The 461,373-nt window shown below is 36.0% G+C and carries 376 protein-coding genes, 14 tRNA genes, 6 rRNA genes, 1 other RNA gene and 9 pseudogenes (2 of these 406 cut by a window edge); 142 read left to right on the top strand and 264 right to left on the bottom strand.

Annotation, left to right across the window (positions count from 1 at the left end; genetic code table 11):
* The 4 genes from M2306_RS08655 to M2306_RS08670 all read right to left on the bottom strand — a co-directional run.
* On the bottom strand, nucleotides 1–67 hold the 5' portion of the coding sequence (locus tag M2306_RS08655) for a DUF8464 domain-containing protein (RefSeq protein ID WP_259190698.1). 800 nt of this gene lie to the left of the window's left edge; 67 of the gene's 867 nt are visible here — the first part of the coding sequence; its start codon is at nucleotides 65–67; its stop codon lies off the left edge, out of view.
* Nucleotides 68–285: 218 nt separating this feature from the next.
* Nucleotides 286–1,518 (bottom strand): primase-helicase family protein, encoded by a 1,233-nt coding sequence (locus tag M2306_RS08660; protein ID WP_259190696.1) that lies wholly within the window; start codon nucleotides 1,516–1,518, stop codon nucleotides 286–288.
* Nucleotides 1,519–1,584: 66 nt separating this feature from the next.
* Nucleotides 1,585–1,884: a DUF3853 family protein gene (locus tag M2306_RS08665; protein WP_259190695.1), complete on the bottom strand. Its 300-nt coding sequence runs from the start codon at nucleotides 1,882–1,884 to the stop codon at nucleotides 1,585–1,587.
* A 325-nt stretch (nucleotides 1,885–2,209) separates the two neighbouring features.
* On the bottom strand, nucleotides 2,210–3,850 hold the full coding sequence (locus tag M2306_RS08670) for a reverse transcriptase domain-containing protein (protein ID WP_259190694.1): 1,641 nt from the start codon (nucleotides 3,848–3,850) through the stop codon (nucleotides 2,210–2,212).
* Nucleotides 3,851–4,309: 459 nt separating this feature from the next.
* Here M2306_RS08670 and M2306_RS08675 point away from each other — a divergent pair, with 459 nt between their 5' ends.
* The gene (locus M2306_RS08675) at nucleotides 4,310–5,707 is read left to right on the top strand and encodes a hypothetical protein (protein ID WP_259190693.1); all 1,398 of its coding nucleotides are present in this window, start codon (nucleotides 4,310–4,312) and stop codon (nucleotides 5,705–5,707) included.
* A 68-nt stretch (nucleotides 5,708–5,775) separates the two neighbouring features.
* Here M2306_RS08675 and M2306_RS08680 read toward each other — a convergent pair whose 3' ends face one another.
* Both M2306_RS08680 and M2306_RS08685 read right to left on the bottom strand, forming a co-directional pair.
* Nucleotides 5,776–6,660, bottom strand: a complete 885-nt coding sequence (locus M2306_RS08680) for a hypothetical protein (protein WP_259190692.1) — start codon at nucleotides 6,658–6,660, stop codon at nucleotides 5,776–5,778.
* Nucleotides 6,657–7,928 carry a site-specific integrase gene (locus M2306_RS08685; RefSeq protein WP_259190691.1) on the bottom strand — a complete coding sequence of 424 codons (1,272 nt, stop codon included), beginning with the start codon at nucleotides 7,926–7,928 and terminating at the stop codon, nucleotides 6,657–6,659. The genes M2306_RS08680 and M2306_RS08685 overlap by 4 nt, the downstream gene beginning before the upstream one ends.
* A gap of 278 nt (nucleotides 7,929–8,206) precedes the next feature.
* Between M2306_RS08685 and M2306_RS08690 the strand changes: the two genes are divergently transcribed.
* The 4 genes from M2306_RS08690 to M2306_RS08705 all read left to right on the top strand — a co-directional run bounded on the left by M2306_RS08690 (nucleotide 8,207) and on the right by M2306_RS08705 (nucleotide 12,836).
* Nucleotides 8,207–9,118, top strand: a complete 912-nt coding sequence (locus M2306_RS08690; RefSeq protein WP_259190690.1) for a DUF4238 domain-containing protein — start codon at nucleotides 8,207–8,209, stop codon at nucleotides 9,116–9,118.
* Between the two features lie 211 nt (nucleotides 9,119–9,329).
* Nucleotides 9,330–9,896 (top strand): hypothetical protein, encoded by a 567-nt coding sequence (locus tag M2306_RS08695; protein ID WP_259190689.1) that lies wholly within the window; start codon nucleotides 9,330–9,332, stop codon nucleotides 9,894–9,896.
* 246 nt (nucleotides 9,897–10,142) lie between these two features.
* The gene (locus M2306_RS08700; protein WP_259190687.1) at nucleotides 10,143–11,231 is read left to right on the top strand and encodes a DUF6236 family protein; all 1,089 of its coding nucleotides are present in this window, start codon (nucleotides 10,143–10,145) and stop codon (nucleotides 11,229–11,231) included.
* A 213-nt stretch (nucleotides 11,232–11,444) separates the two neighbouring features.
* The gene (locus M2306_RS08705) at nucleotides 11,445–12,836 is read left to right on the top strand and encodes a hypothetical protein (RefSeq protein ID WP_259190686.1); all 1,392 of its coding nucleotides are present in this window, start codon (nucleotides 11,445–11,447) and stop codon (nucleotides 12,834–12,836) included.
* 281 nt (nucleotides 12,837–13,117) lie between these two features.
* Here the strand turns inward: M2306_RS08705 and M2306_RS08710 are convergent, their stop codons facing one another.
* Both M2306_RS08710 and M2306_RS08715 read right to left on the bottom strand, forming a co-directional pair.
* Nucleotides 13,118–13,435, bottom strand: a complete 318-nt coding sequence (locus M2306_RS08710; RefSeq protein WP_259190685.1) for a hypothetical protein — start codon at nucleotides 13,433–13,435, stop codon at nucleotides 13,118–13,120.
* A gap of 21 nt (nucleotides 13,436–13,456) precedes the next feature.
* On the bottom strand, nucleotides 13,457–13,774 hold the full coding sequence (locus tag M2306_RS08715; protein ID WP_259190684.1) for a hypothetical protein: 318 nt from the start codon (nucleotides 13,772–13,774) through the stop codon (nucleotides 13,457–13,459).
* Between the two features lie 997 nt (nucleotides 13,775–14,771).
* Here M2306_RS08715 and M2306_RS08720 point away from each other — a divergent pair.
* The 3 genes from M2306_RS08720 (at nucleotide 14,772) to M2306_RS08730 (ending at nucleotide 17,712) form a co-directional block, all read left to right on the top strand.
* Nucleotides 14,772–16,214: a hypothetical protein gene (locus M2306_RS08720; RefSeq protein ID WP_259190683.1), complete on the top strand. Its 1,443-nt coding sequence runs from the start codon at nucleotides 14,772–14,774 to the stop codon at nucleotides 16,212–16,214.
* A gap of 385 nt (nucleotides 16,215–16,599) precedes the next feature.
* Entirely contained in the window at nucleotides 16,600–17,127 is a 528-nt protein-coding gene (locus M2306_RS08725) for a GNAT family N-acetyltransferase (RefSeq protein WP_259190681.1), read from the top strand.
* A 246-nt stretch (nucleotides 17,128–17,373) separates the two neighbouring features.
* Entirely contained in the window at nucleotides 17,374–17,712 is a 339-nt protein-coding gene (locus tag M2306_RS08730) for a hypothetical protein (protein ID WP_259190677.1), read from the top strand.
* A 366-nt stretch (nucleotides 17,713–18,078) separates the two neighbouring features.
* Here M2306_RS08730 and M2306_RS08735 read toward each other — a convergent pair whose 3' ends face one another.
* Nucleotides 18,079–18,549 carry a hypothetical protein gene (locus tag M2306_RS08735; protein ID WP_259190676.1) on the bottom strand — a complete coding sequence of 157 codons (471 nt, stop codon included), beginning with the start codon at nucleotides 18,547–18,549 and terminating at the stop codon, nucleotides 18,079–18,081.
* Nucleotides 18,550–19,369: 820 nt separating this feature from the next.
* Between M2306_RS08735 and M2306_RS08740 the strand changes: the two genes are divergently transcribed.
* From M2306_RS08740 to M2306_RS08765, 6 genes are all read left to right on the top strand, one after another.
* Nucleotides 19,370–19,942, top strand: a complete 573-nt coding sequence (locus tag M2306_RS08740) for a helix-turn-helix domain-containing protein (RefSeq protein ID WP_259190673.1) — start codon at nucleotides 19,370–19,372, stop codon at nucleotides 19,940–19,942.
* Nucleotides 19,943–20,028: 86 nt separating this feature from the next.
* Nucleotides 20,029–21,507 (top strand): serine hydrolase domain-containing protein, encoded by a 1,479-nt coding sequence (locus M2306_RS08745; RefSeq protein WP_259190672.1) that lies wholly within the window; start codon nucleotides 20,029–20,031, stop codon nucleotides 21,505–21,507.
* Between the two features lie 368 nt (nucleotides 21,508–21,875).
* A complete protein-coding gene (locus M2306_RS08750; protein WP_259190669.1) occupies nucleotides 21,876–22,346 on the top strand; it encodes a lipocalin family protein in 471 nt (156 codons plus the stop codon).
* A 280-nt stretch (nucleotides 22,347–22,626) separates the two neighbouring features.
* Entirely contained in the window at nucleotides 22,627–23,001 is a 375-nt protein-coding gene (locus tag M2306_RS08755; RefSeq protein WP_259190667.1) for a hypothetical protein, read from the top strand.
* 30 nt (nucleotides 23,002–23,031) lie between these two features.
* On the top strand, nucleotides 23,032–23,421 hold the full coding sequence (locus tag M2306_RS08760; protein ID WP_259190665.1) for a hypothetical protein: 390 nt from the start codon (nucleotides 23,032–23,034) through the stop codon (nucleotides 23,419–23,421).
* Between the two features lie 103 nt (nucleotides 23,422–23,524).
* On the top strand, nucleotides 23,525–24,091 hold the full coding sequence (locus tag M2306_RS08765) for a hypothetical protein (RefSeq protein ID WP_259190663.1): 567 nt from the start codon (nucleotides 23,525–23,527) through the stop codon (nucleotides 24,089–24,091).
* Between the two features lie 60 nt (nucleotides 24,092–24,151).
* On the opposite strand, the gene M2306_RS08770 is transcribed toward M2306_RS08765, so the two are convergent.
* Nucleotides 24,152–25,252, bottom strand: a complete 1,101-nt coding sequence (locus tag M2306_RS08770; protein WP_259190662.1) for a WG repeat-containing protein — start codon at nucleotides 25,250–25,252, stop codon at nucleotides 24,152–24,154.
* 304 nt (nucleotides 25,253–25,556) lie between these two features.
* Between M2306_RS08770 and M2306_RS08775 the strand changes: the two genes are divergently transcribed.
* The 6 genes from M2306_RS08775 to pstB all read left to right on the top strand — a co-directional run bounded on the left by M2306_RS08775 (nucleotide 25,557) and on the right by pstB (nucleotide 30,528).
* Nucleotides 25,557–26,156, top strand: a complete 600-nt coding sequence (locus tag M2306_RS08775; RefSeq protein WP_259190661.1) for a hypothetical protein — start codon at nucleotides 25,557–25,559, stop codon at nucleotides 26,154–26,156.
* A 1-nt stretch (nucleotide 26,157) separates the two neighbouring features.
* Entirely contained in the window at nucleotides 26,158–26,979 is an 822-nt protein-coding gene (locus M2306_RS08780; RefSeq protein WP_259190659.1) for a hypothetical protein, read from the top strand.
* Between the two features lie 303 nt (nucleotides 26,980–27,282).
* Entirely contained in the window at nucleotides 27,283–28,065 is a 783-nt protein-coding gene (locus tag M2306_RS08785) for a substrate-binding domain-containing protein (RefSeq protein ID WP_230848109.1), read from the top strand.
* Nucleotides 28,055–28,945, top strand: coding sequence for a phosphate ABC transporter permease subunit PstC (pstC, locus tag M2306_RS08790; protein ID WP_259190658.1), 891 nt, complete (start codon nucleotides 28,055–28,057; stop codon nucleotides 28,943–28,945). The genes M2306_RS08785 and pstC overlap by 11 nt, the downstream gene beginning before the upstream one ends.
* The gene (gene pstA / locus M2306_RS08795; protein WP_115089784.1) at nucleotides 28,935–29,792 is read left to right on the top strand and encodes a phosphate ABC transporter permease PstA; all 858 of its coding nucleotides are present in this window, start codon (nucleotides 28,935–28,937) and stop codon (nucleotides 29,790–29,792) included. Before pstC ends, pstA begins: the two co-directional genes overlap by 11 nt.
* Entirely contained in the window at nucleotides 29,782–30,528 is a 747-nt protein-coding gene (gene pstB, locus M2306_RS08800) for a phosphate ABC transporter ATP-binding protein PstB (RefSeq protein WP_002991260.1), read from the top strand. Before pstA ends, pstB begins: the two co-directional genes overlap by 11 nt.
* A 110-nt stretch (nucleotides 30,529–30,638) precedes the next feature.
* Here the strand turns inward: pstB and M2306_RS08805 are convergent, their stop codons facing one another.
* Nucleotides 30,639–32,408, bottom strand: coding sequence for an RCC1 domain-containing protein (locus M2306_RS08805; RefSeq protein ID WP_259190656.1), 1,770 nt, complete (start codon nucleotides 32,406–32,408; stop codon nucleotides 30,639–30,641).
* A gap of 92 nt (nucleotides 32,409–32,500) precedes the next feature.
* Nucleotides 32,501–35,443, bottom strand: coding sequence for a phage tail-like protein (locus M2306_RS08810; protein WP_259190655.1), 2,943 nt, complete (start codon nucleotides 35,441–35,443; stop codon nucleotides 32,501–32,503).
* A 465-nt stretch (nucleotides 35,444–35,908) separates the two neighbouring features.
* Between M2306_RS08810 and M2306_RS08815 the strand changes: the two genes are divergently transcribed.
* Nucleotides 35,909–36,382 carry an OsmC family protein gene (locus M2306_RS08815; RefSeq protein WP_259190654.1) on the top strand — a complete coding sequence of 158 codons (474 nt, stop codon included), beginning with the start codon at nucleotides 35,909–35,911 and terminating at the stop codon, nucleotides 36,380–36,382.
* Between the two features lie 370 nt (nucleotides 36,383–36,752).
* Here the strand turns inward: M2306_RS08815 and M2306_RS08820 are convergent, their stop codons facing one another.
* Entirely contained in the window at nucleotides 36,753–38,447 is a 1,695-nt protein-coding gene (locus tag M2306_RS08820; protein ID WP_259190653.1) for an alpha/beta hydrolase-fold protein, read from the bottom strand.
* 206 nt (nucleotides 38,448–38,653) lie between these two features.
* On the opposite strand from M2306_RS08820, the gene M2306_RS08825 reads away from it, so the two are divergent.
* A complete protein-coding gene (locus M2306_RS08825; RefSeq protein ID WP_259190652.1) occupies nucleotides 38,654–39,001 on the top strand; it encodes a hypothetical protein in 348 nt (115 codons plus the stop codon).
* Nucleotides 39,002–39,168: 167 nt separating this feature from the next.
* On the opposite strand, the gene M2306_RS08830 is transcribed toward M2306_RS08825, so the two are convergent.
* Nucleotides 39,169–40,050 (bottom strand): hypothetical protein, encoded by an 882-nt coding sequence (locus tag M2306_RS08830; protein WP_259190651.1) that lies wholly within the window; start codon nucleotides 40,048–40,050, stop codon nucleotides 39,169–39,171.
* 435 nt (nucleotides 40,051–40,485) lie between these two features.
* Between M2306_RS08830 and M2306_RS08835 the strand changes: the two genes are divergently transcribed.
* The 5 genes from M2306_RS08835 to M2306_RS08855 all read left to right on the top strand — a co-directional run bounded on the left by M2306_RS08835 (nucleotide 40,486) and on the right by M2306_RS08855 (nucleotide 43,619).
* The gene (locus M2306_RS08835) at nucleotides 40,486–40,701 is read left to right on the top strand and encodes a hypothetical protein (RefSeq protein WP_115089780.1); all 216 of its coding nucleotides are present in this window, start codon (nucleotides 40,486–40,488) and stop codon (nucleotides 40,699–40,701) included.
* Between the two features lie 407 nt (nucleotides 40,702–41,108).
* Nucleotides 41,109–41,306, top strand: a complete 198-nt coding sequence (locus tag M2306_RS08840; RefSeq protein ID WP_115089779.1) for a hypothetical protein — start codon at nucleotides 41,109–41,111, stop codon at nucleotides 41,304–41,306.
* A 216-nt stretch (nucleotides 41,307–41,522) separates the two neighbouring features.
* Nucleotides 41,523–42,113: a DUF5819 family protein gene (locus tag M2306_RS08845; protein WP_236594040.1), complete on the top strand. Its 591-nt coding sequence runs from the start codon at nucleotides 41,523–41,525 to the stop codon at nucleotides 42,111–42,113.
* Complete coding sequence (locus tag M2306_RS08850; protein ID WP_259190650.1) at nucleotides 42,113–42,985, top strand: HTTM domain-containing protein; 873 nt, start codon at nucleotides 42,113–42,115, stop codon at nucleotides 42,983–42,985. The genes M2306_RS08845 and M2306_RS08850 overlap by 1 nt, the downstream gene beginning before the upstream one ends.
* Nucleotides 42,986–43,148: 163 nt before the next feature.
* Nucleotides 43,149–43,619, top strand: coding sequence for a DUF7832 domain-containing protein (locus M2306_RS08855; RefSeq protein WP_259190649.1), 471 nt, complete (start codon nucleotides 43,149–43,151; stop codon nucleotides 43,617–43,619).
* A gap of 64 nt (nucleotides 43,620–43,683) precedes the next feature.
* On the opposite strand, the gene M2306_RS08860 is transcribed toward M2306_RS08855, so the two are convergent.
* The 24 genes and pseudogenes from M2306_RS08860 to M2306_RS08975 all read right to left on the bottom strand — a co-directional run bounded on the left by M2306_RS08860 (nucleotide 43,684) and on the right by M2306_RS08975 (nucleotide 68,669).
* A complete protein-coding gene (locus M2306_RS08860) occupies nucleotides 43,684–43,887 on the bottom strand; it encodes a YoaP domain-containing protein (RefSeq protein ID WP_498882821.1) in 204 nt (67 codons plus the stop codon).
* A gap of 85 nt (nucleotides 43,888–43,972) precedes the next feature.
* A complete protein-coding gene (locus tag M2306_RS08865; RefSeq protein ID WP_498882822.1) occupies nucleotides 43,973–44,458 on the bottom strand; it encodes a GNAT family N-acetyltransferase in 486 nt (161 codons plus the stop codon).
* Nucleotides 44,459–44,606: 148 nt separating this feature from the next.
* The gene (locus M2306_RS08870) at nucleotides 44,607–45,197 is read right to left on the bottom strand and encodes a hypothetical protein (protein ID WP_115089774.1); all 591 of its coding nucleotides are present in this window, start codon (nucleotides 45,195–45,197) and stop codon (nucleotides 44,607–44,609) included.
* A gap of 313 nt (nucleotides 45,198–45,510) precedes the next feature.
* Nucleotides 45,511–46,107, bottom strand: a complete 597-nt coding sequence (locus tag M2306_RS08875; RefSeq protein WP_259190647.1) for a YiiX/YebB-like N1pC/P60 family cysteine hydrolase — start codon at nucleotides 46,105–46,107, stop codon at nucleotides 45,511–45,513.
* A complete protein-coding gene (locus M2306_RS08880; protein ID WP_002991229.1) occupies nucleotides 46,077–46,415 on the bottom strand; it encodes a DUF4878 domain-containing protein in 339 nt (112 codons plus the stop codon). The genes M2306_RS08875 and M2306_RS08880 overlap by 31 nt, the downstream gene beginning before the upstream one ends.
* Before the next feature lie 190 nt (nucleotides 46,416–46,605).
* Nucleotides 46,606–47,565 (bottom strand): helix-turn-helix domain-containing protein, encoded by a 960-nt coding sequence (locus tag M2306_RS08885; protein WP_259190646.1) that lies wholly within the window; start codon nucleotides 47,563–47,565, stop codon nucleotides 46,606–46,608.
* A gap of 69 nt (nucleotides 47,566–47,634) precedes the next feature.
* Nucleotides 47,635–48,138 (bottom strand): DUF2938 domain-containing protein, encoded by a 504-nt coding sequence (locus tag M2306_RS08890; protein WP_259190645.1) that lies wholly within the window; start codon nucleotides 48,136–48,138, stop codon nucleotides 47,635–47,637.
* A gap of 172 nt (nucleotides 48,139–48,310) precedes the next feature.
* Entirely contained in the window at nucleotides 48,311–48,886 is a 576-nt protein-coding gene (locus tag M2306_RS08895) for a helix-turn-helix domain-containing protein (protein ID WP_259190644.1), read from the bottom strand.
* A 46-nt stretch (nucleotides 48,887–48,932) separates the two neighbouring features.
* The gene (locus M2306_RS08900) at nucleotides 48,933–49,397 is read right to left on the bottom strand and encodes a hypothetical protein (RefSeq protein ID WP_259190643.1); all 465 of its coding nucleotides are present in this window, start codon (nucleotides 49,395–49,397) and stop codon (nucleotides 48,933–48,935) included.
* 4 nt (nucleotides 49,398–49,401) lie between these two features.
* On the bottom strand, nucleotides 49,402–50,493 hold the full coding sequence (locus M2306_RS08905) for an efflux RND transporter periplasmic adaptor subunit (RefSeq protein WP_259190642.1): 1,092 nt from the start codon (nucleotides 50,491–50,493) through the stop codon (nucleotides 49,402–49,404).
* 5 nt (nucleotides 50,494–50,498) lie between these two features.
* Nucleotides 50,499–53,657, bottom strand: a complete 3,159-nt coding sequence (locus tag M2306_RS08910; protein ID WP_259190641.1) for an efflux RND transporter permease subunit — start codon at nucleotides 53,655–53,657, stop codon at nucleotides 50,499–50,501.
* Between the two features lie 6 nt (nucleotides 53,658–53,663).
* Complete coding sequence (locus tag M2306_RS08915; protein ID WP_498882823.1) at nucleotides 53,664–54,455, bottom strand: TolC family protein; 792 nt, start codon at nucleotides 54,453–54,455, stop codon at nucleotides 53,664–53,666.
* Between the two features lie 7 nt (nucleotides 54,456–54,462).
* Nucleotides 54,463–55,053: a TolC family protein gene (locus M2306_RS08920; protein WP_498882824.1), complete on the bottom strand. Its 591-nt coding sequence runs from the start codon at nucleotides 55,051–55,053 to the stop codon at nucleotides 54,463–54,465.
* An 81-nt stretch (nucleotides 55,054–55,134) separates the two neighbouring features.
* Nucleotides 55,135–55,548 (bottom strand): HYC_CC_PP family protein, encoded by a 414-nt coding sequence (locus M2306_RS08925; RefSeq protein WP_115089767.1) that lies wholly within the window; start codon nucleotides 55,546–55,548, stop codon nucleotides 55,135–55,137.
* A 98-nt stretch (nucleotides 55,549–55,646) separates the two neighbouring features.
* Nucleotides 55,647–56,783: an efflux RND transporter periplasmic adaptor subunit gene (locus M2306_RS08930; protein WP_259190639.1), complete on the bottom strand. Its 1,137-nt coding sequence runs from the start codon at nucleotides 56,781–56,783 to the stop codon at nucleotides 55,647–55,649.
* 171 nt (nucleotides 56,784–56,954) lie between these two features.
* Entirely contained in the window at nucleotides 56,955–58,346 is a 1,392-nt protein-coding gene (locus tag M2306_RS08935) for an efflux transporter outer membrane subunit (protein WP_259190638.1), read from the bottom strand.
* Nucleotides 58,347–58,359: 13 nt separating this feature from the next.
* A pseudogene (locus tag M2306_RS08940) lies at nucleotides 58,360–61,516 on the bottom strand (efflux RND transporter permease subunit).
* Between the two features lie 56 nt (nucleotides 61,517–61,572).
* Entirely contained in the window at nucleotides 61,573–62,766 is a 1,194-nt protein-coding gene (locus M2306_RS08945; RefSeq protein WP_259190636.1) for an efflux RND transporter periplasmic adaptor subunit, read from the bottom strand.
* Between the two features lie 144 nt (nucleotides 62,767–62,910).
* Entirely contained in the window at nucleotides 62,911–63,666 is a 756-nt protein-coding gene (locus M2306_RS08950; RefSeq protein ID WP_115089762.1) for a LytR/AlgR family response regulator transcription factor, read from the bottom strand.
* Nucleotides 63,667–63,677: 11 nt separating this feature from the next.
* Entirely contained in the window at nucleotides 63,678–64,808 is a 1,131-nt protein-coding gene (locus tag M2306_RS08955) for a sensor histidine kinase (RefSeq protein ID WP_115089761.1), read from the bottom strand.
* 176 nt (nucleotides 64,809–64,984) lie between these two features.
* The gene (locus M2306_RS08960) at nucleotides 64,985–65,632 is read right to left on the bottom strand and encodes an RDD family protein (protein WP_259190635.1); all 648 of its coding nucleotides are present in this window, start codon (nucleotides 65,630–65,632) and stop codon (nucleotides 64,985–64,987) included.
* A gap of 64 nt (nucleotides 65,633–65,696) precedes the next feature.
* Nucleotides 65,697–66,143: a hypothetical protein gene (locus M2306_RS08965; RefSeq protein ID WP_002991197.1), complete on the bottom strand. Its 447-nt coding sequence runs from the start codon at nucleotides 66,141–66,143 to the stop codon at nucleotides 65,697–65,699.
* A 612-nt stretch (nucleotides 66,144–66,755) separates the two neighbouring features.
* Nucleotides 66,756–67,741, bottom strand: a pseudogene (gene bioB / locus M2306_RS08970) (biotin synthase BioB).
* 568 nt (nucleotides 67,742–68,309) lie between these two features.
* The gene (locus M2306_RS08975) at nucleotides 68,310–68,669 is read right to left on the bottom strand and encodes a four helix bundle protein (RefSeq protein ID WP_259190036.1); all 360 of its coding nucleotides are present in this window, start codon (nucleotides 68,667–68,669) and stop codon (nucleotides 68,310–68,312) included.
* A gap of 796 nt (nucleotides 68,670–69,465) precedes the next feature.
* On the opposite strand from M2306_RS08975, the gene M2306_RS08980 reads away from it, so the two are divergent.
* A complete protein-coding gene (locus tag M2306_RS08980) occupies nucleotides 69,466–69,876 on the top strand; it encodes a Crp/Fnr family transcriptional regulator (RefSeq protein WP_498882825.1) in 411 nt (136 codons plus the stop codon).
* A gap of 71 nt (nucleotides 69,877–69,947) precedes the next feature.
* On the opposite strand, the gene M2306_RS08985 is transcribed toward M2306_RS08980, so the two are convergent.
* The 5 genes from M2306_RS08985 to M2306_RS09005 form a co-directional block, all read right to left on the bottom strand.
* Nucleotides 69,948–71,426, bottom strand: coding sequence for a catalase (locus M2306_RS08985; protein ID WP_259190035.1), 1,479 nt, complete (start codon nucleotides 71,424–71,426; stop codon nucleotides 69,948–69,950).
* A 539-nt stretch (nucleotides 71,427–71,965) separates the two neighbouring features.
* On the bottom strand, nucleotides 71,966–73,462 hold the full coding sequence (locus M2306_RS08990; RefSeq protein ID WP_115089756.1) for a malate:quinone oxidoreductase: 1,497 nt from the start codon (nucleotides 73,460–73,462) through the stop codon (nucleotides 71,966–71,968).
* Between the two features lie 87 nt (nucleotides 73,463–73,549).
* On the bottom strand, nucleotides 73,550–73,966 hold the full coding sequence (gene ruvX, locus M2306_RS08995) for a Holliday junction resolvase RuvX (RefSeq protein ID WP_115089755.1): 417 nt from the start codon (nucleotides 73,964–73,966) through the stop codon (nucleotides 73,550–73,552).
* 1 nt (nucleotide 73,967) lies between these two features.
* Nucleotides 73,968–75,140, bottom strand: a complete 1,173-nt coding sequence (locus tag M2306_RS09000; RefSeq protein WP_115089754.1) for an AIR synthase related protein — start codon at nucleotides 75,138–75,140, stop codon at nucleotides 73,968–73,970.
* 149 nt (nucleotides 75,141–75,289) lie between these two features.
* Nucleotides 75,290–76,414, bottom strand: coding sequence for a cysteine desulfurase family protein (locus M2306_RS09005; RefSeq protein WP_115089753.1), 1,125 nt, complete (start codon nucleotides 76,412–76,414; stop codon nucleotides 75,290–75,292).
* Between the two features lie 202 nt (nucleotides 76,415–76,616).
* On the opposite strand from M2306_RS09005, the pseudogene M2306_RS09010 reads away from it, so the two are divergent.
* Both M2306_RS09010 and M2306_RS09015 read left to right on the top strand, forming a co-directional pair.
* A pseudogene (locus M2306_RS09010) lies at nucleotides 76,617–77,154 on the top strand (Crp/Fnr family transcriptional regulator).
* 52 nt (nucleotides 77,155–77,206) lie between these two features.
* On the top strand, nucleotides 77,207–77,767 hold the full coding sequence (locus tag M2306_RS09015) for a DinB family protein (protein ID WP_259190033.1): 561 nt from the start codon (nucleotides 77,207–77,209) through the stop codon (nucleotides 77,765–77,767).
* Between the two features lie 430 nt (nucleotides 77,768–78,197).
* On the opposite strand, the gene M2306_RS09020 is transcribed toward M2306_RS09015, so the two are convergent.
* Nucleotides 78,198–79,952, bottom strand: coding sequence for an MFS transporter (locus M2306_RS09020; protein WP_259190032.1), 1,755 nt, complete (start codon nucleotides 79,950–79,952; stop codon nucleotides 78,198–78,200).
* A gap of 132 nt (nucleotides 79,953–80,084) precedes the next feature.
* Between M2306_RS09020 and M2306_RS09025 the strand changes: the two genes are divergently transcribed.
* From M2306_RS09025 to M2306_RS09035, 3 genes are all read left to right on the top strand, one after another.
* Nucleotides 80,085–80,990, top strand: a complete 906-nt coding sequence (locus M2306_RS09025; protein ID WP_498882826.1) for a hypothetical protein — start codon at nucleotides 80,085–80,087, stop codon at nucleotides 80,988–80,990.
* Nucleotides 80,991–81,202: 212 nt separating this feature from the next.
* Nucleotides 81,203–81,577: a hypothetical protein gene (locus M2306_RS09030; protein WP_259190024.1), complete on the top strand. Its 375-nt coding sequence runs from the start codon at nucleotides 81,203–81,205 to the stop codon at nucleotides 81,575–81,577.
* Between the two features lie 13 nt (nucleotides 81,578–81,590).
* Nucleotides 81,591–82,247: a hypothetical protein gene (locus M2306_RS09035; protein WP_115089747.1), complete on the top strand. Its 657-nt coding sequence runs from the start codon at nucleotides 81,591–81,593 to the stop codon at nucleotides 82,245–82,247.
* Between the two features lie 43 nt (nucleotides 82,248–82,290).
* On the opposite strand, the gene M2306_RS09040 is transcribed toward M2306_RS09035, so the two are convergent.
* From M2306_RS09040 to pyrR, 8 genes are all read right to left on the bottom strand, one after another.
* On the bottom strand, nucleotides 82,291–82,851 hold the full coding sequence (locus tag M2306_RS09040) for a DUF8465 domain-containing protein (protein WP_259190014.1): 561 nt from the start codon (nucleotides 82,849–82,851) through the stop codon (nucleotides 82,291–82,293).
* On the bottom strand, nucleotides 82,841–83,122 hold the full coding sequence (locus M2306_RS09045; protein ID WP_259190012.1) for a hypothetical protein: 282 nt from the start codon (nucleotides 83,120–83,122) through the stop codon (nucleotides 82,841–82,843). The genes M2306_RS09040 and M2306_RS09045 overlap by 11 nt, the downstream gene beginning before the upstream one ends.
* 13 nt (nucleotides 83,123–83,135) lie before the next feature.
* Nucleotides 83,136–83,783: a pyridoxamine 5'-phosphate oxidase gene (gene pdxH, locus M2306_RS09050; RefSeq protein WP_259190011.1), complete on the bottom strand. Its 648-nt coding sequence runs from the start codon at nucleotides 83,781–83,783 to the stop codon at nucleotides 83,136–83,138.
* A 9-nt stretch (nucleotides 83,784–83,792) separates the two neighbouring features.
* Nucleotides 83,793–84,707, bottom strand: coding sequence for a ribonuclease Z (locus tag M2306_RS09055; RefSeq protein WP_115089744.1), 915 nt, complete (start codon nucleotides 84,705–84,707; stop codon nucleotides 83,793–83,795).
* A 94-nt stretch (nucleotides 84,708–84,801) separates the two neighbouring features.
* Nucleotides 84,802–84,972 (bottom strand): hypothetical protein, encoded by a 171-nt coding sequence (locus M2306_RS09060; protein ID WP_498882827.1) that lies wholly within the window; start codon nucleotides 84,970–84,972, stop codon nucleotides 84,802–84,804.
* Complete coding sequence (locus M2306_RS09065) at nucleotides 84,953–85,144, bottom strand: hypothetical protein (RefSeq protein WP_498882828.1); 192 nt, start codon at nucleotides 85,142–85,144, stop codon at nucleotides 84,953–84,955. Before M2306_RS09065 ends, M2306_RS09060 begins: the two co-directional genes overlap by 20 nt.
* Before the next feature lie 30 nt (nucleotides 85,145–85,174).
* Nucleotides 85,175–86,101, bottom strand: coding sequence for an aspartate carbamoyltransferase catalytic subunit (locus tag M2306_RS09070; protein WP_259190009.1), 927 nt, complete (start codon nucleotides 86,099–86,101; stop codon nucleotides 85,175–85,177).
* A gap of 21 nt (nucleotides 86,102–86,122) precedes the next feature.
* The gene (gene pyrR, locus M2306_RS09075; RefSeq protein WP_115089742.1) at nucleotides 86,123–86,671 is read right to left on the bottom strand and encodes a bifunctional pyr operon transcriptional regulator/uracil phosphoribosyltransferase PyrR; all 549 of its coding nucleotides are present in this window, start codon (nucleotides 86,669–86,671) and stop codon (nucleotides 86,123–86,125) included.
* A 217-nt stretch (nucleotides 86,672–86,888) separates the two neighbouring features.
* Here pyrR and M2306_RS09080 point away from each other — a divergent pair, with 217 nt between their 5' ends.
* The 3 genes from M2306_RS09080 (at nucleotide 86,889) to M2306_RS09090 (ending at nucleotide 88,402) form a co-directional block, all read left to right on the top strand.
* Entirely contained in the window at nucleotides 86,889–87,686 is a 798-nt protein-coding gene (locus tag M2306_RS09080) for an META domain-containing protein (protein ID WP_115089741.1), read from the top strand.
* Between the two features lie 85 nt (nucleotides 87,687–87,771).
* Nucleotides 87,772–88,314, top strand: a complete 543-nt coding sequence (locus M2306_RS09085) for an NADPH-dependent FMN reductase (protein WP_002991157.1) — start codon at nucleotides 87,772–87,774, stop codon at nucleotides 88,312–88,314.
* A 14-nt stretch (nucleotides 88,315–88,328) separates the two neighbouring features.
* Nucleotides 88,329–88,402, top strand: a tRNA-Ala gene (locus tag M2306_RS09090).
* Between the two features lie 201 nt (nucleotides 88,403–88,603).
* Here M2306_RS09090 and M2306_RS09095 read toward each other — a convergent pair.
* Both M2306_RS09095 and M2306_RS09100 read right to left on the bottom strand, forming a co-directional pair.
* Nucleotides 88,604–89,461: a hypothetical protein gene (locus tag M2306_RS09095; RefSeq protein WP_259190005.1), complete on the bottom strand. Its 858-nt coding sequence runs from the start codon at nucleotides 89,459–89,461 to the stop codon at nucleotides 88,604–88,606.
* 646 nt (nucleotides 89,462–90,107) lie between these two features.
* A complete protein-coding gene (locus M2306_RS09100; protein WP_259190002.1) occupies nucleotides 90,108–90,965 on the bottom strand; it encodes a hypothetical protein in 858 nt (285 codons plus the stop codon).
* 481 nt (nucleotides 90,966–91,446) lie between these two features.
* Here M2306_RS09100 and M2306_RS09105 point away from each other — a divergent pair, with 481 nt between their 5' ends.
* The 3 genes from M2306_RS09105 to M2306_RS09115 all read left to right on the top strand — a co-directional run bounded on the left by M2306_RS09105 (nucleotide 91,447) and on the right by M2306_RS09115 (nucleotide 94,185).
* Nucleotides 91,447–92,094, top strand: coding sequence for a hypothetical protein (locus M2306_RS09105; RefSeq protein ID WP_259190001.1), 648 nt, complete (start codon nucleotides 91,447–91,449; stop codon nucleotides 92,092–92,094).
* A 6-nt stretch (nucleotides 92,095–92,100) separates the two neighbouring features.
* A complete protein-coding gene (locus M2306_RS09110; RefSeq protein ID WP_259190000.1) occupies nucleotides 92,101–92,706 on the top strand; it encodes an outer membrane beta-barrel protein in 606 nt (201 codons plus the stop codon).
* A 141-nt stretch (nucleotides 92,707–92,847) separates the two neighbouring features.
* Nucleotides 92,848–94,185 carry a serine hydrolase domain-containing protein gene (locus tag M2306_RS09115; RefSeq protein WP_259189999.1) on the top strand — a complete coding sequence of 446 codons (1,338 nt, stop codon included), beginning with the start codon at nucleotides 92,848–92,850 and terminating at the stop codon, nucleotides 94,183–94,185.
* A 24-nt stretch (nucleotides 94,186–94,209) separates the two neighbouring features.
* On the opposite strand, the gene M2306_RS09120 is transcribed toward M2306_RS09115, so the two are convergent.
* Entirely contained in the window at nucleotides 94,210–96,129 is a 1,920-nt protein-coding gene (locus M2306_RS09120; RefSeq protein ID WP_259189998.1) for an OmpA family protein, read from the bottom strand.
* Nucleotides 96,130–96,537: 408 nt separating this feature from the next.
* On the opposite strand from M2306_RS09120, the gene M2306_RS09125 reads away from it, so the two are divergent.
* From M2306_RS09125 to M2306_RS09135, 3 genes are all read left to right on the top strand, one after another.
* The gene (locus M2306_RS09125) at nucleotides 96,538–97,128 is read left to right on the top strand and encodes a glutathione peroxidase (RefSeq protein WP_002991140.1); all 591 of its coding nucleotides are present in this window, start codon (nucleotides 96,538–96,540) and stop codon (nucleotides 97,126–97,128) included.
* A gap of 57 nt (nucleotides 97,129–97,185) precedes the next feature.
* Nucleotides 97,186–98,838, top strand: a complete 1,653-nt coding sequence (gene menD, locus M2306_RS09130) for a 2-succinyl-5-enolpyruvyl-6-hydroxy-3-cyclohexene-1-carboxylic-acid synthase (RefSeq protein WP_259189996.1) — start codon at nucleotides 97,186–97,188, stop codon at nucleotides 98,836–98,838.
* Between the two features lie 61 nt (nucleotides 98,839–98,899).
* Nucleotides 98,900–99,244 carry a DUF2853 family protein gene (locus M2306_RS09135; RefSeq protein ID WP_002991138.1) on the top strand — a complete coding sequence of 115 codons (345 nt, stop codon included), beginning with the start codon at nucleotides 98,900–98,902 and terminating at the stop codon, nucleotides 99,242–99,244.
* 79 nt (nucleotides 99,245–99,323) lie between these two features.
* On the opposite strand, the gene M2306_RS09140 is transcribed toward M2306_RS09135, so the two are convergent.
* The 10 genes and pseudogenes from M2306_RS09140 to M2306_RS09185 all read right to left on the bottom strand — a co-directional run bounded on the left by M2306_RS09140 (nucleotide 99,324) and on the right by M2306_RS09185 (nucleotide 111,809).
* Nucleotides 99,324–100,661 carry an amidohydrolase gene (locus M2306_RS09140; RefSeq protein ID WP_259189994.1) on the bottom strand — a complete coding sequence of 446 codons (1,338 nt, stop codon included), beginning with the start codon at nucleotides 100,659–100,661 and terminating at the stop codon, nucleotides 99,324–99,326.
* 10 nt (nucleotides 100,662–100,671) lie between these two features.
* Complete coding sequence (locus M2306_RS09145; protein WP_259189990.1) at nucleotides 100,672–101,388, bottom strand: ankyrin repeat domain-containing protein; 717 nt, start codon at nucleotides 101,386–101,388, stop codon at nucleotides 100,672–100,674.
* A 68-nt stretch (nucleotides 101,389–101,456) separates the two neighbouring features.
* A complete protein-coding gene (locus M2306_RS09150) occupies nucleotides 101,457–102,329 on the bottom strand; it encodes a helix-turn-helix domain-containing protein (protein WP_259189988.1) in 873 nt (290 codons plus the stop codon).
* A 102-nt stretch (nucleotides 102,330–102,431) separates the two neighbouring features.
* Nucleotides 102,432–103,568, bottom strand: a complete 1,137-nt coding sequence (gene bshA, locus M2306_RS09155) for an N-acetyl-alpha-D-glucosaminyl L-malate synthase BshA (RefSeq protein ID WP_115089730.1) — start codon at nucleotides 103,566–103,568, stop codon at nucleotides 102,432–102,434.
* A 108-nt stretch (nucleotides 103,569–103,676) separates the two neighbouring features.
* Nucleotides 103,677–106,572 (bottom strand): annotated as a pseudogene (locus M2306_RS09160) (serine hydrolase domain-containing protein).
* Nucleotides 106,573–106,949: 377 nt separating this feature from the next.
* Nucleotides 106,950–107,435, bottom strand: coding sequence for an ABC transporter ATPase (locus M2306_RS09165; RefSeq protein ID WP_259189979.1), 486 nt, complete (start codon nucleotides 107,433–107,435; stop codon nucleotides 106,950–106,952).
* A gap of 2 nt (nucleotides 107,436–107,437) precedes the next feature.
* Entirely contained in the window at nucleotides 107,438–108,229 is a 792-nt protein-coding gene (locus tag M2306_RS09170; protein WP_060873194.1) for a (Fe-S)-binding protein, read from the bottom strand.
* Nucleotides 108,230–108,286: 57 nt separating this feature from the next.
* Nucleotides 108,287–109,612: a 4Fe-4S dicluster domain-containing protein gene (locus M2306_RS09175; RefSeq protein ID WP_259189976.1), complete on the bottom strand. Its 1,326-nt coding sequence runs from the start codon at nucleotides 109,610–109,612 to the stop codon at nucleotides 108,287–108,289.
* Between the two features lie 64 nt (nucleotides 109,613–109,676).
* Entirely contained in the window at nucleotides 109,677–110,606 is a 930-nt protein-coding gene (locus tag M2306_RS09180; protein WP_259189971.1) for an MlaD family protein, read from the bottom strand.
* 60 nt (nucleotides 110,607–110,666) lie between these two features.
* Nucleotides 110,667–111,809 carry an N-acetylmuramoyl-L-alanine amidase gene (locus M2306_RS09185; RefSeq protein WP_259189966.1) on the bottom strand — a complete coding sequence of 381 codons (1,143 nt, stop codon included), beginning with the start codon at nucleotides 111,807–111,809 and terminating at the stop codon, nucleotides 110,667–110,669.
* Nucleotides 111,810–111,932: 123 nt separating this feature from the next.
* On the opposite strand from M2306_RS09185, the gene M2306_RS09190 reads away from it, so the two are divergent.
* Both M2306_RS09190 and M2306_RS09195 read left to right on the top strand, forming a co-directional pair.
* A complete protein-coding gene (locus M2306_RS09190; RefSeq protein WP_259189963.1) occupies nucleotides 111,933–114,626 on the top strand; it encodes a putative LPS assembly protein LptD in 2,694 nt (897 codons plus the stop codon).
* Between the two features lie 12 nt (nucleotides 114,627–114,638).
* Nucleotides 114,639–115,022 (top strand): Rid family detoxifying hydrolase, encoded by a 384-nt coding sequence (locus tag M2306_RS09195; RefSeq protein ID WP_002991120.1) that lies wholly within the window; start codon nucleotides 114,639–114,641, stop codon nucleotides 115,020–115,022.
* A gap of 137 nt (nucleotides 115,023–115,159) precedes the next feature.
* Here the strand turns inward: M2306_RS09195 and M2306_RS09200 are convergent, their stop codons facing one another.
* Genes M2306_RS09200 through pfkA form a run of 4 tightly spaced genes read right to left on the bottom strand, consistent with a single transcriptional unit; the run spans nucleotide 115,160 to nucleotide 118,405 of the window.
* Nucleotides 115,160–115,525, bottom strand: coding sequence for a methylglyoxal synthase (locus tag M2306_RS09200; protein ID WP_002991118.1), 366 nt, complete (start codon nucleotides 115,523–115,525; stop codon nucleotides 115,160–115,162).
* Nucleotides 115,526–115,531: 6 nt separating this feature from the next.
* On the bottom strand, nucleotides 115,532–116,377 hold the full coding sequence (locus tag M2306_RS09205; protein ID WP_259189960.1) for a BadF/BadG/BcrA/BcrD ATPase family protein: 846 nt from the start codon (nucleotides 116,375–116,377) through the stop codon (nucleotides 115,532–115,534).
* Between the two features lie 13 nt (nucleotides 116,378–116,390).
* Nucleotides 116,391–117,392 (bottom strand): type I glyceraldehyde-3-phosphate dehydrogenase, encoded by a 1,002-nt coding sequence (gene gap, locus M2306_RS09210; RefSeq protein WP_259189957.1) that lies wholly within the window; start codon nucleotides 117,390–117,392, stop codon nucleotides 116,391–116,393.
* Between the two features lie 26 nt (nucleotides 117,393–117,418).
* Nucleotides 117,419–118,405 carry a 6-phosphofructokinase gene (pfkA, locus tag M2306_RS09215; protein WP_115089721.1) on the bottom strand — a complete coding sequence of 329 codons (987 nt, stop codon included), beginning with the start codon at nucleotides 118,403–118,405 and terminating at the stop codon, nucleotides 117,419–117,421.
* 422 nt (nucleotides 118,406–118,827) lie between these two features.
* Here pfkA and rlmD point away from each other — a divergent pair, with 422 nt between their 5' ends.
* Entirely contained in the window at nucleotides 118,828–120,240 is a 1,413-nt protein-coding gene (rlmD, locus tag M2306_RS09220; protein ID WP_259189956.1) for a 23S rRNA (uracil(1939)-C(5))-methyltransferase RlmD, read from the top strand.
* Between the two features lie 75 nt (nucleotides 120,241–120,315).
* Here rlmD and M2306_RS09225 read toward each other — a convergent pair whose 3' ends face one another.
* Nucleotides 120,316–121,038: an LOG family protein gene (locus tag M2306_RS09225; RefSeq protein WP_002991103.1), complete on the bottom strand. Its 723-nt coding sequence runs from the start codon at nucleotides 121,036–121,038 to the stop codon at nucleotides 120,316–120,318.
* A 7-nt stretch (nucleotides 121,039–121,045) separates the two neighbouring features.
* Nucleotides 121,046–123,880 (bottom strand): excinuclease ABC subunit UvrA, encoded by a 2,835-nt coding sequence (gene uvrA / locus M2306_RS09230; protein WP_259189952.1) that lies wholly within the window; start codon nucleotides 123,878–123,880, stop codon nucleotides 121,046–121,048.
* 177 nt (nucleotides 123,881–124,057) lie between these two features.
* Here uvrA and M2306_RS09235 point away from each other — a divergent pair, with 177 nt between their 5' ends.
* Nucleotides 124,058–125,050 carry a quinone oxidoreductase family protein gene (locus tag M2306_RS09235; RefSeq protein ID WP_259189951.1) on the top strand — a complete coding sequence of 331 codons (993 nt, stop codon included), beginning with the start codon at nucleotides 124,058–124,060 and terminating at the stop codon, nucleotides 125,048–125,050.
* A 79-nt stretch (nucleotides 125,051–125,129) separates the two neighbouring features.
* Nucleotides 125,130–126,461 carry an NCS2 family permease gene (locus tag M2306_RS09240; RefSeq protein ID WP_259189949.1) on the top strand — a complete coding sequence of 444 codons (1,332 nt, stop codon included), beginning with the start codon at nucleotides 125,130–125,132 and terminating at the stop codon, nucleotides 126,459–126,461.
* Between the two features lie 58 nt (nucleotides 126,462–126,519).
* Here the strand turns inward: M2306_RS09240 and M2306_RS09245 are convergent, their stop codons facing one another.
* The 10 genes from M2306_RS09245 to M2306_RS09290 form a co-directional block, all read right to left on the bottom strand.
* Entirely contained in the window at nucleotides 126,520–127,209 is a 690-nt protein-coding gene (locus tag M2306_RS09245; protein WP_259189948.1) for a DUF4369 domain-containing protein, read from the bottom strand.
* A gap of 43 nt (nucleotides 127,210–127,252) precedes the next feature.
* Nucleotides 127,253–127,636 carry a DUF423 domain-containing protein gene (locus M2306_RS09250; RefSeq protein ID WP_002991086.1) on the bottom strand — a complete coding sequence of 128 codons (384 nt, stop codon included), beginning with the start codon at nucleotides 127,634–127,636 and terminating at the stop codon, nucleotides 127,253–127,255.
* 20 nt (nucleotides 127,637–127,656) lie between these two features.
* Nucleotides 127,657–128,598: a transglutaminase domain-containing protein gene (locus tag M2306_RS09255; protein WP_002991083.1), complete on the bottom strand. Its 942-nt coding sequence runs from the start codon at nucleotides 128,596–128,598 to the stop codon at nucleotides 127,657–127,659.
* Nucleotides 128,599–128,615: 17 nt separating this feature from the next.
* Nucleotides 128,616–129,461, bottom strand: a complete 846-nt coding sequence (locus tag M2306_RS09260) for a substrate-binding domain-containing protein (RefSeq protein WP_259189946.1) — start codon at nucleotides 129,459–129,461, stop codon at nucleotides 128,616–128,618.
* Nucleotides 129,462–129,574: 113 nt separating this feature from the next.
* The gene (gene scpC, locus M2306_RS09265; protein ID WP_115089712.1) at nucleotides 129,575–131,080 is read right to left on the bottom strand and encodes a succinyl-CoA:acetate CoA-transferase ScpC; all 1,506 of its coding nucleotides are present in this window, start codon (nucleotides 131,078–131,080) and stop codon (nucleotides 129,575–129,577) included.
* Nucleotides 131,081–131,496: 416 nt separating this feature from the next.
* Nucleotides 131,497–132,645: a TlpA disulfide reductase family protein gene (locus M2306_RS09270; protein WP_259189944.1), complete on the bottom strand. Its 1,149-nt coding sequence runs from the start codon at nucleotides 132,643–132,645 to the stop codon at nucleotides 131,497–131,499.
* A gap of 148 nt (nucleotides 132,646–132,793) precedes the next feature.
* Nucleotides 132,794–133,555, bottom strand: a complete 762-nt coding sequence (locus M2306_RS09275; RefSeq protein ID WP_115089710.1) for a LytR/AlgR family response regulator transcription factor — start codon at nucleotides 133,553–133,555, stop codon at nucleotides 132,794–132,796.
* Nucleotides 133,527–133,913, bottom strand: a complete 387-nt coding sequence (locus tag M2306_RS09280) for a hypothetical protein (RefSeq protein WP_115089709.1) — start codon at nucleotides 133,911–133,913, stop codon at nucleotides 133,527–133,529. The genes M2306_RS09275 and M2306_RS09280 overlap by 29 nt, the downstream gene beginning before the upstream one ends.
* 8 nt (nucleotides 133,914–133,921) lie before the next feature.
* Entirely contained in the window at nucleotides 133,922–135,265 is a 1,344-nt protein-coding gene (locus tag M2306_RS09285; protein WP_259189939.1) for a 2TM domain-containing protein, read from the bottom strand.
* Nucleotides 135,255–135,437 carry a hypothetical protein gene (locus tag M2306_RS09290; RefSeq protein WP_236594042.1) on the bottom strand — a complete coding sequence of 61 codons (183 nt, stop codon included), beginning with the start codon at nucleotides 135,435–135,437 and terminating at the stop codon, nucleotides 135,255–135,257. The genes M2306_RS09285 and M2306_RS09290 overlap by 11 nt, the downstream gene beginning before the upstream one ends.
* Nucleotides 135,438–135,662: 225 nt before the next feature.
* On the opposite strand from M2306_RS09290, the gene M2306_RS09295 reads away from it, so the two are divergent.
* A complete protein-coding gene (locus tag M2306_RS09295; protein WP_002991058.1) occupies nucleotides 135,663–136,205 on the top strand; it encodes an IS1096 element passenger TnpR family protein in 543 nt (180 codons plus the stop codon).
* Nucleotides 136,206–136,262: 57 nt separating this feature from the next.
* Complete coding sequence (locus M2306_RS09300) at nucleotides 136,263–137,327, top strand: nucleoid-associated protein (RefSeq protein WP_002991055.1); 1,065 nt, start codon at nucleotides 136,263–136,265, stop codon at nucleotides 137,325–137,327.
* A 50-nt stretch (nucleotides 137,328–137,377) separates the two neighbouring features.
* Here M2306_RS09300 and M2306_RS09305 read toward each other — a convergent pair whose 3' ends face one another.
* Entirely contained in the window at nucleotides 137,378–139,369 is a 1,992-nt protein-coding gene (locus M2306_RS09305; protein WP_259189933.1) for a M4 family metallopeptidase, read from the bottom strand.
* Between the two features lie 129 nt (nucleotides 139,370–139,498).
* On the bottom strand, nucleotides 139,499–141,496 hold the full coding sequence (locus M2306_RS09310; RefSeq protein ID WP_115089705.1) for a M4 family metallopeptidase: 1,998 nt from the start codon (nucleotides 141,494–141,496) through the stop codon (nucleotides 139,499–139,501).
* 295 nt (nucleotides 141,497–141,791) lie between these two features.
* Between M2306_RS09310 and M2306_RS09315 the strand changes: the two genes are divergently transcribed.
* Both M2306_RS09315 and M2306_RS09320 read left to right on the top strand, forming a co-directional pair.
* Complete coding sequence (locus tag M2306_RS09315) at nucleotides 141,792–142,757, top strand: GNAT family N-acetyltransferase (protein WP_259189930.1); 966 nt, start codon at nucleotides 141,792–141,794, stop codon at nucleotides 142,755–142,757.
* Between the two features lie 44 nt (nucleotides 142,758–142,801).
* Nucleotides 142,802–144,058, top strand: coding sequence for an aminotransferase-like domain-containing protein (locus M2306_RS09320; protein WP_498882829.1), 1,257 nt, complete (start codon nucleotides 142,802–142,804; stop codon nucleotides 144,056–144,058).
* A gap of 327 nt (nucleotides 144,059–144,385) precedes the next feature.
* Here the strand turns inward: M2306_RS09320 and dnaK are convergent, their stop codons facing one another.
* A complete protein-coding gene (dnaK, locus tag M2306_RS09325) occupies nucleotides 144,386–146,296 on the bottom strand; it encodes a molecular chaperone DnaK (RefSeq protein ID WP_115089703.1) in 1,911 nt (636 codons plus the stop codon).
* A 405-nt stretch (nucleotides 146,297–146,701) separates the two neighbouring features.
* Between dnaK and M2306_RS09330 the strand changes: the two genes are divergently transcribed.
* Nucleotides 146,702–148,126 (top strand): L-serine ammonia-lyase, encoded by a 1,425-nt coding sequence (locus M2306_RS09330; protein ID WP_115089702.1) that lies wholly within the window; start codon nucleotides 146,702–146,704, stop codon nucleotides 148,124–148,126.
* Nucleotides 148,127–148,280: 154 nt separating this feature from the next.
* Here the strand turns inward: M2306_RS09330 and M2306_RS09335 are convergent, their stop codons facing one another.
* From M2306_RS09335 to M2306_RS09370, 8 genes are all read right to left on the bottom strand, one after another.
* Nucleotides 148,281–148,427, bottom strand: a complete 147-nt coding sequence (locus M2306_RS09335; protein ID WP_498882830.1) for a hypothetical protein — start codon at nucleotides 148,425–148,427, stop codon at nucleotides 148,281–148,283.
* A gap of 389 nt (nucleotides 148,428–148,816) precedes the next feature.
* Nucleotides 148,817–148,966, bottom strand: coding sequence for a hypothetical protein (locus tag M2306_RS09340; RefSeq protein ID WP_498882832.1), 150 nt, complete (start codon nucleotides 148,964–148,966; stop codon nucleotides 148,817–148,819).
* A 163-nt stretch (nucleotides 148,967–149,129) separates the two neighbouring features.
* Nucleotides 149,130–149,606, bottom strand: coding sequence for a hypothetical protein (locus tag M2306_RS09345; RefSeq protein WP_259189908.1), 477 nt, complete (start codon nucleotides 149,604–149,606; stop codon nucleotides 149,130–149,132).
* A 147-nt stretch (nucleotides 149,607–149,753) separates the two neighbouring features.
* A complete protein-coding gene (locus M2306_RS09350) occupies nucleotides 149,754–150,062 on the bottom strand; it encodes an immunity 53 family protein (RefSeq protein ID WP_498882833.1) in 309 nt (102 codons plus the stop codon).
* 29 nt (nucleotides 150,063–150,091) lie between these two features.
* A complete protein-coding gene (locus M2306_RS09355) occupies nucleotides 150,092–151,021 on the bottom strand; it encodes an RHS repeat-associated core domain-containing protein (protein WP_498882916.1) in 930 nt (309 codons plus the stop codon).
* Nucleotides 151,022–151,552: 531 nt separating this feature from the next.
* Complete coding sequence (locus M2306_RS09360) at nucleotides 151,553–155,332, bottom strand: DUF6443 domain-containing protein (RefSeq protein ID WP_259189905.1); 3,780 nt, start codon at nucleotides 155,330–155,332, stop codon at nucleotides 151,553–151,555.
* A 7-nt stretch (nucleotides 155,333–155,339) separates the two neighbouring features.
* Nucleotides 155,340–158,588, bottom strand: coding sequence for a hypothetical protein (locus tag M2306_RS09365; RefSeq protein ID WP_259189902.1), 3,249 nt, complete (start codon nucleotides 158,586–158,588; stop codon nucleotides 155,340–155,342).
* Nucleotides 158,589–158,590: 2 nt separating this feature from the next.
* Nucleotides 158,591–160,141, bottom strand: a complete 1,551-nt coding sequence (locus tag M2306_RS09370) for a T9SS type A sorting domain-containing protein (RefSeq protein WP_259189891.1) — start codon at nucleotides 160,139–160,141, stop codon at nucleotides 158,591–158,593.
* Nucleotides 160,142–160,599: 458 nt separating this feature from the next.
* On the opposite strand from M2306_RS09370, the gene M2306_RS09375 reads away from it, so the two are divergent.
* The 3 genes from M2306_RS09375 to M2306_RS09385 all read left to right on the top strand — a co-directional run bounded on the left by M2306_RS09375 (nucleotide 160,600) and on the right by M2306_RS09385 (nucleotide 163,428).
* Nucleotides 160,600–161,778, top strand: coding sequence for an SH3 domain-containing protein (locus M2306_RS09375; RefSeq protein WP_259189889.1), 1,179 nt, complete (start codon nucleotides 160,600–160,602; stop codon nucleotides 161,776–161,778).
* A 58-nt stretch (nucleotides 161,779–161,836) separates the two neighbouring features.
* A complete protein-coding gene (gene panB, locus M2306_RS09380; protein WP_002991009.1) occupies nucleotides 161,837–162,655 on the top strand; it encodes a 3-methyl-2-oxobutanoate hydroxymethyltransferase in 819 nt (272 codons plus the stop codon).
* A 77-nt stretch (nucleotides 162,656–162,732) separates the two neighbouring features.
* Nucleotides 162,733–163,428 (top strand): RluA family pseudouridine synthase, encoded by a 696-nt coding sequence (locus M2306_RS09385; RefSeq protein WP_002991007.1) that lies wholly within the window; start codon nucleotides 162,733–162,735, stop codon nucleotides 163,426–163,428.
* A gap of 404 nt (nucleotides 163,429–163,832) precedes the next feature.
* Here the strand turns inward: M2306_RS09385 and M2306_RS09390 are convergent, their stop codons facing one another.
* Nucleotides 163,833–164,543 carry a YebC/PmpR family DNA-binding transcriptional regulator gene (locus M2306_RS09390; RefSeq protein WP_115089694.1) on the bottom strand — a complete coding sequence of 237 codons (711 nt, stop codon included), beginning with the start codon at nucleotides 164,541–164,543 and terminating at the stop codon, nucleotides 163,833–163,835.
* 99 nt (nucleotides 164,544–164,642) lie between these two features.
* Nucleotides 164,643–165,725 (bottom strand): glycine cleavage system aminomethyltransferase GcvT, encoded by a 1,083-nt coding sequence (gene gcvT, locus M2306_RS09395; protein WP_002991000.1) that lies wholly within the window; start codon nucleotides 165,723–165,725, stop codon nucleotides 164,643–164,645.
* A gap of 241 nt (nucleotides 165,726–165,966) precedes the next feature.
* On the opposite strand from gcvT, the gene M2306_RS09400 reads away from it, so the two are divergent.
* The 3 genes from M2306_RS09400 to M2306_RS09410 all read left to right on the top strand — a co-directional run bounded on the left by M2306_RS09400 (nucleotide 165,967) and on the right by M2306_RS09410 (nucleotide 169,365).
* Nucleotides 165,967–166,272: a DUF6804 family protein gene (locus M2306_RS09400; protein WP_002990997.1), complete on the top strand. Its 306-nt coding sequence runs from the start codon at nucleotides 165,967–165,969 to the stop codon at nucleotides 166,270–166,272.
* Between the two features lie 1,432 nt (nucleotides 166,273–167,704).
* Entirely contained in the window at nucleotides 167,705–168,562 is an 858-nt protein-coding gene (ypfJ, locus tag M2306_RS09405; protein WP_259189880.1) for a KPN_02809 family neutral zinc metallopeptidase, read from the top strand.
* Nucleotides 168,563–168,582: 20 nt separating this feature from the next.
* The gene (locus tag M2306_RS09410) at nucleotides 168,583–169,365 is read left to right on the top strand and encodes a DUF2189 domain-containing protein (protein WP_259189877.1); all 783 of its coding nucleotides are present in this window, start codon (nucleotides 168,583–168,585) and stop codon (nucleotides 169,363–169,365) included.
* 117 nt (nucleotides 169,366–169,482) lie between these two features.
* Here the strand turns inward: M2306_RS09410 and M2306_RS09415 are convergent, their stop codons facing one another.
* Nucleotides 169,483–170,991, bottom strand: coding sequence for a YifB family Mg chelatase-like AAA ATPase (locus M2306_RS09415; RefSeq protein WP_259189875.1), 1,509 nt, complete (start codon nucleotides 170,989–170,991; stop codon nucleotides 169,483–169,485).
* 308 nt (nucleotides 170,992–171,299) lie between these two features.
* Between M2306_RS09415 and M2306_RS09420 the strand changes: the two genes are divergently transcribed.
* Genes M2306_RS09420 through M2306_RS09430 form a run of 3 tightly spaced genes read left to right on the top strand, consistent with a single transcriptional unit; the run spans nucleotide 171,300 to nucleotide 177,139 of the window.
* Nucleotides 171,300–172,457, top strand: coding sequence for an efflux RND transporter periplasmic adaptor subunit (locus tag M2306_RS09420; RefSeq protein WP_115089688.1), 1,158 nt, complete (start codon nucleotides 171,300–171,302; stop codon nucleotides 172,455–172,457).
* Between the two features lie 48 nt (nucleotides 172,458–172,505).
* Entirely contained in the window at nucleotides 172,506–175,655 is a 3,150-nt protein-coding gene (locus M2306_RS09425; protein WP_259189873.1) for an efflux RND transporter permease subunit, read from the top strand.
* Nucleotides 175,656–175,666: 11 nt separating this feature from the next.
* On the top strand, nucleotides 175,667–177,139 hold the full coding sequence (locus M2306_RS09430; RefSeq protein ID WP_002990961.1) for an efflux transporter outer membrane subunit: 1,473 nt from the start codon (nucleotides 175,667–175,669) through the stop codon (nucleotides 177,137–177,139).
* Nucleotides 177,140–177,215: 76 nt separating this feature from the next.
* On the opposite strand, the gene M2306_RS09435 is transcribed toward M2306_RS09430, so the two are convergent.
* Nucleotides 177,216–178,253, bottom strand: a complete 1,038-nt coding sequence (locus M2306_RS09435; RefSeq protein ID WP_259189867.1) for a tetratricopeptide repeat protein — start codon at nucleotides 178,251–178,253, stop codon at nucleotides 177,216–177,218.
* A gap of 184 nt (nucleotides 178,254–178,437) precedes the next feature.
* Between M2306_RS09435 and M2306_RS09440 the strand changes: the two genes are divergently transcribed.
* Nucleotides 178,438–178,908 (top strand): DUF4265 domain-containing protein, encoded by a 471-nt coding sequence (locus tag M2306_RS09440; RefSeq protein ID WP_115089684.1) that lies wholly within the window; start codon nucleotides 178,438–178,440, stop codon nucleotides 178,906–178,908.
* 51 nt (nucleotides 178,909–178,959) lie between these two features.
* On the opposite strand, the gene M2306_RS09445 is transcribed toward M2306_RS09440, so the two are convergent.
* From M2306_RS09445 to M2306_RS09510, 14 genes and pseudogenes are all read right to left on the bottom strand, one after another.
* Nucleotides 178,960–180,621, bottom strand: coding sequence for an MBOAT family O-acyltransferase (locus M2306_RS09445; protein ID WP_259189864.1), 1,662 nt, complete (start codon nucleotides 180,619–180,621; stop codon nucleotides 178,960–178,962).
* Nucleotides 180,608–182,053 carry a LysM peptidoglycan-binding domain-containing protein gene (locus M2306_RS09450; RefSeq protein ID WP_259189859.1) on the bottom strand — a complete coding sequence of 482 codons (1,446 nt, stop codon included), beginning with the start codon at nucleotides 182,051–182,053 and terminating at the stop codon, nucleotides 180,608–180,610. Before M2306_RS09450 ends, M2306_RS09445 begins: the two co-directional genes overlap by 14 nt.
* Nucleotides 182,037–183,523 (bottom strand): annotated as a pseudogene (locus tag M2306_RS09455) (SGNH/GDSL hydrolase family protein). The gene M2306_RS09450 and the pseudogene M2306_RS09455 overlap by 17 nt, the downstream one beginning before the upstream one ends.
* 32 nt (nucleotides 183,524–183,555) lie before the next feature.
* Nucleotides 183,556–185,331, bottom strand: a complete 1,776-nt coding sequence (argS, locus tag M2306_RS09460) for an arginine--tRNA ligase (protein ID WP_259189857.1) — start codon at nucleotides 185,329–185,331, stop codon at nucleotides 183,556–183,558.
* A 534-nt stretch (nucleotides 185,332–185,865) separates the two neighbouring features.
* Nucleotides 185,866–186,756, bottom strand: a complete 891-nt coding sequence (locus tag M2306_RS09465; RefSeq protein ID WP_115089679.1) for a phage tail-like protein — start codon at nucleotides 186,754–186,756, stop codon at nucleotides 185,866–185,868.
* A 47-nt stretch (nucleotides 186,757–186,803) separates the two neighbouring features.
* On the bottom strand, nucleotides 186,804–186,956 hold the full coding sequence (locus M2306_RS09470) for a hypothetical protein (RefSeq protein ID WP_498882835.1): 153 nt from the start codon (nucleotides 186,954–186,956) through the stop codon (nucleotides 186,804–186,806).
* A gap of 13 nt (nucleotides 186,957–186,969) precedes the next feature.
* On the bottom strand, nucleotides 186,970–190,623 hold the full coding sequence (locus tag M2306_RS09475; protein WP_498882836.1) for a phage tail-like protein: 3,654 nt from the start codon (nucleotides 190,621–190,623) through the stop codon (nucleotides 186,970–186,972).
* Nucleotides 190,624–191,096: 473 nt separating this feature from the next.
* A tRNA-Val gene (locus M2306_RS09480) sits at nucleotides 191,097–191,171 on the bottom strand.
* A gap of 30 nt (nucleotides 191,172–191,201) precedes the next feature.
* Nucleotides 191,202–191,276: transfer RNA gene (locus tag M2306_RS09485), tRNA-Val, on the bottom strand.
* A gap of 30 nt (nucleotides 191,277–191,306) precedes the next feature.
* A tRNA-Val gene (locus tag M2306_RS09490) sits at nucleotides 191,307–191,381 on the bottom strand.
* A 26-nt stretch (nucleotides 191,382–191,407) separates the two neighbouring features.
* Nucleotides 191,408–191,482, bottom strand: a tRNA-Val gene (locus M2306_RS09495).
* A 47-nt stretch (nucleotides 191,483–191,529) separates the two neighbouring features.
* A tRNA-Val gene (locus M2306_RS09500) sits at nucleotides 191,530–191,607 on the bottom strand.
* A gap of 87 nt (nucleotides 191,608–191,694) precedes the next feature.
* The gene (locus M2306_RS09505; protein WP_259190633.1) at nucleotides 191,695–192,912 is read right to left on the bottom strand and encodes a bifunctional folylpolyglutamate synthase/dihydrofolate synthase; all 1,218 of its coding nucleotides are present in this window, start codon (nucleotides 192,910–192,912) and stop codon (nucleotides 191,695–191,697) included.
* Nucleotides 192,913–193,088: 176 nt separating this feature from the next.
* Entirely contained in the window at nucleotides 193,089–194,177 is a 1,089-nt protein-coding gene (locus M2306_RS09510; protein WP_259190632.1) for an anhydro-N-acetylmuramic acid kinase, read from the bottom strand.
* A 98-nt stretch (nucleotides 194,178–194,275) separates the two neighbouring features.
* On the opposite strand from M2306_RS09510, the gene M2306_RS09515 reads away from it, so the two are divergent.
* Entirely contained in the window at nucleotides 194,276–195,418 is a 1,143-nt protein-coding gene (locus M2306_RS09515; RefSeq protein WP_002990915.1) for an acyl-CoA dehydrogenase family protein, read from the top strand.
* A gap of 80 nt (nucleotides 195,419–195,498) precedes the next feature.
* Here M2306_RS09515 and M2306_RS09520 read toward each other — a convergent pair whose 3' ends face one another.
* Complete coding sequence (locus M2306_RS09520; protein WP_115089676.1) at nucleotides 195,499–196,374, bottom strand: energy transducer TonB; 876 nt, start codon at nucleotides 196,372–196,374, stop codon at nucleotides 195,499–195,501.
* 296 nt (nucleotides 196,375–196,670) lie between these two features.
* Here M2306_RS09520 and M2306_RS09525 point away from each other — a divergent pair, with 296 nt between their 5' ends.
* Nucleotides 196,671–199,112 (top strand): hybrid sensor histidine kinase/response regulator, encoded by a 2,442-nt coding sequence (locus tag M2306_RS09525; protein ID WP_259190631.1) that lies wholly within the window; start codon nucleotides 196,671–196,673, stop codon nucleotides 199,110–199,112.
* A gap of 1,143 nt (nucleotides 199,113–200,255) precedes the next feature.
* Here the strand turns inward: M2306_RS09525 and fabV are convergent.
* From fabV to M2306_RS09555, 6 genes and pseudogenes are all read right to left on the bottom strand, one after another.
* Nucleotides 200,256–201,453 (bottom strand): annotated as a pseudogene (fabV, locus tag M2306_RS09530) (enoyl-ACP reductase FabV).
* A 258-nt stretch (nucleotides 201,454–201,711) separates the two neighbouring features.
* On the bottom strand, nucleotides 201,712–202,821 hold the full coding sequence (locus M2306_RS09535; protein WP_259190629.1) for a helix-turn-helix domain-containing protein: 1,110 nt from the start codon (nucleotides 202,819–202,821) through the stop codon (nucleotides 201,712–201,714).
* Nucleotides 202,822–202,831: 10 nt separating this feature from the next.
* Nucleotides 202,832–203,782, bottom strand: coding sequence for a helix-turn-helix domain-containing protein (locus M2306_RS09540; protein WP_259190628.1), 951 nt, complete (start codon nucleotides 203,780–203,782; stop codon nucleotides 202,832–202,834).
* Between the two features lie 984 nt (nucleotides 203,783–204,766).
* Nucleotides 204,767–205,549 carry a hypothetical protein gene (locus M2306_RS09545; protein ID WP_002990899.1) on the bottom strand — a complete coding sequence of 261 codons (783 nt, stop codon included), beginning with the start codon at nucleotides 205,547–205,549 and terminating at the stop codon, nucleotides 204,767–204,769.
* Between the two features lie 56 nt (nucleotides 205,550–205,605).
* Nucleotides 205,606–208,122: a TonB-dependent receptor gene (locus M2306_RS09550; protein WP_259190627.1), complete on the bottom strand. Its 2,517-nt coding sequence runs from the start codon at nucleotides 208,120–208,122 to the stop codon at nucleotides 205,606–205,608.
* Nucleotides 208,123–208,125: 3 nt separating this feature from the next.
* Nucleotides 208,126–209,832: a M23 family metallopeptidase gene (locus tag M2306_RS09555; RefSeq protein ID WP_259190626.1), complete on the bottom strand. Its 1,707-nt coding sequence runs from the start codon at nucleotides 209,830–209,832 to the stop codon at nucleotides 208,126–208,128.
* Between the two features lie 552 nt (nucleotides 209,833–210,384).
* On the opposite strand from M2306_RS09555, the gene M2306_RS09560 reads away from it, so the two are divergent.
* The 4 genes from M2306_RS09560 to rny all read left to right on the top strand — a co-directional run bounded on the left by M2306_RS09560 (nucleotide 210,385) and on the right by rny (nucleotide 212,768).
* Nucleotides 210,385–210,675, top strand: coding sequence for a coiled-coil domain-containing protein (locus M2306_RS09560; RefSeq protein WP_002990888.1), 291 nt, complete (start codon nucleotides 210,385–210,387; stop codon nucleotides 210,673–210,675).
* An 8-nt stretch (nucleotides 210,676–210,683) separates the two neighbouring features.
* Nucleotides 210,684–210,983: a cell division protein ZapA gene (locus M2306_RS09565; RefSeq protein WP_115089666.1), complete on the top strand. Its 300-nt coding sequence runs from the start codon at nucleotides 210,684–210,686 to the stop codon at nucleotides 210,981–210,983.
* A 64-nt stretch (nucleotides 210,984–211,047) separates the two neighbouring features.
* Nucleotides 211,048–211,156: non-coding RNA, 6S RNA (ssrS, locus tag M2306_RS09570), on the top strand.
* Nucleotides 211,157–211,205: 49 nt separating this feature from the next.
* Nucleotides 211,206–212,768, top strand: a complete 1,563-nt coding sequence (rny, locus tag M2306_RS09575) for a ribonuclease Y (protein ID WP_002990884.1) — start codon at nucleotides 211,206–211,208, stop codon at nucleotides 212,766–212,768.
* A 222-nt stretch (nucleotides 212,769–212,990) separates the two neighbouring features.
* Here rny and xerD read toward each other — a convergent pair whose 3' ends face one another.
* Together xerD and M2306_RS09585 are read right to left on the bottom strand one after the other, a co-directional pair.
* On the bottom strand, nucleotides 212,991–213,902 hold the full coding sequence (xerD, locus tag M2306_RS09580) for a site-specific tyrosine recombinase XerD (RefSeq protein ID WP_259190620.1): 912 nt from the start codon (nucleotides 213,900–213,902) through the stop codon (nucleotides 212,991–212,993).
* A gap of 88 nt (nucleotides 213,903–213,990) precedes the next feature.
* A complete protein-coding gene (locus tag M2306_RS09585; protein WP_259190617.1) occupies nucleotides 213,991–214,632 on the bottom strand; it encodes an outer membrane beta-barrel protein in 642 nt (213 codons plus the stop codon).
* A gap of 329 nt (nucleotides 214,633–214,961) precedes the next feature.
* Between M2306_RS09585 and aroQ the strand changes: the two genes are divergently transcribed.
* Complete coding sequence (gene aroQ, locus M2306_RS09590) at nucleotides 214,962–215,378, top strand: type II 3-dehydroquinate dehydratase (RefSeq protein WP_115089664.1); 417 nt, start codon at nucleotides 214,962–214,964, stop codon at nucleotides 215,376–215,378.
* Between the two features lie 102 nt (nucleotides 215,379–215,480).
* Complete coding sequence (locus M2306_RS09595; RefSeq protein WP_498882837.1) at nucleotides 215,481–217,859, top strand: DUF5686 family protein; 2,379 nt, start codon at nucleotides 215,481–215,483, stop codon at nucleotides 217,857–217,859.
* Nucleotides 217,860–218,027: 168 nt separating this feature from the next.
* Here the strand turns inward: M2306_RS09595 and M2306_RS09600 are convergent, their stop codons facing one another.
* From M2306_RS09600 to M2306_RS09675, 16 genes are all read right to left on the bottom strand, one after another.
* Nucleotides 218,028–218,990 carry an ABC transporter ATP-binding protein gene (locus M2306_RS09600; RefSeq protein WP_259190613.1) on the bottom strand — a complete coding sequence of 321 codons (963 nt, stop codon included), beginning with the start codon at nucleotides 218,988–218,990 and terminating at the stop codon, nucleotides 218,028–218,030.
* Between the two features lie 182 nt (nucleotides 218,991–219,172).
* The gene (gene trxB, locus M2306_RS09605) at nucleotides 219,173–220,117 is read right to left on the bottom strand and encodes a thioredoxin-disulfide reductase (RefSeq protein WP_115089661.1); all 945 of its coding nucleotides are present in this window, start codon (nucleotides 220,115–220,117) and stop codon (nucleotides 219,173–219,175) included.
* 293 nt (nucleotides 220,118–220,410) lie between these two features.
* Nucleotides 220,411–221,688, bottom strand: a complete 1,278-nt coding sequence (locus tag M2306_RS09610) for a T9SS type B sorting domain-containing protein (protein ID WP_259190612.1) — start codon at nucleotides 221,686–221,688, stop codon at nucleotides 220,411–220,413.
* Nucleotides 221,689–221,821: 133 nt separating this feature from the next.
* On the bottom strand, nucleotides 221,822–222,943 hold the full coding sequence (locus tag M2306_RS09615) for a hypothetical protein (RefSeq protein WP_259190607.1): 1,122 nt from the start codon (nucleotides 222,941–222,943) through the stop codon (nucleotides 221,822–221,824).
* 10 nt (nucleotides 222,944–222,953) lie between these two features.
* Nucleotides 222,954–223,775 (bottom strand): AraC family transcriptional regulator, encoded by an 822-nt coding sequence (locus M2306_RS09620; protein WP_259190606.1) that lies wholly within the window; start codon nucleotides 223,773–223,775, stop codon nucleotides 222,954–222,956.
* 399 nt (nucleotides 223,776–224,174) lie between these two features.
* Nucleotides 224,175–224,819, bottom strand: coding sequence for a helix-turn-helix domain-containing protein (locus M2306_RS09625; protein WP_259190602.1), 645 nt, complete (start codon nucleotides 224,817–224,819; stop codon nucleotides 224,175–224,177).
* 106 nt (nucleotides 224,820–224,925) lie between these two features.
* The gene (locus M2306_RS09630) at nucleotides 224,926–226,167 is read right to left on the bottom strand and encodes a phage tail-like protein (RefSeq protein ID WP_259190596.1); all 1,242 of its coding nucleotides are present in this window, start codon (nucleotides 226,165–226,167) and stop codon (nucleotides 224,926–224,928) included.
* Between the two features lie 546 nt (nucleotides 226,168–226,713).
* Nucleotides 226,714–227,355 carry a helix-turn-helix domain-containing protein gene (locus M2306_RS09635; RefSeq protein WP_259190595.1) on the bottom strand — a complete coding sequence of 214 codons (642 nt, stop codon included), beginning with the start codon at nucleotides 227,353–227,355 and terminating at the stop codon, nucleotides 226,714–226,716.
* Nucleotides 227,356–227,711: 356 nt separating this feature from the next.
* Entirely contained in the window at nucleotides 227,712–228,644 is a 933-nt protein-coding gene (locus tag M2306_RS09640; RefSeq protein WP_374759774.1) for a PorP/SprF family type IX secretion system membrane protein, read from the bottom strand.
* Between the two features lie 1,059 nt (nucleotides 228,645–229,703).
* Entirely contained in the window at nucleotides 229,704–231,665 is a 1,962-nt protein-coding gene (locus M2306_RS09645) for an OmpA family protein (RefSeq protein WP_259190593.1), read from the bottom strand.
* A gap of 9 nt (nucleotides 231,666–231,674) precedes the next feature.
* Nucleotides 231,675–232,589, bottom strand: coding sequence for a PorP/SprF family type IX secretion system membrane protein (locus M2306_RS09650; protein WP_236594200.1), 915 nt, complete (start codon nucleotides 232,587–232,589; stop codon nucleotides 231,675–231,677).
* Between the two features lie 28 nt (nucleotides 232,590–232,617).
* Entirely contained in the window at nucleotides 232,618–233,886 is a 1,269-nt protein-coding gene (locus M2306_RS09655; protein WP_259190590.1) for a T9SS type B sorting domain-containing protein, read from the bottom strand.
* A 4-nt stretch (nucleotides 233,887–233,890) separates the two neighbouring features.
* Complete coding sequence (locus M2306_RS09660; RefSeq protein ID WP_259190583.1) at nucleotides 233,891–236,674, bottom strand: phage tail-like protein; 2,784 nt, start codon at nucleotides 236,672–236,674, stop codon at nucleotides 233,891–233,893.
* Nucleotides 236,675–237,544: 870 nt separating this feature from the next.
* Nucleotides 237,545–239,005: a phage tail-like protein gene (locus M2306_RS09665; RefSeq protein WP_259190581.1), complete on the bottom strand. Its 1,461-nt coding sequence runs from the start codon at nucleotides 239,003–239,005 to the stop codon at nucleotides 237,545–237,547.
* A gap of 300 nt (nucleotides 239,006–239,305) precedes the next feature.
* Complete coding sequence (locus M2306_RS09670; RefSeq protein WP_259190580.1) at nucleotides 239,306–240,436, bottom strand: helix-turn-helix domain-containing protein; 1,131 nt, start codon at nucleotides 240,434–240,436, stop codon at nucleotides 239,306–239,308.
* A 478-nt stretch (nucleotides 240,437–240,914) separates the two neighbouring features.
* Entirely contained in the window at nucleotides 240,915–241,577 is a 663-nt protein-coding gene (locus M2306_RS09675; RefSeq protein WP_115089652.1) for a helix-turn-helix domain-containing protein, read from the bottom strand.
* A gap of 278 nt (nucleotides 241,578–241,855) precedes the next feature.
* Between M2306_RS09675 and M2306_RS09680 the strand changes: the two genes are divergently transcribed.
* Both M2306_RS09680 and M2306_RS09685 read left to right on the top strand, forming a co-directional pair.
* Nucleotides 241,856–242,440, top strand: a complete 585-nt coding sequence (locus tag M2306_RS09680; RefSeq protein WP_259190577.1) for a Crp/Fnr family transcriptional regulator — start codon at nucleotides 241,856–241,858, stop codon at nucleotides 242,438–242,440.
* A 63-nt stretch (nucleotides 242,441–242,503) separates the two neighbouring features.
* The gene (locus M2306_RS09685) at nucleotides 242,504–242,941 is read left to right on the top strand and encodes a carboxymuconolactone decarboxylase family protein (RefSeq protein WP_115089650.1); all 438 of its coding nucleotides are present in this window, start codon (nucleotides 242,504–242,506) and stop codon (nucleotides 242,939–242,941) included.
* A gap of 182 nt (nucleotides 242,942–243,123) precedes the next feature.
* Here the strand turns inward: M2306_RS09685 and M2306_RS09690 are convergent, their stop codons facing one another.
* Both M2306_RS09690 and M2306_RS09695 read right to left on the bottom strand, forming a co-directional pair.
* Entirely contained in the window at nucleotides 243,124–243,948 is an 825-nt protein-coding gene (locus tag M2306_RS09690; protein ID WP_259190576.1) for a hypothetical protein, read from the bottom strand.
* Between the two features lies 1 nt (nucleotide 243,949).
* Nucleotides 243,950–250,024, bottom strand: coding sequence for a GEVED domain-containing protein (locus M2306_RS09695; protein ID WP_259190570.1), 6,075 nt, complete (start codon nucleotides 250,022–250,024; stop codon nucleotides 243,950–243,952).
* Between the two features lie 460 nt (nucleotides 250,025–250,484).
* Between M2306_RS09695 and M2306_RS09700 the strand changes: the two genes are divergently transcribed.
* From M2306_RS09700 to M2306_RS09720, 5 genes are all read left to right on the top strand, one after another.
* Nucleotides 250,485–251,369 (top strand): helix-turn-helix domain-containing protein, encoded by an 885-nt coding sequence (locus tag M2306_RS09700; protein ID WP_259190564.1) that lies wholly within the window; start codon nucleotides 250,485–250,487, stop codon nucleotides 251,367–251,369.
* A gap of 188 nt (nucleotides 251,370–251,557) precedes the next feature.
* Complete coding sequence (locus M2306_RS09705) at nucleotides 251,558–251,866, top strand: hypothetical protein (protein WP_259190556.1); 309 nt, start codon at nucleotides 251,558–251,560, stop codon at nucleotides 251,864–251,866.
* Nucleotides 251,867–251,890: 24 nt separating this feature from the next.
* A complete protein-coding gene (locus M2306_RS09710) occupies nucleotides 251,891–252,259 on the top strand; it encodes a hypothetical protein (protein WP_259190553.1) in 369 nt (122 codons plus the stop codon).
* A 375-nt stretch (nucleotides 252,260–252,634) separates the two neighbouring features.
* Nucleotides 252,635–253,609, top strand: coding sequence for a 3-oxoacyl-ACP synthase III family protein (locus M2306_RS09715; RefSeq protein ID WP_115089644.1), 975 nt, complete (start codon nucleotides 252,635–252,637; stop codon nucleotides 253,607–253,609).
* Between the two features lie 563 nt (nucleotides 253,610–254,172).
* Complete coding sequence (locus M2306_RS09720) at nucleotides 254,173–259,059, top strand: PKD domain-containing protein (protein WP_259190551.1); 4,887 nt, start codon at nucleotides 254,173–254,175, stop codon at nucleotides 259,057–259,059.
* Between the two features lie 80 nt (nucleotides 259,060–259,139).
* Here M2306_RS09720 and M2306_RS09725 read toward each other — a convergent pair whose 3' ends face one another.
* From M2306_RS09725 to tpx, 7 genes and pseudogenes are all read right to left on the bottom strand, one after another.
* Nucleotides 259,140–259,865: a hypothetical protein gene (locus tag M2306_RS09725; RefSeq protein ID WP_498882838.1), complete on the bottom strand. Its 726-nt coding sequence runs from the start codon at nucleotides 259,863–259,865 to the stop codon at nucleotides 259,140–259,142.
* A gap of 880 nt (nucleotides 259,866–260,745) precedes the next feature.
* Nucleotides 260,746–260,830, bottom strand: a tRNA-Ser gene (locus M2306_RS09730).
* 126 nt (nucleotides 260,831–260,956) lie between these two features.
* Nucleotides 260,957–262,093 (bottom strand): 3,4-dihydroxy-2-butanone-4-phosphate synthase, encoded by a 1,137-nt coding sequence (gene ribB / locus M2306_RS09735; RefSeq protein ID WP_259190549.1) that lies wholly within the window; start codon nucleotides 262,091–262,093, stop codon nucleotides 260,957–260,959.
* A gap of 23 nt (nucleotides 262,094–262,116) precedes the next feature.
* Nucleotides 262,117–263,625 carry an LptF/LptG family permease gene (locus M2306_RS09740; protein ID WP_115089641.1) on the bottom strand — a complete coding sequence of 503 codons (1,509 nt, stop codon included), beginning with the start codon at nucleotides 263,623–263,625 and terminating at the stop codon, nucleotides 262,117–262,119.
* A gap of 9 nt (nucleotides 263,626–263,634) precedes the next feature.
* Nucleotides 263,635–264,279 carry an outer membrane lipoprotein periplasmic chaperone LolA1 gene (lolA1, locus tag M2306_RS09745; RefSeq protein WP_259190546.1) on the bottom strand — a complete coding sequence of 215 codons (645 nt, stop codon included), beginning with the start codon at nucleotides 264,277–264,279 and terminating at the stop codon, nucleotides 263,635–263,637.
* A 17-nt stretch (nucleotides 264,280–264,296) separates the two neighbouring features.
* Nucleotides 264,297–266,820 (bottom strand): annotated as a pseudogene (locus tag M2306_RS09750) (FtsK/SpoIIIE family DNA translocase).
* Between the two features lie 152 nt (nucleotides 266,821–266,972).
* Nucleotides 266,973–267,470: a thiol peroxidase gene (tpx, locus tag M2306_RS09755; RefSeq protein ID WP_259190543.1), complete on the bottom strand. Its 498-nt coding sequence runs from the start codon at nucleotides 267,468–267,470 to the stop codon at nucleotides 266,973–266,975.
* A gap of 244 nt (nucleotides 267,471–267,714) precedes the next feature.
* Here tpx and M2306_RS09760 point away from each other — a divergent pair, with 244 nt between their 5' ends.
* Nucleotides 267,715–268,779, top strand: coding sequence for a 2,3-butanediol dehydrogenase (locus tag M2306_RS09760; protein ID WP_259190542.1), 1,065 nt, complete (start codon nucleotides 267,715–267,717; stop codon nucleotides 268,777–268,779).
* A gap of 79 nt (nucleotides 268,780–268,858) precedes the next feature.
* Here the strand turns inward: M2306_RS09760 and M2306_RS09765 are convergent, their stop codons facing one another.
* Entirely contained in the window at nucleotides 268,859–270,310 is a 1,452-nt protein-coding gene (locus M2306_RS09765) for an aminotransferase-like domain-containing protein (RefSeq protein ID WP_115089637.1), read from the bottom strand.
* Between the two features lie 83 nt (nucleotides 270,311–270,393).
* Here M2306_RS09765 and M2306_RS09770 point away from each other — a divergent pair, with 83 nt between their 5' ends.
* The 3 genes from M2306_RS09770 (at nucleotide 270,394) to M2306_RS09780 (ending at nucleotide 272,315) form a co-directional block, all read left to right on the top strand.
* Nucleotides 270,394–270,840, top strand: coding sequence for a GNAT family N-acetyltransferase (locus tag M2306_RS09770; RefSeq protein ID WP_259190540.1), 447 nt, complete (start codon nucleotides 270,394–270,396; stop codon nucleotides 270,838–270,840).
* Between the two features lie 61 nt (nucleotides 270,841–270,901).
* Entirely contained in the window at nucleotides 270,902–271,630 is a 729-nt protein-coding gene (locus M2306_RS09775; RefSeq protein ID WP_259190538.1) for a YggS family pyridoxal phosphate-dependent enzyme, read from the top strand.
* Nucleotides 271,631–271,685: 55 nt separating this feature from the next.
* A complete protein-coding gene (locus tag M2306_RS09780) occupies nucleotides 271,686–272,315 on the top strand; it encodes a hypothetical protein (protein ID WP_259190536.1) in 630 nt (209 codons plus the stop codon).
* A 38-nt stretch (nucleotides 272,316–272,353) separates the two neighbouring features.
* Here M2306_RS09780 and M2306_RS09785 read toward each other — a convergent pair whose 3' ends face one another.
* The 9 genes from M2306_RS09785 to M2306_RS09825 form a co-directional block, all read right to left on the bottom strand.
* Nucleotides 272,354–274,273: a polysaccharide biosynthesis protein gene (locus tag M2306_RS09785; protein ID WP_259190534.1), complete on the bottom strand. Its 1,920-nt coding sequence runs from the start codon at nucleotides 274,271–274,273 to the stop codon at nucleotides 272,354–272,356.
* 900 nt (nucleotides 274,274–275,173) lie between these two features.
* Nucleotides 275,174–275,283 (bottom strand): 5S ribosomal RNA (gene rrf, locus M2306_RS09790).
* Nucleotides 275,284–275,399: 116 nt separating this feature from the next.
* Nucleotides 275,400–278,278: ribosomal RNA gene (locus M2306_RS09795) — 23S ribosomal RNA — on the bottom strand.
* A 122-nt stretch (nucleotides 278,279–278,400) separates the two neighbouring features.
* A tRNA-Ala gene (locus tag M2306_RS09800) sits at nucleotides 278,401–278,474 on the bottom strand.
* 87 nt (nucleotides 278,475–278,561) lie between these two features.
* A tRNA-Ile gene (locus M2306_RS09805) sits at nucleotides 278,562–278,635 on the bottom strand.
* A gap of 71 nt (nucleotides 278,636–278,706) precedes the next feature.
* Nucleotides 278,707–280,224: ribosomal RNA gene (locus M2306_RS09810) — 16S ribosomal RNA — on the bottom strand.
* The 16S, 23S and 5S rRNA genes sit together here with 2 tRNA genes alongside, the layout of an rRNA operon.
* Before the next feature lie 1,388 nt (nucleotides 280,225–281,612).
* Nucleotides 281,613–283,631 (bottom strand): S8 family serine peptidase, encoded by a 2,019-nt coding sequence (locus M2306_RS09815; protein ID WP_236594055.1) that lies wholly within the window; start codon nucleotides 283,629–283,631, stop codon nucleotides 281,613–281,615.
* Between the two features lie 125 nt (nucleotides 283,632–283,756).
* Entirely contained in the window at nucleotides 283,757–284,926 is a 1,170-nt protein-coding gene (locus M2306_RS09820; protein WP_259189447.1) for a porin, read from the bottom strand.
* A gap of 216 nt (nucleotides 284,927–285,142) precedes the next feature.
* Complete coding sequence (locus M2306_RS09825; RefSeq protein ID WP_310503492.1) at nucleotides 285,143–287,143, bottom strand: S8 family serine peptidase; 2,001 nt, start codon at nucleotides 287,141–287,143, stop codon at nucleotides 285,143–285,145.
* A gap of 139 nt (nucleotides 287,144–287,282) precedes the next feature.
* On the opposite strand from M2306_RS09825, the gene M2306_RS09830 reads away from it, so the two are divergent.
* Together M2306_RS09830 and rlmH are read left to right on the top strand one after the other, a co-directional pair.
* On the top strand, nucleotides 287,283–289,379 hold the full coding sequence (locus tag M2306_RS09830) for a M3 family metallopeptidase (RefSeq protein WP_259189449.1): 2,097 nt from the start codon (nucleotides 287,283–287,285) through the stop codon (nucleotides 289,377–289,379).
* 118 nt (nucleotides 289,380–289,497) lie between these two features.
* On the top strand, nucleotides 289,498–289,971 hold the full coding sequence (gene rlmH, locus M2306_RS09835; RefSeq protein WP_002990723.1) for a 23S rRNA (pseudouridine(1915)-N(3))-methyltransferase RlmH: 474 nt from the start codon (nucleotides 289,498–289,500) through the stop codon (nucleotides 289,969–289,971).
* 1 nt (nucleotide 289,972) lies between these two features.
* Here rlmH and M2306_RS09840 read toward each other — a convergent pair whose 3' ends face one another.
* Nucleotides 289,973–290,581 carry a hypothetical protein gene (locus M2306_RS09840; protein WP_259189464.1) on the bottom strand — a complete coding sequence of 203 codons (609 nt, stop codon included), beginning with the start codon at nucleotides 290,579–290,581 and terminating at the stop codon, nucleotides 289,973–289,975.
* The gene (gene folP, locus M2306_RS09845; RefSeq protein WP_115092769.1) at nucleotides 290,578–291,402 is read right to left on the bottom strand and encodes a dihydropteroate synthase; all 825 of its coding nucleotides are present in this window, start codon (nucleotides 291,400–291,402) and stop codon (nucleotides 290,578–290,580) included. The genes M2306_RS09840 and folP overlap by 4 nt, the downstream gene beginning before the upstream one ends.
* Nucleotides 291,403–291,528: 126 nt before the next feature.
* Here folP and M2306_RS09850 point away from each other — a divergent pair, with 126 nt between their 5' ends.
* From M2306_RS09850 to M2306_RS09875, 6 genes are all read left to right on the top strand, one after another.
* Entirely contained in the window at nucleotides 291,529–292,074 is a 546-nt protein-coding gene (locus M2306_RS09850) for a DUF1599 domain-containing protein (RefSeq protein WP_259189466.1), read from the top strand.
* A 20-nt stretch (nucleotides 292,075–292,094) separates the two neighbouring features.
* Complete coding sequence (locus M2306_RS09855) at nucleotides 292,095–293,195, top strand: BT_3928 family protein (protein ID WP_259189467.1); 1,101 nt, start codon at nucleotides 292,095–292,097, stop codon at nucleotides 293,193–293,195.
* A 7-nt stretch (nucleotides 293,196–293,202) separates the two neighbouring features.
* A complete protein-coding gene (locus tag M2306_RS09860; protein WP_259189469.1) occupies nucleotides 293,203–294,282 on the top strand; it encodes an ABC transporter permease in 1,080 nt (359 codons plus the stop codon).
* Nucleotides 294,283–294,294: 12 nt separating this feature from the next.
* Nucleotides 294,295–294,870 (top strand): TlpA family protein disulfide reductase, encoded by a 576-nt coding sequence (locus M2306_RS09865; protein WP_259189470.1) that lies wholly within the window; start codon nucleotides 294,295–294,297, stop codon nucleotides 294,868–294,870.
* A gap of 2 nt (nucleotides 294,871–294,872) precedes the next feature.
* Nucleotides 294,873–295,625 carry a triose-phosphate isomerase gene (gene tpiA / locus M2306_RS09870; protein ID WP_002990704.1) on the top strand — a complete coding sequence of 251 codons (753 nt, stop codon included), beginning with the start codon at nucleotides 294,873–294,875 and terminating at the stop codon, nucleotides 295,623–295,625.
* A 128-nt stretch (nucleotides 295,626–295,753) separates the two neighbouring features.
* Nucleotides 295,754–296,620: a helix-turn-helix domain-containing protein gene (locus tag M2306_RS09875; protein WP_259189472.1), complete on the top strand. Its 867-nt coding sequence runs from the start codon at nucleotides 295,754–295,756 to the stop codon at nucleotides 296,618–296,620.
* 3 nt (nucleotides 296,621–296,623) lie between these two features.
* Here M2306_RS09875 and M2306_RS09880 read toward each other — a convergent pair whose 3' ends face one another.
* The 6 genes from M2306_RS09880 to M2306_RS09905 all read right to left on the bottom strand — a co-directional run bounded on the left by M2306_RS09880 (nucleotide 296,624) and on the right by M2306_RS09905 (nucleotide 302,273).
* Complete coding sequence (locus tag M2306_RS09880) at nucleotides 296,624–297,148, bottom strand: DUF4269 domain-containing protein (RefSeq protein ID WP_259189477.1); 525 nt, start codon at nucleotides 297,146–297,148, stop codon at nucleotides 296,624–296,626.
* On the bottom strand, nucleotides 297,149–297,481 hold the full coding sequence (locus M2306_RS09885; protein WP_115092762.1) for a DMT family transporter: 333 nt from the start codon (nucleotides 297,479–297,481) through the stop codon (nucleotides 297,149–297,151).
* A gap of 90 nt (nucleotides 297,482–297,571) precedes the next feature.
* Nucleotides 297,572–298,087: a GNAT family N-acetyltransferase gene (locus M2306_RS09890; protein ID WP_002990694.1), complete on the bottom strand. Its 516-nt coding sequence runs from the start codon at nucleotides 298,085–298,087 to the stop codon at nucleotides 297,572–297,574.
* A 353-nt stretch (nucleotides 298,088–298,440) separates the two neighbouring features.
* On the bottom strand, nucleotides 298,441–299,688 hold the full coding sequence (gene fabF / locus M2306_RS09895; RefSeq protein ID WP_259189483.1) for a beta-ketoacyl-ACP synthase II: 1,248 nt from the start codon (nucleotides 299,686–299,688) through the stop codon (nucleotides 298,441–298,443).
* A gap of 83 nt (nucleotides 299,689–299,771) precedes the next feature.
* Nucleotides 299,772–300,329, bottom strand: a complete 558-nt coding sequence (locus tag M2306_RS09900; RefSeq protein WP_115092760.1) for a TetR/AcrR family transcriptional regulator — start codon at nucleotides 300,327–300,329, stop codon at nucleotides 299,772–299,774.
* Between the two features lie 318 nt (nucleotides 300,330–300,647).
* Entirely contained in the window at nucleotides 300,648–302,273 is a 1,626-nt protein-coding gene (locus M2306_RS09905) for a mechanosensitive ion channel family protein (protein ID WP_259189486.1), read from the bottom strand.
* Nucleotides 302,274–302,524: 251 nt separating this feature from the next.
* Here M2306_RS09905 and M2306_RS09910 point away from each other — a divergent pair, with 251 nt between their 5' ends.
* A complete protein-coding gene (locus M2306_RS09910) occupies nucleotides 302,525–303,982 on the top strand; it encodes a hypothetical protein (protein WP_259189487.1) in 1,458 nt (485 codons plus the stop codon).
* Between the two features lie 71 nt (nucleotides 303,983–304,053).
* Here the strand turns inward: M2306_RS09910 and M2306_RS09915 are convergent, their stop codons facing one another.
* From M2306_RS09915 to M2306_RS09940, 6 genes are all read right to left on the bottom strand, one after another.
* Nucleotides 304,054–305,385: a DUF4374 domain-containing protein gene (locus M2306_RS09915; RefSeq protein WP_115092757.1), complete on the bottom strand. Its 1,332-nt coding sequence runs from the start codon at nucleotides 305,383–305,385 to the stop codon at nucleotides 304,054–304,056.
* 37 nt (nucleotides 305,386–305,422) lie between these two features.
* Nucleotides 305,423–307,759: a TonB-dependent receptor gene (locus M2306_RS09920; RefSeq protein ID WP_259189488.1), complete on the bottom strand. Its 2,337-nt coding sequence runs from the start codon at nucleotides 307,757–307,759 to the stop codon at nucleotides 305,423–305,425.
* A gap of 233 nt (nucleotides 307,760–307,992) precedes the next feature.
* The gene (rluF, locus tag M2306_RS09925; RefSeq protein WP_115092755.1) at nucleotides 307,993–308,886 is read right to left on the bottom strand and encodes a 23S rRNA pseudouridine(2604) synthase RluF; all 894 of its coding nucleotides are present in this window, start codon (nucleotides 308,884–308,886) and stop codon (nucleotides 307,993–307,995) included.
* An 86-nt stretch (nucleotides 308,887–308,972) separates the two neighbouring features.
* Nucleotides 308,973–309,764, bottom strand: coding sequence for an alpha/beta hydrolase (locus M2306_RS09930; RefSeq protein ID WP_498882840.1), 792 nt, complete (start codon nucleotides 309,762–309,764; stop codon nucleotides 308,973–308,975).
* A gap of 37 nt (nucleotides 309,765–309,801) precedes the next feature.
* A complete protein-coding gene (locus M2306_RS09935) occupies nucleotides 309,802–310,584 on the bottom strand; it encodes a zinc ribbon domain-containing protein (RefSeq protein ID WP_115092753.1) in 783 nt (260 codons plus the stop codon).
* Between the two features lie 2 nt (nucleotides 310,585–310,586).
* Nucleotides 310,587–311,681 (bottom strand): Nif3-like dinuclear metal center hexameric protein, encoded by a 1,095-nt coding sequence (locus tag M2306_RS09940; protein WP_115092752.1) that lies wholly within the window; start codon nucleotides 311,679–311,681, stop codon nucleotides 310,587–310,589.
* Between the two features lie 266 nt (nucleotides 311,682–311,947).
* Here M2306_RS09940 and lpxK point away from each other — a divergent pair, with 266 nt between their 5' ends.
* Complete coding sequence (gene lpxK / locus M2306_RS09945) at nucleotides 311,948–312,985, top strand: tetraacyldisaccharide 4'-kinase (protein WP_259189490.1); 1,038 nt, start codon at nucleotides 311,948–311,950, stop codon at nucleotides 312,983–312,985.
* Nucleotides 312,945–313,757 carry a purine-nucleoside phosphorylase gene (locus M2306_RS09950; RefSeq protein ID WP_002990660.1) on the top strand — a complete coding sequence of 271 codons (813 nt, stop codon included), beginning with the start codon at nucleotides 312,945–312,947 and terminating at the stop codon, nucleotides 313,755–313,757. The genes lpxK and M2306_RS09950 overlap by 41 nt, the downstream gene beginning before the upstream one ends.
* A 223-nt stretch (nucleotides 313,758–313,980) precedes the next feature.
* Here M2306_RS09950 and M2306_RS09955 read toward each other — a convergent pair whose 3' ends face one another.
* A complete protein-coding gene (locus tag M2306_RS09955) occupies nucleotides 313,981–315,759 on the bottom strand; it encodes a MutS-related protein (RefSeq protein WP_115092749.1) in 1,779 nt (592 codons plus the stop codon).
* Nucleotides 315,760–315,916: 157 nt separating this feature from the next.
* On the opposite strand from M2306_RS09955, the gene M2306_RS09960 reads away from it, so the two are divergent.
* On the top strand, nucleotides 315,917–316,657 hold the full coding sequence (locus M2306_RS09960) for a phytanoyl-CoA dioxygenase family protein (protein ID WP_259189491.1): 741 nt from the start codon (nucleotides 315,917–315,919) through the stop codon (nucleotides 316,655–316,657).
* Between the two features lie 29 nt (nucleotides 316,658–316,686).
* Here M2306_RS09960 and M2306_RS09965 read toward each other — a convergent pair whose 3' ends face one another.
* The 10 genes from M2306_RS09965 to M2306_RS10010 all read right to left on the bottom strand — a co-directional run bounded on the left by M2306_RS09965 (nucleotide 316,687) and on the right by M2306_RS10010 (nucleotide 325,686).
* On the bottom strand, nucleotides 316,687–317,088 hold the full coding sequence (locus M2306_RS09965) for a DoxX family protein (protein ID WP_259189637.1): 402 nt from the start codon (nucleotides 317,086–317,088) through the stop codon (nucleotides 316,687–316,689).
* A 12-nt stretch (nucleotides 317,089–317,100) separates the two neighbouring features.
* Nucleotides 317,101–317,745 (bottom strand): hypothetical protein, encoded by a 645-nt coding sequence (locus tag M2306_RS09970; protein WP_259189492.1) that lies wholly within the window; start codon nucleotides 317,743–317,745, stop codon nucleotides 317,101–317,103.
* A gap of 62 nt (nucleotides 317,746–317,807) precedes the next feature.
* On the bottom strand, nucleotides 317,808–318,398 hold the full coding sequence (locus tag M2306_RS09975; RefSeq protein WP_002990645.1) for a Crp/Fnr family transcriptional regulator: 591 nt from the start codon (nucleotides 318,396–318,398) through the stop codon (nucleotides 317,808–317,810).
* A 23-nt stretch (nucleotides 318,399–318,421) separates the two neighbouring features.
* The gene (locus M2306_RS09980) at nucleotides 318,422–319,699 is read right to left on the bottom strand and encodes a YncE family protein (protein ID WP_259189493.1); all 1,278 of its coding nucleotides are present in this window, start codon (nucleotides 319,697–319,699) and stop codon (nucleotides 318,422–318,424) included.
* Between the two features lie 112 nt (nucleotides 319,700–319,811).
* Nucleotides 319,812–321,071, bottom strand: a complete 1,260-nt coding sequence (locus tag M2306_RS09985) for an NAD(P)/FAD-dependent oxidoreductase (RefSeq protein WP_259189494.1) — start codon at nucleotides 321,069–321,071, stop codon at nucleotides 319,812–319,814.
* 155 nt (nucleotides 321,072–321,226) lie between these two features.
* Entirely contained in the window at nucleotides 321,227–321,952 is a 726-nt protein-coding gene (locus tag M2306_RS09990; protein WP_259189495.1) for an MBL fold metallo-hydrolase, read from the bottom strand.
* A gap of 157 nt (nucleotides 321,953–322,109) precedes the next feature.
* Complete coding sequence (locus M2306_RS09995; RefSeq protein WP_259189496.1) at nucleotides 322,110–322,550, bottom strand: bleomycin resistance protein; 441 nt, start codon at nucleotides 322,548–322,550, stop codon at nucleotides 322,110–322,112.
* 85 nt (nucleotides 322,551–322,635) lie between these two features.
* Entirely contained in the window at nucleotides 322,636–323,523 is an 888-nt protein-coding gene (locus tag M2306_RS10000; protein ID WP_036462904.1) for a bifunctional 5,10-methylenetetrahydrofolate dehydrogenase/5,10-methenyltetrahydrofolate cyclohydrolase, read from the bottom strand.
* An 84-nt stretch (nucleotides 323,524–323,607) separates the two neighbouring features.
* The gene (ffh, locus tag M2306_RS10005; protein WP_115092742.1) at nucleotides 323,608–324,945 is read right to left on the bottom strand and encodes a signal recognition particle protein; all 1,338 of its coding nucleotides are present in this window, start codon (nucleotides 324,943–324,945) and stop codon (nucleotides 323,608–323,610) included.
* A gap of 168 nt (nucleotides 324,946–325,113) precedes the next feature.
* A complete protein-coding gene (locus M2306_RS10010; RefSeq protein WP_259189497.1) occupies nucleotides 325,114–325,686 on the bottom strand; it encodes a hypothetical protein in 573 nt (190 codons plus the stop codon).
* Between the two features lie 176 nt (nucleotides 325,687–325,862).
* Here M2306_RS10010 and M2306_RS10015 point away from each other — a divergent pair, with 176 nt between their 5' ends.
* From M2306_RS10015 to M2306_RS10050, 8 genes are all read left to right on the top strand, one after another.
* The gene (locus M2306_RS10015) at nucleotides 325,863–326,438 is read left to right on the top strand and encodes a sigma-70 family RNA polymerase sigma factor (RefSeq protein ID WP_259189498.1); all 576 of its coding nucleotides are present in this window, start codon (nucleotides 325,863–325,865) and stop codon (nucleotides 326,436–326,438) included.
* 79 nt (nucleotides 326,439–326,517) lie between these two features.
* On the top strand, nucleotides 326,518–327,447 hold the full coding sequence (locus M2306_RS10020) for a FecR family protein (RefSeq protein ID WP_259189499.1): 930 nt from the start codon (nucleotides 326,518–326,520) through the stop codon (nucleotides 327,445–327,447).
* Nucleotides 327,431–330,778: a SusC/RagA family TonB-linked outer membrane protein gene (locus M2306_RS10025; protein WP_259189500.1), complete on the top strand. Its 3,348-nt coding sequence runs from the start codon at nucleotides 327,431–327,433 to the stop codon at nucleotides 330,776–330,778. The genes M2306_RS10020 and M2306_RS10025 overlap by 17 nt, the downstream gene beginning before the upstream one ends.
* 12 nt (nucleotides 330,779–330,790) lie before the next feature.
* Complete coding sequence (locus tag M2306_RS10030; RefSeq protein WP_259189501.1) at nucleotides 330,791–332,053, top strand: RagB/SusD family nutrient uptake outer membrane protein; 1,263 nt, start codon at nucleotides 330,791–330,793, stop codon at nucleotides 332,051–332,053.
* Nucleotides 332,053–332,973 (top strand): phosphodiester glycosidase family protein, encoded by a 921-nt coding sequence (locus M2306_RS10035; RefSeq protein ID WP_259189502.1) that lies wholly within the window; start codon nucleotides 332,053–332,055, stop codon nucleotides 332,971–332,973. The genes M2306_RS10030 and M2306_RS10035 overlap by 1 nt, the downstream gene beginning before the upstream one ends.
* A 2-nt stretch (nucleotides 332,974–332,975) precedes the next feature.
* Nucleotides 332,976–334,670: a BACON domain-containing protein gene (locus tag M2306_RS10040; protein WP_259189503.1), complete on the top strand. Its 1,695-nt coding sequence runs from the start codon at nucleotides 332,976–332,978 to the stop codon at nucleotides 334,668–334,670.
* A 209-nt stretch (nucleotides 334,671–334,879) separates the two neighbouring features.
* A complete protein-coding gene (locus tag M2306_RS10045; RefSeq protein WP_259189504.1) occupies nucleotides 334,880–336,562 on the top strand; it encodes an RluA family pseudouridine synthase in 1,683 nt (560 codons plus the stop codon).
* Nucleotides 336,563–336,985: 423 nt separating this feature from the next.
* Nucleotides 336,986–338,218, top strand: a complete 1,233-nt coding sequence (locus M2306_RS10050; RefSeq protein WP_259189505.1) for a DUF445 domain-containing protein — start codon at nucleotides 336,986–336,988, stop codon at nucleotides 338,216–338,218.
* Here M2306_RS10050 and M2306_RS10055 read toward each other — a convergent pair.
* The 23 genes from M2306_RS10055 to M2306_RS10165 form a co-directional block, all read right to left on the bottom strand.
* Nucleotides 338,201–338,695: a hypothetical protein gene (locus M2306_RS10055; protein ID WP_115092732.1), complete on the bottom strand. Its 495-nt coding sequence runs from the start codon at nucleotides 338,693–338,695 to the stop codon at nucleotides 338,201–338,203. The two genes, M2306_RS10050 and M2306_RS10055, sit on opposite strands and share 18 nt — an antisense overlap.
* Nucleotides 338,696–338,918: 223 nt before the next feature.
* Nucleotides 338,919–339,956, bottom strand: a complete 1,038-nt coding sequence (locus tag M2306_RS10060; protein ID WP_259189506.1) for a hypothetical protein — start codon at nucleotides 339,954–339,956, stop codon at nucleotides 338,919–338,921.
* Between the two features lie 5 nt (nucleotides 339,957–339,961).
* On the bottom strand, nucleotides 339,962–342,496 hold the full coding sequence (locus M2306_RS10065) for a hypothetical protein (protein WP_259189507.1): 2,535 nt from the start codon (nucleotides 342,494–342,496) through the stop codon (nucleotides 339,962–339,964).
* A 3-nt stretch (nucleotides 342,497–342,499) separates the two neighbouring features.
* Nucleotides 342,500–343,219, bottom strand: coding sequence for a hypothetical protein (locus M2306_RS10070; protein ID WP_259189508.1), 720 nt, complete (start codon nucleotides 343,217–343,219; stop codon nucleotides 342,500–342,502).
* A gap of 455 nt (nucleotides 343,220–343,674) precedes the next feature.
* The gene (locus M2306_RS10075) at nucleotides 343,675–344,565 is read right to left on the bottom strand and encodes a hypothetical protein (RefSeq protein WP_259189510.1); all 891 of its coding nucleotides are present in this window, start codon (nucleotides 344,563–344,565) and stop codon (nucleotides 343,675–343,677) included.
* A 2-nt stretch (nucleotides 344,566–344,567) separates the two neighbouring features.
* Entirely contained in the window at nucleotides 344,568–344,834 is a 267-nt protein-coding gene (locus tag M2306_RS10080) for a hypothetical protein (RefSeq protein ID WP_259189512.1), read from the bottom strand.
* The gene (locus M2306_RS10085; protein WP_259189513.1) at nucleotides 344,815–345,159 is read right to left on the bottom strand and encodes a hypothetical protein; all 345 of its coding nucleotides are present in this window, start codon (nucleotides 345,157–345,159) and stop codon (nucleotides 344,815–344,817) included. Before M2306_RS10085 ends, M2306_RS10080 begins: the two co-directional genes overlap by 20 nt.
* The gene (locus M2306_RS10090; protein ID WP_259189514.1) at nucleotides 345,156–345,365 is read right to left on the bottom strand and encodes a hypothetical protein; all 210 of its coding nucleotides are present in this window, start codon (nucleotides 345,363–345,365) and stop codon (nucleotides 345,156–345,158) included. The genes M2306_RS10085 and M2306_RS10090 overlap by 4 nt, the downstream gene beginning before the upstream one ends.
* Nucleotides 345,366–345,381: 16 nt before the next feature.
* Nucleotides 345,382–345,873, bottom strand: coding sequence for a hypothetical protein (locus M2306_RS10095; protein WP_259189515.1), 492 nt, complete (start codon nucleotides 345,871–345,873; stop codon nucleotides 345,382–345,384).
* Nucleotides 345,874–346,896 (bottom strand): hypothetical protein, encoded by a 1,023-nt coding sequence (locus M2306_RS10100; protein ID WP_230848061.1) that lies wholly within the window; start codon nucleotides 346,894–346,896, stop codon nucleotides 345,874–345,876.
* Nucleotides 346,850–347,446, bottom strand: a complete 597-nt coding sequence (locus tag M2306_RS10105; protein WP_259189517.1) for a DUF6046 domain-containing protein — start codon at nucleotides 347,444–347,446, stop codon at nucleotides 346,850–346,852. The genes M2306_RS10100 and M2306_RS10105 overlap by 47 nt, the downstream gene beginning before the upstream one ends.
* A gap of 1 nt (nucleotide 347,447) precedes the next feature.
* Nucleotides 347,448–348,482 carry a hypothetical protein gene (locus M2306_RS10110; protein WP_498882841.1) on the bottom strand — a complete coding sequence of 345 codons (1,035 nt, stop codon included), beginning with the start codon at nucleotides 348,480–348,482 and terminating at the stop codon, nucleotides 347,448–347,450.
* On the bottom strand, nucleotides 348,475–349,362 hold the full coding sequence (locus M2306_RS10115) for a tape measure protein (RefSeq protein WP_498882842.1): 888 nt from the start codon (nucleotides 349,360–349,362) through the stop codon (nucleotides 348,475–348,477). The genes M2306_RS10110 and M2306_RS10115 overlap by 8 nt, the downstream gene beginning before the upstream one ends.
* Nucleotides 349,355–349,576, bottom strand: a complete 222-nt coding sequence (locus M2306_RS10120; protein ID WP_002990554.1) for a hypothetical protein — start codon at nucleotides 349,574–349,576, stop codon at nucleotides 349,355–349,357. The genes M2306_RS10115 and M2306_RS10120 overlap by 8 nt, the downstream gene beginning before the upstream one ends.
* 23 nt (nucleotides 349,577–349,599) lie before the next feature.
* Nucleotides 349,600–349,914 carry a hypothetical protein gene (locus M2306_RS10125; protein ID WP_259189520.1) on the bottom strand — a complete coding sequence of 105 codons (315 nt, stop codon included), beginning with the start codon at nucleotides 349,912–349,914 and terminating at the stop codon, nucleotides 349,600–349,602.
* Between the two features lie 66 nt (nucleotides 349,915–349,980).
* Nucleotides 349,981–350,400, bottom strand: coding sequence for a hypothetical protein (locus M2306_RS10130; RefSeq protein ID WP_259189521.1), 420 nt, complete (start codon nucleotides 350,398–350,400; stop codon nucleotides 349,981–349,983).
* A 1-nt stretch (nucleotide 350,401) separates the two neighbouring features.
* Nucleotides 350,402–351,607, bottom strand: coding sequence for a DUF2586 family protein (locus tag M2306_RS10135; RefSeq protein WP_259189522.1), 1,206 nt, complete (start codon nucleotides 351,605–351,607; stop codon nucleotides 350,402–350,404).
* 151 nt (nucleotides 351,608–351,758) lie between these two features.
* Nucleotides 351,759–352,268, bottom strand: coding sequence for a hypothetical protein (locus M2306_RS10140; RefSeq protein ID WP_259189528.1), 510 nt, complete (start codon nucleotides 352,266–352,268; stop codon nucleotides 351,759–351,761).
* 15 nt (nucleotides 352,269–352,283) lie between these two features.
* Nucleotides 352,284–352,742, bottom strand: a complete 459-nt coding sequence (locus M2306_RS10145) for a CHAP domain-containing protein (protein ID WP_259189532.1) — start codon at nucleotides 352,740–352,742, stop codon at nucleotides 352,284–352,286.
* On the bottom strand, nucleotides 352,739–353,089 hold the full coding sequence (locus M2306_RS10150; protein ID WP_002990540.1) for a hypothetical protein: 351 nt from the start codon (nucleotides 353,087–353,089) through the stop codon (nucleotides 352,739–352,741). Before M2306_RS10150 ends, M2306_RS10145 begins: the two co-directional genes overlap by 4 nt.
* 598 nt (nucleotides 353,090–353,687) lie before the next feature.
* On the bottom strand, nucleotides 353,688–353,921 hold the full coding sequence (locus M2306_RS10155; RefSeq protein WP_036462901.1) for a hypothetical protein: 234 nt from the start codon (nucleotides 353,919–353,921) through the stop codon (nucleotides 353,688–353,690).
* 266 nt (nucleotides 353,922–354,187) lie between these two features.
* The gene (locus M2306_RS10160; RefSeq protein WP_002990537.1) at nucleotides 354,188–354,388 is read right to left on the bottom strand and encodes a hypothetical protein; all 201 of its coding nucleotides are present in this window, start codon (nucleotides 354,386–354,388) and stop codon (nucleotides 354,188–354,190) included.
* A complete protein-coding gene (locus M2306_RS10165) occupies nucleotides 354,351–354,521 on the bottom strand; it encodes a hypothetical protein (RefSeq protein WP_259189533.1) in 171 nt (56 codons plus the stop codon). Before M2306_RS10165 ends, M2306_RS10160 begins: the two co-directional genes overlap by 38 nt.
* Before the next feature lie 250 nt (nucleotides 354,522–354,771).
* Between M2306_RS10165 and M2306_RS10170 the strand changes: the two genes are divergently transcribed.
* Complete coding sequence (locus tag M2306_RS10170) at nucleotides 354,772–355,491, top strand: S24 family peptidase (RefSeq protein ID WP_002990531.1); 720 nt, start codon at nucleotides 354,772–354,774, stop codon at nucleotides 355,489–355,491.
* A gap of 71 nt (nucleotides 355,492–355,562) precedes the next feature.
* Here the strand turns inward: M2306_RS10170 and hisS are convergent, their stop codons facing one another.
* The gene (gene hisS / locus M2306_RS10175) at nucleotides 355,563–356,933 is read right to left on the bottom strand and encodes a histidine--tRNA ligase (protein ID WP_259189534.1); all 1,371 of its coding nucleotides are present in this window, start codon (nucleotides 356,931–356,933) and stop codon (nucleotides 355,563–355,565) included.
* Between the two features lie 1,014 nt (nucleotides 356,934–357,947).
* On the opposite strand from hisS, the gene M2306_RS10180 reads away from it, so the two are divergent.
* The 8 genes from M2306_RS10180 (at nucleotide 357,948) to carB (ending at nucleotide 366,843) form a co-directional block, all read left to right on the top strand.
* Nucleotides 357,948–359,189 carry an ABC transporter permease gene (locus M2306_RS10180; RefSeq protein WP_115092709.1) on the top strand — a complete coding sequence of 414 codons (1,242 nt, stop codon included), beginning with the start codon at nucleotides 357,948–357,950 and terminating at the stop codon, nucleotides 359,187–359,189.
* Nucleotides 359,190–359,251: 62 nt separating this feature from the next.
* A complete protein-coding gene (locus tag M2306_RS10185) occupies nucleotides 359,252–359,725 on the top strand; it encodes an SgcJ/EcaC family oxidoreductase (protein WP_259189537.1) in 474 nt (157 codons plus the stop codon).
* Between the two features lie 94 nt (nucleotides 359,726–359,819).
* Complete coding sequence (locus tag M2306_RS10190; protein ID WP_498882843.1) at nucleotides 359,820–360,038, top strand: hypothetical protein; 219 nt, start codon at nucleotides 359,820–359,822, stop codon at nucleotides 360,036–360,038.
* Nucleotides 360,039–360,084: 46 nt separating this feature from the next.
* Nucleotides 360,085–360,417: a hypothetical protein gene (locus M2306_RS10195; RefSeq protein WP_498882844.1), complete on the top strand. Its 333-nt coding sequence runs from the start codon at nucleotides 360,085–360,087 to the stop codon at nucleotides 360,415–360,417.
* Nucleotides 360,418–360,447: 30 nt separating this feature from the next.
* Nucleotides 360,448–362,697, top strand: a complete 2,250-nt coding sequence (locus tag M2306_RS10200) for an ATP-binding protein (RefSeq protein ID WP_259189540.1) — start codon at nucleotides 360,448–360,450, stop codon at nucleotides 362,695–362,697.
* Nucleotides 362,698–362,700: 3 nt separating this feature from the next.
* Complete coding sequence (locus M2306_RS10205) at nucleotides 362,701–363,333, top strand: response regulator transcription factor (RefSeq protein ID WP_002990521.1); 633 nt, start codon at nucleotides 362,701–362,703, stop codon at nucleotides 363,331–363,333.
* A 350-nt stretch (nucleotides 363,334–363,683) separates the two neighbouring features.
* Nucleotides 363,684–363,845 carry a 50S ribosomal protein L34 gene (rpmH, locus tag M2306_RS10210; protein ID WP_002990519.1) on the top strand — a complete coding sequence of 54 codons (162 nt, stop codon included), beginning with the start codon at nucleotides 363,684–363,686 and terminating at the stop codon, nucleotides 363,843–363,845.
* Between the two features lie 145 nt (nucleotides 363,846–363,990).
* A complete protein-coding gene (gene carB / locus M2306_RS10215) occupies nucleotides 363,991–366,843 on the top strand; it encodes a carbamoyl-phosphate synthase large subunit (protein WP_115092705.1) in 2,853 nt (950 codons plus the stop codon).
* A gap of 137 nt (nucleotides 366,844–366,980) precedes the next feature.
* Here carB and M2306_RS10220 read toward each other — a convergent pair whose 3' ends face one another.
* Together M2306_RS10220 and M2306_RS10225 are read right to left on the bottom strand one after the other, a co-directional pair.
* The gene (locus M2306_RS10220) at nucleotides 366,981–367,352 is read right to left on the bottom strand and encodes a hypothetical protein (RefSeq protein WP_498882845.1); all 372 of its coding nucleotides are present in this window, start codon (nucleotides 367,350–367,352) and stop codon (nucleotides 366,981–366,983) included.
* 173 nt (nucleotides 367,353–367,525) lie between these two features.
* Nucleotides 367,526–367,705, bottom strand: coding sequence for a hypothetical protein (locus M2306_RS10225; protein WP_259189548.1), 180 nt, complete (start codon nucleotides 367,703–367,705; stop codon nucleotides 367,526–367,528).
* A gap of 245 nt (nucleotides 367,706–367,950) precedes the next feature.
* On the opposite strand from M2306_RS10225, the gene M2306_RS10230 reads away from it, so the two are divergent.
* Nucleotides 367,951–369,264 carry a DNA recombination protein RmuC gene (locus M2306_RS10230; protein ID WP_259189550.1) on the top strand — a complete coding sequence of 438 codons (1,314 nt, stop codon included), beginning with the start codon at nucleotides 367,951–367,953 and terminating at the stop codon, nucleotides 369,262–369,264.
* 209 nt (nucleotides 369,265–369,473) lie between these two features.
* Entirely contained in the window at nucleotides 369,474–370,787 is a 1,314-nt protein-coding gene (gene mgtE / locus M2306_RS10235; RefSeq protein ID WP_259189561.1) for a magnesium transporter, read from the top strand.
* A gap of 34 nt (nucleotides 370,788–370,821) precedes the next feature.
* Here mgtE and M2306_RS10240 read toward each other — a convergent pair whose 3' ends face one another.
* From M2306_RS10240 to M2306_RS10255, 4 genes are all read right to left on the bottom strand, one after another.
* Entirely contained in the window at nucleotides 370,822–371,049 is a 228-nt protein-coding gene (locus M2306_RS10240) for a hypothetical protein (RefSeq protein ID WP_115092702.1), read from the bottom strand.
* 27 nt (nucleotides 371,050–371,076) lie between these two features.
* Complete coding sequence (locus tag M2306_RS10245; RefSeq protein ID WP_236594059.1) at nucleotides 371,077–372,318, bottom strand: MFS transporter; 1,242 nt, start codon at nucleotides 372,316–372,318, stop codon at nucleotides 371,077–371,079.
* 308 nt (nucleotides 372,319–372,626) lie between these two features.
* Nucleotides 372,627–372,872, bottom strand: coding sequence for a DUF8828 family protein (locus tag M2306_RS10250; protein ID WP_259189564.1), 246 nt, complete (start codon nucleotides 372,870–372,872; stop codon nucleotides 372,627–372,629).
* A 7-nt stretch (nucleotides 372,873–372,879) separates the two neighbouring features.
* A complete protein-coding gene (locus M2306_RS10255; protein ID WP_115092700.1) occupies nucleotides 372,880–374,259 on the bottom strand; it encodes an MATE family efflux transporter in 1,380 nt (459 codons plus the stop codon).
* Nucleotides 374,260–374,398: 139 nt separating this feature from the next.
* Between M2306_RS10255 and M2306_RS10260 the strand changes: the two genes are divergently transcribed.
* Nucleotides 374,399–374,920, top strand: coding sequence for a hypothetical protein (locus M2306_RS10260; RefSeq protein ID WP_259189570.1), 522 nt, complete (start codon nucleotides 374,399–374,401; stop codon nucleotides 374,918–374,920).
* 26 nt (nucleotides 374,921–374,946) lie between these two features.
* Here M2306_RS10260 and M2306_RS10265 read toward each other — a convergent pair whose 3' ends face one another.
* The gene (locus M2306_RS10265; RefSeq protein WP_259189572.1) at nucleotides 374,947–375,819 is read right to left on the bottom strand and encodes a PPK2 family polyphosphate kinase; all 873 of its coding nucleotides are present in this window, start codon (nucleotides 375,817–375,819) and stop codon (nucleotides 374,947–374,949) included.
* A gap of 62 nt (nucleotides 375,820–375,881) precedes the next feature.
* On the opposite strand from M2306_RS10265, the gene M2306_RS10270 reads away from it, so the two are divergent.
* A complete protein-coding gene (locus M2306_RS10270; RefSeq protein ID WP_259189574.1) occupies nucleotides 375,882–376,721 on the top strand; it encodes a DUF6929 family protein in 840 nt (279 codons plus the stop codon).
* 25 nt (nucleotides 376,722–376,746) lie between these two features.
* On the opposite strand, the gene M2306_RS10275 is transcribed toward M2306_RS10270, so the two are convergent.
* From M2306_RS10275 to M2306_RS10305, 7 genes are all read right to left on the bottom strand, one after another.
* Nucleotides 376,747–377,475, bottom strand: coding sequence for an ABC transporter permease (locus M2306_RS10275; RefSeq protein ID WP_498882846.1), 729 nt, complete (start codon nucleotides 377,473–377,475; stop codon nucleotides 376,747–376,749).
* Between the two features lie 10 nt (nucleotides 377,476–377,485).
* Nucleotides 377,486–377,956 (bottom strand): ABC transporter permease, encoded by a 471-nt coding sequence (locus M2306_RS10280; protein WP_498882847.1) that lies wholly within the window; start codon nucleotides 377,954–377,956, stop codon nucleotides 377,486–377,488.
* Complete coding sequence (locus M2306_RS10285; protein WP_115092695.1) at nucleotides 377,946–379,112, bottom strand: ABC transporter permease; 1,167 nt, start codon at nucleotides 379,110–379,112, stop codon at nucleotides 377,946–377,948. The genes M2306_RS10280 and M2306_RS10285 overlap by 11 nt, the downstream gene beginning before the upstream one ends.
* A 13-nt stretch (nucleotides 379,113–379,125) precedes the next feature.
* Nucleotides 379,126–380,112: an HlyD family secretion protein gene (locus M2306_RS10290; protein ID WP_002990497.1), complete on the bottom strand. Its 987-nt coding sequence runs from the start codon at nucleotides 380,110–380,112 to the stop codon at nucleotides 379,126–379,128.
* Between the two features lie 12 nt (nucleotides 380,113–380,124).
* Nucleotides 380,125–381,519 (bottom strand): TolC family protein, encoded by a 1,395-nt coding sequence (locus tag M2306_RS10295; protein ID WP_259189586.1) that lies wholly within the window; start codon nucleotides 381,517–381,519, stop codon nucleotides 380,125–380,127.
* 265 nt (nucleotides 381,520–381,784) lie between these two features.
* Entirely contained in the window at nucleotides 381,785–383,416 is a 1,632-nt protein-coding gene (locus M2306_RS10300) for an ABC-F family ATP-binding cassette domain-containing protein (RefSeq protein ID WP_259189604.1), read from the bottom strand.
* A 143-nt stretch (nucleotides 383,417–383,559) separates the two neighbouring features.
* On the bottom strand, nucleotides 383,560–384,942 hold the full coding sequence (locus M2306_RS10305) for an MFS transporter (protein ID WP_259189612.1): 1,383 nt from the start codon (nucleotides 384,940–384,942) through the stop codon (nucleotides 383,560–383,562).
* Nucleotides 384,943–385,029: 87 nt separating this feature from the next.
* On the opposite strand from M2306_RS10305, the gene M2306_RS10310 reads away from it, so the two are divergent.
* On the top strand, nucleotides 385,030–385,389 hold the full coding sequence (locus M2306_RS10310) for a winged helix-turn-helix transcriptional regulator (RefSeq protein WP_115092691.1): 360 nt from the start codon (nucleotides 385,030–385,032) through the stop codon (nucleotides 385,387–385,389).
* Between the two features lie 38 nt (nucleotides 385,390–385,427).
* On the opposite strand, the pseudogene trpB reads toward M2306_RS10310, so the two are convergent.
* The 7 genes and pseudogenes from trpB to M2306_RS10345 all read right to left on the bottom strand — a co-directional run bounded on the left by trpB (nucleotide 385,428) and on the right by M2306_RS10345 (nucleotide 396,437).
* Nucleotides 385,428–386,610, bottom strand: a pseudogene (trpB, locus tag M2306_RS10315) (tryptophan synthase subunit beta).
* 296 nt (nucleotides 386,611–386,906) lie between these two features.
* A complete protein-coding gene (locus M2306_RS10320; RefSeq protein ID WP_172462214.1) occupies nucleotides 386,907–387,557 on the bottom strand; it encodes a peptidoglycan-binding protein LysM in 651 nt (216 codons plus the stop codon).
* Between the two features lie 287 nt (nucleotides 387,558–387,844).
* The gene (locus tag M2306_RS10325; protein ID WP_115092689.1) at nucleotides 387,845–389,704 is read right to left on the bottom strand and encodes an ABC-F family ATP-binding cassette domain-containing protein; all 1,860 of its coding nucleotides are present in this window, start codon (nucleotides 389,702–389,704) and stop codon (nucleotides 387,845–387,847) included.
* Between the two features lie 63 nt (nucleotides 389,705–389,767).
* Nucleotides 389,768–390,907, bottom strand: a complete 1,140-nt coding sequence (locus M2306_RS10330) for a metallophosphoesterase (RefSeq protein WP_259189614.1) — start codon at nucleotides 390,905–390,907, stop codon at nucleotides 389,768–389,770.
* Between the two features lie 126 nt (nucleotides 390,908–391,033).
* A complete protein-coding gene (locus tag M2306_RS10335; RefSeq protein ID WP_259189616.1) occupies nucleotides 391,034–393,997 on the bottom strand; it encodes a sensor histidine kinase in 2,964 nt (987 codons plus the stop codon).
* Nucleotides 393,994–394,764 carry a LytR/AlgR family response regulator transcription factor gene (locus M2306_RS10340; RefSeq protein WP_259189617.1) on the bottom strand — a complete coding sequence of 257 codons (771 nt, stop codon included), beginning with the start codon at nucleotides 394,762–394,764 and terminating at the stop codon, nucleotides 393,994–393,996. Before M2306_RS10340 ends, M2306_RS10335 begins: the two co-directional genes overlap by 4 nt.
* 71 nt (nucleotides 394,765–394,835) lie before the next feature.
* Entirely contained in the window at nucleotides 394,836–396,437 is a 1,602-nt protein-coding gene (locus tag M2306_RS10345; protein ID WP_259189619.1) for an ABC transporter substrate-binding protein, read from the bottom strand.
* Nucleotides 396,438–396,526: 89 nt separating this feature from the next.
* On the opposite strand from M2306_RS10345, the gene mtaB reads away from it, so the two are divergent.
* A complete protein-coding gene (gene mtaB, locus M2306_RS10350; protein ID WP_002990473.1) occupies nucleotides 396,527–397,846 on the top strand; it encodes a tRNA (N(6)-L-threonylcarbamoyladenosine(37)-C(2))-methylthiotransferase MtaB in 1,320 nt (439 codons plus the stop codon).
* 259 nt (nucleotides 397,847–398,105) lie between these two features.
* On the opposite strand, the gene M2306_RS10355 is transcribed toward mtaB, so the two are convergent.
* A complete protein-coding gene (locus tag M2306_RS10355) occupies nucleotides 398,106–398,387 on the bottom strand; it encodes a GNAT family N-acetyltransferase (protein ID WP_002990470.1) in 282 nt (93 codons plus the stop codon).
* Nucleotides 398,388–398,606: 219 nt separating this feature from the next.
* Here M2306_RS10355 and M2306_RS10360 point away from each other — a divergent pair, with 219 nt between their 5' ends.
* The 3 genes from M2306_RS10360 (at nucleotide 398,607) to M2306_RS10370 (ending at nucleotide 400,466) form a co-directional block, all read left to right on the top strand.
* Nucleotides 398,607–399,263: an alpha/beta hydrolase gene (locus tag M2306_RS10360; protein ID WP_259189621.1), complete on the top strand. Its 657-nt coding sequence runs from the start codon at nucleotides 398,607–398,609 to the stop codon at nucleotides 399,261–399,263.
* 2 nt (nucleotides 399,264–399,265) lie between these two features.
* Entirely contained in the window at nucleotides 399,266–400,159 is an 894-nt protein-coding gene (locus M2306_RS10365; RefSeq protein ID WP_259189624.1) for a lytic transglycosylase domain-containing protein, read from the top strand.
* A 103-nt stretch (nucleotides 400,160–400,262) separates the two neighbouring features.
* A complete protein-coding gene (locus M2306_RS10370; RefSeq protein ID WP_002990460.1) occupies nucleotides 400,263–400,466 on the top strand; it encodes a hypothetical protein in 204 nt (67 codons plus the stop codon).
* On the opposite strand, the gene M2306_RS10375 is transcribed toward M2306_RS10370, so the two are convergent.
* A complete protein-coding gene (locus M2306_RS10375) occupies nucleotides 400,461–401,246 on the bottom strand; it encodes an alpha/beta fold hydrolase (protein WP_259189625.1) in 786 nt (261 codons plus the stop codon). The genes M2306_RS10370 and M2306_RS10375 overlap by 6 nt on opposite strands.
* 164 nt (nucleotides 401,247–401,410) lie before the next feature.
* On the opposite strand from M2306_RS10375, the gene M2306_RS10380 reads away from it, so the two are divergent.
* Complete coding sequence (locus tag M2306_RS10380; RefSeq protein ID WP_259189627.1) at nucleotides 401,411–401,965, top strand: hypothetical protein; 555 nt, start codon at nucleotides 401,411–401,413, stop codon at nucleotides 401,963–401,965.
* An 81-nt stretch (nucleotides 401,966–402,046) separates the two neighbouring features.
* Here the strand turns inward: M2306_RS10380 and M2306_RS10385 are convergent, their stop codons facing one another.
* Nucleotides 402,047–402,649: a nitroreductase family protein gene (locus M2306_RS10385; RefSeq protein ID WP_259189629.1), complete on the bottom strand. Its 603-nt coding sequence runs from the start codon at nucleotides 402,647–402,649 to the stop codon at nucleotides 402,047–402,049.
* Nucleotides 402,650–402,754: 105 nt separating this feature from the next.
* Between M2306_RS10385 and M2306_RS10390 the strand changes: the two genes are divergently transcribed.
* Complete coding sequence (locus tag M2306_RS10390; protein WP_115092681.1) at nucleotides 402,755–403,132, top strand: winged helix-turn-helix transcriptional regulator; 378 nt, start codon at nucleotides 402,755–402,757, stop codon at nucleotides 403,130–403,132.
* A 71-nt stretch (nucleotides 403,133–403,203) separates the two neighbouring features.
* Here the strand turns inward: M2306_RS10390 and M2306_RS10395 are convergent, their stop codons facing one another.
* Complete coding sequence (locus M2306_RS10395) at nucleotides 403,204–403,752, bottom strand: YbhB/YbcL family Raf kinase inhibitor-like protein (protein WP_259189631.1); 549 nt, start codon at nucleotides 403,750–403,752, stop codon at nucleotides 403,204–403,206.
* 89 nt (nucleotides 403,753–403,841) lie between these two features.
* On the bottom strand, nucleotides 403,842–404,675 hold the full coding sequence (locus M2306_RS10400; RefSeq protein ID WP_259189632.1) for a helix-turn-helix domain-containing protein: 834 nt from the start codon (nucleotides 404,673–404,675) through the stop codon (nucleotides 403,842–403,844).
* Nucleotides 404,676–404,945: 270 nt separating this feature from the next.
* Here M2306_RS10400 and M2306_RS10405 point away from each other — a divergent pair, with 270 nt between their 5' ends.
* Nucleotides 404,946–405,170, top strand: a complete 225-nt coding sequence (locus tag M2306_RS10405; protein ID WP_060875030.1) for a CDGSH iron-sulfur domain-containing protein — start codon at nucleotides 404,946–404,948, stop codon at nucleotides 405,168–405,170.
* Nucleotides 405,171–405,448: 278 nt separating this feature from the next.
* On the opposite strand, the gene M2306_RS10410 is transcribed toward M2306_RS10405, so the two are convergent.
* From M2306_RS10410 to M2306_RS10465, 12 genes are all read right to left on the bottom strand, one after another.
* Nucleotides 405,449–405,898 (bottom strand): hypothetical protein, encoded by a 450-nt coding sequence (locus M2306_RS10410; protein WP_259189635.1) that lies wholly within the window; start codon nucleotides 405,896–405,898, stop codon nucleotides 405,449–405,451.
* A gap of 457 nt (nucleotides 405,899–406,355) precedes the next feature.
* Nucleotides 406,356–406,775 (bottom strand): hypothetical protein, encoded by a 420-nt coding sequence (locus M2306_RS10415; RefSeq protein ID WP_498882849.1) that lies wholly within the window; start codon nucleotides 406,773–406,775, stop codon nucleotides 406,356–406,358.
* 81 nt (nucleotides 406,776–406,856) lie between these two features.
* Nucleotides 406,857–407,309 (bottom strand): hypothetical protein, encoded by a 453-nt coding sequence (locus tag M2306_RS10420; protein ID WP_498882850.1) that lies wholly within the window; start codon nucleotides 407,307–407,309, stop codon nucleotides 406,857–406,859.
* A 43-nt stretch (nucleotides 407,310–407,352) separates the two neighbouring features.
* The gene (locus M2306_RS10425; RefSeq protein WP_259190960.1) at nucleotides 407,353–407,808 is read right to left on the bottom strand and encodes a hypothetical protein; all 456 of its coding nucleotides are present in this window, start codon (nucleotides 407,806–407,808) and stop codon (nucleotides 407,353–407,355) included.
* 5 nt (nucleotides 407,809–407,813) lie between these two features.
* Nucleotides 407,814–409,121 carry a hypothetical protein gene (locus tag M2306_RS10430; protein ID WP_498882851.1) on the bottom strand — a complete coding sequence of 436 codons (1,308 nt, stop codon included), beginning with the start codon at nucleotides 409,119–409,121 and terminating at the stop codon, nucleotides 407,814–407,816.
* Nucleotides 409,122–409,893: 772 nt separating this feature from the next.
* Entirely contained in the window at nucleotides 409,894–410,313 is a 420-nt protein-coding gene (locus M2306_RS10435) for a hypothetical protein (protein ID WP_498882852.1), read from the bottom strand.
* Nucleotides 410,314–410,394: 81 nt separating this feature from the next.
* Nucleotides 410,395–410,814, bottom strand: coding sequence for a hypothetical protein (locus tag M2306_RS10440; RefSeq protein ID WP_498882853.1), 420 nt, complete (start codon nucleotides 410,812–410,814; stop codon nucleotides 410,395–410,397).
* Between the two features lie 81 nt (nucleotides 410,815–410,895).
* Complete coding sequence (locus M2306_RS10445; RefSeq protein WP_259190902.1) at nucleotides 410,896–411,345, bottom strand: hypothetical protein; 450 nt, start codon at nucleotides 411,343–411,345, stop codon at nucleotides 410,896–410,898.
* Between the two features lie 5 nt (nucleotides 411,346–411,350).
* A complete protein-coding gene (locus M2306_RS10450; RefSeq protein ID WP_259190903.1) occupies nucleotides 411,351–412,700 on the bottom strand; it encodes a hypothetical protein in 1,350 nt (449 codons plus the stop codon).
* Between the two features lie 467 nt (nucleotides 412,701–413,167).
* A tRNA-Arg gene (locus M2306_RS10455) sits at nucleotides 413,168–413,241 on the bottom strand.
* Nucleotides 413,242–413,257: 16 nt separating this feature from the next.
* Nucleotides 413,258–413,335 (bottom strand) — tRNA-Pro (locus M2306_RS10460).
* Between the two features lie 6 nt (nucleotides 413,336–413,341).
* A tRNA-Ser gene (locus M2306_RS10465) sits at nucleotides 413,342–413,425 on the bottom strand.
* Nucleotides 413,426–413,917: 492 nt separating this feature from the next.
* Here M2306_RS10465 and M2306_RS10470 point away from each other — a divergent pair.
* The 3 genes from M2306_RS10470 (at nucleotide 413,918) to M2306_RS10480 (ending at nucleotide 417,389) form a co-directional block, all read left to right on the top strand.
* Nucleotides 413,918–415,096 carry an acetyl-CoA C-acyltransferase gene (locus tag M2306_RS10470; protein WP_002990426.1) on the top strand — a complete coding sequence of 393 codons (1,179 nt, stop codon included), beginning with the start codon at nucleotides 413,918–413,920 and terminating at the stop codon, nucleotides 415,094–415,096.
* Nucleotides 415,097–415,189: 93 nt separating this feature from the next.
* Nucleotides 415,190–415,954, top strand: a complete 765-nt coding sequence (locus M2306_RS10475) for a C40 family peptidase (RefSeq protein ID WP_115092676.1) — start codon at nucleotides 415,190–415,192, stop codon at nucleotides 415,952–415,954.
* Between the two features lie 85 nt (nucleotides 415,955–416,039).
* On the top strand, nucleotides 416,040–417,389 hold the full coding sequence (locus M2306_RS10480; RefSeq protein ID WP_115092675.1) for a DEAD/DEAH box helicase: 1,350 nt from the start codon (nucleotides 416,040–416,042) through the stop codon (nucleotides 417,387–417,389).
* Between the two features lie 63 nt (nucleotides 417,390–417,452).
* On the opposite strand, the gene nhaA is transcribed toward M2306_RS10480, so the two are convergent.
* Together nhaA and M2306_RS10490 are read right to left on the bottom strand one after the other, a co-directional pair.
* Nucleotides 417,453–418,796 (bottom strand): Na+/H+ antiporter NhaA, encoded by a 1,344-nt coding sequence (gene nhaA / locus M2306_RS10485; protein WP_259190904.1) that lies wholly within the window; start codon nucleotides 418,794–418,796, stop codon nucleotides 417,453–417,455.
* 309 nt (nucleotides 418,797–419,105) lie between these two features.
* On the bottom strand, nucleotides 419,106–419,921 hold the full coding sequence (locus M2306_RS10490; RefSeq protein WP_259190905.1) for a DUF4261 domain-containing protein: 816 nt from the start codon (nucleotides 419,919–419,921) through the stop codon (nucleotides 419,106–419,108).
* A gap of 230 nt (nucleotides 419,922–420,151) precedes the next feature.
* Between M2306_RS10490 and lipA the strand changes: the two genes are divergently transcribed.
* Complete coding sequence (gene lipA / locus M2306_RS10495) at nucleotides 420,152–421,024, top strand: lipoyl synthase (protein ID WP_259190906.1); 873 nt, start codon at nucleotides 420,152–420,154, stop codon at nucleotides 421,022–421,024.
* Nucleotides 421,025–421,072: 48 nt separating this feature from the next.
* Entirely contained in the window at nucleotides 421,073–422,083 is a 1,011-nt protein-coding gene (gap, locus tag M2306_RS10500; protein WP_115092672.1) for a type I glyceraldehyde-3-phosphate dehydrogenase, read from the top strand.
* A 111-nt stretch (nucleotides 422,084–422,194) separates the two neighbouring features.
* Here gap (M2306_RS10500) and yajC read toward each other — a convergent pair whose 3' ends face one another.
* The 4 genes from yajC to M2306_RS10520 form a co-directional block, all read right to left on the bottom strand.
* Nucleotides 422,195–422,470, bottom strand: coding sequence for a preprotein translocase subunit YajC (yajC, locus tag M2306_RS10505; RefSeq protein ID WP_060875016.1), 276 nt, complete (start codon nucleotides 422,468–422,470; stop codon nucleotides 422,195–422,197).
* Between the two features lie 20 nt (nucleotides 422,471–422,490).
* Nucleotides 422,491–422,943, bottom strand: coding sequence for a DUF1573 domain-containing protein (locus M2306_RS10510; RefSeq protein WP_115092671.1), 453 nt, complete (start codon nucleotides 422,941–422,943; stop codon nucleotides 422,491–422,493).
* Nucleotides 422,944–422,973: 30 nt separating this feature from the next.
* Nucleotides 422,974–423,915, bottom strand: a complete 942-nt coding sequence (gene nusB / locus M2306_RS10515) for a transcription antitermination factor NusB (RefSeq protein ID WP_259190907.1) — start codon at nucleotides 423,913–423,915, stop codon at nucleotides 422,974–422,976.
* A gap of 270 nt (nucleotides 423,916–424,185) precedes the next feature.
* On the bottom strand, nucleotides 424,186–425,010 hold the full coding sequence (locus M2306_RS10520; protein ID WP_259190908.1) for a siderophore-interacting protein: 825 nt from the start codon (nucleotides 425,008–425,010) through the stop codon (nucleotides 424,186–424,188).
* Between the two features lie 254 nt (nucleotides 425,011–425,264).
* Here M2306_RS10520 and udk point away from each other — a divergent pair, with 254 nt between their 5' ends.
* The 6 genes from udk (at nucleotide 425,265) to M2306_RS10550 (ending at nucleotide 431,086) form a co-directional block, all read left to right on the top strand.
* On the top strand, nucleotides 425,265–425,873 hold the full coding sequence (gene udk / locus M2306_RS10525) for a uridine kinase (RefSeq protein WP_036462953.1): 609 nt from the start codon (nucleotides 425,265–425,267) through the stop codon (nucleotides 425,871–425,873).
* A 30-nt stretch (nucleotides 425,874–425,903) separates the two neighbouring features.
* Entirely contained in the window at nucleotides 425,904–426,227 is a 324-nt protein-coding gene (locus M2306_RS10530) for an FtsB family cell division protein (RefSeq protein WP_002990398.1), read from the top strand.
* 18 nt (nucleotides 426,228–426,245) lie between these two features.
* Nucleotides 426,246–427,607 carry a methylmalonyl-CoA mutase family protein gene (locus tag M2306_RS10535; RefSeq protein ID WP_259190909.1) on the top strand — a complete coding sequence of 454 codons (1,362 nt, stop codon included), beginning with the start codon at nucleotides 426,246–426,248 and terminating at the stop codon, nucleotides 427,605–427,607.
* 11 nt (nucleotides 427,608–427,618) lie between these two features.
* Nucleotides 427,619–429,034 carry a methylmalonyl-CoA mutase family protein gene (locus M2306_RS10540; protein ID WP_259190910.1) on the top strand — a complete coding sequence of 472 codons (1,416 nt, stop codon included), beginning with the start codon at nucleotides 427,619–427,621 and terminating at the stop codon, nucleotides 429,032–429,034.
* Nucleotides 429,035–429,158: 124 nt separating this feature from the next.
* Nucleotides 429,159–430,406 carry a DEAD/DEAH box helicase gene (locus M2306_RS10545; RefSeq protein WP_115092666.1) on the top strand — a complete coding sequence of 416 codons (1,248 nt, stop codon included), beginning with the start codon at nucleotides 429,159–429,161 and terminating at the stop codon, nucleotides 430,404–430,406.
* A 20-nt stretch (nucleotides 430,407–430,426) separates the two neighbouring features.
* A complete protein-coding gene (locus M2306_RS10550) occupies nucleotides 430,427–431,086 on the top strand; it encodes a SanA/YdcF family protein (RefSeq protein ID WP_259190912.1) in 660 nt (219 codons plus the stop codon).
* A gap of 22 nt (nucleotides 431,087–431,108) precedes the next feature.
* Here M2306_RS10550 and feoB read toward each other — a convergent pair whose 3' ends face one another.
* The 3 genes from feoB to recR all read right to left on the bottom strand — a co-directional run bounded on the left by feoB (nucleotide 431,109) and on the right by recR (nucleotide 434,347).
* Nucleotides 431,109–433,289 (bottom strand): ferrous iron transport protein B, encoded by a 2,181-nt coding sequence (feoB, locus tag M2306_RS10555; protein ID WP_259190914.1) that lies wholly within the window; start codon nucleotides 433,287–433,289, stop codon nucleotides 431,109–431,111.
* Between the two features lie 20 nt (nucleotides 433,290–433,309).
* Nucleotides 433,310–433,543, bottom strand: a complete 234-nt coding sequence (locus M2306_RS10560) for a FeoA family protein (protein WP_115092663.1) — start codon at nucleotides 433,541–433,543, stop codon at nucleotides 433,310–433,312.
* A 183-nt stretch (nucleotides 433,544–433,726) separates the two neighbouring features.
* Nucleotides 433,727–434,347 (bottom strand): recombination mediator RecR, encoded by a 621-nt coding sequence (gene recR, locus M2306_RS10565; protein WP_115092662.1) that lies wholly within the window; start codon nucleotides 434,345–434,347, stop codon nucleotides 433,727–433,729.
* Nucleotides 434,348–434,546: 199 nt separating this feature from the next.
* Here recR and M2306_RS10570 point away from each other — a divergent pair, with 199 nt between their 5' ends.
* A complete protein-coding gene (locus tag M2306_RS10570; protein WP_259190915.1) occupies nucleotides 434,547–436,046 on the top strand; it encodes a sodium:solute symporter in 1,500 nt (499 codons plus the stop codon).
* Here M2306_RS10570 and M2306_RS10575 read toward each other — a convergent pair.
* Nucleotides 436,026–436,385 (bottom strand): CoA-binding protein, encoded by a 360-nt coding sequence (locus M2306_RS10575; protein WP_259190916.1) that lies wholly within the window; start codon nucleotides 436,383–436,385, stop codon nucleotides 436,026–436,028. The genes M2306_RS10570 and M2306_RS10575 overlap by 21 nt on opposite strands.
* 166 nt (nucleotides 436,386–436,551) lie before the next feature.
* On the opposite strand from M2306_RS10575, the gene M2306_RS10580 reads away from it, so the two are divergent.
* From M2306_RS10580 to M2306_RS10590, 3 genes are all read left to right on the top strand, one after another.
* Nucleotides 436,552–437,241, top strand: a complete 690-nt coding sequence (locus M2306_RS10580) for an OmpW/AlkL family protein (RefSeq protein ID WP_259190918.1) — start codon at nucleotides 436,552–436,554, stop codon at nucleotides 437,239–437,241.
* 117 nt (nucleotides 437,242–437,358) lie between these two features.
* On the top strand, nucleotides 437,359–438,684 hold the full coding sequence (locus tag M2306_RS10585) for an MATE family efflux transporter (protein ID WP_259190920.1): 1,326 nt from the start codon (nucleotides 437,359–437,361) through the stop codon (nucleotides 438,682–438,684).
* A 126-nt stretch (nucleotides 438,685–438,810) separates the two neighbouring features.
* A complete protein-coding gene (locus tag M2306_RS10590; protein WP_259190922.1) occupies nucleotides 438,811–440,784 on the top strand; it encodes a heavy metal translocating P-type ATPase in 1,974 nt (657 codons plus the stop codon).
* Between the two features lie 212 nt (nucleotides 440,785–440,996).
* On the opposite strand, the gene M2306_RS10595 is transcribed toward M2306_RS10590, so the two are convergent.
* The 12 genes from M2306_RS10595 to M2306_RS10650 all read right to left on the bottom strand — a co-directional run bounded on the left by M2306_RS10595 (nucleotide 440,997) and on the right by M2306_RS10650 (nucleotide 452,854).
* Nucleotides 440,997–441,593: a hypothetical protein gene (locus M2306_RS10595; protein ID WP_259190923.1), complete on the bottom strand. Its 597-nt coding sequence runs from the start codon at nucleotides 441,591–441,593 to the stop codon at nucleotides 440,997–440,999.
* Nucleotides 441,583–442,095 carry an RNA polymerase sigma factor gene (locus M2306_RS10600; protein WP_259190924.1) on the bottom strand — a complete coding sequence of 171 codons (513 nt, stop codon included), beginning with the start codon at nucleotides 442,093–442,095 and terminating at the stop codon, nucleotides 441,583–441,585. Before M2306_RS10600 ends, M2306_RS10595 begins: the two co-directional genes overlap by 11 nt.
* 6 nt (nucleotides 442,096–442,101) lie before the next feature.
* Complete coding sequence (locus M2306_RS10605) at nucleotides 442,102–442,953, bottom strand: TraB/GumN family protein (RefSeq protein ID WP_259190925.1); 852 nt, start codon at nucleotides 442,951–442,953, stop codon at nucleotides 442,102–442,104.
* 314 nt (nucleotides 442,954–443,267) lie between these two features.
* A 5S ribosomal RNA gene (rrf, locus tag M2306_RS10610) occupies nucleotides 443,268–443,377 on the bottom strand.
* Nucleotides 443,378–443,493: 116 nt separating this feature from the next.
* Nucleotides 443,494–446,372: ribosomal RNA gene (locus M2306_RS10615) — 23S ribosomal RNA — on the bottom strand.
* Between the two features lie 122 nt (nucleotides 446,373–446,494).
* Nucleotides 446,495–446,568 (bottom strand) — tRNA-Ala (locus M2306_RS10620).
* Between the two features lie 87 nt (nucleotides 446,569–446,655).
* Nucleotides 446,656–446,729 (bottom strand) — tRNA-Ile (locus M2306_RS10625).
* A gap of 71 nt (nucleotides 446,730–446,800) precedes the next feature.
* Nucleotides 446,801–448,318, bottom strand: a 16S ribosomal RNA gene (locus M2306_RS10630).
* 901 nt (nucleotides 448,319–449,219) lie between these two features.
* Nucleotides 449,220–451,238 (bottom strand): S8 family serine peptidase, encoded by a 2,019-nt coding sequence (locus tag M2306_RS10635; protein WP_498882854.1) that lies wholly within the window; start codon nucleotides 451,236–451,238, stop codon nucleotides 449,220–449,222.
* Between the two features lie 222 nt (nucleotides 451,239–451,460).
* A complete protein-coding gene (locus M2306_RS10640) occupies nucleotides 451,461–451,832 on the bottom strand; it encodes a DUF2752 domain-containing protein (protein WP_115092652.1) in 372 nt (123 codons plus the stop codon).
* A gap of 10 nt (nucleotides 451,833–451,842) precedes the next feature.
* Nucleotides 451,843–452,220, bottom strand: a complete 378-nt coding sequence (locus M2306_RS10645) for a CD225/dispanin family protein (protein ID WP_115092651.1) — start codon at nucleotides 452,218–452,220, stop codon at nucleotides 451,843–451,845.
* Nucleotides 452,221–452,260: 40 nt separating this feature from the next.
* Complete coding sequence (locus M2306_RS10650) at nucleotides 452,261–452,854, bottom strand: cell wall assembly protein (protein WP_259190949.1); 594 nt, start codon at nucleotides 452,852–452,854, stop codon at nucleotides 452,261–452,263.
* 313 nt (nucleotides 452,855–453,167) lie between these two features.
* On the opposite strand from M2306_RS10650, the gene M2306_RS10655 reads away from it, so the two are divergent.
* The gene (locus M2306_RS10655) at nucleotides 453,168–453,587 is read left to right on the top strand and encodes an NUDIX hydrolase (RefSeq protein ID WP_259190948.1); all 420 of its coding nucleotides are present in this window, start codon (nucleotides 453,168–453,170) and stop codon (nucleotides 453,585–453,587) included.
* Nucleotides 453,588–453,608: 21 nt separating this feature from the next.
* Here M2306_RS10655 and M2306_RS10660 read toward each other — a convergent pair whose 3' ends face one another.
* The gene (locus M2306_RS10660; protein ID WP_259190947.1) at nucleotides 453,609–454,190 is read right to left on the bottom strand and encodes a PhnA domain-containing protein; all 582 of its coding nucleotides are present in this window, start codon (nucleotides 454,188–454,190) and stop codon (nucleotides 453,609–453,611) included.
* Nucleotides 454,191–455,822: 1,632 nt separating this feature from the next.
* Between M2306_RS10660 and M2306_RS10665 the strand changes: the two genes are divergently transcribed.
* The 4 genes and pseudogenes from M2306_RS10665 to M2306_RS10680 all read left to right on the top strand — a co-directional run.
* Entirely contained in the window at nucleotides 455,823–457,490 is a 1,668-nt protein-coding gene (locus M2306_RS10665) for a formate--tetrahydrofolate ligase (protein WP_259190868.1), read from the top strand.
* Between the two features lie 211 nt (nucleotides 457,491–457,701).
* On the top strand, nucleotides 457,702–458,409 hold the full coding sequence (locus tag M2306_RS10670) for a YqiJ family protein (RefSeq protein ID WP_259190867.1): 708 nt from the start codon (nucleotides 457,702–457,704) through the stop codon (nucleotides 458,407–458,409).
* 30 nt (nucleotides 458,410–458,439) lie between these two features.
* Complete coding sequence (locus tag M2306_RS10675; protein WP_115092646.1) at nucleotides 458,440–460,512, top strand: flotillin family protein; 2,073 nt, start codon at nucleotides 458,440–458,442, stop codon at nucleotides 460,510–460,512.
* Between the two features lie 119 nt (nucleotides 460,513–460,631).
* Nucleotides 460,632–461,373, top strand: a pseudogene (locus M2306_RS10680) (DNA repair ATPase) (it continues 4,104 nt past the right edge of the window).

Here is a 461,373-nt window from a genome sequence, read left to right on the forward strand (position 1 = left end):
TTGGACTATAACCTAATTTTTCAAGTAGGTCAATTATTCTTATTTGTTTGGCTGTATCGCAATTCATAGTCTTTTGGGTTAAAGGGTTAAAAATGTGTTTTATTTGATGCAGTGATGCAGAAAGAGTATATCTAGCTGAAAATCACCTAAGTATGCTGCATCAGTCTTGCATCACTGCATCAAACTGATTTTGTTTTCTGCATCACTCTTGCATCAAATAAGGTCTTTTTATAGTTTGATGCAGAGTTTGATGCAAGACAAACTATTGTTTATCAAGTATTTAATTCATTCTTGCATCAAAGCATCAAATATTTTATAGAAAAAAGGTTTTTCTATGGTATAATACCGTCCTCTGCGTTCTACTTTTACAAACTCACCGTGAGATAAAAGCTCTATCCCTTGATAAGATTTTGTGTTATCCTCTGGAGTGAAATTCCATTTTTTTAAAGTCTTTCTTATTTCACTTGCAGAGATAAAAAGTTTCGGATTTATTTTTCGAAGCAAAAGCAGAATATCATTTGGAGCAATGCAAAGTACTTGCTCGTCTATCTTCTCGAAACAAAGGTGTATTAGCTCTATCATAGCTACTTCAACTTTGTTTTTACTGATTAGCTTTAACAGTGACTCTGTGAGTATCTGCTTAGGAGTAAACCACATTCGTGTTTTTTGCTTCGACTCTAAAGGTCTTAGAAGTAAAAACGCAATAAAATAGGGTATCTCCTTTTTGAGCTTATTTACAAAAAAGACATCTTCGGATTCAATGGGCTTAATTTTTCTAATCCAAAATCTGATTTCCTCTTCATCTATTTGAATAAAGTTATCCTCGTTGTTTGAACACAAGATAAACTTGGCAAAGAACTCAATCTCTTGCCTATCTTTTCCCTTAGCTTCCACCTTGTCTTTATCGGTGGTGGAGAGATACTTTAAGCGTTCTGTTATCTCCTTTCTATCAAAGAATACTTCATCTATAGCAACAAGTAACATACTTGCCCAATCGGCATTGAATTGAGAACTAAAGGAATCTCCTTTAATGTAGGTCATATTAAGCCCAAAGATTGTCTTAAGCCACTTTATAAAAGAACTCTTTCCTGTAGCTCTTTCTTTACTGACTAAGCAAAGTATAGGCAAGGGCTGTGTTGGTTGTTCATATAACAACTTTAGATAATCCAATCCATACAGATACTGTTCTCCAAAGATGTGCTTTACAAAATGTAAAGAGTTTGGAATGTTGTTCTCTAGCTGCTGTAAACTCAGCTTATCTTCACTTGGCTTTATTGGAAGCTCGTGATAGGTATTGTAAAAGTTATCTACTAAGAGTTGATAGTTTAGATGATCTGGAATACAGCAAAATCCGTCTAATTTTAAAATGTTTTCCAAGTATGACTTTCCGTGATCTGATACAATAGTTTCACGGTTCCACCGAACTCTTACTTTAACTTTATCGCCAGATATTAATGGTTTTTCGATAATTTTAAAATAGGAAGTCCCTACTCGGATATAAGGTATATCTAAGGACATAATACTTCTTGATTTAAATTAATTGAATGTGATTCTTACAAAGGATGTTTTGTAGTAGTTATCCTTTTACTTCTTTGAAAAGAGTTCTAATGCCAGTTCAGCATCTACAATTATCTTTCTACCATACTGCAAGATTGCACTTTTGATTTTACCTTCTTTTTTGATTTTGTTAGCAGTAGAGATACTGCAACCAAATAATTCGGCTATACCTCGTATTCCATAAACGTAACGTTTACTAAGAGTGTCTTTTGATTGATTAGTAGAAGAATGAGGAGATTCATTTATAGCTATTTCTTTTAATAGGTTCAATAGCTCTTGACCTGTCATTTGCCAAACAGGTTTTTCTTTTAATTCGTTTAAATACATGTCATAAAGTTTTTTAGGTTGTACAATTGTTGTGTTCGAACATTGTAAAACTACCTATCCAACTCTGTGATATTATGTGATAAACGGAATAAAATAAAAACCGCAAAACACTATAAATGAGTGGTTTGTGGTTTTTTAAGTATTTTAATGTGTGATTTTATTTTGAATCAATTGTACAATAGTTTATTTAAGTACATTTTAAAACAATTGAGAGTTAGATATATCTTCTAAATAAACTTGAGATGGTTCAAATACCTTTAAATAAAGACTTACTTAGGAGTACCTGCTTATATCAAAGTTTTCTCTGTACATACTCTTTAACAACCTAAGTCTTTCTATTTTTTTTGCTTTGATTGAAATGTTTGGTTATTGCTGAAAAAACTATATGTTTTCGTTTTCTAATTTGTTTTTCAAAAGAATTTGTTTCAAATACTTCAGAACATTTTTTTACATAACTATAATACGTAGCTTCTTTTTTAGTTAAATTCTTTGAACTATCCATGTGTTCAATAAAGAAGTAACCATTAATGTGTTTTTTTAATCTATATCGTCTTCTCTTTGTACCCTCTTGCTCTTTACCTGAGTAAGGCTTTTTTTTAGGTGGCAATTCATATATTTTCTTTAATTGATTTATATAAATTGCACTTTTTGTATTAGGATCTGCTTGTGTTAATTTATGTACTCTATTACTTCTACTTTTAATGATTGAAATAGTTTTTCTATAGTACTTAGAGAGATTGGTTGATTTTATACAAACATTATAGCCTCTAAATTCGAAGCCTAAATAAACTAACGGCTTATGTTTATATATGCGTTTATTATTCTCAATAATTATTTTTAAACTTTCAAGCCTCTCTTGATTCGATGCATTATATACTTTTGTTTTAAAAATGAATTTTTCAGTTTTATCAAGGCTAAGTGTTATTTTATACTTTTGAATTTCATCTTTAATGAAATTTTCTATTATTTCTTCTTTATCAGGAGAAGTAACTATAAGGATATCATCAGAATAGCGTCTATAAAACCCTCCTAATTCATGTACTATTTTATTAACTACATTTAAATCAAAATCAAATAAATATAAGTTAGCCAATACAGCACTTACTGGTAATCCTTGTGGAATTCCTTTACTTATTTTTTTTCCATTAGATAATTTTGTGGTGAAAGGGGATTTATAAATAGGTAAATTCCCCTCTTTTATCTGTTTTCTAAAATCTTCATTATCTAAAAAAAAAGATTTATAACCTTTGTTTTTCCTGATAAAAGCTAATTTAGATTCATCATAACTTCTCTTTTTTGAGAAAGACTTTAAATCTTCTAATAGAACATAATTAAATTTAGTACATGACTTAAATACGTTATAGTGATCTAAAGGTAACTCTGTCTTGTCTATTAACCAAGCCCATTTTTCCTTTAAATATTTATGATCTAGCGACGAGAAAAATTTTTCTAAATCAAATGCTAGTACTAAAACTTCCTTTTCTACATTTGCACGTTTTATTACTTCATCAAAACATTCTTTAGCAAAATGAATATTACTTTTTCCTTTGCTTGGTTCGTCTATACGTGGTATTTTTCTATAAGCTGTAACAGCATTATTTAATTCAGGTATTTCCTTTAACTTAGAAATATATTTTTTATTTAGTTTATAAGCATAATAATTGTAAACTATTGAATCAAAATGAGTAGCATAATGTAAAGGGCGTATTTTAGCACTTCTTATAGGCTCGTTAGTTGTGACATTATAGTGTATATGACTTCTTTCTTCGGAAGTATGTTTTGTTAAATTTCCTTTTTTAAATTTTCGTTCTTTGATATTTGCATGTATCAAAGGATAAAAAGCATATTTAGCTATAAAATCTTCATTATCAAGTAGGCTAGTAATTTTACTGTAATCAGAACCAAGTTTTAAGCTTGGGGATAGATGTAAATAACCTTTTTCCTTGATCCAAATAGGTTTCTCCATAGTTTAAAAAATCAACTGCGAATAAGCAATAACGTTTATATATTACATAACAAATTACAAAAGTAATTTTGGATTAGTACCCATTAACTGAGTCATTGAATACTTCGATTTAAATTTGTAGTGGTATATTGTACACCGAGCTTTATTAACCTAATCCAATCATTTATGCAGACAATTATAAACTATCTTCTAAACTCTTTAGAAATTGATTACAGCACAATTAACATTATTAATACTCTACTATTAGTTACAGAAATCCTTACGCTATTATGGAAGATATATAAATATCTCTCAAATAACTTTGTTGTTAAGAATATTCTTTGTAAACCTTTTTCCATGAATACCTCTATGTAAACATGTAAACTATATAGTTTCTAATCCACACAACCGTAATAACACTCTTATTCGCAGTTTGCATACAAATATAATTTATATTTGTATAAATTAAAAATTAACATAATGCCTTTTAACGTAGGAGATTTAGTTGTGTTTAAAACACATCCATATATAGAAACATATTTTGATATTAAGATTGTAGGTTATTCAGATTATACTCCACCTATAATGATAGTATGTAAAGTAAATAAACCAAATAAAAATGGACTCTTTCTTGAATGTTTATACTACGACTCTAAAGGAGGTAGGTATTTAAAAAAAAATCTTAAAAGTGAAGATTTAAAATTTTTAAACTATCCTAATAACTTAAGTAATCTTTTAGGAAATGATCAGTTAGGATTTATTGAAAGGAAGAAAATGCTATTTGAAATAGATTTAGTTCACCAAATGCTCGAATTAGGTAAAGATTTTACAGATACGGGGGTTAACGAATTTATAAAAGAAGAATATTTACATAAGAAAGTAGCGTTAAAAAGTATTGATATAGAGCTTCATAAGCATAAAATAAATAGAGAAAATATTAATGGTGAATTAATAGAAACTAATCATTTAGAGTTTCTTCCTCCTGTTATGACTATAATAGGTTTTAGATTTATAGATGAAAAGGATAAATTCTGTTCAGAAACAAAAAAGCCCTTAATAGAGTTTAAATGTAAATGGTATAATTCTCAGTTAAAAACATATTCTGAAGACTTCTTCAAAACAGATTTACTTTATGAAATTAACCAACAATTAGAAATAGATGATGTTCTTAATTACTACCTTAACCAATTAGAATCTAACTCATATAATTTAATTCCTTTAAATAAAGAGATTAAATTAGAAGATTCTGATATAACAGTAAAATATACATTAATACAGGTAGAAGAAATATTATTTAAACATTATTTCTACCAAGCATTTATTTTAAATTTGATTCACAATAAGAAGGAATCTATCTTAATAAAAGAAAGACCCTTAGAAATTAATGAAATTGAGCTTTGGGGAGCAAAATTTCCTAACTATAAGGAAGCTAGTGGTAAGAATATTTTTGAATACAAGTTTGATTTAGATGAGTATTATTATATTTCCTACTCAGACAAATTTGATAGGTTATCTAAAAGAATTGTGTATATCAGAAATTGTTTTTTGGTAATAGTTAATTCACAAAGATTATTAGATTCTATAGGATTAAAGAAAACATCTGCCAAAAGGACAAGATTAAAAGAAGCTATTAAAGAGACTAACACTTTTTATGTTAAATGCCGGGAAAAATCAATTGGTTTATCTAAGAAAGAAAACTTTGAAGATATATTTTTTCTAAATAAAGAAATATTATCAAATAAAAATGTAAATGTTTTTATAGAAACAAATTGTTTATTAAAAAATGGAAAAATAAGACATTTTAGATTAGATAATATTTATAGTATACGAAAGATAGAAAATGGAATTGATTTATTTGAAAAAGGAACTATTGAGTAGATAAGTAATAATTAAGGTGTATAAATAACAAGCTAAAGTCTTCATGAAAGGAAACAGAATTTAATAAATCATTCTTTACTCTTATGCCCATAAGATTTGATTGTACTGAGTTTTAAATTAAGCTCAGTACAAACAAATTCTCTCCATTGCTCTTTGATTTGTTTGTCAACTTTATCCGTATAAAGCTTCAACTCTTTAGCAAACTTGGTTACTTGTTTAAAAGATTGAGTAAAGGGAACTTTAGGTTTTCTTCTATTTAAAATTAGATAGAAGTCTTCAAAACTCAAATCATTAGTTGTGAAGCATTGCATCAAGATACACTCTTCATAAAGAAGGTTAACTTGCATACTTGTAAAAATATCATCGTCTAAATTTAACCGTTCCTCTGGAAAATAGGTCGTTATCCAATCTTTAGCTTTACTGATATGACTTTTAAACAAACTATAATAGTCAGTTAGCTGATGAGTATTTTCTTTTTCAAATAGTAGCTTTTCATTTCTAATTTTCTCTAGTTCATTTTTAAAGTATTCAATGTCTACTTCGTTAAGATTTTTAGGTGCTTCTAAAGGAATTTCCCTTTCTTGTACATGTTTTAAATCTTCAATAGCAAGTTTAATTTTGTCTTCAAATAGATGTGATATATAAACCTTGTGATATAGCTTATACAAATCCAAACTTTTTATCTGAGCATTATACTTTTCAAACAATAAATTAAGCTTATCTATAATTGAAACGATGTTATATAAAGCTCCTTTTGAGAAGTTGTTATTTCTAAGTTCAATAAGCAAAATTTCAAAATCTATTAAATCAAGTTCTTTATAAACGATAGCATAAGATTCTTGCTTATAACATTGCCAAATATCATTAGTGAAATTATCTGTTTCTATCTCATTTAAAAGCCTATCTAATGATTTAGAGTACTTGCTTAGCTTAATAGAAGTTGTATCGCTCATATCGTATCAAATTTAGTCATTGCATTAGCTTTGATTGTATCGGCTACATCAATATACGGTTTCATGGATTTATAATCAGAATGTCCTGTCCATTTCATTACTACTTGTACAGGTATTCCCAAAGATAAAGCAGTACATATAAAGGTTCTTCTTCCAACGTGTGTACTAAGATGCTCATGTTTAGGTTTTACTTCATCAACTCGTTTATTTCCCTGATAATATGTTTCTCTAATAGGTTCATCTATCCCAGCTTCTTGACAAAGTGTCTTAACATAGTCATTCATCTTTTGATTAGAGATAACAGGTAGTGCTTTATCATCTTCAAAAGGTACATCTTTATATTTATCTAAAATAGCTCGACTGTGTTTATTTAGTTCCACTCGTAGAAGATCGTTTGTTTTCTTGGTTACAAACTCAATCACATCATTGTTTATGTCTTGTTTGGTCAGGTTATAAGCATCTGAATATCTAAGCCCTGTGTAACAACAAAAGAGAAGTACATCACGCACCCTGTCTAAATAAGGTTTATCACTTAAGTCTTTTGCCTTGATTTTCTCAAGTTCCTCTTGAGTCAAGAAAATGATACGCTTAGAGGTTTCCTTAAGCTTGGGTTTAAAGCTTTCAAAGTTATATGCGATAGTATAGTTGTTACTTCTACACCATTTTAAGAACCACTTTAAAAAGCTAATCTGCTTATCAATAGTGCTGTTTCTCATTAATTTCTTTTCTCTAAGAAAAGTAACATAATCAAGGAGTGCTTTCTCGTTGATATCAGAGAACTGAAAATTACTCTTAAAGTTACTTAGATGTGAACGAACAGTATTAAACTTGGTGTAGGTAGCATCAGTCCAATCGTTGCGCTTACCACTACTTTTTACAAACTCATCAAAAGCAGTAAAGAGATTCTTTTCTTTAGCTGATATTGTTTGTTTATCCGAGTATCGTTTTACTTCATCTTTAAAGACTTCAAAAGAAGGCATCTCATTCTTTAGTTCAAATTCTTTAAAGATTCTATCAATGATTGTAGATAGTTCACTAATTGCTGTGTTGATTTCTGATGAACTTTGTTTAAGTCTGTTGGTACAACCATTACGGACTCTTTCTTTATGTTCATCCCATTTGGATGCATCAATTCGATACCCTGTAAAAAGCTCAACTCGTCCGCCGTTATACACAACACGAGCTCTGATAGGAACATTCTCAACTACAAGAATATTGTCCTTTTTTCTTTTTTCAATAGCGAAAGTTACTTTTCTTTTTATAGTCATGATGATAGGTATTAACACCCAAATATACACCCAATTTTTATACTATCATATACTATTTAATCACATTTTATAAAATATAATTTATTTTAACTTATTGATATATAACAAAATAACACTCTAATGAATTCTGTAAATATATAGGTTATAATCCCTCTTTCTCCGCAAAGAAAACCGATAACGAGAGTTATCGGTTTTTTTATTTTATAAAAGAAACGGAAAGCTCGCTTTCTGCGTTTCTTTTATAAAATAAATAACCTTAAAAACGACGCAGAAAAATCATGTCTAACAAAATTACAAAGCGACAGCATTATGTTTGGAGGAATTACCTTAGAGCTTGGTCAGAAAATGATAGTATATTTGCATTTGTTCGACAAAAAAACACAATAATTCGAACCGATTTAATGAATGTCGCGCAAAAAAGATATTTCAATAAATTTGACAAATTTGGTAAGGTTGAAAAAGATTTTCTAGATCATATTGCGTCAAAAATACAAGGACCAATTAAACCAATGATTGATAATTTAATATTTGACATAAATCTATTTAATGATTTTAAAGAAATACAGGAAAAAAGTACAAAAGATATTCCTGAAGTTTTAAATGAGTTAGAGAAAAATGGATTTGAAAAATTTCATACTTCAATTGAGAATTATGGATCAAAATTAATCGCATGTAGGGAATTACGAGATTTATATTTTTTTGACGATGACATATCTAAATACGATGCATTAATGTATTTATGTTTCCAATATTTCAGAACTAAAAAGCATAAAGATTCTCAGATAGAAAATTTTAAAAATACAAAACTAGATATAGAAAAAATACATAATGTTTTAGTAATAATTATTGCTGCTCAGTTAACGCAGAATATATCTTTTGATCCAAAAATACAGTATTGTCTTTTAGAGATAATAACTGACGAAATTAGCTTCATTACCAGTGACCAGCCTGTGATAAATTTACTAGCTGACGAATTAGATGAAAATGGTAATGTAAAAGATTTGATGTTATATTATCCAATCTCACCAAAACATGCAATAAGATTGGAATTTAATAATTCAGAAGATAATAAATATCAATATTACGAAATGACAGTATCAGCAGTTGAAGAATTAAATAGTAAGATGGTTGCTAAAAGTCACGAATTTTTAATTTCAGATTCGCGAGAACAATTAAAATGCTACATATAACATGGATTTGGCGCAATGGTGGGTTAAGGCTAAAATTAAAGTTTCGGCTTTATATTCCGCAAAAAGCCAATTACATTGACTTTTTTTCTTAAATTAATTCAATGAATTGGCTTTTGCTTACCATTTCGCTAAATTGAAACTTCTCGATTCAATTTCCGCCGCTGACACCATGTCCCGAAACGTTAGACACAATTATAAATAAAAGTAACATATGAACGATTTTATCCTAGGTGTGGTAAGCTCTTTGGTTGCAACCTTTATTATTTTCATTTTCAGACACCAAGTAGGTTATTTAATAAACATATTATTTTTTAAAGTTTATCCAAATTTAAGTGGAGAATACAATGTCTATGTTTATAACATAGAATCAGATAATGAAATAGATTATGAAGACGAAGATGAGGAAATAGATTTAGAGCAACCTGTTCCCTCAATATCTAACTCTTCAAATAGTGATCTACTCCAATACTTAAAAGAAACTGATGTAGAACCTTTTATGAAAGCAACATTTAAACAATTTGCTTATAAATTAGAAGGTAGCATCACTACGATAGAAAAAGGACAAATTATTGATAATGAAAAATTTAAGGGGCGCGTAACACCAAGTAGAGTTGTACTACTAAATACTGAAACGGTTACACCCGAACATCATAATTTCGGAACATATTTATTAAGACTTACTCCTAATAATAAAGTAATGAAAGGTTCAAGAAACTACCTTTGCACGGAATGTGGTGATGTTGGAAACTCTTATGTTATGTTTGAAAAAATTAAATAACTGTGCTTAACATGTATTTTGCTAAATTGCGGGGTTGAGATAGAATTAAAGTTTCAGAATAAATATCTCAAAAGGCAACTACATTGAATAATTTGTTTAAATTTATCCAATTAGTTGCCTTTTGTTTAAGTTGTTTTTTTAATTTAAAGTTTTGGTTTTAAATTCCGCAACTTGCGCCAAGCACAGGCACGTTAGCAGATATTTTTAAAGTAACTGATAAACTACATAGTAACCAATAAAATTAAGATGGCATTTACAAGAGCATTATACTATCCAACAATTGACATTCCTGAAGAGAATTGGCTAAAATCAGCAATCTTATATTGGGACGAAATCCAAACTATTGTACCAACATCTATTAAAACCCCATATCAAAACAGATTAACCCAAACACTTCGGGACAAGGGAATATTATGCCCTTTTGAAATAAATCCTGACAACAAACTTGTTGAAGATTTATCAGAAACTGTATTGAAATTCATTAATGAGGCATCAAGTTTTTTAGTAAATGAAACTTCTAAAAACGTAAGAATTCATACAGAAAAACTCCCAAGAGAATTTAGAATGCATCCCGAAAAACTACCACACGAAATTAGGAACTTAATTGAACGTAATATTGATGATGAAGGTTGGTTTAGAACTAATAGCGAATTTGGTTCATTTTACATGAGTTTACTTGCCAATAAAATTTGTGAAGACAAATCTTTTTCATTATTAACAGACAATTCAATTGCATCAAATTTAACGGAACAAGCAAGACTTGATAATAAAATCCAATATGGAGAAAGGGATTATTATTACCGAAGAAATGAAAGAACAACTTTAAATCTTGCACAGGGTTTGTTAACTAACCTAATCGTAAAAGGAGTTAAATTAGCACCAAACACAAGTGTTGAAAAGATAATTGACTTTAAGAATAATCACAAGGATGAATTAGGGCAATTTAGAACGAACTTACTGAAACTTGTAAATAATGTAAATAAAGAAAATTCATTTGATGCAATACAACAAGAAGTAAGTGACATTTATAAAGATGAATTTTTACCTGGATTAAACAATTTAGAAAAAGCATTAGATGGTTCACGGATCAAATGGTTTTCGGAGACAATCTTAAAAGTAGGTTTGATTTCAACAGGAGCAACAGCTTTTTTACCAACAATGTTAGGACTTACTATTCCACAAGCTTTATTTGCAGGGGCAGGTATATCTGTTGTTACAACTAAAATTATGTTTAACCAAGATAAAGCAGAAAAACTAAGAGCAAACCCATATTCATACCTAATGAGTGTTGAAAAAGAACTAAATAAATCTTCAATGAGGAATATAATTTTCTAAAAACTTCTGTTAGCATGGGTTTGGCGCATTGGTGATTTAAGGTAGAAATTGAAAATTTCTCCTTTTTAAGTCGCAACAGTCTTTTATATTTCCTTTTTTATTAAATTTAGTCAATTAATTGGATTTTGCTTACTGTGTCACTAAATTGAAACTTTTTACTTCAATTTCCGCCACTACCACCAAGCCCCGAATCGTTAGACGGTATATTAACAAATGAAAAAAGGACCAACAACATATACGACAATAAGGGAAATTGACATTGACTTAGACGTTGATGTTTCCTTGTTAAATTCTCGGATTTTGACAACTAGAGATTTAAGCTCAATTGACAAGTATCAGAAATCAGAGAAAGGGAAAAAATATTTATGTGTTAGTATTGAAATTCAACTTGATAATTTTGAATCTGTCACTGACGGTGTAGCATATGCAAGACCGCGACTTTTAATAATTTTAGGCATACTGACTTTCCTCACACAAGAACTATTTACACCGTTTGAATTTTCTAGTAATTCAACAGTCGTTGGGAGTCTTAAAATAACCAAACGCAAAAAATTTAAATTTAATAAGTTAAACTATTTACCCGACTTTAATAAAATTGAAGCGTTTATTGTATCTCAAAATGAAAATGATATAAGACTTTTCTATTCTCTGATTGATCGGTACCGAAAAGCGCTGTATTTGGAAAAAGAAAGCGAAGTGAATATGGTACATGATGACGAAGTTCTCCTTTCGCACTTTCATATTCTTGAGTTACTTTCAACAAAATATTATACTAAACAAAAGCAATTAGTAGCAGAATCAATTAAGCAGTTTTCTGAAAACATACTTAAGAATATTTATTTATTAGAGGGGAATCATCTTCAATCAGAGCAAAGTTCCAAAAGTAAACTCGTAGAAAGTATTTTCATCTCAGAACTACCAGTTGCAAGCAAGGTAATGTTTATGTTTCAGGAACAAGGCATTTTAACACACCGTTTAAAAGCATCCATTTCTGACTTGGTAAAAGACCGAAATTCGGTTGCACATGGTAGACAGGTTTATCAAGAAAGAATAATTTTTCCCGTACCTCCTTTCTTTCCATTAATTAGAAACAGAGATTATTCTTTTGAAATGCTTAGGATTCTTTCAGGTAGAGCGATAGCATTGTTTTTAAACCTTAATCATTTGGACAAAGAATGGAGTGAGTTTAACTTACTACCTTCTATTGAAGAACTGAATAAATTCATAAGAGAAAAGCGGTTTGATAAAATTACAATTGACGACTTTTATAAAGGCAACGACAATGAAATAACCCCTTATACAATTGTTTACCATTTGCTAAGTAAAAAGCTAAAAGTAAAAGATGCTATTGATGCGCTCTCTAACATTATTTTGAAATATCGAAAAAATGAAAATGAAATTACTCAGATTGTCCTAGCCGTAATTCTAATCGTTGATAACGCAAGTGGTAAATTAAAAGAAAAATGTATTGAAATAATAAAACTTTCATCTGAGAATCGTTGGTTGCCAGACTTTAAAATGAGAGACGTTTTATACTATCTTGAATACTTGGGACATGAACCAAAGACACTCCGAGAAATGATAACAAAACATGACATACGATAAAATACAACCGCTTAACACAGGTTCTGAGTTAGTGGGCGGATAGTGCGAATAGAAACATTTGAGCAATTAATAAAATTTGGTACAGACAGAAAATTTTTGATTTCAAAATACCACCGAAACAAAGCCCAAAACCATTATCAGATCTTTTTAAAATAGCATAAGCATTTTACTCACTTTTTTCCTCTCTTTGAAAGACTTAGCTGTTTTTAGGATTTTTATCAAAAAACTGATTTACATATTCTAATTGATTTCTTCATTCCTCCTTTTTCATTCGCTAAACGCTAATATTGGGAGTTATCAATAGTATTCTTAACAACTACATACATATAAAAACATGTTGTTAAAATTAAGAAGTTATTCAATACAATCAAGTAAAACAACCTTTTAGAACTAATAGTCTTATGAACTTTTAAAAGTTCCTCATTATCTTTTTTTATCTGTCGAATTTCCGCAACATTTACTGTTACTTTGATATTACTCAATTCTCTGATAGTTTCTAAATGAGCTTTTTCGCTTTGCTTTATTGTTTGTTCTAATTGTATTACTTGTAGAAGTAATAATTCAGTCATATCAGAAAGTTTAGGTTGATTCTTTGCCATCGTTTATCTTTTTAATGTTTTTCATTTGCGTTTTTTCTGTTCATCGTCTTCATCGTTACCGCTAAGTTGAAAAGCAGATAGCATACTAAATAAAACAGACACATCTGTTTTCCAATTCTGCATTTGAGGTTCGATAGATTCCTGTTGGGTAAATAGTTTATTTACTTCATCCTTAGGTTCTGTACTTGTTGTATTTTTAAATAAGTCATTAAGCTTCATATTTCTGTCAATTTCACTTGCTTTTAAATTTGTATGTGTTGGTAAATGAATAAAACGATACCCTTGAATATTTCCTTGTTTATTAATAGTTGGTTTAACTTCAATCTGCTTTTCAAGCATTAAACAAATGTATTGTTGCAAGTCCTTTATTTTTTGTTTTTAAAACTTCTCTATGAGCAGTTTTAATAGTATTTATTGTAGTGAATTGCCATTCACTCCTACGTTGATTCTGAAAAACAAGAAAATCCACCCAGTATGTCCTGAGGAACGAAGGGTCCCATACAGCGCTCACACAACTATGCTTTGTGAGGTTCGTTTTTTGCTCTTTGTGAGGTTTGCTCACACCATCTCATCATCTCATCACCACACCTTCTATCTCACAAATTTTATATTGGTTTTTGTGTTCGATGAATCTACACTTCGTTTCGATTTCACCACCTCATCATCTCATCGCCACACCTTCTCATCGCCACACCTTCTCATCGCCACACCTTCTCATCACCTCACCACCTCATCATCTCATTGCCACACCCTCTCACCCTTTCACTCTCCAGGTAGATTGTAAAGGGTTTGTAAGGGGTAACATTGGTAAAATGGCCTAAAACCCTTGCTGGTGCTTACTTTCCCCTTACAAACCCCTTACATGCCCTTTACCACTTTATTCCAAAGTATTGAATTTCAGTTATTTACAATTTTAAAATTCGGAAAAGAAAGGAAAAAAACTCCTTTTTTATCCCAAAAGTGGAAGAAAACGGAAGGGGGTATTGTCCGTGTTTTGCTGCTTTTTTAGTTTTGTATCGAGAACAATAATAAAGCTAGCTACTAGGGGTGGTTCAGGAAAAAGTAATAACCAATTAAAAGGCAAGATTATGGGGAAAAATGAATCATGGATGAACAGGAGGTTTTAGCGGAATATCGTACAAGTGTATTTTTAGGAGGATATTAATCAAAACAAAGCATCACTCCTATTTTCACTACGTATTTGATGAAATAGCATCCGATGCTTTTTTAAAGTTCTTTTTTTCTATATTTGATTTATACCTTGGATTTTCTTCTATTGTTGAAGCATTAAAATTTTCAATCTACATCCCTAAATGTCCCTTCTAAAAAAGAATACATGAGAAAACGACTATTCTTATTTTGCCTATTGGCATTTACACAGCTTTCAATTGCACAGGAAATCATGCAGTTTAAAGTAAGTAAACCCTATTGTGTATTTAATTTCATGGAAACGATGACCACCCAGCAGGGCGTTTCCCCTACTTTGAGAGAGTACATTGTACCAAACATCGCAAAGGATAGCGTTTTTCGACAACTTTGTGTTGATTTTCAAAATTTAAAACTGAATTACCACTATCAATTGGAGGGGTATCCGGCAAATAGAAATTCTTATCGTTCAACGCAGGATTTGCTCATTATCGCTTTAGTCAATGCCAATACAATAGACGAATTTAAACAGCGGTCGATTGGGATTTTACCCCATAGTGAGCAGCAGAAATTAGTGACTATTCTTAAACAAGCAGAAACGTATTACGACCTTCTAATCTGGGATGATTACGAAGAAAATATAATGGAACAACGAACAAAATTAGAAACGTACGTTCCACAATCATCAGAAATATTTGATAAAATTCGCCATTTTTATCGTTCCACGTGGACGGCAGATATTCCTTTTCTCGTTAGTCTTTACCCCATTCCTGGGCAAAAGGGAATTTCAACCGCTACACCACATGCCAACAGTCTTTGTATTGGTGTTTTGACGAATGATACCCGAGGTGTTGAACGAATGGGCGTTGTTTTTCACGAAATGTGTCATGTGCTCTTTAATGAGCAAACGCCAGAATTTCAGCAGCAAATCGATCAGTGGTTTAAAGCAAATCCCTCTCCATACAAGCAGTATGCCTATAACTTTTTTGATGAAGCCTTAGCTACAGCCATAGGAAACGGTTGGGTACATAAAAACATCAGTGGAAGCTTACTTACAAAAGATTGGTACAACAGCGAATATATCAATGGATTTGCAAAAGAACTCTACCCATCCGTTGAGGAATACCTAGCCAAACAACAACCAATAGATCAACCTTTTATTGATCATGCCATTGCTCTATTTGCAGCAAAATTTCCCAATACACGAACGGATTATAGCGTGCTGCTCAATCGAGTATCCATTTACACGGATGCCGAGACTAATATAGAAAGAACAGAGCTAAGACAAGCTTTCGGAAAACATTTTCAAATGACGCACAGCAGTTTATCCTCCCCTATTTTAGCTCCACAGAATTTGGAATCGCTACAAAGTAGTCCTCAAACGCAATTAGTTATTATTGACAAAAATCATCACGAAACATTGAAGGCTTTAAAAGAATTGTTCCCGCAATTATCAAAAATATCGGACATTGATTTAACGCATCATACGCTTCTAAGTTTTTACGATCACTTAAATAGGCCCATTATTATTTTATCTGTCATCAATGACCAGGGAATGGAAACACTTGTACAACAAATGAAGGCGCTACAGTTTTTTGATACGAAGAAAATCATCCAGTACAAAGTAGACTAATGGGTTGTCATCTTTAATGATTCAACTATAATACAAACGGGTTTCCAATTGGTATTTATGTGATAAAACTAAGAGATAAGGTTCTTTTTCTAGATGGTTGGAGTTTAATTTTGACAAAACTTATCCTTATATTATTGATTATAGAATATATAAGCCTATTTTGCTATCCCTATTTATAGGATTTTATTTTAAAAGAACTTATTTCGTTATCACTCTACTATTTTTATATAGATAGCTTATTTACAAAAAATTAATTATTTTAGCCTATCGATTTTACGAAATACGGGTATCGCGTTTTGTCCCGAAACAACTTGCGTTTTATTTCATAAAAAACGATGTTAGTAGCAATTCTCCAACGTAGAAACCTATATCTTAAATTTTAAAAATGAATATCCGAAAAGAAGAAATCAAAGATTATGATGACGTTTTTAAACTTATTGAAAATGCGTTTAAAGATGAAGAATTTAGTGATCATCAGGAGCAGTTTTTAGTTGAACGCTTAAGAAAATCTACATCTTTCATCCCTGAATTATCTCTTGTTGCTGAAATGGATAATCAAATTGTTGGCTACATTTTATTGACGAAAATTAAAATTATAAACGTAAATTTTGAAGAAACAATTTCTTTAGCACTTGCTCCTGTAGCTGTTTTGAAAAAATATCAAGGCAAAGGAATTGGTGGTCAATTGATAGTAAAAGCTCATAAAATTGCAAAAGATTTGAATTTCAATTCGGTGATTTTACTTGGGCATGAAAACTATTATCCAAAATTCGGCTATGAGATGTCAAATAAATATGGCATAAAGCTACCTTTTGATGTACCTGATGAAAACTGCATGTTAATCGAATTAACTGAAAATGCTCTGAAAAACATAAATGGAATTGTGGAATATCCGAAAGAATTTTACGAATAAAAAGGCAAACTGCTACTAATATGTAGTATGCAAAATAGATGGTTTAGTGAAAAATCGAGCTTATTTCTTTCAAGCCGCAAAAGGCAATTACATTGGCATTTTTGCTAAATTTATTCCATTAATTGGCTTTTGCTTACTGTATCGATAAATTGAAAATTTTCGCTTCAATTTCCACTACTGACGCCAAGCCCCGAAGCGTTATCTGCAAGCTCATCTCAACATTGCGAAATAAACAACTGAAATAAAATGTATAAGTATCATTTTCGCCCAGGATATGGATCAGAGAAACTTTTGATTGAAATCTTTATTGGTTTAGAAAAAGAAGAATTTCTTTCTGATTTACTTGATGCAATTAAAATATTAAAGCCCGAAGTTATAGACTTTGAGGATTTATGGATGAATGATGAAATTTCAATAAATGTAAATTCCGAAATGGGAGAATTCATTGTTTCAAAAGATACATGGGGTTTTGTTTTCCTCATGTCCGAAAATAACCAAGAATGTCTTTTTCTAATAAATTCAATTTTAGAAATCGCAGAAAATTTTGAAAAAGTAGAAATCGATTTTGAAAACTATAAATTATAGTAGAACCACCTACTGCTAACACCGTATTGATGAAATACACATTTTAGAGATAAATTAAAAAAACTCTCTTTCTACTCAAAATCAAATATTAAAAAGTATATTGACTTAGATCATAGCCCAAAACTTACTCAATAAGGCACTCTCCACAATCCAAAAAAGGAAATCTCCCTATTGATAAAGCATAAAAAGTAAAAGAGGCTAACCCTCTTTCTCCGCAAAAGAAAGCTGATAACGAGAGTTATCGGTTTTTTTATGTTGATTTATCTTGTTTGGGATATGTAATTTCCTTTCACCTAAAGTGTAATATCATGTTATTGGCGAATTTCAATTCGCCCCTACAATAGGATCTGTAATCCCTATTTTCTTTTATTCATTGTATTGCACATTATTCAAATTTCTATTAATCGCTGATAATAACAGAGTATAATTTCCAAATTTATCTGGAGATAAAGTAAAGGAACTTTTATTAGCTAAAATAATTTCACTGAAGTGAAACCCATCACTTATTTGCCCTGTTCTTCCTTGTAAATAACTTTTGCGCTGGTTAATTTTTATGATTTCGTGATACTTTATAATTTTTCTTCTGAGTCCTAAAAAATATTGAATTTCTATTGCATTATTTCTTACAATTATTTTTGTAACTCTTAGAAAATCGAAGGTTCCAGCTAATACAAATAAAATAATAACACCCATAAAAAAGATCGCTGATTTTTCTTTTGTTGGATCATTTTCATCATAGAGTTTAAGACATATAGCAATGCAAAAAATAGCGGCTAAATAACCACAAATTACTTTTGTAATGTATAGATCTCTAAATTTAGAAGTTATCGTTTCCATATAATTATCTCGTGGTTTGTTTTCTAAATAAATATAAGATTTAAATTAATAATCTAATTCTCCATTCTATTTTGAACTTTGTTTTTTTGTGTTCTCAATTCTCTTTTTAATTGTAGAATGAATAAAAGGCTACCCTTAATCAAATTATAGAGTATTTTAAAAATTTTAGAAAGCAAACTGAGAAAGCAACTCCAACATTAAAAAATAGAATCCCAGAAAATAACAAAATCTTATATGTTGGTAAATCAAATCGTCATGTTTGGGGAAGATTAATTACTCATTTAGGTTTTCATACTCACAAAAGCAAAGGAATCCCTAAAGCGTTGAATAATCATGGACTACAGTTGCATTTTTGGGCTAAAGAACTATCATTACAAATAAAACTTACAGTTATTGAGTTTGAAACTGATATGAAAATTATTTTACCTGTTTTAGAGAAACAATTAGCAGCTGAACTTAATCCTATAATCGGAAAACATTAATATCCGAATTTGCATCAAAAAACATATTGAAAAAGTTATCAAAAAGGTAGCAACACATCATGTTTTGAGGCACTAGAAATTGAGACTCTTACTTTCAAAACAACTTGCTCTCACAAAAGGTTAGAAAACTACTCCGGAGTCGCTAGTTTTATTTAAATAATAAGTTAACTCAAAATATTGAGGGGATATGTTTTTTTTTATAAAAAAATAAAAACAATTACTTTTGTTTGAAATTAATAAATAGTTTAACGCAATACGTATATAAGTGTTATTTTACGAAATTATACTATGATTTGTTTCAAAACAAAAAATGTTATCTGCAATTTTAGAAAAACCGTATGTCAAAATTAAAGCTGATTAGAGAAACAAAAAATTTAACTCAGGAAGAATTGTCTGAAAAATCGGGTATTTCCGTAAGAACAATACAACGAATTGAAGCTGGAACAGTTCCAAAAGGGCATACACTTAAAGTGTTAGCAAAAACATTAGATATTCTGGAAAAAGAATTGCTCAATGATGATAAACAAACCGAAGCCGAATCTTTTGTCAACAATTCAGAAAATTCAGGATCTGAAAGTGAATTAGATTATTCAAAAATCAAACTTATTAATCTTTCTTCCATTCTGTTTGTTATTTTTCCACCGTTAAATATTTTAGTGCCACTCATTCTTTCTTATGCTTTAAAGCAGAAAAATCATTTAACTATACAAATTGTTTCCCTTCAAATTTTATGGACAATTTTGGCTCCTATATTTTTCTTTTTAGGAATCTTTCTTAAACTCAGAGACTCCTTCACAATCGTGCTTTTAGTTATCATTGTTTTGTCTAATGTTTTCTTAATTCTCAGAAACCTTGCAGAAATTGACAGAAATAAAAAACTTCGTTATCAATTGAATTTCAATATGATATAATTTTGTCGGGTAATTGTCAGGTAATTGTCGGGATGATTATTTGAATGAAAATCAATTAATTCTGAATCTTTGTCAAAAATAAAATAATGACAAAATCATTCGGAATTCTAGTTCTAGTTCTATTTCAATTGATTGGAAATATAAACGCACAAATCGATAAAAACTCGACATTATTTCTGGAACTCAAAGCGCAAGACAGTTTACTTTTTGACGTTGGCTTTAACAATTGTGATATTAAACAATTTGAAAACTTGTTAAGCGACAATCTGAAATTTTATCACGACAAGGATGGTATTTCTGGCAAAGAAAAATTTTTGATTGACTTAAAAAATGGAATTTGTAACAGTCAAACTAATCGACAAGTTCAACGATTCTTGGTAAAAGAAAGTACTGAAATATTTCCACTTTATAAAAATGGTGTTCTTTATGGTGCTATTCACAATGGAGAACATAAATTTTCAGAAAAAGGAGAAAGTCAAGGAGGAATAGCAAAGTTTTCCAACCTTTGGCAATTAGAAAATGGCGAATGGAAACTAACAACGTCATTTAGTTTTGACCATCAAGCGGACGAAAATAGAAAAACAGAAAAATCAATTTTTGAAAACGAAATTGAAGTTGAAAAATGGTTAAAAGAAAATAAAGTACCTACCCTAGGAATTGGCGTTATTGAAAATGGCCAACTACAACAAGTAAAAGTTTTTGGCGAAATTTCAAATGGAAATTCAACACCTTACAACACTATTTTTAATGTAGCTTCTTTAACTAAACCCGTTACTGCAATGGTTACATTAAAGTTGGTAAGTTTAGGGAAATGGAATTTAGACGAACCTATTTACAAATATTGGACAGATCCCGATATCGCCAACGACCCACGAAATAAAAAACTTACAACAAGAATAATTTTAAGTCACCAAACAGGTTTTCCAAATTGGCGCTGGATGAATGAAAATAAAAAATTAAATTTTCAATTTGAACCAGGAACGAAATATCAATATTCAGGAGAAGGAATGGAATATTTGCGAAAAGCTTTAGAAAATAAATTTAATAAATCGTTGCAACAATTAGCAAATGAACTTATTTTTCAACCTTTGAAAATGACTGACACAAAATATATTTGGGACAAAAATGTGGACACAATAAGATTTGCCATAGGTTATAATAAAGATGGTAAAGCATACGAAACGGTAAAGAATAAAACACCTAATGCAGCAGACGATTTATTAACAACAATTGAAGATTATGGAAACTTTTTGGTAAGTGTGATGAATGCGGACGGACTTTCAAGAAATGTATTTGATGAAATGACAACTAAACAAGTTGCAAGTACAAAGGGAAAATATTTTGGTCTAGGATTTGAAATTTATGACTTGGGTAATGAAGAGATTGCACTATCTCACAGTGGTGCAGACAATGGAGTACAAACCCTCTTTGTTATTTTTCCAAAAACTAAAATTGGAATATTAATTTTCACAAACTCAGACACAGGTGTAAGTCTTTATGAAACTTTATTAAAACACTATTTAGGCAACAACGGACAAAAAATATTTGACATTGAAACGATATAAATTATTCTATATTTAAAAATAAATTAGGACTGACACAGTCCATGCCACGCTCCCAATTAGATAAATAAATTAAATTATTTGTTTTTATATCAAAATCAAACAATTCTAATCATAGCCTAAAACCTTCCAAATAAGGCACTCACCACAATTCAAAAAAGGGAACCTCCCTATTGATAAAGCATAAAAAGTAAAGAGGCAGCCCCTCTTTCTCCATAAAAAAAACCGATAATGAAAGTTATCGGTTTTTTTATGCCAATCTCTCATTTGAGTTATCTAATCCCTTATCATTAAACGCGAAAGGATTTAATTCAACATCACGTTTCACAAAGTCTCTTGAAAGTTTTATTTTTACCTAAAAATAGAATGAGATGAAAAAGATATTCTCCTTTTTGCTAGTATCTGTATTGCTTTTGGGAATGAATAGTTGCAAAGAACAAGAAGCAACTAAAGGCTATAAAATAGAAAATCTAATTGGGAAATGGGAATTAGCATCCGCTAAGATTTACGATAGAGAAGCAAAGTTTTTATCTGATACTAGTCCTAAGAATGAAATGGGCTGCGAACCGCTAACCTGGGTTTTCACAGTAGATCAAATCGAGATTCACACGCATACAGGAAAAGATGAAGAGGGGCATTGTATTGAAGAAGTTATTCGCTTAAGCTATAACATTCAAAACAGCACCATCCATACGACAGACGATACGGGCGTAAAAGAAGAAATGCTTATTACCCATTTGACAGAGGATGAATTCGCTTTTATGACTTCCATGTCCAATCCTATAGACGATAAGGTTAATGCTATTAAATACACGGAAATTACGTGTAAGCGAGTGAAGTAGAAAAAGGATTCGCCTCAAAGGCCTCATACAAAGTGATCGTTATTTAACTACATCACACAAGAACAGATAATAGCAGAAAGAACCATAATCGAAACACCATTTTGAATACGTTCCTTTTGATTAACATACCAAAATTTACTTTAATTCAAGCTTTTAGCTTTTTTGAAAACCAAATGTTAATTATCTTAGCCTACGTCTTTTTACCCATTATTTACGTATTTTTATTTCTTATATTTATAATTCGTACTAAGCAAAACATTGTTAACACTAAAAAGAAGCTATGGGATTTGATATCAGCTACCATCCAATAAGTGAACAAGAAATACAAACCTGGTATTTCGATGTACTAGAAGACGAATCGAGTATTGAAAAACTAGCCCAAGAGCATGATGTTGACGAATTCTATGTTGAGAAGTATATCAATACGGTTGAAATAGCTAAGACAACTGCTCCTACAGATTACTTTGACAAGACACACGGCTATTATATTGCGGTAATACAAGGCTTTTTCAGGACGTACTTTTACACCCGAGGTACTGCCTTTTCCTTTTTCATTCAAGACAAGCCACAGTTTAAAGCATATACCACGCCTTGGGAAGATATTTTAAAAGTTAAAGTGCCCAACCCTATCGCAAATACTTTAGTTGAAAACTAGAGCTCTGGTATTTATATCAATGCAAATCAGGTGGTAGCTCTGTTGTCTGATTACCAAACAAAGGAGGAAGTAAAAAGAGAGTTAGACGATTTTTATTCGCATAACCGAATCAATGTTTTTCTGAAAGCACTAACTTATGCAAAAGAACATAACCTTGGACTTTTAGAAGCTACTGAAGTAGTTGAGCCCAATCCTATGAATCTCAACGAATCGACTTGTTATTCTAATTTATTCCATTGCGATACTGAAGGTGCCTTGTTGTATGAAGAGGCGATGTTTGAACAACTAAGGGAATTGGAAGGGAATCAAGGGTTAAATGACAACGAAATTCTTGAAAATACGGAACGCGTAATCATCACCCATGAACAAATGGTTCCTGAAAAGAAAAAAAGCTTTTGGCAAAAACTGTTTGGCAAATAGCACAGCTTTATTTCGGCTTTATTTTTGTATTGAGTTCAATGCTTTTTGCGACATATATACAACAATAGATTAACTTCATCCATAACATAAATCCATATCATCTATGTCTTTTTTCAGCAAACTATTCGGGACAAAAAGTACCCCTCAACAAGTCAACGAGATAAAACCAACCGCGGAACCAGCTACAACTGCGGAAAACCACTCCCCTTTTACCTTGAACCACATTGCTTGGACTTTTTCGGCTAAGTTTTATACGGACGCGGAAGAGTTTAACCAAGAAGTAATCGATTACCAAAATCTTATTTATAAAACAAATGAAAATTGGAAACCCAACGAGGTTGTTTTTGATGTTCCTGAACTACAAATTCAGTACATGGCTTGGGTAAAAGGTGCGTCCGATTTACTTGAAAATGAAATATTGATTGAAGAGGATCGAGATGTTTTTGAGGAAGAACCTTATGAAGAAGAGGATGATATGTATCAGGTGGAGCTTTTAGCAACGTTTACTGCTGACAATGGCAAGCATTTTACGGCTCTAGAATTTCTATTAAAAACGCATAATCAACAAGTAAACAAAGAACTGGGGGATCACGTATTTTTTGAAGGTACAGATGAAACCCCAACCCTCATCAACGATTTACCTACTTGTTATATCGCTTGTGGTAGTTAAACAAAAATAAAAGGAGAATGCTTCTTCAACAAATAACAAAAAAGCACCCTACAAAAAAACCTATCCTTTTACTTGTTCATTTCTGATGGTTACACTAATCAATTTATATCCTTCATTTGTTCGTAAAAACTCAAAGTGATTTTGGGTAAATTTCTTTTTATCATGATGGGAAACCACAATTGTCAGGGTAGGGTATTCCCAATCTTTTGCTTCTCTACATCCATTAAAATAGGGGTCAAACTCGGCGCCTTCAAACAGGAAGGGGTTTAGCCCATCTTTAGAAATAAAATACTCGCAATTGGGTTGGGTAATGACTAATAACTCTTTTTTTAGTACTGGAAAATTAGCGCGAATAAACGCCTCTTTTTCAGTATTTGCCCATCCTTCGGTTGATTCCCACATCAGCGTATCATAAGACGCTTGTATTAATTTCTCTTCCGTTAAATCGACAAACAAGTCATGGATCAACCATTGTCTAAATTCGGTTTCGAAATCCATAAACGAATAATACCATCCGTCTTTTCCTAAAAACACTTTTCGGTTAGTATCCGCAGGAGGAGTTTTCGTTTTCTCGAGGGAGTAAAAATTGAGTGCATAATCATACGAGAAATTTTCAACCAAGACATTATTCAACGTATCCAGTAATACTTCTTGTCCTCCTGACCAACTAAAATGGTTACACGCTGCATGCTCTCCAGCAGACCAATATTTTTTTTCGGCTCCCTTTAATCCGACAATCATTCCGTTTCTTACTCTCGTTAAATCACTATATACGGCAGGAATAGCAATGTCTCCTTTGCTATTGAGCATCCCTACTTGATCTGTTTTTGAATCCCTGAAACGAATAAAACCTTCGCTTTCACAGTCTGCTCCGTTGTCAAAAATATACAAACTATCCACGCCTACACTTCTCCCCTCTTTCGTCAGGTAGTAATTTTTCCAACTTTCTCCTACTTCTTCTGACACTGCTATAATATTGTCAAACTTATAGGCATAGGAATACCCGACAAACTTGGGTTCTATTTTAACTACTCCTTGTTGGTCTTTATAACCAATTCGAATGCTATCAGTAGCAAAAAAAGCAGTCCAACGATCTTGGTTCTGTCCAAACATCATACAACTCCAAGAAGTTAAAAGGAATAGCAAAAGGAAATGTTTCATTATGGGTTGGGTTGTGAAAGAGTAAAAATTCGCGCTATTGTTTACTCAAAGGTAGTAATTATAAATAAAAAATAGGGCTTTCGAAAAATGCAACATGATACGAGCCTTTTCTTTTTCAAGCTTACCCAGTTAAGATACAGCCTAGAGTGGCTGTCCGACGATTTAAGTAACTAAATACGATAGTAAAAAACATCGCATTATGTTATTATTTTATACATAATTCATTTTATTGTAAAATTTAATTTTATTTTTACTATATATTTAAATAAATTCACATATAAAAAACACAAAACACTATAAAAAAATGTCAACAAAAACCACCTTAATTGAGCAATTGGACCCTCTAAGGGGAAATGATCATTATCCTTCTCAGGAAATCAAAGATCAATTAATCCAATCGTATTTGCCTACATCCGTATCGGATTTAGCGCTTAACTTATCCAATATTACTTCGCAATTTTATGCGTTGCTTTTACAATCTATTGGTGCAAAATATGGTGTAGCCGCTGTACAAGAGCACTCTGAAACACTCTTCCACCATCTTGGCAGGGTAAAAGCTGAACAAGCGTTACTCAAGGATCCAACCATCCCTCGAGATTGTCGATCTTTTATTTTCGTTCTTATTTCGGCCATTTACACTTCAAGTCCGGAGTATACCTTTACCGTTAAAAAGTTTACTGCGGATGAAGCTATCGTTTCTTTAGCTGGAATTGACCGCTACCACAGAGCTGCTAAACAATTTGGTATAGATACGATGCTATGCTTTCCAACGCTTCTTGCCTTTATAGAGGGAATCAAAGACTACTTAGAACTAAACGAGGTGGAAATAACAGCCTCTGATACTTCGTATGATGCTAATTCTAAGGTAACGAATACTTACACCTTTAAAAAAAAGCCTATATAATATGAAAGATATAGCCCAACGGTTAGGTGAAAATTCGCCTTATTTATTTCCTCTAAACTCTTTAGTTATTCAGGATACGACCTTAGAATATACCGAGTCAATAGCCCTCTCAAATTCTTTTGAAGCGTTTTATAAAGTACTGCAAATAGCTTCCTCCTTGGGAAGTATAGCACTGCTCCAAAAAATGGATGTTGTTTCTAAGACCTTTTTCTTAGGTGAGAAGCTGAGAATACGAAAGATTCCACAGGGCGAAATTAGTGATGAATTAAAATATCAGGCAGAGAGTTTATTATTTTCGGAACGAAAGGGAAAATCCTTAGTTAATATCTTTGATCAACACCAGCAGTTGGCTTATACCTTTGAGCTGGATTATATTATTTTTACAGAAGATTCTTTTCAACGCGTTTTTAAATCGTTTTATACGGCCGAACTTGCGTTAAACAACACTGTTGAAATTCGAAATGAAGTGACGGTAACACCGCTTTGTTCTTCTCATTTTCAAGTGATCATCCAAGCTTTTTCAGCCGAACAATGTGCAGGTCATTTTGATCATTATCCTATTGTACCTGCTGTTTTTATTGTAAACCGATTGTTATCTGCTATTGAAACTTTTTTCAAAATGCAAGATACAAGCCTATCAACTAAAACCCTCGTTGTAGATAGTTTAGAAATTTTTCCTAGCACGGCTACTCCGCCGAATACGGAACTACATGCTCATGTTTATTATCGTCAAATCACAAAGAACAACTATTTATTTGTTTGTCCGATTTGCGATAGTCAGACAGAATATGGTAATTATATCATTACAATAAAATTACAATAAGCACACCCTTGGTGTAAACTACTGCTTACTATAAAAGCCAATAACCTCTCGTTATTGGCTTTTTCAGTCGTATTCCTTCTTTACTGTTCTTTCCTTATTTAACTAATGTAAGAACGCTACATTAAGTTATCGCTTTTTACCACTAAGAGTTAACACATTGATAATATTGGAATAACCTTTACTTTAAAGTAAACGATGTTTTTTGTGCTAATGAAACAGCTATATATTCTTACACGAAAAAGTCTGCTTATTCTCTCGTCTTTACTACTATTTTCATGTGGAGACAAGAACCACTCCATCAAGATGAAGGGATCGGATACAGAGGTGAACCTTGCGGTAAACTTAGCAGAAAAGTATACAGAAGTAGATGCCAATTTTAGTATTGCAATCTCTGGAGGAGGCTCAGGAATCGGAATTACTTCTTTGTTAAATGGTCAAGCGGATATTGCGAATTCTTCTCGCCCTTTGTCCGATAAAGAGATTCAACAATTCGAAGACAAGAAAATCAAAGTACGCACTGTGATTTTTGCAGAAGATGCCACCGCCTTTGTTGTTCATAAAGACCTTCCTATTGATGTGATTGATCTTGAAACCTTAGCCAAAATCATGAAAGGCGAAATCACCAACTGGAATCAACTGACCTCGGTCGATTTACCTATTAATATTTACGGACGTCAAAGTAGTTCGGGAACGCATTCTTTCATCAAAAAGAAACTCAAAATAGAATTTTCTAATGCGGCCAAGGAAATGACGGGAAATGCTCAAATTCTTGAAGGAATTAAAACCGATAAATCGGGAATTGGTTATGTTGGAGCGGGTTATATCTCTCATGAATCTGCTACGAATCCAACGGTAAAAATTTTAAGCATTAAAGAAACCCCTACGTCTACGGCTTATTCTCCCATTGATTCACACGCCATCAACAACAGTTTATACTTTTTTCAACGCCCTCTTTATCAATTTATTTTGGAAGACTCATGGGAAAAGGTAAAGCCATTTATTGATTTTGAAAATAGTCCAATGGGGAAACAACTCATTAAAGAACACGGGTATTACATCATAGAACGACCACAAAATGAAATATAAAGTTAGAATTAGTTTAGATATTGCCTTCAAATATATCTTCAAAGCAACAGGTCTTTTAGTTCTGTGCTTATTGGGTGGAATTTTAGCCTTGTTAATTTACAATTCTTTTTCCTTCTTCATGGATGTGAAGCCGCTTGATTTTATCACGGGAATGGAATGGAATCCAACCGCTAAAAATCCAGCTTATGGAATGTTACCGCTCATCTTGAGTACGACCATCGTAACTTTTGGGGCCATGTTAATTGCGATTCCTTTGGGGATAGGTACTGCAGCCTTTATCTCTGAATATGCGGGAACTCGTTTAAAAAACATCTTAAAACCTGCGATTGAAATGCTAGCCGCTGTACCCTCAGTAGTTATCGGATTTTTAGGTATTGTTGTGGTAAGTCCAGGTTTAGCGGATATGGCGGGATTGCCGAATGGGCTAAATGCTTTAAACGGTGCTATTTTACTCGCTGTTATGGCTTTACCCACGATCATCACAATAGCAGAAGATGCGATTCACGCCGTTCCTAAGACCTATAAAGAAGCGAGCTATGGCGTTGGAGCTACCAAATGGCAAACCTTGCGCAAAGTCATTATCCCTGCTGCTGCACCTGGAATCATCTCTGCTATTATGCTAGGTGTAGGTCGAGCGGTTGGAGAAACCATGACTGTGCTTATGGCAACTGGAAATGCAGCCTTGATTCCAACGGGATTCTTTGATTCTGTAAAAACCATGACCGCTACGATTGCCATCGAAATGGGAGAAGTTCCCTACCAAACGACACACTACTACGGATTATATGCTTTAGCTACGGTTCTATTCTTTATGACCTTAATAGCCAATCTTGTAGGAGAATATTTTATCAACCGATTAAGAAAATACCATGCAGCTTAATAAATTTAAATTATCTTCTATCATCGAATGGGGAACCTTAGTAGGAACAACACTCATCGTTTGCTTTTTTCTGGTTGTCATCCTCTTAGAAATAATAACGAAAGGTGCTGGAAGTATCTCGTGGGAATTTATTTCTAGTGTTCCCAAAGAGGGAATGACAAAAGGAGGAATCCTAACCCCCATCATAGGAACAGTCCTCATTACGCTCATTACTGCTTTATTCAGTATTCCGTTTGGGGTATGTTGTGCCATCTACTTGAATGAATATGCAGAAAATAATTGGTTGACTCGTATCATCCGTGCTGCTATTCGAAATTTATCTGGTGTACCATCGATCATTTATGGTTTATTTGGATTGGCTTTATTTGTACAAACCTTACAACTAGGTACGTCTTTATTAGCTGCGGGATTAACCTTAGGCTTATTATCCCTTCCATATATCATCACGACAACAGAAGAGGCCTTGATGCAGATTCCCAATAGTACAAGAGAAGCAGCTTTAGCAGTAGGTGCAACAAAATTTGAAACAATCAAGGATGTTGTAATCCCTTCTGCAGTTCCAGGAATTTTAACTGGTGTTGTCTTAACCTTGTCAAGAGCCGCTGGAGAAACCGCTCCTATTCTATTTACGGGAGCAGCCTTTTACATCAGTGATACCAATGGATACATCAACCAAGAGTTCATGGCTTTACCGTATCACTTGTATATGTTATCTACCCAACACCAATCCATTGATGAAGTAAGACCCATTGCTTATGGTACTGCTTTAATCTTAATCCTTGTGGTGTTTTTATTAAACTTAAGCGCATTTTATATCCGTTATAAATTCAGAAAAAATGAAAACTAAATTAGCTGCTGACAACTTAAACATTAGCTTTGGAAGCAAACACGTTTTAAAGAATGTAAGTGTACAATTTGAAGAAAATAAGATTACCGCTTTAATTGGTCCATCTGGTTGTGGAAAGAGTACGTTATTGCGCAGTTTTAACCGCATGCACGACTTGGTTCCTTATGCCAAAATCCAAGGTTCAATCAAATTAGAAGATCAAGATATTTATGCGAAAAACATCCCCGTAACGGAGATCAGAAAGCGCATTGGAATGGTTTTTCAAAAAGCAAACCCCTTTCCAAAGAGCATTTACGATAATATTGCTTATGGATTAAAAATCAATAACTTACCCCATGATAAAAGCGTCATTGAAAAAGCGTTAACAGAAGCGTTCTTATGGGATGAAGTAAAAGATGATTTAAAAATGCCTGCTCATCGTTTATCTGGAGGACAACAACAACGCCTTTGTATTGCAAGAGCCGTTGCACTACGTCCAGAAGTGATTTTAATGGATGAACCTTGTTCAGCTTTGGACCCCGTAAGTACTATTAAAATTGAAGAATTAATCCTTCATCTAAAAGAAAAATATACCATCGCTATTGTTACGCACAACATGCAACAAGCGCAACGTATTGCAGATCATACGTATTTTATGTACTTGGGTGAAGTAAAAGAAAGTGGATTGACGCAGGATATTTTTGAACATCCAAAACACGAAATGACCAAGAATTACATCAATGGGGTATTTGGGTAAATAAAATTCTTTTTTCTACCCTTAAAATAACAAGGATATAGGTACTCATTCCAAACAAGTACTTATATCCTTTCATTTTGTCTATAGTGAACATATTTTTACTCCGCTATCTAGCGCGAAATAAATTGGTTTCTTTCTTCAGTAGTGTCTGTTGCATTTTGCATCAATTGTCGAACTAAAGGGTTACTGATAAAGTGAGATTCACAATTCTTAAATTCTGGATCTGAAGCAGTATAAAATGAAATTGTTATTGCGGTTGGGCACTTCACTAAAAGTCCTTTAAAAGTACCGTAATAGGTTCCAGGCATTACTGCCTCAGGGTTAACAACAGGAATTGTTCCATTGGCATCCATCCACCAATCAATTCCCGTACTACCTGAAGGAAGTACAGCTGGTATAGCCTCAGTTAAATCAAAAACAGAACCATTACATGTTTTTCTATTATTAAACATAGGTGAAGAAACGGCTCCACAAACAGACAATTCTGAAGTATCACCAAAATTGTACTGGACAATAGTACTATCTTTAGTGGGATGATCTGACATACTACCTGCAGATTGGTGCCCTACATAACCAAATTTAGTTGCGCATTGTTTAATTAATAAACTGGTATGCCCTCCTGTTTCTACGGCCATGAGCAAATCCCCCATATTCAACTTTGTTTTATTATAGGTTCCTGTTATACTCCCAGGCATCAAAGTTGGTGGCAACGGATTTACCGTCCCTCCTAACATAGATCCTTGATTATATCCCCAAGCCCATAACTTTCCTTCTTTTGTCAATACATTTATTGAAGCTGAACCATTATAATGTTCTTGTGGGCTAATCCATGCGATATTATCAGCTAATTCATAGGTTTCCCCTCCTATGCTAGATGATGTTACTACGTTATACCAACTATTCCGAGCTATAGTACTATTATCACCTAACTGTTTGCTAGAATTATCTCCCATAGTATACAATCTTCCATTTGTTCCTAAAAGATAATAAGAAACCCCTGTTGTTGAACGTGTCATACCAATCATTTTGGGTGTTACATCAGCTACTGTTGTCATTAGCGTAGCAAATTTTCTATTACTTGCCCCTGTATTATTTCCTAAACGTGTATTTACTCCCCAAGTATAAATTTTCCCTTCTGCCGTAAGTGCCATAAAAGCTTGATATGTTCCACGAACTGCAACAACATTCTCCAAGGGTGTATCTGGAGCTGTACTTACACGATGCCATAAGCGATTATTATTACTTGTAGCTATTGCACCATCTCCATATGCATCCCCATTCGACGCCAATACCCATGCTTGTCCATCACAAGTAACAATAGCGAGACCTTGCCCAGTTCCAAACATCATTTTTACTGCTGTCGGTTGTACCCCTTGTGGAAGACCATCCGATTTAAGCGACTCTTGCTGAACATTGTATGTTCCAATGGATACTTTTCTAAAACTGTTGTTTGCAACATTATAAATATTAATAGCAACTAGCGCTCCAGATGTTCCCCATATATACAATCCCTCCGTTGTTAATACAGCAAATTGATGTGCTCCTCCTATAGTAAATTTTAAAACAGAACCTGTTAGCTTATTTTCTCCAATTCCATAATTAATTCCATTAAGCTCCAATGGTGGAGCTACGTTTGCACCCGTTTGACCTGAACCTTGCCCCCACACGATGACTTTCCCATCATATTCCTTTACGATTGTCGCATGAAAACTACTAACCATATTATCATATTCAATGGTATTAGGGTCTGAACTATTTAGATATGTATTTCCATTACAAGATCCATCAACACAATATTGTGCATACGTTTCAAAACTAGTTCCTAAGAGGAGTATTAGCCACATCGCACCTAAAAAATTGTATGTTGTATAACAATTCATCTCAATCTATTTTTAATTAAACCTCAATTCTATTTTATCTAAAGGCAAAAAACGAAAATCGTATAGCAATATTTCGCTTTTTCTTTAGTGGCTTATTTAATTACAAATACAATATTCATATAGGATGTTGCTTTTGCATTTCCAATGATATCGTAAGTTAATACGCCATTATCATCCAATCGTACATTAGCTAATACTGAAGTATCATAATAGGTAATGTAATAATCCATTTGATTTTTGTTATAAATCACAATATCAGGTGATGCTGCTCCAGGATTTTTAATTAATCCACCCGAATAAGGCATACTTCCTCCTGTTGCTCCATGCGAAATAAAATAAGTTGCATTAGCTACTCCAGCTGCTCCCCCAGTAAATTGATTCACATAATCTTGATATAAATCTCTTTTCAAACCAGTCGCTAAGGTTGATGTCGTAAAGACGACAGAGGGCATATAAAAGAAACGAGGCACAGCTTTATACTCCACTTTTCCATTTTCTCCTGTCGCAGTGGGAACCATTCCAGCCAAAGAAGCTTCGGCATTCATTTTAGAAGCATTCACTGCTTGGCTCCCTAATTTAGCTGTAGTAATACCTCCATCAGCAATGCGAATACTTGCAGGAGCCAATAATTTACCTATACCATCTGTTGAGGCGTAAAATTCCATTTCTTCTGACACGGTTAGGTCCCCTTTACCTACCAATGCTCGAACATCTAGATTTATAACCTCTCCTTCTTCATCTAAATAAGTCAATATTCCTGTTGTTGTATTCATACCCAAGGAGGTTACTGTTTCATGTGTTTGTACTACTTCTGCTAAATCATGTGTTTTTATATCGCCCTTTTCATCTGTATACGTTAAGCTTCCTGTTGTTGCATCTACGCCCAGAGTAGTGACCGTTTCATGTGTTTGTACTACTTCTGCTAAATCATGTGTTTTTATATCGCCCTTTTCATCTGTATACGTTAAGCTTCCTGTTGTTGCATCTACGCCCAGAGTAGTGACCGTTTCATGTGTTTGTACTACTTCTGCTAAATCATGCGTTTGTACATCGCCCTTTTCATCTGTATACGTTAAGCTTCCTGTTACTGCATCTACCCCCAGAGTAGTGACCGTTTCATGTGTTTGTACTACTTCTGCTAAATCATGCGTTTGTACATCGCCCTTTTCATCTGTATACGTTAAACTTCCTGTTGTTGCATCTACGCCCAGAGCAGTGACCGTTTCATGTGTTTGTACTACTTCTGCTAAATCATGTGTTTTTACACCGCCCTTTTCATCTGTATACGTTAAGCTTCCTGTTGTTGCATCTACGCCCAGAGCAGTGACCGTTTCATGTGTTTGTACTACTTCTGCTAAATCATGTGTTTTTACACCGCCCTTTTCATCTGTATACGTTAAGCTTCCTGTTGCTGTATCCACCCCCAGAGTAGTGACCGTTTCATGCGTTTGTACTACTTCTGCTAAATCATGCGTTTTTACATCGCCCTTTTCATCTGTATACGTTAAGCTTCCTCTTGTTATATCTATCCCCAGAGCAGTAACTGTTTCATGTGTTTGTACTACTTCTGCTAAATCATGCGTTTGTACATCGCCCTTTTCATCTGTATACATTAAGCTTCCTCTTGTTATATCTATCCCCAGAGCAGTAACTGTTTCATGTGTTTTAACTACGTATGCTAAATCATGCGTTTGTACATCGCCCTTTTCATCTGTATATGTTAAACTTCCTGTTGTTGCATCCACACCCAGAGCAGTGACTGTTTCATGCGTTTTAACTACGTATGCTAAATCAAAAGGGTTTGAATCTCCTTCTTCATCAATATAGGTTAATGTTCCTACGGGAATATTCAATTTAACAGCAGTAAGCGTTTCATGTGTTTTAACTACATTCGCTAAATCCAATCGTTTTGAATTTCTATTTTCATCGACATAAGTTAGTGTACCCACAGGAGTATTCAGATCTACAGTAGTAAGTGTTTCAAAATTTCGAACAACATCTGTCAAATTAATGTTATTCACTCTTCCCTCTTCATCTGTATAGGTTAATTTACCCGTTACTGCATCTACACCAAGAGATGTTACGGTTTCATGTATTTTGATCACTTCAGCCAAATTAAAGTTCTTTGATTGTCCATGCTCATCGGTATACATAAATGTACCAGTAGTAGCATTCATTCCCATTGAAGTTAATGTTTCATGTACTTTAACTACTGAAGCGAGATTAAATGTTCTAGATCGCCCTTCTTCATCTACTTGAGTCAGAATACCAGAAGTAATATTCAACCCCAAAGAAGTCAGAGTTTCATGCGCTCGAACTACATCAACTAAATTAAAGGATTTCAAATCCCCGTGTTCATCTATATAAGTTAAAGTCCCTGTAGCAGTATCAAGCGTTACTGACGTTAAGGTTTCATGAGTCTTCACCACATTTGCTAAATCAAAAACCTTTGAATTTCCTTGTTCATCAACGTAAGTTACATTTCCTGCTGTGACATCCATGCTCATCGACGTCAACGTTTCAAAGTTACGTACTACCTGACTTAAATCAACAGTCTGATGGCTTTCCTGTTCATTTGTATAAGTAACTACTCCAGTTAACGAATTATAATCAATTGTAGTGGGTGTATTAATCAATTCCAATGGAATACTAACCTTATTGTCATCACTATCCCTTAAAACTAATTGATTATCCACAATAGTAAACGAAACATTCGTGGTATTTTTATCTGGTTCAACTAGTTGATCTTCACTATTCACACGAACCCATTTCGTTTTATTCCAATAATAAAAACCGGGTACAATATCTCCTTGTGCTTCATTCGCATAAACTAATAAACTCTCGACGTTTCCATTGTGTATCGTTGTCGTATCATTTGTGTTTTTTAATGCAATATTGGGAATAAGCAATCCTTTATCGGCAGACATTAAGGTCAATTCTGCTGATTTATTTGGTATCGCAGTACCTATTCCTACTTGACTATAAGCTCCCCAAACTGCAATAAAAAAAGCCAGTGTAGTTAATATCTTTTTCATAATCTTTTATTTTTTATTAAAATTATCTAAACAATTGTTAATAAAATTAAATATTACTTGATTTTAACTAAAAAATACAATAAACCCACACATTGCAATATTTTAAATAAAGAAATAGTCCTAAAATGAGAATTAATTACAAACTGAAGGAACTTTTATTCAATCAATCTGAATTTTATCTTGAAATCATCCAACTTCAATTTTAAATTCTTTACAATTCTTGACTTACCTCAACGAATCACCTCATCTTATTTCCCTTTACGTTAAAAAACGAATTTTAAATAAAACTTATTTCAATACCTTTACTATACTCAAAAGCATCAATTAAAACGATAAGTAATTTCTCTAGGATGATTAAAAACCGTTACTTCTATTGATTGTTAATTTTGAACTTAGGCAGCCCTTGGTAGCACAACATCTAACACCAAGTTCCTCCATTAAATTAACTACGAAACACTAAACCCTATGAAAGAGCATCACTACCAATCACAAATCGAGTGGACTGGAAATCAAGGTACAGGTACCAATCACTATGCGAAATACGAACGCAGTCACACAATTCAAGTTGAAGGTAAGCCTTTACTCGCTGGTTCTTCTGACCCAGCTTTTCGCGGAGATCCAACAAAACACAATCCCGAAGATTTGTTTATCTCTACTCTCTCCTCCTGCCATATGTTGTGGTATCTACACTTTTGTTCTGTACATCAAGTTATTGTGGAAGCCTATACAGACACAGTTACTGGAATTATGATCGAAGAAACAGATGGAAAAGGTCGATTCACTGAAGTAACCTTACATCCCGTAGTCACGGTTCAACAGCAAGATATGGTTGAACTAGCTCTGTCCTTACATCAAAAAGCAAGTGAATTTTGTTTTATTGCCAATTCGGTTAATTTTCCTGTGCAACATGTACCGACAATCAAGGTGCGTGAAAGCTAGCCTAAAAATAAATCCAAGACAATACAGCAAGGAAAGATTTACAACCACAATATAAAAACGAACTAAATCTAAAGAAGAGAATTCAAATTCATCAATATAGTACCGAAAAAGAAAGAGGGTGACCTTTTAGGACACCCCCTTTTCGTTAATTATATATGAGATTAAATAGGGTTATCTTTTCTTTTATAAAGCCAAAATAGCCCAAATAAAAGCAATACACCCATTAGCCCTAAGCTGAATACAGTAATTCTACTCCCTGTTTCAATTACTTAGGTTCAAATTCAATAGTAATTCTCCTTTAAAAAGGAACAAACTATTTCAAAAGCAAAAAAACATTCACTTCCTTTTCTTATAAAATACTGTGTACTTTTTATTCTTTAGCCGCTAAATCAAGCGTGATTCTATTCACCCACAACTGTTGTCGATCGTTATCTTTTTCAAAATGCTGTAGCATGAACAGTGTATCATACCTTACTTTTTTATTGAAATAAAGTTGACCATTGACATACACCTTGATGCGTTTCTTCATGTTGACCATCTCAGGAGAAATGGCAATTGCCAAAGACTGAATACGAGATGTTGTCAGATGAAAGACATTGTCTTTATACTGTGCAACCACTTTACCTGATGCACGTGGAAAATCAAACGCGTCTTCATCGACAACAACTTCTTCCATTGTGTCATCATCGTCATCACTGGCGTATTCCAACCATTTTGTAATTTTAAAATTCAAGGTAGATTGCCAATCCACTTTGGAGGCTAGAGTATCTAATTTGATTTCTTGTAACCAATCTACACTGCCATTAGCTTCATCGTCAAATTCCCAAGTCAAAGAAGAAGGAAAAGGTTCTCTTTTTCGCTGCATTAAATCGGCAAACAGCAGTTGATACGCAGGTTCTGATTCATCAAATTCAGGAAACCAATGGGGAAATCCCTTATAGCGATATTCCTTATAATCTGCTCCCATGCCTTGCATCAAAGCGGTCAAATCGTCATTGGCATTTGGGGGATAGTAGTAATCCTGATCCGTTGAGAAACTGATGAAATTTCTATTTTTTATATTCGCTACAAACGTACCTCCTGTATATACTTTAGGATGTGTATTAAACCCATAAAATCCAGCAAAAGGTGTTGCCTGCTTCATTAAATAAGAGAAAACTCCTGTGGCTCCGTTGGAATGCCCTGCCAGGAATACCTTATCGTCATCAACATGAATTGTTTCTTTGATGTTCTTCAATATACTTGGAATCATAAAGAAACCCGCATCAGAAGTCATCCAATTAAACTGTTTATTGGCGCGAGGAAATACGAGAATCACCTCGTGTTCATCAGCATATTTAGTGTAAAAGCGATTCCAACCTCCCAAGGTCATCTCTGCTGTTTGAAATTCAAGCAACGAACTATATCGAACTCCTCCGTGTAAAAAGAACAGCAACGGATAAGATTTCGCTGGGTTATAGTTTTGGGGTAAGTGAATATAATAGGACGTCTTGGTTGTGTCGTTTATCTGAAAACCAATTGAATAATCACGTTGGTCTTTAGGTAAATAAGGGGTATCATACTTTAGCATCTCGTATAGTTTTTTACCATCCGTTATGCCGTTAAAATCTTGCTTTTTCGTTTGAAAAAATGCTTTTTCTTCTTTTTGAAGGATGAGATTGAGTTGTTTTTTTCGCTTTGTTGCTTCCGCTACAAGTACCTTCCAACGTGGGTCTGTTAGGAGGTTTTTACATTCTTCAATCGCATCTTCATGAACAATATTCATCCATCCAGGAAAGCCATTGCCGTCTTTTTTTTCTCCAAGGAGCTGATTTAAGTAAGTAAATGCAAGGTCATTTTCTTGTAGGGTTGAAGCTAAAACAGCTCCTTCATATAAATCATCTACAGCAATACGATCGGGAAATTGTGTAAACGCTTTTTGATACAACAACAAGGCCTCTTTGCGGCTTGTTTCCTCTTCTTTTTCTACTAAATCTTCTGCTTGCTTAATCCATTTTGTATAGCTTTCTTGCGCCATAACAACAGTACTGCAACAAAAGAAGAGCCAAATAAAATAAGTTTTCATTTTTTGGATTGTTTACGGCTAAGATACTTAACTTCTACGAATTAGTACAGATCTCCATTTCTTTTCTACACTAGCATAGTGACCAACAGCTAATGCAATCCTGATCAGAAGTTTCTTTGGATAATCCTTTGGATAAATTGTGTTTTAATGATATCTTTCCTACTGGATTTTTCTTATTCCTTTCAACAACACCGCTTTTATATACGATGAATGCACTTTTAAAATTTGACCGAGAAGAGAAACAACTACGAGAACAATTAGCTAAACTACCTCGTACAAAATGGAATGCACTATTTCCCATCCCATTTCTTGTGCTTTGTGCTTTCCTAATACCTGGAATTCCTTCAAAAGGAGATCGCCATTCTATGGCTGAAACGATGGGCTACTGGGAAACCTTTACTGCTATGGCCATTGTGTTTAGTCTAGCACTTCCTTTTATGATCTATTCTCACATTCAAAAAGTCAATGAAGAGATACACGATATAGAACGAAAACTGGTGCGATTAAAATACAAGCGAAAAGAATGGGAAGCCGCTCAATCTTCTACCTTATAACCAAAACTATCAGACATCTATCTATTTGACAGGTGCAGAAATCTTTGAATTAGATGAGAAAGACATCAAAATTCAAAATAAAGCTTTATTCGTTGTCTTTTTTAAGAAGCCTAAAAGAGCGGAGAGAAAAACGCTAAACCGAAGGAGGTATCTTGTAAAACAGCGTGTTATTTTTTCAATTTAGCAAAAAAAACAAGTGCAAAACAAAGCGCAAATGCAAGTCCCAACGAAACAAAAAACCAAAGCAATTGATGATTTTGAATACGCGAATCAAAGTGTTCAACATGCGGTTTAAAAACAAGTACTTCATCAACATTCGTATGCCCCGCATTAGCTAAAGCTGCTGCGTATTTCCCTCTGTCCTTTGCTTTGTCTAACCCTTCCAGAAAAGTAAAACTTCGAAAGTTTGTTCCCTTGAATTCATGTTGAACTTCTCGTATAAACCGTTGATAAATCATATTCAATTGCAGGTCATTCTTAGGATTTCCCGTATTTCTTTGATAAGACACACCCAACCAATACGTATGATCCGTGGTTGGTTGATCCGAATAGCGCTTAACTATTGGAAATACAGCGTATGCCCGAAAATATAAATCATAACTTGACTTTCCAGATGCTTTTATCTCGGTATACCATCCTACCTTTTTGGTATCAAGATGATAGCGATTAACAGTATAATACTTGGATTTTGGCTCCTTATCTACTTGGGTAATATCTTCTAACGTTGTCAATTTCCCTAGGGCCTTATCGAGATAATTTTGAGCAATCATCGTTGGTGCAATCATCGCAATACTAAAAAGAGCACAGTAAAAGTCCAACATTTTATCCTGTTTAAACTGCAACTGTTTCAATCTTGGACGCAAGATAAAAAAAACCACAACTGGGGGTACGGCTAGAGGCAGAAAAAACAAATACACATCTTCTCGTACAGGAAGATTTCCCACTATAAACAACAACCAATGCAGAAAAGAAAGCCCAACAATAACGAGTATAGTAAGCTTTACCATGGGCCAGAAAATCAAGCGTATCTTTTTTGTTAATTCATTCATTGTATCGCGTCTAGCAAAAATTCATACTATACCGTATACGAAACTAAGTGGATTAAGTGACTTATCACAATAAATCAAGCTTCATTTTCAAACTGTAGCTCAATTCCCTTTACACAAAACAATATTATATTCAAACAACAATCAATTATTGTAATAATTATTCAAATAAATAGGAATTTTTAATCAAAATCCTATTGTTTGTGATTATTTTTTGTACTACTTTTAAAAAACAAAATCAGATAAATCGATTCGTGATTTATTCGATGTACAGCATCATTTCATTCTTAAATGATGATCAATACCCAATATCATACCGTTTGCAAAACCTCGCTTTTCTAGTTGAAAAGAGAGGGATAAGCAAGCACCTACATCTACAGGCTTTCATAAACAAAAGCAATACAAGTATTATTTATTAACTTTTTAATTTTTTAAACCATGAAAAAATCAATTTTTCTTGGAGTAGCATTTACATTTGTTACTCTTATCGGATTAAGTAGTGCTAATTCTATTGGCACAGGTACTAAAGCAACATTAGTTGGAGAAAAAAGCAATGCTATTACTAGCGAAAGTCGAAATGCGAACTCTTCTACTTCCAATGCTTCGACAAACAATAGCGCAAGCACTTTTGATGCCTTTATCCCTAGAAGATAAAGGAAAAAGGGTAAGGTCTAAGACTAGACCTTACTTCTTTTTCAAATTGCCTCAACGAACAAAACGTTGATGCAATCATCGCAATACTAAATAAAGCACAATAAAAGTCTAGCATTTTATCCTATTTAAACTGCAATTGTTTCAATCTTGGACGCAAGGTAAAAACATTGCGATTGGGGGTACAACTAGAGGCAGAAAAAACAAAATCAGATAAATCAACTCGTGATTTATTCGATATACAGCATCATTTCATTCTCGAATGATGGTTAATACCCAACATCATACCGTTTGTAAAACGCCATTTTTTTAGTTAAAAAGAGACGTATAAGCAAGCACCTACATCCAAAAGGCTTTCATAAACAAAAGCAATACAAGTATTATTTATTAACATTTTAATTTTTTAAACCATGAAAAAATCAATTTTTCTTGGAGTAGCATTCACATTTGTTACTCTTATCGGATTAAGCAGTGCTAATTCTATTGGTACAGGTACTAAAACAACATTAGTTGGAGAAAAAAGCAATGCTATTAGTAGCGAGAGCCGAAATTCGACCTCTTCAAACAATAGTGCAAGTACTTTTAATCCATTTATCCCTAAAAGATAAAGGTAAAGGGTAAGGTCTATGATTAGACCTTACTTCTTTTTTGAATTGTTTCAACAAACAAATCGTTAGTGGAATCACAGAAACAAAAAAAAAGATGACGCTAATGGATGTATCAAATGCATACTCTTCTTTTTTAAGCTATGCTATGTTTCTTATCTAGGACAGCGTATTAATCACCTCCCTATTGCTATATATATTCATTTTTTATTTGTCACTATGAAAAAATTATATCATTACTTCGTATACCTAGTACTATTTTTTTACTGCTCTTTTATTCTCCTAATTCAGGTTTATGATCAAGGCTATTTTAAATCTGAAACCATCCAACAGATTAAAGAAAACTATGCACTCCCTTTTTTTGAACAAAATTGGAGCATGTTCTCCCCCAACCCTCCGATGGGCAATCATTATTTTTTAGTCCAATTCAGCACGGTAACACAGAAAAGTGATTTGATCGATATCCAACAGCTCATCAGAGCAAGAAGTTATAGCTCTTTTTTTTCTATCGATCAACGACTAAAAAAATATTTTTCAGGGTGTTTCAATGATATAGTGAAACTACAGCGTAACAACATTAAGATTCAAGATAACCCCCATATTAGTCAAGGGTTAGAATCTATTGTTAACTATTCCAAATTTGTTTTTCAAAATCAAACTGATTTTCAATCCTTGATTCAGCCCCAAGACTCTGTTTTTATCAAACTATTTCTCGTGGATGAACAACTCAATACGGATATACATCTCCCCAAAACGTATACGACTATTTATACAGAATTAGACAAACTCTTTTTAATACAACAGCACTAATGGAACATCGAACTACTGGTATTATACTACTTCGCATCTTAATAGGATTAAGCCTTATGAAGGATTTTATTACCTATTATACCCATCGAAATTTTATTTTCGATAACAACGGCATTGTATCGTACGAAACCTATCAAGATATTGTACAGTACTATAACTTACAACTTTTAAACATTGATTTCAACCAACCTAGTCATGTGTTCATTTTTTGTCTTGTAGGCTTTCTATGCAGCTTGACTTTTACCTTAGGCTTGTTTCCTCGAATTTCGGCTATATTGCTCTTTTTCTTGCTTTTTATATTCAAATTCAGAAATATTTACCTCCTTGATGGTGGGGATAATATCATTACTGCCCTACTTCCTTTTTTCTTTTTTATTTCTTCTAAGAGCTTGTGTAAACCCTATATTAAAATTGTAGAAAAAATAGGGATTGAATCGAATTACTATCTCAAGAAACTCACTGCTGTAGCAATTTTTGGCATAATGATTCAAATCTGTATTGTTTATTTCTTTGCTGGTTTACATAAACTACAAGGAGAAGTTTGGCTTGATGGTACTGCCCTTTACTACATTTTAAACACGAGTGATTTCTCTGCGTATGCCGTGAATGACTACATCACCCAATTTCCCATGCTCGTTTATGCATTAACCTGGTCTACGATTGTTTTTCAATTGTTATTTCCCATTTTCGTCTGGTTTAATTCTACACGAAAAATCGTTTTGCTTATAGGTATTCTCTTACACTTGGGAATCTTAGTATTCATGCGAATTGATAATTTCTCTTTTATCATGTTAGCTTGTTATGCTGTTTTTTTTACAGATCAAGAATACGATGCATTACAGTTAAAAACCAATCTATACCTAAAAATATAAACCCTCACCTCCGAAATATCACCTTTTTTTTCGTGAATGCAGCCTTGGTTTGATGCTGTTCGTTCTTTTATTCCCGTTTTATTATGTGCATATAAAAACCATATTTTCAGTTTCTATTTGAGTCTTTTTACTGTACTTTTACACTTACAATTGAAACTACATCATGGCAAAATATGACGATGCCGCTTGGCATTATAATGGAGATTTTCCAAAGGATTTAGCGAAAGAAAACGGTGCAACGCATATTGGTATGCTTTTAACCTGGTGTATTGAAATGGAACTAGTAGCTGAAGAACAAGTAGAAAATAATATCACGCAAATAACCCAAGTAAAAAATCGAACACAAACGGGTGTTGATTTTTTATTTGATTGCTGCGATGGTAAATTTACAACGGCTGACTTGAATGAGGTAGGTAATGGTTTTATTCAGGATTATTATGATGATGAAACGCTATTCGCACAAGCCTACAGTGACTATCTCTCTGATTATGCAGAGGTCTTCAATATCAAAGTAATAGATAATTATTTGGACCATGATAGCTTATACCGCCTTGAAAATTCTTGGGTCAATTATGAGGTATTAAAACCCATCCTCAATCAGCGTTTTAGGGCTTGGCAAAGTTTCAAATCTTAAGAGGGTTGATTTTTTTTGCGATTTAGTTGTGCATATTTTTGACGATATCCAAACCGTCATTTCTCTATTTTAGGCGTTTTTCTAAGCATAGATCAAATCGACTATCTAAGCATACACTGATATCCGTCGTCAAAAATTCCCCTTGATAAAATAAGCTAAAAATAGTCGCAGGACTTGGTGCTTGTTGGGCTTGTTCACTGGATTCCAATTTGACAATAGTCAGGGATAAATTGCGCTTTTTTGCGGTTGTCACTAACGCATGTTCCACATGCAAAGCTGAAAATGGACAACGATTCGAATAGTATACTGTAAGGTCTGTTTTTTCTTTACATCGCCCCGTCTTTACACTGTCATTAAATTTTGGGGTTTACCGCATCTTCATCTAATTTTAAAACCAATAAACTAAAGCCTGAACTTGTTTGTTCTAGGGTTGTAAACCCTTGTTTCAACAACCATTTGGTATCACTCATAAAGTGAAACTTTTTGGTTCCCACTACTGTTACCAATCCCTTATAGTTGTTTTGCTTGGCATCATCAATCGCCAGTTGGAGGAGCTGCTTGGCATATCCTTTTCCTTTATATTGTCCAGAAACCCAAAAACAATTGATCAACAAATAATCCGGCGCTAACACAGGTACCCAACCTGTTGCTGCAGGTCCATATTCAATAAACACTTTAGCTCTCGCATCTAATCGTCGAAAGACATAGCCATGCTCCATTTCTCTTTTCAACCAATCTTTCTTTAATTGGTATCCTTCCTGCGATTTCTTATCTGCTATAGCACAACAAATATGCTCTTGTTCGATGTTTTGCTGATCTAGTTTGATGAAGTTCTCCATTGCATTTAAATCGGATGATAAACAAATTTACCTATACCTAAAAATACGCCAAATAAACGAACCCAAAGAAGAATGAGCCTTTTAATTTCTATACCTACAACGCATAAAAAAGGCTTAGTAAAATTCACTAAGCCTCTCTTTTCTATTTTTATAAATTCTTTGCAATTTTTTTTGCAAATTCTTTTCCTGTTTTTGCAAATCCTTCTCCAACTCGAGTTTCATTGTTAAAGTTTGAACCAAATTGATTTCCAGGCATATCTACAAATTTATGATAGGCTAACACCACAGTTGGATTCTCTCTACTTACTAATTTCAATGTTGAAGTAACTTTAGCTCCTTGTCTCATAATTCCAGCATCCCATCCTGGGTAAATCCACAGTACATCAACCAATAAGAGGTATTTTGAGTTCGGTGCATTTTTGGTAAATTTTATTTTTCTATCGGTATACTTGTTCGCTAACAATAAAAATTTAGGGTCCCAAATTTCTTCTTTACTGCGCTCCCAGCTCTTCACCCAAAATTCTCCTGATCCTTCATCTTTCTTTTCTAAGTTTTTGATGTGATTTTGTACATATTCTTCTTCCGTAAAGTTTTCCTTCATCATACGAAGATTGTCATAGGTAAAAACAACCTCAACTTCTTTTTCCCCCTGTAAGAGCTTAAAATCTTTGATCGTTTGTGCAAACGATTGTACTGTTCCTAAAACAACAAACAATACAATATAAAATGCTTTTTTCATTATGTAGTAAAATTTGCTGCAAAAGTACTATTAAGAACATATTAACCAAATTTTATATTGCTTTATATTTAAATCATACAAAATAGACACAGCACTCTCGTGCTGTGCCTACAACTTAACGTAAAAAAACAAACGTTTTTATTGTTATATAAAATAATAAACAAACGTTTCAACAAAAAATTTACTAATTCTTACTTGGCTTTTATACCTTCAAAAATACACGTTATATCTCTTTTTATTCTCACACTTTTTGCTTGTTAAACCCTACATATCACAGCAAAAAAAAGAGTATCCTTGTGGGATACTCTCTTTCTTATTCTATTTCTTTAAAAACGTCTTTGGAATAAATATCATCTAATCCGTAGAAAAGACGCCCTTTTAAACTTGCTGTTGGTTTGATGTATACTGAATCTAATCCGTAATTAATCGATTTTGCCACTAATTCGGTACAATACAGCTTATCATCATCTTCTGCATTAAAATTTAAGTCAAATTTTACTTGTAACTGAACGAATTCTTTCGCTTTATTCAACATTGCGTTTCGAGCTATTGAATCCATTTGATTTTCAAAAAAGGTATAGGTTTTAGCATTTTTGATAAAGCTCCCCACCTGTTCCCTTAAGGCAAACCCCTCTCCTGTAAATTCATCGGCTTCAATATGATAAACAAAAATAGAATCTTGCTCTTTACTGATAATACCGATATGTGAATATTTCTTATCCCGAGATCCCATATGTCTAAAAAGATCAGAGAAATACCCTGTTCCTTGTCGAACAATCAAGTCTCCATTTTTTAAAGGAACTAAAATTTCAGATTCCTCTGTTTTAGAAGCTTGGGTACAAGAGACGAAAAGTAAAAAAAGACTAAGTAAGCATCGGTTTATTTTTGAGGTTCCATATTGACCAACCATTTTCCATCCATTTTCACTAAGGTAACTTCTGATTCTTTTCCTTTTTGATTTTTCACTGTTACCCATGCTTTACTATCCACAATAGAATCTTTTACAAACTCTATTTTTGTCTCAGGCTCAACTGGTAATCCACCAAAAGATACTGCCATTTCTAATAATTTTCCTGTAGGTTCTGTTGCGTATTTTTTCGCTTCATCTATTTTTCCCTTAGCTACATTCTCTGTAAACTTAATCGCTACATCTTTGGGCCCTTGAGAACAAGAAGCCAATAAAAGTCCTAAAGACAATACCATTGCAATTTTTTTCATCTTTTAAAATATTTAAAATACAAGACAAAATTAACATTAATTATTTAAAATTTTATACAAAATCAAACAATTATTATCCAATCACTGTATTTACAAAAATCAATATTTCATTTTATTAAGCAATAGTCCTTTTTAGATAAAAAAAGAGAGAAAATGCGCTGCGTTCTCTATATATATATCTTCAAGCTTCTTAATGTTGCTTGTGTGTTTTTCTATACTGAATAGGTGTAACACCTACTTGTTTTTTAAAGAATCGTCCGAGGTAGGATTCTTCTGTAAAATTGAGATCCCCTGCAATAATAGCCACCGTATCATTGGTTTGTATTAACCTAGATTTGATTTCATCAATTAATTGCTTTTGGATGAAGTAACTCGCAGGAAAACCAGTTATCTCTTTGACTACATCATTGAGATAATGGGGATGCACATGTAACAAGGCAGCATATTCATTGACTTGTTTGAGTACTATAATTTTCTGATTCACTAAAAGTTGAAAACGAGCAACCAGTTGTTCTTTACGTGATAAGACAAAAGGTGTTTCTACTTTTTTATGGTTGTAAATACGTTCTGCTTCCAATAAAATAATATTCAAAAACATACGTACAAGCAAGTCGTCATTGAAGGTTTGCTTTTGGCATTTCTCATTGTTTAACTTCCAAAACAAATGTTCCATCATCGACACTTCTCGCTCTCCCAAATTCACAAATGGCTGCTGACCGAATTGAAAAAACGGAAAACTATTTAACTTGATTTGGTGTTTTAGACAAAGTAAGAAATAATCTGAATCAAAAAGACACATAAATCCTTGCACGTCATCACTCCATTGTTGGATATGATGCAGTTGATTTTCACCAATAAAATACATATCCCCAGCGGTAAAAGTATGTTTGGTATACCCAATAATCTCCTCCACTTCTCCTGCTGTAATAAGCACCATGGTATAGAACTGTTTTCTCGTTTGTCTACCTGCAATAAAAGTGGGCAATTGGGATAAGTTTTCTAACGTAAAAATCTCCAAAAACCCGATGCCACTTTGATATTCAATCGTACAGCATTCTTCACACACAATATTGCCTTCTTGATCAGCAAAATACAGTGCTTTAAATTCTTCTAGCGTATGAATTTCTTTGATATTATCTTCGCTTTTCATCCTTCCCTTTATTTATATTAAAGATAGCAACAACTTTTGATACTAACGATACGGCGGTTCTTTTTCTGATTAACTAAATAGTATTGCATGCAGCACAAGCCCCCCTAAGTAAAGTCCGACACCATAAATAGTATGTGCCATTAAACTTCTGAGTCGTGCTGTTTGTGGTTGTGGAGTTTTAGAAGCCGCAATACCAAAACCAAAGGCTGGTTGCATCATAAAGAATGGCGCTACAGTAGTTAGAATTCCAATTAATAGAGGAGGAATCACCGTTGGGTGACCAACCCACGCTACACCCAAAATAAGCAATAAAACAAAGGCAAAAGTAATTCCTATGAAGTAATGAGCGGCCCATCCGATTGCTCTTTCTCCTGCAATAGGCGTCGCCTGCATGATGTTTGAATGGCTAAATACCCCGTGTTTAAAATGGCCAATCCATCTCCCTAAAAATGCATAGTTAAGGGACGGAATGTTAAATACCTTCTTCAATACAAGGGCATATAAATCCATAAAAATAGTTGCACTTACTCCGATAACTATCGAATATCCTATAAGTTGTAGTATCGTATTCATCATAATCTGTTTTTTTATTCTATACAAAAGTAGGACTTTCCCCCTGTGTAGTATAGATCCTATTTGGAGTAAAAACAGGACAAATCACAGATAAAAAAAGAGGACTGTCCAAGGTCCTCTTTTCGTCAACAAACTAGCAAACGATACAAAGTATTCGCATAGCATTCAGTAATTAAGTAATAATATGATCTAAAAACTTTCGTTCAAACCTTTGATTCTTCCGATAAAGGGAAGGCGGAATCCCGACTGTTTTTTTAAATTGTTTGCTCATGTGACTGACGTCTTTATAATGTAATTGTTGTGCAATTTCTTCTAGTGATAACTCACAATATGAAATCAGTTCTTTTACCTTTTCAATGCGTTGTAGGATGTAATACTTCTCGATGGTTAAGGTAGTATGTGCTACAAATAATCGGGCAATTCTCGCATAACTCATGGAAGAAGTAGAGGCCAAATAATCGGATAAATTCAAATGAGATAAATGTTTCTGTTGAACATAAGCGATAATCTTGGTTTTCACCTGTTCTACCACAATCTGTTTCGCATCATCCAAAACTTCAAATCCCACTTGAGACAATCGTTCTTTGATTTGATGATGTAGCAATTGTGTTAGGGGTTTTTCCAACTCCACTTCGCCTAAACGCATAACTTTCCCTTTCACCTCTAACTTCAACAACTCTTGTTGTACCAAGGTAATACACCTCGGACAAACCATGTTTTTTACATATAAAATTAAATCACGCTTCATACTTTAAAAATATAGGGAAGTAGGAACTACTTCCCTATGGAACAAATTAATTAACCTGTGCCTCTGCTACAAATTGTTGGTAATTTGCTTCATTTTTAAAATAAGCAACTTCACCGTTGTCTCCTATCATGACAATGTAAGCTTCGGCTTTATCTACTGTTTCTAAGGTGAAAGGGTCTTTGGCATAACGCACACTTTCATCCTCTGGAATTCTAGATTGACACATCGCACAACAGCCGTAATATATTTTGCCGTCATGCTCTACTTCTAATTGTTTTTTCCCCATAAAAGCATCGTTCACCATACAAACTAACTCCTTGGGAACCACATCTCCTTTTTTGTATTTCTCAGAAGACGCAACAGGCTCTCCCATGCTGTGATTCATTTCTTCTTTCACCTGTTCTAAAGCGGCTTCTGCTTGTTGGTTATCTCCTTGTTTTTTTTCTCCACACGCAATAGCTACTATACTTACGGCTAATACTACTGCGATTTTAATTCCTTGTCTTTTCATTTTCTTATTTAATTTTTTGTTCATGCATAATTTCTTCTGTTGCCATCTTCAGGATTTGTGTTCCTTCGGTTAATTCACCAAAAACCTCAACCATCATTGGCATTACTCTTCCTTTGGCTACTTTACTATGATACGCAACTCCATCTTTTACTTCAATAACATATACCCCTAAATTGCTCTCTACTAAAGCCGATTTAGGCACAAAGAAACTCGGTTCTTCTCTTTTTAATTGTAGGGTTACATCTGCAATCATATTGGGTTTCAACAGCTGTTCTTTGTTGTTGATATCTGCTTGAATTTGCTCTGCACGCAGTTTCAAATCTAAACTTCCCGCTTTTCGAGTTATCACACCTGTAAATTCCTTTTGAGGCAAGGTTCTCACTTTAAACTTGACTGTATCCCCTTCTTTGATATAAGGTGTATTGGCCTCTGCAATAGATAAGTTTAAGCGCAGCGTATGAATATCTTCTACAATAAGCAAGGGTATTTTACTCATTGGCCCCACATAAGCGCCTTTATCGACCTGTCTATCTGTAATAACTCCATCAAAAGGTGCTCGAATAACCAAATACTGATCAATATTTTGCATCTCTTCATAGGCCGATTTTGTAGCAGCCAACTGGGCTTTATCTGCTAGCATTTTGGCTGTAATCTGCTCTAAGTAATCCGGAGCAATTGCACCTGGTGTTTCATTCGCTTTTAGGGTGCGATCGTACGTGGCCTTAGTCGAAATATACATTGCTTCTTGAGCTTTCCACTTCGCTTGAGCATTGGATACTTGAGCCTGAATTTCAGGTGCTTCTAACACCATTAATACTTGGCCCTTTTTTACGTGATCTCCAATATCTACTCGCAAATCTGTCACATAACTATTTACTTTTGCAAATAGTTCCGTGCGTTGATCGGCTCTCAATTCACCGGGTAACTGTAAAGGAACTACAGGATTACTCTTTTCAATAGCCACCGTTTCTTTGTTATTCATCCCAGGCATTATCATACCTGTTTCGCCTTTTTTCTCTTCCGTTTCTGGCGTTTTCTTATCTGCACAAGCAGTTAATACTACTAAACTAACTAGGGTTATATATATTCTTTTCATGATTCTTATTTGTTTTCAGTCGGTATATAGTGAATGCTTTCGGTATCTTCTGGATCTAAAGAAGGAGATTGTCTGTTTACTTTATTCATCACCCAAGCAAATACCATGGGTAAAATCACCAATACCGAAATGGTTGAGGCTAACAATCCACCAATTACAGCTCGTCCTAATGGAGCTACTTGCTCACTTCCTTCTCCATGTCCGATAGCCATCGGTAGCATTCCTGCGATCATCGCTAAAGTAGTCATGGCAATTGGGCGAATACGCAATTTGGTTGCTTCAATTGCGGCTGCTGTAGAGGTCCATCCAATCTTGCGCAGCGTTTCTGCATTGTTAATCAAGAGCACGGCATTCGCAATGGATACTCCGACGGACATGATAATTCCCATGTAGGACTGTAAGTTCACCGTGGATCCAGTTGCTTTGAGCAGTAACAAAGATCCCAACATTACGAAAGGCACTGTAGTTAAGATAACAAACGACACTTTGAATGATTGGAAATTAGCCGTAAGCATCAAGAAAATCACCACAATAGCAACCAATAAACCACCGGCTAAACTTTTCATTGTATCATCCAATACAGGTGCCATTCCCATCAATTCCACGTTTACTCCTTTAGGTAATTCTCCCAATTCAGCAATCACTTTTTCTACATCTTCTTTGGCGCGATTCAAGTCGGTTTTATGCACGTTCGCAATTACAGTTACATACCCCATAGTTCCTTCGTTATAACTCTCTGCCAGTACTTTAGACTCCGTAATCGTTGCGACATCACTCAATACAGGGCGATCTGCATTTTTACTCAAAGGAATATTTTCTAACTCTTCTTTGCTATTCAATTGATTTTGGGGCATTTGTACTTGTACGTCATAGGCAATTCCCATCATACCTCCTACCCACATATTGCGGTTTGTGTAGCGAGATGAAGCCGTTGTAGCCACCAATGATTTAGCAATATCCATCGCATCTAATCCCAATTGTGCGGCGCGAACACGATCAATATTAATCTCATACGCGGGATAATTCATCGAAATTGGCATCTGCTGATCACGCATATAATCGATGCCCTTCAACTTCGTCAATAGCTTATTAGCAGTCATCATATTCATTTTACGCATCATCCCTGAAACGCGGATTTCGATTGGTGTATTCGTTCCTTGACTTAGAATTTTCTCCGTCAATTCGATCGGTTCAAACGTCAATTTCAATTCAGGTAATGTCGCTTGAATGCGCTCGCGAATTTGATCCTTTAATTCATCTGTATTTCCGCTAAAATCTTTAAAAGCAATCTGCATAGAGGCTTCATGCGGACCTGCATTATACAAGTAAATCGGACTCACAGCAAACGAAGAAGGGTGTTGTCCCACAAAGGCAGATGAAATCGCAATCTTATCCTTGCCAAATAAATCTTCTAATTCAGCTAATAGTTTTTTCACCTTCATTTCGGTATGCTCAATACGCGTTCCTTCTGGTGCGGTAATACGCATTTGTACCTGACTTGAATTCACCGTTGGCAAAACGTCTTTACCGATGTTTTGATACATAAACGCCACTGCTAACAAAGCAAATACAATAGAACCCACGGCAATAATTTTCTTCAAAGGCATCAGTTTCTCAATTTGAGCCACCATGCGATTCTTGAATTTATCAAATCCTTTAGCTTCTTCTGAAATTGCGGGTTTCTCTGGATTGTATTTCATGATCCAGTTCGCCATAATAGGTACAAACGTCTGAGAAAGCAAGAAAGAAACGGTCATCGCAAATCCAATAGCCATAGCCAAAGGCATAAATAATGCACCTGGAATCCCCGTCATCATGAATGCAGGAGCAAACACGGCTAAGATGCTGAATAGAATTAATAGTTTTGGAAAGGCAATCTCCTTACAAGCATCCCAAATGGCTTGGACCTTACTCTTACCGAGGGCAAAATGTTGGTGTATATTCTCAATGGTTACCGTACTCTCATCCACCAAAATACCAATAGCTAAAGCCAATCCAGACAACGTCATGATATTGATGGTTTGTCCAAATAATTTCAAGAACAAAACAGAAGAAATAATAGCAATTGGAATCGTTAGGATTACAATCAAGGCTCCTCTTGGGTCACGCAAGAACAACAAGACCATTAATCCTGTTAATAGCGCCCCTAAAACACCTTCTACAATTAAGCTTTTTACCGCATTAATTACGTTGACTGATTGGTCAAATTCGTACGAAATTTTCACATCATCCGGTAGGTTATTCTGAATATGTGGAATTGACTTTTTCAACTGTTGTACAACATCGTAAGTAGAGGCTTTCCCTGACTTGGCGATATTAATGTAAACCGAGCGTTTTCCGTCCACAAGTGCATATCCCGTCGTAATATCAGCTCCATCTTTTACCGTGGCTACATCGCGTAAATAAACGTTGTCTACTTGTCCTTTAAACAACGGAATATCACCAAATTCTTCCACCGTTTTAAGCGTATTATTGGTCGGAGTTAAGTAATTCTTTTCTCCTACATATACGTTTCCTGATGGCATGGTTACGTTTTGTCTGCTTATCGCCTCCACGATTTGTTCAGGACTCATCTGGTGCGTGCGCAGTTTATTCGGATCAATATTAATCTCAATCGTACGTGGGGAACCACCAAAAGGAGGTGCCGTTGTCATCCCTGGAATTTTAATCAAGAAAGGACGTGCCACGAAATTGGCGATATCTTGCAATTCATTATTCGTTTTTGTTTCAGAGCGAAACACCAACTGTCCCACAGGTTGAGAAGAGGCATCAAAACGAATAATGAATGGCGGTGGAGCGCCTGGAGGTAAGAAAATCACAGAACGGTTGGACAGGGCTGAGATAGAAGCAATCGCCTCTCCCATATCTGTTCCCTCGTAAAACTCAATTTTCATTAAGGTCAATCCTTGTGTATTTTTAGTATCGATACTTTTAATCCCATTGGCAAAAAGCATCATATTTACATACATCTTGGTAAAATAACCTTCCATTTGTTGTGGCGTATATCCATTAAATGAATGGGCAATATACACCACAGGTAAATTCATTTCAGGTAAAATATCCACCTGAATCTCTTTGGATGATTTAAATCCAAAGAACAACAAGCCTATAACCAATACCATAATAGATATCGGTTTGCGCAAGGCAAAACGAATTAAATTCATATTCTATTATTTTTGGGGAATAGCGTTGACTAAAAGTTGAATATCTCCTTGAGCAGAAGCCTGCATTAAAAGTGCTTGCCAAATGTTATTTTGAGCCACTTCAAATGCAATTTCAGCACGTTGTAACGTGTACAAAGCTTGAGTAAAAGCAACTAAATCGCTCAACCCATTTTCATACAGGGCTTGTTGCTGATTAAAAGCAACGGTAGCCGCCTGTACTTCAATTGTACTGTGTGTCAAAATGCTAGCTGCATTATCATACTGCTCTTTCGTTAACAACACTTGGTTTGTTAATTCACGATCCATTTTTGCATATTCCTCTTGCAAGCTTTGAGAAATTTTTTCTTGTTCTTTTACTTTGGATGTTGTTCGAAAGAAATGCGAAATATTCCACGTCAACTGCAATCCTACCAAATAATTACTGCGATCAATTCCTACGCCATTGCTGTAGTTTTTAGTAAATGCAGTATTATCTTGTACGTAGTTCCAATCAAAACCAGAACCTCTACCTTGAATAATTCCAAATGCGTTCAACTGAGGTAAGCTACCGCGATGTACGAGTTTTTCCATCGTTTGGCTTTGCTTCACGCGTTGTTCTTGCCATTGTAAAATGGGATGGTGCTCTAAGGTAAATTCTTGTTCAAATACCAGCGGTTTTGCTGTATAGAAAAGTGAATCTAATTCATACGATTGACGCTCGATATCCAATAAATCAGAAAGTTGTTTGTCCCATTCTAATTCTTTGTCATACGCTTTAATGTAGGTCGTTTCTGCAAAAGCTACTTCAGCTTGTGCCAATCGCTCATCAACTTGAGCAATTAAATCCGCTCTTTACTTTTGCTTCCGTAGCCGTATAGAATACTTTTGCGCGCTCTAGATTTCGCTGTTGTACCTCAACAATGCGTTGTGCTGCTAGTAAATTAAAATAAGTGGCACTCGCCTTCACTTGCTGCTTGAAAATCTCTTGAGCCAGGTCTTGTTGAGCTACGCTTTGTTGGGCTTTTGTCATGGCCACGCCTTGGCGTGTTTTACCAAAGGAAAATAAATTCCAATTGACATTGGCAAAGTACAAAGATCCAAAAGCTGCATTCCAATTCTGTTCTGCCAAAGGCATAGAAGTTGCAGCAGAGCCTAACCCGCCATAGGCGTATAAAGGTCCGTTTTGTGCATTAATTGTTCCGTAGCTTTGTTGAGCACCGAACGTTAAATCTGGAAAATAATTTCCCTTTTGATTTTGGGTATTGTAAATGGAAGCTTGTAGTTGGGCTTCTTTACTTTTTATGAGGGGATAGCGTTGGGTAACTTGCTCAATGGCCTGTTCCAAAGTAAGTGTTTGGGCAGATACAGCACTTGCTGCACACCATAAAACAACGCACGCTATTGTATTGAATTTCATTTCAAATCACGCGTTTAATTATACAATAACTCAGCCGTATCTAGCCTAAGGGACAGATACCTTCAAAGTGTCTTGTATAAATCAAATTCGATACACGCAATGCTTGATATACAAAGGGATTTCCTTTGTTACATACAGGTAATATATATAGGGATTTAATACTTCTTTTGGTGCAGCAATAAATTCGTACACTGCACCAAAATAACGGTGCAAGATAGCATCAACAAAAAACGAAACTTTAAGCACCTTAAATGTTGAATTCTGTACTTCCGACTTTACTTTTACAACTTCAACTTTGTCTTGACAGCAATTCTTCTTTGGTTCGTTAACCGTTTTTCCTTTTTTGCTACAGAATGCACAATTTTCTTCTGCGTTTTGAGCAAAAGCCATACTCGTTTGCTGCACCAATCCTTTACAGATGTGCTGATATGTACTAAAGCCAGAGGCTAAAAAGAAGTACATAATACCAAATAGTATGACTAATATTCTCTTCATATATAGGGCGAAGATATCAACTCCTACACAAAAGAGTATTACATAATTTTTGAAATATGTTGTATAATTTCACAAAGACGCCTACAACTTAGGGAAGATTATTTTTCGAATGTATCGCCTTCTTTTACAGTTTTTAAATCGCCCACTAAGACGCGATTCCAAGTGGCATTCCCTTTTTGTACATACGCTTTTCCACCTTCTTTTTTCACAACCACAACAGGCGTTGCCTCAACTAAATTGGCTTCATTAACTGTCCAGATATACGTTGTATTGTCCCGTGTAAACAGTGCCTTTTCATCCAATACTTTCGTTGGTATATTCAAAATACTCAGGTCTAATTTTCGAATATCTTGTATATTGGGAATAGAAGATACATTCAAAGTCATGATTATTTTTCCGTCTTCATTAATGGATTGTTGCGTAAAAGATTCCAAAACAGAAGCGGGTAATTGTAGAGCAGATTGATCTTGAAAAACAACTTTGGCTCTTGTTTGTTGTAAATGATTGCGCAAGAGTAAATAGTTCTCACTCGTCACTGCAATTTGTACCGCCTTTGCTTGTCCTTGTTGCAACATTAATAAAGGCTGATTCACCTCAATGGCTCTACCTGCTCCTACTAGAATCTGTTTTACAACCCCTGCACTAGTGGCTTTGATTGCTTTTTCTACTGCAACGACATTCGCGGATGAAGTTATTTTATTGATTTGTTCTTCATATACAGCAGCTTCTTTTTTAGCTGTATTGTAGGCCTCATACTGCTTTTCATATTTGTCTTTGGCTTCCGTTCCATCTTCCCCTCGATCAATCGCCAATAATTGTTCCAATTGCTCTTTGACCACTTGCTTCGCTTCTTTTGCTTTTCGCGTCGCTTTCCCCAAACCAAGTGTATCTCCTTGATTTACACGCATCAAGGCAATTTCCTGTCCTACTTCAATGCGACTATTGACATCTACTTTTAATTGTACAAGCTCTCCACCTCTATCCGCACGCATAGTAATAGAGGGCGCTGAAGCCATTTGTGTTGCATAGGTTTGATTGACAACAATAACCTCTTCTGAAACAGGTTGCACCTGCACGCCTTCTGAAGCAAGAGGCAACTGTTCTTCTCCTGTTGTATTCGTTTCTTTTGTTTCACCTGCGCGTTCATTCATTCCGCGAATGCCCACCCAAACCAAAAAAACAATACAGCCCACCGTCATAATAATTTGTTGCGCTCTAACTTTTGTATTCTTCATAACTTGTTTCAATAAGAGTTACAAATATAACTAACAATCCTCCGATTTTAAAGTTCTTTTCACGCTCGATTTTCATTTTCTTCTACACGCCTTCAAATTGTCTAAAAACAAAAACTGACTTCCTCAAGGAGAAGAAGCCAGTCTTTTTTTTATTCACAACAACACTTGTGATTAATGTCCGCCTAAAGCGCGATATAAATCAATTTTTGACGCTAAGTAGTCGCGTTTTAATTCCGCATAATTTAAATTACTTTGCAAGGCTAATGCTTGTGCATTAACCACTTCTAGATAAGAAGCTTTATCCAATCCAAACATTACCTGAATATTGTCTAAGGACGTATTTAACAGTAGGACGCGTTGTTGTACTACTTTTTCTCTTTCTTGCAGTTTATCCATTTTCACCAAAGCATCATGTACATCGGCATAACCTACTACAACCGCATTTTTAAAGCTTATGGCTGCTTTTTCTCTTTCAATTACAGCAATTTCATACGCCGTTCTCAATTTTTTCTGTTGAAATATGGGTTGAACTAATCCTCCAATCACCGTTCCAAATAAAGAAGCAGGGGTATTAAACCATTGAGAAGCTTCGATCGCATTCAATCCACCTTGAGCTGAAATAGTTAAGCTCGGATACATTTCTCCTTGTGCAGCTCCTGCTTTTGCATTTGCTTTTCTCAATTCTAATTCTGCAATTTGAATATCTGGACGTTGACTTAGGAATTCCGCAGGTACACCTGTATTCAAATCCGTTGAAAATTGCAACGCATTAATAGAGGTTGTACGTTGAATTTTCTGAGGAAAATGATTGAGTAAAACCCCCAAAGCACTTTCCTGCAACGCAATTTCTTGTTCGATTTGCGGAAGTAATTCCTGCGCCTCTAACCATTGGGCTTCTGCTTGTTGAACTGCTATACTTGATTCGTTTCCAATCTCATACATTTTTTGCGTCAAGGCGAATGTTTTTTCGCGTAGCACCAAGCCTTCTTCTGCAATGCGCAGCTGCTCATCCAACATCAACAAATTGATATAAGCCGTTGCTACTTCAGCTACTAATCTATTTTGAATGGCTCTTTTTACTTCTTGCGTTTGCATATAAGAAGCCAAGGCCGCTTCTTTTTCTCGTCTAAGCTTTCCCCAAACATCCAATTCCCATGACAAATCTAAACGCGCAGTATAATCCTTGCTAATACGCGAAACTCCTGTTTGTGCAATCTCGCTGTTCTTAGACCACTCTGTGTGATTTCCAGTCGCCTGCATAGTTAAGCTAGGCAACAAGGCCATTTTAGACTGTTTGTATAGTAAATTCACTTGGTCTATATTCTTGATGGCCAATTGTAAATCAGTATTTTGATCCAAAGCCAATTGAACATAATGCGCTAACTCCTCCTGACCAAAAAAGTTTTGCCAAGACAACTCAGCCATGGTATTGGCTGAACTATCGACCTGCGGATTGACATAAAATTGATCCGGAGTATCCAAAGCAGGTCGCTCATAATCTTTTCCAACTTTACAAGCAGTAAAGACCAGAGCAAGGGGTATGATATATACGTATTTTTTCATTTCAAATTTCTTTTTAAACTTCCGTTGGTTGTTCTGTTGCTGTTGGTGCGCCTGAAATTTTCTCTTGAATATATTGGAAGAATACATACAAAATTGGGATAACAAATACACCTAGTACAACACCAAAGAACATTCCTCCAGCTGTACCAATACTAATGGAGTGGTTTCCTTGAGCAGATGATCCTTGTACGAACATCAAAGGCACCAACCCGGCAACAAAGGCAAAAGAGGTCATCAAGATTGGGCGCAGACGCAAGCGCGAAGCTTCTAATGCGGCCTCCACAATGGATAATCCAGCATTTCTTCGCTGTACGGCAAATTCTACAATCAAAATGGCATTCTTCGCCAATAAACCGACGAGCATGATGAGTCCAACTTGTACATAAATATTATTGGCAATTCCCACGGCTCCAATGGCGAGAAAGACACCTATAATTCCAACAGGCAAAGAGAATAAGACTACCAATGGCAAGATGTAACTTTCGTATTGTGCAGCTAGAATGAAATACACGAATAAAATAGACAATCCAAAGATGAAAACCATCTGATTTCCGGATTGCTTTTCTTCTTTACTCAATCCCAACCATTCAATTCCATATCCTGTAGGTAATTTCTCTGAGGCAATCTGTTCTACTTTAGCCATAGCATCTCCCGTACTAACTCCCGGGCTAATAATACCGTTTACCGTAATTGCATTGAATAAGTTATGTCTACTAATCGCTTGTGGGCCATATACTTTTTCTAGTTTCGCTAATGAGCTAATCGGAATCATTTCACCCGATTGTGTATGAACATACAAGGTCTTAAATGAATCTTCATTGGCTCTAAATGGCGCATCTCCTTGTACAAACACTTTAAACTGTTTTCCAAAGCGGTTGAAGTCATTTACTTGGGCACTTCCGTAGAACAATTGTACCGCAGCCATCATATCGCTCACTTCTACTCCATGCATTTTTGCTTTCACTGGGTCAACAACAATCTTATACATCGGGAAGTCTGCTTTAAACATGGTAAAAGCTTGTACCACCTCATCTGATGCACTTAAATCTGCATTAAACTGCGTTACAACATCTGCAAATTCATTAATTGTTCCACCTTTTCTATCTTGAACCACCAATTCCAATCCATCGAAAATCCCCAAATCCAGGTACTGTCGGATTAGCAAAAACGAAGAAATCACCTTCTTTAATCGTCGATAGTTGTCCGTTGATATCGGCTAAGATTTCATTGATATCGGTTACTTCTCCGCGTTCTTCTCTGTCTTTGAAAGCGATGAATCCCATTCCATAAGCTGGACTGGCAGCATTACCCAAAATATTAAATCCTGAAATTGTCGTTACCGATTTAATTGCTGGGTGATTGCGCATAATATCATCTCCTTCTTTCAATACTTTTGTTGTACGATCAATAGAAGATCCCGGAGGCAAAGACAACGCAAACATGGCAAAACCTTGGTCCTCGTTTGGAATGAATCCCTTAGGCGTTGTATTCATCAATAAAACCATAGCGACAATTGATCCCAAGATCAAAGAAGCTCCTAGTACTTTTCTTTTTAATAAGAAGCGAATTCCCCCTACATAGCGATCAGTTAACGCATTGAATCCGTTGTTGAAACTAGAGAAGAAACGAGCTAAAAATCCTTTTTTACTTGTTTCACCGTGTTCATCTGTATAGTGGTTCTTTAATAACAACGCACATAAAGCTGGACTCAAAGTCAAGGCATTTACTGCCGAAATTAAAATAGCAATCGCGAGGGTAAAGGCAAACTGTTGATAGAAAACCCCAACTGGTCCTGTCATGAATCCTACTGGTAAGAATACCGCAGACATTACCAAGGTAATTGAGATAATAGCTCCTGTAATCTCACTCATTGCTTTGGAAGTTGCTTCTTTGGCATTTAATCCATCAATCATCATGGTGGCATGGACTGCCTCCACTACGACAATGGCATCATCCACTACAATTCCAATGGCGAGTACCAAGGCAAAGAGCGTCAACATATTGATGGAGAATCCCAGCATATTAAGGAAGAACAAGGTTCCAATCAAGGAAACTGGCACTGCAATAGCAGGAATTAACGTCGATCTAAAATCTTGTAAGAACAAATACACAATTAAAAACACCAATAAGAAAGCTTCAATCAACGTGGTTTTTACCTGATTAATTGATTCATCTAATTGCGTTTTACTTGCAAAGGTTACGTTGTAATTCAACCCTTTCGGCAATTGAGGTTTTAACTCCTCTAATACGCCATAAATTTGCGTTTGAATTTCATTGGCATTCGATCCATTCGTTTGGAAAACCGCCATAGAAACCGCTTCTTTTCCATTTACTTTATTTTCTTCATCATACGCTACTGCTCCAAATTCAATGCGAGCAATATCTTTCAGGTATAAAACATTTCCGTTACTATCCGCCTGAACAACAATTTGTTCAAACTGTTCTGGTGTATTGTATTTCCCGGGGTATGTTAATGTATATTGAACTGCACCACCGGCATTTTGTCCTAAATTACCTGCAGCAACTTCCAAACTTTGATTCTGAATCACGCGTTCTACATCCGAAGGGGTTAACCCGCGATTTGCCAATTTATGAGGATCCAACCAAACGCGCATAGCGTAATCTTTCTCTCCAAAGAGCTGTACGTTTCCTACTCCTTTAATACGCTTCAAAGCACGTACCACGTTAATTCTCGCGTAGTTTTGAACGAAAGTTTCATCATATAGCTCCGCATCATCACTGATGAGGTCAATCACCATAATCATTCCGCGTTGCTCCTTTTGGGTATTTACTCCTGCACGGATTACCTCTTCTGGCAAGATTCCCTGCACTTGTGCAACTCTATTTTGTACGTTTACTGCAGCTTGATCGGGATCTGTACCCAATTCAAAAAAGACTGTAATAGTCGCTGTACCATCATTACTGGCTGTAGATTCGATGTGAGTCATTCGCTCTACTCCATTGATGACTTCCTCTAAAGGAGTAACCACTGATTTTAGTACAGTTTCAGCATTCCCTCCTGGATAAGATGCATGCACAGCTACACTAGGCGGTGCAATATCGGGGAACTGCTGTACAGGTAATTCTTTCAGTCCTACAAGACCTAAGATTACCAATATAACAGAAATCACGGTAGCCAAAACAGGCCTGTGAATTATTTTTTTTAGCATGAAATTACCTTGTTAAATTGAATCTTTGTTGTTTGTTTTTTGTGGAAGGATGAACGTTATAAAACCGAAGCTTCACGCGCCGTTTCTTCTTCTTTTACTGCGCTAATTTGCTCATTGGACGTTGCAGTTAAAGGTTGAACTTTATCGCCATCCGCTATTTTATCTAATCCCGTTGTAACGATTACTTCTCCGCTTTCGATACCGCCTTGAACAAAATAAGTATGCAAGTTTTTACCCACAATTTTCAACTGTCTTTGCTCCACTTGATTGTCTTTTCCAAGTACATACGCAAACACTTTATTTTGTAAATCCATTGTTGCTGCGATTGGAATTTGCAAGACGTCATTTTTCTTCGCTACTAAATTGACAATTCCCGTTCCTCCATTTCGCAATAATTTGTCTGGATTCTCAAATACAGCACGTACACTTAATGCATTGGTAGCCTTATCAAACTCCCCATTGATCATATCCACCTTTCCATGTAATGGATACGTATCACCGTTGCTCAATTTCAATTCAATATCCATCGGTAAAACCTCTTGTTCTCCGTTGCTTCCTTTAATTAAATCAAAGTAATCTGCTTCTGTTACTGAAAAATAAGCGTAAATCTGAGAAATATCAGACATAGTAGTCAAAGGCTCTGCCTCTCCTGCTGTTACTAAGTTTCCAACTAACTTGGGAATTCGTCCTAAGAACCCATCCACTGGAGCGACCACTGTACAATAGCTCAAATTCAATTTGGCTTCTGCAACAGCTGCTTTGGCTTGTGCTACCATCGCTTTTGCGCTATCTAGCGCTGCATTTGCAGTTTGCAATTGAATAGGAGATACAAACTTGTTTTCTACTAGTGATTTTACTTTATCTTGTTCCAATTGAGCATTCACCAATTCTGCAGCTGCTGCTTTCAACGTCGCTTCTGCATTTTGTAACTTGATTTGGTATGGTTGTGGATCAATCAAAAATAGCGCCTGTCCTTTTTTGACATAGCTCCCTTCTTTGACAACAATTTTATTGATATAGCCCGAAGCTTGTGCTCGAACTTCTACGTTAACCTTTCCTTGTAAAGAAGCGGTATAACTGTGTACTACTTCTGCGTCTCCACGTTCTACAACCTCTGTTTTTACTTCAAGATGTCCTCCCATTGGTGCAGAATCACTTGATGCCTGCTTACACCCTACTGCCGTGAGCAGGGTAAATACTGTTAGCCCTACATAAGCCAATACGCTTAGGTTTCTATAAACTCTATTCATAAATTTTCATATTTCACAACAAAAATGAAAAAAAGAAATTTTCAACACTTTTTTTTTATTTTGAAGTGTAAAAATTGCTTCCTGAACCGTAAAAACCGCGGACTAATCTGTAGGGGACAACTAAAAAAAGCTACCGAAGTAGCCTTATGAATTCAACCAATTTTTAAATAGAGGGGACTTTTCTCGACTGATTATTATTTCGCGTTGAGGGTCTTGAACAAGGGTAACTTTAAGCTTCCCATTGTAATAATTTTGGATATTATGGATACTATCGATATGTAAGATATGTTGTCTATTCGCTCTGAAAAATACAAGAGGGTCTAGTTCCTCTTCTACTTCTTCCATCGTTTGACCGATGATGATTTCGCTTTTGTCTTTCAACACCAAATGCGTAATTTTCAACTCGGAATAGATATAGTCAATTTCTTCTACTTTTACTGTTTTAAAACCGTCTTTGTAAGGAATTAAAAAACGGGAACGATAAACAATTTCTTTTTTGTTTAAACTTCCCAAAATATGTTGAATAGAATCATTCAATCCCGCGGGATTCAAACTTTTGTATTTTGCCAATGCTTGAACCAAGTCTTCTTCTTGGACGGGTTTCATTAAGTAGTCAATACTATTAACCTTAAATGCCTTTAGGGCGTACTCATCATACGACGTGGTAAAAATAACGGGAATAGTCACTTGAATTTGTTCGAATATCTCAAAACAAAGGCCATCTTCTAGGCGAATATCCATAAAAATAAGATCTGGATCCGCATGCGATTGCAACCAACTCACCGCCGACTGTATTCCTTCGACTACCGCCAATACTTCGATTGTTGGGTCAATTTGATGCAAGAGACGCATAAGTTTATTTGCATTTCTTTCTTCATCTTCTACAATCAATACCTTCATATCCCTATTTTTTAATTGGTGTAACTTCTTTCTCTAACTGCTAACAAGGGCAACTTCACTATAAACTCTTCCGTTGTACTTGTTATTTCAACATCCAATTGACTCAACAAACGATAGCGATCGACGATATTATCCAATCCTACTTTTGAGGAGGGCAACTCGACCACTAGCTTTTGTAAATTATTGCGGACAACCACATATTGATTCACTACTTCAATGTGAATAACAAGGGGATGTTCTTTGGATGCCGTATTGTGTTTCACTGCATTTTCAACCAAAAGTTGCAAGGCAATTGGCGCTACAGCTTGTGTATTTTGAACGTTTTCTGGAATATCGATAATTAGCTCCACCTTGCGTCCCATTCGCTCTTTAATCAAGTAAAAATATGATTCTACAAAGCTTATCTCCTCTTTTAGACTGATGCTATTCTTTCTGACATTTGAAAGCATATAACGATAGACCAAAGCCAAATGATCAATAAACTTCACCGCTACCTGCTGATCTTCAATCACTAATTCAGATAGTGTGCTAAAATTATTAAATAAAAAATGAGGATCTAATTGCATTTTCAGCGTTTCTAATTCGGCCTGACTTGCAATGCGTTCTAACTGTTCTGCTTTGAGCTTTAATTCAGCTGCATCCATCATTGAGTTTTTCCAGTTTTTAATTAAAAAATAGCCCGTGTGAATCACACTAATAAAAATTCCGGTATTGATACTAATCAACAAAGACTGCCAGATATCAATTTTAGCTTCTAAATCTAAAATCTCTCCTGGCTCATAAGGTATCCAGACCAAATAAGCAATATTGAGTATACAATAAACTAAGAAAATAAGGAGAATCAACAACAAGAGCTGAACAACAACACGCCAAGATGCATACTTCGTCCAGGGCAATACTTTATTCAAAGCATGACTCAATCGCAAACTAATTTCACTAATCAGTGTACAATACACCAAAATCATAATGCCCGATTGCCAAAAACTATCTGTATCTATGCTATTATACCATTCTGGATCGTATGGATTCAATAAAAAATGAGAAAATAGATACAATACAAAAACGGCAGGAATAACAACTAGCCGATAATGCTTTGTAAATAGCGATTGATCTATATTATTTTTTTCTACCTTTCTTTCCATATTTGTTATCAAAAGTAAGTGACTTTTTACCGAATCGTTGAGATAAATAACTCAACAGGAATAATTATACGTTGAATCGTACAAATGTACTACTGTATCTTGACATTCCTTACCAAAGTACACAAAAGGCATAAAAAAAGCTAGCGGATCTCGCTAGCTTTTGTTTTTATTCTTTTTTAGAAATTGTATTTTTTTCTTCCTATCTCCTTTACAACTATTGTTTTAGCAACGCTATCGTGCAAGGTTTGCTTTTTGTCATTTCCAAAGAACAAGAGATAACCAATACAGAATATCAAACTCGAAACAATCGACATAAAGAAACGTCCTGTTGCTTGTCCGAAATCTATTGAATTCCCTTCCATGCTCAAGCATCGGATATTCATTGCTCGTTGCCCCACTGTTGCCTGTCCTTCACTTGAATGCAGAATAGCATAATACAACCAAGGGCCCACAAGGGGAATGATACTAGCAACTAAACAAATCAATCGATCCAATATCAAAGCAACAAATCGGTCACCAAAATTAGCATACTCATAATAAATTTCACCTTGAGGTGTAAAGAGCGTAACGCGCATTTTATCAGTATGATAAACCACGTTACCAATTCTTTCTTCATATACTTGGGCATTATTCTCTCCTTGTACGTGCATCGGTTTATACTGAAAGATATCTTGCAAATCTTCTATATAGCGTGCTTCTGTCCAATTGGCTAAGCCTTCATACCATACTAATGTTTGAGCAGTAATACCAATATTGACTAATTCACTCTTTGCATAAGGTCCTTGTTTTTCACTGTTGCGAACGATAAAATATTTTGTACCCATAGCATTATTTCTTTATGTAAACATACAAAAGCATTCGATATCCTCACAACACTTTTTTACAATTTTATTTGTCAAAAGAGACCAATTCAATTTCTTTTAAATCGTCATGGTTTAGCACCTCAACAATCAATTCGTTATTTTTCAATTCTTTGATTCTAAATTGAAAATTTTCACCCAAACTTGTACTAGACATTTTAATTAAATTACCTTCTAATACCCAAGAACCTTGATCTTCACCCAAGCTGTACTTATCCACAGCTGTAAACTTATTGTCTTTGAGTGTAATGTGCACGGATGAAAGTTGATACGCCAACTTTTTTGCTCCTTTACACGACTCATCAAAAACAAAATGAGCGGCAATCCAATTCTTTTCCAAATTATCCTCCTTCACCAATTTAATCGACTTTGTTTCGATCTCATTGCTACCATCTTCTTTGCTACAACTAATTAATAGCGATCCAAGACTAGCTGCAATCATGACAGCCATTGTCCATTTTAAAACTTTTTTCATAACATAGTCTATTAAGGGGTTAAACAACAGTTACTTTTAATTTTTTGTTTTAAACTACTTTTTTACATCGTATCTAATTTACTAAAAAAAATCTAAAAAAAGATTTTTTTATTAATATTTACATGCATACTCACATTTTAACCTAATTAAGCAAGTATGTTTAAGAATAACAGTTAAAACAATAAATTAAATTTTAAAAAGACGTCTTTATTACTTATTAACTAGTCACAAAAGTATCGGATAAATAAAGGGGCAAAAATGACAAATATCATCAGTATTTACAATACTTTTCCGATATTTAGAGTGGAGCAATTTCTCAAAATCTCAGCAGACTTAAAATCAAATATTTACCTATTGTTTATCTAAGAAAAAGCCAAATATTATCATTATATTAACATACTGTATCTTTTTTAGTTCATTTATTTTTTCAGTAACTTCAGGATAAATATTTCATAATCTTAGGCTAATCTTACCTTAATTCTTTTAAATCAATCTAAATAATGTTTGGAATATTTTACTAAAAACTACCAAATCCATGGGAAACAAAAAAGTTCCTATTTTTTTAAAAAAATAGGAACTTTTTTTATAATTAAGTGCTTATACTTTTTTCTACTACTTTTTTTCTGCTAAAACCATCGGTTTTAGTCCTAATTTTTGAAATAATTGTTGGTCTTCCCTCAATGATGGATTCGGTGTAACGAGTAAAGTTTCCTCTTCTCCTGCAAAAATAGAGTTTGCACCCGCTAAAAAACACCAACCTTGTTCTGCTTCATTCATTTCTAAACGCCCCGCACTTAAGCGAACCATAGTGGTGGGTATAACAATACGCGTGGTAGCAATCATACGCACCATTTCCCAAATATCCGTTTTCGGCATATCTTCCATAGGGGTTCCTTTTACACGAGCTAACGCATTAATAGGAACAGATTCCGGATGTTTGTCCATCGTTGCTAAAGTTAATAGCATTGAAATACGATCTTCATTTGTTTCTCCAAGGCCTATAATCCCTCCAGAACATACGGTAATTCCCGCTTTACGCACGGAATTAATCGTATTTAAGCGTTGATCGAACGTTCGAGTAGAGATTATATCCTTATAATGATTTTCAGAGGTGTCAATGTTGTGGTTATAGGCATATAAACCCGCTTCTTGTAAACGCTTTGCCTGATTGTCTGTCAACATACCTAGCGTACAACAAACCTCCATATCTAAAGCATTCACGCCTTTTACCATGTCAATGACTTTATCAAAGTCTCGGTTATCGCGAACCTCACGCCATGCTGCAGCCATACAAAAACGAGAGGATCCATTGGCTTTGGCTTTTTTAGCATGGGTTTTAAAACGGTTTCTAAAGGCAGTAATCGCTGTACTTTAATGTCGGTATGATAACGAGCCGCTTGCCCACAATAAGAGCAATCCTCCGGACACCCACCTGTTTTTATGGAAAGCAAAGTACTAACCTGAACTTCTAATGGATTGTGATATTGTCTGTGTACAGTTGCGGCTTGATACACCAACTCCATAATCGGTAAATCATAGATTTCTTGTATTTCTTCAGCCGTCCAATTATTTCGGATTGGTGCTTTACTTTCTTTCATCTTCTTATTTGCTTTATTAGTTAAGCGCCAAAAATAGTATGGATAAGACTGCTAGAGGGCATCCGGTTTTTAAAAAAGAACTAGACCAGTTTTTTTTTGTGAGGTTTGTTTTTTTGTTCTTTGTGAGGTTTGTTCTTTGTGAGGTTTGCTCTTTGTGAGGTTTGCTCTTTGTGAGGTTTGTGCTTTGTGAGGTTTGTGCTTTGTGAGGTTTGTGCTTTGTGAGGTTTGTGCTTTGTGAGGTTTGTGCTTTGTGAGGTTTGCTCTTTGTGAGGTTTGCTCTTTGTGAGGTTTGTGCTTTGTGAGGTTTGCTCTTTGTGAGGTTTGCTCTTTGTGAGGTTTGTGCTTTGTGAGGTTTGTGCTTTGTGAGGTTTGTGCTTTGTGAGGTTTGTGCTTTGTGAGGTTTGCTCTTTGTGAGGTTTGTGCTTTGTGAGGTCAGCGCGGAATGCAAGCAGTAATTCTACCTAGTATTCTACACACCTAGTATGTCATGCTGACGAAGGAAGCATCGCATTCGTTACTCAACCCTTTTTGTTTTTTTTGAGGTAAGCGCGGAATGCGACCAGTAATTTTATTCGTTTACTTTTTTCTGTAAACTTAATAGTTGATTAGTAAGATATTCTATTTTAGAACGAATATCTAGATATTCTTCTTCAGATATCAACTCCAGGTCTAGACTTAGTATTAAAAAATTGAGTACTTCAATCGCAGATGAGAAAGCGATGTTTAACATTCGTACTTTATCTTTATTAGATGATCTTGACATTCCTTCAGCAATATTCGCTGTTACACTTGACATAGCTCTTCTAAGCTGAGAAACTAAACCAAATTTCTCCTCCTTAGGAAATTTATTTGTGAGTAGGTAAATATCTTTTGTTGTAGTTCTTGCATTTTGCCATACAGTTAGTCTTTCGAAAAAATAATTATGCATAAATAAATTGATTAGGTTATATCCGATAACTTATACAAAATTCATTCCATATTCCGGAATGGAATAAGCTGTTTATAGGACATTTATTATGTGCAGTATAGATTGCTCAATTTCACGGCACAAAAAGCAAACCACACAAAGTACAAAACAATTAGAGAGGGGAAATGAGAAAAGGGAAAGAAGTAAATTTTCAATTAAAACAGTGTACCTTCTTTAATCGATTAAACCCACGATTTCACAAACCTCACAAAGCACAAACCTCACAAAGAGCAAAAACACAAAAAAGCAAAAAAAAAGAAGTCCCTAAAAAAAGGACTTCTTTTTATAATCTAACCACACTTTTTACTTTTCAAATTAGGATTTGAAAATCAACACAAAGTTATGAGTATACCAAGGTACACATCAACACGAATATTTTATACGTTAAAAACAGAAGATTTTTTTTATCACTTACACACACTTCTTCTGCTTTTAAATAACTTGTATTTTTGCTAGCTTGTTTGTGTTCTATATGTTTAAATCTATCTTAACACAACACATCGCTAAGATTAAATTCTTTACATTTGAACAAAACAAAAGTCCATATTAATTTGAATCTATTATAGGACATTTGTCCTCCTAATGATAAAAATATGTTAAGAATAAATCTTGATTTTTTATCCTATATTGAATCGATTGCACACAAAGACATTATAGCAGATAAAATACAATTAATACAATACAGCCCTAAAGATACAATCCTCACTCAAGGAGAACAGATCACTAAGATTATTGTAATCCGCGAGGGAATAACGAAATGTTATATTACAGAAGAGAGAATGGGAAGGAATATATTCCGGAGTTTTTAAGTCGTGGGGAAATCATGGGAGAAATTGAATATCTGGGCAAAATGCCTTGTTTGTGCTCCGTTGAAGCGATTTCTTACGTAGAAGCGTATGTGATTCCGTTGTCTATTTTTGACCACTTACTGAAAACAGATATCACGTTTAACAATGTATTATTATCTGTAGAAGCTTTACGTGTATACCACACGAGTGAAAGAGCTTCTTTTCAACAATTGTACACCGTTGAACATGCTTTGGAAAAACTATTGCACCTACAAGAGAAAAATCAAGTGGCGATTTCCAAAGAGGATATGGCTTCTTATTTGGGGATTACCACGCGAACACTGAATCGCGCATTGAAAAAAATACAAGGAGAAGAATAAACCGCTCTATCATATGATACAAAAAAAGCCTCACGAGTGAGGCTTTTTTGATTATCATGATAATTCGTGCATTATTGCATAAACTTACTTACGTCTACTTGTAATCCTTTGGCAATTCGCATACCTAAATCAGCATCGGCTCTAAACCAGTGGCACAATTGACGGAAGATAATTTCTTCGCGTTTTGGTCCATCGATTCCACTCATTGCTCCTACAATATTATGTACTGTATTGGTTTTTGCTTCCTCTGTCATGATGCGATATAAGTTACCTGGTTGTGTAAAGTGATCGTCCTCTCCTACTCCATTTCGATCATAGTGATCTGCTACTATGTGTTCGCCTAAATCTAATGCAGGTTCTTTATAACTTTGATCAACAACGATAGAATCAAAACTATTTGGGTAATAGTTTGGTTCACTTCCACCATTTCCATCGATGCGCATTGCACCATCTCTTTGGTAGTTATTTGTAGCAAATGGACAACGGTTTACTGGAATTTGCTCATAATTTGCACCTAAGCGGTAACGTTGGGCATCAGGGTAAGATAAAATACGTCCTTGTAACATACGGTCAGGAGAGAAACCAATTCCATCCACGATATGAGTAGGTGCAAAAGCAGCTTGCTCAACATCTTGGAAGTAATTCTGCGGATTTTCATTCAACTCAAGTACTCCTACATCCATTAAAGGATAATCTTTATGTGGCCAAACTTTCGTTACGTCAAATGGATTTACTTTTGCTACGCGACTTTCTGCTTCTGTCATGACTTGAATTTTCAAATTCCATTTTGGAAATTCTCCTTTTTCAATGTGTTCGAATAAGTCACGTTGTGCGTAATCCATATCGGTTGTACGCATTTGATCGGCTTCTGGTCCAGTTAGATTCTTAATTCCCTGTGCTGTTTTGAAATGGAATTTTACATACACACGTTCATTCTCCGCATTAATCATAGAGAATGTATGACTTCCATATCCATTCATGTGTCTATAGCCAAAAGGTGTACCACGATCCGACATCAAGATTAATACTTGGTGTAAACTTTCTGGGTTTAATGACCAGAAATCCCACACCATGGTTGCTGATTTTAAATTGGTTTGTGGATGGCGTTTTTGCGTGTGAATAAAGTCGCTAAACTTCTTCGCATCTTTAATAAAGAATACGGGGGTATTATTTCCTACTAAATCCCAATTCCCATCTTCTGTATAAAATCGCAAAGCAAATCCTCGTGGATCGCGTTCTGAATCTGCAGATCCTTTCTCACCTCCTACAGTTGAGAAACGCAAAAACACTTTGGTCTGTTTCCCTACTTCACTAAATAATTTTGCTTTTGTGTATGGAGTAATGTCATTCGTTACAGTAAACGTTCCATATGCTCCAGAACCTTTGGCATGTACTACGCGCTCTGGAATTCTCTCTCTGTTGAAATGAGCCATTTTCTCATGCAAGATATAATCTTGCAACAATACAGGTCCTCTTTCTCCTGCTGTCATCGAATTTTCATGTTCTACATAAGGTCTTCCCGAAGCGGTTGTCAGTTTTTTGTTTTCCATAGTCTTGTACTTTATTTCGTTAATTTCTATTTCAAATATACTAATTATCAAACCTTTGTAAACCTATTTACTATACCATTAGGTTATAATTAAATAAATTAAATCTATGGTGTTTTTAAAAACGATAAATAAAAATGATGGACTAAGGTGAGGTGGTGAAATCGGAACGAAGTGAAAATCGAAACGAAGTGTAGATTCATTGAACACCAAAACCAATATGAAATAGGTGAGATATATTCATCGAACACCAAAAGAAAATAGCAACTCAGTGAGATAGATTGGTGAGGGGGTGAGAGGGTGTGGGTGGGTGTGAGGTTATGAGTTAGAAGTTAGAGGTTATGAGTTAGGGGTTATGGGCTGAGTTATGGGCTGAGAAGGTGAGGTGGTGAGGCGATGAGATGTAAAATCTCGTAGAGAATTATCTAGTTACTTAGCAAATTACCATTTGCTCTTATGGCTTTTTGTATCATTTTCTTCTTAGCCCAAAAAAAAGCACCTTTACCAAGTAAAGGTGCTTTATATATTGATTTTGATGTTTTTTAGTTGTTAGGAAAAATTCTCAAAACTTTCGAGCAATTCTCTCTAATTTCTGCAACCATTTCTGGGTGTTCATTCAATTTAAGTCCATAAGAAGGAATCATCTCTTTGAATTTAGTATTCCATTCTGGTGAATTAAATTCTGTAGGGAAGCAATTAGCTAATAGTTTCAACATAATTGCTGTTGCTGTTGAAGCTCCTGGAGAAGCTCCTAATAAAGCGGCGATTGAACCATCTGCTGAATTTACAACTTCTGTTCCGAATTGTAAGATTCCTTTTCCGTCTTTATCTCTTTTGATTACTTGTACACGTTGACCTGCATGTTCCACTTTCCAATCCTCGTCTTGTGCAGCTGGGAAGTATTCTCTCAACGATTCATATCTTGATTTATCTGATTGTAAAACTTGTCCAATCAAATATTTAGTCAAATCTAAGTTACGCATTCCAGCACCCAACATTGGACCAATATTATTTAATTCTAACGATTTAAATAAATCTAAATTCGATCCTCTTTTCAAGAATTTTGTTGAGAAACCGGCATAAGGACCAAATAATAGCGAGTGTTTTCCATCGATAAAACGCGTATCTAAGTGAGGTACTGACATCGGAGGTGCTCCTACAGATGCTTTTCCGTATACTTTAGCCATGTGTTTTTGAACAATCTTTGGGTTGTTACACACCAACCATTCTCCTCCTACTGGGAAACCACCGTAACCTTTACTTTCAGGAATATCTGCTTTTTGTAATAACAAGATTGCTCCACCACCAGCACCAACAAAAACAAATTTCGCTTTTACTTTTCTGTGCTCTCCTGTTTTTTCATCTTTTGCAGAAACGCTCCATTTATCGCCTTTGCGTTTGATATCAGTTACTTGATTATTGAAGTGAACATTTACACCATCTTCTGTTGTCAAGTGATCAAAAATCTCTCTTGTTAATTCTCCAAAGTTTACATCTGTTCCGATTGGCATATACGTTGCTGCATATACGTCGTCCAGCTTTCTTTCTTCCATTAACAAAGGAGCCCACGTTTTGATTTGATCAACCTCTTTTGAGAACTCCATCCCATGAAACAATGGGTATTTTTGAAGTTCATTATATCTTTTCTCTAAAAAGCTTACGTTGTCTTTTCCCCATACGAAACTCATATGTGGCACAGAATTAATAAACTTACGAGGATCTTTTAATACATTCTTTTTTACCAAGTATGACCAAAACTGCCTTGATACTTCAAATTGCTCAACAATGCTAATTGCCTTTGTTGCATCAACGCTACCATCAGCTTTTTCTGGTGTATAGTTTAATTCACAAAATGCAGAGTGTCCTGTACCCGCATTATTCATTGCGTCTGAACTCTCAGCTGCAGCGCGATCTAAACGTTCTAAGATTTCAATTTTTAGGTTCGGATTTAATTCTTTTAGTAAGATTCCAAGAGTAGCACTCATGATTCCGGCTCCTACCAAAACAACATCAACCTCAGATTTTTGTATACTTGACATTATATCGAATATTTATTTATATGCAAAATTAATTTTTATCTACAGGAAAAACAGTTTTTTTCTGCTAAAATTTTAAAAAAGAATGGATTAAAATGTATTCCGCCCCATATAATCTTGTAAGATTATGGTTGCGGCAATCTCATCAATCAACGCTTTATTTTGTCTTTGTTTTTTCTTCAACCCACTATCAATCATGGTTTGGAAGGCCATTTTAGAGGTAAAACGCTCATCTATTCGTTCCACTGGCATTGTTGGAAATGTATTTTTAAATGTATCGATAAATGCATTTAAAATAGGCGTAACTTCCGAAGGCTCATTATTCAAGCGCTTGGGTTCACCTATAACCACTTTTTCCACCTTTTCTTTTTGAAAGTAGTCTTTTAAAAAAGACATAAGCTCTTTTGTATCAACAGTCGTTAAACCCGATGCAATAATTTGCAATTCATCGGTTACTGCGATACCCGTTCTTTTCTGACCAAAATCAATAGCTAATAAACGTCCCATTCTAGTAATTAAATGTCCCGTATGTTGATTGAATCGTTAATTTTTTATCAGCCGAAGCCTCTACTCTACCCACAATTTGTGCTCTTACGTTGAATGATTCAGCAATTGCTATAATATCTTCTGCAACAGCAGGGTTTACGTATAATTCCATGCGATGCCCGCAATTGAATACTTGATACATTTCTTTCCAATCTGTCTTTGATTGTTCTTGTATCAATTGAAACAAAGGTGGTACTTCAAATAAATTATCTTTGATAATATGTAACTGATCGATAAAGTGTAAGATTTTGGTTTGCGCTCCACCACTACAGTGAATCATACCGTGTACATCGTCTGCTTTATATTGATCTAAAATCGCTTTGATGATTGGCGCATAGGTTCTCGTTGGAGATAATACTAGTTTTCCTGCATCAATAGGCGAATTTGCTACTGCGTCTGTCAATTGTACTTTTCCAGAATACACTAATTCCTCTGGGACAGATGAATCATAACTTTCTGGATATTTAGCCGCTAAAGAATGATCAAATACATCATGACGAGCAGAAGTAAGTCCGTTACTTCCCATTCCTCCATTGTATGCTTTCTCATACGTTGCTTGACCAAACGATTCTAATCCAACAATAACGTCTCCTGCTTGAATATTAGCGTTGTCAATAACATCGCTGCGTTTCATTCTTGCTGTAACTGTAGAATCCACAATAATCGTGCGAACTAAGTCTCCCACATCCGCTGTTTCTCCTCCAGTAGAGTGAATCGTTACACCAAAAGATTTTAGCTCTTCAATTAGCTCTTCTGTTCCGTTGATGATAGCAGAAATTACTTCACCTGGAACTAAGTTTTTATTACGTCCAATTGTGCTTGACAACAAGATATTATCTGTTGCACCTACACATAATAAATCATCAATATTCATGATTAAGGCATCTTGAGCAATCCCTTTCCAAACAGAAATATCTCCTGTTTCTTTCCAATACATATAAGCTAATGATGATTTTGTTCCTGCTCCATCGGCATGCATAATCAAACAATAATCTTCATCCCCAGTTAAGTGGTCGGGAATAATTTTACAGAATGCTTTAGGAAACAATCCTTTATCTATGTTCTTTATTGCATTGTGAACATCTTCTTTCTCAGCAGAAACTCCGCGAAGCGCGTATCTATTACTTGAACTCATAAATAGTGTGTTGTTTGTGCAAATTTAATGCGAATGTTATTGTAAAACAAAGCTTTTTACATTAACATTTTTTTACCTCTTTTTTATTTATTTTTTGAACAATTGGAAAACAAAAAAATCTACTAATTCAACTTAGTAGATTCTTTTTCTTAAATTTCTTGAAGAAGTTCAATCAATCGATCGATCTCTTCTTTTGTATTTTCATGACTAAATGACAATCTTAGGCTCGGTTTCTTCAAGTCTTCTTCGTTTAAGAACTGTGCTAAAACGTGTGAAGGCTTTTGGCTTCCCGATTGACAAGCACTTCCTCTTGATACCGCAATTCCTTTCATATCCAATTGGAATAACATCATCGCAGCTTTTTCTTGTGTCATTGGCAACAACACATTGAGGATATTGTAAAACCCCGTGCTATTTCCGTTGAATTTCACTTGAGGGTATACTTCTACTAAACGCTGTTGGCAGTATGATTTAATATCAGCAATGTAAGCACTTTCCTCTTCAAGTAAATCATAAGCCATTTCTAATGCTTTTGCCATTCCTACCACTTGGTGTACACCTTCTGTTCCTGCGCGTAATCCCTTTTCTTGTTCTCCACCGTGGATGGCAGGCTTTAATACGTTTTTCTTGCGGATAAAAGCAAACCCAATCCCTTTAGGTCCGTGAAATTTATGTGCACTTGCTACGATAAAATCAATCGGCAATGCGCTTAAATCCAATCTTTTCTTTCCTACAGATTGTACTGTATCACAGTGAAAAAGAGCCCCGTGTTCTACACATAAATGCGCTACTTTTTCTAAGTCTAATTCAGTCCCCACCTCATTGTTTACATGCATCAAACTCACTAATGTTTTGGTGTCCTCTTTCAATAGATTCTCCAATTGAGCATAGTCAATTTCACTGTTGGGGTTAATGGTTAGAAATACAACCTCAATTCCATACACCTGTGCTAAGTGTTTTACTGTATTCAAAACAGCATGGTGTTCTAATTGTGTTGTAATAATTCGTTTCACTCCTAAATCGCGTACAGCAGAAAGCAAAATCCAGTTATTTGCCTCTGTCCCACAAGAAGTAAAAATGATCTCTGAAGAACTTACATTAAATTGTTTGGCAATTGTTTTTCTTGCCCCTTCAATTAATGCTTTCGCATGCCGTCCGATTGAGTATGTCGATGAAGGGTTACCAAAATCATTTCTCAATACTTTCACCATCTCTTCAATTACTTCTGGGCGGACAGAAGTAGTTGCGGCATTATCCAGATATATTTGTTTCATTATTTAATTAGTTGAATGAGATACGTCACTTCATTTACACGAAATAACGTCTTTCTAAGTCATTTATTTTATTCGAATACAAATGTAATAAAAACAAAAAAGATAATGGTCAAAATCACTTCCATATTATTGTCTTCTCCAACATATCTTTTTACTTTTAGTTCTTTTAAACGTATCTTTTCCTGCTGTAAACCCTTTCTCTATGGACACCATTTCTACTTTATACAACAGCTTAGAACAAGCGAATCACTGGGACAAAACCATCACCTTAAAACGGATGGAATACCTCACACTTGCGCATACTATCGATACCAATATTTACTATATCGAAACAGGGAGTGTGAAAATTTCCATCTACCTGCAGGATCAAGAACACATTATTCGATTTGGTTATCGACATAACTTTATTGCCGCATTGGATAGTTTTATCACCAATAAACCGACCGAATTTCATATCCAAGCCTTAAAAAAAACGACAATTAAAGTCATTAAAAAAGAACATTATCTTCAATTTATTCGCAGTAATGCAGCTCATCAAATTCTTTGGGATACGCTTTTGGAAGGTTTAAATTTTACAACAATTGGAACGCGAAAAAGACTTGCTAATTAAATCACCAGCGGAGCGCTATATGCGTGTTTTACAACGAAGTCCGCGTTTGTTTCAAGAAATTCCAAACAAGTATATTGCGTCTTACTTAGGCATGTCGGCAGAAACCCTATCCCGATTAAAGAAATCTTGACTTGAATCAATTTTTATCTTGAAAATTAAGGTCAATTTTGTCAAAAAATAAAATGGAAACGACTAAACTACTCTCAAACTTACTGGAACTAACGCAACAAATCAAACAGGAAGCTATTGCTTTTCAAGAGCTTCCAGATTTTCTACTTTACACTAGACCTCAACCTGCAAGTTGGAGTGTTTTGGAATGTATAGAACACCTCAATCGATATGGTTATTTTTATATCCCAGAAATCACAATCAGAATAAGCACATCCAAATACACCACTCCCTCTCCTGTATTCAAGAGTGGATTTTTAGGTAATCATTTCGCTAAAAGCATGTTGCCTAAAGCAAAACTCAACAAAATGAAGACATTTAAATCCATGAACCCCAGTACAAGTCATGTAGATCGTGAGGTTTTAACCGTTTTTATTCAACAACAGGACAGTCTGATTGCACTTTTAGAACAAGCTAAAAACATCAATCTAAACCAAACCAAAACATCCATTTCCATAAGTAAATGGATCAAGTTAAAACTAGGAGATACCTTGAAAGTTGTCGTTTTTCACAACCTTAGACACTTGGTGCAAATGCAAAATATTCTCAATAATCTAAAAGAATATGGGGGATGAGGTATGGGTTATGGGGAAATTTTCTAAATAGTTAATTTATCCTTTAATCGATAAAGCTCACAACTTTACGGCTTCACAAATAACAACTTCAAAATTATCCAGTTACTTGGCAAATTGCCATTTACCACTACGCGATTTTCATCCTCTCATCACCGATTCTCTTGTTAACTGGCAAATTGCCATTTGCCACTACGCGATTTTCATTCTCTCATCACCGATCTTCTTGTTAACTGGCAAATTGCCATTTGCCACTACGCGATTTTCATCCTCTCATCACCAATTCTCTTGTTAATTGGCAAATTGCCATTTGCCACTACGCGATTTTCATTCTCTCATCACCAATTCTCTTGTTAACTGGCAAATTGCCATTTGCCACTACGAGATTTTACATCTCATCGCCTCATCTCCTCACCCTCTTACCCCTTAACTCTTAATCAATCTCATCAATCGCAATCCCTTGTTTCTGTAATACTTTTTTCGCTAGGATACCAAAGAGTAACAAATAACCAAAACACACTGCATTTACGATATAAGATTCATGAATACCAATAATATCAGCTAATTTCCCTTGAATTGGAGGCAATATTCCACCACCTAGAATCATCATAATCAAAAACGACGAACCTTGCGCTGTATATTTTCCTAATCCCATAATAGCGATATTAAAAATAGCAGGCCAAAGTACACTGCAAGCCAATCCACCAGCTAAGAAAGCATAAATTGCTAGCATTCCACTAGAGAAGAGTCCAACAATCATAGCCAATAAACCAAACAAGCTAAATAAAACCATCGTACGCGCTGATTTATTTTTACTCCAAAAAGAAAAAACAATTTGAATCGCTACACATAAACTATAGTAATACAAATGTTCAATTTCATTCCCTGCGAAATAATTAGCGAATAAAATAACGAAATACGCTAAAAAAGGTACCGCTATTAAAGCGATTAGCTCATTTCTTTTACTCAATTGAAAAACACTTACTGCACCTGCCCAGCGTCCAATCATCAAGCTTCCCCAATACATCGAGACATAAGGAGCAATTTCAACCGCCTGTAGCGATCCAAACTCTTCCAATTTGAGTAGTTCACCTAAATTACTTCCAATTCCAACCTCAACTCCTACATAAGCAAAGATTGCCAACATTCCCAAAAGCAATTGAGGGTATTGCATCGCTCCCCATCCTTCTTTATTTCTTTGACTTGTAAAATAAGCGAAGGCTATACTTCCAACAATAATCAGCAAAGCTCCCCCTAAAAGGTAGATACGCTTGTTTTCGATTGGGGTTAAGGTTTCTTTGATTTCTTGTTTTAGATTCGTCAACTTTACTTCATTCGCAATCCTTACTTCTTCGTTTTGCTCTACTTTCAATGAACTGATTACCGTTTCTTGTTGCTTTTGCAACGCCGATACGCGTAAATACGCTTCACTTTTATATGTATTAAACACTGGAATAAAAACAGCGACTAATAAGACAGTCATACTCACCAACAACACCATCGCTTTTTTAGCGGGTTTTATCTCTGCACTACTCTTGCTATCTGGTATTTTTTTCGAAAAAAAGAACAATAAAGTAGCCAAGAGAAATAATCCTCCAACTGCCCCGTATAGCAAGGTCATACTATCCAAGCTCAAATGTTGAATTTGGTCATCTGTTAGCGTTTTAGTACTTCCATATAAAGCATAAGCCATTAACAAAGGGCCTATCGTGGTCCCGAGCGAATTAATTCCTCCACCAAGGCTCACTCGACTTGTTCCTGTCTTGGGATCACCAAGCGAAATCGCAAACGGATTGGCTGCAATCTGCTGCAGGGAGAACCCCAAGGCTACAATAAACAACCCCACCAACAACGCCGCGTAAACGCTGATTTGAACAGCCCAAATCATAGCTATTGCACCTCCTGTTGAAAACAACAACCCATACACAATAGAGCGCTTATACCCCCAATTATTCACCACATCTTTCTTCTTCCACGCACTGACTAAAAAAAGCAATAATGCTCCAAAATAATACGCAGTATAAAAAGAAAAATCAATCAATTGAGACTGAAACTGGTCTAAATCAAAAAAAGCCTTACAAAACGGAATGAAAATACTATTCCCCGCAGCGAAAAATCCCCAGAAGAAAAAAACAGTTACTAAGGTGTATAAAGCAGGGTAATTGGTTTTGGTAGTCAATGAATTCATAGCGAATAGCTTACATTTTAAGTTATCTTTAACGTTATCAAAGATAATTAAATAACCTATATCTGCTCTTCATAGTACCTACTTAAGATAAAAAAAGTATTTTTGTATTCTCGATAACGATATATTTATTTTATGAAGAAGGTGTATACCCTGGTAGCTGCTCTAGGCTTATTTGGATTAAGTTCTTGCAACGATGGCAAGCTTACCTATAATGATATTGACTTTTCTACTGTAACCACTGTGAATCGCTGTTCTAGCATCGGTGATGGAGCGAAAGTGTTTTACAAACTAAAAAATACAGAAGCTTTTATCTTAGTTGCGGATATGGACAACATCATGCGTGATGAAAGCATTCAAATTGTAGATGTTGAAATAGACGGAACCAATACTAGTTTAGCGTATAGAAAATATAACAGCAAAGTTGAAACAGCGTCCATTTGTTCTTTTCCAGCGCCTAGTACGCCCTCTGTATTAGAAGAAATTCTAGCTTCACCAGGAGCAACGTTGCGTACACAACGTATGGTTTCAATCAAGAATAATGATAGTAATGTACTCACTGAAGATCACAGTGTGAACTTAACGTATCAGTATAATTTTACCATTTTAAATGTCAATTTCATCGATGGAGATACGAATATCAAATACGATCGTATGCCATTTGGAACCAACAATTACAATTCTAATACCTTAGGATTTAAATTTTTGAACAACGACAATACATTGAAAACAATTAATCCTTGTCAAACGCAATGGATTACTCTTTCTGATAAAGAAGCGATGTTAGTTGAATTGAATGCGGAAGACTTCCCACAAGATACGAGTGAAAAAGTAATTCCTTTATCGGCTGAGCGACCTCTAGCTTATAGACAATATGCTCGTGCTGGGATTAACTTGACAGAAGTTTGTGAAAATGATGGAGATATTCCAGGTAATACGCCAGCAAATAACAATCGCTTGGTTGAAAACTGGACCGCTACAACAGGAGAAATTGTGATTAACACAAGATGGACCAATCCTGCAGAAGGAGCGCCGCGCTAAATTATTGCATGAAATTACGTTGCGCAATGTGGTATTTGCTAAAGCACAGTACAACAACTTAACTTTTGGAAAAGCAATCCTTCCTTTTGGAAGTTTCATCCAAGAATAACCACGGCAACAACCGCTATAAAGTCCCCAATATTGGGGATTTTTTTTTGCTTTCCGCTGAAAGTGTTTCCTTTTAGCTATCTTTAAAATTCTAAACGTTTGCCATGCCTATTCTCATACAACAAGATATCGCAATTCCCTATCCCAAAAAGATGGCTCTTGCTATACAGTTTCCTTATGCAATCGTAGACATTCACAATAGTTTTGATTACTTAGAGGAAGTATGGGAAATGCTTGTACAGACGCTTTCAACTGCACTAGAGGAAGCAGGAATAACCATCCTAGAAGGAAAAACGCACATTAACGACGACTATACATGTATTGCGTATCAACTTGTTCTTTTAGTCACTCCTCCGAAGGTAAACTTTGCTTTTCTCTATGCAATATTGAAACAAGAGGAGTTGCCTCATCAGTTTACAATAACAACAGCTAATCCTTATAACAACCAAGAAGTCGATATTTTAGTACAAACCAACTAATTCCGTTTTATCTATGATACTCAGTACAACCCATAGCAAGAATCTTCCTACACCCGAAGAGCTTCAAAAACGCTGTAAATCACTCGCTATTTTAGATGCGATTTTTAGTCCAACATGGGAATACCGCTATTATTCCTATAACGCCCACTGGGATACTGAAGAAGAGTTTTTCCAGATGCGAGATGGTGAAGGTGATGAAATGCTTATTCTTTTTAAGGCGTCCGGAGCAGTTATCAATGGGTTTGCGCATGAATTATATGACTATGAAAGTCAATTACCCAACAAAGGCACCTTAACCCACCAATTACCTGAAGTATATACTGGTTTTATCTATGGGGAGCCCGTAGCGTCTATTGGGACAACCTACTGCCTTTGGACAGATGATGAGTATATTTGGCAAAGAGGGGAAATTGAATATGAAGAAGATGGTTCTGAGGACCAGTTATACATTTTAGATGGAAATCCCCAAACCTATATTCAATGGGCCATTGATTACCATTTTGATGGAGAGGAAGAAGCGATGACACCGCTTATGCGAGAAACTATTGCAGCCCTTTATCAAGGTGCACCATTAACGAAAGCTATAGTACTTGCCCTTCAAAGTGATTTTGATGATTGGCAACAGCTCCAAGAAGATTTACACGATATCAATTACCCTAATACCCTATAAAAAAGAAAAGTCCATGCTAGCATGGACTTTTCTTTTTATCTATTTATCGATTTGGATTTTGCTTGATGTAAATTTGTGTAGCGCCCACACCGTATTTCTGGTAATTTGCATCTTCTGCAACAACCTCAGCATAACGGCTAAACAAAAATTCTAATTCGGCTTTCAGTACCCCCTCGCCTACTCCATGTATGAATACAATACGCGGAATTCGATTGCGGATAGCAAACTCAAGTTGCCCTCTAGCAGCATCCAATTGTAACGTCAGTATATCGTGTTTTTCCATGCGTCTATAGTCCTTGGTCAATTTTTCAATATGCAAATCAACCTCTAAGACGAACTCATCTTTACGCGATTTCTTTTCTTTGACAAACGATCTTTTTTTAGGTTCAACTTTACTTTGCAAAGCTTCTTGAATTGAACCTTTAGAACTCGCAGATTTAAAATCTACTTCTTGATCTTTTCCTATTTTCAACAACTCTGAGGGTTTGTAATTCAATACAAATCCATCCTTTGTTTCTATAGTTACCTGATCTCCTTGAATTTGGGTTATAATCCCCTCTTCATTTTCATCTAATACTTGTACATAATCTCCTTTACTTAACATCGTGCTTCCTATTACTTTTTTTATCTACTACAGTTATCGAATAGTCCTCCGTTGCTTCCTCTGCATCAGTAGGAGCATCAGAACGAACCATTAATGATTTTTTCGGTGCATTACTCGGTGTCTTTTGCATGAGACGAGCCATGGCTAAAAAGAATAAAGCGACTCCAATGACTTGTACCCATAATCGAGGCTGATTTGATGCTTGTTCCATTAAGGCCCAAATCATAAAGCCAACCACAACAAGAGGAAGTATTATTTGCTGTATTTTCATTTCTATTCTATTTTTAAGGCGCTAAACGTTCAATTTTCCAATCCAATTGATCCGCTGTTAAGGTATAGCGAATACGGTCATGTAGGCGATTAGGTCTTCCTTGCCAGAATTCAATACTCACAGGCTCCACACAAAAACCACCCCAATGTTTTGGGCGATGAACGGTATCTTCTGTTGCTGTTTGTTCTAATTCTTTTAATGTTTGCACCAAACCTTCATAAGATTCAATAACCTCACTTTGGTTGGAAACAATAGCGCCCAAACGACTTCCCAAAGGACGACTATCGAAATAATTATCCGATTGGTTGTCGCTAACTTTTTTTGCTATTCCTTTGATAATCACTTGACGTTCCATCGAAGGCCAAAAAAAAGATAGACATATATGGGGATTCGCTGAAATTGCTTTTCCTTTTTCTGACTGATAATTGGTAAAGAATACAAAGCCATTTTCATCATATGATTTCAACAACACCACTCTTGCTTTGGGAAACCCATCCAAGCCAATAGACGAAACAGTCATGGCATTCACTTCTTCCACCCCTCCAAAATCTTCTACTTCGCAAAACCATTGGCGAAATTGCATCATGGGATTAGGATTGACTTCCGCTTCAATCAGTACCTGTTTTTCGTATGATTTTCTATAGTTACTTAAATCGTTCATTGTATTGGTTTATTTAGTGAAATCAAAGATAACACCATCATCGGCATTTTCTATCGTTCCCTCAAAAACTTCTGCTGCTTCTTTCTTAAAAAGGCTGATATCATCGTATCGGGTTGAATAATGTCCTAATACCAATGTTTTTGCACCTGCTAATTTTGCAATCATCGCTGCTTGTTTTGCTGTACAGTGTTTGGTACGTTCTGTATAATGGGCCTCTGATTCTAAAAAAGTACTTTCATGGTATAAGACATCCACCTCTTTGATAATCGGTACAATTGCTTCTGAATAGTACGTATCGGAGCAAAAAGCATAGCTCTCCGTAGGTTCCGGATCATAGGTAATATCCTCATTACGCACTAGCGTTCCATCCTCTAACGTTATATCTCCTCCTTGCTTTATCTTTCGATAATAACAGTGATCAATTCCTAAATCTTCAATGGCACCAATTCTCAACTTTCGATCCCCTGGTTTAGATTCAAACAAATAACCATTGGTATACACGCGGTGATCTAAAGGAATGGTACGTACAATCACGCGATCATCCTCAAAGACAACCTCACTTTCTTTGCTTTCTAATTCATGGAAATACAAATTATAGCCAGTAAAAGAATTACTCAATCGCAATTGCAATAAAATAATTTCTTTAATTCCTTTCGGTCCATAGACATGTAAATCACTCTGTCTATTTAAAAGAGAATAGGTTGAAATCAAACCAATTAAACCATACAGATGATCTCCGTGTAAATGTGAAATGAAAATATGGTTAATTCGTTGAAACTTAAGTTTTTTCTTTCTTAATTGGATTTGAGTACCTTCTCCAGCATCAATCAAAAACATATGTCCATTTAGCTCCAAAACTTGAGAAGTTGGATTAGTCATTGTTCTTGGTGTAGCTGCATAACAACCTAATATAGTAAGTTTCAATGGGTCAAGATTTTATAATTCGTGCTTGTAAGTTACAAAAAAGCCCAGAGCATACAAAAGAAAAAGGCTTAATTACCTTAAGCCTTTTCTATTTCTATAATTCTAAATCACGTTGAATTTCATCCATTTCAATCAAATCGAAAGCTTCCTGTTTGGTTGGCACAACAATTAGATCTCCATCAAAGTCATTAAAATTAACTTCTGAGAGCACAATGACGAATGATTTATTTGCGTTTTCCATGTGTTCAATTGCTAATTCTTCCATGGTTTCTAGCGTTTTCTTCCGTGATTGTTTCTTGTGAACCTGACAAATCTAGCACGAGATTAAACGTTTGAAACAAAGCCTTGTATTGGTCTGTTATCTTCTGCACTAATCCCGTTATCGTATCGCTTCCAATCTGGATTACTTTGGTGTGTCCTTTCTCCGTAACTTTCATTTTTCTTTTTGTTTTATAGTACTAAAGTAGCTATTTAATTTTGGATGCCAAAAGATAAATCACCGCCATGCGGATGGCTACTCCATTTTCTACTTGATCCAAAATAACAGATTGTTGAGAATCAGCAACATCAGATGTAATCTCAACCCCTCTATTGATTGGTCCTGGGTGCATTACTACAATTTCTTTATCTAAAGAATCTAAGATTTCTTTCGTCAAACCGTATTGTTGAGCGTATTCTCTTGTATTAGGGAAATAGCTAAAGTCCAAACGCTCATTTTGCACGCGTAGCATATTCGCTACATCACACCATTCTAGCGCTTTTCTCAAATTAGGTTCTACCTTTACCCCTAGGCTTTCAATATATTTTGGAATTAATGTTTTAGGTCCGCAAACGCGTACTTCTGCTCCTTGCATTTGCAGGGCAAAAATATTGGATAAAGCCACACGTGAATGTAAAATATCCCCAACAATCACCACTTTTTTACCCGCTACATCGCCTAATCTTTCGCGAATAGAATAGCTATCCAAAAGTGCTTGCGTTGGGTGTTCGTGTGCTCCATCACCAGCATTTACAATACTCGCTTTCACATTTTTAGACAAAAAATAAGCGGCTCCTGGATTGCTATGACGCATAACTACCATGTCCACTTTCATTGCTAAAATATTATTTACGGTATCAATCAATGTTTCTCCTTTTTTAACGGAAGATTGAGCAGAGGAAAAACTGATAACATCCGCTGATAATCGCTTTTGAGCCAACTCAAAAGACAATTTTGTTCGTGTACTGTTTTCAAAAAAGATATTGGCAATAGTAATATCTCGTAGTGAAGGTACTTTTTTGATGGGTCTATTGATTACTTCTTTAAAATGATCTGCTGTTTCAAAAATCAAATCAATATCCGCTTTATTAATATATTTTATTCCTAATAGGTGATCTACACTTAATTCTTTCATTACTTCAACTAGATTTTCCGTTTAATTATTGTCAAATTCTTCCAAATAGATGCAATCGCTCGTACCATCTTCAGACCAATGCACGCGTACCGCTTCTTGGTCAAAGGCATCTACCTGTCTTCCTCTATAATCTGGTTGAATAGGCAAATGACGACTAAATCTTCTGTCTATTAGCACCAATAATTCAATTTCTGCAGGTCGTCCAAACGATTGAATAGCAGTCAAAGCTGCACGAATGCTACGTCCTGTATATAAAACATCATCAATAAAAACTACTTTCTTATCTTCAACAAGAAAGTCAATTTCAGTTCGATTTGCTTCAAGTGGTTTTTGATTTCTCCTAAAATCATCGCGGAAAAACGTAATATCCAAATATCCTAAAGGAACATCTGTAATATTGTATTCTGTTTCCAAAATGGCTTTGATTCGCTTCGCTAAATATTTACCACGGGGTTGAATACCAATCAGTAATGTATTGGAAAAATCCAAGTGATTTTCCACCAACTGACAGGCCAAACGATGAAGAATAATATCAATCTCTTTTGAAGTAAGTAATACTTTTGGATTCATATAAAAAAGAGTTGTGTTTGGGGAGTAAAATTACAATTAATTATGCTTCTCACCCAATTTATCATCAATAAATTAAAAGATAAAATCCAAGGGGTCTTCAAGTCTTCCTTCTGACTTTCCTTTCGTCTAAAATGTTAGATTGCTGTTAAGTATTATTTTATCTCCTATCGAAACAGTTAATTCACTATCTTTAAGAACCTAAAAACACACCGCTGCTATGAATAAAATCTACCTAACCTTATTGGTCTTGCTCGCCTTTGTCCCTCAGGCACAAGCTCAAATTCCACAGGATTCTATCCTCAATACGACTTGGATTTTAACGCAAGCAACCAATATATTACCCATTCAGCGACAAACCACTTTGCAAATCAATACCATTAAATACGAGATTAAGGGATTTGCAGGATGTAATAATTATACCTTACCGATCAAACAGATCAAGGAAAGAAGAAACTACACCCAAATTACAACAGCTGCGATTATCACCAATGATAATAGTTGTACCAAAAATGTCAATGAATTTGAAAAGGCCTTTTTACAAGCCTTAAGTAATCAACGGCTTCGAGTAGAAACGGATCAAGCAAAACTAACAATCGTAAATGAGAACAAACAGACGTTTACCTTTTCAGTACAACCTCAAAATCCTTTACTCAATTACATTGAAAAGCATGCGTGGAAATTAATTCAACTCAAGGGAAACAGCGATCGCGTGTATCATCCTTATTTGACTTTTGACTTTCACAGCAATACCGTTTCTGGTTTTACAGGTTGTAGCTATTTTACAGGTAAGATTGCCATCAGCAATGCCTTAAATAAAATCCAGTTTTTCGATTTAGAGGTCAAAAAGAGAACGTGTATGTCGACCAATCGCAAAACGGTCGAAAAAGATTTTATTCAGCTGCTAGAAGGGGAAACCTTCTCTTTTGATGTAGCCGAACAAACGCTTAATTTATATCAAGATAATACCCTACTCCTAATGTTTGGTTTTATTCCGAAGCACTTCATCTCGGAATAAGCAGACATATTTTCGCACGTTAAAAAGACAAGGTGACAAATATTTATCGTAAATTGTAAGCCGTAAAAAAACACGAAATAGTTTTATGAAAGCTTTAATTTTTAATGGTTCTTTGGATGAAGAATCTTTTAGAACGTCACGACGTATTGCCCAATTCTATGCTGACGAATTCATAAAGGCTAACCTAGAGGTAGAACAAGTACACTTATCTGATTATCAGATCCCTATATTCCAAGCAAAACACATGGAAACCCCTCCTCAAGATGTTACCCGATTTATTGATGCCTTTCGCGCTGCGGATGTCATGATTTGGTTAACTCCTTTATATCACGGAGGTATGACGGGAGTAATGAAAAACGCGCTAGATTGGTTGGAACTCACTTCTCGCGATACACCGGCGTATTTGACCAATAAGATTATTGGTTTTACGTGTTGGTCCGCAGGGAATCAAGCCATGCAAGGGATTCAGGCCTTAGATAATGTTGCCAAAGCATTAAGAGCCTGGTCTTTACCTTATAGTATTCCAATTAGCAATATGGATTTATACATTAATAATGAAATTGCTGATGTATATCAGAAAAAAATGAGTATGTTAGCGCAACTTTTAATCGAGAGTAAAACTCGATAAAAAAGCAAAAGGTTGGGGATGTAGCTCAGTTGGCTAGAGTGCTTGACTGGCAGTCAAGAGGTCGTGGGTTCGAGCCCCATCTTCTCCACTAAACAAAAACGCAATCAACTTATAGCTAAGTGATTGCGTTTTTATTTTAAACTATATAGCTTTTAAAAGATGTACTACTTCAACCAAAGTATAAACAAGACAGAGTAGAATCAATTAAGTAGCTATAAAAATAACAAAGCAATCAACTTGTATGAGCTGATTCTTTTATTTTAATCTACTTAATGACAATCACTTAACCTTATTTCAAGTAAACTTCTACTTTACTAGTCGTACTGGCTATTCCTAGTTTATAAGTTTTACCACCATACTCAAAGGTTTCCTTACTTAAATAAGTACTTAGCTCCGTATTGGGAATACAAATTTCTTTCGATTTGATATTATACACCATCTTTTCGTTAAAGAAACTATCATTATATAAAGTAACCCAATCTCCAGTATTACTGTAAATCGCGCTACTATTTACAACAGGAAAATCGGCTTTCAAATATGTCTTATGAATCAAAGATCCACTCTCATAAACTTCTACTTCCGCAAAGAATAATTTTCCAAACCTGGACACCAAGCTTTCTTCACCAGAAGTTGTTGCTACGCCATCTGGATTGCCTTGGGAAAAATCAAAAATAGTATCGCTAAAAGAAAAGCTCGGTGTAGGGACTGTAACCTGATCACTTTCAGAAATAATAGATTTAGAAGAATTAATCAGCGTAATACCAGATAAATAATGACTCGGAATAAAATTTCCAAATTTCTTACCATTAGCAACAAGGTGAGGAGAATACAAACCACCACCTGGAGTTGCTATTACAAAACCAAGAAAACGTTCATTATTATCCGAAAAATCAAAATAAGCAAGACCAAAATACGGTCTAACGACAAACGTTAAATTTGTTTTGTTCTTAAAAACATACTTAATCGATCCCGTTTGTAATCGACTAACTCCTCCATCATACTCATAGTAAGGGGATGTATACCCAATAAGTGAATCAATCGTACTAACATCTTTTGACTCAGAAGAATTCAAAGGTGCTGGATCTTCTTGTGAACAAGAAAATAATAATAATAATAAGGCAAAACCTAAAATAAAAACTTTTTTCATAATACTAAATTTTAATTAATAACACTATAAAATTAACATCAAAACAAATCAATTAAAACGCAAATAAAAGAATCAAACCCATTTAAGTAACAAAACAATACAATTAACACTATAGTAAAAACAACTGTACTTTTTTAAAAAAAGAACACAAAAACACCTTCAAAATGAGGTACTGCGGAAGTACAAAAAAAATAGGCTACACTCCTATAAAAAATAAAAATCATACTGAACAGTAATTTTAACAAAACTGCTTGTTTTTCTTTTTCTAGCATACTTCATTTTCCCTTTTCGATAGAAGTGAAGTGAAGCTATGGTACTATTTCGGAAAGTAGTTGTGAAGCGTATCAAAATAAACAAATAAGACACTATATATCAAGGATATAAAAACTTTTTCCTAAAACAATCTAGTGTAAAAATCCAAACAGTGACTTGAATACATTGGAAAAACACCAATGTTCAATAGTTGGTTCACCCACAAAGAATATCTTACTTCTACATTTCACTCATTAAATTCAACGAAATCATGCAGCGATCATATTGAGCATAAAACTGACAAGCTATTACTCTCGAAATTTTAGATAAACAACGCAATCAAATCATACAAATGATTGCGCTGTTTCACTTATTGGGTTATAACCACTTAACTTTATTTCAAGTAAACTTCTACTTTACTAGTCGTACTGGCTATTCCTACTTTATAAGTTTTGCCACCATAAACAAAGGTTTCCTTACTTAAATAAGTACTTAGTTCCGTATTGGGAATACAAATTTCTGTTGTATGGATATTATACACCATCTTTTCACCAAAGAAACTATCGTTATACAACGTACGCCAATTGCCTGTATTACTATAAATAGAACTACTATTTACAAGAGGAAAATCGGCTTTCAAATACGTCTCGAAAATCAAAACCCCATTTTTATAAACTTCTACCTCAGCGTAGAATAACTTTCCAAAGCCCGCTATAGCCATTGTTTCACGAGAAGTCGATGCTACTCCATCTGGATTACCTTGCGAAAAATCAAAAAGATTCGCCCTTGTAGAAAAACCTGGTATAGGGACTGTAAGCTGAGGAGAAGTAGAGATTATAGATTTAGTTGAATTAATCAACGTAATAGGATTTGAGTAATGACTAGCTATGTAATTTCCAAATTTTTTACCATTAGCAGTCAAGTGAATTCCATCAAAACCACTAACTGGATCTACTAAGTCGAACCCACGAAAAAGCAAATCATCCACGCCTCCATTCCCATAATCACAAAAACCAAGGCCAAAAAAAGGTGTAATTTTAAACGTTAAATTTGTTTCGTTATTAAAAAGATATTCAATCTGTCCTGTTTCTAATTGACTACCATATCCGTCCTCATTATAAGGGGATTTATACCCAATAAGCGGATCAATCGTACTCACATCTTTTGACTCAGCAGAGTTCAAAGACTCGGTATCTTCTTGTGAACAAGAAAACAACAATAAGGCAAAACCTAAAATAAAAACTTTTTTCATACTATTAAATTTTAATTACAAACAGTATAAAATTAACAGCAAAACACATCAATTAAAACGCAAATAAAAGAATCAAACCTATTTAATTAACAAAACAATATGCTTAACACTATAGTAAAAACAACTGTACTTTTTTAAAAAAAGTACACAAAACACCTTCCAAATGAAGTGTTGCGGAAGTACAAAAAACAATAGGCTACACTCCTATAAAAAAATAAAAATCATACTGAACAGTAATTTTAACAAAACTGCTTGTTTTTCTTTTTCTAGCATACTTCATTTTCCCTTTTCGATAGAAGAAAAGTAAATCAGTGTTATCATTTTCGAAAGCTAACTAGTATACTCATTATAGTATATTTTCATCACCGCAACCTAAATTAATACGACAAACTATCCTTTTTTAGAAAACATAAGACATTAATCTAAAACATCAATTTGAATATGTTAATAAAATGTTTATGTTTGCCCAAATTTTTTAACAATGAAGAATTTCTTACTCACCTTCCTACTTCTATTTCCTTTATTGATTTCAGCAAAATCATACAAAGGCACTGTTTATTATAAAAACGACAATAGAGCTGTTCATCTCGAAATTGAGATGCCCTTAAAAGTAAATGCGAAAAAACTAAAAGTTAGAATTGATGGTCAAAAACAGAGCCTCGATGCTAGTACCTTAGCCTACATGGATATTTACATCAATGACGGTCAAAAAAAGATTTCCTTTAGGCGCGGCAAAGTCTCTCATTTTAAAAAAAATGGTGAAATCCGCAAAAGACAAAATGTAGATGTTTGGTCTATGATAACAGATGTTAACGAAAACATTATTGTTTCTGCTGCAGGGCTAATGTATGATGTCAAAAAGAAAAAAGGGGAAGAGTACATATTGATTATTTTCGACCCTTTATCACAAGGTTTTTACTTAAGCAAGCACAATTCTGATATACTCGTGAATACAGATCCTTATTTGGATGAATCTTTTGAATCTAAAATAGGTGGAGCTAAAGAACTATTATTTCCTGAATGTGAAAACATCATGGAACTTTATGCAGAAGCTCAAAAATCAGAAAAAAAATCCAATCGACTCCATGTGTTACTTGAGACGTATAAAACTTGCTTAACAAACCAATAAACCAATATGAAATTAAAATTACACCTTACCTTTCTTTTCTTATTCCTTTCTTGCTATACAGCAAATGCGCAATTTTATGGCAATGATTTGTATTGCTACGATTGTGATTTCGAAATTGAAGTTGGTGGTACACTTTCCAATATTAATGGATTAGATGCTAGTGAAAAAGTAGGACTCTTCATTGGGTTATACAATTCGTATGATTTTAATGATCACTGGGCTATTCGATTTGGATTGGGTTATGCCAATCTTGGTGCTAGAATAAAAGAATACAATACCAATGTTGTTTTACACACGGCACTTATCGAACCGATTAGTGTACATTATACGTTTAAACAAAAGTTCAAAACTTTTCTTGGAGCAAATCTAGGGATGACATTTTATGGAAAAAATCCGTATAATGAGGAAGAACCAGGTATGAAGCTTATGCCTGAGAGCATCAAGTTTTTCGACGTCAGTCTTTTTGCTGGTGGTGGATACAAATTAACTGACAATCTTGATCTTAACCTCAGATACAATCTGGGTATGACGAATATCAACAACATGGAAGATTCTGATGCGAAATGGAAAAACAATTGGATGTCACTGAGCGTTGCTTATACATTTAGATAAATTACGCATTACTTTGTACTTTTTAAGCAGCCTCAATACTTGGGCTGCTTTTTTTATTTACCCCCTTATTCTTAGGTTTTGTCATGCGGTGGTCTACAATTAATTCAATATATTTGAAATCATCCGCAAGTATCTGATCCCATGAAAAACAAGTTGTCTCTGACCTTTATCCTTTTACTTGTCGCTCCTTTTATATGGGCGCAAAAATTCAATACCACCAAAGCAGATGAATACATCCAGCGTATTACTGCTCATCAAAGAGGCATTGGTTCAGTAGCAATTTATAAAAACAATAAGGTTATTTACACCCGAGATTTTGGTCATGAGTTAGTTGGAGAGGATAAACAAACCCCGCATCTATACCGCATTGGCTCCATTACGAAGATGTTTACTGCGGTTTTAATCTATCAGTTGGTTGATGAGGGAAAACTTAACTTAGATGATCGCGTTGCTTCATACTTTCCAGCACTCAATATCCCTAATTTATTTACAATTAAAATCAGTGATTTACTCAGCCACACGAGTGGATTGGATGATTATACCTGTAAAGATGACGATTTCTATTGGTTGAAAGAAGTACAAACCCAAGAGGACATTACGGATAACATTGTTCAACAAGGAACGCCTCATTATGGTTCAAAAAAGAAGAATTTTTTCTTTTCCAATACAGGGTATTATTTACTTGCGCGTATTGTAGAACAGAAACGCAACCTCAGCTATGATGAAGCAGTAAAGAAACACATCATTCAAAAGATTCATTTAAAAAACACCTATACGTCCAGCGATATTGTACCTTACGAGGTACAATCCTACCAACTTTTCGACCAATGGGAAACCATGAAAGAAATGAGTTTTGAAAACACCAATGGGGTCAATGATTTAATTGCTTCTATTGACGATTTAGCGCGATTCAATCAAGCCTTGTTTAGCCATAAATTAATTTCTAAAAATAGTTTAGCAAACATGAAACCGGTTCCTTATAAGGAAAAATACGGAAGAGGCATGATGTATTACCTCTATAAAAAGAAGAATTTTATTGGGCACACTGGCGGTACTTTCGGTTCTTTTTCTTTGCTTTACTACAATGAAGCAGAAAAGTTAACCTTTGTCTATGCTATTAATGGAGCCGCTTTTTCTCATTATCAATTATTTGATGCCTTACTGGCCATTCTCTATAATAAAAAATACACGTTACCTCAGTTTGAAACAATTCCTGTTACGGATGAACAATTACAACCTTATGTAGGAACATACCGTCAACCTCAATTGGATCTGACGATTGAATTTGTCATCGAAAAAAATAAATTATTCTTAAAGCCATCAGGCTGTAATCGCTATGCGCTACTAGATGCAGTAGGAGAAAACACCTTCCGATCACCAGAGGGAACCGTTACCTACAGTTTCAATCCAACCAATAAACAAGTGGTTGTGCAGCAGTTAAAAGCAAACTTTGTATTGAATAAAATAGAAACGGAATAGCTTGCGCTATTCCGTTTCTATTTTTTATCGCTGGAGAATAATAAACTCTGAGCGTCTATTTTGTTGATTTTCTTCGTCTGTACAAGTTTTACATGCCACTTTTGGCTCGCTACTGCCCATGCCCTTTGTTTCTACTCGTTGGGCATCAATGCCTTTGTCATATAAATACTGGGCTGTTGCATCAGCTCTAGCCTGTGATAGCTTTTTGTTGTACTTTTCTTTTCCCACTTGATCCGTATGCGCAACAATGAGAATACGCATCGTTTGATGCTCTTGCATAAAGGCTACTAAACGATCCAACTCATGCGCCCCTACTGCTGTAATTGCCGCCTGATCAAACCCAAAAGGAATGTCATTCAACACAATTTTATTATCTTGAATTTGAGGTTGTACTTGCTTTCTCAACAGAATCGGTTTCAAATCTGTCTCTTCTTTTTTACTCTTTCCCTCCTCTTCTTTATAAAAGTATTCCTCTTTTTCTACTTTTATCACATACGCTTTATCACAAGGAACCTCAACAGTAAATCGCCCTTGAGCATCCGTTTGTACTTCCGCCAGAACTTGACGTGAAACATCAACAAAAGTCAGCTGAACCCCTACTAAAACGTCTTTTGTTTCTCCATCTTGAACAACACCACTTATGTGAGTACCGCAAATAGGCTTCACGCGATAAATATCTTGTCTTCCTATGCGATTCGTTGAAAGGAAACCATATTCGCGCTGGCTATTGTAAACCCAATTAAAATCATCCTTCGGGGTATTGATTCCCTCTCCTAGATTTTGAGGTTTCGCTTGTGGATCATTTAAATCTAAGGCGTAAATATCCAATCCTCCATATCCGCCCCAACGATCTGACGTAAAATAAAGGGTATTATCTCCGCTAATAAAAGGATAGTCCTCGTTATATCCTGTATTCATGCGATCACCAAGGTGTTCTGGTTCTCCAAAAGTCTTTCCATCTTCTTCAATGGACACTCTCCAAAGATCTAATCCGCCAATACTACCCGGTTGATTAGAAGCAAAATAAAGGTAATCTCCTTTGGAGGTAATAAATGGATTAACATAGGTAAAACCTTCTTGTACAAAAGGCAACACCTTAATCTTTCTCCATTTCTTCCCTTTTCGCTCTGCCCAAAATAAACTCATCATCCCTTGGCGTTGTTTCACTGCTTTGTTTTTTCTAAACTTGCGGTGACGGTAACTTTCCGAAGTAAAATAAATCAACTTATTCGATGGATGCATAACTGCTTGTCCGTCCATAAAACGACGATTGATACGCCCGCGTACTAAACTATGTTCATAGACCGGTTCATCTTTGGACTTAATCATCGCTTGATAAATACCCATATTGGGTAAAGAAGTTCCCTTTTCTCGTACCTCAAATAATCGACGAACCCACTTTTGTTTGTATTTCGTTCGATTTGACACAAATAAAAGGGTATCTGTTGTAGACCAAGAGACACTGTGATCGGCATAAAACGAATCATTAATTCCGGATTCTTCAACAAAATAAATAGAAGGATTCGCCACAGCTGTAGGGTATTCCTTTGCATGTTGTAAAAAATAATGGGCGCGGGCATCCTCAGGAGCTCCTTTTGCAAACTTTCGCATCGCTGCTTCTGCTGCTTCATATCGTCCGTTTTGTGCCAAATTATAGGCCAAACGATAATAAAACTCTACATTTAAAGCAGGGTCTTGTTCCAATGCTTTCGCATAATATTGTGCGGCTTGAACAGAAAGTCCTAACTCGTCATAACACAACGCCAACTGTTGATAAATATAGTTTGGCGTATGGCGTCCTCTCAATAAACGCGTATACTCATCCTTCGCTTGAACATAAGTTGTTCGAGCAAAATACTTATCTGCTTTTTTTAAACTAGGTTTTCGCTTTCCTTGTGCTGTTACAGCTAAAATCAAAAACAAAAACACGATTGCTTTTATCATCTTAAAATCCTTTCACCTTGATTCAATACTACTAACGTCAAAGGATGCCTTGAGATTGCGGGGTTTTCTGCAGTTTAATAGCGAATTAACACGATAGACTTCCCTCATTTTGAATAAAGCAACAATTGTCCCTTTTTCTTATAATTCCTTTAATTTTTTGAACAAACTCAATTCAATTCTTTTCCTTGGTTGGACAATCTTTTTATTTCAGCAAAGAAAAAAGCGTTTTACGTTTAAAATAAAAATTTTCTACATTCATCAAGCAAATAAAAATACCAAATGCAGAAGAGCATCAAACGCTTCCTATTTTAAAACGTTAAAAACTTAGTATTTACAAAATCTATTTGTAATTTTAATACATCGTAAATCAGATTTACCATCAAGTGAATCTCTCAGCAACTGAATAGAATGAAAAAATATGTTTTGGCTTTTGCATTCCTTGCACTTAGCCCATCAATTGTAAAAGCTAACGAATACCTAAAACAAACATCAACCATGAAAGAAACTGCAAAAAACCAGCAAACGATTTACCAATTCAAGGTAAAAGATTTGTATGGAAATGATTTTGACTTTGCCTCATTAAAAGGAAAAAAAATAATGATTGTCAACACGGCTTCTGAATGTGGCTTAACCCCTCAGTATGAGCAATTGCAAAGCTTATATGAAGAATTTGGAGGAGACAATTTTGTCATTATTGGATTTCCAGCGAATAACTTTGGCAACCAAGAGCCTGGATCTAATGCGGAAATTGCAACCTTTTGTAAAGCGAATTTTGGTGTGACTTTTCCTATGATGGAAAAAATATCAGTAAAAGGAGAAGATATGGCACCCATCTATCAATTCTTAACAGAGAAAAAACAAAATGGATTTGCTGACAGTACAGTGGAATGGAATTTTCAAAAGTACTTACTAGATGAAAAAGGTCATGTAGTACAAGTAATCAATCCAAGAATCCTACCTAATGATGCTGAAATCAAGGAATGGATTAAAAAGAAATAAGCTAGAATAAGGAGGCCATAGTAATTTTATTCGTAATTTTATCTTTTTGAAATTACTATGGTTTACCCTACTATACCGCTTGCGCAAAGCATTATTGAACTTTGTAAAGCAAAAAAACTAACAAACGTTGTTATATCACCAGGATCTCGTAATGCCCCCTTGACTATTGGGTTTACCAACGATCCTTTTTTCACTTGTTATAGTATTGCAGATGAACGCTGTGCAGCCTTTTTCGGTATGGGACTTGCACAACAAACACGTATACCCACAATTCTAGTGTGTACTTCAGGTTCTGCTTTATTAAACTATTATCCCGCAGTGGCTGAAGCCTTTTACAGTCAAATTCCCTTGATTGTTTTATCTGCAGATAGACCCCTACATAAAATTGATATTGGAGATGGACAGACAATACGCCAACAAAACGTGTATCAAAACCATATTCTATATAGTGCTAATTTAACAGAGGACGCTAATTCAACTAATGATCAGCTGATCAATACCGCGATTAATACCGCGATTACTTCGCAAGGGCCTGTGCATATCAACGCTCCCTTTGAGGAACCTCTGTATCAAACAACGGAGCAACTAAGCGTGAATCCTATCGTTGAAGAGCCTTTGTTTCCTGCTTTACCTGCTGTTGATTACGATTACTATGCAAAGCAATGGAACAAAGCGACTAAAAAGCTGATTCTAGTAGGTAGTCTTGCTCCTCATACACTAACGGATGATGTCATTGCAAAACTAACTGCGGATGGATCTACCCTATTTTTAGCAGAGACCATTAGCAATATTCAAGCACCTGGTGTAATCAATGCCATTGATCGTTTGGTTATTCCGATGGATGATGAAGCCTTGCAAAACTTACAACCCGATATTTTATTGACGTTTGGTGGCATGGTGGTCAGCAAAAAAATCAAGCAATTTTTACGCCAATATGCTCCTAAGCAACATTGGCATGTGGATATGCTACGTCATTACGATACATACGATTGCTTGACAGATCGCATCTGTACAGATGCCCAATCTTTTCTGACTCAGTTGACAGCCAATACGCAGCCTATTTCCTCCACTTATAGTAGCTGGGCCAATGCTATTATGGTAGCGCGTAATACCCAACACAAGCAACTCTTACAAAACGCTATTTTCTCTGATTTTACTGCTCTTGATTACATCGTGAGTCAATTGCCTAAAAACAGTCAAATACAAGTAAGCAACAGCGCAGTTATACGTTATGTACAACTGTTACCAGTCGATTCGAGTATAGCGGTATTTTGCAATAGAGGAACAAGTGGTATTGACGGCTGTACTTCAACTGCCCTTGGAGCTTCTATCGGATCTGGAAAGTCAACAGTACTCTTAACAGGTGATATTAGCTTCTTTTATGACAGCAATGCCTTGTGGAATGCTTACGTTCCCAAAGACTTTAAAATCGTCCTAATCAACAACGGAGGAGGTGGAATTTTTAGAACGCTTCCAGGACATCAAGAGAATGAAGTCTTCAATACGTATTTTGAAACTACACATCAGCATACCGCTCAACATCTAGCAGCCATGTATGATTGGGCTTATTTTCAAGCGGATACAACTGAGGCTTTATCAACACAAACCCAAGCCTTTTTCAATACGTCAGATAAACCCGCTATTCTCGAGGTAAACACCCCTACCTTGCTCAATGATGAAGTATTTAAAAAATATTATCGCAATATGTAATTTTTTTCACGCTATCTCTTTTATTTTTAGTAACTTGTAGGGAACAAAAAAAAATAAAATTATGAGTAAAAGAGCTGAACTAATTGAAAAATACGCGGCAGATTTAAAAGACAAATGCGGTGTAAAACCTAACATGGAATTATTAGAAAAAGTGACGATTGGTTGTGGACCTTCGATTTACAATCAAGATTCTTCTACTGTAGCAAGTTCATCAGAGAAAGAAATGGCTACTGTTCGCACTAATTTTCTAATTAAAAAATTAGGATTAAAAGACGATGCTAAATTAGATGAAGGATTGAAAAAAGTAGTAGATCAATACGGTGCATCTAATAAACACAAATATAGAGCAGTATTATATTATCTATTAACGGTTCACTTTAAAAAAGAATCCGTGTATTTAAAATAAGAAAAAAATAAAAAAAGAGCAATGGATACCATCGCTCTTTTTTGTTGTTTGTTGTTCCTATCGAGCTAAAACGTTTGTTTTAGATTTGATACACTAGTTTTCCTTTTGTAAAAACAGCTGCTCTTTGAGGAGTACGCGCTACTGCCTCTGCTGAACAAGATGCTTCAACCAAAATAAAGCTTGCTTCATCACCTACTAAAGGCCATACTTGTTTCCCTTCTTCATTCAAAGGCAAAAGCTGGTCTTTGGTTGCAATACGCAATGCTCTTGACAGCGACAATTCATCTCGCCATCCATATAATTCTGCCGTTAACTTGGCTTTTTCTAACATATCACAAGATCCAAATGGAGACCAATGATCAATAATACTATCCGTTCCTGTCATAAGTGGAACATGATGCTTGTAAAAAGTAGGAATAGGCATATTCAATTTACCAATAGGAACCGTTGAAATAACTCCAATTCCAACTTCTGCCAACTGTATACTTATCGCTTCTGTTTCCTTTGCATCTAGTTGTCCTAAGGCAAATCCGTGACTAATAAAGGTCTTTCCTTGGAGTGCCTTATTCTCCTTTACTGTAGCAATCATATATTCAATAGCGGGTAAACCGGTAGCACGTCCTTCATGCAAATGAATATCAACTCCTATACTGTGATCCAAAGCAATTTGAAACATAACATCAAGTGATTTCTTCATATCTCCATCTACGGAAGTCGGGTCTAATCCACCGATAAAATCTACTCCCATTTGAGCTGCTTCGCGAAGCAACCCTTCTGAATCTGAATATAGAATTCCATGCTGTGGAAAAGCGACAATTTCAGCTTGAATATCCTCCTTTTTATTCGCTAATGCTTTTTGGAGATTTTCTAAACTCTTCAAACCGCTAGTTGGTTCAATATTCGTCTGACAACGGGCAAAATAGGTTCCTTTACTGTTCATCAACTCAATTGCTTTTTCTGCTTTTTCTGTTGAGTGAATCAATAATTCTGGTAAAATACGACGCTCTAAATCAATCATATCTTTTACTGTTTTACCGCGCAATGGCTCTGCATGCCAAGGTTCGCCATAAAACGTCTTGTCAATGTGGATGTGCATATCTCTCAAACCAGGCAATACCAGTTTGCCAGCAGCATCAAAAACAGGGAGGGTATATGCCTTTCCTTGCGTAGCTTCAATCGATGCAATTTTACCTTCTTGAATATGTAAGTCGTATAATCCTGTTTGTGTTGCCTTTACTTGTCCATGGTCATTGTAAATAAAACCTTCCTCTAAGCGTGCATTAATCAATACAAAGGTTGGATTTGCTGCTGTCAATGGCTTTACCTGCTTATCTTTCTCTTCTGCCCAAGCTGTTCCAGCCAAAAATAATCCTCCAGCTCCAGCTGTTGTTAAGTGAAGAAATTCTTTTCTATTCATCTTTTATCTATTAATGAGCTCCCGCTGCTTCTAATAATTGAACCATTGCCGTAAATTTTCTTGCTTTCGCATGATGCAACGGCGTCTTTCCATCGTGATCTGGAATATTTACATCCACTCCACCGTCAATCAACGCCTTGACAATATCCACATGTACTGTTCCACCATTACTCAATACAATGGCTTCCATTAGCGCAGTCCAGCCTAAGCGATTCACGTGATCAATAGGAAAATTTGGCGTATTCACTAATAGCTTTACCACTTCGAGATGTCCTTTCTCTGCAGCAGGAATTAAAGCTGTTCCATTGTAACGATTAAATATTGTGAAATCAGCGCCATGAGCTAACGATTTTTGAACTAATTCTAAGTTTCCTTCTGCTCCTGCATAGAGAAAAGGGCTATTTAAATTAGTGTCTTGGGTATTGACATTTACTCCTTGATCCATAAGATACAAGGCTATAGGATTGTATTTTTTATAGGTAGCCACCATCAACGGTGTTTCTCCTTTGCTATTTTGAGCTTCAAGATTTACACTATTTGCCGCTAAAATTTCTTTTACTTTCGTTAGGTTATTGGCAGCAACGGCTTGAAATAATTCTTTTTCTATTGTAGTATTCATGGTATACGTTATTTCATTTGTGTTTGAATCGGAACAACTAGCCATCAAATTCGTTGATAATCCAGCGGTACAAATCAACAACAAAGAACGCATTATATGCCTCGTCATAAGCTATATAGATTTAAATTAGTAACAATACAAAGATAGAGTTACCCTTTAAAATAGCCGTTGTATTTTTACAATGCTTTATTGTAAATATTATAACTCTCCCGAAATTGACCAGGGGTTTTATTTTTCCATTTTTTGAAGTAATGGTTGAAATACCCCGTATCGTGAAACCCTAAATCATAAGCAATTTCCTTAATCGATAAATCTGTCGTAATCAGCAAACGCTCGGCTTCTAGAATCACGCGTTGTTGAATACTATGACTGGCAGAAATCCCTAATATCTTCTTCACCCGTATATTTAGATAGTTGGGGGTGATATGCAATTTTTCTGCATAAAAAGCCACCTGGTTCTGTGTCTTAAAATGCGTTTCTAATAAAACCTTAAACTCTTGTACCTTATTGTCTTTTACTTGTGCCTCTAAGGCTGTATAAGTATGAAGATACTGACGTTGAATCATTTTCAACAACAAAAAGAACTGTAGAATACTTATTTCCTGCCCAATGGCATCTTCCTCCGCCAATACTTGATGTAGTTTCTTTAATTCGTTTTGTATCGCTTCATAGGCATCAGCAGTCAAGTTTAATACAGGCGGAACATCGAGTTGAAAAAAAGGCAAGGCACTAAGGCGGTCCAACAAATGAAGTGTATTTGTTGAGAACATCAACTGATACCCCACCGTATCATCCGACAATTTCCAATAATGTACTTGCTGTGGGCGAAGAAAGTGAATCTGAAAGGGCTGTACTTCTAAACGCATAAAATCAATTTCGTGAATTCCAGTTCCCTGTTCCACAAAAAAAATGAGATAAAAATCGTGCTTATGCGGGAGTACTAAATCATTACGCCCTCTTTCTGTATGTTTAAACAAGGTAATATCCCAAGTCTCTTCTCCGATTATTTTAGATCGACTCCAAGTCTCTATGGTCTTTGTTTCTTTCATCAGATTGTACCTTTACTCTTACCTCCTTTTAGTTAAGCAATAACAAGATAAGAAAAAAAAACTCGCTTCTTTGCAGAAGCGAGTTTTATCTAGCTATTTGAATTATATTTTTTCTTTTAGCGCTACTGCTTGATCATACAGTTCTTCGTACATCGGAAGAATTTCACTGATTTGAAAGCGTTTTGCTGTTTGACGAGCACCTTCTTTGAAACGACATAAAGTATCTTCATCTTTTAAGATGGCTAAAGCATTTTTAACCATATCATCAACATCCTTTACATTGCTTAAATAACCAGATACTCCGTGTTCGTTTACTTCAGGTAAACCTCCTGTATTACTAGAAATTACAGGCACTCCTACAGCCATAGCCTCTAAAGCAGCTAATCCAAAACTTTCCGTTTCGGATGGCAGTAAAAACAAATCAGAATACCCTAGAATTTGGTTTACTTCATTACTATTTCCAAAGAAAATAATCTTGTCGTAAATACCCAATTCCATTGCTAAGCGTTCTGCTTTTTCCTTTTCAGGTCCATCCCCTACCAACATCAATTTGGCAGGAACCTCTTGTTGAATTCCATAAAATATTTTCACCACATCGCCGATGCGTTTTACCTTTCTGAAATTACTGATATGCGTGATGATGAACTCCCCTTTTTCTGCCATAGCACTACGCTTACAAGGCGTTTCTGAGCAATCAACCTCTTTTACTTCTATGAAGTTAGGGATAACACAAATCTCTTTTTTACTTTGAAACAGTTCATACGTAGATTGTTTCAAAGATTCTGAAACCGAAGTAACAAAGTCTGATTTATTAATACTAAACGTTACTGCACTTTTGTAATTGGGATGATTTCCAACTAAGGTAATATCAGTTCCGTGTAACGTAGTAATCATCGGTAAGTCGATTCCCTCCTCTTTGAGCATTTGCTTCGCCATATACCCTGCATAAGCATGTGGGATAGCGTAATGTACGTGTAAAACATCAATATTGAATAGTTTTACGATATCCACTAATTTACTAGACAAAGCCAATTCGTATGGCTGATAGTGAAATAGAGGATATTCGGGTACATTCACTTCGTGATAGTAAATCTTAGGGTTTAATAAAGCTAAACGAACGGGTTGACTATAGGTAATAAAATGTACTTCGTGATCTCTTTTTGCTAGTTCCAAACCTAGCTCTGTAGCTACAACCCCACTTCCACCGAAAGTTGGGTAGCATACGATTGCGATTTTCATATATGAATTATTTGGTGCTTAAAGATACTTCGAATTATTTATACTCAATATAAACTTTGTCCTCAGATTTAAGCAACTCCGTTAATTTAACACAAACTTTGTATTCAATTAATGTATAATAGACTCATAAATAACTTGTTGTATATTTTCTCGAACGTTCTCTTTTGACAAGCGATTGACGTTAGAATCAGGGTAAGTACGATTAGAAAGGAAAACGTAAACTAAGTCATGTTCAGGGTCTGCCCAAGTCATTGTTCCTGTAAATCCAGTGTGTCCAAAGCTTGTTAAGGATGCACAACCACAAGTAGGTCCTGGTTTTCCTTGTTGTTGGGGTTTATCAAATCCAATACCTCTTCTATTTCCTTTTGCACAATATACACAAGCATTAAACGCTTCAAATGTCGCTTTAGAGAAAAAGCGTTCTTCTCCATATTCTCCTTCATTCAAATACAACTGCATCATTTTTGCTACATCCAATGCTGTACCGAAAAGTCCTGCATGACCTGCTACTCCTCCTTGCATCGCAGCCCCCATATCGTGTACATAACCTTGTACCGTAGTATAGCGATAATAGTTATCCTCTTCAGTTGGAGGAATCTCATTGATATCAAATTTTCTCAACGGTAAATAAGTCAGGCGATTCGCTCCTATACGCGTATAAAATTTAGCTTGAACCAATTGATCTAAAGGTTGGTGATATGCTGATTCAATGTATTCTTTTAATGAAATAAATCCTAAATCACTGTATTTATACTCTATTTTCTTTGCTAGCTTTGTTTGTGCAATTTCTTCTAACATCACCTGAGTATATCCTTTTCTCAAGAATAGATTCTCGCTCACTTGTGTTGGGAATTCAGGAGAATACTGTAAACGATACAAGGTCATATCTGGGTGTTTGGTACTGTCTAATGTACTTTTTATAAAAAGGCAACCAAGCAGGCAACCCCGATTGATGCGTCAATAAATCCTTTAACGTGATATCCTTTTTATCTGTCTTCTTAAATACAGGCACCAAATCACCTAATTTTGATTGCATGTTGATTTTTTGATCATTGTACGCCTTTACTACCATCGGTAAGGTAGCTAAAATCTTCGTCAATGAAGCTAAATCATATAAATCTGTATTTTTAACGGGAAAGTCCGTTTTATACGTATGATAACCGAACGACTTGTTGTACACCACTTTTCCATGACGCGCCACCAGTATTTGTGCGCCAGGCATCCATTGGTTAGCAATAGCATGATTGGCAATACTATCAATCTTCGTCAATACTTTTGGATCTAATCCTTCATTGTGAGGAGTAGAAAACCCCAAGCGGTGTATCGGTTTTGTTTTGATTCCTGTACCTACATCGTATTTACTTGTAATTGTCACAGGCAATTCACCTTTAGCACCAATAGATCCAAAGAGTACCTGAGCAGCTGCTTCTTCAGCAAATGTATTATTTTGATAACCTACAACAAGGGCTTCTAAATCTTTGATTTCTGTTTCAATTCCCGATAAAGCATACGGTTTTGCAAAAGAAACTAAAATTGTTCGATTGTTTTTTGCAATAGTACCAATAAGGGCTTTTTCTTCCTCAGAAAAGTTATGGTTTCTCCATGGATTATCCACTTTGTGATACCCAACAACAACCAATGAATACGCACTAAGACGAGCAATATCTGAGCTTTCTACTACATCTACAGTAGCAAAATTGCGCATCATATCTAAGAAAGGCGCACTGTCATCATCTCCTAATCGAACATAAGCGATTTTCTCTTGCTCTAATTTGTGAACGGGCAGTACTCTATTGTTGTTTTTTACTAGCGTAATTGCCTCTTGGTATAATTTTGTATTTAAATCGTCATATTCAGCTGCATTCAAATCTTCAACTAGCTGATTCGTATTGATAAGTAAAGGTTTATTCAACCCTACGCGGTATTTATATTCCAATATCTTTTTTACAGAATAGGCCAAACGGCTTTCTGTAATGGTTCCAATTGCATAAGCTTCTTTTAATTTCTCTACTGCTTTTGCTACATCTTCTGAAAACAACAACAAGTCATTTCCAGCCATAAAAGCAGCTAAATCAACTTCACCTGGAGTCAAATAAGAAGAAACACCTTTCATATTTAAGGCGTCTGTAAAAATAAGGCCTTCAAACCCTAATTCCTCACGCAATAATCGAGTTACAACATTATAAGAAAGAGAACTAGGAATTGCATTATCAGGTTCATAAGCAGGCAAATTCAAATGCGCCACCATCACACTAGACAAATCGTTTTTAATCAATTTTTTATACGGATATAGCTCTACGCGGTGCAAGCGATCTTTATCCAAATCAATCAAAGGTAATTTATAATGCGAGTCACTTGAGGTATCTCCGTGACCAGGAAAATGCTTTGCTGTAGCGAATAGTCCTTCATTTTGGTATCCACGCATAAAAGCAAGCGCTTTATCTGTAACAATTTCTCTTGTTTCGCCATAGGCTCTTACTCCGATAATAGGATTAAGCGGATCAATATTCACATCGACAACAGGACCAAAATTAAAGTGTATCCCTAGGCGTTTTGATTGCTTGGCCATCGCCTGACCTACTTGCTCAATCAAATCTAAATCTTGTACAGCTCCTAAGGTCATATTATACGGAAATCGGTAGGTAGAATCTAGGCGCATACGCAGTCCCCATTCCCCATCTATCCCCACTAACATAGGTAATTTGCTTTGTTTTTGTAGACGATTAGCAATAGCAGCTTGTCGCTGTGGTCCGCCTTGGAAAAAGATTAAACCACCAACATGATTGGTATTGACTAACGCTTCTAATTCTTGTACGTGTTTTTCATTTTTATTGGAATATGCTGCAACCATAAACAGTTGCCCAATTCTTTGTTCTAATGACATGGAATTGTAAACACTATCTACCCATTGGCGTTGTTGAAGTTCAGTAGGTTGTGAATTAGTTTTAGATTGCCCATAAGACAAAAAGGGCAATAATAGCAGTGTTAACAATACGTTTCTCATATATTTTCTTAGCTTTTTTTAAAACAGAGATGTTGAAGTCAAACAATAAAAATCTCTATACTTGCAAACTTAGCAAATCTACTTTACTTAAAAAAGAATATTTACGAACTTTATTTTAAGATAACCTTGCAATTTTATCAATTTTATAAAAAATCATCAATTAAAAAGCATAGAAAAAGAGAAATACTAAAGATATCTAACAAATAATCCCATTACTTAAAAAATTTAATGTAATTTATCTGCAATTGGGTAATCTCTTTCTTTTTCATCCAAAATCGTAAGTAAGGTTAATTTATACACTTTGAGAGATATCCATAAAAAAAAATCGCCAAAAATTGACGATTTCTTTTTTTATTTTATACTAGATTGGGTGCCTTTTATCTGAAAAAGCGGCTATGCCAACTTTCTTCTGCAGGTACTTCCCAATATTCGCGATATTCTCCTAAATCATTCACTAGATTATTGAATACAATCGTACTGGCAGAAACAGCTTTTGTTTTCACCATTTGCTTAAATTCCATCACGGTTTTAAACGCAATGAACTCCCCTGTTTTATAGGTAACATTCATTTTATCCAACAAATCTACGTTGTATTTTTGTTCGATATCTTGAATTACGCGTACCGATGCATCAATAGAGCAACCTGATGCAGGGTGAATATCTTGGTCTACAGCTAAGATAATAAAGCGATTGTATTTAATCTCGTATGAAGCAGTAAGTGGCGTAGCGTGAGCTACCCATTCTTCCGCAAATTGACTAAGTACAGCATCTATATCTTGTACTTCTTCATCGGTAAACTTTCTATTTGACTGATAAATCCAAACTCTTGAATGATCAGGCATTTCTTCAAATGGTTTAAACATAATTATAAATCTTCCGCATTTGCAATTAATTCGGCAACGTCAAGTACTTTAACTTCACCTTCTTTTTCCTTGAACTTCACACCATCCGTAAGCATGGTGTTACAGAATGGACATCCTGCAGCAATAATTTCTGCATTAGTATTCAATGCTTCTTCTGTTCTTTCTACGTGCACTTCCTTGTTTCCGTGTTCTGGTTCTTTGAACAATTGCGCTCCACCAGCACCACAACAAAAACCATTCAATCTTGAACGTTTCATTTCAACAAGTTCTGCATCTAACTTCTCGATCAACTGACGAGGTGCTTCAAAAACGCTATTTGCACGCCCTAAATAACAAGGATCGTGAAACGTAATGCGTTTTCCTTTGAAGCTTCCGCCTTCAATTGTCAATTTTCCGTCATCTAAAAGAGATTTTAAAAACTGTGTATGGTGTACCACTTCGTATTTCCCTCCTAAATCAGGATATTCATTTTTCAATGTATTAAAACAGTGAGGACAAGCTGTTACAATTTTCTTTACCTCATAGCCGTCTAATACTTGAATATTCATCATGGCTTGCATTTGAAAGGCGAATTCATTTCCTGCGCGTTTTGCAGGATCACCTGTACATCCTTCTTCTGTACCTAATACAGCGAATGATACATTGGCTTTATTCAACAGTTTTACAAATGCTTTTGTTATCTTTTTTGCTCTATCGTCAAAACTACCAGAACAACCTACCCAAAATAAAACATCCGGTTGTTCTCCTTTTGCCATCATTTCGGCCATTGTAGGCACTACTAAATTTTCTGACATAATTTATTGGTGTCTATTTAAAATCAACAGCTGTTGTCAATTTATCTTGTTAGTTAATTAGTTTTCGTCCCTCCAGTTTAAGCGATCCATTTGGTTATACTGCCATGGTGCTCCGTTGTTTTCAATATTCTGCATCATATTGTTTAATTCAATTGGTGCAGCACTTTGTTCCATTACTAAGAATCTTCTCATATCCATAATAATTGACAAAGGACTAATATCGATTGGACATTCTTCCACACATGCATTACACGTATTACATGCCCATAATTCTTCTGGCGTAATATAATCGTTTAATAGTGTTTTACCGTCATCTACAAACTTTCCGTTGTTTGCATCTAATATCTTGCTTACATCTTCGATACGATCACGTGTTGACATCATGATCTTACGAGGAGAAAGTTTTTTTCCTGTTGTATTTTGTGGACACGAAGAAGTACATCTACCACACTCAGTACAAGAATAAGCATTCATCAATTGTACCCAGTTCAAATCCATCACATCTTGAGCACCAAATTTTTCTGGTTCCCCTACTGGTTCAGCAGGTGCTGCAAAAGGATCTGCATTAGGATCCATCATTAAAGCTACTTCTTTCTTTACAGATTCTAAGTTGTCAAACTCCCCTTGTGGTTCTAAGTTTGCATAGTACGTATTAGGGAAAGCTAAGAAAATGTGTAAGTGTTTAGAGTAATACAAGTAGTTCATAAAGAACATCACCCCAATAATATGTGCCCACCAGCAAAAACGCTCAATAAAAGCTACTGTTGCAAAATCCATTCCGTTAAATACAGGTGAAATTAAACTTGAAATAGGGAAAGATCCTACAGCGGTATAATGCGAGTAATTATTTAATTGTAAGTAATGATCTGCTGCATTCATTACCAAGAAGAATACCATTAAGATGGTTTCAATATAGATAATGTTATTTGCATCGCGTTTTGCCCATCCATCTAATTCAGGTTGATTTAAACGCTTTAATTTTAGAATATTTCTTCTAATCCAGAAAACAGCAACTCCAAAAATAACAAGGAATGCCAGTACTTCAAAGCAAGCGATTAATACATCATAGACAACGCCTAAAAAGCTGAATGCACGGTGTGTACCAAATAATCCATCAACAATAATTTCTAACATTTCAATGTTGATGATTACGAATCCTACATACACAAAGATGTGTAAAATAGCAGGAATAGGGCGTTTAACCATTTTCGATTGCCCTAAAGCAACGCGAATCATGTTGCGCCATCTGTCTTTAGGTCTATCGGTACGGTCAATCTTTCGACCTAACTTAATGTTGCGAATTAATTTCTTTACATTTCGAATAAAGAAGCCAAATCCCGCGATAAGTAATACTAAAAATAATGCTTGGCCTAAATACTGCATAGTTGTAATAAATTGTTTCTGTAAAGTTGTTAGTTTTTTTGGTTAGATTGGTTCTAAATTTCTGTTATTCCTTTTTTTCTTCCTTTTCTTGGTAAGGTGTCGCCTTTTTACCAAATAAAGAGAAGTGAACATAACGTTTTGGATTTTCTTTTAAATCGCGCATTAATTGCTCTAATTCTTTTGAAGCTCCAGTTAGATTTTTATATAGTTCTTCGTCCTTTAATAGCTTACCTACCGAACCATTTCCATTTTCAATATCCGCTAAAAGTTTATCAATATTAGCAGAAGCACTCTGTAAGTTAGCAAAAGTTCCGTTAATATCCAATTCACTTAGCTCTTGAGAAAGCCCTACAAAGTTTTTACTCATGACATTTAAGTTTGTCATGGTTCCTTTTAACTGAGGCTCGATTCCGTTCATTAGTTTATTAGCTCCAGCTAACGTCCCTTTTAACTCTGTAACGCTCGTTTTTAAATCCGCTTGCATTTGCTCATCCAATACACAATTAATGGCCACTAACATGGAATTTGCATTTGCTAAAACTTCATCAAGTTTTACTTTTAAAGGTTCTAATTCCCCAACTAATTTCTCTGTAATATCAAATTGAACATCTCCTTTTAAGTATTGTCCAGATTCAGCATAATCTGTATCGCCAAATTTTGGATCGATGGAAATTCCTTTTCCTCCTAATAATCCAGGAGAATAAATTGTTGCCACACTTGATTTTGCAATATCAATAGGATGCGTCATCATTAACTCAACAACCAGCTTACCTGTTTGTGCGTTGATATTAATACGAGATACCTTTCCTACGACTAAACCGTTAATTGTTACACTAGAAGACGTTGTAAGTCCTTCAACATTATCGTATTCAACATAATATTTAGTACTATTATCAAAAAGGTTTCTTCCATCTAAAAAAGAATATCCCCAAATAAATAAAGCAATTGCTCCTAATACTAAAACAGCTGTTTTAATTTCTCTAGATATTTTCAAAACTCTATATTTTTATATATAACACGCAAAATTAAACTTTTATTTTTTAAAAAGTAGTGTTTATTTCAATGCCTCTTCCACAGAAATACTCTTACCATCTTTATAAGCAACAATAAAAGAAGAGCTATGTCCTTTTGCCTTAGCTTCTTCTAATCGCTTTTTAGCTTCGTTATAATCGGATGTTTGACCGTAAAAATACTTGTTAACCTTTCCGCCTTTTTCCATCGTAACATTGCTAAGCCCGTTGAAATTCTTTGCTTTCAATTCTAAAACACGTGAACTAGCTGCAATCTGTACTTTAAAAATCACTCCTTTTGCTGTTGCTTTTTCTACCGTACTTTCTTTGCTCTTTTCTGTCTTCGTCGTTGTAGCCTTTGTTGTTGTTGTTGTTGTTGTTGTAGTTTCTGATGATGGACTGATACTTACTGTTGCATCTCCTCCATAGTATGCATTTTTATACTCAATAATTCCTTTAGCAATAGATTCTGCTAATTCTTTCTGTCCTTTTTTAGACGTTAAGTAAGCCCCTTCATCTTTATTCGACACAAAACCTAACTCAATTAAGATACTAGGCATGAAAGCTCCATGTAAAACCCAGAAAGGCCCTTGTTTAACCCCTCTGTTTTTTCGTTTTAAATCATACGTAAATCCATCTTGTACTCTGCTTGCTAAATCAATACTTTGATGTACATAATCTTCCTGAATCAACGTCAATCCAATAATAGACTCTGGAGCTTTAGGATCAAAACCTGCATATTTCGTTTTATAGTCGTCCTCCATCATAATTACAGAGTTCTCCTTTTTAGCTACATCTAAGTTGGATTTATTCTTACTTAAACCCATTACATAGGTTTCTGTTCCGTAGGCTGCGTTTCCATCTACTCCATTACAGTGAATCGATACAAAAACATTTCCTCCTTTATCATTAGCGATAACAGAACGCTGTTTTACCTCAACGAAAACATCTTTATCACGGGTGTAAATTACCTCAATATCTTTATTCTTTTCTAGAATCTTTCCTGTTTCTAAAGCAACGGCTAACACAATGTCTTTCTCGACATTACTTAAATGATTGGTCCCTGAATCTTTTCCTCCATGGCCTGGATCTAATACTACTTTAAATTTTTTATTTTGCCCCAATGTAGCAACTGTAATACATAGGAAAGAAAAAACTATCAGCAATTTAGCAACTCTATTGTTCATAAAAAAGTCGTTTAGAATTCGTTTAATATAAATTAAATTACATTTTTCAGAAAAAATATATGTAAGTTTGACACGTTAAAAACAACGGGTTTGATTTTACAAAAATAGCACATATTCATAGATTTGCGTACTAATATTTTCAATATCGTCATAGTTTTGTTCGTTTTAGGGGTATTTTCATTCCCTAGAGTTAAAGCTCAAGAGTTCAACAAAACAACTACTTCACTGAAAGTCAACAACAAAGACTCTAAACTATTACCAGGTTTAGACACGGACACTATTGTCCCAACCCAAGATTCTTTACCTTCCATTAAGAATACGACGGATAGTATTAAACCACCTGCCAAGGGGTATTTAGAAGATATTGTCTATCGCAAAGCAAAAGATTACAATAAGCTAGACCAAAAGAAAAAGCAGATTACGTTATACAACCAAGCGGAAATAAAATACCAGGATTTTGAATTAACTGCGGGGATTATTGTATTCAATTACGAACAGAATCAAATTTACGCCGGTCGTATCAAAGATAGTTTAGGTAATTTAAGTCAAGCTCCTGTTTTCAAACAAGGAGGACAAATAGTTGAACCAGACTCTATTGTATACAACACGAAGTCACAACGTGCTTTGGTGTGGCAGTCTAGAACTTCTCAAGGAGAGTTCAACATCAAATCTGGAATGACGAAGAAAGAAAATGACTCGGTGTACTTCATGGAGGATGTGATTTTCACTACAGCCAAAGATTTAGATGATCCTGAATATTACTTCAAAACGAAAAGAGTTAAATTAGTTCCAAATAAAAAGGTTGTAGTTGGACCTACGAATATGGTTATTGCTGATGTACCTACTCCATTAGGATTGCCTTTTGCCTTCTTCCCTATGTCGGAAAAAGCAGAATCAGGTTTTATTATTCCGAGTGTGGGAGAAACGAACCAACAAGGATACTATTTACAAAATGGAGGATATTACTTTGCTTTAAGTGATCGAGCAGATTTAACGATGCAAGGGGATTATTACACCAATGGAAGCTGGGCCTTGCGATCGAGTAGCAACTATGCCAAGCGCTATAAATACAACGGACGTGTATTAATTCGTTATGAAAATAACATATTCAGTGAACGAGGACTTCCTGATTACCAAAAAAGTACCATCTACAACGTACAGTGGAACCACGCACAAGATGCTAAATCAAACCCTGGTTCGCGTTTCTCTGCTTCGGTTAACATGGGTAGTGGTCAATATTTCAGACAATCAAATAACTCTTATAACGTAGGCGCTTCGTTAAACAATACGATGAACTCTTCCATCAGTTATTCTAAAACTTTTGAAAGTACACCACAAGTTAATATGTCGCTTTCTGCCACACATTCACAATCAACCAATACAGGTCGAGTGAATATGTCCTTACCGACACTTCAAGCGAGTGTAGATCGTATGTTCCCTTTTGCTCCAAAAAATGGATCGAAAAAAGGGCTAATCAAAAACTTAAACCTTTCTTATAACTTAAGAGGAGAAAACCGAGTGGATATCCATGAAGATAACTTCTTCAAACAACCGATGTTTGACAGTTTGAATTCTGGTTTTCAACACACTATTCCGATTACGACAAACTTTAAGCTTTTCAAATACTTCTCTGTTTCTGCAGGAGGTACCTATAATGAAACTTGGGTTTTCAATACCATAAAGAAACAATACAATCCTGAGACAAACCGTGTAGAAGACATTCGTGTCAATGGATTTGATCGCTTTAGTACCTATAATTTTAGCTCTAACATTGGAACAACTATTTACGGTACGTTTAACTTTAGCAAGGACAGTAAAATTCAAGCTATTCGTCACGTCATGCGTCCAAGCGTAGGATATTCTTATACCCCTAGTTTTGACCAATATTACGATACCTATAGCATAGATGCCACTGGTACGACGATGCAGCAGTATACGCGTTTCCAAGGAGGGTTATTTGGAGCTCCGGGTCTAACAAACTCCAATATGTTGAATATGTCGTTGAGTAATACCTTTGAAGCCAAGATACGCGACGACGAGGAAAAAGACGGATTCAGAAAGCTAATGCTATTAAACAGCTTGAACCTTTCCACCAGCTATAACATGTCTGCAGACTCTCTTAAATGGGCTCCTATGCGTGTTTCTACAGGAACGACTCTTTTCCAAAATAAAATGCAGATTAACGTAGGGGCTACTTTAGACCCTTATGCCTTAAATAATAACAATCAACGTATTGATGTTTTCAATATCAATAACGGAGGAAGTTTATTCCGCTTAACGAGTGCAAACGTAACCGTTAACTGGTCATTGAACAGTAATGATCCTTTATTCGGCAACAGAGAGAACCCCAACCAAAACTCAATTGACAATGGTGGACGTGGTGATGATTTATTTGGTCAAGCAGGAAATCTAGGAGATAATCGTCAAAGTATGTTTGACAACAAAAAAGAAGACCGTCCTTTTGAAGGGTTTTACAATGCTAAGATTCCGTGGGACTTAACCTTTGCCTATTCCCTAACCTACAATAATTCAGCTCGTCAAAATGAGATTTCCAATAACTCGGTGATGATGTCTGGAAATATAGAACTTACTCCGCGCTGGAAGGTCGGGTTTTCTTCGGGTTATGACTTTGTACAAAAAGGAGTTACCTTTACACAATTCCGCTTTGAACGAGATTTATTGAGCTGGCGTATGGACTTCACTTGGGTTCCGATTGGAACGTATACGAGTTGGGGCTTCTTCATCGGAATTAAATCATCGATGTTAAGTGATATCAAGTGGGAAAAACGAAAAGCACCGGATAAACGCTATTTTTAATTCAATATAAGCATGAAAAAAACAATCATAAATTCTGATCAAGCACCTAAACCTATTGGTCCTTATAATCATTCTGTATTAGTAGGTGATTTACTTTTCATCTCTGGTCAAATTCCATTTAACCAAGCCACTGAAACATTAGTTACAACTGGTATTGAAGATGAAGCAAAACAAGTAATGGCGAATTTAAAAGCTATTCTAACAGCAGCAGACATGACGTTTGAAAACGTAGTTAAAGCAACGATTTTCTTAACTGATATGAATGATTTTGCTAAAGTGAATGAAATATATGGTAGCTTTTTTCAAGCAGAAACTGCACCAGCAAGAGAATGCATTCAAGTTGTAAAATTACCACGTAATGTAAACGTTGAAATTTCAATGATTGCTACAAAATAACAAAAGAGGGTGTCCTGATTGGGACACCCTCTTTTAGTTTACAGTTGACCGTTAACAGTGAACGGTATAAATCGTCTTACTATAAAAATGTAATCTTTTAAACTGTACACCGATAAATGTTAACTGTTAACCGTTAACTATTCTATCGCATGCAAAAGCAACTGAGCACTAGCTTCATTCGTTGCTAAAGGAACGTTGTGTACGTCACAAACGCGAAGCAACATATTGATATCAGGTTCATGTGCATGTTTCCCTAGTGGATCTTTAAAGAACAAGACCATATTAGTTTTCCCTTCCGCAACACGAGCTGCAATTTGAGCATCCCCTCCTAATGGTCCAGATAGCATGCGCAATACTTCAAACCCTTCTTTTTGTGCAATTCCACCTGTTGTTCCAGTGGCAATTAACTCAATGCCTTCTCTTGATAAAATGGCGCGGTTTTTCTGAATAAACGCCAGCATTTCATCTTTTTTACCATCATGGGCAATTATTGCTATTTCCATATTTTTTTATTTGTGATAATCGATTAATCCATCCAATGGTTTTTGAATGAATTTTCCAATTGTAATTCCATGCTTATGTAAAACCGCTTTAAACTCATCTTGTAAAAAATAACCAACTGATCCTACAAAATGTACGGGTACACTACTTGATTCTGGATGGCTTTTAATGTAGTGTTCTACAAAAAAGACCACCTGTTCTTCAATCATCGCTTGAAAAAAAGGATGATCCTTGTGTTCAATTAAAAAAGGAAGAAAAGAAGCTAAATACGCATTTGGGTTTTCTTTTTTATAGAAGTTATACTTCACCACATCTGCATCTAAATCGTACTTCTGTATAAATTTCTTCGCTAATTCAACCGGCATATAGTTTAAAAACAACGCTTTAATCATCAATCGCCCTAAAGCACTTCCACTGCAATCATCCATTGCCATATAGCCTAGCGATTGCACTTTTTGATGAATAACTGTTCCATCGTAATAAGAGACATTAGAGCCCGTTCCATTGATACAAACAATTCCTTTCTCACTCTTTCCAACTGTTGCATAAACGGCTGCATAAGTATCTTCATGCACGTTAATTGATTGACAGTTGATAAAATACGAGGTAAAAAAATCGCGAACGGTTGTTTTACTTCGATTCGAGCCACAGCCCGAACCATAGAAGTACAATTCCGTTACTTTATCCTTGTTTTTGGCAATATCAGGAACTGTATTTACCCGAGTATGAAACTCCTCTAATGTAATAACTTCGGGATTAAGCCCGAGGCTTGTCACCGAAGTTATCACTTTATTATCTTGATCAAAAAAGATCCAATCTGCTTTTGTAGAACCGCTATCGACGATTATTTTCATTTGCTTTGTTATATTACTTTACTGTAGTTAACAATACAGCCATATCTACCATTTTAGCAGCATAACCGTATTCATTATCGTACCAAGCAACGAATTTATAAAAAGTTTCATTCAAAGCAATACCTGCTTTAGCATCTACAATACACGTATGTGGATCTGAAACGAAATCTTGAGAAACTACATCGTCTTCAACAAATGCCATAATTCCTTTTAATTCATTTTCACTTGCCTGTTTCAACACCGCCATTACATTTTCATACGTTGTTGATTTCCCTAGCTTTACAGTTAAATCAACAACTGAAACGTCAGCTGTTGGTACACGCATCGACATTCCTGTAATTTTCCCTTTTAGCTCAGGAATAACTTTCCCTACTGCTTTTGCTGCTCCTGTAGAAGCTGGAATAATATTTACTAAAGCAGAGCGTCCTCCTCTAAAATCTTTTTTAGAAGGTCCATCTACAGTATATTGTGTTGCTGTTGCTGCGTGAATCGTTGTCATTAACCCTTCTACAATACCAAATGAATCATTCAATACTTTAGCTAAAGGTGCCAAACAGTTTGTTGTACAAGAAGCATTCGAAACAATTGTATCGGTTGGTTTTAATTGCTTTTCATTTACTCCCATTACATACATTGGAGCATCTGGTGATGGAGAAGAAATTAGCACTTTTTTTGCACCTGCATCAATATGCTGTTGTGCACCTGCTAAATCTTTAAATACCCCTGTACAATCTGCTACAACATCTACTTTTACCTCATCCCATTTCAGCAACAATGGATTGCGTTCTGCTGTAACGCGGATTTCTTTTCCGTTGACAATTAAATGCCCATCTACAACTTCCACCGTTCCATCAAAACGACCATGTACAGAATCGTATTTGATTAAATAAGCTAATTGCTCAACAGCCATTAAATCATTAACTGCAACGATCTCAATATCGTTTCTCTTTACCGCTTCTCTTAGCATTAAACGTCCAATACGTCCAAAACCATTGATACCTACTCTTGTTTTCATATTTGCTTTTTTATTTAATTCTATACTTAGATTGTAATTATATCTGATACTCGTAATAGTTCCGCATCTACTGCTGTATGCCCTTTTACGATATTTTCTAAAGGAGTTAATGCAACTTGATCATTGATTAATCCAACCATGAAATTCTTCCCTCCTTCTAATAACGTTTCGACCGCCTTTACACTCAATCGACTTGCTAAAACACGATCAAAACACGAAGGAGCTCCACCTCTTTGCATATGCCCCAAAACGGATACACGAACCTCATATTCAGGCAAGTGTTCTTCCACATATTCTCCTAGTTCAAAAACATTTTTCCCCAGTTTTTCACCTTCCGCAACAATAACGATACTCGATGATTTCCCAGATAATTTGCTTTTCTTCAACGATTCTAATAAACGTTCCAAGCCTAAGTTTTCTTCTGGAATGATAATTTCCTCTGCTCCTGCTCCGATTCCGGCATTCAACGCGATATGTCCTGCATCACGTCCCATAACCTCAACAAAAAAGAGTCTCTTATGTGAACTTGCGGTATCTCTGATTTTATCTACAGCATCTACCACTGTATTCAAGGCTGTATCGAAACCAATTGTATGACTCGTACCATTGATATCATTATCAATAGTACCTGGAATTCCCATCACTGGAATATCAAATTCTTTACTCAATAGCATTGCACCAGTAAAACTACCATCACCACCAATAACAATCAAGGCATCGATTTGAGCATTTTTCAGATTTTCATAGGCTGTTTTTCTTCCTTCCTCGGTTCTAAATGCAGCACTGCGCGCTGTTTTTAAAATGGTTCCTCCTTTGTTAATGATATAGTTGACATCACGAGGACCTAATACTTCAAAATCTCCTTCTACTAATCCTTGAAATCCTCTAAATACCCCTACACACATTACATCGTGGTAAGAACATGTACGAACAATCGCTCTGATTGCTGCGTTCATTCCAGGAGCATCCCCCCCAGAAGTTAAAACCCCTATCTTTCTTATAAGGTTACTCATAATTACTTTCTTTTTAGTAAATTTAAGGAATACCCTAGATTAAATCAATCCATAATTGCGATTTATTTGGGTAATTGTTATTATATTTTTGTTAAAACACACCATTTATTTACAATCCGTTGACTTCATGTACACCTACTCCTTTACAACTGATTCTTCCTGATTGGTCAAGCATCATTTTTCACTATAACCTTTACCAAATTAACCAAAAAAAAAGAAATAGAACTAGGACATATTTCCTTTTGCCTTTACTATTAATTACTACAGGTTCCCCTTGCTTAAATAGAATTAGTATAAATTACGTCTTTACTTCTAAAATCAAACATAACAAACTGTAATTCAATACATTAAATCAAAACAAAACTTCCGTCAGAAAAGACTAAAAAAATGCAGTGAAAAGAAATTAAAGCTATTTTTGTGGCATGAAAAGAAAGAGAACAGAAAGAATCGTATTCGAAAACGTAGAAGTCCTTGATGCAGGTGCAAAAGGCGTTTCGGTAGCTAAAGCTCCTGACGGGAAAGTTATTTTTATTCCCAATGTTGTTCCAGGAGATGTTGTTGATATCCAAACCGTTAAAAAACGCAAAGCGTATTATGAAGGGTTGGCTATAAAAATTCACAGCTATTCTAAAAACCGTATTGAACCCGTGTGTCAACATTTCGGTGCTTGCGGAGGCTGTAAGTGGCAAAATATGTCTTATGAGCAACAGTTGTTTTACAAAAATCAAGAAGTTCAAAATAACCTTAAACGCATTGGTAAAATTGAACTACCTGAATTTGAGCCTATTTTAGGTTCTGAAAAAACACTATTTTACAGAAATAAAATGGAGTTTTCTTTCTCTAATGCTCGTTGGTTAACACCAGAAGAAATTGCTAGTGGAGACGAGATTGGCAAAGAAAATGCCTTGGGCTTTCACATCCCTAAAATGTGGGATAAAATTTTAGACATTCAAAAATGTCATTTGCAACAAGATCCATCTAACGAGATTCGCAACGAGATTCGAACATTTGCCAATGCAAATAACCTATCTTTCTTTAATCCAAGAGAACAAGAAGGCTTATTGCGTACCTTAATGATTCGCACAAGCTCAATTGGAGAAATCATGGTTATGATTCAATTCTTCTATGATAATCAAGAAGAAAGAGAATTGCTTATGGATCATTTAGCTGTAACTTTCCCAGAAATTACTTCATTACAATATGTGGTAAATGGCAAGGCTAATGATACCATCTATGACCAAGACGTTGTTTTATATAAAGGACGTGATTACATCTTAGAGGAGATGGAAGGTTTGAAATTCAGTATCAATGCTAAATCATTCTATCAAACCAATTCAGATCAGGCGTATGAATTGTATAAGATTACACGCGATTATGCTGAATTAACAGGAAATGAACTCGTATTCGATTTATATACAGGAACAGGAACTATTGCGCAATTCGTTTCGAAAAAAGCAAAAAAAGTTGTGGGGGTTGAGGCTGTACCAGAAGCAATTGCGGATGCTAAAATCAATGCAGAACGCAACGGAATAACCAACTGTGATTTCTATGTGGGAGACATGAAAAATGTATTCAATGATGAGTTCATTGCTACCCATGGTCATCCAGATGTAATCATTACCGATCCACCAAGAGATGGAATGCACAAAGATGTGGTAGATATGCTTTTAAAAGTAGCACCTAAACGCATTGTGTATGTAAGTTGTAATTCAGCTACTCAGGCAAGAGATTTAGCTTTATTAGACGCCAAATACAAAGTAACGAAAGTTCGTCCTGTAGATATGTTTCCACAGACGCATCACGTAGAAAATGTAGTGCAATTGGAATTAAAATAATTGTCAACAAACATCATAAAAAAATCCAGCACCTAGGTGCTGGATTTTTTATTTATGGTACTTCTGCTTCTATTTTTAGAAATTTGGTTTTAGCGTATACTTTTTGTAGAAAGCATCGATACGCTCTACTACTTCGTCTGCTGTATCAACCAATTGAATCAAATTCATGTCTTCTGGAGAAATAGTTGAATATTTAGCCAATAGTACATTTTTAACCCACTCTAACATACCTCCCCAGAAATCTGTTCCCACTAAAATAATTGGAAACTTAGCGATTTTCTTCGTTTGGATTAAGGTAATTGCTTCAAACAATTCATCTAATGTTCCGAATCCTCCAGGCATTACAACAAATCCTTGAGAGTACTTCACAAACATAACTTTACGCACGAAGAAATAGTCAAACTGAATATTTTTATCGCTGTCGATATAAGGGTTAAAATGTTGTTCAAAAGGTAATTCAATATTCAATCCCACTGAAACACCTTGTCCTAAGTGTGCTCCTTTATTACCAGCTTCCATAATACCAGGTCCTCCCCCAGTAATAACACCATAACCAGCTTTACTAACTTTGAATGCAATTTCTTCTGCTAATTTATAGTATGGATCTTCTTTTTTTGTTCTAGCTGAACCAAAGATAGAAATACATGGACCGATACGTCCCATTTTCTCATATCCATTAACAAACTCAGACATGATTTTAAAAATCCCCCACGAATCGTTCGTTTTTATTTCTGTCCAAGACTTTTGCTTGAATTTTTCTTGGATTTTCTCCTCTTCATTGCCTACAATTTCTTTCATAATTCAATCATTTTTTAAGTTCGTTTTTTAAAAAGTGAGCCGTATGGCTCTTCTTTACTTTACTTATTTGTTCTGGTGTTCCCTTCGCCAATACTTCTCCTCCATTCGCTCCACCTTCATATCCAATATCAATAATATAATCCGCTAACTTGATTACATCTAGGTTGTGCTCAATAATCAGCACTGTATTTCCTTTTTCCACCAGCGTATTGATTACTTCCATCAAGACGCGAATATCTTCAAAGTGCAAGCCCGTAGTAGGCTCATCTAAGATATAGAATGTATTACCTGTATCTTTTTTAGATAACTCTGTCGCTAATTTAATGCGTTGTGCTTCTCCACCAGACAAGGTTGTGCTTTGTTGTCCAAGCGTAATATAACCCAATCCCACATCATTAATCGTTTTCAATTTGCGGTAAATCTTCGGAATATTTTCAAAAAATTCCGTTGCATCTGCCACTGTCATTTCCAATACATCTGAAATCGACTTCCCTTTGTAGCGAATTTCCAATGTTTCACGATTAAAGCGCTTTCCTTGGCAGGTTTCACATTCTACATATACATCGGGTAAAAAGCCCATTTCTATGGTGCGAACTCCTGATCCTTCACAAGTATCACAACGTCCACCACTCACATTGAAACTAAATCGACCTGGTTTATACCCTCGTATCGAAGCTTCTGTTGTTTGTGCAAACAGATTTCGAATATCAGAAAATACTTCAGTATACGTAGCTGGATTTGATCGCGGTGTTCGTCCAATCGGACTTTGATCGATGCCAATTACTTTGTCAATATGTTCTAAACCACTAATTTTTTTATACGGTTGAGGCTTAGCCACCGCATTGAAAAAGTGATTGTTTAAAATCGGATATAATGTTCCGTTAATCAAGGTTGATTTCCCTGATCCTGAAACACCTGTAACACAAGTTAAGGTTCCTAGGGGAATCTCAACGGTAACATTTTTTAAATTATTTCCAGTTGCTCCTTCTAACTTGATGGACTTTCCATTGCCTTTTCTTCGTTCTGTAGGAACCGCAATCTCTAATTCACCATTCAAATACTGTGCCGTAAGGGTGTGTTCTTTCAACAATTCCTGTGGCGTACCAGTACTGATGATTTGCCCTCCTCTTTTTCCTGCATAAGGACCGATGTCAATCACGTAATCCGCACGTTCAATCATATCCTTATCATGCTCCACCACAAGGACAGAGTTTCCGATATCACGCAAAGACTCCAGCGATTTGATTAAGCGCTCATTGTCTCTTTGATGCAAACCAATACTCGGCTCATCTAAGATATAAAGTACACCTACCAACTGTGAACCAATTTGTGTAGCCAAGCGAATACGCTGTGCTTCACCTCCCGATAGCGTTCTTGAACTACGGTTTAATGATAGATAAGTCAACCCAACATCTTTCAAAAACGACAATCGCGTATTGATTTCTTTTAAGATTTCCTCGGCAATACTTCTTTGTTTGTCCGAAAGTTTATCAGATATATCTGCGAACCAAGCAATCAAATGTTCAATATCCATTTGGATTAATTCGCCTATATTTTTTTCTGCAATTCTAAAATACAATGCTTCTTTTCTCAAGCGTGTTCCATTACATGATGGACAATCAATTTCATCCATGTATTCTTTCGCCCAACGCTTAATTGATGCTGTTTCACTTTCTTCAAACTGATTTTTAATGAAATTATTAATTCCCTCAAAATCAATTTTATAATTCTTAGAAATACCAGCTACTTTGTGTTCTACTGTAAAGCTATCCTGTCCACCATTGAGAATCACCTCCATAGCTTCTTTTGGAATATCCTGAATCGCATCTGTTAATTTAAAATTATAGCGCTGCGCAATGATTTCCAATTGCTTGAAAATCCAAGTGCTCTTCTCCGGTCCAAGTGGAGCTAAACCACCTTTTTTAATTGAAATAGCTGCATCAGGAATCACTTTGTGGTAATTGATTTCATGTACCGTTCCCAATCCATTACACACTTCACAAGCTCCCTTCGGAGAGTTGAATGAAAAATTATTGGGTTCAGGTTTAGCATAAGAAATCCCTGACGTTGGACACATCAAGTGACGGCTAAAAAAGCGCACTTCCTGGGTTTCTTGATCCAGGATTACAATGGTATCATCACCGTGATACATCGCGGTCTGAATACTTTCTGCCAAGCGTTGTGCCGTTTGTTCCTTATCATCAATAGGCAAGCGATCAATTACAATTTCAATATCATGGGTTTTGTAACGATCCGCCTTCATTCCATATTCTAAATCTTTGATTTCCCCATCAAGGCGCACTTTCAAAAATCCTTGTTTGGCAATTTGCTCAAACAATTCGCGATAGTGTCCTTTTCTTGAGCGTACAACAGGAGCAAGAATATTAATTTTTTTACCTGCATAATCTTGGAGAATCAATTCTTGAATTTGACTATCCGTATAGCTCACCATTTTCTCGCCAGTATTATAACTATAGGCTTCTGCTGCTCTAGCGTAAAGCAAACGCAAAAAGTCATAAATTTCCGTAATCGTTCCTACGGTTGATCTCGGACTGCGATTGGTGGTTTTTTGTTCAATGGCAATTACAGGTGACAATCCATCAATTTTATCTACATCTGGTCGTTCTAAACCGCCTAAAAACTGTCTGGCATAGGCGGAAAACGTCTCGATATACCGACGTTGACCTTCTGCATATATTGTATCGAAAGCCAAGGATGACTTACCAGAGCCCGACAATCCTGTAATCACAACGAGTTTCTCTCGTGGAATACGGATATCTATATTTTTTAGATTGTGAACTCTAGCTCCTAAAACTTCAATAAAATCTTCTACTTTAGACATAATTTTGTGCAAAAAAACAAAGATACATATTAATCTCATTTTATGTAATCTGCTGTTCTATTGTTTTGATGTGATTTAGCATTATTTAACAGCTTTATTCTTCTTCCTTTTTAATTTGCCTCAATTCCCTCTCCTACTTTTAAAAATCGTATTTTTATCTCGCAAAAGAAGATTCTCATGAAAGGAGCCATTTTATATGAACTAGGTCAAGTACCTAAATTTGGAGAAATAGCAGAGCCCGTTGTACAACAAGAAGGCCAACACCTACTACGTGTTACCGCTGCTGCAGTAAAGAATTTAGACAAAGCACGAGTAAGTGGTAAACACTATGCGAGCTATGTAGATTTACCTGCAGTCGTAGGCGTAGATTTACCTGCAGTCGTAGGCAACGATGGGGTTGGTTATTTAGAAGATGGAACAAAAGTGTATGGCCAAGGGATTACGGGTATGATTGCTGAAAAGGCGATTATTTCAGGGAACTATACCCCTGTTCCTAAAAACTTAGACGATGCGAAAGCAGCAGCTTTACCGAATGCTATTTTAGGTTCTGCAATGCCTTTAATTATTCGCGCTAGATTACAAGAAGGTCAAAATGTATTATTCAACGGAGCTACTGGAGTAACAGGACAAGTTGGAGTACAAATTGCCAAACATTATGGGGCGAAAGAAATCATTGTTACCGGTCGAAATCAAGCGGTATTAGAGCAATTAAAAGGCTATGGTGCAACGCAAACCCTTGTTTTGCCAGAAAACGAAGAAGAACTAACCGCACAAATACAAGCCATTCACCAACAGACTCCTATTGATGTAGTGATTGATTACCTATGGGGTAAACCCTTCCAAGCTATTTTAAATGCTTTCAAAGGCAACGACATCCATCATTTGGCATCAACAGTTAAGATTGTAACAGCTGGGGATATGGCTGGAAAAGAGATTCAATTAACTTCTGCAATTCTACGCAGCACAGATATTCAATTGATGGGATCAGGTTTTGGTAGTTTAACCAAAGAAGAACTCATTGTATTCAACAAAGTTATTTTACCTGAGATGTTTCTATTAGCAGCACAAGGAAAACTGCATATTCAAACGGAAGTACATCCCTTAGAAGCGATTGAACAAGTTTGGAATAAACCAATGGATCCTGGAACTCGATTAGTTATTACCCTCTAAGTTTCTTGCACTTGCTTTTGTTTTGGGTGTTACTTTTTCATTCAAACTCACTACTTTTGCTCGCTAATTCAACAACACAATGAAAACCTTTTTAGAAAATTACTTTCAGTTAAGTAAACACAATACCAGCATCAAAAAAGAAATGATGGCTGGAGTGATTACGTTCTTAACGATGTCTTATATTTTGGTTGTTAACCCCAATATTCTTGCGGATGCAGGAATGGATAAGCATGCCGTATTCATGGCAACAGCACTTGCTACGGTATGTGCAACATTATTGATGGGATTCATGGCAAAATTGCCTATTGCACAAGCTCCAGGTATGGGATTGAATAGCTTTTTTGCTTATACAGTAGTACTAACAATGGGCTATAGCTGGGAATTTGCCTTAACGGGGGTATTTCTAGCAGGGTTAATCTTTCTTGTGCTAACGATTTTCAATATCCGAGAACTTATTGTCAACAATATACCGAAAGTACTAAAAGAAGCCATTCCTGTTGGAATTGGGCTTTTTATTACCTTAATTGGTTTAAAAAGCGCAGGCATTGTGGTTAGTAACCCCAATACATTAGTAACCTTGGGCGATTTTAGTCAACACAGTGTTTGGATTGCTTTAGCTGGACTTTTAGTCACAGGGATTTTGTTAATCAAAAATGTCAATGGTTCAATTCTCATTGGAATTGTAGTGGCGACTTTATTCGGTGTACTCTTAGGTGATGTTCATTTTCCAACAAGTTTAATTACAGCTCCACCGTCAATGGAGCCTACCTTTGGAAAAGCAATATCCTTCTTATTTTCACCCGAATCTGCTTCTAGTGTGTTCTCAATTGATATGGTTATTGTGGTTTTTACCTTTTTATTTGTCAACCTATTCGATACAATTGGAACGTTGATTGGTGTTGTTTCTAAAACGGGAATCGCGGATAAAAATGGCAATTTTCCACAAATGAAAAAAGCATTGCTAACAGATGCTATTGGAACGACCTTTGGTGCAGTTTTAGGAACTAGTTCGGTTACCTCTTATGTCGAAAGTGCATCGGGAGTTGCCTCAGGGGGGCGAACAGGATTAACTGCCGTTAGTGTGGCTTGCATGTTTGCTTTGTCTATTTTCTTAGCACCTTTGTTTTTAATTATTCCTGCGGCTGCGACAGCACCCGCTTTAGTTATTGTGGGACTATTCATGATTAGTTCAGTAGTCAATATTGATTTTTCTGACTTTTCAGAAGCGCTACCTGCTTTTATCACCATTGTCTTTATGCCCTTCACCTATAGCATTGCGGAAGGAATTGTATTTGGTATGTTGAGTTTTACCCTTTTCAAAGTAGGAACTCGACAACACAAGGATGTGAGTCCGACACTATATGTCTTATCCGTTCTATTCTTACTCAAAATAATCTTAGATGCCCTATAAAAAATAAGCCCCACAACAAAAATTGTGGGGCTTATTTTTTTATTTTAGAACAAGATAGTTACTTTATTTTTTCTGCTACTAATTGCGCTAAGTTTGATTTTTTATCTGTTTCTGAAAGGTTTTCATATACCATTTTTAGCTGAGATAAATCTTCTTTACTTGTAAAATACAAATAGTAAAGAGCAGTTAGAGATGTTTGATGTTGACTTAAGTAATTCGAAATAAACAGCTGCTCATCTTCTTGTAACTTTTTAAATCCCAGTAAGATTTGTTGCATTTTAGTCTCATCCTTTTGTTGCATGGCTTCCATATAAACCTGTTGCTGCTGTCCTTGATAGGTAAGGATATTGTACTTATACAAGCTCAAATTTCGTTCAAATTCACTTAGCGTTTCATTGTTCAGGGTTCCTTTTAATGCAAAAGAAGTGAAGTTATCTTGATCAATGGTAACTTGTGTTTTTCCGTTTTCAATAAACAAAGGAATTCTTCCTTTTTGATCGCGAAAAGTTAAAAAGCCCAAAGTAGGTTGCTCTATTTTACCCATAAACTTAAACCCTTCATTCTGCACTACAATAGAATCCAACTTGATTAACTCATTTGCATTTGTATCAGCTACTTTGTTTAAGTAAATCATCTCTCCATCAGGTACATGAGCCAAAGTTCCTTCTATTTCAAATTGTGTCTTCGAATTACACGCCGTAAATACTACCGCTATTCCAAGCAGTAGTAATTGTAAATGTTTTTTCATAGCATTTCATTTAATGCACAAAATTAACCTTATTTAACTAGAATTACAAAGATAAAAAAGCAATAAACAGCATTATCCATCCTGCAACTAATGCCAATCCTCCTATAGGCGTAATAGGTCCTAGTATTTTTATTTTTTTTCCAAAGGTTGCGCTTAATACAAGCCCATAAATACTAAAGGAAAATAGAATCACTCCTATGATAATGAGATTCGTTGCGTAATAGGTGTATTCGCGTTGAGGCAGTATACCGATAACCAAAAGCAAAATAGCATGATACATTTGATATCTTACCCCTGTTTCATAGCTTTCTAATCGTTCGGTATCCATGTGTTTTTTTAACGCATGTGCGCCAAAAGCACCAAATATAATAGCTAAAGCACCAAAAATACTTCCTGCATAGAGTGCTGTTGTATTTGTAATATCCATTGTATTTATTTTTCTATCATTTAATTCAAAGTCAGCTGCCCTAAAATTTCTTCGGACATAAAAGGTCCACCCGGATAACGCGCAGTATAATCTAAATTCAGCCAGATTTGTCCACGTTCATCAACGTGATAATGTACTTCTTTCCCTTTACTCTCTTCCACAAAAAGCACCTCTTTAATCAAGAAGATAACTTTTTCCAAATGCGCTTTATTTTCAATCAGCATCTCTGGGTACATGTGCTCTTTGGTATGGATCAAGCGCGGTGTTCCTCCAATAGAACGGATCAAGGCCGCCATGAGGATGGAATAATCATCACAATCTCCTGAAAAGTGAATCAACGATTCTGAAGCAGTTGCAATATATTCTCGTCCTTTGGGGTCATTGACATAATTCCAACGCGTACGCACTTCTTTAAAAATAGCTAAACACTGAATGATTTGTCTGTATTCTCCATATCCCTGTACTTTAGAGAAGTTCTTTGTTGTAGCTAATAAAGCAAAGTTTCGAACTTTGGGATTATCGTACTCAATCGCCTTAATCACTTTGGATTTATTAGGAAAAGGCAGAAGTTTAGATATTATTAAATCCTGTGGATTTTGCGTACTTGCCATGGCATAAATCATCACGCGATAATCATCAAAAATGGATTCCAGATCATAATCTTCATGCGAAGTTCCGATGAAAAAGATCCCCAAATAAGCCAGGATACAGATAAACAAGATGGATTTCAGTTTGTACAGAATAAACTGAAAAACCGCTAATATTACGATACAAAGTAAAATACGATCCAAATGATACGGCCATTCTGGATCGATTATATTTTGATGCACAATAATAAAGATAGGAACCGTCAAGAGTACATTCAATATAAAAATTATGATATAGTCCCATGGAGAAGGAATTCTCAGGTACTCATACCATTTCTTTTTCTTTTTAATAATTTGTACTTCTTGATTGTCCATCTGTAAATCAGAAAAAATTACATTTTAATATCTTCGTATTGCTTGGGTGTGTCGATCAATTGTAGATCGACTAATTGCTGTTGTATCTTATCGTAATTTACTTTGGATAATTGCCTTTGCGACCAACGCGTTAAAGACAACCAATCCTGAATATCTTCTACTTTTTGATTGTAGCGTTCTGCTAATGTTCGATCAATACTCGGAATAAATTTAAATTCTGAGGTTGTAGCATTGATAACCTCTAATAAATTATCTACTAAAGCGCGGTTTTGTTGAACAAACGCACGACGACCAACCAAAACAAAAGAAGGCCATGGTGTTGGACATTCTCCAATTCGTCTGAATACGTTTTGATCGACCAAAGGCTGTGTCATAAAGCGCTCCCACATAAAATAATCAGCTTCTTTATTTTGCAAAGCAACAACGGCTTTATCTAACGTATCGACAATGACAAACGTTAGCTTCTCTAAATCCCAATTCATCTGTTTAGCATGTACAATAGCCATTAGATGAGAGCCTGACCCTAATCGGCTAATAGCGATTCGTTTGTGCTCTAACTCTGCAATAGATTGAAAAGGTGAATCAGCAGCTACGTGAATCCCCCATAATAAAGGAGAGGCTACGTATTCTTGTATAATTGAAGTTTCATTACCAGCTGTAATATCTTTGATAATTCCCTCCGATAAAATGATAGCTAAATCGGTTTCCTCTTGGCGCAACATCTGGCACATTTTACCTGTCCCTTCTGGAATGTCTGTCCATTGTAAATCAATTCCAATTGCATTAAACTCTCCATTTTCTAGGCATAAATGCCAAGGTAAATTAAAGTGTTCCGGTACTCCAACAATTCTAACTTCTTTCATTTTTATACGTCCTATACATTTTACTGCTAAGATAATAAAAAGTACGGCTTAAAGATTGGGAAATCGCGTAGAAGAAAAAAAAATCTCTACAACTGGTGTAGAGATTTTAATGGCTATGGTTTCATAGAACCTGTTTGTTTTAGACGTGTATGAAATTTGAACGCTTCTTCCAAAATATGAGGAGTATGTCCTCCTAATTCTTTCGCTCGTTCAAAGTACTCTCTTAGTTCTTCTTTGTACTCTGGGTGTACGCAATTTTCAATAATTACCTCAGCACGCTCACGAGGAGATAAACCGCGTAAATCCGCTAAACCTTGATCCGTAACTAAAATATCCACATCGTGTTCCGTATGATCCACATGAGATACCATCGGCAATACGTGTGAAATCTTGTTTTCTTTTGATGCTGCTTGTGTTACGAAAATACTCAAGTATGCATTTCGCGCAAAATCTCCAGATCCACCAATACCGTTCATCATTTTACTTCCACTGATATGCGTCGAGTTTACGTTTCCGTAAATATCAAATTCAATTGCTGTATTGATTGCAATAATCCCCAACCTTCTGATTACCTCTGGGGCATTACTGATGTTTTGAGGACGCAATACTAATTTATCTTTATACTGATCGAAGTTGTTGATGATTTTTTCATAGCAGGCTTCTGTTACTGTAATTGACGATCCTGAGGCAAAAATCATTTTTCCTGAATCAATCAAATCAAACGTACTATCTTGTAATACTTCTGAATACATCGTTAGGTCTTTAAATGGACCATCAATGAATCCTGTCAACACTGCATTAGCTACTTTACCAATACCAGCTTGTAAAGGCAACAAAGCTTCTGTTAGATTTCCTTTTTTCACCTCAGCTTCAAAGAAGTTCAATAAATGAGTTGAAATCGCAGTCGTTTTCACATCTGGCTCAGGTAAAATTGCAGGTGTATCTTCAATACTTGAGAATACCACTGCCACCACACGATCCGGATCTAAACGGATAAAAGACTCTCCAATGCGATCTTTTACCGTGTGAATTGGAATCATTTCTCTTCGCGGTTGCTTAATTGGCACGCTATTATCGTGAATACCCTCAACGCTTAACGGAATAGCCGTATTGATTTCAATGATAATCTTTTTAGCTACGCTGGCAAAATAAGCGGAATTTCCAATTGATGTTGTTGGGATTATAAAACCTTCTTCATTAATATAAGTAGCTTCGATAATCGCAATTTCGACTTGTGGGATATGTTTTTCTTGTAATTGTTCAATTGTTTCGCTTAAATGTTGGTCAATATACTTCACCTGACCGCTATTAATTGCATGCCTTAAATCGGAATCAGCCTGAAAGGGCATTCTTCGGATTAAAGCGTTGTTTTTTGCCAAATCGGCATCTGTTGTTTGCCCTAAAGAAGCCCCTGTAATTAAGGTAATCGCTACTTTTTCATTGGCTGCTCTTTGAGCAAAAGCAGGTAAAACAGATTTACTATCTCCTGCTTTGGTAAAACCACTAGCTCCTACAATGGCTTTATCGTGAATTAATAAGGCTGCTTTTTCTGCAGTTAGGATTCGATCTCTATACGGACCGAACTTGATTCTGTCTAAATTAGAATCTTCTGTTGTCATTTCTCAATCGTTTTGTTAGCTGCTTAAAAATAGAACTTTTTATTAATATTTAATACGTTTTTAAACACTTCATACGATTTATATGATTATACATTTCAATTAGTATAAAAGATTAGTTATATATTCCATATTTTAAGATATTAAAATGATAATCGTAATTTAACCTTAGTATTCTTCCCAAAAACCAAAAAAACGTGTTTTTATCATTCCTTCATCTCTATTTTTAGCCCTATTTTTCTATCTAATCTTTAAAAAAAACCGCCGAAAAACAACACATTCCAAAGTGTTTTAACACTATTTCAATTTCACTCCTTTTTAACCCTAATCTCAAGGTATTCCCATAAAAAAAAGCAACAGCTTTCGGCTGTTGCTTTTTCTATTTGTTCAAATTTCCTCCTAAAAAAGGAATTATTGGTCTATTTTAATAGCTCTTCTACTTTTTGGTATAATTCTTCACCATATAAATTGATGGCTAAAATCTCTCCTTTTTCATTGATTAAATAGTTTGCAGGAATAGCTTGTACACCATACTCAGCTGCAATTTCATCATTCCAGAATTGTAAGTTAGAAACTTGTCCCCAAACTAAACCATCTTTTTCGATTGCTTGTAACCATTTATCTTTGTCTTTATCTAAAGATACTCCGATGATATCCAATCCTTTTGCTTTAAATCCGTTGTATAATTTAACTACGTTTGGATTCTCAACACGACAAGGTCCACACCATGAAGCCCAGAAATCAATTAAAACTAATTTTTTTCCTTTTTTGAATTCTTCTAATGATAATTCTTTATCATCTGGAGTTTTACTTGTAAAGTTTGGAGCGATATCACCTACTTTCAATCCTGCAGTTTCTTCTTCTGATACGTTCATCATTTTAAGCATCGAATCAATTTTCTTTCCAGTTTTTGATTCTTTTAATTCTGCAGAGAATTTATCAAATTCCTTTACAAAATCAGTTTCTCCATCTTGAGAAGACATCATTTGTTGAGAAAGTAACAACAATCCGAAAGCATTATTTGCATTGTCTTGTTGGTGTTTTTTGTACACCTCGTTGATACTGTCAATGTATCCTTTGTATTCATTCTGAAGAGCCTCAAATTTAGCGCGATCAGCCTCTTCATTCGATTGGCTTAATTGCATTAAATTCATTTGATTCTCATCAATAAAAGTTCTTAATTTTATAACCGTTGGTTTTACTTCATCTTGTAATTTTTGAAGTTTTTGGTTATTCTCACTTCCACCTAAAACAGTTTCTGTTGGTTGATCTTTAGCCACTGAAATTGTGATATGCCCTGGTTCTCCGATGAAAAACACATTGTTTTGCATTTCTCCACCTAGTACCATATAAGCTTCTTCAAACTCAGTGAATGGATTTTCAAAAACTAATTTATTATCTTTTATAGTTCCTGTGTAAACAACAGTTGGAGAAGGATTACCCAATTCTGAAGTCATGATTTCTACTTTTGTATCATTGGCAACATCTTTCGTAGTAATCTCAATTGTATTATCTTGCTTACATGAAAACATTCCTAATGCTAGCAAAACAACTGCTAATTTTTTCATATTAATGATTTATAATTTTACGTCTTTGTAAAAGTATTAATAAAATCAAGATATCAAAAAGAAGTTGCGTTAATAAATTAGTTAATATTACCCTTGAATCAAGAATAGTTGAATTTTCGTTGTTTTTTTCAACAAAAAAATGAATCGTTTAACTAAGCCAAAGCTTAAAATCGTTAACTTTTTCTCTACTTACAATCAATTCTTCCTCAAAATCAACCTGTAAGCTCAATTTTAAACGCGAATTACTATAGGCTGTAATCTCCTTAATTGAATCTACAGCAACAATGTGTTTACGACTTATGCGAAAAAACTGCTCTGCTTCTATTGTTTTTTCAATCTCATCGAGGGAGTGATCTAAAATATAATCTCTACCTTCTTTTGTTTTGAGGTAGGTAATTTTATTTGTACTGAAGAAACAAGCGACCTCTCCAATCGGTACAATCTTTAATTGGGTACCTATTTTAATTAAAAAACGCTCTTTATTTTCTTTCGGTGTTGTGGATAGAAAAGATTTAAACAGATTCAATTGCTCCGTAAAAGCGAAGAAAGACGCTCGTTGCTCATTGAATTTATCTATAGCTCCTTTCAAATCTGCATCGCTAATTGGCTTTAATAAATAATCTATACTATTCAACTTAAAAGCACGTAAGGCATAGGCATCATAAGCCGTGGTAAAAACAATGGCGCTTTTCACGGTCACTTGGTCGAATATTTCAAACGACAAACCATCCGATAGTTGAATATCTAAAAAGATTAAATCTGGTTCTTCGTTTTGCTGGAGCCATTGAACTGCGTCTTCTACGCTGGTTATCATTTCCAACACGTGGTATCCTAATTTTTCTATTTTTCGTTCCAACAAGCGTGCCGCTGGTTTTTCATCCTCAATAATGACTATGCGAAGTGATTTCATCTTTTACTTTCAATTGATATTCGTATGTATTTTTCAACCGTTCAAATTCCTTGCGTTCTAAACGATCTTGCCATTGAGACAAGAAAGGTATTCGCTCTGCATAGTAAAAAATAAATTGTACAATCAGAAGCACCAACCAACACAAAGGTAATTCATAAAACATTCGCTCAGAACTTTTATAGGTAGGTGTATGAATTCCGATTACCACGTCTTCAAATCCCACAAGCTGTTGGTAAAGCATAACACCAGTGAATAGTAACCACACCACAACTTGAATAAAAAGACTTTTCAAATATCCCGCTCTTTTGCGCTTATACCCCCAATATTTTTGTTCTACTTCTTTGGTATAAAAATCCATTTTTTCTTTTATTTCCAATTATTGGTACGATTATTTTGTTGATCCATGTATTCACGGATTTTTCGGTCTTCCCAATCCTTTCCCAAGAAAAAATGATAGTTATAGGTCTTCATCCAATCGGCTACTAATCCAATTCCCCATGAAAACACAACGATTAAACTCCACATAAATCTTGCATCAGTCATCAAGTTCAATACAATTAAAAAGGTATTCACCATAATATACATGGTAAGGTGTGCATAAAACTTCTTCATTTTCTCCACGTTTTTCTTTGCTTGGATCAATATTTCTTGTTCATTTTCTTGTACATCAATAATTCTCATAGGTTCAATAAGTTTAGTTAATATCGGGATTCGTATTGTAAATGTTGTTTCTGTTTGGTCAATTTTGATTGGTTTATTCGTCAATAAGGCATAGCGATCGGCGATATTGGTTAGCCCAATTCCCTTTCTATCCTCATTGACTTGACGTAAGTTCAAGTTATTTTCTACAACTAAATAGCCGTTTTCTTGTTTGATTACAATATGCAAAGGTTTTGTAGAAGTTGCTTTGTTGTGTTTGATTACATTTTCTAACAACAACTGCAAGGATAAGGGAACTACCTTTGCTCCTTCTTGCTTTATTTCTTGTTCAATTTCAAAGGTTAAACTCTCTTCAAAACGCATTTGGAGCAATTCAATATACGTTTGAGCAAAGTCTAGTTCTTCTTCTAAAGGTACTAGTTCTTTATTTTTTTGGTCTAAGATATAGCGATAGGTCTTTGATAATCCGCTTGTAAACTCTTGTGCTTTTTCAGGATTCTCTTCAATTAATGCATTGAGTACATTGAGACTATTAAACAAAAAGTGAGGGTCTAATTGATTTTTTAAACTTTCAAATTGAGCCGATACGCTACCTGTAATCACTTTTTGCTCGTTGATACTCATTCTTTTGTCCAAAGACGTAAAATAAGTATAGTAATAAATATACACGAGGATACTAAAGAAAAAAGCGGTGCTAAAGATGGCGCTGAAGCTACTAGAATCCATAAAGTAATAGAAGGTTCTATTTCCTATAAAATGGACATCAAAAATCTTCAAGGCTAAACATATCATCCAAATAAACCCAAAGTTAATTGCAGTTACAATAGCTGTCACTTTGTGTACACTATTCTCCTTTCCATCTAAAGATTTCGTAAACTTCTTCCAATAATTTTCTTTCCAATATTGGTTCACCAGGATAATAACCCCTACAAAAGACACGAGATACCCCAAAAACAAGGATAAATCCATAAAATGTAACTTGAGCACTTTCGTAAACAAAATGAATACGATAAAAGCTAAGAGTATGAGTTTTACATAATTATTTTTCATTTTTTTTGCTATCCGTTTTTACTTTCTTTATTGGAGCCTCTTGTTCTTCTTTTATTGTTGTTATTCCTTTGCTACTTTCCTCTTGGTTATAAGAGGAACCGACAGACCAGCTTGTTCCCATCTGAAGGGCAAATTGTGTCAACATTACAATAATCAAAAATATAAATTTCATAGGTACTTTGGTTGGTTTGTAGTACAAAGATTAGGAGATTAGAATGCATATAAAAATAAGACTGGACGAACTGTAGTTTTAGGAGGATGAATTGTAAAAGGTAGTAAGTTTTTGATTTCCAACTAAGAGAAACTGCTGCATCAACTGTTAATAAAAAGACCTCAAATTATGCCCAAAGACTTAATAATAATTATAAATTTGCATTTCTAATCGGTTTAAAAAATTATGGTTTATAAATTCAGAGTTATCCTTGATACTGAGGAAGATATTTTTCGCGATATTGCTATTTTAGAAGACGATACTTTAGAAGATTTACACAATGCTATTGTGAATGCTTTTGGCTTTGACGGTATGGAAGCAGCTTCATTTTATGCGTGTGATGATAGCTGGGCTCAACAAGAAGAGGAAATTTCTCTTTTTGATATGAGTGATGATCAAGATGCAGGAAAAACAATGGGTTCAACACCTATTAATGCTGTTTTAGATGAAGATCAGACTAAAATTATCTATGTGTATGATTTTCTTAATATGTGGACATTCTTCGTTGAATTAGCCGCAATTGAAGAGGAAGAACCAGGGATATTGTATCCAGAGCTTTTATTTTCTCATGGTATTTTACCAGATGATATTCCTACTAAATCATTTTCAGCTGGTCCTGTATCGAATGACGATATTTTTGGAGATTTTGACGATGATTATGATGAGGAAGATTACGATATGTTTGAAGGCGATGATAGCTTTACAGACTACGGAGAGGATAATTACTAATTTTTTTACATCTAAAAATAACAGATCTAAAAAAGATCTACTACATATTTAACTATTATGATCAACCTTTTTAATGCACACGTAGAAACTTTATCTATCCACAGAGTTGGAAACAAAAGTAGAAACGAAGCCATCTTTTTATCAGATGAACCTTATAGCTTAAACGATGAGATTGCTCCTTTATTAAAAGAGTACTTCTTTAAACCTTTCCGCGAGAAAGAAGAAAGTTATTTTCAATTTGTTCATGATGTTGATTTAGAATTCAACGATATGTTTAACTATGCAGCAGATTTATTTAATGCACCTTCTTCTGAAAAAGCACATGAGATCTCTCAAAAAATAACAAAGCATTTATTCGAGCAATCGAATCATCCCCATATTAAAAATGGAGAAGTTTATGTTACCTATTTAACGAATACTTCTATTGACAATAATGTGGTAGATGCTATTGGAATTTTCAAAAGTGAGATTAAATCTGATTTCTTACAATTTCAAGAAAATGGTTCAAATCTAGAAATGATTTTACAACAAGGAATCAACTTAAATAAGTTAGATAAAGGTTGTATTATTTTCAATTACAAAAAAGAAGAAGGATACAAAATCCTAACAATCGATAGCAACCGTTATGATGCACGTTACTGGTTAGAGCACTTTTTAAGTGTGGATATCTTCCAGGACGAAGCATTCATGACAAAAAAATATTTAAAATTCTGTCAAGACTTCGCTAAAGACGTAGTTTTACCTGCAGAAGACAAAAAAGAAGAAGTCATGTTCATGAACCGTTCCGTAAACTATTTTGCTAAAAATGACGAGTTCGAAGAAACCAACTTCTTAAATGAAGTAATTGACAATCCTGATTTAATTTCTGAGTTTAAAAACTACAAAGTAGATAAAGGAGAGAAATATAGTATTGAAGATACGACATCATTCCCTATTGCTAACAATGCCGTTTCTGATGCCCGTAAAAAGATTAAAAACGTGATTAATTTAGATACGAATATTCAGATTAAACTTGATTTTATTAATCCTGAAAGTGCAGATAAATTTGTAGAAAAAGGATGGGATGAAGAAAAGCAAATGTACTACTACTTGGTATATTTCAACAAAGAACAAAAATCATAATAACAATAAAAAAAAAACCGAGATATAAAAATCTCGGTTTTTTTATGCTCTTATTTTACGATGATTTTCTCTGAAATCTTTCTCTCTCTACTTTCGTAAATCACAATATAATTTCCTGTTTTCAATTGTAGGATATTCAATTTATTCTCCCCTCTTTCTACAGTAAAATCTTGTGTTACTTTTTGTCCTGCCATATTGTAGAACGCAACCACTCCTTTATCATCTTTCGTTACTACCGTTAATTCTCCATTTGTAACTGGATTAGGATACAAACTAAATACATCTGCTGCTAATTCGAAATCTTCTACTCCCATGTTTGGACGTTTTTCACCAAAACCAACGGCATACCAAGCATCATAAACGGCATAATATTCCGCTGAATCTGCTCCATATAAATTTGCTGTAACAGTCAATGCACCCTCTACTGCATCAATATATTGAGAATTACTTCCCAATTGTGTCATTAAAGTCAGATAAGCAATTTGTTCTGCTTTTTGCATCCCAATTCCAGTGACAGTATACTCATTTCCAATATCATTTACTCCCATTCCTCCTTCAGAAAGCAAATAATACCAGTAGTTAATTACTCCACTGTTATAATGTACACCGCCACTATCCCATTCTATATTTGTATCTACCCAATATTCTCCTTGGTATGTATTCGGCTGTCGACTCTGTTCTCTTCCTTCTTTAGGATCCCTCATACTTCTCATAAAATGAATGGGCCCTTTTATAACTCCTGTTCCTAAAAGCCAATCAGCATCATCTACTGCATAATGCTCAATAGAGGTTCCAAAAATATCAGCAAACCCTTCATTCAACGCTCCTGATTCTCCTTGATACACCAATCCTCCTCTACCATTACTATTAACCACTAAATGAGTAAATTCGTGTCCTACAACATCTAAACCTGTTAACGGGTTATACGTATCCCCTCCTCTACCGAAAATCATCACATTGTAAAAAGAAGATATGGCTACTGCATTATTAGGGAAACCTGATCGATCTCCATCCATAATAATAGGATTATAAAAAGCTACTATTTCTCCTCCTTGTGCATCATAGCTATGTCTATGGTGTACATTCCAATAATAATCATATGTTTTCGATAATCCCCAATGAATATCATTTGCTGGATTTTTCGGAAAAGTAGATGTTGCATAGGTAAATACACTCCCCATTCCACTATAGATTTCCCATAGATTTGTTGATTGTGTAGCATCTAATGTTCTTATATTTCTTTCTCCATCTATCAGTTGATACTGGTCATTTTCCAATCGTAATCCTAATGGTAAATTAGCACGATAGAACCCATCTCCTCTTCCTTGTACGTCAATATGCGCGAGTAAAGATACCTCATGCACAATATCACCTTTTTCAACTCCAACGAAGACATTCTTGCTTTGAATTTGAGTAGATGAGAAATTATCAATACGCACTTTATGAGCCAATACAAAAGCCTTGTTATGTTTCATTGACTTCACAAAAACAGTTTCTACAGGGTAATCTGTCTTCGCATTTTCTGTTATTTTATTTGCTTGAAAAGCAATACTAATCGCCTTTTCTTTTGAAATAATAACTTTACTATCTACATGTTCTTTTAGCGTATATACGCTTTTTTTATTCTCAATATTGATGATGGTACCATTAACACTTGTTACCCGCCCATTTTTATTACTATGAACAATAAACATTTGTCCTTCTACCGCATATTGCCCCACAATATGTTGATAGGTTTGGTGTACCTGTCCCATAATATCCGTATAGGAATGGATGAGTTGAAACGAATTCGTTTCATTTAACCCAAAAAAATCAATCGCTTTTGCTACAAATTCTTCTGCTGTTAGGTTTGTCTTTTGATCCATACGAATCACAAAAGAACCATAGTCATTTAGTGGTTTATAAAACGGAAGCTGTGTTCCATAAGGATTGGTTTGTGTTGTACTAGTTACAGCAATTGGAGTACTATAACTATAGCCTACAAATTGAAATAAACCGAGTGCTACATAAAGAGATAATCTACCTAAGTATTTTTTTTTCATGAACTATTTCTGCTATTTAAATATTTTATTATCAAAACATAAATATATCCAAAAATACTTAACATAAAAATTAACACATAGTTTAACATACAAAAAAACCGAGACGAATCTCGGTTTCTATTTGTTTTTTTATTTTACGATGATTTTCTCTGAAATCTTTCTCTCTTTGCTTTCGTAAATCACGATGTAATTTCCTGTTTTCAACTGTGAGATACTCAATTTATTCTCTCCTCTTTCTACAGTAAAATCTTGTGTTACTTTTTGCCCTGCCATATTGTAGAATGTAACCACTCCTTTATCATCTTTCGTTAATACCGTTAATTCTCCATTTGTAACTGGATTAGGATATAAGCTAAATACATCTTCTGCCAATTCAAAATCTTCTACTCCCATGTTTGGACGTCTTTCACCGAAACCAACCGCATACCAAGCATCGTGAACAGCAAAATACTCTTCCGAATCTACTCCATATAATTCTTCTGCCACCATTTTACTTTGTTCCACTGCATTAATGTACTGCGCATTATTCGTTAATAACCTAAGTGTTTCATAAGCAATTTGCTCTGCTTTTTTCATTCCAACACCAGAAACGACATAATCATCTCCCTTATCATTAACTCCAGAACCACCTTCACTAATTAGATAATACCAGTAATTAATTACACCGCTATTGGTATGTACTCCTCCTGCATCTTCTGCACCAAAACTTGTGCTTGCCCAATATTGTCCTTTGTAAGTATTTGGTTGTTTTGCTCCATTACGATTATTTTTTGGATCCTGCATATCTCGCATAAAAGAATACCCTCCTCCTTTTACTACTCCTTTACCCATTAACCAATCCGCATCATTCACCGCATAATGTTCAACAGAAGTTCCAAAAATATCAGCGAATCCCTCGTTTAAAGCTCCTGATTCACCTTGATACCTTAACCCACCATTCCCATTATTATCTATTACTAGATGAGTAAACTCATGAGCTGCTACATCTATTGCGACCAAAGGGTTAAAATAACTTGATCCTCTACCAAATACTAAATGGCTCATTTCTCCATAAGGCTGTGCATAAGCATTTTCAGGCATACCCGAATTATAATCACCATCTAAGAATACGGGATCATAATAGGCATTAATTTTTCCTCCACGTGCGTCATAACTATCGCGATTGTGAATTTCTTTATAATAATCATAGGTATTCGCTAATCCCCAATGAATTTCATTTGCCGGATTTTTAGGGAATGTAGTCGTTGCATTGTTAAATACAGGCCCTCTACCAAAGAAGAAATCACGATCATTATTCATCGTTCTCGCATCATAAGTCGTAATTTTTCTTTCGTTGTCATATAATTGATAGCTTCCACTAACCTCCGTTAAACCTAGAGGTAAATTGGAACGATACTGACCGTCACCGCTACCTGGAACATTTGCATGTGCAATTAAGGATACTTCGTTTACCACTTCTCCATTTTCCACACTGATGTACACATTTTTACTCACTACTCTTCTAGAAGACATTTCATCGACTCTTACTTTATGAGCTAAGACAAATACACCATCCTCTTTCATAGAGGGAATAAACACGGTTTCAACAGCAGTATCTAACTCTGGCTTTTCTGCAATTTGGTTGACTTTAAAAGCAATACTCACCGCGTCTTTACTCGTTACTGTCGGTTTTCTATTTACATTCGCTCTTAAACTATAAGGGCTCTTTTTATTTTCAATGTTGATAATCGTTCCATTAACCGCAGTTACTTTCCCTTTTTTACTATGAACAATAAACATTTGTCCATCTACAGGGTATTTCCCAACATAGTGTTGGTAAGTATTGTGTACTCCGCCACGAGCATCAGTATAACTATTCAGTAATTCAAACGTATTCGTTTCATATAATCCAAAGAACTCATTTGCTTTTGCTAAAAATTCTTGTTCAGTTAAATTGCTCTTTTGATTCATACGAATTGCAAATGAACCATAAGTATTAAGGGGCTTATACGTCGGCAAATCTGTAGCATAAACTTCTACGTGATTTCCTAAATCAATTTTAGCGATGTCAGCATATCCATTTCCTACAAAAAGAAAAGAAGCTAATGCTACATATAAAAGAGGGGCTTTTATGTATTTTTTTTTCATGGGCTATTTTAACTATTTAGATTGGGTTTAAATTATTTCGAAATATACCAAAAATTACCTAACAATTACTTAACAAAACAACATCAACAAACATTTAACACTGTTTAAACACAGTAACTCCCCTTTTTCAGCGGAATTGAATATTAAATCAAATTTTTAAAACACATCTGTTCAAAAACAAAAGTAAAAAAGTACAGAAACAATTTATTTTTTAACATCATATTTGGTTTTAAAGTTTCCAAAATTGATTTTATCTCCCTATAATTACGTTTCTATACAGAAAAACCTTTGTCATTTGAAAGTAGTACTTTACAATTCAGACTATAAAGACGATTGGAATTGCTTTTTGGAGCAGGCCAATCCAGCTAGTTTTTTGTTTCACAGAAATTTCATGGATTATCATCGGGATCGATTTTGTGATCATTCGCTTTTATTTTATGAAGGTGATCGTTTGATCGCTTTACTCCCTGCTCATACCAATGACACGGTCTTGTGCAGTCATTTTGGATTGAGTTATGGCGGAATTATCCATCGCGCTTCACTGACTACAGCAACTTTTTTAGCTCTTTTAGAGCTTCTTGCTGAACATTGCAAAGAACATCAGTTGGAAGCTATTATTCTCAATGAAATTCCATTTATCTATCAACATACAATAAGCAGCCTTATGCCTTTTGTTAGTCATGCATTACAAGCAACCCAACACGTGCAAATGCTTTCTGTGATTGATTTTAAAGCCCCACTTCCTCTTAATACCAATCGCAAGCGCATGATTCGGAAAGGAATCAAAAATGGGTATTGGATTCAGGAAGATTCCTCAGCTACTTCTTTTTGGCAGCGTATTTTAATTCCTCGCTTACACGATCGCTATCAAGCAAATCCTGTCCATACAATAGAAGAAATAGAGTCTTTACTGCAAGCCTTTCCTCAATCTATTAAGCAAATGAATGTATATAATAGTCAAGGTGAACTCGTAGGGGGTACAACCCTTTTCATTCATCCTCATGTTGTACATTTGCAATACATTGCTGGAAATGAAACCGATAACAACAAAGGCGCTTTAGACTTATTAATTTATACGCTAATTCAGCAATACCAAACTACCGTTCGCTATTTTGATTTAGGCAGTAGTCATTTGAATCCGAAGCAGCTAAATAAAGGATTACTCTATTGGAAAGAAAGTTTTGGCGCTCGAAGTATTCCCCAGTATTGTTATACCTTTCAAGTTGAAAACCTTTTACAAGCACGCCGTGTAATCGACTGATATTCCTTATTTTTGTTGGGATAGATTTGGGTTTCAATCACACCATGACACAATCGCTTAAAATACCATACAATCGCTTAATTCGGCTAGACAAAACGTCTACGACGCCTGTATATATGCAAATTGCCAATCAATTGAGCAATGCCATTCAGCGCAACATTATTCCGATTGACACTAAACTTCCTGGAAGTAGAAAATTAGCGGAACTTTTACAAGTCAACCGCAATACCATTATTGCTGCTTTTGATGAACTTATTACTCAAGGCTGGCTCATCAGTCACCCCAATCAAGGTACTTTTGTTCAACACAAGAAAAATCAGATTCAGTCTAAATCCAACGCATTTCCTTCCACAACGGCTTATTCTTTTCCCGTTGACAATCGCTTAGATTTAGCGAACCATGAACATCGTTGCAACTATTTTTTTACCGATGGTACCCCAGATATTCGATTGGGATTACAGGAAGAATTAGCCGCTATTTTCAGTGCTAATCTCAAGCGAAAACAACATGTCAACTATTTTGATCCCTATACGAATAAAACGGAGACTGCTTTTAAAAAACAGATTATTAACTACGTTAATGTAACGCGCAATATTCAGGCATCACCTGCCAATGTTCTAACCACCCGTAGCACAACAACTGCGCTATACCTTTGTGCGTCCTTACTTCTTCAAGCAGGAGATCATGTAGCTATTAGCGAATATGGCTATTACGGCAGTCATATTATTTTACAACATACAGGAGCACAGTTACATCCCATTCCCATTCACCAGGAAGGAATTGATTTACATGCCTTAGAAAAGCTGTGTCAGCAAATACCTATTCGCCTCCTATACTTAACGGTAAATCACCACTATCCAACCACGCAATCACTCCCTGTTCAGCAACGAGTAAAACTATTGCAGTTGGCCCAACAGTATGGTTTTATTTTGCTAGAAGATGATGTGAATTTCGATTTTCACTACAACAATACACCGCCCCTTCCATTAATAAGTAGTGATAGCAAAGGAATGGTTATTTACCTTAGTTCAATAGGTAAATCAATAGCGTCGGATTTCAACACCGGTTTACTCTTAGCTCCAGCTAATTTAATTCAAGAGTTAGAAAAGCACAAAGCCTTAGTAGAAGAGAACAAAAACTATTTTGCGATGCATACCTTAATTGAATTGATTGAGGAAGGCACCTTATTTCGACACCAGGTAAAAGTCAATAAGATTTATAAAGAAAAGACGCGATTATTTCTGCAGTGTGCTGACACGTTTGTTTGGAGATTGCATTGCATTTACTATTCCCGAAGGTGATTTAGCCGTTTGGGTTACTTTTAACTATCCGGTCAACTTGATGCGTGTCCGTACGTTATGTTTGCTCCATAACCTCTATATTCCAACTACGTTATTATATCAAAATAAGAAACTAACGGGTATCCGTCTTGGTTTTGCTCATTTAACTTTCGAAGAAATAGATTGTTGTTTGACTATTTTTCATCAAGCTTGTATGGAGTAGGTTTTTAAAGGTTATGAGTTGTGGGTTATGGGATTATGGGTTGTGGGTTGTGGGTTAAAATAAAAAAAACCGAGCCATTGGATGACTCGGTTCTTCAATTATAACTATAAAAAACTTTAGGGTTCTTATTTTACTTCCTCGTACTCAACATCTTGAGGTCCTTCAGCATCTCCACCTCCTTGGTTTCCACCTTGGTTTGGTTGAGCGCCTTGTCCTTCACCTTGTTGAGCCTCGGCTTGTGCTTTATACATTTCTTCAGAAGCTGCTTTCCAAGCCTCATTGATTTTGTCTAAAGCTGGAGTAATTGTTGCAACGTCTTTTGTTTCGTATGCTTTTTTCAATTCCTCTAAAGCTCCTTCAATCGCAGTTTTATTTGCTGCTGATAACTTATCTCCAAATTCTTTCAATTGCTTGTCTGTTTGGAAAATCATTGCATCTGCCTCATTGATTTTATCTGCTGATTCTTTTGCTCTTTTATCTGCATCTGCGTTTGCTTCTGCTTCTTTTTTCATTCTTTCGATTTCTTCTTCTGTCAATCCTGATGAAGCTTCAATACGAATATCATGTGATTTACCTGTTCCTTTATCTGTAGCAGATACTTTGATAATTCCGTTTGCATCAATATCGAATGTTACTTCAATTTGAGGCACTCCTCTTTGTGCAGGTGGAATTCCATCTAAGTGGAAACGACCAATTGTTTTGTTGTCATTTGCCATCGGTCTTTCTCCTTGTAATACATGGATTTCAACTGATGGTTGGTTATCTGCTGCAGTAGAGAATACTTGCGATTTTTTCGTTGGAATTGTTGTATTTGCTTCGATTAATTTAGTCAATACACCTCCCATTGTTTCAATACCTAATGAAAGTGGTGTAACGTCTAATAATAATACGTCTTTTACATCTCCTGTTAATACACCCCCTTGAATAGCAGCACCAATCGCTACTACCTCATCTGGATTTACTCCTTTGTGTGGTTTTTTACCGAAGAATTTCTCTACTTCTTCTTGAATTCTTGGGATACGTGTTGAACCACCTACTAAGATAACCTCATCGATATCTGATTTAGATAATCCTGCATCTTTCAATGCTTTCTCACAAGGAATCATAGAACGACGTACTAAATCATCAGACAATTGCTCAAATTTAGCTCTTGTCAACGTTTGCACTAAGTGTTTCGGTCCTGAAGCCGTTGCTGTAATATAAGGTAAGTTGATTTCTGTTTGTGTTGCAGAAGACAACTCTACTTTTGCTTTTTCAGCAGCTTCTTTTAAACGTTGTAATGCCATTGCATCTTTACGTAAATCTACTCCTTCAGCACTGTTAAACTCTTCCGCTAACCAGTTGATGATTACGTTATCAAAGTCATCCCCTCCTAAGTGTGTATCTCCATTCGTAGATAATACTTCAAATACTCCATCTCCTAACTCAAGGATAGAAATATCAAATGTACCTCCCCCTAAATCGTATACTACTACTTTTTGATCTTTTCCTGTTTTGTCTAATCCGTAGGCTAACGCAGCAGCTGTAGGCTCGTTAATGATACGTCTTACTTTTAATCCTGCAATTTCACCTGCTTCTTTTGTTGCTTGACGTTGTGCGTCATTAAAGTATGCTGGTACAGTAATTACAGCTTCTGTTACTTCTTGTCCTAAGAAATCCTCTGCTGTTTTCTTCATTTTTTGTAAAGTCATTGCAGAAATTTCTTGCGGTGTGTATAAACGTCCGTCAATATCAACGCGAGGTGTATCGTTATCTCCTTTTACTACACTGTAAGGTACAGCTGTAATTTCAGCAGGGATTTGGCTGAATTTCTCACCCATAAATCTCTTGATAGACGCTACCGTTTTTGTTGGGTTTGTCACTGCCTGACGTTTTGCAGGGTCTCCAACTTTAATTTCTCCTCCTTCAACAAATGCTACAACTGAAGGTGTTGTTCTTTTTCCTTCCGCATTCGTGATTACTACTGGCTCGTTACCTTCCATTACAGAAACACATGAGTTCGTAGTTCCTAAGTCAATACCAATTATTTTACTCATAATATGTTTATCGTTTATCTTTTATACTTAATTTTCCTTATTCGTTTTTTGAACCTCAGGCTCGCTTACTATTAGTCAATCTTTGTGCCAAGAACAATCTTTGCCATTTCTGACCCATTTTAGGTAAAAAAAACCTTTACCAAATGTCACTTTGTCACTTATTCTTGTCATTTCGTTCTTATTTGCCTATCCTTTCGTCAGTTTTCATGACAGCTAAAACGCTACTATTCTTATCTTTTAACCTAATACTTTTGTATATTCTTCAATTTCTTATTCCTTTTATCCATAATTCATCGTGTATTCTCAGGTCTAAAACGTTAAACTATCTATACGTTAAATCCCTTTCCTCCATTTGTGACTCCACAGTTTTTACTTATCTTCGTAACGATTAAATCATGCAACATTATGGAATGTATATCTGTTTTTGATATGCTCAAGATTGGCGTTGGACCTTCGAGCTCACACACGTTAGGTCCTTGGAGAGCCGCAGAGCTTTTCTTGAAAGAACTAAAAGAGCGTCAACTATTTAACCAAGTGCAAAACCTAACCGTAGATCTATTTGGTTCGCTTTCACTTACTGGCATTGGACACGCCACAGACTTAGCTGTTATGTTAGGACTGAGTGGTGCGGATCCAGAATATGTTCCTGTAGAAAATATCGGCGCCATTATTGCCGAAATCAACACGACAAAATCCCTTATTTTAGGAGCTGAATTACCGATTACGTTTGATCCAAAAGTTCAAATTGTTTTCAATAAAAACTTCTTGCCTTTCCATGCCAATGGAATGACCTTTACTGTTGAAACCAAAACGGGAGCAATCTATACCTCAACATTTTACTCCATTGGTGGAGGATTTGTTGTCAAAGAAGAAAGTGCTTCCAATGAGAAGAACGATGAAATTAAGGCTAGTTTTCCTTATCCTATTGACAAAGCAACTGAGCTTTTAGCCTATTGCAAAGAACAAAACATGACCGTTTCACAATTGGTCTATGAGAATGAAAAATCACTGCGCAGTGAGGATGAAATTCACCATGAATTGATGCGTGTTTGGAATACGATGTTGGAGTGTATGTACATTGGTTGTCATACTGAAGGGGTTCTACCTGGAGGATTAAATGTCCGCAGACGTGCCTATGATTCCCATCAAAATCTAAAGAGCGATTTACCTTATTCCACTCCGCAAGAATGGTTGGGTACGATTCGCAAAACCAAGGTTTATTTCCGCCAAATTCTAAAATGGGTAAGTTGCTTTGCACTTGCTGTAAATGAAGTCAATGCTTCTTTGGGACGTGTAGTAACTGCACCAACCAATGGAAGTGCAGGTGTTATTCCTGCTGTATTGATGTATTATTTGGTGATTGAAAACCATAAAGCGGGCGAAAAAGAGATCAAACAGTTTTTATTGGTTGCGGGCGAAATTGGCAGTATCTTCAAAAAAGGAGCGACTATTTCTGCAGCAATGGGTGGTTGTCAGGCAGAAATTGGTGTTTCTAGTGCCATGGCAGCAGGTGCACTATGTGAATTAATGGGTGGTTGCCCAGAACAAGTGATGATGGCTGCTGAAATTGCCATGGAGCATCACTTAGGTTTAACTTGTGACCCTATCGGTGGATTAGTTCAAATCCCTTGCATTGAAAGAAATGCCATGGGAGCAATTAAAGCCATTAATGCGGCAGAACTTGCACTAGATACCGATCCTAAAAATGCAAAAGTGCCTTTGGATAAAGTAGTAAGCACCATGTGGGAAACTGCTAAAGACATGAATAACAAATACAAAGAAACCTCAGAAGGTGGATTGGCAGTAGCTGTAAACTTAGCAGATTGTTAGTCTAGGAATTATGAAAGAGCAATTTCTTTTGTTCATACACCAATAGTACCATTGTTTTAGAACAAAACAATCTTATAAAAAGAAACCCTACAATTTTAAATTGTAGGGGTTGTTTTTATAAATAGAGATACGAAATGTACCAGTTAAAAAATCATTAGTCTTTCTTTTTTAACTTTCTCAATTGAGCCATCGTTAAATGATCCTCTACTTCTCCTTTAATCATTATTTTATAGTCATCAGGCTCTCCACATCTCCAATTTACTTCAATAATGGTATCTTGCTTATGGAAAGAAAACGTCAATTCTCCCGTTCTTTTTATGATGGTATCCCCAATCTCTAATAATCCTTTATAGTTATTTTATCCATCGTGTTTCGTCCTTGCAATTGCATTTTCTTCCTGTCACTAAGTGGGTCCCTTCTGAATTCATATTATACGCACTTGTTGATGGCTTTTTTTCTAGAATTTGCAAACATTCTACCGCTAAAACCAAATTTTTATTTGCCTCACAATCAACCTCTAAACAAGAAGACAATGAAAACAATAACATGATAACTCCAACTCTTTTTAAAATTCTCATTTAAACTAATTTTCACTTGTTTTTGTTTCGTTATTTCACGTTGCCTAAGTGATTACTAGTGACTAGTCTCTGCATTGAACTTCTGCTGTAGGGAAGAAACTCAATACACCATCTACATACTGACTCGAGCGTAGCGAACAGACGAAGTAAAATCATCCACATAATCCGTAACAACTGTTGTACTGCCTTGGGTTACTTTTTTCTGTACTTTTTCACCTGTGGCTGTATAAAGGTAAGTAATTTTTCCTGCGGTAAAAAACAACTTTTCTTTGCTTAAAACGAGAATAAAAAAACAATTTTTAAGATCATTGATATTTATATCCAAAATTTTAAAACCAAACAAGTATTTCCTAAATAAAGAGTTAATTCTAGCTATTCGATAAAATAACAAACCCGCTAGTCTTTTGACTAGCGGGTTTGTTATTTTATTTATTCTCAATAGCAGCGGGAGGAGGAGGGCCATCGCTATGAATAAAATTAACGAATATTGATTTCTTCTCTTTACACGTTTCTAGCAATTCAATCAACCTAGTTAATAATTCTAGAACTTGATGGTCAAAAAAGGAAAATTCCATTATAATATCATTTTCCCTTAAAGTAACAAAAACTTCTACATAATCTCGGAAACCTGCCTCATCATTCACTTCATTTATTTCATTTTTTATGTGTTGAATGGCAGTAAAAATCTCTTTCGCTCTTTCTTTCGTAATTATAATTTTATTGAACTCTCTTGTATCTCTAGATCTATTTATATCCTTATACAATAACATGGTAGGGTCTGAATCAATATAATAAGTAAATATTGTATCTCTAACTTCATAACTAAGATCAATACTCCAATTCTGAGCAGATAATGTATTACTTTGAATTAAAATAAATAGAATAAATAATATTTTTTTCATCACCTTTTATTTACTTGAAGGTCTATAAGCCATGCCTTTTTATCAACTCTTTTTTTCTAATATCAACAACACTCCTGGGATAAAAAATAACAGCTTATTTAACTGAAAAATAGCCAATTAACTTATGTTCGTTTTAATGAGCAGTTCCTATAAAAAATGCTCATAGATATATGCATCCTCAACTTGTCCTTTCTCCACTAAAATTTTAAAGATCATAATCAAACTTTCTAATTTATGAGCATCTCCAGACGCATAAAAAACATGATGTTCTATTTTATATCCTAACCAATTTTCTTCGGATAATTCAAATAACTTCCAACCTTTATTTGCTAGAGTAACATCTACAGCTACTACATCAATTTTGATACTCCACCCTGGGTTATCAATTGTATCAATTGTTATTCCATAATCATGCTCCCAATCTCCATCACAATTTGAACTATACCAGTCCTGCAACCATTTTATCATATTTTTATAATTATTTATTATTTTGGCATATCTTTTCCAGGTACAGCTGGTCTAACAGTACCTTTCTCTTGAACATGTGGAGTAGGTATGTCCTCACCTGTAACTTTATCCTTATGTGCCTTTCCCTTATAATCAACCCTTTTTTCCGTTTCAAATCCTACACCTTTATTATTTTTATTCGGATTATTTTGATTCACTTTATATGTAGTATGTCCATTTTCATTAATTACGGTATGATTACCTACTGCATCTGGATCAGCTGTTCTATTATTTGAACCTCTACCTCCTCCTATTTTTGATGCATCACTCTGCATATTATTAACAGTATTGGTCCCTATAATAGTACCCAAAGCAACTTCTGCAACTCCTTTAGCTACTAAACCTCCACCAACTACGGCACCAGGTACTCCTACAACTGCACCACCACCTGTAGCAGTAGCTACACCAGAAGTAGCTAGACCAATACTTCCTGCTCCTGCACTTCCTGCACCATCTGCAACTAAAGCTGCACTAAGTAACAAAGAAGTAGCATTACCTATATTAACACCACTCCTATAGTTTGAAGAATCATTTCCAGAAGTATTTCTAAAATTACTTCCAAATACATTATCAACAACAGCAAGAAGAAATCCTTTACATCCTTCACATTCTGGCGCCATACCATCAGGATCGGTAAACATAATCGTATTATTAAACGTATAAGTATACGGATTCCACTGTGGCATTTTCTCCGCTAACGGGTCCACATTCATCCATCGACCAAGTGCAGCATCGTAATTCCTTGCACCGTAATCATACAAATTCAATCCTAATTCGTCTTGATATTCCTTTGTATTATATTGGTACTTATAGTTTTCTCCAATGGTATTATTCTTCTCATTATACCCTTGATGTGCTAATCCAAATGGATAGTAATTCGTTTCTTCAATGATCTCACCAACGTCGATTTTATCGTTTTTATTCGCATAGACCCAAGTTAAGCGATGTTACCAAGAGTTAAAAACAACTAACTTTTGGGTTATAAATAGACTTTGGTAAACGAATATGAAAACACATCAACAATAAAGTCGTATTCCATATCATTGATACCTACATCCAAAATTTTCAAACTAAGCAAGCACTGGGAAGTAAAGAATTGATTCGCATTTCTATAAAATACAAAACCCGCTAATCTAAAGACTAGCGGTTTTTTTGTTTTTTTTATAATTTAGGCGAACGGATTGCACCCGAGGCTTAGCCGAATTGAACGAAGTTAAATCCGCGCGATCGGTTTTTTTTCTTCTTTTAAAAGTAACTCTTCATTTTTATTATTAAAAAAATAATCCCTGCAATAAATAACACATAGTTACTAAAATAATAATTCGTTTCTATAGGAAAACGAGCTCCATCCTTAAATTTAGGTAATTTAGTTTTTTAATATACCTCTTAAACCTATTGTTATCATAATTAAGTAAATAATTATATATCCCATATAAATCTTATTTCATTAACCATTCTTTTGTATCAGCCCCAATTGTTTCTTCCATCGTATAATTAATACCATTTATTAATGTGGTACCTCCTCTACTTAAACCTCTTCCAATCGCTCTTTCAGTAGCCTTTATACCATATTTACCACTACGTGAAAAAATTAAAGACACCCCAAAATTGACTGCAGCTTTTTTCTCTTCTCCTCTATTCAACATAAATCCTGATTCAATTGTTGTACCAATTAAACTCATAAATCCACCAATACTCATCAAAGGACCACCTAATGGAGCTCCAACACCAGTAATAGATAGTCCCAAACCTACCTCTGTAAATTTAGTTCCTCCTTCTTGTAAACCAGAAGAAATAGCTTTTAAATGATTATTTTCACTGATATAAAAACCATCACTCGTTCTCATTGGACTAAAACCAACATCAGTAGTAGTACCACTAAGATTATCCGTTACTGAACCATCTGCATTTAAACTATAAGATTCTGTACCTGAAGTACCATTGTAAGACATTGTTTCTGATACTCCTTTGACATTTCGATATCCTCTATCTATCGCATCTTCTTCACTGTGAACTAAAGCGTCATAAGTAAGTAACTTTTCTCCTTTATCTGTGGTATGTTCAATCCAGTCTTCACCAATCATTCCCGTAGGATCAACCATATTGATAGGATTATTAAATGTATAAGCATAAGGATTCCACTGTGGCATTTTCTCCGCCAACGGATCCACATTCATCCATCGACCAAGTGCAGCATCGTAATTCCTTGCACCATAATCATACAAATTCAATCCTAACTCATCCTGTAATTCCTTGCCATTATACTGATACTTATATTTTTCACCAATGGTATTATTCTTCTCATTATACCCTTGATGCGCCAAGCCAAATGGATAGTAATTCGTTTCTTCAATGATCTCACCAACGTCGATTTTATCGTTTTTGTTTGCGTCCGAATAGCTTAAACGGACATTACCTAAATGGTCGCGGTATTGGTATACATAGCTACTCGTCTCTGCATTGAAATATCCTTCTGCTGTAGGGAAGAATAGTAATTTCCCCTTAAAATACTGGAAACCATCAAAATAATTCACAGTAAAACCACCACCACCTTGGGTTACTACTTTATTTATTTTTTCCCCTGTCGCTGTATAAAGATAAGTGATTTTCCCTCGATCAAATAGAATTTCTACAGGTAAATTCAAGTGGTTGTACTTGATTCCTGTAATTCCTTTGTTTCGGTCTGCTTTCAGGTTACCAAAACTATCGTAATCGTAGTGTTTATCAGCCGTACTCCCTTGTTTAAATCCATCGGTATTATTAGAACTGTCTACTACTTTTTGCAGGATATTACCATCATAACTGTAAGTCAGTTGATCGAGATCCAACGCAATAGCCGTATTTACACTGCGTCCTTTGCGGTTTAAGCTCGTAATATTACCATTGGCATCGTAGCCCATTGTTTCATCATACAATCCGATGATAGGTATGATACCTCCAGGTTCTTGGTAGGTTCCTGCTTTTAGACGGTTAACTTTATCATACGCATAGCTATAACGACGCAATACATTGTCTTGGACTGTTTTCCAGGTTTGTTCAGCGATGTTGCCATTGTATAATTTCTTGACTCCACTAATTCCCTCACTATCCAAGGTATTGTAGTTCAGCTTCATTGCAAACAAAGCTTTCTTGCCAAAATCACCAGCCTCTAAATTATTTGTACTGTTTACCTGGGTTAACCAACCTCGAATATTATACGTATAGTTTAACTCTTGTAAAAAAGAGGAACGAACAGTACTATTAATATCCTTTATAATAGGAAAATCAAGAGCAGCTGGTCTAATTACAGGATCTGTTACCAAAATAGCCGTTTCTCGACCACCTATTCTCTTTTGTTTTACACGCCCTAATTCATCGTATATATTTTCAAAAAGAACCACAGGATTAGCATTATCTACTTTATGGGTTTGATACAATAAACGTTCAGCTTTATCATATGTAAATGTTTCCATAATCTCTATTGGTTGACTCCCTCCACTAAATTGATGCCTCGTAACAGTTTTTATTGGCAATCCTCTAAAATTATACTTCGTATCAACTCGAGTCAAACCTCTTGAAACAGTAACATAATCACGTTGATTTCTAAGTATTCGCTCTTTATCATCATAAAGTTTATATTCAACAATATGATCCGATAAAACAAGAGAACTAGGATGAAGAATTTTGGCCCATGTCCCTGTTATTAGCCCCTTTACTTGTAAAATAACTGATTGTCCTTCTACTTGTTCTGCAATTTCAGTATTGCCCATAAACTCATAATCATCATAATAATTGAGTTTTAAAATTTTTAGTTCAGTCTTTGGCATAGTATTATTAGTATAGGGCACTAATACTCTATCGATTCTTCTAGGCACTGTTCTTTTCTCGTATATATCTATAGATGAGTTAACTAAGTTTTGAAACGTAGTTCTTCCTACTGCTGTACTTGGAGTTCCCGTATAGAACCCAGTATATACCACACGCCCAAAAGCATCGTATTTGCTAAACATCCAACCCTTCGCTTCATCTCCAAAAGGGCTATACACCGGGCCTTGTGCCAATAGGCGATCGGCTTTATCATACACCATAAACTCCCACTCTTTCCCAGGGAGTTTCTTCGCTACCAAGCGATTCTTGTGGTCGTATTTGTACTGATAACACAACTTATCTAAAGTAGTAGCATCCGTCTTTCCGTAGGCCAAAGGAGGTAATACATACGTTAAGTTATTATACTGGTCATAGACATAATAAGTATAAAGCGGAATTCCAAAATATGGGCTCAAAGTACCTGGATCTTTTGGTATGACAGGTGGAGTAAGTGAGTTCACTCCTTCGGATACCTGATCCGTCAAGTTATTCCCGATGTCTTCCGCATGATCGATGATTTCACTCACACTTTTTCCTGCTAACTCATTTGAAATGCCTCCAGTGATGCCTCCAGATAACGAACCACCTGGCCAAGTAGGATCTACAACAGCTAATTCACGGTCTAACACCTGAACCGTAGCCAAGACTTTGTCCTCTTGATCCGTGAAACGCTCCGAATAATTGCCATCCTCATCTTTGGTTGAAATCGAATACAGCTTATTGGCTGCGAAATACCCCTCATCCACTAAGCGTATGTCATACGCTTTCAAACTTGCATCCCAAGTCGCTATCGCTTTGAATTTCTTTATGTGATTGCCCATATTAAACCTATAGGTATGCTTGACCGTATGACTCGCATTGGTTGCCATTTTCCAATCTTCTCCAGGTGAGGCCTGTTGTAATATCCGCTTTAAAGGCGATTTCTCAAACTCCGTTTCGCTATACGGATTGGTCGTGCGTTCGTATTTCGCACTGTTGTAAAACGCCTCCGTTTGATTTTTAGCATAGGACAAATAAGGCATCTTATTGGCATCAGATAGTGGGCTTTGATCTTGTCCTGTATCAGGATTATAATTGTAGACAAACGGGAGATATTCTTTCGTCTGTCCAATATTCAATTCATATTCGATATGCCTAATAACATTCTTATTTTTAGGTCCTATTCCCACTGCAATTTCCTGCTTCGGACGACCTAAACCATCATAATACACCACAGTTTCTAACTTGGGCGGATTATACAAAGAAGTAAATGAGCTATTCGTTGCGTATTGAGGTTGTGTCGTCTTGATGTAATTTTCTGTGCGAGTTTGTGCCACTATGGAACTACAAGTCAAGCCAAACACAAACAAGATATAACGTGTAATTTGTTTCATTGCAATTCTATTGATTATTTTTATAATTGTATTCGTATTCTTCGATAATATTCCCTTTGTTGTCTTTTATCGCTTTTAAACGATTAAAAGAGTCATATTCATAGGACATACTACTGCCTTTGGGATCTGTCATTTTCGTAATCCCCACTAAAGGTTTGTGCTCATAAGTGGTAATCAAAGCGTCTTTTAAAGCAGCATTCGTTCTCAAACTATTGAGTTGCGTCAATTTGGTTTCATTGATCGTAACTAAATTGGCGATGCTAACACCCAATGCGCTCGCTACTTGTTCTTTGGTTGCATTTTGAATCCGAGCAAGCAGAAGCGTTTGTCCATACCCATAGAGATAAACAGTTTTACTTCCACTTTTATCTTCTGTTTCTTGAACATTAGCGTAACGATCATAATAAGTAACTGCTAAATTGGTAGGAAAGAAACTTTGTTCTCCTTTACTCACTATCTGCGTAGTAAATAAGGATTTATTGTTCCATAACTTATAGATATTACGCGTACTACCTTGCCAGGTATTATCTTTGTAAATACCCGTTTGAATTAATTGGGCAGGGCTATGGTCATTTTGTTTTTTAAGTTTACTAATTCCATGATAAACATCAGCAGAAAGTGGGTCTCCTGGCAAACTTACTTGAGAAACTACATCGTCAGGATAAAAATAACGTTCTACTATAGTAGCAGTAGGCGTTTCTATTGTTGTTTCTGTTTTCTGATAATGGTGAGGGCTCATGTAGTCAAAAGTTTGCTTCTCTTCTATCGATTTTGTTCCTTCATACTTAGTTGAGACCACTGATTTCAGATAGTTTCTAAATGAATTTATCTCATATTTTGTATATCCAATATGCTTAATATTCAAGGGATTGATATTCGTTCCATTATTTATATAACCCGTTGTAGACATGTAGTTAATACGGGCAGACAACCCTCTAACAACCAATCTGTTAGATTTATTCTCTTCATATGTATAAACTTCACTAAGCACCTTTTCTTTCTTTTCATTAAAAACATGTTTCTCAAATAAAAGACCATGATGCCAATCAGACCTAGTCCACTTTGGAGGTCCAGAAAAACCATTTGTTATACAGCGAAATCCCATCATACCATGGTCCAAGTGATATTTATACTGCGTCATTGAACTAGAAGAATCACTATATTGTATTTGTTCTACAACACTGCCATAAGCTACCCTTCCGTCTCCAATAGGATCATTCAACGATAAAAGACTATTTGAAAAAACAGTGGTTGACGGATTATAAATGGGATAAGGAAACGTCCCTCCACTACTACACAACGTTAGTTCTTCACCACTTGCTACATATACATATGTATTAAAATAATTACTTCCTGAGGATTTTCCTGTATCTAAATCCGTATACCTATATCTTTTCGTAATTGCTAATTCATTATCAGCAGTATATGACTCTATACTACTCACACTGATACCATTAAGCGCTAGCTCTTTTTCAACAATGGTATCATTAGATGCTTTATATTTTATTCCTATTACTCCTACTCTGTCATTCTTAAAACCAGTATAAAATCCCTCTAATTTATACTTGGTAAAAGGATCTACTTGAAGTTTTCTCACCACTAATTGATGTACTTTTTCTGTTGTTAAACGAGAATAAGCCTGAACATATCTACCTGATCCTTTAGGACTTTCTTTCATTAGATTAAAATAATACCCCTCCTGATCAATAGGATATTCCGTACCTCCTGGATTATAATTCGGATCATAAAAACCTAAACTCAACTCTGCTTCTACACTAGATTCATCCAAAGTTTTAAAATATACTGGTTCAGGTCGACTACCATACATTAAACTCATTGAAGCTATTCCATATTTCGCAGGTATAAGTTCACCGTCCACTACACTATTGGGTTGATAGGAAAACGTCGTATACCCCTTAGTTGGGAAAATTATTTTTTTTAATAGTCCTGCAACAATAGCATATGTATCTGTATACTTGTTCCCTACACTAACCTGAGGATGCTTTTCATACCCTAAATTACGATCTTTAATTAACATCCAATTGCTAATAGGATCTGGAAAATCACCGCGATCCCTACTGTTATATCCCCAAGCATCTTTATTACCAAATCTTTCATTAAGTCCTTCTGGATTATAATATTCGAATTCATACTGATGATTAGGTGCTAGGAATTGCACTTTATTTAAAAATGTTCTTCTATTTCTTGTGGAGACATAGTCTAACTTGATATGTTCCACTGTTTGCATTGCTTGATTTTGAACCACAACAGCTGAAATTAATCTAGGTTCTTCATTTATATGACCAATAATATTAGGTCGACTATACTCTTGTTTAAACAAAACTTCTCCATAATGGGAATTATTACTATAAATACGAGACAAAACAGCAGTTTTCATATTAGTATATACTGTATTCATTGCATACTCCCATTTTTCCTTTGGTGCTCCACTATTACCAGTGCAAGTATTTTCTATTTTAATCTTCTTAATTGAATGGCTTGCTTTTTGGAGATAAGAAAAACGATCGTCTGTATATTCAAAATAAACCACAGTCCCTTTAGGTGAAGTGATTGACTTTAAATACCAAGCAGTAACAGCACTATCGTACGAATAATCATATTCTGTAGTCGTCACTTCTCGTTGATCAAAAACATAGGTTACTCCTCGCTCATCGCGTACGGTAAAATAGTAGTTCTGATCCGTTCCTTTCAGCATTCTTATCTCTAAATCTTCTTGTTTCAACAATAACACCTGTTTATTGTCATCTAGAGTAAATTGCCCACTTCGTCCTAAAAAGTTAAATAGAAACAAGTCGGGTTCTGTATCTAATAAACCAGTCCTTGAATTATGGTAAACATAGTTCACCATTTCCTGATCATCACAGTATGCATCGGGCGGCAACTTATTGGATCTCCTTTCATCGGCTTTGCCATTTACCACTCGGGTAATCACACCACCACCATTGAGCACCCAGCCAATGCCCACATTATTCTCTGCTTGATCAACCTTGATTCCATTAGAGGAATAACTCAACGTAATAGGCACAACTAAATCATTGGCCTTGTAGTTATACAACTCAATCTGTTCTTGGACCGTACCAGTAAACATACCAATACTGTGTTGTCCATAGCTTCCCAACGAATAAGAGGTTGAAGAAGGTAAAATCAGATTCAACTCATTTTTAACCTCTTCCTGACTAAAAGAGAAGTGTATTCCTCCTAAAATAAATGCTACTAAAAAAACTATCTTTTTCATTTTTATCTTCTTACCACGTTAATACTTCCACTTTCCGTATCCGTTTTCACCCAAATGATATAGGTCCCTCGAGATAGCGCTGTTAAATCAACAGGTTCCGTTTGATACTCAATCGCTCTGCTTTGCAACAAGCGTCCACCTAAATCGTATACTTCCATTTTTCCTGTGGTATAGGCAAAATTCATGACGATATTCGAAAAACCAGTCGTTGGGTTGGGAAAGGCCTCCAATGTAATACGTGTAGGCTCTTCTCTTTCCTTCTCCTCTGGTTCTACTTTGACAATCCAAAAGTCATTCCCTCCTTTTTGTGCAGCCTTCACCTTACTCTTTTCACCATTAGACGTACCTGCAAAAACATACCCTCCATCGCGGGTTTGAATCACTTTGGTCAACACATCGTTTCCCTTGCTGCTGATGGATTTCTCCCAAGCAACACTGCGTTCTCCATCCAAGCGAGTACCTAAATATTCAAAGGTTGATGCCTTTTCTATACTAGCGATACTACTCCCACCTAAAAAGAATTCTCCCTTAGGATTTACAAAACCATTGGTTAAGATATTATAATCCCCATAGCTATATACAAATGATTCGACTTCGCTGCCGCGTTCATCTACTTGAACCAGCCAATAGTCTAACTGACTTTCTTGTTTGCTGGTTTTACTTCCCGATACGTCTGAATTAGACATGCCAAATAACGCATAACCTCCGTCTTTTACTTGTTGAATTTCTTTTAGTTCCTCTTCTTGTGCTCCACCATAGGTGCGTTGCCATTGCTCTTTTCCTGTGGCATCTAACTGAATCAACCAATAATCCATGCCTCCATAAGCTTCAGCTGTTTTATTGCCACTGCGAGGAGAATTCGATTGAGCACCAATAAGTAAACCTCGATTGGTTGTTTCAATGATATCAATCCCTACTTCTTTATATTCTCCGCCATAGCTCTTCTGCCATAAAATAGTTCCCTGTGCATTTAATCGCAAAACCCACAGGTCCATCCCTCCATAATAAGGAGCGGTCTTATCACCCGACACAATGGAATTACTATTGGCTAGCACGGCATAATCTCCACCTTTTAAGGCAATTACCTTGACGATTTCCTCCGTTCCTATTCCGCCATAACTGCGTTGCCATTCGATTGTCTTGGCTGCATTGAGCTTCACCAACCACAAATCTTCCTTACCCTTATTTTCTTGTATTTTATCCCCTGATATTCCAGAGGTAGACGTAATGCCCAATAAAAAACCACCATCTGCCGTATGGCAAATGCTGTGCAAATAATCATTTCCATCACCGCCTAAGCGATATTGCCATTCTTGGGCGCCATCCTCTTTCATCTTCCACAACCAAGCATCGATATTCCCACGGCGCTTCGCTTTGATATCTCCACCTTCATTGGATAACGAACTCCCCGCTAACAAAAAACCATAATCGGCGGTTGGTAACACATCAAATAGGTATTCTGAATGGGCACTACCCAACGTCTGTTCCCATTTTATTTTTTGACTAAATCCTAGCATAGGGATCAAGGTAACAAGTAGTAGTTTTATTTTCATATACAATTCAAATTTCATTAATCAAACTCATTATCAACAACTTACATTTTAATTAAATCATCTAACAAACTTTGTTCTTTACAAAAGTAATTATTTAAAACAATATTTAGTTAAATTATATAATTTTAACATTAATTACACAATATAACTTAAATAAAAATAAATAATACTTAATAAAAAATCTCATTAAGAGAATATAATTAATTAAAAAATTACATTTTAAAGGTATTCGTAGATTAGCACTATACTTTACTTCGCAAGCTATTTTTATTTCATGATGAGAATAAATATCCCTTTTCAAAATATTAAAATCTTTTTACTCTGACTATTTCTCTCCCCTACTTCCTCCCTAGAAATAGTGAAATTCAGCCCTACTTTGCATTTTTCTATTTTCAGCTTTATTTTTTTTATCAATTTTACATCCTCAATTAAACCTATATTGAATAACAGAACACCGTATGAAAACACTCGTTCAAGCCTTATTATTATGTTGCTCATTACAAGCTGCAGCACAATCTACTACCTTGTATACTACCAAACCTACAGAAGCCTATAAAGACAAAGCGGCGACTCAGAAGGCAGGGATTTTTATTTCTAATGCACATCTTTCTTACTATGAGAAAATTAACAAACGCTTAGTACAGATTGACCGTGATTATGAGAACCCCATTTATATTGTGGATACCCAAAACCTAAAAGAATACTATACCGAAGATTCGCCAGCAGCACCTGCTCCAATTATTGAAATGGATGAGTACTATGGATCTCCTCACCTTTTCACAACTGTAGCGGGATTAAAGGTGCGCGAATACCCAAGTAGTACTGCTAGTGTATTGGGAACAGTCTTAATTGGAACGGCAGTACCGATTGAGTTTTATCCGTATGATAAAAATGCATGGGTGCCAATTTCGTATAAAGATGGATATGGTTATGTAGCAGTACAATATTTAGGTGAACGCCCTGTGATGAGTGAGTTGATCCAAGCGTACAAAGGGGCAACCGAAGTGAATGAACAACGCAAATACGCGGAGCGCATCTTAGAATTAGGTTGGAATAGTGAAGACAAAGAAACACAAAAGGCCATTCAGCTTTATATCGACTTTGCAACAAAACAAGATGAAACGGAAAAAGTAGAATTATTGAAAATGCAATTGGAAGTATTTAAATCCATGCCTAAAGTGGGTGATTCCTCTAAAGTGAACAAAATGGTGAAGAAAAAGCAATTTGGCTTTGCTTTAAACGGAAAAGTTGAACCCATAGACGACGGTTTTGATATCGATTGGATTCACAACTACTTAGGGTATCCGATTGATGAATCTTCCAATTTAGAAGATTGCGCCTTGGGGGACTATGAATCTAACTCCTACTTTAATTCGGCTGAATTTATCACGCATGACCTTGACCACACCTATAAGGTAAGAAAAATGGACATGCTCAATAAAAATGGTTTTATCCTAGATAATCACTTGTTGGAACAGTATACGACAGAAACACTTTTCCTAAAATTAGCCAAGGGATTAATCACGACAATTGATCCAATTGAACATACTTATTACATTGCGGTGGAGGATGTACTCTACAGTTTTGAGTTTCGCAATAATGAATTATTACGAGTAGAATTGATTTATTTCTGCTAAATTTTTTATTTCAAGTCTTTTTACTCTACATTTACGAGGAATTACAAAATAAACAACAATGTCAGTAGCAAAGAAAGATTATAAAAAAGTGACTACTAAGTCGCTGATTGATATGAAAGCCAATGGAGAAAAAATATCAATGCTTACTTGTTATGATTACTCAATGGCCAAGGTTTTAGAAGCTGGTGGAATTGATGTCATGTTAGTTGGAGATTCTGCTAGTAATGTAATGGCAGGACACGAAACAACATTGCCGATCACACTAGATCAAATGATATACCATGCACAATCGGTTGTACGAGGTGCAGATAGAGCTTTAATTGTAGTGGATTTACCTTTTGGTTCTTACCAATCTGATCCTAAAGAGGCATTGCGTTCTTCTATTCGAATTATGAAAGAAAGTGGCGCACATGCAGTAAAAATGGAAGGTGGTATTGAAATCAAAGAAGGAATCAAACGCATTTTAGAGGCGGGTATTCCTGTAATGGGGCATTTAGGTTTAACTCCTCAGTCCATTTATAAATTTGGAACGTACACCGTTAGAGCCAAAGAAGAGGAAGAGGCAGAACAGTTGATGAAAGACGCTAAAATGCTAGAAGAAATCGGATGTTTTGCTGTTGTATTAGAAAAAATTCCAGCTACATTAGCGAAAAAAGTAGCAGAAAGCATTTCGATTCCTGTTATTGGTATCGGAGCTGGTAATGGGGTGGATGGACAAGTATTGGTTATACATGATATGATTGGATTAACACACGAATTCAACCCTAAATTCTTACGTCGTTATTTAAACATTTTTGATCAGATGAAAGATGCTGTTGCACAATATGTTGACGATGTAAAAGCAGTGGATTTCCCTAATGAAAATGAACAGTACTAAACTGTTTTTTTGCAAAATATACTTTCAAAAATATCCTTTTACATCTAAAAGGATATTTTTGTTTTAAAATTCATCGTATGAAAGTTGTTTCTACTCCAGATAATTTACAAATCTTACACGAAGACAATCACCTCATCGTGATCAATAAACGCGTGGGTGATTTAGTTCAAGGGGATCAAACGGGAGATATGCCTTTAAGTGATATCATCAAATTGTATTTAAAGAAAAAGTACAATAAACCAGGAGAAGCTTATTTAGGTGTGGTACATCGCTTGGATCGTCCTACATCGGGAATTGTGGTATTTGCCAAAACATCCAAAGCCTTGACGCGTTTGAACGAATCTTTTAAAAATAGAGAAACGAAGAAAACGTATTGGGCTGTTGTAAAAGATGCTCCTCCTAAAGTAGAAGATACTTTAGAGCATTTTTTAGTCCGAAACCCAAAGAATAACACCTCTAAAGCGCATAATAAAGAGGTTTCCAATAGTAAAAAAGCTAAATTGACTTATCGTTTGTTCCATCAATTGAAAACGTATTCTGCTTTAGAAATTGATTTACACACGGGACGTCATCACCAAATACGCTGCCAATTAGCTGCAGTAGGTTGTCCTATTAAGGGGGATTTAAAGTATGGGGCTGATCGAAGCAATCCAGACGGCGGAATTCACCTACACGCACGTTCGTTAACGTTTACTCATCCTGTAACGAAAGAAATCCTGACGATCGTAGCTCCAACACCAGAAGATGTGATTTGGAATGAAATTAGTAAGTGATGGGTTGTGAGGTTTGTTTTTTGTGAGGTTTGTTTTTTGTGAGGTTTGTGCTTTGTGAGGTTTGTGCTTTGTGAAGTTGCAAGATTAGCAGAAATAGAAGGATTATTCCTTTTTTATAAGGAATTACCAGTCCTATCGCGCTCACGAATTGCATGTCTCCCTGACGCAGGAAGGGTCGCATCCAGCGCTCTTACCACGCTATGGAGCAACTAATCGGAGTATTATTGTATTTTTTGTGCTTTGTGAGGTTTGTTTTTTGTGAGGTTTGTTTTTTGTGAGGTTTGTGCTTTGTGAAGCGATGAGCAAAACTCACTCATACCCCCTAACCCATAACATAACCATAACCCATTTCCATAAAAAAAGCTTCCCTAGGGAAGCTTTTGATATATCCAGAAGAAAGGAGATTACGCCATCGTTGTGAAAACGTTTTGAACGTCATCGTCTTCTTCAATTTTTTCTAATAATTTATCCACATCTGCTTGTTCAGCTTCTGTTAATTCTTTTGTAACTTGTGGAATACGGTCAAATCCTGAAGATAAGATTTCAATATTTCTACTTTCTAGTTCTTTTTGAATTGCACCAAAGCTTTCAAAAGGAGCATAAATCATTACTCCATCCTCATCTTCAAAAATTTCATCAATACCATAATCAATTAACTCCAATTCAAATTCTTCTAAATCTCTATTGGCGTCTGCTGGTATTCTAAAGTTACAAGTATGATCAAACATAAACTCTACTGAACCAGATGTTCCTAATGTACCATTGCATTTATTAAAGTAACTTCTAATATTAGCAACTGTACGGTTATTGTTATCTGTAGCACATTCAATTAAGAAAGCAATTCCATGAGGACCATAGCCTTCAAATATTACTTCTTTATAATTTTCGGTGTCTTTATCTGTAGCACGTTTTATTGCACGCTCAACGTTTTCTTTCGGCATATTAGCTGCCTTAGCGTTTTGCATAACTGCACGTAAGCGAGAGTTTGTTTCTGGGTTAGGTCCACCTTCTTTAATAGCCATTACAATGTCCTTACCAATTCTCGTAAACGTTTTTGCCATAGCAGACCAACGTTTTAGCTTACGTCCTTTTCTAAATTCAAACGCTCTTCCCATAATAATTTATAACTTGATTTAATAATGCAAAAATAAAAGATAAAAAAAATATATCATAAAAAAGAGGGGCTTATTTTAAGCCCCTAGTTTTTGATTCCATTATTTTTTGTAAAACGGTGTTTTTACCACTTTTGCTTCAACATCGTTTTTTCTAATTCTAATGTAGATTGTACTACCTTCAGCAGCATGTGCTAAGGTTACATACCCCATTCCGATTCCCTTTCCTAAAGAAGGAGACATCGTTCCTGAAGTAACTTTTCCAATTACAGCTCCTGTTGCATCCACAATTTCGTAATCGTGTCTTGGAATACCTTTTTCTACCAATTCAAATCCTACTAATTTGTTTTGTAGTCCTGCTTCTTTTTGAGCTTTTAAGATATCTGCACTAATGAAGTCCTTAGTGAATTTAGTAACCCATCCTAATCCTGCTTCTAGAGGAGAGATTTCATCGTTTAGCTCATTTCCATATAAGCAATATCCCATTTCTAAACGCAAAGTATCACGTGCTGCTAATCCAATAGGTTTGATTCCCCAGTTTGCACCAGCTTCAAATACTTTGTTCCAAATCATTTCGATATCTTCGTTTTTCGCGTAGATTTCAAATCCTCCTGAACCAGTATATCCTGTTGCAGAAATTACTACGTCTTTTGCTCCAGCAAAAGTATCGATGGTAAAGTTGTAAAATTTAAGATCAGTTAAGTTCACTGAGGTTAAGCTTTGCATTGCTTCAACAGCTTTAGGCCCCTGAATAGCTAAAATAGAGTAGCCGTCAGATAAGTTTTCAAGTGTTGCATTTACATCATTATGTTGGTTGATCCACGTCCAATCTTTATCGATATTCGATGCATTTACCACCATTAGATATTCATTCTCATTGATTCTATAGGTAATGATATCGTCGATTACTCCTCCTTTTTCATTTGGAAAATAACAGTATTGTGCTTTTCCATCTACCAACGTAGAAGCATCATTAGAAGTAACTTTTTGGATTAATGGCAACGCATTCGGACCCGAAATTTTGAAAATCCCCATGTGAGATACATCAAATACCCCTACACCGTTTCTTACTGTCTCGTGTTCTGCATTTACACCTTCATATTGAACAGGCATTGAAAATCCTGCAAATGGAACCATTTTAGCTCCTAAACCTTCGTGAATGTGATTTAAAGTTACTTGTTTCATCGTGTTGTATATCAATTTTAATAATAGCGCTAAAGTAAACTAATTTTATTGGATTTGAAAGCGGGAATTTATATTCAATAAAAGCACACTGATCTTGTGTTTTTTACAAGGTAGTTAAGATAAAATTTAATAGTTTATGGACTATTTGCGTATTTTTTTTGAATTTTTGAAATCTTTTTTTGAGCTTGGTTTTCAGCTTGTTAGGTTGTATCTTTGCAGTAGATTTAAAAGAAACAAAACTATGGAAAAAGGATTAAAAATAGGCGCAATGTTATTGTTATTAGCAGGTATGCTAAGCTTGCCAAAAGATTTTTATGAATTGACAAAATTCATTTTGATTGCATTATTCGGTATCCTAGCTTACAATTCACATGTGGAAGCAAATATTAAAGGTACTGGACTTTATATTGCCTTAATCATCTTGTTTCAACCTTTCGTTCCAATTCCATTTGGAGCTACAGTTTGGATGGTGATCCACGGTGCAATTATTGCGTTTCTAGGAGTAACTTTATTCGCTCCTAAAAGTAAGCTTCGCAAAGCTATTTAATGAAAAGTTAATATACAAGAAATATTTATAAAATTTTAGTCTATCCAAAAATCTTGGGTAGACTTTTTTTATGGGGTTAAACCTACTAAAACCGCACAATTATAAGGGAAGTAAATGTTTTTGACTAAACGTATGGAATTATAATGCGAAAACAGTATATCCGGAATGTTTTATTAATATTTAGATTTTTTAATAATTTTTATATTAAAATATTTGATTATTAATTTTTTTTAGTATCTTGCATAGGGTAAATAAATGTATTACTGTATTTTTTATTAGTTGTTAAAATTAGTATTCAGTGTTTCTTCTTACTTTGTGGGGACTTGGTTTAAGATTAAAAACGAATACGAAAGAAATTAAAAAGGGTTGCTTTTCAGCAACCCTTTTTTTAGTTTACAGTGGATGGTTTATAAATTTTTCTTTAATCGATAAATTTCATAACCAATCATTGCTCATCAGTTCGCAAATTGTTTACCTCTTAGTTAGGGATTATAGTAGCTTTGTTCGACATTCCTTGGACAATGCTTGGAGTATACTAGGAAAACAGGCCTTTTTGTCGAAGGAATGTCCAAGGAGACTTGAAGAAGAGTTGAAGAAGAGGCGATGAGAGGGTGTGGCGATGAGCAACCCTTTCTTTTTTAAAGGGTAAAAAAGAAACAAAACCCCTTCAACTAACCCAAATAAAGGTCAAATTAGTTTTTAAGGCTGAAAATAAAAGAACTCGCTACGCTCAAACACCTTTTATTTTTACAGCCTTTTCAAACATTTGACGCTCTTTATTTGACTTACGTTGGGGCTAAATTGTCTTTTGTAAAGGTATTTTACGCTTTTAAGTAAATTGGTTTTGTATTGTTTGCTAGGTCGCTTTTTTGTTTTTTGTTAAGTTGTAGGTTTATCGATTAAAGACGATTTGCAAAAAAGCAAGCCTCACCGCCTCACAAAGAGCCCCCCTTTCTTTTTTAAAGGGTAAAAAAGAAACAAAAACCCCTTCAACTACCCCAAATAAAGGTCAAATTAGTTTTTAAGGCTGAAAATAAAAGAACTCGCTTCGCTCAAACACCTTTTATTTTTACAGCCTTTTCAAACATTTGACGCTCTTTATTTGACTTACGTTGGGGCTAAATTGTCTTTTGTAAAGGTGTTTTACGCTTTTAAGTAAATTGGTTTTGTATTGTTTGCTAGGTCGCTTTTTTGTTTTTTGTTAAGTTGTAGGTTTATCGATTAAAGACGATTTGCAAAAAAACCTCTCGCAAAAAATCAACCTCACCTTCTCACCCCCTCACCTTCTCACCCCCTCACCTTCTCACCCCCTCACCATCTCACCTTCTCACCTTCTCACCATCTCACCTTCTCACCTTCTCACCTCTTCACTCATCCCCCCTTTCCACTAAGCTATTTTTTTCATACATTTACGAGAAAATCCAGAATCCGTATGAAATGGGAAAATCTCAGAGAAAGTAAAAATGTCCGAGACAATCGAGGAAAATCGATGGTTGGAAAAACCGCATTAGGCGGAGGTTTAATTGGTATTATTGCCATGCTTCTTGTTATTTTTGGAGGCGAAACGGGACAACAAATTGCACCAGTCTTAGAGCAATTGAATCAAGGCGGACAAACAACGGAACAAACAGAAACAAGAACCCTTGCATCCGAAGAAGTTAAAATGGGTAAAATGGTTTCCTTTATCGTTGGAAGTACGGAAGATGTTTGGCATGATATTTTTGATCAAATGGGGCAAATCTACCAAGAACCTACCCTCATACTATTTGATGATCAAGTGCAAACTGAATGTGGAAATGCGCAAGCTAGCGTAGGCCCTTTCTACTGTCCTGCGGATCAAACCGTCTATATGGATTTGCGATTCTTCGAGGAATTACACCAACGTTTCGGTGCGGAGAAAGGCGATTTCGCGATTGCTTATGTCATTGCACATGAAATTGGACACCACGTACAGAATTTATTGGGCACGAATACCAAAGTATGGGAGCAACAACAACGACTGAGTAAAAAAGAAGCCAATAAATTATCCGTTGCCCAAGAACTACAAGCTGATTTCTATGCTGGTGTTTGGGCTAAACACGTTCAAAAATACCTAGAACCCAAAGATATTGATATTGCCTTAAGCGCTGCACAAGCTGTTGGAGACGATGCCATTCAAAAAAGAGTAACCGGACAAGTTAATCCTGATTCCTTTACCCACGGTACCTCTAAACAACGCAAAGAATGGTTCATGAAAGGATATCAAACAGGTGATATCAAACAAGGCAATACATTCGATTTTATCAAATAACAATTCACTATAAAACCATAATGACTAATTTAAAACAAACGATTCAAAAAATTCTACATGAAGGATATGATTTCCAACCTTTTCTAATAATGAGAGAGGCGGCAACCTACTATAAAAAAACCATTTTACTTGTTGTTGTCAGTCTATTACTTGCTTTCTTTGTTGCTTCTTTCTTGGGGTCTATTGCCTTAACGCAAATCATAGACATCAATGAAACTGCAACACCAGCCGAAATTCAAGAAAAACTAATTGAATTGACTGGCAAGCTAACACAACCTCCATTGTTGTATACTTATTTGCTTTTTGCAGTCTTATTTTCGGCTTTATCTAGCGTGCTCATTGCAGGATTTTACAAGATAAACGCAGAAGCAGCACTAGGACAAACTCCGCGTTTTATCAGTGTTTTTAAATATTTTTTCAATTTAAAAGGAGCTTATGTTTTTGTTGCACAAGGGTTGATTACTTTGTTCTTTACGGCATTCTCTGTCTTGCTGAAAGAATATCAATTGGAAATGGTTTCCATCATTATCAATTGGTTAATTAATATCTTAACGATATTCGCTACTCCTTTGATTATTTTTGGTCGTATGTCTCCTTTTGCTGCAATCAAAACGAGTATTCAAGTTGTTAATAAACAACCCATTCCCATTATACTAACAGTAGTATTGAATTATTTCTTAGTATTTTCAGGTCTATTTTTCTTCCTTGTAGGAATTTTAATCACCTTACCTTACTTATTCTCTATCTACTTTACCTTGTATAAACAGATTATAGGTTACAACTTAGAGGAAGCGAAAGTTTAATTCACACCTTCCTTCATCCCTTATACAAATGCCTCACTTCGATTGAATGTGAGGCATTTTTGATTTGTGAATAGACTTGAGATCCATGGATCAAAACCATCCTTCTCGATCCAAACTTCAATATTGTATCGCTTCGGCGATGTGATGTGCTTCTATTTTATCTACATGTTCCAGGTCAGCAATGGTTCTTGCTACTTTTAAAATTCGATCATACGCACGTGCAGACAGGTTCAATCGGTCCATGGCTGTCTTTAGGAGTTTTAGCGATTCCGCATCTAGGTTGCAATACTCCCGCAATAAGGGAGTGGTCATTTGTGCATTATAATGGATTCCTTTATAAGGTGTAAAGCGCACGCTTTGTTGCTTTCTAGCCGCAATCACCCGTTGGCGAATAGCTAGGCTGGGTTCTGCTAATTGTTTATCTGCTAATTTTTCAAAAGGAACCGGGTTGACTTCAATATGAAGGTCGATGCGATCCAGCAACGGACCAGATATTTTATTCATATAGCGCTGCATTTCTGCTTGGGTTGATTGTACCCTAGACCCAGGTTCATGAAAATAACCACTCGGACTGGGATTCATACTCGCCACAAGCATAAAAGAAGACGGATATGTAATGGTAAATTTGGCACGCGAAATTGTCACCTCCCGATCTTCTAGGGGTTGTCGCATCACCTCCAATACCTCGCGTTTAAATTCGGGAAGTTCATCTAAAAACAACACCCCGTTATGTGCAAGAGAAATCTCTCCGGGTTGAGGATAACTCCCCCCTCCTACCAAAGCCGCTGATGATGCCGTATGGTGGGGATTGCGAAACGGACGCACGCGAATTAAGCCTTTGTCTTTTGCTTTGCCTACCACACTGTGTATTTTGGTGGTTTCTAATGCCTCATCTAAGGTCATAGGTGGTAAAATACTCGCCAATCGCTTTGCCAACATCGTCTTCCCGGACCCCGGTGGTCCAATCAGAATAATATTATGTCCTCCTGCAGCAGCAATTTCCATGGCCCTTTTAATACTTTCTTGTCCTTTGACATCCTTAAAATCTCGGTCGAGCATTTCCTCTTGATTCAACATATCACTTTCAAAGTCTAGTTGATACGGATCCAGTCCGCATTTTCCCTCAAAAAAATCAATTACCTCGCTAATATGATCTACCCCATAAACTGCTAACCCATCTACGACAGCCGCTTCTTTTTGATTGTCTTTGGGCAAGATAATCCCTTTAAACCCTTCTTCCTTGGCTTTAATTGCAATAGGCAAGGCGCCATTAATACTCTGCAATGTATCATCTAGAGACAATTCCCCCATCAGGGTGTAATGGGTTTCATCCAAACTCATTTTAATCTGTTCAGAAGCAATTAAAATACCCAAGGCAATCGGCAAATCATAAGCAGAACCTTCTTTTCGCATATTCGCAGGAGCGAGATTTATCGTAATTCGCTTTCCAGGTAATCGGTACCCTATATTGGCTAAAGCAGCTGCAATGCGATAAGAACTTTCCTTAATGGCATGATCAGCCAATCCTACTAAATAATACCCTACCCCATGATCGACATTTACTTCTATGGTTATCGTTGTTGCATCAATGCCAAACACAGCACTTCCAAATATTTTTGTTAACATATCTTCGCTTTATTGTTAATATTCTTTTCCTAATTTTATACTTTATCAAATTTTATTCCTAAATTGAAGGAAGTAAAAAATGTAGAGTTGTAGAACACATCCCCAATTGGCAACGTTTTTTTTATACTGTACTTTTTTTACATTTTTATTTTAAAATTGAAAAAACAAAAACAATGAATTGACAATCAACACAATACCACTTTAAAGCACGTTTATTTATGCTTTAGTTTACATTTTGGCACTCTAGTTGAATAACTAGTACTAACGAAGAAAAAGAATTCATCACCTACAACAAGTAAATTAACAGTATGAAAATGATAACAAATCGAAAAGTGTTTTTTATTGGCTTCGCAGCCATGCTTATGATTGGAACGCTAATAGCTATTAATAGTTGCAACATTGGCAATTCAAAAACATTAGATCCAAGAGAAAACGCCATTGCCTTGCCTATCATCCAAATTGATACTACAACGGCTATAACCATTAAGGATTACATCGGAAATATTGAAGGTAAAATTAATGTCGAAATCCGTCCTCAAGTTGAAGGAACTTTAGATCAGATATTTGTCGATGAGGGTGCGTATGTACACGAAGGTCAATCTTTATTTCAAATTAATCCACAACCGTATCGCGAGATTTTAAACAATATGATTGCTACAGAAAATGTGGAAAAGGCGAAATTAAAAAATGCGCAATTAGAAATCGACCGTTTAAAACCTTTGATTGACAATGAAGTAATTGCAGAAGTGCAATTAGAAACAGCGAAATCAAATTATGAAATAGCAAGAGCCTCTTTAGCCAAAGCTTCTGCTGCGGTTGCTAGTGCGCAAATTAACTTGGATTACACGACCATTAAAGCCCCTGTGAGTGGTTATATTGGTCGTATGCCTAAACGCATTGGAAACTTAGTAAGTAGAGGAGATAAAGAGCCTTTGACTGTATTGACAGACGTTAGTGAAGTATATGTGTATTTTGGGATGAGTGAATCGGATTTCCTTTATTTCACAAAAGACACTAAAAAATCAGATAGTACTCGTATTACATCTTCAGGGCAAATTTTACCCGAAGTAACGTTGATCTTAGCTGACGGACATGAATATGGAGAAAAAGGGAAAGTGGATATGGTCAATGGACAAGTAAACCGCAACACCGGTTCTATTTCTTTGCGTGCATCTTTTCCAAACTCACAAGATGTGATGCGTTCTGGAAATACAGGAACGATAAAACTACGCGAAACCAAAGCGCATGTAATTTTAGTTCCACAAGAAATGACTACAGCTATTCAAGATAAAACCTTTGTTTATCTATTAGATAAAGAGGACAAAGTAAAACTACAGTCTATCCAATTGGACGGAGTTTCAGGTACTAATTATATTGTATCAGAAGGACTTCAAATTGGCGATCGCGTAATCAAAACGGGATTCGATAAGTTAACAGAAGGAATGTATGTAAAAGCGATGAACTAATACTTCTTCTCTCCTACCTATTTTTCACCTTTACTAAAATCAAAAAATATGCTAAAGACTATTATAGATCGTCCGATACTAGCTACAGTTATTTCGATTATGTTCGTTTTACTTGGGCTAGTAGGGCTTACGTTATTACCGATTACTCGTTTTCCTGAAATTGCGCCACCTAGTGTAAGTGTATCGACCTCTTATCCTGGTGCGAATGCTGAAACAGTAGCACAAAGTGTTTTGTTGCCTATTGAAGAAGCTATCAATGGGGTGGACAACATGACCTACATCAGCTCAAAAGCTAGTAACAGTGGTTCGGGAACGATTAATGTTTTCTTCAAAGCAGGAACAGATCCTGATCAAGCAGCTGTGAACGTACAAAACCGCGTAAGTAAAGCAGCGAGTGACTTACCTTCTGAGGTAAATGAAAACGGTATTTCAGTTACGCCTCGTCAAAGTGGTAACATCATGACGATTAACTTTTACAGTGATCATCCAGAAGGCATTTACGATGAGACTTTCTTACAAGCGTATACACAGATTAACATCAACCGTGAGTTGTTGCGTGTTCCTGGTGTAGCTGCAGTAGGACGTGTTGGTGCACGTGATTACTCGATGCGTACCTGGTTAAACCCTGAGAAATTAGCTTTATATGGTTTAACTCCACAGGATGTAATTGCAGCAATCAAAGATCAAAACTTTGAAATTGCTCCAGGAAATTTTGGAGAGACTTCAGAAGAAGCCTTTGAAACGGCATTAAAACACAAGGGGAGATTTAGTCAACCGGAAGAATATGAAAATATTGTAATCAAAACGAATATCGACGGGTCCGTCTTATTATTAAAAGATGTAGCTCGCGTTGAGTTTGGTGCTTCCAATGTGGGAAGTGATAACAGTGTGAATGGTTTTCCTGGTTTAACCATGAACATTACACAAACAGCAGGATCCAATGCGAGAGAAATTGACATTGCTGTGCGTAAAGTATTAGAACGCGTGGCTCAAACCTTTCCTAAAGGCATTCATTATGAGATTAGTTATTCCGTAAAAGATCAAATTGACGAATCAATTAACCAGGTAAAAAGTACTCTTTTTGAAGCATTTTTCCTTGTTTTCATTATCGTTTATTTATTCTTACAGGATTTTAGATCTACGATTATTCCGGCTATTGCCATTCCAATTTCCTTGATTGGTACGTTATTCTTTATCTATTTAATGGGATTCTCGATCAATGTATTGACCATGTTTGCCTTAGTTCTGGCGATTGGTATTGTGGTGGATGATGCCATTGTCGTCGTCGAAGCGATTCACGAAAAGATGCATCAAACGGGATTAAAAGCCAAAGAAGCGACCATTGAAACCATGAGTGAAATTACTCGAGCGATTATCTCCATTACCTTGGTGATGTCTGCAGTATTTTTACCTGTTGGTTTTATGCAAGGTCCTGCGGGAATATTCTACAAGCAATTTGCATATACCCTCGCCTTTGCTATTTTAATTTCGGCTGTTAATGCCTTGACGTTGAGTCCAGCATTATGTGCGTTGTTTTTGAAACAACCCAAAGCAGACGAATTAGCAAAACAGAAAGAAACCAATCCAATAAAAAGAGTATCAGCTCGTTTTTTCTTTGCGTTTAACACCGCCTTTGATTCATTTACTACCAAATATGTAGCAACCATTGGCAAATTAATCCGCAATAAAAAAGTAGCTATCTCAGGATTAGTATTAATCATTGGATTAGGTGTATTCTTTTTATATAAAACACCTTCTTCATTTATTCCAAGAGAAGATGATAGTTATATTACCTATTCCTTAGCTATGCCTCCAGGAGCTTCTCTTGCGAGAACAAAAGTAGTATTAGCCAAAGCGGATAGCATTCTGAAATTGAGAACAGACATCGAAGGGATGACGGCTATTTCAGGATACAATACCATTGATGGGAATGCGAGTCCTTCTTTTGCTGTGGGGTATATCAATTTGAAACCTTATAAGAAAAGAGGAAAAATAAAAAACATCGATTTAATTATTGACGAAATTCAACAGGATTTATCGGTTATTCACGAGGCTACGTTTAATGTATTTCCTCGACCAACGATTCAAGGATTTGGGGATTTTGGGGGAATTGAATTTGTCTTGCAAGATCGATTAGGAGGAGATTTCACTTCATTTAGTCAGGCTGCAGATGGAGTCATCAAAGAATTAAATGAAAGAGAAGAAATTGGATCAGCCTTTACCTCTTTCAAAGCGAACTTTCCACAGTATTTACTTGAAATTGATTATATCAAAGCTAAATCACTAGGGGTAAGTGTAAAAGATTTAATGACAACGATTAAGAACTACTACGGAAGGGTTAAAGCGGGAGATTTCAACCGATTTGGACGTACCTACCGCGTGTATATGCAAGCTGATATTGAATACAGAGAAAGTCCACAGTCTTTCAGTTCTATTTACGTTAAGAATAAAGATGGAGAAATGTTACCTGCTAATACGCTGGTTAAATTGAAAAAAGTACTAGGACCACAAACCGTTAGTCGTTACAATTTATACAATGCAATTACGGTTAAAGTAAATCCTAGCCAAGGTTATAGTACGGGTGATGCCATGAAAGCCATTGAAGAAGTAACAGGTAAAATGCCTGGTAACTATTCGTATGAATTCACGGGAATGTCATTGGAAGAAAAAGATTCAGGGAATCAAGCGATTTTCATTTTTGCTTTGAGTATTATCTTTGTTTACTTTTTACTTTCTGCTCAATATGAAAGTTACTTATTGCCTATTGCAATTTTATTAACAGTACCTACGGGACTTTTGGGTGTGGCATTATTTGTCAATTTAGCAGGGCTTCAAAACAACATTTACGTACAAGTAGGTTTAGTGATGTTGATTGGATTATTGGCTAAGAATGCCATTTTAATTATAGAATTTGCGCTTCAACAACGTAAAAAGGGATTATCCATTGTTGAGGCTGCAACAGAAGGAGCTAAAATGAGACTTCGTCCTATTTTAATGACTTCATTTGCTTTCGTCGCTGGTCTGATACCTTTAATGTTTACCGTTGGTCCATCTGCACAAGGAAACCATTCGATTAGTTTTAGTGCAGCCGGAGGTATGCTATTTGGAGTGGCCGCAGGTATATTTATCATTCCTGTTTTATTTGTCATCTTCCAAAGTATCGATGAACGATTAAAAGCAAAATTTACTAACGATTAAAAAAAAACAGTATGATTAAAAAAAGAAACACCTCTCATTTAACGCTTGTTTTTTTATTGGGGACAGGTCTGACTTTATTTCAGGCGTGTGCACCTCAATCGAACTATAAAATTCCAACGATTGATTTACCTGAGACCTACAGAGGTCAATCGGATAGTATAGCTACTCAAGATTCTTTGTCCATTTCTGCAATCAAATGGCGCGATTTCTTTCAAGATGAACAATTAACGAGTTTAATTGACAAGGGATTGGCTCACAATTTTGACATGCAAAATGCCATTAAAAACTTGGAGATTGCTACACAACAAACCAAACAAGCGAAATTGGAATGGTTGCCCTCTTTAGATTTAGAAGCTGGAAGTGTGGCCTATCAATATCGTTCTGAGAATTATTATGGAACGCCTTCGACCAATTACTATAAGAATAAAGGTAAAGAAGCACCAACGAATATGTATGTCAATTCGGCACAGTATACGTCGGGTTTATCGTTGAGTTGGGAACTTGATATTTGGGGTAAAATCAAAAGTCAAACCGCTGAGCAATTGGCTCGTTTTCTGCAAACAGCAGAAGCAAAAAAAGCAGTTCAAACAGAATTGATAGCCAAAATTGCAGAGGGATATTACAACCTTCTCTTGCTGGATGCGCAAATGGAAGTAGCACAAACCAACTATGAATTAACAAAAAACACACTTAAGATAGTTGAATTACAACGCGATGCAGGGCAAATCACGTCATTAGCGATTACGCAAACAAAAAACCAAATGTTGGTAGCCAAAGCGTTAATTCCTTCGTTAAAACAACAAATTGCCATTCAAGAAAATGCACTTTCCTTGTTGACTGGTCAATTGCCTACCCTAATTTTGAGAGAAGTAAAGTTGGCTGAAGTAAAACAAGAAGAATTAGGAAGTACAGGTTTACCTTTGGCATTATTGCAATATCGTCCGGATGTACAAATGGCAGAATTTGAGCTAAAAGCGAAAAACGCAGCGGTGGGGGTTGCGCAGACAGCACGTTATCCTTCTTTGACGATTAACCTTGAAGGAGGAGTAAACAGTATGTTAGGTGAAAACTGGTTCAATATTCCAGGTTCTCTATTTGGAAGTCTAATCGGAAAAGTAGCGAATCCTATCTTCAACAAACGCAAGTTAAAAACGGCTTTTGAAGTAGCTAAAATAGAGCGCACAAAAAGTGAAATTGACTTTCAAAAGACGGTATACACTGCCGTTACAGAAGTTACAGATGCTTTAATCAATCTAAAAACATCAGAAGAACAGATTGAAATTGCGGATGAACAAGTAACGACTTCTCGTTTGGGTGTTAAGCAATCTAACTTGTTATTTAACAGTGGTTATGCGACGTATATTGAGGTAATTAATGCACAGAAAAACATGTTGGATAACGAGCTAAACTTAAACAAATTGAAATTGAACAAGCTTCAATATGGAGTACAATTATACAAATCATTAGGTGGTGGTTGGCAATAGTAAATTGGTGTAATTTTTTCACAACCGCATGCCTATATAAGCGAAAAGAGGAATATCTTTCCTTCTTTTCGCTTTTTTATTCTGTAACTTGAGTTAATTCAAATGCTTTGGTCTTTATCCATTCTTGAAAGGATGCTACTTTCTTCTCATTTTTATTTAGCCATTGTAGATTCCCTCCTGGCGTTGTTTGATAAACATAATTACAAAATACCTCCTCCTCTGTAATGGCAGTAAAAAAAGGAACATACAAAACGAGATCTATCTCTAATAGCGTTGGATTTTCTGTTTTTACTACTTTTAATAAATCTAAAAAATTAGTTGTTCGATCACAGAAAGCCTCTTTATCTTGCCCTTTTTGTTCTGCTATATCTACCGCTGCATTTAGGGTTAATCCCATTTCTACTAACCCATATTTAGAATCTAACTTCCCTTCATCAAGGGCTAAATTGATTACATTTTTTTCTTCTGTAGACACTGAAACTCCTTTTTCAAAACCTTGTTCTATCAATTGCAACATCTTTATACTACGAGCTGAATGCTTCTCTAATAACAGAAAGAAATAAGCAGACAACATAGATTCAATATGGAGTTGCTGACTTTCTTTTACTACGGCCAACATATAATGTGAGCTAGCATGTAATGGATTATCGTAAATTCCTGCTACTAATGCACGTTCTGCTTTTTCTAAATCATTTAATTTCAAATAACAAATCGCCAAATTGTAATATACCATGACATCCACTTCGTGTGTATCAATCGTCTCTTCTAATAGTTCAATAGCTTCGTCTACTCTATTTAAATTACTCAATGAAGAGGCTTTTACAACAAGAGCAGGAACACTATATCTCCCACCTCTTTCTATAGCTTTACTACTATATTCAATCGCCAAATCATATTGTTTTGCGTACATATAGCTCATACTTATCTCATAGTAAGCAATGGCAGAATTTGGATCTAACGCTAACATCTCTTGATAACTTTTGATGGCTTTATCATACTGTCCTTTGTCGTGATAAGCGATTCCTTCTTTCAACAATTGCTCCAATTGATTTTGAGCATATATAGTCATGGAAGAAACCATGAACAAAAACAAGGTGCAGATATACTTTTTCATACTAAATATTCTAGTGATTTTAACTGTTACGCGTCCCAAGATACTCTTTTTTTATTCTCATTAACCGTTAAGTCAAACTAAATATGTCAACAAATCCGCTTCTTCTATTAAGAATTAAATTTATACCTCCTATCTTTGTAGGCAAGAAGCCCAGGCTTTAATTCCCTAATTTAAAAAGACAAGTATGAAAGAACAATACGAGCAGATTGCTATCCAATATCACAGTGAAGTATTAGAGAAAGAAACGGAAGAAATTTTATGGGGAATTGTAATTGATGCGGACAAAAACTTGTTTCAGGTTGACAATATTCCTTTTTACGGTCCAGAATTATCTTGTGAAGATATTATTTATGCGACCTACAACGAGCAGGAAAAACGCTATAAATTAGAGCATATTGAAACGCCTTCTGGCAATAGTACCATTCAAGTTATGGTGTTAAAAGAAAAATACAATCGCGAGGATTTATACAACGAGATTTTATACGCACAAACGGAAATTGAATTGGTTGATGATTATTACTTTGTTATCAATGTGCCAGTTAAAACGGATTACAAAAACGTATATGCCATTTTAGCTGCCTTAGAAGAAGAACAAGTAATTTCTTTTGCAGAACCCAATTTATCTCCTAAACACAGTGCAGATACTAGAAAATAAAAAAACCTCGCAAAAGCGAGGTTTTTTTATGTTATATAATTAAATATTCATTTAGAATTGGAAGTAAATAAAAGGTTGTGGGCCTGCTGTAGCTGTTGCATATACGACCCAGAATACAAATCCCAACACCACTGACTTCACAAATATGGGTGCTACATTAAACCATTGTTGAGGGATTGCCATCCAACGTTTAGGAATAAAATGCCATACAAATCCAATAGCAATAAGTAAAAACACGTTCTTATATCCTATAATAATCGTTTGCCAAGCATCCCAATCAAATTCTAGATCTGCAATATTGTAGATGATATTCAAAGCGGTTTCAAATGAATTAGCGCGGAAGAAGATCCAACAAAACGCTACAAAGTGAAATGTTAGCGCAATGGAAATAACTCGCCATACGAAAGAAACGGGTTTATCTTTTTTATGTGGAAATAACTCCATCACCAATTTATGTACCGCTAGTGCAATTCCGTGCAAAGCTCCCCAAATAATGAAGCGCAAGCTGGCACCGTGCCATAAACCACCCAACAACATCGTTGTCAGTAAGTTGAAATTGGTAAACAAACTCTTTTCCCTTGTTTTTGACAAGGCTATCGTCAACATAAATACCACCAAAGACAATACACCGATAATCAGAGGATAGATACTCGAATTATAGCTATAGACTCCCCAGCCTATAATTCCAACGAAAAATAAACCAGGAAAGAAATATCCTCCAAAGGTTCCTTTTCGATTTCCACCTACTGAGATATACAAGAAATCTTTTAACCACGTAGACAATGAAATATGCCATCTTCTCCAAAACTCTGTAATGGACGTGGACTGATAAGGCACATTAAAGTTCATCGGTAATCGGTATCCCAATAATAATGCAATACCAATGGCCATATCTGAATATCCGGAAAAGTCACAGTAAATCTGAATGGCATAACCATAGGAGGCCATTAAATTTTCAAATGCCGTATAACTATTTGGAGCGTCAAATACGCGATCCACAAAGTTAATCGAGATATAGTCTGAGATTACCGCCTTTTTTAAAACCCCGCCAATAATTAAGAGCATTCCTTCATTAACCTGATCTCGGGTTACAATGAGATTGGAATAAATCTGTGGAATGAAATCTTTGGCACGGACGATAGGTCCTGCTACTAATTGAGGGAAAAAGGAGATAAAGAACAGGTAGTCTAAAAAGCTTCTAGTCGGTTCAATCTCTTTGCGGTAAATTTCAATGATATAGCTGATGGATTGAAACGTGTAGAATGAGATTCCCACAGGTAAAATCAAATCATCTAAATGAAACTTCGTATCTGCAAAGAAGTTGAATCCATCCAAAAAGAAATTGGTGTATTTAAAATACCCCAACAACCCGAGGTTTAAGACCACGCTTAACGTCAACAAAAACCGTTTTTTCACCTCATTGGTACTGTGGTGAATGGTATTGGCAAACGTGTAATCCATCAAGGATGATCCTATTAAAATAAAAAGGTATAACCCACTTGATTTATAATAGAAAAACAACGAAAATAGAACCACATACAAAAGACGGGCGTGAAACGTTTTCCTTAGACCAATGTAGATAAAGTAAAAAACAATAAACATACCCAAAAACAAAGCCGAGTTAAACAACAACGGTTCTTTAGGGTTAAATGTAAACCAATGGATCACATCATCCAAGGTTACAGAGGGCATTTCTATATTAAATAGACTCATTTGTCTGTTCTGTTTCTGTTGAATAATAATTCTGATATACCTTCATCAGTCCTTCATAAAACAAGGTTCCAGTATATTCATAACCTTTAATTGTATAATGTACTAAATCTTTAGCCAACATTTGTTCCTCAATTAAATAAGGCAAGCCCAATGTTCCTCCTAAATTATAGTACATATCCCAAATTGCGTATTTTTGATCTACCCCATTGATGATAATTTCATTGGCTAAGGTACTCGCTACCGTATTGGGATTTCCCTTAGAAAAATAACTAGGTGGTGGCGATGTAACTAAAATAGAAGCTTGTGGATTTTTTCTTTTCACTTCTTTTAAAAAGCGATTAATTTCCGTTTTAAAACTCTCTCCATCCATTTTATCAAAAGCCTCGTTAGTTCCCATTGAAATAATCACTAAATCTGCTTCTAATCCCTCTAACTGATCAAAGAATAATGGATATTTATTATAATCTGAATAACGTGCTCCATTTACACCAATCGTGTGATATACAATACCTGCTTGATCATTTTCTAATACAATTCCATTGATATCCTTGGACGTATTTTGCGCTTCGCTATACAAGTAAAACTGAGCGGTGGCATTAGGAAAATCAAAAGCAAAACAAGTTTTTTGCTTACTGTAATGCACGGGTTGAAAAATAGAAGTGGCTATTTGTGGTCGTTCTACTTCTTTCGTTGGAATAACCAACGTTTTCCCCGCTTGAATGTTTGTCGATTTTAGTTTATTCAGCTGTTTCAAATGGGCAACAGTGGTATTATACTTCTTCGCGATACCCGATAGGGATTCTCCAGATTTAATTTTATGTGAACTCGTTTTTGCTACGGTTGTATTGGTTAAATTCACATCTCGATCTGTAATTCCAACGCGATACGTCAATTCATTATTCGGGGTAAATAGTTTTACTTTGGTGAAAGCAAATTTACTCTCTCTCAGATCTACTTTGATAACGGCATCTTTAGCGGTAGATGATAGCGCAATTCCGCTTAACCCTACTTTAGCTCCATTAACGGGATAGATATTTCTTCTATTTTCCCAATCTGAATTACTCGAATAACGAACAAAATTATTGCTATTTGTACGCGCCAATTGATACGGAAAAGTAAATCCCAGTCCGCCATTTCCAAACTGTTCTTGAATTAGACTACGCACTCTACCACTAAAAAAATCAGCTTGAATATGCGAATCACCAATATGAACAATATTGACTTTTTTCCTCTTTCCTTCACTCAATTCTTTCAAGCTTGTGAAAAAGTGCTTCAATTGCTCTGGGTAATAAATCATATTTTTATAGGGCTCATTTAGCGTATCTTGTACACTAGCTGCATCTAGAATCGCTTGATCTTTGGGTTGTTCTTGCGCCCAAACACTAGTATTTACTAGCAGCAGAGCCAACACAATTTTACCCCATTTCATCATTGGACACCGTATCTATTTCTTTTTGAACTTTCTTTTTTTGTAAGGAATCTTCTTTTTCCTTCACTCCTCTTCGTTGTACGGGCTCTCCTCCATTTTCTTTTTTATAAGCAGCATAACCTTCTTCTAACTGCTTAAAAATTAGAGCAGATACCGTTTGTGCACCCCTAAAATTGAAGTGCGTATAATCTTTATTTGCTTTGGCTGGCGATTCCTCTACCCACTGTACCATCGAACCTTTTCCGCCCATGGCTTCGTATAAATTGAAGAATCCCGTTTTAGACTCCATTGCATACTTGCGTTGTGCACGCATCAGTGGCGTTACAGCTGAATCCGTTTCCATCGTTAAATTATATTTCGTCGCTTTATCTGCGGTAGAAATAACTAAAATGGAAGCCTTTGGAAAACATTGTCTTAAATGACTAACGACTTTATTTTCATCTGTTTGGTATACCAGCTGTAATTATAAGAACCATAATTCAATACATTGGTCCCATAATGTAAGATAATCAAACTATAATCCAATTCTTTTTGGAATTTTTGCATGACTGATACATTGAATAAAGACAAAGGTAATCCTGAATTTCCGCGGCTTGAGAAATTATCAACTTGCACTCCTGTTGGGCTACTCACATCTATTCCATACAAAGGAATTGAATCTGCATGAAGGAATTGTAATTTCAGTTGTTTGATTGAACCTCCACCTGTCAATTTCAATTTATTCAAAGCGGCAACTGCTTGTAATGATTTTCTAAGTGTATCTTTTTGCATAATCACTTCAACAGTACCTTCGGTATTTGTTGATCGACCGTAATACAAGGTTGGATTATTCAAGGTGGTCATATTTCGAATATTCCCAGCTTGGTAGCTTACCCATGTAGGTTTTATCGTATCTTTTATGAAAAACACTTGTCCGCCAATACCAAAAGGTTTGCGTGGATTTTTCACATTCAAATACGATTGTACTTTCCAGTTTGGAGAATATTTGTGGGTTACTGACCCTCTAGACTGAGCGGATTCGGATGTAATTTGTATAAAACCAACCCCAGAACCACCGTATTTATCTTGGTAATTCTTTCTCAAGTCCTGTACAATCATATCCCCATCTGTCATGGAATCTCCATAATAAGCGATACGCGCACGTCCTTGATTTTGACTTTCTACTTGGTACAAACGACTAAAGAAATAGTCTAGGAATACCATTCCTTTGAAACTTGCTTCGCCTTCATTCGAAAACAAATCTTCTTCTTGGATAACCAATACGGCTCCTTCTTCTTGATCAGTATCCGTTGCGGTTGTTTTTTCTTCTTTTTCTGCTATTTTTTCTTCCTCAATTGCCTCCAGCAACAAGCTATCAATAACAACATTTGTTGTTGCGGGTTTTTCTTCTGAAAAAATCTTTCGTGGCAAATTTGCCTTAAAGAATAAAAAAAAGCCACTAGCCAATATAACAATGGCTAATGACTGTATCATGTATGATTTTACTACTTTCACAAAGAACTTAATTACATACGATTTGGTACCGCAATCCCCAATAAAGAGAAAGCGTCTTGGATCACCAAACCAACTTTTTGAGATAATTGTACTCTAAACGTTTTCAACGTTAGGTCTTCTTCTCCAAGAATAGAAACCGATTGGTAGAAAGAATTGTATTCTTTTACCAAGTCATATACATAGTTCGCTACTAATGCTGGACTATGTGATTTTGCTGCATTTTGAATTACTTCTGGGAAATCCTCCAATAGTTTGATTATTTCCTTTTCTTTTGGATCTAATGCAATAGCAGGAGAAACCGCCGTAAGATCAAAATCAGCTCTACGCAAAATCGATTGAATACGCGCATAAGCATATTGAATAAATGGCCCTGTATTTCCAGCAAAATCTACAGATTCTTCTGGGTTAAACAAGATACGTTTCTTCGGATCAACCTTTAAAATATAATATTTAAGCGCTCCTAAACCGATGGTTTTGTATAGCGTTTCTTTCTCTTCTTCTGAGTATCCTTCTAGTTTGCCTAAATCTTCCGAAATCGTACGAGCTGTACTTGTCATCTCTTCCATTAATTCATCTGCATCTACAACCGTACCTTCTCTACTCTTCATTTTTCCTGAAGGTAAATCCACCATACCATAAGATAAATGATACAGACTATCTGCCCAATCAAAACCTAAGCGTTTTAAGATTAAGAACAATACTTTGAAGTGGTAATCTTGCTCATTTCCAACGGTGTAAACCATTCCTCCAATATCTGGAAAATCTTTTACACGTTGAATTGCTGTTCCAATATCTTGCGTCATATAAACGGAAGTTCCATCACCACGAAGTACTAATTTTTCATCTAATCCTTCATCGGTTAAATCAATCCATACGGAATTATCTTCTTTTTTGAAGAATACACCACGAGCTAAACCATCTTCAACAACATCTTTTCCAAGTAAATACGTATCACTTTCGTAATAGTTTTTATTGAAATCAATACCTAAGTTTGCATAAGAAACGGCAAAACCATCATACACCCATTGGTTCATCTTTTTCCATAACTCAATGACTTCTGGTTTACCTGCTTCCCAATCCAATAGCATTTGTTTGGCTTCTTTGATGATTGGTGCTTCAGCTTTCGCTTGATCTTCCGTCATCCCATTCGCCATCAACTCTTTGATTTGGCTCTTATACTCGATATCGAATTTCACATAGTAATTTCCAACTAGCTTATCTCCTTTTAATCCCGTTGATTCAGGAGTTTCTCCCTGACCAAATTTTTGCCAAGCCAGCATTGACTTACAAATATGGATTCCTCTATCGTTGATAATTTGTGTTTTATACACTTTCTTTCCTGAAGCTTTTAAAATTTCAGCTACAGAAAAACCAAGTAAATTATTTCGAACGTGTCCTAAGTGTAAAGGTTTATTCGTATTAGGTGAAGAATATTCAACCAATACTGCTTTATCATCTGCTTCTGGTGTTTGGTATCCAAAATGTGCTTCTCCATACATTGAAGTGAATGAAGATAAATAATACGCATCAGAAACAACTAAATTTAAAAATCCTTTTACGACATTAAACCGTTCTATTTCAGCTGTGTTTTCAACTAAATATTCACCAATTTTGGTTCCTATTTCTATAGGATTACCTTTAATCTGTTTTAAAAATGGGAAAATAACAACTGTAATATCTCCTTCAAATTCTTTTCGAGTAACTTGATATTCTACCTTATCAATTACTACATAATACAGCTCTTGGGCTGCTTTTATAATCTGAGGAGTTAAAATCTGATTCAACATCGTTAACAAAATTTAATAGGCAAAGATAATTCTTATTTTATCATGAATAAAATAGATAAAAGGAAATTTTATAATCAAAAGTTACGCTTTTTTATTTTATCCCGATAAGCCTACTACTAATTGAGTCATTCTAGTACATTTTTGATGCAATGGCAGAAAAGATCTTAGCTAAAAAGTGAATCTATATGAAGTACTATCGTCTGTCTTTTTGCTTTGTTTTTTCTTAAAAAAACATAAGGTATTCCCAAGAATATTATATGCCAATTGCCCTATACCTAAATTTAGATATAGAGCAATTGTACCTTTCATCTTCAAATAGTAAGGGTACTATTTCCTTTATTCTCTTTGTATTATCTCTAAAGTGCCATCTCCTACTCTTTCAGTCATACCATTACCATAATCATCTTTTCCAAAGACATGTATTCCATTTCAACTAAAAAGAGTTAAAAACAACTGCAAGAGAAACAGGCAAGTATACCCTTACTCTTCTCCAATAAACCTATCCTATGGTGTATTGGAACTAATTTCAAATTCTTATTTTTTCACTGCTTCTAATTTTTCCAAGCGCTCTTTTGTTACTTCCATTTCTTTCTTTAAAAATGCTATTTCAGTTCGCTGTAGCCCTAATTCTTCCTCCTGCTCAATTACATGCAAATACAATTCTTCTATTTTTTCTAAACTTTGAATCGTTAATTCAGTTAGATCAAAGGTATATCCCGCATCACTTTTAGCTAAATCACCAATAGGGGTTACTCCAGGTAAGTGATTATTTTTCTTAACGAAATCCTTTACATAAGCCAACGATTTGAATTCATACGCTTCATTAATGGTTGAACTGCCATTAAAATATTTTTCAAATACATAATCTGCATACATACTATTGGTCGTATAGTATTTACCCGTAGTAGATACATCTCCTTCGATATGTAGCTTAGGTTGTATACTCGTTGTACCAATTACTACGGGCAATATCGTAGTTGCTCCAATTGCGAGACTTCCCATTTGATAGATATCCTCGGTATTCAAAGTAGCTGAAGTTGTTGTTCCTTGTTTATTCCAAGGACCACCTGTATCACTAGCCACAACATCTTCTTGACTTAGTAGCTTCACCCATTTGCTTCCTGTAGCATTCCAGTAATAGTATCCTGCAGTCACCTCATTGGGGGCTGTTCCTGCTTTGACAGTATTAAATACAGTCAGTGCATTCGCTGGTGATGCTATAGTTGTTCTATCTTCCAAACCAGTTAAAGCTACTCGGGGAAATAAAACTCCCTTGCGATTATGTTCTACTTCTAGTACCGCTGAAGCATTCATGTTCATCGGATTTTGCCCTATTTTTTGAGTGGCTATTTGCGCCTGAGCAAAGTATGTTGTCCCTAATCCGAATAATAGTATCGCTATTATTTTTTTTACTTCTTTATTCATAACTTTTATTTTTTCACACAACCTTTATTAAAATCCAAAAAAACTTATTAATTAATCATATACCAAACACTTCCATTACTTTGAATATTAACAGTAATACCAAAATTAATAGAAGTAAAACCTTCTGTTTTACTTGTTTTAATTTGCTGACTAAAATTGACTGCATTATCTGATTCATCTATTTTTCGAATTGTAATCATTCGTCCTTTATTTTCAGAGGTAGCTGCTGGTCAAGGTTATCGTCACATCTGCTGTTTCTGCATCTACTATTATAGTAGTATCTGCATCTAATACAACATAGTTTGCCGCTGTTTCTACAAGAGTATTCGATTTAACTACAAGCTGTTGTAGTAAATTTTCTACATTAGCATCAGCAACAATAGTTTCAAAATTGTTAATCACGTCTGTAGGAATATCTAATTCTACAGTTGTATTAGTCTCATTGGTATAGGTATATTTCCCGTTATCTGAAGCGTCTTTTACTAAAGTAGTCGTTGTTTCGTTTCCTTGAATAAAGGTTGACATATCCATCGCAACAGTATCACCATTTTCATCTCTATACGTAAAACCAGTACCATCGTACGTCATATTTCCACCAACATTATTTACTACTTGCGTCAACAACTCTTGAACTTCTGTTTTATTGATGATCTCTTCGAAGTTATTGACAACATCTGCCTGTACATCAATCACCATCGCTACACCAGCCTCATTCGTATATGTATAAGTACCTGATGGGTCTTTGACAATCGTAGTAACTGTTTCACTGCCTTGAACAATCGTAGTTAAATCAACGGTTTGAGAAGCTCCATTTTCATCTGTATAGGTAAAACCTCCTTCATCAAAGTGAACATTCCCGCCATTGTTATTGATCACTTGTGTCAACAACTCTTGAACTTCTGTTTTATTGATGATCTCTTCGAAGTTATTGACAACATCTGCCTGTACGTCAATCACCATCGCTACACCAGCCTCATTCGTATATGTATAAGTACCTGATGGGTCTTTGACAATCGTAGTAACTGTTTCACTGCCTTGAACAATCGTAGTTAAATCAACGGTTTGAGAAGCTCCATTTTCATCTGTATAGGTAAAACCTCCTTCATCAAAGTGAACATTCCCCCCATTGTTATTGATCACTTGTGTCAACAACTCTTGAACTTCTGTTTTATTGATGATCTCTTCGAAGTTATTGACAACATCTGCCTGTACGTCAATCACCATCGCTACACCAGCCTCATTCGTATATGTATAAGTACCTGATGGGTCTTTGACAATCGTAGTAACTGTTTCACTGCCTTGAACAATCGTAGTTAAATCAACGGTTTGAGAAGCTCCATTTTCATCTGTATAGGTAAAACCTCCTTCATCAAAGTGAACATTCCCCCCATTGTTATTGATCACTTGTGTCAACAACTCTTGAACTTCCGTTTTATTGATGATCTCTTCGAAGTTATTGACAACATCTGCCTGTACATCAATCACCATCGCTACACCAGCCTCATTCGTATATGTATAAGTACCTGATGGGTCTTTGACAATCGTAGTAACTGTTTCACTGCCTTGAACAATCGTAGTTAAATCAACGGTTTGAGAAGCTCCATTTTCATCTGTATAGGTAAAACCTCCTTCATCAAAGTGAACATTCCCCCCGTTGTTATTGATCACTTGTGTCAACAACTCTTGAACTTCTGTTTTATTGATGATCTCTTCGAAGTTATTGACAACATCTGCCTGTACGTCAATCACCATCGCTACACCAGCCTCATTCGTATATGTATAAGTACCTGATGGGTCTTTGACAATCGTAGTAACTGTTTCACTGCCTTGAACAATCGTAGTTAAATCAACGGTTTGAGAAGCTCCATTTTCATCTGTATAGGTAAAACCTCCTTCATCAAAGTGAACATTCCCGCCGTTGTTATTGATCACTTGTGTCAACAACTCTTGAACTTCCGTTTTATTGATGATCTCTTCGAAGTTGTTCGTCACCTCCGTTGTTACATCAATTACCACTTCTACACCAGCCTCATTTGTATAGATATATTTTCCATTATTTAATGGATCCTTCACCAAAGTAGTTACCGTTTCACTACCTTGAATAATCGTAGTCATATCCATGGTAACCGTATTCCCATTCTCATCTAGATAGGTAAATGAACCACCATCATAATGGATGTTACCGCCATTCTCTGTGATGTATTGATTTAAAACCTCTTGAACTTCCGTTCTGTTGATGATTTCTTCAAAGTTGTTCGTCACCTCCGTTGTTACATCAATTACCACTTCTACACCAGCCTCATTTGTATAGATATATTTTCCATTATTTAATGGATCCTTCACCAAAGTAGTTACCGTTTCACTACCTTGAATAATCGTAGTCATATCCATGGTAACCGTATTCCCATTCTCATCTAGATAGGTAAATGAACCACCATCATAATGGATGTTACCGCCATTCTCTGTGATGTATTGATTTAAAACCTCTTGAACTTCCGTTCTGTTGATGATTTCTTCAAAGTTGTTCGTCACCTCCGTTGTTACATCAATCACCACTTCTACACCGGCCTCATTCGTATAGATATATTTTCCATTGTTTAATGGGTCTTTCACCAAAGTAGTTACCGTTTCACTGCCTTGAATAATCGTAGTCATATCCATGGTAACCGTATTCCCATTCTCATCTAGATAGGTAAATGAACCACCATCGTAATGGATATTACCGCCATTCTCTGTGATGTATTGATTTAAAACCTCTTGAACTTCCGTTCTGTTGATGATTTCCTCAAAGTTATTCGTCACCTCCGTTGTTACATCAATCACCACTTCTACACCGGCCTCATTGGTATAGATATATTTTCCATTATTTAATGGATCCTTCACCAAAGTAGTTACCGTTTCACTGCCTTGAATAATCGTAGTCATATCCATGGTAACCGTATTCCCATTCTCATCTAGATAGGTAAATGAACCACCATCATAATGGATGTTACCGCCATTCTCTGTGATGTATTGATTTAAAACCTCTTGAACTTCCGTTCTGTTGATGATTTCTTCAAAGTTGTTCGTCACCTCCGTTGTTACATCAATCACCACTTCTACACCGGCCTCATTCGTATAGATATATTTTCCATTGTTTAATGGGTCTTTCACCAAAGTAGTTACCGTTTCACTGCCTTGAATAATCGTAGTCATATCCATAGTAACCGTATTCCCGTTCTCATCTAGATAGGTAAATGAACCACCATCGTAGTGGATGTTACCGCCATTCTCTGTGATGTATTGATTTAAAACCTCTTGAACTTCCGTTCTGTTGATGATTTCCTCAAAGTTATTCGTCACCTCCGTTGTTACATCAATCACCACTTCTACACCGGCCTCATTGGTATAGATATATTTTCCATTGTTTAATGGGTCTTTCACCAAAGTAGTTACCGTTTCACTACCTTGAATAATGGTAGTCATATCCATTGTAACGGTATCCCCATTTTCATTGACAAAAGTCAACGTATTTCCATCATAATGCACATTCCCTGCATACGTTGTAAGGTATTGTTCCAACGCTTCTTTATCTAAAATACGCATCCATTTATCTTGATACCAATAATAGTATCCTGGTGTAATGTCGTTTTGCGCAAGAGTATTAAATACCAAAAGGCTATTTTCATAACCATTCCCATCGTTCCCCCTAATCGTTTTAGTATCCTTCGTAGAAGTTAAAGCAACACGGGGAATTAAAATCCCTTTGTCGTTCGAAACGACATCTAGTTCTGATGATACATTTGGTGAACGCGTTCCAATACCAACCTGACAATAAGCTCCCCAAAACCCCATAAAAAATGCCACAGCAAATAATTTTCTTTTCATAATACTAGCAATTATAATTAATCCTCTATTAGATTCTATTACCTATCTTCTCTATCAACATGTAATCTAATATCATTTTATCATTAACACTATCGAAATTACCTTAAAACATAGATAAATTAAAATAATTTCTAATATTTTAACTTAAAAATACAAACAAACCTCAATGCAAGATTAAATTATTATCAAAAATCCTCAAAGTGTGTTTTTTATCACCAGCAAGAGAAAAAAATAGAAGTAAAAGAATATAAAACAGTAACGAACAAATCAACCGATTTGCTAGGAGCACTTTTTTTAATTTATGGGATGGATGTCGCTCCAACGTTGAGGAGGCAACTGAACTGGGTAAATGAATCAAAAAAGAAGATTTATTTTGAAGTCTCCCCCACTTTTTCATCTAACTAAATAGTTAAACGGGAAGTAGTAGCTATAAACAAAAAAAGCCTATTCGCAATGAATAGGCTTTTTTCTTGTGGGCGATGAGGGATTCGAACCCCCGACCCTCTCGGTGTAAACGAGATGCTCTGAACCAACTGAGCTAATCGCCCGAATTATTATCGTTGTATTTTAAAATATTGTGGGCGATGAGGGATTCGAACCCCCGACCCTCTCGGTGTAAACGAGATGCTCTGAACCAACTGAGCTAATCGCCCGAATTATTATCGTTATATTTTAAAATATTGTGGGCGATGAGGGATTCGAACCCCCGACCCTCTCGGTGTAAACGAGATGCTCTGAACCAACTGAGCTAATCGCCCGAATTAACTTTTATTTTAAAATATTGTGGGCGATGAGGGATTCGAACCCCCGACCCTCTCGGTGTAAACGAGATGCTCTGAACCAACTGAGCTAATCGCCCTAATATATATTTCTATAAATTCGGAATATTTTCAATATGTGTAAGAATGGTGGGCGATGAGGGATTCGAACCCCCGACCCTCTCGGTGTAAACGAGATGCTCTGAACCAACTGAGCTAATCGCCCTTTCTTAATGAACGTGTAATCATGTGTTGATTACGGGTGCAAATATACGACGGGATTTTATGTTTGCAAGCTTTTTGAAACTTTTTTTTATAAAATTTCTGCTACGACAAAAGTACTTCCCCCTATATAAATCAAGTCTTCCGCCTTAGCAACAGCCTTCGCTTTTGCATAAGCTTCTGGTATTGAATCACAAACCATTCCTTCCAATCCAAATTCTTTTGCTTTCGCTGCTAAAATATTTCCATCTAATCCACGAAAAATATTTGGCTTGGCAAAGAAATATTTAGCCTCTTTCGGTAAAAAAGGCAATACACTTTGTAAATCTTTATCGTTGACTACCCCAAAAACGAAGTATAATTGTTCGTATTTTTCCGTTTTGAGCTGTTCCATCACAATTGCAATCCCATGTTCGTTATGTGCTGTGTCTGCAATAACTTTCGGATTTTCTTGTAATACCTGCCAGCGCCCTTGTAATTTTGTATGAGCCACCACGTGATTTAATCCTTCTTTTTCATTCTCTTCTGTTATCACGAAGTCTTTGCGCAACAATTCGATCGTTTGACGAACGGTGCGTATATTCTTTTGTTGGTAGATTCCTTTTAGATCAGATGCCCATGTATTAGAAGCATATGTTTCTGAAGCAAAATAAATCGGACTTTGCGCAGCTTTTGCCTTGGCAATAAAAACGGGTTTCGTTTCGTCCACATATTCTCCAATCACTACGGGAACACCTTTCTTTATAATCCCTGCTTTTTCTCCTGCAATTTCTTCTAATGTATTTCCGAGAAAAGCCACGTGATCTTTTCCAATATTTGTAATCACAGAGACCAAAGGCGTAATAATATTCGTTGCATCCAATCGTCCGCCCATTCCCACTTCAATAACCGCAATGTCTACTTGCTCTTCTTTAAAGTACTCAAAAGCCATCCCAACCGTCATTTCGAAAAAACTCAATGACTCTCGTTCAAAAAACGATTTATTGGTCGCAATAAAATCAACAACAAAATTTTCTGTAATCTCTTCCCCATTAATCTTAATACGTTCTCTAAAATCTTTTAAGTGAGGGGAAGTATATAAACCAACCTTATACCCTGCTTCTTGTAAAATAGAAGCTAACATAGATGAAGTTGATCCTTTGCCATTAGTACCGGCAATGTGTAACGTTTTAAGCTCCTTTTCAGGGTGGTTCAAATGTGCAGCTAATTTTTCTATATTCGATAAATCAGCTTTATAAGCGATTGCTCCTTGCTGTTGGTACATGGGAAGTTGTTCAAACATCCACAAGACAGTTTCTTGATAGGTCATAAGTCAAAAAATAGGGGTTACTATCCGCTATAATTAATTAATTTAAATCATTCTTTTTCAATCGCTTTCACAAAAAAAGCACCACAAAACACTTTCGTTTGAGCAAAAGCAAATCAAAGATAGGGCGTTTTTATTGTGCCAAACAAGCAGATTAACGTTTTTAAATCTCCCCTTCCTTACCAGACCGGATCAAAAATATCGTAGATAATACCCGCACTGTGATCGTATTGGGCTCCCGTAACACTAGCTAGCGTATTGACTTCATCTCTCACTTTAAGTACACCTAACAATGCAAAAATTAGCGCTTCCTTATAATTAACCAACAACGTTTGAGGAACATCAAATTGATAAGTAGGTGCGTAATAGCGAATGCGCTCCATCAAATAGGTATTAAAAGCGCCACCACCTGTTACTAAAATTTTCGCGTGTTTCAGCAAAGGAATTCCTTGTGCGATTTGCATGGCGATATGTTCCACAAAAGTTGCCAAGTAGTCTTCTGCCGTATTTGGATACAACTCAACTAACGGCTGAATATTGCTCGTTACATATTCAATTCCCAGTGATTTCGGAGGTGTTTTACTGTAATAGTCTAATCCATTCAATGCAGTTAATAAAGAATTGCATATTACTCCTTCTCGTGCTTTTTGTCCTGCTGCATCATACAATAATCCCAATTTATTTGCTTGTTCATTAAGCAATACATTCACAGGACACAAATCAAAAGCAATGCGATAGTTCAAGTGATTCTCATAGGAAACATTGGCAAAGCCACCGAGATTTAAGCAGGCATCATAGCTACTAAAAAGCAAACGATCTCCAATCGGTACTAAAGGTGCGCCCTGTCCTCCTAGCAACACATCTTGTACGCGAAAATCACACACGACTTTATGCTGAATCAAATCGGCTAAAATGGATAAATTTCCAATTTGAACCGTATACCCCAAATCTGGACGATGTAAAATCGTATGTCCGTGGGAACAAACAAAATCAATAGATTCTAAAGCGTGCTCTTGAATAAAAGCAGTAATCACTTGTGCCAAATACACCGTATATTGTTCATCCAAAACATCTAGTTCTGCTTTGTTTAAGGTAATTGCTGTTTTGAGCTTCTTTCTCCAAGCTTCCGTATACGGAATCGTTTGGCCTTGTTCAATTTCAAAGGACCACGCTCCTTGATGCAAAGACAAAGTAACATACACCAAATCTACTCCATCCAAAGAGGTGCCAGACATGATCCCGATAACTCGATATTGACTATTTTTCATAGGTATAAATTTACGCATAGTAATTGAATATTTGATATTATTCCGCTATATTTGAACTCATAAATTTTTCAGATTACAAAGCATAAAATAAACAATCAATGGATTTTAAATTAACAGAAGAACAACTAATGATTCAACAAGCTGCTCGTGATTTCGCGCACACTGAATTATTACCAGGTGTTATTGAAAGAGACGAACATCAAATTTTCCCAGCAGAGCAGATTAAGAAATTAGGAGAGCTTGGATTTTTAGGGATGATGGTTGATCCAAAGTATGGAGGAAGTGGATTAGATAGCGTATCTTATGTATTAGCAATGGAAGAAATTGCAAAGGTTGACGCTTCTACAGCTGTAGTTTTATCTGTTAATAACTCTTTAGTTTGTGCAGGTTTAGAAAAATACGCAAACGAAGAACAAAAAGAAAAATACTTAACTCAGGTAGCTTCAGGAGAAGGAATCGGAGCTTTTTGTTTATCTGAGCCAGAAGCAGGTTCGGATGCTACATCGCAAAAAACAACAGCCGTTGACATGGGAGATTACTACCTATTAAACGGAACAAAAAACTGGATTACCAATGGTAGTACAGCTTCTTTCTACATTGTAATTGCACAGACAAACCCGGAGAAGAAACACAAGGGAATTAATGCTTTTATCGTAGAGAAAGGATTACCTGGATTTGAAATTGGAGCAAAAGAGCAAAAAATGGGAATCCGCGGATCTGATACTCATACTTTATTATTCACAGACGTAAAAGTACCTAAAGCAAACAGAATTGGTGAAGACGGATTTGGTTTCGCTTTTGCGATGAACGTATTAAATGGAGGTCGTATTGGAATTGCTTCTCAAGCTTTGGGAATTGCACAAGGGGCCTATGAATTGTCTTTAAAATACGCCAAAGAGCGCAAAGCATTTGGAACAGAAATTATCAATCACCAAGCGATTGCATTTAAATTAGCTGATATGGCTACTCAAATTTCTGCAGCTCGAATGTTATGTTTAAAAGCTGCAGCTGAAAAAGATGCAGGTCAAGATATTTCGGTTTCTGGTGCAATGGCTAAATTATTTGCTTCTAAAACAGCAATGGATACAACCATAGAAGCAGTTCAAATTCACGGTGGAAATGGATACGTTAGAGAATATCATGTAGAACGTATGATGCGTGATGCTAAAATCACCCAAATCTACGAGGGAACATCTGAGATTCAAAAAATTGTAATCTCAAGAGGAATTTCAAGAGACTAATTACAACCTTTACTATACAACAAAAGCGATCCATGGATCGCTTTTGTCATTTATAAACCTATCTATCAATTTATCTCGCTTTACTGCACCTGAATCGTTATGGGTAAAGTGAATTGAGATCGTACTGTTTTATTATCCTGACGCGCAGGTTTCCATTTCGGCATGCTCTTTAATACGCGAATAGCCTCTGTACCTGTACCATATCCAGGATCACGCAATACTTTAATATCTGTGATACTACCGTCTTTTTCTACAACAAAAGACAAGATCACTTGTACTTTACGTGTATTATCTGGTACGTGTATTGCACGAAACTTAGAGATAAACATTTGGCTAAAATTAGCCATTCCTCCTAATGGCTCTGCTCTTTCAGTGGTGAAGTGAACAATCTCATTTCCCCCCTCTCTTTCATCGGTGCCTATTGTTGTACCAGTTCCATTCTCTGTTTTACCAGGCGTTTCAGTTACCAAAATACTACCCGCCGCATTCCCTTCTATTGTTGTAGTTCCAATCAAAACATCTACTAAGTTTTCTTGCTTTGCTGGTTCTTCCGTAATCTCATCTGCCGGTGCTACTTCTAAAATCGTAAATCGCTCTACATCCATACTAGAAGCAGGCGCACTCGCCTCCTCTGTTTTAGGCTCTTCTACTATTGGTTTTACTTCTTCTACTTCTTCTTTCGGCATAACCACATCAACAAGTTCTAGTGGCTCATCTAAAGGACCAAAATCACAATAAATAATTTCCCCTCCTGCAAATTCATTTTCTTCTTCAAAGAAAGAAGAAATAGCTGTTGGTGCTACAAATACAAAAGCGAATAAACACAACCCACTTCCTAAGGCTACGAGTGTGGTTCTTGGACTTTCTAGACGTAATTTGTAGGCTCCGTATTGCTTATTTCTACCTGCAAATACAATATCTAACCAATCTTTCTTAAATAAATCATTTTTTGCCATAACACACTGTTTTAATTGATTAAACCTAAACATACATTCAATGCTTCCCTCGTCATTTTAACACCTCATTCATTACATTGTTTCTACTAAAGTTAACCAATATTAATTAACATGCAAACAAAAAGTTATTTTATATTAAAATTTAACAAATAAACAAACCAAAATCAACAGATATAACAACGCAAAACAATCTATTATTTTAACATTTCAACTCCGCAAAATCATTGATTTACAAAATCCAAAAAACGAAACACAACATTTTGTACATTTGTAGTTCAATTCTAACGAGACGCAACATGAAACCCTCAAAATCGATAAAGATCAAAATCATATTCTTGTATATTATTCTACTTGGAGCTGTTTTCTTTTCGGGTTTTTACATCTATAAAGAGGCTAAAAAATTCACCTTACCAGAAGAACAAGTGGTAAAGGAAAACAATAAGATATTTCTTGTTAGTAGTACGCTAAACAACCTGTATTCTTCGGAGATATACAGCAGAAATGCCATCGTCACCGGAAACAATAAAGACATCCAAAGTTATTATTCCCATTTAGACACATTGGTAAATCAGATTGACCGAATCAAACTAACAACAACGGATCAAGCGATTCACCAGAAAATTGATTTAGTACAAGATTTATTAAAGAAGAAAAAAGTCAGCTTCAACAACATCATCAAGGCGAGAAAAGAGATTAATGAGGACCGAGATTACAGCGAAGCCATTGATAAGATTTACGACATACGCGATGAGATTGAGCGCAAAATACAACCCATCGTTATCCAGTCCAAAGAAAAAGAAAGACGCAGTGGTTGGGCGCGATTATTTAAAGGAGATCATACGGATACAATTACCAAAACCATCAATTATCCGAACGTTACTGATTCCTTAATTACTGCTATGGAAACCATCATCCTCAAAGCGCAGGAAAAGGTCAATCAACAACAGGCTACCTTATTAAAGGAGGAGCAAAAATTAGTTATAGAAAATAGAAACATTACGAATGAATTGCGTAAGATTCTCGAGAGTATCGAGCAAAACTTACTCACCCTTTCGTATCAGAATATCAATGAGTCAAAGGCACGTATTAGTACAGCTTCTACCAATATTGCCTATATTGGAGGATCAGCCTTATTTGTTATTATCATTTTAGGTTGGATTATCATTAAGGATATCAACCAAACACAGGAATATCGTTTAAAATTAGAACAACTCAACAAAGAAAGAGAGGTATTATTGCGTAGTAAGACCATGCTATTTGCAACAGTAACCCATGATTTACAAACTCCTCTAGGTAGCTTAATTGGATTTTCCAATTTACTGGAATCAACGGAATTGACTTCCAAACAGAGACAGTACCTCAACAACATACAGAGTTCAACGCAGTATATTGCAAATCTAATTAATGATTTAACTGATTTCTCTAAGTTAGAAAACAATAAAATCAGTATTCAAGAAAAAGCATTCAATCCAAAAGAATTACTAGAGAGTATCTGTGCTCCTTTGGTTCCCAATGCGGATAATAAAAAAATCAAATTAAAATGGACGGCAGATCAGGCATTAAACAATACGTTTATATCTGATCCGTATCGCCTGAAGCAAATTGTAACTAATTTAATTACAAATGCCCTGAAGTTCACCCAAAAAGGGGGTGTATTTGTGGAAGCAATTAAACTAGGCGATCAATTGCAAATTAAAGTGATTGATACGGGTATTGGTATTGAACAAAATCAAATTGAGAATATTTTCAAAGAATTTAGCCAAGCGAATGAAGGGATTGAAAAACGCTTTGGCGGTACAGGACTAGGACTTAATATATCCAAGCGTATGGTTGGCTTATTAGCAGGAGAAATAATGGTAGAGAGCATCCTAGGTGAAGGGTCGATTTTTACATTGACTTTGCCTTTGGAGGAAGCGGATGTACAAGTCAATACGCATACAACTGTACACCAGTACAAAGAACTCTTTACTGTATTGAATCAAAATAAAATCCTCGTTGTGGATGATGATAAAATTCAGCTCCAATTGATGGAAGAGCTCCTCTCTCCTCTCTTCAAACATATTGAAATTCTCAACGATTCGTCTGAAATCGAAACGATTTTAGAGCAGGGTAGTTATGATGTTATTCTGAGTGATATTCAAATGCCAAAAATGGATGGTTTTGAAATGATTCAGCTTGTACGTGCCAATCCAAAATACCGCGAGATTCCTATCATCGCGCTATCTGGTAAACGCGACCTTACGTTAGAGGATTTCACCAGTGCTGGATTTACTTCCGCACATCAAAAACCGATTCAGCTGCAGGAGCTATTGACACTTATCACTCAACTCTTGCATCCTGATCATACCATTGAATGGGATACCACATCGAATACGGTGCTTTCGGATGAAAAACCTGCACATTTGTATGACATCAACCAAATCAAGCAATTTATTGGAGAAGATAGTGCTGCTTTACGCAAATTTGTTGTCATTTTTGTGGATAGTACACAAGAGAATGTACTCGATTTGAATTACGCAAAAGATGATTTCGATTATGATACCATCAGCAATATCGCACATAAAATGTTACCGATGTTCAAACAGTTACAAATCAATCATCTTGTACCTGCCCTAGAGAAACTAGAAGATAAAACCATTGAGTTCCAAACAAAAGATGATCTAGCGCAATACATACAAACACTGTCTCAACAAATTCAAGAGGTAGTTCAGGATTTACAAGAGAAATATTTGGGGTGAGACGATGAGAGGGTGTGGTGGTGAGATGATGAGGCGATGAGATGATGAGGCGATGAGACGGTGAGCAAAATTCCCAAAGCAATTGGAGAGAAAAAATGAGAAAAGGGAGAGAAGTAAATTTTCGATTAAAACAGGATACCTTCTTTAATCGATAAATCCTACGATTTCACGAAAAAGCAAAAAAGCAACCTACAACTTCACAAACTTCACAAAGAACACCCCCTTTCTTTTTTAAAGGGTAAAAAAGAAACAAAAACCCCTTCAACTAACCCAAATAAAGGTCAAATTAGTTTTTAAGGCTGAAAATAAAAGAACTCGCTACGCTCAAACACCTTTTATTTTTACAGCCTTTTCAAACATTTGACGCTCTTTATTTGACTTACGTTGGGGCTAAATTGTCTTTTGTAAAGGTATTTTGCGCTTTTATGCAACATTCTTCTTTAATCGATAAATCTCACAACTTCACGAAAAAGCAAAAAAACAACCTACGATTTCACAAACCTCACAAAAAGCACCCCTTTCTTTTTTAAAGGGTAAAAAAGAAACAAAAACCCCTTCAACTAACCCAAATAAAGGTCAAATTAGTTTTCAAGGCTGAAAATAAAAGAACTCGCTACGCTCAAACACCTTTTATTTTTACAGCCTTTTTAAACATTTGACGCTCTTTATTTGACTTACGTTGGGGCTAAATTGTCTTTTGTAAAGGTATTTTACGCTTTTGTGCAACATTCTTCTTTAATCGATAAATCTCACAACTTCACAAAAAAGCAAAAAAACAACCTACGATTTCACAAACTTCACAAAGAGCACCCCTTTCTTTTTTAAAGGGTAAAAAAGAAACAAAAACCCCTTCAACTAACCCAAATAAAGGTCAAATTAGTTTTCAAGGCTGAAAATAAAAGAACTCGCTACGCTCAAACACCTTTTATTTTTACAGCCTTTTCAAACATTTGACGCTCTTTATTTGACTTACGTTGGGGCTAAATTGTCTTTTGTAAAGGTATTTTGCGCTTTTATGCAACATTTCTCTTTAATCGATGAATCTCACAAAAAACAAACCTCACAAAAAACAAACCTCATTATCTATATCCTAAAAAAAAAGTCGATGGAATTCCATCGACTTTTTTTCATTCTTCTATTTTCTTATTTGATACTTGGTACATCAACTAATTCATTGGTTTCAACATTGTAATCTACATCGTCGAATTCAAATCCAAATAAATTAAAGAAGTCTTTTCTGTATCCTTCTAAATCTGAAATCTCATTGATATTCTCTGAGTTGATTTGCTCCCAAAGTTTAGCTACTTCTGCTTGAACATCTTCTCTCATTTCCCAGTCGTCTACTCTGATTCTTCCTTCAGTATCTAACCCTATTTGGTTTAGCTGCATATAAACGATCGTCAAATAAGCGGTACATTTGCTCAATACATCCTTCGTGAATATTTTTCTCTTTCATCACTTTGTACAATAAAGAGATATATAAAGGCACTACAGGAATTGCTGAACTTGATTGCGTTACTAACGCTTTGTTTACAGATACATACGATACTCCGTGTAAATCTGCTAACAAATTATTGATTGTAGGAACAGTTGCTTCTAAATCATTTTTAGCCATACCAATTGTTCCGTTTCTATAAATAGGGTAAGTTAACTCAGGCCCGATGTAAGAATACGCTACTGTTTTTACGCCATCTGCTAAAACACCTGCTGCTTTTAAGTCTTCCATCCAAAATTTCCAATCTTCTCCTCCCATTACTGCGATTGTATTATCAATATCGCTTTGTTCTGTTACAGGATCAATTGTAATATTAGATACTACACCTGTATGGAAATCAACGGTCTTATTAGAGAAAGGTTCATTGATTGGCTTTAAAACTGAAGCATAAGCTACTCCTGTTTTTGGGTGTGTACGTCTAGGTGAAGCTAAACTATATACCACTAAATCTACTTGACCTAAATCTTGTTTGATCAATTCGATTGTTTGTTTTTTAATCTCATCCGAGTATGCATCACCATTGATGCTTTTTGCATACAAACCTGCTTTTGCAGCTTCTTGTTCAAATGCTGCTGAATTATACCAACCTGCAGTTGCTGGACGGCCTTCTGTAGCTGACTTTTCGAAAAACACACCTATAGTAGCTGCGTCAGAACCAAAAGCTGTAGCTATACGTGATGCCAATCCAAAACCAGTAGAAGCACCAATTACAAGTACTTTTTTAGGTCCATTCGCTATTTTTCCTTTCGATTGAACATAGGCTATTTGTTGTTTAACATGCGCTGCACATCCTTCAGGATGAGACGTTAAGCAGATAAATCCACGAGTTCTAGGTTGTATAATCATTCTTTCTATTTTTTTACTTTACTACGCTTGTAAATTATTTTTCTATTATCAATTGAAATCTTCAATGCTAATACAAATATAAACAACTCTTTTTATATGCAAATGAAATAGTGAGGAGAAATGAAGTTGAGTACTTGTGGAGGGTGTTTTTTTGTTTTTGTAAAGGCGTACAGTTGTCTTTTTGCTTTTTTATAAGCAAAGTCAAATTATCTTTAGTTATAAAAAACAAAGAAACAGAAAAGCAAAAAATAAATCGTTTTATCGATTCTCTAGAACATTTGTAATATACTCAGAAGGCGATACCCCTTCATACTTTTTAAATGCTCTAAAAAAAGAAGTACGGGAATTAAACCCACACTCATCCCCTAGCTCGGAAACAGAGATATCGAAATTTCTTTTCTCAAGTAATTCCTTTGCATATTCAACACGTAATTTATTGACATACGCATTAAAATTCATGCCATACATGGTTGAAAAGAACTGCGATAAATGGTGCTTGGCAATTTTACTTTCGCGCTCCAGGTCGTCCAACGTAAAACTGAGTTTGAGATACGACTTTTTATCTTCTAATACTTGTTCTACTTTCACCTTATAAGCAAGTAAAACGTCTTCTGCTAATTTTGATTTTTCATATTTCAACAGCGCTTGATCATCACCTGTGGATTCATCGCTTAATTCAGCTTCTGATACAGGTACAACTTTAACGTATTTCAACCTCACCATATAGTAATTAAAAATCACCACAGAGAAACACAATAAAGCGAGATAAGTAACAGATAAGTCGTAATACAAGACGTTATTATAAAAAACAACACCTAATGAAACTAAGGCCATAAAAATCATGATCCACATAACGCGGAGAATCAATAGACGGACGCTATTATTCAGCATCAACTTATTAATCTTGAAATAACCTGTAAAAGCATACCCTACATATTGCAATACCTCAACTGAATAAAGTACAATTAAATACCCATAGGCTTCCTGATCATTCATATCGACTTCTTTACTCAAAAAGAACCCATAAAAGGCGAGTAAAATAATCGTCGGGATAAAATGCAAGATAAAAAAGGGATACCGTTGTACATGCCCTGTTTTCTTCACTTCTTCAGAAAGCAAAACCAAGCAACAATAAAATGTAGGTGCATACGCTGTATTTAACGGCAATCCTAAACTCAGAAACCTATCATCTGGTACTGCCAATCTCAAACAGAGGATTGTAACAATATGCAGAACAAAAAACAGCAAAAAAACATGAAGTATTTTTTGCGTTTTTGTCGTTGTCGTCAAAGTTCGATTGACAATAAATGAAATACTGCCAAAGATAATTGTTGCTGTTAATACAATTAAGTTGAAATAAAATTCCATACTAATAATACTAAGCTATTTGACTGCGATATACCGATGGTGTTTTTCCAACAAAAAGTTTGAAATATTTATTAAAGGTTGATTTTGAGCTAAAACCACATTCTTCAACAATGGCTTCAATGGTCAAATTATTGCGCTCTTGCAAAAGTTCTTTTGCATGTAAGATTCTATATTGCGCAACCATATGATAGAAAGAAGAGTTTAATTGGTGATTAATCACGGTTGAAACTTCTTGCTTGCTCAATCCAACTGCATCAGCTAAATCTTCTAAAGAGAATGAATTAGCCAGGAATTCGTCACTTGTTTCGAAGAAATCAACAATTGTTCTTTCTTTATCTTCCACTACATAGCTATAGGATTGGATATCTGCTTTATTAACCATAAAAGCAGGCACTTGATCTAGAATTGTTTTATTCGCTCCATTGATGTTTACTAAACTCAATAAACTAAACAACAAAACTAAAACCGATAATCCCGTTTGAAAGAATACATATTCCACACCAAAATCAGCATAGATATAAGTAACCAAAAAGAAAATTGTTTTAGCAATTAAACACGCAATCATGTAATTGCAGAAAAAACCGATAAACCCTAAAATACTCTGATTTGCTGAAGAAGGTTTGATGGTCTTTACTTCTTTATATATCAACATCAAGTATGTTAATACATAAGCAAAGATTAGCGATCCGATGTATTTAAACGGGAATAAACTCGGCAATAAAATCACGAGAATAACCACGCTAAAATGCAGCACGAATTCACCGGCTGACGGTTCTACATGGCTTGCCGTTTTTCTTGTAAAGAAATACAATAGCGGAATAGCTAAATGAATAAAGTTTAGATTTACACCTAAGCAAATCACAACCAGCTGAATAAGAGATATTGCTAAAATACTTTTAACAATGCTCTCGAAGTTAAAATGGCCTCTTAAAGAACCATCGAATGTTTTAATTAGTTTCATAATGTTAGTGGTGATGATGTATTAATATTAATACCTCTACCCTCACATATTGCGTCGTGACAATACTGCATAGCAATACAGGCACGATTCTCTATTAAGTGGGGACTTAAGATAATAGATGTTCGCCTATTACTACTTTTTTTACTTTCGTTTAAAGCGTGACAAAATTATTATTTATTTTTTAGATTAACATATATTTTAACATTACAAAATGAGATTTACACAATCTGCACCTATTCGCATTTTACCTTTTATAATAGTTAATTTCTCAAGACAAAACACCCAAAGTCATTAAACAATTTCATCAAATAATTCATATTATCATATTAATTTATATCCATTTAATACAATAAATACAACTGTTTACGCGATTAACTGTATATTTCCTTCTAGCTACCCTCTTACTTCCCTCTTTTTTTTCGCTCTTTCCTCCAGAAAAAAAGGCTAGACTAGTTATTCCAATACTAAAATCTCATTTCGTATACATCTAAGACTACAAAGTGTAAAAAAAGTCACATTATTATTTTATTTCACACACAAAAACACAAAAAATGACAAGAAATAAATCAAAAACACACACAATAAAAAGAGAATAATTTATTTTTATGTTTAAAATAAAAACAGAAGCGCGATTAAAAGTTAAAAACAATATAGTTTCATTAATTTTAATTTCATTTAATTTTCTTATCCATTTAGCGACTTTACTACTTGAAAGAGTTTTATTTTTTACAATATTCACTTAATGAGAATATTATCCTTTAATTGAGTTACAAACCGATTTGAAACGCTACAACCCTTTTTACGCTTTTATGTTCGTATTCCTTTAGGCCTATCTCTCCTTAACAAGCTCATTTCCTTTGATTACAGCTTCTTACTTTCCTTTTTCATATCAAAGGATAGCCTCAGAGATTTCTTCCGTATACCGTATAAAAAATGCCCCCAAGATACTTAAGCATCTTGGGGGCATAATATTTATTTATTTTTTTACAATACTTCTTCTGTAGGAGGTGTCTCTGTTGTTTCTTCTACGCTTACTATATTCAACGGATCGTAACTTTTAACTTCCCAGGTAGGATCTGTCAAATCAATGTAAAAATAATTGACGTTGTCATTTTTGTCAAAAGCTCCATTTTTATTAATGTCTTCAATCGTTCTAAAATACAATCGATTTTGCACATCAATTACGGTCCAATCTAATAGTTCTTGTAAGTAAGGGCTTAATTTCTTGAACTCTTTCCCACTACTCTTACTGATGTACAACGTTTTGATATCATTAGAATCAATTTTACCATCACGATTGGTATCTGCATCAAAAACATTATAGACCAAGATATTTTTTTTCAATTTTTCTGCGATGGTATTCAAATACACCACTGATTGAATTTGGATTTTCTTGTTTGTCAAGGGTCTAATCTCCAAGGAGTCTTTATGTTGAAACATCAGGTTTTCTAAATACCCTGTAATTTCAAATGGAACGTAATTGGAAACAGTATACGAAAATTGATTTACCTTACTCGTTCCGTACTTACTTGGACTAGCATATACTCTTACTTCTCCAACGGGGTGAATTAAATAGGAAGAACTACCGACAACCAAAGGTAAATCAGCAATTCTGATATCTTCTGTTTTTTCTTTAACTGCTTCTTGTTGTTCTGGTGTTTCTACCTCATCCTTATAGATTACTTTTGGCTTTTCCTCTTGTCCTTTACAAGAAAAAAACAACACAGCGGAAAAAACACTTACTATTAAACCTACTTTTGTTTTCATTCTTTTCACTATTGATGATTCAAAGATACGTTTTTTACAAATGCTCTGCGAAAAAATTAAAACGTTAGAGCGACTTTAATATTGAATGTTCGATTGGTCATATAATTTGGTATAGCATACTCTTTATTACTGCTGAGATCTCTAATCCAGGTATTGGTAATTGCATTGTCAAAATTAAATACGTTATACACCTCTATTCCCACTTGTAAATGATCAATTCCCTGTAACCAACGACTATCTTGACCAATGGTTTTGTCTTTGAATACATAATTGAAACCAATATCTGCTCGTTTGTAATCGCGTAATCTACCTTGGTATAAATAAGGATCAACATAAGCTGGTGAACCTCCAGGTAATCCTGTATTATATACCGCATTCAGGTACAACCTCAGATTGGGAATAGAAGGAACATAATCTTGGAACAACAAGCCAAACTTCAGTCGTTGATCGGTTGGTCTTGCGATATATCCTTTATTTTGGTAATTTTCTTCTGTTTTCATATAACCAACACTCACCCAAGATTCCGTACCATTAATAAACTCTCCGTACAAACGCACATCTGCACCATATACATACGCTTTCGCATCGTTGTTAGCTACATAGCGCATACGCACATTATCTAACGTATAAATATTAGCGTCTTGTATATTTTTATAATACACTTCCGATTGCATGCGGAAATTTCTTTCCCACAATTTAAATTGATAATTATGCCCTAAAACAACAACCCAAGCTTTTTGTGCTTTTAAATCTGGATTTAATTCTCCATCAAATCCTCGGTACTCTCGATATGAGGGTGGCTGTTGATATAATCCCATGGCTAGTGTAAACAGCATCTCTTTCTCCCAGTTACTAGGTTCAAAAGCGATTTGGGCTCTTGGACTCACCACTACTTTTCCTTTCTCACTTTCAGACATCTTCCACCATTGCATACGAGCACCCGCATTCAGCGTAATTTTGGCCTTGTCTGTATACAGCGCTTTATTCCATTCTCCATACGCCATGAATCGATTGATATCCACGTTATGCTGTGTATGAAGCGTTGCATACGGATGTATATTCGGCAAAACATAGCCCAAGGAATCCATTAACTCCCATTCAGACAAGCGATCTTTGATATTTTCTCTGGTATATTTCACTCCCCAATGCAACGAAGCGTCGCCGTCTTGTATTAGATGTTTTCCTTTTACTTCTGCACTTACCGCTAAGGCATCATAATTATTTCGAGCATGAGAAAACTGAGAAGCTACTCCTTTCCTGATTGGGGCAGGTCGTTCAATATCTGATCCAAAAAGAGGATCCGAATCATTTTCTTGTTGATCAATTAATAAATAAGAAGCTTCTATATCGTAATACTCTTTTTCTTGGGTGTGATAAGCGGAAATAATTGCTTCTAATTTGTTATTTGTATCCCAAGCATAAGTTGATGTAAAAGCACCAAACAAGGAACTGTATTTATCCTCCTCTTTTCCGTCATACAACACCGTCACATTAGACACGTTATTATAAGCTCCAAAAGACACATCTGCTCGATTGGGTTCATATTTATAGTGATTTCCGGTAATATTCCCTAAAAAGCTAAAATTCCAATGGTCGTTTACTGTATAATTCACTACCGTTTGTGCATCCATAAAATAAGGCTTATAGTAGCCATCATCATCGTTTCGATTCATCAGCAAGCGATTGTTGTGATAACGCATGCCCAGCATAGCGGTTAAGGACTTATCCTTAGAAACTAAATCTACCGTTGCTCCTGCTCCCAAAAAACTCGCTTGTAGATAGGCTTTATTTTCCTTGGGCTTGCGATAAGTAATATCCAAAACTGAAGACATTTTATCGCCATATCTCGCTTTAAATCCACCTGCTGAAAATGAAATATCTTCTACCATGGTCGGATTGATAAAGCTCAATCCTTCTTGTTTACCAGAACGCACTAAAAAAGGGCGATACATCTCCACGCCATTGACATAGATCAAGTTCTCATCAAAACTTCCACCACGCACCGTATATTGACTACTCAACTCATTGTTGGAGTTTACTCCTGCCAATGTAGTTAATACCGTTTCTAACCGATTCGTTGTAGCTGCTGCTGGTGCAATATCCGACAAATTCACACTGGATAAATCTCGTTCAAAACCTCCTTTGGGTGTTACTATCGTAATATTTTCTAATACTTGTTCCTGTTTTTTAGGTTCTTCTTTCAGTACTTGAATTGTTTTTTCTCGTTCTTCTTTTGAGGGTGCAATACAATCAAAAACAACCGATTCTACTTTCTTATTCGTAAAGTCTATTTGCTTTCCTTGTTGGCATTGCAATGAACGTGGTAGCGCTACATAAACTTTGTCGACTTGAGGGAATTCCAAGGAGAATTTTCCTTTTTCATCTGTAACAACCATCCCTAACACTGCTTGATCATCTATGCGTTTACCATGGTAAACCGTGATTGTTATATTGGGAATCCCCTTCTTGTTGTTGCTATCCAAGACCGTCCCCTTCAGCACAACAAGCTCTTGAGCATATAGGCATACGCTCAATAAAAAAACAAGTATTGTAATTCCCAATCGATGTATCATCTGTTATTTTCTAAAAAAATGTGTGGTATAAGTTGCTTCGTTATTCATGTTATCCGTCACTTTGATCACTACGTCATTGCGCCCAGAAGTCACGACTCCGTCACGGAATAAATGTACTATTTTTTTTGTTTTATAATCGTAGTCCAACAACATCCATTTCCCGTTAATACTTCCTTCAATCGTATTAATTCCCGTATCTATATCTTGTATCAAAAAAGAAATGCTGTCCGCATTACTCAACCAATCTCCTTCTTTGAAACTCGGTTGATAAATCTTAGGTGGTGTCGTATCGATACCGTAGGAGTAATTTCCTAGTTTTTTGGTGTAAATCGTAAATAGTTTTCCTTTTTTATGTGTCTTTACATAGGACTTACTACCATTAGCTCCGAGTTGTGCCAAATAGGCTTTTTCTAATTCTGCATCTGTCAATCCAAAATTACTCATATCCACTGTCAGTGTCATATTTTTAAAACCTGCTACAACATCTTTGTGCAAGGTGACTACTTTATCTTTAGCATTAAAGATAAAGGTAAAGTCTTGGTAAAACGTATTGGCTGGAATACTTACACTTGCGAAATCCTTTTCGAAAATAAATTCTTTCGTTGAAACAAGATCATAACGATCACCTTCCGTGACATCCATACTATCCACACGAGCTACAAAATCATCCGCATACGTAACGGGAATTTCAATGGTTGTTTGATTGCCATGATAATCCGAAGCTACTATTTTATACGTATAGCTCTCTCCTGGTTTTACGGTTAAAATCCCTTGATTTCCTTTGTCTACTTTTAATACAGATAAAGGATACGGAATTTCAACAAACATTTTTTGCACCTTGGCTTTGGTGCGTTTTACTCGTCCATAATCCACTAGTGCATTAACAAAGCCTGTTTCACTAAACGTAAATGTATCAAATTGATAGCTGAAGCTTGGTGTACCATTAATAAAAGTTTCCACCTTATAAACGCCATTCTTATTTGAATTATTATTAGCGGTATCATGCATATCAATACCGAAACTAATTTTTCCTTTGGCTGTAATAGGATCCGCTACTAAGACACCATTGCGCATTTTGTAAGCCAACTGCACGGGGCTAATATTTTTATTGATGGTTGCCTCCGCGGAAATAGGATAAGCATAAACCGCATTCACTGTTGGGGCTTCCGTATCAATTAACATCTCTTTCATTCCTTTACTCAAAGGATTGATGATGGCTTGGGTTTTTGTATCGCGAAATTCGTAGTGTAAATGAGGTCCACCAGAACCACCTGTATTTCCAGTATAAGCGATAATATCACCTTTTTTTACGGGGATTTCATTGCGTTTTGGAAAGATTTCAATTTCAAATATGCGTTGTTTATAATGTGTATCAAACACGCGTTTCGCAATTGCTCCTTCATAGCCGTTTAAATGACCATACACCGTAGTCATTCCATTAGGATGATCAATATACAAGGCTTTACCATAGCCCCAAGTTGAGACTTTGATTCGAGAAACATATCCATCCGCAGGGGCATAAACGGGTAATCCAATGCGTTGTTGCGTTTTAATATCCAATCCAGAATGAAAATGACTTCCTCTTAATTCTCCAAAATTACCAGAAGCATTAATGGGAATATTCAGGGGATTAGCAAATTCTATAGATTGAGATTGTCCAAAAGCAAACAAGGCAGAGCAAACAAAAAAACCAGTTAAACTCTTTTTCATATTTTATAATTTATTGCTAAAATAAAGAATAATCTAAAATTGGCGAACCCTTTTCTGCAAATAATAGACTTCTGTTAGACAAGATGCGAAATCCCCCTTCTTATTTTCTCCAAAGCTGCCGTTATTGGTTCATTTTGTACTTAAACTGTTTTATTAACTGCATTCATCTTCAGTTGTCGCTAAAAATAAATGGACATTTTGTTCGAACCAAGGTTGGGTTTCGTCCGAGTTTCGTTCGCAAAACAGCCTGTTTCTCGTAGGGGCACACAAGGAGATTCAAAGGACATCGAAAGAAGGTAAAAATAGAGCACAGTAAACAATTAGCACGATCAAAAAAGCGGGATATCGTGTTTTAGAAGTACAACTCCTTTTTGCCTATTGAAGTAAAGTGATGATTCTTACTAATTTCCATTCAAAAAACAGATTATACATTCATTAGTTAGTTATTAAACAATTTCCTATCCATTCACTCGAACTTTTCACAGAAAATATTTTAAAATCTAAATACTAATTGTAACTTTGTAAAAGAATAGTGAATATTTATTTTGTGACATGAGTGAACTAACGGACATAATTAATGCATTGGAAGTAAAGTTTGCCAAACTTGTACAGCGATTAGATCAATTGGAAGCGGAGAACAATACGCTTAAACAACATTTAATTGAGGCGCAGCAAGAAATACAGCAAAATGAGCATCAATTAGATGATATTTATAAAAAATATGAATCTCTGCAATTAGCCAATTCACTATTGGGCAGTGACGAAGGAAGAAAAGATACGAAACTCAAGATAAATTCATTGATAAGAGAGATTGACAACTGTATCGCTCAACTCAGTAAATAAAGCTAGCTATGAGTCAAAATGAACAACTAAAAATCAAGATATCGATAGCTGATCGCGTCTATCCGTTAACGGTAACGTATGCGCAGGAAGAAGCATTGCGTTCAGCATCAAAGAAGATTGATATCATGATTAATCAGTTTGAGGAGAGCTATGCGGTAAGAGATAAGCAAGATGTTCTGGCGATGTGTGCTTTACAATTAGCTTCACAGACGGAACAGAAAACAATTGATAAGTCTGAGAATTACAGTAAAGCTGTTGATCGCTTGGTTCGATTAGATGAGGCTTTAGACCGTATACTTTCGAAATAAAACGTTCTTATTTAAAGGAAAAACTAAAAAAGATACTGCTCACATTAGTAAACCGTTTTGATAAACTCAACACTAACAAATTAAAATGGGTGAATCATTGCTACTAAAGCATGCTGCATTTATGCAGATCCTTGAACAGCAAGCTAACCCAAAACTTGTTTAAATCAGAGTTTATGCAACTCTACTGATGTGGGCTTTTTTTTATATAATTATAAAACACATATGGATATACTATTTATTGTTGGAGGAGTTTTAGTAGGTGGGAGCATAGGTTTTGCTATCGCAAAATACCTAGAAAAAAACCATGCTTCATCTGTTTTACAAAACGCTAATAATGAAGCTAAGACAATTATACGCGACGCAAAAACGGAAGGAGAATCTATTAAAAAGGAGAAAATTCTTCAGGCAAAAGAAAAATTTATTGAGCTAAAAGCGGAGCATGAGCAAGTGATTTTAGCACGCGATAAGAAGATGGCTGAGGCAGAAAAGAGAACGAGAGATAAAGAATCTCAGATTTCTAATGAACTATCAAAAGCGAAGAAAGCAGCAGAAGAAAGCGAAAAAATCATCAAAGATTACGATGTTAAGCTTGAACATATAGAGAAAAAACAAGAAGAAGTTGATCGCTTACACCGTACACAGGTTGAGCAATTAGAAATTATTTCTGGTTTAACTGCTGAAGAAGCAAAGAATCAAATCATTGAAAGCTTAAAAACAGAAGCGAAAGCAGACGCAATGTCGTACATTCAAGATACGATTGAAGAAGCGAAATTAACTGCACAACAAGAGGCGAAAAAGATTATCATCAATACGATTCAACGTGTAGGTACAGAAGAGGCAGTAGAAAACTGTGTATCTGTATTCAACATTGAATCAGACGATGTAAAAGGTAGAATTATTGGTCGTGAAGGGCGAAACATTAGAGCGATTGAAGCAGCTACTGGAGTTGAAATTATTGTAGATGATACACCAGAAGCAATTATCCTTTCTTGTTTTGATCCAGTAAGACGTGAGATTGCGAGATTATCGCTACACCGTTTGGTAACAGATGGACGTATTCACCCTGCTCGTATTGAAGAAGTTGTTGCTAAAACAACCAAACAAATTGAGGAGGAGATCATTGAAATTGGAAAAAGAACGGTTATCGATTTAGGAATTCACGGGTTACACCCAGAATTGATTAAAATCGTTGGACGTATGAAATATAGATCGTCTTACGGTCAAAACTTATTACAACACTCGCGCGAAGTTGCTAAATTATGTGGTTTAATGGCTGCTGAATTAGGATTGAACGTGAAATTAGCGAAACGTGCAGGATTACTTCACGATATTGGTAAAGTGCCTGAAACAGAAAGCGAATTACCACACGCAATCTTGGGTATGCAATGGGCAGAGAAATTTGGTGAGAAACCAGAAGTTTGCAACGCCATTGGAGCACACCACGATGAAATTGAAATGACGACATTAATTGCACCAATCATTCAAGTTTGTGATGCTATTTCTGGAGCAAGACCTGGAGCAAGAAGACAAGTATTGGATTCTTACATTCAACGTCTAAAAGACTTAGAAGGTATTGCCAATGAATTTGGAGGAGTGAAAAACTCTTACGCTATTCAAGCAGGTAGAGAATTACGTGTAATTGTGGAGAGTGAAAAAGTATCAGATGAAATGGCAGCTACATTGTCTTTCGATATTTCACAAAAAATTCAAACTGAAATGACTTACCCAGGTCAAGTGAAAATTACCGTTATTAGAGAAACAAGAGCTATTAACATAGCGAAATAATACTAAAAAAGGCGAAAGATAATCTTTCGCCTTTTTTTATTTTGTTTTTGTTTTTGCTGTTTTGATTTTGCTGTTTTGATTTTTGTAAAATACTCAATTATAGAAAAACCACTCTTAACTCTCAACTCTTAACTCTTAACTCTTAACTCTCAACTCTCAACTCTTAACTCTTAACTCTTAACTCTCAACTCTTAACTCTCAACTCTTAACCCTTAACCTAACTCACTGCCTACTTCTAGGATGATACCTATCCATTACGCCTTTTAACTTCTCTCTACTAATATGCGTATAGATTTCTGTCGTTAAAATTGATTCATGTCCCAGCATCAATTGTATCATTCGAATATCCGCTCCATTTTCCAGCAAATACGTTGCAAAGGAATGCCTAAAACTATGTGGGCTGACATTCTTTTGAATATTGGCTTCTTGGGCAGCTTGCTTGACAATAGTAAAGATCATCGCTCTCGTTAGCCGTCCTCCTCTTCGATTTAAAAATACAATATCCGTATCTTCTTTTTTGACCTGCATCTGATTTCTAATCGATTGCTTATACATCGTAATAAGTTCCATTGTATCTGGATCTATGGGAACAAATCGATGTTTGCTTCCCTTACCTATTACTCGGATAAAGCCTTCCTCAAAGAACAAATCACTCAAGCGCAGGTTGACTAATTCGCTTACGCGTAATCCACAGCTATACAATAGTTCCATCATCACCTTATTGCGATACCCTTCGTTTGTAGAAAGATCTAATGTAGCTAACATGGCGTCAACTTCCTCCATAGCCAAGACCTCTGGTAGTTTACGGCCTAGTTTGGGAATTTCTAGTAGATCTGTAGGAGCTTTTTCAATTTGTCCATCGACAAGTAAAAAAGTAAAAAAACTCTTTACCCCTGAGATAATACGCGCTTGTGAAGTAGGTGCTAAAACCGTAGACAATTGATAAACAAATTCATTAACATGAGCTGGCGTAACATTTTTTGGTGCTACCTCTATTTCACTATGGCTTAAAAACTGAACAAATTTCAACAAATCCAACTCATAACTTTCGATTGAATTCTCTGCTAGTCCCCGTTCTAATTTTAAATAATGGATATAAGATTGTAGGGTATTTTGCCAGATTTTAGTGCTCATTTTCTCTTGATTCGTTTCATTCAAAGATAAAAAAAAGAGCTTCAAAACTGAAGCTCTTTCTTGTATTCTATTATTTACCGTTCTGCGATTAGAATTTGTATACTAATCCGAATGTAGCGTTATCAAAGAAGTTATTGAAAACGTTTAAGTTAGCATCTGTATTAGAAATACTTCCTTGTTTAACTCCATCCTCTTTTACATCATAATTACTATAGCTAAATACATTCCCTAAAGCAAAAGTAACAGCCAATTTCTCTGTAACGAAATAGTTGAATCCTAAATCGATACCTGCAGCAATTCCAGTTTCTTTGTATTTAATATCAGAAACTTTATTTTCTTGATATCCTACTCCAACTTCAGCATACGTTTTGAAACGGTTACCAAGTTCTAAGAAGTAGTAACGAGCAAATGCCCCAGCGAATAATGTTGTTCCAGTAACGTCATCTGCTAACACATCAGATTGTAAAAAACCTTTTCCAAATCCTAAAGAAGCTCCAACAGCTACTTTATCAGATAAAAAATATCCAATTTTAGGATTAAATTTATAGTGTGTCATTTTTTGTTTGTCACCAGATTCTGAATCTTTAACAACACGGTCAGAAATTTGAAAACTTCCTTCAATCATGAAATTTCCTTCTTGGAAACCATACGTTGGTTTTTCTTTTTCTTGAGCGTTAGCTGTGAATCCAAAAGCAGCAACAGCTACTAACGATAGTACTAATTTTTTCATATTCATTAATTTTTTTCTATTAACTGAGTACGAAATTAAGGCATCCCGCCACAATAAGGCGTTTATTTAATAAAAATATAACATTAAAGAAACATTGTAAATTTAAAAAATTAACATGAGATTGTAAATCAATCAGTTATTACATTGCGACAAATAGTTAACATTTAGTTAATTCCAGTAAATATTCCTTTTCACAAGTCTTAAAAAAATTAAGAGCCTCAAAATGAGAGGAAACTAAAATCCCCTCTTCATTAAATATTCATCTTTCATTTGTTTAATCAACCTGAATATTAAATATCTTTGTTCTACTGTTCCACTAAATTGAAAGCATGAAAATTCTAATACTCAATGGGCCCAATCTAAATTTATTAGGTAAACGCGAGCCAACTATTTATGGAAACACGAGTTTTGAGGCTTATTTTGAGCAATTACAACGTGAGTTTCCCGCTGTTGAACTGGATTATTTTCAATCCAATAGTGAGGGTATATTGATTGACAAATTACACGAAGTTGGTTTTACCTACTCGGGTATTGTTTTTAATGCAGGCGCTTACACACATACTTCTATTGCTTTAGGAGATGCTATTGCGGCGATCGATACTCCTGTCATTGAAGTACATATTTCCAATACACATGCCCGTGAAGAATTTCGTCATACGTCTAAATTAGCGGCTCACTGCCAAGGAGTGATTCTTGGATTTGGTTTAAAAAGTTACGCCCTAGCCCTTCATGCTTTTCAAGATTAATGTATAAAAATGTAATACAACTTGGTTTATCTCTTATTTCCCTTTTAGTTTTTCTATTGGGTAATTTGGGTTATGGACAAACCATTACGGGAAGAATAACCAATGAACAAAGAGGTGCCGTTGGCGCATTGTTTGGTTTTTATTCCTGGAACGGTTAACCAAACCCGCACAGATGAAGCTGGTTATTTTACAATTAATTGGGATTCTAAACAACCTATTTTCATTCAGAAGGAAGGCTATGAAAACGAGCGAATTAAATATAAGAACCAAACGGATTCGTTGATCATTCCGCTCACTCCACTAGATAAACGCAATATTTTATATACGGACCAACAGGATGTGTATGCTTCCTACTTACTTTCATTGGTTTATGACCATTTCAAAGAACGAACCAACAACTATCAAGTCTCGTATTATGCAAAAGGTGACTTACAACTCAATACGCAACGTTCTTCCTATTTAGGTCAAAAACGCAAGGATTTGGATCCTGCTTTGGATATTGATAGTGAACAAGCAGGTAATTTCATTTACCTCAGCGAGATTAATTCTGACTTGGATTATCGCAATAAAATCATCAGTAAGGAAACGGTGCATGCTCTTCAGGAAAGAGGAAGTGCGAAGGATTTATTATTCCTAACAGGAACCGATAATGATTTTAATATTTTTAGTTCCGAAATTTCCAAGCGAATCAATGTTGTTTCTCCGCTACTTCCCTATGCGAATACGTATTATTTCTTTGATATTATTTCGAAAGATCAAGTTGGTGACGATACCATTTATCGCGTATATTTTACACCCAAACGCGATCGAGAGCCTATTATGGAAGGGTATATCGAATTTACAAGCAAGAATTGGCAGGTTTTATCTTTCTATGCAAAAATGCAAGGGAATAACGTCAATGCGAAAAACATCAATAACTTACAGATTAAGCAGACCTATACCTATTCTCCAACCTTGGATGCCCATGTAAAAGTCGCTCAAACGTTGGTTTTTGATGGTCGATTCATTGTTTTTGACTTCATTGGTAAATTTGAGAGTAGTTTTACGAATTACACGGAAAAGCCCGCTCATTTAATGGAAAATAAGACCAATGAATACTTGACTTTTACGGCTAATTACAACACCAATGCGGAAGATAAACTAGCGGCTGTTCGTCCCTTTCACTTACTTGAAAGTGAAAAGAAATACTTTGATCAGAAGTCTATTTTCTTAACAGATAATACCAAGGTTATTTTAGATTCTATTGACAAGCGCACGAATAATTTTACTGTTTTCAAATTAATTAAAGGGTACAAATACGTTAACTCCTATAAAAACACCACCTATAGTTACCACGGTTTACTTTCAACCTTTGCTTTTAATGCGGTACAGGGATTTAATATCACCTCAGGGATTGATTATACCAAATTGCGTGCTGATAATGCAGCAACGTCTTATGGGGTTAATGTTAGCTACGGTTTCAGTGAGAATAAGTTTCGCTTTTCTGGTTATGCTTCTCATGTTTTCAATCAACAAGATTATCGTACCCTTCGATTAGAGGCAGGTGAAGCGATTGAGCAATTTAATCAGGATGATCCAATTAAAAAACCCATCAACTCTTTTGCTTCTGCGTGGTTTGGAAAAAACTATGCGAAATATTTTCAAAAGAAATTCATTGCGTTGCATTACAGCCAATATGCCTGGACTAATTTCAAATTTGATGGTCGATTAGAATATGCCTATCGAGATAACTTATACAACAATATTCAAAACCCTCCGTTTGTACCCACGTTGGATTTTACCTCAAACAACCCGTTGAATCCTTCTGATTTTGATAGTCCAACCTTCAAACCGAACGGGGTTGCTAAACTTCATGTCAATGTACAAGTGGTATTTGATCAAAAGACCATTAGTTATCCCAATAAAAAACAATACATCCAACAATCGAAGTATCCTATTTTAGAGATTCACCTCGAAAAAGCGCTGAATACAACAGACCGAAATTTCAGCTACACCTTTGGTTCTATTGCTACGAAATATCAAAATAATATTGGCAATATTGGGGAGTTGTATACTGGGATTTCCATTGGTCAATTCTTTGAACAAAATCAGATTCCCTTTACAGATTACAAGCATTTCAATGGAAACCAAACCTTTATTGGTTCAACGCCTATTTACAATAAACAATTCAACTTATTGCCTTATTATTCCTATAGTACCAATAAGTCCTATGTTGAATTTCACTTAGAACACGATTTCCGCGGCTATTTATTAAATAAAATACCGCTTTTAAACAAGACGAGATATTCGTTTATTGTTGGATTTCACCTACTCCAAACACCAGATCAACCGACCTATAAGGAATTTAGTATTGGTTTAAATAACTTTGGATTTAAGAAATTTAGACCTTTCCGAATTGATTATTTCACCTCCTTTTCCGACAGAAAAACAAATCATGGTATTGTATTAGGGGTAAAGGTTCTAGACTTAATTCAGAAATAATTTTTTCGGAGATGGGAGAAGGATATAAAAACACAGAAGCGAAAGATTTTATCTTTCGCTTCTGTGTTTTTATATTTTCCGCTCTTATTCAATCAACCTAATCAAATTGCCCTTTTCCGGTAAGAAGTTTCCCCCTTTTCTCCTCTCCAATTTTCCTTCTCTAATAAGCTATTGGTATTTTTTCAAGGCTAATTTCACTTTCGTTCCTACCTGAACATCAACGGGATGATTAAAATACAACGTTCTATTATTTTTAAAGTTTGCGCATACAAGATAACCATCTCCATTAAAATAGGCTTGTTGTACCTCAACTTCTAGTACTCCTTTTTGTTTAGAGATCATCAATTGATGTGGATAGATGAGCAATACTTCATCTTCTAAGGTATCTGGTGTAAAATCAGAAATATACAATTCATTGACTTCTCCAAATAAGGTTGCTACATATTTATCTGAAGGGTATTCATATAAGTCTTGGGTATCACCATAATCCACTACTCGACCTTCTTTGAGTACGATAGTTTCATCTGCAAAACTCAACACATCCATACTATCATGTGTAGCTACAATACAGGTGATATTATTCTCTTTTAAATACGCAAAAATCTTACGACGTAATACGCTTCTTCTGGCGTAATCAATATGGCTAAAAGGTTCATCTAACAGCAATACTTCAGGAGCTACTGCTAGGGCTCTAGCAATTGCGACACGTTGTTGCTGTCCACCGCTTAAAAGTTTCACTTTTACATCAGCAAATGCTGTCATTTCGATTAACTCTAATAATTCAGCAATTTTTGCTTTCTTTTTTTCTAAGTTAAAATTCGAAAGATACTTTCCAATATTCTCTGCGACACTGGTGTGTGGCATTAGGTCAAAATCTTGAGCTAGGTAGCGCATATTGTCCATACCCGGCACGAGATTATAGGCTGGCCCTAATACTTGATTGTCTTTCCAGAATATTTCCCCTTGATTTAAATCGTGTAATCCGTAGATTAGTTTTAATAACGTACTTTTTCCACATCCACTTTCACCTAGCAAGGCTACGTGTTTTCCTTTTTCAATAACTAAATCAATGGCGTCTATAACGGTATAATTGGCTGTATAACTAAACGAAATATTTTTTAATAAAAGCATGTCGAGATTTTAAAGTACAAAGATAAAAATATCTTAGGATGGACTCTATAAAATTCTAATAAAGGCATAAAAATAATAACATAAAAAAAGGGATAAGACGCAACAGCCTTATCCCTAATTTATTATATAACTTATATAGCAGAAGAAAAACGCTTTTAGTATATTTCCTCTTGTATTTATTCTTATTCTTGAGAAGCTAAATAACGTTCAGCATCTAAAGCAGCAATACATCCAGATCCTGCAGCAGTAATTGCTTGTCTGTAGTCTTTATCTTGTACATCTCCACAAGCAAAAACCCCAGCAATATTAGTTACACTCGTTTTACCTGTTGTAATTAAATACCCTGTTTCATCCATTGTCAATTGACCTTTGAAGATATCTGTATTGGGTTTATGTCCAATTGCAACGAAGAATCCTGTAGCTGGGATGTCTGATTCTACTCCAGTTTCATTGTTTTTCACTTTGATTCCAGTTACGACATTCCCATCTCCCAATACCTCAACCGTACTTGTATTCATTAAGATTTCGATATTTTCTGTGTTGCGTACACGATCTTCCATGATTTTAGACGCTCTAAAGTTGTCACTACGCACCAACATCGTTACTTTCTTACAAAGTTTCGATAAGTAATGTGCTTCTTCACAAGCAGAGTCACCTGCTCCTACGATTACAACCTCTTGATTTCTATAGAAGAAACCATCACAAACTGCACAAGCAGAAACTCCTCCACCTAGGTTTAAGTAGTGTTGTTCTGATGGCAATCCTAAGTATTTTGCAGTTGCTCCAGTAGAAATAATTACAGTATCTGCGTGTAATTCTGTTGTTTCATTTACCCAAACTTTTTTAACAGCGCCGCTTAAATCAACCTTTGTTACCCATCCATCTCTCACATCTGTTCCAAAGCGTTTAGCTTGAGCTTCCAATTGTAGCATCATTTCAGGTCCTGTTACACCGTCTGGATATCCAGGGAAATTCTCCACATCATTAGTTGTTGTTAATTGCCCTCCTGGTTGTAATCCTTGGTATAAAATAGGTGCCATATTAGCTCTTGCGGCATAAATTGCAGCGGTATATCCTGCAGGTCCTGATCCAATAATTAAACACTTTGTTCTTTCTATCGTTGACATAATACTCTTTTTAATAATTGTAGAAACAAAAATACCCTTTTTCCGTGCTTTTCAAAGTACTTTTATAAAGAAATAACTTATTTCAGCATAAAGAAAGTCTATGAAAGCAATCATCAGTCCTATGTTTTTCTGGAAAGAAACCATCTCTTTTACGCGTTGACAAGATACGATACGAATTCTTCTCTCTCCAACCACTAGTTATAGTCTAGACCAGTTCTATTATTATACAAAAAAGGCGCCCCCTAAAGGACGCCCTAGCAATTTTTATTTTTAATCCACTTCTATAGCTTCTTTTACTTACTGTCTAGATGGAGATACCCTGTTTTCTTAACGGTATAACTCGTATTTTTTGTTTCTTTTTTATAGGTTATTAAATAGTAATACGTTCCTGCAGGTAATTTCCCTCCTCGAGTTTGACGACCTCTAAATACATTGTCTTGGCTATCATAATTCTTCGTTTCATATACCTTTGCTCCCCATCGATTGAATATTTGAACCGAATTCTGAGGATATAGATTGATGTTTTTAATGATAAAATAATCATTCTGATCTCCTCCATTTGCATTGACATAATTGTAAATAATCACATCATCATCTCCTGGCTGATTTTCTTGCACACTCGCCAAAGTAAAATAGCCAAAATTCGAGATGTTTGCAGGAGTTGTGATTGTTTTGTTTGCCATATCCACAATACCCCCTAAATCTTCCCATTGCTTTTGAGCTGAATTCCAATGTACAATATGTAAATCTTGTTCTGGATTTTCTAGCACCTCTGGCAACGTTGTTTTCTCATCCCAACTCAAGGTCAACATGAAATTCGTTTGACTATTTTTAGCTTTTTCAAGTTTCCAATACTCTTGTGTATTCACTTGTTTAATTTCTGGCACGTGTGCTTGATGTGCTTCAAAGAATGATGAATCTTGAAATACGTAGTTAGACAGTACAACATCTTTGTTATTTTTAGGCGCACTTATACTCGCTGGTCGATAGTGTTTCTTATTACCAATAGGGAAAATAAAGGGATCTGCTCCAACTTTTTCTACCATCCCATCCACGAAACTTGTAGTCTTACTGTTTTTATGTTTTGATTTAGGCATAAAACTAACCAATCCTGCGGGCTGTTTCGTTGTTGAATTCAGTAAAGAATCTACCTTAATTATTCCATCCTTAAAATCAACTTCTCCCCAAATATCTAGGTTGGCCTTCAAGTCAAAATAGTATGGATCTTGATTTAAGTCAAAGGTAACCTTATGAAGATCTACTACTTTATTTCCAGCAATAATAGTGTTTTGTTGTTTTGTGCTCACGAATTGTACTTCACCCGTATCTAATTTTTTGGTGTAGGTAAAACTCCCGTCATTGGTAAAATTACCAAAATAATAGGTCACCCCATCATTAACGAGTTGTCCTTGTCCTTGATTGGTGAAGTCAGCATGGGAACTCAGAATAGTTTTACTCTTCACTTGCAATATTCCATTATTATAAAAAACATTATTTTGGGACTTTCCTACGCTTGTACTGAGTATTACACTAAGGAGTATCAAACGAGGTAAACGATTTTTTTTCATCATGGTTTTATAAATTACTCTTACTTTTTTTGATTGATAACAAACAAAAAGACCTAAGAAAATGATCACTTCTATTTCAATTGATTCAAAGCCTTTTTGGGCTTTTTATTGGTTTTTATCAGGTATTAAAACTCGATTATTTATGCTTTGTTCTACAAACTGCGTCTTCCGTTCTTTTGAAGCTTTCGTAACTTCTAAAGCCGCTTATGAGTATAAGATCTGCTTCTGTATGCGGTTCTGGATTTGGCATTGCTTTTAATCTGAGGTATTCATTGTATCTACACTGGTTGATGTATTGAGAAAAATTCTTCTTGTACGTTGCATTAATAAACTGAGATAAATAACTCCTATTCGTCATTAAATCACTCAATAGATCTGTAATTTTAAGTTGTGGGTTTAAAAATGGCTTGGTCTCTTGTATATACGTCTCAAATTTCTGTTTGTCTATGGCTAATTCTTTGGCTTTTTTGCATTCATCGTGATTTACTTTCTTCTCCTCTTCTAGAATATCTTCTGTTATCTGAACAAAGTTTTCACAGAACAAATTATAGCAGAGACTAATATTAAAAAACATGAATAAAAAATTGGGGATTAGTTGCCCAATAATGAGATTACTTTGAATCTGTGGAAATAGATACAGCCCTATCGAGCCAGGAAATAATAAAAATCCAATAACAAAAATAGGATAGAGCCAAAACAAGGAATCCCGTTCTTCATCAGAAGAATAATGAGCAATATTTTTTCGGTATCTCAACAAGCGATATAAAGATAATAGCAGATAAATCAGATTAAAAATAGTAGCCATAATACTATCTTCATTAAGCAATAAAAATGAAAAAATCCGTTTTTTTAAATAAAGATCTTCTACTCGCGATTCAAATCCTGCTACATGGTAAAAATAAAAAACAAAGCTCAAGGATAAACTGATTGCATAATGCACATACTTAAAGTTTTCTTCTTTTTTCAATCTAGTTAAGATAAAAATCAGATGATAAAACAACGTAGGCATTAGCAAAGCAGTTAAGAAATTAACTCCTTTAAGGCAACGCAATTCAAAAAAGTGAAATACATCAAAAAAAGTGGTGCTATAAAAAAAGATGCAAATAATATAGAATAGCAATAAAACAATCGTTGCTTTTTTCACTAAGGGTTCCGTTGTATTTTCTACCAATTTAAGTGCCAATAGTGCAAAGCAAAAAAGAGCTGAAAATATTGAAGACGAGAAAGAAACTCCTAAAAAAAGATATTTGTAATCCATACTAGGTAAATTAATGCTGTTGACGTTTTTCTGCACTATGTACAGCCCGTAAATAATGTCGATAATCAGAGAATCCAGCCTGAACGACTAACTCTTCTATATTGTTTTCTTTGCTTGTTGCTTGTAGATGTTCTACTTCTTTCAGTCGCCAACAATTAATAAACTGGCTAACATTGCAATTGTAGGTTACATTGATAAACTTAGAAACATAAGTTCTGTTTACTCCAAAGTGGCTAACTAGTGTATCTAAGCGAAAATCTTTCTTGACATAAGGTTTATCCTTGGTAAAATAATTTACAATATCATTTTGAGTTAATAGATTTTCCATTCGTGTATTAGCATTGATAAAGGTCGATTCTAATACATCATTCGCTAGTGTACCCATTTGATCTACAGCTACAATTTGTCCAGAAGACAGCAACACATTAGTCTTATAAGCAACTGGAATTTTCACTCGATTCTTTTCTAACAACATATTAAATGTCAATATGATATGTTGAAAAGAAAGAACAAAAACGGTTATGGCTTGTACGATAACACTATAGTTTTTCAAACTAAATAGCAGGGTGAATATGGATTTTAATACCAAAATCAAATGAATCCAATTCAATCTTTTGATTTGAATTTTCCGCTTATTTTTTGCTTGATGATATCGGTACACTCTCCTCCAGCACAATAGGGTGTAAACTCCCGTATTTAAGGTAATATAGATACTTAAATATTGAACACAAAACGTTTGAATGTCCAACTCTTGGTATCCATTAGCTTGAAATAGGGCGTAAATAAAAGCATAGGACAAAACAAATACCACAAAAATCATTTGGTACTGCAAATAATTAAACTTCTTTTTTACAGGAATGATATAGCAGATAAAATGATAAAAACACACTTGAGACAAGGTGATAAACAACGATAATACGGGCAGTAAAAAAATGCGACTACCCAGTAACTTTTGCGTAAGATTATCGGTAATCCACAACGCAATTAGCGCTAAGTATTATCCGCCTAATGTTTTTAAAATTGGTATTTCTGTAACAGAAAGGTTTTTGTAAAAAACAACCATTAGAATAATTCCACATGTCATAGATGAAATCATAGGAATGGAAATTAAAATGTACTTCAATAATTCCATAGTTTTTACTGTTCTTATTTTATAAAGTTTTTTTACTTAATGAATCTATCGTTAACTCTAGCAAAAACACCTTTATTTTCTTTCTATACCATTAGAAGATTAACAAGGTAAATACTTTATCCATTGAAAAATTTCAAGAATTTCTTGCTCTTTTACCACTGTAATTTCTTCTTCCTCTTTTTGTAAGTAAAGTACTTTTTCAAGGTGATTTACTTCTACTATTTTATAGCATTGAAAACCTTTACCTGCTAACAAAAGCACATAGGTTTTCGCTATTTCAATAGTAGTAAAATCAACTTTTTTACAAAATGCATAAACCAAGTATGATTCTTTATATTCTTGTATTGTTACATACAGTTGAATAATAATATCAAAACAGACCTGTTTAGGATAATAAATTTGTTTGAGTTTTTGCTGTTTCCCCTCTATACTCAAATAGTATTCCAAATAATCATCGATGTAAATAATAGGTAGCTTGATATAGCTTTTCTCTATGGTTTTATTGGGGTAATTTGCTAGAAATAATTCATTTAAATCTATATCATATTGATTACATACGTGGATTAATTTGGTATAGCACAACGTATTTCTTTTTTTCCAAGAAGAAATTGTATTGGGCTTTACATTGAAAATAGCCGCTAATTCTTTGGCTGATTTCACGTCTAATACTACTTTTAACTTAGTTAAGATTTCTTTGGAAGAATGAATTGTACGAGGGGCTTGTAAAAAATTACTGTTCATCATAGTTCTGTATCGTTACATTTTCGTCTTTTTATCATCAGGCGTCTATTGGGTTTTAAATGTGATAAATTATTCAGGCGAGTTTGACTCACCTGAATAAAATAAACAACTAATTCGCAGTAAATTCTAAGATTACTTCATATTCGCCATCAGTTACAGGCGTATACATTTTTCCACTTCCTAAATTGAACTCTACTTTTCGATTAGCCGATTGGATTACGACATCTGTCACAGCACTAGTAATCAAAGTCGTTCCTTTAAATACTTGAATATTTAAAACGCGATCTATGTTTGTCACACCTTCGGGCAAATTTGTACCAAAAGCTACACCATTTGTTTTTGCTCCTGTAATGGTACTTGTCGTTTTATAAATAAATACCGCTTTTTCATCTACCGTATTTCCAGTTTTTATTACTTTATTAGTTACAATTTTGTTTCCTACTTCCTCCTTAATAATTTGAGTATTATCAATAATTGAGTTAATTACAGTTTCTGTTAAATCAATCACTACTTTCTGATCTGTTTCAGGATCCACGTAATACACACTATTTGCAGGAATATCTCCAATAGCATCCTTTGTGAAATAAACGTTTCCACCTTTATTTAAAATGTTAGTGATTTCATTTTTGATATTCTCATTGTTCTCAATGATGTTCGTTACATCCGCTGTAAGATTCAAATAATCAATGCGATTATCCTCTCCTAGATACTGGTAGAATACTTCTCCTTTTTTTGCAGTTGAAAAATCAGGAAGCTCATTTGTCTCGACAAAAGTTGGAGTTTGACCATCCGCTGTAACTTCTACTTTCTTAAAGAAAGTACGTGTTTCAAACTCTTTCACACTCGCTTGTAATTGCACCTCCGTACGTATATAACTATCTGTTGTTTCATCATAGCTAATACTGTAGATTTTACTGTCTGTTGGGTCAATAACAAGGGCCGCCTGACTCAAGCCTTTATCACTACTTTTCGGGTTGGTTGGAACTAAAACATCTACCACTCTTTTAATTTCCCCTAAGTCACTTCCATTTCCATTAATGATGGTATTAATCGAAACTTCTAGATTTTCTTGATCAATAATTTGATTCCATTTTTCACCTTTCCAGAAATAAAATCCTGTAGGTAAAGTAGCCCCTATATTGTATACTAGTAAACTTTCTATTTTAGTTCCCTCAATAGGAGAAAACTCTTCTACAGTAGTTAACTTAACTCTTGGGATTAAAATCCCTTTATCAGCTGCTTCTACATCTAACATTGTTGAATTCGCTGGTGTTGGTGTACCAATACCTACCTGTGCTTTTGTTGCAAAACTGGTGCCTAATAAAAAGGCGAAAAAGATAATTCTCTTCATATATTAAAATTTCTGTTTTTGTTCTATTCATTTTCTGAGGCAAAGAAATCACCGCTATTCAAAAAAAATTAACGAAAGTGTAAAAACATCAAAGTAAATTTGAATATATCTTTTTGCTTTTTGCAAAAATCAGCATATTATACCGTAAAACACCAAATAAACCACTCATTCCCAACAAAATAAACTCTTATAATCCTTCTACTTATTTCTCCTTAAATTGCTATAATCAAGCAAGAGAAATGCGTTTTTTTTAAAAAAAATGGACAGTGAAATCACAAAAAAAAAGCACTTGTGCCCTATTTTTCTATTTTTATGAAACAAAGCTTCTCCTCTGCTATACCATCCATAGATTTGGTATGGAACGATCACTTTAAAACAACAATAAAAAGAAGTAAAAAGGACCGTAGGTATCTATACTTTAACTTCTCTTTTTTAAACGTAAAGCGATACAATATCCTCGTCTTTTTCTTCTTTTATTTTAGAATACTATTATATGATTTGGTGTATAAGCAAAAAAAAAAGAAGAACAATGTTCTTCTTTTTACTTTAGCAAGGCATGCTATTCATGCATTGGAAACATTCCGTTATTTCTTTTGTGTTTAACCACATTTTTTCATTCATATCTCGGCATAATTGTAGCCTTTGTCCCTCAACATCATAAGCAATAACACTATATTTCTGAAAACCTTTATTTTTAACTAAAAGGATATAGTCTTCACCTACTACTAAACTAGATACCTCTACCTTCTTGCAAAACACATACATTAATTCTGCTTGCATACGTTCTACTGAATTGATATACATCTGAATAACTATATCAAAATTGACATTTTTAGGTAGGTATATGTGCTTCATTTTCTTTTGTTTCACGTGTGAATTCAAATAATACTCTAGATAATCATCTAGGTAAATAATGGGCACTTGCGCATAACTTTTATTGATGGCAATATTTTGATACGCCGTATAAAACAATTCATTGAGATCAATTTCATGTTTATTACAGATTTCAATTACCTTGGCATAACACAACGTATTTCTCTTTTTCCAAGAAGAAATTGTATTGGGTTTCAAATTAAAGATGTGGGCTAATTCTTTAGCTGATCGCACCCCTAATAAAATTTTTAATCTAGTTAAGACTTCTGTTGAAGAGATAATTCCTTCTCTTCTTTGTATAGTTTCTTCCTTCATAGTATGTTGTAGATTTAAAGGTGGCAGGTAAACACAAGATGCATTACTACTATTTTTAAAATACTTCGGTACATCATGCAAAGTTTACGCGCAACATTATTCCTGTATTTCGTTCAAAACAGAACCTAACTTTTTATTGTGACTTTAAACATTTGTTTAGCGTTGTTTCGTATGCTTTTTATTTTGTTATTCAATCTTGCGTTTATCTGCAAATACTAAAAAAATCAAGCATAACTTTTTATTATCTTCTAAACCGTATAGCTTTTTTCACTTAATAAAAACGATTCCTTTTACTTTCCTTTTTTAACAGCTTATTCCCCTATTTTATCTACTTCTTACTATTGTTATTTTCTACCTTAAAAGAATCTACTTTTTCTTTTCGATTTAAAACTACCCATCCAATCGAAACGCATAAAAATTTCATGTGTCCCTGCATTATATTGATTTAGTTTTGTGGTATCAAAATCATACGCATAACCCAGAAACCAATTTTCATCAATTTGAAAACCAGTCAAAGCACTGATACCAGCATTCCAACGATAGGCCGTTCCAATTGTGAATTTCTCTTGAAACAAGAAATTTGCGGTGAGATCTACTGAAGGTTTACCACTTCCTATTTTAGATAAAAAAGCTGGTTTGAGCAACCAATCTGAACCTAAATCAAAAACATATCCTCCCATCAGATAAAATAAAGGTTGTTGACGCATTGTTCTTCTTTTTATATCATCGTAATAGTCTACTTTAAATATTTTTGGTACAGACAAACCTAAATAGGCTTCATCAGAATACAAATAAGCTCCGGCTCCGATATTGGGGCTAAACTTATTTTTCACATCCTCATAAGCAAAAGGCATTGTTTGATCGTAAATGTTCAATTTAGAATATGACATACTCAATAGGTTTGCCGTTCCTTTTAATCCTAGGGCTAATTTATATTGCGCATCTAAATCAAGAGTATACGCCAAATCAAAAGAAATACTATTCTCATCTAATGCTCCAATATGATCATTGACAAAATTGATACCTAACCCTAATTTGGGGTTATTTAATGGTGTCGTAAAACCAACATTTGCAGTTTTAGGTGCACCATCAATTCCCACCCATTGATTTCGGTATAAACCGAAAAAACTCATCGATTCTTTACTCGCAGCATAAGCTGGGTTTATGATGGTTGGATTATATATATATTGTGTATACACAGGATTTTGTTGGGCATGTAGCGACGAACAAACACCAAAAGTCAAGAGGCTTATGCCTGTTTTAATTATTTGTTTTTTCACGGTTTTTATATTAACTGATTTTTATGCACAATAGGTATCACAGCTGATATTTTTGACGAACAAGTTTAATCAACCAATACGTTCTGGTTCTTTCTTTGTTTGTACGATCATTCAACTGATTTTTTTGAAATCGTATTTCCCTTTTCATCTGCTGTTTTCTTATTTAAATAAAAAAAGAAGTTTGCCCATAAATGGGCAATACTTCTTGGAAACAACAGATTAACTTCTTTCTATTTACTCCTAAATCTATTAGATAATCTCCTGTATTAAAACAACATAAACCATGACAAGCTACTGACTTTTCAATGCATTTTCACATCATCACTACATCGTTAGTCTTTCAGTTTTTCACTTCGAAAACAGGAGAACAATCCGCTAAACAACTAGGAATAATCTTGTAAATAGGTTATACTTTTTCATTTTTCACTGAACAAAATTCAAGAAACAGCAAAAAAATTCAACACTAAAGTGTAAATAAAAAAAGGTGATACTCGCAAATTAGTAAACAGTTAAACCAATTGATCAATTCGCTTAAAATTACAGTAGTGTTTTGTTTACCAACTCCTTTCATTCATTCAAAACAAACAAGTTATTTTTAAAAAAAGTAGAACATTTATTTAAAATCACCTACAATTTACCTTCTCATTCTTTATCAATCATCAAACACTTACATCCTCAAAGTAATACGAGTACTTGTAAAAAAAACATTGTTTTTATCATTTAAACGCCACACTACTGTTCATTTTTATTCATTTACGATACTGCTACCAACAGCCCATAACACCTTTTATCTATACAAACCAATTATTAATTAATTCCAACGCTATACAGTCATTCAAAGAACGATAAATAGATTACCCCTCTATTTTTTGATTATTTAAATTTAATTCTTGCCAATCCGAAAATCATGTTATTTTCCTTGTCACTTCTCTTGTTTTTCTTGGCTCTGAATATTTTTCTTTTCTTAAAAAAGTAGAAAGCTCCACTATTTGGAGCTTTCTGTACTCCAGCTGTTTGTTTTACATCTCACAGCGCGATGACCTAAAAGTAGTTTGCATTATTTACCACTTACTTTTCTATGACGATAAATTCACTACGTCTATTTTCTTGGTGTTCTGATTCACTACAAGGAACCCCATTGCTGCATTTATTCAACAAACGCGTTTCTCCATAGCCTCTACCGGTTAAACGATTAGCAGCTATTCCTTGCTTCACCATCCAGTCAATTGTAGATTTTGCACGTCGATCAGATAATTTCAAGTTATAAGTATCATTTCCTTTACTGTCACTATGAGAGCGAACATCAATCTTCAGCTTCGGATATTTCATCATCAACTCCACTATTTTCATCAGCTCAATCGAAGCATCATAACGAATCACGGCACTGTCAAAATCAAAGTAAATTGGCTCTAGATCTAATGTTTTAAACAAATCGTCATCTACTTCAATTGGAATAATGACTTCTTCTAAACCAATATCCATTGTCTTAATACCTGGTTTCTGATCCGCATTAAAGACTACCTCAACCGTATTATACGATGGATATTCAACTTTGATGCGGTATTTAGTTCCGCAGTTTAACAATTCACTATTGTAGTAACCGCGGTTGTTGGTACGTAAGGTATCGACATATTGGTATTGCGCATCAGAGATGATTACTTTGGCATTTGACAACACGCCTTGGGTACGCTTATCATATACTTTTCCTTCGATGATTTGCGTACACGGTTTTTCTGCAACTAAGTAAATATCATCTGCCCCATGTCCTCCAGCGCGGTTTGAACTCACAAATCCCTTTTTTTCTTTGGGGTCAAAGTAAAAACCAAAATCATCCATCGAGCTATTGATTGGTTTCCCCATATTCACTACAGGCCCAAGAGTCCCATCGGGATAAAGTTTAGCTACAAAAACATCCAATCCTCCTAATCCAGGATGCCCATTAGATGAAAAATACAGCTGAGAATCTGAGGAAATAAAAGGGAAACTCTCACGTCCTGCGGTATTGATTCCCATTCCTAAACTTTCTACTGGGCCATAACTTCCATTAGAATACAACGCCACGCGATACAAATCAGACTCTCCTATGCTTTCTGGGCGATCAGAGGCAAAATACAACCACTTCCCATCAGGAGATAAAGCGGGATGAGCGGTATTGTAATTGTCCGAATTTATCGGCAATGCTTCTACCTGTCCCCACTGCCCATCCCCTTGCTTTACTGCCTTATAGATCTTCAACATCGAGGTTTGTTCTTTATTTTGTTTGCTCTTTCCATTGTGTTTGGAATTGTTACGTGTAAAGTACATCGCCTTTCCATCCGCCGTAAAAACAGCAGTTGCATCATTTACTTGAGAATCCAACGTCGTAGAAAATCGTTCTGGTACTCCCAAGCCCTCTGGGCTTACTTTAACTCGATACAAACTCGTATAGCTCTCATTGGTCCACGGATGTAATTGACTATCCTTTACCGTAGATGTAGCACGAGCGGAAGTAAATACTAGATCATCCCCCAACATACTCCCTCCATAATCTGAATATGCTGTATTGATACTCAATGCCTTCACCTCATACAAATCCGAATGATTTTCAATATGAGACAGATAATCGCGATTCTTGTTGTACAACGCTGTACGCGAGTCATTCTGTTCCATAGCCGCAAATACATTCATAAATTCCAAAGACTTCTTATAGTCCTCGACACTTTTTAGCGTTTGAGCATAACGGTAATAATATTCAGAAGGCAATGCCTTCAAATCCTTGCCTTTGTATTCTCCATCAAATAATTCGGTATACCATTGATTGGCTTGAGCAAGTTTGCCATTAAAGTAATACGAGTCTCCTAATTTCTGTAAGATCGAAGTATTGACATATCCTTTCTTAGCCATATTCTCGTATAGTTCAATTGCATTGGCATATGCCATATCATCATACCTTTCATTAGCCAATTTTCCCTTCTTTACTTGACTATAACCGACGGTTCCCATGCTAATAAATAAGCTCAGTAATCCTATATGTAGTTCTCTTACCATCATTTTCATTTTTTAAAAGAACCTCGGCGCAGCAATGCGCTTATGGCTGTTAAACAAATTAAAGCGAAGAAAAACCTCATGCGATCCCGAATTATAATGCGCCAATCTCGATGTATCTGCATCATAACTATAACCAAGCATCAAGTTCTTGGAAACTTGAAATCCTACCAATCCACTCACTGAGGCATCCCAGCGGTAAGCCGCTCCTAAGGTAAACTTCTCCATAAACATAAAATTCGCACTAACATCTACCTGAAGCGGCGAGCCTTCTTCCATCTTAATCATAGCCGCTGGTTTAAACTGTAAATTCGCATTCAAATCAAATACATAACCTCCTGTAACATATAAGTGTAACTTTTGATTCAGTGTATTCAATTGATTATCATCATAACGAGCTTGCGTAAACAAATTGGGTGCTGAAACCCCTACATAGGATTTATCTGAATACAAGAACAATCCCGCTCCCAAATTAGGGGTAAATGAATTGCTTATATCGGTTCCTGCTACTGGATCAGTGCCATCATAAATATTCAAATCACTATAAGTGACATCTAATAAACTACCGCTTCCTTTTAATCCAAAAGCTAATTTATAGTTGTAATTCAAATCAATTGCATACGATAAATCAATCGATAGTGTATTTTCATTCATCACACCAATTCGGTCATTGGTAAAATTCACACCTAACCCCAAGCCACTAGTCCCCAAAGGCGTAGTAGCTGAAAGGGTAGCCGTTTTTGGTGCGCCATCAAGGCCAACCCATTGTGTACGATACAACCCAAAAAGTTGTAATCCCTCCGTGCTTCCCGCATAAGCTGGATTAATATTTGAGTGATTGTACATATAATGGGTATACTGAGGATCTTGTTGGGCATGCACCAAGGGGGACAAAAAGCTTAGTACTACTAAACTTAGTCCATAATATATTGTCTTCTTTTCCACTGCTCTTCTATTTTTATTCTGTTTCTAAATGGAGATATCCTGATTTCTTGACTATATGAGAGCCACCCTGGTCTTTAATTTCATAGGTAACAATATAGAAATAGGTGCCCGTTGGGAGAGCTTTATCTTTACCAATTGTTACGCGCCCTTCTGAATAACCACGAAATACATTACCCGTAGAATCATAATTTGTGGTCTCGTATACTTTAACCCCCCAACGATTGTAGATCTCCACCTGATTATTCGGGTACATCTGAATATTTTCTATATAGAAATAATCATTCTTTTCATCCCCATTAGGTGAAACAAGATTATAAATAATAACTTCATTATCCTCCGTAGAAAAAGGTAAAACCGTAGCCAAGGTAAAATAACCAGCTCCCGTTACGGCAGTAGTCACTTCTTGTAAATCAACAGAAGCAACACCTCCCTGATCAACCCACATCCCTAGTGCATCATCCCAACGAACAATGTGTAAATTTGTAATATCTTCTGTTAAAACTTCTGGAATGGTCGTACGAGTATCCCAACTCAACGTCAATAAAATCTCGCCTTGGGCAGTATTGGGCTTCTCTAGTTTCCAATATTCTTTTGTGTTGAGCACCACTATTGGTCGATCCATTTTGTTGTGTTGGCGAAAAAAATCATGGTCATTTAAGATGTACTTACTTTGATAAGCCTGTTTCTCACTTGGAATGGCAGCTATCTTAGCATGGCGGTACACCCCTTTATCTCCAATAGGAAACGCGAAATTTTCTTTACCTATTTTCTCAACATAACCTTCAACATGGCTTTGATCAGAAGGATTCATAGCCTTCGCACCTGGATGGAAGGTCAACATACCTGCCAATGAATCTACTTGTACGATTCCCTCTCGAAAATCAGCACTTCCTTTAACATTCATCTCCGTTTTCACATCAAATCCTTTTATTGGAGTAGGATTATCAAAAACAACATCATAAAAATCAGAAGGTTTATCACCCGTAATTTGTTGAGTTCCTTGAGTACCATTTAAAGGAGTAAAAATTGCTTGCGCTGTTGGAAGCTGATCGTTGTAATAATATAGATTATCATTGTTGAAATTACCGTAATAATAGGTCGTTCCATCATTCTTTATGACTCCACTCGCTGTGTTGTCAAAATCATAGCTCGTACTAACTACCGCTTCAGGGGTAATTGTTAGCGTACCTTGATTAACCATTGCTTTTTGGAATGGAGCCTGCCCAAAAATGGGCATGACTCCGACCAAAAAACACACAAATACTTGAACGTACTTTTTCATAGCGTTATTGTTTTTCGAAAATGTGAAATATAGGATCTAAAACCTTTATGGATAGTGTTTTAGAACCTCTCAAGAAAGAACCAGTTCGCGTTCCTTCATTATTGTAAAAACTAGTTCGTGTAGGACAAATTCTAATTTCTAGTTTATTATTTGTTGGAACAAGATTTAAACTATCTGAATACGATAGTATTCCTCCATAATGTCTAATATGATTTTGCTCATATCCCTCTTCTTTTCCAAAAGTGTATCTCAGAGGAAAAAACTTCTTCACAAGTACATCATTAATTAAAACCTGTACCTCTAGTTCTGTTAAAACCTGTTTATTAGGGTTTGTGTTGCCAATCGTTAAGGCAGTACATTCCACAAAAAAATCAAAATTCATAAATTTTGTATCACCTGGATTCTGATTCGTATCAAAATAACTGGTAAAAATAGGAAGCGGAGTTGCTTGCGTCAAGGCATAAAAATCTGTTCCATTATAGTCATTCACCATGGTTTCATAATCCCATTCACTTGGAAAACTTTGTGCATTTCCAGGGGTTAAAACATTCGTTAACTCGTATGATTCCGTTTTAGGTATTCTAAATGTCAGTCCCGTATTAGCAATAGGTATACCTGTAACATCTATCTCACTTTCATTGTAATAGGTCAAGGTTCCGTTGTTGTTATCGACCAATTTGGTAACCGTTTCATGTGCTTTAATCGCCGATTTTAAATCTACCGTTGCCGTAATACCCTTTTCATCCTTATACGTCAACATCCCCGTAGTTGCATTATAGGCTAAAACCGTTAACGTTTCATAGGCTTGAACAGCTGCTTTGACATCTACCGTTGTTGTATTTCCTTTTTCATCTTTATACGTTAACGTTCCTGTAGCTGTATCATACCCTAAAATAGTTAAGGTTTCATGTGTTTGGACAGCCGCTTTGATATCTACAATTGACGTATTGCCTGCTTCATCTTTATACGTTAATGAACCTGTTGTTGCATCATAGCCTAAAACAGTTAGTGTTTCATTGTTTTTAATAACATCTTTGATATCCATTGTTGAAGTATTCCCAACCTCATCTATATACATTAATATTCCAGTTGTTGGATCATACGTTAAAACAGTCAGCGTTTCAGTCAGCGTTACCAACTGATTAACATTCACTATTGTATCAACTCCTTTTTCGTCTTTGAATGTAATAGTTCCATTTGCATTATTACTAGTTATACTGGTAACAGTTTCAAACGCATGAACTGCACCTTTGATATCAACTGTTGAAGTATTCCCTTTTTCATCTTGGTAAGTCAAGGTTCCTGTTGTTGCATCATAGCCTAGAACAGTCAATGTCTCAGTCGCTTTAACGATTGGTTTGATATTTAAAACAGTATCACTTCCTCTTTCGTCTTTATAGGTTATAGTTCCTGCTGTTTCATTACTCGTTACACTTGTAACAGTTTCGAAAGATTTGATAGCCGTTTTAATATCTACTACTACTGTATTTCCTTTTTCATCTTGATAGGTTAATGCTCCTGTAGTAGTATTATAGCCCAAAACAGTTAAGGTTTCATGAAGCTTAACAGCACCTTTGAGATCAATATTTGTTATATTTCCCTTTTCATCTTGATAGAGCAAAATTCCAGTCGTTTCATTATATGATAAAATGGTTAACGTTTCACTAAGTGCAATCAACTGTTTAATGTCCAACACTGTATCTAGTCCTTTTTCATCTTTGAACGTAATAGTTCCTGCATTAGGATCACTTGCTATACTCGTTACTGTTTCAAAAGATTTAACCGCTCCTTTGATGTCAACTGTTACTGTATTTCCCCTTTCATCTTGATACGTTAAGGTTCCTGTTGTTACATTATAATCTAAAATAGTTAAGGTTTCATTAGCTTGAACTAGTTGACGGATGTTCAAAATAGTTTCAATCTCACTTTCATCTTTAAACGTAATGGTTCCTGCATTCGAATCACTAGTAACACTCGTTACCGTTTCGAAAGACTTAACCGCTCCTTTGATGTCAACTGTTACCGTATTTCCTCTTTCATCTTGATAGGTTAAGGTTCCCGTTGTTACATTATAATCTAAAACAGTTAAGGTTTCATTGGCTTGAACCAGCTGACGGATGTTCAAAACAGTTTCAACTCCACTTTCATCTTTGAACGTAATAGTTCCTGCATTCGCATCACTGGTCACACTCGTTACTGTTTCAAAAGACTTAACTGCTCCTTTAATGTCAACCGCTATACTATCGCCATTTTCATCCTGATACGTTATTATACCTGCTACTGCATCATAGCCTAAAATAGTTAAGGTTTCATTAGCCTGAACAAGCTCAGCAAAATTAATGACGTGTTTTACCCCTTCACTATCCATATACTCAAATTGAGTACCATCATAATACACATTACCTCCTATGGTTTTAAAGATCTGTTCGATTTCATATCTTACGTTCTCATTATTAACAATCTCCGTAAAATTATTGATTACCAATTTCGCAATATCAGTATCGGCTACAATACGCGTCCATTTCGTTTTATCCCAATAGTAAAAACCGGGCTCAATATCACCTTGTTTTATAGTAGCATATACTAATAAACTTTCTACATTTCCATTTGCAATAGTTGTCCTATCTGTGGTGCTTTCTAATGGGATATTGGGAATAAGCAACCCCTTATCTTTAGACCACAGCGTCAATTCAGCTGATTTGTTTGGGGATACTGTTCCAATACCTACCTGCGCCTGAATGGTGGAAGCTAAAAGCAACATGGCGATTGATAGTAATTTTCTTTTCATATTTATCAATTTATTTTTCTTTTTATTACTTGAATCTTTTATAAGTATTTCTTTCTAAGGTTTGCCTGATCAAAACTTTGGGTGACAATCCTTATGAGAATCTTATCCGATTATCATTATTCAAACTTAAATCAGAAAAAAAGTTAAAAAAAGTATCATAAAAACAATAAATAAGTAAAAAAAACGCAATGAAACGCACTTTAACTTTTATTCAAAAAAGTATAAAAAACATTTTCATTAAATCATACAGTGCCTTTAATAATGGATTCGAACACAGGATCAAAAGGCCTGTCTTTACTTCAATCCCCAAACAAAGACAAAGTGATTATCTCAAAATTCATTGGGTTGCTTATTTTAAAACTTCTGCATCATTTAAATTTCAATCCACGTTAGAACACAACTATTTTCCTTACCTCTGATTGATGATTTTTTTGTACTACTGACTGAAACACATTCATTATATTTATTAACATTTCTCGCCTACTACTTTCACCCTTTTCGACTACTTCTCTTTAAAAGGAGGATTACTTGCGTTTCAATCTTTTCTATTTTGGTTGTTTCTCGATTAAAATGAGAGAAGAAAAATAAAAGAACCGATAAGGCTAGTCCAATTTCTTGCTCTTTTATACAGAAGGGAACCTAAAACGCAGTTTTTATTCCTCTTCTATGCCTCCAATTTGTCATGGCCTTCCTTATAAAAAAAATAGACCCTAAAGAGGATCTATTTAATGTTTTAGTATCAGTAAAAATGAGGTTTTACAAGTACTATTACTTCATGCGCTAAAACTTAACTGATGGTTGTTAGTCCAAAAATAGGCACGACTTCAATCAACATACCTAAATACTTCAACGCAGTATTTTACAAGGAGTTTATTCTTTGAATAATAACAGGTTAAAACCAGTTAATTTCATGTCAAATACTTTATCTGTGTCCGAGTTAAAATGACCATCTATTGGCGCTCCTGACGACCTATTTTGGTAGAAATTATTTCTTGTAGGCGTAACTTTGATTTCTAATGTATTAGCCGTTGCCCGTAAAGTCACATAATTTGGTATCGTTATTGCCCAAGCATACTCATGGTAATCTTGATTAGTCCCTGCAGCATAACTTCCTGCTCCACCGAAATAATACCTTCTATTTATAAACTCTTTTACCAAAACATCATTAATATAAATTCTCACATCCATCATTGCCCAAACTCGATTACTCGCGACATATTCAGGGACAGTAGAAATACCTCCTTCTAGAGCAAAACTTACAAAGATATTTTTTATGGGCTTACCATCGAATTTAGTTGAAAAAACTTTTTTAAATTCTCCATTCGTATTATAAAACTCATTCCCTGGATTATCTTGGTATATCATGTCGCTATAAATCCAAGTAGGTTGACTACGTACATTATACCCAGGTTCATCTGCAACTACTGATATTCCTTTTGGAAATTTCATTGTAACACCTGTATTCGCTATAGGATTACCTGCGCTATCAATCTCACTCTCATTATAATACGTATAAGAAGTGTTACTATTTTTAACTAATTTAGTAGTAGTTTCATTCGCTTTCACTATTGTGTTCATTGTTCCATTTGCTTGGATCAACTCCGAGAAGTCTACTTCTTGTTTAATTCCATTTGCATCCAAATACTCAAACGTGGTACCATCGTAAAACATATTTCCACCATTATTTGCAATGTATTGATTCAAAACTTCTTGTACCTCGACATTATTAACAATCTCTTCAAAGTTGTTAATCACGTGGGCAGGGACATCAATCACAACTGCCACTCCAGCTTCATTCGTATAGGTGTAAGTACCATCATTATTGTTAACTAACGTAGTAACCGTTTGTTTTTCTTGGATCAACGCTGTGAAATCAATTTCTTGTTTGGTACCACTGGTATCCATATACTCAAACGTAGTTCCATCGTAATACACATTCCCCCCTGTCGTTTGAAAAAGTTGTTCTAAATCAGTTTTCACTTCTTCATTACTAATAATTGCTGTGAAATTTTTAATAACTAGATTCGCGATTTCAGAATCAGGAACGATACGCCCCCATTTGGTTGTATTCCAATAGTAAAACCCTGGTTCGATATCTCCTTGTTTTTTAGTAGCATATACTAATAAACTCTCCACATTTCCATTTGAAATCGTCGTTTGATCCGTCGTTCTTGTCAATGGAACACTAGGAATAAGCAATCCCTTATCCCCTGCTTTAGACCAAATCGTTAATTCTGCTGATTGATTTGGTGTAATAGTTCCAATTCCCACTTGTGCATGAACAGTAGAGGCCAAGAGTAATACAGCGATTGATAAGACTTTTTTTTTCATAATTTATTTTTTAACGTTTATTTTCATCCTCACCATCAATTGAATGCCCACATGGTCTTCATTTGTAGCAACATAAAAGCAGCTACAACAATCAAAAAAAAATTCAGAACACAAACTTAATTAACAAAAAAGTTAAAAAAAGAATCATAAATAATATAAAAACCAAAATGAAACACACTTTAACTTTGATTCCAAAACACATAAAATATTTTCATTCCAATTTTTCTAAAACAAAAAAAATAGACCCTAAAAAGGATCTATTGCGTATCTATTCACAAAAAAACGAAAGATGGATATGTACTATTGGTTCTTTCTCAAAAACTCAAATGGCGTACACCCTAAAACATGTTTAAAGCTTTTGAAAAAAGAGGTTTTCGAATTAAAAGCACTTTCTAAAAACAAATCTTGTACACTTAATTCTTCTTTCTGCTGATGATTTTCAATATACTGCACCACATGTTCTATTCTCAGTTTATTTATGTATTCCCGAAAATTCATTTGATATACTACATTAAAATATTGAGCCAAATAATACCGTGATATTTTCGTTCTAGATGCTAAATCTGTCATTTTAAAATTGGCATCTAAATAGGATTTATTTTCAATTATAATGTGATTTACCTTTATATTACAGCGTTGCAATACAATATCATTTAATTTAGTTTGTCCATATTTTAGTGCATGCCCTTCTTGTGCCTTGTTTTGTCTATCTTCTACTTTGTTCCTATACGCCAATTTCCATTCTTCTGTTTGATCTAAAATTTCCTCCTCTTGATTGCTCATTAAACTCGCTTCGTTTTCCATTTTTTTTCTCAAAAAAGTCAAATACACATAAAAAAATAGAAGCAATAAGAAAACAGACAACTTAATATCCTTAGATAAAAGATAGAAAATGCTAACTAATACCCCTCCAACAATTAGGGGGAACATTCTTTTCCATTTCCCTTGTTGCTCCAAATTATCTAGTAGACTCTCATGATTCAATTTTATTTTTTTTCGCAATATTATCCCATAATATAAAAAGGCAATACTAAAAATGCCAAGTATACTCTCATCAACATAGCTCCACTTATTCTCAACTAAGGATAGAAATAATCCAAAAATAAATACACAAACCATACGATAAAAATCACTGAAATAATAGGCATTACTCCTATATTGATAATCTCTTTGCCCGCTGGAAACAATAAGATTTAAAAACGGACCATAAAACAAGAACAACAACATCCAAATTGAAAAATGAAAAACATGATGTAGCAGTACATCTTCATAAACTAAGAGAATTAGTTGAATAACTACAAAGAAACTGAACCAGGTAGTCGCATAATAAACGCCTCGTTTTGCTTCAGGCACAACACAATGATAGACTGTAATAATTTCATACAAAACAATAGGTACTAATAAGATAAGAAAAAAATGTTGTAATGGCATAATAAACAAAGTTTAAAAAAAGTGTTTCGTTTGAAACAATTGGTCAATTTGAATATGGATTGTTTCATTCGTATTACTCGAAGCTAGAATACCGTGATTCCTTTTCGATCTATTTTTCTAATGAAACCCTGATTGGATATCTGCTCGTGTTGAATCTTTTGCTACCGTAAATAAGGGGATAATTGATCGTGCATTGATATAAATCCTTTTAAATTCACTTTTATCTTTCTCATCAGTAACATCATCTCAAGAAAGGTTTCTTTTGTATGTATCAAATTGGTAAAGCATGACAAAAAAACGTATACATCACAATCAATACGTAAACTTAAATCACCAAAAAGTTAAAAAAAGTATCAATCAAAAGAATAAATAGTCAAAAAAGCGGAATGATACACGAATTAACTTTTACACTTAAACAATAAAAACAAGGAGAGTTCTCCTTGTTTTTATTCTTCATCCAAAAAATGAATAATCCTTTTTAACTCTTTAAAAGTGCAGAGGGAGCAAATCCATAAAAATAAACAAAGGCACGATAAAAAGATAAACGGGAATTGAATCCACAAAGGAAGCTTAACTCCTCAACGGTAATATCGTGTTCTCGATCTCGAATGATAATCATGGCATATTCTATTCTCAATCGATTGATATATTGTTTAAAACTTAAAGAGGCAGAATGTTTAAAATAGCCTGTTAATTTACTTTTATCTACTTTGAGCAGGTTCACCACCTTACTCAGTGTCAAATTAGCATCTAAAAAAAGCTTTGTATCTATTACATGAGTGTAAAGTAATGTTTGCAATGCTTTTACCTCAGCAACCGTCATTATAGCTCTTGTTACAGCCACAATATTTCCCTTTGGTTTTAATATTACATTTTCCTTTTTCAAATATGCGTTAGTTGTTCCTTCTGTTCTCTCTACTTGTCTAGATAGATAATACCGATGAACCCCTTTCTGTACGAGATGAACCGCAAGGACCAAAATACTATAGGCTAACCAAACAGTATAACTTTGCTCTATCCCTTTACTGAATAAAATCCCCATTAAGACTAAACAACAAAATAAGAGTACCAATTTAACTCGTAATATTGTACGAGAATATTTCTCCTGCTTTTTTACCTTTTTAACTTCTTTCTCTTTCATACTTCCTCTTTTTTCTTCGTTCTTATAATCAATCCTACATCTAATTATTTTATTTTCTAGACTAACAAAACAAACAAAGTCACATCAAAAACACAAAAACACTCAGTATTAAATATTTTTTTAACTATAAAATAATAAAAACCCACAAATAGAGATTTAAAAAATTTATTTACTGATTCTCTTCTTTCATTTCTAATACTGAATTATATTTTTCATGTGTATATTAGTAGTATTATCTTTGATTCCTATCACTTTTAATCCATACCAAACGACCTAATATGAAAAATGAGGCTCTTTTTATTGCACATATTGAGCGATTCACCAACCAACTTCAGGCTGATGAAATAGCATCTATCTGCTCATTTTTTACCTTTCAGACGTTGTCTAAAAAAACGACTATTCAAGAAGCTGGTATGCTTTGTGACAGGATGTACTTTGTACTTCAAGGTTGTTTAAGAAGTTATTATATCAAAGAAAACGGTACAGAACAAACGTTAGATTTTGCTATTGAACAATGGTGGTTAACCGATCATCTTGCCTTTGAAAAACAAACAATAAGCGACCTCTACATCCAAACGGTTGAGCCATCGGATATCCTTTGGATTACGCATGCTAATTTTAAAGCCTTAGTGGACGCCCATCCGATGATGGAAAAATACTTCCGAACGCTATTTCAGATTGCCTCTGGTGCGGCTCAACATCGCTTAAAATTCTTATATGAATACAGTCGAGAAGAATTATACTTTCACTTTGAAAAGCAATTTCCTACTTTTGTACAGCGCATTCCTCAATATTTGTTAGCTTCTTACTTGGGGTTTAGCCCTGAATATTTAAGTGAAATTAAAAAGAAGCGTTTTTCTTAAACGGGTTGAAGTTTTTTTACTTGACGAAATTCTACTTTTGAGTTCATTCAAAAACAAGAGAATATGTCAAAGAGAAAACCGATTTACAGCGTAGATCCCAAAGCTTATGATGGGATGCTAAAACTAGAGCAATACCTCGATGAATCACAACTTACCGTTACACACAAAGAACTCATCAAAATACGAGCATCCCAATTAAACGGTTGTGGGTATTGCTTGGATCTACACACCAAAGATGCCTTAGCTTATGGAGAATCTGCAAGGCGTTTACTTGTATTGGCAGGCTGGAGAGAAACTGAACTTTTTACTGTAGAAGAACAGGTAATTCTAGCGTTAACAGAAGCCGTTACTTTCATTCACCAAGGTGGAATCAGCGATGAATTATATCAACAAGCGGAACAATTATTTGGTACAACTTATCTTGCTCAACTGATCATGTGTATGGTCACTATCAACGCCTGGAATCGAATTGGTGTAGCTACTCATTTAAAGGCTAAATAAAGAGCAGTGGACGGTGGATAGTTTGCAGTTGACAATTGACAGCTTTCGGCTATAAAAAAAAGCTTGAGTAAAAACTCAAGCTTTTTTTTTTGCATTTCTGCTAATGTACTCTTTTAAATTGAGGCTAGGTTTAATAAAAACAGCGCTCAACGAGAGATTTATACCATACTTAAAAAACAATCTTATAAACCAAAACTGTATTTTACCTTAATTCCCAAAGTAAACATTCTCAATTTATATCGTTCATTCTCACCAGGTAAGATACTATTAAGTTGTTCTTTTTCCTTGTATGTCAATACGGTTTTGTCTGCTTGACCTGCAGCACCTAAATCACAATCTCCATAGAATCCTAGATAAAGTGCTTGGTTATTAGCCATATCATACTTCACACCTAGTTCACCCATTACAAAAAAACCGCTGTTTAATTTGAGCTTATTTTCTTCTGTTTTATCTCCGAGGTTTCCAAAACCGGCATAGGTTGGATTGTGCAATTCGGCATCCCATTGTTCATAATAGCCACTCGTTTTTACCCCTTCTAAGGTTTGTGTTGATTTTACTTTGGTATAGATTTGATACTTCACTCCACCAGCGGCATAAAGACGTAGTTTTTCATTTCCTAAATTGGGTCCTACATATTGCACTTTAATGGGAATAGCAAAATAATTACCGCGGAGTTCTTCTTTGAATTTCGCTATTGTATAGCGAAATTCAAAGGCAGCTCCTTGCCCATCAATCGAAGGACTTGTTCCTTTATAATTAGAATCTTCTTTCGTTAATTGATACGCTCCTACTTCCAATCCAACACCTAAAGAAAGATTTTGGTGTATTTCTTGCATGTACAAAGCTGAAAAACCAACGGTAGATCCATCGGATAACCCAATAGTGGGTTTTCTTCCTCCTGTTAATCCTCCTAAAACAGAAACTTCAACTTCCTGTCCCATTACTTGGGCTGTATGTAGGCCTAGTACCATACTTATGACCCAGCCCATTATTTTTATTGTCTTCATCTTATTTTTTTACTGCAAATTTGATTGACTCTCTTGTTCCATTTAATTCAAAAATGGCTACATACATTCCTCCTTGTATGTTTTGAGGTAAATAAATCGTTGTCTGTTCTCCTTCCATTGAAAACGTATGAACCAATTGCCCGTTTAAATTGAATACTTGAACAGGAATTCCTCTTAATTGAACACCTGTAACATGTACTTCTAGGGTCGTTTTTTGACCAAGCGTTACTGGATTAGGATACAATTGAATCACAGGTGTTACCACAGTTGTAATTTCCATTGGGCAAACGTGAATTTCTTCTCCTTCTGCTGTTTTAACAATAGCATGATACACTGCATTGCGATCTAATATTGATTTAGGACCCGCAGAATAGACTTGTTCTTCTGAAATTAGATTTCCGTCTTTATACCATTGGAATCCTACCAATTGATAGCCTCCATTGGTCTGTGGATTTTTGTTAATCAATAGCGTATTATTGAATTTTTGTACCGCAATTTGCTCAAAAGCAAATGGTTTTTCCACTATAATAACATACTCTTCTTTTACTTTTCCATTTTGTGAAACAACCGTAACCGTTTGTTTGTAAATTCCTGGTTTAGGTACTGAAATACTAAATGTTGCACTAGGTGTTACTTTTGCTCCTTCATCTACTCCAATTTTTACAGAAACCGCTGTTCTCAAATCTTCACAACTCATCAAGTGGTAAATCTGATTTTGAGGTTTAGTATACTGCTCATCATCAATCCAGATATCGTGAATAGAAGCATCGTTATTTACAATACGCAACACGCGACTTACCGCCAATGCAGGGTGATAATTTGCATTACCTGCTTGCGTAACTGTAATCGTAATTTCTCCTACTTTTTTAAGCGTTACCCAACCTGTTTCACTCACCTCAGCAGCAGGTTGTCCACTAGTATAGGTGTAGGTATAGTGTAAAGGTAAGTTAGACGTTGTTGTAGCTTGAAGTTGGAAATCTTCACTTTCAGCTAAGATTCGCGTTTCTAATTCATCAAAACGAATCTCTTGATTTGCTTTTTCTATCTTTAAAGTAGCTGTTAATTCGCTACTTTGATAGTTATTTCCGCCATTTATTCTCGCTTTTACTTCATAACTTCCCACCTCAATTTTTCCATTATTGCTATGTTCTACTGTTACCCCTTGAGGTAGTGAACCTGAAACAAAAATATATTTAGCTGTTCCGTCATAAGTAAACGTCTGACCTTCAAATTGAATATTTTCAATTGCCGCTTTGGTAATCTTTAAAGTAGCGCGAAGGGTGGTATTTTCATATTCATTTCCTCCTTGAACAACAGCAATAACGGTATAAGTTCCTGCTGCAATCTTATCATTGTTTTGATACGTTACCGTTACGCCTTCCGGTACATTTTGCACCGTTATTTGCTTCGCTGTTCCATCGTAAACAAAAGTTGCATCTTCAAACACAAGATCCGCTAAAGCATGGCGAATTTGTAGGTTGGCTACTAAAGTTTTGTCTTCATAATTTGCTCCACCGTGAAGTTGTGCTGTAACGGTATAGTTTCCTACCTCAACTTGTCCATTTCCTTCATATGTTACGCGAACATCTGCTGGTAGTTCACCTCTAACCTCAATAGATTTAGGTGTTGCATCATACAAGAATGAGCCATTTTCAAATACAATTCCTTCTAGCGTCGCTTTGGTAATAGCCAATGTTCCTGCTTGATACTGAATCTCATAATTTGTCGAGGTATATCCACTTGCCTCAATCGAATAAGTTCCTACATTGATTGCTTCTATTGCCGTTCCATCATAAAGCAACGTTCCCGTTAACGCACTTGGGTTCTCTCCATATACAAATCCTTGGTATGTAACGTCCCAAATAGTATGTGGTGTTCCGTCGTAAGTTTTGGTTTGATCCGTTGCCTGAACAACTAATGATGCTTTGGCTACGCGTAATGTAAAACGCACTTCTTCTGCTGGTAAGTATTCATTATTCCCAGCCTGATTCACGCGAATTTCTGTTTCACCAGCTCCTTTTATTACAATAGTTCCCGCTTCTACTACCGCAACAGCTGAATCTGCAACGGTATAAACAAGTGGTAATTGGCTTGTTGATTCTCCTGTTTGGAAAGGAGCATCACCATATACTTTCGTTACATTTTCTACCGTAATTGTTTGCTCTTTTACTTTAATTGTTTCAAAGCTAATTTTTTGCCACGTAGAACAATCCGCTACCCGTACATATACATCATAAGTTACTTCTGCTGCCAATCCTTCGATAAGCTGTACAGCTGAAGCATTTTCAATGATCGTTCCTTGGCCTTGAACGAATCCTTCTTCTCCATATTCGACATCAAAAACAGTAGCATCAGATAGGATTCGAAGAGTTGCCTTTTCTTCTCCAATCTCCTCTATTTTTAGTACTATTGGAGGACAACGCAAGGCTTCAATATCAATCGTAATCTCAATTTCATCTTGCTTGGTAGTATCTTGAACTGCAGTAGCTCTTACTTTTACAACGCCATTCGCTAAAGCAGAAACGCGTCCATTTTGATCAATAGAAGCAAATGCTTCCCCTTCAACAATAGACCATGTTACCGCTTGATTAGCCTCTGCTGGTAATACGCGTGCAACTAATTGTAAAGTTCCATTTTCAGTCGTAATGGTTGCTGGAACATTATTCGCTGTGGTCACTTCTACCCCTGTTATTGCTACTCGTGGTCCTTGAATATCCAATGTATAATCCTCTACTTGACCCAGGTAATATCCTGTTGGACAAGGTACATTTTCTAAGTGTACCCAAGTGGTTTCTGGATTGTGATACATACTCACAACGCGCATTCTCGTTGCTCCGATTAACGCATCAGCAGGAATTTGAATGGTTCCTGATACCTCACCTCTTTCACCACCAAGATTATTTAAAAACCCAATAGTAAATGCTTCATCTGCTGAAAATTCAAAATCTCGATTGTAATCAATATAAACTTTCACCAACATCATATCCTGTCCGTCATTTTTTCCCTTCACTGTAATAGGATACGTTTCCCCTTTGGCTACCGGTATTACATTCGCTGTAAAATCTTCATATAACGGTTCAACTCTTGTATTACTTCCACTTGTTTGTGTTGTTGTACCAAGAGTAAATTCATAAATAGGTAGACTATATGCAGTATCCGAAATCTCTGGTTGACAGTAATCATCCGGTGTCACAACAGGAGCCATTTTTATACAACGAATAGCAGATCCTTGTTCACGAGGAGCACCTGCTCCCGCGTTCATTGTAATATTACTATAGAATAAATGCTTTGCAAAATCTCGATTAGTTGAAGCTGTTTTACTCCAGTAGTATCCTCGTAATCCTTCGTTATAAACGCCATTTCCTCCTCTAGCACCCGCTACCGTTAAACGCAAATTACTATCAAAAGCCGTTTGGATATCGGTAATACTTTCCGCAGTAATGATTGCCTGCCATTGATCTTGAGTTGGCAACGTCCATCCTTCTCCTAGTGCTTTACAAGGATCACATCCTTCCGTATCTGTTACCTCTTGAGGTGTAGCAGCTCCCCAAGTATCAGTACTTGTTCCTGCTTGCCACCACGATGGATCAGTCAAATAGAATTTACTGTTATTTTGTCCTAATCCACGCGGAGTATTCGGTGAAGGCGCAGTAGTTCCAATAGTAGAGGTGCGTTTTTGATGTCCATCATCCCATCTTCCCCATTGGAATAAATCTCCATAAGCTGAAGCATCTGTTGCTGCTGTCGCCACTTGTTCACTACCTAAATTTTGCTGCAACCAAATGGTTCCATCCACTGCACGAACTGTTGTATACGTTACAGTAGATCCATTATATTGAAATGTCACACAACCTGTATCTCCAGGATTCATTCCTGGTTCTTGATTGGTACAACCTGGTTGTACTGTTCCGTCCGTAATCTGAACAGAATAATCTTCAATTTGACCATATTCTGCATCAGTACAAGCATCAAATTCACCTTCTTCGTATATATACCAATTGTCTTTGATAATACGCATACGTGTATTTCCTACTACTGCATCATCAGGTACACGGATTTCAAACTCCACTTTTACCTGATCTTGTCCAGTAGATGGTGAGAGTAATCCTCGATATAATTCTGTACGAACATCAAATTGCCCATCGTTATTCCAGTCAATAAAAGCGCGAATATCATGTTCAAAATTTCCATTGGTATTCCCTTTAACTGTCAACGTATACGTTTGACCACGTTCTACTTGAGCAACCATCGCCGTAAAATCCTCATAAGCCACCGGAGCTACCGTTGGATTTGGAGTTACATCCGTTTGATTATTTAAATTTGCAAATTGTACTAAAGTAATAGGCTCCACACCATATAATACAGTAACATCACAATAATTTCCTGGATTAGTTGTACCATCCGCTATTTGAACGGAATAATCCTCCACTTGTCCATATTCTGCATCTAAACACGCATCAAATTCTCCTTCTTCATAAATATTCCAATTGTCTTTAATAATACGCATACGTGTTTTTCCTAGTACAGCCGTATCAGGTACTCGGATTTCAATTTCTACTTTAACCTCATCTTGTCCTGTAGAAGGCAATAATGATGCGGTGTAAAATTCCGTTTGCATATCAAATTGTCCATCGTTATTCCAGTCAATAAACACGCGAATATCATTTTCAAAATTCCCATTGGTATTTCCTTTAACTGTCAATGTATAGGTCTGACCGCGTTGCACTTGTGCAATCATAGAAGTAAAATCTTCATAACGTGCTGGAGCTGTCGTTGCATTAGGGTCTACATCCGTTTGATTGTTCAGATTAGCCCATTGCACCAACGTAATAGGTTCTACGCCATACAATACAGAAACATCGCAGTAATCCGAAGGAACTACAGGAGCAAGTGTATTTTCGTATAACATAGTCATTGCTGTTCCATCACTGGTATACCCGATCACAAAGAGATCCATATCTCCATCTTGATCAAAGTCAAACCACTTCGCTCTAGACGTACTCAATCCCCTAATTGCATTAGAGTTTTCTACATCCAAAACAAACGATTGATTCTGTTGGTTGGTATATATATTTGTCTTGATACCCGAAGAAGCAGTACTTCCAAAAGAGAATACATCTAAAAAGCCATCCTTGTTGTAATCTACAAGTGCGCTGGATCCCATAATAATCCCTTCAAACGCATAAGGTGCAGCTGTAAAATTACCTTGTCCATCATTTAAATACAGTACAAGACTATGCGTCATGCTGCCATTCATTCCACCTAATAATACATCCAAATCACCATCGCCCTCAAAATCAGCTACGCTGATAGACGAAAAGTAAACCGGTCCTAATCCTGAATCATGGGGGCTAAAATTTCCATTTCCTTGATTAAGATACAACTGAGTTGCTGGTACATAACTAGTACTAAAACCTGTAATCAAGATATCAGGTAATCCATCTCCATTTGCATCGAAGATTTCAGTCGCACTGAAATAAGTTCCAAGCAGTTCAATATTAGAATCAACAAACTCCCCATCTGCTTGCTGAAAATAAACTTTAGAGCTATATCCTGCATCAGTTTGTCCATTAACCAATAAATCGGCTAATCCATCTCCATTTAAATCTGCAATTTTTATCGATCCATATTGCGCTGGAATAATGGTAGCGATATTCTTTTTAGTAAATGTATTGTCGCCATTGTTGTAGTAAATTTCAAAAACCTTTTCATTGGGAAATCCTTCTTCTTTTCGAAATCCAGTAATAGCAAAATCCATCTTCCCATCCCCATCCAAATCTCCTGTTCCTATAGCGGAATACATGATCTGAGAAAATTGATCACTTAAAGCTGTAAAATGATCTTGTTCATTTACATAGACGAGCGTATTTCCCGATCCATATCCTTCTCCAGTTCCGGAGAATATTAAATCTGGATAAGCGTCTTGGTTCACGTCAAGTACGGTGGCATCTCCGTAGAAAACCCCCGGAAAAGTTTGAGCTGTATGGGCTCGAAAATGCTGTGCATGAGTAGTAAAGCACCCTAGCATACCTCCTAGTAGTAGGAGCAGTGTTTTTTTAACTGTATAGATACACATGTTGTTTGATTATGTAGTGATTTATTTCGTTTTATTCGAAAACGCTTATGCGCTTTGCTATCTTTAATTCATTCCTAAAACAAAACCTAATGGGCATCCCTTGGGTTGATAAAAATAAAATTGATGAGGATTAAACAACGGTCTAAACTCTGATTTAGGGTATAAATGATTCATATCAATAAGTAGTTATAATTTTACCAACAAATCTATTTATATTAAATCTAATTAAAAACAATATGCTGTTATTTACAAATTTTACTATAGAATCGTTATAAAAGCACGTTTAATTATATTAGAATTAGTCTAATTAAAAGTATCGTTGTTTTATTTCGTTAATTTTTAGTCAATACAAAAGAGGTTTTTCGTCATTTAATTGAGTATTTCACCTGTTTTATCCTTCAAAAAAGTAATATATTCGTATCGCACTAGGTTGATTTCACACTTTTCTCCATTCTATTTTATGATGCCTGATAAAATTCACAACTATTCCATTCAAGACATGCTCCAATTACTTGAACATGATTTTCAAGAAAGTGGATTGTATGTTGATTTTAAGCAATACCTATCGGATCATCCACTTCAACACCCGTATCGAACAGCTAATTATACCATAATGCTTATTCTTGAAGGAAATATGACGGTTCAACTTGATTTAACCAAGCATGAACTACAGCAAAATGCATTGGCCATCGTCCCGCCACAAACCGTCATCTACTTTAAAAAATTCAGTCCTGATTTAGTATTTATTACCTTGAGTTTTGACAAGACCTTTGCCATTACGCATACTCAAAATGAAAAAAGCGATTTCAGCTTACTAGCATCCCCCAAGGTTCATCATCTCCTATTGGATGACAGACAGCTGAAAACCTTAGTCAACCTATGTGAACTAGTCGATCAAAAAAACAAACAGAAAAGTAATTTTCAATACTATCTTACCTCCATACAGCATCTATTTGCCTTAATTTTACTTGAACTAAAAGCCATTAGTCAACATCAAAATCCTATTTTACACGAACATATCTCAAGAAAAGAGCAGTTAACCTTGTTGTTTTTAGAAGCTTTACAAACGCATTTTAGAACCGAAAAACAAGTTCGTTTTTACGCTGCTGAACTCTGTGTCTCCGATCGTTATTTAGCCAAAGTAATCAAAGAAGTAACCTCCAAAACGATTGGAGAATTAATTGATCAGGCTATTATAATAGAAGCTCAGCTCTTGCTGACCAATACAACACTCACTATAATGGAAATAGCGGATGAATTACACTTCAACAGTACTTCCTTCTTTGGTAAGTTTTTCAAAAGAAAAGTAGGTTGTTCTCCAGGTCAATACAGAAAGCAATTTTAAATCAAAAGTTAGCGTATCATACCCCACATTTAAAGGAACTCATTATCCTCTTCAATAGAGGGTATGCAAAAAAGGCGTATTTTAGAACAGTTTTGATGACAAATAGTTCTTTTTTACGCTAACTATTTGTCTCAATTTTGCAGTAGAGAAACAGCTCAACGGTGCTTCTCTTCATTTAAAAGCGAATCATGAGTAAACATTATATTACGTGTAAACACTGTCAGACTGAAAATTTGAATACAGATTACTGCACAAACTGCGGTGAGATCATCAATGTTGTATTAGAACGCCAACTAGAGCAACAACGCGTAAAAGAAGAGCGCATTCAAAAAGAAATTCTTCGTGAACCGACAGCCATAGAAAATTTTTTCTTAACGTTGCGCAACCACTCTAATCCTTTTGTACGCGTCCTCTATATCATTGTACACACGGTTTGGCTGGTAGTTGCAACTATCGCAGCGGGTATTGCGTATCTCGTTGGAATGATTGCAGCCTAATGATCGTAATTCAAACTGCTAAAAATGAAAAAAATACTTTTTTTTATAGCCTTAGGTATCGCTATTAGTATCTATTTGCTGCAACAAACGCAGCTACATCTTCCCTTTTGGGTAAATAATTATGTCAATGATTTTCTCTTCTTACCTTTAGTATTAACTAGTTGCTTATTTGTTGTTCGAAAAATTAAGCAAGAGCAAGCCCTTTATCTTTCCTTGCCTTTAATTTTAGGCGTTGCCTTCTTTTACTCCGTTTACTTTGAGTGGTATTTACCCCAACACAATCCTCGTTATACCGGAGATTGGAAGGATTGTCTACTCTATTTTTTTGGTGCTTTTATTTTTTATGTTTTACAATATTACAACTCCACTCCAAGCAAAAGCCCCAAAGAATAAACAAGAATCATTGCTCAAAACCAGACCTACTTTCATAAATAAAAGTGAATCCTAAGACCACTTTATTTATCATTTTAGGCAGCCTGCTTCTTTAAACTAAATCCATTGAGATTTTACACTGATATGATGTCAATAGCACATCATACAGATTACTCTCAATAACACAACCTTCCTCTTGCAGCAGCTAATAACAACCCTTAATTCGTTTAGACCGTACCTTTTTCTATATTGAGTACAGGTGATTTCCGCCTAAAATTCATTTCCCAACACCATAAAAAATAAGTAAATATTAACATAATTAAAATACAAAAAAATAATTTTAATCTTAAATTCGTTCCATACTATTTTTTTATTATCAACAAAACCCCTTATAGTATGAAACTAAAACACATGTATTTTCACCATCCTTCGAAATTAGAAAACAACGAAGCGGTGATACAAAAATTCGAAAACCAGGGTGTTTCTATGAAAAAAATTCAAGAAGCACTCGGTAGAACCAATCGCTACGTGGTTCCAACTGATTCACCTGAAACGTCGCTTTCTTTGGGAATTGACGCTGCTAAAGGTGTTTTAAGAGAGAGTAAAATCTCCATGAATGAAATTGACATTATTGCTTTTGTAACCTGTACACCAGAACATCAAATTCCCAATGATTCTATTTTCATTCACCAAGCCTTACAAGGCAAACCCGACACCATGTGTTATGATATCAATGCCAATTGTATTGGTGCATTGCTCGCTTTAGATCAGGTAGCCCAGTATCTAAACAACAGCAAAACGGCTCAAAAAGCATTGGTTATCTGTGCAGAAAAAATGTCGAGTATTCTTGACCAGGAAAATCCTGTAACTGCTTTTTGTTTTTCCGATTCTGCGTTTGCTTTTATTGTAGAAAAAGATGATACTTCTGCAGGATTAGTGGATGTACATTATCACACGGACAGCAGTTTTTGCAATACTGTATTATTTCCACCTCAAGGGCATTCTTGCTTTTCAACAGGAGAATTAACCATGTGGGATACCTCATTTGATGGCAGCGGTAGTGTGGAATACGCCACCAATAAAATAGAAGATTTTCTTCGCCGAAACAAGTTATCAACAGCTGACATCAGCTTGTTTTTATTCTCTCAATTATCTTTAAAAAATATTGAGATTATCAAAAATCACTTTAATCTACCCGATCACAAAGTACCCTTCTATTCTAAAGAAATCGGATACTCTGGATCATCTAGTCCTCTTGTGGCCTTAGATCAACATCAACAAATCGTCAAACCTTTGAAAGAAGGCGAATATGTTTTGATTTGGACCTTAGGTGCAGGGTATCAAGCTGGACTTATGTTATGGCGATTTTAAACACCACTGTTAGCTTTATTAGAAACAACTAACAGAAAAACCGGTAGCCTAGCTATCGGTTTTTTTTATTCTATTTTCTTGCCCAAAAAAGTCCATCTTTTTTAAAAAAACTTGGAAAAAAGCTCCTACTCTCTCCTTTTTTTAACACCATTTCTCATTACTTATCTCCATTAAAATAGATTGTGAATTTTATTCCAAATCCCCATCAAAATAACATATTTAGCAAAACAAACTACACTTTATTTGATTATTCAATAATTGAATTTTATAATTATTTTTACATTTATTTAATATTATATTTTGTTTTTAGGTATTTTTTATTTTATTTTGTCACACAATTCACAATAAAACTACATTTATCAACCTTGTTTTATTCGTAAAATCAATCTTAATAGATTAAAAGTATAAAACTTAGCCGACCCTTTTTAACACTAATCCCCTAGTGTATTAACAACCCATTTTTTAGCTGAATTACGAAACAATCTATCCCCCTCTATTTTTCCATTTACTAGAATTAAAACTGCAACACCAACAAGTTACAATCAAGTTTAATTATTCACCTTATGAGAAAAACAAAACGATGGCCCCTTTTTAGGGTCTTGGGGTTGCTTATGCTGATTTCCCTGTGGTCTTTTGGAATGAAGGCACAAACGGCAAACCATCCTGTACTTACTTGGGATCAAGAAGTTGGATGTATCAAATACGATGATAGAGGCGAAAGAGACTACTACAACTTCTATGAGCAGGTTCAAGCTGGTTTTTGTTTACGCGTCTGCGAAGGCAGTACCGTCAACTACAGTTTTAGCGCAAACAATGTTGCCCAAGTGCAATGGCAAATCACAGGCGGACAAGTGCAAAGCAGCAGTACTACTGGAGCACAAATCCGATGGGGAAACGCTGGTAATGGCAGTATTACGTTGAATATTACCTATACAGATAATACCGTTGAAGTACTCACTCTTTGTGTTGAAAAAATCATCAGCCCTAAGGCTTACTTTGAAATTGATGGTATAGAACCTCATCAAAGAGATTTTTGTACTTTTTTACCTATTTCCTTTAAAAACTTATCTACTGCGAATGGCGGTTCTGACCTCGTAAACTATCTTTGGGATTTTGGCGATGGTACAACTTCAAGTACATTTGAACCGACGCATACCTATGATCATCCCGGTCATTATACCATCACTTTACAAGTAACAAACAGCTGTAATTGCAGCTCTACTTACAAATGGGAAGTAGAGGTAAAACGCGCGAAAGAATTTAAAATTTCATGTCCTAGTGTAGTATGTGAAGGAAGTTCAGCTACGTATAGTGTCAATGACGGTTGTGGAGGTGATTGGAAAGTCATCGGTGGAAGCATTGTCGCACATCATGGCACATCCATTGAGGTTGTTTGGGATCAAGTAGATCCACAAGATGGATTCGGTTATATCAGCTATCGTTCCAGATGTTATTGTCCTTCTTGGACTACGGTAAAAGTACCGGTAATTCTAAGACACGGAATAATCAAAGGGCCTGATATGATTTGCCAAGGCAGTCAAGCTCGTTTTTCACTTCCACAATGGCCAGCAACAGAATTCGACTGGATGATTGATGGAGCTTCTCATCACCAAATGTTAGTTCGTACGGAGCAACGCAATGAAATTGTTGTAGATGGATTAACACCAGGCACTTATAATCTTCAAGTGATATACCGCAATACATTGATTGATGACGGCCAATGCATGGGCAAATCCGATTTTCAATTTACAGTTGTAGAGCGCCCAGAAATCAGCACAGGAGATGAATTGACCAATTGTCAACATACGCCTATGACCTTCTATAATAACAGCGGTTCCTCAGTCTATTGGCAAGTCCAAGTAGGCGGTTCTATCGTTTATAGCGCTAATGGTCCTTCGATGAGTTACAATTTCCCTACGGCAGGTACCCATGTTGTAACAGCAAGTAACAACGGCTGCCAATCAGATCCAATAACAGTAGAAATCGTACAAACTCCCGTACTTACAGGAACCATATCAGGTCCGAATAAAGTGTGTTTAAACACACCTTATACCTATACCTTAAGTGAAGATGAACCTGGTTTCGTTTACATGTGGAGTGTAACCAATGGACAAATTGTAGGAGACAACACAGGAACGGAGGCCGATGTGATTTTCACTAGTGCCAATGCAGTGGTGCGTGTTGTTAAACAAGCGGTAAAAAACGGCAAGATATGTAGCTCTTTACCTGCTCAATACAACGTCAGCGAAATTGTAATCAATCCCGTTATTCAAAACAACAGTGGTTTGACAACGTTTTGTCCAAGTAGTACAGCTAACTTCACATTAAACTTAGGAGGAATTACTCCTGATCTTATTCAGTGGAGTATTGTGAGCAGTACAGGAGCAACCAATTTCGGAAGTATTATCGAGGGAATTAACAGTTCCAATGTAAAAGTGGGATTCAATGAAATAAGCAGTTCGTCTGCTGGTCTATTGAAAGTAGCTGTTACAAAATGTGGAAGAACCATCGAGAAAACCTATCCCATTCAATTGCTAGTCAAACCAGTAATTACAATTGGAAACATTGATCCAATTTGCAGCAATCAAGGTAATGTGGTTGTACCGATTTCAATAACACCTGCGCTACCATCATCCGCTCAAATTCAAATTCTTATTGATGGTGTAGCACAAGGAACAGTAAACTATACAGGAGGTTCGAGTATTACAATTCCAAATAATTTCACGAACCAGTCCAACAACAATATCGCACGTAGTTTAACGCTACAACTGAGCATCTGTAACTATACCAGTTCAACGTCGAAAAATGTAACCGTATATCCTCAAACGGAACTACACATTTCTCCACAGTATAGCTATGTTGTTTGTCCAACAACGTATACGGGTATCAATATTACCTCAACGGTATCGACTGGAATTACCGCCTCTATGATATTCAAGTGGTACAAAACAACTAGTACAACGCCAATTCCAGGTTTTACAGGCCCTAATCTTACAATTTCAGGCCCTAATCCTGGTGGAACCTACTATTTGGAGGTGATTGATCGCAATGGTTGTTTAGTTAAATCAGACTACATTTATGTAACTGAAAGTTGTGGCGGCGGTACAGGCACAGGGGGATGTACTATTACTCCTGATCCTAATGCCAGTATGTCTGCAACCTGGACAGACTGTGATGAAATCACAGCGGGAATAAATGTAGGCTATGCACCTACATCGATTACGTGGTCAGGTAGTATCCATCTAACCCTAGATCCTAATACCCAAAACACGCCAACTGGTAAATTTAAAACGACTGTTCCGGGTGCACATACCGTAACTGTGCTACTAAACTATTCAGGCTGTATTATCATTAAAACATTCACGGTAAAGAAACACTATCAACCGAAGTTAGCGACAGAAATCACGTGCAATGGTGATGGAACATACAAAGTGACCTTACATAATAATTCACTTACGTATGAAATCGATCCGAATCTACTTCATTTCGGCTACAGTGGTCCAGGTGTTCCTTCATCCGCTTCAGGAAATAGCTATACCTTAAACAGCGTAGCTCCAGGTACACATAATTACACACTCACCATAACCTCTCCGGGTAAACCGTCGTGTAGTATTATGCTTCCTGTAACCTTAGCAACAGAACCAAGTCCTAACTTTACGTTATCACCATTAACGTACTGTTCGGATGATACTATCTCCTTAACGATACCTAATTACAACGCAAGTAACAAGTATGAATGGGTATTTAGTAATACCTCCTTTATTGCTAATGGGGCAACGACCTACATTCAGCTTCCTCCGGGATTGAATCAACCAATTAAGTTGAGAATTACCACACCGTATGGTTGTACATATGAAACAACAACAGCAAACGCACCTAAGGTTACAATTAAAACGGCTACTTTTAGCAGTATCACAATTAATCCGCCGGTAGCGAATTACTGTCAAGGTAATGCTCAACCATTAACGGTATCAGCTAGTCCAATGCCTGCGAATGTTATTTGGATGTTGGGTAATCAACAAGTGGGAAGTGGTACTTCGTTCCTTCCTCCGAAGAGTGGAAGCTACTGGCCTGTGTTGATCGACCAAGATGGTTGTAAAAACAATTCCATGGCAACGAATCCTAAGAATTATCTCCTACGCAAACCACCATACGCTAGTATTAGCGGTAATACATCCGTATGCTATGGAGAAACAACCACATTAACTGGAATAACAATGGACGATACGGCAGAACACCGCTGGTCAGGTCCTTCAATACCTGCTAATTACAGCAACTGGGTAAGTGGAAATACGAATAAAGTTATTACGGTTGGCGGTAATTTATCACCAGGTACCTATACGTATACCTTCTTTACTCGTGCAGCCAATGACACTTCTTGTGCGAATAGCTTCACGATGACCATCGTAGTACACCCACCGGTACCTACACCATCTATTTCATTTCAGGTAGAAAATTGTGATCCTTATGTATTGCGATTAACAGCAAACGGACCATCAACGGGTACTTATACTTGGAGCAATGGTATGTCAGGGCAATCCATTCGCGTTACACATGGAGGAGCTTATAGCGTTACCTACACCGAAACTACAGGATGTAGTGCAACAAGTTATATTCAAGCACCTCATAATCCACAACGCGCAATGTGGGTGGTTCCATCGGGCTGTTATACCGTTTGTCAACCTTCGTATCTCATCGGTCCATTAGGTATGTATGAGCAATACAAATGGGAGGTGAATAATGCTACAACGCAAAGTGGTAGCAATGCTATTCAGCCTCAACAAATTGTAACCACTGGTACTTATCAATTATCAATCCATCAACAAGGATGTACGTACGAAAGCAATAGACCAATGATTCAATTCGACCCTAAGCGATGTCCACAAAATCCATGTCGTTTTAAAGCGAATTTCGAATTGAGTAATACCATCCCAGGTGGTTTTGAATATCATATGTTTATTGACAATCCAACAGGTAGTCCAATTACAGTGAGTTTAAGTAGTTTCTACGGATATGGAACATTCATTCCTGATGTAGTAGTCCTTAACCCAGGATCAAACTCTTTCCCTGTAGAATTCCATGTCAATGGAACCTACTCCCCTGGCGTTCATGATTTCTTTATCATCGGTGGACCTGATTGTGCGAGTATCCTAGAAGTACAATTGAGAGATACGCATTGGAGAATGCTGAATCAACCAGCCTCCATTACGCTAACACCAAATCCGACAACCGATCAAACTACAGTGGTCTATCATTTAGGCACAGCCTATGAACAAGCACAAAGTATTGCGGTTTACGATTTAACCGGTGTACAACACCACAAACAAAACTTAAGTGGAAAAGACGGAGAAATTCCGCTTTCTGTGAAACACCTCCCTAGAGGAACTTATGTAGTTGTTATCGAAGCAGATGGCAAACGCATCGCAACAGAAAAACTAATTAAAAAGTAAACTAACTTTTGAAGTGCTAAGGGTTATCCTTAGCACTTTTTTTATTACTACTTGACTGGTAATTTTAAATTTAGAAGCTATTAAAAACTATAATTTTCTGGAAGTTTAAAACTGTATTTTTTTGCACTTACCCATAAAGGCGGTAAGAATATAGCTTTTCTTCTTTCATCTACTTTGCTTATCTCTTTAATTGCAGAAATTTGTTTTGGCGTGTTTCTATATTTCTCCATATCACCGTCAAATTCTATAGCGTCAGTAAGCGTTCCATAAATTTGAGGATTCCCTAATCTTCGCTCTACATCGTCGATGATAACGGCATATTGGTAAGGAGACAAATTGCCCAATTGGACCATTTTCAATAAAAAGTCTTGATACTCGTCTTTTCTATAGCTTACAGCTTGTGCTGAATGGATTAAACTATTGATAAATAAATCATCGTTCCACGAATCTGTATGTTGTCTACTGATATCTTGACCAGCATGATATAAATTTAAAAACAAATCTTTTGTACTACTCCACAGTATATTTTGTAAATCTATCGCTTTAGATTCCTCCGAATTGTCAGTCGTTAATTTTCTCGCATAGATAATCAAGAATTCATAGGATTTAAAAATAGACACATATTGATCCTTTGTAGGGTCAATATTTTTAAGATAGTCCTTTCTGTATTGCTCATAAATAGAATCCAATGCTGTTGGAACTGTTGGAATTCCAGCATAAGTTTCTTTACTATACTTAAAATATTGATTGTCCTCTTCTATATACGCTGAAATTTCATTTTCTTTTTTATATCCACTAAGAACCAATAATTTCAGTAATTTATTTACTTCATCTTTATTACCTATTTTTCCATTTATCTTGATTGCATCAATAATATCATCTGGAAAAGGAAAAGCAGTTTGAAACGCTTTATCATATTCTTTAGCACGCCTGCCTTTCTTTATTTTGTACTGCTAACCTTTCTGCACCATTAATAGACGTGTAATACGCAATATAATCCATCTGTTGAGCAAATGTAATCGTTGGGAAAACAAATAAAATGAATAGTAAAAAATGACGTTGGGTTGGATAGTATTTTTCATAGGTGTAACTCGTTTTTTGGTTATATCTTTTCTTTAAGTCCGTCCTTTTTCATTGTAGAAAGAAATAGCTTAAAAGTATAGCTCCTGTAGAATAAGACGTGCTTAATCGAAAAAGTTACATCCATTGGAAAGAATATACCTTTTTTATAAAAGGATTATCTATTCAAAACAAGATACATAGGCATAAACCAAATTCTACTTGCATTCGGTATTGTATTTTTTTATTTTCAGAATAAACGTAGGGGTGAATGGCAATTCACCCTAATAACATGAAAATCCATTTCAAAAAGAAGGAGGGATTGCATATCCCCAAACAAGGTAAATTGACACAAAGAAAACCAATCCCTCATTGCATTCGGTCTTGTGTTTTTTTTATTTTCAGAATAAACGTAGGGGTGAATGGCAATTCACCCTAATAACATGAAAATTTATTTCAAAAAGAAGGAGGGATTGCATATCCCCAAACAAGGTAAATTGACACAAAGAAAACAGATAAACTGCGTTTATCCACATTTTTTATTTTCCAAAAAGTACCCTCAAAGCGAGCTTTGGGTACTTTTTGGAAAATAAAAAAACCGACAACTCTCGTTATCGGTTTTCTTTGCGGAGAAAGAGGGATTCGAACCCCCGGACCTGTTACAGTCAACAGTTTTCAAGACTGCCGCAATCGACCACTCTGCCATTTCTCCAGTAGTCTGCTTTACTTCTGTATTGCGAGTGCAAATATAGCGCGTTTTTTTAATTATGCAAAAAAGAAAATTCATTTTTTAAATAAAAAATCGCACTATACTTCCAACTACTTACTATATCGTTAGTTAATACGTAACGTAATCTGTAATTTCTAAACCATACCCAATCATTCCTACACGTTTTTCCGGCTCAGAGTTAGTCATTAAACGAATATTAGTGATTTCTAAATCATGTAAAATTTGAGCTCCAATACCAAAATCCTTTTCATCTCCTGGTAATTTTGGGGTCTCCATATCTAATTTTCCATTCAATTGATCCTTGATAAAGCTCAATCGACGTAACAAACTGATATTTTGTGCATCTTGATTGATAAATAAGATCGCTCCTTTTCCTTCTTCGTTGATTTTATTAAATGCCGCTTCAACACGTACATCTAATTTACCACTTAAAGCATCTAGAATATCATTACTGCCAATCATCGAATTAATGCGCGTTAAAACAGCATCATCTTCCTTCCACTCTCCTCTTGTCAAGGCAATATGGATTTGCTTATTGGTAATTTGTTGATAAGCACGTAATCTAAACTTACCAAAACGAGTTTCGATTTCAAAATCTTCTTTCTTGTCAATTAGGCTATCGTGTTTCATGCGGTAAGCCACCAAAGCTTCAATTGAAATAATTTTCAAGTCCCATTTCTTCGCTACTTCAATCAATTGAGGTAAACGAGCCATCGTTCCGTCTTCATTTAAGATTTCAACTAAAATTCCCGCCGATTTAAACCCAGCTAAACGCGCTAAATCTACAGCTGCTTCTGTATGTCCTGTTCGACGTAGAACCCCTCCCTGTTTTGCAATCAAAGGAAAAATGTGTCCTGGGCGTCCTAAATCTTCTGGTTTTGTTGTATCATCTACCAACGATAAAATAGTCTTCGCACGGTCTTGTACTGAAATTCCCGTTGTACAACCATGACCGATTAAATCGATAGACACGGTAAAAGCCGTTTGATGCAGTACCGTATTATTTTGAACCATTGGTTTTAAATCTAATTCCTTACAACGTTTTTCATTTAATGGCGCACAAATCAAACCACGTCCATGCGTAGCCATGAAATTAATCATCTCTGGTGTTGCCATCTCTGCTGCAGCTATAAAATCTCCTTCATTCTCACGATCTTCATCATCCACGACAATAATTACTTTCCCTGCTCTAATATCTTCTATAGCTTCTTCTATCGTATTTAACTGAATATGATTCGTTGACATAATAAATATATTTTTGTTGTGTGTTATTCTACTGTTTGTTCTTCTTCTTTTACTGGTTGCTTTTTGGTGAATAATCCCTTAAAGAAATCTCCAATTGTTGAAAAGAATCCTAAGAAATTCACTTCCCCATTATCGCGCGTTGCTTTTAGGGTTAAAAAGATTGCTAATGGCGTAAGTACCACCGCACCTGCCCAAGCTCCTATAATAGGTTGTATCCCATCCTCTTGAGCTAATTTCTTACCAAATGTATTCACAAAGTGATACATAATAAAAATAATCACCGCAAATACAATAGGTAATCCCAATCCTCCTTTTCGAATAATTGCTCCCAAAGGTGCTCCAATGAAATACATTAAAAAGCAAGAATAGGCGATGACAAATTTTTCATACAAGGCCAAGTAGTGATCATTTAATTTCTTAATCTGCCCTAATGTTGCAACATCATTTGATTCAGTATTGAATACAATATTATTGGTATAATCAATAGCCGATTGTAAAATCCTTCCTTGCATAGGTTCCGAAAAACTAGCTAAAGCATTTCCTTTTATATCTACTTCTTTCTCTTTAATGGAATCTTTTGCAGCATCTCTATTCTTTGTCGCTTCCTTATTCTTGAAATTATATGGATTATAAATACCATTATAACGAAGCAACATATTTTCCATATTGGAGTTTCTATCACTAACCAAAGTCGTTTCCAATGAATCAATCGTATAGGTTAATTCTTTGATATTCAACATATGGTATGTATTTTTAATCTCTTCCTTTTCAGCGCCATCATCTTGTAAAGCTCCCAAATCTATATTCATGGTATATTTTTCAAAAGCCACCTTGGTAAAAGGTTTCTTGCGCATTTGAGAAGTAGATTTGGGTACTACATCTTCATAATAATTTCCATCAAATAAGTGCAATTGCAAAATATTCGAAGCATTATCTGACGCTAATTCACCATCAACTGAACGAATAACAGCTTTATTATCGTACCCTGATGCTGACTTAATATGCATGGTTACATTTTCTAAATACTGCCCTTTTTCACCCGTTTTCTTATCTACTTTGATGTTAATTGCTCCAACATCATTAAACTGTCCCGCGGCAATTGCCATCGCTGGTTTTGTCTGCAAAATTTCCTTTCGCATATTAATGAAGCGATATTCCGCTTTCGGAATAACATCATTGGCAAACCAAAATGAAATTAAAGCCAATACAGCAATAAAAATAGACAACGGTTGCATCGCCCTTTTCAAGGAAATACCCGATGCTTTCATTGCAGCAAACTCGTAGTGTTCAGCAAAATTCCCAAACGTCATAATCGACGCTAATAAAACCGATAAGGGCAAAACCAACGGAATCATCTTAGGCGAATAAAACAGTAAGAACTGCACAATGATAAAAAAGTCTAAATCCTTTCCAGCCAATTCGGTAATAAACAACCAAATTCCTTGTAAAATAAAGATAAAGTAAAGAATGATAAACACTGTAAACAGTGTCGATACAAAAGAGGTTAGTATATAGCGATCAAGTATTTTCACGAAGAGGAATTAATCTATGTTATTGATGTAATAATTTGAATAATCTGCGCTTGTAAAGGTAAAATGATTTTTCAACATACTTTGGTTAGTTTTAAAAGATTTAACCGTCAAGACTGACTTCGAGCCATTTTTATTGACTTGAATTTTAGTATAGATCTGCTTTGTTGCATGATCAACCCCTACCAATACCTCTTTTATTCCTGATTTCTTATCAAGTGGAATCAATTTAATGTACTGAATTTCTTTGCCTTTTACATTTTGTAGGATATCCCATTGCAAATCATATCCTTCTTTATAGAACGTCAATATTTGCAAAGGCAATGCATTGTCAATCTTTTTAGGATCGTATTTTGAAACAGTTACTTCTTTATCTTCATCACTAATGGTATAGATTTTTTTACCATCAAAAATACGCGTCATATCCATAAAACTCAAGCGATATAAATTCTCTTTTAAATCGATATGCCCATCGGTCTCTTGATTGATATCTCCTGATTTCCCATCAATTTGCGCATAGTGAAAATCAATAGAAATGGTCGTATAGCTTGCTATTTTCTTATTTACTTCATCCAAATAATTTTTAGCGCGTTGGCTACTCTGTCCATACGTTAAGGCTGTACTACAAATCAATAAAAGACATACTATTTTTTTCATGTTTACTCTTCGTTTTCTTAGTTAAATAAGTCATTTTGTTCTTCTTGAAAGAAACGTTCTAAGGAGGTAATATCTGGAATCAGTACACTACGAGCTTTACTACCTTCAAAAGGGCCTACAATTCCTGCAGCTTCCAATTGATCAATAATACGTCCAGCTCGGTTATACCCCAACTTCAATTTACGTTGCAGTAATGAAGCTGAACCTTGTTGGGCAACGACAATAACTTCAGCAGCATCTCTAAACAGCGAATCTCTCTCACTAATATCCATCTCTAAAGCGGATCCACCTCCATCTTCTCCTACATATTCAGGCAATAAATAAGCATCTGGATACGCTTTTTGCCCTCCAATATATTCTGTTATTTTTTCAACTTCAGGTGTATCGACAAAAGCACATTGTACACGCACTAAATCATTTCCTTGGGTATACAATAAATCCCCTCTACCGATTAGCTGATCAGCCCCTTGTTGATCTAAAATCGTACGAGAGTCAATCTTTGACGTTACGCGGAACGCAATTCGCGCAGGGAAGTTTGCCTTAATAATACCTGTAATTACGTTTACCGATGGTCGTTGTGTTGCAATAATCAAGTGAATCCCAATCGCACGTGCCAACTGAGCTAAACGCGCAATTGGAGTCTCAACATCCTTTCCAGCCGTCATAATCAAATCGGCAAACTCATCAATCACCAAAACGATATAAGGTAAAAAACGATGTCCATTCTCAGGATTCAAACGTCGTTGCTTGAACTTCTCGTTGTACTCCTTAATATTTCGAACCATAGCATCTTTCAATAAGCTGTAACGGTTATCCATTTCGATACAAAGTGAATTTAAGGTATTGATAACCTTCGTATTATCTGTGATAATTGCTTCTTCCGAATCGGGTAATTTTGCTAAATAATGGCGTTCAATTTTATTGAATAACGTCAGCTCTACTTTCTTCGGATCCACCAACACAAACTTCACTTCGGCAGGGTGTTTCTTATACAACAAAGAAGCCAATAAAGCGTTCAATCCAACAGACTTACCTTGTCCTGTCGCTCCAGCCATCAGCAAGTGTGGCATCTTCGCTAAATCGACCACAAAAGTTTCATTGGAAATCGTCTTTCCTAAAGCGACTGGCAATTCCATTTCGGCACTTTGAAACTTAGGTGACGCAATTACACTGCGCATCGAAACAATCGATGGACTTGTATTCGGTACTTCAATACCAATGGTTCCTCTACCAGGAATCGGCGCAATAATACGAATCCCTAAAGCGGCTAAAGACAACGCAATATCATCCTCTAAGTTTTTAATTTTAGAAATACGAACACCTGCCTCAGGTACAATCTCATATAAGGTAACTGTTGGACCAACAGTTGCTTTAATCTGAGCAATATCTATTTTATAATTTCGCAGGGTCTCTACGATATTATTTTTGTTTTCTTCTAGTTCTTCTTGATTAATGGTAATCCCCCCAGCTCCATAATCTTTCAGTAAATCAATGGAAGGAAATTGATAGTTAGACAACTCCAACGTCGGATCAAACTCTCCAAAATCCTGTACCAACTGAGCCGCTAAATTCTCCTCTACCGTTCCCTCATCCTGTGCAGCTTCAATCACAAAATCCTCTGTTGAAGCAAGTTTAGGTTCTTCTTCTTTTTGTACTTCGCCTCCTTCTTTTTTAAGTGGCAAATTCAATTCAGAACTATGTCCTATGGTAGGTTTAATACTCTTATGGTCAATAGAAAAAGCAGAAGGCTGTGTTTCTTTTACACGAATTTCCTCCTCTGGTTGTATCACTTTATTTGTCTTTTCTTCTACAGGTACAATCGGTTCTTTTTTATCCTGAGCTGAAACTACAGTAGCAGCCTTATTCCCCTCTGGAGTTGGAGTCACCTCTTTATCAAAAGACGCATCATCTAACTTCGTACCGGGTGCAAGCTTAGAAAACTTCGCTGGAATAGTTGCAATAAAGTCTCTAATTTTAGTAGGCGATAATTTATAGCGGAATAAAAGGAAAGTCAACGTAATAAAGCTAATTAATAAAATAGCTCCTGCAGTTCCTAAGTAATCCGTTAAGTATAAATTAATCTCATACCCTACTGTTCCTCCTAAAAGAGGATTCGATTGCCAAAAGAAACCTAAGAAACTCCCTAATAAAATCATAGAGATCAGGTCCCAAAAAACAACTTTTTTAATTCTTTTTGAAGCTATCCCAAAAAAAGGCATAGACTCCTGTATGTATCAATAATTTAGCAAAGAAAAAAGAAGCTAATCCAAACCCTTGATAAATAAAAACATGGCCCAAATAGGCTCCTAATTTACCTAACCAGTTATTTACTTCTAGCTCTCTATTTCCTACATCGAGTAAATTACTTTGATCTTCTATTCCCGAAATAAAGTACGAAATAAAACTCAACGTAAGGGATATTCCCATAATAATCAATAGAATAGAAAACAGAAAACGCGAATTCTTTAAAATGGCTGTATCGTATTTTTTCTGTTCAAGCGGGGCTGTTTTTTTCTTTGTTGATTTATTTTCTCTTTCCATTTATACATTGCAATTGATAAGATAGGCTTTTACACTTGGCTCGCTAATGTAATAAAGTAAAAGATATCTTTAAAAAATGTGGCCGATTTTAAATAACAAATCGCTACTTTCTTTAAAAATATCTTTTTTTTACATGCGCTAATTTAATCCGCTTATAGGGCAGCTAAAGCTAATTCATAGTTTGGTTCATTTGCTGTTTCAGCAACTTGTTCGGTATATACCACTTTGCCTTCTTCATTAATTACAACAATTGAACGCGATAATAAACCTGCTAAAGGTCCATCAGCAAACGTTACTCCATAAGCTTGACCAAATGCTCCAGTTCTAAAATCAGACAACATAACAACATTATCAATTCCTTCAGCACCACAAAAACGAGTTTGAGCAAAAGGTAAATCCTTAGAAATACACAATACTACTGTATTCGGTAATTGTGCTGCTTGTTGATTAAATGTACGAACAGACATCGCACATGTAGGCGTGTCAATGCTAGGGAAAATATTTAAAACTACTTTTTTACCTGCAAAATCTGCTGTTGATTTTGTTGCTAAATCTACTCCAACTAATTCGAAATTAGGAGCCGCTACGCCCACACCTGGTAATTCACCTACTGTGTGAAATGGATTATTTTTTAATGTAACTGTTGCCATACCTTACTTTTTTTATTCAAACAAAAATAAGAAAAAATGCCCAACTATTTGCTTTAAATCTTGCGAAGTCTTCTCGCAAATCACAAGACAGGATACGGAAGATTCCAATATCATAGGTCTACCCTAAATTCTTCTCTGCTACTTTTTTCTTAAACCTCGTTAATTTATATACGTTTAACTACTAAGTAACCGACCATATGCTTCCTTTTTCCTAACTTTGATAGAAACACGTAAAAATCTACCTATGAAAACAATGAAAGCAGCACGTTGGTATGCAGCCAAAGACATCCGCGTAGAGGAAGTCACTATTCCACAACCTAAAACAGGTCAAGTTAAAATTGCCGTTCAATTTGCTGGGATTTGCGGTTCTGACCTGCATGAGTATAACCACGGACCTCAATTAATTCCCATGGATGCTCCTTATCCACTGAATGGTCACCAAGGCGTAACGACATTAGGCCATGAATTTTCGGGTATTATTGAAGAAGTTGGTGAAGGAGTTACCCATTTCAAAAAAGGAGATCGCGTAGTCGTAGAACCGATCTATAAAAACTTTGACAGTCCTTTTACAACTGCGGGACAATACAATTTAGGTGAACACCTTGGTTTTATTGGACTAGCTGGTGATGGCGGATTTGCAAATTATGTTGTCGTAGAAGATTATATGGTTCATCCAATGCCAACCTCGATGACTTTTGAACAAGGAGCTATGGTAGAACCGGCTGCCGTTGCTGTTTATGCTGTTATGCAAAGTAATATCCAATTAGGAGAAACAGTATTCATTTCTGGAGCTGGTCCAATTGGTCTATTGTGTACTCAAGCAGCTTTAGCAGCAGGTGCTAGCACTGTTATTGTAACCGATGTAGCGGAGAAACGCTTAGAAAAAGCAAAAGAAATTGGCGCAACCCATGTATTTAATGCTATGGATGCTGATTTACACCAAAAAATCAAAGCAGTAACTGATCAATTAGGCCCTCATGTATTTTTAGATTGTGCAGGTGTACAAGCCTCTTATACAACTGGTTTTAATGTAGTACGAAACGGAGGAACTGTAGTTCTTGTTGCTCTATTTGGACAACCTGTTCAACATGATGCTCTCCAACAAGTTTTACGCGAAATTACAGTCAAAGGCGTGATTGCGTATCGAAATATATTTCCACAAACCATGAAATTAATCAGCAGCGGGCAAATGCCAGTTGAAAAATTAATTACCAATAAAATCAGTTTAGATGAAATTGTCGATCGAGGTTTTGAAGCTTTAATCAAAAACCCTTCGGAAGTAAAAATCTTAATTGATATTGCTAAATAATAACAAGTGATTCGTCATGTGTGAAGCACTTCCTGTTTCACACATGACAATCAACTTTTTTATTTTGTACGTATTCGTTCTATTTCTTTTCTTCTATAATCTTCTTTAACAACAAAACCGCCTGTTCCAATTCCTTTTCATTCATTGAGGCAAACCCAAAGCGAAAAGCATTTAATTCAACTACCGCTCGCTTAATGGCCAATTGTGGATGGTTAATTAAATATTCAACGAGGTGCGGTTTTTTCAACACCAACCATATTGCCATTCCTCCTGATGGTAAAGCATACGTCACATGAGCTTGCAAATGCTCCTGCAACAACTGATCTAAATAATCTCTTCGAGAAAAATAACATTTTTTTGCTTTCTTGATATGTCGTTTCAACTCTCCGAGTTTAATCAACTCAGCTAACGCATTTTGCATATAACCATCAACACCGACATCAATTAGTTTCCTCAAGGCTACTCCTTGTTCAATAAAATTAAAAGGAGCTACCATAAACCCAATGCGAATCGATGGATCTAATAGTTTTGAAAAGGATCCGATATAAATAATATTGCCATTATGTGGACTACTAGCCAAAGGTAAATAGGGAGATGAGGCATAGTGATAATCATAATCGTAATCATCTTCAATAATAGCAAATGCATACTGTTGAGATAACTTCAATAGAGCAATTCGCCTTTCAATACTCATGGTTACTGTTGTAGGATAATGGTGATGTGGGATCACATAAATAGCTTTAATCGGTTGCTGTTCACAAATGGCTTGTACCTCTTCAACAACTAAACCGCAATCGTCAACCCCTACTTCAATTACTGTTGCTCCCGTTTGTTCAAACACCTTTGTTGCCATTCCATAATTGGGTTTTCCAACCACAACAACATCCCCTTGAGTCAACAATAATTGAGCAGCCAAATAAATACTCATTTGGGCACCATGTGTGATTAAAAGATGCTCTTTCTCAATATTTAAGCCTCGCGTTTCGGATAGATAGTCCGCCAAGACCTCCCGTAGTTTTAAGCTACCTTGTGCGCTGCCAAAAGTAGCATTGCGAATACTGTGCTTCTTTGACGTATACGAGCGGTAAATCTTAAGTAAATCATCAATAGGAGAAAGTCGTACATCTGGAAAACCATCGTCAATAATTACATCTGGTAAGATCGTAGTTGACTTCCGTTTAGGTGCAGTGATTTGCTTAAAAGGCAAATCAAAAAAGGCACCATACGATGATTCATTCGCCGCTTCGTCTGACCATTTTTTAGGCTTTAAATGTGGAATCTTTGCAGAAACAGCCACATACTTTCGCGGAACAGAAACAACCCAATCTTGGGCTTCCAATTCTTCATAAGCCGCTACTATTGTTTTGCGATGTACCCCTAGCAATTTCGCCAAATCACGTGTACTTGGTAAATGCGTATTGGCTTTGATAATTCCCTGGCTAATCGCGTTGATAAACGAAATAGCAATCTGTCTATAAATAGGAATATTACTTGTCCTATCTATCGTAATGATTCTTTCAAATGGCAACATATTGGACTACTAATTATAACTTATCTGGACCACAAAGATAGTCCTAATCTCTTATACTTTTGCCCTGTAAAATAAAAATAAAGATGAACTACACAATTAAAAAAGCAAGCTTAGAAGATTTAAAAGAAGCTTCGGAATTATTTAACTTATACCGTATTTTCTATCGTCAAGAAGCGGATTTACAAGGGAGTACAGCTTTCATCAAAGAGCGCCTACTCCATGGAGAATCTGATATCTTCTTAGCCATGATCGATAATAAGGCAGTTGGTTTCGTTCAATTGTACAAGCTTTTTCACTACATTAAACTACAAAAACAATGGTTGTTAAGTGACCTATTTGTACATCCTGACCATAGAGGAAAAGGATTGTCGGTTGCTTTAATTGACCGTAGTAAAAAATGGTGTGAAGAAACAAATGCTTGTGGATTAATGCTCGAAACTGAAAAAACGAACATCATTGGTAATAATCTCTATCCGAAATGTGATTTTCAATACGATGGAGTGCATAACTACTATAATTGGTGGAAATAAGTCTAGTTTGTTGGCGGAGTTTCGGCTTCGCCAATTTTGTTTATCTCTTAATTCATATCCTATGTTACACATTCAAGAAAACATCAAGTACATTTTACAACGCATTGAAAAGGCATGTATAGCTAACAATAGAGATCCTCAAGAGGTTCAATTATTATTGGCTACAAAAACCGTTCCTGCAGCGAGAATTCGCTTAGCTATTGAGGCAGGTCAAACCTTACTAGGTGAAAATAAAATTCAAGAGATAAAAGAAAAATACGACGATCTGCTTGACCTCAAACCGACGAATCACTTTATCGGCCATTTGCAAACCAATAAGATCAAAGACATCTTAAAATACGATGTGACGTGTATTCATTCGATTGATCGATTGGACCTTGCCACGAAACTACACCAGCGTTTGACTTCAGAAAATAAAATAATGGAGGTCCTAATTCAAGTTAATACATCAAATGAAGAAAGTAAATTTGGGATCGCTCCTGAAGACGCTTTAGCACTTATACAAGAGGTTGCTCAACTTGATACCTTGCGCATCAAAGGTCTCATGACCATTGGTTTATTTAGTGCAGATGAAGCTCAAATACGCCCTTGTTTCCAATTACTTAAAAATATACAACAACAAGCGAAGGAGCTGCATTTACCTAACGTTGAAATGAAAGAACTATCCATGGGAATGAGCGGTGATTTAGAAATAGCTATAGCAGAGGGAGCTACCATTGTACGCGTGGGAACAGCAATTTTTGGTGAACGTCTTTATCCTGATAGTTACTACTGGAACGAAAACAAATAGCAAAAACATACTTGTTTGGCATAAAAATTGTATTTTTAAGGTTAAACAAAAAAAGATGAAAAAATATTATTCGCACCTAGTATTCACCGTATTTGCCTTATTTATTCTTTCGATAACAACATACGGTCAAACGCAAAATTTTGGACAAAAAATAGGTGATTTGATGTATGAAATGACAGCAAGTCAACCCAACACAGAAAAGATTCAACAACTTTTACAATCCATGCCCATTGATAACAAAGAAGTAAAAATAGGCAACCTATCCTATAGTATTTTTGACGGTTTTGATGGAGATAAAATGTACTATATTCCTTTTACAACAGCTGAAGAAAGTAGATTTACCGTTGAACAATTAAAACAAAACAATAAACTGTACTTTGGTGTTCAATTTTTACTAAAAAGTGAATATACGCTAGACAGCAAAAAACAGGTTCACTATACCAACGCAAATTATGCGTACAATACCAATTATGAAGAACTAAGTCCGTATTGTACAACACCCATGAAATACAAAAATGGAAGTGGCAATAATCCCGAATCGCCTTTATTAAGCTGCGTATACACCAACCCCGATAGCAAAAAGAGAATGATGTATTGGGTTGTTTTTGAAAAACCCATCGGTGACACAAAAGGAAACACAATCAAAGAAATCAAATTCCAAAGTATAGAACTTTGGCAAAAATAACAAATAAGAAAGGCTATCCGAATTGGATAGCCTTTTCCTTATGCTTCTATCTGATCCAGAGAAGAATAAATCGAGTTCTGTGATTTAAACTCTGGTACAATTTGTTTCAATGTTGTAACTAAATACATCATATCTTTTTTTCGCTCTTCGTCCAAAACACCTTGGCATAGTTCTTCGATTGAATACTTCGCTGCAGTTAAATCTTGTTCTCTTACTTGAGCAATCATAATCTTCTCATGATGTGTCTTCACAGTATTTTCATCATTGGCTAAAAGTTCCTCAAAAATCTTTTCTCCAGGACGTAAGCCTGTAATTTTAATATCAATATCATCTGGATAAACCAATCCACTTAATTGAATCATACGTTTAGCCAAATCAATAATCTTCATGGATTTCCCCATATCAAAAACAAAGATCTCTCCGCCATTTCCCATAATTGAAGCTTCCAAAACCAATTGACAAGCTTCTGGAATAGTCATAAAATAACGCGTGATATCAGGATGTGTAACGGTTAAGGGCCCACCTGCATCTAACTGACGCTTAAAAAGAGGAATAACGGATCCGTTAGATCCTAATACATTACCAAAACGCGTCACAATAAAATTCGTTTTACTTGTATCTTTCAAACTAGAAACATAAATCTCAGCCGCACGTTTTGTAGCTCCCATAACATTCGTTGGGTTTACAGCTTTATCCGTAGAAACCATAACAAACTTATGTACACCAAAGGCAACAGATAAATCTGCAATGTGTTTTGTTCCTTTGATATTCGTATAAATTGCCTCATAAGGATAAGACTCCATCAGAGGCACATGTTTATATGCTGCTGCATGATAGACCAATTCGGGGCGATATTGTTTAAAAACAGCACGCATATTAGCCTCTTCTCGAATATTTCCCACTACATATACAATGCGGTCTTTAAATGCTGAAACCATTGATTGTTGCACATCATACAAAGGAGATTCTGCATGATCGATCAATATTAATTGTTTGAAATCAAATAAGGCAACCTGTCTTGCAATCTCGCTTCCAATAGAACCTGCAGCTCCCGTAATCATAACTACTTTGTCTTTTAGCTCGTTACCGATGATTGGGTTGTCTAAATTAATTGCCTTACGACCTAATAAGTCATCTATACGCAATTCCTTAATTTGTCTATTGGTATATTTTCCATTCAACCAATCGGTTGCTGGAGGAATAATCTTAATTTTTACGGGTAACTCAACTAAGTATTCAGCAATCTCATTCAATCGTTCACGTTGAATGTTCTGAATAGAAATAATTATATCATCAATTCGGTAATGCTGAACAAATTCAGTTGTAATATCTTTACTTCCGTAAATTCTATACCCTGCAATACGCTGTCCTACTTTTCTATCATTATCATCAATGAACCCAATAATCTGTGTGCGTACTTTTGTATCTGCAGCTAACGCATTTAAAGTAATCAATCCAGAATCACCAGCACCATAAATCATCACGCGTTTCTCATTGCGGACTTCCAAAATATAACTTCTGTAAAACTGGCTATAAAACAAACGAGCACAAACAAGAATCGCAGCAGACAACAACATATGCATCACAATAAATGAATAGGATTGTCTGATGTAATCATCCAATTGCTCGCCTTCAATAATTCCATTGCGTTGCAATGCCGCTGGAATTGTAATTAAAACGCTCGCAAATAAACAAGTAATAAAAACTAATTCGATATCCTTAATAGAGGTTTGACGAATTAAACTACGATATGGTTTTACTAACCAAAAACTAAGGACATAAGCTCCTAAAACGATTGGCAACTTAGAATAGAATAGTTCAATATCATAAGTGCCATAAAAATTACTTAAGAAAAGTAATGATATAAAATAAGTGAAAAGAATAATAAAGATATCGATAACGAATATAATTCCCCGAGGGATATCCCTTTTCAACCTACTTTTTAAACGCTCAATCATAGCAATATAAATGGATTTTTCTTCTTTTTATCAAAGATAGTACATTTTCGACATAATTTAGATAAAAAAAGCTGCAATTATTCTATATTACACAATAATTATAAAAAATATGTTAAACATCACAAACAAAGCTAATAAAATTCACAATATAAAATGCTTTTTGTATTAATACATAAAATATAAGACAAAACGTGAATTTTGAAAAATAAAAATATTTGTGTTTTGCGATTTTTTTGGCTTTTTGAGCGTTGCTTCTTTGCTTTTTTGTGGTGCACCTTTCATCACGATATTTTACTGCGATACGATATGTATCATGTTATAAGGCCAATTTTTTGAAGATTATCTTTTTGAGAGGAGGTATTTTTGTTTTTTCGCTTCTTTGCTTTTTTGTGGTACACCCTTCATCATGATATCTTACTGCGATACGATATGTATCATGTAAGAAGGCCAATTTTTTGAAGATTATCTTTTTGATAGGAGGTATTTTTGTTTTTTTGCTTCTTTGCTTTTTTGTAGTTGTATCGTTTATAAGGATATTTTACCGCGATACGATATGCATCATGCAAGAAGACCAATTTTTTGAAGATTATTTTTTTTGGGAATGCTTTTTTGTTTTTTCGCTTCTTTGCTTTTTTGTAGTTGTATCGTTTATAAGGATATTTTACCGCGATACGATATGCATCATGCAAGAAGACCAATTTTTTGAAGATTATTTTTTTTGGGAATGCTTTTTTGTTTTTTCGCTTCTTTGCTTTTTTGTAGTTGTATCGTTTATAAGGATATTTTACTGCGATACGATATGCATCATGCAAGAAGGCCAATTGCCATTGGCCCCTACGTCTTTCCAAACCGATATAAAACAAAAAAGCCTGACTACTTACGTAATCAGGCTTTTCAAAAGAAGGGCGACGACATACTCTCCCACCATGTGGCAGTACCATCTGCGCTAGCGGGCTTAACTTCTCTGTTCGAAATGGGAAGAGGTGAGCCCCGCCGCAATAACCACCCTAAAGCGGTTGTTATAAATTCCTCTCGGATCCTATAACTAATTCGGTATATTATAACGTAACAAATACTTATTTCATTTTAGAAAGTTGCCCTCCCTCTACTTATTAGTAGAGGGAGTACACATAAGCTTACGAGCTATTAGTACTACTTGACTATGACATTACTGCCTTTACATCTATAGCCTATCAACGTTGTCATCTTCAACGGCTCTTTAAAGAAATCTCATCTTGTGGTGGGTTTCGCACTTATATGCTTTCAGCGCTTATCCCTGCCCAACGTAGCTACTCTGCGATGCCCCTGGCGAGACAACAGATGCACTAGAGGTTGGTCCAATTCGGTCCTCTCGTACTAGAATCAGATCCACTCAAATTTCTAACGCCCACAGTAGATAGAGACCGAACTGTCTCACGACGTTCTGAACCCAGCTCGCGTGCCACTTTAATGGGCGAACAGCCCAACCCTTGGGACCTTCTCCAGCCCCAGGATGTGACGAGCCGACATCGAGGTGCCAAACCCCCCCGTCGATATGAGCTCTTGGGGGAGATCAGCCTGTTATCCCCGGCGTACCTTTTATCCTTTGAGCGATGGCCCTTCCATGCGGAACCACCGGATCACTATGCTCTACTTTCGTACCTGATCGACTTGTTAGTCTCCCAGTCAAGCTCCCTTATGCCATTGCACTCTACGCACGGTTACCAAGCGTGCTGAGGGAACCTTTAGAAGCCTCCGTTACTCTTTTGGAGGCGACCACCCCAGTCAAACTACCCACCAAGCAATGTCCTCTGCAGTGCAGAGTTAGATCTCAAATAAGCAAAGGGTGGTATTTCAACAATGACTAACCTACGCCTGGCGACGCAGGATCGAAGTCTCCCACCTATCCTACACATCACTTATCCAAGAACAATACTAAGCTATAGTAAAGGTGCACAGGGTCTTTTCGTCCCACTGCGGGTAATCGGCATCTTCACCGATACTACAATTTCACCGAGCTCATGGCTGAGACAGTGTCCAGATCGTTACACCATTCGTGCAGGTCGGAACTTACCCGACAAGGAATTTCGCTACCTTAGGACCGTTATAGTTACGGCCGCCGTTTACTGGGGCTTCAATTCAATGCTTCTCCGAAGATAACATCTCCTCTTAACCTTCCAGCACCGGGCAGGTGTCAGGCCCTATACTTCATCTTACGATTTTGCAGAGCCCTGTGTTTTTGATAAACAGTCGCCTGGACCTTTTCACTGCGGCCAGCTTGCGCTGGCGACCTTTCTCCCGAAGTTACAGGTCTATTTTGCCTAGTTCCTTAGCCATGAATCTCTCGAGCGCCTTAGGATACTCTCCTCGACTACCTGTGTCGGTTTACGGTACGGGTACTAATAATCTAAGTTTAGAAGCTTTTCTTGACAGCCCTTAGGCACACTATCTCGTTGTTCGAAAACGCTGAGTACTATCGCATTTCTCCATCCCCTACGCATTTTACTATAGGGAATATAGGTACGTGCTTCAACGAACTATTCCGTCAGTTCGCGGTGCTTTCATCACTGTGTCACTCCATCACAATTATTAGTAGTACGGGAATATTAACCCGTTGGCCATCGACGTCCCCCTTCGGGTCTGCCTTAGGTCCCGACTAACCCTAAGCTGATTAGCATAGCTCAGGAAACCTTAGTCTTACGGCGGGGGTGTTTCTCGCACCCCTTATCGTTACTTATGCCTACATTTTCTTTTCTATAAACTCCACCATATCTCACAATACGGCTTCTACGTCGATAGAATGCTCCCCTACCACTCACGTTTAAAACGTAAATCCATAGCTTCGGTAGTATACTTATGCCCGATTATTATCCATGCTCGATCGCTCGACTAGTGAGCTGTTACGCACTCTTTAAATGAATGGCTGCTTCCAAGCCAACATCCTAGCTGTCTGGGCAATCAAACCGCGTTTTTTCAACTTAGCATACATTTGGGGACCTTAGCTGATGGTCTGGGTTCTTTCCCTCTCGGACATGGACCTTAGCACCCATGCCCTCACTGATGATTATCATTAATTAGCATTCGGAGTTTGTCAGGAATTGGTAGGCGGTGAAGCCCCCGCATCCAATCAGTAGCTCTACCTCTAAGTAACTATGATCATCGCTGCACCTAAATGCATTTCGGGGAGTACGAGCTATTTCCGAGTTTGATTGGCCTTTCACCCCTACCCACAGGTCATCCGAAAACTTTTCAGCGTTAAACGGTTCGGTCCTCCATTTAGTGTTACCTAAACTTCAACCTGCCCATGGGTAGATCACACGGTTTCGCGTCTACCACTACTGACTAAAGCGCCCTATTAAGACTCGCTTTCGCTACGGATCCATGACTTAATCACTTATCCTTGCCAGCAACGGTAACTCGTAGGCTCATTATGCAAAAGGCACGCCGTCACCCCACAAAGGGGCTCCGACCGCTTGTAGGCGTATGGTTTCAGGATCTATTTCACTCCGTTATTCACGGTTCTTTTCACCTTTCCCTCACGGTACTGGTTCACTATCGGTCTCTCAGGAGTATTTAGCCTTAGCGGATGGTCCCGCCAGTTTCAATCAGGGTTTCACGTGCCCCGACCTACTCAGGATACCACTATCCTTATCTTCTCTTACTTATACGGGACTATCACCCTCTTCGGTTTACCTTTCCAGGTAATTCTAATTCAATCCGCAAGAAATATCGTGGTCCTACAACCCCAATATTGCCGTAACAACATTGGTTTGGGCTATTCCGCGTTCGCTCGCCACTACTAGCGGAATCACTTTTGTTTTCTTCTCCTCTGCCTACTTAGATGTTTCAGTTCAGCAGGTTCGCCTCCTATTCGGATACTATGTCTTCAACATAGTGGGTTGCCCCATTCGGATATCTACGGATCAAGTCGTGTGTGCCGATCCCCGTAGCTTTTCGCAGCTTATCACGTCCTTCTTCGCCTCTGAGAGCCTAGGCATTCCCCATACGCCCTTATTTTGCTTATGTGCTTACAATTCTTTCGAATCGTACTTTCTATAAATTTTTATTAAAATAATAATATTACTATTACTATCTAACTGTATTTGTCGTTACAATATGTCAATGATCGTTTTGAACTTGCGTTCTTGTGGAGAATATCGGAGTCGAACCGATGACCTCCTGCGTGCAAGGCAGGCGCTCTAGCCAGCTGAGCTAATCCCCCATTATAAGGTTACAGGTTAACAGTTTACAGTCAACAGTAACTTTCAACGGTTTAACTAACCTCTAGAATTTCCTTTGTAATACTTAGTAGTCCCGGGCAGACTCGAACTGCCGACCCCTACATTATCAGTGTAGTACTCTAACCAGCTGAGCTACGAGACTCTGTATATTACTTATTTTTTTTATTTGAACAAACAGCGAGAGTAAATAAACCAACCTCTTTTTTTCTCTAGAAAGGAGGTGTTCCAGCCGCACCTTCCGGTACGGCTACCTTGTTACGACTTAGCCCTAGTTACCAGTTTTACCCTAGGCAGCTCCTTGCGGCGACCGACTTCAGGTACCCCCAGCTTCCATGGCTTGACGGGCGGTGTGTACAAGGCCCGGGAACGTATTCACCGGATCATGGCTGATATCCGATTACTAGCGATTCCAGCTTCATGGAGTCGAGTTGCAGACTCCAATCCGAACTGAGACCAGTTTTTGAGATTCGCATCCAGTTGCCTGGTAGCTGCTTTCTGTACTGGCCATTGTAGCACGTGTGTAGCCCAAGACGTAAGGGCCGTGATGATTTGACGTCATCCCCACCTTCCTCACGGTTTGCACCGGCAGTCTTGTTAGAGTTCCCGGCATGACCCGCTGGCAACTAACAATAGGGGTTGCGCTCGTTATAGGACTTAACCTGACACCTCACGGCACGAGCTGACGACAACCATGCAGCACCTTGTAAATTGTCCGAAGAAAAGTCTATCTCTAAACCTGTCAATCTACATTTAAGCCTTGGTAAGGTTCCTCGCGTATCATCGAATTAAACCACATGCTCCACCGCTTGTGCGGGCCCCCGTCAATTCCTTTGAGTTTCATTCTTGCGAACGTACTCCCCAGGTGGGATACTTATCACTTTCGCTTAGCCACTCAGTCCGAAAACCGAACAGCTAGTATCCATCGTTTACGGCGTGGACTACCAGGGTATCTAATCCTGTTCGCTACCCACGCTTTCGTTCATCAGCGTCAATAAGTACGTAGTAATCTGCCTTCGCAATTGGTATTCCATGTAATATCTAAGCATTTCACCGCTACACTACATATTCTAATTACTTCCATACTATTCAAGTTTAGCAGTATCAACGGCAATTTTATAGTTAAGCTATAAGATTTCACCACTGACTTACTAAACCGCCTACGAACCCTTTAAACCCAATAATTCCGGATAACGCTCGGATCCTCCGTATTACCGCGGCTGCTGGCACGGAGTTAGCCGATCCTTATTCTTACGGTACCGTCAAATAATTACACGTAATTACATTTCTTCCCGTACAAAAGCAGTTTACAATCCATAGGACCGTCATCCTGCACGCGGCATGGCTGGTTCAGAGTTGCCTCCATTGACCAATATTCCTCACTGCTGCCTCCCGTAGGAGTCTGGTCCGTGTCTCAGTACCAGTGTGGGGGATCTCCCTCTCAGGACCCCTAATCATCGTCGCCTTGGTATGCCGTTACCACACCAACTAGCTAATGATACGCATGCCCATCTTTTACCGATAAATCTTTATTATATAAATGATGCCACTCATATAAACCATGGAGTATTAATCCGAATTTCTCCGGGCTATTCCCCTGTAAAAGGTAGGTTGCATACGCGTTACTCACCCATCCGCCGGTCTCTAGAAAGCAAGCTCTCTATACCCCTCGACTTGCATGTGTTAGGCCTGCCGCTAGCGTTCATCCTGAGCCAGGATCAAACTCTTCATCGTATATTTTTAATATTGTAAAAAGTTAGCTAGTTTATTCGTGATCCTAAAATCACCTTACTCTCTTTATTTTGTATGCTGTTGTCCAATATGTCTATGATCGTGTTTCAAACTCTCTTCTACTTAAATTTCGAAGCGAGTGCAAAAGTAAACAACTTTTTTGATTTGACAAAAAAAATTTAGATTTTTTTCTTTCCTTCTTTTCGTCATCCCTTGTTTACCAAAGCGAGTGCAAAAGTAAAAACTTTATTTGAATTAGCAAAACTTTTTTGAAAAATATTTTTTCATCCCTTTTCGCTAACCCCAGTATTTACTGAAGCGGACTGCAAAGATAAGACTCTTTATTTCGATTATCCAAATTTATTTTTAAAAATATTTTTTAGCTAATCTCAAGTCTTTTCTACTGCTTTTCTATGAACGTCTGCTTGTTTAATGCGGATGCAAAAGTAGCACCTTTTTCGCCACTTCCAAACTTTACGCAACCTTTTTTTAAAAGTATTTTCGATAATTGTCGCAACTCGCTATTATCATACACGTTACATCTAAAAGTTTTTTTGACTTTTTCATGGTTTGGGATCGCGTGGAGCGATGATGCTGCTTTTTTGCGTTTTTGCAAGGGGCGTTTTTGGGGAATGCATCAAGCAAAAGAAGGTTTTCTTTTGAAAAAAGTGTTTCGAGCATGGGGGCACATGGCCATTTGCCCGCGCCTATTATATAGGTGAACGCTTTTTTGCGTTTTTGCAAGGGGCATTTTTGGGGAATGCATTCTGATAAAAGAAGGTTTTCTTTTGAAAAAAGTGTTTCGAGCATAGGGGCACATGGCCATGTGCCCGTACGGGGAAGGGTATTTTCTGTTTTTATTCTCTCCTTATATATATAGGTAAACGCTTTTTTGCCTTTTCGCAAGGGGCGTTTTCGAGGAATGCATCAGGCAAAAGAAGAATATCTATTGAAAAAACATTTCGAGCATGGGGGCACATTGCCATGTGCCCGTACAGGCAGGGAAAAGATATTTTTTATTTTGATGCTCTCCTTATATATAGGTGAACGCTTTTTTGCCTTTTCGCAAGGGGCGTTTTCGAGGAATGCGTCAGGCAAAAGAAGAATATCTATTGAAAAAACATTTCGAGCAAGGGGCACATTGCCATGTGCCCGTACGGGGGAAAGATATTTTTTTGTTTTTTGATGCCTCCTTATATATATATACATATATATAAGGAGGGGCACATGGCCATGTGCTCCCTTATAAAAAGATAAAAATTTCTTTAAAAAAAGAATCAAACAACTTCGCGATTTTACAAAAAAACAAAAAAGCGAAAAGCAAAAAAGCGAAAAACAAAAAAAAAGGAGAGCACAGCTCTCCTTCTTCCTATAGTTGTTTAACTACTTGTTTATTTTTTTACAATACGCTCTGTCTTGTCAAAGCCATTGCCTTTTATTTTTACAAAATAAGTACCTGAAGACAATCCGCTCATATTTACTTCTACTTGATTTGAGGATAATGTTGGTAAACTTTGTACCAAACGACCTGTCATATCAAATACCTGAATAGACATCCCTTTTACATTAACCTCTTCTGGAATCGTTACATTCAACTGATCCACTACTGGATTTGGCCAAACAGCAAAAGATAAATCTGTCAATTCAAACTCTTCAGTAGATAAGTTATTGAAGTCATCACTCGTTAAAATAAGCGAATATTCTTGACTATTGTTTTCTAAGGTTCCTTTATGAGACACTTTAATTGTATAAGTTCCTGCTTCGGCACCATCAAACTCAATTTTCTCTATATTGTCTACATCATTATCTGCTAGTACTGCTATTAGATTATTGAAATCTTTGTTTAATCTCCAAGGCAAATACTCTACTCCGTCTTTATATACACGTAAATCTAAATCATTTACTAAAGAAGGATTATTTTTTGCATAATTTTCATTGTAGTTATTTCTACTTGCCTCACCGTACGGATCGGTCCAAGCTAAAGTCACAATAACTTTCCCTCCGCTTTCTTTTACAATGAACTCCTTTTCGTACGTTGCTCCTTGCATTAGTTCATTTTCTTCCAATAAAGCTAATCCTTCTTTTGCACCATTTAAAACCTGAACTCCAGCTTTTGCATTGATTAATCCCCATCCATAAATATGGTCAGGTCCTGATGCACTTCCTGCTTCATCAGCAGTATGTGCCATCAACGCGCGAATAGATGCCGATTTTAGTGGCATTTCTCTATTCTCCATTGCCCATTGTTGCCATAAAGCAATCACACCTGTTACTGCCGGAGCAGCCATAGATGTACCATCAAATGACGCATAAGCATCAGTTCTAGGCACGCCTGTTATAGGTGTTGGCAATACATAATTAGTCGAGAGAACATTTACTCCCTTAGCCGAAATATCGGGTTTAATACGAAAATCATTCGTCGGTCCATTACTGCTAAAAACAGAAATGCGCACACTAGCTGGATTTGTATAGTTAGCTACTTGATTCACTGCTGCGACAACAATCACGTTTTTAGCTACAGACCCTCCTAAAAGCATATCTGCTCCATTTTTAGTAGGATTCAATCGAGTATAATACTGTTGATCATTTCCAGCAGCAACAACGGGTTGATAATATTTATGATTACTAGTTACCCAATCATACCCTTGAGCAGTATCATCATAAGCACCAAAATAATTGGGTCCAACATATATTGTCCCATCATCACCGATTGCTGCCATACCATAGGAATGGTTTGAAACTAACAGAGCATTAGTAGTTGCCTCCTCATCCATTTCGTCATAATCATTATTCCAATCATAACTTACTACCTGAGCTTCAGGTGCAATTCCTTTTGCATTAGGATTTATTCCTTTTGCAGCAATCGTCCCTGTTACATGTGTTGCATGTGAACGTCCTCTAACATATCTAGTTCGTTCTGATTGACTCAATCGAGACAAATCAGGTAAATCATTTTTAAGTGCAATTCTTGAAGTTCCATTTACACCTTGTAATTCCACATGTGTATCTAAAGCTGGTTGACCATCCCATACACCAACTGTAACACCTTTTCCATCTAGATTTAAACCTAAACTACCTCCGGGAGCAATATCATTAACTCTTGCTGTTACGCGACTTCCTGCATTACTTGTAATATAATAAATATAAGTACCAAAATCATCTACTCGCTGTAACGAATAAACTCTACCATCTTCTGTAACACCTGATATTGGTCTATTATTGGCTTTTGCTAGTTCATGAGCTTCTATTTTTTGAGCCGTAAGCTTTTTTGCAATATTTACGTAACCTGCTTGGGCAACATTTTCTTTATAGCTATTCACTATTTTTCGCTTTTGCTCTTGATTTTGTGCTTGCACACTAAAACTACACAATGCAGCAAAGCTCAATACTAAAACAATATTTTTTTTCATGATATTTTGTTTAACTTCTATAGGTGTATTCATTCACGGGTGGAAAGGTAAAATTTTAATCTTATAAAAGTAAATGCTTTGGTTAATTTTAACAGAAAAATCAGTATCTTACTAGCTAATTCCTATTACAGCACCTGCAATGGGCTTATAAAGCCAATGCTAATGCGTCCAGTACTACTATTTACTTGTCCTAATGCTTCTTTTGCATAAGAAGAATATTGATACCAACGACCGATGTAAGCCGCATAAAATCGTAAGTTCAAATTTTTAAATGGACGGTATTGAACCATCGGACTTACTCCATAACTTGTGCGTATATGATTATTTTCCGTTTCACCAGCAACGTGATGTTGTGCATAAACATTGCTTGTCATCAAGGTTAAAGAAAGATACAATTTAGTATATACTTGATAATCTACTCTTGTCCAATGATCTATATAAGACACATCTTCAGCCATCACTGGTTTTTCTTCCTGAAACATAGAACTAATTATTCCACGCTTATCTAATGCATCATGACTATATTGGAAATCATACATCCACGTTAAATTTTTATGCTGATATTTATTCCCCAGCGCTATATAATACATCCCCTTATTCTTTGCTTGAGAGAAATAACTATAACTATAGGACGTTTGGAATTGATCATTCCAAAAACTTCCCCTCCAATTTCCTACGAAAGCCAACGGCGTTTTTGATTCTTCTAGACCTTGAGGGATAGCAATCGTTCCTTCTTGTTTTAGTTTATTAGCACTCGTATTGAGTATTTGTACATTGAAGCGATGCTTTGTAGTGACTTTATATCCCACTCCAAAACCAACCATATAATTTTCAGCATGGTCTAAGATATCATTATAAGCCAAGACCTCAATGGGATTTAAATCATATTCATAACCTCCCCAATCGGATGAAAGCTTACCAATAGTAAAATTTACCTTATCTGTTGCTTTTACATCAATGAAAGCAATGTCAATTGTAGAATTAACGTGGTCCAAGGTACCCGTTGTTGGCGCTGCAGTCATTCGATTTCTAAATCGAAATCCTACTCGATCATGCACTTTTGCACTTATATCAATACGCAATTCATTGCCATCAAAATGACTTGTTGTAGGTTTTGCTTTTTCTACATAAGAATCAAGCCCATATCGCATAAGAAAAACCAAATCAAAATCTTTGAGTAGATTTTGTTTGTTGACGGGGATTAAGGGATTATAAAGAGAATCATTTACACTCATTTGCTGTCCAAAAGCAAATGTCGACATTCCCACCAATACTAAACTCACAAGTCGTTTCATACCTTCATCATTATTTTAATTTTTAATTCATTTACTTGTGTTTTTATTAAATCATATACAGCTTTAAAACTGAATACCTTCTAAAAAAAACACAATTGATTAAAAATCAAATAACATGCCGTTTTTAATTTTTATTTCAAAAACGAATAAATCTTTAATGATTTATATGAATACTATACCGATAACACGATAAAATGCAAGCTTATTGTTTCTATTTTATTTTTTTAAAAATTTTACTTGTTGTTTTTTCACCTCACCTTGAATAGTAAGGAAATACATTCCACTAGGTAAAAAAGATACATTCAAACTCTGTCTATTCGTTGCTTGCATGGGTATTGTTGTTATATACTTTCCTGCTCGGTCGTAAATTGTAGCTTCTATTGCTGAAAAAACAAAGGCTTGTGGTATTTCTATATTAAGAATATCTCCCACTGGATTTGGCCAGGCAACAATTTTTTCTAACTCCTTGTTCTCGCTTGTCGATTCTAGAACAACTCCAGAATACGTATTGCCATTCACAATTAAGCTATAATCCTGCACTTGATTTACAAGTTGCCCTTTATGTGAGACCACAATTTCATAAACTCCTAATTCGGGATTGTCTATGTCAATTCGTTCAACATTATCTACCTGATTATCTCCTCGTACCGCCCTACTTAGAGTGTAGCCATTCGTAAGTTTCCATGGAAAATACTCAACCCCATCTTTATATACACGTATATCCAGGTCATTTACTAGGTTTTTAATCCCTTTGTCTTCTGAGAAATTCGCTTCACTATATGCTCCAGCAACATCTGTCCAACAGATTGTAAATGACAGTTGTTCCATTTCTTCCATTACTTTGATGCGTAGACTATTGGATTTCTTATTCAATAAGGTCTCTTCCCTAACAACTGCTTGTTTTTTATCCGCTGCATCTAATAATTGAATTCCATTCCATGCATGAATCACTCCCCATCCTGTTCTTGCATTTGGCCCTTTTTCGACAGCAATTGCTTCTGCACTATTTATCATAATACCCTTGATTGTAGCTGCTTTATATGGAAACTTTTTGTGATTCAGCACCCATTGTTGCCATAATAATAAGATTCCGGCAACAGAAGGCGCTGCCATAGAAGTTCCACTTAGTGTAGTATATAAATTATCCTTCTCAATTTCTCCATTGCTAAAACGATATTGATAAGCAGACGACAATACATCTTTCCCTATTGCAGCAATATCTGGCTTAATTCGAAAATCATTCGTTGGTCCATTGCTACTAAATTCAGTCTCATTCAGCATACCTCCTCCATATATCCCTACAGCCCCTACCACAATTGCATTCTTTGCATTCGCATGTCCTAAGAGCAAGTCCATGCCTTTCTTATCTGGATTAACTATATCTGCATATAATTTATCATTCCCTGCTGCTACAACAGGTTGTAAATAAGGATACAAATACGTCAATTGATCCAGATGTACCGCATCAATCGAATATGCGCCAAAATAATCCCGTGGCAAAAGCGGTTGTTTATTATCATCAATCGCCGCAATTCCATAAGAATGATTAGACACTAAAACACCTTGTTTTCCAAGATTTCCTAATTTAACCATATCATTCATCCACTGATAGCTCAATGCTTCAGCTTGAGGAGCCATCCCCTTAGCCTCTTCTTTTCTTCCTTCTGCCAGAATAGTTCCTACCACATGGGTAGCATGATTTCTTCTTCGTTCTATTGCTGCAAAAACAGTATCCCTTTCTACTATATTTTCATTCCAACTATCTAGCATTTTAACCCTTGATTGAGCCTGACCTCCAAATTCTATATGTCGAGCAAAAGCCAAATCACCATCAATAACTCCAACAACCATTTCTTGTCCTAATAGCGTATTGAACGCTTGATTAGTTGATTCACTCAATTGATTGACTCCACTAACCCCTCTTGAAATTACGTTGTGGGTTTTAAAGTATATTACTGCATTTCGCTCTACACGTTGCGCCTGATAATAATTAATCTCATCTGTAAATTGAGCCTTAAAATGAACGTTGTTCTTTTGATAGTCACGCAACTTTTCACGTGCTACAGCCTCCTCATTCGTTATCTTTTGCAAGGTCAACTTTGCTACATCCGTTGTGTATTGTTGTTGCAATTGTTGTCGAACAGCAAGGGATTGAGCAGATAAGCTTGCTCCTACTAAACAGAAAAGCATACTCAAAAGGGGAGTCATTTTAATCATAGCTTATATTTACGAGAATCAAAGAGTAATATCTTGACATTTTTTGATTCGAAAGTGAGGTTTAAATTTATAATAAATTAAGTCAATTACAATATATTTTTATCTTTGACATTCATTAAACCAAAAACTATTCTACCTTATGTATGTAAAGAAAGTGATTATAGGCGTTGCATTGGGCGCTGCTGTATTTTCCATCTCTTGTCAAAACCAGTCAAAATGGGATGAAACCAATGCTTTTTATCACGAAAGCGAACTACCTTACCATACGGCTGATTTTTCAAAAATAAAAAATAAAGATTTTAAACCTGCATTACTAGAGGGAATGCGTCAGCAAACAGAAGCTATTGAAAAGATAACATCTACTAGTGAAGAACCGACTTTCATCAATACGATTGAGGCTTTAGAACTATCCGGATCTCTTCTTACTCGAGTAAGCAATGTTTTTTATTTATTAACAGGAGCACATACCAACGATGAGTTAATAGCTATTAACAATGAACTTGCCCCAAAATTTGCGATCCATACGGATGGTATTTATTTAAATGACGCCCTATTTGAACGAGTAAAAAAACTATATGAAGATAGAACAGTCCTAGGACTTAATGAAGAGCAGATAAGACTTATTGATGTTTATTACGAACGTTTTTTACAAGCAGGAGCTAATTTAAATGCAGCGGATAAAGAACAATTAAAACAGCTCAATCAAGAAATTGCTACATTAACCAATGATTTTAGTGATAAACTTTTAGCTGCAACAAAATCAGGATCCATTTCTTTTACCAAAGAAGAATTGGAGGGATTATCTGAAAATGAACTGGCATCCCTGCCTCAAAAGGATGGAAAATATACGATTGATCTAAATAATACGACGCAACAACCCGCTTTAAGTCAATTAAAACGAAAAGAAACACGAGATAAATTATTCAATGCTTCGTGGATTCGCGCAGAAAAAGGAGATAAAAACGATACGCGTTCAACGATTATCGCTTTAACGAAAAAAAGAGCGGCCAAAGCGAAATTACTAGGTTTTGATACGTATGCGGCTTGGAGTCTTCAAGGAACAATGGCACAAAATCCAGACGATGTTTTTTCGATGTTGTCTAAATTAAGTCCTTATGCTATTCAAGCAGTAAAAGAAGAAACAACACTATTAGAAGAAGTAAATAAATCTGGTGTTGCCTTAACTGCAGCAGACTGGGATTATTATGCAGAACAAGTAAGACAAGAAAAATTCGCCTTGAACCAAGAAGAGCTAAAACCTTACTTTGAATTAGAGAAAGTACTCAAAGATGGTGTTTTCTTTATGGCAAAATACTTGTATGATATTTCTTACATTGAACGTACAGATTTACCCGTTTGGCATGAAGATGTCAAAGTTTATGAGTTCTTCAATAAAGATGGAAGTCATTTAGGATTATTCTATACGGATTATTTCCAACGCGACTCAAAACAAGGAGGTGCTTGGATGAGCAATATTGTAGATCAATCGCATTTAACCAAGCAATTACCTGTAATCTATAATGTAGCGAATTTCCCTAAACCAGCAGAAGGACAAGCTACCCTATTGACCTTAGATCAAGTGGTAACTTTATTCCATGAATTTGGACATGCGCTACATGGTTTATTTGCAAATCAGATGTATCCAACCTTATCGGGAACTAATGTATCCCGTGACTTTGTTGAATTTCCTTCTCAGTTTCATGAACATTTTGCTTTTGATCCTATTATCTTAGATAATTACGCCAAACATTACCAAACGGGGTATGTAATGCCACAACAATTTGCAGACAATATTAAAGCGGCATCTGGTTTCAATAAAGGCTATAGTTTAACTGAATTATTAGGCGCTACCCTGTTAGACTTAGCTTGGCATAGTATTGATGCATCAACTGAGGTTACCGATGTAGATCAATTTGAAAGAGAAGCCTTGGAAAAACACGGAATTTATTCAGAAATGGTTCCGCCTAGATATCGTTCTTCTTACTTCAGCCATATTTTTGGCGGTGGATATGCTGCAGGATATTACTCGTATAAATGGTCAGAAATGATTGATTATGATGCATACGCTTGGTTAATGGAAAACGGAGGCATTTCACCAAGAAATGGAGAAATTCTACGCAAAATGCTATTCTCTAGAGGAAATACACTTCCATTAGATAAATTATATCGCGATTTCAGAGGTAAAGACCCGAATATAGATGCTTACCTTAAGTATTCTGGTTTTACACAAGAATAATAAATCAGATTACTAAATAAGAGCAGCTACTCCTTCAAGTAGCTGCTCTTATTTTATACTACTCTTTTTCGCGTAACTAGAAAATAGTACCTTTGCACGCAAAATAATCTTTTTTCAGATGAATATAAAACTACTAGCTATTGGCAAAACAGATAATAAGGAATTACAAACCTTAATGAATGATTACATGAAACGCTTGTCTTTTTACGTCAAATTTGACATGGAAATCATTGCCGATATCAAGAATGCTAAAAACTTATCTGAAGCTCAACAAAAACAAAAAGAAGGAGAATTAATTTTAAGCAAAATTAATCCCACTGATTTTTTGATTTTACTCGATGAAAAAGGAAAAGAATTTACAAGTGTAGGTTTTGCAGATGAATTACAAAAGAGAATGAATGCCGGAATTAAGACATTGGTATTTGTTATTGGAGGTCCTTATGGATTTTCAGAAGAGGTATATCAAAATGCAAAAGGGAAAATATCACTTTCAAAAATGACATTTTCCCATCAAATGATTCGCTTATTTATTATTGAACAACTCTATCGCGGGTTTACAATTTTACGCAATGAGCCTTATCACCATCAATAGATTAATAGATTCGATCTTGGTCTACAAATTGATCTTTGATTTTTAATTCCTCTAATAATACTCGCATCTGCAAATATTTTTCGAAATCTAATTCCTTGCTAAATCCCAATAGCAGACTATCACGTCCTTGCACTACTTCTGCAACTTGATCACGCGTGATGGCTTTTCCTTCAAAAAACACATCATTAGAAGCGTTTACGTAGAGTAAATTTGCAGTAGAACTTGGGCGTTCAAAAACGTAATCCAGACGTTTAAATGGAAAAAAAGACAAGTGTTTATTTAGCGTATCTGCATAGCTATAAAAAACTCCTTTTTCATCCGTGTGCAAATTCGATTTATCGTATTTTTTATTTTTTATTTTCGACACTATTTCCAATACTTCTTTTGCATTGAGTTCACGTTCGATATGAAAGATAAAATTAGTTCCACCAATTTTATTGTTATCATTTAAGTGCGGGTGGATTCCATCCTCTGCATATTCGATGTAAATAGGCGAATGGTCATCAATTCCTTCTTCTACAATATAGGCTGCACGTGCTAATTTCATTTCTTTTTTATCACAGCTCATCAATAGACAAAGAATAGGTAATACAAACAGTAATTTTCTCATATCATCAATTGGTTTAAAATTTTTCTAACTTCATTTGCTTCTTTCACATCGTGCACACGTATAATCTGCGCTCCTTTTTGTAAGGCAATTGTATTCAACACACTTGTTCCATTCAATGCCTCTTGCGGGGTGCAATCTAAGAGTTTATACAGCATCGATTTACGGGATATCCCTACTAACAAAGGTAATTCAAAACAGTGGAAATGCTCTAATTTAGCCATCAACTCGTAATTCTGTTCCGTTGTTTTTGCAAAACCAAAACCAGGATCTAAAATAACGTCATTAATTTTAGCAGCTCTTGCTTGTGCTAGTCGTTCTGAAAAATAGTAACGCATATCCACCACTAAATCATCATAGGTTGTGAGACTTTGCATGGTCTTTGGGTTTCCTCTCATGTGCATCATAATATAAGGTACTTGTAATTGGCCTACTACCTCAATCATTCGCTCATCTAATAAACCTGCAGCAATATCATTTACTATTGCTCCTCCTGCCTCAATAGCCTCTTGAGCCACTTTAGCGCGAAAAGTATCAATAGACAATTTAATACCTGGAAAATGATTGACCAATAAGGCTACTACACCAACCAAACGCTTGATTTCTTCCTCTTCACTCACAAATTCAGCGCTAGGTTTAGAGGAATAGGCACCTAAATCAATAAAATCCGCCCCATCCGTGAGCATTTTTTCAACTTGATTTAGAAAATCAACATCTGTCTTGTATTTGCCGCCATCGTAGAAGGAATTGGGAGTTACATTCAAAATCCCCATGATTCTAGGCGTAGATAAATCAATTAATTCTCCTTTGCAATTTATTGTCATACAGCACAATTCAATATTTTATCTTATTTTTATTTATATTTAATTTTTCAAAAGGTGTAACATTATTTTCAACACCATAGTATTATTACTATTTTTGAAAAATAATCCATTACAAATATAGTTTAAATGAGTACTACTTCTATACAATATGATCAGGTAATTGCTATTTGCAAATCGTTATTCCAAAAAAAGATGCACGATTATGGCTGTGCTTGGCGCATCATGCGTTTAAGCTCCTTAACGGATCAGATTTATATCAAAGCACAACGCTTGAGAAGTATTCAGGACAATACGGTGCGCAAAGTTGACGAAGGAGAAATCCCTGAATTTATTGGCATCATTAACTACTGTGTTATGGCTTTAATTAATGCAGAGATTGGCGTAGGAAAATATGCTGATTTAACAGCGGAAGAAGTGGAAGCACTTTACGACAAGCATGTATTGGAGACCAAAACCTTAATGGAAAATAAAAATCACGATTACGGAGAAGCGTGGCGTGATTTACGCGTTAGTTCACTAACGGATTTGATTTTACAAAAGTTACTTCGCGTCAAGCAAATTGAAGACAACAAAGGAAAGACGTTGGCTTCTGAAGGCATAGAAGCGAATTATCAAGATATGTTGAATTATGCTGTATTTGCTTTGATTCACCTTGAATTAATAAACGAATAAATAACCATCAACCACTAATTATGAAGATCATCACGCAATTGTCGCGCATTTTTGTAGGCGTATTATTTATTTTATCCGGTTTAGTAAAACTGAATGATCCTACAGGTTTCTCTTTTAAACTAGAGGAATATTTTTCGGAAGCAGTTTTAAACTTACCATTTTTAGCGCCCTACGCCCTATCTTTAGCAGTAGTATTAGTTATTGCTGAAGTGATTTTAGGTGTTGCCTTATTACTGGGCTTTATGCGTAAATTGACATTGACGTTATTATTTTTAATGATCGTATTTTTTACGTTCTTGACCTTTTATTCTGCTTATTTCAACAAAGTAACAGACTGTGGTTGTTTCGGAGATGCAGTACCTTTAACGCCTTGGGGATCCTTCACCAAAGATATTGTGTTATTGATTCTCATTTTGATACTCATTAAATTCAAATCATTCATTAAACCGATATTCCAAGCAAAAACCAATAATCTCATCATGATGATTACTGTTGTTTTGTGTTGTTTTATGGGGTATTGGGTATTGAACCACTTGCCTTTAAAAGATTTTAGAGCGTATAAAGTAGGAACCGATATTCAAAAGGGAATGGAAATTCCTGCCGATGCTCCTAAAGCAGAATACCAAATGACATTCTACTACAACGTAAATGGCAAAGAGGAGAAATTCACAGATAAAGAATTAGGTAATATTCCTGAAGGTTCTGAGTTTGTTCGTCGAGAAGATATTCAGTTGAGCGAAGGTTTCCAACCAGCGATTCACGATTTAACGATGGATTTGGATGGAGAAGAGCACTTAGAACAAATGCTACAAGAGCCTAAACTAATTTGGATTATTTCGTATGATTTAGAACGTGCAGATGCAGAAGGTTTACAAGCAATGAAAGACTTTGCCAACAAAGCTATTGTGAAAGGTTATGTTGTAGCTGGATTAACTGCTTCGAGCAATGCTATTATTGATGACGTAATTAAGAAATACGAATTGCCTTTTATCTACTATACTTCTGATGCCACAACATTGAAAACAATTGAACGTGCAAATCCAAGTATAGTTGTATTGGAAAAAGGAATCATTGTAGAAAAGAAACACTGGAAAGACCGCAATCAGGTTACCTTAAAATAAAAAAATCTTGTTGACTTATTTCATCAAAAAAATGTGTTATGCCTTACTAACCCTATGGGGAGTTGTAAGTGTAGTTTTCTTTTTATTTACAATTTTACCTGGTGATCCAGCTCGTATGATGTTGGATCAAAATGAAAGTGCAGAACAGCTTTTGGCTATCAAAAAGAAGTATGGATTCGATCAACCCATTAGCAAACAATATGTATTATATTTGAATGATTTGTCTCCTATTTCCTTACATAGTACACAAGCAGAAGACTATAGTTTTAGACATGAAGATAAGTACACTGGAATTGTTTTCCTTACTGTAGGACAAACCGAAGTGATGCTCAAAGTTCCGTATTTACGCGAGAGCTTTCAGAAAAATGGCAAAACTGTGAGTAGTATTTTAGCAGAAACACTGCCTAATACGGTACTACTCGCAACAGTAGCTATTGGAATAGCCCTTTGTATTGGTGTGCTATTGGGGGTAATTTCCGCCTTGTATGTCAATACGTGGTTAGACCGTCTAATTTCGGTAGTTAGTACTTTTGGAATGAGTATTCCTTCTTTCTTTAGTGCTATTTTATTTGCCTGGATTTTTGGTTATCTCTTACATCATTATACACAATTGCCGATGACTGGTAGTTTATACGAAGTAGATGATTATGGTGAAGGCCGCTATTTAGCCTTACGCAATATCATCCTCCCTGCTCTAGTTTTGGGTATTCGTCCGTTGTCTGTTGTGATTCAATTGATGCGCAATTCCCTATTAGAAGTATTGAGTTTGGATTACATCCGAACAGCCAAAGCCAAAGGAATGAGTACTACCCAAGTCATCTACAAACACGCATTAAAAAATGCATTGAACCCTGTGGTAACTGCACTATCTGGTTGGTTTGCCTCCATGTTAGCGGGTGCCGTTTTTGTCGAATACATATTCGGCTGGAATGGCTTAGGCAAAGAAATTGTAGAAGCCCTGAATACATTAGATCTCCCTATTATCATGGGAGCGGTACTTACTATTGCAACCGCTTTCGTAATCGTAACAATTTTAGTAGATTTGATCTATGCTTATTTAGATCCTAGAATAAAGCTAAACGAATAAATATTGATTATTATGAAGAAAATTTTTATCACCCTTTCTATACTTGCTTTAACAGCTACAGCTTGTAAGCAACAAACAGAGAAGTTAGAAGTTATCTCAACAGAGGAAGCTACAACAACTTCGACACCAGAAGAAACGCCCGCTGATGGAACACAATTCAAATCAGAAGCGTTGACACAAGTATTCCACAAATTAGATGGAAGCACAATTACCTTTAAAGAAATCCTTGCACAATATACAGGGAAGAATATCTTAATTGATGTTTGGGCGGCTTGGTGTCCAGATTGTATTAAAGCATTACCTGAAATTAAAAAAATTAAAGCTGAATTTCCAGATGTGGTATTTGTCAATTTATCATTGGATAAAACACCAGAAGCTTGGAAAGAAGCGATAACGAAATACGGAATTGAAGGAGAGCAATTTCACCTCATCGATGAGAAACGCATGAAAGGAACCTTTGGACAAGCTATTGAATTGAACTGGATTCCTCGATATATTGTGATAAACAAAGAAGGAAAAATTGAGCTTTTTAACGCGACAGAGAAAAACTTTGGAGAGATTAAAGCCTTATTAAATACATTACAATAATTATGAGACACCAAATTGTTGCTGGAAACTGGAAAATGCACAAGAATCTTTCTGAAACTCATGTGCTATTAGATGAATTAATTGAACTATTGCCTACAGGTAAAGAAGTGGAAGTTATTGTAGCTCCTGCTTTTACCAATTTAGCTAGTGCAGTAAATCACTTAGAAGGAACTAACATTCAAGTGGCCGCTCAAAATATGCATCAAGCTGAAGGCGGTGCTTTTACGGGAGAAATTTCGGCTCAAATGTTATTGAGTGTTGGTGTTGAAACAGTAATTATCGGGCACTCTGAGCGAAGACATTACTTTAAAGAAACCGATGCTATTTTAGCAGATAAAGTAAATACGGCTTTAAGACATAATATGCGCGTAATTTACTGTATTGGTGAAGAGCTAAAAGACCGAGAAAGCAAACAGTATCTCAATGTTATTTTCAACCAATTAAGAGATGGATTATTTCATTTATCTAAAGCACAATGGGAGCATATTGTAATTGCTTATGAACCAGTATGGGCCATTGGAACTGGAGAAACAGCGACACCAGAACAAGCACAAGAAATTCACGCCTTTATTCGTCAAGAAATTGAGCGTCAATATGACAAAACGGTTGCAGAAAATACGTCTATTTTATATGGAGGTAGTGTGAAACCGAACAATGCAAAAGAGATTTTCTCAAAACCCGATGTTGATGGTGGTTTAATTGGTGGAGCAGCACTTGTTGCAGCTGATTTCGCAGCTATTGTAGCAGCAATCTAATCGAATTTTTATTCTATTTATATCATAGCCTATCTCCTGTAGATGGGCTTTTTTTTGCTTTACTTTTTACTTATTTATAAAGATTCTAAATAATTTATTATCTTTGTCCTACAAAAGTAAACAACAACATGTCCTATAATCAAGAAATTATAACCTACAGTCAAGATAAATCAGTCAAAAATGGCGTGGTTTTGAAAGAATTGGCTCCTCAAACATTAGAGGAAGATATACTAGGATTAACACATAGAGATGATTATTACGTTTTCATTCTCGTACTGAATGGTACGTTCCGCATCAACTGTGAATTACAAACACACGAATTACAGACGAGAGATTTATTTCTAATTAAACCTTATCAGATTCATACCATAGAAGAATACAGTGAAGATTTTTTTGCTCATTTTTTAAGCATACAAGACTTTCGTATTCCAGATGACTTGACCTATCTCCTTTTTAATTTACCTAATACACAACAGTGTATTCCTTTAAAAACGGAAGCTTGTCAAACGCTATTGGATACCATTCACCTTTTAACCAAATACGAAACAAAACAAGAAGAATATACCACAGAGATAACCAATGGTTTATTTCAGGCTATTATATACAAAATTGGTTCGCTTTTTAAAGAAAAGACGCGTGTACCTGAAGTTTCGGCTATCAATCAATCGAATGTAATTACGTCTAAATTCAAACGTTTAATTACCACGCAAACTCATTTGCGACAGCCCTCCTATTTTGCCGATCTTTTGTTTATTACACCCGCACACTTAAATGACTGTGTCAAAAAGACAACAGGACAAACGGTTAGTTATTGGTTGAAAAAATCGATTATTGATGAAGCCAAGCGCTTGTTGTACTATACGACTAAGTCTGTAAAGGAAATTGCTTTTGAATTAGGATACGAGGATCATACTTATTTTTCTCGTTTGTTCAAAAAGCACGTCAAACAAACCCCTTTACAATTCCGCGGTGATTTTATTGTTATGGTACACTAACATTTACTCATAGGTTAGTAAAGATTCATAAGGATCACCTGTTAATCCGAGTAATTTTGCAAACGTAGGTTCAGTTTTGAGTCCTGCGCGTTTAAGTGCAATCACTTGAGCTTTAAACTCAGGCCCACGTTCAAGTAAAATTGCGTGTTCAATCAGCATATGGCGATATCCATATTGTTCTGCCACAGGAATTGTTTGAGCAAAAATTTCGATTGGAAAATGATCTAATATAAAATTGGCAACATACGTTTGTTCTGTACGCAAAGAGAAAATCAAATCTGTAAATCCACTACAAGTTTTGAAATGAGCTTGAACTTTTGCCTGAAATACTTCAATATCCATGCAAAGACAAGCAATATCGATATCACTTGTTTCAATAGCGATATCAAGGGGAAATGTTCCCACAACAACAGGACTATAACCTTCTAAGCATTCCAAAACGTCATGAGTCGTTAACGTATGATATACTTGTTGTTGCACAGCACTCCCTATTTTTAAATAGGCAATAGCAGTAAAATCAAGGTCCATTTAATGTGCATTCATTTTAGAAAACAAGTTGATGATTACCACCCCTAGAACAATAAAAGCCATTCCGATGATTGCAGGTAAATCTGGTTTTTGTCCATAAACAAGAATTGCGACAACCGTCACCAAAACGATTCCAATACCTGACCAAATTGCATAGGCAATTCCCACAGGAATAGTGCGAAGAGTCAAACTCAAGAAATAAAAGGCTACTGCATACATCACAACCGTTATTACACTCGGAATAAGTTTAGTAAACTCATGAGATGCTTTTAAAGCACTAGTAGCAATTACCTCACTAACAATAGCAATAAGTAAGAAAAGAAAATTTTTCACTGTCTATGTAATTAAAAGACAAAGGTAAACTAGATTCTTCAAATAGAAAGAATCGCCTTTGTATTTTATCCTATAAAACCTGAAATCCCCTTATTCCCTCATATACCAATAGTGATCTACTCCATCTAAATCAAAGGTGTATGCAGCATGAAAACCAATTTTACCTAAAACGCGTTTTGAGCTTTCATTTTCTACCTCGGCAACAGCAAAAACGGGATGTTGTTGAAAGTTCTTGGCAGCATAATCTAAACACGCTAAAGCCGCTTCCGTGGCATACCCTTTTCCCCAGGCATCAAAACGAAAACGATACGCTAAATCTAAATACTCGCGTAGACCATTTAGTCCATTTTCAACAAGTTTAAACCCACACCAACCAATAAACTCTTGGGTATCTTTTTTAATAATTGCCCAACGGCCTATACCAAAATCAGCATATTGTTTTTGAATAAATTCAATAATTTCATTGGCTTCTTCCATGGAAGTAATTACCATACTTCCCACGTATTTTACTACGCGTTCATCGCTATCTAAATTGTAGATTCCCTCCGCATCTTCTTTTGTTATTTGTCGAATAATCAAGCGATCTGTTTCAATAATTGTAGTCATAGTTGTTTTGTTTGTTACTAATTTAATAAAATTATTCTTATAAAATAACGAGTATACTAAAAACTACTTGGATATGGTGGGATTGGTGAGGGGGGGGGGATTGGTGGGGCGGTGAGATTGGTGGGGCGGTGAAATCGAAACGAAGTGTAGATTCATCGAACACCAAAACAAAATAGCAACTCGGTGAGATATATTCATCGAATACGAAAAAGAATATAACCCCATGAGATAGATGGTGAGGGGGTGAGATGATGAGATTGGTGAGGCGGTGTGGTGGTGTGATGGTGAAGTTTTGGCTCATAACCTTTAACCCATAACCTTCTAACCCCCTCACCAATCTCACCATCTCCCCCCTATTCAACAAATCGCTTAAAAATCACACTCGAGGTATGTCCGCCAAAACCAAAGGTATTATTCATAGCGACGTCCACAGTTTTATGTTGCGCTACATGAGGGGTTAGATTTAATGCGCTACTAATAGCAGGATCTAGGGTTGTCAAATTTATTGTTGGAGGGATGATTCCTTCCGTTATACTCTTAATACACAAAATAGATTCAATGGCACCTGCTGCACCTAGTAGATGTCCTGTCATAGATTTAGTTGCACTAATATTCAAGTGACCAAGATTATCCTTAAACAGCTGCTCAATCGCTTTACATTCGCTAATATCGCCTACTGGCGTAGAAGTAGCATGAGCGTTGATATAATCCACGGCTTGAGTGGTTAACTTAGCATCTTCTAGGGCTTGTTGCATTGCAGCGATAGCACCTTCACCTTCTGGATGTGTTGCGGCTACGTGATATGCATCAGATGCAGATCCATAGCCCACTAGTTCACAGTAAATTTTAGCGCCTCTCTTTTGAGCGTGTTCTAATTCTTCTAATAATAAAATACCTGCTCCTTCTCCTGCGACAAATCCTGTTCGATTGGCATCAAAAGGGCGCGAAGCTTGAGCAGGGTCTTCATTAGCCGTAGACAAGGCTTTCATGGCATTAAATCCTGCAATAGCAGATTGACAAATAGTTGCTTCAGTTCCTCCTGCTAAGATGGCATCTGCTCTTCCTAGGCGAATAGCATCAAAAGCACTTCCTATTGCATTATTAGCTGCGGCACAAGCTGATGCAACTGCATAGCTAATTCCTTTTAAACCAAAGCGAATGGAGATTTGACCAGCAGCCATATTGGAAATCATTTTAGTAATAAAAAAAGGATTGAATTTTGGTTGACTAGTATCTTTTCCAAAATTTAAGATTTCCTCTTCTAAGGTTTCCAATCCTCCAATTCCCGTAGCAATAATTGCTCCTATGCGATGACGATTAACCATATCCCAATCCAACTGAGCATCTGCTAGACATTCCTCACTAGCCGCAATTGCATATTGGGTGAATAAATCCATCTTTCGAGCTTCCGGTTTTGTAAAGTAATCTAAAGGATCAAATCCTTTCACTTCACAAGCAAATTTGGTCTTGAAGTTGGCAGTATCAAAATGAGTAATAGCTCCGGCTCCACTTTGTCCTTGAATAGCATTATTCCAAAAAGTATCCACATTATTTCCCAGGGGGGTGATTGCACCTAAACCTGTAATAACAACTCTCTTCATATTTTCTTGTTTTTTTATACTTACTAATAAGTAAGTAGTAGGGTTAAAAAAAATTATCTTATTTTTTTAAATAAGGGGGTTCCTTATTTTAACTGTTCCAAAAGGGTATAACAATAGCCCTTATAATCCACATATTTATTTACTCTGGCTAATTGTAAACTAGCAACCAAACTAGATAGAAATAAGAATGCACGCTGTTGTTCTTCCTCTTTGAAATGAAAAACGCCTTGTTCTTTTCCTTCCTTTAGTACACTAGTTAACCAGTTTACGATTAAATCTACAATCTTAGTCACTTCGACTTGTGTGGTAGGAAACAACGTATCAATATCAGTTGATAAAGCCCCAACAATACACAGTTTACGTTCTCTTTGACTCTTGATATAAATCTTGATAAAGGTCTCAATCTTCTTGATTGGATCAAATTGCAATGCTTCCATATTCGCTATCATTTCTTCAAAGCGCTGGATATTCGTTTTTACAATACTTGTTCCCAAATTCTCTTTACTGGCGAAATAATAATGAATCGCCGCATTCTTAATTCCCAATGCAGTAGAAATATCTTGATAGCTAAATCCGTTAAATCCCTTTGTCAAGATTAATTCTTCACCTAGTTCTAGTATACGTTCTCTTGTCCCCGACATACTTATCTATTTAATATCAGGACAATATTACTTACTAATTAGTAAGTAAACAATTTTTTTAACTTTTTGTTTTTGAGGCTATCCCATTAAAAGAGATTCTTACTGAAGAAAAATAACCTGTATTGCCTTTATACAGTTTTTTCTTATCATTAAGCTAATTGAAGTACAGCAAAGGCTTTGCTAGCGAAACGACAATTACCTAAAAGAACAAATAACCACTTGTTCTCCTTTAGCATGGCACAAAAAAAACAATCCTTTTTAAAGGATTGTTTTTTTATATTTTTACTAATCAACGATAAATCATCACCGTAAACCATCTTATTCCTTTACATATTTTGGAGGAACAGTCGTATGATTACCATCAACATTTCTACTCACTATAAAATGAGGAGATGCCATTTCAATATTATTTTCTGCAAACACATCTTGTGCATGCTGACGTAAATCGGAATATATTTTAGCCGTTAATTTCGCTTCTTTGATGTATACATTGAGCTGATAGTCGACATAAAAATCTCTGAATTGATCTTGTAGAATAAATGGTTTTTGACGTTTTAATACATGTTCCGTACGATTCGCCACTTCATATAACATTTCGTGTACTTTCTGCCATGGCACATCATATCCTACAGCAATTGTAGTGTGTAAAATTAATCCATGTTCTTTTGCTGACTGAGAATAATTCACTGTATGCGCCGACATGATGTTGGAGTTAGGTATGGTGATAATCTCATTTTTAGGCGTTTTTATACGCGTAACCAAAGGTGTTTTCTCCAATACATCCCCTGTATATTCTCCTAATTTAATACGGTCTCCTATTTTAAATGGACGCATATAAGTAATCACTAGTCCTGCCACTAAGTTTCCAATAACAGATGTTGATCCTAATGACACAACGATACCAGCAAATACCGAAACTCCTTTAAAAATCTCGGAATCTGAATTAGGTAAATACGGGAATATCAAGATGAACATAAAAATGAACATCAACGCGCTGACAATATTATACGTTGGAAATGCCCAATCTGGATAGAATCCTTTTAATGTAATTTTGTTATTGGCTATTTTCTCTGCGAGTGAACGAACAAACTTCTGTATATATCTAAAGATAAAAACAATCACTAAGATTGTGAATAACTTAGGCATATACGACTTGATACTTCTTCCTACCGATTTCAGTGGTGACATCACATAATCCAACAATTGATCAGAAATATGTTTCGTAAATGGGAACAGCTTGAAGATAATCAACAATCCAATGTACAAGAAAATCAAGACAATAATGAATCGAATCACTTTAGCCATGGTAATTGTCGTAAGCATTGCACGATGATCATCAATGATTCCAAACATTCCTTTAATCCTTTTCCCGCGTTGTTTCCATATCATTACCTTCGCTCTTCTATAGCAATAGTAGATGTACTTGATAATAAATACTTCGGCGATAATGATTCCAATTGTGCCTGCAATTTGCAACAACAATTGTTGCCAACTCATGCTGTGTTGTTGTAATTCTACCGTTTCAATAATTTGTTCTTTATAAAACTGGGCCGCTTGGATTTTGGTTTTATTTTCTTGGGTTGCCTGAATCGTATCGACACTCATCAAAATCTCATTCTCATACATCAGATTGAGGTAGTTTCCAGTATCGACAAGTTTAATTGAATCCCCTTCAAACAAATAATTATCCACTAAGGCTGCAATCTTAAGTTCAATCGATTTAGCTCGTTGTTTCGAGGTAAACGAACCGATATTTCCATATACATTAAACAATGTATCATGCATGACAATAACGGGTGTTTTTTCTAATACGATAAATTCAGGTTGCACCGCTGCAACTTTTTCTGGTGTGGTTGGTTTTTTATTCTTAGCCCATGAAGCACATCCTAAGAGGATTGTAGCAATTAAAACAAGAAGGCGAATATGCGACACATAGTATTTCATACGTAAAGGAGTTCTTAATATCAAAGCAAATTTAACTGAAAAATCCGAATATAAAATCTTATTTTACTTCTCAGGTGCAATACTTTTTTTATTTTTTAACAATTAAATCCCACCGTTTTATTTTGTTTCAATTGCATCCTAAACTCTTTATTTTCTCCTCATAGACAAGCATTTATAAAACCCCTATTTCTAGGGATGCTATCGAAAGTGTAAATAAAGTACCTTCGTATTATCATTTAAATTGGGTTCTCATGCGTTTATCATTTCTATTACTTGGTATTTTTTCTTTTTTTAGTTGTTATTCAACCAAAGAAAAGACGGTTGATGCTCAAACGAAGCAACAGCTCTATCCTTACCTAACCAAAAACCATACCTATATTTACGTTGATTGCGATTATACCCCCGTCATTTCAACAGCATTTACCACAGCAGGCTTATTTACTTCCACAGGTTATGCCGTTGTTAAAAATGATAAGGGAGAAACTGCTGTGATTAATACAGCAGGCAAACTAGTGGTTCCTTTTATGGCTCGTTATGTTTCACTACAAGTCCTACAGGATGAATTAACCGTTGTATATACCCGAGAAACTTATGCGAAAAACTCTCGCTTTTGGGAATGGGAATGGAATATCTTTTCCGGACTAAAAACAGAAGTACAACGTCAGAAATTCGAAGTTTACATCTTAGAAACCAACCAAGTTCTATTTGCAGAACAATTGAGTGACAAGGCTTCCCTTCCCACTTATGTCGACACGATAGATTCCGAGCACTTTATCTTTAACCAAACCCTTTATAAACGAAAAGGGCAGCGTTTAGCTAAACAAAAAAACAACATCATCCATTGGTTTGACACGAATAAACTGTTACAGCGCAATGGTGCTCAATTTTCCATTCTTACCCTAGAAAATAAACAACAGACGCTTTCGAATTTGGAAGCTACTCAACAGGTTACTTTTGAAGTCAACGGAGAAGAACTACTCCTTACAGAAGTCAATAAAAGTCGTTATTATTCTGAAATTCCCGAAATATTATACCATCCCAAAACAAAAGAATACAGAATCGAACCTTTATTTGAAAAAGTTCTGCCAAGACAAATAAAAATTCGAAATGAAGCAGATTACGCCTACCTTCAAAAAGTAAGTTATATTAATTCTGTTCCTGATTATCCTTATTTTATTCTCGGCATTTTTGATTTTGACCGTTGGGCCTTTCAGTGGAAATACCTAACAGAAGATGGTACCCTACTAGATACTATTGATGCCCCCGACTTTTTTGTTGTAGATGCGATGTCACGAGTACAAAGACCGCATCCAACAGAACTGATTTCAACCGATCAGATTCCAGCTCCTTGGCGTTTAGATGCCGTAACAAAATACAGCGGGTTTACCCATTTATTTAAAATAACACTCAAACAAGAAGGGCAAGACAATCGCTATGGTTTGTGGAATACCCAAACGAAACAATGGGAACTCCAACCTATTTACCGCGACTTTTATTGGTTAGATGTGGAGCAAGGTTTACTAGCCTTAGCCCAAGAAGACAATCAATATGTGGTATATAACTACTTGGCCAAAAAAAATACAACCTCTGCTATATTTAACTATATTGACACATCTGGTTGGGTTACCCAAGTAGATACTGCTGGAACAAAAACTTCTTTTTATCTTGATTTTGCAACAGCCAAAGCCTATATGGAAAACCCTAAATAGAAAAAGAGCTTAAACATGATTTGTTTAAGCTCTTTTGGCTAACTAATTACAAATGAATAACAATAAATAAATTATTTATACGAGGCAATTTTCACAACATTTCCTACTGTTCCATCACCTAGATCTTTAATTTCTAACCCTTTTGTAAAGGTTGCAGTCGTTCTATTTAACAAGTAAACGTACGATTTCGCTGCTGCAGTAATAGGTACAAATACCTCATCCCCTTCCACATAAGGTGTTCCGATTTCAGCAATTAACGCTGGATCTTCTAAACCATTAATCCATTGGAATTGTCCTGTTTTCGCATTAAATAAAGCTAGTTTATTTGCAGGTGCCATATTCCAAGATTGGTCTGTATTCGCAAACATATTCAAGATAAATTGATCTTTACCTACAGCATATACTTTATATACTTTATGTCCTCCTGATTTTGCTTCTAAATCAAAATAGTATGAACTATCAAATTTCAACGTATTCTTGTCAAATTTCAATACAGCTGAAGGTTTTGTAGAGAATGCTCCTTTTTCTTGGCTAATCATAGCAGAAGGCGAGAATACATAAATATCGCCATTCGCTCCTTTACCAATTGTAGATACACGGCTTGATCTGTAACGTGCAACAGCAAAGCTCATACGATCATCTTTTACAACACCTTCTAAGACTACTCTATTTTCTGGTGCTTGTGACATATCCAATTTAAAGATAGCCAACCAAGCTCTATCTCTAAAAGCAGAGGTATTATCTTGGTCGCTATTGGCAGTGATTTTAAATGGTTCAATAGCCATTACAAAACGGTCATTTCCAATATCTTCTAATCCTGCAAAGTTTGCATATTCTCCTTGCTCTGCAATATTTTCTACATTGACAAATGAAGTAAATTCAATTGCTCCTGTAACTCCGTTGATAAAGTTAAATGCTTGTCCTTTTTTACCATTTTCTAATTCAATTCCCCCTGTAGTCGAGATCATAAAACGTCCGAATGGTTGGATAAACTCCTCTCTATTTGGTAAATCTACTAAGGTATTTTCTTGTATACGCAAGTCTTTGTTTAACAACCAGCTTTGCATTCCAGAAGGATCTCCTTTTCTGTATTCAAAGACATACGCGCGTAAATCTTTAAACATATAGATATTTTTACCTAAGGCCGTTTTTCCGTTTCCTCTTACACTAATTGATCCTTCTTTTAGGTTATCAACTTCTAATAATAAGTTTGTTTTTGAAGCACTTGCACCTAAGATATATTTCGTACCAATTAAATCTTCTGGTTCTCTGTCCCCATCATCAATTACCTCATCATCATCTCCTCCTCCAGGTTTTGAATTATCATCACTTGAACAGCTTGTCAAAGTAAATGCACTAACTAAAAAAGCTAATACAACTGTAGATAGAACTCTTTTTTTCATTTTAATTTGATATTATAGATTATTACTTTAGTTATTTTTAGTAGCTATAGCGTATTTTAAACATGAAGCTTCTTCCTGGTTTTTGAAAACTATAATTGTCATACGCCAATTTGTCGAAAACATTATTCGCTTCAACAGTTGCATGTAAACTGTTGTTGAAAAAACTATATGATGCACTAAGATCATGTACTACTTGAGAAGGAATCCAAATTGGGTTTTCTCCAATACTACTGAAATCATAGCTATAGTGATCAATATAGCGCAGGTTGTATCCTACGTTTAAATTATTTCCTTTTACAATCACATCTTTAAATAGAAAACCAGCATCTAAAGATCCAAAGAAGTAAGGTTCATTTGGAATACGCTCATTGTAGTATGAATTGAGTTCATCACTACCAATCGCATATTTTTGTTTACTTCGAATACTTTGCGTCGTTAAACTTCCTCCTAGTTGTAAGAAATCATTGTATACATAACGAGCTTCAACATTTAATCCTATACTTTCTACCCCTCCAATATTCACACTAGATGCGCGTGAACCCGATCCGTACGGATTGCTTCGGATATAATCTTCCGTTTTGCGGTATACAAAACCAGCATCAGCAAAAACAGCGTGTACTTTATCTAAAACAGTAGAATAGCTTAAATTGAAGTTGTAGTTATTTCCTGCTTCTGGCTTCAAATCTGTATTTCCCCAGACCATATCACCATCACCAAATAATTCACTATCAGTAGGTAAGCGGTAGGTTTTCTCAAAAGAAGATTTCACCTGAAAATCCTTCCATAAATAAGTTGCTGCAATTCCATATCCACTCTTGTCTACACTGGTACTTTCACTTAAATACGTATGTTTGATGGAATAATGTTTCCCAAATACAGAGACATTCAAATTGTCTAGGATATTGTATCGGTATGATAACGCAGTAATATTTTTTAAACTTCTACGTGTCGTTTCACTTTTCTTCTCGCTTTCTGTTTCTTTTACGGCTAGCGGATCTTCTGTTTTTCTATTGAAGTAATAAATCACATTATTCAAACTAAAAGAATGCTTGTCATTTACTTTATAGCTTACATTCGCTGTAGTAGATCCGTTGTGATCAAAGAATTTCACTAAAGAAGGACCTCCTCCAGATTCACCTTTTTTCATCGTTTTGATACGCTCACCAGCCCAATTGTATTTATATCTAGAAGTATCGATATTTTGGTTGTATCCTCCGTTGTAATTTGACGTCAAGGCAACATCTAATCCTTCCGTAAATAAATTGCGTTTACTATATTCTAAGGAAGGCATAATCGTTACGGAACGGCGTTTTTTCTGTCCGAATACTTTTTCCATAATCGTTCCTGTTTGCACACCTTTTTTTCCTTCTCCATAGGTAAATCCAATCAATAAACGATCGGCATAAGATTTATCTAATACCCCTACTTTCGCCACAACAGTTGCCGTTTGGAAACGGTCATTGAAACGTTTTACCCATTTTTTTTCTTTGGAATATACCCCTGTTTTTAAATTGGCAACTGGAACATATACTTTATAATTATTGTCTGAGTAATTTTGAAAAGCATTTACTTGGAAGGTCATTCCATTATCAAATACTTTACTCACATTCAGGTGACTTTTGTATGTATTAAAAGATCCTGTCGTAAAAGAAGCATCAATCTTTGTTTCTTTGGATTTGTTGGTAATAATATTGACTGCACCACCTAAAGCGTCTGAACCAAATTCTACCGGAACAACCCCTTTATATACTTCAATACGATCCACCATCGTAATAGGTAGGTTGTTGATTTTGAATTCACTTCCAAATCCTTCCATTGGAACTCCATCCATAAAAAATCGAATATGACGTCCACTGAAACCATTCATTGAAAACGTATAATCAGAACCTTCCGCTCCATCTCTTCTCACCTTCACTCCAGATACACGATCTAGCGCTCCCGAAACGTCAAGAGAAGAATTGTATAAAGGCTTAGCATCAATAGCAATCACATTATAAGCTGATTCTCTTACTTTTTCTATAGGCTTCTTCACTTGGAGCACCACATCATCTAAAATAGCTTCCTTCGCACTTAACACGATGTTTTGCTTCACATGTCCTCCATCTTCTACTTTGACATTAACCTCTTTGGACTCATAACTTACGTGTTGAACTACAAGCTTATACGTTCCGCCAGAACCTAATTTCAACCTAAATGCACCTTGCTCATCCGTCAAATCATTTTTCTTTGTATCCATTAAAATAATGGTGGCAAAATCAATTGGTTTTCCTTTTTCATCTTGGACAATCCCAGATATCATGGTTGGTTTATGTTGCGCTTGAACAGCAAGTATTTGACCAAGTATACAGACTGTTAATAATAGAAATTTCCTCATTACTAAGAAATTGAAATAGATTAGTAAATATGTTTATTTAGACTTATTATAAACAGTAGCAAATATATAGACTTTTTTAACATATCTAAAAATAAATTAGACTAAATTTAAATAAGGTGATTTTAGCCACAAAAATATTCGAACAGTATTGTCCAAGGAGGTTAAAATAATAAGGAAAAGGGAGGGAAATAATAAAGATGTAACAGCAAAAAACAAAAAAAGAGAATTAAAAATTAATTCTCTCTTCGTCTTGAAATTCGTTCATTTCGCAATGTTGGACCCGCTTTTTTTGAATTATTTCGCTCTCTGTCGAACTTCTTTTTGGGTCTTCTTTCGCCTTGTTGGGTTATATTTTCAGTTGAATGACTGTTCAATTGATCTGTCGATTCTTGGGTGAAGCTAGCTTCTTCTGTTTTGCTTGATGGCTCAATTAAGCGATTTAATTCGGCCAATTCTGCGGCAGTAATTTCGCGATATTGCCCTACTGGAACATCCAAACTAATATTGATAATACGGATGCGTTTAAGCGCAACTACATCATAATCAAAATACTCACACATGCGTCGAATTTGTCGATTCAATCCTTGTGTTAAGAAGATTCGGAATACAAAACGACTGATGCGTTCTACTCTACATTCTTTGGTGATTGTGTCTAAGATAGGCACCCCTTGTCCCATACGTTGAATAAAACGATCGGTAATGGGTTTATTCACTGTGACAATATATTCTTTTTCGTGGTTGTTTTTTTGACGTAGGATTTTATTGACAATATCTCCATCATTCGTCATGATAATTAATCCTTCACTGTCTTTATCCAAACGTCCAACAGGAAAAATACGCTTTGGATAATTGATATAATCCACAATATTATCTCTCACCTTTTTGTTGGTGGTACATTCAATCCCTACGGGTTTATTAAAGGCTAAATAAACAAAGTCTTCATCCGTTTGACGAATTAGTTTACCATTCACGCGAATTTCATCTGCATCGGTAACCTTCAATCCCAATTCAGGTGATTTTCCATTAACTGTAATGCGTCCTTCTTCGATTAATCGGTCAGCTTCTCTTCTTGAACAAAAGCCAACTTCTGATAAATATTTATTTAAACGCGTTTCTTGATTTTCCATAGCGCAAAAGTAAATAATAAATTTCGTTACTTATACAAAGAAATACAATCTAGCTAAAAAACGCTTGAATTGTTTTAAAAACAGCTTCATCTTGTAGGCTTATGTCCTAGGTTTGTCGTTGAAACCACTAGATTTTTTTTGTGTAGTAACGCTTGATGAAAGCTTACTGCTTCTTCAAAGGATACTTGAGGATCTTCTTTATCGTGAATACATAAAACAGGTACCTCAACGAATTGTACAGCTTCAGCACTACAGTAGGAAGATAAAGGTTTATTAATTAAGTGTTCAATATAATCATGATAGGCTTCTTTTACGCGTTTCGAATAGCCTAAAAGAGCATAATAATGCGATAGAATCACTTCAAAGCGATCAAAGGCACCCATGATAACCACTTTTTGAAGCCAGGGATATTCGCCTTCGCTTATCTGCTGAAAGAGGGCAAATGCACCTAAAGAATGTCCAATGACAAACTGAGGTTGGAATGTTTCCAAGGCTAGATCAATAACTTCTTGATAATTTTTGACGCTTAAATTTTTGCCATAGCTCATCCCCAAACTAGGGGCATCAACGGCTACAAAACGAAATTTATCGCCCAAGTAAGTACATAAGGCTTCCCATCGGGCGCTATTGCTTTCCCAGCCGTGAATAAGCAAAATTAACGGCTTCTCCGTCGCTTTTGCGTTCCACTGATAGGTATAGACCTTTTCATCTTTATACCAGAAGAAACTCAACTCTGCTTGTTTTAGAAAGGCAGGTAGATGTTTGGGATTCAGTTTTCCTTTTCGCGGAGTAGCAAAAAGTTTGTGCACCCAATGCAAGGCTGTTTGCATCGAGCATAAGCTAATAACATTCACTAGGGCACCTACTACTTTTTCCATACAAAAAAGAAAAGCCTCTAAAAAGAGGCTTATACTATTATTTTAAACTTGCAATGATTGCATCGATTTTTTCTCTTTCTTCTTCAGCTAAAGCGCTATCAACAAGAATACGTCCACTGTGCTCATCTGTGATGATTTTTTTACGTGCCGCAATTTCTACTTGCGTTTGTGGTGGAATAGTAAAGTAAGATCCTACAGAAGCTCCTCTTTCAATTGAAACAACTGCTAATCCGTTTTTCACTCCGCCTCTAATTCTCATATAAGCATTTAATAAACGATCTTCAATATCTTCTTTGAATTCGTCTGATTTAGCTAACAACGTTTGCTCTTCACGTTCTGTTTCTGACATAATGTTTTTCAACTCAGCCTCAATATGAGTTAAGTGCTCATTACGTGCAGTTAAACGCTCGTCTGTTTGTGCAATGTTGCTCTTTTTATTCTCGATACTTACTTTCATTTCACGGATGTGTTTTTCAGCAAGTTCGATTTCTAACTTTTGAAATTCAACCTCTTTTTCTAACGAGTTGAACTCTCTGTTATTTTTCACTTCGTTTTGTTGCTCAGTGTACTTTTTAATTGCTTCTTTAAACTCTTCAATGGCATTCTTTTTTTCTTTAATACCACTTTCGATGCCATTTAAATCTGCATGAAGTTTTTCTAAGCGTTTGTTAAGTCCAGCAACTTCGTCTTTTAGGTCTTCAACTTCAAGAGGTAGCTCTCCTCTCATATTTCTGATTTCATCGATTCTTGAGTCAATCAATTGTAAGTCGTAAAGCGCTCTTAATTTCTCTTCAACCGTTAATTCTTTTTTCTTTGTCATCGTTATAAGTAGTTAACTGGATTCGTATTTACTGTTGATAAAATAACTGCAAAATTAGGCATTTTTTTTGAAAGAAACTCAACTATATAATTTTTTGTATATCTTTCACTCTCAAAATGACCAATATCGGCTAAAACTAATTGATTTTCAGCCTCATAAAATTGATGGTATTTTAAATCTGCCGTGATAAATGCATCTGCTTTTTGTTGTAAGGCTGCTTTTATGGCAAAACTTCCTGAACCACCTAACACCGCAACTTTTTGAATAGGTTTGTTTAATAAGGCACTATGGCGAATTCCTCCTGTACCTGTTTTTTCTTTTACCATTTGCAAAAAGGCGATTTCATCCATTGGTTCTTTCAATTCACCAATCATTCCCATTCCAACGTTTTGCAATTTATTGGCTAGATTATAAACCTCATAGGCTACTTCTTCATAAGGGTGCGCTTGAAACAAGGCATTCAGCACTTTTCCTTGTAGGTGTTTTTCATAGGTCACCTCAACCTTGTGTTCTTCTACTATCTCCTCTACTCCTGCTTGCCCAATAACGGGATTGCTGCGCTCATTTCCTCTAAAACTGCCTTTTCCTTCTGATATAAAACTACAATGATCATAGTTTCCAATCGCTCCTGCTCCTGCAGCAAATAAAGCTTGGCGTACCTTTTCTGTGTGTTGTATAGGTACATACGTCACTAATTTCTGAATGTATTGCTCTTTGGGTATCAAGATTCGGGTTTGCTCTAAACCTAAGGTCGTGCAAAATATTTTATTCACCCCTTCTTGGTGATTGTCTAAAGCCGTGTGAATGGCGTAAATAGCAATGTCGTTTTTTATTGCTTTAATCACCGCGCGTTCAACGTAATTCTTTCCTGTAATTTTCTTCAATCCCGAAAAAAGAATCGGATGAAAACAAACGATGAAGTTACAGTTTTGTGCTATCGCTTCCTCCACTACATTTTCCAATGCATCGTGACACACCAAAATACCGCTTACTTCTTGTTCAGGACTACCAACCAAGAGTCCAACGTTATCAAAATCCTCTGCGTAGCCCAAAGGGGCTAATTCTTCTAAAATCGGGATAATATTTTTTACTTTCATATTCAATTATCGTTCTATGCTTTATTTCTTTTTCAAAGATACAAAATCCCTTGTTCAAGTTGAAAACAACAAGAAGACTCTCCTTCTATTGAGTGAATAGTTCTAATTTACTGTTAATTTTAATTGAATGTAAGAAAAAAACAATGCATTAGAAAATAAATCAACTACATTAAAATACAAGAATTTCTCTTTATTGATTCAAAAAGGAAGGCAAGGTAATCGCTGTATTTCTTTCTAAAAGTTAAAAAAATTGATACTTTCGTAGTATGAAAATACTTCGCCTTTTACTTTTTCCTTTTGCTATCCTCTATGGGGGCATTACCAGCTTACGCAATTGGTTTTATACGATTGGGATATTCAAGCGTACTTCCTTTGCTATTCCGACGATTGTAGTTGGAAACCTCAGTGTGGGGGGAACTGGAAAAACGCCCATGGTGGAGTACATTATCCGCTTGTTGAAAGATCAATACCAAACAACCACATTGAGTAGAGGGTATAAAAGAAAGAGCGAAGGATTCTTTTTGGCTGATGCCCAAACAACCATGGAACAAATTGGCGATGAACCTTTTCAGTATCACTGTAAATTTGAGAACATCGATGTAGCTGTGGATGCCAAGCGCGTCAATGGGGTTCGTCGTATCTTAGAAGAAAAACCACAAACGGAAGTAATCGTCTTGGACGATGCCTTTCAACACCTCGCTTTTCAAGGAGGACTATATGTATTACTCACTACTTATGACGATCCGTATTTCCACGATTTTATGTTACCCACAGGAAATCTACGCGAATCGAGAAAAGGAGCGAAACGCGCCGATATTATTGTGATCACCAAATGTCCAAAAGACCTCAGCGTAGCACAACAAAAAAGCATAACACAAGAATTACATCTAAAGCAAGGACAATTGTCTTTTTTTACGTATATTGATTTTAGTAAAATTGCATATTCAAAGTCTGATTCAGTGGAGGTTACTCAACTAATTCAGGACGACTTTATTTTAGTGGCAGGCATTGCAAAACCGCAATCCTTTTTTGATCATTTAAAAAAGGACACAACGACATGTTTAACTTTTCCTGACCATCATCATTTTTCGTCTGCTGATATTGAATTAATTTTGAATAAAGCACAAGGAAAGAAAATCATTACAACGGAAAAGGATTACGTTCGACTCCAAGGTCTTCTTCCTGAAAGCCAATTATTTTATTTACCCATTCAAACTGCATTCTTAACTAATAGCGAAGCGTTTGATGCTAAAATTTTAAACTATGTGGGAGAAAGTACAAGAAACCGTTCAATTCATCATTGAAAAAACGAATTTTAAACCTGAAATTGGTATCGTTTTAGGTTCTGGATTAGGTAATCTAACAGCGGATATCGCTATTGAGCATGAGATTTCTTATGCAGATATTCCCAATTTTCCAGTATCTACTGTTCAAGGGCACAAAGGTGCTTTAATTTTTGGTACACTAGGAGGAAAAAAGATTGTTGCGATGCAAGGTCGTTTTCACTATTACGAAGGATATGATATTAAAACAACGGTATTTCCAATTCGCGTGATGAAATATTTAGGTGTAGAAACTTTGATTGTATCAAATGCTTCTGGAGGAGTAAATCCTTCCTTTAAAGTGGGAGATATCATGATTATCAAAGATCACATCAATGCTTTTCCAGATCATCCTTTACGCGGTCATAATGACGAGCGTTTTGGTCCTCGTTTTGTTAACATGAACGAAGTCTATACGAAGAGTATTATCGAGCAAGCGAAAGTAATCGCAAAAGCAAAAAACTACGACATCAAAGAAGGCGTGTATTACGGTTTACAAGGTCCTACTTTCGAAACACTAGCGGAATATAAAATGGTTCGCGTAGTTGGTGGAGATTGCGTAGGGATGTCAACAGTTCCTGAAGTAATTGTAGCCCGTCACATGGATATGAAAATCTTCGGTATTTCTGTGATTTCCGATATGGGTAATGAAGATGGTATTGCCGATGTAAATCACGATGAAGTACTCAAAGCAGTACAGGCAGCAGAACCTATTGCCCGTGATCTAATCAATGAACTAGTTTCTAAGTTATAATAAAAAAAGGCTATCAATTTATCCATTGATAGCCTTTTTTGGTTTACAGTGTACGGTTAACAGTGTACAGTTAACCCATAACTCCTAACCAAAACCTCATAACTCACACCCCCATAACTCATAACTCACACCCCCATAACTCATAACTCACACCCCATAACTCATAACTCATAACTCACACCCATAACTCACACCCATAACTCACACCCATAACTCATAACCATTAATCAATAATCTGCATTTTCTTCATAATAAAAGTTGCATTCTTATTTTGACAGATTCCATCTCGTATTTTATAATCAAAGTGTAAATCATCATTTTTAATTTCTACTTCGAAGCACTTATTCATCAAGATTTCTGGATAATCATTTGTGGTATTACACACTTCTAAATCGTGGGTTGCGATCATTCCATAGGTTTGCTCGCGAATCAATTTGAGAATAACCCCAATAGTCCCACTTTGTTTATCATCGGAATTGGTTCCCCTTAAAATTTCATCCAATAAGACAAAACACGATTCGCTTTGTACTTGTTCAATAATCATCTTCAGGCGTTTCACCTCTGCATAGAAGTAAGACTCACTATCCTCTAAGGAATCCGTTAATCGCATCGAAACCAATAACGGCAAAGGAAAAAACGTTGCTTTTGTTGCACAAATAGGCGCTCCTATTCCCGCTAAAACGAGATTCACTCCTATGGTTCTCAAGAACGTACTCTTTCCTGACATATTAGATCCTGTTAGAATAACAAAACGCTGATTCGAAAAATCAATATCATTGGTTACGCGTTTCTTTGCATGTAATAAGGGATGTCCTAAATTTTGGAAAGACATCTGTTTGGTCTCATTCAAAACAGGAAACGTATAACTTCTGTTGTTATAGGAATAATTTCCTAATGAGTTAAAAGCTTCTACTTCACCTACAATATCAATAACAGTTAATACCAGTCTCCCTTTTTCTTTCTTCCATTTCAGGAATTTATGCAGAACGTGTACATGAAATTGGAATAAACCATTAAACAAAATAGTGACAAATAGGTTAGCTACCGTTTCCAATTGTTCAAATAGACGCGATAGTTTTTTCAATTCTGTACTCGCTTTAAAAGAATCACTTTTGATTTCTTTCAAATACTCCTTCATGCGTGCTGTAGCAAATTCTTCCTTTTCAATGCGCTTGATAATCGAACTATAACTTTCAATGGTTTCGTGTATTTTTTCAACACCACCTAATTCAATTTGAATCGCGCGTACTTTTGAAAGTGCACAAATCAAGTTGAATGAAAAAACAGTAGAAGCGATATACCCCCAAACGATATTAGTTGAATCAAAAAAGAATCCAATCGACGATATAACAAAAATCAAGGGCAACACATAGGCCAAAACAAGAGAAACCTTACTCAATTCATTGACTTTGGATTCGCTCCATGATTTTAAACGTTCATAAGCTTCCTTACTTAAGTTAGATAACTTACTATAGGCATAAATCTCATGTCTCCACTCTACCTTTTGTGATAACTCTTTGATTACTTCTTGATTTTTTAGAATATCTGCTTTGGTGCTTCTACTTTTTAAAAGCGTTGCCAAATATTCCTTTCCTTTATAAGAAGCGGTTCGATTGAGGTATTGATAAATGGATCGAGGACCAAAAATATCTAAATCATACGCATAGGGATGATCCGGAGTATGAAAGGTCGCTCCATCGTCAAATGCCCATTGATCTTCTTTTAGAAACTGATCTTCTTCTTGGTTGATTTGCATTAAAGCTTCAGCATAACGCATCTTCCAGGAATAAGAAGCGTGGATATTCAGGAAAATAAGAAACACAACAACTAGTCCTCCTGTTGCATATAAATACTGGTAATCTGCTCGAGATACCGATAAATAGAAACAATACACAATACCTAAAAAAGCAAGTAAACGCAAAGCGCCTATTAATTTGTATTTTTTTCTAATCTCATTGTATTTATCTTGAAAAAGGGAATGTCTCTTGGCGTAAATTTCCATTGCTAAAGGGTTTATTTTTAAAAAGGGTTTTTCGTATTGGTTTTTAACAAATATACATAATAATGCAAGTGGACTTCCCTTCTTGAGAAAAGAATCACAAACAATTTTACACCTTAAATAAATAATGTACTTTTAACTCTTACTGAATCCAATACGCATGAATCCAAGTAATCCATATCCTACGGAGGGCTATTTTTATCTTCCCCAATTCTTTCAACCGAACGAATTACAACAAATTGAACCTATTCTCGAAAAGTTTCATCAACAGTGGTTAATTGATCATCAGGAAGAGTATCAAACGAGATTAATTAATAGTCACAGTTTAACATCTAGTGCTGTCTTAACCCAAGAGGAACGTCTGATTTTATTTCAGTTTATAGCAGGTGATCGCTTTCAACCGCTTCTTTCTGCTCTATTTTCAGAGCAGGCTCTTTTTTTAAATACTCAATTATTTTTTGATCCTTTCAACAAGGAGCAGAAAAATTACTGGCATCGCGATATTCAGTATACGGGTATGTCTATAGAAGATCAACAAAAAAGCATTCTCACCCAAAATGTACTTCACTTCCGCATTCCGTTCCAAGAGGAAGAAGGTATTGAGTTAATTCCATGTACACATCGCAGTTGGGATTTACCAGCAGAACAAGATACCCGTTTGGGGCAAAATGGAAAACAACCGAGTGATGCTTTGGCCCGAGGAAAACAAATTCGCCTACAACGTGGGGATTTGTTGATTTTTTCGGCGAATATGATTCATCGTGGATTGTATGGAAACAATCGTTTTTCCTTTGACCTTATCTTTTTAGATGATACTCCGCTCCTTCGTCCTTTTATTGATCCAAACAATCATCCGACGGAAGCAGAAAAACAACAACTTAACTCTTCTTTATTTCTATAAAAAAAAGCTTCTATCTAGAAGCTTTTTTTTTAATCCCATTGATTCGCTGTGGATAAGGCATATTTCCCACCACCTGTAAAAAATAAGCTAACCGCTACTAAAGCATAAATCATCAATAATTCGACTTGCCATCCTCCATTTTCATTCAGGCTAAAAATAGCTGCACTTTGAACCAATAGCATAGCAGTTAAGCAATTAATTGCAAATACGACTCCTGCTAAGCGGGTTCTCCATCCTAGGAGCAATAAAACAGGTGCAAGTACTTCTCCTACATATACACCATAGCCAAAGAAACCAGGTAATCCTTTATCGATCAAGGTTTGTTGGATAAATCCAATGCCATGTATAAGTTTGCCTATTCCATAAAACAACATGGGAAATCCAATGGCAATTCTACTAATTAACAATCCGGTGTCTACTTTTCTATTCATCATTATTTCTAGTTATAAAGTTACTTTTACAAAAACGCCATAATTCTCGAAATGATCCCAACTCATAGCAAACTGTTCTAAATTGGCTGCTACTCCCATTGTAATCTTGTCTTTCTTCATTCCTATTCGGATGTGTTGAAAGCCTCGGGTATATTCATGTCTATCGACATTTCCAACAGCAAAAATTCGAAATAATCCCTGCCATTCTTGTGTTATTTGTGGGGTATATTCCACTAAAAGCGATTGTTCTAAAGTGAATCCTTTTTGATAGGTTGTTCCCACTCCATAGATCAGTTGAAAGTCTTTTCTCTTTACCTGATATTGGAGGTATACACTCGCAAATTTCCCAGGATTCTTTACCCCAAATCCTGCATTTAAAATGAAGTTCTTGGGGAGTTTATAGGCAATCGTATTGCGGATAAAAAAAATATTATGGGTGTCTTCTTCGTATTCTGCATCGAATAAAACAAGATTTTGAAGGGTAAGTTTATCTGACAGTTTATGGCTGATTGTATGCGTATAGCCATACGCTCGATGTCCAACCATCATATCGGGTGTATAGGTTGTTGATTGCCCCAAAACAGGAAGTGTAAGAAGCCCAAATAGGACCATAAAAAAACGAGCTAATTTCATCTGTCTATGCTTATTTATTTTCATAAGACAAATGTATTAGCTCGCTCTAAGGTGGTTCTTAAGCTATCTTAAGAAAGAATATACTGTTATTTTTCGTGCTGTTTTTTCTTGAGATAACTCAAAAATTCGGGCGTCACACCTAAATATGAGGCAATCATATATTGTGGTACTCGTTGTTCGATGTTGCGATATTCTTTGATGAATCGCTGATAACGCGTAAAGACATCTGCACTCATGTGCTCAATCGTTCGTTCTTGTAAAGCGACATATGCACTTTGTATCTTTAATCGAAAGAACGTAGAAATAGCCGGAATCTCAGCATAGAGTTGCTCGAGATTTTCTCTGCTAATTTGGACAATAGTAGCAGGTTCAATAGACTGTATAAACAGCTTGGATTCTTTTTGAGTCAAAAAGCTGTATAAATCATTGATCCACCATTCTTCAATCCCGATTTGCAAGGTATGTTCTTGTGTATTTTCATCCAGGTAATAACAACGCGCACTTCCTTGAGCAATAAATCGCATATGCTGCGATAATTGCCCTGGTTGCAATAAGAGTTCCTTTCGCTTGAGTAAAACAATTTCGGCAACTTCACTTATTCGTTGTATTTCCTTCTCATTTAAAGCAATTGTTTGCTGTAAATGCTGTACCAACACCTCAATGGGATTTACATCCATATTCTTTCTTTTTCTTTTTTATATTACCATCTCCACACTTGTGGTTCTTCTTTCCAAATCAATAGACGGAACTGTTCATACAACTGGCTCGTTCCAATTGTATGGGTATCTCGTATATCTTTTCCTACTTCTAATTTGTGTAAAGCCCCTGAATACGTTCCTACCCAAAGTACTTTTTCATCATCAGATACTGCAATTCCACTAATAGTTCCACCAACAAAAAACTGTCCTACATCTTCTCCTGCTTTATTAATCAAGCGAATGTAGCCATAAGCATCTCCTAAAACGTAGTAGTCCTGCATAGCAACCCCTTGGTATACGCGCATTCCTTCATCCATATAAATAAAGTCATCACTTTCTTCATACGCTTCTACTTCCATGCCTTCTAATTTCGTTGCATCTACTCCAATCGTTACTCCATTGTAGAAGTGACAAGAATTAGTAATTAACTGTTGATCATCTTTCGAAAATAAACAAAAATGCGGATAAGACGACTGTGGTCCTACGCTTCCTACTTCTTTTCCATCTACATGTAAAATACGGTGATCTCTATCTTGATCTCCTACAACAATATAGGTATTATCTTGTGATAACGCTGCATTTTCCATATCAATATAGAAATCATATCCTTCTGCTGCAGCCTCTTGTTTTTCTTCTTCTGTCAATACAGGATGAATCAATTGTTTGTTCTGCTCCTCTATAAGGTAAACTCCTTCTGATGAAACAAATAAAATGCGTTTTCCATCATTGAAAGGAATCAATTTTGAGATTCCTACAGTAGCAAGCTCTCCCAGTTCAACTGTAGCAATCACAGGGCCATTCCACCCTTGATGCGTGATAATTTTATCTGCATAAGCAATCGCAAATACGTTGTTGCGCATTGATTTCCCCAATCCTTTGATGGTATCATCTAACAAGTTTACGGTAGTTCCTGATACCAAATAGGCTGTACGAGGCTCGTACGAAGTTCCTGCTAGGAATGCAACCGTATCGGTATCGATAACAACAATATCGCCAATATATTGAGACTTCTCTTCCAAGAAAGGAATTAAAGGAGGATAAGCCGGTGGAAACGAAGTTCTAAAAGCATCTACACTTCCTTCAATATTTGCTTGTTTCAGCAATTCAACTACCGCTGGACTCAAATGATCTCGTTTATCTTCTGGTTCTTCTCCTTTCCAATTTTCCCAACCGTGCTCTTTACCAAAAGCAACCATTTCATTAATCGCTTTGGCATAGCGTTCTCCTTTTGTAAACCATTCTTGTTGAAGGGCTGTTGTATTATTTTCTTCTGATTTCATTTTACTTTTTTTATGGCTTAAAGATACTTCGAATTCCCATTTCTTTTTATCCCTACAATTGTGGATATTCCATAAAAAACGAGAGTTTCTAAAATAGAAACTCTCATATATGTTATACTTGCTCGCCTTTCATCATTTTTGACCAATATAAATAAGGCAAGAGATGTTTTTTTAGCATCCATAAACGCCAATGTTCTTTGTGACTAGAAAACACCAACATTTGCTTCAATTTAGGATCGGGAATAAATTCATTTTTATAATTAAATTCAGCCAATACCATTTTTCCATAGCCTGTTACCAGTGGACAAGAAGAATATCCGTTGTAGTCGTTATTACTCGCTTCTTGATTTTGTAGTAAACGCATAAGATTGTCTACTACAACAGGAACTTGCTTCCGAATGGCAGCTCCTGTTTTAGCCGTTGGCAATCCAGCCACATCGCCTAAACCAAAAATATTCTTATACTTATTATGCTGTAAACTATGATGATTCACATCCAACCAACCTGCTGCATTGACTAAATTGGAGGTTTGCACAAATTTAGGAGCTGTTTGAGGCGGTGTCAAATGCAAGAAATCAAAAGGCATGGCTACTACCCCATCTGCTAATACTTGCGTTTGTTGGTCATCAGAGGTAACAAAGCAATGATTATCTTGTGCATTTGTCGGTTTGAAATAGGCGATTTTTGCAGCCGCATCAATTCGAATTGGATTATGCAAGGGCATAAAATCAATCTGATAACGATCAACCACTTTCAATAAAGTATCGGCTATTTTCTTTACGCCAAAAATCACACTTCCAGGCATGGGAAAATACACTTTTGTCTTAGTGTTTATTCCTTTCTTTCTGAAGTAATCACATGCTAAATACATGATTTTTTGGGGAGCACCTCCACATTTAATCGGCGTACTCGGTTGTGTAAAAATAGCGGTTCCTCCTTGAAAGGCCTGAAGCTGTTTCCACGTATACTCGGGATCAATATAATTACTACAGACCACTCCTTGTTCTACTGCTTCGGCTAAGCCTTCAATCAATGAATAATCATTCACCAAACCAGGACATACAACCAGGTATTCGTAGGTTAATGTTCCCGTTTCCGTTGTTGTTATGGCATGGTGTTCTGCATCGAATCCTGTAACAGCTTCTTTAATCCACGTTACTCCTGGAGGAATCAAAGAAGCCATTGGTTTTATTGTTTTTTTCTTGTCATAGGCACCTGCGCCAACCAACGTCCAAGCTGGTTGATAATAATGATCAGTTGCGGGATCAACAAGTGCAATGTCTAAACTTGAATCTTTCTTTTTCAACTGAGCAGCAGTCATAATACCAGCTGTTCCAGCTCCTATAATGAGGATTTGATAATGCGTTTTCATGTTGTTCGTTTTTGGTTTGACTCTCCAAAATAGACATTACTATCGGAATAAGGTGTAACAAATGTTACAAATAATCTTTTGATGTGTTTGTTTTTTATCTCCTATCAGTTTATCTGTCAGAAACATATCACAAAAGATATCATATAGCTTCCTATTTATTGGTAGTATTGAATCACTACTTCCAATTGCTCTTGGATTCCCTCTTCCATACTACCTCCGTGATAACAGATAATTTTTGCTGGTTGCAATTGTTTTATCTTTTTTAAAGAGGCAACAGCCTGTCTCATATCCAATGTAAACTGTGGATTGGCAATATTCAGTCTATCTTCTTCAATGACCAAAGCATCATTGGCTATTAGTGTTTTCGTCTTATGGTCGAATAATGAAATATGACCTTTGGTATGTCCAGGTGTGTGAATCACTTCAACCTCCTCCACAACATAATCTCCCTCTTCTAGCGTATGGTCTACGGGTATGCGTTTGATTTTATTTAGACGGATGATAAAATTTTCCGCCCAAGCACGATATTCTACGGGCAACTGTTGCAACGAAGCTTCAGCTTGTTCCAAACGTTCTGACTTTGTTTCTCCCGTCACTGCACTTTTTTCGATTGTACTGCAATACACCTGAATATCGGGGTTTTCTGCAACGAATAATGGCAATGCTCCCAAATGATCTATATCATCGTGGCTAATTATTATTTTGGTAATGGCAGTCAATGGTATACCTAATTTTGCCAATTCTACTTTAAATTGATCAAAAGTTTCCTCATAACCACAATCGACCAACACTACCTCATTTTCGGTCTTGATGACGGTTGGATAGATCGTACTAATTTGTCCAGCAACTTCTTGTTCGATTGTAAAATTTAGTATTTTCATTCTTGCATTCTTATGTAATTGTTAAATTGATAAGGTTTTCCTCATCTCAATACAAAAATACGAATTTTAAAAGACTTCGACAGATTCCTTAAAATAGGACGGAGCAAATACGATACTTCAATCCACCTTACAAACCTATTAATCAGAGTCATAACTACTATTCACACCACTTTCGTTCTCCTAAATCTTCAATCAAACGCACTAAATATCCATCGGGATCTTGTATCAGAAATTGTTTCTGTCCAAATTCAATGGCATCGGCTCTATACCAACGTTCTTCTACCGGAATAAATACGGAGTAGTTTACTTGTTCCAATCGAGCTAAAATAGGAGCTATTGCCTCTACTTCTATTTGGAAATTAATCCCTCTACCGAATGGTTTTTCCATCGCTCCAGTTTGCCAACTCTGATCTGTAGGATCTTCTTGTTCTAACATTAGTTGAGCGCCGTCTAATTCCAAATAAGCAAAAAAATCTTCTTTGCGTTCGTATAAAATAGAAAATCCGAGGTAATCACACCAAAATTTTAAGCTTTCTTCTATATTTGAAACCACTAGTTCTGGGACTAAAGTCGCCCATTTGATTTGCTCACTTCTCATCTTCTTTCAATTAAAACATAAAGATACAACCTGCTTCATTAAAGCACAAAAAAAAGGCGTATCGATGATACGCCTTTTTTTATTCTTATTCTCCTTTTTTTGCTCTTCTTGAACGAGCTAAAAGTGTATTTTTTAGTAACATTGCGATGGTCATCGGACCTACTCCACCTGGAACTGGGGTAATGAATGCTGCTTTTTTGCTTACTTCATCAAAATCAACGTCTCCAGCGATTACATATCCTCTTGGGGCATTTGCATCTGGAACACGTGTAATTCCTACATCCACTACAGTTACTCCGTCTTTTACCATATCTGCTTTTAAGAAGTACGGTACTCCTAAAGCAGAGATGATGATATCTGCTTCTCTTGTAATAGCAGCAATATCTTTTGTACGGCTATGTGTCAGGGTTACTGTTGCGTCTCCAGGATATCCTTTTCTACTCAATAAAATACTCATTGGACGACCTACAATGTGAGAACGACCAATCACCACTACATTTTTACCTGCTGTTTCTACTTTATAACGCTCTAGTAATTCCATAATTCCGTAAGGCGTAGCGGGTAAGAACGTTTCCATTTCTAAGGCCATTTTCCCAAAGTTTGTTGGATGGAATCCATCCACATCTTTGTCTGCATCCACAGCCATCAAGATTTTTTGTTCGTCTATGTGTTTCGGTAAAGGCAATTGTACAATATATCCATCAATTGCTGGATTTTCGTTCAATTCTTTAATTTTTGCCAATAATTCTACTTCTGTTGTTTCTTCAGGTAAAGCGACTAAAGTAGATTCAAATCCAATTTGTTCACATGATTTCACCTTACTTCCCACGTAAGTTAAACTTGCGCCATTGCTTCCCACAAGCACTGCTGCCAAATGGGGAACTTTTTCACCGCGAGCTTTCATTTGTTGAACCTCAGCAGCAATTTCATTTTTGATATCTTCCGATACCTTTTTTCCGTCTAGTAGTTGCATTAAATCGTAATAATTAGTGTGTTGTTGTATGTAAAATAAAGAAGGTTTAAACTTCACTGTGAACCTTAAACCTTCTTTGTATTCTTATTGCATTCCTTTCATTTGTCCCATCATTCGCATCAAATTCTTTCCTTTTGCTCCTTGCATCATCTTCATCATTTTGCTCATTTGATCGAATTGTTTCAACAATTGATTTACTTGTTGAATATCTGTCCCTGATCCTTTAGCAATACGTTGTTTTCGCTTTGCATCGAGAACCGAAGGAGTCGCTCTTTCTTTTGGTGTCATCGAGTGGATAATCGCTTCGATGTGTTTGAATGCGTCGTCTTCAATTTCTACATCTTTCAATGCTTTTCCAACGCCTGGTAACATCCCGACTAAGTCTTTCATGCTACCCATTTTTTTCACTTGTTGAATTTGCGTCAAGAAATCGTCAAATCCGAATTCGTTTTTCGCAATTTTCTTTTGGATTTTACGCGCTTCCTCTTCGTCGTATTGTGCTTGTGCACGTTCAACTAAGGAAATAACGTCTCCCATTCCTAAAATACGGTCAGCCATACGCTCTGGGTAGAAAACGTCGATTGCGTCCATTTTCTCACCTGTACCAATAAATTTAATTGGTTTGTTTACTACTGACTTAATTGAAATGGCAGCTCCACCTCGTGTATCCCCGTCTAACTTTGTTAGGATTACCCCATCAAAATTCAAACGATCGTTAAATGCTTTTGCTGTATTTACGGCATCTTGTCCTGTCATGGAATCCACTACGAATAATGTTTCATGTGGTGCGATTGCTTTGTGAATATTAGCAATCTCTGTCATCATCTCTTCATCTACAGCCAAACGACCTGCAGTATCGACAATAACTACGTTGAATCCATTTGCTTTTGCGTGTTTAATCGCGTTTTCAGCAATTTGAACAGGGTTGTTATTTCCTTCTTCCGAATATACCTCAACACCTAATTGTTCTCCAACTACATGTAACTGATTGATAGCCGCAGGACGGTATACGTCACACGCTACTAATAAAGGTTTTTTATTCTTTTTTGTTTGTAAGAAGCTGGCTAATTTACCAGAAAAGGTTGTTTTACCAGATCCTTGTAAACCAGACATCAAAATAACAGATGGATTACCCGATAGATTAATTCCAGCTGCTTCACCTCCCATTAATTGAGTAAGTTCGTCTTTGACAATCTTAATCATCAATTGGCCTGGTTGAAGCGTAGTCAATACATCTTGTCCTAAGGCTTTATCTTTTACTTTATTCGTAAAATCTTTGGCAATCTTAAAGTTAACGTCGGCATCTAAAAGGGCTCTACGCACCTCTTTTAAGGTATCTGCAACGTTTACCTCAGTGATTTTACCATGTCCCTTAAGAATATGAAAGGCTTTATCTAATTTATCGCTTAAATTATCAAACATATCGGTATTATTTAATACTTTGAAGCGCCAAAGATACTATATAACTCGTTAAGTCACAAAAAGCAAAAGCAGGAAAATAGCCTTTTTTGAAAATAATATCCCAAATCTTTTTTTCTCTCCCGCTATTTGTTTTGCAATTCCCTTTGTTTTCCTAGGTTTAAAATGAGCTTAAGCCAATTCGAACTCCACAATCGTTTGTCGTTGTCCTCTTGAATTAATCACATCAATTCCAAAAAAATCAAATCCATTGCTTTTTAATTCTTCTGGTGAAATAATCTCGCCCGAAATCAATTCAATTTCTCCTTCTTCATTCAAGAACTCCTCCATTTCTTCCTCGTAATCAATATTGTGATAGGCATAAACGAGAATTTCAAACTCCGTTTCTCCATTTAACTGTAACAATTGTAGTTCATTCTTGCGTTGCTCCAATACTTCTTCCTCATATTCATCGCAAAATAGCGCATCATACCCGTGTTTCGCATAGTCAAAAAGTAAAATACGCTCTTTTGTCACACAATCTTCCGCATAAACTAGAACAGGAAAATCATCTTGATGCACCAACAGCTCAATATCATCGGCATAGGTGCCACAATAATAGAGTTTAAACGTTCGTCCTCCTGTAGCGGATTGGATTTGTCCACGCCATTCGATGTCGATCATTTCTTGAAAATACGGTGGAGTATCATAGGTAACAACAGAGGCCAAATAAGTAGGAGCCGCATAGGTAGATGGATTTTTCATGCCTTTTCATTTAAACAAGCAAGGTAACTTGTTTTTTACAACTGTCTTTCCATTCGTCCTACTTTTTTCTTCTTTTTCTTCTTTGATGTACCTCAGTTTATATAACGGTGCTTTAATATTCGCTTAATATTAGAATAGACTACAAGCTTTACTTTAGCCTAAAATAACTTATTCGTATGAATACAGCAAAAGACAAATGGATTAACACCTATTACAATTTACATTGGGATGTGCTTTATCAATATTCGTATAATATTTTAAGGGATCAAACCTTAGCTTCGGATGTTGTACAGGATGTTTTTATTTCAATTTGGGACAACTATGACAGCTTAGCCATTGACAACGCTAAAGCGTATCTAATTACAGCCGTAAAAAACAAAAGTCTCTATTACCTCAAGAAAGTTCCATTCAATACCATACAATTAGAATCTATCTATCATGTTTTAACCGAACACGAATTACTCACCAACGAAGAGGAAAGTCTGTTTAAGGAGCAATTGCTGCAATTAATTTACAACAAAGCCCAGGAAGTACTACCTAAACGATGTTTGGAAATTTTTAATCTTCGCTTTTACAGCCATCAAAGCTATAAAGAAATAGCCTCTAAACTAGCAATCTCAGAAAGTACAGTGGAGAATCAAATTTCCAAAGCATTAAAAACACTAAAATCAACCCTCCCTTATTCGTTAGATTTTTATTTTTTATTGCTTTACCTCTTCCCTACTTCGGATTATTACCAAATTGTAATGTAATTTAAGAAAACGTTAGTATTGTTTGGTTACGTAGGGGCATGCTCCTGTTTTGTGCTCTTTCCTATATAAGACCAAAACAATGGAGAAAAAGTTTAAAACAATTTTACAACAATACTTACAAGATTCAGCTTCGTCTAAAGAAAATGAAGCCATTGAATCGTTTGTACACAAAATGCAGGAGGATGGTATTTCTTTGGAAGAAGTACAGCAAAATCTTCCACTCAAAAACACCTTATATCGCTCCATTCTCGCTCAATCTTCTGCCAAGAAGAGGCGTTTAAAAAAGAGGAGAAACCTAGGAGTTATTGGTGGTTTTTTAATCCTACTGCTGGGTACCCTAGGATACTATTTGCAAACGGACTTCCCTCAAACCTATACGTCAGCTGAGGATACTCAATTGATCACCTTGGCCGATCAATCTAAAATCACCCTATTCCCCCATAGTGAATTGACCGTTTCTAGTTCGTATAATCAAACGGATCGTCAAGTTCAACTGAAAGGAAAAGCTTTTTTTGCGATTAGTAAAAACAAACAACTCGCTTTTACGGTACAAACGAAAGATTTAGAAACTTCCGTTTTAGGTACGTCCTTTCTTATAGCAGAAAACAAAACTTCTACCGCTATTGAGGTTCGCACGGGAAAAGTAAAAGTGCAAACGAAAACCCCTAAAGATTACGTCATTCTTCTCCCTCAAGAATCTGCTCATTTTGAAAATCAACACCTTCAAAAATACAATGCACAAAACGATCGCATCTCTTCTTGGAATCAATCGCTAAATATGGTCAATGCTTCTTTTGCGCACTGGAAATCGAGCATTGAACGCGAATTTGACATCATCATTTTATCTGAGAGCAAAGCCATTCAACACATCAAGATAACTGGAGATTACCGCAACAGTAATTTACAGGATATCCTGGATAGTTTTTGTTTTATCAACAACTTAAGCTATAGCAATCAAAACAATTTAATAACTATAAACGAAACAAACACACATGATTCACAACGCTAAATTGAGCAGACGAATACGCTTGTATATCGCTTGTTGTATTTTCTTAAGTGCTCAATACAACTATGCTTTTAGTCAAGATCGCATGGACAGTGCAAAAACGATGAATATCGTATTGGCTGCAAAGAAAACCAATGTCGGATATGTTTTTAAAGCTATTGAAGAGCAAACCTCGTATAAGGTTGTTTTCTCTTCTGAAATGATCGACACGAATACAGTTATTTCATTTGCAAATACCTCAACAGAACTCAACCATTTATTGGATGTTATTGCCAAAGAAACAACAACGGCTTATCGCATCAACAACAATTTAATTTCCTTTAAACGCGAGGCTCAACGCACACAAGTGACAGAGCAAGTGGCACAAACCATTAGAGGAAAAGTCATTGATACAACTGGAGAAGCTTTACCAGGTGCAATTATTCAGATACAAGGCGGAACCGCGAGCACATTGAGTGATGTCGATGGAAATTTCAGCATCAAAGCAGTTCCTGGCCAAGATTATTTACAAGTCTCTTTTGTTGGTTTTACATCACAAGTCGTAGCAGCAAAAAACAACCTAACCATCCAATTAGGAGAAAGCACCAATGATTTAGATGAGATTATTATTGTGGGATATGGTACCCAACAGAAAAGATTAGTCACCACTGCTATTGATAAGATGAGCGTTACCCAAGAAAATATGCGTACCGTAGCTTCTCCCGTTGAATTGCTACAAGGTAAAATGGCCGGTGTAAATGTCAATACTAGTTCTGGAAACTTAGGAACAGGCGAACGCGTTTCGATCCGTGGAATTTCTTCGATTAGCGCAAGCAATGAGCCCTTGTATGTGGTTGACGGGATTCCGCTGTATAATCCTTCTGCCGAATTGTTTAATATGGGAGAAGGGATGAGTTCACTGAATACCATCAATATGAAAGACATCGAGTCAATTGAGGTGCTCAAGGACGCTGCCGCTGCTGCCATCTATGGTTCTCGTGCAAATAATGGAGTGATTATAATCACAACAAAATCAGGAAAGAAAAACAGCAGTGCTGTTCGTTTTAATATCAATACTGGAATCTCTGAATTTGCCAATAAAAACAAGTTAAAAATCACGAATTCAGAAAAATATATTGCGCAATACAACGAAGGAGTATCCAACTACAACAAGCAATACAACTTACAAGTTGGCGATAAAGACTACAAGAGTCCAATTAGCAATCCCTTCGGCAATCTACCAGATACCAATTGGCTAGACGTTATTACACAACGCGGAACATTTACGGATGTAGATTTATCTTTTTCTGGAGGCTCTGAAAAGACCACCTACTATCTGGGCGCTTCTTACTTACAACAAGATGGAGTAATCAAGACTAACAGCATGAAACGCTATAACTTAAATACAAAGCTTCAAACTGAAGTTACTCCTTGGTTGACTATTGGCACAAATAACAACCTATCCTATGTACGCAATAATCAGGTTCCTGGGCCTAATTTAGGAACTACAATTATAGCCCGAGCTATTGAACAACGTCCTTTTGATCGCCCTTATAAACCCAATGGAGACTACTACATCGGAGGTACAGAGGAGTTACTTCGACACAATCCTATTCAAATCCTCAACGAGCAAAAGACGTATTTAGACTTGTTTCGCTACATTGGAAATATCTATGCAGATATCAAAATTCTACCTAATCTGACATTCCGCAATAGCATCAATACAGACTTTAATTACACCTATGATTATTTGTACTACAATGAAAAACATCCTTATGGTACAGGAGTAGGTCGTTTGGTTGACTCCAAACGAACGATTTTGAATCTAGAAACAGAAAATATTTTAACGTATAACCAAAATTTCAATGATTTTGGATTAACGGCCATGGCTGGTCATACGTTCCAAAAAGTAACGAATAATACAACGGGAATTGATGGACGTGGTTTCCCATCTCCTACGTTTGACGTAATCAATGTGGCTTCTGAAATTACTGGTGCAACGGGATATGTAACAGAATACGCGATGGAATCTTATTTTTCAAGGGTTACGTTAGACTACCAGAGCAAGTATATTCTGAATGCTTCCATTCGTACAGATGGTTCTTCCAAATTTGCTCCTGATACGCGTTGGGGATGGTTTCCCTCGGTATCCTTAGGTTGGAATATTGACCAAGAGGATTTCATGCAAGAAGTAGGGATTGATGCAAAACTACGATTGAGCTACGGAAGTACTGGAAACCAGGAGGGTATCAACAATTATGGGTATTTATCGTTACTCTCTGGAGGCAATGATTATGGATTAGAAAGTGGTATTTCCGTTTCTAGTTTTGGGAATAATACCTTGACTTGGGAAAAGGCCAACCAAACGAACTTTGGAATGGATGTAGCTTTTTTCAATAGACAGCTGACCTTTAGCCTGGATATGTATAAAAAGAAAACCAACAATTTACTTTACTCCATGCCTATTCACGCCACCTCTGGAATGTCGAGTATCTTAACGAATATTGGTTCTATGGAAAACAAAGGAATTGAAATTGCTCTAGGTACAGATTTGACATTTGGAGATTTTCAATGGCAATCTAACTTCAACATTGCTACGAATAAAAACAAAATCACCCAATTGATTGACAACAAAGGAGAACCTTTATCCATTGGTGGAAACCGCGCTTTACAAGTAGGCAAAGATATTGGAGCCTTTTATTTATTTGTACAAGAAGGAATCTATCAATATGACGGAGAGGTTCCGCAAGAACAATATGAACGCGGTGTTCGCGCTGGTGATGTAAAATGGCGAGATAAAGATGGCAACAACATCATCAACGACAATGATCGAGAAGTGATAGGCAGTTCAAATCCCGATTTCTTTGGTGGTTGGAACAACAGTTTCCGATACAAGAATTTCCAATTCGATATCCTCACGACTTTTTCCTATGGCAATGATGTATATGCAGGATGGAAACCAGGCGTATTAGGTAAACTAGGAGATCGTTTTCCTATTTTGGAAGAATACTACGACAACCGTTGGACTGGTCCTGGTTCTACTGATCGCTATCCAAGAGCATTAATGGGCGATACCAACAACAATAGAAATTCAGATCGTTGGTTGGAAGATGGTTCTTATTTCAAAATCCAAGCGGCAACACTGAGTTACAATTTTGATCAAAAAGTCTTGGATCGCCTTAAAATCAAAGGGCTTCGCGTTTACGTTCAAGGAACGAACCTACTGTTATTGACGAAGTATTCGGGATGGGATCCTAGTGTAAGTCCAAGTTTAGATGCTCGTTTTTATGGAAATGATGCCTTAGGCGTTCCTCCTACGCGCAACTTCTCTATTGGTTTAAATGTCAACTTTTAATCGAACAACAAAATGAAAAAAATACTATTATTCTGCCTCAGTCTCACTCTTTTTTCATGTAGCAAAGAGTTAGACCTATACCCAAGAACGGGAATTTCTCCAGAAGCCGTTACACCAAATGATCTCAAAGCATTAGAAAATGGGATGTATAACAATGTACAAAACGACCCCAAAAGAGAATCGTGGATTATGTATGATATTATTGGTGGCAACGTACAAGGATCTAGCACAACAAGCAAAGATGTCATCAACAATACTTTAAACCCACTCAACAGCATCATTGTAAGCAGTTGGAAAGGCTATTATAGTGCACTTTATCAAGTAAATAATGTCATTGCTATTGCCGAAGCTCTTCCATTAGATGAAAACACCCGTCGAGTTAGAGGTACCGCACATTACTTTAGAGCCTATATCAATTATAGTCTCGTAACAAGATGGGGCGATGTTCCTTTACTCACTCAAAACACCCTAGAAAAACCAGTGCGTAGTCCGAAAGCCTTAGTTTGGGAACAAATCGAGAAGGATTTAGTGGCTGCCAAAGAATTTTTAGCTGCTTCCAAAAGTTACTATTACGTTTCACAAGATGCTGTAACAGCACTACAAGCAAGGGTGATGCTTTCACAAAACAAAATGCAAGAAGCGTCTACCTTAGCAGAAAGTCTCATCACCAATGGCAAATACGCTTTGGATGCTTTTGAAAAGATTTTTCGCAAAGAAGCAAATACTGAAATTATTTTTGCTTTTGAAAACCTAACTCCTGAGTCATCAAATACCATTAGTACGCTTTTTTACAACTATGGTCATCCAAATAAAGGAAGTTATGTGTATGCTCCTTCCAAAGAAATTTTAGAACTCATCACCGCTACAGATAAACGCAGAGCTATTTCTTTTGGCGTTTTTGGTGGTCAAGATTGCATCAACAAATACCCAAGTGGACAAACGGGTACAGACCCGGTAATTATCTCGAGAATAGCCGAGATGTATTTGATCAGTGCGGAAGCTTCTTCTCTTACTTTAGGTGTGGAACGACTTAACGCCGTTCGAACTGCAAGAGGTTTACCTGAAGTACATCCCACTTCTTCAGCAGAAATGCAAACGCTTGTACTTGAAGAAAGACGAAAAGAATTCTTAGCGGAAGGATTTGCGTATTACGATTATGTACGCACCAATACAGCTACAAAACACTTAGGTCTTTTGAACTACCAACATCTCCTACCTATTCCTGGTGGTGAACTACAATTAAATGATAAATTAACTCCTAATCCTGGTTACTAATGAGATCTCTAAAACTATTATTATTCGGTCTATTCATCCATTTTCAAGTATCGTGTCAAACAAAATCGGATGATAACTTTACTACCTATACGGCAGTTCCTAAAACAGAAATGGGAACCCAATTGGTTCAAAACAGCAATTTAATCGCACAAATATTTAAGGATTCAACCTATACCCTAACGAATGGAGTTCAAGTCAATGAATTATCCTATTTGGCTACAAAAGGATATTCCATGAAAACCTATGTTTACACTCTTGATTTAAACAATCCTCAAATCTCTGTTGTGGCTTCTATGCCTCACAATAAACCTGAATTTGCGATGCAACCCATGACAGGACAAGCAACAGCTTTACTACATCCTAACTATGAAGTTGTAGGGGGTGTTAATGGCGATTTTTACGATATGACTACTGGTGTTCCTAGAGGTATATTTGTTTTTAATGGAATGATTTTAAGAGCTTCTTATACCGCTAGAAATGAAGGATATTTAGCAGTAGACAAACAAAGCAAAGTAAGTTTAGAAGAAATAACAAACTTTGATCAGCAAGCCAATCAGCTTCAGCAAGCCGTATCTGGTGGTGTTTGGTTGGTTAAAAATGGACAGACCGTTGTACAAGCTGACAAGGAAATCCACCCGCGTACTGCAGTCGGTATAACGAATAAGAATCAATTGCTGTTGATGGTTGTAGATGGTCGAAACTACACTTGGTCTAATGGCATGAATTACGAAGACCTAGGTGATTTTATGCGCAGCATTGGAGCCGAAAAAGCTTTGAATCTTGATGGTGGAGGAAGTTCAACCTTCTTCATCAATCCTAATTTTGCTGTTAATAAATTCCTTATCCGCAATCTACCTTCTGACAATGGAGGAATTGAACGAGCAGTTGGAAACGGAATCATTATTACAAAAACAAAATAAGCATGAAGACACAGATAATCAAACCTAGCTTTCTGTTAGGATTTCTCTCCGCGATTTTGTTTTGCTTCTTCGGGTGTAGTTCTGATGATAATCGCTATGGTTTTACCCCAACGAATCCCAATTTAGCACTAGCACAAAAGGATTTTGAAGTAAGCAAAGAAAAGGGAGAACTAACCGTGAGTTTTGAGTCCAACTTACCTTGGCGCATAGAGTCTAATGACAATTGGATCGTTTCCAACCTCCTTCGTGGTGATGCTGGAAAACATACCTTAACAATTACCTACGACAAGAATTTAGCTTTAGCAGATCGCGTAGGATCATTGACCCTTAAAATTACGGATGACAGCAAAGAAAAAATTACGATTAAACAAGACAAAGCAAGTCTTGATGATACTTATACTCATTACTATGTAAAAGAAAATGGTACAGGTGATGGAAGTAGTTGGGAACAAGCGACAACCTTAAATCAAGCGCTACAACTTACTCTAAACAACAATGATATCATTCATATTGCAGAGGGAATACATTATCCTGGCACACATGAGCTAATTCCCGATACAGCTGATAAGGACAAAACGTTCTTGATTCAGGCCAACATCAAGCTTATTGGTGGTTATCCCAAAGATGCTACAGCGGGAAGTAAGCCAAATCCTCAAGCACAGACGATTCTTTCTGGAGCGAACCAAAGTGTACATGTTTTGACGATTTTGGCTCAAAAAATAACTGGTTTAACGGTAACTTTAGAAAATTTAACTGTTACAGAAGGAAATGGAGATGCAGGAGCGAGTAATTTAACCGTAAAAGGATTTAGCGTTCCTCGCGATCATGGAGCAGGTATCATCATCATGGAATCTGCGGTAACAATGAACAATTGTAAAGTAATTAAAAACCAATCTGGACGTCATGCAGCGGGAATTTTCGCTACACAAAAAAGTACAGTAACAATTACGCATAGTGTTATCAACGAAAATGTGGGACTAAACAGCAACTCCAATGGGGGTGGAATTTTCGTGAACAATTCCATGATGCAGCTATCTTTTACTGATGTTTCTTTCAACAAAGCAGGTGGTGTATCTGGCGGAATCCAAACCTTGAATAATTCGGAAATTAACCTCACCAATGTAACGGTTACAAATAACCAAGCCAATAGCAATGCTGGAGGATTTTATCACAGAGGAAATTCGAAATCGGTGGTCATCAATTCCTATTTTTACAACAACACCGCAACAGAAGGAGGAGGAATTTCTACGCATGATGGTGCGGTATTGCATTTGATTAACAGCACTTTGTACAGAAATGAATCCAAAAAATTGTATGGTGCCATCAACAATCAAGCAAACAATACGGTTTATCTCTATAACAGTTTGTTGTTTGACAATCCTAGTACAGCCAATAACAATGGAATCAATCCTGCGGGTACTTTAACTGTTACTAAATCAGCTATACAACCTCAACTCTTTGGGGAGGAAAATGTAGTGTCTGGATCTTTTACCGCTCAAGATCTCCAAACGGCCAATCCTTTACAACTCATGCCGAGTAGCGCAGCTAGTCCGATTGCAACGAAAGGAATGAATGGAACCGAATTAATGGAACTGCGCAATAGATTAGGTATAACTATCCCTATTGATGTATTTACTTCTGATTTAAATAACAAATCAAGAGAAGGTAGCAATACCATGGGCGCTTATCGCTTATAACCAATTACTTTCTCTATCATTTATATCATGTAAAGCCATCCTAATCAAAGGGTGGCTTTACTTTTATGGTTTACTAGGTTCTCACCTGGTTACAAAAAAAGGATACAACTCAATACTCTTCTTGATATCACCGTTTTCGCACTTCCAAATATTCCAATTGTTCCTCTGTAATTTATATGTAATTTTGTACGACAAACAAATTCAAAATCATGTCCATTCCCGATGTAGCTTTTAGACGATTTCAATCGGATATTTCACGAATCTCTAAACCCGAGAAGTTTACTTTTCCCTTTTACTATGAGCCTCATTCCTTGAGTATATTAGCAAGTGAGGAGTTACAACGCGAATTGGAGTCTCATGCTTTACTTGTCCCTTTGTTTGATGCAGCAAATCTGGAATGTTTACCTGCGGGCAAAATGTTTGGCGTGTTGATTGTAGAGAATCAAGCAGGTGAACTGGGCTATCTACGTGGTTTTTCAGGAAAATTAGGTCCCTATACACATTTGGAAGGATTTGTTCCTCCTGTCTTTGACTTGTGGAATAAAGACAGTTTTTTCACGAAAGAAGAAGCGGTTTTAAACGCCATCAATGCGCAAATTGAAAAGTTGCAAAAGGACAGTATCTATCAACAAACCAAAGAATTACTTCAACAACAAATTGCCTCGGAGAAAAAAGCGATAGCGGACAAAAAACAGTCGCTCAAACAATTGAAAAACGAGCGCAAAGTACTCCGAGAAGAACAAGAAAGTCAACTTACGACTCTGGAGTTTGAAGCGTTTAATGATGATTTAATCAAACAAAGTTTACGCGATAAACACGAATTACGCGTATTAACGACCTATTGGCAGGAACAAATCGAAGCGACTCAACAGCTTATTCTCGATTTTGACACGCATATCAATAGCCTAAAAGAAGAGCGAAAACAAAAGTCGAATGCCTTACAGCATCAGCTTTTTCAACAGTATCGCTTTCTCAATTACAACCAAGAAGAACAAGATTTACTCGATATTTTCGAAAAAACAGCGCTTCAACAGCCTCCTGCAGCAGCGGGTGATTGTGCAGCTCCTAAATTATTGCAATACGCTTACCTCAACGGATATAAACCGTTGGCTATGGCCGAATTCTGGTGGGGAGAATCCCCTAAATCGGAAATTCGAAAACACCAACATTACTACCCTGCTTGTCGAGGTAAATGTGAACCCATCTTAGGGCATATGTTACAGGGATTGAACGTGGATGACAATCCACTGCTTGTCAACCCAGAACTACAACGTCCTATTGAAATTGTCTATGAAGATGAGGACTTTGCTATTGTCAACAAACCAGAAGAATTTCTGAGTGTTCCGGGGATTTATATTCAAGATTCCGTTTATGAACGTATGAAAATACGATATCCCAAAGCAACAGGACCGATTATTGTTCACCGTTTGGACATGGCGACTTCAGGTATTTTAATCATAGCCAAAAACAAAGAAGCACATAAAGCCTTGCAAAGTCAGTTTATCAAAAAAACAGTAACCAAGCGCTATGTGGCTTTATTAGATGGAACTGTCGAAGGAAATGAAGGTTATATCGACCTACCTCTACGCGTCGATTTAGAAGATCGCCCGCGTCAAATGGTATGCTTTGAACATGGTAAACCCGCTAAAACGAAATGGGAAGTCATCGAACGAAAAAACGGAAAAACCAAAGTATACTTTTATCCGATTACAGGTAGAACCCATCAATTGCGCATGCATGCTTCCCATCCGATGGGATTGAATACCCCTATTATAGGGGATGATTTATATGGCAGCAAGAATACGCGTTTATTTTTACACGCTGAATCCATTACGTTCAAACATCCTAGAACGCAAGAAACAGTTAGCTTCCAAGTGAAAGAGGGATTTTGATAGGAATGAGATTTGTGAGGTTCGTGCTTTGTGAGGTTCGTGCTATGTGAGGTTTGTACTTTGTGAGTTTTCTTTGCAAATTGTCTTTAATCGATAAACCTGCAACTTCACAAAAAACAAAAAAAAGACTTAGCAGATAATAGAAAACTAATTTGACCTTTATTTGGGTTAGTTGAAGGGTTTTTGTTTCTTTTTTACCCTTAAAAAAGAAAGGATTGCCATCGGGAATCATCTAGTTACTTGGCAAATTGCCATTTGCCACTACAGTTTTTCACCCTCTCATCACCATACCATCTCATCGGGAATTATCCAGTTACTTGGCAAATTGCCATTTGCCACTACAGTTTTTTTCACCCTCTCACCACCTCACCCTCTCATCCTCTCATCCCAAAAAAATCCCTATCTTTAACTAAAAACGAGGGTATGCCAGATAAAAAAGCACAATTACGGTTACACAAACGAATTGCAACGGGACTATTTCTAATCATGGCGATTGTTTACTTAGTCATGGTGTATCTGCTAAAATACAGTCCAGCGAATTGGATGGGCTATGTCAAGGCATTTGCTGAAGCAGCTATGGTAGGGGCTTTAGCGGATTGGTTTGCGGTGACGGCTTTATTTCGACATCCCATGGGATTAAAAATTCCGCATACCAATTTAATTGAAAACAAGAAAAAGGACATTGGTGATAATCTCGGTAACTTCGTTACGGAGAATTTCTTAACACCAACAACCATTCGCCCGTATATTGATAAGCTACAAGTGGCTCCTTTTTTATCAACTTGGCTCAATCAACCTAAAAGCCAACAACTCGTAGAACGAGAGCTGGTTTTCTTGATGCAATCCATTATTGAGGATCTCAATGAAAAACAAATCATTGATTTCTTGACTAAAAAAGCCCAACAGGGCATCGATCAAATCAACCTGCAACAGTTTGTCGCCCAAGGGGTACGTTATGCTCTCGATCAAAATGAACACAACCGTTTGATTACTTTGGTTCTACCCAAAATTCAGATTTATGTGGAAGAACATCGCACGGAAATTTACAATCAAATTATAGAGAAAAAACCGCTTTTGGGATTAGTAGGTGGAAAAACGGTTACGAATCAATTAATTAAAGGATTACACGCGTTCTTGGAGGATATTCAGACCAATGAACAGCATAAAGTACGAGAGGAAATCACCTTGCAATTGACCCAACTCGCCACGGATCTAGAAACGTCACCTATCTGGAAAGAGAAATTACACGATATCTTACATCAATTTGTTACGGAAGAGGTCATCCATCACTGCTTAACCGATTTTTGGCAGACGTCTAAACAGGCGCTGCTCACTCAGCTTCAAGAACAAGGTTCGACTGTGCGCACTTATATCAAACAAACGATTCAATCTATCGCGCAGAACATTGCACAAGATCTCGATTTACAACAGCGACTCAATCACTGGACGCAAGTAACCTTATACCGATTAGCTTTGCGCAACACCCAAGAAGTGAACACCTTAATTCGAAATACGGTAGATCAATGGGATGGCCGTGAACTCAGTGATAAGTTAGAACTCGAAGTGGGTAAAGATTTACAATTTATCCGAATTAACGGAACGTTGGTTGGTGGATTAGTAGGTTTACTGATTTACTGTTTAACTCAATTTTTGTAAGCTCACAAAACGACTTCGAATGTGATCCGTCAACATTTTCTGTACTTGAGGATCGGATTCTGTTTGCTTTAAGAAATCAAAATAAGTTAATATTTCATCTGTTCGCTCTGATGAAAGTTGGATATTGGCTGTACTTAAAAACGTATCAAAAGAAATATGTGCTGCACATACATAGTCAAAAAGGTATTCTTTTCCACCTCGTTCCAAGAGTTCTTGGGCTAAAATATGATAGTTTTGAAAAACAGAAAAACTCACTTGAGCGACTTTGCCCAATTCAATAAATAAATCGCGAATCAAGTCAAGATTCACCGTGTGAATCTGATCGCAAACGATACTTGCAATTTGTTGTCTAAAGATATAATTCTCATCTTTGAACTTCGCGCCAAATTTTCCGTTCCATTTTAGTTCCAACCAATCGCGATCTGTTGCGTTATAATTTGTAATAAACGTCTGGATTCCAACATGCTCTACCGACATACTCCCTTTTTTTAATTCTATTTTTCCCCTAGGGCTAAGGTAAGACATAAATTTTGGTGTTGTTTTCTGTTGGGCGATTATTTTTAGGAAAATATTAGATACATTTTATTCATGGAATTAAAATATACATTTTAACAAAAAAACAAAATTGAAAGCCATTTAAAGTTGTTTAAATGGCTTTCAATTAAAATTATCAAAGAATTATTATCTTTTTTTCTTCTTTTTAAATAAGCGCTACTGTAACTCCTTTAGAGATAATAGTGTTCATAGCAGCATCTGAAGCAGAAGTTCTTGTACCATATATCAAAATGCCCAAAGTTGATCCTATTGGTTTATTCAAAATAGCCATGTCTTGTAAATACCTATCAATACTTTCAGTATCCATTGTTACTCGATGCAAAATAACCATATCTGTTCTATTTACCGAAGATGATGAATAGGTTAAAACCGATTGATTAGAAAGGCGAACTAATTTACAGGTTGCAGGTAGTAAAGCAATATCACCTGTAAGAGCCGCACTTGAAGCTTCAAGTGAGGTTATTTTTGAATTGTTGAAACACTTCATATTTCCTTTTAAAAGCGTGTTATGTGCCCTAAAAAAATTCAAGTGTCTAAAATCTAGATTTGTTACTTCTCCTGTAATATTTATCCCTTCTAAGATTAATCTTAATAAATTAGTTTGTTTTTCCTGACTCAATTTTGATATATCACATGATATCAAATCTCCATTTCCAACAATAGAAATATATCCATCATTTACAGCATCAGACGACGCTAATAAAGAGGTAAAATCCCCAGTCATGAATCCATCAGCAAAAGAGCTAGAAATAGTTAACTTCGTAATTGTTGGAGGTAAATTTTTCAAATCACCAACAATATTGCTTGATATTAATTGCCTTAGAGGGCAATACTTAAAATCCGAAGTATTAATATCTAAAAAAGCCAGTGACATATTTGATTCAACACCACGAAATTGGGTTAATTTGTATTTGTCTGTCATTAGAATTTCTCTAGTATCATCACTTAATATTAAGCCATTTTGTGTTGTCATTTCTTTTCCAATTACAGTTCCATTACTATTTAAGAAATTACCAGGACCTATAATTTTATAGACTACAGGTTCTGATGTATTAAGAGCAACAACTGTTCGAATAGAGTTACCTGTTGGTTTAAAAGTAAATCTTAGTCCTCCTAAAATAGGGGCACTAGCGTTATCTATAACAGTATCCAACTTTACTATAAAACATTTTTTATTTTCCATTTTTATTACATTAAAATAATTTCACTACTTGTTCCTATATTCATTCTTGTGAATGAAAATCGATTTTGATGCAATTTGCCATACTGATCTGTATGTCTTGCTACACCAATTGCTCCAACATATCCATAATATTCAAGCATTCCATGTAGCCCAGAATAATCTCCTCCTGATTTGTTATACACCATCACTTCTTGACATATTCCATATTTACTCATTACAAACCTGTTTTCAGCAAGTTCTATCATAAATGTAGGAGCTGTTTTATTGAATGGTGGACAATTATGCCATCTAGTATGATTAGCCACTCCATGACCTGACAACTGTACATCTAGAACTATTTGTGGAGAAGTTGTACTATTTGGTTCTAGTAACGCTTCTATAATTTGGGCAAAGTTTATTTTTGCACCTTTCCTTTCGAAGGATGCTCGAATCTTCTGATTATCCTGCCACCACTTGTGTATCTGGTCATCATCAGTAACTAATATTATACTTTTCTTAGGAATAGAGCCATTTCCTGACTGCCAATCTACCCATTGACGAAAGTTAATAAATGAATATCCTTTACTTTTTGCATCTTCTAAAACTCGATAAAGCTTGGTAGTTGAAATACCTAAATTGCCTAATGTATGCGTACTACCTTCATATGTATCGTAAATGTTATGCGCCATAATTCCAAAGCAAATTGGAGTTCTTGATGAAGCAATTGAAGTAAAATGGTTGTAATGAGTATAAACCTCTGCATCACCATAATCACCATAGTTAATTTCTAAATCATACAGTTGCAGATCAGACTGTGAATTTCCCAGAGTAATTAATCCCTCTTTTGGAAAACTTGAATATTCCAAACCATTTACAAACACATCGATTGACTTATCATTTAAGATAAGATCAAAGATGTGTTCTGATTTATCTACATTACTATGAATGAAGAAAGGATAGCAATCATAAGCCATTTCGGTTGTATTTCCCTCTCCAAGATTATCAGGATTTATACATTGTTTGAGATAACTAATCAAATAAATTTTACCACACTGAAGAACAGTACTTGTATCCTCTAGCGTATTTAGATTTATGTGATCAATATAAAAATCAACAAGCGATGAAATAGGATTCTTAGGATGTGCATCTAATGGGGTTGGAGGAACTAGCTCCTCATAAAAATCTTTTAAGTTTTTCCATTTTCCATTAGAGTCTTGCAAAGAAGTTGAAAAGATTATTCCTTCACTATCTCTACCTATAGTCAATTCATTATTTTCAATCGATATGTACAAGTCTTGATAAAACTCTTGTAAAGAATTACTTCTATTTCTTTGCTCTATTTCAGTATAGTAATTCAACATTGAATTAGTATTTGATACTTCAGTAATATTGCTAATCTTTTCGATTATAGGTTTTCCCCTAAACCATATCATAATCATTTGATCACCTTTTATTCCGTCCATCATAGTGAACTTAGATGCTCTATTATTGTAGTTCTCATATCTTCTAATAGTTTCACCACTTTTAAAACCTGATTGCAATGCAGCTTGAGGCAACATTATGTCGTAAGTATCAGCTAAATATAATTTCTCTATTGCCTGAATCGGTTTTGAATGTACAACCTCTAAAATTGAGTTTGTTGGCGTTGATATGAATGACTGTAATTTTTCTGTACTATTAATATCTCGAATAAACTTACCTTTTACAGAAATTCGACCTTTAAAATCAGTCTTGATATGATATTCTGCTGTAGGTTTTCCATAATCAGTTATTTTTTCAATATCAAAAATAGATTCTTGATTTTTAAGATTATTTGAAACTTTTCCGATCTGTTGTATGGATGGGGTGTTTTCTGAAGTATTTTGAGGAAAATAGATTCCATTATGTGTTACTGATTGCACTATTTTATTTTCCTTATCAACAACTAAATAAGCAAATTCAGGATGTTCAAAAATATTAAAAGATTGAGCTACAGATTTATCTATTAAAGTTTTATCCTCTTCTTTATCAACTTTATCATTAATTGAAGAATAAATGAGTTCAAGATTGGTTTCTTTATCAGGAAATAGACTACCATCTTTTCTAACACCAAATAAAAGCTTTTGATTTTGATCAATTACAGCATAATCAAACTCTTCATTTTCTTTAAAATTTTGAATATTATTATATACCTCACCACCTGACACAAAACCTGTATCTCCTTTTTCTATTTTTCCACTTGTTGTTATTGGAACTACAGCTACTTCCCACTTATTTCCATCATAAGTCACAAAGTTCACACCTTGGCCAAGATCAACCACAACATTATCCGCATTAATGAAAATACCTGATTCCGTCGGAATGTAAAACCCTGAATCAACTCTTTTTTCATTAATTGATAAAGTCCCTTGAAAACCTCCATTGGAAACATTAATTACAGGTACCATTTCATTGATCTTACCGACTATTGCGTTCACTTCATCTGCCAATATGAATTCAGTCGTAGGTATATTTTCTTTGATAATCTGTGCTAACTTAGCATCGTTATCAATTTTTTTATTTATTTTTAATGGTTGCAGCATTTTTTAATTTTGTACTATTATATAATCAATGTTAAATTTCAATTCCACAGCCTCTTGTCTTACAGCGACTATAGCTATTTTAAAACCTTTATTCGTTCTATCCATAATATTCATTTTAAAGCTATCTGGTAACAAAACATCCATTGTATCAATACTTAAATTACATGATATTGCATAATCATCATTTGGTAATTCTTGTGGAAATACAATTTCTAGCTTTAACCACTCTCCAAACATTCCTCCAGGCATAGACAAATTTCTTTTTGTTTCTGAAAAAAGAATTCGTTTCTTAAACATCTTATCTACTTTCTTTTGAAGTGTTAATAAATCATCTACTCTAACAAAACTATCCCAATTGATATTCACACTACCTTGAGCTGAGTTAGTCACATAACTAAACCCACGCACTGGTAGCATCTGTTTAGCACTTCCATCACCTGTATCGTATACATCATCCACTTTATCAGTGATAATTGTCACGCCACCAGTTTTCAACCCACCTTTAAACTGAAATATTCTCCCATCAATACAAACGATTCCATCAGAAATATAGGTAATTCCGTTTTGTAAGTAATCATTACACCCCTGTAAGATTGTATTCGATCCACACACAGCTGCTATACTTGTTAATGCCTGTTGTGAAGCATCATTTAAGGTTTGTACACTCTCTATCTGTAAAGGATAGCCATCCTTTTCTATAATTAAATGTTTATCTTGACTCATATCTTATTTCGTAATTTTTTGAATACAACTTGTAGTATTCGATTAAGTTTTTCATTGTGATTAATTGCGTTTTATCCAGTATTACATCCTCAGATATAAACACTAAGAAGTCATAATTTCTTATCCACTTCTCACTGAATAAATATATTTCACCTAAATAAATAGGCTTTTGTCTTTGTTGAACATACAGTAATCGCCTATCATCTATACTGTTATTCTGAACCTTGATTCGTTTTAAGAACGGATCAAATTCATCGTTTAACATCTTTTGCAGATATACTACTTGACTATTGTAACTAACTCTTTTAAGTCTATCTTTTCTAAAGTTTAAGAATAGAGAATGAATTGATTTAATAGGATTAATACAACTCCAAAACAACCATATCAACAAGGGTTGTCTCAGAGTAATGGGCAAGAACAACTTAACTAACTTATCCCAATCTATCCTGTATACATTATTGTTCATATGCTCGGTAGTTAAATGTTGAAGTTATTTTGTCTAGAATCAAATAACCTGAATCAGGTCTACGTATTTCATCAACCACACCTGCGTTATCTACACTGGTAGTTTCATAACTATAAGAAGCATATTTAGTCCAAGCATCCTTTATGTTTATGTACAAAACACCTTCTACACGTTTAACGACATCCTCAAGTTCGCTTTTAATAAACTCACCATTAAATTCAATTGAACGCAAATAGTTTTCTATTGCATCAGAAACAGGAGCCACTTTAGTACCATCAAGACGTTTACCTTCAGTATCCAAAACCAATGGATCATAATAGATATCCATCTTTAGTTTGAGATTATCACCTTTGTCTGAAGTAGGTTGTACGTATGTTCCTGCATCTGCTACCAAGTTCATATAAGCCGTGAATGCTTGCAGTTCCACAGGTACTAGAGGAATCATATTTACACCTTCCTTTTTAACCACTTTAATTCTTAATACTCCACGTCCACCAACAACTATCTTTTGTGCGGCTGCATTTGCAATTATCTTAGACCGTTCTATTTGATCTTCTGTCATTTCTTCAGTATCATACACATCACTCTCATTAAGCGAATAACCATACATAAAGGCTAATGCTTTTTCACGGTACCACTTTTGTGTATGTACCCTTGATTTAGCAATTTGATCATCAATATCCTTTTTAAACAAATCAAACAGTCCCTCCAAAATCCATATCCCAAACGAAATAAAATCAAACAATAAGTTCTCAAGACTAACCTTGGAAAACTGTTGCTCAAACGTTTTGTTTTTATCTAATTTATATTTAGACACGATTTCTTCATTATCTAAAAACTCTTCAGTCATTTGACCTTTTATTTCTTCTCTACTTCTCATATCTAAAACATTGGTAATATATGTGGTAATCTATAATTAAATACATTTTTATACGATATCAATCCTGTAGCTGGTATATAAATATTCAATACACCACCTATTGATTTATTAATATTTCCTGTAACTTTATAAATACTCCCAATTGTTTTTTCATCCGTTATAGAAGTATCATTTGCTTGTGCCATGACCAAAGTATTATTGATCGTTCCCGTACTCTCTAATACAAGATCTAAAAAGCATTGTTCATTTTTAATTTTTATAGTTTGCATCAATGACAAAGGGTTTATTAGGGAATAAGTCCAAACGATAAACAACCAACTCATCTAGGGCAAACTGTTCGCGAATGCGATGTCTCCACGCGAGGTAATCGTGATCCAAGAGCATATTGCTCAAACCAACGCCCAGGGTTGGATTCATTTTCCACTCGCCTGGATGCGTAATCAAAAGCAAGGATTTATTTTGCTCCACAATATCATTCACGACGATTCCTTGTGTAATGAGGCCTTGTTGATCTCGTTGCACCTCAACGTGCAAGTCCATGAAAGCAGGATGCTCTTTATCTCCTTGAATCTGTATTCCAATATTTTTACTCATTTTATAGTTCCTTGTATAGTTCCTGTTACTGCACCACCCGAATTTGCCAATCCGCCTAAATACTCAATTTCTCCTTCTTTGACATATGTATCAATCACCGTCGCCAAGCGGTTCGCAAATTCGTCAAAAGAGTTTTCTTCTCTTTGCATCATATCTTCAAGCAATTGCTTGATTCCCGTTTCTAGTTTACTCTTATCTAAAGCCATACTTTATCCGTTTACATTAGTTAAACAATGTTTTTAAATCGCGTTCTAGCTGTTGGATTTTTTGTTGCGTTGGTGGTAGAGGCGTTCCGGAAGGGCCGGTTCCCGTGCTAACAGTCAGCGTTTTGATCGCCTCACATAGATTGGCCAACGTTTGTCCGAGATCCACGCCATCCACCACTATACTCACCTTATCTTCTAAGGTAATTTGCATTGCCTCATTTACAAGTTCAATTTTATCTACCTCATTGATTTGCACAACAAATAAATTGTTCAGGTCCCCACTTTGAGAGAAAACGATTACATCACTGCCAATTCGAGGCGTAAGCAATAATTTTTGTTCCTCTCCTGTTTGAGTTGCCTTGAGCCTGACGCCATTCAATTCCAATCCACTAGCGAGTTGAATGGAGCAGGTCTCTCCTTTTATTTGCGTAACTTTTGCAGTAAATGGGAGGTTCCACATATCTCCAACAATCTGTTGGATGAATTGTCTTACATTTTTTGCACTCATCTATCCTAATTTTATTCCAGGTTCAATCGTTCTCACTCCCCCTGCATCACTAAAGCTAGTTTTTACACTTGCAACATAGTAGGATCCCCTTCGTTCTGGATATTCTTGATCAATAATTTCTACAGTAAACCCAGGAGATACAAAAGGTACCAACCAACTTGTCAAGGATCCATTTAAACGATCTGCTTTCTTTTTTTCGTAAATGGACATGGCTAATTTTTGAATATCCTTCCCTTTTGCATTTCCAATTTTTAACGAAAACTGCTCTCCTCCATGCTCTCCTACTTTGATTTGTTTCGCTTTTCCATTAGCCTCCGTAATTTCCACAATAACCTCTACTTTTCTATCTTCTCCTAGTACGTATTCCAAAGTAGAAGATTCTATATTTTTATGTGCAGAATATTTTACCTTTCCCAATTTATCGGTGTAAAGCAAGTGAACATATAGAATTTTCTCCTTTGTATTAAACCAAACATTAGCAGTGAGATTATCTTGAATCTCCTTCAAAATATCGTATCCTGTCTTATTGTTTAGGGTATAGGTTTCATAAGTAAATTCGTAATCACAATCTATTGTATAGGTAGGATCTATCTGTTTACTGATATGAATAAGTAGATCTTTCAACGTAATTTCCTGGAGTTGTTCATTTTTCAAACTCTTTCTAAACAAGAATAAGGCATCTTCACATTCAATTACAATGGAACTATTGTTATACACAATCTTAGTTACATAGCCCCTAAACTCTTCTTCCAACTGATTATCATACCCCAAGCATACCGTTACTTCCGTTCCGCGTTTAATATCCTCATGGACAAACAAGGGATTGTTATAGCGAAAAAGAGGTAAGGTAATGGTACAAGTAGCAGCTAATTTTTCCACAGACTTCTCAATTTCTACTGCATGCAAGAGATTGAGGTTATAGGTCTTTTCTTCCTCAGTTTTAAAACTGACTTGATAACACATGGTAACCATCTTATTATTCAAATAATTGTAGTGGTACATCAGATAAGGCTTTGATTTCATAAGCCAACACATTTTCGCCTTTTACGAAGGGAAAGCTAAAATCTTCTATAGCGATATAATGAATACCCATGATTTCAAAAATCGGGGAAGTAACGGCAATTTCCTTGCCTTGCAACAAATAATACTTTAACGATTCGAAGTCTTCCCGAGGAAAGGCTTGATCATAGGTTCCCCTTTCATTTTCCCCTAGTAAAACACCTGTAATTGAAATTTTATAATCATCTGTGCTCCAACGTTCTTTCACTGTACCATACGTACTTCCAGAGAATTGTTCGTTATACTTGAGCACCGAGCGTTTTACTATACTATTTTTTCCCTCAATACTGATTAAAGGTTCATAGGGTAATGTAAAAGCGGTTCCTCCATCTACAGACAAAGTCAATGGAAAAAACTGTTGTTCTTTAGCAACTCGACTATTTACATTATTCCAAGAGGGGTCTGAATTATGAGAGACTACCGAAATACCTAAAGCTTGTTCTAGCGCTATAAAAGGAGGTGCTTGTTTAATAATTTCCCCTCCCATTAACGAGCTCAATATCATATCATTCATCTTAATTTCCTGCATTTACAGCGGATCCCAATAGACGAAGTAAAGCATCGGTTACTTCTCCTTCCATGTCTTCTACTGATTCTTGGAATCCAGCTTTGTTAATATTGACAACACCTATTAAATCATTTAAACTAATAGTAATATAGTTGTGTTTTGTTCCTCCATTTGCAGTGGTTGCTGCTGCGTTTGAATTGTTTTGAGCTCCTTGACTGGTGTTAATCGACGTATCTATTTGCTGCGTACCAGGTGTTCCTTTAGTATCGGCAATACCTGAAGTCTCTTTTCCATCACCAAAACCAATACTTGCTTTAAACTCATTAGTAAAATCCCCAAAATCCTTATCATTGAAGCTCAAAGATCCGTAGGCTTTTACCCCTGATTCCGCATAAGCTGCAAAATCAGCTTTCATCTCGTTTTCGGTATCTGTGATTTCCTTTTGACGCTTTGCCATTCCATGTATGATCTCTCCCATCTCTTGTTTAGCCTTTTTATTTCCCATCAAAGCCAAATTGTTCCAAAAAGCTAGACGAATTAAATCAAGACCATTCAAAACAGCATTAGAAAAACCAAGCCATCCCAATTTTAAACCATTGAGCATTCCATTCCATAGGTGCTTTACTCCGCTTACGGTATGTTCCCAAGCTTCTCCCCAACCATCGATTTTATAAATCAAAAAACCAATTAAAGCGAGTAATGCAATAACACCAGCAATAATCCAGGTTATAGGATTTGCCAACATCGCAGCATTTAATTTCCACCAAGCCAAGCTAGATAAATTTGTTACCGTAGTTAAGGCTGCTTGACCAATAGCTGCCAAAAACATTCCCGTTTTCATAATCGCAAGAGCTAAAATAACCGCACCTACTGCTATTGCAAAACCATAGATCCAAGGGTTCCCTTCTTCTAATTTTGTTACCAGCCATTCCAAACCATTAGCTACAGCATCAAATGCAGCTCCTCCAAATTCCACTAACTTTTCTACAACAGGACCAATAACGCTATAGAGTTGAAGTAAGCCTCCGTTTATTTTACGCATAAAATCCCTCCCATTTCCCTCCTAATGTATCGGCTTGTTTCTCAAGCATATTGTGGAATTGTCCTCCTTCTCCTGTTGCGTCAAAAAACGCTTGCTTCAACCTATCAGTAGAAATCAATCCTTGATCCATTTCTGCTTTTAGCTCTTCCATAGATTTTCCGGTAGATTGAGACATTTGAAATAGCGGATTAAATCCCGCATTTGTCAATTGATTTAACGTCCCTCCAAGCAGTTTTCCGTCGTTGTTTACCTGGGCATAAGCCGCAGCTAAACGTCCCAAAGATTCACCATCTCCGCCTGAAATATCTCCCATCGAACTCAACAACGGGGTTACATCCTTTTGATCTACGCCTTGTCTCAACATCCCATCAGCTGCACCAGACAAAGCACCTTGATCCATTTTAATTCCACTGAGATCTTGCATCAGTTTTTTAGCTGCCTTCTCAGAGTGAAGTAAAACTTCAAAACTGACTGTATTGGAATCATTTTTCATACCCGTACTGAGTACTTTTTGCAGCAATAGCATAGGGTTATTGAACATCTTCCCAATAGATGATGCATCGAATGTGTTTTTTAACCAAGTACCTAACTTACTTTTCGAAGCCGTACTCTCTACATTATTCATCTGTTCCTGAAAAACATTCAGTTCAATATTGTATAAGTTAAGCATCCTAATATCTGCTTGATTGATGAACCCCTGTTGATTCGTGGTAGCTGATTGTCGGGAGGTATTCCTGCTTGAATCTGAATGCGATACTGAAAGATTATCTTCCAATCCTTGCATTCTATTTGCAGCGCCAAAAGTTCCCTCTCCCAATCGTTGCATCCCACTAAATGTATTCTCTCTTACTCCTTCTATATATTCTGATAAATTAGCCATGTCCTACTTTTGATTCTTCTTTTCTTATCCATTCCAACTCTCTAAATCGATGCGCCCATTCCCATAATTCCATATCGTAAGGTTCTAGTTTCAAATAATATCGAATAGCTCCATGTATCTTCCGAATACTACTGATCCATTGATCTAACGCCTTGTAATATTCTTCTTGGGTTAGTTGTTTTCCTTTTCCAGAAGAAGAAGTAGGAGAAGTCATTTGGCGCTCAAATAGTGCTTCTCCTAAAGCTTTTCCACCTCAACGCGCTCAATTTCGACAACCATCATCATCTGAGAAGCAAAAGCATTGACTTTATACTCATCTTCTCGGATATCTTCATTAAGTGCTAACAAACAAGTATCAAAGAGATGTTTGTTATAAGAAATGAATTTATTTTGTGCCAACATCGTCTGACCGTATTCGATTTCCTTCATCGTGGGTCTGCGAACAATAGCATACACACCACTGTCTGATTTTAATTTATGTACAACCTTATGTTGCTGTTTAAACATTTCCACTTGCTCTGGAGTTACTTCTCCAATAAAAACTTTACTCATTTTTTTTATTTTTTAAAGAAAAGCCTCCTCTTTACGGAGGCTTTTTCAATTGATTTTTATTCTATTTTATACTCCACTTACTACGCGCATGGCTAAAAATGGCAATGTAATTTCAGCGCGTTTATCGCCTTGTTTCCACTCTCTTACATCTTCTGTAAATCGAATACCGATAATTCGATCCGTACGCATTGCTTCACCTTCAGATGGATTACCATAATTGACGATTGCATCCAAATTCAAGGATAATAAGCTTTGATTTACGCCTGCTTTCTGTAAAGCAATTACCTCGCTTTGCAGTAAAGTAATCTCCCCATCGACAGCGATATTTCCACTTTGAATGGAATGCGCATAGCGTCCTTTACCATAGCTAGCTTCGCGTTCTACTTTTTCTCCATACTTAATTCCTGTAATCCCTACTACTTCACGATTACCCAATACGAGTGAAATATCACCCCATTCATACTCACGGCCTCCTACAACTACCATATTACTTTTGATTTACGGGTACAAAACCCAATTCTACATTGATAAAACGATTATACCCTACTGGGCGAACTTGTACAGTCATCTTGATTTGTCCTGTACTAACAACATTGTGACTTAAATCTACTTGGCAAACCACCCCTCTGTCATTTGGATTTGCTCCATCTACGCTCAATTCTCCAGCAGCTGTCATCGCGTTGTTAATCGTCGATTCTACTGCATTTTCAATTGTTTTAGCATAAATAGGGCTGATTGTTCCATCGGGCATTACATTGCTATTGTCTAATAAGAAATCTAGCATTGCGATATACACTAAACGAAACGCTTTGTCGATGGTTCTTCTTCTTGTGATATTGCGATAGTCATCTGTTTCACTCGTTGCCAACACATCATCAATCATAAAGTACCCTGCTTTTCCTTGGTGGAAACGGAAAGAATTATAGCCTTTGTCGTTCAACGCTTCTACATCATATTGATCCACAGCTGTATCGCCAATAAATAGCGTTAACGGTTTTAATGCTCCATCGCGCACGCGTCCCATATTTACTTGAACGCCAACAGAAGACAATCTTCCCATAACAACACCTGTGGCAGCCCCTTTACTGTCTTTCTCAGTATCTCCAAGCAACACAGCAATGCGGTTAAAGTTTTTCTCAGTTAAGTTTTCTAAGGCTACTTTATCCCCGTCAAAGGCATACCCCTCAAGTAAAACAAAGAAAGGAGCATATACGCGTTGGGTATAGTTTTCAGCTACTTGTTGTGCCAAAGACATGGCCAATGTCACCTCTTTATCCAATCCTTTTGCCACTGTAATTTCAACCGTCGCATCTGGATCATAAGCTGTAAATAATCCTCTCAACTTTCCTTGTGCTGCATTCAATAAGGTTTCTGCTAAAACAATACCTTCTTTTTCATCAAACCAATCAGATAGCTTCGTTTTCTTGTCGATTCCCATCAACCATAACTCTGCCCCATCACCAGCTTCTGCGTAGAATTCTTTAACTGTTTTGTGCAATTTACTATTGGTCGAATCTGCTAAAATCCCCAACGCTACTAAATCGCGCATTGATTTTAACTGATAAGCTTTATTTAATTCGAATGTATCCGCTACAGCAACTGCAGAAGCTAATAATCCGAAAACTCCATCGGGAGAAGAAACCACCTGTCCTAGGTTTCCATTTTGAAATTGTATATTAATCTTTGGTAACATAACTTTTATTTTTTCTCATTTCTTTCTATTCACTACAATTCAATTCGTTAGAAGTATTGTAGCACTCCTTTCTGTTTTTAACAGCCCCTGGTGACTGTTCATTCTCGTTTCTCTTTTTCAACTTTTTCTTTTTTATCCACAATGCCATTGCTTACCTTCTTGATCGGAAAATATAACCTCCGCTACCTATTGCAAGCAACAACAGAAAGATTCGACCTAACCACAGTTGAGTAGATTGCCACCAAGATAATTCGAGCGGTACAGGCACGGGAATTCTGACTTCTTTCACCGTTTTTTCTTGAATGTATTGGTCTTTCCATTCAAAAAATAGTCGTTGAGCTTCCACGTGGCAATCGACAATCAACTTATTTCCATGGATTTGGACGGCTGGTGGTTGCAACACCTTTTGTTTACTGCGCTTGATATTCGCATCTTTCACAACGATTTTATTGCCTTGTATCGCAAGTTCCGCTACATATTGACTCTGATCTGCTTCTACTCGCCATAGCGTGTCCCTTTTAACTTCTTCAACTGTTCGTGTTACTTTTTCTGTCGATGTAGGTTGGAGACTGATGGCTTTCTTGCTGCTAGAACAACTGGAAACTCCAATGGAAAGCATCGCTACACTCACCACAAACAGATTTCGTTTACTCTTTTTCATGGATTTACAATTCTTTTAAAAAGGTCGGATAAACCCTTTGTTGATTGAACTAATTTTTCTTGTCTTTTCTGCCACGATATACCCTTCTCGACTGGCCTCATCATTTGTATTTCCTTCAATTGTTCGGATTGAATCCCCGATTACCTCTACCACAATTCCTGTATGCCCCATTCCTCTTCCAAAATCCATAATAAATACATCGCCTGATTGGGGAGTAGTCACGCGAAGCTTTTCGCGTGAGTTCCATTGATCCAAAACGCCTCCTGTCTTTTTGAGGGAATTTGACACACCGTAATCTTGACAAACTTCTTGTACACACCAGTAAACGAAAGCCATACACCAAGCATATCCCTCCCCGAGGCCCACACTATTTAAATACTTTTTCACTCCCGGGCCTTTGTTATTCTTCAAGGGCCACTCTTGAACTTTTACTTGACTTTTTGCCTGTACGATTAATTGCTTGGATCCTGTCATTCTCGCTTTCCATTTAACTGTTTATACTTTCTCAATTCGGCTATCAACTCCCTATTTTGCTTTGCTAAAATCTCGAGCCTTTGCTCTAAATTTTTAATCTCTAGCCTTGCTGTATTTAGCTCGTCAATAGCTTCTCGGTGTAAATGAGAGGTATTGTATAATTCGGCTGTTGCTTCCTTCAACTTATTCCCTAAATCATCTACATATTCTCTATAATATTTCAGTGACTTCTCTACATTTTCCAATTCCGAAGCTTGCACTTCTACTTTTTTCTTTTTTCGAGTCGCCCACCAAGTGGCAAGAGAAGAAACCAAACCAACAACTGCTACAATAAATGTCTCATTCATACATGAACTGTTATTATCAGTGAGATGATTTTGGACAAACAGTGCGAGGTACACTAGATTTTCTTGTCATGAATTCGAAAACCTTCATACAGCGTTTTGATTCTTTTTTTTATTGTACTTTTACTTTGTTTAAAGTCCATGGATTAAAAGCACAACTCCGTTTTTACTTCCTAGTACTTGGTGTTTATCCAAGCATGATATCTTCTAGTTATTTCAATTGGATTACGTATTTATCTTCACGCTTATTTGGTGTATACCGCACCTATTTCCTTATCATCTCGAGAACAAAATTGCGGCATTTTGAGTAGGTATTCAATTCGTTGTTTGGCATTCAAACACAAGTGTCCGATTGTAAAACAATAGTGTTCAATCTTCCTACAATTCACTCCTATTCAAAGCCCCAAAAGCAATCAAAAAAAGAAAGTATTTCTTCCAAGAAACAAAAACATAAAAAGGGACTGACTTTCTTTTACTCACTTAGAAAAAGACATAAAAAAAAGAGAAGAATTTCTTTTGCTACTACCATTAGTAACAAAAGAAATTCTTCTCTTTTCTAGGTCTTTATTTCTGTAATCAGCGAGCTGATTCTTTCTAATCCTTACAACAAATTCAATTGTTTACATTCCTCTTCTACCCGCATTAATTCTTTGTGTACTGCTGTTCCTAGAACCTCATACAATGTGGTTCGAGAAATAGGGTAAACGGGATATATATATTTACGCCATACCACACTCACGGGTATATCAGGCGTCTTATGCTCATTATACAAATCTAATATAAGTTGGTATCGACGTAGTTTATTCAATGTACGTCCTAATTGTTGTGACTTCATACAACCAAAATCATTTTCAGTATCAAACACTTTTCATTGTGTTTTTATACCCATTAAACATTTTTACTTTCCAACTGTACAACTCGACACACTCCAACATGAATCCTACAGTTTTTTTCCTTCTTTTCCTTTTAATTTTTTATTTTCTTACGCCTCAAAAAAATTAAATTGCCTATTTATTTCCTGCTCTGCTTCTTTCTCTCTTGCTTTTTATCTCCCCAGATTAACATCGAGACAAATCAATCAAAACATTTTCCTTTCACTCTTTATCTTTTGAGTGCCTGTATTTTTTCTTCAATTGCTTCATTCACCTGATAAGGGCGTAATTCTTCCTCTGATCCCATACTCAATAAGTATCCTCTTTCTTGATTGATTACTATACGTTCACCTGGTGTAAAATATCCGGTGTTAGCTGTGGCTTTTAAAACCTCATAAAGCTCCATTTCTCGCTGTAGATTTTGATTCATCTTGTCGTGTTTTTAATTGTTTTTCTAATTTCTGTTTGTCTTGTAAAATCAGTGTGTAATTAGGATGGCTACCGTTGTATTTGAGCCATTCTTCTAATTCCCTTAGTTTCTGTGTGAGTTGGCTAGCTGTCATCTTCGTTGTATTAGATGGAGTGGAACATTATTGTATTTCGCGATATAAATCGCAAATCCAATTAAAAAGCACCTATATTTTCGCATCAAAGAGGTTGTAATCGTATCATTTCTCCTAGCTATAGAACGAAATTCTTCGTTAAAATGCATTGAGGTGTTGATTTTTTCCATATATTTACTCGCTTTTAGGTTTGATCTTCTTGTACAAGACAAATATGCGACAATTTTAGTAAAAAACAAATAATTTTGCGATGAATATAGTAACAACAAAGGAAAGAATACTACAATACATTGATTACAAAGGAATTAGTATTAGTGAATTCTTGAGAAGCACCGCTATAAAACGAGGATTTCTAGATGCAGACAAATTAAATTCTGCCGTTTCTGATATTTTTGTAGCGAAAATAATCGCGACTTATAGTGATTTAAATTTAGAATGGCTGATCACAGGTGAAGGTCAAATGCTAAAAGAGAATAATGGTCAAGCAGATGACCTCATTGCGGAACCTACTGTATCTTTCCGAAAAACAGCAGATCCCATCAAAGACTTTCAGAAAATCCCTCTATTTAATTCCATGGCAACCATGGGGTTATTGCCAAAATCCAACGGGGATTTTGACGATGAGTTTATTGTAGATTACTTAAGTGTTCCCAATCTTCCAAGTGTCGATGGAGCACTCTATGCCACAGGAGATTCGATGTACCCTTTATTAAAAGCAGGTGATATTGTTGCTTTTAAGAAAGTGGATGTTGATATCAACAATATTTTCTTTGGTGAGATTTACATCTTATCCATCTATATTGACGATCATTCAACCTACAAAACGATTAAGTTTCTTCAGAAATCAGAAAAAGGAGAGGCTTATGTGCGATTAGTGAGCCAAAACCAACATCACCAGGATAAAGACATTCCTCTAAATAAAATTGCAGCAATGGCGCTTGTACGTGCCTCTATCCGAATTCACAATTAAAAAATACAGCCAACAAAAAAGGAGTAATAAACCACGTTTATTACTCCTTTTGCTATTTGATCAGGTCCTTTTTATTGTACCATTGTTTTTAATTCTTCTAAACTTACCGTTTGTTGTTCTCCTGAAGCTAGATTCTTCACTGTATACTTTTGGTGTTGAATTTCTTCACTACCCGCTAATACAGCAAATGGAATGCTTTTCTTATCGGCGAATTGAAACTGTTTTCCCATTTTTGCTTTATCGGGATAGATTTCTGTTTTAATTCCCGCATCTCTCAATTGAGCTACAGCTTTCATTGCATAACTCATCTCTTCTTCTCCTAGATTCAAAAACATCACACGAGAGGAAGCATTTACTGTTGCTGGGAATAAATCCAACTCTTCCATTACCAGGTAAATACGATCTAATCCAAACGAGATTCCAACTCCACTTACATCTTTCAATCCGAAGATGCCCGTTAAGTCATCATATCGTCCACCACCACCAATAGAACCCATTTGAACCGTTTCAGGTGCTCCGATTTCAAAAATAGCTCCTGTATAGTAGTTTAAACCGCGCGCTAAGGTCACATCTAAATTCAAAGTAGCTGTCGATAATCCGATTTGAGCAATTTCTTTACCAACAAAAGCTAATTCTTCTACTCCTTTTGTTCCTTGCTCAGATTCAGCTAATAATTGACCTAATTTTTCAATTTTCTCTTCAAAGCTTCCTGTGAAGTTAAACAACGGTTGAACTTTCTCAATAGCCGCAGCTTCGATACCTTTCTCCATCATTTCTTTCTTCACTCCATCTTCGCCGATCTTGTCTAATTTATCTAAAGCAACGGTAAAGTCAATTAACTTATCACTTGCACCGATCACCTCAGCAATACCCGCTAATATCTTTCTGTTATTTAATTTAATTGTTACCCCATGAAGACCCAATGTCGAAAATACGCAATCATAAAGTAAAACTAATTCCACTTCTTGCCACAGCGATTTTGAACCAACTACATCGGCATCACACTGATAAAATTCTCTATATCTTCCTTTTTGAGGACGATCCGCACGCCAAACAGGCTGCATTTGATAACGCTTAAATGGAAAGTCTAATTCATTCTGGTGCATCACTACATAACGTGCAAAAGGCACAGTTAAGTCATAACGCAAGGCTTTTTCTGAAATTTGATTTGTCAACTTCAAGCTGTTTTTATCTGCCAAAAGTGCCTCATCTACTTTACTCAAGAAATCTCCAGAATTTAATATTTTAAAAACCAATCGATCTCCTTCTTCTCCATATTTCCCCATCAAGGTCTCTAAATTCTCAAAGGAAGGTGTTTCAATAGGATGGAAACCAAAATGCTCAAAATGATGACGGATTGTTTGCATAATGTACTGTCTTCTTGCTACTTCAATCGAAGAAAAATCTCTTGTCCCTTTTGGAATACCTGGTTTCTTTGCCATTTTCAATTAATTTTCAAATTATCTAATGCTACAAAAATAAGTATTTTTAATTAGATATGGGAGAAGAGGAGGGGTTTGTGGGATGTGAGGTTTGTTTTTTGTGCTTTGTGAGGTTTGTTTTTTGTGAAATCGCTTTTTTGCTTTTTCGTGAAGTTGCAAGATTAGCTGAGATTGAAGGTTTATTCCTTTTTTGTAAGGAATTACCAGTCCTATCGCGCTCATGAATAGTATGTCTCCTTGACACAGGAAAGGTCGCTTTTTTGCTTTTTCGTGAAGTTGTAAGATTTATCGATGAAAGAAGAAACTCTGTTTTAATCGAAAATTCACCTCTCTCCCATTTCCTCTCTCCCTACTTATATATGTCTTCCTTGCAGTTTCCTTGGAGCATTCTCGGAGTTTCCTTGGAGTATTCTTGGACATTCCTTCGACATTCCTTCGACAAAACTACCTTTTTACCTAGTAAACTCCTAGTATACTCCAAGGAATGTCGAAGGAAAAAACACGATCTCTTCAAGTATATAAGTTCAAAATACAGCTTGGGTTAGGTTTTCAATTAAAGCCTAACCTATTAAAATGGAAATACGCTATTTGTTACTGCGCCTAGTTATTCCAATCAGTCAATCCACTCAGTATGTCATGCTGACGCAGGAAGTATCGTCTTTTTTTTCATAATTTATCTTGTTACTTGGCAAATTACCATTTGCTACTACAGGATTACATCTCATCGCCTCACCCTCTATCTCACCGAGTTGCTATTTTGTTTTGGTATTCGATGAATCTACACTTCGTTCCGATTTCACCACCTCACCGTCTATCTCATGGGTTTATATTTGTTTTCATATTCGATGAATCTACACTTCGTTTCAATTTTCACTGCGTTCCGATTTCACCTTCTCACCACCTCACCCTCTCACCCTCTCACCCTCTCACCCTCTCACCACCTCACCACCTCACCGTCTCAAAAATTCCTATCTTTACGTGTAACATTTACTTCACTCTAGCTACTCATACAGTATGTGGAAAATAACACTTGAGAATATCAAAATCGCAACGACGAGTATTAAAAGTCAACTCCTTCGCACCTTTATTACGGTGTTTATCATTGCTATTGGTATATGGGCGCTTGTTGGTATTTTATCCGTTGTAAGTGCATTAAAAAACACCATTTTAGCTGATTTCTCTTCTATGGGGGCGAATACTTTTACAATTAGTCAGTATGATACAGCGGGAAGAATAGCGAAAAATCAATCCAATCAAGTAGAAAATCCACCGATTACCTATGCACAAGCCCAAGATTTCAAGGAGCGCTACAGTTACCCTTTTTCGGCAGTATCCCTTTCTTTTAATGCGGCTACTAATATTGAAATCAAAAATGATTATGTAAAAACAGATCCCGAAATCAGCATTGTTGGTTGTGATGAAAATTACCTTTCCAACAGTGGTTTACTTATCAATAATGGACGTGGATTGAGTTATACAGATTGTAAAAACAATCACTTCGTTTGTGTCGTGGGGTCAGATTTTTCAAAAAACATGTTTAAAGAGCAATCCCCTATCGATCAAGTGATTTCTATTCGAGGGTATAAATTTAAGATTGTTGGAATCCTCAAAGAGCAAGGCAGTACCTTTGGTCAAAATGAAGACCAACGCGTGTTTATTCCGATTCAAATTGCTCGTAATATATTCAATACAGCCAATATCAATTATACCATCAAAGTAGGGATTCAACAAGAAGGCTTATTGAATCAAGCCATTGATCAAGCTACCCTTGATTTTCGCATCAGTCGAAACTTAGCGGTAGTAAACGATTCTAATTTTGGTATTGAGCGCAGTGATGATATGCTTCGCTCCTTAGAAAAGCAAATTGGCATGTTAAACATTGCTGCTTGGCTTATAGGAATGATAACCATTTTAGGTTCATCTATTGCGCTGATGAATATCATGCTCGTTTCGGTCACAGAGCGAACCAAAGAAATTGGCATCCGCAAATCTTTGGGAGCCAAACGAAAAACCATTGCCCAGCAATTCTTTACGGAAACCCTTATCATTGGTCAATTGGGTGGTTTACTGGGTACTATATTGGGCATTGGAACGGCGTATTTAATGACGTCTATCCTCCACTTTACTTTTGCTATTCCCTGGTCTGCTATCTTAGCCGCTTTCATTACCACCTTAGTAGTTGCTGTTATTTCGGGTTTATATCCTGCGATAAAAGCGTCCAAACTGGATCCTGTAGAAGCACTTCGTTACGAGTAAGTTAATTCGCAGTATAAATACAGCTAATCTGCGTATTTTTATACGACAACAAAAAACTCAACATGAACAGAACTTTACCTGAACATATTGCAGAACAATTTGTTACTGCATGGAATCAATACGATGCAGAACAATTAGCTGCTATTTTTATTGAAGATGCGGATTTTGTCAATGTTACAGGATTATGGTGGCACAATAAAGAAGCCATCTTTCAGGCACATGACTATGGTTTACGCATTATTTTCAACCACTCCAAACTGGAAATAAAACGCACAAAAGTCCGATACTTATCTGATACTATTGCTACCGTACATGCCCGTGTAAGATTAAGCGACCAAACCGCTTTAGCAGAAAGTGAAACCCCTCAAATTCGAAATACACTCTTTTTATTTGTTGTACAAAAAATAGAAGAAACTTGGTTTTGTATTGCTGCTCAAAATGTAGAAGTCCAAAGCGGAAAAGAAACATTCATAAAAAAAGAAGATGGAAATTTTGAAGCAGTCAATTATGGTCAATTCAAGAAGGAGCAAGATTAATTTTCATTTTTAGAACGCAAACTCATTATTTTTAGGGAGTACAACAAAAGTCCTTATTCGCTACTTTTGTAATCAACTAACAATCTTTCTAACTATGAAGAAGCTAATATTAGCCTTAGCGTTGAGCTTAGGTACTTTTACCTTGACACAAGCACAAGAAGTTACCACAAAAAACATCTTGATAAAACAAGGGAATACTACAATCGTTATTGATCAAAAAACACAAAACATCACCCTAAAGCCAGAGCGTTTTAGCCTTGAGTTTTTTAAACAAACCATACCAAGACAAAAAGGAGTTATTTTACGCTGCTAAGGCTTTAGTAACCGATAACAGTCAATTTAAAAATACTTTCGAATCCATGTCTTTTGACGATATTGAATTTTTTAGCCCAGGAACGGGATTTGCCGCTTCTTTTGGCAAAAGTCAAGGTTATCCTATGCTGAGTGAAGACGGACATCAATACCTCTATTTTGCTTCGAATAGCGACCATCGAATCAACAAAATTGGACAGCAAAAAGAATGGGATATCTACCAATGGAGCCTTGATGGGGTAAACATTGATGGAAATGAAATTGCATGGAAAAACTACCGTATTGGCGAATTATATCTTTACTTTGTAGTAGATCGTAATTTAAACGATACCATTGACCCAGACGAGCATCATTTAATTCGAATCACATTTAAAAAATAACGGACGCTATGCGTACCTAACTACATATACATGTCCTATTCTTCTAAATCTGCTTTATTTTTTGTTTCACTCTTTTGGTGTGTACTGCTCTTTTGTACATCCAACCAACTGTATGGGCAAGAAATATTGACGACATACAAAGAACAATACGACAAAACAGTAGCGGGAAGTCCTGCGCGTTTTGAAGTTGTAGGAAAATACGCGCAAGCGCTCTTTTTTCAAGAGAAACAACAAGAAGCCACTCAATTATTAAAAGAGAACATTCTCATCGCCGAAAAGCAAGGAGACAAAACCAATGCGGCCTATCTCTATGCTATTTTGGCGATGAATGCTCAACTAAATGAAAATACCAGTGAAGCTCATAAAGCCATTAAAAAGGCCTTAGACTATGCCCAACAGATTGAAAATAATGAAATCAAGGCGTATGTCAACTATTGTCAAGGGTGGATTTATGTACGCGATAATCAAGAAGCGAAAGCAGTTCAATCCTTATTAACTGCTATTTCACTCTATGAGAAAGCGCCACAATCACCTACTAAATTAGGTCGTTTATCTGCTGCATATAAAGAGCTGACAAGCATCTATGCTAGTTGGGATGATTACGAATTACAAGAGAAGTACAGCAAGCTTACGTTGGATATTGCCATTCAACAAAATAATCCCAACGCACTTTTCGATGCCTACATGATGATGGGGTATTTGTACGAAAGTGAGTTTTCTCATAATACCAACAATATTTATGCGCGTGATTTAGCTGAAAACTACTACAAAAAGGCCATCAAAACCTATGAAAACAATCGAGAAGTTATTCCTTTTCGTTCGGATTTAGCTTTTGTAGCCAATAATTTAGCAAGTCTTTATTTGCGTGCCTTTCCCAAACAATACAACGAACAAGCCACCTATTATGCCAATCTCGCTTTACAACAAGCGCAAGAAACGCATCAGATAAACTTTCAAGCGTCGTCTTATGGGATTTTAGCTGAAATTGCCTTACAAGAAAACAAGACCAAAATAGCTACGTCCTATTTACTTTCAGCGTTATCGGCGATTAATAGCACGCATTTACCAGATAAAAACACCTTGCTTTCTATTTACGAAAGTTTGGCTCAACTCAACGAAACAGAAGAAAATTACCTAGGAGCACTCCACTTTCACAAGCTTTACCTGCAAACCTATCAATCCATTTACAACCAGGATAAGCTCGAAATTAGTAGACGCCTAGAAGCACAATATGAAAAAGAGCAGCAAAAACAACAGCTGTTAACCCTGCAGTTGGCCTCGGAGAAAAAAGAGCAACAAATTCGACTGATGAAAACCTTGGGGTTACAACAGCAACAAGAATTGGAGAATTTAAAACTCTCCGAGGAGAATCAGCGAAAAAAACTAGAAATCAGTCAACTGGAAACCGAGACACATGCACAAGCATTGAAATTGTCTCAGTTGGAAAATGACAACAAGTTGTTGGATATTCAACACTTCAAGAAAACATTGTCCTATCAAGAAAAGGTTAATTCGTACTTTTTGGCCTTAGCGTTGGTGTTTGCTATTCTTCTTTTTGTACTGCTCTATGTGTATAAACAGCGTACAAAGAGTATGAATCAACAAAAAGAGCTCTATAATCTAGCATTGGAAAAAGAAAAGCAACACGCCAAAATTGCCACGTTAACGGCTTTATTGGATGGGCAGGAACAAGAACGCGCGCGTTTGGCTCGAGATTTACACGATGGTTTAGGAGGATTACTTTCTGGAACGAAGATTCAATTGAGTACCCTTCACCACAAAATCACAGATGCCAACAAAATAGAAATGACGAAATCGATTGAACATCTAGATAATGCTGTAGATGAACTAAGACGTGTAGCTCATAATTTGATGCCCGATTTACTGCTCAAATACGGATTAGAAGAGGCACTAAAAGAATACGCCAATCGCATGTCTACCGATCAATTGGATATTAATGTTCAATTCTTGGGGTATACCCAAACCTTGGAGCAAGATAAACAATTGTTGGTTTATCGCATTATTCAAGAATTGGTCAACAATGCCCTAAAACATGCAAATCCCCAACAAATTATTATACAACTTGTTGAAAGCGAGAATTCCTATATGGTTACCATTGAAGATGACGGTTGTGGTTTTGAGTTAACCCAAGCTCAACAAACCCAATCCGCCGGATTGCACAACATTCAGTCGAGAGTACAATTCCTCAAAGGAGAGTTGCACATTCATTCAGAATTAAACCTTGGAACAAGTATCGATTTTCAATTCCCAAAACAATAACCCATGATAAAAGTAGCGCTGACAGACGACCATCCTTTGCTATTAGAAGGATTAAAAAACATCTTAAACAAGCAGGAAAACATTCAGGTAACTGGTTGTTATCCCTCTATAGATACCTTGCAAAAAGGCTTAAAAAAGAATCCCATTCACATTTTATTACTCGATATTAATTTAGAGGATATCAATAGTTTGGATTGGATCAAACCGTTGAAGAAAAAACATCCAGAGATGCAAATCATCATGTTGAGTGTACACAATGAATATGCGGTAATCAATAGTTCCCTACAAGAAGGCGCTTCGGGCTATATTCAGAAAAATGCTTCTGTCGATGAAATTGTACAGGGAATTTATGCTGTGTATAACCAGCAGACCTTTTTGTGTTCTCAAACACAAGTCGTTTTAGAGAAGAAAAATAAAAACGGGCTGAATACGATTCCAAAGCTTACACGACGTGAAAAAGAAGTATTAGTGGAAGCAGCGCAAGGATTGACGACACAACAAATTGCGGATCGTTTGTTTATCAGTACGCATACTGTAGATAGTCACCGCAAGAATTTGATTGAAAAATTTCAAACGTCCAATTTAAGTTCTGTGATTACACTAGCCATTGAATATGGTTTGATTAAAAAAGCATAAACACAATCGATAACAAGATAAATAATCAAGGAAGCTGGATAAGTTGGTTCTTTTTTTTGGCAGTAAAAAAGATTTTTAATTTTCTTAACAGAAAAAACAGTTTTATGCGCTACAAAACACTGTTTTTCCGCCTTAAAAAAAATATTTTTCTTATCTTTGATAGAATAACTTGTTGTTTTATCCTTATAAATAGGGATTAAATGAGTTCAAATCGCAAGTTTCTAAAAATATTTTACAAAAAGACTTTGTAAGAATCAAATGACTTTATATATTTGCACTCGGTTTTGGCGCAAGTATATCAAAGCTGAATTTTTTGAAAAGTAAAATACTAAGATTTAAAGATAAACGCAATGAGCAAGAGAACGTTTCAACCTTCAAATAGAAAAAGAAGAAACAAACATGGTTTCATGGAAAGAATGTCTACTCCTAACGGTAGAAAAGTATTAGCTGCTAGAAGAGCTAAAGGAAGACATAAATTAACTGTTTCTTGTGAAACAAAACATAAACATTAATGTTTTGATTAAAATATAAATAAAGGTGTTACTCATTTGGTAGTAACGCCTTTTTTTATACTTTGTCGGAAGCATCACAATACAATCACACACACTATACTTACTTTTTTTAAACAAAGTAGTACAAAATAAACAACACAAGAAAATGCCTAAAGACACTTCTATCAAGACCGTTTTAATCATTGGTTCGGGACCAATCATCATCGGACAAGCTTGCGAATTTGATTATTCAGGTTCACAGTCAGCAAGATCATTAAGAGAAGAGGGAATTAAAGTTATCTTAGTTAACTCGAACCCCGCAACAATTATGACCGACCCTTCTATGGCGGATCATATTTATCTAAAGCCATTAACTGCACGTTCAATTATTGAAATTCTAGTTGCTCATCCAGAAATTGATGCTGTATTACCGACTATGGGAGGACAAACAGCTTTAAACTTATGTCTGGAATGTGATGAAAAGGGAATTTGGGCAGACTTTGGTGTTCGTTTAATTGGTGTAGATATTAACGCTATTAATATCACAGAAGACCGCGAACAATTCAAACAATTACTAGAGCGTATTGATGTGCCTGCTGCTCCAGCAAGAACAGCTACTTCTTACCTTCAAGGAAAAGAAATTGCACAAGAATTCGGTTTTCCTTTAGTTATTCGTCCTTCTTTTACTTTAGGAGGTACTGGTGCTGCTTTTGTACACCATGCTGAAGATTTCGACGATTTATTAACTAGAGGTTTAGAGGCTTCTCCAATCCACGAAGTTTTAATTGACAAAGCTTTATTGGGATGGAAAGAATACGAATTAGAGTTATTACGCGATAAAAATGACAACGTAGTTATCATCTGTACCATCGAAAATATGGACCCAATGGGAATCCATACGGGAGATAGTATCACTGTGGCACCTGCGATGACTTTATCTGACAGAACGTTCCAAAGAATGCGTGACTTATCAATCAAGATGATGCGCAGCATTGGAAACTTCGCTGGAGGTTGTAACGTACAATTTGCAGTATCACCAGATGAGAAAGAAGATATCGTTGCCATCGAGATCAACCCTCGTGTTTCTCGTTCATCTGCTTTAGCTTCTAAAGCTACGGGTTATCCAATTGCTAAAATTGCAACAAAATTAGCATTAGGTTATACCTTGGATGAATTGCAAAACCAAATTACAAAATCTACTTCTGCTTTATTTGAGCCGACGCTAGACTATGTAATTGTAAAAATCCCACGTTGGAACTTTGATAAATTTGAAGGAGCTGATAGAACCTTAGGATTACAAATGAAATCTGTAGGAGAAGTAATGGGAATTGGACGTTCATTCCAAGAAGCACTACACAAAGCTACTCAATCATTAGAGATTAAACGCAATGGTTTAGGTGCGGATGGAAAAGGATATACAAACTACGATCAAATCATCGAAAAACTAACGCATGCTAGTTGGGATCGTGTTTTTGTAATCTATGATGCGATTCAGCATGGTATTCCATTGAGCAGAATCCATGAGATTACAAAAATCGACATGTGGTTCTTAAAACAATACGAAGAGCTTTATCTATTAGAAAAAGAGATTTCAACTTATACAATCGAAACTTTACCTAAAGATTTGTTGTTAGAAGCAAAACAAAAAGGATTTGCTGACAGACAAATTGCCCATATGTTGAAAACATTGGAAAGTCAAGTTCACGATTTAAGAGATAAAATGGACATTCAACGCGTATTCAAATTAGTGGATACTTGTGCGGCTGAATTCCCAGCAAAAACACCTTACTACTACTCTACTTTTGAGGCTGATATCCAAAAAGCAGATGGAACAAGATATGTTTCAAATGAAAGTGTTGTAACAGAGAAGAAAAAAGTAGTTGTATTAGGATCAGGACCTAACCGAATTGGTCAAGGAATTGAGTTTGACTACTCTTGTGTACACGGTGTACTAGCTGCTGAAGAAGCAGGATATGAAACAATTATGATTAACTGTAACCCAGAAACTGTTTCTACAGATTTTGATACAGCAAACAAATTGTACTTCGAGCCTGTATTCTGGGAGCATATTTACGACATCATCCGTCATGAGAAACCAGAAGGAGTAATCGTTCAGCTTGGAGGTCAAACGGCTTTAAAATTAGCAGAAAAATTACACCGCCACGGAATTAAGATTTTCGGAACGAGCTTTGACGCTTTAGACTTAGCTGAAGATCGTGGACGTTTTTCTACTTTATTAGAAGATCTTAAAATTCCATTCCCTCAATTCGGAGTTGCTAAAACAGCAGACCAAGCGTTGCAGTTAGCAGATCAATTAGACTTCCCACTATTAGTTCGTCCATCGTATGTATTGGGAGGACAAGGGATGAAAATTGTTATCAACAAAAAAGAATTAGAAGAACACGTTATTGATTTATTAAACCAAATTCCTGGTAACTCGCTTTTACTTGACCACTATTTAGATGGAGCAATCGAAGCAGAAGCAGATGCAATTTGCGATGGTGAAAATGTGTATATTATCGGAATCATGGAGCACATTGAGCCATGTGGAGTTCACTCTGGAGATAGTCACGCGATGTTACCACCGTTCAACTTAGGAGAGTTTGTATTAAATCAAATCAAAGATCATACAAGAAAGATTGCCGTTGCTTTACAAACTGTAGGTTTAATCAACATTCAGTTTGCAATTAAAGACGATATCGTTTACATCATCGAAGCGAATCCAAGAGCTTCTAGAACGGTTCCATTTATTGCAAAAGCATACGGAGAGCCTTATGTAAACTATGCGACTAAAGTAATGTTAGGTGAAAACAAAGTAACTGACTTTACATTCAATCCACAGTTGAAAGGATATGCAATCAAAACACCTGTATTCTCTTTCAATAAGTTTAGAAATGTGAATAAAGCTTTAGGCCCAGAGATGAAATCAACCGGAGAAAGTATCTTATTCATCGACAACTTAAGAGATGATCAATTCTATGAAATCTATTCTCGTAGAAAAATGTACTTAAGTAAATAAATACAAAATCCCGCTTCAAAATGAAGCGGGATTTTTTTATTCCTTTAATTGAAGCATGGTTAAGTCTTAAACCAAAACTATCCTACTTCACTTTTTTATAGTATGTATATACAGTTCCTTTTCGAATATAAGAATATTTAGTTCCTCCCAACACAAACATCATAGGCTCCATACTCTTTTCTGTCGCTACCACTAATTATTGTTACATCTTTTTCAGCTACATTGTGTTCTCTTGAAGCTCTTCTTCTAATTTCTTCTATTCGAGTAGGAGTTAATCTGATATAACCATCTATAACTGCTTTTCGCTCATCATCCCGGGTAAATTTACAATAATAGTACAAGCCCATATCCCAGACTTTTCCTTCCAAATCTTGAGCGTCTGTAGTAATTACTACCTCTTCAATCACTTGATTAGTTGTTGGTTTTTCTTGTCCATAAGTATTGCCTACTAAAAGAAATAATCCTCCTATAAGTAATTTTTGACAACTAAAAATAATACTATCTTTCATATCTTTTGCTTTTATTTTTGGTAGTAAAAATCATTAACTACTCTTTAATTATAAATATTTTTGGTGCTTCCTAGACCGATTTTACAGTCTCTATACTTTTTTATTTTTTTGACAACCATTATTGATCACAATACTAAAACCTAGGCCAGCCATTTACTCAACTAATTCAGAAATTAAAGTTTTTTTGCACAAAAATCCCTATCTAAAATAGCTTTACGTTCATCATCTCTAGAAAACTTACAATAATAGTAAGCCCCCATATCCCATACCTTACCCTCTAAATTTTGTTTTACTTCAGTATGGATAATTACAGTGTTTTTTTTATCTCTTTCTTTATTTGCTCCATTATGCAAAAATAAAACTACTCCAAAGAAACAAAAAACATATAATTAACAAACAAAACCTCGAATCTATTTTATTTTTAAATAATTAAATATTGATTTACTAAATATATACATTAAAAAAGAAACAGCCAAAACAAAAATTAACCCTTACTTAACAAAAAGCACCTGTTTTTTTTGCTACAAATAAGAGCAACTAAAACGCCAAGCTACTCCTAAATAATCGTTATTTTTGAAAGTCACTCGAATTAAATCTCATGTCACAAGAAATCATCTTATCTATTGTCGCACTTTTACTTATTGTCATTGCTTTTATAGTTGGAAAAAAAGCATCGAATAAGGTTAGTGATTCTTCCCAAACGATTCAATTACTAGCAGAAAAGGAGTTTTTAGCTCAACAAAATCAGCAAGTACGCTTAGAAAAAGAAAAACTAGAAGAACAAACCGAAATACTTCGTCAAGACAATCAAGAGTTGATTGCACGCATTTCTATTCGAGAAACGGAACTAGCCAACTTCAAAGAGAAGCTCGAATTCCAACAAAAACAAACGCTAGCCTTACAAGAGCAATTTACCACGCAATTTGAAAACCTAGCGAATAAAATACTCGAAGAGAAAAGTGATAAGTTTACTCAGCTAAACAAGGCGCAAATGGAAACTATTTTAACGCCTTTACAGGAAAAAATAGGTTTGTTTGAGCAGAAAGTAGAACAAACCCATAAAGAGAGTATTGATCATCACGCAGCCTTACGTCAACAAATTTTTGGACTTCAACAAGTACACGCTAAGATGAGTGAAGAAACCCTAAACCTGACCAAGGCCCTGAAGGGAGATAATAAAATGCAAGGAAACTGGGGGGAAATGATTTTGGAAAGTGTATTGGAAAAATCGGGATTAGAAAAAGATCGAGAATATAAAACACAAGCGAGTTATACAAGTGATAACGGCAATCGCCTTCAACCTGATGTAGTCATCTATTTACCCGATAACCGCCACCTGGTGGTTGACTCTAAAGTATCATTGGTCGCTTATGAACAATACATCAATACAACAGAGAAACAAGAGCAAAATCGCTTTTTACACGAACATATTCTCTCTATTAAGCGCCATATCGAAAACTTATCAGACAAGAATTACTACGAATTATACAAAGGGACAAGTCCTGATTTCGTCTTGCTATTTATCCCCATTGAAACTGCCTTTTCTATAGCTGTAAATGCGGATAATACTCTTTATACAAAAGCTTTTGAAAAGAATATTGTGATTGTTACTCCTTCTACGCTACTCGCTACGTTACGCACCGTAGAAACCATTTGGAGGCAGCAAAAACAACAGGAAAATGCCTATGAAATTGCACGTCAAGCGGGATTATTACACGATAAATTTGTGGGATTAATCAACGACTTAACGAAAATAGGTAAAAAACTAGATGAAACTAGAAATGAATACGACAGTGCCTTTAACAAGCTGAGTCAAGGAAAAGGGAATCTGCTGACTTCTGTACAGAAATTAAAAGACATGGGGGCTAAGGCAAAAAAATCCATTGACGCTCATTTACTTGAAGAAGAGTAAGAGCGGCTGTGGCGATGAGAAGTTGAGGCGATGAGATGGTGTGACGATGAGAGGTAAAAATTATAATGTTCTCCTAACTTTAAGTCTGCGTACTTTTGTTTAACTTTATTATTAGAATATGATTAGAAATTTTAATTTCCTATATCTAAGCGTTACTTTTGCATTCGAAATGAAAAAATGATTGTTAAACACTTTATAAAATTCTAACTATGTTTTTTAAAGATATGCACCCAGCCGACATTGCTGAAGCTATTTCAGAAATGAGAAGGAGAGAACGAAATCTTCATTTTCTAAAGCTTTCCCCCGAGCTGAAGGTCGAAGTGTTTTCATTTTTAGATATCAATATTCAGGAGGAAATTGTACGCAGTATGACTCGAGAGGATTATGCTGAGGTACTGAATAACCTAGAGCCGGATGATAGAACGGAACTATTAGAAAACTTCCCTGATGAATTAATTAAATATTCAATCAACTTATTAAATGATACTGAAAAGCAAATTGCTTTAAATTTAATAGGGTACAAAGAGGATAGTATTGCGCGTTTAATGACGCCTTTGTATATTCAAACCAAAGCCAATCGAACAGTAAAACAGGTTTTTCAACACATTAAAAAATATGGTAAGAAAGCAGAAACGCTAAACTATATTTATGTTGTGGATGATCACAATGTACTGATTGATGACTTGCAAATCGGACAATTGTTGTTAGCGGATGAAGAGACTTTAATTGCGGATCTGATTGATCACAACTTTGTTTCCTTAGTTACTACAACGCCAATGGAAGATGCGTTTGATGATTTTGAAAAATACGATCGTTCAGCTTTACCCATTATCACAGAAAAAGGAGTGCTTGTTGGTATTGTTACTTTTGATGATATCTTAGATAAAATTAAAGAACGCGATACGGAAGACATTCAAAAATTCGGGGGGATGGAAGAACTGGATTTATCCTATACCCATACACCTCTTTATGAATTAGTAAAAAAACGCGCCGGTTGGTTAATTGTACTCTTTTTAGGGGAAATGTTAACGGCTTCAGCGATGAGTTACTATGACCAAGAAATTGAAAAAGCAGTTGTATTAGCCTTATTTGTTCCTTTAATTATTTCCAGTGGAGGAAACTCAGGTTCTCAAGCAGCGTCCTTAATTATCCGTGCTATGGCTTTAGGTGAGCTTAAGTTAGGTGATTGGTGGTATGTAATGCGCAAAGAACTTGCTTCTGGTTTAATGTTAGGAGGAATCTTGGGAATTATTGGTTTTATCCGCATTTTCATTTGGCAAGAAACAGGAATCTACGACTATGGAGAATTTTGGTTGTACGTAGGGTTGAGTGTTTCGGTCTCTTTACTATTTATTGTGCTTTGGGGAACTTTATCAGGTTCGATTATTCCGTTTGTCTTAAAGAAATTTGGCATGGACCCCGCAACCGCTTCGGCTCCATTTGTAGCCACTTTAGTAGACGTTTCAGGTTTAATCATCTATTTCACCATCGCTGCTATGTTCCTTACGGGAAAACTACTGTAAATCACATTTATCCTTATAAAAAAAATCCGATACATTACTTTGTATCGGATTTTTTTATATTAAATACTGTTCCTTCTGGAACAAAAACTTGTTTGCGATCTGTTTGATAATATATTTGAGGATTTACTGAATCCTGGTATACTTCTATTTGTGCTTTATAATCCTCTTCATAGGCAAATCCTTGCACACTATTTTGCTTGCTCCCACAAGATGTCAATCCGATAACAAACAAGCCGCTGAAAAAAACTGTACTAAATTTCATAATCTTATTTTTCAACAAGTTACAAAATTATTCTTCTCTAAATTTTACTTTTTTCATATTAGGTAAGAAACAAGCAATAATTCCAATTAAAGGCAAATACGCACATACAGTGTAAATGTATTCAATCGAAGTGTGATCGGCCCACCAACCTAAAAGTGCTGAACCTAATCCGCCCATTCCAAAGGCAAAACCGTAAAATAACCCAGATACCATTCCTATCTTCTTTGGTAACAACTCTTGGGCATACACCAAAATAGAAGGAAAAGCAGAAGAGATAATAAATCCAATAATCACAATCAGAATACCCGTCCAAGCTAAATCGACATGAGGCAACAATAGCGTAAATGGCGCAGCTCCAAGAACAGAGAACCAAATGATGTATTTTCGCCCAACTTTATCTCCTAAGAAACCACCAATCAATGTACCTAAAGCTACAGCAATTAAGAAGTAAAACAAATATACCTGTGCTTGAACTTCTGTAATACCAAACTTATCCATGGTATAGAATTGGAAGTAGCTTGAAATACTCGCTACATAGAAATACTTCGAGAAAATCAACAGCAATAGAACAACAATCGCACTATTCACTCGAAGTGAAGATAATTCTGGAATGAGTATTTTCTTTTTCTGTTTAGTGGCTGCATGACGTAAAATCCCTTTATACCACGTTCCAATAAAATAGTACACAAATTGAGCGATAATCGCCACTACAACAAACCAAAGCAAGTGTTGTTGTCCTTTAGGCAATACAACCCAAGCCACCAATAACGGTGCTAATGCAGTTCCTGTATTTCCACCAATTTGAAAGATAGATTGAGCCAAACTTCGCTTTCCTCCAGATGCAACATACGAAACACGCGATGACTCCGGATGGAAAATGGAAGATCCGATACCAATACAGGTTACGGCAACCAACACCCAAATATAACTTGGAGCAAAAGCAAGTAAAATCACCCCTAATGTGGTACACAACATCCCGTAAATTTGAGAATATGGTTGAGGTTTTTTATCGGTATAATTTCCTACTAGTGGTTGTAATAAAGAAGAAGACATTTGATAAAAGAAAGTAATCAATCCAATCTGCGCGAAACTCAACTGATAGTTTTCTTTCAATAGTGGATACGTTGCTGGTACGATTGCTTGTAATAAATCGTTACACAAGTGTCCAAAACTAATCGCTAACAAAATGGGATAAACCGTCTGTTGCGATAATGTTTGTTTATTAACCTTATCCAACACTTTATGTTGGATACTTAAAATTTTGTTCATACCCTCAATTTTAAAGTACACAAAGGTAAGGTTTTTTCATCCGTTCACTGATCTTTAGACTTCCAGAATATCATTACTGCCAAAAGCGTTATCTTTTGTTTGCAATCATTTCAATATCTAAAATAATACACCAAAACCCTTCTTTAAATGCATCATTTGCACCAAAACAACAAGCCCAAATAAATCCACTTTCCTTAACAAACGAACAAAATGGGTGCCTTTTACTGATAAATTCATATAAAAAAACAGCTGTAAGGGAGAATCATTTTCTCCTTTACAGCTGTTTCTGTTTTAATTTGAACGAGGAATTAGTCTTCTAATTCTTCACTTTCAACATATCTAGCCATTTCTCTTTCGTAGAATTCTCCTGCTTGTACAACTAAAGCTTCCATCTCTTCTTCTACTTCTGATTCTTCTGATTCTTCGATTGTTTCTAAGAACTCGATTTCGTCTGTATTTAAGTTAATGATAAAGCGTGGAAACTCTAAGTGTATAATAAAGATATCATCTAAATGGTCTGTATTATCAGCTAAAACAAATTTTGGTAATTGCATGATTTTATTATTTTATATTAGTATTAATCAATCGATTTGATATATGATGGAAACGCGAATAAAGCAAAATTGCTGCCGTTGTTAATCCGGCTAATAATCCAATCCAAATACCTGGTGTCCCTATATCAGTATACAAACTTAAGTAAATTGACATTGGGAATCCTACAATCCAATAGGAAATAAAGGTAATAATCATCGGTACGTTTACATCCTGTAATCCGCGCAAAGCTCCTAGCGTTACCACTTGCAAACAATCTGAGATCTGAAAGATGGCTGCAACTAACAACAACTGTCCTGCAATTCGAATTACTTCTTCATTCATCACGGCATTCATACTGTCTTTCGCATCTAAGAACAACAGCGGAATATAGTTGTGGAACGCCACAAACAATAAAGCAAAGAGGATATAAATAAGGAGCGCCATGAGCATAATAGAACGCGCTACCGTTTTTAAATAGGTATAATTTTTCAATCCCATTTGATTTCCGACGCGAATCGTAGCGGCAACTCCTAATCCACTAGCAAACATAAAAGTCATGGAAGACATGCTGAGTGCAATTTGATTCGCTGCTTGAGAAACTGTTCCCAACATACCCGAAAGCCATACTGCACCAACGAATAAAGCAACTTCAAAAAAGCTCATTAACCCAGAAGGCAATCCAATTTTAGCAATTTGGATCAATACTTTTTTCTTCACTTCATCAAAGCGCAGGTTTAGCATAAAAGGCTTGAACATATCTTGTCTTGTCAATGCAAAATGCATGTAAACAATCATGACAATACGAGCAATTAATGTCCCATAGGCTGACCCTACCATACCCAATTTGGGGAAAAACCACACACCGTAAATCAATAAATAGTTAAACAAGATATTTACTAAATTACAAATTATCGTGGCGAACATGGCATTTTTTGTTTGAGATTTTCCATCTGCAAACTGCTTGTATCCTTGGTACATTACCAAAGGAATAATCGACAAGGCTACAATATCTAAAAAGGGTTTTGCCAATACTGTAACTTCTTCTGGTTGCCCCATATGTTGGAGCAAAGGTTTGGCCAAAAAGATAATTGTAAATAGGACTACACCGACCACGGTACAAAGGAAAAGTCCATTGATAAAAGTTGATCGACCACCCTCTAAATCATTGGCTGCGTCGCTTTTAGCCACAAAAGGAGTGATGGCTGTAGAAAACCCAACCCCCAATGAAATCGCAATAAATACGAAGCTATTGGCCAATGAAGCAGCGGCTAATTCTGTAGGCCCAATCTTACCCACCATAATATTATCAATTACCCCAACTACCGTATGTCCTAGCATAGCTAAGATAATAGGATAGGCCAATTGAATATTATAACGAAACTCTTTGATATAGATTGACAGGTTCATGTACTAAAAAATTTGTGCAAATATACAGACTTGAAAACGAAACAATCTGTTGGGTTAACAAATTCTTTTAAAAGAATGACGAAACAACGGCAAACTATTTGTTTTATTTTTTTTCAAAACAAAACTAAAAACACAAGCTATGCTAAAGTCAAAAAGAACAATTGCGCTATTTTTAGCCCTAGGGATGTTAGCTCTCCCTACTGCTTTTGCCCAAAATAAAACAAAGCCCTATTACCCAAAAGGTTTTCGAATTGGTTTTGGATTAAATGGAGGAATTTCAACTCATTCCGACTTTGATGCTGTATTTGGTGCGGATGCCCGTTTACAATATGATTTGAGTAAAGAAACGTCCTTGACATTAACGACTGGATATTCTCATTTGAAGGAAAAACACGATCAAGATTTAGGTGTTATTCCTGTCAAAGCAGGATTCAAACATTTCATGACTAAAAACTTCTATGCCTTGGGTGAAGTAGGTGCTGGATTTGGAATACATCAAGGATCAGGCAATACCTTTATTTGGAGTCCATCTATTGGTTATGCCAATAAATACATCGATATCAGCTTGCGATATGAGCGTTATAACGATTATCACGTGGATCAAATTGGCTTGCGAGCAGCTTATGGTTTTAGCTTGAAGAAGAACAAAAATAAAAAATAATGTAAAAAGGGCCTAGGCCCTTTTTTTTATTCATTCAGCAATCGCTCTCTATACTTAGATAAATTGTCTTTAATATTATCCGGCAATTCTGGCAAACTGACATCCGTTAATTGTTCTGTTATTTCCAATAAAATACTGGCAAAAATATAGCGACATAGCTCTTTATTATCAGCGGGAATCACATACCACGGACATTCTTTTGTTGAGGTTTTCTCAATGACCTCTTCATAATACGTTTGATATTCATCCCAAAACTCGCGCTCGCGAACATCTTCTGGCGCAAACTTCCAATGGTGCTTCTCTTTCCCTAATCGACGTAAAATGCGTTTTTTTTGTTCGTCTTTTCCTAAATGCAAGAAAAATTTAAGCACCACTACTCCATTGTTGCTGATATGCTCTTCAAAATTGCTGATTTCTTTATAGCGCTTTTCCCAAAACTCTTCGTCTAATTGATCGGTACTCGTAATTTGAGGCAGTCGCTCATTCAATACAATTTCGGGATGTACACGAGAAACAAGTACATTTTCATAATGCGTGCGATTAAAAACAGTAAATTTCCCTTTCTCTGGCAAAGCGATATAATGTCTCCATAAATAGTCATGTTCCAATTCTGTAGAAGTCGGTTTCTTAAAGCTCTGAACCACCACTCCCCTAGCATTGAACGACTTAAACACTTCTCGAATCAAGCTATCTTTGCCCGCCGTATCCATCCCCTGTATGCAAATCAAAAAACTATAGCGATTGTGTGCATACATCAATTCTTGAAATTTACTCAAGTGTCTACTTACTTCTTCTAATTTGCGTATGGCTTTTTTAGGGCTCAATTCAAAATCTGGAACCGTAGCTAACTTGGCTAGTTTCGTTTTCCCTGTTGCCTTATATTTATTTTCAAAACTCATATCAATTTAATTCGTTAAGTAATTCGGATGTATTAAATTTATAAAATTCAATTCAAGTAACCATGAGAAAACTGACATTAGAGTTCCTCTATCATATTATTGGCCTAAGTGCGGCATCTGGTTTGTACTATGCCGAAGACAAACTTCATTTAATTGCAGACGATAGTTCGTATTTATATCATTACGACATACCGTCCAAACAACTAAATAAAACAGCCCTTACGGAGGATTATATCGGACAAGAGCATATTGCAAAAGCAGACAAACCTGATTTGGAATCCATGACCTTTGATGGAATCAACTACTATTTATTTGGTTCGGGCTCCAAACCCAACCGAACTGATTTATATGAAATCCATCAAATGACGAATGAACCGGTCAGTAAACAATCTTTGGAATTATTATATGAATCTATGAAAGCCTTTGCTCATATGGACGATGCTGATTTTAATATTGAAGGGGTGGTGTATGATGCTGAAACGTGGTATTTTTTCAATCGCGGCAATGGTCCTAAACAACAAAATGGAGTATTTGTCGTAACAGGTGAAAGCATCTTAGATAATTTTAGAATCACCTATACTCCCATGAAGTTACCGAAGTTAGAGCAGGTTCAAACCGGATTTACAGATGCCGTTTTAGTGGATCAAGATCTATATTTTATTGCAACAGCAGAAGATTCTAGTTCTACGTATGCAGATGGCGAAATCAAAGGTTCAATTGTTGGAAAAATCAACACCAAAAAAATGAAAGTTGAAAAGACCAAGACCATTAGTACAGATCAAAAGTTTGAGGGTATAACCGTATACAAAAACAACAAAAAAGAAGTTTCTTTCTTCTTGTGTACAGACCCTGATAATCCAGAACTACCGACGTCAATTTATCAATTAACTATAAAAAAATAGGATCGTTTACACGATCCTATTTTTTTTATATCTCTTGGGAAATGGTTTCCCCTTCTTTTCTTCTTAAGCGCCAATTCGTCCAGATGGCCAACATAAAATAAAAGAGGCAAACCAACCACATTTGCACAAACAAATCCTTGATATCTTGTAGTGAAGCCCCAAACTGAGTGAGTGCGACAAAACCTTTTGTTCCTACAGTAGAAGGCACAAAAAAGGAAATAACCTTAATGGCCGTTGGAAAAGCTGTAGTTGGCCAAGATAACCCAGTCATCAACAAAGTGGGAATTGAAAAAAGAGTAATCGTCATGATTGAATCTTCCCTGTGTTTAAAACAATTCGCTAAGGTCATCCCTAAAAAGGAAACCGCGAGTAAGAATGGAATCAAAAACAGCGTTACTTCCATTAGATTTCCGCGTTGTGGAAAGGTAAACAAGTGCATCACAACACCCAATACAATCCACATCATCAACATGGAAAGAATGAGGTAGGCTAAACTTCGTCCAATAGTCAAGAAGAAATTAGAAAAACGTCCTGTTGCATAAGCAAAGGCTTGTCCAAAACTTCTTTTTTCTCGTAACGTACCAGCTAAAATTCCCATTCCATTCAACTGTAGCGTCTGAATCGCAATCAAGAATACAGCGGGCATCAAAAATGTAGCATAACCTCCATTGATATTAAATAACGGTTTCGCCGTTACATCAAAAGGGCGTCTCGTCGCTGCTGCTTGTTTCATTGGCATTCCTCCAGCCATCATCTTATTCACTTCAACTTGCCCCTCCCAAAGTTCCTGCTGTAAGCATAACAGCCCCTAGGGTTTGCTTGTAATATAGCATATAGGAAGCATCGCAATACGCACCAAGCGTAGGTACTTTCCCCTTTTGTAAATCTCTTCCAAAATGTTCTGGAATAACGATTATTCCTTTGATTTTTTCTTGGTAAAACGCTTCTTGTGCCAAATCCATACTCGCTGTACGCAAATCTACTTTAAGCTGAGGTGTTGCATCCAACATGCGATCAATTTGAAAACTCATTTTCGATTGATCCTGGTTGACAATGGCCACAGGTAATTCTGTAATCACCTCTTTCGAATACACATAGGAATACACAAAAGCAACTAGAAGTACACAGACAATATACGTGATTACGATTGCAGAGTCTTTAAAAATCATTTGGATCTCTCGCTTACACGATTCGATAATCAAGGCCCAATTTTCTATCCATCTCTTAAGCATCATAGCCTCCTTTCTGTAATTTTTTATAATAAAACGGAATTCCGATTAATCCTAAACAAATGAATACGGCAAAAGCAATTAAATAGCCTGCTTGCTCTGCATTGAATGAAATACCACGAATGGCATAATTCACTACAAAGCGCATATAAGAATGAAAGGGAAATACATAATTTACGCCACGTACAAATCCGCTCATTCCTTCTGGTGGGAAAGTATATCCTGCAAAAGAGAATGCTACTGCCGCATAAGCACCACCTATCGTTAAGGCGATTCTCAAGCTATTCATCACAGAAGCGAGAAAGAAGCCCATGCTTTGGCAAACCAAAATAAACAAAAAGAAAAATGCATTGAGCACAAAGAAATTCCCTTTGAAAGGCATACTCAATTTATAGAATACATAACTATTCATATACAAGCCCAGCACCATAAAGATTAAGGTATAAGGCAAAATCTTAGCGATAGCCACAACCCAAATCTTATTATTGGCGCGTTCCAATAACTCTTTTCCTTTTCTGTATTTTAAGTCCACACCAAAAACGTAAATCGATACGACCAACATAATAATTTGCAAGGCCATAGGCATAAAAGCTAAACCTAAATAATATTCATAACTGGTGTATGGATTAAAGAGTACATGCTCTTCCACTTTAATAGGTGCCACTGCTGCTAGTGCTTGATTCGGCATTAATCCACCTTGCTCTAGTGATATGGTTCGAACCCCAGCTGCGAGATAGCCTGCTGCCGTTTGAAAATCGCGTTGAATTAGTCCTGCAGGCAATAAATATTGCCCATTATAGTAACACGTTACATTGGTTTTTACTCCTTTCTGAACGTTTTTCTGAAAATCTTTGGGTATGATGATTAAAGCAAAAGAATCCCCTCTGCGCACCGTTTTTTGCCCTTCTAACTCATCGTTTACTTCATAAACAATTTGCATTGCTGCACTGGCATCAATAAAACTCGCAAGTTTACGTGAAGTACTACTTTTATCTAAATCGAGGATTGTTACAGGTAAATCTCGAGAAACCCCTTCTTGTAACAAAGCCCCATAATATAGAAATAGCAAAAGTGGAATACCGAGAATCAGCACCAAAATTCGAGGTGTGGTCAGCATTCGTTTAAACTCTTCTTTAAATAGGGATAAAAAACCTTTACTCACGTTCCTTGTATTTTTACTTCAAACTACTTTCTACTACTAAAGCACTCATTCCTGGTCTTAATCCGTCCACTTTTTGTGTTGGATAAGCCTTAATCAAAAAGGTTTTCATATCGAAATCTCCTTTTGCTTTTGTAGCACTCCATGTAGCGTAATCCCCTTGTACAGCAATATACTGTACTTCTAATTCAATCGATTGATTCCCTAAGGCAGGGATAATCGCTTGAAATTTGGTATTCATTTTAAACTTACTCATCAAGTCTTCGCGAATATTGAAGTTCACCCATAGATCATTTAAATCTACTAGATTGACAATAGGATAACCTGAATTTACGATTTCGCCTTTATTTGGCATAATAGTATACACCTCTCCATCTTGGGGTGATTTTACAGCTCCTTCTCCTTTGTAAATTAGCACTTCTTCCACTGCGCCTTTTGCTTGATTAAATACAGCTAAAGCAGCGGCTTTATCTTCAGATCGAGCCCCACTTTTTGCCATTTGATAGGTTGCATGTGCTGCTTTTTCTACTTCTTGAGCTGCAGTATATTTCGCATAAGCTTCGTCTTTTTGCTGGGCAGGAATTACTTTTTCTTTGTATAAGTTTTCTACTCTTGCATAGGTTTTTTGAGCAAAATCAGCTCCCGCTTTGGCCTGTTGCCACATATTGTAAGCCGCCTGAATTTCTTCTTTTCGCGCTCCTGTATTTGCTTTCGCATCTTGGGCTTGTGCAGCTGCTTTTAAAGCTTCCACTTGTTGCAATTTAGCATCTATCTCTGGCGTACTAATCTGAACCAATACCTGTCCTGCTTGTACTTTATCTCCTTCTTTTACTAGAATATCATCAATTCTACCAGGAATCTTAGAAGATACATTAATTTGAGTAGCGTCTACTTGTCCTTGAATATAACTCTCTTGTGGAGCACTCATATACCAAATAGAAACAGCGAAAACAATCACTACAACTACAATTCCAACAATAGCACTTATTACTTTATTTTTCATCTTACCTTCAATTTATTTTGCAAATTGGACAAATTCATTACTCAATCCTGTGTACTCAAATAGAGAAGCTACATTCGCTACATAATTAAAATGCGCTTGTAATTTCTTCAATTTCACCACAGATAAATTTAATTCTGCATCAACTACTTCCGTTGAGGTAGCAAATCCCTCAACGAACGCTTTGTTGCGCACTCTAAGGTATTCAGTAGCCATTGCTTCTTGTGTTGTTAAACTTTCTATTTGTTCTTGTTGTTTTACAATATCTTGGTACAATTTAGCCACCAACATTTTAATATCAGCTTTTGCTTTTTCTTCAAAAAGCTCAACGCTCTCTCTTGTTGCTTTGGCCGCTCTAATTTCATTTCTGTTTTTAAATCCTTCAAATAAAGTATAGGTCACGCCAACACCAATGGTCCAAGGTTTATTATTATCGTAAAGTACATCTAGTCCACTAATGGGATTATTATGGGCTAAAATAGTCTGTCCAAAGGCAACTACAGTCGGGTAATTTGCTGATTGTTTCGCTTTTACTCCTTGTGTAGCCAATTCTTTTTGCAAGGCTAATTTTTGTAAAGCAGGATAGTTATCTGAGGCAGATCCTTGGTAGTATTCTAAATTTTCTAATTGAGGGAGCAAGAAAAAATCACTGCTTAAATCCGCCGTTACTTCCTCTACTTCCATCGTATTTGCCAAAGCCAAACGCGCCAAAGTAGCGTCTTTCTTTGCGGATTCAAACTCTCGATTCGCATCAGAAACCGCCACATCAGCCGCCATGCGTTGAACAGGGGCAATCATGCCATTTTCCTCTAATTTCAAAGCATCATGCTGGTGCTTTTCCATGCCTGTCAATACTTCTTGACGCACAACTAACGCACGTTCCGCTAATTTTACGGTGTAATAGCGAACGACGAGTTCAGATATTAATTTGTCCTTGGTTTGCTCCAAGTCCTTTTCTCCCATTTCACTTTTGAGCTTTCCGGCTTTTACAGCAGCATTAATTTTTCCTCCTGTAAACAAAGGCCAAGTAGCCATGAAACCACCGAAAGCCATATCTCGTTTATTAAAATCAACAGACCAGTTCCCCAATACTTCTGAGTTTGGTAAATGCACAAAATCACCTACTTGATTTCGAAGTCCATTAAAATCTAATCCTAAAGAACGATCCATGTAAATGCCCATTCCGAAAGCTTTCACCGAAGGCGAACGCAAGCCTTTCATAGCTTTCCATTCATATTGGTGAACCTCCTCTTGTTTTTCCATCGCTTTAATTAAGCTATTCTCCTCATTCATCACGCGCATCGCATCAGCAAAAGACAACTGCTGTCCATAACTAATTCCCGACATCGAAAAATAAAGTACAGTCCCTCCGATAAGCAGAAAAAAACGTTTCAAGTTTATTCTTTTCATTCACTTAATGTTGTTAATTACACATAAATGCTTCAATAAATATACAACCTTTTTCATTTTATGAAGCACTATTTACAATCGTTTTACAAATATAACACTATCCCCGGATGGAGAAAGAAAAAGCAGGCTTCTTTGCTGCTTACAACGGTTTAATTTTGCTGTAAATAGTAAAAAAAAGAAACTCCTTCCCTCAAAAAACTTAACAAAACACATGCCATAAGTCTTTTAAGAGAAGGAGTTTTTATATTTTCTACCTGAGAATCGTTTATTTTTCGATCTCGCGTAAGCTTTCCATTTTTTTGTGCGCTAAGAATCCTTTGATATCTTCAAAGTGTTCTTTAACGCGTTTATTGCCAAATTCAAATACTTTTTCGGCCAATCCATCTAAGAAATCACGGTCGTGAGAAACTAAGATTACAGTACCTTCAAAATCTTTCAATGCCGCTTTGATGATGTCTTTGGTTTTCATATCCAAATGGTTCGTCGGCTCATCCAGGATTAATAAGTTGTAAGGCTCTAATAATAATTTCACCATGGCCAATCTGGTTTTCTCCCCACCAGAAAGTACTTTTACTTTCTTTTGAATATCGTCACCAGAGAACATGAAAGCTCCCAATATGTTTTTGATTTGCGTACGGATATCCCCTTCAGCAATACGATCTACCGTTTCAAAAATAGTCAAATCGCCATCTAATAAAGACGCTTGATTCTGAGCAAAGTACCCTACTTGAATATTGTGTCCTAATTCAATCGATCCGGTATAATCAATCTCTCCCATGATTGCTTTAATCATCGTCGATTTACCTTCACCATTCTTTCCTACAAAAGCTACTTTTTGTCCTCTTTCCACAACCATATTAGCATCCTTAAACACAACATGGTCACCATACGTTTTACCCATTTCAGTAATCGTAACAGGGTATTGTCCTGAACGTGCTGCAGGAGGGAACTTCAAGCGAAGAGCTGAGTTATCTACCTCATCTACTTGAATAATTTCTAATTTTTCCAACATTTTTACACGAGATTGCACCTGAAGTGTTTTTGAATACGTTCCTTTGAAACGCTCAATAAACTCTGTTGTTTCTGCAATCATCTTTTGTTGCTCTTCGTACGCTTTCATCTGATGTGCTCTACGATCTTGACGCAATACTAAATAATCTGAGTATTTCGCTTTGTAATCGTAAATTTTTCCCATCGTTACTTCAATCGTACGATTGGTAATATTATCCACAAAAGCACGGTCGTGAGAAATAACCATGACAGCTTTTGCTTGTGTAATCAAGAACTCCTCTAACCATTGAATACTTTCAATATCCATGTGGTTCGTTGGCTCATCCAATAAAATCAAATCCGGTTTTTGCAATAAGATTTTTGCTAATTCGATGCGCATTCTCCATCCTCCACTGAATTCAGAAGTTGGACGTGTAAAGTCTTCACGTAAGAATCCCAATCCTTTCAATACTTTCTCCACCTCAGCTTCATAGTTTACTTCTTCAATCGAATAAAACTTTTCACTTAATTCAGATACGCGTTCGATTAGTTTCATATACGCATCACTTTCGTAATCTGTACGCACCGTCAACTCTTCATTGATTTGCTCAATTTCATTCTTCATCGAGAAGATTTGAGCAAAAGCCTTTGATGTTTCTTCAAAAACAGTACAATCATCTGCAGTTAATAAATGCTGAGGTAAATAAGCAATTACTGCTTCTTTTGGTGCAGCAACCACGCCTAAACTAGGTTTATCTACTCCTGCTACAATTTTAAGTAAGGTGGATTTACCCGCACCGTTTTTCCCCATTAAGGCAATTTTGTCATTTTCATTAATCGAGAAACTTACGCCACTGAAAAGTGTTGTACTACCAAATTGGACAGCAACATCATTAACTGTTATCATATTGTATTTTTATTAAACCGCTGCAAATATAGTATTTGTTTGTTTTGGATGGGGATATTTTTATAGAGATCTGGCACAAAACAAATAACGCATATACTTTTCTTTTTACTCCTTACTATATATAAGGAGTAAAAAGTTGTTTTTTATGTGGATCTTCTGTTTTTTTTATACTGACTATAAAATACAAATCCTGTAATCAATAACAACATAATCATAAGTATTGTCGCATTGAAATGTCCTTGTTCGCTACCAAAATAAACTTGTCCCACCATACTTACTCCCAAAGCGATACTTAACTGTTGTACTGTCAAATATAGACTAGACCCTAATGCTGTGGATGCAGTAGGCAAGGCACTTAAAGCATAAGTAAACATTGAAGGTAAAACAATTCCACACCCCAATCCATATTCAAACAACAGGAATGCCACTTTGTAAAACAAAACCTCATCACTATTTAATAAGGTATAATGAACAACAAGCCCGACTACCATCAACAGTAATCCAAAAAGCATAAAGCGCTCTTGATACCGAGCTAAAAAATGCAAAGACAAAAACGAGGCTAATACGTAGCCTACCCCTTGAAAAGCAAATAAAATTCCTGTTTGAGTAGCCGTATAATGCAATTGCAATTGAAAGTGATTGGCATAAATAAAAAAATAAGAATCCTGTACTAAGGAATAAAACACCAAGGCGATAAGAGTCACGCCAAACATTTTATAAGTAAATGGTTTAAAATCAAATAAGGTAACTTTTTCCTTCTTGTATTGTCTCCATTGAAAGCATAGAAATATGATGATTCCCCCCATTGCACTGAACAGTAAGAAAAACAAAGAGAAAGTCCAACCTAGATCCGCTCCTGTAACTAAACTATACATCAAAATCACCAGTAAAAAAACGAGTACAAACTGTGATAAGGGTTGTATTTTTAAATCTCGCTTGCGTGCTACCTCTGGTATAAACCTCCAAGAAGCTACTACTACGAATAAAGCAATAGGAACATTAATTAAAAAAATCAACCGCCAAGCCCCAAATGCGTAGTCTAAATCAGGAAGTACCCCTCCAAGAATCTGACCAAGTACAGAAGACATTCCAGCTATTGCTCCATAAATAGCATACGCTTTACGTCGTTCTGCTTCTTCAGTATAAATATGTGATATAAGTGTCACCCCTTGTGGAATCATAAATGCTCCACTAATTCCCTGAAACAAACGATAAAGATTCAATGCGTGTATCTCAGTAGCTAATCCACACAAGAGTGAAAATAGTCCAAAACTCAACATGGATAACACAAAAACGCGCTTATGCCCATACTTTATACCAACTTTACCTGAGGTAATCAGAAAAGCACCATAGCCAATGACATAGTAAACAATAACAAGCTGTATATCTGCTACACTGGTGTGTAGGGCAGTTCTAATTTTAGGAATAGCTACATTGACGATAAACAAATCTAATACTGACAAAAAGATAGACATTGAAAGTAGCAATAACAGGATACTCTTTCTCTGATGGGTTAAATTTTGCATTTTTTTCTTCCTATATTTTATAATTATCTTTACAAAAGTGAAGAATCACTTGCTTCCAATCAAGTAGGTAAAAAATCAAGACTAAGTATGAAAAATAATACGAATAGTGATAATGAGTATACTACGGTAGAAAAAAAATTGACTGATTTTGAAAATACTTGTGTGGCTCAACAAGCATTAAAGACCATTACGGGTAAATGGAAAATTTCAATTATTAAAATTGTAGCAGCTCAATGTCCAAAGCGTTTTGGAATTTTAAAACGCGATTTAGACCATATTGCCCAAGGTACACTCACCACCGTTTTACGCGAGTTAGAACAAGACGGAATATTAGCACGAGAAGCCTTTGCTGAGATTCCCCCACGCGTCGAATACAAACTCACAGCTAAAGGAATAAAACTACTTCCTATTTTAGTTGAATTAGAGCAATGGTATCAATCAGAATAAAAAAAGCCCACTCCTACGTGGGCTTTTTCCTGAAAAAACTACAACTGAAAGTAGTTGGTATAATTTTGTAAATCCTTATCCCCCCTACCGGAAAGGTTTACGACTACAATATCAGTTGGTAAAAACGTTTTATGTTGTAAAGCAGCTAGTGCATGTGAACTTTCTATTGCGGGAATAATCCCTTCTAACTTACACAGGGCTAACCCTGCTTCCATAGCTTCCGCATCTTTAATAGCGAAAAACTCTGCTCGATCTTCTTGTTTCATCAAAGCGAATAAAGGACCAAAACCAGGATAATCTAATCCAGCAGATATAGAATACGCTTCTAGCGGCTCTCCTGTTTCATCTTGCATGAATAAGGTTTTACTTCCGTGTAATACTCCAGGTTTACCAATAAAAGAAGTAGCAGCCGTTTGATTTGTATCTACACCAAAACCACCACCTTCTGCTACAATAAGCTTCACGCTTTCTTCTTCCAAAAATTCATAGAAAGCTCCCGTAGCATTACTTCCTCCACCTACACTCGCAATCACATAGTTCGGTTTATCTACGCCTTCTTTCTCCAACAATTGTTGTTTGATTTCTTTGGAGATGACAGATTGAAAACGCCCAACCATATCAGGATATGGATGTGGACCTACCACAGAACCGATTAAATAATAGGTATCTGTTGGGTTTTCTATCCAGTAAAGCAAGGCTTCATCTACTGCTTCTTTTAACGTCTGTGTTCCTGTTTTTGCTGCACGAACCTCAGCGCCTAGCATCTTCATACGCGCAACATTGGGTGCTTGACGTTCAATGTCTGTCGCTCCCATAAAAACCACACATTCCAATCCTGCTAGTGCACATACAGTTGCCGTTGCGACTCCATGTTGCCCTGCTCCTGTTTCAGCGATGATTTTCTTCTTGCCTAAGCGTTTAGCCAATAATACCTGACCAATGGTATTATTAATCTTATGCGCTCCTGTATGGCATAAATCCTCGCGTTTTAAATACACCTTCGTATTGTATAGCACTGAAAGTCTTTCTGCGAAGTACAAAGGCGTAGGTCGACCTACATAATCGGCTAATAGCTTTTGGTATTCTGCCTGAAAGGTTGGTTCTTTCCATGATTTCGATATACATGGCTTGCAATTCTGCTACAATGGGTTGTAAAGTTGGAGGGATAAAGGCTCCTCCAAAATCGCCATAAAATCCGGCTTGATTCACTTGATACTTCATATTCGTTTGTTTTATTATATTGTTTTATTTGAAATTTTTGGGCACAAAAAAAGGGCTTGTCGTGATGACAAGCCCTTAGAGGTGTAGGAATAATATATACTCGTTCCGTTATATTTTTTCTTCATACATACCAATAGCAGGACAGCTCACGACGTCTTGACGTAAGTTGCTCCACCACCAATTGTTTGTATGTTTGAAATTCATTTTTCTTTGTTTTGAAGGTGTAAAGGTAGAAATTATTTTTTCACTACCAAATAAAAAAAGGTGATCTGTCAAACAGACCACCTTTTATACGTTTACAGCATTACTAATGCATCTCGTTCTGGATCAATCTCTGAAACATCATACCCACTAAATTTTTTCAAGTAGGTCTTGATTGAAGTTCCGTATCCATCGCTAAATGAATTAGCTCCATTACTTCTTAAATATTTTCTCACAGATCCTGCTCCACCTAAGTGAGCAGCGGCTAATATCCCCGACTCTGTGATTCTGATCCCGTCGATTCTTCGTCCCTCGAACGCTTTAATCTCGTTTCTAAGAATCCATTTGTTTTTTGCAACCAGAGCATCAAATGCTTTTTCCTGTAATTGCGGATCATTCAAAAACTCTTCAGAATCAAAAATTCCTATTGATCTTAGAGCTAACCTTCCAAATTGGTATTTTCCGATGTACCCAAAAGAGTTAACAATTCGATACAAACCATTAGATTCTCTTGCACCTAAGGCTTGTTTAAACCCAATATAGGTTTTCCCTGTAAATGGTATTACTGCAGCCTCGTCTGCCTTCTTTTCTTCCACAATTTTTTCCTCAGGAAGATGGTAAGACAGCTCTTCTGTAGGGACAATTTTATACTGTTCTAGAAGTATGACTTCATACTTTTTGAAACCCGAAAAAACTCCACCTAATAGCAGTAATAAGCCAATAAAAAAAGAACATTTTTTCCTCATTAAAATTAATTTCTCAAGCCCTGTCACCACTTGAAATTTCACTCCGCAAAGTTACCTTCTTTTTTAAATCTGCCTATTTTTTAATCGTTAAATTACATTCCCTTAACCTATCCTTTACACACAAACCCTGATTAACAAAGAGATACATCGAAAAACTTTAACATTTTAACTCTTGTAAAAATCTTAAATTTTCACTATATTTTATAGCTTTATTCAGATTTAAAAATAAAAAAAAAGAGAGTGAAACTGTTTTTTCACCCTCTTTTCTGCTTTTTTTGCCCTCGAAATTACTCCCCTTTTTTGGCTGATAATTCAAACCATCTTTCTTCTTTTTCTTCGAGTTCTTTTATTATTTTTTTCAGCGCATTTGCTTTTTCGTCAATTTGGTTTTCTTGTACTTTTCCGTCTGCAAATTCTTTTTCAATTTCTTGTTTTTGCTCTTCCAATTTTGTCATTTCGCGCTCAATTTTTTGAAGCTCTTTTTGTTCTTGAAACGTCAATCCATTTTGTACTTGATTTTCCTTCCAATTTACTTTTTCTTTTGGCGCTTCCTCTTTCACAGGCTCAATACTGTCTTCATACGTTCTGAAATCAGAATAGTTTCCTGGGAAATCTTCAATTTCTCCTTCTCCTCTAAAGACAAATAAGTGATCGACAATCTTATCCATGAAATAACGGTCGTGAGAAACCACTACCAAACAACCAGGATAATCCAATAAGAAGCTTTCTAATACGTTCAACGTTACGATATCCAAATCGTTTGTTGGCTCATCCAGAATCAAGAAATTCGGGTTTTGAATTAAAACAGTACACAAGTACAAGCGTTTTAGCTCCCCTCCACTCAATTTTTCAACAAAATCGTGCTGTTTCTTGCGATCAAATAGAAAACGCTCTAAAAGCTGTCCTGCTGAGATAGAACGTCCTTTCGCTAATGGAATATACTCACCAAACTCTTTGATAACATCAATTACTTTCTGTTCAGGCTTAATCGAAATTCCGCCTTGTGTATAATAACCAATCTTAATTGTTTCCCCAATCACAACTTTTCCAGTATCGGGTTTCATCGTTTGCGTCAGGATATTCAAGAAGGTTGATTTTCCAGATCCGTTCTTTCCGATGATTCCAATGCGTTCTCCTCGGTTAAACATATAGCTATAATCTTGTAAAATCACTTTTCCATTGAATGACTTGTTCAACTTGTGTAATTCTACAACCTTACTTCCCATGCGCTCCATGTTAATTTCCAGCTCCACTTGGTGCTCTTTTCTTCTGCTGCTCGCTTTTTCTTTGATTACATAGAAGTCATCAATACGCGATTTTGATTTTGTTGTACGCGCTTTTGGCTGTCTTCTCATCCAAGATAATTCTTTGACAAAAAGATTTTGAGCCTTGTCAATACTTGCATTTTCAGCTGCTATTCGCTCTTCTTTCTTTTCTAAATAGTACGAATAGTTCCCTTTGTATTGGTAAATTAATCCGTTATCTAATTCGATAATTTCATTACACACACGCTCCAAGAAAAAGCGGTCGTGGGTCACCATAAACAACGTGATATTTTCTTTAGCGAAATAGTTCTCCAGCCATTCGATCATCTCTAGATCTAAGTGGTTGGTTGGCTCATCCAGTATCAACAAATCAGGTTTATTGATTAAGATAATAGCCAAAGCCAAACGCTTCTTCTGTCCTCCAGAAAGCGTTTTTACTTTTAACTTTAAATCGTCTAATTTTAGTTTCGTTAAAATCTGCTTGTATTGTGTTTCAAAATCCCAAGCATTGTGAATCTCCATTTGCTCAAAAGCTTTTTGATAAGCATCCTCATCCTCTGGATTTTCCAATGCTTTTTCATAGGCTTCGATTACTTTAAGAATATCACTATCTGAAGCGAAGATACTTTCTTCGATGGTCAGTTCATCTTGTAAATTAGGTTCTTGCGATAGAAATTCCATGCGAATTCCCTTGCGAATAACTACTTGTCCGCTATCAGGATCATCCAATCCTGTTATTATTTTTAAAATAGTCGATTTTCCCGATCCATTTTTTGCGACAAAAGCAATCTTTTGATCTTTATTAATACCAAATGACACATTTTCAAACAAGTTATGCGCCCCAAAAGATTTCGATATATTTTCTACTGATAAATAATTCACTTCAACTAAATTTTGACAAAAATAACCTTTTATTCTCCATTAAAAAAGTTTGTGTTTTTTCCCTTACACTTTCTCTTTTTTATCTTTCGTTTTTAACGTAACAACCACGTATTCTGATTGTGTTCCAATGCGGTATCTTCCGCCCCAAATCCCCAATCCAGAGCTAATGTAATATTGTGTATTTCCCTTCTTTACATATCCATGCGATTGTTCAAACAAATAATCCGTAATCCAAGAAAAAGGCCAAACTTGTCCGCGATGTGTATGTCCTGAAAACTGAAAATCCATTTGCTGTTTCTCAGCTGCCTCCAATGCATAAGGCTGATGGTCTAAAACAAGTTGTATTTTCGTTGGATCAGGCTGAACCAATTCAGCTAAAGTCTTGCGATGCGGATTAGATTTATCATCTCTTCCTATCAGTTGCAGTTGTCCATCGATGAGGTTCATAACCTCATCTCTCAAAACGGTGATATTCGCTTTCGCTAAAAAAGCCAAACTCATTTCGACATTGGCGAGGTACTCGTGATTCCCTAAACACGCATAAACGCCGTGTTTACTTTTTATTTCACTTAAAAGCTCATCCAATTTATAGTACGTCAAAGGCAGTAAGCTATTATCAATAATATCCCCAGCGAATAAAACAAGATCTGCTTCTTGTTCATTAATAAAGGCTACCCAACGTTTTAATTCTTTTCTAGTAATGGCATGTCCTAAATGCAGGTCGCTCAAGACTACTATCTTTAGCGGCTGATCCAATGGTTTTTCTGTTTCTAAATCGAGGTGAACAACTTTCTTTCGATAATAATTGATATTACCTATCCAAGCAATTCCTACAGTTCCCAATACGATAAACCACGCTTGCAATTGATCCAATCGAATCAATGATTGGGTCCATTTTCCGATAAAGTCACCCATCACAAGTAGGAATAAATCCGATAATAACGCCAACAGAAAAGTATAGATGATTAACATCAACCATCCTGTCCCTACCTTATATAAGATAGCCGCTTTGGGCACACTGACGCGCTTTCTAAAAGTAAAAAATAAAATAGGCGATATCACCAAAAAAGCAACAGCTACTCCATATAATACTTGAATGCCCCAAGGGGTTGCATCAAATAAGGGGTATACGCGGAATCCTAAGTAAATATTCGCTAAAAAATACGCAATAAAAATTCCGACAAACAACAATCTTCCTTTCATAAAACAAGAATTAAATCAGCAGCACGCTCTTTCTTTTAGGATTTTCAACTGCCTTATCACAATAATACAATCCTTTCTGTCATTCCTTAGTTTTATTAACAAATAATTGACGTGATTTTCGTTGATTTATTCACTTAAAGTGTCTTTTAATACCAAACGAATCCGTGTTCCTGCTGTCGTAGATTGTATGCTAATATGCTCCTCTAAGTAATCTTGAATCATCTTCATTCGCTCTTTGACTAAAAACAATCCTTTTGAATCGTGTTTTGATAAGGGCTCCGGGGCTTGTTGTTTTCCGATACCATTGTCGATGACTTCCAAAATCACATCGCGTTGTTGTCGATACACTTTCACTATAATCTTGGGGTTTTCAATACTTTCGGGAAAGGCATGTACCAAGCTGTTTTCAATAAAAGGTTGAAGCAATAAAGGTGGAATCATAATGTGATGTATATTCAATTGTGCATCAATCTCGATTTCCAACTGAACGCGTTCATCCAATCGCATATTCTCTAATTCAAAATAGCCTTGAACATAATCGAGTTCTTCTTTGATGCTCACTTGTTCAACCATAGATAGGTTTAGTGTTTTTCGAATTAAAGAAGCAAATCGCTCCAAATAATACAACGCTTCTTCTTCTTTATGTGCAATGATAAAATATTGAAACGAACTGAGCACATTAAAAATAAAATGTGTATTCAACTGACTTCGAACAGAAAGCACCTTTAATTCCGCTACTTTTTTCTCATAGCGCAACTGTTTGTCTTTACTTTCTTGTTGTCGCTTTATGCGCTGTATGAGAAGTACAACAATTCCAATTCCCAGTAATACGAGTAAACTAAAAAACCACCAACTATAATAAAAAGGCGGCATGATAGTTACATGGAGCAGTGTTTTCACTTGCTCTGCTCCTTTATCGTAATCGTAAATTCTAATTTCAATCGGATACTCTCCCGAATTTAAATAATTCAATGACAGCATCCGTTGATCTAAATCCAACCATTCTTCTGTGGGTTTAACGCGATATTGAAACTTTAATTTTTCTGGGTATTTTGCGCCTAATAAAACAAAATTGACAAAAATAGAATTTTGATCATAGGGTAATTCTAGCTCTCGATTTCCCTGCTCTTCTAGCTTTTTCAAATCTAATTTTGTTCCGTTTACCTTAATTGAAGATAGCACAAGATCATAAGTAACCTTTTGAGGTTTAAAATAATCAAGATCTAGGGTATACAATCCAGCATCCGTTCCTAACATCAATTGCTTTCCTAAAACGACACTGCTTTTTACATTGTAATTGTCCAGTCCTTGCTCTGTATTAAACAGAAAAGTTCCCGCTGCATCCAAAACCGTCACTCCCTTATTTGTTCCGATAAGCAATTGATCATTCCTATAATGTAAAAAGGTTATTCCGTGTCCTAAAATAGCTTGTTGAGGAATTTTCCGAATGATTTTAGGTTCTTGTCCACTGACATCTAAGCAATAGATATCACCAAAATCAGTCGCCACATATAGCGTTTCACCTGCTCCTTTTTCAAGGTGCTTCAGTCGATTTTCTAAAAATACGCCCTCACTTAAAAAAGAGCGAAAATGGTTGTTTTCATACACATATAAACCATCCAATGCTCCCGCCAAGTACATTTTATCTCCAATGGCCTGCATGCCTACAATATCGCGAGGAACATAACTCCCATCCTCTCGATCGAGGAATTGATAGCGAAAAGCAGCTATATTTTGATACAATCTTACCCCTCCATAAGGGTCTGTTTCTAGCAATTGATTTTGAATAAAATCAAACTGGTAGGTGTGTACTCCTACATAACTTTCAATTTCTCCTTGAAAATTCAATTGAAACAAGCCAATATTCGTACTGACCCAAATAGCGTTTAGCCCTTGGACTGCCTTGTAAAACTGAATTTGTTCAGAGGGTATTTGATGTTCTATTTCAAAAAAATGATGGGCTCGAGTCGTCACCCCCACAAACTTTTTATGGTGAGCTAATTGATAGGCTTTAAAAGCGGTTTTTTCAAGCGTATGAGTAACTTGATTGTTACGCACCAAGCACAATCCATTTGTACCAAAGACATAAGCCGTATCACCAGATAATGCAATGGCTTCTACTGGCCCAAAACGCGGATCAAAGCGCAAAGGAGAAGCCAAGTCCACTTGAAACAGCCCCTGTTTTTTACTTCCAACATACAAAAACTTGCGTTTAGCATCATAAGCTAAACTATAGAGTTCTGCATTGTTAATTCCATATTTTTGATTGAGTTTCTCTATCTGCTGCCCATCCCATGCATAAATTCCTCCACCTTCATTTAAAATATCCGCTCCTACCCAATACACCTGATTCTCTACGGATTGAAAAAAACGAGTCCCTTTAATTCCGTGTTTCACTATCGGTTGATTGGATGGAAGGGAATGAATTTCCAAGTCAAACTTTAACCCCAAGAATAGGGCTTGATGTTTGGAATCAAAAAAAGAAACTGTAATTTCTTTTTCCTCGCCTATGGGAATGAGCGTTCTTCCTTTTATTTGAAATATACCATGATTAATTGTAGTCGCAAAAACTGACTCACCAATTTGGTAAAAACTAGAAACAGGACTGGGCGTTTTAAGCGTATTTCGGGGTTCTTGTTTGTCGATAATCAACGTTTGAATATCAAGCGTAGTGATACCTTCTGATGTTCCAATATACAATTTAGATGCAGCAACAAATAGCGTATTGATACGCGTAGCAAATAATCCCGACTGTTCCTTAAACAAAAGCGTCTGTTTTTGGCCTTTATACAATATCCCCTGTCCATAGCTTCCGATCCAGATTCCTTGATCCTTATCCTCAACTATAGCTGTAATATTAGTAAAACGGTGCTGAAGCGATTCCTCATCAATAGCAATTTGCCCTTGCTGACGAACGCTCAATCCCGCTCTTGAACCAATCCAAAGGACACCCCTAGAGTCTAATAAAAGCGCTCTAATGTCATTGGCTATCAGTCCATCTTCTGTTGTATAACGTTTGGTAACCGTTGTTTGTGCGTAAAGCAAAGGAAATGCAATTCCAAATAGCAAGAGCACAAGCCTCCTTCTCATAACTCAAGCAATCTAAATTCTTTCATTTTAGTTGCTGAAACGACAATGTCATGGTTAATCTCCTGATCATTAATGATTACCTTATCTTTAAAAACAACGCGATTTGTACCAATCTCTATGTGTTTAACTCGTTTAAAATTAACGACATATGATCGGCCTACACGATGAAATTGCGGGTGCTTTAATTTTGAAGAAACTGCTCCTAACGTTTTAGATATCAAATACTTTTGATCTTGTAAATAGATTTCACAGTAATTGTCATCTGCTCTGCAATATAGAATATCTTCTATCGCAACAACTTCTCTCTTTTGATTGTTTTTGATTAGTTTGATAAAAGATTGTTGGCTTTCCTTTTCAACAAATTTATCGTAAGCAGCTTGTAAGTTTTCAACAGCTATCGGTTTCAATAAATAATGTAAACAAGTATATTCATTTAAAACTTCTAGTGCATACTGACTATAAGCGGTGGTGATAACCACTTCAAACGGAAGTGGCTCTTTAAAGTAGTCAAACAAAGCCAACCCGTTTTCTTTAGGCATTTGAATGTCTAAAAAAACCAAATCTGGCACGTATTGCTCAATCATTTTTACTGCTTCTGCGACTGATTTTGCCATATAAAACACCATTTTATGTTGGATTTGAATGCTATTCAGCAATCGGTGTTTTAATACTTCCGCAACTTTCATTTCGTCATCCACAATTAGAACGACTAACTCATTCATAATAGTATTCGTGTGTAAGGTTGTAACATAAATAGAATATCTCATTGATATTCTGCGACTTCAAATATACTATTATATCTAAAATAAATCTCCATTGGAAGAAAAATTATATTTCTTTATTCCTTCCAAACTTTTTTTAGAAATAAATTGTTCATGGGATTGATTCCCAATTGATGAATATCCTTTCGGCTAAATCGCACCGCTTGATCATAGAAGAGAATAAGTGCGGGCACTTCCTCTGCAATTAACTGATCCATTTGCTCATACAATTGCTCACGCTCTTTCTCATCCGTAACCAAGAAAGCTTTTTCATACAATCGATCATAGGCCTGATTGGCAAAAAAAGTATAATTAGGCCCATTAGGTGCTTTGTTTTTACTGTAGAATAACGACAGGTAATTTTCTGCATCCGGGTAATCAGCAATCCAACTTCCCCTAAAAAAAGCAATCTTTCCCGAAGCCATTCCCTGTCTTAAAGTAGCTGGTGGCATCACGTCAATTTCAACAGTTAACCCAATTTTTTGCCATTCTCTTTGCAAGTATTCCGCAATATCTAAATAGCCCGCATTGGTAGACAACGGAATCACCACGCTGGTCAAGTTATTTTCTTTTTTATAAGCTTGTACAAGTGCTTTAGCCTTTGTAACATCATACAGTGTTTCCACCTGAATATTGCCTTTCAAGCCTTGGGGAATAATCCCTCCTACTGCTGTAGTTCCCATGCCACTTCTCAGGTGCTTGAGCATTTTTTCGCGGTCAAATCCTATGTTTAACGCTTGGCGAATTCGCTTATCACTTATAGCGCTTTGTTTATCTTCCATATTGAAGCCCAAATACTCTGTGTTGAGGTAAGGTCCCGTTTCCATTTGTACCAAGGACTGATACTTGTCTTGTAATTTTCCTTCTAGCGTAATTAAATCATCTTTATAAGAAGGGTCTAAACCTGAAATAAAATCAAGTTTTCCTTGTATAAACTGCAAAAAGGCACTTTGCTTATCTGGCAAAAAAGTAATAGCTACCGATTCCAAATAAGGCAATTGAACTCCTTTTTCATCTGTTTCAAAATAGTTGGGATTACGACGTAAAACTAATTTGACATTTTCTTCCCAAAATTTAAAATAAAAAGGCCCCGTTCCAATCGGATGTGTTCTAAAATCATGTTGCGGGTCTTCAACCACTTCACGAGGCACGACTGAGGCATAACGCATGGACAACAAGCCTAAAATGGCAGGAAAAGATTCTTTTAGTTCCAATCGAAAGACAGTGTCATTCAACGCTTCATACTGCTTTACTTTCTGCATGATCCACGCACCTGGAGAGGCGGTTCTCGCATCCGTTAGTCGATCTAAACTATAAACGAAGTCACTAGCTGTTACTGCTCGCGTCTGTGCTGCTCCAAAAGCGGGATGTGGATGAAAATACACGTCTTTGCGCAAGGTAAAATCGTAGGTTAACCCATCCGGAGAAGCTTGCCATGATTGAGCAATATCTCCCACGACTTGCAACTGATCATCCAGCTGAACCAATCCATTAAACAATTGGTTACACGGCCAAATGATTGCCATACTTCGCGCAAAAGCTGGGTCAAGTGTTTGAATATTTGAACTTTCATTGTATCGAAATACTGCTCCTCTCTCATTTTCATCTCTTTTATTTTGACAAGAATAAACAGTGAAGACAACACAAAGAATTGATATATAATAAATTATTGATTTCATCAAACCGAATTTTGTACGTAAATTTGCAAGCTTTGTGACAACAAAGAGTAAATATACTTCAAAGTTACTACTCATAGTAAAGAATGATTATGGAAAATAGAAAAAAAGTAGCTTTTTACACCCTAGGATGTAAGCTAAACTTTTCTGAAACCTCAACAATAGCAAGAAGTTTCGTAGATGAAGGTTTTGATCGTGTTGAATTTGAGGATGTGGCAGACATTTATGTAATTAATACATGTTCTGTAACCGAAAATGCAGATAAACAATTCAAACAAATAGTAAAAAAGGCGCAAAAGAAAAACGACAAGGCTTTTATTGCCGCTGTAGGTTGTTATGCGCAATTAAAACCTGCTGAATTAGCCAATGTAGATGGCGTGGATTTGGTTTTAGGAGCAACTGAAAAATTCAAACTAACGGATTATATCAATGACCTTTCTAAAAATGAAATGGGACAAGTGCATTCTTGTGAAATTTCTGAAGCCGATTTTTACGTAGGATCTTATTCTATAGGTGATCGAACAAGAGCGTTCTTGAAGGTACAGGATGGTTGTGATTATAAATGTACGTATTGTACGATTCCATTGGCTCGAGGAATTTCTCGTAGTGATACCATGGAAAATGTAATGAAAAATGCAGCAGAGATTTCTGCTCAAGACATCAAAGAAATTGTCTTGACAGGAGTTAACATTGGAGACTACGGAAAAGGTGAATTTGGAAATAAGAAGCACGAACACACCTTTTTAGAACTTGTACAAGCCTTGGATCAAGTAGAGGGAATTGAGCGTTTACGTATCTCGTCTATCGAGCCTAACTTATTGAAAAATGAGACGATTGAGTTCGTTTCTAAAAGTAGAACCTTCGTTCCTCACTTTCATATTCCGCTACAATCGGGAAGCAATGACATTTTGAAAAAAATGAAACGCCGTTATATGCGCGAACTATACGTTGAACGTGTAGATAAAATTCGCACGGTCATGCCAGATTGTTGTATTGGTGTGGATGTGATTGTTGGTTTTCCTGGTGAAACAGACGAAAAGTTTTTGGATACTTATAATTTCTTGAGCAATTTAGAAATTTCATATCTGCATGTATTCACCTATTCTGAACGCGACAATACTGAAGCGGTTGACATGGAAGGTGTAGTACCAATGGAGGTGAGAAACAAAAGAAGCAAAATGTTACGCGGTTTATCCGTGAAGAAACGCAGAGCTTTTTACGAATCTCAACTTGGTTTAGACAAAACGGTCTTATTTGAAAGTGAAAACAAAGAGGGATACATCCACGGTTTTACAGAAAACTATGTCAAAGTAAAAACACCTTGGGATCCTGCTTTAGTTAATACTTTACGCCCAATTAAATTAACTAAAATTGATGAAGACGGTATCGTTCGATTTGATTTTCTAGATTAAACCCAAATTCCGCATTAGCCGAATACTACGAGTTAATTCTACTTTATATCTCATTCACTTCTTCTAAAACCATACTATAGTATGCTTTTTTCATAAGTTCAGCGCTATTTTGTATAATTCACTCTCGTTCATCCGTCTATTGCTGAATTTGGGTTAAATAAAAAAAACCTGTTTGAATTGAAGTTCAAACAGGTTTTGTTTTTTTCACCCATTAGGGGTATGTTGTGTGTGTTATAAGTGGTTTTTAAATCTCACAGGATTAAATTCTTATCCCTGGAGGAAGCATTTCTTTGTAAATAGGATTTTTCCTAAAGAAAGAAACAATTTTTGGATGTGTAGGAACGACTCTCAATCTTTTTTCTCTAACAATATCAAGTACTCCTTTTAAGAAATCGATGGATTGTGCCTGAACACCTTCTTCAAATCCTTTTAATTTGGTAAGAAAGATTTTTCTTTCTTGAAGTGAATACTCCACGCTAAGCAAACCTTGATCGGTTTCGAGCTCAAACTGACGAAGCAATTCATTGTCTTTAATTTCCATTATACTAAAATTTTATATTTTCATGTTAGGCAAAATGTTCTTTTTCATAGCATAAAAAGAATAAAGGACTCACCCGAGTCATCTTTCCATAACAAAATTATATCGCAAGAAATTTTTAGCGCTTATATAGGATGTAAACAAAAAGTTTTATTCCTATATTTATCAAAGTTCGTCATTTTTTTCCAAACCACCCCTATTAACTATGTTAATTTATTTAAAATGAACAAAATACCAATTTATTTCTTTCCTGGAATGTCATCAACTTCACTCATATTTGAAAGATTGGAATGGGATACTACACGTTTTGAATTGCATTTTTTAGAATGGTTACCTTGCGAAAAAAAAGAAAGCTTACTTGCTTATACCAAAAAATACATTCCCCTTATTCAACATAATAACCCTATCTTGGTAGGCGTTTCATTTGGAGGCATTATCGCGCAAGAATTAATGAAGCTCATTGACGTTCAAAAAGTGATTATCATTTCGAGTGTACGGACGAACAAAGAATTTCCGAGGCGTTTTAAATGGGCTAAATATACCCGACTATATAAACTCCTCCCAACGCATGGAATTGAGTTTCTCCTTCGCATGATTGAACGATATGGCAATGACAAACAAAAAAAACGCGTGACCTTGTACAATCGCTATTTATCTGTTCGAGATCCTCATTATCTGAACTGGTGTATTCAAGCCGTTCTGACCTGGGATCAAACAGAAGAATTAGATCATGTGATTCATATTCACGGAACGAAAGACGAGATATTTCCGTTTAAAAACGTACGAAATGCAATTGAAGTTCAAGGGGGAACACACGCCATGATTATAGTGAAATACAAATGGTTTAATCAACATCTAGAAAAAATTATACTGAAATAACAATGAAAAAGAGTCTTAAAAATGTGCTTTACACAGCGGCAGTTGTGGGCATAGCGTCTACTTTTATTTTTGCATCCGCACATGCAACTGCGGATCCTGTAGAAGCAAAAAATCCAACCGATCACCATGTTCCGCTTCCTTTAACTGCAAATTTTGCAGGAGAGAAGGCTCCTTTGGATGTGATTGATGTCAAAGAGCGTTTTGATCGCGAGATGATCATCAATGCGAACCTGCATTCATCTACCACCTTGGTCATCAAAAGAGCGGAACGTTATTTCCCTATTATTGAACCTATTTTAAAAAAGAACAATATCCCAGATGACTTTAAATACCTATGTGTAATTGAAAGTACCTTATCCAATGTTGTTTCCTCTGCAGGAGCTTCTGGATTTTGGCAATTTATGAAAGGAACAGCAGGAGAATACAACTTAGTCGTTGATGAGTATATCGATGAGCGCTATCACTTAGAGAAAGCGACGGAAGCCGCATGTAAATACTTTAAGGATGCAAAAGCTCGCTTTGGTTCTTGGACCATGGTAGCTGCCGCTTACAACCGTGGAATGGCAGGTATGACTAAAGCAATGAATGCACAATACGTAGACAACTACTATGATTTATTCCTGAATCAAGAAACTTCGCGCTATGTATTTCGTATCCTTGCCATGAAAGAAATCATGACTAATCCACAAAAATACGGATATGACATTCCTAAATCAGAAAAGTATCCACCTATTCCAATGCGTACAATTACGTTAGATAAAGATATTGAAGACCTACCTATGTTTGCTATAGAACAAGGTTCTAACTATAAACTATTGAAGTTATACAATCCGTGGTTGGTGAATACCAATGTAAAAACAAAAGGCAAGACGTATACAATTGAATTGCCGAGATAAATAAAGAATAGCCTAATCTAAATTGTTAGATTAGGCTATTCTTTTTGTCCTTCTTTTATCCTGCAAATGATTTTATATCTTTGTGAACGATACAACAAGAACAATGGATAAAGAAACGTATATCAAAACTGCCCTAGAGACAATTAAAGCCAAGAATCTTCAAGTGCCTTTCGAACTGGCCCAAGGGAGTGTTATTACTAATTTAGATCAATACTTAAACAGTTTGAAATCTTCCTATTTACAAGCGAAAGACCCTCGAATAGAACAACTATTTTTTGATAAGATTGAACATTTACTCAAACTATAAGTAGCGATTTAAAAAGGAGATAATCAACGTTAAGGTTTTCTCCTTTTGTTCTTTATGGGGGATATGCCCTACTCCTTCAAAGATATATTGTTCTGCAATTCCACTAACTTGTGTAACGGTATCTTCTACTTGTTTCAATGTTCCATATTCGTCCAAGTCGCCTTGTAAGAATAGCAAAGGTGACGTAATACGAGGCAATTCAGGCACCATCGTCCAATTGCGATAATCAGGGCTCAACCAGATATCAAACCAAGCATAACACAACTTTTCTACGCGTTCTCCATGGTATTTTGCTAAACGATAGCGCAAATCCGTCTCCTCGTATGCCTTTTTTGCATCAGCTACTCCTTGGATTGTTACATCTTCTACAAAAACATGACCTGCTTCAATCACCATCGCAGCAGTATTCTCGGGATACAAAACCCCATACCACAACGCAATAGAAGCCCCGTCACTATGCCCAAACACAGCAAGTTTGCCTAATTGCAAAACAAGGCGTAAACGCTCTAAAAACGCTCCTTCTTCTGCTAAATAATCATTCGCTCGAAAAGAAGTCTGCATGGGTTGTGATTTCCCGTACCCAATACGATCATAAACCATAACGTTGCATTGCAATTGACTAGCCAATAAACCAGGCCAATCACGCCACAATTCCACGCTTCCTAATGAATCGTGTAATAAAACTAAGGTTGTATCAGTCTTGGGATGTTCATGAGTATACAAATGCACAAAAATTTGTTGCCCATCTACTGGAATGAATTGCTCAGTCAGTTTATACATTGTTGTTTAGCTTTTCTCAAAAATAAGATTTTTAATTCAATGCTTATACATATTCCAGATGATTAATTGCGAATATAGCAATAACGCTCTATTGTTACGCTTTCTGAAATTAGCAATCCCCAATTTATACTCCTATCTTTAATCTTTTATAAATTCAATCTATCATGAAAAATTTACTTGTCCTGCTGTTTTGTATCAGCGGTGTATTATGTGGAAAAGCCCAAACGCCAAATGCTTCCCAACAGTTTATACACAACCTCGCGGAGCATTGCGGTAAAGCCTATAAAGGGACCATTGTATCTACACCTGTTCCTGCAGATTTTGATAACAAAGAATTAATTATGTACGTTTCCTCTTGTGATAAACGAGAAGTAAAGATTGCTTTTTTTGTAGGAGATGATCTTTCTCGCACTTGGGTATTTACCTCAAAAGGAGACCGAATTGAATTGAAACACGACCACCGTCAACGCAATGGAAAACCAGATGAGGTAACCATGTATGGTGGAACAACAACTAATTCAGGCACCCCTCATATTCAATATTTCCCTGCCGATCAAGAAACGGCCTTGGATATCCCTGCCGCTGTATCTAACCTGTGGTGGGTAACCATTGACGAAAAAGAATACAGTTATAACTTACAACGCGCTGGTTCTAAAACAAGCTTTAACGTTGTGTTTGATATCACAAAACCTATTACTACGGATAAACGAGCGTGGTAAATTGGTTGACAGTTTACAGTTAACCACAAACCGTTCACTGTAAACCGTTAACCGTCCCCCTTAACCATTAACCCTTAACCCTTAAATCGATTCTATAATTTCCTCTAATTCAAAACGAGTTTTAGGAGATACTGTTGGGTGTGCTGTATCCGAATGATCAGCATATCCTACTGTAACAACAAATAAAGGCGCATATCCTTCTTGCCCTAGTATAGTTTTATAAGCTTGACGATCGATTCCTTCCATCGGCGTTGCATCCAATCCTAAACTAATACAAGCGGATAAAAAGTATCCTAAAGACAGGTATACTTGATTCTCCATCCACGATTTTGTTGCTTGTTCACCACGAGCACGTACTAAAGGTTCATAAAAGCCTTTAATCCATCCTTCCGGTAAGATTGAAATATTGCGGGCTTCAAAGTGTTCAATATCTTCCATTACACTAAATACCACGACTAATCCTACGTCATTGATGGAATTCTCATTCGTATAAGACTGTGCTGCTAATTTCGCTTTCACCTTTTCATTGGTCACAAAAGTAAACTTCCAAGGTTGACTATTAATAGACGAAGGACTTAAGCGAATGATTGCTTTTAATTCTTCAATTTGTGCCGCCGAAATCTTTTTAGTCACGTCGTATTTTTTAGCTGCATACCTGCGTTTTGCTAAATCTAAGAAATTCATACTCATCGTTTTTTTATTTATTTTATTAATACTATACTTTTTATAGTTGCAAACTTATATATAGTAAACTATCTTTGCAATAACGGTCATAAAGGATAGCAACAGATGTATACGATAGACAACCAAGAATTCCCATGCAGTACAAGTTTGACAATGAGATACATAGGTGGTAAATGGAAAGCCGTCATTCTCATTCATTTAATAGAAAAAAAACGATATAGCGAATTGAGAAAGGCAATTCCGATGATAACGGAACGCACCTTAAGCTTACAACTCAAGGAATTAGAAGAACACGGTTTGATTAACAGAACCGTTTATACTAGTAAACCACCTTTAAAAGTGGAATACGAATTAACTGATTTTGGGCAAACCCTAATTCCGTTACTCACTGCCATTGCACAATGGGGAAAAGCAACAGGCGCATCGAAAGATAACATTACGTATACGCCAAATGAAGATATTCCTTGTTCGATATTAGAGTAATGAAAAAGCTAGATACAAAAAAAGTCTTCGTAAAATCGAAGACTTTTTTTGTATGTAATTCACTCTTTATCTTATCGTTTATAATAAGCAACGATACTCGCTTTTGCTAAAGTTTGATTCCCTAGGTTAAACCCAACCAAAGCAGGATGCACATTCGAATCTAATCCTAATGTTTTTGTTTTTAAAGCATAAATCGTAAAGATATATTGGTGATATCCGTGTCCTTCTGGTGGGCATGGTCCTCCAAATCCCTTCATTCCATAATCAGTCTTGCTTTGAATTGCTCCTTTAGGTGCTAAATCCAAGCTACTATCCCCTGCATTTGCAACTAATTCAGTTACATTCGAAGGAATATCAAATACCACCCAATGCCAAAATCCACTTCCTGTTGGTGCATCGGGATCATACATTGTAATCGCAAAACTCTGCGTCCCTTCAGGTGCATTTTCCCAAGACAATTGAGGAGATTGGTTCAATCCTGCACAACCAAATCCGTTAAATTCCATTTGTTTTGTTCCTTGTCCACCTAAATCCTTACTCGATAAAGTAAATGTTTTTTGCGCAAATATTGACGTTGATAGCATCAAGAATAGCAGCATGAATACTTGTTGTTTTTTCATTTTAATTTAATTAAAAAATTTCAAGTAAAAGTACTGCTACGCTTAGTTAGGTGGATTTTTCTATTGGTTCAAAAACTATCGCTAAAAGCTCATTTTATCTGATCTTGTTTAGGAGTAACCCCAAATTTGATTTTATAAGCCTGAATGAAACTCGATAAACTCTCATACCCTATTTCAAGGTAGATTTCCGAGGCCGTTTTCTTTTCGAAATGCAACAAATAACGCGCATAGTCCAATCGTTTGTTCTGAAACCACTGCATAGGTGATTCAGCATAATGTTTTTCAAAGGTTCTTTTAAAAGTAGAAACACTCATATTACACAAAAAAGCAAGTTCCTTGAGGGTTAACTTATGATGCTTATTACTTTCAATGGTACGAGTAAACTTTTGTGTACTGTCATTATGATGCAACAAAGAGTAGAGCAAATCCATCCCATAGACTTCAATAAGATACCACATAATTTCGTCGAATTTCACTGCTAATAATCGATGCTGAGCTTCTGTTGAGAGTTTATCAATATCAAGCAAACTAGCTACATATCGAAGAATAAAATCGTCGTATGCAAAGGAATGAATCGATTGATATTCCTGTGCCTGCGGTGGGTTTAACTCTATTTTTTGAGCAAACTTCTGAATATCTTCCTTGCTAAAGAAGAACAATACGCTTCTGTACGTACTATGTTTAGATAGCTTTTCCGTCATCAAACAATGTCCTGCCTTCATCAGAAGAAAACTTGATGGATCAATAACTTGTATGGCATCATCAAAAACAACCTCTTTTACTCCCTCCAACAAAAAACTAAACACATATTGATTCAAAACGATTTGCTGACGAGCGATTTCTTGGGAACTGCAATAATCAAAAATTTGAATCGAGGCTGAAGCATCGAGGTTCAAATCATTCGGAAGTGTAATTAGGTTCATTGGACTTATTCATTAATTTCCCCTTATACATCATCCTATCTTTCCGCAATAAAACGCACAAATCAAAGCTGATTAGGGTTGGTTAAAAATACGAAAATGCAATCGTATTTAAGGTTGAAAAAACTTTTTCACCTCTTTTTAGCTTTTTTCTTTTATTCCCAATGATTTAGCTGAATTTGCTAAAAAGGAATCTTTCTAAATAGAAATGCCCCGTAATAGGACTCGTATTATTGTTCTATTATTGTACAAAATAACAAAACTCAAATAGACATGTCAAAGACAAAACTAACAATCAACAATAACGGATCAGTAAAGATCGAAGGCGATTTTGAAATCGTAGACCGAAATGGAAATGCGTATGGATTACAAGGTAGAACCGTACTTTCAATCTGTCGTTGTGGGCTTTCAAAAAACAAACCATTTTGTGATGGTGCACACAATGGTCACTTTGAACATGAAGCTGTTGCATTCGATCTTCCACCAAAGAAAGTATAGGTTATTTACTAGCAAAAATAAAATTAAGGGCGGATAGTTATTCGCCCTTAATTAAACAGTAGGACTTACTACAAAACAAAAAAAGTCCTAACTTTCGTTAAGACTTTTTCGTGATCCAATCAGGATTATTTTACAACACATAACTAATTGATTTACAAATACCTATTGTTTTTTAAGGGTATCTATAACCTTCAGGTGTTTATCAATTTATTTGATATGAAATCATTTTTTTCCTATTTCTCCCATTAACGGAATAAAGTTTATATACTTTATCTCAATTATTCTATTGCATTATATAAAATACGACCGATTCCTTTTTTTACTAACTTCATACTACCTGCCTTACCATTGTTAAGCACATTAACACTATAGAGAATTTCCTCTCCGCTAAGTCCTGATGCTGTAAAACGAGCAGTATAAACATAATCGTTTTTTACCACGGTATAATTAGTAAGAACATCTTCATAAAAATAATAAAAATCTTCTATCTCTTCATCCGTAGTTAATTGTGTCTCACTATAATGATTACTAGGAACATAGGTTGGCACTAGAGCGTTTGGATCCACGTGTTTTTTTAAAAAGTCATGAAGAAACACATCTAAAGTTCTTGTAGCTTCTTGAATGACATAGTCTTTCCTTTGCCCAGGAGACAAGTTTCTTAAATTTATTTCTTGGGCATGAATTGTGCCAAAAGAAATAAAAATAAATAATAACAGTATATTTTTCATGTGCACTGATTAAGCATAAAATATAGGAATTATCTAAAATACAACTTCTTTTTAAACTGTAATCAATTTTGCCTTTTTACGTAGTCCCCGACTTTTTATACTGGATCCCTTGATTCGGAAGTTGTGGATCCCTTACTTAGACGGTACAACTTCGTACAAACAAAAAAAGTCCTAACTTTCGTTAAGACTTTTCGTGATCCAATCAGGATTATTTTACGAAATATAACAGATTAATATTTAAATACTTAACAGTTTACTCGTGTCAAAAATGGGACATGAAATATTTTTATGTAAAAGATAAAAGCACACTCATAATTTAAATGATAGGACAAAATAGTAGGAGTTTCGATCATTAATATGCTGAACAAGTCACTCTAGTTTTAGAAACAAAGTACACAAAAAAATTAAAATCAAACTGGATATTTTTATAAGTGAAACTCCTTACTTCAGTAAATAATTATAATTTATTATATATAATTCTACCATAACCCGCTTTTAATATACTAATCTTTAATGCTTTTCCATTATTAAGCACAGAAACTCTGTATAATAAAGGTTTCCACAAACGTTGATTAGCTACAAAACTAATGTTATATATATAATCCCCTTGTTCTAATATATAATCGGTAACAAAATCCCCATACAACTCATAAAAATCATTTATTTCTTCTTGATTGCTAACTTGTACTTCAGCATAACTTTCTTTAAATGCTGAATAACTCGGGCGCATCATATTTTTACCATACACATCTTGTACAAGTTCATAGAGATGATTGTCTAAGGCTCTGGTTGCCTCTTGAGAAACATAACGAATTCGTTCCTCTCGCGTCATGGTTTTTAAATCAATTTCTTGCGCATTGATGGACAAAATAGACATAAAAAACAAAAGTAATACAAGTGATTTTTTATTTTTTTTTACGTAATAAAGCATATAACTATTTTCCTTTAAGTTAAACTATTATTTATGATAAATAACTTTTGAATAACCCTCGTTCAAAATCATAATACTCAATGCCTTTCCATTATTCAAAATGACAACATCATACAGTAAAGGCTTCCAAACACGTTGATTGGCAACAAAACTAATTCGGCAGATATAATCGTTTTTTTTAAAGGTATAATCCGTTACAAACTTTCCATATTGTTCAGTTAAGGACTGTACGGCTTTCTCATCTCTTATCAGTATTTCCTTGTAACTACCAGCATAGGCTGAATAACCCGGACGCATAATATTGGGGTTGCCATATAGTTTTTTCATGAACTCGTGAAGATGTTGATCTAACGCTCTGGTTCCTTCTTGAGAAACATAGCGAATTCTGTCCGCCCGTGTCATGGTTTTTAAATCAATTTCTTGCGCATTCATAGACAAGATAGACATAAAAAACAAAGATAATACGAGTAATTTTTTCATTTTTGTACGTAATAAAGTATACAGCTCATATAATAAAGATAAATTAATCTTTAGCATAAATAACTTTTGAATACCCCTCGTTCAAAATCATAATTCTCAATGCCTTTCCATTATTCAGAATAACAACCTTATACAATAAGGGGTTCCAAACACGTTGATTGGCGACAAAACTAATATGATAAATATAATCGTTTTTTTTAAAGGTATAATCCGTTACAAACTTTCCATATTGTTCAGTTAAGGACTGTACGGCTCTCTCATCTCTTATCAGTATTTCCTTGTAACTACCAGCGTAGGCTGAATAACCTGGACGCATAATATTGGGGTTGCCATATAATTTTTTCATAAACTCATGGAGATGTTGATCTAACGCTCTGGTTCCTTCTTGTGAAACATAGCGAATTCTGTCCGCCTGTGTCATGGCTTTTAAATTAATTTCTTGCGCATTGATGGACAAAATAGACATAAAAAACAGAAGTAATGCGAGTAATTTTTTCATAAGTATTAGTTTAAATGGTGATAATAAAATTCTGTGTTTTGATCTTGAGGATTTGCACTGTATTTTATAACATTCTCTCCTTCACTATCATCATAAGTCCCCTCAAAATCTTTGACAATTACAGTTACACCATAATCACGTCCGATTCTTATGTCTTCATCTGAAGGACCTGGTTTTCGCGTAATCCCTTCTTCTCCAATAACGGTGTGATGATGGTACCAAGCCACCATTACAGCATCAGCAGGCATATCGGGTGTAGGATTTAATGTATAGTCGGCAATCGGTAGATAAGCACGTTCACTTGGATCTGTGATTATTGGTCCGCGCTGCATATTACCTGGATAATATTCTCCTGAATCCGCACTGTAAAAGATAAAAAAGCCCAATTCTTGTCGTTCCTTATTTCTAGTAAATTTATTCATTGCAACATTCCATAATTGTTTTATTGCAGTATCAATTTTTACATCCGCCACAATTGTTTCTCCATTCTTTATTCTTTCCCATTCTTCCTCTTCTGGTGTTAAAGGATCTTGTATAATCAGTTTTCCTCCTGGGCGTAAAAAATCAAACCCGCCGCCACCGCCGCCTGTAGGTGGTATACCATTCGAATTACCGCTGTTTTTACTGTCACCCCAACTAGGTCTAGGTGGAACAGGGGTGGAACCATCGGGTTGTGGGGGATGTCCTGGAGGATATTTTGTGATAATAATTTCAGGTAGCCATTTATTCTTTATAGTCACCCCTCTTGTACTCCTATGTATTGCTCCCAATCCTTTTTCTTTAATCAAGTCTTCCGCTTGTAGTAACCGCCTTTCCGATGCTTCGAAATACACCTCGTCTCCATAGAAATCATCCATATTTACTAAATATCGAATGTCTAACTCGTCCCCTTCTTTAAGACTCTGTTTTTTTATTTTGGCTGTAAGATAATCATAAGCAGGATAAATCTTAATTAAATGTGGAAAATATAAGTTGTCTTCTTTGGAATTAATCTCAAAAATAACATTGGTATAGCCCCTCGCAACAACTTCATCTAACTCGTGCATTGTGGAAGGTTTTTCATGCAGAAATAACGCAATATACTCCTTATCTCCAATTTTGGAAACGTAATAAAAGAATTCAAATAAAGGAGGTGTTTTAGCATTGAAATAAGCCTTTCCCAAAATATCATCCAGATGAACAACCGCAAAATCATTGGCTATTTGAGCATAACGATGCGCTTGTTCTTTGGTAAAACTATACTCTTTTACACTATTCGCTGTCTTTGTTTTTTGGAGGGTGTCAATTTGATCATCTTCAAAAGAACAACTCATGACAAACAAGGGTATTAGTAAATAAATTATTTTTTTATCATATTTTTACAAAAAATTAAAGATAATTAAATGCAAAAATAAGTTAATTAAACTAACATACAACTCCTTTTTAGTTTTTACATCTACAAGATCATTTTTAATATCCCCAAAACTTCAAGCAGAAAAGTACCCATACAGCGGTTGAATTCCTTAATACAAAAATTAAATACTTTAGAATGAGGCATAGAGTGATTAGAGATAAAACCCTCTTCTTCATTAGATTAACTAAATTTTTCACTTAATAGACGTTAAATAAAAAATGATTTATAGGATGCGCCCCTTCTCCTTCCTTCGTCGGGATGACAAATGTGAAAGAAATCTTTTTCTTTTTAGGGACATACGAACTGGAAAAGTCTACTTAAAAAAACTCTTTTTTATACTGCCCCCCAAGTTTTGTACTTGATCCTCTTTTTCTGATTTAATAGGGTGTTAAAACAAAAAAAGTCTTAACTTTCGTTAAGACTTTTTCGTGATCCAATCAGGATTATTTTACGAAATCTAACAGATTAATATTTAAATACTTAACATTTTACTCGTGTCAAAAATGGGACATGAAATATTTTTATGTAAAAGATAAAAGCACACTCATAATTTAAATGATAGGACAAAATAGTAGAAGTTTCGATCATTAATATGCTGAACAAGTCACTCTAGTTTTAGAAACAAAGTACACAAAAAAATTAAAATCAAACTGGATATTTTTATAAGTGAAACTCCTTACTTCAGTAAATAATTATAATTCATTATATATAATGTTACCATAACCCGCTTTTAATATAGTTATACTTAATGCTTTTCCATTATTAAGCACAGAAACTCTGTATAATAAAGGTTTCCACAAACGTTGATTAGCTACAAAACTAATGTTATATATATAATCCCCTTGTTCTAATATATAATCGGTAACAAAATCTCCATACAACTCATAAAATTCATTTATTTCTTCTTGATTGCTAACTTGTACTTCAGCATAACTTTCTTTAAATGCTGAATAACTCGGGCGCATCATATTTTTACCATACACATCTTGTACAAGTTCATAGAGATGATTGTCTAAGGCTCTGGTTGCCTCTTGAGAAATATAACGAATTCGTTCCTCTCGCGTCATGGTTTTTAAATCAATTTCTTGCGCATTGATGGACAAAATAGACATAAAAAACAAAAGTAATACAAGTGATTTTTTATTTTTTTTTACGTAATAAAGCATATAACTATTTTCCTTTAAGTTAAACTATTATTTATGATAAATAACTTTTGAATAACCCTCGTTCAAAATCATAATACTCAATGCCTTTCCATTATTCAAAATGACAACATCATACAGTAAAGGCTTCCAAACACGTTGATTGGCAACAAAACTAATTCGGCAGATATAATCGTTTTTTTTAAAGGTATAATCCGTTACAAACTTTCCATATTGTTCAGTTAAGGACTGTACGGCTTTCTCATCTCTTATCAGTATTTCCTTGTAACTACCAGCATAGGCTGAATAACCCGGACGCATAATATTGGGGTTGCCATATAGTTTTTTCATGAACTCGTGAAGATGTTGATCTAACGCTCTGGTTCCTTCTTGAGAAACATAGCGAATTCTGTCCGCCCGTGTCATGGTTTTTAAATCAATTTCTTGCGCATTGATGGACAAAATAGACATAAAAAACAAAAGTAATACAAGTAATTTTTTATTTTTTTTTACGTAATAAAGCATACAACTATTTTCCTTTAAGTTAAACTATTATTTATGATAAATAACTTGTGATTCCCTAACACTTAGAACAGTGATTTTAAGCGCCTTCCCATTGTTAAGTATTATCGCTCGATACAATAAGGGGTTCCAAACACGCTGATTGGCGACAAAACTAATATGATAGATATAATCATTTTTTTTAAAGGTATAATCTGTGACAAAATCACCATATTTTTCAGTTAAAGGCTGTACATCCTCATCCCTTATCAGTATTTCCTTGTAACTACCAGCATAGGCTGAATAACCCGGACGCATAATATTGGGGTTGCCATACATTTTTTTCATAAACTCGTGAAGATGTTGATCTAAGGCTCTGGTTCCTTCTTGAGAAACATAGCGAATTCTGTCCGCCTGTGTCATGGCTTTTAAATCAATTTCTTGCGCATTGATGGACAAGATAGACATAAAAAACAAAGATAATACAAGTAATTTTTTCATAAGTATTAGTTTAAATGGTGATAATAAAATTCTGTGTTTTGATCTTGAGGATTATTACTGTATTCTATCACATTCTTCTCTTCCCCCCTATCATAAGAACCTACAAAATCCTTGACAATTACGGTTACACCATAATCACGTCCGATTCTTATATCTTCATCTGAAGGACCTGGTTCTCTGTCACGTCCTGCTTCTCCAATAGCGGTGTGATGATGGTACCAAGCCACCATTACAGCATCAGCAGGCATATTGGAGGTAGGAATTAATGTATAGTCGGCAATCGGTAGATAAGCACGTTCACTTGGATCTGTGATTATTGGTCCGCGCTGTATATTACCTGGGTAATATTCTCCTGAATCCGCACTGTAAAAGATAAAAAAGCCCAATTCTTGTCGTTCCTTATTTCTAGTAAATTTATTCATTGCAACATTCCATAATTGTTTTATTGCAGTATCAATTTTTACATCCGCCACAATTGTTTCTCCATTCTTTATTCTTTCCCATTCTTCCTCTTCTGGTGTTAAAGGATCTTGTATAATCAGTTTTCCTCCTGGGCGTAAAAAATCAAACCCGCCGCCACCGCCGCCTGTAGGTGGTATACCATTCGAATTACCGCTGTTTTTACTGTCACCCCAACTAGGTCTAGGTGGAACAGGGGTGGAACCATCGGGTTGTGGGGGATGTCCTGGAGGATATTTTGTGATAATAATTTCAGGTAGCCATTTATTCTTTATAGTCACCCCTCTTGTACTCTTATGTATTGCTCCCAATCCTTTTTCTTCAATCAAGTCTTCCGCTTGTAGTAACCGCCTTTCCGATGCTTCGAAATACACCTCGTCTCCATAGAAATCATCCATATTTACTAAATATCGAATGTCTAACTCGTCCCCTTCTTTAAGACTCTGTTTTTTTATTTTGGCTGTAAGATAATCATAAGCAGGGTAAATCTTAATTAAATGTGGAAAATATAAGTTGTCTTCTTTGGAATTAATCTCAAAAATAACATTGGTATAGCCCCTCGCAACAACTTCATCTAACTCGTGCATTGTGGAAGGTTTTTCATGCAGAAATAACGCAATATACTCCTTATCTCCAATTTTGGAAACGTAATAAAAAAATTCAAATAAAGGAGGTGTTTTAGCATTGAAATAAGCTTTTCCCAAAATATCATCCAGATGAACAACCGCAAAATCATTGGCTATTTGAGCATAACGATGCGCTTGTTCTTTGGTAAAACTATACTCTTTTACACTATTCGCTGTCTTGGTTTTTTGGAGGGTGTCAATTTGATCATCTTCAAAAGAACAACTCATGACAAACAAGGGTATTAGTAAATAAATTATTTTTTTTATCATATTTTTATAAAAAATTAAAGATAATTAAATGCAAAAATAAGTTAATTAAACTAACATACAACTTCTTTTTATTTTTTACATCTACACGATCATTTTTAATATCCCCAAAACTTCAAGCAGAAAAGTACCCATACAGCGGTTGAATTCCTTAATACAAAAATTAAATACTTTAGAATGAGGCATAGAGTGATTAGAGATAAAACCCTCTTCTTTATTAGATTAACTAAATTTTTCACTTAGTAGACGTTAAATAAAAAATGATTCATAGGATGCGCCCCTTCTCCTTCCTTCGTCGGGATGACAAATGTGAAAGAAATCTTTTTCTTTTTAGGGACATACGAACTGGAAAAGTCTACTTAAAAAAAACTCTTTTTTATGCTGTCTCAAAGTTTTGTACTTGATCCCTTTTTCTGATTTAATAGGGTGTTAAAACAAAAAAAGTCCTAACTTTCGTTAAGACTTTTTCGTGATCCAATCAGGATTCGAACCTGAGACCTACTGCTTAGAAGGCAGTTGCTCTATCCAGCTGAGCTATTGGACCCTACACTAACTTGTAGTGGTCGGGGTGGCAGGATTCGAACCTGCGACCTCCTGGTCCCAAACCAGGCGCGATGACCGGGCTACGCTACACCCCGAAGAAGCGGAGAGACAGGGACTCGAACCCTGGCGACCGTTACCAGTCGACAGATTAGCAATCTGCTCCGTTACCACTCCGGCACCTCTCCGTTGCTTTAAAGAAGAGTTATCTTCTGTATTGCGGATGCAAAAGTAGCACGAGTTTTCGTTGTTTCCAAATATTTCAACGAGAAAAAACTAAAAAAAACAAGCCCAAACAACAAATCAATTATCTATCAAGCAGATACAGCCTCATATTTTTTTTATTTTTTTTCAATAAAAAAGTAAAATCTCGCAAAACCCCAGCTTTTACACCATACCTCCCCCTACACTATCCACTTTTTTTCTAAAATATCAGAGTAAAATCCTCCCTTCTCCAAGATTAATGTTAATATCAAGGATTATTTCCCCCTACAATTCTGCCAAATAAATTTATAACGTATATTTGTCCTTAACATTGAATCAAAAAATATCTAACTAATATCCAAGAACACGACTTTATTTTGCCACAAGCCTAAAAAAGCGATGCTCTGCATCCGCTGTTTATATTTTTTACTTGTTCCAAATAATCGTTAGTACAGGGTTGATAAACACTATTTATTATGAGTAAAAGAGTAGTAATTGTATCTGCTGCTAGAACACCAATCGGTAGCTTCTTAGGTTCATTATCTACAGTTCCAGCAACAAGATTAGGAGCTGCTGCAATTAAAGGCGCTATTGATAAAATTAATTTAGACGTAAATTTAGTTGACGAAGTATTAATGGGTAACGTTGTTCAAGCAGGTGTTGGACAAGCTCCTGCTCGTCAAGCGGCTATTTACGCTGGATTAAGCAGCAATGTTCCTTGTACTACAGTAAATAAAGTTTGTGCTTCAGGAATGAAAGCGATCATGCAAGGAGCTCAAGCGATTATGTCTGGAGATGCTGAGGTAGTTGTTGCAGGTGGAATGGAAAACATGAGTTTAATTCCACACTATGTACACATGAGAAACGGACAAAAATTTGGTCCTACAACTTTAGTTGACGGATTGCAAAATGACGGTCTTGTTGATGCTTATGACAACCAAGCGATGGGTGTAGCTGCAGACAACACGGCAAAAGTACACAACATTTCAAGAGAAGAACAAGATGCTTTCGCTATCCAATCATACGAGCGTTCTGCTAAAGCTTGGGAAGAAGGAAAATTCGACATGGAAATCGTTCCTGTAGAAGTTCCACAAAGAAGAGGTGAACCAATCATCGTTTCAAAAGACGAAGAATATTCAAACGTAAAATTAGACAAAATCACAGGATTGCGTCCAGCTTTCACAAAAGATGGAACGGTTACTGCTGCCAATGCTTCAACAATCAATGATGGTGCTGCTGCTGTAGTTTTAATGAGTGAAGAAAAAGCAAAAGACTTAGGTTTAAAACCGCTAGCTTATATCAGAAGTTATGCTGATGCTGCACAAGAGCCAATTTGGTTTACAACTGCACCTGCAAAAGCATTGCCAATCGCATTGAAAAAAGCAAATTTAGCTATTTCAGATGTTGATTTCTTCGAATTTAACGAGGCTTTCTCTGTAGTAGGTTTAGCTAATGCTAAGCTTTTAGAATTAGATACAGACAAAATCAACGTAAACGGTGGAGCTGTTTCTTTAGGACACCCTCTAGGATGTTCAGGAGCGCGTATCGTTGTTACTTTATTAAGCGTATTAGAACAAAACAATGCTAAAATTGGTGCTGCGGCTATCTGTAATGGTGGTGGTGGTGCTTCTGCTATTGTGATTGAAAGAGCTTAATTCAATTCAAACATTTGAACAAATATTAATAAAAGATGGGTTTGATTTCTTCAAACTCATCTTTATTTTTGCACTTTAATAAAAAGACCCTCTATGACATTTGCCTATTGTAATCTTTCGATCGTTCCCCTACGCGCAGAACCTAGCGATAAAAGCGAATTGGTATCCCAACTGCTATTTGGAGAATTGTTTACAATACTAGAACAAACAGAGAAATGGTCTAAAATTGAATTGGCCTTTGACCAATACCAAGGATGGGTGGACAACAAGCAGTATCAAATCATTTCAAAAAGTGAATACGATACATTAAATCAAACGGCTCCCATCTACGCAGGAGATTTTGTAGAATTTCTCCATTCTTCAGACAATCAACTGATGTCTATTCCATTGGGTAGTAACCTCAACGTTTTAAAACACGCTGTGACTAACCCGCTTAAATTTGCCTTTGAAGGGCGCTCAATCACTGGAACGTTTACAAAAAGTCAATTCGTAAAAACAGCCTTTATGTATTTAAATGCTCCCTACCTATGGGGTGGAAAAACACCTTTTGGTATTGATTGTTCTGGTTTTACACAAATGGTCTATAAAATCAATGGCCATATCATTCCTCGTGATGCCTCGCAACAAGCAACCATAGGAGAAGCACTGAGTTTTATTGAAGAAAGTGAAGCTGGAGACTTAGCCTTTTTTGACAATGCAGAAGGAAATATCATCCATGTCGGCATTATCATGGAGAATAACTACATCATTCACGCACATGGTAAAGTGCGCATTGACCGTTTGGATCATTTGGGTATTTACAATGTAGATTCAGGAAAACACACTCATAAATTACGCGTAATCAAAAAGATTTTGTAATTTATACACTTGTCTTTCATCCAATTTAATTCCAATACTTACTACAAGCATAAAAAAACGTATCTTTGTCCAAATAAGATATTTTATGCATACTTTCGAGCAATTTAATCTACCGAAAGCTTTACAAAAAGCCCTAGATGAGCTTCAAATTACTACGCCAACACCTATTCAATCCAAATCATTTCCTGTTATTCTTTCAGGAAGAGATGTGATGGGGATTGCCCAAACAGGTACGGGTAAAACTTATGCTTATTTACTTCCCATTTTAAAACAATGGAAATTTGCCCATGTGGATACACCACGCGTTGTTATTATTGTACCAACACGTGAATTAGTTGTTCAGGTTGTTGATGAAGTAAATAAACTGACGCAGTATATGTCGATTCGCTCCTTAGGTATTTATGGAGGAACCAATATTAATACACAACGCAAAGCCGTTTATGATGGTGTTGATATTTTAGTGGGAACACCGGGTCGTATGATGGACTTAGCCTTAGATGGTGTCCTGCGTTTTGACAACTTACAAAAACTAGTCATTGACGAATTTGACGAAATATTAAACTTAGGATTTAGAACCCAACTTACTTCTATCTTAGCTATGATGCGCAACAAAAAACAAAATATTTTGTTTTCTGCGACGATGACAGAAGAAGTAGATGAGGTACTGGAAGACTTCTTTGATTTTCCTGAAGAAGTTTCATTAGCCGCTTCGGGAACACCGCTAGAACAAATTGATCAACAATTGTATCGCGTTCCAAACTTCAATACCAAAATGAACTTATTGATGCATTTATTGCATGACAAAGAAGTTTTCAATCGCGTATTGATTTTCATTAACAGCAAACGTTTAGCAGATGTGGTGATGGAGCGATTGGAAGAGGCTTTTCCAGAAGAGTTTACGGTTATTCACTCCAATAAATCACAAAACTTCCGTTTGCGTTCTATGGCGGAGTTTCAAGCCAATGAATTACGTGGATTGGTAACCACAGATATCATGGCTCGTGGATTGGATATCTCTGATATTAGCCACGTGATCAACTTGCAATTTACAGATTCTCCAGAGCAATATATTCACCGTATTGGACGTACTGGACGTGCGGATAAAACGGGAATTGCCATCTCTATTGTGGATCCTAAAGAAGAGGAAATGTTATTGGAAGCGGAAGACTTAATGGAGAAAGAATTAAGAGAAATCGAACTTCCTTCAGCAGTCGAAGTATCAGACAAATTAATGGAGTTTGAACAATCGAAACTAAAAGCCAAGCAATTGGTTAAAGCGAAAAAGCCACTTGAAAAAGGAGCTGCTTTTCACGCGAAAAAAGAAAAAAATACCAAAGTTAATCTAGGTGGTCCTGGAAAGAGAAAACCAAGAAAAACCAAACCAAGAAACCGCGCCGTTGATGCAAAACGTGCAGCAAAGAAAAAGAAAGACTAAATTTCAATTCATAAAAAAAGCCGAAGACTAATCTTCGGCTTTTTTAATATGATGACGATACTATTATTTCTTTGCTTTAGCCGCCAAACTCAAAACGATGAATCCCAACAACCCTCCTAAACCAGAAGCAATTAAGATTCCCAATTTCGCCTGACCTGGAAACTCAGGGTGCAAATTAATATCAAAGGCTAATTCTGTTACGAACAAGGACATTGTAAATCCAATCGAGGCTAATAACCCTAATCCAAATAAGTTTTTATAGGTCATTCCCGTCGGCATTTTCACGACTCCGAATTTAATAATCAAAGCGGTTAACCCAAATACCCCTAAAACCTTTCCTATTAATAAACCTAGGGCAACACCTAACGTGACTGCGCTTAATCCTTCTCCTCCTCCTGTACTAATTGGAATAGCAGCATTGGCTAAGGCAAAAACAGGCATCACAAAGAACGCTACGAAATTGTGCATGCTGTGTTCTAATCGAATGGCTGGTGGCAAACTGTTAGTTGCCAAATCTTTTATCTCTTCTACGCAATCCATTTGATCTCCCGTTAAAGTCGGAATCTTATCATCAGGATCAATACTGTTGAATTTATTTTGTAGTTCTTTCATCTTTTTACGGAAGAACGGTTCGTTAATTTTAGCTGTTGATGGAATAGCAAAAGCAGCTAAAACAGCAGCAATAGTAGCGTGAACACCAGATAGCATAAAAGCCAACCAGATTCCACCAATTCCTATAATCGCGTAATAAACGGTATTGCGAACACCTAATATATTACTGATAATCAACAAGCCAAAAAAGCCCAATCCAATACCTAAATTAATTAAGGACAATTGCTCCGTATAAAAGACAGCAATCACTAGGACAGCACCTAAATCATCCGCAATAGCAAGAGCTGTTAAGAAAACTTTCAATGACGTCGGTACTTTATCTCCTAATAAATAAAGCACACCTAATGCAAAAGCAATATCCGTTGCCATAGGAATTCCCCAGCCGTGAGCTGCGTCTGTTCCTGCATTAAAAATAGCGTACATAGAAGCAGGTACAACCATTCCTCCAATAGCAGCAATAATAGGTAACATTGCCTTTTTAGGAGAAGATAGCTCACCTGTGGTCAACTCTCTTTTCAATTCTAAACCAACAACGAAGAAAAAGATTGCCATCAATCCATCATTCACCCAATGTTTCAACGAGTGATTCAATGAAAAGTCATTAAATGAAAAAGCAATGTGATTTCCTTCCCAAAAAGCGGTGTATTGATCTGCCCATGCAGAGTTAGCCATAAAGATGGCAATCAAAGCAGCAACGAACAACACAATCCCACCAGATGTAGATTTTCGCATAAATTTACTTACGGGGGCTACAATCCATTTATCTGCTGGTGTTAACTTCAGATTATCTTCCATTTCTTTTGAGTTTGTATAAATATTTAATACCAAATATAGGTTTCCTACATCTTTTAACCAAGCAAGCCTTTTATTTTTTAATATATTCTAATTTCAGGCTTTGAATTTTTCTGTTATAAAAACACCTTTTCACTAGGCATTTTTTACTTTTAACCAATATTATCTACTATTAGTTCTTTTTTATTAGAAGCCTCTAAGTTACATTACTATTTCCTTCCTATTTCAATAAAAACACTTTTGCTATTTTTTTATTTGAACCACTAGGAAAAGAAAAACGCTATCCTTTGAAAAAGAATAGCGTTTACTGTCTTACATCGCTAACTTCAATGTTTCTCCTTCTACAAATACACCCGTAGAAGAAGTGATATTTATCTTTTGTTCTGCAGTATACCCCAACGTTTCGCCATGTTTAAACACGACATCACTTCCAATTACATACGAACATATATTCACAATAAAAGAATACAATTCTTCTAGTTCTAAACTTGAGTTGACCACTTCTAATTCCTGTTTCCCGAAATCCGCCAAACCATACGTATAGATACTATTTCCTTCTTCCGTACTGCGCAAACCAATATAAACCCATAAAGGAACTAATACTTTTCCTTCTTTCATTTCTTCATAATAATCCAAATATTGAGCACGCGGAATTAGCAAGGTTTGACTGCCTTGGTATACCCCTACACAGCTTGGTGTTGTTGCGATGATTGCATACAAAATACGCGAAAGCAATAAATGTCTTTCCACCGTATCCATTGGTCCGCTTAACACCGAAACAATTGCATGACTATCGACCTCTTGCACATCCTCTACTACACTTTTCCAATTATAAGCATATTGAGCTGTGTTCTGAATGTCTTCTGTAGGGATTGGTGCTGGCATAAAAGCAATAGCAAACATCGTTCCTTCAACTGTCAATACTGCCGTGGTATCATTGTAATCCGTTCCTTCTACTTGATATCCCCACTCTTCCTGTAGGTTTTGCAATACAGCCTCAATACTGTACGTACCCCCTTTTTCAAACATGGGCATAGCCAATAATAGGCTATCATTTTGCTCCGTTGTACTTGGTGTTTCTTTTTCTGGTTGTGGCTTCTCTTTTTTCAGCCAATTGAATAATCCCATAGCGTTATTTTATAAACTCAAAAATACACATTAGGGCGTACATGTCCATGCTTAAATGGATTTAATTCTGACCTACTTTGACTTTAAATGCGCGTTTTCAGCAAGAATATCCTCAAAAAAGAACAAGAAATCCAAGTAGATAAAAGGAATCTACACAGTTTTATAATTCCGAAAAAACCAAAGATAAAAGAGAAGATTTCAGTATATTTGTACTTTGATAAAATGAAAGTATGGATACAATCTTAGACAAAAATATACAACCACAGGCCAAACCAAAATGGTTACGTGTAAAATTGCCTACAGGTAAAAAATATACTGAATTAAGAGGGTTGGTTGACAAATATAAATTGCACACCATTTGTACCTCTGGTAGTTGTCCAAATATGGGAGAATGTTGGGGAGAAGGAACAGCTACTTTTATGATTTTAGGTAATATCTGTACGCGTTCATGTGGTTTCTGTGGAGTAAAGACAGGACGTCCGGAAACAGTGGATTGGGATGAACCAGACAAAGTTGCTCGCTCTATTAAATTAATGAATATCAAACACGCCGTATTAACTAGTGTTGACCGAGATGATTTAAAAGATGGAGGTTCTATTATATGGTCAGAAACAGTGAAGGCTGTTCGTCGTATTAGCCCTGGAACAACAATGGAAACATTAATTCCAGACTTCCAAGGAGAAGAACGCTTATTGGATCGTATCTTAGAAGTAGCGCCGGAAGTAATTTCACACAACATGGAAACGGTTCGTCGCTTAACAAGAGAGGTTCGAATTCAAGCCAAATACGATCGCAGTTTAGGCGTATTAAAATATTTAAAAGACAATGGCGCTAAACGCACCAAGTCCGGAATTATGTTAGGTTTAGGTGAAACAGAAGAAGAAGTAATCCAAACCATGCACGATTTAAGAGCAGTGGGATTAGATGTTTTAACTATTGGTCAATATTTACAACCAAGTAAAAAACACTTACCAGTAAAAGAATTCATCACACCTGAACAATTCAAAAAATACGAAGAAATCGGATTAGAATTAGGTTTCAGACACGTTGAAAGTGGTGCACTAGTACGTTCATCATACAAAGCTCAAAAACATCTTTTATAATTATAATATTGATGGTCGCTGCTTGGCGACCATCTTCTTTTACAACCAATGAAAAAAATTAAAGTTGCAATTAATGGATTTGGACGCATTGGTCGAAATCTATTCAAGTTATTGCTCAATCATCCTGTCATTGAAGTTGTCGCTATAAACGATTTAGCTGATGTGCACACAATGGCACATTTGGTTAAGTACGATAGCATTCACGGTATTTTCCAAGCGGATGTTTCCCATGATGACAATCACCTCATCATCAACCAACAAAAAATACCTTATTTTAGTTCAAAGGAAATTGCAGACCTACCTTGGGCAGAACTGGAGATTGACTATGTTGTGGAGGCAACGGGAAAACGCAAAACAACAGCCCTATTAGCAGAACATATTCAACAAGGAGCAAAACGTGTAATTTTATCTGTCCCACCCGAAGACAATGAAATCAAAACAATTGTTTTAGGGGTAAATGAACAGATCTTAACGGGAGAAGAACGCATTGTTTCCAATGCGAGCTGTACAACAAATAATGCAGCTCCAATGGTAAAGATCATCAAAAAGTTATGTGGGATGGAACAAGCCTACATCACAACGGTTCATTCCTATACCACCGATCAAAGTTTACACGATCAACCACATAAAGACTTGCGAAGAGCCCGCGGAGCTGCACAATCTATTGTGCCTACTACCACAGGTGCAGCGAAAGCCTTAACAAAGATTTTTCCTGAATACGAAGGGAAAATTGGCGGAGGGGGAATTCGAGTTCCGGTTCCAGATGGTTCACTAACAGATATTACGTGCTATGTTCAACGCGAAATAACCATTGAAGAAATCAATCAAGCTTTTAAGGACGCAGCAGAAAATGAATTGAAAGGAATTTTAGCCTATACAGAAGATCCTATCGTTTCTGTAGATGTCATTGGCAATACACATTCTTGTTTATTTGATGCACAGCTGACTTCTGTTCTTGATCGCATGGTTAAAGTAGTGGGATGGTATGATAATGAAATTGGATATTCCTCTCGTTTAATCGATTTGATTCTCTATTTCGATTCCATCAAAAAGGACTAAAAATACATGGAGAGGTGAATATCACGAATACCAAGATTGTTCACTCCCTATCACATAAAAAAATAGGCATTGCGAAAGCAATGCCTACTTTTTTATTTATACTAGGTATAATTATTTCTTATCTTGAAGCTTTTGGCTCATATCCATAGAAATAGCAGAACGCTCCATTAATAGTTTTCCTGCCATTGTTTCTACAACAACTGTTAATTCATTTAACTCAGCAATTCTTCCGTGTAAACCTGATTTAGTTACAATACGATCTCCTACTTTTAAACTAGCTTCGTATGTCTTTTCTTGTTTCATTTTCTTTTGTTGCGGGCGAATCATAAAGAAATAAATCGCAACAAAGATGAAAATCATAGGTAAAAATTGTTGTATACCTTCCATAAAATATAAGTATTAAAAAATTAGTTTGCCGGAGAAACGTTAGCTTTGATCGTTAGTAACTCCTCTCCTTTTTCTGTATTCGTTGTTAAAGTAACGGTCTTTTGTTGTTGTCCAACTGCTCCTGTTTGAAATCTAACTTTTAGTTTTGATTTTTCTCCTGGTTTAATTGGTGTTTTTTGATATTCTGGTACTGTACATCCACAAGTAGCACGAGCATCAATAATAACTAAATCTGCATTTCCTGTATTCGTAAATTCGAATTCTGTTTCTACTGCTTCATTATTTCCAATCGTCCCAAAATCATGTAAAAGTTCTGCAAACTCCATCTTAGGGCTACCTTGGTTTTGTTTCGTTACAGCATCTTGCTCTACTTTTGCCACATTATCTTCGCTAATACGACTTGATGCATCATTCTTTTTACAAGCTGTCATGGTTAATAAAGCCACGCAAGACAACATAAATACTTTTTTCATCTCAGTTATAGTTATTATGGTTAATTCGTCTTATAAAAGTCCTTTTCCAATTTTATTCAATCGACCTTGAGTTTCTAATTCTTTCGATATAGCATCAAGGATACCGTTGATAAATATACTACTTTTTGGCGTAGAATACTCTTTCACCACCTCTAAATATTCATTTATCGTAACTTTTACTGGGATCGAAGAAAAACGCAACATCTCGCAAATAGCCATTTTTAATACCACAATATCAATAGCAGCAATACGCTCAATATCCCAATTTGGTGTTTTACCATCGTATTCTTTAGCCAATTCAGCACCATTTAAGAATGTTCTGCGGAATAAATCCATAGCAAAATCTTTATCTTCTGAATCTTTGAAAACTTTCGGTACAAAAAAGGCTTGTTCCTTGTTTTTCAACTGTCTCAATTGCTTTTGAATCAAGGTATTTACCACAGGAAAATCATCTGCCCATGTTAACTTCGTATCTTCTAAAAAGTCGTAAATTTTATCATTTGGCGCAATAATTTCCGTGTACAAATCCACAATGAAATCTTGATCCTCTTGAAAAGAACGTGTCGTAGATTTCATGTAGTCCTTATACAACTGACTTGCTTTAACCTCCTCCAACATCGACTGAACGTAATGGTCTTTTCTTTGCCAATACACCATGCTTCTCTCTTCTACCTTATTGCTAATAGAAGCAGAATTACTCAATAAGTCGAGTACTTGGTTTTCGATAAATTTTTTGTTTGGATTGCGTTCTTCGTAAGTAGCTAAATGTTTTTTCTGAGAAATCTCGATGTATTCTTCTTCTTTTTTTCGAATTTCTATCAGGAGGGTTAGCATCAATAAATACAACTCTTGTATACTATCCATGCTGTGGTTTAAAAATTTCTCACCCGTTTGAAGTTGGTCAGAATTACTTTGGTGCAGTGCATAAAGCGTCTGCATAACCTTGATACGAATGTGTCTTCGATTTAACATGCTACTAAAGAACTTAAATGATTTGAATTTTTATTTCAGCCGACAAAGGTAAGAAATATTATTTCTTATCAAACTAAATAATGCAATTCATCGGGTAGATTTAACTTGTTTTTAAAAACTACAGCCTTCCATCTCCTGAAAAAACAAAATAACGGCTAAAAAAAACGAGGTCTAATGACCTCGTCTCCCGATTTAATTAAAGGTATAGAATAGTGAATCTACCTTTTGTAATGACAATAACAACATGTATGGAGGTATTGCATTTTATTGTTAGTCTAGACTTGCTTTTTCGGCACGGCGATCTGCTTCTGACACATTTTCTGCTTTTCCAAACTTCCAATACGAATAAGCATATAGCTCCTCTTTGGTCCAATTTTTCTCTTTGCGCAAGAAGTTGCGCAATAATTTCACATTGGAAAACTCAGCCGCAACATAGGCAAATTTAGATTCCATTTCTCCTTGTTCTTCAATATAAGCCAATGCTTTTTCGGCTAATAACGTATGTTGACCTGGTGTTGGATTAATAATCCATTCGATATCGGCTTGTGCTTTCGTCTCTAAATCTTGAATATCTTCTTCTGTTTCTATTTCAATGAATCCTTTGACTTGTGCACCTGCAGGTAAATCTTCTAAAATAGCTCCCAAGATCGGAATAGCAGTAGCATCTCCTACTAATATATAACGCGCTGCTGCTGGATACAATTCAGAAGCTTCCGTTCCCATAGCAACTCCTAACTGAGCGCCAATTGGAGCTTGTATCGCCCATTTGGATGCAGGTCCTTCATCTCCATGTGCAACGAAATCAACGTATAATTCATTGGTTTCTAAATTGATTCCACGATGGGTGTAAGTTCTAACACTAGGACGAATAGCCTCGTCCATAGGTACCCATTGTCCTTTTTCAGCATCAAATTCTGGTAGATACACTTGATCACATCCTTCTGGTGCTAAAAATATTTTATTGTTCGCTCCTATTGTTGTACGATTAAACTTTTGGGTATCTTTTCCTTCTAGTGTAATACGTATATAATGAGGCGTAATATAAGTTCTTTCTTTTAATGTAAATATTCCTCGATCTACAGTTTTCTTAGCCATATATCCTTGCTTTATTTATAAAAATCAATTTCTTCCTCCTTGAGGTGAAAGACAAATATAACTTTTTTAAATTAGATTAAGTATAAATAACAACCTCTCCTGCTAATAATCCAATACAATCCTTCTTTTACTCCTCTAGCTTCTATCCTGCTTATTATTCCTCCAATAAAAAGGAAGAACTATGCGCGAATCGCAAAAAATGTTTTTCCCCTCTTTGATTAATGTTTATTTTTGCTGAAAATATAGAAACAAACATGTTAATTATTGGAATTGCAGGCGGTACAGGAAGTGGAAAAACAACCGTAGTTCATCAAATTATGAACGAACTACCTGAAACAGAAGTGGGTATTATATCTCAAGACTCGTACTACAAAGCGACAGACAATCTTAGTTTAGAGGAAAGAACCTTAATCAATTTTGACCATCCAAGATCGATTGACTTTGATTTATTGGTTCAACACCTAAAAGAATTAAAAGAAGGAAAAAGTGTGAATCAACCCGTATATTCTTTTGTGAAACACAACAGAACAGACGATTACATTCTTACACATCCAAGAAAGGTAATGATTGTAGAAGGGATTTTAATTTTGTGTAATCCTGAATTGCGAGAATTATGTGATATTAAGATTTTTGTTCATGCAGATTCTGATGAGCGCTTAATTCGCCGATTAAAACGCGATATTGCTGAGCGTGGACGTGATATGATTGAAGTACTTAATCGCTATCAAAACACATTAAAACCGATGCATGATCAGTTTATCGAGCCATCAAAGGCCTATGCTGATATTATTATTCCAAATGATACCTACAATACAGTAGCAATTGATATTGTTCGTACTGTAATTAATGAGAAAATAGGTTAACTTTATACCAAATAAATAACAATCAAGCCAATGGATTCAAAAAGCATGCTTCGCAAACTGAGATATATCCGAATAGTGAAAAACCCGTTTTTTTTAATCACTATTGGCTTTTTTGTTTGGATTATTTTCTTTGATAGCTATTCCTTAATTGAGCATCATGCAATTGATCAAGAAATTGATAAGCTAGAAGAAAGACGAGATTATTTCCAAAATGAAATAGACAAGGACAAACAAGCCATCAAGAATTTAAAAGATGGCGATGCCACAGAAAAATACGCTAGAGAGAAATATTATATGAAGCGAGATAATGAAGATATTTTTATCATTGAATTTGATACCTTATCTTCGAAGTAAACCTGACATTTAATTCCTATGAATCATCATCTTTTCGGAGAATTTACGAGCATTCCATCTAAACAGTGGAAGAACAAAATTCAATACGAACTAAATGGAGCCAATTATAATGAAACCTTAGTTTGGGAAAGTTTAGAGGGCATCAAAGTACGTCCTTTTTATTCTGCGGATGAAAGTCAACCGCTCCCAATCGCTACTCAAAACACACAATGGCGTATTGTCCATACTATCTATATTCAGGATATAGCGAAATCCATTAGCAATGCAAAAACTGCGTTACAAAAGGGTTCGGAAGTTATTTATTTTACTTTAGCTACAGCTGACCTTGATGTTATACCGTTATTTGATGCTTTACCTCGAGAAGTGACCTATTTTTTGAGAGCTTCATTTTTAGATCAAGTCTATATGGAACGCGTGGCACAATGGGCCATTCAACATCAGTATACGCTTCATCTTTTAGTTGATCCAATTTATCAACTGGTAACAGATGGCAATTGGTTTCACAATATCAATCAAGATTTTGCAATTGTTCATGCACTAACCCATCAATATGCAACGGTCAACTTAACCATTGATACCAAAGCATATCAACAAACTGGGGCTACTATTGTACAACAAGTGGCCTATGCGTGTAATCATTTCAACGAATACCTCTCAAGAGTGACGACTCAAGGACAACCTATTTTTGTTGAGGTTGCCATGGGGTCCAATTACTTTTTTGAGATGGCAAAACTCAAAGCCTTGCGTTTGCTTTTTGATTTAGTTGCACAAGAATATCAAGTACCTCAAGGAGTAGTAAGGATTATCAGCCTACCTACCAAGCGAAATAAAACACTGTATGGGGCATCAATCAATGCTCTCCGCACGACAACAGAATGTATGAGTGCTATTTTAGGAGGGGCGGATTTTGTTGGAAATCTACCTTATGATGCACTCTATCGAAAAGAAAATTACGCGAGTCAACAAATCGCAAGAAATCAGCTACTCACATTAAAAAAAGACAATGATTTCCAAGCCGTTGACAACCCTACAGCAGGCGCTTATTATATAGAGGAATTAACCAAGCAAATTGCTGAAAAGGCGTTAGAGATTATCAAACAGATTGAAAAAGCAGATGGTTTAATCACCTCTTTTCACGAAGGAACAATTCAACGCAAAATTGAGGAAGCAGCAGCAAAAGAACAACAGCTGTTCCAGACGCAAAAGGAAATTTTAGTAGGTACTAATCTACAAGCCAATCCCAACGAAAAGATACAGGCTCAATTGGAACTTTTTCCTTTTGTCAAACAAAAACCACGCAAAACACTCATTGCCCCAATCATAGAGAAACGCCTAGCAGAAAGCTACGAACAACATCGATTAACAGAGGAAAACAACTAAGATTATTCGTTATGAAAAGAAAGGATTTACAGCATTTAAAAATAGATTCTACTCTATTCGAAACAAAATCAGCTTCCCCTGTTCCTATCGCTATTGAGGATATTGCCAACCAGCAAACAGATGGAGAAGACGACTTTCACTATGCTGCTGGATTTGCTCCGTATGTACGAGGAATTTCTCCAACTATGTATGTGCTACAACCGTGGCAAAGCAATCAAGTTCCACAAAGTTCAACCCTGGAAAAATGCAATCAGGTTTATCGCAATCAGATTCAGCAAGGACAAAAGGAAATCATGCTTGTTTCCAATCCATCCCAACAGCAAAATACAATTCATTCCATTGAAGAGATGAAAGTCTTACTAGATCAACTCCCTCTCCATGAAATAGCTGTTTCACTGTATACCGATGAAAGTATTTTACCTTTATTGGCTTGTTACTTAGCAGCAGCTGAAGAACTGGGTTTTGATGGAAAATCCTTATCGGGTCATGTACACTATGATTTAGTATTACCCGTTTTTACCTCGAACGGATTATACACTTTAGAAACAGCACATCAACTAGTTGCGGATATCAGTGGGTACATGCATCAGCATCACCCTGCATTCAATGCGCTTTCTCTTTCCAACAAAGCCTTTCAGTTACTTAAACTACCAGCTGATCAAGAGCTTGCCTATAGTTTAGCACATGGGGTTGATCAAATTAAGGCCATTGCAACACCTGCTATTTCGGTTGATTATTTAGCTACGCATCTTTCATATGCTTGGTCTACAGATACACATCATTTTACAACACTAGCTAAAATGAGAGCTGCTCGTGGACTATGGGCGAAATTACTCAAGTCTTTGAACGTGAAGAATGAGCAAGCACTTGCCTTATCTATCCGCACACAAACGCTACCAATCCCTTTGGATTCGAATGAAGCGATGGAGGCCTTAGGTCCAGCAACTGTAGAAGCCACTGCTGCTATTTTTGGTGGTACACAAGCACTTCACTTGCAACTACCTCCTACTCCATCAACGGGGCTTACTGCAGGTCAAATGCAGCGTTTTTTAATGGAAGAAATCAAAAGTTGTAAAACAGTTGATCCCTGGGCAGGTAGTTATTATGTAGAAAAACTAACGCAAGATATTGCTAAAAAAACGTGGGATACCCTTCAAGAAATTGAAAATAAGGGGGGAATACAATCCATACTCACACAGCTAATTCAAACGCAACTTGCTAAACAACCTGCCGTAGAACCTAAACCTAGTGATGAGATAGTAGCTGTTGACCAGATTCCTTCCCGTCAAACTAAAGAAGTAGAAAAAGCGTTAGCCAACCTTACTGAAAGTATACAAACACCAAGTGAAAATGTATTGGCCTTAGCCATTAAAGCAGTGAAAGCACGTGCAACGCTTAATGAAATTCACCAAGCCTTACTCCGCTAAATCTCGTTTTCACAATTCCCTAATTAACAATCAATTAAAAATAAGAAAACACGCTTTTTTTGAAGGGTACTTCATTAATTGCTACCAAAACGCGTACCTTTGTCATATAATATAAGTATAGGTTATGACATTTGAAGATTTACAACTGAATAAAAACATTCTACGCGCCATTGAAGAACTTGACTATCAAGCTCCTACTCCCATTCAACAAAAAGTAATTCCCTTGGTTTTACAAGAGAAGGATGTTATTGGTTGCGCCCAAACAGGAACGGGAAAAACAGCTGCTTTTGCCATGCCTATTTTACATTATCTTCATCGCTTAGGCAATACCAAACGCACAAAAAATGCCCGTGTATTAGTGGTAACACCAACACGAGAATTAGCGCAACAAATTGCAGATAATTTTACACTATATGCTAAATACACCAACGCAACTTTAATGACCATTTATGGTGGTGTATCAAGCAAACCTCAAATTGAACAATTAAACAAAGGAGCTGATATTATTATTGGAACTCCTGGTCGTTTATTGGATTTATACAAACAAAAACACCTCAATTTAGATCACGTGCATTGCTTGGTATTAGATGAAGCAGATTTAATGCTCGATATGGGATTTATTGATGATGTAAAAAAACTTATCCAGGTTACTCCGGATACGAGACAAACATTATTATTTTCTGCAACTATGCCTTTGCCAATCCGAGAATTGGCGCATAACTTCCTAAAGAAGCCTGAATATGTAGCAGTTGATGCTATTTCATCCAGTGCAAAAACAGTGAAGCAACAAGTCTATTTCGTTGAGAAAGGAGAAAAGAAAAAGCTATTGTATCACCTGATTCGCAATCAAAAATTAAGTGATGTCTTAGTCTTTACACGTACCAAACATGGGGCTGATGCAGTCGTAGAATCACTTGAAAAGAATGGAATCAATGCAGCTGCTTTTCATGGAGATAAATCGCAAAACTTACGTCAAGAGGCTTTAGATAGTTTCAAGCAAAAGGAAACGAAAGTATTAGTAGCAACAGATATCGCTGCAAGGGGAATCGACATCGACTCTTTGCCTATTGTTATCAATTACGATTTACCTAATATTCCAGAGACCTTTGTACACCGTATTGGGCGAACAGGACGCGCTGGAAATGAAGGTTTAGCCATTTCCTTTTGCGATAAATCCGAGAAAAAATACTGGGAAGATATCGTGAAATTTACGCGTACTCAACCTAAAATTGTTACAGATCATCCGTTCCCTTGGAAGGAAGAACCTAAAAAAGGAGAAGCAGCTCCTAAAAAGGATTTTCGAAATAAAGCGAAAAATGCCAATTCACGTAAATCTGAGAATTCTAAAAAAAATAAAAAACGTTGGTATTAATCCCGTTATAATTCCAAAATATGAAAAGAATAATGCTGGGAATAGGTCTATTGGGTATTGCTCTACTTCTTTTTATTTGGTGGGCCAATGCACAAGTATCATCAAGTACAAAGAATCAGCTATTTGATGAAATTGATCAAGTTCCTCACCATAAAGTAGGTATGGTTTTAGGAACCTCGAAATATTTAAACGGAGGCCAGCTTAATTACTATTTCACCTATCGCATTGAGGCAGCTGCAGAGCTGTATCATGCAGGTAAAATTGATTTCATCGTCGTTAGTGGAGATAATAGTCGCGAAAATTACAATGAACCCAAAGACATGGAAGAAGCCTTGATTGAACGAGGGGTACCAAAAGATCATATCTATTTAGATTATGCTGGTTTTAGAACCTTAGATTCAGTCTATCGCATGCAAGCCATCTTCAATGAAGACGCTTTTACCATTATCTCACAACCCTTCCACAATGAAAGAGCGGTATACATCGCCAATCATTTGAATTTAAAAACAGTGGGATTCAATGCACAAGATGTTACCCGTAAATATGGATTCAAAACGCTTTTGCGTGAAAAATTCGCTCGAGTAAAAGTGATATTAGATCATTTTATTGATAAGAAACCGAAATATTTAGGCCCGCAGATTCTCATTGGAGAAGGGCTAAAACAAGAAAAAGTCGAGTAAATTACTCGACTTTTTTTTAGTATTAACTGAATAGATGCCAAAGTTGTGTCACAGTAAAACACACGATTAAACCAAAGATAATCGGTAAAATTGAGGCAACTGTGGTCCATTTGACACTATGTGTTTCTTTATAAATTGTGTAGATGGTTGTACTACATGGATTGTGCAATAAACTAAAAAGCATCAGATTGACTCCCGTCAAGGTAGTCCATCCCGCCATTTGTAAAATGGTAGCAATCTCTCCGTCTGAAACTTCAAACATCACCCCTGCTCCTTCCCCTAACGTAGCATCACCCAAGACCATAGCCGTAAGCATTAAAATTGTAGGGATTACAATTTCATTGGCCGGAATTGCTACAATATAAGCCAATAAAATCACGCCATTCAATCCAATCAGAACAGCAAAGGGATTTAATCCTTCAATCATCCAAAGCGCTATACTTTTATCTGCAACATCAATATTACAAACCAACCAAATGATTGCCCCGGCAGGTGCAGCAAATACAACCGCACGCCAAAGAACAATTAACGTTCGATCAATCAAAGAAGTATAAACCGTCTGCCATACTCTTGGCGGGCGATATGGGGGTAATTCTAACGTAAAGAAAGAAGATTCCCCTTTGAGCATCGTTTTGGATAACATCCATGAAGTAAAAAACGTAAAGGCAATTCCCAATACTACGATTCCTACTACAGCTAAAGTAGAAACAGTAGGAGCTAAATATTTAGGTGCTAACGCGCCAATAAAAATAGTAGCCATTAAGATTTGCGTAGGCCAACGTCCATTACAAAGCGAAAAGTTATTGGTAATAATCGCAATTAATTTTTCACGTGGACTGTTGATGATACGTGTTGCCACTACTCCTGCAGCATTACAACCAAACCCCATACTCATTGTCAAGGCTTGTTTACCATGGGCTCCTGCTCCTTTAAAAATACGATCGAGATTAAAAGCAACGCGAGGTAGATAACCAAAATCTTCCAGTAGGGTAAACAGCGGAAAGAAGATGGCCATTGGAGGTAACATCACTGCAATTACCCAAGCCGTTGCTAGGTAAACGCCATCTACAAGAAAACCACTCAACCACCAAGGAAAATGCAAACTCACAGCTCCTTCTTTCAAAAAGGGATACAGCTGTTCCAATAAAAGATAAGACAGTGCTTCTGAGGGATAATTGGATCCGATAATCGTCAACCAAAGTATTCCACCGAGCATTAAAAGCATCAAAGGAAACCCTAAAAGCTTACTAGTTACTACGCGATCAATCAAGCGATCCACTCGAAACGCTCGCTGATTATCATCTACTTGAACACGTCCTTTTACAATAGTTGAAACCTGTGCGAAAATTGCCCCTGCTACATTATCAGAATAATCCAATCCTAATTCTTCGTTGTACTTTTGCGCTTTAACTACGATTGGTTCTACTTGTGCTTCCGTAATATGAGCAGATAAGGTACCACTAGCTAAAGCCGTTTGAATACTAGCATCCTGTTGAATCAAACGCATGGCAATCCACGATACACTTGGTAATTGTGCATCCAAAGCCAATAAATCAGCAGCTATATCTTGAACTGCTTTTCTTGATGCTCCAGATATTCCCGTAATATTCTTTTGTTGTGCTACAAATTTTCCCGTTGCTACTTGATCAATAGCATGCAGAAGATCGGTAATTCCTTCTTTATTTCTGGCTGATGTTGGAATAACAGGAACTCCTAAGTCACGAGATAGTCCACGTACATCAATCTCCACTCCATGTCGCTTTGCTTCGTCCATCAAATTGAGACAAACCACTACTTTAGTTGTGATTTCCTGAATTTGAACAACCAAACTCAAATGGCGTTCTAATCGACCTGCATCAACCACCACTACGGTTACATCGGGTTCTCCAAATAAGATATAATCGCGCGCTACTTCCTCATCTTCTGAAGTAGACATCAACGAATACGTTCCTGGTAAATCGACCAATCGATACGTTTGATCTCCATATAAGAAACTTCCTTCTGCTCGGGTTACTGTTTTTCCAGGCCAGTTTCCTGTATGTTGTTTAAGTCCTGTAAGTGCATTAAATATGGTGCTTTTTCCAGTATTGGGATTTCCTGCCAGCGCAATAGCATAATCGTATTTACCTGATAGATTGCCCAACTTTTTTAAATCAGCAGCTTTATTTAAATCACATAAGTCACAGGCTGAATGTGTTGTCATATACTTTCCTTTCCTCTTAATTAATTCTCTGAATCAAGTAACACCATTTGAGCGTCCTCTTTTCGCAAAGAAATAATTGTATTATAAATAGAATAAGCCACCGGATCTTTTAATGGGCTAATGCTGTGAACTGATATAACAGCTCCAGCTACAAATCCTAAATCGAGAAATCGTTGATGCACTTCTTTGGAACAATCTTTAGCGATGCCCTTAATGATGCCTTTACTTCCTAATTTTAAATCCGATAAATTCATTCCTTTGTCTTTTGTTTAGATATACAAAATTACAAAATTAGACAAGCCTAACAATAAATTTAGCGTAATTTATACTTTTTAAAAATAAAAAGACACAACATTTCCTAGTCGAAGATCATTAATGAGGCTATACTACTCATTTTCTTCGTCTTATACATAAACCAGAAAAGTAATTATTTGAGGTTACAGGGACTTAAACGCATTTTCAAAAGGAACACGATGAACCAAACTACGGCCTAAGGTAACTTCATCGGCATATTCTAATTCATCTCCGACGGCAATTCCTCTTGCAATGGTTGAGGTAATGACATCATAATCTTTGATCTGTTTATAAATATAGAAATTGGTTGTATCGCCGTCCATCGTTGAACTTAAAGCAAAAATCAATTCTTTGACATAACCGCTTTTTACTTTTTCCACTAGTGATTGGATATTCAACTGACTCGGTCCAACACCATCAATAGGCGAAATTTTCCCACCTAAGACATGGTAAATTCCCTTAAATAGTTGCGTATTTTCCAAGGCCATAACATCGCGTACATCTTCAACAACACAAATGATTTGGTGATCTCGAACAGGATTCGAACAGATTTCACAGATTTCTGCATCAGCTATATTATGGCAGCTTGTACAATAACTAATCTCACGACGCATCTTATCCAATGCTTGTGCCAAACGAGAAGTTTGTTCTTCAGGTTGTTTTAATAAATGTAAAGCCAATCGCAAAGCAGTACGCTTGCCAATTCCAGGCAGTTGAGCAATTTCCTCTACTGCTTTTTCTAATAATTTTGAAGGAAAATCCATCCGGCAAAGATATAAAATATACAACTATTTTCCATGTTTTTATATGGTTCGTCTTTCACATCAAAAAACAAATCCTCTAGCATAAGCCCTTGCTCTCAAACCATTCATCCCCAACTTTTTTTCATCGCTACCCATAGAAATAGATCTATAAAATTTACTTACTTTTGATTTTCTGGAACTACAAAAATATACGGATACCATGACGCCTATCACTATCATCATTATTATCGCTATTTACTTTGGAATGCTCATTGGAATTTCTCAGTTAACGAGTAAAAAAGACAGTAGTAATGATGCCTTTTTTAGCGCAAATAAAAATGCAAAATGGTATTTGGTCGCTTTTGGAATGATTGGAACAGCCTTATCTGGCGTAACCTTTATTTCCGTTCCTGGTGAAGTAGGTTCTCCTAATGGAGAACAGTTTAAATACTTTCAGTTCATTTTAGGAAATGCCGTTGGTTTCATTATCACGGCAGCCGTTCTCCTTCCTTTGTATTACAAGTATAATTTGGTTTCCATTTATACCTACATTGAGAAAAAACTGGGGTTCTACAGCTATAAAAGTGCAGCCTCCATTTTCTTACTCAGTAGAACAATTGGTTCGGCCTTTCGCCTGTATTTGGTTGTAATTGTTTTACAGCGTTATGTATTTGATTACTTTGGTATTCCGTTCTTTGCAACGGTATTAATTGCACTTTTATTAATCTATGCTTATACCTACAAAGGCGGGCTAAAAACGATTATTATCACCGATTCACTGCAAACCTTTTTCTTGGTTTCTTCGGTAATCTTAACCATTATTTTCATTTGTCATCAATTGGATTTATCGGCTATTCAGGCTTTTGAATCTATTAAAAATAGCAACTATTCCAAAATATTCTTCTTTGAAGATTTTATGGGAAGTCGCTACCACTTTATCAAACAATTTGTTGGTGGTATATTTGTCACCATTGCTATGGTTGGGTTGGATCAAGATTTAATGCAGAAAAACCTAAGCTGTAAAAACATCAAAGAAGCGCAAAAAAACATGTATTCCTTCACGGGAATCTTCGTACTTGTTAATCTTTTGTTCTTGGGGATTGGTGCACTTCTTTATATCTATGCCAACAACCAAGGTATTGATGTTCCCTTAGATGCAGTGACTCAAAAACCACGTACCGATTTACTATTTCCTGAAATAGCTTTCAACCACCTCGCTGTTATTCCTGCACTAGTATTTTTACTTGGGTTAACAGCCGCTACTTTTGCAACAACAGATTCTGCATTAACCGCCCTTACTACTTCTTTTTGTATTGACTTCTTACACATGGACAAAGACAAAGCGAATCCGTCCAACGTTTGGAGAAGAAAGTTGGTTCACTTTGGTTTTTCTATTTTAATGTTTTTGGTCATTATCTTATTTAATGCCATCAATGATGCCTCAGTAGTTAGTATGATTTTTAAAATTGCTTCTTATACCTATGGCCCGTTATTAGGACTCTTTAGTTTTGCTATCATATTTAAAAATCGACAAGTGAAAGACAAACTTGTTCCTTACATCTGTATCCTTTCACCTTTTGCTACCTTATGGTTTAGCAACAATGCTACTTCTTTATTGAATGGCTATGTTTTTGACAATGAATTAATTCTCGTTAATGCTTTAATTACGTTCGTATTATTGCTGTGTATTAGCTCTAAATCAAAACTGATTCGTGCGTAAAAGAACCAACGTACACGCTTCTTCATATCCGATATTATGTCGAATCAAGCGCTTGTAAAAATCGGGATTCTCTGTTCCAGGGTTAAAAATCACCCGATTCGGTTTTAATTCAATAATATAGTCGTAAAACTCTTCTTGCCTTTCTGGGTTGAGGTATAACGAAACGGTATCAATATCACGATACATTTTTTTATCCGTTTCAATAGTAACATCCGCCACTTTTCCTGTTCTCAAACCATGAGCTACTACAGAATGCCCATATTCACGCAACATTCGAATCGCTTGATTGGAATAGCGCTCTTCTTTTAAGGAAGCTCCAAATACAATTGTTTTTTTCATGTTTAAAAGTCTTATACTTAAAAATAATAATTTATCTTAAATAAAACAAATTCATAACAAGATTAGAAGTTTGTGTAAATAAAAATATAACACAATGATAAAAATCATGTTTTTATACTAAAACAATAGATACATTTGTTAAAGTATAATTGTAATACAGATAACTATGAAAAAGCTATTTCTATCATTATTAGGAGCTGTTTTATTAATGGGTAATACGGCTACTGCTCAAGAAACACCTACAAACGAGAAAGAGTCGTACAAATGGCAAGTTCGCCTACGTGGTGTTGGAGTAATTCCACACAATAGAGCAGAAATCGGAGGTATTGGAGGACAAATAGATGTGAATAACAACTTTATTCCAGAGCTTGACTTTACGTATTTCTTTACAGAAAACATTGCTGCAGAGTTAATCTTAGGAACATCTAGACACACTGTTGGAACTTTAGGTTCAGATTTAACTCCTGTTAAGGGTGATCCAGTAGCTAATGTAGACTTAGGAAGTGTATGGTTATTGCCTCCTACTTTAATGGTGCAATACCACTACCCTGTGACAAGTAATTTCAAACCTTATGTTGGGGTTGGGGTAAACTACACGATTTTCTACAACGAGAAATCAGGTAGTGCAAGAGATATTTCATATGACAATAAATTTGGTTGGGGATACCAATTCGGATTTGATATTGACATCACAGATAAATTCTTTATCAACGTTGACTTCAAAAAATTATTCTTGAAAACAGACGTAACAGTAGATGCTACAAATTTAAATCCAACAGGAGAGCAATTAAATCTTCCTGCTAAAGTAAAAATTGACCCTATGTTGATTGGTTTTGGTGTAGGGATGCGTTTTTAATCATTCAATTAATTTTTTTTTATAAGATGTTCCTAACCATATCCTTGGTTAGGAACATTTTTTTTGCTCTTTGTTTTTGCCGACCTTTGCCCTTGTTAGCATAAGGAGAAGAATTACATGGACCAATCAATTACTTTTAAAGGAATCAACAAACTTGCAATACCGGCTATTTTTTCAGGAATCTCAGAATCCATCATTACATTAACAGATATTGCCATTGTAGGAAATCTCAAAGAAAATAGTGTTGAAGCATTAGGTGCAGTAGGTCTTGTAGGATCATTCTTATCCGCTATCATTTGGGTAGTGGCGCAAACCAAGACCTCGCTATCAGCTACGGTATCTCAACATTATGGTTCCAATAGACTTATTGCAATCAAAACTTTGGTTCCTCAAGCTATTCTATTCAACTTTGCCTTAAGCCTACTCCTATTTTTAACGACCACTGTTTTTGTACACGAAATTTTTACCGCTTATAATGCTGAGGGGTTATTGCTTACGTATGCCAAAGAATACTATTTAATCCGCGCATGGGGATTCCCCTTAACCCTAATTACGTTTGCCTTGTATGGGGTTTTTCGAGGATTACAAAACACCATCTGGGCCATGAAATGTAGTCTAACAGGTGCATTGCTCAATGTTGTATTAACGTATCTATTGGTGTATGGTATTGATGGTTACATTCCTGCTTATCACATTAAAGGTGCAGCCTATGCGAGTGTTATCGCCCAAACCGTCATGCTCATCATGGCTTTCTACTATTTCTTCAAGTATACGCCTTTTACTATGCGTATTAGCAAAAATATCAATCCTACATTGAAGCCCTTCATCATCATGAGCTTCAATTTTATTATTCGAACGGCAACTTTGAACGTTGCCATCTACTTAGCAAATGCTTATGCGACTGGTTATGGAAAAAACTTTATTGCCGCTCAAAGTATCTTGATGAATATCTGGTTGTTCTTTTCCTTTTTTATTGATGGATATGCGACAGCAGGAAATGCAATGGCCGGAAAACTATTGGGCGAAAAAAACTATAACGCCATGTGGCACATGAGTAAAGCAATTAGTAAATATGCGATTATCATCTCCATTATACTTATTGCGATTTGCTTTGCCTTTTATGAACAAATTGGTTTGCTCTTCAATCAAGATCCTGACGTAATTCGCGTATTCACTTCTGTATTTTGGATTATTCTATTAGTACAACCTATTAACTCCCTCGCTTATATTTACGATGGAATATTCAAAGGGATGGGTGATGCTAAATTCCTGAGAAACAATTTAATATTTGCTACTTTTTGTGGCTTCCTTCCTACATTACTTTTCTTAGACTATCTCGGTTTTCAATTGTACAGTGTATGGATTGCCTTTGCAGTCTGGATGTGCTGTAGAAGCTTTCCGTTGATGTATATTTTTAAAAAGAACTATGTGAGGAATGGTTAACGGTTTCACCCCCCCCATAACCCATAACTTCTAACCCAAAATGTAACACTGTTGCAAACATGCCTCCGCTCTATTTATATTCTACAGAAGTACTTAACTTTGTATATAGAATAAATATAAATAGTTATGATACATCAAGATAAAGACAGTTGCTGCAATTCAAAACTTGAATTCCACAAAAAACCGGCGCATAACCACGAGGATCACAGTCATGATGACCACGACCACAACCACGGGGAAATGAATAGTAAATACACCATTGGTTTCAGTATTCTTTTATTCTTTTTAGGCGTATTATTTGCGAATGTTTTAAAAGTAGATTGGTTTATCAACAACCCTACGTTACGCGTACTTTGGTATTTAGCGGCTTATGTACCTGTTGGTTTTCCAGTATTGAAAGAAGCGTTTTCATTAATGCTAAAGAAAGATTTCTTCAATGAGTTTTCACTTATGGGAATTGCCACTTTAGGTGCTTTTGCAATTGGGGAATATCCCGAGGCAGTAGCAGTAATGCTATTTTACACCATTGGAGAAATGTTCCAAGAATCAGCCGTTAATAAAGCCAAAGGCAATATTAAAGCCCTATTAGATATTCGTCCAAATGAAGCCAATGTATTTCGCAACAATGCCTTTACAATTGTTAATCCAGAAGAAGTACAGATTGGAGAGCGCATTCAGGTAAAAGTAGGAGAGAAAATTCCATTAGATGGAGCTTTATTATCTGATAAAGGAAGTTTTAATACCTCTGCACTAACGGGAGAAAGTAAACCATCTTCGTATAAAAAAGGAGAAACAGTGCTAACGGGAATGATCAACTTAGAACAAGTAATTGAGATTCGCACTACAAAATTGTACCAAGACAGCTCCTTAGCTAAAATCCTAGAGATGGTACAAGAAGCAAGTACTCGAAAAGCACCAACTGAATTGTACATTCGCAAGTTTGCTAAAGTGTACACGCCGATTGTTTTCTTTTTAGCTGTACTATTAACCTTTGTTCCTTATCTATTCTTAGGTGAAGCTTATGTATTTACCCAATGGTTAGAAAGAGCCTTAGTATTCTTGGTAATTTCTTGTCCTTGTGCCTTAGTAATCTCTGTTCCATTGGGATATTTTGGTGGAATTGGAGCGGCTTCTCGAAATGGTATTTTATTCAAAGGGTCTAATTTCCTTGAATTAATGGCAAAGCTAGATATTGTGGTAATGGACAAAACAGGAACACTAACAGAAGGTGTGTTTAAAGTTCAAAAAGTCGAAACAACGCTACCACAAGAACAGTTTGTACAACTTGTAGCTGCTATTGAAAAACAATCCACCCATCCGATTGCGAAAGCAATTGTAGAAGCTTATCCAACCTCCTTAGTAGCAGAAAAGGTAAGGGAAATATCAGGTAAAGGACTTGCAGGAGTGATTGATAATCAAGAAATATTAGTGGGTAATACTGCTTTATTAACCCAACACAGCATTGCTTATCCAAGCGAGGTTAATGAAATTGTAGAAAGTATTGTCGTAGTCGCTATTGACAATCAATATGCGGGTTATATTACCATTGCAGATCAGATTAAAGAAGATTCTAAAGATGCCATTCGATTAATGAGATCCATGGGGGTTCAAAAAACAATCATGTTGAGTGGAGATAAGGATACAATCACGCAGAAAGTAGCGCAAGAAACGGGAATTGATTTTGCTTTAGGAGGATTATTACCTGAAGGTAAGGTGGAACAAGTAGAACGATTGAAAAAAGAAAATCCAACAAGCTCCCTTGCTTTTGTAGGAGATGGAATTAATGATGCCCCTGTATTAGCACTGAGTGACGTTGGAATTGCTATGGGAGGTTTAGGTAGTGATGCCGCAATTGAAACAGCAGATGTTGTGATTCAAACAGACCAACCTTCTAAAATTGCTACAGCGATTCACATTGGAAAAGAAACACGCAAAATTGTTATCCAAAACATTACACTTGCCTTAGTTGTAAAAATTATTGTACTAATTCTAGGTGCTGGTGGGCTTGCAACGATGTGGGAAGCCGTTTTTGCTGATGTTGGTGTGGCTTTACTCGCTATCTTAAATGCAGTGCGAATTCAAAAGATGAAATTTATTTAATACCACACGCATAGAGAAAAACAAGACGTCCTATATGGTTACATATAGGACGTCTTTATTTTATAGCTATTGATTATACGCCACATAAGCACCAATCATCATCCCCATCAGAAACAGCTTAAATGCAAATACAATATGATTGCGCTTGATCTTTATTGTTTGATTATTCTTCAACATACCTATTATTTATATTCTATTCCCTAGCTTAAATATCAAGACAAGGCTTTAAATTGATCTAATGTTTCTTTCATTTGTTTCAAATAGCGACCATACAAACGTTTAATCCAATAGTGAGACAAGATGAAAACAAATAGACATAAACCAATAAAATAGGTTATAAAAAACACATTAGTAAAAAGAGGAATCATTTTATCTAAAGTGAATCCCATAAAAAATGGAATAAAGAAAATAACAAATGGAGCCAGTGAAAAACAGAAATTCTCATAGAGTTGAACATACATTCGCGCATGAAAGTAAACTTCGTACAAACTATCGCGTGAGTTCATTTCAAACGTACTAGAAGTACGATAAAACATGGCCATTTTTATAATATAGTAAAAAGAAACTACTGCAAACAAAAAATAAACAACATAAAACATCACTGTATTTTCTGCTGGCATATTATATAATTGTGGAAAAAAAGCGATTCCTACAACACTAACACTTTGCAAAATAATATCCTTCAACGTATTCTTTCGGATGCGATCTAACGGTAAACGATCCATAGAGGAAACTAAGGCTTCTTCCGTTAATTTAGGTGCACTAATATCTTGTGAATCCCATGATTTTTTAATATCGTCAAAATTCATATCCATTTTTCTTTATAATTTCTTGTAATTTATTTTTTGTCCGATTCAATTTTACTCTTGCATTTCCTTCTGAAATCCCAAGATTAGTTCCAATATCTAAATGAGAAAATCCTTCTAGGTACAGGAAAATCAAAGCCTTTTCAATATCATTCAGTTCGTGAATAGCTTTATAGAGATAGGTAATTTGATTTTCAACTTCTAAACAACTCTCTTCATTCCGCAAATAATGCTCTTCTCCATTTAAACTAAACGTTGACTTTGACCTTTTGCTATCTTTTTTAAAATAAGTAATAGCGGTATTCAGACATACCCGATACATCCAGGTCGAAAATTGACTGCTGCCTTTAAAACTAGTATAGGACTTCCAGAGCTGGCAAATCATCTCTTGATACAAATCTTCTTGATCTGCTTTGGTATCCATATAGAGCTTCGCTACCTTAAATAAGATACCCTTATGATCATTAACCTGTTCTAAAAACTCTTTTTCTATGTTGACTCGCACAACTAGCTACTTTAAAATTGCATTGACTGTAAATCCTTTTTCTCTCAACAAGGCAATTACACCTGCTTCTCCTGCTAGATGTCCCGAACCTACAGCAAATAAGGTAGATGCTTTAGGCATTAAGACAATCATCTTTTCTATCCAAGCGCGGTTGCGATTGTCCAATAACAAAACTTTTCCTTCCGTTGATAATGATTTAGGATCAGTAGCGATATGATAAAGTGTTTCTATATCTTCTTGATTAAAAGCAGCAACCATCGTTTCAAAATCAGCTATTGTTTCATCTTTTTCTCTCAGCTGTATCAGAATTTCTTTGGCAGTATAAATGCGATTGGTGATTTCAATTTGATCTTTAAAACGTTCTAAACCTAAAAAGTATTTCTTTTTACTCAACCCTACATTCAAAATTTCCATGTCATATCCTGTAACTTCACAAGGAATATCTTTAACAGCCAACATGCTCATAGCAAGGATTGGAGGAAAGTGATCTACGACTTCTAAATCAATGCCATATTTACTTTTTAACAGTATACGAAACTCTTCTTGCTCTTCTTCAGTCAGTTGAGAGGATAACGTAGTCGTGGAAACCATCAACTCTTGTATGCTCATTAATTCATCGATATCCGCCAAATTCACCTCTAAAGCAATTTGATCCACAGCCTCAATAGCCGTTAAGACTTTATCCGCTACGTGTAAATCCTCTTTACAGACGAGGTGAAACGTTCCCAATAAATAGGAAGATTCTACTAAACCATTTCCACTAATCTCCCAAAGAATAGATTTTGGCAGTTGTTCTTGAGCGAAACTCGTAAAAAAAGTGCATATAAAAAGAAAGTGAAGTAGAAATAAACGTTTCATGTACTATAGATTGATTGGTATTTTAGTAGTAAGTACTAAAAATACGAAAACGTTACATTTTTTTTGAAGATTATTTTTTTTTGGAATGCTTTTTTGTTGTTTTGCTTCTTTGTGGTGGATGCAGTGATACAACATTTATCCTGTTATGAGGCCAATTGCCATTGGCCCTTACGGTGCAGCGTTTCATCACGATATTTTACTGTGATACAATATATATCATGTAAGAAGGCCAATTGCCATTGGCCCCTACGTCTTTTTCCAAACCGGTATAAAACAAAAAAGCCTGACTACTTACGTAATCAGGCTTTTCAAAAGAAGGGCGACGACATACTCTCCCACCATGTGGCAGTACCATCTGCGCTAGCGGGCTTAACTTCTCTGTTCGAAATGGGAAGAGGTGAGCCCCGCCGCAATAACCACCCTAAAGCGGTTGTTATAAATTCCTCTCGGATCCTATAACTAATTCGGTATATTATAACGTAACAAATACTTATTTCATTTTAGAAAGTTGCCCTCCCTCTACTTATTAGTAGAGGGAGTACACATAAGCTTACGAGCTATTAGTACTACTTGACTATGACATTACTGCCTTTACATCTATAGCCTATCAACGTTGTCATCTTCAACGGCTCTTTAAAGAAATCTCATCTTGTGGTGGGTTTCGCACTTATATGCTTTCAGCGCTTATCCCTGCCCAACGTAGCTACTCTGCGATGCCCCTGGCGAGACAACAGATGCACTAGAGGTTGGTCCAATTCGGTCCTCTCGTACTAGAATCAGATCCACTCAAATTTCTAACGCCCACAGTAGATAGAGACCGAACTGTCTCACGACGTTCTGAACCCAGCTCGCGTGCCACTTTAATGGGCGAACAGCCCAACCCTTGGGACCTTCTCCAGCCCCAGGATGTGACGAGCCGACATCGAGGTGCCAAACCCCCCCGTCGATATGAGCTCTTGGGGGAGATCAGCCTGTTATCCCCGGCGTACCTTTTATCCTTTGAGCGATGGCCCTTCCATGCGGAACCACCGGATCACTATGCTCTACTTTCGTACCTGATCGACTTGTTAGTCTCCCAGTCAAGCTCCCTTATGCCATTGCACTCTACGCACGGTTACCAAGCGTGCTGAGGGAACCTTTAGAAGCCTCCGTTACTCTTTTGGAGGCGACCACCCCAGTCAAACTACCCACCAAGCAATGTCCTCTGCAGTGCAGAGTTAGATCTCAAATAAGCAAAGGGTGGTATTTCAACAATGACTAACCTACGCCTGGCGACGCAGGATCGAAGTCTCCCACCTATCCTACACATCACTTATCCAAGAACAATACTAAGCTATAGTAAAGGTGCACAGGGTCTTTTCGTCCCACTGCGGGTAATCGGCATCTTCACCGATACTACAATTTCACCGAGCTCATGGCTGAGACAGTGTCCAGATCGTTACACCATTCGTGCAGGTCGGAACTTACCCGACAAGGAATTTCGCTACCTTAGGACCGTTATAGTTACGGCCGCCGTTTACTGGGGCTTCAATTCAATGCTTCTCCGAAGATAACATCTCCTCTTAACCTTCCAGCACCGGGCAGGTGTCAGGCCCTATACTTCATCTTACGATTTTGCAGAGCCCTGTGTTTTTGATAAACAGTCGCCTGGACCTTTTCACTGCGGCCAGCTTGCGCTGGCGACCTTTCTCCCGAAGTTACAGGTCTATTTTGCCTAGTTCCTTAGCCATGAATCTCTCGAGCGCCTTAGGATACTCTCCTCGACTACCTGTGTCGGTTTACGGTACGGGTACTAATAATCTAAGTTTAGAAGCTTTTCTTGACAGCCCTTAGGCACACTATCTCGTTGTTCGAAAACGCTGAGTACTATCGCATTTCTCCATCCCCTACGCATTTTACTATAGGGAATATAGGTACGTGCTTCAACGAACTATTCCGTCAGTTCGCGGTGCTTTCATCACTGTGTCACTCCATCACAATTATTAGTAGTACGGGAATATTAACCCGTTGGCCATCGACGTCCCCCTTCGGGTCTGCCTTAGGTCCCGACTAACCCTAAGCTGATTAGCATAGCTCAGGAAACCTTAGTCTTACGGCGGGGGTGTTTCTCGCACCCCTTATCGTTACTTATGCCTACATTTTCTTTTCTATAAACTCCACCATATCTCACAATACGGCTTCTACGTCGATAGAATGCTCCCCTACCACTCACGTTTAAAACGTAAATCCATAGCTTCGGTAGTATACTTATGCCCGATTATTATCCATGCTCGATCGCTCGACTAGTGAGCTGTTACGCACTCTTTAAATGAATGGCTGCTTCCAAGCCAACATCCTAGCTGTCTGGGCAATCAAACCGCGTTTTTTCAACTTAGCATACATTTGGGGACCTTAGCTGATGGTCTGGGTTCTTTCCCTCTCGGACATGGACCTTAGCACCCATGCCCTCACTGATGATTATCATTAATTAGCATTCGGAGTTTGTCAGGAATTGGTAGGCGGTGAAGCCCCCGCATCCAATCAGTAGCTCTACCTCTAAGTAACTATGATCATCGCTGCACCTAAATGCATTTCGGGGAGTACGAGCTATTTCCGAGTTTGATTGGCCTTTCACCCCTACCCACAGGTCATCCGAAAACTTTTCAGCGTTAAACGGTTCGGTCCTCCATTTAGTGTTACCTAAACTTCAACCTGCCCATGGGTAGATCACACGGTTTCGCGTCTACCACTACTGACTAAAGCGCCCTATTAAGACTCGCTTTCGCTACGGATCCATGACTTAATCACTTATCCTTGCCAGCAACGGTAACTCGTAGGCTCATTATGCAAAAGGCACGCCGTCACCCCACAAAGGGGCTCCGACCGCTTGTAGGCGTATGGTTTCAGGATCTATTTCACTCCGTTATTCACGGTTCTTTTCACCTTTCCCTCACGGTACTGGTTCACTATCGGTCTCTCAGGAGTATTTAGCCTTAGCGGATGGTCCCGCCAGTTTCAATCAGGGTTTCACGTGCCCCGACCTACTCAGGATACCACTATCCTTATCTTCTCTTACTTATACGGGACTATCACCCTCTTCGGTTTACCTTTCCAGGTAATTCTAATTCAATCCGCAAGAAATATCGTGGTCCTACAACCCCAATATTGCCGTAACAACATTGGTTTGGGCTATTCCGCGTTCGCTCGCCACTACTAGCGGAATCACTTTTGTTTTCTTCTCCTCTGCCTACTTAGATGTTTCAGTTCAGCAGGTTCGCCTCCTATTCGGATACTATGTCTTCAACATAGTGGGTTGCCCCATTCGGATATCTACGGATCAAGTCGTGTGTGCCGATCCCCGTAGCTTTTCGCAGCTTATCACGTCCTTCTTCGCCTCTGAGAGCCTAGGCATTCCCCATACGCCCTTATTTTGCTTATGTGCTTACAATTCTTTCGAATCGTACTTTCTATAAATTTTTATTAAAATAATAATATTACTATTACTATCTAACTGTATTTGTCGTTACAATATGTCAATGATCGTTTTGAACTTGCGTTCTTGTGGAGAATATCGGAGTCGAACCGATGACCTCCTGCGTGCAAGGCAGGCGCTCTAGCCAGCTGAGCTAATCCCCCATTATAAGGTTACAGGTTAACAGTTTACAGTCAACAGTAACTTTCAACGGTTTAACTAACCTCTAGAATTTCCTTTGTAATACTTAGTAGTCCCGGGCAGACTCGAACTGCCGACCCCTACATTATCAGTGTAGTACTCTAACCAGCTGAGCTACGAGACTCTGTATATTACTTATTTTTTTTATTTGAACAAACAGCGAGAGTAAATAAACCAACCTCTTTTTTTCTCTAGAAAGGAGGTGTTCCAGCCGCACCTTCCGGTACGGCTACCTTGTTACGACTTAGCCCTAGTTACCAGTTTTACCCTAGGCAGCTCCTTGCGGCGACCGACTTCAGGTACCCCCAGCTTCCATGGCTTGACGGGCGGTGTGTACAAGGCCCGGGAACGTATTCACCGGATCATGGCTGATATCCGATTACTAGCGATTCCAGCTTCATGGAGTCGAGTTGCAGACTCCAATCCGAACTGAGACCAGTTTTTGAGATTCGCATCCAGTTGCCTGGTAGCTGCTTTCTGTACTGGCCATTGTAGCACGTGTGTAGCCCAAGACGTAAGGGCCGTGATGATTTGACGTCATCCCCACCTTCCTCACGGTTTGCACCGGCAGTCTTGTTAGAGTTCCCGGCATGACCCGCTGGCAACTAACAATAGGGGTTGCGCTCGTTATAGGACTTAACCTGACACCTCACGGCACGAGCTGACGACAACCATGCAGCACCTTGTAAATTGTCCGAAGAAAAGTCTATCTCTAAACCTGTCAATCTACATTTAAGCCTTGGTAAGGTTCCTCGCGTATCATCGAATTAAACCACATGCTCCACCGCTTGTGCGGGCCCCCGTCAATTCCTTTGAGTTTCATTCTTGCGAACGTACTCCCCAGGTGGGATACTTATCACTTTCGCTTAGCCACTCAGTCCGAAAACCGAACAGCTAGTATCCATCGTTTACGGCGTGGACTACCAGGGTATCTAATCCTGTTCGCTACCCACGCTTTCGTTCATCAGCGTCAATAAGTACGTAGTAATCTGCCTTCGCAATTGGTATTCCATGTAATATCTAAGCATTTCACCGCTACACTACATATTCTAATTACTTCCATACTATTCAAGTTTAGCAGTATCAACGGCAATTTTATAGTTAAGCTATAAGATTTCACCACTGACTTACTAAACCGCCTACGAACCCTTTAAACCCAATAATTCCGGATAACGCTCGGATCCTCCGTATTACCGCGGCTGCTGGCACGGAGTTAGCCGATCCTTATTCTTACGGTACCGTCAAATAATTACACGTAATTACATTTCTTCCCGTACAAAAGCAGTTTACAATCCATAGGACCGTCATCCTGCACGCGGCATGGCTGGTTCAGAGTTGCCTCCATTGACCAATATTCCTCACTGCTGCCTCCCGTAGGAGTCTGGTCCGTGTCTCAGTACCAGTGTGGGGGATCTCCCTCTCAGGACCCCTAATCATCGTCGCCTTGGTATGCCGTTACCACACCAACTAGCTAATGATACGCATGCCCATCTTTTACCGATAAATCTTTATTATATAAATGATGCCACTCATATAAACCATGGAGCATTAATCCGAATTTCTCCGGGCTATTCCCCTGTAAAAGGTAGGTTGCATACGCGTTACTCACCCATCCGCCGGTCTCTAGAAAGCAAGCTCTCTATACCCCTCGACTTGCATGTGTTAGGCCTGCCGCTAGCGTTCATCCTGAGCCAGGATCAAACTCTTCATCGTATATTTTTAATATTGTAAAAAGTTAGCTAGTTTATTTGTGATCCTAAAATCACCTTACTCTCTTTATTTTGTATGCTGTTGTCCAATATGTCTATGATCGTGTTTCAAACTCTCTTCTACTTAAATTTCGAAGCGAGTGCAAAAGTAAACAACTTTTTTGATTTGACAAAAAAAATTTAGATTTTTTTCTTTCCTTCTTTTCGTCATCCCTTGTTTACCAAAGCGAGTGCAAAAGTAAAAACTTTATTTGAATTAGCAAAACTTTTTTGAAAAATATTTTTTCATCCCTTTTCGCTAACCCCAGTATTTACTGAAGCGGACTGCAAAGATAAGACTCTTTATTTCGATTATCCAAATTTATTTTTAAAAATATTTTTTAGCTAATCTCAAGTCTTTTCTACTGCTTTTCTATGAACGTCTGCTTGTTTAATGCGGATGCAAAAGTAGCACCTTTTTCGCCACTTCCAAACTTTACGCAACCTTTTTTTAAAAGTATTTTCGATAATTGTCGCAACTCGCTATTATCATACACGTTACATCTAAAAGTTTTTTTTGACTTTTTCATGGTTTGGGATCGCGTGGAGCGATGATGTTGCTTTTTTGCGTTTTTGCAAGGAGCATTTTCGAGGAATGCATCTGATAAAAGAAGGTTTTCTTTTGAAAAAGGTGGTTCGAGCATAGGGGCACATGGCCATGTGCCCGTACGGGCGGGGAAAAATATTTTCTGTTTTTGATGCTCTCCTTATATATATAGGTAGGGGCACATGGCCATGTGCCTCTTTAAAAAGAAAAAAGATTCTTCAAAAAGAGAATCAAGCAACTTCACAAAAAACAAAAAAGCAAAAAGCAAAAAAAAGGAGAGCCATGCTCTCCTTCTTCCTATAGTTGTTTAACTACTTGTTTATTTTTTTACAATACGCTCTGTCTTGTCAAAGCCATTGCCTTTTATTTTTACAAAATAAGTACCTGAAGACAATCCGCTCATATTTACTTCTACTTGATTTGAGGATAATGTTGGTAAACTTTGTACCAAACGACCTGTCATATCAAATACCTGAATAGACATCCCTTTTACATTAACCTCTTCAGGAATCGTTACATTCAACTGATCCACTACTGGATTTGGCCAAACAGCAAAAGATAAATCTGTCAATTCAAACTCTTCAGTAGATAAGTTATTGAAGTCACTACGGCTCATAATGATTGAATACTCTTGGCTTCCACCTCTTAATACACCTTTATGCGTCACTTTCGCTGTATAAATACCCGCTTCTGCTCCTTCAATCTCAATTTTCTCAATATTATCAACGTTATTATCTCCTTTTTGAGCGACTAGATTTCTAAAATCTTTATTTAATCTCCAAGGTAAATACTCCACTCCGTCTTTAAATACACGTAGATCTAAATCATTTACTAAAGAAGGATTATTCTTTGCATAATCCTCATCTGAGTTATTTCCATTCGTTAATGAACCCTCTGGATCAGTCCAAGCAATTGTAACAATAACATTGATTCCACTTTCCCCTACTGAAAATTGTTTTTCATATGTTGCTCCTTGCGCTAATACATTCTCTTCTAAAACAACACCACTCACTTTACTTCCTTCCAGAATTTGAACACCTCCTTTTGCATTGATTAATCCCCATCCAAATTTATGATCCGGACCTTTTGCACTTCCAGCTTCATCAGCTGTATGTGCCATCAACGCACGAATTGTAGCCGACTTGAATGCATTGCTATTTTTTTCCATCGCCCATTGTTGCCATAATACAATCACACCTGTAACTGAAGGAGCTGCCATGGATGTACCACTAGAATTTGAATATAAATTAGTTCTAGGTACTCCTGTTACTGGTGTTGGTAATTGGTAATTACTTGAAAATACTCTTACCCCCTTAGATGAAATATCGGGTTTAATACGAAAATCATTCGTAGGTCCAAAATTACTAAACTCAGACATCACAACACTTGCAGGCCCAGTATAATTAGCCACTTCTTCCACTGCTGCGACAACAATAGTATTTTTAGCTACTGCTGATCCTGTAAGCAAATCATTTCCATTTTTAGCAGGATTTATAATTCTAAAATTATCTCTATCATTTCCAGCTGCAATAACCGGTTGATAGTATTTATACTCAAAAGTAAGTTTATCATAATCAGCACTTGTAAAATCATACGTTCCGAAATCGCTCACTGCGAGTACTGCACGTCCAAAATCGTCAATTGCTGTATATCCGTAGGAGTGATTCGATACCAATAACGCATCTGTTCTTGCAGCTTGACGCATATATTGTGTATCTCTATCCCAATCATAACTAATTATTCTCGCAGCTGGTGCCATTCCTTTTGCAGAAGCATTGACTCCTTTTGCAGCTATTGTTCCTGATACGTGTGTAGCATGTGATCGTCCACCTTCAAAACTCAAACGATCATCTTGTGAAGCTGTACCGAGATTGAGCAAAGGCTTTCTCAATGTCATACGACTTCCACCTGTATCTCCTTGAAATTCCACATGCGTATCTAAAGCCGGTTGTCCATCCCAAACCCCTACAAGCATACCTGTTCCATCTAAGTTTAAACCTAAACTTCCACCTGGTGCTATATCATTTACTCTTGTTGTTTTTCTACTTCCTGCATTACTTGTAGAATAGTATATATACGAACCGTTTTCGTTAATTCGCTGTAAAGAGAACACTCTACCATCCTTCGTAATTCCTGAAATTGGTTTATTGTTTTCTTTGGCCATTTTATAAGCGAATTCTTTATCTTCAATTCTCGCTTTTTCAAAGGCCTTAGCTTCTTCTACATTTAACTTATCGTAAGTAGAAATAATTTTTTTACGAATTTGTTCCGTTTGCGCATTCATACTCACTCCCCACAAGGAAAACAAGCTGAATAACAACAAGGTATTTTTTTTCATAAATTCTGTCTTTTGGTTGTTTCTAATTTTAGGTCGTGAAAGTTAAGCATAAAACCAACAATAATGCTAATTTTAACTAAAAAACTATTTAATTAGAAATCCAACAAAAAACAAATACACAAAACTCAATATCAACAAACTAATAAAAGATTTTAAGCAAAGAAACGATTGAATCAATATGATTAAACAAAAAAAGGTTCGATTGCAAACAATCGAACCTTTTTATATATTTCTTATAATAAAAAAGAAGAGTATTATTCCTACAAAGAGAAATGCAAACGTATTGCTAAATCCAAATCGCTGCATAAATCTTTTGTTTTTCAGGATATAGCTTTCCACAAAGAGTACATATATATAAAGCATGACTCCTAGGTAAAGATATATCAGCTGATTATAATAGAATGCATCTTTAAATTTTCCTTTAATGATTGCGTCCATTGCTCTTTGTCCACCACACCCCGGGCAATCCCATCCGGTATAGTCTTTTATTGAGCAGGTTACAACCGCAGGAAAATAACTCAATCCTTTACTTACGGCAACTACAATTCCGATAGGAAGCAGGACGCAAAAAAGAATCCGATAAAAAATCTGCATAATGTAGATCTTACATTCCTCCTCCTTGCATCATTCCTATTGCCTCTTGAACTGACTCCATATAAGCATCCCATCCTCCCATTTGTTGGATATTATACCAAGAGTAAACGAGGTTAAGAACAAAAATACCCCATACAATCAAGCTTAGAATTTTGGCATTTTTCGCAGCTTTCACTGCCCCTTCATAATCCCCTTGCTCATACTTTTTAGTAGACTGCGTTGACATTACGATAGCTACAATACCAACGAAAAGTCCAATACAGCTACAAAAACCAAAAATTGTAGAAATAATAGATAAAGCCAAATAGTTTTTTGGTTTTGGTTGCATTTGATTTTGTGCTTGATTTGAAAAAGCATCAAAATTCTGATTGAAGTTACTTTGTTCCATTTCTTAAAATTTTAACGCAATATACTACTTTTTGTTCTTTCTAAACAAAACGTTTGATATACTGTTCTAACTTTTCTTGATACGTTGTTTGAGCATGATCAACGACAGCATCTACACCCTCGATTGTCAAGATTGGTTTTAACTTTGCTTCTGTACGCAACCAATCCAAATACTCTGTACAGAATTCGGCAGAATTGAATTCTCCCTCCTCTTCTAATACTTCTTTATCTTGAAAATAAAATTCATCTTCAAATACTACAGCTTCCACATCATACGCGGCTATCTGCAATAATTCTTGAATATTTTTAGCAACGACAAAAACACCACCTTCATCACCAAAGGCAACGATAGGAGTTTGAGTTAAATCATCTACTTCTTTGTTATTAATCCAAAAAGCATAGATACTTCCTGAGCTATTTGCTTCAGCAAAAGGAATAAATGCTTTTAGAAACTCCTCTTCTGTTGAAAAACTTTCAATCAGTGGGGTTTCTTCTGTCATTAAATAAATAGCATTTGAATAATAAGAGGGAATGTTTTCGGATACTTGAAACTCTAATAAGCTCTTTAATTCCTTAGGAATATTGTATCCTTTAAATAATGCAGTAAATTCTTGTTTTACCATTGTACTGTTCATTTTCGCCCTGAATATAGGCTCTATTTTCAACTTAAATTAAATTAAACTATACAAAACCTCTTCCATAGTTGAGGATCTTGTTTGATTGAATAAAGATAAAATTTTTTCTTTTACAAAAAACAATTCTTTAAACATTCTTATTTTTTTCTTTAATCATACTATAAAATTATGATTTTCAATTAAAAAAAACACATACTCCTCCACTTTTAACAAATCTAATGGAGTCATTTCGTGAATATTCATTTAAAACCTCCGATTCACTTTCTTCTTCTAATGGCAAAATTCCTTTACTTTTGAAGGCAAAATTTGTATTATGTCAACAGTCCAAACGATTTACCTTGCTTCAGCAATGATTATTGATATCCATGGAGCACTCTTAACTGTTCGAAAAAAAGGATCCCGTTATTATATGATGGCTGGAGGTAAAATTGAACCTGGAGAAGAACCTATTGAAGCCTTGCTCCGTGAATTACAAGAGGAACTCAACCTAATCGCCGATCCAAGTGAAATCCATTACCTGGGTACACATCAAACCCAAGCAGTGAATGAAGCTAATACCCTGATTCACGCAACCATCTTTCAATTAACCTTAACTCCCACATATTTTATTCCTCATGCAGAATTAGAAGAGATTAAATGGTTAACCTATGAGAACTACCAACAAGTTCCTTTGGCTCATCTTTTAGAAGAATTCAGTATTCCGCTGTGGTTAAAAAACAAAAAATCCCAGTAACAACTGAGATTTTTTTATTTTCTATCCTTGTTTCTTCACATATTTGGTAAGAATAACAATCATTTGTCCATCCACTTTACCTTCTATATACTCTACGTTATTTGGATCTAGGCGGATATTGCGAACTGCAGTACCAATTTTTGCATTTAATGAAGATCCTTTTACATCTAGATCTTTAATTAAAGTAACGGTATCTCCAGCTGTCAAAATATTTCCATTGCTATCTTTGTGCAATGCAACAGATCCATCTCCTGTATGATCTCCAGTTGCTTTAGCAAATTCCATCAATTCATCATCTAAGTACATCATTTCTAAATTATCTGCAGCCCAGCTTTCTTGTCTAAAACGGTTCAACATACGCCAAGCAACTACCTGAACAGCAGGTATCTCACTCCACATTGACGTCGTTAGACATTGCCAATGGTTGCTATCTAACTCTTGTCTTTTCTCAATTTGATCTAAACAAGTCTCACAAATATAAATTTCTTTATCTGCTTCATTAGCAGCCACAGGCGGAACCTCATAAACCTTTAATGGTCCTGTAGATTCACATAGTTCACATTTATTTCCACTTCTGTCTTTTAACTCCGCTTCTGTTTTCATAATACGTATAGAATATAATTTAAAAGTGCAAATATAACTTTAAATATCTATTTATAAAAAACAATAAAACTCCTTTATATTAAAAAGAAATACACTAGAATGGTTGTAATTTGATAATCGTGAGGTTTGTGCTTTGTGAGGTCGTGAAGTCGTAGGTTGCTTTTTTGCTTTTTCGTGAAGTTGTGAGATTTATCGATTAAAGAAGGAGCTCTATTTTAATTAGAAAAGACACTTTAAGAGGTATGGGGAAAGGTTATGAGGTATCGGTTATGTCTCTCACCGTCTCATCATCTCACCCCCTTCACCATCCATGAGGTTTGCTTTTTCGTGAAGTTGTAGAATTTATCGATTAAAGAAGGGTCTCTGTTTTAATTAGAAAATTTACTTTATGGGGTATGGTTAAGGGGTATGGTTAAGGGGTATGGTTATGAGGCATGGGTTATGAGGCATGGGTTATGAGGCATGGGTTATGAGGCATGGGTTATGAGGCATGGGTTATGAGGCATGGGTTATGAGGCATGGGTTATGAGGCATGGGTTATGAGGCATGGGTTATGAGGCATGGGTTATGAGGCATGGGTTATGAGGCATGGGTTATGAGGCATGGGTTATGAGGCATGGGTTATGAGGCATGGGTTATGAGGCATGGGTTATGAGGCATGGGTTATGAGGCATGGGTTATGAGGCATGGGTTATGAGGCATGGGTTATGAGGCATGGGTTATGAGGCATGGGTTATGAGGCATGGGTTATGAGGCATGGGTTATGAGGCATGGGTTATGAGGCATGGGTTATGAGGCATGGGTTATGAGGCATGGGTTATGAGGCATGGGTTATGAGGCATGGGTTAAGAGGCATGGGTTAAGAGGCATGGGTTAAGAGGCATGGGTTAAGAGGCATGGGTTAAGAGGCATGGGTTAAGAGGCATGGGTTAAGAGGCATGGGTTAAGAGGCATGGGTTAAGAGGCATGGGTTAAGAGGCATGGGTTAAGAGGCATGGGTTAAGAGGCATGGGTTAAGAGGCATGGGTTAAGAGGCATGGGTTAAGAGGCATGGGTTAAGAGGCATGGGTTAAGAGGCATGGGTTAAGAGGCATGGGTTAAGAGGCATGGGTTAAGAGGCATGGGTTAAGAGGCATGGGTTATGAGGCATGGGTTATGAGGCATGGGTTATGAGGCATGGGTTATGAGGCATGGGTTATGAGGCATGGGTTATGAGGCATGGGTTAAGAGGTATGGGTTATGTCTCTCACCGTCTCATCATCTCACCCCTCACCATCCATGAGGTTGACTTTTTCGTGAAGTTGTAGAATTTATCGATTAAAGAAGGAACTCTGTTTTTGTGAGGTTTGCCTAGACTTTATTATCTAGTTACTTGGCAAATTGCCATTTGCCACTACGGGGTTTTACATCACACCTTCTCATCACCTCTCCTCACCAATCTCACCACCTCACCACCTCACCACCTCACCACCTCACCAATCTCACCAATCTCACCACCTCACCACCTCACCAATCTCACCGCCTCACCAATCTCACCAATCTCACCGCCTGACAAAAACAAACCATCCCTCCTATTTCAATATTCTATCAAAAGACTTAACTTTACTGCATAACAACACATTTCTATTTACTATGAAAACAGATATTGAGATTGCAAGAGAGAGTGAATTAAAGAACATTTACGAAATTGCTAAAAATATCCAATTACCGGAGGAGTATGTAATTCCGTATGGCAAAAACATGGCGAAAGTTCAACTAGAAGCCCAACAACAAGAGCAACAAAAAAAATCGAATTTAATTTTGGTTACGTCCATCACTCCTACAAAAGCAGGAATTGGGAAAACTACTGTTTCTATTGGTTTAGCCCTTGGATTAAATAAAATTGGAAAAAATGCGGTTGTCGCGTTAAGAGAACCATCTTTAGGTCCGTGTTTTGGAATGAAAGGTGGTGCAGCTGGTGGTGGTTATGCTCAAGTATTGCCAATGGAAAATATCAACTTGCATTTTACAGGGGATTTCCATGCGATTACTTCTGCACACAATACCTTAAGTGCGTTACTAGACAACTACATCTATCAAAATAGAGCGGATGCTAATGGCATCAAAGAAATTTTATGGAAAAGAGTATTGGATGTCAATGACCGCAGCTTGCGTTATATCACCACAGGATTAAGAGGAAATGCCAATGGTGTACCTCAAGAAAGTGGCTTTGATATTACACCTGCATCAGAAATTATGGCGATTATGTGTCTAGCAACTGATATTGATGATCTACGCAGACGTATTGAAAACATTCTTTTAGGTTATCGCTATGATGGCAGTATGTTTACGGTAAAAGATTTAGGTGTAGCTGGGGCTATTACTGTTTTATTGAAGGATGCCTTAAATCCGAATTTGGTTCAAACCACTGAAAATACAGCTGCATTTATTCACGGAGGTCCTTTTGCTAATATTGCTCATGGATGTAATTCTGTGCTTGCGACTAAAATGGCGATGAGTTATGGCGATTATGTAATTACAGAAGCTGGATTTGGAGCAGATCTAGGTGCAGAGAAATTCTTTGATATCAAATGTAGAAAATCCGGTTTACAACCAAAGTTAACGGTTGTGGTTGCTACTGCACAAGGATTAAAAATGCACGGTGGTGTTGCCTTAGAAAATATTAAGGACAAACATATTGAAGGAATTAAAAAGGGATTGGAGAACTTGCAAAAACACGTAGAAAACTTGCGTTCATTTGGACAAAGTATCGTGGTTGCGTTTAATAAATATGCGACAGATAGTTCAGAGGAAATCCAATTGGTAGAGGACTATTGTCGTGCTAATGGATTAGGTTTTGCGGTAAACAATGCTTTTGTTGAGGGAGGAACGGGTGCTATAGCTTTAGCAAATGAGGTCATACAGATGATTGAAACCAATCCTAGTCAACCATTACAATTCCCTTATTCGGATGAGTTGACGATTGCTGATAAGATAAAAGCAGTTGCAACAAAAATCTACGGAGCCACTGCGGTTACTTTTAGCCCTATTGCACAGAAAAAATTAAATCAAATCAAAGGAACAAAACTCGATTTGTTTCCTGTTTGTATTGCCAAAACACAATATTCGTTCTCAGCAGATGCCAGTGCATATGGAGTAGCACAAGATTTCACCATTGCTATTAATGACCTGGTGATTAACAACGGTGCGGAATTTATCGTGGCTATTGCTGGTGATATTATGCGTATGCCTGGACTTCCTAAAGTACCACAAGCAACAAAAATTGACTTAGTAGATGGATTAGTAGAAGGTTTAAGCTAATTCTCATCTTTTATACCCTAGTTAAAAAAGCGAAAAATTGAATTTTTCGCTTTTTTTTATTCCCTAAACTAGGAATTAAACAAATAACCCCTACTCTTATTTATAATTTAATTTTTAACAAATTGTGATTAACAATTAAAAACTATATTCATTATATTTGAGAAAATTTAGAAAAAATAGCGTATAAAAATACGTATATCACCTATTTTTAATGAAAGATATAATTCACCACTTATTTTTCCCTGTTTCTAACGCCATCATGACCGTCTTGATGATTATATCAGTCATCTATTGGTTATTTTCAGCTCTTATGGGGGGATTAGATGGAATAGGTATAGACGCTCAACCGGATGTAGACGTTGATGTCGATGTAGATACTAATTTTGACTTACAGCAAAATCACGTGGATATTCTACACGATAAAGACCCAGATATTGACGAACCTACCCTATCTCATGAGTCGAATCTATTTATAAAACTCCTCCATTATATGAATGTAGGGCAAGTACCTTTTATGATGGTGTTGACTATTTTTAAATTTTTCACTTGGGCGGGTTCTTTACTAACTACAATATCACCGCATATCATCAAATTAGGCAATTGGTCTATTATCATACTGATTCCCTTGGCTATCGTAGCTATTATTCTCACGCATTATGTTACCCTTCCTTTGGGTAACTTCTTAAAAAAAACAGGTTATCACGGAGATGAATCTATTGATTTCATTGGTCGTGAAGGGTTAATGCAATCGAGTATTGATACAGATAAACACGGGATTATGCAGCTAGTGGTCGATCAAGATCCTATCAAGATTATGGTAGCCAGCTGGGATGGAGAACCCATCCAATTTGGAGATCGAGTTTACGTAATAGAAAGATCAAAAACAACCAACCTATATTATGTGGTCAAACGCATGTAATCATTTTATCAATCACTAAACACAAATTTTATGGACTTCGGATTAGGAACAATAATAGCAATCATCGTTGGTGCTTTATTTCTATTAATTCTATTATTCTTTGCTGTACTCGCTACTTTCTACAAGAAAATACCGCAGGGAAAATCAATTGTTAGAACAGGTATTGGCGGTACCAAAGTTGCTTTTAATAAAGGAATCTATGTTGTTCCTGTATTTCACAAAATGGAAATCATGGATATTTCCGTAAAAAAGCTTCAAATAGACCGTATGCAAAAAGAGGGATTAATCTGTAAAGACAATATCCGTGCCGATATCAAGGTGGCCTTTTTTATTCGCGTCAACAAATCCATTGACGATGTGATTAACGTTGCACAGACCTTAGGTTGTGAACGCGCAAGTGATGTAGAAACCCTGCGTAACATTTTTGAGGCAAAGTTTTCTGAAGCCCTAAAAACAGTAGGAAAGAAATTTGAGTTTATTGAACTATATGAGGCTCGTCGTGAATTTAGAGATGAGATTATCAATATTATTGGTCGTGATTTAAATGGTTACATTTTGGATGACTGTGCGATTGACTACTTAGAGCAAACTAATCTATCCTATTTAGATCCACAAAATATTCTAGATTCGGAAGGGATTAAAAAAATTACGGAATTAACGGCTTTACAAAACATCAATGCGAACTTGATTCGCCGTGATGAGCAAAAAGTAATCAAAAAACAAGATGTAGAAGCTCGCGAGGCGATTCTTGAATTAGAAAGACAATTATCAGAAAAAGAAGAGAAACAACGCAGAGAAGTTGACAACATCAAATCACGTGAAGAAGCTGAGATTCAAAAAGTACGCGAAGAAGAGCGTTTAAAATCTGAAAGTGTACGTATCTCAACAGAAGAGAGCTTAGCAATATTAGAAGAAAACAAACTTCGTCAGGTTATTATTGCGGCGAAGAACAAAGAGCGTACCGATGCAGTTGAAACGGAGCGCGTTGAAAAAGACCGTGCTTTAGAGCAAACAGAACGTGAGCGTATTGTATCACTAGCTCAAATTAATAAAGAGCGTGCGGTAGAAGAAGAAAAGAAGACGATTCAGAATGTTATTCGCGAAAGAGTACAGCTTGAAAAAGGTGTAGTTGAGGAGCAACAAGGCATCAAAGATGTGGAAGCTTTCAGAGAAGTTGAAAGAGAGAAACAAGTAGGTATTACCCATGCGAGTAAAATTGCTGAAGAAAACTTAATCAAGACAATTAAGGAAGCAGAAGCGAAGAAATTTGCACAAGAACAACTTTCACAACAAATGTTGATTGAAGCAGAAGCACAAAAAGAAGCTTCTATTAAACAGGCTGAAGCACGTAAGATCTTAGCAGATGCACAAGCGCGTGAAGACGCTACTATAGGACTTGCTGAAGCGGAAGTAATCAAAGCAAAAGCGGAAGCAATTGAGCAAGAAAGTATTGTTGAAGCGGCAAGAATTCAACGTATTGCTACAGCGGAAGCAGAAGGAATCGCGGCGAAAGCAGAAGCAAAACGCAAAGAAGGATTGGCAGAAGCAGAAGTAATCAAAGAAAAAGCGATTGCAGATGCAGATGGATTAAAAGAGAAAGCAGATGCAATGAAGCAAATGGACGGTGTTGGAAAAGAACACGAAGAGTTCAAGTTGCAACTTCAAAAAGAGAAAGAAGTAGAACTAGCTGCATTAAACATTCAAAAAGATATTGCTAAATCCCAAGCAGATGTCCTTTCTTCTGCGCTACAAACAGCAAAAATCGATATTGTGGGTGGTGAAACGATGTTCTTTGAAAATATTATCAACCAGGTAAGTCGTGCCAAAGGATTTGATCAATTGGTTGACAAGAGTCAGAATGTACAAGATATTAAAACGGCTCTCTTAGGCGATGGAACGTCCATCAACCAAGGTGATCTATTTGACAATATTAAATATTACGCGCAACAGTTTAACGTAACAACAGAAGACCTGAAAAACTTGAGTATTGCAGCTTTAATAATGAAAATGCAACATAATGCTACAGATGAAAATCAAGGTTTATTGGGGACGATCTCCGATGCTGTACAGCGTTTAGGTATAGGAAATAAGAAATTATCATAATCGTTATTCTAGTCACTCTTTGTAAAAAAAGAGTGACTTTTTATTCGCTACTCCTCTACTCTATTTTTAATTTACCTCCGTATTAGCTAGACTAGGTTAATACAAAGTATCCTTTATATATGGCTGAATTAGAAAAACAACCTATAGAATCTTTGGATTCAAATACGTATGAGATTATACAGCGCAGGCTTCAACAACAGAAAAGTGATTTAATCAAACGATTACAAGCACTTAATGATGACCGAAAAGAAGTTTTTACGGCTGTAGATCTTAAGCTTATCGCCAACCAACGCATTACCACAGCAAACAATTGTACTGCCAGAGGCATTATTGCCTTTGACAACATCTGTATTTTTGGGTATAATGTTCACTTTGGATTAAAAACGACCATTGAACTCAGTGATGTATTCAGTATCTATCGTTTTGAAAACAATCAGTTTGTACCTCAACCGTTGGATTTTATTAGCGATGCAAACTTTATCAACGATTACCAAAATTTATATAAATACTATAGAGATTCTATTTTTAGCCGATTTAAGAAAACGGAGAATTACCTCTATATGGTTTTTCAAACCAGCAAAAATGTAGATAGTTTAAAAGCTTTTAAATGGTTGATTAAAGATGATCAACTGATTTATCAAGATGATCGCAGCATTCACGAAGTAGTTAAAAGTCCACAGTTTGAATTTACATGGAATAAAACCACCCTTGAAAACAGACGCCTGGGTGTTCATCCCCATGTTTCCATTCAAGATAAAGTCTTTATAGAAGCCGTTGGTGGGGATATTACCTTTAAGATTGAAGACAATACGAGTAATGGTCAGGGAATTTACGCTGAACCAGTAAAGAATATTGATCAAC

Origin of the sequence: Myroides gitamensis, assembly GCF_029894455.1 — a bacterium.
GTDB lineage: Bacteria > Bacteroidota > Bacteroidia > Flavobacteriales > Flavobacteriaceae > Flavobacterium > Flavobacterium odoratum.

Coding starts and splice junctions, on each gene's coding strand:
- M2306_RS10305 (WP_259189612.1), bottom strand. CDS start 384,942: ATGCAAAATTTAACCCATCAGAGAAAGAGTATCCTGTTATTGCTACTT.
- M2306_RS09785 (WP_259190534.1), bottom strand. CDS start 274,273: ATGATTGAGCGTTTAAAAAGTAGGTTGAAAAGGGATATCCCTCGGGGA.
- M2306_RS08745 (WP_259190672.1), top strand. CDS start 20,029: ATGACAAAATCATTCGGAATTCTAGTTCTAGTTCTATTTCAATTGATT.
- M2306_RS09760 (WP_259190542.1), top strand. CDS start 267,715: ATGAAAACAATGAAAGCAGCACGTTGGTATGCAGCCAAAGACATCCGC.
- M2306_RS09330 (WP_115089702.1), top strand. CDS start 146,702: ATGGAATGTATATCTGTTTTTGATATGCTCAAGATTGGCGTTGGACCT.
- M2306_RS10535 (WP_259190909.1), top strand. CDS start 426,246: ATGAATCATCATCTTTTCGGAGAATTTACGAGCATTCCATCTAAACAG.
- M2306_RS09445 (WP_259189864.1), bottom strand. CDS start 180,621: ATGAGTCTATTTAATATAGAAATGCCCTCTGTAACCTTGGATGATGTG.
- M2306_RS08805 (WP_259190656.1), bottom strand. CDS start 32,408: ATGAATTGTTATACAACATACAATTTTTTAGGTGCGATGTGGCTAATA.
- M2306_RS10380 (WP_259189627.1), top strand. CDS start 401,411: ATGAAAAATTTACTTGTCCTGCTGTTTTGTATCAGCGGTGTATTATGT.
- M2306_RS09555 (WP_259190626.1), bottom strand. CDS start 209,832: ATGAAAAAGAGTTTAACTGGTTTTTTTGTTTGCTCTGCCTTGTTTGCT.
- M2306_RS08785 (WP_230848109.1), top strand. CDS start 27,283: ATGAAGGGATCGGATACAGAGGTGAACCTTGCGGTAAACTTAGCAGAA.
- M2306_RS09260 (WP_259189946.1), bottom strand. CDS start 129,461: ATGAAAGAAGTTAGAATTGTTGGAGTACCGGAACACTTTAATTTACCT.
- M2306_RS10170 (WP_002990531.1), top strand. CDS start 354,772: ATGAATATAGTAACAACAAAGGAAAGAATACTACAATACATTGATTAC.
- M2306_RS09510 (WP_259190632.1), bottom strand. CDS start 194,177: ATGAAAAATAGTCAATATCGAGTTATCGGGATCATGTCTGGCACCTCT.
- M2306_RS09440 (WP_115089684.1), top strand. CDS start 178,438: ATGAAAGAACAATACGAGCAGATTGCTATCCAATATCACAGTGAAGTA.
- M2306_RS09140 (WP_259189994.1), bottom strand. CDS start 100,661: ATGAATAGAAAAGAATTTCTTCACTTAACAACAGCTGGAGCTGGAGGA.
- M2306_RS10575 (WP_259190916.1), bottom strand. CDS start 436,385: ATGAAAAAAACAATTGTATTTGGAGCTTCCTTAAAAGAAGAGCGCTAT.
- M2306_RS08950 (WP_115089762.1), bottom strand. CDS start 63,666: ATGAAGGTATTGATTGTAGAAGATGAAGAAAGAAATGCAAATAAACTT.
- M2306_RS09195 (WP_002991120.1), top strand. CDS start 114,639: ATGAAAAAAACAATCATAAATTCTGATCAAGCACCTAAACCTATTGGT.
- M2306_RS10120 (WP_002990554.1), bottom strand. CDS start 349,576: ATGACTTCTCCTACTTCTTCTTCTGGAAAAGGAAAACAACTAACCCAA.
- M2306_RS09300 (WP_002991055.1), top strand. CDS start 136,263: ATGATCAACCTTTTTAATGCACACGTAGAAACTTTATCTATCCACAGA.
- M2306_RS10520 (WP_259190908.1), bottom strand. CDS start 425,010: ATGGCTAAGAAAACTGTAGATCGAGGAATATTTACATTAAAAGAAAGA.
- M2306_RS09145 (WP_259189990.1), bottom strand. CDS start 101,388: ATGACGAGGCATATAATGCGTTCTTTGTTGTTGATTTGTACCGCTGGA.
- M2306_RS10050 (WP_259189505.1), top strand. CDS start 336,986: ATGCCAGATAAAAAAGCACAATTACGGTTACACAAACGAATTGCAACG.
- M2306_RS10420 (WP_498882850.1), bottom strand. CDS start 407,309: ATGAAAAAATTACTCGTATTATCTTTGTTTTTTATGTCTATCTTGTCT.
- M2306_RS08900 (WP_259190643.1), bottom strand. CDS start 49,397: ATGAAAAGACAAGGAATTAAAATCGCAGTAGTATTAGCCGTAAGTATA.
- trxB (WP_115089661.1), bottom strand. CDS start 220,117: ATGTCAACGATAGAAAGAACAAAGTGTTTAATTATTGGATCAGGACCT.
- M2306_RS09610 (WP_259190612.1), bottom strand. CDS start 221,688: ATGATGAAAAAAAATCGTTTACCTCGTTTGATACTCCTTAGTGTAATA.
- M2306_RS09775 (WP_259190538.1), top strand. CDS start 270,902: ATGTTACACATTCAAGAAAACATCAAGTACATTTTACAACGCATTGAA.
- M2306_RS10490 (WP_259190905.1), bottom strand. CDS start 419,921: ATGGGATTATTCAATTGGCTGAAAAAAGAGAAGCCACAACCAGAAAAA.
- M2306_RS09720 (WP_259190551.1), top strand. CDS start 254,173: ATGAGAAAAACAAAACGATGGCCCCTTTTTAGGGTCTTGGGGTTGCTT.
- M2306_RS09910 (WP_259189487.1), top strand. CDS start 302,525: ATGCGTTTATCATTTCTATTACTTGGTATTTTTTCTTTTTTTAGTTGT.
- M2306_RS08705 (WP_259190686.1), top strand. CDS start 11,445: ATGAAAAAAGGACCAACAACATATACGACAATAAGGGAAATTGACATT.
- M2306_RS09665 (WP_259190581.1), bottom strand. CDS start 239,005: ATGAAAAAAAAAGTCTTATCAATCGCTGTATTACTCTTGGCCTCTACT.
- M2306_RS09115 (WP_259189999.1), top strand. CDS start 92,848: ATGAAAAACAAGTTGTCTCTGACCTTTATCCTTTTACTTGTCGCTCCT.
- M2306_RS10095 (WP_259189515.1), bottom strand. CDS start 345,873: ATGAGTGCAAAAAATGTAAGACAATTCATCCAACAGATTGTTGGAGAT.
- M2306_RS08725 (WP_259190681.1), top strand. CDS start 16,600: ATGAATATCCGAAAAGAAGAAATCAAAGATTATGATGACGTTTTTAAA.
- M2306_RS08675 (WP_259190693.1), top strand. CDS start 4,310: ATGCCTTTTAACGTAGGAGATTTAGTTGTGTTTAAAACACATCCATAT.
- M2306_RS08855 (WP_259190649.1), top strand. CDS start 43,149: ATGGCAAAATATGACGATGCCGCTTGGCATTATAATGGAGATTTTCCA.
- M2306_RS09390 (WP_115089694.1), bottom strand. CDS start 164,543: ATGGGAAGAGCGTTTGAATTTAGAAAAGGACGTAAGCTAAAACGTTGG.
- M2306_RS10655 (WP_259190948.1), top strand. CDS start 453,168: ATGTCAACAGTCCAAACGATTTACCTTGCTTCAGCAATGATTATTGAT.
- M2306_RS10035 (WP_259189502.1), top strand. CDS start 332,053: ATGAGATCTCTAAAACTATTATTATTCGGTCTATTCATCCATTTTCAA.
- M2306_RS10365 (WP_259189624.1), top strand. CDS start 399,266: ATGAAAAAGAGTCTTAAAAATGTGCTTTACACAGCGGCAGTTGTGGGC.
- M2306_RS10480 (WP_115092675.1), top strand. CDS start 416,040: ATGCATACTTTCGAGCAATTTAATCTACCGAAAGCTTTACAAAAAGCC.
- M2306_RS09660 (WP_259190583.1), bottom strand. CDS start 236,674: ATGAAAAGAAAATTACTATCAATCGCCATGTTGCTTTTAGCTTCCACC.
- M2306_RS08830 (WP_259190651.1), bottom strand. CDS start 40,050: ATGAATGAATTAACAAAAAAGATACGCTTGATTTTCTGGCCCATGGTA.
- M2306_RS10385 (WP_259189629.1), bottom strand. CDS start 402,649: ATGAATTTCTTAGATTTAGCAAAACGCAGGTATGCAGCTAAAAAATAC.
- M2306_RS09475 (WP_498882836.1), bottom strand. CDS start 190,623: ATGAAAAGAAAATTATTTGCTGTGGCATTTTTTATGGGGTTTTGGGGA.
- uvrA (WP_259189952.1), bottom strand. CDS start 123,880: ATGTCTAAAGTAGAAGATTTTATTGAAGTTTTAGGAGCTAGAGTTCAC.
- M2306_RS10585 (WP_259190920.1), top strand. CDS start 437,359: ATGGACCAATCAATTACTTTTAAAGGAATCAACAAACTTGCAATACCG.
- M2306_RS10135 (WP_259189522.1), bottom strand. CDS start 351,607: ATGTTACCAAAGATTAATATACAATTTCAAAATGGAAACCTAGGACAG.
- carB (WP_115092705.1), top strand. CDS start 363,991: ATGCCTAAAGACACTTCTATCAAGACCGTTTTAATCATTGGTTCGGGA.
- M2306_RS09930 (WP_498882840.1), bottom strand. CDS start 309,764: ATGGAAAAAGTAGTAGGTGCCCTAGTGAATGTTATTAGCTTATGCTCG.
- M2306_RS10665 (WP_259190868.1), top strand. CDS start 455,823: ATGAAAACAGATATTGAGATTGCAAGAGAGAGTGAATTAAAGAACATT.
- M2306_RS08780 (WP_259190659.1), top strand. CDS start 26,158: ATGAAAGATATAGCCCAACGGTTAGGTGAAAATTCGCCTTATTTATTT.
- M2306_RS09840 (WP_259189464.1), bottom strand. CDS start 290,581: ATGAGAAAATTACTGTTTGTATTACCTATTCTTTGTCTATTGATGAGC.
- M2306_RS10605 (WP_259190925.1), bottom strand. CDS start 442,953: ATGAAACGTTTATTTCTACTTCACTTTCTTTTTATATGCACTTTTTTT.
- M2306_RS08955 (WP_115089761.1), bottom strand. CDS start 64,808: ATGGAAAGAAAGGTAGAAAAAAATAATATAGATCAATCGCTATTTACA.
- M2306_RS10020 (WP_259189499.1), top strand. CDS start 326,518: ATGGAGAAAAAGTTTAAAACAATTTTACAACAATACTTACAAGATTCA.
- M2306_RS10200 (WP_259189540.1), top strand. CDS start 360,448: ATGTCCTATTCTTCTAAATCTGCTTTATTTTTTGTTTCACTCTTTTGG.
- M2306_RS10330 (WP_259189614.1), bottom strand. CDS start 390,907: ATGAAAGGAAGATTGTTGTTTGTCGGAATTTTTATTGCGTATTTTTTA.
- M2306_RS09980 (WP_259189493.1), bottom strand. CDS start 319,699: ATGAAATCAGAAGAAAATAATACAACAGCCCTTCAACAAGAATGGTTT.
- panB (WP_002991009.1), top strand. CDS start 161,837: ATGTCAGTAGCAAAGAAAGATTATAAAAAAGTGACTACTAAGTCGCTG.
- M2306_RS09150 (WP_259189988.1), bottom strand. CDS start 102,329: ATGAAAGAAACAAAGACCATAGAGACTTGGAGTCGATCTAAAATAATC.
- M2306_RS10650 (WP_259190949.1), bottom strand. CDS start 452,854: ATGAACAGTACAATGGTAAAACAAGAATTTACTGCATTATTTAAAGGA.
- rny (WP_002990884.1), top strand. CDS start 211,206: ATGGATATACTATTTATTGTTGGAGGAGTTTTAGTAGGTGGGAGCATA.
- nhaA (WP_259190904.1), bottom strand. CDS start 418,796: ATGGAAGATAATCTGAAGTTAACACCAGCAGATAAATGGATTGTAGCC.
- M2306_RS10010 (WP_259189497.1), bottom strand. CDS start 325,686: ATGAAAAATCCATCTACCTATGCGGCTCCTACTTATTTGGCCTCTGTT.
- M2306_RS10270 (WP_259189574.1), top strand. CDS start 375,882: ATGAGAAAACTGACATTAGAGTTCCTCTATCATATTATTGGCCTAAGT.
- pfkA (WP_115089721.1), bottom strand. CDS start 118,405: ATGAGTAACCTTATAAGAAAGATAGGGGTTTTAACTTCTGGGGGGGAT.
- M2306_RS09385 (WP_002991007.1), top strand. CDS start 162,733: ATGAAAGTTGTTTCTACTCCAGATAATTTACAAATCTTACACGAAGAC.
- M2306_RS08695 (WP_259190689.1), top strand. CDS start 9,330: ATGAACGATTTTATCCTAGGTGTGGTAAGCTCTTTGGTTGCAACCTTT.
- M2306_RS08690 (WP_259190690.1), top strand. CDS start 8,207: ATGTCTAACAAAATTACAAAGCGACAGCATTATGTTTGGAGGAATTAC.
- M2306_RS10415 (WP_498882849.1), bottom strand. CDS start 406,775: ATGTCTATTTTGTCCATCAATGCGCAAGAAATTGATTTAAAAACCATG.
- M2306_RS08815 (WP_259190654.1), top strand. CDS start 35,909: ATGAAAGAGCATCACTACCAATCACAAATCGAGTGGACTGGAAATCAA.
- M2306_RS09585 (WP_259190617.1), bottom strand. CDS start 214,632: ATGAAAAAATTAGTACTATCGTTAGTAGCTGTTGCTGCTTTTGGATTC.
- rpmH (WP_002990519.1), top strand. CDS start 363,684: ATGAGCAAGAGAACGTTTCAACCTTCAAATAGAAAAAGAAGAAACAAA.
- ypfJ (WP_259189880.1), top strand. CDS start 167,705: ATGAAATGGGAAAATCTCAGAGAAAGTAAAAATGTCCGAGACAATCGA.
- M2306_RS09450 (WP_259189859.1), bottom strand. CDS start 182,053: ATGATGAAATGGGGTAAAATTGTGTTGGCTCTGCTGCTAGTAAATACT.
- lolA1 (WP_259190546.1), bottom strand. CDS start 264,279: ATGAAAAAAATAGTATGTCTTTTATTGATTTGTAGTACAGCCTTAACG.
- M2306_RS09820 (WP_259189447.1), bottom strand. CDS start 284,926: ATGAAACGACTTGTGAGTTTAGTATTGGTGGGAATGTCGACATTTGCT.
- M2306_RS10070 (WP_259189508.1), bottom strand. CDS start 343,219: ATGAGTCAAGATAAACATTTAATTATAGAAAAGGATGGCTATCCTTTA.
- M2306_RS09615 (WP_259190607.1), bottom strand. CDS start 222,943: ATGGATTACAAATATCTTTTTTTAGGAGTTTCTTTCTCGTCTTCAATA.
- M2306_RS10115 (WP_498882842.1), bottom strand. CDS start 349,362: ATGGCTAATTTATCAGAATATATAGAAGGAGTAAGAGAGAATACATTT.
- pstA (WP_115089784.1), top strand. CDS start 28,935: ATGCAGCTTAATAAATTTAAATTATCTTCTATCATCGAATGGGGAACC.
- M2306_RS08965 (WP_002991197.1), bottom strand. CDS start 66,143: ATGAAAAAAGTTTTAAAATGGACAATGGCTGTCATGATTGCAGCTAGT.
- pstC (WP_259190658.1), top strand. CDS start 28,055: ATGAAATATAAAGTTAGAATTAGTTTAGATATTGCCTTCAAATATATC.
- M2306_RS10125 (WP_259189520.1), bottom strand. CDS start 349,914: ATGAGTAAAGTTTTTATTGGAGAAGTAACTCCAGAGCAAGTGGAAATG.
- M2306_RS10320 (WP_172462214.1), bottom strand. CDS start 387,557: ATGAGGAAAAAATGTTCTTTTTTTATTGGCTTATTACTGCTATTAGGT.
- M2306_RS08715 (WP_259190684.1), bottom strand. CDS start 13,774: ATGCTTGAAAAGCAGATTGAAGTTAAACCAACTATTAATAAACAAGGA.
- M2306_RS09920 (WP_259189488.1), bottom strand. CDS start 307,759: ATGAGGAAATTTCTATTATTAACAGTCTGTATACTTGGTCAAATACTT.
- M2306_RS10540 (WP_259190910.1), top strand. CDS start 427,619: ATGAAAAGAAAGGATTTACAGCATTTAAAAATAGATTCTACTCTATTC.
- M2306_RS10280 (WP_498882847.1), bottom strand. CDS start 377,956: ATGATGCTTAAGAGATGGATAGAAAATTGGGCCTTGATTATCGAATCG.
- M2306_RS08685 (WP_259190691.1), bottom strand. CDS start 7,928: ATGACTATAAAAAGAAAAGTAACTTTCGCTATTGAAAAAAGAAAAAAG.
- M2306_RS09360 (WP_259189905.1), bottom strand. CDS start 155,332: ATGAAACAAATTACACGTTATATCTTGTTTGTGTTTGGCTTGACTTGT.
- M2306_RS09080 (WP_115089741.1), top strand. CDS start 86,889: ATGAATAAAATCTACCTAACCTTATTGGTCTTGCTCGCCTTTGTCCCT.
- M2306_RS09595 (WP_498882837.1), top strand. CDS start 215,481: ATGAACAAAGAGGTGCCGTTGGCGCATTGTTTGGTTTTTATTCCTGGA.
- M2306_RS10355 (WP_002990470.1), bottom strand. CDS start 398,387: ATGGAAATTAAAGACAATGAATTGCTTCGTCAGTTTGAGCTCGAAACC.
- M2306_RS10645 (WP_115092651.1), bottom strand. CDS start 452,220: ATGGAACAAAGTAACTTCAATCAGAATTTTGATGCTTTTTCAAATCAA.
- yajC (WP_060875016.1), bottom strand. CDS start 422,470: ATGGAAGGTATACAACAATTTTTACCTATGATTTTCATCTTTGTTGCG.
- M2306_RS10345 (WP_259189619.1), bottom strand. CDS start 396,437: ATGAAATCAATAATTTATTATATATCAATTCTTTGTGTTGTCTTCACT.
- ruvX (WP_115089755.1), bottom strand. CDS start 73,966: ATGGGACGTTTATTAGCTATTGATTTTGGTCAGAAAAGAACGGGTATC.
- M2306_RS09560 (WP_002990888.1), top strand. CDS start 210,385: ATGAGTGAACTAACGGACATAATTAATGCATTGGAAGTAAAGTTTGCC.
- M2306_RS09875 (WP_259189472.1), top strand. CDS start 295,754: ATGTCCTATAATCAAGAAATTATAACCTACAGTCAAGATAAATCAGTC.
- M2306_RS10015 (WP_259189498.1), top strand. CDS start 325,863: ATGAATACAGCAAAAGACAAATGGATTAACACCTATTACAATTTACAT.
- M2306_RS10390 (WP_115092681.1), top strand. CDS start 402,755: ATGTATACGATAGACAACCAAGAATTCCCATGCAGTACAAGTTTGACA.
- M2306_RS10310 (WP_115092691.1), top strand. CDS start 385,030: ATGAAAAATAATACGAATAGTGATAATGAGTATACTACGGTAGAAAAA.
- M2306_RS10290 (WP_002990497.1), bottom strand. CDS start 380,112: ATGAAAAATAAAGTAATAAGTGCTATTGTTGGAATTGTAGTTGTAGTG.
- M2306_RS09345 (WP_259189908.1), bottom strand. CDS start 149,606: ATGAAAAAAATATTATTTATTCTATTTATTTTAATTCAAAGTAATACA.
- M2306_RS09135 (WP_002991138.1), top strand. CDS start 98,900: ATGAGTAAAAGAGCTGAACTAATTGAAAAATACGCGGCAGATTTAAAA.
- M2306_RS09025 (WP_498882826.1), top strand. CDS start 80,085: ATGAAGAAGGTGTATACCCTGGTAGCTGCTCTAGGCTTATTTGGATTA.
- M2306_RS10240 (WP_115092702.1), bottom strand. CDS start 371,049: ATGAAATTTAGTACAGTTTTTTTCAGCGGCTTGTTTGTTATCGGATTG.
- M2306_RS10055 (WP_115092732.1), bottom strand. CDS start 338,695: ATGTCGGTAGAGCATGTTGGAATCCAGACGTTTATTACAAATTATAAC.
- argS (WP_259189857.1), bottom strand. CDS start 185,331: ATGTTGAATCAGATTTTAACTCCTCAGATTATAAAAGCAGCCCAAGAG.
- M2306_RS09520 (WP_115089676.1), bottom strand. CDS start 196,374: ATGGCAAAAAATGATTTATTTAAGAAAGATTGGTTAGATATTGTATTT.
- M2306_RS10230 (WP_259189550.1), top strand. CDS start 367,951: ATGTCACAAGAAATCATCTTATCTATTGTCGCACTTTTACTTATTGTC.
- M2306_RS09410 (WP_259189877.1), top strand. CDS start 168,583: ATGACTAATTTAAAACAAACGATTCAAAAAATTCTACATGAAGGATAT.
- M2306_RS10245 (WP_236594059.1), bottom strand. CDS start 372,318: ATGAACAAAATTTTAAGTATCCAACATAAAGTGTTGGATAAGGTTAAT.
- lipA (WP_259190906.1), top strand. CDS start 420,152: ATGGATACAATCTTAGACAAAAATATACAACCACAGGCCAAACCAAAA.
- M2306_RS10085 (WP_259189513.1), bottom strand. CDS start 345,159: ATGAGTAAAAATATTGGAATACAGATTCAAGGAGATAAAGAGCATCCT.
- M2306_RS08960 (WP_259190635.1), bottom strand. CDS start 65,632: ATGGGTACAAAATATTTTATCGTTCGCAACAGTGAAAAACAAGGACCT.
- M2306_RS09415 (WP_259189875.1), bottom strand. CDS start 170,991: ATGTTAACAAAAATATTTGGAAGTGCTGTGTTTGGCATTGATGCAACA.
- gap (WP_115092672.1), top strand. CDS start 421,073: ATGAAAAAAATTAAAGTTGCAATTAATGGATTTGGACGCATTGGTCGA.
- M2306_RS09420 (WP_115089688.1), top strand. CDS start 171,300: ATGAAAATGATAACAAATCGAAAAGTGTTTTTTATTGGCTTCGCAGCC.
- M2306_RS09545 (WP_002990899.1), bottom strand. CDS start 205,549: ATGAAAACAAAAGTAGGTTTAATAGTAAGTGTTTTTTCCGCTGTGTTG.
- M2306_RS09290 (WP_236594042.1), bottom strand. CDS start 135,437: ATGAAATTTATATTTTTGATTATTGTAATGTTGACACAATTTGCCCTT.
- M2306_RS10150 (WP_002990540.1), bottom strand. CDS start 353,089: ATGAATGAGACATTTATTGTAGCAGTTGTTGGTTTGGTTTCTTCTCTT.
- M2306_RS09125 (WP_002991140.1), top strand. CDS start 96,538: ATGAAAAAATATGTTTTGGCTTTTGCATTCCTTGCACTTAGCCCATCA.
- gap (WP_259189957.1), bottom strand. CDS start 117,392: ATGAAAACAAGAGTAGGTATCAATGGTTTTGGACGTATTGGACGTTTA.
- hisS (WP_259189534.1), bottom strand. CDS start 356,933: ATGGCAAAGAAACCAGGTATTCCAAAAGGGACAAGAGATTTTTCTTCG.
- M2306_RS09535 (WP_259190629.1), bottom strand. CDS start 202,821: ATGGAATTTTATTTCAACTTAATTGTATTAACAGCAACAATTATCTTT.
- M2306_RS10045 (WP_259189504.1), top strand. CDS start 334,880: ATGTCCATTCCCGATGTAGCTTTTAGACGATTTCAATCGGATATTTCA.
- M2306_RS08910 (WP_259190641.1), bottom strand. CDS start 53,657: ATGAATTTAATTCGTTTTGCCTTGCGCAAACCGATATCTATTATGGTA.
- M2306_RS10640 (WP_115092652.1), bottom strand. CDS start 451,832: ATGCAGATTTTTTATCGGATTCTTTTTTGCGTCCTGCTTCCTATCGGA.
- M2306_RS10195 (WP_498882844.1), top strand. CDS start 360,085: ATGTCTTTTGACGATATTGAATTTTTTAGCCCAGGAACGGGATTTGCC.
- M2306_RS09250 (WP_002991086.1), bottom strand. CDS start 127,636: ATGGATATTACAAATACAACAGCACTCTATGCAGGAAGTATTTTTGGT.
- M2306_RS09305 (WP_259189933.1), bottom strand. CDS start 139,369: ATGAAAAAAAAATACTTAGGTAGATTATCTCTTTATGTAGCACTCGGT.
- M2306_RS10145 (WP_259189532.1), bottom strand. CDS start 352,742: ATGACAGGATCCAAGCAATTAATCGTACAGGCAAAAAGTCAAGTAAAA.
- M2306_RS09435 (WP_259189867.1), bottom strand. CDS start 178,253: ATGAAAAAGTATATCTGCACCTTGTTTTTGTTCATGGTTTCTTCCATG.
- M2306_RS09940 (WP_115092752.1), bottom strand. CDS start 311,681: ATGAAAGTAAAAAATATTATCCCGATTTTAGAAGAATTAGCCCCTTTG.
- M2306_RS09540 (WP_259190628.1), bottom strand. CDS start 203,782: ATGAAACTAATTAAAACATTCGATGGTTCTTTAAGAGGCCATTTTAAC.
- M2306_RS10425 (WP_259190960.1), bottom strand. CDS start 407,808: ATGAAAAAATTACTCGCATTACTTCTGTTTTTTATGTCTATTTTGTCC.
- pyrR (WP_115089742.1), bottom strand. CDS start 86,671: ATGAATCCAAAAGTATTACTTACTTCAAAAGAGATTGATATTATTCTT.
- M2306_RS10445 (WP_259190902.1), bottom strand. CDS start 411,345: ATGAAAAAATTACTTGTATTATCTTTGTTTTTTATGTCTATCTTGTCC.
- M2306_RS10030 (WP_259189501.1), top strand. CDS start 330,791: ATGAAAAAAATACTATTATTCTGCCTCAGTCTCACTCTTTTTTCATGT.
- M2306_RS10400 (WP_259189632.1), bottom strand. CDS start 404,675: ATGAACCTAATTACACTTCCGAATGATTTGAACCTCGATGCTTCAGCC.
- M2306_RS08680 (WP_259190692.1), bottom strand. CDS start 6,660: ATGAGCGATACAACTTCTATTAAGCTAAGCAAGTACTCTAAATCATTA.
- M2306_RS08840 (WP_115089779.1), top strand. CDS start 41,109: ATGAAAAAATCAATTTTTCTTGGAGTAGCATTCACATTTGTTACTCTT.
- M2306_RS09225 (WP_002991103.1), bottom strand. CDS start 121,038: ATGAAAGAAATTGTAGGCAATGAAGAGGAGAAAATCCAAGAAAAATTC.
- M2306_RS09030 (WP_259190024.1), top strand. CDS start 81,203: ATGCCTATTCTCATACAACAAGATATCGCAATTCCCTATCCCAAAAAG.
- M2306_RS10180 (WP_115092709.1), top strand. CDS start 357,948: ATGTGGAAAATAACACTTGAGAATATCAAAATCGCAACGACGAGTATT.
- M2306_RS09675 (WP_115089652.1), bottom strand. CDS start 241,577: ATGAAAGAGAAAGAAGTTAAAAAGGTAAAAAAGCAGGAGAAATATTCT.
- M2306_RS08710 (WP_259190685.1), bottom strand. CDS start 13,435: ATGGCAAAGAATCAACCTAAACTTTCTGATATGACTGAATTATTACTT.
- M2306_RS09085 (WP_002991157.1), top strand. CDS start 87,772: ATGAAAGCTTTAATTTTTAATGGTTCTTTGGATGAAGAATCTTTTAGA.
- M2306_RS09550 (WP_259190627.1), bottom strand. CDS start 208,122: ATGATACATCGATTGGGAATTACAATACTTGTTTTTTTATTGAGCGTA.
- fabF (WP_259189483.1), bottom strand. CDS start 299,688: ATGAAGAGAGTTGTTATTACAGGTTTAGGTGCAATCACCCCCCTGGGA.
- folP (WP_115092769.1), bottom strand. CDS start 291,402: ATGACAATAAATTGCAAAGGAGAATTAATTGATTTATCTACGCCTAGA.
- M2306_RS09850 (WP_259189466.1), top strand. CDS start 291,529: ATGAGTACTACTTCTATACAATATGATCAGGTAATTGCTATTTGCAAA.
- rlmD (WP_259189956.1), top strand. CDS start 118,828: ATGAAAAGAAAGAGAACAGAAAGAATCGTATTCGAAAACGTAGAAGTC.
- M2306_RS10635 (WP_498882854.1), bottom strand. CDS start 451,238: ATGAAAAAAAATACCTTGTTGTTATTCAGCTTGTTTTCCTTGTGGGGA.
- M2306_RS10370 (WP_002990460.1), top strand. CDS start 400,263: ATGGATAAAGAAACGTATATCAAAACTGCCCTAGAGACAATTAAAGCC.
- M2306_RS09975 (WP_002990645.1), bottom strand. CDS start 318,398: ATGGATGTAAATCCCATTGAGGTGTTGGTACAGCATTTACAGCAAACA.
- M2306_RS08920 (WP_498882824.1), bottom strand. CDS start 55,053: ATGAAATTCAATACAATAGCGTGCGTTGTTTTATGGTGTGCAGCAAGT.
- M2306_RS10510 (WP_115092671.1), bottom strand. CDS start 422,943: ATGAAAAAAGTATTTATGTTGTCTTGCGTGGCTTTATTAACCATGACA.
- rlmH (WP_002990723.1), top strand. CDS start 289,498: ATGAATATAAAACTACTAGCTATTGGCAAAACAGATAATAAGGAATTA.
- M2306_RS09095 (WP_259190005.1), bottom strand. CDS start 89,461: ATGAAAAAAGTTTTTATTTTAGGTTTTGCCTTATTATTATTATTATTT.
- M2306_RS10300 (WP_259189604.1), bottom strand. CDS start 383,416: ATGATAACAGTTAATGATGTTGCTGTCCAATTTGGTAGTACAACACTT.
- M2306_RS08975 (WP_259190036.1), bottom strand. CDS start 68,669: ATGCATAATTATTTTTTCGAAAGACTAACTGTATGGCAAAATGCAAGA.
- M2306_RS10025 (WP_259189500.1), top strand. CDS start 327,431: ATGATTCACAACGCTAAATTGAGCAGACGAATACGCTTGTATATCGCT.
- M2306_RS09865 (WP_259189470.1), top strand. CDS start 294,295: ATGAAGAAAATTTTTATCACCCTTTCTATACTTGCTTTAACAGCTACA.
- M2306_RS10110 (WP_498882841.1), bottom strand. CDS start 348,482: ATGCGTAAAATAAACGGAGGCTTACTTCAACTCTATAGCGTTATTGGT.
- M2306_RS09515 (WP_002990915.1), top strand. CDS start 194,276: ATGGATTTTAAATTAACAGAAGAACAACTAATGATTCAACAAGCTGCT.
- M2306_RS08990 (WP_115089756.1), bottom strand. CDS start 73,462: ATGTCAAGTATACAAAAATCTGAGGTTGATGTTGTTTTGGTAGGAGCC.
- M2306_RS09170 (WP_060873194.1), bottom strand. CDS start 108,229: ATGTCAGAAAATTTAGTAGTGCCTACAATGGCCGAAATGATGGCAAAA.
- M2306_RS08925 (WP_115089767.1), bottom strand. CDS start 55,548: ATGAAGAGAATATTAGTCATACTATTTGGTATTATGTACTTCTTTTTA.
- M2306_RS09825 (WP_310503492.1), bottom strand. CDS start 287,143: ATGATTAAAATGACTCCCCTTTTGAGTATGCTTTTCTGTTTAGTAGGA.
- M2306_RS09985 (WP_259189494.1), bottom strand. CDS start 321,071: ATGAAAACGCATTATCAAATCCTCATTATAGGAGCTGGAACAGCTGGT.
- M2306_RS08810 (WP_259190655.1), bottom strand. CDS start 35,443: ATGAAAAAGATATTAACTACACTGGCTTTTTTTATTGCAGTTTGGGGA.
- M2306_RS09915 (WP_115092757.1), bottom strand. CDS start 305,385: ATGAAAAAAAGAGTTCTATCTACAGTTGTATTAGCTTTTTTAGTTAGT.
- M2306_RS09000 (WP_115089754.1), bottom strand. CDS start 75,140: ATGAGTTCAAGTAATAGATACGCGCTTCGCGGAGTTTCTGCTGAGAAA.
- M2306_RS08775 (WP_259190661.1), top strand. CDS start 25,557: ATGTCAACAAAAACCACCTTAATTGAGCAATTGGACCCTCTAAGGGGA.
- M2306_RS10155 (WP_036462901.1), bottom strand. CDS start 353,921: ATGAAGTCACAACAATTAGGACGTACATTGAATAAACTACGTCGATAC.
- M2306_RS09425 (WP_259189873.1), top strand. CDS start 172,506: ATGCTAAAGACTATTATAGATCGTCCGATACTAGCTACAGTTATTTCG.
- M2306_RS09970 (WP_259189492.1), bottom strand. CDS start 317,745: ATGAAAATAAATAAGCATAGACAGATGAAATTAGCTCGTTTTTTTATG.
- M2306_RS10375 (WP_259189625.1), bottom strand. CDS start 401,246: ATGTATAAACTGACTGAGCAATTCATTCCAGTAGATGGGCAACAAATT.
- M2306_RS09275 (WP_115089710.1), bottom strand. CDS start 133,555: ATGAAATCACTTCGCATAGTCATTATTGAGGATGAAAAACCAGCGGCA.
- M2306_RS09255 (WP_002991083.1), bottom strand. CDS start 128,598: ATGGACAATCAAGAAGTACAAATTATTAAAAAGAAAAAGAAATGGTAT.
- M2306_RS10255 (WP_115092700.1), bottom strand. CDS start 374,259: ATGAACCTGTCAATCTATATCAAAGAGTTTCGTTATAATATTCAATTG.
- M2306_RS09280 (WP_115089709.1), bottom strand. CDS start 133,913: ATGGATTTTTATACCAAAGAAGTAGAACAAAAATATTGGGGGTATAAG.
- M2306_RS08980 (WP_498882825.1), top strand. CDS start 69,466: ATGTTATATTACAGAAGAGAGAATGGGAAGGAATATATTCCGGAGTTT.
- M2306_RS09890 (WP_002990694.1), bottom strand. CDS start 298,087: ATGACTACAATTATTGAAACAGATCGCTTGATTATTCGACAAATAACA.
- ribB (WP_259190549.1), bottom strand. CDS start 262,093: ATGTCAACGAATCATATTCAGTTAAATACGATAGAAGAAGCTATAGAA.
- xerD (WP_259190620.1), bottom strand. CDS start 213,902: ATGAGCACTAAAATCTGGCAAAATACCCTACAATCTTATATCCATTAT.
- M2306_RS09365 (WP_259189902.1), bottom strand. CDS start 158,588: ATGAAAAAGATAGTTTTTTTAGTAGCATTTATTTTAGGAGGAATACAC.
- M2306_RS09465 (WP_115089679.1), bottom strand. CDS start 186,756: ATGAATAAAGAAGTAAAAAAAATAATAGCGATACTATTATTCGGATTA.
- M2306_RS09680 (WP_259190577.1), top strand. CDS start 241,856: ATGAAAAATGAGGCTCTTTTTATTGCACATATTGAGCGATTCACCAAC.
- M2306_RS09905 (WP_259189486.1), bottom strand. CDS start 302,273: ATGAAATACTATGTGTCGCATATTCGCCTTCTTGTTTTAATTGCTACA.
- dnaK (WP_115089703.1), bottom strand. CDS start 146,296: ATGAGTAAAATAATTGGTATTGACTTAGGAACTACGAACTCATGTGTT.
- M2306_RS10675 (WP_115092646.1), top strand. CDS start 458,440: ATGGACTTCGGATTAGGAACAATAATAGCAATCATCGTTGGTGCTTTA.
- M2306_RS10360 (WP_259189621.1), top strand. CDS start 398,607: ATGAACAAAATACCAATTTATTTCTTTCCTGGAATGTCATCAACTTCA.
- M2306_RS09600 (WP_259190613.1), bottom strand. CDS start 218,990: ATGCTTTTATTAAAAAATATTTCGTTTAGTTATACAGCCAATTATACC.
- M2306_RS10440 (WP_498882853.1), bottom strand. CDS start 410,814: ATGTCTATTTTGTCCATCAATGCGCAAGAAATTGATTTAAAAACCATG.
- M2306_RS09950 (WP_002990660.1), top strand. CDS start 312,945: ATGTGGGAGAAAGTACAAGAAACCGTTCAATTCATCATTGAAAAAACG.
- lpxK (WP_259189490.1), top strand. CDS start 311,948: ATGAAAATACTTCGCCTTTTACTTTTTCCTTTTGCTATCCTCTATGGG.
- M2306_RS10205 (WP_002990521.1), top strand. CDS start 362,701: ATGATAAAAGTAGCGCTGACAGACGACCATCCTTTGCTATTAGAAGGA.
- M2306_RS09120 (WP_259189998.1), bottom strand. CDS start 96,129: ATGATAAAAGCAATCGTGTTTTTGTTTTTGATTTTAGCTGTAACAGCA.
- M2306_RS10580 (WP_259190918.1), top strand. CDS start 436,552: ATGAAAAAGCTATTTCTATCATTATTAGGAGCTGTTTTATTAATGGGT.
- M2306_RS09635 (WP_259190595.1), bottom strand. CDS start 227,355: ATGAAGGAAGAAACTATACAAAGAAGAGAAGGAATTATCTCTTCAACA.
- M2306_RS08765 (WP_259190663.1), top strand. CDS start 23,525: ATGTCTTTTTTCAGCAAACTATTCGGGACAAAAAGTACCCCTCAACAA.
- M2306_RS09285 (WP_259189939.1), bottom strand. CDS start 135,265: ATGAAAAATAATTATGTAAAACTCATACTCTTAGCTTTTATCGTATTC.
- M2306_RS09770 (WP_259190540.1), top strand. CDS start 270,394: ATGAACTACACAATTAAAAAAGCAAGCTTAGAAGATTTAAAAGAAGCT.
- M2306_RS09525 (WP_259190631.1), top strand. CDS start 196,671: ATGAAACCCTCAAAATCGATAAAGATCAAAATCATATTCTTGTATATT.
- M2306_RS09035 (WP_115089747.1), top strand. CDS start 81,591: ATGATACTCAGTACAACCCATAGCAAGAATCTTCCTACACCCGAAGAG.
- M2306_RS10165 (WP_259189533.1), bottom strand. CDS start 354,521: ATGACAGCTAGCCAACTCACACAGAAACTAAGGGAATTAGAAGAATGG.
- M2306_RS10265 (WP_259189572.1), bottom strand. CDS start 375,819: ATGAGTTTTGAAAATAAATATAAGGCAACAGGGAAAACGAAACTAGCC.
- M2306_RS09505 (WP_259190633.1), bottom strand. CDS start 192,912: ATGACCTATCAAGAAACTGTCTTGTGGATGTTTGAACAACTTCCCATG.
- M2306_RS08885 (WP_259190646.1), bottom strand. CDS start 47,565: ATGAAAAGCGAAGATAATATCAAAGAAATTCATACGCTAGAAGAATTT.
- M2306_RS08665 (WP_259190695.1), bottom strand. CDS start 1,884: ATGTATTTAAACGAATTAAAAGAAAAACCTGTTTGGCAAATGACAGGT.
- M2306_RS08895 (WP_259190644.1), bottom strand. CDS start 48,886: ATGAAGCGTGATTTAATTTTATATGTAAAAAACATGGTTTGTCCGAGG.
- M2306_RS10595 (WP_259190923.1), bottom strand. CDS start 441,593: ATGAATTTTGACGATATTAAAAAATCATGGGATTCACAAGATATTAGT.
- M2306_RS10185 (WP_259189537.1), top strand. CDS start 359,252: ATGAACAGAACTTTACCTGAACATATTGCAGAACAATTTGTTACTGCA.
- M2306_RS08870 (WP_115089774.1), bottom strand. CDS start 45,197: ATGAAAAAAGCATTTTATATTGTATTGTTTGTTGTTTTAGGAACAGTA.
- M2306_RS10100 (WP_230848061.1), bottom strand. CDS start 346,896: ATGAAATCAAAGCCTTATCTGATGTACCACTACAATTATTTGAATAAT.
- M2306_RS08985 (WP_259190035.1), bottom strand. CDS start 71,426: ATGGAAAACAAAAAACTGACAACCGCTTCGGGAAGACCTTATGTAGAA.
- M2306_RS10560 (WP_115092663.1), bottom strand. CDS start 433,543: ATGAATTTATCGGATTTAAAATTAGGAAGTAAAGGCATCATTAAGGGC.
- M2306_RS08850 (WP_259190650.1), top strand. CDS start 42,113: ATGGAACATCGAACTACTGGTATTATACTACTTCGCATCTTAATAGGA.
- M2306_RS10670 (WP_259190867.1), top strand. CDS start 457,702: ATGAAAGATATAATTCACCACTTATTTTTCCCTGTTTCTAACGCCATC.
- M2306_RS10275 (WP_498882846.1), bottom strand. CDS start 377,475: ATGATGGCTGGAGGAATGCCAATGAAACAAGCAGCAGCGACGAGACGC.
- ffh (WP_115092742.1), bottom strand. CDS start 324,945: ATGTTTGATAATTTAAGCGATAAATTAGATAAAGCCTTTCATATTCTT.
- M2306_RS10260 (WP_259189570.1), top strand. CDS start 374,399: ATGCTAAAGTCAAAAAGAACAATTGCGCTATTTTTAGCCCTAGGGATG.
- feoB (WP_259190914.1), bottom strand. CDS start 433,289: ATGACAACACATTCAGCCTGTGACTTATGTGATTTAAATAAAGCTGCT.
- M2306_RS08875 (WP_259190647.1), bottom strand. CDS start 46,107: ATGGTTGGTCAATATGGAACCTCAAAAATAAACCGATGCTTACTTAGT.
- M2306_RS09070 (WP_259190009.1), bottom strand. CDS start 86,101: ATGAAAGAATTAAGTGTAGATCACCTATTAGGAATAAAATATATTAAT.
- M2306_RS10040 (WP_259189503.1), top strand. CDS start 332,976: ATGAAGACACAGATAATCAAACCTAGCTTTCTGTTAGGATTTCTCTCC.
- M2306_RS09685 (WP_115089650.1), top strand. CDS start 242,504: ATGTCAAAGAGAAAACCGATTTACAGCGTAGATCCCAAAGCTTATGAT.
- M2306_RS09705 (WP_259190556.1), top strand. CDS start 251,558: ATGAGTAAACATTATATTACGTGTAAACACTGTCAGACTGAAAATTTG.
- M2306_RS09065 (WP_498882828.1), bottom strand. CDS start 85,144: ATGAAAGTTACGGAGAAAGGACACACCAAAGTAATCCAGATTGGAAGC.
- M2306_RS09295 (WP_002991058.1), top strand. CDS start 135,663: ATGGTTTATAAATTCAGAGTTATCCTTGATACTGAGGAAGATATTTTT.
- M2306_RS10590 (WP_259190922.1), top strand. CDS start 438,811: ATGATACATCAAGATAAAGACAGTTGCTGCAATTCAAAACTTGAATTC.
- M2306_RS09175 (WP_259189976.1), bottom strand. CDS start 109,612: ATGCAGTATTTAGGCCAAGCATTATTTTTAGTATTACTTATCGCGGGA.
- M2306_RS08770 (WP_259190662.1), bottom strand. CDS start 25,252: ATGAAACATTTCCTTTTGCTATTCCTTTTAACTTCTTGGAGTTGTATG.
- M2306_RS10080 (WP_259189512.1), bottom strand. CDS start 344,834: ATGCAAACTATAAAAATTAAAAATGAACAATGCTTTTTAGATCTTGTA.
- M2306_RS09880 (WP_259189477.1), bottom strand. CDS start 297,148: ATGGACCTTGATTTTACTGCTATTGCCTATTTAAAAATAGGGAGTGCT.
- mtaB (WP_002990473.1), top strand. CDS start 396,527: ATGGAAAATAGAAAAAAAGTAGCTTTTTACACCCTAGGATGTAAGCTA.
- M2306_RS09370 (WP_259189891.1), bottom strand. CDS start 160,141: ATGAAAATAAAACTACTACTTGTTACCTTGATCCCTATGCTAGGATTT.
- M2306_RS08945 (WP_259190636.1), bottom strand. CDS start 62,766: ATGAATAGAGTTTATAGAAACCTAAGCGTATTGGCTTATGTAGGGCTA.
- M2306_RS10340 (WP_259189617.1), bottom strand. CDS start 394,764: ATGAGATATTCTATTTATGTTACAACCTTACACACGAATACTATTATG.
- M2306_RS09310 (WP_115089705.1), bottom strand. CDS start 141,496: ATGAAAAAAAAATACATAAAAGCCCCTCTTTTATATGTAGCATTAGCT.
- M2306_RS09965 (WP_259189637.1), bottom strand. CDS start 317,088: ATGAATAGAAAAGTAGACACCGGATTGTTAATTAGTAGAATTGCCATT.
- tpx (WP_259190543.1), bottom strand. CDS start 267,470: ATGGCAACAGTTACATTAAAAAATAATCCATTTCACACAGTAGGTGAA.
- M2306_RS09815 (WP_236594055.1), bottom strand. CDS start 283,631: ATGAAAAAAAATATTGTTTTAGTATTGAGCTTTGCTGCATTGTGTAGT.
- M2306_RS10550 (WP_259190912.1), top strand. CDS start 430,427: ATGAAAAGAATAATGCTGGGAATAGGTCTATTGGGTATTGCTCTACTT.
- M2306_RS10065 (WP_259189507.1), bottom strand. CDS start 342,496: ATGCTGCAACCATTAAAAATAAATAAAAAAATTGATAACGATGCTAAG.
- M2306_RS09185 (WP_259189966.1), bottom strand. CDS start 111,809: ATGAACAATAGAGTTGCTAAATTGCTGATAGTTTTTTCTTTCCTATGT.
- M2306_RS09400 (WP_002990997.1), top strand. CDS start 165,967: ATGGAAAAAGGATTAAAAATAGGCGCAATGTTATTGTTATTAGCAGGT.
- M2306_RS10060 (WP_259189506.1), bottom strand. CDS start 339,956: ATGGAAAATAAAAAATGTTTTATAGTAAAGTTGGATACTGTTATAGAT.
- M2306_RS08835 (WP_115089780.1), top strand. CDS start 40,486: ATGAAAAAATCAATTTTTCTTGGAGTAGCATTTACATTTGTTACTCTT.
- M2306_RS10530 (WP_002990398.1), top strand. CDS start 425,904: ATGGATTCAAAAAGCATGCTTCGCAAACTGAGATATATCCGAATAGTG.
- M2306_RS10435 (WP_498882852.1), bottom strand. CDS start 410,313: ATGTCTATTTTGTCCATCAATGCGCAAGAAATTGATTTAAAAACCATG.
- M2306_RS08930 (WP_259190639.1), bottom strand. CDS start 56,783: ATGAAGAATACAAAAGTTAGAGCGCAACAAATTATTATGACGGTGGGC.
- M2306_RS09655 (WP_259190590.1), bottom strand. CDS start 233,886: ATGAAAAAGTACGTTCAAGTATTTGTGTGTTTTTTGGTCGGAGTCATG.
- M2306_RS10130 (WP_259189521.1), bottom strand. CDS start 350,400: ATGGTAGTTGTAGGAGGCCGTGAGTATGAATGGGGTGATATTTCACTC.
- M2306_RS10660 (WP_259190947.1), bottom strand. CDS start 454,190: ATGAAAACAGAAGCGGAGTTAAAAGACAGAAGTGGAAATAAATGTGAA.
- M2306_RS10190 (WP_498882843.1), top strand. CDS start 359,820: ATGAAGAAGCTAATATTAGCCTTAGCGTTGAGCTTAGGTACTTTTACC.
- M2306_RS09935 (WP_115092753.1), bottom strand. CDS start 310,584: ATGACAAAGAAAAAAGAATTAACGGTTGAAGAGAAATTAAGAGCGCTT.
- M2306_RS09830 (WP_259189449.1), top strand. CDS start 287,283: ATGTATGTAAAGAAAGTGATTATAGGCGTTGCATTGGGCGCTGCTGTA.
- pdxH (WP_259190011.1), bottom strand. CDS start 83,783: ATGAACGATTTAAGTAACTATAGAAAATCATACGAAAAACAGGTACTG.
- M2306_RS09630 (WP_259190596.1), bottom strand. CDS start 226,167: ATGAAGAGAATTATCTTTTTCGCCTTTTTATTAGGCACCAGTTTTGCA.
- M2306_RS09245 (WP_259189948.1), bottom strand. CDS start 127,209: ATGAAAAAACATTTACAATTACTACTGCTTGGAATAGCGGTAGTATTT.
- M2306_RS09715 (WP_115089644.1), top strand. CDS start 252,635: ATGAAACTAAAACACATGTATTTTCACCATCCTTCGAAATTAGAAAAC.
- M2306_RS10140 (WP_259189528.1), bottom strand. CDS start 352,268: ATGAAAAAGAGTAAACGAAATCTGTTTGTGGTGAGTGTAGCGATGCTT.
- M2306_RS10410 (WP_259189635.1), bottom strand. CDS start 405,898: ATGAAAAATATACTGTTATTATTTATTTTTATTTCTTTTGGCACAATT.
- M2306_RS10000 (WP_036462904.1), bottom strand. CDS start 323,523: ATGCAACTACTAGACGGAAAAAAGGTATCGGAAGATATCAAAAATGAA.
- M2306_RS10090 (WP_259189514.1), bottom strand. CDS start 345,365: ATGGCTTTAGATAAGAGTAAACTAGAAACGGGAATCAAGCAATTGCTT.
- M2306_RS08845 (WP_236594040.1), top strand. CDS start 41,523: ATGAAAAAATTATATCATTACTTCGTATACCTAGTACTATTTTTTTAC.
- menD (WP_259189996.1), top strand. CDS start 97,186: ATGGTTTACCCTACTATACCGCTTGCGCAAAGCATTATTGAACTTTGT.
- rluF (WP_115092755.1), bottom strand. CDS start 308,886: ATGGAAAATCAAGAAACGCGTTTAAATAAATATTTATCAGAAGTTGGC.
- M2306_RS10470 (WP_002990426.1), top strand. CDS start 413,918: ATGAGTAAAAGAGTAGTAATTGTATCTGCTGCTAGAACACCAATCGGT.
- M2306_RS09430 (WP_002990961.1), top strand. CDS start 175,667: ATGATTAAAAAAAGAAACACCTCTCATTTAACGCTTGTTTTTTTATTG.
- M2306_RS10395 (WP_259189631.1), bottom strand. CDS start 403,752: ATGAAAAAACAACAAGTATTCATGCTGCTATTCTTGATGCTATCAACG.
- M2306_RS10295 (WP_259189586.1), bottom strand. CDS start 381,519: ATGAAAAGAATAAACTTGAAACGTTTTTTTCTGCTTATCGGAGGGACT.
- M2306_RS09780 (WP_259190536.1), top strand. CDS start 271,686: ATGAAAAAATATTATTCGCACCTAGTATTCACCGTATTTGCCTTATTT.
- M2306_RS09700 (WP_259190564.1), top strand. CDS start 250,485: ATGATGCCTGATAAAATTCACAACTATTCCATTCAAGACATGCTCCAA.
- M2306_RS10220 (WP_498882845.1), bottom strand. CDS start 367,352: ATGAAAGATAGTATTATTTTTAGTTGTCAAAAATTACTTATAGGAGGA.
- M2306_RS08825 (WP_259190652.1), top strand. CDS start 38,654: ATGAATGCACTTTTAAAATTTGACCGAGAAGAGAAACAACTACGAGAA.
- M2306_RS09765 (WP_115089637.1), bottom strand. CDS start 270,310: ATGTTGCCATTTGAAAGAATCATTACGATAGATAGGACAAGTAATATT.
- M2306_RS10570 (WP_259190915.1), top strand. CDS start 434,547: ATGACGCCTATCACTATCATCATTATTATCGCTATTTACTTTGGAATG.
- M2306_RS09020 (WP_259190032.1), bottom strand. CDS start 79,952: ATGAATTCATTGACTACCAAAACCAATTACCCTGCTTTATACACCTTA.
- M2306_RS08755 (WP_259190667.1), top strand. CDS start 22,627: ATGGGATTTGATATCAGCTACCATCCAATAAGTGAACAAGAAATACAA.
- M2306_RS09040 (WP_259190014.1), bottom strand. CDS start 82,851: ATGTTAAGTAAAGGAGATTATGTACAAGTATTAGATGAAAATGAAGAG.
- gcvT (WP_002991000.1), bottom strand. CDS start 165,725: ATGAAACAAGTAACTTTAAATCACATTCACGAAGGTTTAGGAGCTAAA.
- scpC (WP_115089712.1), bottom strand. CDS start 131,080: ATGACAACAGAAGATTCTAATTTAGACAGAATCAAGTTCGGTCCGTAT.
- M2306_RS08735 (WP_259190676.1), bottom strand. CDS start 18,549: ATGGAAACGATAACTTCTAAATTTAGAGATCTATACATTACAAAAGTA.
- M2306_RS09060 (WP_498882827.1), bottom strand. CDS start 84,972: ATGGAAGAATTAGCAATTGAACACATGGAAAACGCAAATAAATCATTC.
- M2306_RS08905 (WP_259190642.1), bottom strand. CDS start 50,493: ATGAAAAGAATATATATAACCCTAGTTAGTTTAGTAGTATTAACTGCT.
- M2306_RS08670 (WP_259190694.1), bottom strand. CDS start 3,850: ATGGAGAAACCTATTTGGATCAAGGAAAAAGGTTATTTACATCTATCC.
- M2306_RS09670 (WP_259190580.1), bottom strand. CDS start 240,436: ATGCCATTACAACATTTTTTTCTTATCTTATTAGTACCTATTGTTTTG.
- M2306_RS08750 (WP_259190669.1), top strand. CDS start 21,876: ATGAAAAAGATATTCTCCTTTTTGCTAGTATCTGTATTGCTTTTGGGA.
- M2306_RS10545 (WP_115092666.1), top strand. CDS start 429,159: ATGACATTTGAAGATTTACAACTGAATAAAAACATTCTACGCGCCATT.
- M2306_RS10105 (WP_259189517.1), bottom strand. CDS start 347,446: ATGAATGATATGATATTGAGCTCGTTAATGGGAGGGGAAATTATTAAA.
- M2306_RS09470 (WP_498882835.1), bottom strand. CDS start 186,956: ATGATTACAATTCGAAAAATAGATGAATCAGATAATGCAGTCAATTTT.
- M2306_RS09045 (WP_259190012.1), bottom strand. CDS start 83,122: ATGAAAATACAGCAAATAATACTTCCTCTTGTTGTGGTTGGCTTTATG.
- M2306_RS09015 (WP_259190033.1), top strand. CDS start 77,207: ATGGAAACGACTAAACTACTCTCAAACTTACTGGAACTAACGCAACAA.
- M2306_RS08740 (WP_259190673.1), top strand. CDS start 19,370: ATGTCAAAATTAAAGCTGATTAGAGAAACAAAAAATTTAACTCAGGAA.
- nusB (WP_259190907.1), bottom strand. CDS start 423,915: ATGTTAAATCGAAGACACATTCGTATCAAGGTTATGCAGACGCTTTAT.
- M2306_RS09690 (WP_259190576.1), bottom strand. CDS start 243,948: ATGAAGACAATAAAAATAATGGGCTGGGTCATAAGTATGGTACTAGGC.
- tpiA (WP_002990704.1), top strand. CDS start 294,873: ATGAGACACCAAATTGTTGCTGGAAACTGGAAAATGCACAAGAATCTT.
- M2306_RS10405 (WP_060875030.1), top strand. CDS start 404,946: ATGTCAAAGACAAAACTAACAATCAACAATAACGGATCAGTAAAGATC.
- M2306_RS08730 (WP_259190677.1), top strand. CDS start 17,374: ATGTATAAGTATCATTTTCGCCCAGGATATGGATCAGAGAAACTTTTG.
- M2306_RS10430 (WP_498882851.1), bottom strand. CDS start 409,121: ATGAGTTGTTCTTTTGAAGATGATCAAATTGACACCCTCCAAAAAACA.
- M2306_RS09200 (WP_002991118.1), bottom strand. CDS start 115,525: ATGGAAATAGCAATAATTGCCCATGATGGTAAAAAAGATGAAATGCTG.
- M2306_RS09005 (WP_115089753.1), bottom strand. CDS start 76,414: ATGAAACAAATATATCTGGATAATGCCGCAACTACTTCTGTCCGCCCA.
- M2306_RS09995 (WP_259189496.1), bottom strand. CDS start 322,550: ATGAGAAGTGAGCAAATCAAATGGGCGACTTTAGTCCCAGAACTAGTG.
- M2306_RS09100 (WP_259190002.1), bottom strand. CDS start 90,965: ATGAAAAAAGTTTTTATTTTAGGTTTTGCCTTATTGTTGTTTTCTTGT.
- bshA (WP_115089730.1), bottom strand. CDS start 103,568: ATGAAAATCGCAATCGTATGCTACCCAACTTTCGGTGGAAGTGGGGTT.
- recR (WP_115092662.1), bottom strand. CDS start 434,347: ATGGATTTTCCTTCAAAATTATTAGAAAAAGCAGTAGAGGAAATTGCT.
- M2306_RS10450 (WP_259190903.1), bottom strand. CDS start 412,700: ATGATAAAAAAAATAATTTATTTACTAATACCCTTGTTTGTCATGAGT.
- M2306_RS09320 (WP_498882829.1), top strand. CDS start 142,802: ATGACACAATCGCTTAAAATACCATACAATCGCTTAATTCGGCTAGAC.
- M2306_RS10475 (WP_115092676.1), top strand. CDS start 415,190: ATGACATTTGCCTATTGTAATCTTTCGATCGTTCCCCTACGCGCAGAA.
- M2306_RS10250 (WP_259189564.1), bottom strand. CDS start 372,872: ATGCAATTACCAAAATTTGTTTTAGCTGATAATACAGACCATTTAGAT.
- M2306_RS10160 (WP_002990537.1), bottom strand. CDS start 354,388: ATGAATCAAAATCTACAGCGAGAAATGGAGCTTTATGAGGTTTTAAAA.
- M2306_RS09240 (WP_259189949.1), top strand. CDS start 125,130: ATGAAAACCTTTTTAGAAAATTACTTTCAGTTAAGTAAACACAATACC.
- M2306_RS09110 (WP_259190000.1), top strand. CDS start 92,101: ATGAAATTAAAATTACACCTTACCTTTCTTTTCTTATTCCTTTCTTGC.
- M2306_RS09105 (WP_259190001.1), top strand. CDS start 91,447: ATGAAGAATTTCTTACTCACCTTCCTACTTCTATTTCCTTTATTGATT.
- M2306_RS09565 (WP_115089666.1), top strand. CDS start 210,684: ATGAGTCAAAATGAACAACTAAAAATCAAGATATCGATAGCTGATCGC.
- M2306_RS09900 (WP_115092760.1), bottom strand. CDS start 300,329: ATGTCGGGGACAAGAGAACGTATACTAGAACTAGGTGAAGAATTAATC.
- pstB (WP_002991260.1), top strand. CDS start 29,782: ATGAAAACTAAATTAGCTGCTGACAACTTAAACATTAGCTTTGGAAGC.
- M2306_RS09855 (WP_259189467.1), top strand. CDS start 292,095: ATGAAGATCATCACGCAATTGTCGCGCATTTTTGTAGGCGTATTATTT.
- M2306_RS09625 (WP_259190602.1), bottom strand. CDS start 224,819: ATGATGAACAGTAATTTTTTACAAGCCCCTCGTACAATTCATTCTTCC.
- udk (WP_036462953.1), top strand. CDS start 425,265: ATGTTAATTATTGGAATTGCAGGCGGTACAGGAAGTGGAAAAACAACC.
- M2306_RS09960 (WP_259189491.1), top strand. CDS start 315,917: ATGAATCCAAGTAATCCATATCCTACGGAGGGCTATTTTTATCTTCCC.
- M2306_RS08865 (WP_498882822.1), bottom strand. CDS start 44,458: ATGGAGAACTTCATCAAACTAGATCAGCAAAACATCGAACAAGAGCAT.
- M2306_RS09990 (WP_259189495.1), bottom strand. CDS start 321,952: ATGAAAATACTAAATTTTACAATCGAACAAGAAGTTGCTGGACAAATT.
- M2306_RS08700 (WP_259190687.1), top strand. CDS start 10,143: ATGGCATTTACAAGAGCATTATACTATCCAACAATTGACATTCCTGAA.
- M2306_RS09165 (WP_259189979.1), bottom strand. CDS start 107,435: ATGTTTAAACCATTTGAAGAAATGCCTGATCATTCAAGAGTTTGGATT.
- M2306_RS08880 (WP_002991229.1), bottom strand. CDS start 46,415: ATGAAAAAAATTGCAATGGTATTGTCTTTAGGACTTTTATTGGCTTCT.
- M2306_RS09235 (WP_259189951.1), top strand. CDS start 124,058: ATGAAAGGAGCCATTTTATATGAACTAGGTCAAGTACCTAAATTTGGA.
- aroQ (WP_115089664.1), top strand. CDS start 214,962: ATGAAAATTCTAATACTCAATGGGCCCAATCTAAATTTATTAGGTAAA.
- M2306_RS10075 (WP_259189510.1), bottom strand. CDS start 344,565: ATGAGAAGTAGAGAAGAAATAAAAGGTCAAATGACTGAAGAGTTTTTA.
- M2306_RS09270 (WP_259189944.1), bottom strand. CDS start 132,645: ATGAAAAAATTAGCAGTTGTTTTGCTAGCATTAGGAATGTTTTCATGT.
- M2306_RS09695 (WP_259190570.1), bottom strand. CDS start 250,024: ATGTGTATCTATACAGTTAAAAAAACACTGCTCCTACTACTAGGAGGT.
- M2306_RS08935 (WP_259190638.1), bottom strand. CDS start 58,346: ATGAAAAAATACGTATATATCATACCCCTTGCTCTGGTCTTTACTGCT.
- M2306_RS09375 (WP_259189889.1), top strand. CDS start 160,600: ATGAAAACACTCGTTCAAGCCTTATTATTATGTTGCTCATTACAAGCT.
- M2306_RS09710 (WP_259190553.1), top strand. CDS start 251,891: ATGAAAAAAATACTTTTTTTTATAGCCTTAGGTATCGCTATTAGTATC.
- M2306_RS08890 (WP_259190645.1), bottom strand. CDS start 48,138: ATGAATACGATACTACAACTTATAGGATATTCGATAGTTATCGGAGTA.
- M2306_RS09205 (WP_259189960.1), bottom strand. CDS start 116,377: ATGAAAATAATCGTCGATAGCGGTTCTACAAAAGCAGATTGGATCTTT.
- M2306_RS08820 (WP_259190653.1), bottom strand. CDS start 38,447: ATGAAAACTTATTTTATTTGGCTCTTCTTTTGTTGCAGTACTGTTGTT.
- M2306_RS09955 (WP_115092749.1), bottom strand. CDS start 315,759: ATGGAAATTTACGCCAAGAGACATTCCCTTTTTCAAGATAAATACAAT.
- M2306_RS09645 (WP_259190593.1), bottom strand. CDS start 231,665: ATGATGGTAAGAGAACTACATATAGGATTACTGAGCTTATTTATTAGC.
- M2306_RS08660 (WP_259190696.1), bottom strand. CDS start 1,518: ATGTCCTTAGATATACCTTATATCCGAGTAGGGACTTCCTATTTTAAA.
- M2306_RS10335 (WP_259189616.1), bottom strand. CDS start 393,997: ATGAGAAGGAGGCTTGTGCTCTTGCTATTTGGAATTGCATTTCCTTTG.
- mgtE (WP_259189561.1), top strand. CDS start 369,474: ATGTTTTTTAAAGATATGCACCCAGCCGACATTGCTGAAGCTATTTCA.
- M2306_RS08720 (WP_259190683.1), top strand. CDS start 14,772: ATGAGAAAACGACTATTCTTATTTTGCCTATTGGCATTTACACAGCTT.